The 457892-nt window shown below is 70.5% G+C and carries 418 protein-coding genes, 5 tRNA genes and 3 pseudogenes (2 of these 426 cut by a window edge); 190 read left to right on the top strand and 236 right to left on the bottom strand.

The window, feature by feature from the left end:
* Positions 1–154: the beginning of an alpha/beta hydrolase gene (locus EJC51_RS26410; protein WP_126273362.1), read on the bottom strand. Its footprint begins 734 nt before the window's first position; only the first 154 of its 888 coding nucleotides appear in the window; it begins with the start codon at positions 152–154; its stop codon lies beyond the left edge, outside the window.
* 176 nt (positions 155–330) lie between these two features.
* Between EJC51_RS26410 and EJC51_RS26405 the strand changes: the two genes are divergently transcribed.
* The 3 genes from EJC51_RS26405 to EJC51_RS26395 all read left to right on the top strand — a co-directional run bounded on the left by EJC51_RS26405 (position 331) and on the right by EJC51_RS26395 (position 3416).
* Positions 331–936: a TetR/AcrR family transcriptional regulator gene (locus EJC51_RS26405; RefSeq protein WP_126273361.1), complete on the top strand. Its 606-nt coding sequence runs from the start codon at positions 331–333 to the stop codon at positions 934–936.
* Between the two features lie 158 nt (positions 937–1094).
* Positions 1095–2996, top strand: coding sequence for an FHA domain-containing protein (locus EJC51_RS26400; protein WP_166682906.1), 1902 nt, complete (start codon positions 1095–1097; stop codon positions 2994–2996).
* A gap of 54 nt (positions 2997–3050) precedes the next feature.
* Complete coding sequence (locus tag EJC51_RS26395) at positions 3051–3416, top strand: DUF5955 family protein (RefSeq protein ID WP_126273359.1); 366 nt, start codon at positions 3051–3053, stop codon at positions 3414–3416.
* Here EJC51_RS26395 and kynU read toward each other — a convergent pair.
* From kynU to EJC51_RS26345, 10 genes are all read right to left on the bottom strand, one after another.
* Positions 3397–4626, bottom strand: a complete 1230-nt coding sequence (gene kynU, locus EJC51_RS26390) for a kynureninase (protein ID WP_126273358.1) — start codon at positions 4624–4626, stop codon at positions 3397–3399. The genes EJC51_RS26395 and kynU overlap by 20 nt on opposite strands.
* Entirely contained in the window at positions 4619–5458 is an 840-nt protein-coding gene (locus tag EJC51_RS26385; RefSeq protein ID WP_126273357.1) for a tryptophan 2,3-dioxygenase family protein, read from the bottom strand. Before EJC51_RS26385 ends, kynU begins: the two co-directional genes overlap by 8 nt.
* A 158-nt stretch (positions 5459–5616) precedes the next feature.
* Positions 5617–6030 (bottom strand): DUF3151 domain-containing protein, encoded by a 414-nt coding sequence (locus EJC51_RS26380; RefSeq protein ID WP_059194130.1) that lies wholly within the window; start codon positions 6028–6030, stop codon positions 5617–5619.
* A gap of 92 nt (positions 6031–6122) precedes the next feature.
* Positions 6123–7580 carry an MFS transporter gene (locus EJC51_RS26375; protein ID WP_126273356.1) on the bottom strand — a complete coding sequence of 486 codons (1458 nt, stop codon included), beginning with the start codon at positions 7578–7580 and terminating at the stop codon, positions 6123–6125.
* 73 nt (positions 7581–7653) lie between these two features.
* The gene (gene fbaA / locus EJC51_RS26370) at positions 7654–8676 is read right to left on the bottom strand and encodes a class II fructose-bisphosphate aldolase (protein WP_126273355.1); all 1023 of its coding nucleotides are present in this window, start codon (positions 8674–8676) and stop codon (positions 7654–7656) included.
* 177 nt (positions 8677–8853) lie between these two features.
* Positions 8854–9402 carry an orotate phosphoribosyltransferase gene (pyrE, locus tag EJC51_RS26365; RefSeq protein WP_059194133.1) on the bottom strand — a complete coding sequence of 183 codons (549 nt, stop codon included), beginning with the start codon at positions 9400–9402 and terminating at the stop codon, positions 8854–8856.
* A gap of 10 nt (positions 9403–9412) precedes the next feature.
* A complete protein-coding gene (locus EJC51_RS26360) occupies positions 9413–10210 on the bottom strand; it encodes an aldose epimerase family protein (protein ID WP_126273354.1) in 798 nt (265 codons plus the stop codon).
* 72 nt (positions 10211–10282) lie between these two features.
* Complete coding sequence (locus tag EJC51_RS26355; protein WP_126273353.1) at positions 10283–11149, bottom strand: SRPBCC domain-containing protein; 867 nt, start codon at positions 11147–11149, stop codon at positions 10283–10285.
* Positions 11150–11242: 93 nt separating this feature from the next.
* On the bottom strand, positions 11243–11950 hold the full coding sequence (locus EJC51_RS26350; RefSeq protein ID WP_126273352.1) for a response regulator: 708 nt from the start codon (positions 11948–11950) through the stop codon (positions 11243–11245).
* The gene (locus EJC51_RS26345) at positions 11947–13116 is read right to left on the bottom strand and encodes a sensor histidine kinase (RefSeq protein WP_126273351.1); all 1170 of its coding nucleotides are present in this window, start codon (positions 13114–13116) and stop codon (positions 11947–11949) included. Before EJC51_RS26345 ends, EJC51_RS26350 begins: the two co-directional genes overlap by 4 nt.
* Positions 13117–13331: 215 nt before the next feature.
* Here EJC51_RS26345 and EJC51_RS26340 point away from each other — a divergent pair, with 215 nt between their 5' ends.
* Complete coding sequence (locus tag EJC51_RS26340; protein ID WP_126273350.1) at positions 13332–13874, top strand: peptidoglycan-binding domain-containing protein; 543 nt, start codon at positions 13332–13334, stop codon at positions 13872–13874.
* 90 nt (positions 13875–13964) lie between these two features.
* Here EJC51_RS26340 and EJC51_RS26335 read toward each other — a convergent pair whose 3' ends face one another.
* The 4 genes from EJC51_RS26335 to EJC51_RS48260 all read right to left on the bottom strand — a co-directional run bounded on the left by EJC51_RS26335 (position 13965) and on the right by EJC51_RS48260 (position 17028).
* Positions 13965–15608 carry a polyamine aminopropyltransferase gene (locus EJC51_RS26335; protein ID WP_126273349.1) on the bottom strand — a complete coding sequence of 548 codons (1644 nt, stop codon included), beginning with the start codon at positions 15606–15608 and terminating at the stop codon, positions 13965–13967.
* A gap of 107 nt (positions 15609–15715) precedes the next feature.
* Positions 15716–16234, bottom strand: coding sequence for a DUF2617 family protein (locus tag EJC51_RS26330; protein WP_126273348.1), 519 nt, complete (start codon positions 16232–16234; stop codon positions 15716–15718).
* Between the two features lie 364 nt (positions 16235–16598).
* Positions 16599–16844 (bottom strand): hypothetical protein, encoded by a 246-nt coding sequence (locus tag EJC51_RS26325; RefSeq protein WP_126273347.1) that lies wholly within the window; start codon positions 16842–16844, stop codon positions 16599–16601.
* Between the two features lie 4 nt (positions 16845–16848).
* Positions 16849–17028: a hypothetical protein gene (locus EJC51_RS48260; protein WP_207924806.1), complete on the bottom strand. Its 180-nt coding sequence runs from the start codon at positions 17026–17028 to the stop codon at positions 16849–16851.
* Positions 17029–17288: 260 nt separating this feature from the next.
* Here EJC51_RS48260 and EJC51_RS26315 point away from each other — a divergent pair, with 260 nt between their 5' ends.
* Positions 17289–18479 (top strand): pyridoxal phosphate-dependent aminotransferase, encoded by a 1191-nt coding sequence (locus tag EJC51_RS26315; RefSeq protein ID WP_126273345.1) that lies wholly within the window; start codon positions 17289–17291, stop codon positions 18477–18479.
* Between the two features lie 70 nt (positions 18480–18549).
* A complete protein-coding gene (locus tag EJC51_RS26310) occupies positions 18550–19740 on the top strand; it encodes a hypothetical protein (protein WP_399579340.1) in 1191 nt (396 codons plus the stop codon).
* A gap of 13 nt (positions 19741–19753) precedes the next feature.
* On the opposite strand, the gene EJC51_RS26305 is transcribed toward EJC51_RS26310, so the two are convergent.
* Together EJC51_RS26305 and clpB are read right to left on the bottom strand one after the other, a co-directional pair.
* Positions 19754–20296 (bottom strand): YbjN domain-containing protein, encoded by a 543-nt coding sequence (locus EJC51_RS26305; protein ID WP_126273344.1) that lies wholly within the window; start codon positions 20294–20296, stop codon positions 19754–19756.
* Positions 20297–20422: 126 nt separating this feature from the next.
* A complete protein-coding gene (gene clpB / locus EJC51_RS26300) occupies positions 20423–23020 on the bottom strand; it encodes an ATP-dependent chaperone ClpB (RefSeq protein ID WP_126273343.1) in 2598 nt (865 codons plus the stop codon).
* A gap of 144 nt (positions 23021–23164) precedes the next feature.
* Here clpB and EJC51_RS26295 point away from each other — a divergent pair, with 144 nt between their 5' ends.
* Positions 23165–23581, top strand: coding sequence for a pyridoxamine 5'-phosphate oxidase family protein (locus EJC51_RS26295; RefSeq protein ID WP_126273342.1), 417 nt, complete (start codon positions 23165–23167; stop codon positions 23579–23581).
* Positions 23582–23754: 173 nt separating this feature from the next.
* Here EJC51_RS26295 and EJC51_RS26290 read toward each other — a convergent pair whose 3' ends face one another.
* Together EJC51_RS26290 and EJC51_RS26285 are read right to left on the bottom strand one after the other, a co-directional pair.
* Positions 23755–24090, bottom strand: a complete 336-nt coding sequence (locus EJC51_RS26290; RefSeq protein ID WP_059194145.1) for a Rieske (2Fe-2S) protein — start codon at positions 24088–24090, stop codon at positions 23755–23757.
* Positions 24087–24287: a hypothetical protein gene (locus EJC51_RS26285; RefSeq protein ID WP_425276806.1), complete on the bottom strand. Its 201-nt coding sequence runs from the start codon at positions 24285–24287 to the stop codon at positions 24087–24089. Before EJC51_RS26285 ends, EJC51_RS26290 begins: the two co-directional genes overlap by 4 nt.
* A gap of 127 nt (positions 24288–24414) precedes the next feature.
* Between EJC51_RS26285 and EJC51_RS26280 the strand changes: the two genes are divergently transcribed.
* Together EJC51_RS26280 and EJC51_RS26275 are read left to right on the top strand one after the other, a co-directional pair.
* Positions 24415–25434, top strand: coding sequence for a helix-turn-helix domain-containing protein (locus tag EJC51_RS26280; protein WP_165951244.1), 1020 nt, complete (start codon positions 24415–24417; stop codon positions 25432–25434).
* Positions 25431–26408, top strand: a complete 978-nt coding sequence (locus EJC51_RS26275; protein WP_126273339.1) for a helix-turn-helix transcriptional regulator — start codon at positions 25431–25433, stop codon at positions 26406–26408. Before EJC51_RS26280 ends, EJC51_RS26275 begins: the two co-directional genes overlap by 4 nt.
* Here EJC51_RS26275 and EJC51_RS26270 read toward each other — a convergent pair.
* Complete coding sequence (locus EJC51_RS26270) at positions 26371–27441, bottom strand: helix-turn-helix transcriptional regulator (RefSeq protein WP_126277138.1); 1071 nt, start codon at positions 27439–27441, stop codon at positions 26371–26373. The two genes, EJC51_RS26275 and EJC51_RS26270, sit on opposite strands and share 38 nt — an antisense overlap.
* Positions 27442–27746: 305 nt before the next feature.
* Here EJC51_RS26270 and EJC51_RS26265 point away from each other — a divergent pair, with 305 nt between their 5' ends.
* The 4 genes from EJC51_RS26265 (at position 27747) to EJC51_RS26250 (ending at position 31687) form a co-directional block, all read left to right on the top strand.
* Positions 27747–29294 carry a circularly permuted type 2 ATP-grasp protein gene (locus EJC51_RS26265; protein ID WP_126273338.1) on the top strand — a complete coding sequence of 516 codons (1548 nt, stop codon included), beginning with the start codon at positions 27747–27749 and terminating at the stop codon, positions 29292–29294.
* Positions 29291–30223 carry an alpha-E domain-containing protein gene (locus EJC51_RS26260; protein ID WP_126273337.1) on the top strand — a complete coding sequence of 311 codons (933 nt, stop codon included), beginning with the start codon at positions 29291–29293 and terminating at the stop codon, positions 30221–30223. Before EJC51_RS26265 ends, EJC51_RS26260 begins: the two co-directional genes overlap by 4 nt.
* Before the next feature lie 4 nt (positions 30224–30227).
* Positions 30228–31070 carry a transglutaminase family protein gene (locus EJC51_RS26255; RefSeq protein ID WP_126273336.1) on the top strand — a complete coding sequence of 281 codons (843 nt, stop codon included), beginning with the start codon at positions 30228–30230 and terminating at the stop codon, positions 31068–31070.
* A 71-nt stretch (positions 31071–31141) separates the two neighbouring features.
* Positions 31142–31687 carry a DUF4352 domain-containing protein gene (locus EJC51_RS26250; protein WP_126273335.1) on the top strand — a complete coding sequence of 182 codons (546 nt, stop codon included), beginning with the start codon at positions 31142–31144 and terminating at the stop codon, positions 31685–31687.
* Here the strand turns inward: EJC51_RS26250 and EJC51_RS26245 are convergent.
* A complete protein-coding gene (locus EJC51_RS26245; protein WP_244362857.1) occupies positions 31674–32759 on the bottom strand; it encodes a substrate-binding domain-containing protein in 1086 nt (361 codons plus the stop codon). The two genes, EJC51_RS26250 and EJC51_RS26245, sit on opposite strands and share 14 nt — an antisense overlap.
* Positions 32760–33076: 317 nt before the next feature.
* Between EJC51_RS26245 and EJC51_RS26240 the strand changes: the two genes are divergently transcribed.
* Together EJC51_RS26240 and EJC51_RS26235 are read left to right on the top strand one after the other, a co-directional pair.
* Positions 33077–35116, top strand: coding sequence for a fibronectin type III domain-containing protein (locus EJC51_RS26240; protein WP_126273333.1), 2040 nt, complete (start codon positions 33077–33079; stop codon positions 35114–35116).
* Positions 35117–35153: 37 nt separating this feature from the next.
* Positions 35154–36815, top strand: a complete 1662-nt coding sequence (locus EJC51_RS26235; RefSeq protein WP_126273332.1) for a fibronectin type III domain-containing protein — start codon at positions 35154–35156, stop codon at positions 36813–36815.
* Positions 36816–36871: 56 nt separating this feature from the next.
* Here EJC51_RS26235 and EJC51_RS26230 read toward each other — a convergent pair whose 3' ends face one another.
* From EJC51_RS26230 to EJC51_RS26210, 5 genes are all read right to left on the bottom strand, one after another.
* A complete protein-coding gene (locus tag EJC51_RS26230; protein ID WP_059194555.1) occupies positions 36872–37318 on the bottom strand; it encodes a heat shock protein transcriptional repressor HspR in 447 nt (148 codons plus the stop codon).
* Between the two features lie 5 nt (positions 37319–37323).
* Complete coding sequence (gene dnaJ, locus EJC51_RS26225; RefSeq protein WP_126273331.1) at positions 37324–38502, bottom strand: molecular chaperone DnaJ; 1179 nt, start codon at positions 38500–38502, stop codon at positions 37324–37326.
* A gap of 36 nt (positions 38503–38538) precedes the next feature.
* Complete coding sequence (grpE, locus tag EJC51_RS26220; protein ID WP_097266786.1) at positions 38539–39189, bottom strand: nucleotide exchange factor GrpE; 651 nt, start codon at positions 39187–39189, stop codon at positions 38539–38541.
* Complete coding sequence (gene dnaK, locus EJC51_RS26215; protein WP_126273330.1) at positions 39186–41024, bottom strand: molecular chaperone DnaK; 1839 nt, start codon at positions 41022–41024, stop codon at positions 39186–39188. The genes grpE and dnaK overlap by 4 nt, the downstream gene beginning before the upstream one ends.
* A 94-nt stretch (positions 41025–41118) precedes the next feature.
* Positions 41119–42123 carry an MraY family glycosyltransferase gene (locus EJC51_RS26210; protein WP_126273329.1) on the bottom strand — a complete coding sequence of 335 codons (1005 nt, stop codon included), beginning with the start codon at positions 42121–42123 and terminating at the stop codon, positions 41119–41121.
* A 196-nt stretch (positions 42124–42319) separates the two neighbouring features.
* Here EJC51_RS26210 and EJC51_RS26205 point away from each other — a divergent pair, with 196 nt between their 5' ends.
* Positions 42320–44587 (top strand): (Fe-S)-binding protein, encoded by a 2268-nt coding sequence (locus EJC51_RS26205; RefSeq protein WP_126273328.1) that lies wholly within the window; start codon positions 42320–42322, stop codon positions 44585–44587.
* On the opposite strand, the gene EJC51_RS26200 is transcribed toward EJC51_RS26205, so the two are convergent.
* Genes EJC51_RS26200 through EJC51_RS26190 form a run of 3 tightly spaced genes read right to left on the bottom strand, consistent with a single transcriptional unit; the run spans position 44580 to position 46972 of the window.
* A complete protein-coding gene (locus EJC51_RS26200; protein ID WP_126273327.1) occupies positions 44580–45392 on the bottom strand; it encodes a DUF817 domain-containing protein in 813 nt (270 codons plus the stop codon). The genes EJC51_RS26205 and EJC51_RS26200 overlap by 8 nt on opposite strands.
* A 49-nt stretch (positions 45393–45441) precedes the next feature.
* Positions 45442–45957 carry a GNAT family N-acetyltransferase gene (locus EJC51_RS26195; protein ID WP_244362855.1) on the bottom strand — a complete coding sequence of 172 codons (516 nt, stop codon included), beginning with the start codon at positions 45955–45957 and terminating at the stop codon, positions 45442–45444.
* A 13-nt stretch (positions 45958–45970) separates the two neighbouring features.
* Positions 45971–46972, bottom strand: coding sequence for a phosphotransferase (locus tag EJC51_RS26190; RefSeq protein ID WP_126273325.1), 1002 nt, complete (start codon positions 46970–46972; stop codon positions 45971–45973).
* 105 nt (positions 46973–47077) lie between these two features.
* Here EJC51_RS26190 and EJC51_RS26185 point away from each other — a divergent pair, with 105 nt between their 5' ends.
* From EJC51_RS26185 to EJC51_RS26165, 5 genes are all read left to right on the top strand, one after another.
* Entirely contained in the window at positions 47078–47284 is a 207-nt protein-coding gene (locus tag EJC51_RS26185; RefSeq protein WP_126273324.1) for a hypothetical protein, read from the top strand.
* A 132-nt stretch (positions 47285–47416) separates the two neighbouring features.
* Entirely contained in the window at positions 47417–48712 is a 1296-nt protein-coding gene (locus EJC51_RS26180; protein ID WP_126273323.1) for an FG-GAP repeat domain-containing protein, read from the top strand.
* 178 nt (positions 48713–48890) lie between these two features.
* Positions 48891–50255 carry an FG-GAP and VCBS repeat-containing protein gene (locus EJC51_RS26175; protein WP_126273322.1) on the top strand — a complete coding sequence of 455 codons (1365 nt, stop codon included), beginning with the start codon at positions 48891–48893 and terminating at the stop codon, positions 50253–50255.
* A 33-nt stretch (positions 50256–50288) separates the two neighbouring features.
* Entirely contained in the window at positions 50289–51740 is a 1452-nt protein-coding gene (locus tag EJC51_RS26170; RefSeq protein WP_126273321.1) for an FG-GAP-like repeat-containing protein, read from the top strand.
* Between the two features lie 67 nt (positions 51741–51807).
* A complete protein-coding gene (locus tag EJC51_RS26165; RefSeq protein ID WP_126273320.1) occupies positions 51808–52782 on the top strand; it encodes a Yip1 family protein in 975 nt (324 codons plus the stop codon).
* Between the two features lie 13 nt (positions 52783–52795).
* On the opposite strand, the gene EJC51_RS26160 is transcribed toward EJC51_RS26165, so the two are convergent.
* From EJC51_RS26160 to dcd, 4 genes are all read right to left on the bottom strand, one after another.
* Positions 52796–56461, bottom strand: a complete 3666-nt coding sequence (locus tag EJC51_RS26160) for a WD40 domain-containing protein (protein ID WP_126273319.1) — start codon at positions 56459–56461, stop codon at positions 52796–52798.
* Between the two features lie 95 nt (positions 56462–56556).
* Positions 56557–57342 (bottom strand): calcium-binding protein, encoded by a 786-nt coding sequence (locus EJC51_RS26155; RefSeq protein WP_126273318.1) that lies wholly within the window; start codon positions 57340–57342, stop codon positions 56557–56559.
* Positions 57343–57502: 160 nt separating this feature from the next.
* The gene (locus EJC51_RS26150) at positions 57503–58006 is read right to left on the bottom strand and encodes a phosphoribosyltransferase (RefSeq protein ID WP_126273317.1); all 504 of its coding nucleotides are present in this window, start codon (positions 58004–58006) and stop codon (positions 57503–57505) included.
* A gap of 2 nt (positions 58007–58008) precedes the next feature.
* Positions 58009–58584 (bottom strand): dCTP deaminase, encoded by a 576-nt coding sequence (gene dcd / locus EJC51_RS26145; protein ID WP_079305965.1) that lies wholly within the window; start codon positions 58582–58584, stop codon positions 58009–58011.
* 514 nt (positions 58585–59098) lie between these two features.
* On the opposite strand from dcd, the gene EJC51_RS26140 reads away from it, so the two are divergent.
* Positions 59099–59172, top strand: a tRNA-Gly gene (locus tag EJC51_RS26140).
* A 79-nt stretch (positions 59173–59251) separates the two neighbouring features.
* On the opposite strand, the gene EJC51_RS26135 is transcribed toward EJC51_RS26140, so the two are convergent.
* The 10 genes from EJC51_RS26135 to EJC51_RS26090 form a co-directional block, all read right to left on the bottom strand.
* A complete protein-coding gene (locus EJC51_RS26135; RefSeq protein ID WP_126273316.1) occupies positions 59252–60418 on the bottom strand; it encodes a tyrosine-type recombinase/integrase in 1167 nt (388 codons plus the stop codon).
* Positions 60418–60630, bottom strand: coding sequence for an excisionase family DNA-binding protein (locus EJC51_RS26130; RefSeq protein ID WP_126273315.1), 213 nt, complete (start codon positions 60628–60630; stop codon positions 60418–60420). The genes EJC51_RS26135 and EJC51_RS26130 overlap by 1 nt, the downstream gene beginning before the upstream one ends.
* Positions 60627–61925, bottom strand: a complete 1299-nt coding sequence (locus EJC51_RS26125) for a replication initiator (RefSeq protein WP_208870834.1) — start codon at positions 61923–61925, stop codon at positions 60627–60629. Before EJC51_RS26125 ends, EJC51_RS26130 begins: the two co-directional genes overlap by 4 nt.
* Positions 61926–62066: 141 nt before the next feature.
* Entirely contained in the window at positions 62067–62309 is a 243-nt protein-coding gene (locus EJC51_RS26120) for a SpdD protein (RefSeq protein ID WP_126273313.1), read from the bottom strand.
* A 25-nt stretch (positions 62310–62334) separates the two neighbouring features.
* Positions 62335–62529, bottom strand: a complete 195-nt coding sequence (locus tag EJC51_RS26115) for a hypothetical protein (RefSeq protein ID WP_126273312.1) — start codon at positions 62527–62529, stop codon at positions 62335–62337.
* A gap of 15 nt (positions 62530–62544) precedes the next feature.
* Complete coding sequence (locus tag EJC51_RS26110) at positions 62545–62736, bottom strand: mobile element transfer protein (RefSeq protein ID WP_126273311.1); 192 nt, start codon at positions 62734–62736, stop codon at positions 62545–62547.
* A 13-nt stretch (positions 62737–62749) separates the two neighbouring features.
* Positions 62750–63376 carry a DUF2637 domain-containing protein gene (locus tag EJC51_RS26105; RefSeq protein ID WP_126273310.1) on the bottom strand — a complete coding sequence of 209 codons (627 nt, stop codon included), beginning with the start codon at positions 63374–63376 and terminating at the stop codon, positions 62750–62752.
* 81 nt (positions 63377–63457) lie between these two features.
* Complete coding sequence (locus EJC51_RS26100) at positions 63458–64834, bottom strand: FtsK/SpoIIIE domain-containing protein (RefSeq protein WP_126273309.1); 1377 nt, start codon at positions 64832–64834, stop codon at positions 63458–63460.
* Positions 64834–65193 carry an SCO3933 family regulatory protein gene (locus tag EJC51_RS26095; RefSeq protein WP_126273308.1) on the bottom strand — a complete coding sequence of 120 codons (360 nt, stop codon included), beginning with the start codon at positions 65191–65193 and terminating at the stop codon, positions 64834–64836. The genes EJC51_RS26100 and EJC51_RS26095 overlap by 1 nt, the downstream gene beginning before the upstream one ends.
* A gap of 168 nt (positions 65194–65361) precedes the next feature.
* Positions 65362–66150 carry a GntR family transcriptional regulator gene (locus EJC51_RS26090; protein ID WP_126273307.1) on the bottom strand — a complete coding sequence of 263 codons (789 nt, stop codon included), beginning with the start codon at positions 66148–66150 and terminating at the stop codon, positions 65362–65364.
* A gap of 107 nt (positions 66151–66257) precedes the next feature.
* Here EJC51_RS26090 and EJC51_RS26085 point away from each other — a divergent pair, with 107 nt between their 5' ends.
* From EJC51_RS26085 to EJC51_RS48835, 3 genes are read left to right on the top strand one after another with little or no spacing between them, the layout of a single operon-like run.
* Entirely contained in the window at positions 66258–66665 is a 408-nt protein-coding gene (locus EJC51_RS26085) for an NUDIX hydrolase (protein ID WP_126277137.1), read from the top strand.
* Positions 66666–66711: 46 nt separating this feature from the next.
* Complete coding sequence (locus tag EJC51_RS26080; RefSeq protein WP_126273306.1) at positions 66712–67140, top strand: ATP-binding protein; 429 nt, start codon at positions 66712–66714, stop codon at positions 67138–67140.
* Positions 67134–67517 carry a hypothetical protein gene (locus EJC51_RS48835; RefSeq protein WP_126273305.1) on the top strand — a complete coding sequence of 128 codons (384 nt, stop codon included), beginning with the start codon at positions 67134–67136 and terminating at the stop codon, positions 67515–67517. The genes EJC51_RS26080 and EJC51_RS48835 overlap by 7 nt, the downstream gene beginning before the upstream one ends.
* A 350-nt stretch (positions 67518–67867) precedes the next feature.
* Here the strand turns inward: EJC51_RS48835 and EJC51_RS26070 are convergent, their stop codons facing one another.
* From EJC51_RS26070 to EJC51_RS26045, 6 genes are all read right to left on the bottom strand, one after another.
* Entirely contained in the window at positions 67868–68722 is an 855-nt protein-coding gene (locus tag EJC51_RS26070) for an HNH endonuclease family protein (RefSeq protein ID WP_126273304.1), read from the bottom strand.
* Positions 68723–68733: 11 nt separating this feature from the next.
* Positions 68734–70278, bottom strand: a complete 1545-nt coding sequence (locus EJC51_RS26065; protein WP_126273303.1) for an AAA family ATPase — start codon at positions 70276–70278, stop codon at positions 68734–68736.
* Entirely contained in the window at positions 70278–71891 is a 1614-nt protein-coding gene (locus tag EJC51_RS26060) for a restriction endonuclease subunit S (RefSeq protein ID WP_126273302.1), read from the bottom strand. Before EJC51_RS26060 ends, EJC51_RS26065 begins: the two co-directional genes overlap by 1 nt.
* A gap of 11 nt (positions 71892–71902) precedes the next feature.
* Positions 71903–73294 carry a class I SAM-dependent DNA methyltransferase gene (locus EJC51_RS26055; protein WP_126273301.1) on the bottom strand — a complete coding sequence of 464 codons (1392 nt, stop codon included), beginning with the start codon at positions 73292–73294 and terminating at the stop codon, positions 71903–71905.
* 596 nt (positions 73295–73890) lie between these two features.
* Positions 73891–74640, bottom strand: a complete 750-nt coding sequence (locus tag EJC51_RS26050) for a transposase family protein (protein WP_126273300.1) — start codon at positions 74638–74640, stop codon at positions 73891–73893.
* A gap of 454 nt (positions 74641–75094) precedes the next feature.
* Complete coding sequence (locus tag EJC51_RS26045; protein ID WP_244362853.1) at positions 75095–75538, bottom strand: hypothetical protein; 444 nt, start codon at positions 75536–75538, stop codon at positions 75095–75097.
* 605 nt (positions 75539–76143) lie between these two features.
* Here EJC51_RS26045 and EJC51_RS49405 point away from each other — a divergent pair.
* Both EJC51_RS49405 and EJC51_RS26035 read left to right on the top strand, forming a co-directional pair.
* Entirely contained in the window at positions 76144–77349 is a 1206-nt protein-coding gene (locus tag EJC51_RS49405) for a VOC family protein (protein ID WP_341870667.1), read from the top strand.
* A 286-nt stretch (positions 77350–77635) separates the two neighbouring features.
* The gene (locus EJC51_RS26035) at positions 77636–78037 is read left to right on the top strand and encodes a hypothetical protein (RefSeq protein WP_126273298.1); all 402 of its coding nucleotides are present in this window, start codon (positions 77636–77638) and stop codon (positions 78035–78037) included.
* A gap of 635 nt (positions 78038–78672) precedes the next feature.
* On the opposite strand, the gene EJC51_RS26030 is transcribed toward EJC51_RS26035, so the two are convergent.
* The gene (locus EJC51_RS26030; RefSeq protein WP_425276846.1) at positions 78673–80253 is read right to left on the bottom strand and encodes a peptide-N4-asparagine amidase; all 1581 of its coding nucleotides are present in this window, start codon (positions 80251–80253) and stop codon (positions 78673–78675) included.
* Between the two features lie 408 nt (positions 80254–80661).
* On the opposite strand from EJC51_RS26030, the gene EJC51_RS26025 reads away from it, so the two are divergent.
* Positions 80662–83352: an RICIN domain-containing protein gene (locus EJC51_RS26025; RefSeq protein ID WP_126273296.1), complete on the top strand. Its 2691-nt coding sequence runs from the start codon at positions 80662–80664 to the stop codon at positions 83350–83352.
* Positions 83353–83461: 109 nt separating this feature from the next.
* Here the strand turns inward: EJC51_RS26025 and EJC51_RS26020 are convergent, their stop codons facing one another.
* The 3 genes from EJC51_RS26020 to EJC51_RS26010 all read right to left on the bottom strand — a co-directional run bounded on the left by EJC51_RS26020 (position 83462) and on the right by EJC51_RS26010 (position 88468).
* The gene (locus tag EJC51_RS26020) at positions 83462–86284 is read right to left on the bottom strand and encodes a glycoside hydrolase family 2 TIM barrel-domain containing protein (protein ID WP_244362851.1); all 2823 of its coding nucleotides are present in this window, start codon (positions 86282–86284) and stop codon (positions 83462–83464) included.
* A gap of 139 nt (positions 86285–86423) precedes the next feature.
* Entirely contained in the window at positions 86424–87773 is a 1350-nt protein-coding gene (locus EJC51_RS26015) for an extracellular catalytic domain type 1 short-chain-length polyhydroxyalkanoate depolymerase (RefSeq protein WP_126273295.1), read from the bottom strand.
* A gap of 296 nt (positions 87774–88069) precedes the next feature.
* A complete protein-coding gene (locus tag EJC51_RS26010; RefSeq protein WP_126273294.1) occupies positions 88070–88468 on the bottom strand; it encodes an STAS domain-containing protein in 399 nt (132 codons plus the stop codon).
* Positions 88469–88765: 297 nt separating this feature from the next.
* On the opposite strand from EJC51_RS26010, the gene EJC51_RS26005 reads away from it, so the two are divergent.
* From EJC51_RS26005 to EJC51_RS25990, 4 genes are read left to right on the top strand one after another with little or no spacing between them, the layout of a single operon-like run.
* Positions 88766–89365: a chemotaxis protein CheB gene (locus EJC51_RS26005; RefSeq protein WP_126273293.1), complete on the top strand. Its 600-nt coding sequence runs from the start codon at positions 88766–88768 to the stop codon at positions 89363–89365.
* On the top strand, positions 89365–91239 hold the full coding sequence (locus EJC51_RS26000; protein ID WP_126273292.1) for a CheR family methyltransferase: 1875 nt from the start codon (positions 89365–89367) through the stop codon (positions 91237–91239). Before EJC51_RS26005 ends, EJC51_RS26000 begins: the two co-directional genes overlap by 1 nt.
* Before the next feature lie 25 nt (positions 91240–91264).
* Positions 91265–92119 (top strand): ANTAR domain-containing protein, encoded by an 855-nt coding sequence (locus EJC51_RS25995; RefSeq protein WP_126273291.1) that lies wholly within the window; start codon positions 91265–91267, stop codon positions 92117–92119.
* A 12-nt stretch (positions 92120–92131) separates the two neighbouring features.
* Positions 92132–92866: a GAF and ANTAR domain-containing protein gene (locus tag EJC51_RS25990; RefSeq protein WP_126273290.1), complete on the top strand. Its 735-nt coding sequence runs from the start codon at positions 92132–92134 to the stop codon at positions 92864–92866.
* Between the two features lie 63 nt (positions 92867–92929).
* On the opposite strand, the gene EJC51_RS25985 is transcribed toward EJC51_RS25990, so the two are convergent.
* A complete protein-coding gene (locus EJC51_RS25985) occupies positions 92930–93166 on the bottom strand; it encodes a hypothetical protein (RefSeq protein ID WP_126273289.1) in 237 nt (78 codons plus the stop codon).
* A 5-nt stretch (positions 93167–93171) separates the two neighbouring features.
* Positions 93172–93777: a DUF5994 family protein gene (locus EJC51_RS25980; protein ID WP_126273288.1), complete on the bottom strand. Its 606-nt coding sequence runs from the start codon at positions 93775–93777 to the stop codon at positions 93172–93174.
* 304 nt (positions 93778–94081) lie between these two features.
* Here EJC51_RS25980 and EJC51_RS25975 point away from each other — a divergent pair, with 304 nt between their 5' ends.
* The 3 genes from EJC51_RS25975 to EJC51_RS25965 all read left to right on the top strand — a co-directional run bounded on the left by EJC51_RS25975 (position 94082) and on the right by EJC51_RS25965 (position 97634).
* The gene (locus EJC51_RS25975) at positions 94082–94594 is read left to right on the top strand and encodes a DUF5994 family protein (protein WP_126273287.1); all 513 of its coding nucleotides are present in this window, start codon (positions 94082–94084) and stop codon (positions 94592–94594) included.
* Between the two features lie 133 nt (positions 94595–94727).
* Positions 94728–96476, top strand: coding sequence for a SpoIIE family protein phosphatase (locus tag EJC51_RS25970; protein WP_244362849.1), 1749 nt, complete (start codon positions 94728–94730; stop codon positions 96474–96476).
* A 759-nt stretch (positions 96477–97235) separates the two neighbouring features.
* Positions 97236–97634 (top strand): DUF5994 family protein, encoded by a 399-nt coding sequence (locus tag EJC51_RS25965; RefSeq protein WP_126273285.1) that lies wholly within the window; start codon positions 97236–97238, stop codon positions 97632–97634.
* A gap of 37 nt (positions 97635–97671) precedes the next feature.
* Here the strand turns inward: EJC51_RS25965 and EJC51_RS25960 are convergent, their stop codons facing one another.
* Positions 97672–98151, bottom strand: a complete 480-nt coding sequence (locus EJC51_RS25960; RefSeq protein WP_126273284.1) for a DUF5994 family protein — start codon at positions 98149–98151, stop codon at positions 97672–97674.
* Between the two features lie 367 nt (positions 98152–98518).
* Between EJC51_RS25960 and EJC51_RS25955 the strand changes: the two genes are divergently transcribed.
* The 10 genes from EJC51_RS25955 to EJC51_RS25910 all read left to right on the top strand — a co-directional run bounded on the left by EJC51_RS25955 (position 98519) and on the right by EJC51_RS25910 (position 105291).
* Positions 98519–98773: a hypothetical protein gene (locus EJC51_RS25955; protein WP_126273283.1), complete on the top strand. Its 255-nt coding sequence runs from the start codon at positions 98519–98521 to the stop codon at positions 98771–98773.
* Between the two features lie 235 nt (positions 98774–99008).
* On the top strand, positions 99009–99491 hold the full coding sequence (locus EJC51_RS25950; RefSeq protein WP_126273282.1) for a DUF5994 family protein: 483 nt from the start codon (positions 99009–99011) through the stop codon (positions 99489–99491).
* Positions 99492–99627: 136 nt separating this feature from the next.
* A complete protein-coding gene (locus tag EJC51_RS25945) occupies positions 99628–99972 on the top strand; it encodes a hypothetical protein (protein ID WP_126273281.1) in 345 nt (114 codons plus the stop codon).
* Positions 99973–100678: 706 nt separating this feature from the next.
* Complete coding sequence (locus tag EJC51_RS25940) at positions 100679–101158, top strand: DUF5994 family protein (protein WP_126273280.1); 480 nt, start codon at positions 100679–100681, stop codon at positions 101156–101158.
* A 166-nt stretch (positions 101159–101324) separates the two neighbouring features.
* On the top strand, positions 101325–101741 hold the full coding sequence (locus EJC51_RS25935) for an ATP-binding protein (RefSeq protein WP_126273279.1): 417 nt from the start codon (positions 101325–101327) through the stop codon (positions 101739–101741).
* Positions 101742–101893: 152 nt separating this feature from the next.
* Positions 101894–102346 carry a DUF5994 family protein gene (locus EJC51_RS25930; RefSeq protein ID WP_244362847.1) on the top strand — a complete coding sequence of 151 codons (453 nt, stop codon included), beginning with the start codon at positions 101894–101896 and terminating at the stop codon, positions 102344–102346.
* A 236-nt stretch (positions 102347–102582) separates the two neighbouring features.
* Entirely contained in the window at positions 102583–102786 is a 204-nt protein-coding gene (locus EJC51_RS25925; RefSeq protein ID WP_126273278.1) for a cold-shock protein, read from the top strand.
* Between the two features lie 178 nt (positions 102787–102964).
* Entirely contained in the window at positions 102965–104392 is a 1428-nt protein-coding gene (locus EJC51_RS25920; RefSeq protein ID WP_126273277.1) for a DEAD/DEAH box helicase, read from the top strand.
* Between the two features lie 139 nt (positions 104393–104531).
* On the top strand, positions 104532–104771 hold the full coding sequence (locus EJC51_RS25915; protein WP_126277133.1) for a CBS domain-containing protein: 240 nt from the start codon (positions 104532–104534) through the stop codon (positions 104769–104771).
* Positions 104772–104862: 91 nt separating this feature from the next.
* Positions 104863–105291: an STAS domain-containing protein gene (locus EJC51_RS25910; RefSeq protein WP_208870743.1), complete on the top strand. Its 429-nt coding sequence runs from the start codon at positions 104863–104865 to the stop codon at positions 105289–105291.
* Between the two features lie 119 nt (positions 105292–105410).
* Here the strand turns inward: EJC51_RS25910 and EJC51_RS49620 are convergent, their stop codons facing one another.
* The 3 genes from EJC51_RS49620 to EJC51_RS25895 all read right to left on the bottom strand — a co-directional run bounded on the left by EJC51_RS49620 (position 105411) and on the right by EJC51_RS25895 (position 106953).
* On the bottom strand, positions 105411–105698 hold the full coding sequence (locus EJC51_RS49620) for a ferredoxin reductase domain-containing protein (protein WP_425276805.1): 288 nt from the start codon (positions 105696–105698) through the stop codon (positions 105411–105413).
* Between the two features lie 104 nt (positions 105699–105802).
* Positions 105803–106084, bottom strand: coding sequence for an SCO5918 family protein (locus EJC51_RS25900; protein WP_126273276.1), 282 nt, complete (start codon positions 106082–106084; stop codon positions 105803–105805).
* 92 nt (positions 106085–106176) lie between these two features.
* A complete protein-coding gene (locus EJC51_RS25895; RefSeq protein ID WP_244362845.1) occupies positions 106177–106953 on the bottom strand; it encodes a hypothetical protein in 777 nt (258 codons plus the stop codon).
* Between the two features lie 308 nt (positions 106954–107261).
* Between EJC51_RS25895 and EJC51_RS25890 the strand changes: the two genes are divergently transcribed.
* From EJC51_RS25890 to EJC51_RS25880, 3 genes are all read left to right on the top strand, one after another.
* Entirely contained in the window at positions 107262–107465 is a 204-nt protein-coding gene (locus EJC51_RS25890) for a cold-shock protein (RefSeq protein ID WP_028799214.1), read from the top strand.
* 236 nt (positions 107466–107701) lie between these two features.
* Entirely contained in the window at positions 107702–108022 is a 321-nt protein-coding gene (locus EJC51_RS25885) for an SCO5918 family protein (protein ID WP_126273275.1), read from the top strand.
* A 541-nt stretch (positions 108023–108563) separates the two neighbouring features.
* On the top strand, positions 108564–108914 hold the full coding sequence (locus EJC51_RS25880) for a MerR family transcriptional regulator (RefSeq protein ID WP_126273274.1): 351 nt from the start codon (positions 108564–108566) through the stop codon (positions 108912–108914).
* A gap of 29 nt (positions 108915–108943) precedes the next feature.
* Here EJC51_RS25880 and EJC51_RS25875 read toward each other — a convergent pair whose 3' ends face one another.
* Positions 108944–109417 (bottom strand): hypothetical protein, encoded by a 474-nt coding sequence (locus EJC51_RS25875; RefSeq protein ID WP_126273273.1) that lies wholly within the window; start codon positions 109415–109417, stop codon positions 108944–108946.
* A gap of 319 nt (positions 109418–109736) precedes the next feature.
* Between EJC51_RS25875 and EJC51_RS25870 the strand changes: the two genes are divergently transcribed.
* Complete coding sequence (locus EJC51_RS25870) at positions 109737–111443, top strand: RICIN domain-containing protein (RefSeq protein WP_126273272.1); 1707 nt, start codon at positions 109737–109739, stop codon at positions 111441–111443.
* Between the two features lie 119 nt (positions 111444–111562).
* Here EJC51_RS25870 and EJC51_RS25865 read toward each other — a convergent pair whose 3' ends face one another.
* The 3 genes from EJC51_RS25865 to EJC51_RS25855 all read right to left on the bottom strand — a co-directional run bounded on the left by EJC51_RS25865 (position 111563) and on the right by EJC51_RS25855 (position 115535).
* On the bottom strand, positions 111563–113986 hold the full coding sequence (locus EJC51_RS25865) for a non-reducing end alpha-L-arabinofuranosidase family hydrolase (protein ID WP_126277131.1): 2424 nt from the start codon (positions 113984–113986) through the stop codon (positions 111563–111565).
* A 218-nt stretch (positions 113987–114204) separates the two neighbouring features.
* Entirely contained in the window at positions 114205–115005 is an 801-nt protein-coding gene (locus EJC51_RS25860) for a superantigen-like protein SSL4 (RefSeq protein WP_126273271.1), read from the bottom strand.
* Positions 115002–115535 (bottom strand): SigE family RNA polymerase sigma factor, encoded by a 534-nt coding sequence (locus EJC51_RS25855; RefSeq protein WP_126273270.1) that lies wholly within the window; start codon positions 115533–115535, stop codon positions 115002–115004. The genes EJC51_RS25860 and EJC51_RS25855 overlap by 4 nt, the downstream gene beginning before the upstream one ends.
* Positions 115536–116128: 593 nt before the next feature.
* On the opposite strand from EJC51_RS25855, the gene EJC51_RS25850 reads away from it, so the two are divergent.
* The 4 genes from EJC51_RS25850 (at position 116129) to EJC51_RS25835 (ending at position 120032) form a co-directional block, all read left to right on the top strand.
* Positions 116129–116713 (top strand): sigma-70 family RNA polymerase sigma factor, encoded by a 585-nt coding sequence (locus EJC51_RS25850; protein WP_126273269.1) that lies wholly within the window; start codon positions 116129–116131, stop codon positions 116711–116713.
* The gene (locus EJC51_RS25845) at positions 116710–117462 is read left to right on the top strand and encodes an anti-sigma factor (RefSeq protein WP_126273268.1); all 753 of its coding nucleotides are present in this window, start codon (positions 116710–116712) and stop codon (positions 117460–117462) included. The genes EJC51_RS25850 and EJC51_RS25845 overlap by 4 nt, the downstream gene beginning before the upstream one ends.
* A 182-nt stretch (positions 117463–117644) precedes the next feature.
* Positions 117645–119312, top strand: coding sequence for a molybdopterin-dependent oxidoreductase (locus tag EJC51_RS25840; RefSeq protein WP_126273267.1), 1668 nt, complete (start codon positions 117645–117647; stop codon positions 119310–119312).
* Positions 119313–119369: 57 nt separating this feature from the next.
* The gene (locus EJC51_RS25835) at positions 119370–120032 is read left to right on the top strand and encodes a fasciclin domain-containing protein (RefSeq protein ID WP_126273266.1); all 663 of its coding nucleotides are present in this window, start codon (positions 119370–119372) and stop codon (positions 120030–120032) included.
* Positions 120033–120043: 11 nt separating this feature from the next.
* Here EJC51_RS25835 and EJC51_RS25830 read toward each other — a convergent pair whose 3' ends face one another.
* The 5 genes from EJC51_RS25830 to EJC51_RS25810 all read right to left on the bottom strand — a co-directional run bounded on the left by EJC51_RS25830 (position 120044) and on the right by EJC51_RS25810 (position 125019).
* A complete protein-coding gene (locus tag EJC51_RS25830) occupies positions 120044–120763 on the bottom strand; it encodes an alpha/beta family hydrolase (RefSeq protein WP_341870666.1) in 720 nt (239 codons plus the stop codon).
* A 68-nt stretch (positions 120764–120831) separates the two neighbouring features.
* Positions 120832–121635 carry a DUF1295 domain-containing protein gene (locus EJC51_RS25825; protein WP_126273265.1) on the bottom strand — a complete coding sequence of 268 codons (804 nt, stop codon included), beginning with the start codon at positions 121633–121635 and terminating at the stop codon, positions 120832–120834.
* The gene (locus tag EJC51_RS25820; protein ID WP_126273264.1) at positions 121632–122948 is read right to left on the bottom strand and encodes a class I SAM-dependent methyltransferase; all 1317 of its coding nucleotides are present in this window, start codon (positions 122946–122948) and stop codon (positions 121632–121634) included. The genes EJC51_RS25825 and EJC51_RS25820 overlap by 4 nt, the downstream gene beginning before the upstream one ends.
* Positions 122945–123646, bottom strand: a complete 702-nt coding sequence (locus EJC51_RS25815; protein WP_244363449.1) for a DUF1365 domain-containing protein — start codon at positions 123644–123646, stop codon at positions 122945–122947. The genes EJC51_RS25820 and EJC51_RS25815 overlap by 4 nt, the downstream gene beginning before the upstream one ends.
* A gap of 59 nt (positions 123647–123705) precedes the next feature.
* Positions 123706–125019 carry an NAD(P)/FAD-dependent oxidoreductase gene (locus EJC51_RS25810; protein ID WP_126273262.1) on the bottom strand — a complete coding sequence of 438 codons (1314 nt, stop codon included), beginning with the start codon at positions 125017–125019 and terminating at the stop codon, positions 123706–123708.
* A gap of 259 nt (positions 125020–125278) precedes the next feature.
* Here EJC51_RS25810 and EJC51_RS25805 point away from each other — a divergent pair, with 259 nt between their 5' ends.
* Both EJC51_RS25805 and EJC51_RS25800 read left to right on the top strand, forming a co-directional pair.
* Positions 125279–126043: a polysaccharide deacetylase family protein gene (locus tag EJC51_RS25805; protein WP_126273261.1), complete on the top strand. Its 765-nt coding sequence runs from the start codon at positions 125279–125281 to the stop codon at positions 126041–126043.
* A 71-nt stretch (positions 126044–126114) separates the two neighbouring features.
* A complete protein-coding gene (locus EJC51_RS25800) occupies positions 126115–127122 on the top strand; it encodes an NAD-dependent epimerase/dehydratase family protein (protein WP_126273260.1) in 1008 nt (335 codons plus the stop codon).
* A 28-nt stretch (positions 127123–127150) separates the two neighbouring features.
* On the opposite strand, the gene EJC51_RS25795 is transcribed toward EJC51_RS25800, so the two are convergent.
* Together EJC51_RS25795 and EJC51_RS25790 are read right to left on the bottom strand one after the other, a co-directional pair.
* The gene (locus EJC51_RS25795) at positions 127151–128266 is read right to left on the bottom strand and encodes a sensor histidine kinase (RefSeq protein ID WP_126273259.1); all 1116 of its coding nucleotides are present in this window, start codon (positions 128264–128266) and stop codon (positions 127151–127153) included.
* Entirely contained in the window at positions 128263–128985 is a 723-nt protein-coding gene (locus EJC51_RS25790) for a response regulator transcription factor (RefSeq protein WP_126273258.1), read from the bottom strand. The genes EJC51_RS25795 and EJC51_RS25790 overlap by 4 nt, the downstream gene beginning before the upstream one ends.
* A gap of 122 nt (positions 128986–129107) precedes the next feature.
* Between EJC51_RS25790 and EJC51_RS25785 the strand changes: the two genes are divergently transcribed.
* The 3 genes and pseudogenes from EJC51_RS25785 to EJC51_RS49615 all read left to right on the top strand — a co-directional run.
* Positions 129108–129800 carry a glycosyltransferase family 2 protein gene (locus EJC51_RS25785; RefSeq protein ID WP_126273257.1) on the top strand — a complete coding sequence of 231 codons (693 nt, stop codon included), beginning with the start codon at positions 129108–129110 and terminating at the stop codon, positions 129798–129800.
* Positions 129797–130456, top strand: coding sequence for a TIGR04282 family arsenosugar biosynthesis glycosyltransferase (locus EJC51_RS25780; protein WP_126273256.1), 660 nt, complete (start codon positions 129797–129799; stop codon positions 130454–130456). Before EJC51_RS25785 ends, EJC51_RS25780 begins: the two co-directional genes overlap by 4 nt.
* Positions 130453–130911: pseudogene (locus EJC51_RS49615) on the top strand (class I SAM-dependent methyltransferase); the annotation flags it as partial. The gene EJC51_RS25780 and the pseudogene EJC51_RS49615, both read left to right, overlap by 4 nt.
* Before the next feature lie 128 nt (positions 130912–131039).
* Here EJC51_RS49615 and EJC51_RS49610 read toward each other — a convergent pair.
* Entirely contained in the window at positions 131040–131507 is a 468-nt protein-coding gene (locus tag EJC51_RS49610; protein ID WP_244362843.1) for a hypothetical protein, read from the bottom strand.
* Entirely contained in the window at positions 131507–132772 is a 1266-nt protein-coding gene (locus EJC51_RS25765) for a molybdopterin-dependent oxidoreductase (RefSeq protein WP_126273254.1), read from the bottom strand. The genes EJC51_RS49610 and EJC51_RS25765 overlap by 1 nt, the downstream gene beginning before the upstream one ends.
* A 114-nt stretch (positions 132773–132886) precedes the next feature.
* Here EJC51_RS25765 and EJC51_RS25760 point away from each other — a divergent pair, with 114 nt between their 5' ends.
* Positions 132887–134221 (top strand): hypothetical protein, encoded by a 1335-nt coding sequence (locus EJC51_RS25760; protein WP_126273253.1) that lies wholly within the window; start codon positions 132887–132889, stop codon positions 134219–134221.
* Here EJC51_RS25760 and EJC51_RS25755 read toward each other — a convergent pair whose 3' ends face one another.
* Together EJC51_RS25755 and EJC51_RS25750 are read right to left on the bottom strand one after the other, a co-directional pair.
* Positions 134222–134416 (bottom strand): DUF397 domain-containing protein, encoded by a 195-nt coding sequence (locus tag EJC51_RS25755; RefSeq protein WP_126273252.1) that lies wholly within the window; start codon positions 134414–134416, stop codon positions 134222–134224.
* Complete coding sequence (locus tag EJC51_RS25750; protein WP_126273251.1) at positions 134376–135227, bottom strand: helix-turn-helix domain-containing protein; 852 nt, start codon at positions 135225–135227, stop codon at positions 134376–134378. Before EJC51_RS25750 ends, EJC51_RS25755 begins: the two co-directional genes overlap by 41 nt.
* A 260-nt stretch (positions 135228–135487) precedes the next feature.
* On the opposite strand from EJC51_RS25750, the gene EJC51_RS25745 reads away from it, so the two are divergent.
* Together EJC51_RS25745 and EJC51_RS25740 are read left to right on the top strand one after the other, a co-directional pair.
* Positions 135488–136030 (top strand): hypothetical protein, encoded by a 543-nt coding sequence (locus tag EJC51_RS25745; protein ID WP_126273250.1) that lies wholly within the window; start codon positions 135488–135490, stop codon positions 136028–136030.
* 139 nt (positions 136031–136169) lie between these two features.
* Entirely contained in the window at positions 136170–139349 is a 3180-nt protein-coding gene (locus EJC51_RS25740; RefSeq protein ID WP_244362841.1) for an FG-GAP-like repeat-containing protein, read from the top strand.
* 33 nt (positions 139350–139382) lie between these two features.
* Here EJC51_RS25740 and EJC51_RS25735 read toward each other — a convergent pair whose 3' ends face one another.
* Positions 139383–140174 (bottom strand): inositol monophosphatase family protein, encoded by a 792-nt coding sequence (locus EJC51_RS25735; protein WP_126273249.1) that lies wholly within the window; start codon positions 140172–140174, stop codon positions 139383–139385.
* A gap of 1 nt (position 140175) precedes the next feature.
* Positions 140176–140847, bottom strand: a complete 672-nt coding sequence (locus tag EJC51_RS25730; protein WP_126273248.1) for a ScbR family autoregulator-binding transcription factor — start codon at positions 140845–140847, stop codon at positions 140176–140178.
* A 166-nt stretch (positions 140848–141013) separates the two neighbouring features.
* Here EJC51_RS25730 and EJC51_RS25725 point away from each other — a divergent pair, with 166 nt between their 5' ends.
* Positions 141014–142072, top strand: a complete 1059-nt coding sequence (locus EJC51_RS25725; protein ID WP_244362839.1) for a ScbA/BarX family gamma-butyrolactone biosynthesis protein — start codon at positions 141014–141016, stop codon at positions 142070–142072.
* On the opposite strand, the gene EJC51_RS25720 is transcribed toward EJC51_RS25725, so the two are convergent.
* Positions 142042–142587, bottom strand: coding sequence for a TetR/AcrR family transcriptional regulator (locus tag EJC51_RS25720; protein WP_126273246.1), 546 nt, complete (start codon positions 142585–142587; stop codon positions 142042–142044). The two genes, EJC51_RS25725 and EJC51_RS25720, sit on opposite strands and share 31 nt — an antisense overlap.
* A 91-nt stretch (positions 142588–142678) precedes the next feature.
* Here EJC51_RS25720 and EJC51_RS25715 point away from each other — a divergent pair, with 91 nt between their 5' ends.
* On the top strand, positions 142679–143800 hold the full coding sequence (locus tag EJC51_RS25715; protein ID WP_126273245.1) for an acyl-CoA dehydrogenase family protein: 1122 nt from the start codon (positions 142679–142681) through the stop codon (positions 143798–143800).
* Here EJC51_RS25715 and EJC51_RS25710 read toward each other — a convergent pair.
* From EJC51_RS25710 to EJC51_RS25680, 7 genes are all read right to left on the bottom strand, one after another.
* Entirely contained in the window at positions 143740–144210 is a 471-nt protein-coding gene (locus tag EJC51_RS25710; RefSeq protein WP_165951240.1) for a MerR family transcriptional regulator, read from the bottom strand. The genes EJC51_RS25715 and EJC51_RS25710 overlap by 61 nt on opposite strands.
* Before the next feature lie 44 nt (positions 144211–144254).
* Positions 144255–144458 (bottom strand): acyl-CoA carboxylase subunit epsilon, encoded by a 204-nt coding sequence (locus tag EJC51_RS25705; RefSeq protein WP_126273243.1) that lies wholly within the window; start codon positions 144456–144458, stop codon positions 144255–144257.
* Positions 144455–146047, bottom strand: coding sequence for an acyl-CoA carboxylase subunit beta (locus EJC51_RS25700; protein WP_126273242.1), 1593 nt, complete (start codon positions 146045–146047; stop codon positions 144455–144457). Before EJC51_RS25700 ends, EJC51_RS25705 begins: the two co-directional genes overlap by 4 nt.
* 160 nt (positions 146048–146207) lie before the next feature.
* Complete coding sequence (locus EJC51_RS25695; protein ID WP_126273241.1) at positions 146208–147653, bottom strand: MFS transporter; 1446 nt, start codon at positions 147651–147653, stop codon at positions 146208–146210.
* A 52-nt stretch (positions 147654–147705) separates the two neighbouring features.
* Positions 147706–147936: a tautomerase family protein gene (locus tag EJC51_RS25690; RefSeq protein ID WP_059194211.1), complete on the bottom strand. Its 231-nt coding sequence runs from the start codon at positions 147934–147936 to the stop codon at positions 147706–147708.
* Between the two features lie 59 nt (positions 147937–147995).
* Entirely contained in the window at positions 147996–148784 is a 789-nt protein-coding gene (locus EJC51_RS25685) for an SDR family NAD(P)-dependent oxidoreductase (RefSeq protein ID WP_126273240.1), read from the bottom strand.
* A gap of 242 nt (positions 148785–149026) precedes the next feature.
* Positions 149027–149629, bottom strand: a complete 603-nt coding sequence (locus EJC51_RS25680; protein ID WP_079306016.1) for a TetR/AcrR family transcriptional regulator — start codon at positions 149627–149629, stop codon at positions 149027–149029.
* Between the two features lie 168 nt (positions 149630–149797).
* On the opposite strand from EJC51_RS25680, the gene EJC51_RS25675 reads away from it, so the two are divergent.
* From EJC51_RS25675 to EJC51_RS25655, 5 genes are all read left to right on the top strand, one after another.
* Complete coding sequence (locus tag EJC51_RS25675; protein WP_165951239.1) at positions 149798–150595, top strand: AfsA-related hotdog domain-containing protein; 798 nt, start codon at positions 149798–149800, stop codon at positions 150593–150595.
* Between the two features lie 62 nt (positions 150596–150657).
* Positions 150658–151287 carry a hypothetical protein gene (locus EJC51_RS25670; RefSeq protein WP_097266580.1) on the top strand — a complete coding sequence of 210 codons (630 nt, stop codon included), beginning with the start codon at positions 150658–150660 and terminating at the stop codon, positions 151285–151287.
* Between the two features lie 133 nt (positions 151288–151420).
* Entirely contained in the window at positions 151421–152314 is an 894-nt protein-coding gene (locus EJC51_RS25665; protein WP_126273238.1) for a hypothetical protein, read from the top strand.
* A 37-nt stretch (positions 152315–152351) separates the two neighbouring features.
* Positions 152352–153446 carry a 3-oxoacyl-ACP synthase III family protein gene (locus EJC51_RS25660; protein WP_244362837.1) on the top strand — a complete coding sequence of 365 codons (1095 nt, stop codon included), beginning with the start codon at positions 152352–152354 and terminating at the stop codon, positions 153444–153446.
* Between the two features lie 102 nt (positions 153447–153548).
* Positions 153549–153758, top strand: coding sequence for a hypothetical protein (locus EJC51_RS25655; protein ID WP_126273237.1), 210 nt, complete (start codon positions 153549–153551; stop codon positions 153756–153758).
* 62 nt (positions 153759–153820) lie between these two features.
* Here EJC51_RS25655 and EJC51_RS25650 read toward each other — a convergent pair whose 3' ends face one another.
* Positions 153821–154624, bottom strand: a complete 804-nt coding sequence (locus EJC51_RS25650; protein WP_126273236.1) for an HAD family hydrolase — start codon at positions 154622–154624, stop codon at positions 153821–153823.
* A 142-nt stretch (positions 154625–154766) separates the two neighbouring features.
* On the opposite strand from EJC51_RS25650, the gene EJC51_RS25645 reads away from it, so the two are divergent.
* A complete protein-coding gene (locus tag EJC51_RS25645; RefSeq protein ID WP_126273235.1) occupies positions 154767–155183 on the top strand; it encodes a VOC family protein in 417 nt (138 codons plus the stop codon).
* Between the two features lie 83 nt (positions 155184–155266).
* Here the strand turns inward: EJC51_RS25645 and EJC51_RS25640 are convergent, their stop codons facing one another.
* Together EJC51_RS25640 and EJC51_RS25635 are read right to left on the bottom strand one after the other, a co-directional pair.
* A complete protein-coding gene (locus EJC51_RS25640; protein WP_126273234.1) occupies positions 155267–156253 on the bottom strand; it encodes a phosphotransferase family protein in 987 nt (328 codons plus the stop codon).
* A 130-nt stretch (positions 156254–156383) separates the two neighbouring features.
* Complete coding sequence (locus EJC51_RS25635; protein WP_126273233.1) at positions 156384–157424, bottom strand: saccharopine dehydrogenase NADP-binding domain-containing protein; 1041 nt, start codon at positions 157422–157424, stop codon at positions 156384–156386.
* A 113-nt stretch (positions 157425–157537) separates the two neighbouring features.
* On the opposite strand from EJC51_RS25635, the gene EJC51_RS25630 reads away from it, so the two are divergent.
* The 7 genes and pseudogenes from EJC51_RS25630 to EJC51_RS25600 all read left to right on the top strand — a co-directional run bounded on the left by EJC51_RS25630 (position 157538) and on the right by EJC51_RS25600 (position 165916).
* Positions 157538–158518: a helix-turn-helix domain-containing protein gene (locus EJC51_RS25630; RefSeq protein ID WP_126273232.1), complete on the top strand. Its 981-nt coding sequence runs from the start codon at positions 157538–157540 to the stop codon at positions 158516–158518.
* Positions 158515–158856 (top strand): antibiotic biosynthesis monooxygenase family protein, encoded by a 342-nt coding sequence (locus EJC51_RS25625; RefSeq protein ID WP_126273231.1) that lies wholly within the window; start codon positions 158515–158517, stop codon positions 158854–158856. The genes EJC51_RS25630 and EJC51_RS25625 overlap by 4 nt, the downstream gene beginning before the upstream one ends.
* Before the next feature lie 204 nt (positions 158857–159060).
* Positions 159061–160665 carry a carbohydrate-binding protein gene (locus tag EJC51_RS25620; protein ID WP_126273230.1) on the top strand — a complete coding sequence of 535 codons (1605 nt, stop codon included), beginning with the start codon at positions 159061–159063 and terminating at the stop codon, positions 160663–160665.
* Positions 160666–160731: 66 nt separating this feature from the next.
* On the top strand, positions 160732–161343 hold the full coding sequence (locus EJC51_RS25615) for a toll/interleukin-1 receptor domain-containing protein (RefSeq protein WP_126273229.1): 612 nt from the start codon (positions 160732–160734) through the stop codon (positions 161341–161343).
* The gene (gene fxsT / locus EJC51_RS25610; protein WP_126273228.1) at positions 161343–164825 is read left to right on the top strand and encodes an FxSxx-COOH system tetratricopeptide repeat protein; all 3483 of its coding nucleotides are present in this window, start codon (positions 161343–161345) and stop codon (positions 164823–164825) included. The genes EJC51_RS25615 and fxsT overlap by 1 nt, the downstream gene beginning before the upstream one ends.
* Positions 164826–164904: 79 nt before the next feature.
* Positions 164905–165743, top strand: a pseudogene (locus tag EJC51_RS25605) (helix-turn-helix domain-containing protein).
* Positions 165740–165916 (top strand): DUF397 domain-containing protein, encoded by a 177-nt coding sequence (locus EJC51_RS25600; RefSeq protein ID WP_126273227.1) that lies wholly within the window; start codon positions 165740–165742, stop codon positions 165914–165916. Before EJC51_RS25605 ends, EJC51_RS25600 begins: the two are co-directional and overlap by 4 nt.
* On the opposite strand, the gene EJC51_RS25595 is transcribed toward EJC51_RS25600, so the two are convergent.
* The 4 genes from EJC51_RS25595 to EJC51_RS25580 all read right to left on the bottom strand — a co-directional run bounded on the left by EJC51_RS25595 (position 165903) and on the right by EJC51_RS25580 (position 171303).
* A complete protein-coding gene (locus EJC51_RS25595; RefSeq protein WP_126273226.1) occupies positions 165903–167099 on the bottom strand; it encodes an NAD(P)/FAD-dependent oxidoreductase in 1197 nt (398 codons plus the stop codon). The two genes, EJC51_RS25600 and EJC51_RS25595, sit on opposite strands and share 14 nt — an antisense overlap.
* A 123-nt stretch (positions 167100–167222) precedes the next feature.
* The gene (locus EJC51_RS25590; RefSeq protein ID WP_126273225.1) at positions 167223–168176 is read right to left on the bottom strand and encodes an RNA polymerase sigma-70 factor; all 954 of its coding nucleotides are present in this window, start codon (positions 168174–168176) and stop codon (positions 167223–167225) included.
* 95 nt (positions 168177–168271) lie between these two features.
* A complete protein-coding gene (locus tag EJC51_RS25585; RefSeq protein WP_126273224.1) occupies positions 168272–169396 on the bottom strand; it encodes a sugar ABC transporter substrate-binding protein in 1125 nt (374 codons plus the stop codon).
* 212 nt (positions 169397–169608) lie between these two features.
* Positions 169609–171303: a lysyl oxidase family protein gene (locus EJC51_RS25580; RefSeq protein WP_244362835.1), complete on the bottom strand. Its 1695-nt coding sequence runs from the start codon at positions 171301–171303 to the stop codon at positions 169609–169611.
* A 243-nt stretch (positions 171304–171546) separates the two neighbouring features.
* Between EJC51_RS25580 and EJC51_RS25575 the strand changes: the two genes are divergently transcribed.
* The gene (locus EJC51_RS25575) at positions 171547–171969 is read left to right on the top strand and encodes a luciferase domain-containing protein (protein WP_126273222.1); all 423 of its coding nucleotides are present in this window, start codon (positions 171547–171549) and stop codon (positions 171967–171969) included.
* Here EJC51_RS25575 and EJC51_RS25570 read toward each other — a convergent pair.
* Positions 171902–172960 carry an NAD-dependent epimerase/dehydratase family protein gene (locus EJC51_RS25570; RefSeq protein WP_126273221.1) on the bottom strand — a complete coding sequence of 353 codons (1059 nt, stop codon included), beginning with the start codon at positions 172958–172960 and terminating at the stop codon, positions 171902–171904. The two genes, EJC51_RS25575 and EJC51_RS25570, sit on opposite strands and share 68 nt — an antisense overlap.
* An 84-nt stretch (positions 172961–173044) precedes the next feature.
* Here EJC51_RS25570 and EJC51_RS25565 point away from each other — a divergent pair, with 84 nt between their 5' ends.
* Positions 173045–173410, top strand: a complete 366-nt coding sequence (locus EJC51_RS25565; protein ID WP_126273220.1) for a DUF6479 family protein — start codon at positions 173045–173047, stop codon at positions 173408–173410.
* A 72-nt stretch (positions 173411–173482) separates the two neighbouring features.
* On the opposite strand, the gene EJC51_RS25560 is transcribed toward EJC51_RS25565, so the two are convergent.
* Positions 173483–173974, bottom strand: a complete 492-nt coding sequence (locus tag EJC51_RS25560) for a DUF7144 family membrane protein (RefSeq protein WP_126273219.1) — start codon at positions 173972–173974, stop codon at positions 173483–173485.
* 149 nt (positions 173975–174123) lie between these two features.
* On the opposite strand from EJC51_RS25560, the gene EJC51_RS25555 reads away from it, so the two are divergent.
* Positions 174124–174603 carry a hypothetical protein gene (locus tag EJC51_RS25555; protein ID WP_126273218.1) on the top strand — a complete coding sequence of 160 codons (480 nt, stop codon included), beginning with the start codon at positions 174124–174126 and terminating at the stop codon, positions 174601–174603.
* Positions 174604–174622: 19 nt separating this feature from the next.
* Here the strand turns inward: EJC51_RS25555 and EJC51_RS25550 are convergent, their stop codons facing one another.
* Positions 174623–175297, bottom strand: a complete 675-nt coding sequence (locus tag EJC51_RS25550) for a DUF6445 family protein (protein ID WP_126273217.1) — start codon at positions 175295–175297, stop codon at positions 174623–174625.
* Between the two features lie 380 nt (positions 175298–175677).
* Between EJC51_RS25550 and EJC51_RS25545 the strand changes: the two genes are divergently transcribed.
* Positions 175678–179190: an ATP-binding protein gene (locus tag EJC51_RS25545; protein ID WP_126273216.1), complete on the top strand. Its 3513-nt coding sequence runs from the start codon at positions 175678–175680 to the stop codon at positions 179188–179190.
* On the opposite strand, the gene EJC51_RS25540 is transcribed toward EJC51_RS25545, so the two are convergent.
* On the bottom strand, positions 179175–179975 hold the full coding sequence (locus EJC51_RS25540) for a carboxypeptidase regulatory-like domain-containing protein (RefSeq protein WP_126273215.1): 801 nt from the start codon (positions 179973–179975) through the stop codon (positions 179175–179177). The genes EJC51_RS25545 and EJC51_RS25540 overlap by 16 nt on opposite strands.
* 236 nt (positions 179976–180211) lie before the next feature.
* Between EJC51_RS25540 and EJC51_RS25535 the strand changes: the two genes are divergently transcribed.
* Positions 180212–180982: a DUF4142 domain-containing protein gene (locus EJC51_RS25535; protein WP_208870742.1), complete on the top strand. Its 771-nt coding sequence runs from the start codon at positions 180212–180214 to the stop codon at positions 180980–180982.
* Positions 180983–180989: 7 nt separating this feature from the next.
* Here EJC51_RS25535 and EJC51_RS25530 read toward each other — a convergent pair whose 3' ends face one another.
* Positions 180990–182678: a glycoside hydrolase family 13 protein gene (locus tag EJC51_RS25530; RefSeq protein ID WP_126273214.1), complete on the bottom strand. Its 1689-nt coding sequence runs from the start codon at positions 182676–182678 to the stop codon at positions 180990–180992.
* A gap of 271 nt (positions 182679–182949) precedes the next feature.
* On the opposite strand from EJC51_RS25530, the gene EJC51_RS25525 reads away from it, so the two are divergent.
* Entirely contained in the window at positions 182950–183876 is a 927-nt protein-coding gene (locus EJC51_RS25525; protein WP_126273213.1) for an LAETG motif-containing sortase-dependent surface protein, read from the top strand.
* 86 nt (positions 183877–183962) lie between these two features.
* Here the strand turns inward: EJC51_RS25525 and EJC51_RS25520 are convergent, their stop codons facing one another.
* The 3 genes from EJC51_RS25520 to EJC51_RS25510 form a co-directional block, all read right to left on the bottom strand.
* Entirely contained in the window at positions 183963–184922 is a 960-nt protein-coding gene (locus EJC51_RS25520) for a nucleoside hydrolase (RefSeq protein ID WP_126273212.1), read from the bottom strand.
* A 28-nt stretch (positions 184923–184950) separates the two neighbouring features.
* A complete protein-coding gene (gene thrS / locus EJC51_RS25515; RefSeq protein WP_126273211.1) occupies positions 184951–186210 on the bottom strand; it encodes a threonine--tRNA ligase in 1260 nt (419 codons plus the stop codon).
* Positions 186211–186425: 215 nt separating this feature from the next.
* The gene (locus EJC51_RS25510; RefSeq protein WP_166682905.1) at positions 186426–186866 is read right to left on the bottom strand and encodes an META domain-containing protein; all 441 of its coding nucleotides are present in this window, start codon (positions 186864–186866) and stop codon (positions 186426–186428) included.
* Between the two features lie 106 nt (positions 186867–186972).
* Between EJC51_RS25510 and EJC51_RS47830 the strand changes: the two genes are divergently transcribed.
* Positions 186973–187749, top strand: a complete 777-nt coding sequence (locus EJC51_RS47830) for a hypothetical protein (RefSeq protein ID WP_166682904.1) — start codon at positions 186973–186975, stop codon at positions 187747–187749.
* A 562-nt stretch (positions 187750–188311) separates the two neighbouring features.
* Here the strand turns inward: EJC51_RS47830 and EJC51_RS25500 are convergent.
* On the bottom strand, positions 188312–189655 hold the full coding sequence (locus EJC51_RS25500) for a helix-turn-helix domain-containing protein (protein ID WP_126273209.1): 1344 nt from the start codon (positions 189653–189655) through the stop codon (positions 188312–188314).
* A gap of 145 nt (positions 189656–189800) precedes the next feature.
* Here EJC51_RS25500 and EJC51_RS47825 point away from each other — a divergent pair, with 145 nt between their 5' ends.
* A complete protein-coding gene (locus EJC51_RS47825) occupies positions 189801–189974 on the top strand; it encodes a hypothetical protein (protein ID WP_165951236.1) in 174 nt (57 codons plus the stop codon).
* Between the two features lie 7 nt (positions 189975–189981).
* On the opposite strand, the gene EJC51_RS25495 is transcribed toward EJC51_RS47825, so the two are convergent.
* Positions 189982–193752 carry a WD40 repeat domain-containing protein gene (locus EJC51_RS25495; RefSeq protein WP_126273208.1) on the bottom strand — a complete coding sequence of 1257 codons (3771 nt, stop codon included), beginning with the start codon at positions 193750–193752 and terminating at the stop codon, positions 189982–189984.
* Positions 193753–194260: 508 nt separating this feature from the next.
* Between EJC51_RS25495 and EJC51_RS25490 the strand changes: the two genes are divergently transcribed.
* The gene (locus tag EJC51_RS25490) at positions 194261–195040 is read left to right on the top strand and encodes an NPP1 family protein (RefSeq protein WP_126273207.1); all 780 of its coding nucleotides are present in this window, start codon (positions 194261–194263) and stop codon (positions 195038–195040) included.
* A gap of 92 nt (positions 195041–195132) precedes the next feature.
* Here EJC51_RS25490 and EJC51_RS25485 read toward each other — a convergent pair whose 3' ends face one another.
* Positions 195133–195681 (bottom strand): tellurite resistance TerB family protein, encoded by a 549-nt coding sequence (locus tag EJC51_RS25485; RefSeq protein ID WP_126273206.1) that lies wholly within the window; start codon positions 195679–195681, stop codon positions 195133–195135.
* Positions 195682–196011: 330 nt separating this feature from the next.
* On the opposite strand from EJC51_RS25485, the gene EJC51_RS25475 reads away from it, so the two are divergent.
* The gene (locus EJC51_RS25475) at positions 196012–197250 is read left to right on the top strand and encodes an amidohydrolase (RefSeq protein ID WP_126273205.1); all 1239 of its coding nucleotides are present in this window, start codon (positions 196012–196014) and stop codon (positions 197248–197250) included.
* Between the two features lie 25 nt (positions 197251–197275).
* Here the strand turns inward: EJC51_RS25475 and EJC51_RS25470 are convergent, their stop codons facing one another.
* Positions 197276–198334: a hypothetical protein gene (locus EJC51_RS25470; protein WP_126273204.1), complete on the bottom strand. Its 1059-nt coding sequence runs from the start codon at positions 198332–198334 to the stop codon at positions 197276–197278.
* A gap of 69 nt (positions 198335–198403) precedes the next feature.
* Positions 198404–199639 carry a PP2C family protein-serine/threonine phosphatase gene (locus EJC51_RS25465; protein WP_425276804.1) on the bottom strand — a complete coding sequence of 412 codons (1236 nt, stop codon included), beginning with the start codon at positions 199637–199639 and terminating at the stop codon, positions 198404–198406.
* A gap of 104 nt (positions 199640–199743) precedes the next feature.
* On the opposite strand from EJC51_RS25465, the gene EJC51_RS25460 reads away from it, so the two are divergent.
* Complete coding sequence (locus tag EJC51_RS25460; protein ID WP_126273203.1) at positions 199744–200187, top strand: hypothetical protein; 444 nt, start codon at positions 199744–199746, stop codon at positions 200185–200187.
* Positions 200188–200249: 62 nt separating this feature from the next.
* Here the strand turns inward: EJC51_RS25460 and EJC51_RS25455 are convergent, their stop codons facing one another.
* A complete protein-coding gene (locus EJC51_RS25455; RefSeq protein WP_126273202.1) occupies positions 200250–200783 on the bottom strand; it encodes an SH3 domain-containing protein in 534 nt (177 codons plus the stop codon).
* Between the two features lie 156 nt (positions 200784–200939).
* On the opposite strand from EJC51_RS25455, the gene EJC51_RS25450 reads away from it, so the two are divergent.
* Positions 200940–201473 (top strand): hypothetical protein, encoded by a 534-nt coding sequence (locus EJC51_RS25450; protein WP_126273201.1) that lies wholly within the window; start codon positions 200940–200942, stop codon positions 201471–201473.
* On the opposite strand, the gene EJC51_RS25445 is transcribed toward EJC51_RS25450, so the two are convergent.
* Entirely contained in the window at positions 201388–202716 is a 1329-nt protein-coding gene (locus EJC51_RS25445) for an aminotransferase-like domain-containing protein (protein ID WP_126273200.1), read from the bottom strand. The two genes, EJC51_RS25450 and EJC51_RS25445, sit on opposite strands and share 86 nt — an antisense overlap.
* A gap of 89 nt (positions 202717–202805) precedes the next feature.
* Between EJC51_RS25445 and EJC51_RS25440 the strand changes: the two genes are divergently transcribed.
* The 3 genes from EJC51_RS25440 to EJC51_RS25430 are packed head-to-tail and all read left to right on the top strand — an operon-like array spanning position 202806 to position 206519.
* Positions 202806–203555: an alpha/beta fold hydrolase gene (locus tag EJC51_RS25440; protein WP_126273199.1), complete on the top strand. Its 750-nt coding sequence runs from the start codon at positions 202806–202808 to the stop codon at positions 203553–203555.
* Positions 203556–203580: 25 nt separating this feature from the next.
* Complete coding sequence (locus tag EJC51_RS25435) at positions 203581–204567, top strand: endonuclease/exonuclease/phosphatase family protein (RefSeq protein WP_126277125.1); 987 nt, start codon at positions 203581–203583, stop codon at positions 204565–204567.
* Between the two features lie 14 nt (positions 204568–204581).
* Entirely contained in the window at positions 204582–206519 is a 1938-nt protein-coding gene (locus EJC51_RS25430; RefSeq protein WP_126273198.1) for an FUSC family protein, read from the top strand.
* Positions 206520–206552: 33 nt separating this feature from the next.
* Here EJC51_RS25430 and EJC51_RS25425 read toward each other — a convergent pair whose 3' ends face one another.
* On the bottom strand, positions 206553–208628 hold the full coding sequence (locus EJC51_RS25425) for a PhoX family protein (protein WP_208870741.1): 2076 nt from the start codon (positions 208626–208628) through the stop codon (positions 206553–206555).
* A gap of 282 nt (positions 208629–208910) precedes the next feature.
* Between EJC51_RS25425 and EJC51_RS25420 the strand changes: the two genes are divergently transcribed.
* From EJC51_RS25420 to EJC51_RS25400, 5 genes are all read left to right on the top strand, one after another.
* Positions 208911–210869 (top strand): VWA domain-containing protein, encoded by a 1959-nt coding sequence (locus EJC51_RS25420; protein WP_126273196.1) that lies wholly within the window; start codon positions 208911–208913, stop codon positions 210867–210869.
* Between the two features lie 153 nt (positions 210870–211022).
* Entirely contained in the window at positions 211023–212747 is a 1725-nt protein-coding gene (metG, locus tag EJC51_RS25415; RefSeq protein WP_126273195.1) for a methionine--tRNA ligase, read from the top strand.
* Between the two features lie 15 nt (positions 212748–212762).
* The gene (locus EJC51_RS25410) at positions 212763–213518 is read left to right on the top strand and encodes a toll/interleukin-1 receptor domain-containing protein (protein WP_126273194.1); all 756 of its coding nucleotides are present in this window, start codon (positions 212763–212765) and stop codon (positions 213516–213518) included.
* Between the two features lie 75 nt (positions 213519–213593).
* Positions 213594–214058 carry a hypothetical protein gene (locus EJC51_RS25405; RefSeq protein WP_126273193.1) on the top strand — a complete coding sequence of 155 codons (465 nt, stop codon included), beginning with the start codon at positions 213594–213596 and terminating at the stop codon, positions 214056–214058.
* Positions 214059–214144: 86 nt separating this feature from the next.
* Positions 214145–214510 carry a PH domain-containing protein gene (locus tag EJC51_RS25400; RefSeq protein ID WP_126273192.1) on the top strand — a complete coding sequence of 122 codons (366 nt, stop codon included), beginning with the start codon at positions 214145–214147 and terminating at the stop codon, positions 214508–214510.
* Between the two features lie 82 nt (positions 214511–214592).
* Here EJC51_RS25400 and EJC51_RS47820 read toward each other — a convergent pair whose 3' ends face one another.
* On the bottom strand, positions 214593–214730 hold the full coding sequence (locus tag EJC51_RS47820) for a hypothetical protein (RefSeq protein ID WP_165951235.1): 138 nt from the start codon (positions 214728–214730) through the stop codon (positions 214593–214595).
* 415 nt (positions 214731–215145) lie between these two features.
* Here EJC51_RS47820 and EJC51_RS25395 point away from each other — a divergent pair, with 415 nt between their 5' ends.
* On the top strand, positions 215146–216129 hold the full coding sequence (locus tag EJC51_RS25395; protein ID WP_126273191.1) for a helix-turn-helix transcriptional regulator: 984 nt from the start codon (positions 215146–215148) through the stop codon (positions 216127–216129).
* Positions 216130–216136: 7 nt separating this feature from the next.
* On the opposite strand, the gene EJC51_RS25390 is transcribed toward EJC51_RS25395, so the two are convergent.
* Genes EJC51_RS25390 through EJC51_RS25335 form a run of 12 tightly spaced genes read right to left on the bottom strand, consistent with a single transcriptional unit; the run spans position 216137 to position 229691 of the window.
* On the bottom strand, positions 216137–216619 hold the full coding sequence (locus EJC51_RS25390; RefSeq protein ID WP_126273190.1) for a rhodanese-like domain-containing protein: 483 nt from the start codon (positions 216617–216619) through the stop codon (positions 216137–216139).
* Complete coding sequence (locus EJC51_RS25385; protein WP_126273189.1) at positions 216564–217550, bottom strand: hypothetical protein; 987 nt, start codon at positions 217548–217550, stop codon at positions 216564–216566. The genes EJC51_RS25390 and EJC51_RS25385 overlap by 56 nt, the downstream gene beginning before the upstream one ends.
* Entirely contained in the window at positions 217547–219190 is a 1644-nt protein-coding gene (locus EJC51_RS25380; RefSeq protein ID WP_126273188.1) for a methionine--tRNA ligase, read from the bottom strand. The genes EJC51_RS25385 and EJC51_RS25380 overlap by 4 nt, the downstream gene beginning before the upstream one ends.
* Positions 219191–219204: 14 nt before the next feature.
* A complete protein-coding gene (gene epsC, locus EJC51_RS25375) occupies positions 219205–219810 on the bottom strand; it encodes a serine O-acetyltransferase EpsC (protein WP_126273187.1) in 606 nt (201 codons plus the stop codon).
* Entirely contained in the window at positions 219797–221005 is a 1209-nt protein-coding gene (locus EJC51_RS25370; RefSeq protein WP_126273186.1) for an NAD(P)/FAD-dependent oxidoreductase, read from the bottom strand. The genes epsC and EJC51_RS25370 overlap by 14 nt, the downstream gene beginning before the upstream one ends.
* On the bottom strand, positions 221005–221475 hold the full coding sequence (locus tag EJC51_RS25365) for a cupin domain-containing protein (protein WP_126273185.1): 471 nt from the start codon (positions 221473–221475) through the stop codon (positions 221005–221007). Before EJC51_RS25365 ends, EJC51_RS25370 begins: the two co-directional genes overlap by 1 nt.
* A 13-nt stretch (positions 221476–221488) precedes the next feature.
* Positions 221489–222787, bottom strand: a complete 1299-nt coding sequence (locus EJC51_RS25360) for a SidA/IucD/PvdA family monooxygenase (RefSeq protein ID WP_126273184.1) — start codon at positions 222785–222787, stop codon at positions 221489–221491.
* On the bottom strand, positions 222784–224175 hold the full coding sequence (locus EJC51_RS25355) for a diaminobutyrate--2-oxoglutarate transaminase family protein (protein ID WP_126273183.1): 1392 nt from the start codon (positions 224173–224175) through the stop codon (positions 222784–222786). The genes EJC51_RS25360 and EJC51_RS25355 overlap by 4 nt, the downstream gene beginning before the upstream one ends.
* Before the next feature lie 14 nt (positions 224176–224189).
* On the bottom strand, positions 224190–225524 hold the full coding sequence (locus EJC51_RS25350) for a lysine N(6)-hydroxylase/L-ornithine N(5)-oxygenase family protein (RefSeq protein ID WP_126273182.1): 1335 nt from the start codon (positions 225522–225524) through the stop codon (positions 224190–224192).
* Positions 225521–227014, bottom strand: coding sequence for an ABC transporter substrate-binding protein (locus tag EJC51_RS25345; RefSeq protein WP_126273181.1), 1494 nt, complete (start codon positions 227012–227014; stop codon positions 225521–225523). Before EJC51_RS25345 ends, EJC51_RS25350 begins: the two co-directional genes overlap by 4 nt.
* The gene (locus EJC51_RS25340; protein ID WP_126273180.1) at positions 227011–228402 is read right to left on the bottom strand and encodes an ATP-grasp domain-containing protein; all 1392 of its coding nucleotides are present in this window, start codon (positions 228400–228402) and stop codon (positions 227011–227013) included. Before EJC51_RS25340 ends, EJC51_RS25345 begins: the two co-directional genes overlap by 4 nt.
* The gene (locus tag EJC51_RS25335; protein ID WP_165951234.1) at positions 228399–229691 is read right to left on the bottom strand and encodes an ATP-grasp domain-containing protein; all 1293 of its coding nucleotides are present in this window, start codon (positions 229689–229691) and stop codon (positions 228399–228401) included. Before EJC51_RS25335 ends, EJC51_RS25340 begins: the two co-directional genes overlap by 4 nt.
* A 193-nt stretch (positions 229692–229884) precedes the next feature.
* On the opposite strand from EJC51_RS25335, the gene EJC51_RS25330 reads away from it, so the two are divergent.
* The 5 genes from EJC51_RS25330 (at position 229885) to EJC51_RS25310 (ending at position 233989) form a co-directional block, all read left to right on the top strand.
* Positions 229885–230421, top strand: a complete 537-nt coding sequence (locus EJC51_RS25330; protein WP_244362831.1) for a DUF3291 domain-containing protein — start codon at positions 229885–229887, stop codon at positions 230419–230421.
* On the top strand, positions 230414–231700 hold the full coding sequence (locus tag EJC51_RS25325) for an MFS transporter (protein WP_126273177.1): 1287 nt from the start codon (positions 230414–230416) through the stop codon (positions 231698–231700). The genes EJC51_RS25330 and EJC51_RS25325 overlap by 8 nt, the downstream gene beginning before the upstream one ends.
* 127 nt (positions 231701–231827) lie before the next feature.
* The gene (locus EJC51_RS25320; RefSeq protein WP_126273176.1) at positions 231828–232094 is read left to right on the top strand and encodes a hypothetical protein; all 267 of its coding nucleotides are present in this window, start codon (positions 231828–231830) and stop codon (positions 232092–232094) included.
* A gap of 13 nt (positions 232095–232107) precedes the next feature.
* Positions 232108–233349: an MDR family MFS transporter gene (locus tag EJC51_RS25315; RefSeq protein WP_126273175.1), complete on the top strand. Its 1242-nt coding sequence runs from the start codon at positions 232108–232110 to the stop codon at positions 233347–233349.
* Positions 233350–233386: 37 nt separating this feature from the next.
* Positions 233387–233989: a DinB family protein gene (locus EJC51_RS25310; RefSeq protein WP_126273174.1), complete on the top strand. Its 603-nt coding sequence runs from the start codon at positions 233387–233389 to the stop codon at positions 233987–233989.
* A gap of 56 nt (positions 233990–234045) precedes the next feature.
* Here the strand turns inward: EJC51_RS25310 and EJC51_RS25305 are convergent, their stop codons facing one another.
* Positions 234046–234984, bottom strand: coding sequence for an intradiol ring-cleavage dioxygenase (locus EJC51_RS25305; protein WP_126273173.1), 939 nt, complete (start codon positions 234982–234984; stop codon positions 234046–234048).
* 131 nt (positions 234985–235115) lie between these two features.
* On the bottom strand, positions 235116–236879 hold the full coding sequence (gene aspS, locus EJC51_RS25300) for an aspartate--tRNA ligase (RefSeq protein WP_126273172.1): 1764 nt from the start codon (positions 236877–236879) through the stop codon (positions 235116–235118).
* 183 nt (positions 236880–237062) lie between these two features.
* Between aspS and EJC51_RS25295 the strand changes: the two genes are divergently transcribed.
* Positions 237063–239210: a SpoIIE family protein phosphatase gene (locus tag EJC51_RS25295; protein WP_126273171.1), complete on the top strand. Its 2148-nt coding sequence runs from the start codon at positions 237063–237065 to the stop codon at positions 239208–239210.
* Here the strand turns inward: EJC51_RS25295 and EJC51_RS25290 are convergent.
* Entirely contained in the window at positions 239171–240229 is a 1059-nt protein-coding gene (locus EJC51_RS25290) for an AI-2E family transporter (protein ID WP_126273170.1), read from the bottom strand. The two genes, EJC51_RS25295 and EJC51_RS25290, sit on opposite strands and share 40 nt — an antisense overlap.
* Positions 240230–240374: 145 nt before the next feature.
* Here EJC51_RS25290 and EJC51_RS25285 point away from each other — a divergent pair, with 145 nt between their 5' ends.
* Complete coding sequence (locus EJC51_RS25285) at positions 240375–241271, top strand: BRO-N domain-containing protein (RefSeq protein WP_126273169.1); 897 nt, start codon at positions 240375–240377, stop codon at positions 241269–241271.
* Positions 241272–241353: 82 nt separating this feature from the next.
* Here the strand turns inward: EJC51_RS25285 and EJC51_RS25280 are convergent, their stop codons facing one another.
* The 3 genes from EJC51_RS25280 to EJC51_RS25270 form a co-directional block, all read right to left on the bottom strand.
* Positions 241354–242325 (bottom strand): pirin family protein, encoded by a 972-nt coding sequence (locus EJC51_RS25280; RefSeq protein WP_126273168.1) that lies wholly within the window; start codon positions 242323–242325, stop codon positions 241354–241356.
* A 115-nt stretch (positions 242326–242440) separates the two neighbouring features.
* Entirely contained in the window at positions 242441–244387 is a 1947-nt protein-coding gene (locus EJC51_RS25275; protein ID WP_126273167.1) for a YncE family protein, read from the bottom strand.
* Positions 244388–244566: 179 nt separating this feature from the next.
* Entirely contained in the window at positions 244567–245031 is a 465-nt protein-coding gene (locus EJC51_RS25270) for an SseB family protein (RefSeq protein ID WP_059194285.1), read from the bottom strand.
* 119 nt (positions 245032–245150) lie between these two features.
* On the opposite strand from EJC51_RS25270, the gene EJC51_RS25265 reads away from it, so the two are divergent.
* The 6 genes from EJC51_RS25265 (at position 245151) to EJC51_RS47815 (ending at position 251182) form a co-directional block, all read left to right on the top strand.
* Positions 245151–245963: a dioxygenase family protein gene (locus EJC51_RS25265; RefSeq protein ID WP_126273166.1), complete on the top strand. Its 813-nt coding sequence runs from the start codon at positions 245151–245153 to the stop codon at positions 245961–245963.
* 133 nt (positions 245964–246096) lie between these two features.
* Entirely contained in the window at positions 246097–247923 is a 1827-nt protein-coding gene (locus EJC51_RS25260) for an acyl-CoA dehydrogenase (RefSeq protein WP_126273165.1), read from the top strand.
* A 99-nt stretch (positions 247924–248022) separates the two neighbouring features.
* Entirely contained in the window at positions 248023–249342 is a 1320-nt protein-coding gene (locus EJC51_RS25255) for a M18 family aminopeptidase (RefSeq protein ID WP_126273164.1), read from the top strand.
* A gap of 80 nt (positions 249343–249422) precedes the next feature.
* A complete protein-coding gene (locus EJC51_RS25250) occupies positions 249423–249650 on the top strand; it encodes a DUF6458 family protein (RefSeq protein ID WP_126273163.1) in 228 nt (75 codons plus the stop codon).
* Positions 249651–249884: 234 nt separating this feature from the next.
* Positions 249885–250991: a glycosyltransferase family 2 protein gene (locus EJC51_RS25245; RefSeq protein ID WP_207924813.1), complete on the top strand. Its 1107-nt coding sequence runs from the start codon at positions 249885–249887 to the stop codon at positions 250989–250991.
* A gap of 26 nt (positions 250992–251017) precedes the next feature.
* A complete protein-coding gene (locus EJC51_RS47815; RefSeq protein WP_165951232.1) occupies positions 251018–251182 on the top strand; it encodes a hypothetical protein in 165 nt (54 codons plus the stop codon).
* A 109-nt stretch (positions 251183–251291) separates the two neighbouring features.
* Here the strand turns inward: EJC51_RS47815 and EJC51_RS25240 are convergent, their stop codons facing one another.
* The 3 genes and pseudogenes from EJC51_RS25240 to EJC51_RS25235 all read right to left on the bottom strand — a co-directional run bounded on the left by EJC51_RS25240 (position 251292) and on the right by EJC51_RS25235 (position 253213).
* Entirely contained in the window at positions 251292–252338 is a 1047-nt protein-coding gene (locus EJC51_RS25240; RefSeq protein ID WP_279631442.1) for a recombinase family protein, read from the bottom strand.
* 51 nt (positions 252339–252389) lie between these two features.
* Positions 252390–252755 (bottom strand): annotated as a pseudogene (locus tag EJC51_RS49215) (recombinase family protein); the annotation flags it as partial.
* Positions 252756–252820: 65 nt separating this feature from the next.
* Positions 252821–253213 carry a cupin domain-containing protein gene (locus EJC51_RS25235; protein WP_126273160.1) on the bottom strand — a complete coding sequence of 131 codons (393 nt, stop codon included), beginning with the start codon at positions 253211–253213 and terminating at the stop codon, positions 252821–252823.
* A gap of 52 nt (positions 253214–253265) precedes the next feature.
* Here EJC51_RS25235 and EJC51_RS25230 point away from each other — a divergent pair, with 52 nt between their 5' ends.
* Together EJC51_RS25230 and EJC51_RS25225 are read left to right on the top strand one after the other, a co-directional pair.
* Positions 253266–254264: a GlxA family transcriptional regulator gene (locus EJC51_RS25230; protein WP_126273159.1), complete on the top strand. Its 999-nt coding sequence runs from the start codon at positions 253266–253268 to the stop codon at positions 254262–254264.
* Complete coding sequence (locus EJC51_RS25225) at positions 254261–254758, top strand: LURP-one-related/scramblase family protein (RefSeq protein WP_097266415.1); 498 nt, start codon at positions 254261–254263, stop codon at positions 254756–254758. Before EJC51_RS25230 ends, EJC51_RS25225 begins: the two co-directional genes overlap by 4 nt.
* Before the next feature lie 7 nt (positions 254759–254765).
* Here the strand turns inward: EJC51_RS25225 and EJC51_RS25220 are convergent, their stop codons facing one another.
* Entirely contained in the window at positions 254766–255569 is an 804-nt protein-coding gene (locus EJC51_RS25220; RefSeq protein WP_126273158.1) for a carbon-nitrogen family hydrolase, read from the bottom strand.
* Positions 255570–255788: 219 nt separating this feature from the next.
* On the opposite strand from EJC51_RS25220, the gene EJC51_RS25215 reads away from it, so the two are divergent.
* Positions 255789–256613, top strand: coding sequence for a maleylpyruvate isomerase family mycothiol-dependent enzyme (locus EJC51_RS25215; protein ID WP_126273157.1), 825 nt, complete (start codon positions 255789–255791; stop codon positions 256611–256613).
* A 51-nt stretch (positions 256614–256664) separates the two neighbouring features.
* On the opposite strand, the gene EJC51_RS25210 is transcribed toward EJC51_RS25215, so the two are convergent.
* Together EJC51_RS25210 and EJC51_RS25205 are read right to left on the bottom strand one after the other, a co-directional pair.
* Complete coding sequence (locus EJC51_RS25210) at positions 256665–257960, bottom strand: MFS transporter (RefSeq protein ID WP_126273156.1); 1296 nt, start codon at positions 257958–257960, stop codon at positions 256665–256667.
* Positions 257957–258640: a GntR family transcriptional regulator gene (locus tag EJC51_RS25205; RefSeq protein WP_126273155.1), complete on the bottom strand. Its 684-nt coding sequence runs from the start codon at positions 258638–258640 to the stop codon at positions 257957–257959. The genes EJC51_RS25210 and EJC51_RS25205 overlap by 4 nt, the downstream gene beginning before the upstream one ends.
* 183 nt (positions 258641–258823) lie before the next feature.
* On the opposite strand from EJC51_RS25205, the gene EJC51_RS25200 reads away from it, so the two are divergent.
* Entirely contained in the window at positions 258824–259723 is a 900-nt protein-coding gene (locus tag EJC51_RS25200; RefSeq protein ID WP_244362829.1) for a D-alanyl-D-alanine carboxypeptidase family protein, read from the top strand.
* A 55-nt stretch (positions 259724–259778) separates the two neighbouring features.
* Here EJC51_RS25200 and EJC51_RS25195 read toward each other — a convergent pair whose 3' ends face one another.
* Both EJC51_RS25195 and EJC51_RS25190 read right to left on the bottom strand, forming a co-directional pair.
* Positions 259779–260237 carry a GNAT family N-acetyltransferase gene (locus tag EJC51_RS25195; RefSeq protein WP_126273153.1) on the bottom strand — a complete coding sequence of 153 codons (459 nt, stop codon included), beginning with the start codon at positions 260235–260237 and terminating at the stop codon, positions 259779–259781.
* Positions 260234–261856 carry a protein kinase domain-containing protein gene (locus EJC51_RS25190; RefSeq protein ID WP_126273152.1) on the bottom strand — a complete coding sequence of 541 codons (1623 nt, stop codon included), beginning with the start codon at positions 261854–261856 and terminating at the stop codon, positions 260234–260236. Before EJC51_RS25190 ends, EJC51_RS25195 begins: the two co-directional genes overlap by 4 nt.
* A gap of 336 nt (positions 261857–262192) precedes the next feature.
* On the opposite strand from EJC51_RS25190, the gene EJC51_RS25185 reads away from it, so the two are divergent.
* On the top strand, positions 262193–263752 hold the full coding sequence (locus EJC51_RS25185) for a protein kinase domain-containing protein (protein WP_126273151.1): 1560 nt from the start codon (positions 262193–262195) through the stop codon (positions 263750–263752).
* A gap of 166 nt (positions 263753–263918) precedes the next feature.
* On the opposite strand, the gene EJC51_RS25180 is transcribed toward EJC51_RS25185, so the two are convergent.
* From EJC51_RS25180 to EJC51_RS25170, 3 genes are all read right to left on the bottom strand, one after another.
* A complete protein-coding gene (locus EJC51_RS25180; RefSeq protein ID WP_208870740.1) occupies positions 263919–264935 on the bottom strand; it encodes a phosphotransferase in 1017 nt (338 codons plus the stop codon).
* Between the two features lie 92 nt (positions 264936–265027).
* Positions 265028–265495 carry a pyridoxamine 5'-phosphate oxidase family protein gene (locus EJC51_RS25175; RefSeq protein ID WP_126273150.1) on the bottom strand — a complete coding sequence of 156 codons (468 nt, stop codon included), beginning with the start codon at positions 265493–265495 and terminating at the stop codon, positions 265028–265030.
* Between the two features lie 49 nt (positions 265496–265544).
* Positions 265545–266210 carry a response regulator gene (locus EJC51_RS25170; protein ID WP_126273149.1) on the bottom strand — a complete coding sequence of 222 codons (666 nt, stop codon included), beginning with the start codon at positions 266208–266210 and terminating at the stop codon, positions 265545–265547.
* A 345-nt stretch (positions 266211–266555) separates the two neighbouring features.
* Between EJC51_RS25170 and pdhA (EJC51_RS25165) the strand changes: the two genes are divergently transcribed.
* From pdhA (EJC51_RS25165) to EJC51_RS25155, 3 genes are read left to right on the top strand one after another with little or no spacing between them, the layout of a single operon-like run.
* Complete coding sequence (gene pdhA / locus EJC51_RS25165) at positions 266556–267704, top strand: pyruvate dehydrogenase (acetyl-transferring) E1 component subunit alpha (protein ID WP_126273148.1); 1149 nt, start codon at positions 266556–266558, stop codon at positions 267702–267704.
* A 1-nt stretch (position 267705) separates the two neighbouring features.
* Complete coding sequence (locus tag EJC51_RS25160; RefSeq protein ID WP_126273147.1) at positions 267706–268683, top strand: alpha-ketoacid dehydrogenase subunit beta; 978 nt, start codon at positions 267706–267708, stop codon at positions 268681–268683.
* Between the two features lie 10 nt (positions 268684–268693).
* Entirely contained in the window at positions 268694–270118 is a 1425-nt protein-coding gene (locus EJC51_RS25155) for a dihydrolipoamide acetyltransferase family protein (RefSeq protein WP_126273146.1), read from the top strand.
* 111 nt (positions 270119–270229) lie between these two features.
* Here EJC51_RS25155 and EJC51_RS25150 read toward each other — a convergent pair whose 3' ends face one another.
* On the bottom strand, positions 270230–270766 hold the full coding sequence (locus EJC51_RS25150; RefSeq protein ID WP_126273145.1) for a bacterial proteasome activator family protein: 537 nt from the start codon (positions 270764–270766) through the stop codon (positions 270230–270232).
* Between the two features lie 174 nt (positions 270767–270940).
* Between EJC51_RS25150 and EJC51_RS25145 the strand changes: the two genes are divergently transcribed.
* Positions 270941–271570, top strand: a complete 630-nt coding sequence (locus tag EJC51_RS25145; RefSeq protein ID WP_126273144.1) for a hypothetical protein — start codon at positions 270941–270943, stop codon at positions 271568–271570.
* Positions 271571–271578: 8 nt separating this feature from the next.
* On the opposite strand, the gene EJC51_RS25140 is transcribed toward EJC51_RS25145, so the two are convergent.
* A complete protein-coding gene (locus EJC51_RS25140) occupies positions 271579–272559 on the bottom strand; it encodes an NAD(P)H-quinone oxidoreductase (RefSeq protein WP_126273143.1) in 981 nt (326 codons plus the stop codon).
* Positions 272560–272742: 183 nt separating this feature from the next.
* Between EJC51_RS25140 and EJC51_RS25135 the strand changes: the two genes are divergently transcribed.
* Complete coding sequence (locus EJC51_RS25135) at positions 272743–273756, top strand: ATP-binding cassette domain-containing protein (protein ID WP_126273142.1); 1014 nt, start codon at positions 272743–272745, stop codon at positions 273754–273756.
* Positions 273753–274601, top strand: coding sequence for an ABC transporter permease (locus tag EJC51_RS25130; RefSeq protein WP_126273141.1), 849 nt, complete (start codon positions 273753–273755; stop codon positions 274599–274601). Before EJC51_RS25135 ends, EJC51_RS25130 begins: the two co-directional genes overlap by 4 nt.
* Here the strand turns inward: EJC51_RS25130 and EJC51_RS25125 are convergent, their stop codons facing one another.
* From EJC51_RS25125 to pdhA (EJC51_RS25100), 6 genes are all read right to left on the bottom strand, one after another.
* Complete coding sequence (locus tag EJC51_RS25125) at positions 274602–275708, bottom strand: potassium channel family protein (RefSeq protein WP_126273140.1); 1107 nt, start codon at positions 275706–275708, stop codon at positions 274602–274604.
* Positions 275696–277138 (bottom strand): molybdopterin molybdotransferase MoeA, encoded by a 1443-nt coding sequence (locus EJC51_RS25120; RefSeq protein WP_126273139.1) that lies wholly within the window; start codon positions 277136–277138, stop codon positions 275696–275698. Before EJC51_RS25120 ends, EJC51_RS25125 begins: the two co-directional genes overlap by 13 nt.
* On the bottom strand, positions 277135–278076 hold the full coding sequence (locus EJC51_RS25115; protein ID WP_126273138.1) for an NTP transferase domain-containing protein: 942 nt from the start codon (positions 278074–278076) through the stop codon (positions 277135–277137). The genes EJC51_RS25120 and EJC51_RS25115 overlap by 4 nt, the downstream gene beginning before the upstream one ends.
* A gap of 342 nt (positions 278077–278418) precedes the next feature.
* A complete protein-coding gene (locus EJC51_RS25110; protein WP_126273137.1) occupies positions 278419–279867 on the bottom strand; it encodes a dihydrolipoamide acetyltransferase family protein in 1449 nt (482 codons plus the stop codon).
* Positions 279867–280871 carry an alpha-ketoacid dehydrogenase subunit beta gene (locus tag EJC51_RS25105; RefSeq protein ID WP_126273136.1) on the bottom strand — a complete coding sequence of 335 codons (1005 nt, stop codon included), beginning with the start codon at positions 280869–280871 and terminating at the stop codon, positions 279867–279869. The genes EJC51_RS25110 and EJC51_RS25105 overlap by 1 nt, the downstream gene beginning before the upstream one ends.
* Entirely contained in the window at positions 280868–281998 is a 1131-nt protein-coding gene (gene pdhA / locus EJC51_RS25100) for a pyruvate dehydrogenase (acetyl-transferring) E1 component subunit alpha (protein WP_126273135.1), read from the bottom strand. The genes EJC51_RS25105 and pdhA (EJC51_RS25100) overlap by 4 nt, the downstream gene beginning before the upstream one ends.
* Positions 281999–282188: 190 nt before the next feature.
* On the opposite strand from pdhA (EJC51_RS25100), the gene EJC51_RS25095 reads away from it, so the two are divergent.
* Positions 282189–282674 carry an Lrp/AsnC family transcriptional regulator gene (locus tag EJC51_RS25095; protein WP_059194319.1) on the top strand — a complete coding sequence of 162 codons (486 nt, stop codon included), beginning with the start codon at positions 282189–282191 and terminating at the stop codon, positions 282672–282674.
* A gap of 3 nt (positions 282675–282677) precedes the next feature.
* On the opposite strand, the gene EJC51_RS25090 is transcribed toward EJC51_RS25095, so the two are convergent.
* Both EJC51_RS25090 and EJC51_RS25085 read right to left on the bottom strand, forming a co-directional pair.
* Positions 282678–283268: a TetR/AcrR family transcriptional regulator gene (locus EJC51_RS25090; protein WP_126273134.1), complete on the bottom strand. Its 591-nt coding sequence runs from the start codon at positions 283266–283268 to the stop codon at positions 282678–282680.
* A complete protein-coding gene (locus EJC51_RS25085; protein ID WP_126273133.1) occupies positions 283265–284782 on the bottom strand; it encodes a 3-hydroxyacyl-CoA dehydrogenase in 1518 nt (505 codons plus the stop codon). The genes EJC51_RS25090 and EJC51_RS25085 overlap by 4 nt, the downstream gene beginning before the upstream one ends.
* Positions 284783–284954: 172 nt before the next feature.
* Here EJC51_RS25085 and paaN point away from each other — a divergent pair, with 172 nt between their 5' ends.
* Positions 284955–286646 (top strand): phenylacetic acid degradation protein PaaN, encoded by a 1692-nt coding sequence (paaN, locus tag EJC51_RS25080; RefSeq protein ID WP_126273132.1) that lies wholly within the window; start codon positions 284955–284957, stop codon positions 286644–286646.
* A 7-nt stretch (positions 286647–286653) separates the two neighbouring features.
* Here the strand turns inward: paaN and EJC51_RS25075 are convergent, their stop codons facing one another.
* From EJC51_RS25075 to EJC51_RS25065, 3 genes are read right to left on the bottom strand one after another with little or no spacing between them, the layout of a single operon-like run.
* Positions 286654–287424 carry a TrmH family RNA methyltransferase gene (locus EJC51_RS25075; protein ID WP_126273131.1) on the bottom strand — a complete coding sequence of 257 codons (771 nt, stop codon included), beginning with the start codon at positions 287422–287424 and terminating at the stop codon, positions 286654–286656.
* A complete protein-coding gene (locus EJC51_RS25070) occupies positions 287421–288617 on the bottom strand; it encodes an HTTM domain-containing protein (RefSeq protein WP_126273130.1) in 1197 nt (398 codons plus the stop codon). Before EJC51_RS25070 ends, EJC51_RS25075 begins: the two co-directional genes overlap by 4 nt.
* Positions 288614–289372 carry a DUF5819 family protein gene (locus tag EJC51_RS25065; protein WP_126273129.1) on the bottom strand — a complete coding sequence of 253 codons (759 nt, stop codon included), beginning with the start codon at positions 289370–289372 and terminating at the stop codon, positions 288614–288616. The genes EJC51_RS25070 and EJC51_RS25065 overlap by 4 nt, the downstream gene beginning before the upstream one ends.
* Before the next feature lie 187 nt (positions 289373–289559).
* Here EJC51_RS25065 and paaA point away from each other — a divergent pair, with 187 nt between their 5' ends.
* The 6 genes from paaA (at position 289560) to EJC51_RS25035 (ending at position 294409) form a co-directional block, all read left to right on the top strand.
* Positions 289560–290546, top strand: coding sequence for a 1,2-phenylacetyl-CoA epoxidase subunit PaaA (paaA, locus tag EJC51_RS25060; protein ID WP_126273128.1), 987 nt, complete (start codon positions 289560–289562; stop codon positions 290544–290546).
* Positions 290543–290830 (top strand): 1,2-phenylacetyl-CoA epoxidase subunit PaaB, encoded by a 288-nt coding sequence (gene paaB, locus EJC51_RS25055; protein WP_126273127.1) that lies wholly within the window; start codon positions 290543–290545, stop codon positions 290828–290830. The genes paaA and paaB overlap by 4 nt, the downstream gene beginning before the upstream one ends.
* Complete coding sequence (gene paaC, locus EJC51_RS25050) at positions 290827–291561, top strand: 1,2-phenylacetyl-CoA epoxidase subunit PaaC (protein WP_126273126.1); 735 nt, start codon at positions 290827–290829, stop codon at positions 291559–291561. Before paaB ends, paaC begins: the two co-directional genes overlap by 4 nt.
* Positions 291555–292076 carry a 1,2-phenylacetyl-CoA epoxidase subunit PaaD gene (gene paaD, locus EJC51_RS25045; RefSeq protein WP_126273125.1) on the top strand — a complete coding sequence of 174 codons (522 nt, stop codon included), beginning with the start codon at positions 291555–291557 and terminating at the stop codon, positions 292074–292076. Before paaC ends, paaD begins: the two co-directional genes overlap by 7 nt.
* Positions 292076–293134, top strand: coding sequence for a 2Fe-2S iron-sulfur cluster-binding protein (locus EJC51_RS25040; protein ID WP_126273124.1), 1059 nt, complete (start codon positions 292076–292078; stop codon positions 293132–293134). Before paaD ends, EJC51_RS25040 begins: the two co-directional genes overlap by 1 nt.
* A 141-nt stretch (positions 293135–293275) precedes the next feature.
* Entirely contained in the window at positions 293276–294409 is a 1134-nt protein-coding gene (locus EJC51_RS25035) for an acyl-CoA dehydrogenase family protein (RefSeq protein WP_126273123.1), read from the top strand.
* Between the two features lie 20 nt (positions 294410–294429).
* Here the strand turns inward: EJC51_RS25035 and EJC51_RS25030 are convergent, their stop codons facing one another.
* The 4 genes from EJC51_RS25030 to EJC51_RS25015 form a co-directional block, all read right to left on the bottom strand.
* Positions 294430–294777: a rhodanese-like domain-containing protein gene (locus EJC51_RS25030; RefSeq protein WP_126273122.1), complete on the bottom strand. Its 348-nt coding sequence runs from the start codon at positions 294775–294777 to the stop codon at positions 294430–294432.
* Between the two features lie 71 nt (positions 294778–294848).
* Complete coding sequence (locus EJC51_RS25025) at positions 294849–295715, bottom strand: J domain-containing protein (RefSeq protein WP_399579601.1); 867 nt, start codon at positions 295713–295715, stop codon at positions 294849–294851.
* Positions 295716–295964: 249 nt separating this feature from the next.
* Positions 295965–297398, bottom strand: a complete 1434-nt coding sequence (locus tag EJC51_RS25020; RefSeq protein WP_126273120.1) for a DUF2252 domain-containing protein — start codon at positions 297396–297398, stop codon at positions 295965–295967.
* 132 nt (positions 297399–297530) lie between these two features.
* Positions 297531–297881, bottom strand: coding sequence for a winged helix-turn-helix transcriptional regulator (locus EJC51_RS25015; RefSeq protein WP_126273119.1), 351 nt, complete (start codon positions 297879–297881; stop codon positions 297531–297533).
* A 142-nt stretch (positions 297882–298023) separates the two neighbouring features.
* Between EJC51_RS25015 and EJC51_RS25010 the strand changes: the two genes are divergently transcribed.
* A complete protein-coding gene (locus tag EJC51_RS25010) occupies positions 298024–298677 on the top strand; it encodes an FMN-dependent NADH-azoreductase (RefSeq protein ID WP_126273118.1) in 654 nt (217 codons plus the stop codon).
* Positions 298678–298797: 120 nt separating this feature from the next.
* On the opposite strand, the gene EJC51_RS25005 is transcribed toward EJC51_RS25010, so the two are convergent.
* Positions 298798–298884 (bottom strand) — tRNA-Leu (locus EJC51_RS25005).
* 489 nt (positions 298885–299373) lie between these two features.
* Between EJC51_RS25005 and EJC51_RS25000 the strand changes: the two genes are divergently transcribed.
* The 7 genes from EJC51_RS25000 (at position 299374) to EJC51_RS24965 (ending at position 308649) form a co-directional block, all read left to right on the top strand.
* Entirely contained in the window at positions 299374–300252 is an 879-nt protein-coding gene (locus tag EJC51_RS25000; RefSeq protein ID WP_126273117.1) for an FhaA domain-containing protein, read from the top strand.
* A gap of 10 nt (positions 300253–300262) precedes the next feature.
* Positions 300263–300775 (top strand): FHA domain-containing protein FhaB/FipA, encoded by a 513-nt coding sequence (locus tag EJC51_RS24995; RefSeq protein ID WP_126273116.1) that lies wholly within the window; start codon positions 300263–300265, stop codon positions 300773–300775.
* A 95-nt stretch (positions 300776–300870) separates the two neighbouring features.
* A complete protein-coding gene (locus EJC51_RS24990) occupies positions 300871–302439 on the top strand; it encodes a Stp1/IreP family PP2C-type Ser/Thr phosphatase (protein ID WP_126277123.1) in 1569 nt (522 codons plus the stop codon).
* A gap of 16 nt (positions 302440–302455) precedes the next feature.
* Positions 302456–303907: an FtsW/RodA/SpoVE family cell cycle protein gene (locus EJC51_RS24985; protein WP_126273115.1), complete on the top strand. Its 1452-nt coding sequence runs from the start codon at positions 302456–302458 to the stop codon at positions 303905–303907.
* A complete protein-coding gene (locus EJC51_RS24980) occupies positions 303904–305379 on the top strand; it encodes a penicillin-binding transpeptidase domain-containing protein (RefSeq protein WP_126273114.1) in 1476 nt (491 codons plus the stop codon). The genes EJC51_RS24985 and EJC51_RS24980 overlap by 4 nt, the downstream gene beginning before the upstream one ends.
* Positions 305380–305548: 169 nt before the next feature.
* Positions 305549–307534 carry a Stk1 family PASTA domain-containing Ser/Thr kinase gene (gene pknB, locus EJC51_RS24970; protein ID WP_126273113.1) on the top strand — a complete coding sequence of 662 codons (1986 nt, stop codon included), beginning with the start codon at positions 305549–305551 and terminating at the stop codon, positions 307532–307534.
* Positions 307535–307680: 146 nt separating this feature from the next.
* The gene (locus EJC51_RS24965) at positions 307681–308649 is read left to right on the top strand and encodes a restriction endonuclease (protein WP_126273112.1); all 969 of its coding nucleotides are present in this window, start codon (positions 307681–307683) and stop codon (positions 308647–308649) included.
* A gap of 94 nt (positions 308650–308743) precedes the next feature.
* Here EJC51_RS24965 and EJC51_RS24960 read toward each other — a convergent pair whose 3' ends face one another.
* The 6 genes from EJC51_RS24960 to EJC51_RS24935 are packed head-to-tail and all read right to left on the bottom strand — an operon-like array spanning position 308744 to position 312886.
* Positions 308744–309481 carry a class E sortase gene (locus tag EJC51_RS24960; RefSeq protein ID WP_166682902.1) on the bottom strand — a complete coding sequence of 246 codons (738 nt, stop codon included), beginning with the start codon at positions 309479–309481 and terminating at the stop codon, positions 308744–308746.
* A 14-nt stretch (positions 309482–309495) separates the two neighbouring features.
* Positions 309496–310539, bottom strand: a complete 1044-nt coding sequence (locus tag EJC51_RS24955) for a class E sortase (protein WP_126273111.1) — start codon at positions 310537–310539, stop codon at positions 309496–309498.
* Positions 310536–311174: an aminodeoxychorismate/anthranilate synthase component II gene (locus EJC51_RS24950; RefSeq protein ID WP_126273110.1), complete on the bottom strand. Its 639-nt coding sequence runs from the start codon at positions 311172–311174 to the stop codon at positions 310536–310538. The genes EJC51_RS24955 and EJC51_RS24950 overlap by 4 nt, the downstream gene beginning before the upstream one ends.
* Entirely contained in the window at positions 311171–311368 is a 198-nt protein-coding gene (locus EJC51_RS24945; protein WP_165951216.1) for a hypothetical protein, read from the bottom strand. Before EJC51_RS24945 ends, EJC51_RS24950 begins: the two co-directional genes overlap by 4 nt.
* 17 nt (positions 311369–311385) lie before the next feature.
* Positions 311386–312087: a class E sortase gene (locus tag EJC51_RS24940; protein ID WP_126273109.1), complete on the bottom strand. Its 702-nt coding sequence runs from the start codon at positions 312085–312087 to the stop codon at positions 311386–311388.
* 19 nt (positions 312088–312106) lie between these two features.
* A complete protein-coding gene (locus EJC51_RS24935; RefSeq protein WP_126273108.1) occupies positions 312107–312886 on the bottom strand; it encodes a DUF881 domain-containing protein in 780 nt (259 codons plus the stop codon).
* 141 nt (positions 312887–313027) lie between these two features.
* On the opposite strand from EJC51_RS24935, the gene crgA reads away from it, so the two are divergent.
* Positions 313028–313282: a cell division protein CrgA gene (crgA, locus tag EJC51_RS24930; protein ID WP_059194346.1), complete on the top strand. Its 255-nt coding sequence runs from the start codon at positions 313028–313030 to the stop codon at positions 313280–313282.
* Between the two features lie 274 nt (positions 313283–313556).
* Here crgA and EJC51_RS24925 read toward each other — a convergent pair whose 3' ends face one another.
* Positions 313557–314444, bottom strand: a complete 888-nt coding sequence (locus tag EJC51_RS24925) for a rhomboid family intramembrane serine protease (RefSeq protein ID WP_126273107.1) — start codon at positions 314442–314444, stop codon at positions 313557–313559.
* A gap of 91 nt (positions 314445–314535) precedes the next feature.
* Positions 314536–315069 (bottom strand): peptidylprolyl isomerase, encoded by a 534-nt coding sequence (locus EJC51_RS24920; RefSeq protein WP_126273106.1) that lies wholly within the window; start codon positions 315067–315069, stop codon positions 314536–314538.
* A gap of 282 nt (positions 315070–315351) precedes the next feature.
* Between EJC51_RS24920 and EJC51_RS24915 the strand changes: the two genes are divergently transcribed.
* Positions 315352–316053, top strand: a complete 702-nt coding sequence (locus EJC51_RS24915) for a DUF5324 family protein (protein ID WP_126273105.1) — start codon at positions 315352–315354, stop codon at positions 316051–316053.
* Positions 316054–316165: 112 nt separating this feature from the next.
* Here EJC51_RS24915 and EJC51_RS24910 read toward each other — a convergent pair whose 3' ends face one another.
* From EJC51_RS24910 to EJC51_RS24870, 9 genes are all read right to left on the bottom strand, one after another.
* Positions 316166–316969 carry an aspartate racemase/maleate isomerase family protein gene (locus EJC51_RS24910; protein WP_126273104.1) on the bottom strand — a complete coding sequence of 268 codons (804 nt, stop codon included), beginning with the start codon at positions 316967–316969 and terminating at the stop codon, positions 316166–316168.
* A complete protein-coding gene (locus EJC51_RS24905; RefSeq protein ID WP_126273103.1) occupies positions 316969–318402 on the bottom strand; it encodes an MFS transporter in 1434 nt (477 codons plus the stop codon). The genes EJC51_RS24910 and EJC51_RS24905 overlap by 1 nt, the downstream gene beginning before the upstream one ends.
* Before the next feature lie 70 nt (positions 318403–318472).
* On the bottom strand, positions 318473–319171 hold the full coding sequence (locus EJC51_RS24900) for an HAD family hydrolase (RefSeq protein WP_126273102.1): 699 nt from the start codon (positions 319169–319171) through the stop codon (positions 318473–318475).
* Positions 319168–320124 (bottom strand): pseudouridine-5'-phosphate glycosidase, encoded by a 957-nt coding sequence (locus EJC51_RS24895; RefSeq protein ID WP_126273101.1) that lies wholly within the window; start codon positions 320122–320124, stop codon positions 319168–319170. Before EJC51_RS24895 ends, EJC51_RS24900 begins: the two co-directional genes overlap by 4 nt.
* An 11-nt stretch (positions 320125–320135) precedes the next feature.
* Complete coding sequence (locus EJC51_RS24890) at positions 320136–320888, bottom strand: transglutaminase-like domain-containing protein (protein ID WP_126273100.1); 753 nt, start codon at positions 320886–320888, stop codon at positions 320136–320138.
* Between the two features lie 14 nt (positions 320889–320902).
* The gene (locus tag EJC51_RS24885; RefSeq protein ID WP_126273099.1) at positions 320903–322036 is read right to left on the bottom strand and encodes an acyl-CoA dehydrogenase family protein; all 1134 of its coding nucleotides are present in this window, start codon (positions 322034–322036) and stop codon (positions 320903–320905) included.
* Between the two features lie 49 nt (positions 322037–322085).
* Complete coding sequence (locus EJC51_RS24880; RefSeq protein ID WP_126273098.1) at positions 322086–322460, bottom strand: ectoine synthase; 375 nt, start codon at positions 322458–322460, stop codon at positions 322086–322088.
* Between the two features lie 40 nt (positions 322461–322500).
* On the bottom strand, positions 322501–322779 hold the full coding sequence (locus EJC51_RS24875; protein ID WP_126273097.1) for an acyl carrier protein: 279 nt from the start codon (positions 322777–322779) through the stop codon (positions 322501–322503).
* Complete coding sequence (locus tag EJC51_RS24870; protein ID WP_126273096.1) at positions 322776–324248, bottom strand: AMP-binding protein; 1473 nt, start codon at positions 324246–324248, stop codon at positions 322776–322778. The genes EJC51_RS24875 and EJC51_RS24870 overlap by 4 nt, the downstream gene beginning before the upstream one ends.
* 384 nt (positions 324249–324632) lie before the next feature.
* On the opposite strand from EJC51_RS24870, the gene EJC51_RS24865 reads away from it, so the two are divergent.
* On the top strand, positions 324633–325988 hold the full coding sequence (locus EJC51_RS24865; protein WP_166682901.1) for an IS701 family transposase: 1356 nt from the start codon (positions 324633–324635) through the stop codon (positions 325986–325988).
* A 94-nt stretch (positions 325989–326082) separates the two neighbouring features.
* On the opposite strand, the gene EJC51_RS24860 is transcribed toward EJC51_RS24865, so the two are convergent.
* The gene (locus tag EJC51_RS24860; RefSeq protein WP_244362827.1) at positions 326083–328050 is read right to left on the bottom strand and encodes a helix-turn-helix domain-containing protein; all 1968 of its coding nucleotides are present in this window, start codon (positions 328048–328050) and stop codon (positions 326083–326085) included.
* Between the two features lie 257 nt (positions 328051–328307).
* Here EJC51_RS24860 and EJC51_RS24855 point away from each other — a divergent pair, with 257 nt between their 5' ends.
* Both EJC51_RS24855 and pabB read left to right on the top strand, forming a co-directional pair.
* Positions 328308–329039 carry a methyltransferase domain-containing protein gene (locus EJC51_RS24855; protein ID WP_126273094.1) on the top strand — a complete coding sequence of 244 codons (732 nt, stop codon included), beginning with the start codon at positions 328308–328310 and terminating at the stop codon, positions 329037–329039.
* Between the two features lie 109 nt (positions 329040–329148).
* Complete coding sequence (gene pabB, locus EJC51_RS24850) at positions 329149–331293, top strand: aminodeoxychorismate synthase component I (protein ID WP_126273093.1); 2145 nt, start codon at positions 329149–329151, stop codon at positions 331291–331293.
* Here pabB and EJC51_RS24845 read toward each other — a convergent pair.
* Both EJC51_RS24845 and EJC51_RS24840 read right to left on the bottom strand, forming a co-directional pair.
* Entirely contained in the window at positions 331231–332217 is a 987-nt protein-coding gene (locus EJC51_RS24845) for a transaldolase family protein (RefSeq protein ID WP_126273092.1), read from the bottom strand. The genes pabB and EJC51_RS24845 overlap by 63 nt on opposite strands.
* A gap of 175 nt (positions 332218–332392) precedes the next feature.
* A tRNA-Ala gene (locus tag EJC51_RS24840) sits at positions 332393–332465 on the bottom strand.
* 183 nt (positions 332466–332648) lie between these two features.
* On the opposite strand from EJC51_RS24840, the gene EJC51_RS24835 reads away from it, so the two are divergent.
* Entirely contained in the window at positions 332649–333197 is a 549-nt protein-coding gene (locus tag EJC51_RS24835; protein ID WP_126273091.1) for a helix-turn-helix domain-containing protein, read from the top strand.
* 333 nt (positions 333198–333530) lie between these two features.
* On the top strand, positions 333531–335288 hold the full coding sequence (locus EJC51_RS24830) for a serine/threonine-protein kinase (RefSeq protein ID WP_126273090.1): 1758 nt from the start codon (positions 333531–333533) through the stop codon (positions 335286–335288).
* A gap of 63 nt (positions 335289–335351) precedes the next feature.
* Here the strand turns inward: EJC51_RS24830 and EJC51_RS24825 are convergent, their stop codons facing one another.
* Together EJC51_RS24825 and EJC51_RS48255 are read right to left on the bottom strand one after the other, a co-directional pair.
* Entirely contained in the window at positions 335352–336740 is a 1389-nt protein-coding gene (locus tag EJC51_RS24825) for a hypothetical protein (protein ID WP_244362825.1), read from the bottom strand.
* Positions 336741–336996: 256 nt separating this feature from the next.
* Positions 336997–337125, bottom strand: a complete 129-nt coding sequence (locus EJC51_RS48255) for a DLW-39 family protein (protein WP_003999697.1) — start codon at positions 337123–337125, stop codon at positions 336997–336999.
* Positions 337126–337465: 340 nt separating this feature from the next.
* Here EJC51_RS48255 and EJC51_RS24815 point away from each other — a divergent pair, with 340 nt between their 5' ends.
* Both EJC51_RS24815 and EJC51_RS24805 read left to right on the top strand, forming a co-directional pair.
* On the top strand, positions 337466–337870 hold the full coding sequence (locus EJC51_RS24815) for a DUF6344 domain-containing protein (RefSeq protein WP_126273088.1): 405 nt from the start codon (positions 337466–337468) through the stop codon (positions 337868–337870).
* Between the two features lie 742 nt (positions 337871–338612).
* Positions 338613–342695, top strand: a complete 4083-nt coding sequence (locus EJC51_RS24805; protein ID WP_126273087.1) for an nSTAND1 domain-containing NTPase — start codon at positions 338613–338615, stop codon at positions 342693–342695.
* A gap of 210 nt (positions 342696–342905) precedes the next feature.
* Here the strand turns inward: EJC51_RS24805 and EJC51_RS24800 are convergent.
* From EJC51_RS24800 to dnaA, 9 genes are all read right to left on the bottom strand, one after another.
* Positions 342906–342979 (bottom strand) — tRNA-Ile (locus EJC51_RS24800).
* An 88-nt stretch (positions 342980–343067) separates the two neighbouring features.
* Entirely contained in the window at positions 343068–343904 is an 837-nt protein-coding gene (locus EJC51_RS24795; RefSeq protein ID WP_126273086.1) for a DUF3566 domain-containing protein, read from the bottom strand.
* Between the two features lie 17 nt (positions 343905–343921).
* Positions 343922–346516 carry a DNA gyrase subunit A gene (gyrA, locus tag EJC51_RS24790; protein WP_126273085.1) on the bottom strand — a complete coding sequence of 865 codons (2595 nt, stop codon included), beginning with the start codon at positions 346514–346516 and terminating at the stop codon, positions 343922–343924.
* A 42-nt stretch (positions 346517–346558) separates the two neighbouring features.
* Positions 346559–348622, bottom strand: coding sequence for a DNA topoisomerase (ATP-hydrolyzing) subunit B (gene gyrB, locus EJC51_RS24785; RefSeq protein WP_079307566.1), 2064 nt, complete (start codon positions 348620–348622; stop codon positions 346559–346561).
* A gap of 392 nt (positions 348623–349014) precedes the next feature.
* Entirely contained in the window at positions 349015–349542 is a 528-nt protein-coding gene (locus EJC51_RS24780; protein ID WP_059194357.1) for a DciA family protein, read from the bottom strand.
* On the bottom strand, positions 349539–350660 hold the full coding sequence (gene recF / locus EJC51_RS24775) for a DNA replication/repair protein RecF (RefSeq protein ID WP_126273084.1): 1122 nt from the start codon (positions 350658–350660) through the stop codon (positions 349539–349541). Before recF ends, EJC51_RS24780 begins: the two co-directional genes overlap by 4 nt.
* 53 nt (positions 350661–350713) lie before the next feature.
* Positions 350714–351589: a phosphogluconate dehydrogenase (NAD(+)-dependent, decarboxylating) gene (gene gnd / locus EJC51_RS24770; protein WP_079307560.1), complete on the bottom strand. Its 876-nt coding sequence runs from the start codon at positions 351587–351589 to the stop codon at positions 350714–350716.
* Between the two features lie 175 nt (positions 351590–351764).
* Positions 351765–352895, bottom strand: coding sequence for a DNA polymerase III subunit beta (gene dnaN / locus EJC51_RS24765; protein WP_126273083.1), 1131 nt, complete (start codon positions 352893–352895; stop codon positions 351765–351767).
* 899 nt (positions 352896–353794) lie between these two features.
* Entirely contained in the window at positions 353795–355855 is a 2061-nt protein-coding gene (dnaA, locus tag EJC51_RS24755) for a chromosomal replication initiator protein DnaA (protein WP_126273082.1), read from the bottom strand.
* 377 nt (positions 355856–356232) lie between these two features.
* On the opposite strand from dnaA, the gene rpmH reads away from it, so the two are divergent.
* From rpmH to EJC51_RS24710, 9 genes are all read left to right on the top strand, one after another.
* Positions 356233–356370 carry a 50S ribosomal protein L34 gene (gene rpmH, locus EJC51_RS24750; RefSeq protein WP_015659252.1) on the top strand — a complete coding sequence of 46 codons (138 nt, stop codon included), beginning with the start codon at positions 356233–356235 and terminating at the stop codon, positions 356368–356370.
* A gap of 21 nt (positions 356371–356391) precedes the next feature.
* Entirely contained in the window at positions 356392–356763 is a 372-nt protein-coding gene (gene rnpA, locus EJC51_RS24745; protein WP_079083267.1) for a ribonuclease P protein component, read from the top strand.
* Positions 356760–357137, top strand: coding sequence for a membrane protein insertion efficiency factor YidD (gene yidD / locus EJC51_RS24740; RefSeq protein ID WP_126273081.1), 378 nt, complete (start codon positions 356760–356762; stop codon positions 357135–357137). Before rnpA ends, yidD begins: the two co-directional genes overlap by 4 nt.
* Before the next feature lie 3 nt (positions 357138–357140).
* Positions 357141–358436 carry a membrane protein insertase YidC gene (yidC, locus tag EJC51_RS24735; RefSeq protein ID WP_126273080.1) on the top strand — a complete coding sequence of 432 codons (1296 nt, stop codon included), beginning with the start codon at positions 357141–357143 and terminating at the stop codon, positions 358434–358436.
* 15 nt (positions 358437–358451) lie between these two features.
* Positions 358452–358964: a Jag family protein gene (locus EJC51_RS24730; RefSeq protein ID WP_126273079.1), complete on the top strand. Its 513-nt coding sequence runs from the start codon at positions 358452–358454 to the stop codon at positions 358962–358964.
* A gap of 127 nt (positions 358965–359091) precedes the next feature.
* Positions 359092–359811 (top strand): 16S rRNA (guanine(527)-N(7))-methyltransferase RsmG, encoded by a 720-nt coding sequence (gene rsmG / locus EJC51_RS24725; protein ID WP_097266267.1) that lies wholly within the window; start codon positions 359092–359094, stop codon positions 359809–359811.
* Between the two features lie 340 nt (positions 359812–360151).
* Complete coding sequence (locus tag EJC51_RS24720) at positions 360152–361225, top strand: AAA family ATPase (protein ID WP_079083284.1); 1074 nt, start codon at positions 360152–360154, stop codon at positions 361223–361225.
* Complete coding sequence (locus EJC51_RS24715; protein WP_126273078.1) at positions 361222–362322, top strand: ParB/RepB/Spo0J family partition protein; 1101 nt, start codon at positions 361222–361224, stop codon at positions 362320–362322. Before EJC51_RS24720 ends, EJC51_RS24715 begins: the two co-directional genes overlap by 4 nt.
* Before the next feature lie 345 nt (positions 362323–362667).
* Positions 362668–363285, top strand: coding sequence for a GNAT family N-acetyltransferase (locus EJC51_RS24710; RefSeq protein ID WP_126273077.1), 618 nt, complete (start codon positions 362668–362670; stop codon positions 363283–363285).
* Between the two features lie 80 nt (positions 363286–363365).
* Here EJC51_RS24710 and trxA read toward each other — a convergent pair whose 3' ends face one another.
* The 7 genes from trxA to EJC51_RS24675 form a co-directional block, all read right to left on the bottom strand.
* Positions 363366–363698: a thioredoxin gene (trxA, locus tag EJC51_RS24705; RefSeq protein ID WP_007383275.1), complete on the bottom strand. Its 333-nt coding sequence runs from the start codon at positions 363696–363698 to the stop codon at positions 363366–363368.
* Positions 363699–363745: 47 nt separating this feature from the next.
* The gene (trxB, locus tag EJC51_RS24700) at positions 363746–364714 is read right to left on the bottom strand and encodes a thioredoxin-disulfide reductase (protein ID WP_059194370.1); all 969 of its coding nucleotides are present in this window, start codon (positions 364712–364714) and stop codon (positions 363746–363748) included.
* Positions 364715–364877: 163 nt separating this feature from the next.
* The gene (locus EJC51_RS24695) at positions 364878–365786 is read right to left on the bottom strand and encodes an anti-sigma factor (RefSeq protein WP_126273076.1); all 909 of its coding nucleotides are present in this window, start codon (positions 365784–365786) and stop codon (positions 364878–364880) included.
* A complete protein-coding gene (gene sigM / locus EJC51_RS24690; protein WP_126273075.1) occupies positions 365783–366508 on the bottom strand; it encodes an RNA polymerase sigma factor SigM in 726 nt (241 codons plus the stop codon). The genes EJC51_RS24695 and sigM overlap by 4 nt, the downstream gene beginning before the upstream one ends.
* 29 nt (positions 366509–366537) lie before the next feature.
* Complete coding sequence (locus EJC51_RS24685) at positions 366538–368256, bottom strand: protein kinase family protein (RefSeq protein WP_126273074.1); 1719 nt, start codon at positions 368254–368256, stop codon at positions 366538–366540.
* Positions 368257–368393: 137 nt separating this feature from the next.
* On the bottom strand, positions 368394–370664 hold the full coding sequence (gene murJ, locus EJC51_RS24680) for a murein biosynthesis integral membrane protein MurJ (RefSeq protein ID WP_126273073.1): 2271 nt from the start codon (positions 370662–370664) through the stop codon (positions 368394–368396).
* Between the two features lie 44 nt (positions 370665–370708).
* Complete coding sequence (locus EJC51_RS24675) at positions 370709–373081, bottom strand: DUF6049 family protein (protein ID WP_126273072.1); 2373 nt, start codon at positions 373079–373081, stop codon at positions 370709–370711.
* A gap of 297 nt (positions 373082–373378) precedes the next feature.
* On the opposite strand from EJC51_RS24675, the gene EJC51_RS24670 reads away from it, so the two are divergent.
* The gene (locus EJC51_RS24670) at positions 373379–374821 is read left to right on the top strand and encodes a CCA tRNA nucleotidyltransferase (RefSeq protein WP_126273071.1); all 1443 of its coding nucleotides are present in this window, start codon (positions 373379–373381) and stop codon (positions 374819–374821) included.
* Between the two features lie 111 nt (positions 374822–374932).
* On the opposite strand, the gene EJC51_RS24665 is transcribed toward EJC51_RS24670, so the two are convergent.
* The 4 genes from EJC51_RS24665 to EJC51_RS24650 form a co-directional block, all read right to left on the bottom strand.
* Positions 374933–375454, bottom strand: a complete 522-nt coding sequence (locus EJC51_RS24665) for an LppU/SCO3897 family protein (protein ID WP_126273070.1) — start codon at positions 375452–375454, stop codon at positions 374933–374935.
* A 123-nt stretch (positions 375455–375577) separates the two neighbouring features.
* On the bottom strand, positions 375578–376840 hold the full coding sequence (locus EJC51_RS24660; protein ID WP_126273069.1) for an MFS transporter: 1263 nt from the start codon (positions 376838–376840) through the stop codon (positions 375578–375580).
* Positions 376841–376937: 97 nt separating this feature from the next.
* Positions 376938–378020 (bottom strand): inositol-3-phosphate synthase, encoded by a 1083-nt coding sequence (locus EJC51_RS24655; protein WP_079307530.1) that lies wholly within the window; start codon positions 378018–378020, stop codon positions 376938–376940.
* Positions 378021–378064: 44 nt separating this feature from the next.
* Entirely contained in the window at positions 378065–378754 is a 690-nt protein-coding gene (locus EJC51_RS24650; RefSeq protein ID WP_126273068.1) for a PadR family transcriptional regulator, read from the bottom strand.
* Positions 378755–379120: 366 nt separating this feature from the next.
* On the opposite strand from EJC51_RS24650, the gene EJC51_RS24645 reads away from it, so the two are divergent.
* Positions 379121–381733, top strand: coding sequence for a transglycosylase domain-containing protein (locus EJC51_RS24645; protein ID WP_208870739.1), 2613 nt, complete (start codon positions 379121–379123; stop codon positions 381731–381733).
* Between the two features lie 108 nt (positions 381734–381841).
* The gene (locus EJC51_RS24640) at positions 381842–383350 is read left to right on the top strand and encodes a glycosyltransferase family 87 protein (RefSeq protein ID WP_126273067.1); all 1509 of its coding nucleotides are present in this window, start codon (positions 381842–381844) and stop codon (positions 383348–383350) included.
* Positions 383351–383481: 131 nt separating this feature from the next.
* Here the strand turns inward: EJC51_RS24640 and EJC51_RS24635 are convergent, their stop codons facing one another.
* The 3 genes from EJC51_RS24635 to EJC51_RS24625 all read right to left on the bottom strand — a co-directional run bounded on the left by EJC51_RS24635 (position 383482) and on the right by EJC51_RS24625 (position 386195).
* Positions 383482–384513, bottom strand: a complete 1032-nt coding sequence (locus EJC51_RS24635; protein ID WP_126273066.1) for an alanine racemase — start codon at positions 384511–384513, stop codon at positions 383482–383484.
* A gap of 65 nt (positions 384514–384578) precedes the next feature.
* A complete protein-coding gene (femX, locus tag EJC51_RS24630; RefSeq protein ID WP_059194383.1) occupies positions 384579–385700 on the bottom strand; it encodes a peptidoglycan bridge formation glycyltransferase FemX in 1122 nt (373 codons plus the stop codon).
* Between the two features lie 180 nt (positions 385701–385880).
* Positions 385881–386195 (bottom strand): hypothetical protein, encoded by a 315-nt coding sequence (locus EJC51_RS24625; protein WP_059194384.1) that lies wholly within the window; start codon positions 386193–386195, stop codon positions 385881–385883.
* A gap of 264 nt (positions 386196–386459) precedes the next feature.
* Here EJC51_RS24625 and rpsF point away from each other — a divergent pair, with 264 nt between their 5' ends.
* From rpsF to rplI, 4 genes are all read left to right on the top strand, one after another.
* The gene (rpsF, locus tag EJC51_RS24620; RefSeq protein ID WP_005482942.1) at positions 386460–386750 is read left to right on the top strand and encodes a 30S ribosomal protein S6; all 291 of its coding nucleotides are present in this window, start codon (positions 386460–386462) and stop codon (positions 386748–386750) included.
* 81 nt (positions 386751–386831) lie between these two features.
* Complete coding sequence (locus EJC51_RS24615) at positions 386832–387425, top strand: single-stranded DNA-binding protein (protein ID WP_126273065.1); 594 nt, start codon at positions 386832–386834, stop codon at positions 387423–387425.
* A gap of 79 nt (positions 387426–387504) precedes the next feature.
* On the top strand, positions 387505–387741 hold the full coding sequence (gene rpsR / locus EJC51_RS24610) for a 30S ribosomal protein S18 (RefSeq protein WP_003949403.1): 237 nt from the start codon (positions 387505–387507) through the stop codon (positions 387739–387741).
* 18 nt (positions 387742–387759) lie between these two features.
* A complete protein-coding gene (gene rplI / locus EJC51_RS24605; protein WP_059194386.1) occupies positions 387760–388206 on the top strand; it encodes a 50S ribosomal protein L9 in 447 nt (148 codons plus the stop codon).
* A gap of 200 nt (positions 388207–388406) precedes the next feature.
* Here rplI and EJC51_RS24600 read toward each other — a convergent pair whose 3' ends face one another.
* The gene (locus EJC51_RS24600) at positions 388407–389744 is read right to left on the bottom strand and encodes an MATE family efflux transporter (RefSeq protein ID WP_126273064.1); all 1338 of its coding nucleotides are present in this window, start codon (positions 389742–389744) and stop codon (positions 388407–388409) included.
* A gap of 458 nt (positions 389745–390202) precedes the next feature.
* Here EJC51_RS24600 and dnaB point away from each other — a divergent pair, with 458 nt between their 5' ends.
* Together dnaB and EJC51_RS24590 are read left to right on the top strand one after the other, a co-directional pair.
* On the top strand, positions 390203–391675 hold the full coding sequence (dnaB, locus tag EJC51_RS24595; protein WP_126273063.1) for a replicative DNA helicase: 1473 nt from the start codon (positions 390203–390205) through the stop codon (positions 391673–391675).
* 61 nt (positions 391676–391736) lie between these two features.
* On the top strand, positions 391737–393122 hold the full coding sequence (locus tag EJC51_RS24590) for a serine hydrolase domain-containing protein (RefSeq protein WP_126273062.1): 1386 nt from the start codon (positions 391737–391739) through the stop codon (positions 393120–393122).
* 53 nt (positions 393123–393175) lie between these two features.
* Here the strand turns inward: EJC51_RS24590 and EJC51_RS24585 are convergent, their stop codons facing one another.
* On the bottom strand, positions 393176–393628 hold the full coding sequence (locus EJC51_RS24585) for a GNAT family N-acetyltransferase (protein WP_126273061.1): 453 nt from the start codon (positions 393626–393628) through the stop codon (positions 393176–393178).
* Between the two features lie 9 nt (positions 393629–393637).
* Complete coding sequence (locus EJC51_RS24580; protein WP_126273060.1) at positions 393638–394096, bottom strand: MarR family winged helix-turn-helix transcriptional regulator; 459 nt, start codon at positions 394094–394096, stop codon at positions 393638–393640.
* Between the two features lie 142 nt (positions 394097–394238).
* Between EJC51_RS24580 and EJC51_RS24575 the strand changes: the two genes are divergently transcribed.
* Complete coding sequence (locus tag EJC51_RS24575) at positions 394239–395459, top strand: MFS transporter (protein WP_126273059.1); 1221 nt, start codon at positions 394239–394241, stop codon at positions 395457–395459.
* 64 nt (positions 395460–395523) lie between these two features.
* Here the strand turns inward: EJC51_RS24575 and EJC51_RS24570 are convergent, their stop codons facing one another.
* Complete coding sequence (locus EJC51_RS24570) at positions 395524–396390, bottom strand: GNAT family N-acetyltransferase (protein ID WP_126273058.1); 867 nt, start codon at positions 396388–396390, stop codon at positions 395524–395526.
* 220 nt (positions 396391–396610) lie between these two features.
* Between EJC51_RS24570 and EJC51_RS24565 the strand changes: the two genes are divergently transcribed.
* Both EJC51_RS24565 and EJC51_RS24560 read left to right on the top strand, forming a co-directional pair.
* A complete protein-coding gene (locus EJC51_RS24565; protein WP_126273057.1) occupies positions 396611–397243 on the top strand; it encodes an HAD family hydrolase in 633 nt (210 codons plus the stop codon).
* A 405-nt stretch (positions 397244–397648) separates the two neighbouring features.
* Entirely contained in the window at positions 397649–398986 is a 1338-nt protein-coding gene (locus tag EJC51_RS24560) for a globin domain-containing protein (protein ID WP_126273056.1), read from the top strand.
* 15 nt (positions 398987–399001) lie between these two features.
* Here EJC51_RS24560 and EJC51_RS24555 read toward each other — a convergent pair whose 3' ends face one another.
* The 5 genes from EJC51_RS24555 to EJC51_RS24535 form a co-directional block, all read right to left on the bottom strand.
* Positions 399002–399484, bottom strand: coding sequence for an NUDIX domain-containing protein (locus tag EJC51_RS24555; protein WP_126273055.1), 483 nt, complete (start codon positions 399482–399484; stop codon positions 399002–399004).
* 88 nt (positions 399485–399572) lie between these two features.
* Positions 399573–400481 carry a LysR family transcriptional regulator gene (locus tag EJC51_RS24550; RefSeq protein ID WP_126273054.1) on the bottom strand — a complete coding sequence of 303 codons (909 nt, stop codon included), beginning with the start codon at positions 400479–400481 and terminating at the stop codon, positions 399573–399575.
* Positions 400482–400709: 228 nt separating this feature from the next.
* Complete coding sequence (locus EJC51_RS24545) at positions 400710–401849, bottom strand: cystathionine gamma-lyase (protein WP_126273053.1); 1140 nt, start codon at positions 401847–401849, stop codon at positions 400710–400712.
* Positions 401846–402337 (bottom strand): low molecular weight protein-tyrosine-phosphatase, encoded by a 492-nt coding sequence (locus tag EJC51_RS24540; protein ID WP_126273052.1) that lies wholly within the window; start codon positions 402335–402337, stop codon positions 401846–401848. Before EJC51_RS24540 ends, EJC51_RS24545 begins: the two co-directional genes overlap by 4 nt.
* Before the next feature lie 8 nt (positions 402338–402345).
* Positions 402346–402723: a phage holin family protein gene (locus EJC51_RS24535; RefSeq protein WP_059194398.1), complete on the bottom strand. Its 378-nt coding sequence runs from the start codon at positions 402721–402723 to the stop codon at positions 402346–402348.
* 60 nt (positions 402724–402783) lie between these two features.
* On the opposite strand from EJC51_RS24535, the gene EJC51_RS24530 reads away from it, so the two are divergent.
* The 4 genes from EJC51_RS24530 (at position 402784) to EJC51_RS24515 (ending at position 405114) form a co-directional block, all read left to right on the top strand.
* On the top strand, positions 402784–403101 hold the full coding sequence (locus tag EJC51_RS24530; RefSeq protein WP_126273051.1) for a cupin domain-containing protein: 318 nt from the start codon (positions 402784–402786) through the stop codon (positions 403099–403101).
* Between the two features lie 149 nt (positions 403102–403250).
* Positions 403251–403463, top strand: a complete 213-nt coding sequence (locus tag EJC51_RS24525; protein ID WP_097266192.1) for a DUF5326 family protein — start codon at positions 403251–403253, stop codon at positions 403461–403463.
* 214 nt (positions 403464–403677) lie between these two features.
* On the top strand, positions 403678–404577 hold the full coding sequence (locus tag EJC51_RS24520; protein WP_425276803.1) for an IclR family transcriptional regulator: 900 nt from the start codon (positions 403678–403680) through the stop codon (positions 404575–404577).
* Positions 404578–404676: 99 nt separating this feature from the next.
* Positions 404677–405114, top strand: a complete 438-nt coding sequence (locus EJC51_RS24515) for an SsgA family sporulation/cell division regulator (protein ID WP_126273050.1) — start codon at positions 404677–404679, stop codon at positions 405112–405114.
* A 263-nt stretch (positions 405115–405377) separates the two neighbouring features.
* Here the strand turns inward: EJC51_RS24515 and EJC51_RS24510 are convergent, their stop codons facing one another.
* On the bottom strand, positions 405378–407189 hold the full coding sequence (locus EJC51_RS24510) for a YibE/F family protein (protein WP_126273049.1): 1812 nt from the start codon (positions 407187–407189) through the stop codon (positions 405378–405380).
* A 253-nt stretch (positions 407190–407442) separates the two neighbouring features.
* On the opposite strand from EJC51_RS24510, the gene thiC reads away from it, so the two are divergent.
* Both thiC and EJC51_RS24500 read left to right on the top strand, forming a co-directional pair.
* Positions 407443–409248, top strand: coding sequence for a phosphomethylpyrimidine synthase ThiC (thiC, locus tag EJC51_RS24505; RefSeq protein WP_126273048.1), 1806 nt, complete (start codon positions 407443–407445; stop codon positions 409246–409248).
* Positions 409249–409337: 89 nt separating this feature from the next.
* Positions 409338–410351: a hypothetical protein gene (locus tag EJC51_RS24500; protein ID WP_244362821.1), complete on the top strand. Its 1014-nt coding sequence runs from the start codon at positions 409338–409340 to the stop codon at positions 410349–410351.
* Between the two features lie 117 nt (positions 410352–410468).
* On the opposite strand, the gene EJC51_RS24495 is transcribed toward EJC51_RS24500, so the two are convergent.
* From EJC51_RS24495 to EJC51_RS24485, 3 genes are all read right to left on the bottom strand, one after another.
* Positions 410469–411335, bottom strand: coding sequence for a hypothetical protein (locus tag EJC51_RS24495; RefSeq protein ID WP_126273046.1), 867 nt, complete (start codon positions 411333–411335; stop codon positions 410469–410471).
* 193 nt (positions 411336–411528) lie between these two features.
* Entirely contained in the window at positions 411529–412611 is a 1083-nt protein-coding gene (locus tag EJC51_RS24490; RefSeq protein ID WP_126273045.1) for a metallophosphoesterase, read from the bottom strand.
* A gap of 228 nt (positions 412612–412839) precedes the next feature.
* Positions 412840–413952, bottom strand: coding sequence for a LacI family DNA-binding transcriptional regulator (locus EJC51_RS24485; RefSeq protein WP_079083271.1), 1113 nt, complete (start codon positions 413950–413952; stop codon positions 412840–412842).
* A 429-nt stretch (positions 413953–414381) separates the two neighbouring features.
* Between EJC51_RS24485 and hisC the strand changes: the two genes are divergently transcribed.
* Positions 414382–415461 (top strand): histidinol-phosphate transaminase, encoded by a 1080-nt coding sequence (gene hisC / locus EJC51_RS24480; protein WP_126273044.1) that lies wholly within the window; start codon positions 414382–414384, stop codon positions 415459–415461.
* Positions 415462–415488: 27 nt separating this feature from the next.
* Here the strand turns inward: hisC and EJC51_RS24475 are convergent, their stop codons facing one another.
* Entirely contained in the window at positions 415489–415863 is a 375-nt protein-coding gene (locus tag EJC51_RS24475; RefSeq protein ID WP_126273043.1) for a cyclophilin-like fold protein, read from the bottom strand.
* Positions 415864–416094: 231 nt separating this feature from the next.
* Here EJC51_RS24475 and EJC51_RS24470 point away from each other — a divergent pair, with 231 nt between their 5' ends.
* From EJC51_RS24470 to EJC51_RS24450, 5 genes are all read left to right on the top strand, one after another.
* Complete coding sequence (locus EJC51_RS24470; RefSeq protein WP_126273042.1) at positions 416095–417609, top strand: cytochrome ubiquinol oxidase subunit I; 1515 nt, start codon at positions 416095–416097, stop codon at positions 417607–417609.
* A gap of 18 nt (positions 417610–417627) precedes the next feature.
* The gene (cydB, locus tag EJC51_RS24465) at positions 417628–418632 is read left to right on the top strand and encodes a cytochrome d ubiquinol oxidase subunit II (RefSeq protein WP_126273041.1); all 1005 of its coding nucleotides are present in this window, start codon (positions 417628–417630) and stop codon (positions 418630–418632) included.
* A gap of 12 nt (positions 418633–418644) precedes the next feature.
* The gene (gene cydD, locus EJC51_RS24460; protein WP_126273040.1) at positions 418645–422214 is read left to right on the top strand and encodes a thiol reductant ABC exporter subunit CydD; all 3570 of its coding nucleotides are present in this window, start codon (positions 418645–418647) and stop codon (positions 422212–422214) included.
* A gap of 93 nt (positions 422215–422307) precedes the next feature.
* Positions 422308–423996 carry a sensor histidine kinase gene (locus EJC51_RS24455; protein ID WP_126273039.1) on the top strand — a complete coding sequence of 563 codons (1689 nt, stop codon included), beginning with the start codon at positions 422308–422310 and terminating at the stop codon, positions 423994–423996.
* 269 nt (positions 423997–424265) lie between these two features.
* The gene (locus EJC51_RS24450) at positions 424266–425330 is read left to right on the top strand and encodes a M23 family metallopeptidase (RefSeq protein ID WP_126273038.1); all 1065 of its coding nucleotides are present in this window, start codon (positions 424266–424268) and stop codon (positions 425328–425330) included.
* Here the strand turns inward: EJC51_RS24450 and EJC51_RS24445 are convergent.
* The 7 genes from EJC51_RS24445 to EJC51_RS24415 form a co-directional block, all read right to left on the bottom strand.
* Complete coding sequence (locus tag EJC51_RS24445; protein WP_208870738.1) at positions 425327–426223, bottom strand: HAD-IIB family hydrolase; 897 nt, start codon at positions 426221–426223, stop codon at positions 425327–425329. The two genes, EJC51_RS24450 and EJC51_RS24445, sit on opposite strands and share 4 nt — an antisense overlap.
* 77 nt (positions 426224–426300) lie before the next feature.
* Complete coding sequence (locus EJC51_RS24440; RefSeq protein ID WP_126273036.1) at positions 426301–427203, bottom strand: LLM class flavin-dependent oxidoreductase; 903 nt, start codon at positions 427201–427203, stop codon at positions 426301–426303.
* A 73-nt stretch (positions 427204–427276) separates the two neighbouring features.
* On the bottom strand, positions 427277–427720 hold the full coding sequence (locus tag EJC51_RS24435) for a hypothetical protein (protein WP_126277116.1): 444 nt from the start codon (positions 427718–427720) through the stop codon (positions 427277–427279).
* A 79-nt stretch (positions 427721–427799) separates the two neighbouring features.
* On the bottom strand, positions 427800–428348 hold the full coding sequence (locus EJC51_RS24430) for an RNA 2'-phosphotransferase (RefSeq protein ID WP_126273035.1): 549 nt from the start codon (positions 428346–428348) through the stop codon (positions 427800–427802).
* A gap of 123 nt (positions 428349–428471) precedes the next feature.
* Positions 428472–429410 carry a MerR family transcriptional regulator gene (locus tag EJC51_RS24425; protein WP_126273034.1) on the bottom strand — a complete coding sequence of 313 codons (939 nt, stop codon included), beginning with the start codon at positions 429408–429410 and terminating at the stop codon, positions 428472–428474.
* Positions 429411–429504: 94 nt separating this feature from the next.
* Positions 429505–431259 carry an SDR family oxidoreductase gene (locus EJC51_RS24420; RefSeq protein WP_126273033.1) on the bottom strand — a complete coding sequence of 585 codons (1755 nt, stop codon included), beginning with the start codon at positions 431257–431259 and terminating at the stop codon, positions 429505–429507.
* A 5-nt stretch (positions 431260–431264) separates the two neighbouring features.
* A complete protein-coding gene (locus EJC51_RS24415) occupies positions 431265–432107 on the bottom strand; it encodes a M24 family metallopeptidase (RefSeq protein WP_166682899.1) in 843 nt (280 codons plus the stop codon).
* A 261-nt stretch (positions 432108–432368) separates the two neighbouring features.
* On the opposite strand from EJC51_RS24415, the gene EJC51_RS24410 reads away from it, so the two are divergent.
* The 7 genes from EJC51_RS24410 to EJC51_RS24380 all read left to right on the top strand — a co-directional run bounded on the left by EJC51_RS24410 (position 432369) and on the right by EJC51_RS24380 (position 437021).
* The gene (locus EJC51_RS24410; RefSeq protein WP_126277115.1) at positions 432369–433343 is read left to right on the top strand and encodes an ABC transporter ATP-binding protein; all 975 of its coding nucleotides are present in this window, start codon (positions 432369–432371) and stop codon (positions 433341–433343) included.
* Positions 433333–434241, top strand: a complete 909-nt coding sequence (locus EJC51_RS24405; RefSeq protein WP_126273031.1) for an ABC transporter permease subunit — start codon at positions 433333–433335, stop codon at positions 434239–434241. The genes EJC51_RS24410 and EJC51_RS24405 overlap by 11 nt, the downstream gene beginning before the upstream one ends.
* Positions 434238–435149: an ABC transporter ATP-binding protein gene (locus tag EJC51_RS24400; RefSeq protein WP_126273030.1), complete on the top strand. Its 912-nt coding sequence runs from the start codon at positions 434238–434240 to the stop codon at positions 435147–435149. The genes EJC51_RS24405 and EJC51_RS24400 overlap by 4 nt, the downstream gene beginning before the upstream one ends.
* Before the next feature lie 10 nt (positions 435150–435159).
* On the top strand, positions 435160–435879 hold the full coding sequence (locus EJC51_RS24395; protein WP_079307463.1) for an ABC transporter permease subunit: 720 nt from the start codon (positions 435160–435162) through the stop codon (positions 435877–435879).
* Between the two features lie 125 nt (positions 435880–436004).
* A complete protein-coding gene (locus tag EJC51_RS24390) occupies positions 436005–436238 on the top strand; it encodes an SGM_3592 family protein (protein ID WP_126273029.1) in 234 nt (77 codons plus the stop codon).
* A gap of 262 nt (positions 436239–436500) precedes the next feature.
* Positions 436501–436585: transfer RNA gene (locus EJC51_RS24385), tRNA-Ser, on the top strand.
* A gap of 25 nt (positions 436586–436610) precedes the next feature.
* Positions 436611–437021 carry a hypothetical protein gene (locus EJC51_RS24380; protein WP_126273028.1) on the top strand — a complete coding sequence of 137 codons (411 nt, stop codon included), beginning with the start codon at positions 436611–436613 and terminating at the stop codon, positions 437019–437021.
* Here EJC51_RS24380 and EJC51_RS24375 read toward each other — a convergent pair.
* The 9 genes from EJC51_RS24375 to EJC51_RS24335 form a co-directional block, all read right to left on the bottom strand.
* Positions 437018–437842, bottom strand: a complete 825-nt coding sequence (locus tag EJC51_RS24375) for an HAD family hydrolase (protein ID WP_126273027.1) — start codon at positions 437840–437842, stop codon at positions 437018–437020. The two genes, EJC51_RS24380 and EJC51_RS24375, sit on opposite strands and share 4 nt — an antisense overlap.
* Complete coding sequence (gene serS, locus EJC51_RS24370; protein WP_126273026.1) at positions 437839–439116, bottom strand: serine--tRNA ligase; 1278 nt, start codon at positions 439114–439116, stop codon at positions 437839–437841. Before serS ends, EJC51_RS24375 begins: the two co-directional genes overlap by 4 nt.
* Positions 439117–439700: 584 nt before the next feature.
* On the bottom strand, positions 439701–440633 hold the full coding sequence (pheA, locus tag EJC51_RS24365; protein ID WP_126273025.1) for a prephenate dehydratase: 933 nt from the start codon (positions 440631–440633) through the stop codon (positions 439701–439703).
* 107 nt (positions 440634–440740) lie between these two features.
* Entirely contained in the window at positions 440741–442030 is a 1290-nt protein-coding gene (gene efeB / locus EJC51_RS24360; protein WP_126273024.1) for an iron uptake transporter deferrochelatase/peroxidase subunit, read from the bottom strand.
* A 6-nt stretch (positions 442031–442036) separates the two neighbouring features.
* Positions 442037–443959, bottom strand: coding sequence for a copper resistance CopC/CopD family protein (locus EJC51_RS24355; RefSeq protein ID WP_126273023.1), 1923 nt, complete (start codon positions 443957–443959; stop codon positions 442037–442039).
* Between the two features lie 14 nt (positions 443960–443973).
* Entirely contained in the window at positions 443974–444423 is a 450-nt protein-coding gene (locus EJC51_RS24350) for a copper chaperone PCu(A)C (protein ID WP_126273022.1), read from the bottom strand.
* Positions 444420–445073 (bottom strand): SCO family protein, encoded by a 654-nt coding sequence (locus EJC51_RS24345; protein ID WP_126273021.1) that lies wholly within the window; start codon positions 445071–445073, stop codon positions 444420–444422. Before EJC51_RS24345 ends, EJC51_RS24350 begins: the two co-directional genes overlap by 4 nt.
* A gap of 92 nt (positions 445074–445165) precedes the next feature.
* On the bottom strand, positions 445166–445912 hold the full coding sequence (locus EJC51_RS24340; protein WP_126273020.1) for a YcnI family copper-binding membrane protein: 747 nt from the start codon (positions 445910–445912) through the stop codon (positions 445166–445168).
* A gap of 146 nt (positions 445913–446058) precedes the next feature.
* Positions 446059–446871, bottom strand: coding sequence for a hypothetical protein (locus EJC51_RS24335; protein ID WP_126273019.1), 813 nt, complete (start codon positions 446869–446871; stop codon positions 446059–446061).
* Positions 446872–447103: 232 nt separating this feature from the next.
* Here EJC51_RS24335 and EJC51_RS24325 point away from each other — a divergent pair, with 232 nt between their 5' ends.
* Positions 447104–447553, top strand: a complete 450-nt coding sequence (locus EJC51_RS24325; RefSeq protein ID WP_126273017.1) for an ATP-binding protein — start codon at positions 447104–447106, stop codon at positions 447551–447553.
* A gap of 174 nt (positions 447554–447727) precedes the next feature.
* Positions 447728–448591, top strand: coding sequence for a triphosphoribosyl-dephospho-CoA synthase (locus tag EJC51_RS24320; RefSeq protein ID WP_126273016.1), 864 nt, complete (start codon positions 447728–447730; stop codon positions 448589–448591).
* Positions 448592–448628: 37 nt separating this feature from the next.
* Here EJC51_RS24320 and EJC51_RS24315 read toward each other — a convergent pair whose 3' ends face one another.
* From EJC51_RS24315 to EJC51_RS24300, 4 genes are all read right to left on the bottom strand, one after another.
* Complete coding sequence (locus tag EJC51_RS24315) at positions 448629–449951, bottom strand: MFS transporter (protein ID WP_126273015.1); 1323 nt, start codon at positions 449949–449951, stop codon at positions 448629–448631.
* A gap of 55 nt (positions 449952–450006) precedes the next feature.
* On the bottom strand, positions 450007–451359 hold the full coding sequence (gene pdxR, locus EJC51_RS24310; RefSeq protein WP_126273014.1) for a MocR-like pyridoxine biosynthesis transcription factor PdxR: 1353 nt from the start codon (positions 451357–451359) through the stop codon (positions 450007–450009).
* A 111-nt stretch (positions 451360–451470) separates the two neighbouring features.
* On the bottom strand, positions 451471–452937 hold the full coding sequence (locus EJC51_RS24305; protein WP_126273013.1) for an aminopeptidase P family protein: 1467 nt from the start codon (positions 452935–452937) through the stop codon (positions 451471–451473).
* A gap of 104 nt (positions 452938–453041) precedes the next feature.
* Positions 453042–454553: a PP2C family protein-serine/threonine phosphatase gene (locus EJC51_RS24300; protein WP_207924795.1), complete on the bottom strand. Its 1512-nt coding sequence runs from the start codon at positions 454551–454553 to the stop codon at positions 453042–453044.
* A 493-nt stretch (positions 454554–455046) separates the two neighbouring features.
* Between EJC51_RS24300 and EJC51_RS24295 the strand changes: the two genes are divergently transcribed.
* Positions 455047–455712, top strand: a complete 666-nt coding sequence (locus tag EJC51_RS24295) for a bifunctional DNA primase/polymerase (protein WP_126273011.1) — start codon at positions 455047–455049, stop codon at positions 455710–455712.
* A gap of 57 nt (positions 455713–455769) precedes the next feature.
* The gene (locus EJC51_RS24290; protein WP_126273010.1) at positions 455770–456303 is read left to right on the top strand and encodes a hypothetical protein; all 534 of its coding nucleotides are present in this window, start codon (positions 455770–455772) and stop codon (positions 456301–456303) included.
* Between the two features lie 254 nt (positions 456304–456557).
* Here EJC51_RS24290 and EJC51_RS24285 read toward each other — a convergent pair whose 3' ends face one another.
* Complete coding sequence (locus tag EJC51_RS24285; RefSeq protein WP_126273009.1) at positions 456558–457523, bottom strand: DUF5926 family protein; 966 nt, start codon at positions 457521–457523, stop codon at positions 456558–456560.
* Positions 457524–457677: 154 nt separating this feature from the next.
* Positions 457678–457892 carry the 3' end of an ATP-binding protein gene (locus EJC51_RS24280; protein WP_126273008.1) on the bottom strand. It continues 424 nt past the right edge of the window, so 215 of the gene's 639 nt are visible here — the last part of the coding sequence; its start codon lies off the right edge, out of view — the gene reads right to left on this strand; its stop codon occupies positions 457678–457680.

The following is a 457892-nucleotide window of genomic DNA, read 5'->3' as shown; positions in this document are numbered from 1 at the left end:
CACCGGCCGGGAGCTCGCTCCTCGGGGCGTAGAAGTCGATCACCTGGTCGGGGTGGTCGCCGTACGCGGAGCTGACGTCGGGGTCGACCGGCGGGTGGGAGAACGCCGACTCCTCCTCGGCGGCGGCCCGGGCTGCTGCGGAGTCGTCGGGCATGCTCCAACCTCTCAGCGATGAAACGCAATTGGACGAGAATTCGACTGTTGGCGGGGACGGTATCAGGCCCGTGACGTGCGCGGACACACGGATGTCACGCTAGGTGAGGGTTAAACGGTTCTGCTGTTTCGTTACGCTGACGCACAGAACGCAGCTCGCGCACCAAGGAGACCCATATGTCCGCCGAACCCGGCACCGTACGTCCCGGAGGGCGTACCGCCCGTGTCCGCGCGGCCGTGCTGCGGGCGGCCGGCGACGTCCTCGCCGAGCACGGGTTCGCGCATCTCGACCTCGCCGACGTGGCCCGCCGTGCCGAGGTCGGCAAGACGACCGTGTACCGGCGCTGGGGCTCGGTGACCGGCCTGGTCGCCGACCTGCTCGCCGACATGGCCGAACAGTCGCTGCCCCGCGAGGAGACCGGCACGGTACTGGGCGACCTGCGCGCCAACGCCCGCCTCGTCCAGCGCACCCTCGCCGACCCGCGCCAAGGTGCCCTGTTCCGCGCGGTCATCGCCGCGGCCACCTGCGACGAACGAACCGCCCACGCCCTCCGGCGGTTCTACGAGATCCGGGTCGCCGAGTGGGCCCCCTGCGTCGAACAGGGCGTCGCACGCGGGGAGTTGCCCCCTGGGACGGACGCCGGGGAAGTCGTACGGGCCGTGTCCGCCCCGCTCTACTATGCCCTCCTCACCACCGGCACGCCCCCGGCCCCGGCCGCCGCGGACCGCGCGGCACGCGCCGCGTTCGCAGCTGCCGTGGCCGGCGTCTACGCCACCCCCTAGGGCCCCCGAACAGCCACCCCGCGCAACCCCCAATTTTGTGGATTGCGGGGCACATCGGCGCACGAGGAACATGGCGCGCATCGCAGATGCATCCGGGCGTATGTGGCGCATGCGCACGTCGTGCCGGAGCGGGGGCTGCGGGACGGGGGATGTGCAGCATGGCCGGGAACGGGGGACGGAAGCCCTATCTCGTCGTCAAGGCGCCGGGTCATCTCGCGGGAACCCGCTGGGAGTTGATCCAGGATGCCCATGTCCTCGGCCGGTACGGCGACATCCGCCTCTCCTCCCCCGACGTCAGCAAACGCCACGCCGAACTGCGCCTCGGCAGCGACGGGGTCTGGCTGAACGACCTGCACTCCAGCAACGGCGTCCTGCACAACGGGGTACGGCTCGCGCCGGACCGCCCGGTGCGGCTGACCGAGGGGGACCTTCTCCAATTCGGGTCCGTGCAGCTCGTGTTCCACCGCAACGGCTACGGCGTCACCGACCTGCGCGACCACCAGCGCCGCCGCGCCCCCGACCCCGATCTGCCGACCGGCCCGCTGCATCACGCGGATCCTCCGCCGGTCGACGACGACGCCCGCTCGTCGTCCACCCGTTGTCTGGCCGCCGCCACCCAACTCGACCCGTGGTTCGCCGACGTGGTCGTACAGCAGGTCGTGAACGAGCCCTACCGCGCGCTCGCGCCCGTGTTCGGCGCGGACCTGGGGATCGTCACGCGGTGGGCGCTGGCGGCACGCAGGCGCCGACTCGCCCGCGACCTCGTCCTCCTCGCCCTGCTGCTCTGCGTGATCGCGCTGATCGGGGTCGGCGTCCGCACCCACGTGGGGGAATTCGCATCCGACCAGCCACGGATCGACTGGCAGCCGTACGCCCTCGGCACCGCGCCCGCCCTGCTCCTCGGCTGGCTCGCCGTCGCCGTCGACATCTGGGTGACCGACCACCTGGTGCTGCGCCGAAGACTGACCGCTCACCGCTACCAACCCGCCCAGGCGCCCGACCCGTTGAGCTCCCGCGCCCGCGAACGCCTCACCGCCGTGGCCCAGCGGCCCGCCGGCAATCTGATCGTCTGCTCCCACTACTACCCCTTCGCGGGCAGCGGCTTCCAGGTCGACGAGTGGGACATGCCGATCGACATCCGCAAGGGCACCGTCCGCCCGGAAGGCGGCCGCCGCGCGCCCCAGCCGTTCACCACCGGCGAGTTGTACGACGTCCTCGTCGCCGCGGCCCGTGGCATCGGCCTGAACAACCTGCGCGTGGAGGAGCGCCTCTTCGTCGACGGACTGAACGTCGCCCTGGACCGCAGGCTGCTGCCGATCCGCGACCAGCCGCCGCTCACCCGGGTCGACCCGCGCGTCATGCGCGCCATGCCGGACGGCCTGGGCGCGACCCGGCGCTCCTATGTGAGCATCGAGATCCCCGCCTGGAGCGGGCAGTTGGTGGTCACGATGTACCTGCGGGCGGTGCAGGTGCACGGCACGCTGTACCTGGAGTGGTCGGCGTACGCCCTGCTGCCGATGCTCCCGGAGTACTACGCGGTCGACCGCCTCCCCCACCGCACGGCCGCGGGATCCGCCGTACGCGCCGGGGCGCAGGCACTGTCACGGCTGCTGCCCGCGCTGCTGGGCGCACCCAGGGCGCTGGCACGGCGCGCCTCCTCCGCCCGCGCGGCGGCCGCCCACCGGCGCCGGCAGCGGCGGCTCATCCGGGGCGGCTACCAGTTCGACTACGGCGCCCAGCACAGCATCCGGGAGTTCGCCTGCGGTCTGGACGAGGGCACGTACTTCCTCGGCAGGGACCTCAGCCGCGCTCTCGCCACGACACAGCAGCACCTGCTGAACACGGTCGGCGATTTCCTGGAGTCCCACGGCATCGACTCGGAGAGCTTCCAGCGGCTCCAGCAGAACGTCGTCCAGAACTTCACCACGAACAACGACTACAGCGTAAGGAACGACAACCGCGTGAAGGCCAAGTACTTCCACAACTCCGGCAACTACGCCCCCGGCGGCAGAGCCGGTTCGGGCGGAGGCGGCGGGGCCCGTCAGGCCGCGCCGCGCTGACACGGACCGACCCACCGACCCACCGACCCACCGACCCACCACAGGAGACAGGGAATGCCCCAGGAATCCCAGGGAAACGACAACCGCGTGAAGGCGAAGTACTTCACCAACTCCGGCGCCTATGCCCCCGGTGGCACGGCGAACTACACCGCGGCCCCCGTGTCGAGCGAAGCCGCCGAACTCCGGCAGCGTCTCGACGACCTGCGAGGGCTGCTCGTGCAGTACGCCGCCGCCCTCCCCGACCCCGACCAACTACGCGACGACACCGATCAGTTGGACGCCCAGCTGCAACGGGAACGACCCAATCGGACCGTCGTGCGGGGACTGCTCGACTCGCTGACGGCGGGAGCGGGCGGCGTCAGCGCCGTCGCCTCCGCCGTCAGCACGGTCGTCCAGCTCGTCAGCCGTTTCCTGCCCTGACCCGCAGCGTCTCCCCGAGCACCCGCGCCGCCCGCTCCACATCCCCGAACCCGACATACAACGGCGTGAACCCGAACCGCAGCACGTCCGGGTGCCGGAAGTCGCCGACCACGCCCCGCGCGATCAGCTCCTTCATCACGTCCCCGGCGTCGTCGCACCGCAACGCCACCTGGCTGCCGCGCTCCGCATGCGCCTCCGGCGTCACCGACTCCACCCGGCCCGCGGGCGCGTACGCGGCCACGCACTCGAGGAAGAAGTCCGTCAGGGCAAGGGACTTGGCCCGTACCGCCTCGATCGACACCCCGTCCCAGACGTCAAGTGCCGCCTCCAGGGCCAGCATCGAGAGGATGTCCGGCGTACCGACGCGCCCGCGCAGCGCGCCCGCCGCCGGTTCGTACGCGGCCCGCATACCGAAGGGCTCCGCGTGCGAGTTCCAGCCGGGCAGCGGGGAGTCGAAGCGGTCCTGCACCTCCCGGCGCACATACAGGTACGCCGGTGCACCCGGGCCGCCGTTCAGGTACTTGTACGTGCAGCCCACCGCCAGGTCGACCCCGTGCTCGTCGAGCCCGACCGGCAGCGCGCCCGCGCTGTGGCACAGGTCCCAGACCGCCACGGCCCCCGCCGCGTGCACGGCGGCCGTGAGCGACGGCAGGTCGTGCAGCCGGCCGGTGCGGTAGTCGACGTGGTTCAGCAGCACGGCCGCCGTACGCCCGCCCAGCACGCCCGGCACCTCGGCCGGCGTCACCGGACGCAGCGTGCACCCGGTCAGCCTTGCCGCCGACTCGGCGATGTACCCGTCCGTCGGAAACGTCGTCGCGTCGACGACGATCTCGTCCCGGCCAGGGCCACTGAGCCTTACCGCCCCCACAAGTGCCTTGAAGACATTGACACTTGTCGAGTCGCCGACCACGATCTGCCCGGCCGCCGCGCCCACCAGCGGAGCGATCCGGTCGCCGATCCGCTCGGGCGCCGTCCACCAGCCGCTCTCGTCCCAGGACCGGATGCGCAGCTCGCCCCACTGCCGCCGGACCACGTCCTCGACGCGCCCGGGGACGGCGGCGGGCAGCGCGCCCAGCGAGTTGCCGTCGAGGTAGACGCCCGCGGCGTCAGCCGCATGATCAGACACGGTGTCGAGTACGAACTTCCCGCGTACGCCCGCCAGTTCGTCACCGGCGTCCAGCTTCTCGGCCCTTGCCGCCAGCTCAGACATGCGACCGCGCCGTCCACAGCTCGGGGAACACGTTCTTCTGCGCCCGCTTCTCCAGCCAGGCCACCCCGGCGGAGCCGCCCGTGCCCGCCTTGGCGCCCATCGCGCGGCGCGTGGCCACCAGATGGTCGTTGCGCCAGCGCCACACCAGCTCGGCGACATCGGTCAACGCCTCGCCGAGCCGGGCCAGTTCATCGGACTCCGGACCGGAGTAGACGGCCGTCCACACCGCCTCCACCTCGGGCGACGGCTCGTACCGCCGCGACACGTCACGCGCCAGCACCACGTCCGGGATCGCGTGCCCACGCCGGGCCAGCAGCCGCAGCACCTCGTCGTACAGGCTCGGCTCGTGCAGTGCCTTCTCCAGCTCTGCGTGCACCCGCGGGGCGCCCCGGTGCGGGACGAGCATGGACGCCGACTTCTCGCCGAGCAGGAACTCCATCCGCCGGTACATCGCCGACTGGAAGCCGGAGCCCTCGCCCAGAGCGGCCCGGTAGGAGTTGAACTGCGCCGGGGTCAGCTGGCCGAGCGGCCGCCAGGAGGCGTTCAGCGCCTCCAGCTCCCGTACGGAACGCTTCAGCGCGTCGACCGCGACCGGCACGTCGTCGGAGCGCAGCGCGCGGGCCGCGGTCTCCCACTCATGGACGATGACCGTGAACCACAGCTCCATCACCTGGGTCGTGACCAGGAAGACCATCTCTCCGGGATCGTCGGAGAGGGTGTGCTGGAGGTGGGTGAGCACGTCCGCCTTGACGTAGTCCTCGTACGGCGTCGTGCCCTCGAAGTCGAGATGCGGGGTCTCGGGCTCCGGATTCTCGTGAGCCTCGTGGGACATCGCTGTCTCCTGTTGTGTACTCCGGGTAGCGGTCCGCCCCTGCCGTTACCGACACGGGGGCCCCGGTCCCCACCCGAATCCTCAGTCGTCACCCCCGGCATGCGCAAGGCCCGACTGCGTCACAGCCGGGCCCGCACACGTCTCACCAGGTCCAGGTCCTAGCCCAGCGTCTGGGCCGCCGTCGGCGAGGAGTCCTTCAGGAACTGGCTGCACCGCTCGTACTCCTCCTGCTCGCCGATCGACCCGGCGGCGCGGGCGAGGGCGTGCAGGGCGCGCAGGAAGCCGCGGTTCGGCTCGTGCTCCCAGGGGACCGGGCCGTGCCCCTTCCAGCCGTTGCGGCGCAGCGCGTCCAGGCCGCGGTGGTAGCCCGTACGGGCATAGGCGTACGACTCCACGACGCTGCCCCGCTCGAACGCCTCGTCGGCCAGCTGGGCCCAGGCCAGGGAGGAGGTGGGGTACTTCGCGGCCACGTCCGCGGGGGCCGTGCCGTTCGCCAGGAGCTCGCGGGGCTCCGGGTCGTCGGGGAGGTGGGTCGGGGGCGGGCCCCCGAGGAGGTTCTCGTGAATCGACATGAGGACAGTGTCTCTCGGTTGTCGGGTGCGGGTCCGTCGCGGCTGGTCGCGCCCCGGCGGCGGAGCCGCATAGCGACACAGCCCCGCGCCCCTCAGGAGCCTTCGCCCAGCCGTCCGCTCGAACGCTTGCCCTCCAACGGGGGCGCGGTGATCGACCCGTGTGTGATGCACTCCGGCCGGGTGCAGTCCGGCGGCAGCGCCCGTACCGTCGTGAACGCCACCGCCGCCCCCACCACCAACGCCCCCGCGCACATCACCATCGCCCGCCCGAACGCGTCGTCGAAGGCGCTCGGCGTGCGGTACGCCTCCTCGCCCATCCCGGCGATCATCGGGAGCGCGGCGACCGCGATGAGGCCGGCCGCGCGGGCCGCCGCGTTGTTGATGCCGCTGGCCAGGCCCGCCCGGGCCACGTCCACCGAGGCCAGCACGGTCGCGGTCAGCGGGGCGACCAGGGTGACCAGGCCGAGGCCCAGCACCAGCAGCGCCGGCAGGACGTCGGCGAAGTAGTTCGCGTCCGGGCCGACCCGCAGCATCAGCAGCATCCCGGCCGCGCACAGCAGGGGCCCGACCGTGAGCGGGATCCGCGGGCCGATCCGGTCCGCCAGCTCACCCGACCGAGCCGAGAACAGCAGCATCATCACGGTCGTCGGCAGCAGGGCCGTCCCGGCGCCGAGGGCCGAGTAACCGGCGACGACCTGGAGCTGGAGCGCGGCGAGGAAGAAGAAGCCGCCGAAGGCCGCGTAGACGCAGAGCGTGACCAGGTTGACGGCCGTGAACTGCCGGGACGCGAAGATCCCGAGCGGCATCATCGGGTCGGGCCGCCGCTTCTCGACGTACACGAAGGCGACGCCGACGCCCACGCCGAGCACCGCCGTGATCCAGTCCGCCTCGATCAGCGCGTACGTCACCAGCGCCAGCGCGAGCGCCCCCAGCAGCGCGCCCAGGACGTCGAAGCTCGTGTGCTTGCCACCGTCCCCCGACTCGGGGACGTGCCGTACGGCGATGGGGGCGCACACCAGGGCCAGCGGGACGTTCAGCAGGAACACCCAGCGCCAGCCGGGCCCGTCCACCAGCCAGCCGCCCAGGAACGGCCCGACGGCCGCGCCGATCCCCCCGAAGCCGGACCACAGCCCGACCGCCTTCCCCCGGTCGTCGGGATGGAAGGAGGCCTGGATGAGCGCCAGCGAGCCGGGGGTGAGGAGCGCGCCGCCCACGCCCTGCAACGCCCGCGCCCCGATCAGCACCCCGGCGTTCGGCGCGAGCCCGCACAGCAGGGAGGCGGCGGCGAACCACACCACACCCACGACGAAGACCTTGCGCCGCCCGTACCGGTCCCCGAGCGAGCCGCCGAGCAGGATCAGCCCGGCCAGCGTCAGCATGTACGCGTTGACGGTCCACTGGAGCGCGCCGAGATCGGCGTCGAGATCGCGCCCGATACGCGGGAGCGCCACGTTGACGACGGTCGAGTCCAGCATCGCCATGCTGGAGCCGAGGACAGTGGTGAGCAGGATCCATTTGCCCTGCGGTGAGGCCAGCCGGACGTCAGCCATGCCCCCAGTAAACAGTGAGCCCGGCGCCTTTGGGGGGCACCGGGCACACTGAACAGGACCGAACAAGAACGGGTTACTTGATCTTCGTGCCCGTCGAACGCAGGTTGGCGCAGGCCTCCGTCACGCGCGCGGCCATGCTGGCCTCGGCGAGCTTGCCCCAGGTGCGCGGGTCGTAGGTCTTCTTGTTGCCGACCTCGCCGTCGACCTTCAGGACGCCGTCGTAGTTCTGGAACATGTGGGCCGCCACCGGACGCGTGAAGGCGTACTGGGTGTCGGTGTCGATGTTCATCTTGACGACGCCGTTGTCCAGCGCGGTCGCGATCTCCTCGGCGGTGGAGCCGGAGCCGCCGTGGAAGACGAAGTCGAACGGGGCGGTCTTGCCGTACTTGGCGCCGACGCCCTCGTTGAGGTCCTTCAGCAGCTCGGGACGGAGGACGACGTTGCCCGGCTTGTAGACGCCGTGCACGTTGCCGAAGGAGGCGGCCAGCAGGTAGCGGCCCTTCTCACCGAGCCCGAGGGCCTCGGCCGTCCGCAGGGCGTCGTCGACGGTCGTGTACAGCGAGTCGTTGATCTCGTGCGAGACACCGTCCTCCTCGCCGCCGGTCGGGGTGATCTCGACCTCAAGGATGATCTTGGCGGCGTGGGCGCGCGCCAGCAGCTCCTGCGCGATGGAGAGGTTGTCGGCGAGGGTCTCGGCCGAGCCGTCCCACATGTGCGACTGGAAGAGCGGGTTCTCGCCACGGGCGACGCGCTCCTCGGAGACCGCGAGCAGCGGACGTACGTACCCGTCGAGCTTGTCCTTCGGGCAGTGGTCCGTGTGCAGCGCGACGGTGATGTCGTACTTCTTGGCGACGATGTGCGCGAACTCGGCCAGGGCGACGGCGCCGGTGACCATGTCCTTGTTGTACTGACCGCCCAGGAACTCGGCACCACCGGTCGAGATCTGGACGATGCCGTCACTCTCGGCCTCGGCGAAGCCGCGCAGTGCCGCGTGCAGGGTCTGCGTCGAGGTGACGTTGATGGCCGGGTAGGCGAACTTGCCTGCCTTCGCCCGGTCGAGCATCTCGTTGTAGACCTCGGGGGTTGCGATGGGCATCTGTCCGCTCCTTGGAGTGTGCGGGTTGGCGTACTACGTGCTGACGGCCCTGACCTAGACCTTGGTGTGGGGGTGCGACGTCGTCGTCGGGCCCCATCTTTCCAGACGTACCGGGATGCTCCGAGAGGCCATAAGCCCCGGTTGCCGGAGGTTTCCGGCGTCCTGGTCGGTCCTGGGTCAGTCCAGGCCCAACTCGTCCTTGGAGAAGGCGAAGCGGTACGGCACACCGGCGCCCTCTTCGATCTTCTCCGCGGCGCCGGTGGCCCGGTCGACGATGGTGGCGACGGCGACGACCTCGGCCCCCGCCTCCCGCACGGCCTCCACGGCGGTCAGCGGAGAACCGCCGGTGGTGGAGGTGTCCTCGACGACGAGCACGCGCCGGCCCGCGATGTCCGGACCCTCGACGCGGCGCTGGAGCCCGTGCGCCTTGGCGGCCTTGCGCACGACGAAGGCGTCGAGCTTCCGCCCCCGCGCGGCGGCCGCGTGCAGCAGGGCGGCGGCGACCGGGTCGGCGCCCATGGTCAGCCCGCCGACCGCGTCGAACTCCAGGTCGGCGGTCAGGTCGAGCAGCACCTGGCCGACCAGCGGGGCGGCTTCCCCGTCCAGGGTGATGCGCCGCAGGTCGACGTAGTAGTCCGCCTCCAGACCCGACGACAGGGTCACCTTGCCGTGCACCACGGCCTTGTCCTTGATCTGCTGCAGCAGCGCGCCGCGTACGTCCGTCATGCCAGTCAGCTTAAAGCCGACGCCAGGACCAGGTCGTCGAGGCCTCCAGCGGCTCCAGCAGCGTGACCAGGCGCGGCAGTGTGTTGAGCCCGTTGGGCGGCCCGGTCTGCGGCTCCACGCAGACCGCCTCGGCCTGCTCGTCGTAGACCACGACCCACTCCTCGCGGGAGCCGACCTTCAGCTCCAGCTGCCCCGGCCAGGTCAGCGTCACGTCGACGCCGCCGGGCATCCCGAAGCAGTCGTCCCAGGGCCCGGGCTTCGGGTCGATCCGCCGCCCGGTGGGCAGATGATCGTCCCCGCGCTCCTCCTGCCAGGCCGCCTCGAAGGCGACCCGCACGTCCTCGGCGCCCGCGCCGCCGAGGTTGCGGCGGAACCACGGGTGCCAGCCGATCTGGGCCGGGAAGGAGGAGTCGTACGTCTCGACGGACATGGTCAACGTCAGGGCGTCCGGGGTGAGGGCGACGGCCTGGGTGACGCGGCCGGGGTAGGGCCACGGGTCGACCAGGTCGTACGTGATGACGGCCTCGTCGGCCGTGGCGCGGGCGATGCGCCAGGCGCCGTCCCGGGCGGTGCCGTGGATGGCGTGCGGCGGGGAGTTGAGCGGCATCTGCTGCACGCTGCCCCCGTCCCGGAACCGCCCGTCCCTGATCCGCCCGCACCAGGGCACCATGGGGAAGCAGCCGAAACGCTCGCCCTGCCGCAGCAGCTCGACGCCACCGACGCGCAGCCCGCCGATCCGCCCGCCGTTCCCCGGCAGCACGGTCACCTCCGCGTCACCCGCGGTCAGCGTGATGGGTTCGTTACTCACGGGACGACCCTACTGGGGCGATCAAGAGGGCATCGGGTGCGGCCGGGGTTCGGGAGGCCGCCGGGGCGTGGGTCAGCGGCGCTTGCGCAGCGCCCGGGTCACCACGATCGCCGACGCCAGGGCCACCGCCGCCGCGGGAGCCGCCCACCGCAGTGCCGGGTTCGGGGCGATGGTCTGCGGTGCGGGGACGGGGGCGTAGCGGCCGCGCGGGGGCGCGTGGTCGACCTCCTCGGCGCTGCGGCCGATCATCGTACGGCGGGCGTGCGCGGCTTCGGCGGGGAGGTCGCGGGGGGTGGTGTGGTCCTCGGCCTCGGCCTCGGCTTGATCCTCGTCCTCGGCCAGGTCCGGGTCGGCGGAGGGGGCCTCGGGCTCGGGTTCCTCTGCGGCTTCCGGGACCTCACCGGCCTCCGGTACGTCTGCGGCTTCCGGGACCTCGGTGGCCTCGGGTTCCGTGGTCCCGGTGGTCCCGGTGGTTCCAGCGGCCTCGCCCGTCCCAACGGTCCCGGCCGTCCCGCCCGTCTCCTGGCTCCCCAAGTTCTCCGCGAAACGGTTCAGCAGCCGCGTCACCGCCGACGTCACCGACTCCCCCGGCAGCTCCGTGATGCGCCCGTCCGCCGCGGCCGTCCCTCCGAAGGTGAGGGTCGTTCCGCCCTCGGCCGCCGTGAGCCGCAGGGTCAGCGTCAGCTTCACCGTGCCGCTGCCCCGGGCCTCCGCCGCCTCGCCCTCGACGGCGTAGGTGCCGTCGTCCCGGGCGGAGAGGCGGGCCGTGCCGCGGTAGGTGACGGAGTGACTGCCGACGCGCACCTTGAGCCGCCCGGTGACGGGCTCGGCGCCGGCGTCCTGCTGGAGCCCGGGAACGGCCCGGGCGACCCGAAGGGGATCGGCCAGCGCCTCCCTGAGTCGCTCGGCCGGAACCGGAACGAACACCTCATGCTCCATGGTCCGCGAGCCTACCCAGAGGACCGACGACTGCACCCCCGTTGGTCGAAAGTGACCGCGCCCTCGTGTCGGCAGGCCCCGGCGCCGGTGCCCTCAGTCCGCCGAGCCTCCCGGCGTCACCAGTCCCGTCTCGTACGCGACGACCACCACCTGCGCCCGGCTCGCCAGCCCCAGCTTCGTCATCGTGCGGTTGAGATGCGTCTTCACGGTCGCCTCGCTGATGAACAGCCGGTCCGCGGCCTCCGCGTTGGTCAGACCGCGGGCCACCAGCCGGACGACCTCCACCTCGCGGCTGGTGAGCGCGGCCAGGTCGGCCGGGGGCTCGGCGCCGGACGCCGTGCCGTCGGCCGTACGGGTGTAGGCCTCCACCAGGCGCCGGGTGACCGCCGGTGCGAACAGGGCGTCGCCGCGGTGGACGGCGGTCACCGCGGCGAGCAGGCGTTCGGGGCCGGCGTCCTTGAGGAGGAAGCCGGACGCGCCCGCGCGCAGGGCGCCGTACACGTACTCGTCGAGGTCGAAGGTGGTCAGGACCAGGATGCGGGGCGGTGGGTCGGCCGCCGCCGCGAGGATGCGTTCCGTCGCCTCGATGCCCGTGATGCCGGGCATGCGGATGTCCATGAGGACGACGTCGGGGTGGGTCTTGGCGGCCAGCGCGACGGCCTCCGCCCCGTCCGCGGCCTCGCCGGCCACCTCCATGCCGGGCGCGGCCCGCAGCAGCGCGACCAGTCCGCCGCGGACGAGGAACTGGTCGTCGACGACCAGCACCCTGATCGCCCGTTGATCGTTGCCGGTGTCGGTCATTCCGCGACGGCGTCCCCCCGGCGTGCGCTCTGTGCCGACGTCGGCAGGGTGAGGTGCACGCCGAAACCCCCCTCGCTGCGCGGGCCGACGACGATCGACCCGCCGTAGAGCTTGGCCCGCTCCCGCATCCCGATCAAGCCGTGTCCGCCCCGGTCCTGCTTTCTGGCCGGATCCACCCCCGTTCCGCGGTCCGTTCCGTCGTCCGTGACGGACACCGTCATCTCGCCTGCCCTGTAGGCGAGTTCGACCTGCGCCTGGGCTCCGGGAGCATGTTTGAGGACGTTGGTCAGGGCCTCTTGGACCACGCGGTAGAGGCAGAGCTGGACGCCGGGCGGCAGCGGGCGGGGTTCGCCGGTGATGCGGAGGTCGACGGGGACGCCGCCCGCGCGGACCCGGTCGACCATGTCGGCTAGCTGGTCGAGGCCGGGCGCGGGCGCCCCGTCGGCCGCGCCCTGGACGCCGTCGGCGCGCAACAGGCCCAGCATGCGCCGGAGTTCGGCGAGCGCCTCGCCGCTGGAACCGGCGATGGTGTCGAGCGCCTCGCGCGCGGTGCGGGCGTCGGAGGTGAAGACGAAGCGGGCGAGGCCGGCCTGGACGTTGATGACGGCCATGTGGTGGGCGACCACGTCGTGCAGTTCGCGGGCGATGCGGACGCGTTCCTCGGCGACCTCGCGGCGGGCCCGTTCGGCCTGTTCGGCCTTGAGCTGCCGGGTGAGTTCGGCGGTGCGGTGGGCGGAGTGGCCGAACCACCACAGGACGAGGGCGTAGGCGAGGGACTGCGCGATCACCGAGGCCATGGAAGATCCCTCGGTGACCAGGCCGGCGTAGATCCAGACCCCGGCGAGCAGGGCGGCGCAGACCGCGGTGGTGCGGGTCGGGCGCAGGGCGGCGACGGTGTAGAACGCGAGCATCGGGCCGAGGGAGTTGACCACCGGCCAGTAGCCGAGGGTGACGTAGGCGGCGGAGACCGCGAGGACGCCGACGCAGACCGGGACGGGCGCCCGGTTGCGCAGGACGGTCGGCAGGTTGGCGAGGGCGACGAGGGTCCAGCCGAGGGCGTCGGGTGCGGGCCACCCCTGGGCGGTGGACTCCCGGCCGAGCAGGACGGCCACGGTCGTCTGCGCCGCGGTGATCAGGCCGTCGACGACGAGGGGGTGGATCCGCATCGCCGCAGCGTAACCGCCGTGCCCGGACGGGGGCGTCAACCTCCGGCGGTACCGCGGAAGTTGCAGGAACCGCGCGGTTACCGCCGAGGTTGCGCCGAAGGTCCAACCAGCGCGGGATTCGGGGCGGGCGGGCCGCGCCCTAGCTTTTCGGTGCGGGCCGGAACGGGGGCTCGACGGGGGACCCCCGGCCCGCGGCAACCGAAGGAGAACCACGCATGTCTCTGCGTAAGAAGGCACTCGCGCTCGCCGTCGTCACGGCCGTCGGCGGCGGACTCGCGCTCACCGCGACGCCGGCCTCGGCGAGCATCTCCCAGGGGTACGTCTCCGGGGCGGGCGACCCGACGAACGACTGGGGCGACGAGGGCACCCTGTCGTCCGGCAGCCACGCGAACAGCAACGCGACCGCGCTGGTGCAGCTGCTGCTGTGGGCGGACGGCGCCAAGGAGAAGAACGGCACGACGTTCGACTACGCCGACATCGACGGCCGGTACGGGTCCAACACCACGGCCGCGGTCAAGTCCTGGCAGAAGCTGTACAACAGCCGGGAGGGCGCCGGTCTGGTGGTCGACGGCAAGGCCGGCCCGAAGACCCTGGGCGCCGCGGACGTCTCGCTCGCGGACAACGGCGACGGCACGGTCACGTTCTGGGGCTGGAAGCACGACGTCACGTTCAAGCGGTCCGGCGGCAAGTACTACGTGAAGGTCAACAACACCCGCGGCTGGAAGCTCGCCTCGTACAACACGCTGAACGTCGTCTGAGTCCGAGCCGCGGCGGGGGCAACGGGGGAAGCAACGGCGGTCCGTCCCTCCCGGGGAGGGGGCGGGCCGCCGTTCACGCGCGTGTGCTCGTCAGTTCGCGTACTCGGGGTGCACCAGCGTCGACGGCGGCATGCCGGTGATCCGGGTGGGGGCGACCGTGCGGGCGTCCGCCGCGAGGGACGCGCCGGTCAGGGTGCGGGGCGGCGGGGCGTGCGGGTCGAGGCCGAGGGAGGGCGTCGTATCGGCGGCGGCCAGCACGAAGCCCCAGTCCCGGGGCGCGAGGGAGGCGCCGGTCACCCGGTCGGGGCCGGCCGCGAACCCTTCGTCGCGCCCGCCGACGCGGTAGGGCACGGTACGCAGTCCCGCCGCGCGCATCGTGGTGTCGACCGTCCAGAAGACGCGGGGGCGGGAGGAGACCGGCCCGGCGTGCACCACGAGGCGGCCGCCCGGGGCCAGGGCGCGGTGGGCGAGGCCGTAGAACTCCTGGGAGTACAGCTTGGTGCTGGCGGTGATGCCCGGGTCGGGCAGGTCGGCGATCACCACGTCGTAGGCGGCGGGCCGGGCCTGCCGCAGCCAGCCGAAGGCGTCGGCCGTGGCGACATGGACGCGCGGGTCGGCGTACGCGTGGCCGTTGAGGGCGGCGAGGGCGGGGTCCGTGCGGGCCAGCCGCACCACCCCGGCGTCGAGTTCGACGACGTCGACGCGGCGGACGTCCGGATGGCGCAGGACCTCGCGCGCCGCCAGTCCGTCGCCGCCGCCGAGGATCAGCACGCGCGTGTGCGGGCCGTTCATCGCGGGATGGACCAGCGCCTCGTGGTACCGGCGTTCGTCGCGGCCGCTGACCCGGAGGCGGCCGTCGAGGAAGAGGTCGAGGGGGCGGCCGCGGGTGCCGCCGGTGAGGACGACCTCCTGGACGTCGGTCTGGAGGGCCACGCGCACGTCGTCGCCGTACACCGCCTGTCGCGCCGCGCGTTCGAAGTCGTCGACGAGTACGGCCGCCGCGGCGAGGACGCCGAGCACGGCGAGGTTGGCGATCACCAGCAGCCAGCGCGCCCGGCGGCTCAGGTCGCGGCGGAACAGGCCGAGGACGAGGGCGCCGCCCACGATCGCGTTGACGGTGCCGGTGATCAGGGCGCCGGTCAGCTGGCCCAGCATCGGCAGCAGGAGGAAGGGGAAGGCGAGGCCGCCCACCAGACCGCCGACGTAGTCCGCGGCGAAGAGGTCGGCGACCGCGCCGCCCGCGTCCTGGCGGCGGATGCGCTGGATCAGCTCCATCAGCAGGGGGACTTCGGCGCCGATGAGCAGCCCGATCGCGAGGGAGAACGCGACCAGCAGGCAGCGCGGTCCGTTGGCCCACAGGCCGCCCCAGTCGCCGGTCCAGGCGAAGACGGCGTACAGCGCCATCGCGCTGCATCCGCCGACGAGGGCGAGCGCGGCCTCGATCGCGCCGAACCCGGCCGCCGCGTGCCGGCGCAGCCGTTTGGCGAGCAGCGAGCCGACGCCCATCGCGAAGACCATCACGGACAGCACGACGGAGGCCTGGGTGACCGAGTCGCCGATCAAGTACGAGGCGAGGGCGACGAGTTCGAGTTCGTACACCAGTCCGCACGCGGCGCAGACGAACACCCCCGCGAGGACCAGGAACCGCCCGACCCCGGGCCGCACCGGAAGCCGCACAGGACCCGGCCAGGGCGGCGCTGTGCCGGGCGGGGCGGGCGCGTGCGGTTCGATCACGTTGCGACGGTACGTCACTGCAACGGCACGCTTCGTCACCCACACGTGTGGAACTCACCGCCGAGGGGCGGGCCGGGGTTTGCGCGACCGATGCGGTGGCTCGGCCTCTAGAGCGCGGCAGGAACCTTGACGCCGACCTTCGTCCGCGTCGCCACCAACTGGCCGTCCTGCGGGTACGCGTGCCAGGTCCGCCACAGCACCTGGCCCTCGTGGCGCTGGGCGAGCAGGGCCGTGAAGGCGTGCGGGCTGCCGGGGAAGACGCCCGCGAGGCCGTGCGGGTGGTCGGAGACGAGGGCCAGCAACTCCTGGGCGCGGCCCGCGAACTGGCCCGGGGAGAGGACCTCCACGCGCGCCGCGAACTCGTACTCCCAGTCGCCGACCCGTTTGGCGACGCCGAGCGGCAGCGGGGTGCTGCTGCCGGGGATGCAGGCCACCGTCTCCGAACAGGTGCCGCGCTCCTCCTCCAGGAGGACCTGGTGGGACGCGCCGAGGAGTCTCAGCTGGAGGGTCGACCCGGCCAGTTCGAGGTCGAGCGTGGCCAGCGCCGGAAGCGGCTCGCGTCCCAGCGCCCAGGCGAGGTCGGCCGCGCGCGTGTCGGTGTAGGAGGTGTTCAGGGTCGTGAGCATGGATCGGCTCCGCTAGCACGCAAAGAAAGGGCGGTGTGGGGGGGCGCCGGCGCGCCCGGGTCGACACCGGCGGGGATTCGGCCCGGTCGGCCCGGTCGGGATGTCACAGCTGGAGTGTCCGGAGGACGGCCGAGGGCCCGCTTTGGTGATTTAGAGGGAATCATGAACTGTGGCGCCGCCACAGCGTTTTTACCCAACTTCGTGGCGTTTCCATCCCTCAGAGGGCCCCACAGTTCAACTGTTCAACCACGGCGCACGCCGGGCCCGCCAGGGCGTACGCCGGGGCATCCGCACGCCGGGCGCGAAAAGCCGGGCCCCACCCCCGTGCGGGCCCGGCTCACGGCGACATCGCCGCCACCTCGTGTCAGCCGCCTCCTCCGCAGCCGCCCCCACCGCCTCCTCCACAGGACGACCCGCCGCCACACGACGAGCCGCCGCTGTCCCCGCCCCCGTCCGCCCAGCTGTTGCCGCTGGTGTCGACGCCGCCCCCGGAACCCCCGAAGAGGTACCCGCGCCGCCGAGCCGGCTTCCGCCGGACGGACCATCTGATCAGCCACGCGATCAGGCCCCAGTACAGGGCCACCAGGACGATGACGAGAGCCGTGATCACGGCGTCACCCCCCTTCCGCCCCCCGGCCGCGGGTCAGCTGCCGCCGCCGCAACCGCCCCCGCCGCCGCAGGACGACCCGCCGCCGCACGACGAGCCACCCCCGCAGGACGAGGAGGAACCACAGGACGAAGACGAGGACGAGCCGCACGACGACCCGCTGCTGCTGGACCCCCCGTCGGCCCACCAGCTGTTGCCGCTGCGGCTGCCGCCGCGCCGACCCGCCCGCGCCCGGTGCGAGCTCCCCCTGCTCGCCTTCGCGATGACCGTGACCACGAACCCGATGAAAGCGAATGCCAGGATGATGCCGAAGACCATGGCGTCACCCTCCTTCCGTGTCACCCGAGACGACCCCCCGTGGGCGCCTCGGGTCCTGCGTGCGAGGGAGATGCCCCGGCGTCTCATCAGCCAAAGCAGAGTTGAGCGAATCCAGAGCTTGGGCGCAGGATGACCGGCATGACCTCCACCGCACGCCCGCACCTCAACCGCCGGCTCGCCGAGTTCGGGACGACGATCTTCGCCGAGATGTCCGCCCTCGCCGTGCAGACCGGCTCGATCAACCTCGGCCAGGGCTTTCCCGACACGGACGGCCCCGAGGAGATCCGGGAGGCGGCGGTGCGGGCGCTGCGCGACGGACGCGGCAACCAGTACCCGCCGGGCCCGGGCGTCCCCGAGCTGCGCACCGCGATCGCCGCGCACCAGCAGCGGCGGTACGCACTGACGTACGACCCCGACACCGAGGTCCTGGTGACGGCGGGCGCGACCGAGGCCATCGCCGCCGCCCTGCTCGCCCTCCTGGAGCCCAGCGACGAGGTCATCGCCTTCGAGCCGTACTACGACTCCTACGCGGCGTGCATCGCGATGGCGGGCGGCACCCGGGTCCCGGTCACCCTGCGCCCGGACGGGGACAGCTTCCGTCTCGACCTCGACGAGCTGCGCGCCGCGGTGACGGACAGGACCCGGCTGCTGCTGATCAACACCCCCCACAACCCCACCGGCACGGTCCTCACCCGCGAGGAGCTCACCGCGATCGCCGAGCTGGCGGTCGAGCGGGATCTGCTGGTCGTCACCGACGAGGTGTACGAGCACCTGGTCTTCGACGACGCCGAGCACATCCCGCTCGCGACCTTCCCCGGCATGCGGGACCGCACGGTCACGATCGGCTCGGCCGGCAAGACCTTCTCCTTCACCGGCTGGAAGGTCGGCTGGGTCACGGCCACGCCCGCGCTGACCACCGCTGTCCGCTCGGCGAAGCAGTTCCTGACGTACGTCGCCTCGGGGCCCTTCCAGTACGCGGTCGCCGAGGCCCTCGCGCTGCCGGACAGCTACTTCGAGGCCTTCCGCGCGGACCTGCGCGCCAAGCGCGACCTGCTCGCGAGCGGTCTGGCGGAGGCGGGCTTCGGGGTGTTCCGGACCGCCGGCACCTACTTCATCACCACCGACATCCGCCCTCTGGGCGAGAGCGACGGCTTCGCCTTCTGCCGCGCGCTGCCGGAGCGGGCCGGGGTCGTCGCCATCCCCAACGCGGTCTTCTACGACCACCGGGAGGCGGGCGCGCCCTTCGTACGGTTCGCGTTCTGCAAGCAGACGGGGGTGCTGGAGGCGGCGGTCAAGCGCCTGAAGGCGCTGGCGGGCTGACGCGACCCGGGCGGTCGGACACTGGGGCATGATGCTCGCTTATGCCTGAGTTCTTATGCAATGTGCTGATGTGACCCCTGTCAGCACGCTCGCGCCGCCCGCCGTCGCACAGCCCGGCACCACCGAACGCATCCGACCACGCCACCCCGTGGCGGTGGCGCTCGGCCTGTTCGCCGCCGCCCGGCTCACCGGGCTGGCCGTGCTCGCCGCGACCGCCTGGGCCACCGGCCACCACCCGCTCACCCTGCTGGGCCGGTCCTGGGACTCCCGCTGGTACCTGGGCATCGCCGCGCACGGCTACGGCCGCACCCTCCACATCCGCCCCGGCGTCGTCTTCAGCGACCTCGCCTTCTTCCCGCTCTACCCGGCACTGGTGCGCGCGGTGACCGCGGTCAGCCCGCTGGGCGGCGGCGCGGCGGGCCTGCTGGTCTCCTGGACGGCGGCCGCGGTGGCGGCGTGCGGCATCTACGCGATCGGCGTCCGCCTGCACGGCCGGGCCGTGGGCACCACCCTCGTCCTCCTGTGGGCCCTGCTGCCGCACTCGGTCGTGCTGTCGATGGCGTACACGGAACCCGTCCTGACCGCGTTCGCCGCCTGGTCGCTGTACGCCGTGCTCACCGGCCGCTGGCTGTGGGCGGGCACGCTGGCCGCGCTGGCGGGGCTGGCCCGGCCGAACGGGTTCGCGGTGGCGGCGGCGGTGCTGGCGACGGCGGCGTACGAGATCTTCCGGACCCTGCGGCGGGGCGGAAAAGTTACCCACAGCCTGTGGACGGGCGCGGCGCTCGCCCCGCTCGGCTGGTCGGCGTACGTCCTCTGGGTCGGCCACCGCGAGGGCGATCTGCTCGGCGGCTACTTCGCGGTGCAGCGCGGCTGGGGCTCCAGCTTCGACTTCGGCCGGGGCTCCCTGCGCTTCGCCCGCCACCTCGTCCTCCAGGGCGACCGCCTGGTCTTCCCGATGACGCTGCTGATCGTCGCCGTCGCGGTCCTCCTGTACGCCCTGCTCCTGCTGGACCGCCCACCGCTCCCGCTGGCCGTCTACACCGCCGTACTCCTGCTCATCACCCTCGGCGGCTCGGGCTTCTTCGAGTCCAAGCCGCGCTTCCTGCTCCCCGCGTTCCCACTGCTGCTCCCGCCGGCCCGGGCCCTGGTCCGCACGGCGAGAGCCCGGCCCTGGCACGCGGTCGTGGTGACCGGTGCCCTGGCCGGGCTCTCTTTCGCCTACGGGGCGTATCTGGTCGTACTGGCGGACACGCCGCTGTAGAGACGGCTACGTCTTACGCGTCGTCGCCGTCGCCGTCGCTGTCCGGCTGGTCGGCGTCGTTGATCTCCTGCTCCAGGCCGAGCTGCTCCACGAGCCACTTGTCGAACTCGATCGCGGCCCGCACCCAGCTGACCGTCGACGACACGAAGTGCTCCAGGCTCACCCCGGTGCCGATCAGCATCTGCGCCTCGCCGATGAGGCGGACGGTGCCGTCGTCGTGGGTGTGCGTGTAGAGCTTGGGCCACAGGGTGCGGCGGTTCCAGTCGTCGATGGACTCCAGCAGCAGGGGCTTCTCGTCGATCTTGTGGGGCCGGTCGTAGAACGTCCGGACCGAGAAGACCTGCTGGTCACCCTCACCCCGGAACATGAAATACGTACGGAACTGCTCCCACGGCGCCGCGAGGTCACCCTCTTCGTCAACGACGTACTTCAGCTCCATCTGCTCCAGGAGCTGCTTCACGAGGTCCTGATCCGGGACGACGGGGCCCGCCGGTCCTTGGGGCTGCGGCTCGGGCTGGCCCCCGAAGTTCGGAATCGAGGACGGGTCGATGGTCACCGTGAATTTCCCTTCGTACGGATTCCGCCATCCTCCCCCATGCGGGGAGGGGGGTGGCAACCCCCGGCGGGGTCTGTCAGCCGAGGGCTGACTTGAACCGGTCGCCGGGGGTCCGGGTACCCGGGGTCAGAGCGTCTTGCCCGTCGCCGGGCCCACGAGCAGGCCGTCGCCGAAAGTGTCCACCCGGACCGTGTCGCCGTCCTTGATCTCGCCGGACAGGATCTCCTTGGCTAGGCGGTCGCCGATGGCGGTCTGGACCAGGCGGCGCAGCGGGCGGGCGCCGTAGGCCGGGTCCATGCCCTCGGTCGCGAGCCAGGCCAGGGCCTCGTCCGTGATCTCCAGGGTGAGGCGGCGTTCCGCGAGGCGCTTGGCCAGGCGGTCGATCTGGAGGCGGGCGATACGGCTCAGCTCGTCCTTGGTCAGGGCCGAGAAGACGACCAGGTCGTCCAGACGGTTCAGGAACTCCGGCTTGAAGGCGGTGCGGACCACCTCCAGGACCTGCTCCCGCTTCTCCTGCTCGGTGGTGAGCGGGTCGACCAGGAACTGGCTGCCCAGGTTCGAGGTCAGCACCAGGATCGTGTTGCGGAAGTCGACCGTACGGCCCTGGCCGTCGGTGAGCCGACCGTCGTCCAGCACCTGGAGCAGGACGTCGAAGACCTCCGGGTGGGCCTTCTCCACCTCGTCCAGCAGCACCACGCTGTACGGGCGCCTGCGCACCGCCTCCGTCAGCTGGCCGCCCTCCTCGTAGCCGACGTAGCCGGGAGGCGCGCCGACCAGGCGGGCGACGCTGTGCTTCTCGCCGTACTCCGACATGTCGATGCGGACCATCGCCCGCTCGTCGTCGAAGAGGAAGTCGGCTAGCGCCTTCGCCAGCTCCGTCTTGCCCACGCCCGTCGGACCGAGGAAGAGGAAGGAGCCGGTCGGGCGGTCGGGGTCGGCGATGCCGGCGCGGGTGCGGCGTACGGCGTCCGAGACGGCCTGCACCGCCTCCGTCTGGCCGATCAGCCTGCGGCCCAACTCCTCCTCCATGCGCAGGAGTTTCTGGGTCTCGCCCTCCAGGAGGCGCCCGGCCGGGATGCCGGTCCACGCGGCGACGACGTCGGCGATGTCGTCGGGGCCGACCTCCTCCTTGACCATGGTGCCCTTGGCGGCCTCTTCCTCCGCCTGCGAGGCTTCCTCCAAGTCCCGTTCCAGGGTGGGGATCTCGCCGTACAGCAGCTTGCTGGCGGTGTCGAAGTCGCCGTCGCGCTGGGCGCGTTCGGCCTGCCCGCGCAGTTCGTCGAGCTTCTCCTTCAGCTCACCCACCCGGTTGAGGGACTGCTTCTCCTTCTCCCAGCGGGCGGTGAGGCCCCGCAGCTCCTCCTCCTTGTCGGCGAGGTCGCGGCGCAGCTTCTCCAGGCGTTCGCGGGAGGCCGGGTCGGTCTCCTTCTCCAGGGCCAGTTCCTCCATCTTCAACCGGTCGACGGAGCGCTGGAGTTCATCGATCTCGACGGGGGACGAGTCGATCTCCATGCGGAGCCGGGAGGCGGACTCGTCGACGAGGTCGATGGCCTTGTCGGGCAGGAAGCGGGAGGTGATGTACCGGTCGGAGAGGGTGGCGGCGGCCACCAGCGCGCTGTCGGCGATCTGGACCTTGTGGTGGGCCTCGTAGCGCCCCTTCAGTCCGCGCAGGATGGCGATGGTGTCCTCGACGGTCGGCTCGGCGACCAGGACCTGCTGGAAGCGGCGCTCCAGGGCCGGGTCCTTCTCGATCCGCTCGCGGTACTCGTCGAGGGTCGTGGCGCCGACCATGCGCAGCTCACCGCGCGCGAGCATGGGCTTGAGCATGTTGCCCGCGTCCATGGCGGAGTCGCCGCCGGCGCCGGCCCCGACGACGGTGTGCAGCTCGTCGATGAAGGTGATGATCTGCCCGTCGGAGTCCTTGATCTCGGCGAGGACCGTCTTCAGCCGCTCCTCGAACTCACCGCGGTACTTGGCCCCGGCGACCATGGCCCCCAGATCCAGGGCGACGAGCCGCTTGTTCTTCAGCGACTCCGGCACGTCCCCCTTGACGATCCGCTGGGCGAGGCCCTCGACGACGGCGGTCTTGCCGACGCCGGGCTCGCCGATGAGGACGGGATTGTTCTTGGTACGGCGGCTGAGCACCTGCACCACGCGCCGGATCTCCTGGTCCCGTCCGATGACGGGGTCGAGCTTCCCCTCGCGCGCGGCGGCGGTGAAGTCGGTACCGAACTTCTCCAGGGCCTTGTAGGAGCCCTCGGGATCGGCGGTGGTCACCCTTCTTCCTCCCCTCGCCTTCTGGAAGGCGTCCTGCAACTTCCTGGCGTCGGCCCCCTGCGAGGAGAGTACGTCCCCGGCCTGGCCGCCCTTGGCGGCGATGCCGATGAGGAGGTGCTCGGTGGAGAGGTACTCGTCACCGAGGTCCTTGGCACGGGTCGCGGCGTCGTTGACGACGGCGAGCAGTTCGCGGCTGGGCTGCGGGGGCGCGACGGTGGAGCCGGTCACGCTGGGCAGACCGGCGAGGATCTTCTCGGCTCCGGCGCGGACGGCGGCGAGGTCGGCCTCGACGGCGGCCAGCAGATCCACGATGTTCTCGTTGTCCTGCCCCTGGAGCAGAGCCAGGAGCAGGTGAGCGGGGGTCAGGTCGGGGTGCCCCTCGGCGGCGGCGCGCTTCTCGGCCGCGTTGATCGCGTCCCGGCTCCGGTTGGTCAGCTCGGCGTCCACGTGTCCGTACTCCTCCTCGATGTCGGCGGCTCTCCTGAGTCTGACTCAGTCAACGTACACAAAGTTGAGTCTATTCCACTCAAGGTGCGGCCCGGGAGGGGTCGGGGACCGGGTTCCCCTTCTGCCGGGGTTAAGTTCCGGGGCATGGCGACGACGTACACCCAGGACCCCGGCGCACCGGACCCGCTCTACCTCAGCTTCTGGCGGGAACGGCACCTGTGCACCCTGACGACCCTGCGCCCGGACGGCAGTCCGCACGTGGTGCCGGTCGGAGTGACATACGACCCGGAGGCGCGGCTCGCTCGGGTGATCACGAACAAGTCGAGCGCGAAGGTGGGGCACGTGCGGGCGGCGGGCCCTTCCGGGGCGCTGGTCGCGGTGTGCCAGGTGGCCGGGAGACGGTGGGCGACGCTGGAGGGGCGGGCGTACGTCCGGACCGATCCGGAGCGGGTGGCGGAGGCCGAGCGGCGGTACGCGGAGCGCTATGAGCGCACGCCGTCGCCGAACCCGTCCCGGGTGGTGATCGAGATCGAACTGACGCGGGCGCTGGGGCGCGGCTGAGCGGCGGCCCCGCGAGCACCGCAGGCGTCGCTGGCGATTTTCAGCCAACGGCCAGAAAGGGCCGATACCCGGAAATGTCCCTCAAAACTGCAGCGGCGTCACCGTGTTCAGGTCACGGTGACGCCGCTGCGGGGGGAAGCGCCTGAGCGATCTGTTACGACGGGGGAATCGCGTCAGGCACTGCGGGGGGTGGCTGAGATGGTCCGTGGGGTGGGGGATTCCGGTTCCACCAGCCGATGGTCTCGTTGGTCGAGGTTCACAAAGATCATTCCGTACCGAATGGCACACCGCACAGGCTGCGGCGCCCCCCGAGGCCGCCGCAGACACCGGTACGCCCGGACGTCCTCGTCGTCGTCGCGGGTGACGACGACCGGCTCGCCGAAGACGGTCACCATCAACGAGTCACCGGAGTGGGGGATCGCGGTGACCAGGTCGATGAAGTGCCAGCCGGAGCGATAGGCGGTGGCCATTTCACGACGGAAGGAGCGGTCGTCGGGGGGAGTGGTCATGACTCCACGGCCCAGGTGCTGTCATCCGTCTGCCATGTGCTGTCGAGCGGCTTCTCAGCCGCCACGACGACCCATGTACTGTCCGCGGCCACGATCTTCTGACGCCAGGTGCTGTCCGCCTGAACATCGCCCTTCGTCCCCGCAAGGCCGCTCAGCGCCCCGATGGCCACAACGGTGGAGAAGGCGGCGGCAAGCACCGAGCGAAGCATTCTCTTATGCATAGTCGGCTTCGTCCTCATTTGAAGGTCACCTCTCCCCCGCTGAATACGACGATGGCCCATTCCGGCACGTCATGGCCACACAATCGGTGCATCATGTTCCTGCATGTTCAGGACCCTGGGGGGTGGAGATTTGGCAATAAATGAGACTAAGCAGACACATCCTCACGCGGTGACCGAACTGTGCGAGGAGGGTCGCCGTCTCTATGGGAACGCTCTTCGCACTGGTCGTATCGCCCGTGCGGACGTCGAGCCTGCCCCGTGCCTGATGGAGTTCGCCCTCCTCCATCCCGACCCTGACGACGCGAACTGGCTGCGCCCGGTGCCCCCGTCGATCGCGCTGGCGCAGCGGCTCAATCCGATCGAGGACGAGATCACCCAGCGGCGCCGGCAGTCGATCGAGCTCGCCGAAGCTTTCGAGCCGTTCATGACGCTCAGCGCCCAGTCGACGGGAACCACTCACTCGATCACGGTGCTCGAGGGCCTCGACCGCATCAACGCGGCACTCGATCTGGCCACCGCCCAGTGCCAGAACGAGATGCTGACCGTCCAGCCGATGCGCCGCCGACTGGAACACACCCTCTCCCAGGGGCTGGAACGCGACCGGCCGCTCGTCGAGCGGGGCTGCCGCATCCGCACCCTCTACCAGCACCCGGCCCGCTACAGCCCGGAAACCCTGGCGTACGTCGCCCAGTTCACCGACGGCAAGGTCGAGTACCGCACCATCGACGAACTCGTGGAGCGGCTGATCATCTGCGACGAGACCGTGGCCTTCATCCCGACGCGGGACGACGGGGAGGTCGCCCTCGAACTCCGTCACCCGGGGCTCGTCCGCTATCTGATCAAGGTCTTCGAGTTCATGTGGGGCCGCGCGGTGCCGCTGAGCGCCGGCGCCCCCTACGAGACCGCCCCCGACGGCATCACCGACATCCAGCACTCCATCGCCAAGCTCCTCGTCGAGGGCCACGTCGACGAGGCGATCGCGCGGCGCCTCGGGATGAACGTCCGCACCTGCCGGGCCCACATCGCCAAGCTCGCCTCGGCGCTGGGCAGCGGCAGCCGGGCCCAACTCGGCTACCTCATCGCGGAGTCGGGCATCCTGAAGCAGGAGGGAGTGGGCGAGTGACGCGGGCGCCGCACCCGGAGCACGGTGTGGAGGAGCTGTGCGCGGCGGGAACGGAGCTCTACGCACGCGCCCTGCGGGAGGGCCAGGTGGACGGCGCCGCCGCCGAGGCCGCCCCGTGTCTCGTCGAGTTCGGGCTGCTGCACCCGGCCGTGGGGAATCCCGGCCGGCTGGAGCCCGTCGCGCCGGCCGTCGCGCTCCAGCGGCTGCTGCGTGCCTCGGCGGACCGCGTCGCCGGTGAACGGCTGCGCGAGCAACGGCTGGCCGAGACGTTCGAACCGCTCCTGCGCATCGAGGGACCGCGCACGGCATCGGCGGACACCCCGGCGCTCAGCGTCATCAGCGGCATCGACCGGATCAACGAGGCGATCGCCGCCGCGATGGCCGAAGCCTCCCGCGAACTGCTCGCCGTCCAGCCCTACGACGGCCACAACCCCGCCGGCCGACTGGCCAGGAGCCTGGACCGCGACCAGGCCCTGCTCGACCGCGGCGGCCGCATCCGCACCCTCTACCAGCACACCCAGCGGCACTCCCCCGCCGTGACGGCCCGCTACGAACAGCTGCGCGGGAACGCCGAGGCACGCACCCTCGACCAGGTCACCGAACGCCTCGTCGTGATCGACGACACCGTCGCCTTCATCCCGGCCAACGAGAGCCGCACCCTCGCCCTGGAGATCCGCCACCCGGTCCTGATCGGCCACTTCGCCGTCACCTTCGACCGCCTGTGGCACCTGGCCACGCCCATGCACCGGGCCGTCCAGCCGCCCTCCCGCGACGGCGTCACCGCCCGCCAGCGCACCATCGCCGCCCTCCTCGTCGAGGGCCACACCGACGCCGTCATCGCCGACCGGCTCGGCATGAACGTGCGCACCGCCCGCGAGCACATCGCCAAACTCGCCGCGACGCTGGGCAGCGAAAGCCGCGCCCAACTCGGCTACCTCATCGGACGCTCCGGGATTCTTGATCAGGGAGCGTGAGGGCGCCCCCGACACTGCCCACTCCCCCGGCACCCCCGCCACCCGTGGGCCGCGGCGGACCGTCCAGCCCCACCTGCGCGATACGCACCCCGAGTTGCGTGCGGCTCGCCGCGCCCAGCGTCTCCGACAGGCGGGCGATGTGGGCCCGGCAGGTACGCACGCTTATGCCGAGCCGTTCCGCGATCACCGCGTCCTGGTGCCCCTCCGCGAGCAGCGCCGCGATGGACTGCTCCCGGTTGGAGATGCCCTCGATGCCGGTGTCGGGCAGCGGGGCGGTCAGCGGGATCGCCAGCCGCCACAGCCGTTCGAAGACCGTCGCCAGGAAGCCCACCAGCGCCGGGTGCCGCAGCTCCAGCGCCAGCGTGCGGTCCGCGTTCGCCGGGATGAACGCCACCGTGCGGTCGAAGAGGATCAGCCGGTCGATGACCTCGTCGAGGGTGCGGGCCTGGACCGCGTCGCCCATCAGTTCCAGGTAGTTGAGCAGGCCCTGGCCGTGCCGCGCCACGTGCGTGTAGAGGTCGCGCATGCGCACGCCCCGCCCCCGCAGCGCCAGCGCCCGGTGCAGGCCCTCGGTCAGTTCGTGCTCGGGACGGATGCCGCCGGGCTGGACCGTCAGCACCTCCGTCGTGCACGCCTGCGTCGCCTCGTCCATGGCCGCCTGGATGCGGGACAGCCCGTCGAGGACCCGGATCGCGGAGCGGTCCGCCATCGCCGACGACGCCAGCTGCGAGTCAAGGCCCGCGTACCACTCGAACGCCGCCACCGCCGAGCCCATCCGCCGCTGACTCGCGCTGACCTCGTCGTAGACCCCGCGCAGCAGGCGGGTCATGACCTCCTGCGGGGAGGTGGGGACCAGCCAGTCCATGTCGTCCGGGTCGGGGTGCAGCAGGGCCAGCTCCAGCAGGCACGGCACCGGCTCCGCGTCCTCGCGCGGCACCCGGCCCCGCCGTACGGCCCGGGAATACACGCGATCCCCGGCCTCGCACAGCCGGTCAGCACCGTGTGGATGCTCGTCCGCCGCGTGCCCGGCCATCGCCCAGCCCACCCCCGGTTCCCGCCTCATGTGCCCGGCGTGCGCGCGCTCGTGGCACGGACACACCCCTACGGCTCCGCAACTATGCGCGGACCAGACCAGCTCCGCAACACGGCTCGTCCCGGTGTGACCGAGGGAAACCACTGATTTACCCCACAATCGTCCGGCCTCCGGCCGCCGCTCTGCAACAAGCTGATGGTCCCCGTCCGCGCCCGCCGCACGCCCCGCGGAACCCGTTTCTCCGCGTGAGCTGCCGGAAATCCGCCGGTGATCGCCGCGTTACGCACCGCATCTAACGTCCCCTCATGGCGGACATATTTGACGCGTACGCGTTGGCCGACGCGTGGGACGAGATGTTTGTGCGGCCGGGTGAGGTCAGGACCGCCTATGAGCCGGTGCTGGCGGCACTTCAGCCGATCGAGCCGAGTGAACTGCGCTTCCGGGCCGACCAGATGGCCCGGGCGTTCACCGACCGGGGCGTGACCTACGCCTTCGCGGGCGAGGAGCGGCCCTGGCCGCTGGACCTCGTGCCGAGGATCCTCGACGCCCTGGAGTGGGATCTCATACAACGGGGGGTCGCGCAGCGCGTGCGGGCCCTGGAGGCCTATCTCGGCGACGCCTACGGGCACTGCCGGGCCTTCGAGGACGGTGTCGTGCCCTGGCGGCTGCTCCTCAACTCCCCGCACTTCCACCGGGTGGCGCACGGGGTCGAACCACCCGGCGGGGTGCGCATCCACGTCGCCGGCATCGACCTCGTGCGGGACGAGGCCGGTGACTTCCGGGTGCTGGAGGACAACGTCCGGGTGCCCAGCGGTGTCTCGTACGTCATCGAGAACCGGCGGGCCATGACCCGGATCTTCCCCTCCCTCTTCGCCGAGCAGCACGTCGTGCCGGTCGACGGGTACGCGCAGAAGCTGCTCGCCGCGCTGCGCAAGGCCGCTCCGGACGGGGCCGACGACCCGCGCGTCGTCGTCCTCACCCCCGGCCCCAGCAACGCGGCCTACTTCGAACACGCCCTGCTGGCCCGGCTGATGGGCGTGCAGCTGGTCGAGGGCCACGACCTGGTCTGCCGGGGCAACCGCGTCTGGATGCGGACCACGCGCGGCGAGGTGCCGGTGCATGTCGTATACCGGCGTCTCGACGACGACTTCCTCGACCCGCTGCACTTCCGGCCCGACTCCGTCATCGGCTGCCCCGGCATCATGAGCGCCGCGATGGCCGGGAACGTCACCCTCGCCAACGCCGTCGGCAACGGCATCGCCGACGACAAACTGCTCTACACCTACGTCCCCGACCTGATCCGCTACTACCTCGGCGAAGAACCGATTCTCCCCAACGTCGAGTCCTTCCGCCCCGACGAACCGGGCCAGCTCGACGCCGTCCTCGACCAGATCGACCAGCTCGTCATCAAGCCGGTGGACGGAGCCGGCGGCCAGGGCATCGTCATCGGACCCAAGGCCGACGCCGAGACCCTGCGCAGGACCCGGGAAGCCGTCCTCGCCGACCCGCGCGGCTTCATCGCCCAGCGGCCCGTCGCGCTGTCCACCTCCCCCACTCTCGCCGGAGAACGGATGGCACCGCGCCACATCGACCTCAGGCCGTTCGCCGTCAACGACGGCAACGATGTCTGGGTGCTGCCCGGCGGCCTCACCCGTGTCGCCCTCCAGGAGGGCAACCTGATCGTCAACTCCAGCCAGGGCGGCGGCTCCAAGGACACCTGGGTACTCGCCGAGGGCCCCGCCGAGCCACTCGACGAGGTGCCGAGCACCGAGGGGCTCCCCGAGGTCGCACCCCGCCAGCTCGGTCCCGACGGCAACCCCACCTTCGTGGAGGAAGGGGCGCAGCAGCAGTGAGCGACGTGATCCTCTCCCGGATAGCCGAGGCGCTGACCTGGACCGGCCGCTATGTCGAACGGGCGGACGCCACCGGGCGCATCCTCGACGCCTATCTCCACCGCATGCTGGAGGACCCCTGGCGCGACGAGGACGCGGCCTGCCGCTCGCTGTACGCGATCCTCGGCGTCGACGCGGGCGCCGAGCGCGTCGACATGCAGCAGGTCCTCGACCAGCTGGCCTTCGACTCCCGCTCCACCTGCTCCATCGAGGGCGCGCTCGGCGCCGCCCGGCTCAACGCCCGCAGCGCCCGGGAGGCCGTCTCCTCGGAGATGTGGGAGTGCCTCAACTCCACCTGGCACGCCCTCGCCGACCAGCGCCGCGCGGCCCGCCGTACCGGCCCCTACGCCTATCTGGAACTCGTACGGGCCCGTGCCGCGCTGTTCTTCGGGCTCGCCGACTCCACCATGAGCCGGGACGACAGCTGGCGGTTCGTGGTCCTCGGGCGGAGCCTGGAGCGGGTGGACATGACCGTACGGCTGCTGTCGGTGCGCGTGCTGGACGCCGCCCACGCGCCGGACTGGACGACGCTGCTGAGCGCGTCCGGCGCCGACGAGGCGTACGCGCGCGTGCACAGCGGTTTCGGCGACAACGCGCGGGTGGCCGAATTCCTGCTCCTGGACCGGGACTTCCCGCGCTCCGCGCTGCACGCCCTGACCACCGCCGAGGAGTGCCTCAGCGCCCTCGGCCGCCCCCGCCAGGACCCGGCCCGCCGCCCGATCGGACGCCTGCGCACCCGCCTCGAATACCTCGACCTGACCGCCCTCCAGGACCAGCTCCCCGCCCTCCTCGGCGACCTGCAACAGGCCTGCATGGCCTCGGCGGAGGCGGTCGCGGAGCGGTTCTTCCCGTACCAGGGGCCCGTGATCTGGGCCCAGGAAGGGGCGTGAGCAGATGGCGCGCCGCCTGAGGATCAAGCACGTCACACGGGTGTCGTACGCCCAGCCCGCGGCCTCCTCCCACAACGAGGTCCGCATGACCCCGCTGACCCTGCCGGGCCAGACCACCCTGGACTCCCGGGTCACCGTCAGCCCGGCCACCTCGACCTGGTCGTACTGGGACTACTGGGGCACCCAGGTCACCGGCTTCGACCTCCTCGACCCGCACGGCGACCTCACCATCACGGCCTCCAGCCTGGTGGAGACGGCCCCGCCGGACGCCCTTCCCGAGCCGCCGACTTGGGCGGACCTGTCGGAAAGTACGGCGAGTTCCCGCCTGTTGGAGTTCACGGGCCCCACCGCCCGTACGACCGTCCCCGCGAAGCTCCTCAAGAAGGCCCGGAAGGCCTCCGCCGGCCTCGACCCGCACGAGACGGCCGTCGCGGTCTCCGCCCTGGTCGCCGACCGGGTCACCTACCTCCCCGGCGCCACGGGCGTGACCACCTCCGCGGCCGAGGCCTGGGAACAGGGCGCCGGCGTCTGCCAGGACATCGCCCACGTCACCATCGCCCTGCTGCGGGGCCTCGGCCTGCCGACCCGGTACGTCTCCGGCTACCTCCACCCCGAGCGGGACGCGGAGCTGCACCGCCCGGTCGCGGGACAGAGCCACGCCTGGATCGAGTACTGGGCGGGCGACTGGTGCGGCTACGACCCGACGAACCGGACCCGCGCCGACGAGTCGCACGTCGTCGTCGGCCGCGGCCGGGACTACGACGACGTGACCCCGCACAAGGGCATCTACCGGGGCGTGCCCGGCGGGCCGCCGGAGGTGACGGTGGAGTTCACGCGGGTGGCGTGAGCCCCCGGAAGCGACAGCGACCCGTGTCGCCCTTCTCCCCTTTCCGGGGCGGAGGGCGCACAATCGCCGTCATGCCGACAGCGCGCCCGATCAGGCTCCTGGCACTGTCCCTGACCGCCCTGCTGCTCGTCGCCGGCTGCGGCGACGACGGCGACGACCCCGGCAGCACGGCTGCGAAGCCGCACAAGGACGGGCACCTCACCTTCACCCTGCTGACCCTGCACTGCGGGATCACGGGCGTGACCGGCTCCCACGCGGACGCCCCGCCGGAGGGACAGTTCTGCTCCGCACGGCTGCGGGTGGAGAACAACGACCCGAACTACCACACCTACGAGTCGGCCCGGCAGCGCATCGCGGGCGTCACCGGCGACCGCTCCCGGCCCGACGCCTTCGCGATGGCGGTGCGCCGCCAGTCGGAGAAGGTGCGGCTCGGCGGCCACACCCTCATGGAGGTCGAGCTCTGGTACGACGTCCCGAAGGGCGCGAAGGTCACCGGCCTGCGGGTGTCCGGCGACAACGACCCGACCAGCTTCACCAGCACCAAGCCCATCGGACGGGCGCCGAACGGGCTGTTCATCCCGCTGACGCCCACCCCGCCGACCGCTAGTTCAACTTGATCTGGGCGCAGGCGGAAGCGATCTTCGCGGTGCAGATCTGCTTCACGCTGTAGATGCCGTCGGCGACGACCGTGCTCTTGATGTTGGCCTTCGTCAGCGCGGACACCGACACCAGCTGGGCCGGGATCTCCTTGTCGGTGGGGCTGTCGACACGGTCCTGGGTGAGCGAGTCGAACAGGATGTCCTTGCCCTGGATCTTCGCCACGGCCATCTCGGCGGCGGCCTCGGCCTCCAGCGGGTAGGACTTGTAGACGCTCATGTACTGCTCGCCGGTGACGATCCGCTGCACGGCGTCGAGTTCGGCGTCCTGGCCGGTGATGGGCGGCAGGTCGGTCATGCCCGCCTCCTCCATCGCCTCGATGGCGGCACCGGCCATGGCGTCGTTGGCGGAGTAGACGGCGGCGATGTTGTCCTTGCCGAGCGCCGAGATCGCTTCGGCCATGTCCTTCTTCGCGATGGCCGGCTTCCAGCCGTCGACGTCGTACGTCTTGGCGATCGACACCTTGCCGGTGATCTCGGAGAGCGCGCCCGCCTTGAACTGTCCGGCGTTCGGGTCGGAGGGCGAGCCGTTGAGCATGACGATCTTGTCGGAGGTGTCGATGTCCGAGCCCAGCGACTCGATGAGGGTGCGGCCCTGCACCTCGCCGACGAGTTCGTTGTCGAAGGAGACGTACGCGTCGATGGGGCCCTCGGCGAGCCGGTCGTAGGCGATGACCGGGATGCCGGCGGACTTGGCCTTCTTCACCATGGGGGCGATGGCGTGCGAGTCCACGGCGTCCAGCAGGATGACGTCGACCTTGTCGTCGATCATCTTCTGCATCTGGCCCGCCTGCTTCTTGGCGTCCGCCTCGCCGTTGGCGTAGACGGTCCGGCCTTCCTTCTTGGTGAGCTCCGCGACCTTCTTCTGGATGATCGGGTAGTCGAAGTTCTCGTAGCGCGTGTTCGTCGTCTCCGGCATCAGCACGCCGACGGTGACGTCGTTGCCCTTGGTCGGGCTCGCGTCGGCACTGTCCCCCGTCACACCCAGGGCCCCGCAGGCGGTCAGCGACAGGGCCATCGAGGACACGGCCATGCATATGGCGGTACGACGCATTGGGGAGCTCACTTCTGGTGCCTTCCGGACGCGGGCGCAGCTTTGCGACCCAGATGACTGAAAAGCCAACGCGGCGACGCCCCCCAGCGTCAAGCGGAACCACTTAACGAGTGCGCAACGCCACGCTCCGCTTGTTATGTGAAGAGATGACGGAACCCCCTCCAAACGCCCTTTACGGACCCTCCATTCAAACGGAGGCACAGCGGAGGCAAAGATCCGTACAACCAACTCCATTCCTCACGAGTCGTGATCACGACGGCTTCCGCCGACCGTTCCCCATCCGCTCAGAGGATCGAATGAACCCAGCCAGACGCACGACGATCACGTCCGCCGCCGTGCTCGCCGTGACCGGCGGTCTGCTCACCACGACCGCCGCCCCCGCCTCCGCCGCGACGACCTGCGCCTCGCCGGTCTTCAAGCGGCAGTTCTTCGCGAACACCACCTTCTCCGGCACCCCGAAGAAGACGGACTGCGACAGCGCCGTCGACCAGAGCTGGAGCGGTTCCCCCGTCTCCGGTCTGCCGTCGAACGACTTCGGCGTGCGGTGGTCGGTGACGCGGGACTTCGGCTCCGGGGGCCCGTTCGCGTTGAACGCCTCCGGCCTCGACGGGATACGGGTGTACGTCGACGGCGTGCGCAAGATCGACCTGTGGAAGAACACGTCGACGACCGTCTCCAAGACGGTCAACGTGACGATCCCCTCCGGCAGCCACACCCTCCGCGTCGACTACGTCAACTGGACCGGCAGCGCCAAGGTCAAGTTCGCCTACACGCCCCGTACCTCCGCCACCGTCGACCAGGTCAAGCCCCTGACGCCGACGGGCACGTCGGTGTCGTACGACGCGGCGACCGGCAAGGCCAAGCTCACCTGGGCGAAGAACAAGGAGATGGACCTCGCCGGGTACCGGGTCTACCGCCGCCTCAAGGGCGCCTCCTTCGGCAGCACCCCGCTCACCACGACCACCTCCACCTCGTACACCGACACCCCGCCCGCCACCGGCGAGACCTACTACTACGAGGTCCGCGCCTACGACACCGCCGGCAACGTCTCCGGTGGCACCGCCGACCAGGGGGTGACGACGCCGGACCGTACGGGGCCCGCCGCGCCCACCGGGCTCAGTGCGCACGGGGATCTCCACGGGATGGTGCTGGGCTGGGACGCCGTGCCGGGGGCGGTCGGGTACGAGGTGTTCGAGAAGGACGCGGCGACCGGCTCGTACACCCTGCTCAAGTCGCTCGCCGGCACCTCCTACCTGCACTACGTGGGCCACGACGAGACGCTGCACACCTATGTCGTGCGCTCCCTCGACGCGCTGGGGAACCCCGGCCCGTACTCGGCGCCGGTCACCTCCGACGGCATCGACCGGACCGCACCGCCCGCGCCGATCGGACTGGACGTGGTCCCCAACCGCGGTGACGTGCACGTGAGTTGGAAGACGCCCGAGGCGCACACCCGCGACGAGCTGGACAACGACGGCCGCTTCACCGTGTACCGCTCCGTGGGCACCACCCTCGGCGCCGACGCCGAGCGCCTCGACTGCGACTACCTCACCACGCTCGACAGCGCGGGCGGCGTCTACGTGTTCGACTGCGACGACCCCACCTGGGCGTACGCCACGACCTACACCTACGCCGTCACCTTCACCGACTGGCAGGGCAACGAGTCCACCCCCTCCGCGCCCGTCACGGTGACGACCGCCGACCGTGTCCCGCCCGCGCCCGTCACCGGCCTGACCGCGACGCCCCGCGCCGACGGCATGCTGCTGCGCTGGAACGCGTCCACGGACGAGGACATCGACCACTACTGGGCCGCGCGAGGCGTACGCCAGGCCGACGGCTCGTTCAAGGCGACGGACCCCTGCACGCGGAGCACCACCGAGCCGCTGACCGCCCTGTGCATCGGCGTCCCGGACGGCGAGAGCGCCGCCTACGCGGTCTACGCCGTCGGCAAGTGGGGCAACGTCTCGCCCTGGACCGTCGTCGACGCCACCGAGCTGACCATCACCCCGGGCGAGCCCATCGGCGCCGACTCCGGCGCGCTGTGGGGCAGCGGGGGCTGGACCATGCCCGAGCAGGGCAAGAACGTCCTGTGGCACTGCTCGGGCGACGTCTGCGCGGACGTCACCGAGTACCGCGTCAGCCGCTGGAACGCCGAGACGCAGACCTACGACCTGCTGGCCACCGTGGCCCCGAAGGACGGCGTCTTCTACCAGTCCTACACCGACGCCACGATGCCGCTCGGCTCGATCTCGTACTACCGGGTCGTCGGCGTCCTGTCCGACGGCACCGAGACCGCCGCCGCACACCCCTGGCAGATCCGTCCGGACCTCGTCTGACCCCGAAGCCCCCGAAGAACCCGAGGAACACGACTCGATGAACCACCCTCGCTTCACGACGGCCGCCGCCGCGAGCGCGGTCGTCCTGGCCACGGCGGGCACCCTGCTCACCGTCACGCCCGCCTCCGCCGCCACCACCTGCACCTCACCCGTCTTCAAGCGGCAGTTCTTCGCCAACACCACCTTCTCCGGCACCCCGAAGAAGACCGACTGCGACAACGCCATCGACCAGAGCTGGAGCGGTTCCCCCGTCTCCGGCCTGCCGTCGAACAACTTCGGCGTGCGGTGGTCGGTGACACGGGACTTCGGCTCCGGTGGCCCGTTCGCGTTGGCGGCCAGCGGCCTGGACGGCATCCGCGTCTACGTCGACGGCACCCGCAAGGTCGACCTGTGGAAGAACACCTCCACCACCGTGTCGAAGACCGTGAACGTCACCATCCCCTCCGGCAAGCACACCCTCCGCGTGGACTACGTCAACTGGACCGGCAGCGCCAAGGTCAAGTTCGCCTACACGCCCCGCACCTCGGCGACGGTCGACAAGGTCAAGCCTCTTGTCCCCACCGGGGCTTCGGTGTCGTACGACCAGGCCACCGGCAAGGCCAAGCTCACCTGGGCGAAGAACAAGGAGATGGACCTCGCCGGGTACCGCGTCTACCGCCGCCTGAAGGGCGCCTCCTTCGGGAGCACCCCGCTCGCGACGACGACCTCGACGTCGTACACCGACGTTCCCGCGGCGACCGGCGAGACGTACTACTACGAGGTCCGCGCCTACGACAAGGCGGGCAACACCTCCACCGGTACGACCGACCAGGGCGTCACCACCGTCGACCGCACCCCGCCCAAGGGGATCACCGGTCTCACGGCGGACGGCACCACGGCCGGGGTCTCCCTGACCTGGCAGGCCTCCGTGTCGACGGACATCGACCACTACGAGGTGTGGACCTACCGCAAGGGCGAACCGGACCCGGACGGGCCGGACTTCGTGGTGGGGACCTCGTTCAACGCCCCGGTGCCGGCCGACGACGCGGGCGTGCCCTACGCCTTCTCCGTGGTGGCTGTCGACACCGCGGCCAACGTCTCGCCCGACTCGGACGGAGTGTCCGCGAGCCGGGACGTGGCCTCCACGGCCGCCGCGCCGACCGGCCTCGCGACGCAGCCGCCCGCCGACGACCTCACGATGGTCACGTGGACGGCGTCGCCCGACGAGGTCGGCGGCTACCACGTCTACCGCCGGACCAGCCCCACCGGTGCCTGGACGGCCATCGGCGCCACCAACGGCACCGGATGGGAGGACCGGACCGCTCCCGCGGGCAAGGCGTACTACTACGTCGCCACCGTGGCCGCGGACGGCCTGGAGTCGCTGCCCTCCGAGCAGGTCTCGGCCGAGCGCGTCACCAAGGCCACGGCCGTCGGCCCGAAGGCGCCGCAGCTGACGCTGGTCACCAACGGCATACCCGGCCGTTCCGCGATCCAGGTGACCGCCGCGCCGGGCGCGGGGGACGAGGCTCGGCTGCTGAAGGGGTACTCCTGGGAGATCTCCGGGGCGTGCGGTGACAGCGGCACGCAGTTGTCGACCACGGGGTCGATCTCCTGGGTCGCGCCCTACAACGGGCCCTGCATGGTGACCGTGTACGCCGTCGACCACTACGGCCGGGTCGGGTCCCAGTCCGCCTCGCTGGAGTTCTTCAGCGGGCGGTGACATACGCGAGCGGGGCCCGGAGGACGAACCTCCGGGCCCCGCTCTCGTGCGTCTGCCTAGTCCTTGGCCTTCTTCGGCCGCCAGACCACCAGCGCGCTGGTCTGCTGCACCTCCTGGTACGGCACCAGGTCACGCCGGTACGACGCGTGCACCGCCGCCTCCCGCTGCCGCATCGCGGCGGCGGCACCTTCCAGTGCCGCCTCCATCTCCGCGACGCGGGACTGTAGCGCCGCGACCTGGTTCTCCAGCTCGATGATGCGCTTGATGCCGGCCAGGTTGATGCCCTCGTCCTGCGACAACTGCTGCACGGTGCGCAGCAGTTCGATGTCGCGGGCCGAGTAGCGGCGGCCCCGGCCGGCGGTGCGGTCCGGGGAGACCAGGCCGAGGCGGTCGTACTGGCGAAGGGTCTGCGGGTGCAGGCCGGAGAGCTGGGCCGCCACCGAGATGACGTAGACCGGGGTCTCCTCGGTCAGTTCGTACGGGTTGCGTCGACGGCCGTCCATCACTCTCATGCTCCCTTCGCGGCCTGGAACAGCTCCGCCCGCGGATCCTCGTCCGCGGTCGCCTCGCGATACGCCTCAAGCGCTTCACGAGCCTTCCCCGTCACGTCCTTGGGGACACTCACCTCGACGGTGACCAGGAGGTCGCCGCGGGTGCCGTCCTTGCGGACCGCCCCCTTGCCGCGGGCGCGCATGGTGCGGCCGTTGGGGGTGCCGGGCGGCAGCTTGAGGGTGACGGGCGGGCCGCCCAGGGTGGGGACCCGGACCTCGCCGCCGAGGGCCGCCTCCGCGAACGTCACCGGGACGGTCACCGTGAGGTTGTCGTCCTTGCGGCCGAAGACCGGGTGGGCGTCCACATGGACGGTGACGTACAAGTCGCCCGCGGGGCCGCCCCGTTCACCCGGCGCGCCCTTGCCGCGCAGGCGGATGCGCTGGTTGTCCGTCACCCCGGCGGGGATGCGGACCTGCATCGTGCGCGAGGACTTGGCGCGGCCGCTGCCCTTGCACTCCATGCAGGGGTGCTCGGCGATGAGGCCGCGGCCCTTGCAGTCGGGGCAGGGGTCGGTCAGCGAGAAGCCGCCGCCCGAACCCCGGGCCACCTGGCCGGTGCCGACGCAGGTCGGGCACACGCGGGGGGTGCCGTTCTTGTCGCCGGTGCCCGAACACGCCTTGCAGGGGGACTGCGAGGACATCCGCAGCGGGACCGTGGCCCCTTCGATGGCCTCCGTGAAGCTCAGCGTGACCTCGGTGTCGATGTCCTGACCGCGCCGCGGCTGGACCCGGGTGCCCCCGGTGCCGCCGCGGTTGAACAGGCCGCCGAACACGTCGCCGATGCCGCCGCCGAAGCCGCCGGAACCCTGGCCGCCCTGGGCGCCACCGCCTCCGAAGAGGTCACCGAGATCGAAGTTGAAGGAGCCGCCCGCGCCCGGCCCCGGGCGGAAGCCGCCGTTGCCGAACAGTGCGCGGGCTTCGTCGTACTCCTTGCGCTTCTTGGGGTCGCCGAGGATGTCGTTCGCCTCGGAGATCTCCTTGAAGCGCTCCTCCGCCTTGGTGTTGCCCTTGTTGGCGTCCGGGTGGAACTCGCGGGCGAGCTTCCGGTACGCCTTCTTGATCTCGGCCTCGGTGGCGTCCTTGGGGACGCCGAGGACCTTGTAGTAGTCCTTCTCGATGAAGTCCTTGGTGCTCATCCCCGACGCCCCTCCTCTCGGTCAGTCCCGTTGACGTCAGCCCTCTTCAGAGCTGTTGTCCTTCTCCTCGGTCTCGGCGTCCTCGGCCTTGACCGTCTGCGCACCCGGCTGCGGTTCGGCGACGGCCACCCGGGCGGGGCGGATGGTGCGCTCGCCGATGCGATACCCCGGCTGGAGGATCGCCACGCAGGTCGTCTCGGTGACGTCCGGTGCGTAACTGTGCATCAGGGCCTCGTGGATCGTCGGGTCGAAGGGCTCGCCCTCCTTGCCGAACTGTTGCAGACCCATCTTCGCCGCGACGGTCTCCAGCGACTCCCCGACGGACTTGAATCCGCCGACGAACTCGCCGTGGTCCCGCGCGCGGCCGATGTCGTCGAGCACGGGCAGGAGCTCGGTCAGGAGGTTCGCGATGGCGATCTCCTTGACCGTGATCCGGTCCCGCTCCACGCGGCGGCGGTAGTTCTGGAACTCGGCCTGGAGCCGCTGGAGGTCCGTGGTGCGCTCCTCGAGCGCCTTGCGGACCTGGTCCAGCTGGGCCGTCAGGCCGGCGATCTGTGCGTTTGCGTCCCCGGCCGGGGCCGCCCCCTCACCCTCGGGCGAGGCGGCGGTCTTCGGCTCGGCGTCGTCGGGGGTCGCGCCGGAGGGGACGTCGGGCTTCTCCTCGAAGCCCGGGGTCTCCTCCGTCACGCGGCACCGTCCTTACGGTCCTCGTCGACGATCTCGGCGTCGACGACGTCGTCGTCGGCCTTCGGGGCCTCGGTGCCCGCGCCACCGGCGGCCTGGGAGGCCTGGGCGTCGGCGTACATGGCCTGGCCGACCTTCTGGGAGACCGCGGCGACCTTCTCGGTGGCCGTGCGGATCTCGGCGGTGTCCTCGCCCTTGAGCGCGGTCTTCAGCTCCTCGACGGCGGCCTCGACCTCGGTCTTGACCTCGCCGGGGACCTTGTCCTCGTTGTCCTTGAGGAACTTCTCCGTCTGGTAGACGAGCTGCTCGCCCTGGTTGCGGGTCTCGGCGGCCTCGCGGCGGCGGTGGTCCTCGTCCGCGTACTGCTCGGCCTCCTGGCGCATCCGGTCGACCTCGTCCTTCGGCAGCGAGGAGCCGCCGGTGACGGTCATCTTCTGCTCCTTGCCCGTGCCCAGGTCCTTGGCGGTCACGTGCATGATGCCGTTGGCGTCGATGTCGAAGGACACCTCGATCTGCGGGACGCCGCGGGGCGCCGGCGGCAGACCGGTCAGCTCGAACATCCCGAGCTTCTTGTTGTACGCCGCGATCTCGCGCTCGCCCTGGTAGACCTGGATCTGCACGGACGGCTGGTTGTCCTCGGCCGTGGTGAAGATCTCGGACCGCTTGGTCGGGATCGTGGTGTTGCGCTCGATGAGCTTGGTCATGATGCCGCCCTTGGTCTCGATACCGAGGGACAGCGGGGTCACGTCGAGGAGCAGGACGTCCTTGACCTCACCCTTGAGGACACCGGCCTGGAGGGACGCGCCGATGGCGACGACCTCGTCCGGGTTGACGCCCTTGTTGGCGTCCTTGCCGCCGGTCAGCTCCTTGACGAGCTCGGCGACGGCGGGCATGCGGGTGGAGCCGCCGACGAGGACGACGTGGTCGATCTCGTTGATGGAGATGCCGGCGTCCTTGATGACGTTGTGGAACGGCGTCTTGCAGCGCTCCAGGAGGTCCGCGGTCAGCTGCTGGAACTGGGCGCGGGTGAGCTTCTCGTCGAGGTGCAGGGGGCCCTCGGCGGAGGCGGTGATGTAGGGCAGGTTGATCGAGGTCTCGGTGGACGAGGACAGCTCGATCTTCGCCTTCTCGGCGGCCTCGCGCAGACGCTGGAGCGCCATCTTGTCCTTGGCGAGGTCCACGCCGTGACCCGACTTGAACTGCTGGACGAGGTAGTCGACGACGCGCTGGTCCCAGTCGTCACCACCGAGGTGGTTGTCACCGTTGGTGGCCTTGACCTCGACGACGCCGTCGCCGATCTCCAGGAGGGACACGTCGAAGGTGCCGCCACCGAGGTCGAAGACGAGGATCGTCTGGTCGTCCTTGTCGAGGCCGTAGGCGAGCGCGGCCGCGGTCGGCTCGTTGACGATGCGCAGGACGTTCAGGCCCGCGATCTCGCCGGCCTCCTTCGTCGCCTGGCGCTCGGAGTCGTTGAAGTACGCCGGGACGGTGATGACCGCGTCGGTCACCTTCTCGCCCAGGTAGGCCTCGGCGTCCCGCTTCAGCTTCTGGAGGATGAACGCCGAGATCTGCTGCGGGTTGAAGGGCTTCCCGTCGAGCTCGATCTTCCAGTCGGTGCCCATGTGGCGCTTCACGGACCGGATGGTCCGGTCCACGTTGGTGACCGCCTGGCGCTTGGCCACCTCGCCGACGAGCACTTCGCCGTTCTTCGCGAAGGCGACGACGGACGGCGTGGTCCTGGCACCCTCGGCGTTGGTGATGACGGTGGGCTCGCCGCCTTCGAGAACGCTGACGACGGAGTTAGTCGTGCCCAGGTCGATGCCGACCGCACGTGCCATGGTTGATTCCTCCAGCTGACTTGAGTGGAACGGACTCAAGTGTGCATGACGCCCGCGAATGGGTCAACAGACCTGAGCCTGTGAGGCTCAACTCTTATCCGTTCCTTACACGCAACTGCGCCCTGACCTGCGACGATGCCGGTCGAGGAGCCCCGGAGGACTTCACTCGCAGCAGGGCGAGTACGACGACCAGGGCGCCCGAGGCCACCCACAGCGCCCCCGTTCCGCCCACCCACCCGAGGTGCTCCAGCACCCCGACGAGCACCCCGGCGAAGGCCCCGAGCCCGAGCAGCACCACCGTCCCCTGCGGGGTCAGCCCGAGCCTGCGCAGCCGGTGCCCGAGATGGTCGGGCCCGCGCCGCCCGGCCAGCCGCCGGGAGACGACGACCAGAAGGACGTCGGCGACGGCGACGGCGTTGAGCGCGAACAGCACACCCGCGCTGGAGACCGCCTCGTGCCCGGTCCGCGCCACCACGCCCGCCGCCGCGAGCACGAACCCGGCGAACAGCGCCCCACCGGAACCGAGCCCCACGCGCGCGGGCGGCCAGTTGTGCATGAGGAACCCGGTCAGCGCGGCGGCCAGCACGCTCAGCAGCACCGCGAGCCCGTCCATCACCTCGGCCGCCGCGCAGGCGCCCACCCCGAAGGCGGCGACGACCCCGACGGTCCCGGCGAGCCCGTCGGCATGGTCGAGTGCCCGGAACCCGAGGGCCACGAACACGATCCAGCCCACGGCGAGCGCCCCGCCGGCGACGCCGGTCTCCTCGTACGGCACCACACAGGCCGCCGCCACGGCCGTACCGACGCAGAGCACGCGCGCGCGGACGCGCCAGAGGTCGGCGGCGAGTCCGAGGGCGGCGACGGCGCCGGCGGCGACGAGGAGTTCCCCGCCGCCCAGGGGCGCGACGTGCGTCCACTCTCCCGTGGCGACGACGGCGCAGGTCGCGAGGACGACGGCCACACCTCCGGAGAGCGGCACCTTGCGCTGCTGCCTGCGGCGGTCGACGAGACCGAGGCGCAGGGCGGGGGCGCGGAGTACGGCCGCCAGGACGGCGGTCAGCAGCAGGGCGGTCGTGGCGGCGGCGATCCCATAGAGCACGCGTCTTAAAGTAGTCACGAATGTACCAATTTGGTACGAATAACACGTTCGGATTGCCACACGCCTTTAAGGGAACCCTCAGCGATCCAGATCACTCCGCCGCTGGCTACAGTGCGATGGAAGATACGGGTAGTCTCAGACGGACTGCATAAGTTACCGCTTAGTAATCTCCCTCGCAGGCCCGAGGAGCCCCCAAATGCAACTCGCCGCGATCATCGTGTCGATGGTCACCATGGCAGTCGGCATCGCCCTGTTCGGGCGAGCCACCCTGCAGATCGTCCGCTTCATGATGCTCGGCCAGCCGCTCCCGGCCGGTACCCGGACCAACGACCCGGTCACGCGCACCATCACCGTGGTCAAGGAGTTCCTCGGCCACACCCGGATGAACCGCTGGGGCATCGTCGGCTTCGCCCACTGGTTCGTGGCGATCGGCTTCTACACGCTGCTGCTGACCATCGTGAACGCCACCGGCCAGCTGTTCCAGGCCGACTGGCTGCTGCCGATCATCGGCGACTGGGCGCCGTACAACCTCTTCGTCGAGGTCATCGGCACCATGACGGTCCTCGGCATCGTGACGCTGATCGTCATCCGGCAGCTGAACCGGCCGGGCGGCGCGGGCCGCAAGTCCCGGTTCGCCGGCTCCAACACGGGCCAGGCGTACTTCGTCGAGACGGTCATCCTGATCGTCGGCGTCTGCATCTTCATGCTGCACGCGCTCGAGGGCGCGATGCACCACGTCGACGGCTACGAGGCCTCGTTCCTGATCTCGTACCCGGTGGTCGACGCGCTGGAGAAGCTGGACCTCTCCACCCTCCAGAACCTCACCTACTTCTTCGCCGCCGTGAAGATCGTGACCTCCTTCGTCTGGATGATCACGGTCTCGCTGAAGACCGACATGGGTGTGGCCTGGCACCGCTTCCTCGGCTTCCCGAACATCTGGTTCAAGCGCAACGCCGACGGCGCCACCTCGCTGGGCGCGCTGCTCCCGATGACCTCCGGCGGCAAGCCGATCGACTTCACCGACCCCGGTGACGACGACGTCTTCGGCGTCAGCCAGGTCGAGCAGTTCTCCTGGAAGGGCCTGCTCGACTTCTCCACCTGCACCGAGTGCGGCCGCTGCCAGTCGCAGTGCCCCGCCTGGAACACCGGCAAGCCGCTCTCCCCCAAGCTCCTGATCATGTCCCTGCGGGACCACGCCCACGCCAAGGCGCCCTACCTGCTCGCGGGTGGCGGCAAGACCATGGAGGGCGAGGAGAAGGCGTCCGAGGAGCAGCTGAAGGACGTCCCCGCCGCCGCACTCGCGGAGGCCGAGCGCCCGCTGATCGGCACCCTGGAGGAGAACGGCGTCATCGACCCGGACGTCCTGTGGTCCTGCACCACCTGCGGCGCCTGTGTCGAGCAGTGCCCGGTCGACATCGAGCACGTCGACCACATCGTCGACATGCGCCGCTACCAGGTGATGATCGAGTCCGCGTTCCCGTCCGAGGCGGGCACGATGCTCAAGAACCTGGAGAAGAAGGGCAACCCCTGGGGCCTGGCCAAGAAGCAGCGCCTGGAGTGGACGAAGGAAGTCGACTTCGAGGTGCCGGTCGTCGGCAAGGACATCGAGGACCTCTCCGAGGTCGAGTACCTGTACTGGGTCGGCTGCGCCGGCGCCCTGGAGGACCGCGCCAAGAAGACCACGAAGGCCTTCGCGGAGCTGCTGCACATGGCGGGCGTCAAGTTCGCGATCATGGGCGGCGACGAGAAGTGCACCGGTGACTCCGCCCGCCGCCTCGGCAACGAGCCCCTGTTCCAGGAGCTCGGCATGGAGAACGTGGCCGCGCTGAACATGGCGTTCGGCGAGGACGACGAGGACGAGAGCACCAAGAAGCCGAAGTCCTCGAAGAAGATCGTCGCCACCTGCCCGCACTGCCTCAACACGCTCGGCAACGAGTACCCGCAGCTCGGCGGCGACTACGAGGTCATCCACCACACCCAGCTGCTCCAGCACCTGGTGGACGAGGGCAAGCTGACCCCGGTCACCCCGGTCGAGGGCATCATCACCTACCACGACCCCTGCTACCTGGGCCGCCACAACAAGATCTACACGCCCCCGCGCGAGATCATGACGGCCGTCCCGGGCCTGCGTCAGCAGGAGATGCACCGCCACAAGGAGCGAGGCTTCTGCTGTGGCGCCGGTGGCGCGCGGATGTGGATGGAGGAGCGGATCGGCAAGCGCATCAACAACGAGCGCGTCGACGAGGCCCTCTCCCTCAACCCCGACATCGTCTCCACCGCCTGCCCGTTCTGCCTGGTCATGCTCACCGACTCGGTGAACGGCAAGAAGAACGAGGGCAAGGCCAAGGAGTCCATCACCGTCGTCGACGTCGCCCAGCTGCTGCTGGAGTCGGTCAAGACGCCGGTGGACCCCGAGGACGCCGCGGAGACCGAGAGCGAGCCGGAGCCCGAGCCGGTCAAGTGACGCTGGTGGCCGATACGGCCGTACGACGCCCCCCGTCCGAGGAATCGGCGGGGGGCGTCGTCGTAGGCCGGCGCGCGCCGCAGATGACGAAGGTGACGCTGATGAGCAGCGCCCAGGAGACCCACTTGCCGATCGCGACCGGCTGCCAGCCGTCGAGCTGGTCCGGATAGGTCCAGGCGCCGAGATACGTCGCCACGTTCTCCGCCAGCCACAGGAAGAACCCGATCAGCGCGAAGGACAGCGCCAGCGGCATCCGGTACCGGCGGGCGCCGATCGTGTAGTGCACCCAGGTGCCCCAGGTCGCCGCCAGCAGCAGCGCGGCGAGGGGCCGGCGCAGGTCGGGTATCCAGTGGTGGGTGAGGAAGTTGGCGTACAGCAGCACGGCGACCGCGGCGGTGGCACGGGGCCGGTAGCCGCTCAGCGACAGCCGCAGCAGCCGCCAGGCCCGGCACACGTAACTGCCGACCGCCGCGTACATGAACCCGCCGTACAGCGGCACCCCGCCCAGCTTCGCGACCCCCGGCTCGGGATAACTCCAGGAGCCGACGCGCACCTTCACCATCTCGAAGGCGAGGCCGAGCAGATGGCAGAACGCCACGACCGCCACCTCGCGCCGCGTCTCCCAGCCCAGCAGGAACCCCACGCCGGTCAGCAGGACGCCGTACGCCAGCAGCAGGTCGTAGCGTGCGACCGGCAGCGGCGGCAGCAGGGTCGACGCCGCCATGCCGGCGAACAGGGCGACGGCGAAGGCGCAGCAGCGGGCCTGGAGCCAGGTGAAGCGGGCGAGTTGGCGGAGGGCATGCATGGTGCTGTAGATCGCCCGCGGGCCGGGGACGGTTCCCGCGGCGTCCGTCCTACATGGGCAGCGAATGCAGGCGCGCCCGCCCCGCCGGCCATACGGCGCCCTCGGCCAGCGGCAACCACATGGTGTGCAGCGGGTGGTCGACGACGGCCTCCCCCGGCTGCTCCACCCGCATGCCGTCCGGCGACTCCCGCCAGCCCAGCCGCCGGTACAGCGGCATCCGGTCCGGCAGGCAGAACAGCAGCCCGAACTCCGCGCCGGTGCCCCGCGCGTGGGCGACGGCGGCCTCCACCACCAGCCGCGCCAGCCCCTGGCCCCGCAGGTCCGGCGCGACGACCACCCCGCCGAGTCCCGCCACCGGGAACCGCCTCGCGCCGACCGACACCGTGGCGTCCACCAGGCCGGCGTGCGCCACCAGCCGCCCCTGGTGCCGGACGCCGAAGTGCACGTCCTTGTCCCGGGACCGCACCCCGAACGCGGCCACCTCGAACGGGTCGTCGAGGCCGCCGGTGATCTCGTCGAGGTCGGCTTTCGTGTAGTGCGGGAGTCGGTTGACCGAGTACGTCATGACGATCATCGTGTCACCGCGGGTGCTCCTCGGTGCACAGCCCCCTCAGCCACTCCGCGCATGCCGCGTCCGCCGCCGGGAGGCTCGTGCCGGGGAAGAGGCGGGTCCAGGCCCGGGTGGGGGCGAGGGCGCCCAGGCGGGTCGCCAGGGTCAGGGCGCGGCGCAGTTCCGGCAGCGTACGGCCGTCCCCGGTCCAGGGTTCGAGGTACGCGTCGCGGAGCCGGGGCAGCGCCTCGGGGCCGTACCGTTCGCGGACCCGGCGGGCGGGGACGGTGAAGCTGCAGAAGGGGTGGGAGATGTTGGCGTCGCCCCAGTCGAAGAAGGTGAAGCGGCCGGGCCCGGGGTGGAAGAGCTGACCGTCGTGCAGGTCGCAGTGGTCGAGGGAGTCGGGGACGCCGGTCCCGGCGAGTTCCGCGCACCAGTCGAGGAGGCGGGGGCGGAGGGCGGTCAGGCGGGCCCGGTCGGCCGGCTCCAGTGCGGTGTTCGCCGCCAGCGCGCTGTCGAAGATCGAGGGAAGGGCCGCGGCGCGGGCGTCCGGCACCCCGAGACGGCTCATCTCGTCGACGTACGGGACCAGAGCGCGCTGCATCCGCGCGTACTGCCCCGTGGCCCCCTCCCACGCCCGCACGTCGGCGGCGCCGCGCTCCAGCGCGTCCCGGAAGACCTCACCGCCGGAGGGCAGCAGCGCCCAGCCGCGTCCGGCGTCGACGGCGAGCGGCTCCAGCACATGTTCCGGCACCCAGCCGGCCAGCGCGGCGGTGAGCGCGCCCTCGAAGGCGCTCGCGGGCGGGTTGGCCTTGAACCAGACGTCGGCCCCGTCCCGCACGCCGATGCGCACCAGCACCGACCACGGCCGCAGCCGCACCCGCCAGTGCCCCGCCGGCCACAGCCCGCGCGCGGCGAGCCGGTCCTCCGCCCAGCCGAGCGCGGCCTCCCGCCACTCCGGCCGCTCCCAGGGGGTCACGGTGTCCTGGTAGTTCCCTCGGTCCACGCTCATCGACGCCTCGTGCTGCATCGGCCCATCCGAACATCACGGGCCCCCGCCTCACCAGCGGTTTTCGTGTCCCGACGGGCCACTGGGAGGATCATCGGACCGTAGGCGTGGATGAGGTGGGGAAGCATGGGGTTCGTGGTGCTGCTGGGCGTGCTCGCGTTCGTGATCTTCGGGTGCGTGTGCGTGGTGTGGGCCGCGCGCGGCGGGCCGCGGTGGGTGCGGGGCGTGGCCGCGGTGACGACCGGGCTGGGCGAGGTCGTACAGATGCTGGCGAAGAGCGGCAAAGGGAGCAACCGCTCCAACTCCGGCTCCAGCGACGACGGGAGTGACTGAACCGACGAGTGACTGAACCGACGAGTGACTGAGCCGCCGAGTGACTGAGCCGACCCGTCCCACCCCTTAACCCCGCCGTCGAACACGTGCATCATTGCGAGGTCGTTGTCGATGATGCTGACGAGGTGAGCGGTGCGCGTGCGAAGAGCCGGGACGGGGACGGCGGTTCTCTGCGCTGTGCTGCTGGTCGCCTCCTGCGGCCCCACCCAGCACGCCGAGAGCTCCGCAGACACCACCGGCGGCCCCGTACGGGCCAACAGCGCGCCCGGCGTCCTGCCCGTGCCGCGCGGCGACGGCAGCAAGGTCGCCGACGACTTCAACGGCGACGGCCACCGCGACCTCGTCCTCAACGACCTCGTCAAGGCGGAGAGCCACACCGACGACCCCGGCATCGGCATCGTCTACGGCAGCGCGCGTGGACTGCGGCCGGGGGCACGGCAGTTGGTGAGCGCGAAGAGGCAGGCGGTGGCCACCAAGGGCCAACTCCCCGCCGTCTTCGACGCGGAGGCGAGCTGTGATCTCGACAAGGACGGGTTCACCGACCTCGTCGTCTCCACCGACCCGCCCTTCGACGGGCAGGGGCAGCCGCCCGTCCCGCTCCAAGTCCTGTTCGGCTCCCCCACCGGACTGACCGGCAAGGCCGTCAAGCTCGCCGTCCCCGCCAAGTCCCGCGCGGGCAACGACTGGGCGGACCAGCCGGTGTGCGGCGACTTCGACGGCGACGGCGACGCGGATCTGGTCCTGCACGCCTCGGGCGGCCAACTGAGCTTCCTCCAGGGCCCGTTCAGCCGGAAGGGCGCCCCGCGCAAGGCCGGTGCGCCGATCCGGTCGCCGGGACAGGTGCCGGTCGGCCCGGCCGTGGACGTGAACCTCGACGGCTACGACGACCTCGTCGTCCGTACCGCCGAAGGCACCGCCGCCTCCGCCGTCGTCCTCGGCGGGCCCGCCGGTCCGACCCGTACCGGCGCCACCCTCCCGGCCGGCATCGACGTCGCCCTCGGCCGCTTCGGCGCGGGCAAGGCCTGGGACGCGGCGGTCGGCGCGATGGGCGGCACCGCCCTGCGCTACGACCTGCCCACCGCCGTCCGCGGCACCCTCGCCTCCCCCGGCTCGGTGCTCGACGCCGCGGACTTCGACGGGGACGGGCTGAGCGAACTCGTCTCCAGCGGCTCGCGGGTGAAGGTCTTCCGGGGCCGTACGAAGGGACTGTCCGCGTCGGCCATGGTCACCGTCGTACCGAAAGCCGTCGGGACGACACGGGTCGTCGGGGTCGGCGACTTCGACGGGGACGGCCGGGCGGACCTCGCGGTCCGCACCTACCGGGGCGAGACGAAGGACAGCGTCGCGGTGTTCTCCGGGACGAAGCAGGGCCTGGTGACGGCGGAGCCGACGGTCACCTTCTCGACGGCGGTGTTCCTCGGCTCGTGACGGCCCGCACGCCCCACGCGCCTCAGCTCGCACAAATATTTACCGAACTCACGTACAACCCTTGCCTCGCGCCGGCGGTCTCCTGATCGCCGACCGCGCTGTGTGCCCGAGGTGAGCCGAGAACCGCTCCCGGAGAACGCGTGCGGTCCCCCCACCCCAGCCACGGGAGGACCCCTCCATGCGCAGAAGCACCGCCGCCGCCCTCACCACCACCCTTCTGGCGACCGGCCTCACCCCGCTGTTCCTCGCCGCCCCGGCCTCCGCCGCCGTCGCCAAGCACTACGACGACTTCAACGGCGACGGCTACCGCGACCTGGCCTACAGCAACTACTCCAGCGGCATCTCCGGCCCCGGCGGCTGGCTGGGCGGTGCCGTCACCGTCGTCTACGGCAAGGCGAGCGGCCTCGACACCGGGCACACCCAGGTCGTCCACCAGGACAGCCCCGGCATCCCCGGCACCGGCGAGGAGGACGACTACTTCGGCGAGTCGCTCAGCAGCGCCGACCTGAACAAGGACGGCTACGCGGACCTGATCGTCGGCAACGGCACCGAGCACGTGGGCAGCGCGAAGTACCGCGGCACGGTCACCATCGTCTGGGGCTCCCGCACCGGCCTGTCCGGCGGCACCAGCCTCGCCCCGAGGTCCGGCGCGAACGGCTCCCAGTCCCACTTCGGCAGCGAGCTCGCCACCGGCGACTTCAACGGCGACGGCTCACCCGACCTCACGGTGATCGGCGGCGGCGAGGCGTGGCTGTACCGGGGCCCGTTCACCAAGTCCGGTACGACGGGCAGCGTCACCAAGATCGACAAGGAGGGCGCGGGCTGGTACTCGTACGGCCTGGCCGCCGGCAAGGTCAACGGCGACGGCAAGACCGACCTCGTGATCCTCGGCACCCAGTTCACCGGCCAGACCGACGCCAACCGCGTCTGGTACCTCAAGGGCGCCTCGTCCGGCCTGACCTCGGGCGCCTCGAAGACGTACGCGAGCGAGCCGTTCGCCGCCACGATCGGCGACTTCGACAAGAACGGCTACGGCGACATCGCGGTGGGCCTGCCCTGGAACAACGACGGCAAGGGCATCGTCAGCGTCTGGCGCGGCACGTCGTCGGGGCCGAGCGGCTCGATGACGTACAACCAGGCCTCCTCCGGCGTCTCCGGCAGCCCCGAGGCGGACGACAACTTCGGCTACTCGGTCTCGGCCGGCGACACCAACGGCGACGGCTACGCGGACCTCGCGGTCGGCGTCCCGCAGGAGGACGTCGACGGCAAGGAGGACCAGGGCGGCGTCACCGTCTTCCGCGGCGGCTCCGGCGGCCTGACCGGCACCCGCTCCACCTGGATCCCGCAGTCGGTCCTCGGCCCGGCCGACTCCTACGCCTCCTTCGGCTCCGCGGTCCGCCTGCGCGACCTCGACCGCGACGGCAAGGCGGACCTGACGGTGGGCGCGAACGGCGACGGCCTGCTGATGCGCGGCACCGGCACCACCCCGACCGCGACGGGCTCCGCCCACCTGCCGGAGTACGGCGGCGGCTTCCTCGACTGACCCTTCTTCACCTTCCTTCACTGGAGCACCTCTATGCGCCCCCTCAGAACCGCCCTCGCGGCCGCCACCGCCGCCGCCCTGACCGGCGGTCTGCTCACCCTCGCGTCCGCCACGACCGCCGCCGCGGCCCCCTCCGGCCTCGCCGGTGACTTCAACGGCGACGGCTACCGGGACGTGGCCATCGCCGCCCCCATCGCCAAGGTGAGCGGCAAGACCGGCGCGGGCTACGTCGCCGTCGTCTACGGCACCAAGAGCGGCCTCGACACGAGCAAGCGCCAGATCATCAGCCAGGCCACGGACGGCATCCCGGGCAGCCCGGAGGCGTCCGACTACTTCGGTGACCGCCTCACCTCGGGCGACTTCGACGGCGACGGCTACACCGACCTCGTCGTCGGCGTGCACGGCGAGCGGATCGGCTCCACCGACTCCTTCGGCGCGCTGACCGTGCTGTGGGGCGGCGCGACCGGCATCAAGTCCGGCACCGACATCTCCTCCCCGCTGCCGGAGTACCGCAACGAGCTGGGCTGGGTCATCGCGGCCGGCGACTTCGACGGCGACGGCCACACCGACCTCGCCGCCGGCAACAACTCCACGCCCGCCCTGAACATCTTCAAGGGCCCCATCTCCCGCACGGGCAAGGCGAGTTCGCTGGTCGGCGTCGACACCGTCGACCAGACCACGATCTACCCCGACGGCCTGATCGCGGGCGAGGTCAACGGCGACGGGAAGACGGACCTGCTGGTCATGGGCCAGGAGGAGACCAGCGGCGGGGAGTACCGCACCCGCAGCGTCCTCTACACCGGCAACGCCACCACCACCGTCAAGGCCGGCAAGAAGCTCGCGGGCGGCTACGCGGGCGTCATCGCCGACGTCGACAAGGACGGCTACGGCGACATCGTCACCGGCAACTTCATGGAGAAGTCGACGACCGAGCCGAACGGCGGCCCGGGCGGCGCGGTGACGGTGACGTACGGCGCGGCCACCGGCCTGTCCACCCGCACCCCGGTGAAGTTCACCCAGGACTCGGCGGGCGTCCCGGGCACGGCCGAGAAGAACGACTTCTTCGGCTGGAGCCTGTCGGCCGGTGACGTCAACGGCGACGGTTTCCCCGACATCGCGGTCGGCGCCGCCCAGGAGACCATCGGCTCGGCGAAGAACGCGGGCACGGTCACGATCCTGCGCGGCTCGGCCACGGGCCTGACCGGCACGGGTGCGAAGTCCTACTCCCAGAACACCGCGAACGTCCCCGGCACGGCCGAGTCCTACGACCAGTTCGGCTACGCGGTCCAGCTCACGGACGTCGACGACAACGGCCGCACCGAACTGGTCGCCTCCGCCTCCGGCGAGAACACGAGCGACGGCGCGGTCTGGTTCCTGAAGTCCACGACGTCCGGCCTCACGGCCACCGGCTCGAAGTCCTTCACCGGAACGACGCTGGGCGGCCCGTCGGGCGACGCGTACTTCGGCGACGTACTGGAAGGCTGAGCAGCGCGGAGCCGGACCGGCTGACGAACCGGGAACCCTCGTGACCTTCAGGGATTCCCCGTAAGGGATGTCACAGCTCGGCAGCAAAGCCGGGCCCGAACGCCCGGGCCCGGCACGCCGCTCTCCGGGACCAGGTACGTTCGAAGGCGTGGCTGGATTCAGGATCGGACGCGGCCGGGACAACGGCGCTCCTCACACGCGACCGCAACAACCTCCGTACGGGCAGCAGGCCCCGCAGGGACCGTCGTACGGCGGCTACCCCGCGCCGCCGCAGCAGCCGTACCCCGGGCAGCAGCAGGGGTACGGCGGCGGTCACCAGGGCGGCGGCTACGACGAGCCGGAGTACTTCGGCGACGGCGGCTACGGCCAACCGCCCGCCGGCCCGGACCCGTACGCGGCGAACCAGCCGGGCCACACCCAGGCGTTCTCGGTCGGCGAGGACCCGTACAACCAGGGCGGCACCTACCGCGCCGGCTCCACACCCCCCGCGGGCCCGGTCGGCCCCCGTCTGCACTGGAAGGACCTGCTGAGGGGCATCGTCACGGCCCCCAACCAGACCTTCCTCCAGATGCGCGACTACACGATGTGGGTCCCGGCCCTCATCGTGACCTTCCTCTACGGCCTGCTCGCCGTCTTCGGCTTCGACGGCGCGAGGGAGGAAGCGATCAACGCGACCCTCTCCAACGCCGTACCCATCGTCCTGACGACGGCCGTCGCCATGGTCCTGTCCTCCTTCATCCTCGGCGTGGTCACCCACACCCTGGCCCGCCAGCTCGGCGGCGACGGCGCCTGGCAGCCCACGGTCGGCCTCTCCATGCTGATCATGTCCCTGACCGACGCACCCCGTCTGGTCTTCGCCATGTTCTTCGGCGGCGACGCGACCTTCGTCCAGGCCCTCGGCTGGGCGACCTGGGTGGCCGCGGGCGCCCTCCTGACCCTGATGGTCTCCAGGTCCCACGACCTGCCGTGGCCGAAGGCGCTGGGCGCGTCGGCGATCCAGCTGATCGCGCTGCTGTCGATCGTGAAGCTGGGGACGTTCTAGAGGTTGCCACGGCTCACCACCGCAGGTTGATACGGCTCATCACCGCGGCGTGGACCTCCGAGAAGGCCGCGTCGCGGTGCAGGTCCACGGTCAGGGCGTTCATGTCACGCAGGATGTCGGCCAGCCCCGGGAGCTGGGCGCGGATCTCCGTGTAGAGGTCCATGTCCTCCCGGAACCCCTGGAGGTTGGCCGCCGACACGGACTTGAGCGCCTCGTCCAGCTCGGCGATCTGCTCCTCCCAGTAGCGCACGTACGCGACCCGGTCCTGCGGCCGGTGGATCCGCGCGTCGGGGAGCACCACCGGGAACACCCGCTCCCGGAAGTCCCCGTGCCTGGCGACCTGCAACAGCTCGAACAGACAGCTCTGCGACTTGAGGTAGGCGTCACTGATCACGAGGATCACGCACTTGCCCTGACCGATGCGCTCCATGAACCGCCCGATGGACGCCTTGTACCCGGCGTCCCGCCGGTCGCGCACCATGACGAGGCCGCGCTCCTGGAAGGCGGCGTCCAGTTCGTCGGCGAGGGCGTCGCTCTCCTCGCTCCAGGAGTACGACAGATAGACGTCCGCGGGCTGCTCCCGCGACGGGGACTGAAGTACCGCGACCCGGGATCTCAGCGCCTCCAGCTGCATGTCCGCCCGCAGCCCTCCGAACGCCGGATGGTCGAAGGGGATGGCGTACAACGTCAGTACCAGGTCGAACAGCGCGACGACATACCTGTCGTACCAGACGTCGTCCTGGAACTCGCCGGGCACCAGGCCACGCAACTCGTCGGGAAGGCTCCCCTCGGCGGCACCGGTGCGCAACAGCGGGGCGACACGCGGCGACCGGCCCGGGCGCGTCCGACGCCGCGCCCGGATCAGCGCGGCGTCGGCACCGAGCCGCGCGAACGCCCGTGCGTACGCACGTGTCACGACCGCCAGCACGAAGTCGTCCTCCTGGACGTCGCCCGCCTCCTCGACGACCAGCACCCCGGCATCACGCAGATCGCGGGCGAGTTGAGCGGCCCACTCCGCGTCCTCGGGCAGATGGCTGACGTAGCACCGGGGCACGGCACGGTCGGCGCGGAAGCTCTTCACCCGTACCAGGCGGGTCTCGTACGCGCCGCGCAGCCGCGCCGCCGCCCGGTCCGTCCCGACGAGCCGCCTGTCCTCCTCGCCCAGCGCCACCGGCCCGTCGAGATCCGGCAGCGCGACGCGCTCCCCGCACCGGGAGCAGAACATCGTCCGCAGCCCGTCCCGCAGGGCGCCGATCACCACCGTACGGTCCTGCCGGTGGCCGTTCCCACAGGCCACCGGCGGGAAGGGGGTCACGGTGACGTCGCGGCGCTCGTAGAGGAAGCCTTCGAGGAGCCCCTGGAAGGCGTTCCGGCCGTACGGCGGCACCGCGTCGCTGTAGTGGAGCACGAGCTCGATCTCGCCCTCCCGCTCCTGGAGGAGGCGCAGACCGCAGATCTCACCGCTGCCCATCTCGAACTGCGCCTGGTTCTGCCAGTAGTTGACGCGGGTGAACCGGCGGGTGTGGCCGAGCAGCACCACGAGCGCCGCATAGACGTTCTCCACCCGGCCGCGGACGACGTAGGTCATGTCGTCCACGGTCTCGACGGCGTCGTACAGGGGCCTCTTCTGCTTGATGAGACCGGGGAAGATCAGCAGGGTCTCCGCGCCGAGGGTCTCCCGGAAGCAGAGGTTGTGCTCCAGGAACCGCGCCACCGCGGCGTCGACGAGGACCTGTTTCTCGTCGGGTGCCAGCGTCTCCAGCTCCGGGAAGCGGTACTCACCGGCCAGCAGGGAGGCCTCGCTCATCGCACCGAGTTCCTGCGGGTGCTTGTCGGCCTGGAGGAAGATCGAGGAGGCCAGGTCGACCAGCAGCTCGGGGGCCAGCAGGATCGCCTCCGCGCCGGCCGAGGTGCGCAGCACCGACACATAGCCGTGGTTCTCCAGGTGTCCGACGGCGGTCATCATCTCGTCGTCGGTGAACCGCCAGCCGGCGTCCGTGGCCTGGAGCTGCTCCCTCAGCTCCGGCGGCCGGACCAGGACCTCGCTGCGGTCGGGCCGTTCCTTCAGCGCCAGGACGTACTCCTTGATGCGCTTGAAGGTGACGGTGGTGACCGTGGTCGTCATCCGCTCCCACTGGATCTGACCGCGTAACAGCTCCATCAGCTCGCCGACCCCGGCGCCGGTCGCGGCGCTGGTGCTGACGTATCCGCCGCTGATCCCCCGGCTCTGGCAGAACTGCTGAAGGTCCGACGACGGCAGGGCCGAGGTGCCCCGGTCGTCGCGCGCGCCGACCAGGACGGTCGGCGGGAGACTGCCTCCGCCGGACAGCTGCTGGAGCCAGAACTCGACGCCCTTCAACGGTTCCTGACGGTTGGTCGGGTCGAAGAGCACGAGCGCGAGGTCGACGTTGTCGAGGAAGATCGCGTGCACGGGCCGGTACACGTGCTGCCCCGCGAGGTCCCACAGCACGGCCTCGCAGTCGGTGCCGTCCGCGCGCTGTGTCCGTACGTCGTCGACGACCCAGAACTGCTGCCCGTGCGTCGACGCGTGCTCCCGGAACTCGTCGTGCGCCAGCCGCCATCCGAGCCCGGTCTTGCCGACTCCCGAGTCGCCGACGAGGACGACCTTGGCGGTCATGTAGCGGACGGACTCGACGGGGGCCGGCTGGCCGAGGAGCTGATCGAGGTCGTATTCCCAGATGGAGAGGCCTGAGTGGGCGGTCCATACGGCGAGGCGGGGGAGGGTGGGGTGGAAGGCGAGGGCGGCACCCCAGGCGATGTAGGCCGCTTCGGCTCCGTCGAGGTCGACGCCGCGCTGGACGACGTCATCGGCATCGTCGTCAGGGAGCCGCAGCGTAGCGACGCTGGTCCAGCGGTCCGCGTGCCACAACCGGATCGTGCCGTCGGCCGAGACCGTCGCCACGAGTCTCCCGTCCGCTGAGACCCCCGTGTCCCAGATGCTGTCGGTGTGGCCCTCGATGACCAGGGCGGGTTCTGCTCCGGAGTCGGGGCGGACCACACCCCGGAGGCTTCCGCCGGTGGTACCGGCCACGAGCACATCGCCGTCGGCTGACCAGGCGAGACAGTTCACGATGTCGTCGTGGGTCCACTGGAATTCCGGCCCGGCGCCAGTGTCCGCGTTCCAGGCCCGGACGCGTTGATCGGCCGAGCCGGTGGCCAGCGTGCGGTCGTCCGGCGACCAGGCGAGACAGTTCACGTAGTCGCGGTGCGCCTGGATGGTCCGCAGCAACAGTCCCGTACGGGCGTCCCAGATCCTGGCCGTATGGTCCTGGGCACCCGACGCGAGCCGGTGGCCGGCGTGTGCCCAGGCGACCTGGCCGACCCAGCCGGTGTGCTCCGTCAGGTGCACGGAGTGCCGGGGCTTGTCCAGATCCCATATCCGCACACCGTCGTGCCCGCAGGCCCCCGCCAGCCGCAGACCGTCCGGCGACCAGGAGACCCGGTTGACAAAGCTCCTGTCGCCGGTCGCCCACAGCTCAGCGATCTCGACGTCACCCTCCACGTCCCGGATGCTGACCCGGCCCGTGCCGCTCGGGACGGCGATCAGCCGCCCGTCCGGCGACCAGGCCACATACCGCCCGCACCCCACAGCCGACGGGTGTCCCAGCCCCTGCCTGAGCCACACACCGGTGCTGGACGACTCCCCGTACTCCGCCATGATCCCCCGCACGTGCCCCGAGCCCGTCCCCTGCTGTGGAGAACCAGGTTAGAACCAACGGCACGTGCGGGCAGGCAAGTTCATCCTGGCTACCGCTACTGGACGTCGACGAAGTCACCCGCGGCGTTGACGGCCGGGGTGGTCGAGGTGCCCGCGAAGGAGTAGCGGAAGTAGCCGTCGGTGGCGGCGGTGACGGTCGTCTTGAGGTTGCCCGTCGAGTCGGTCTTGATGGTCTTGACGGTCGTGTAGGTGCTGGAGCCCTTCTTGCGGAACTGAAGCTTGACCGACTGGCCCGCGTACCCGTGGTACAGGTTGTCCTCCCAGTTGGCCCGGGAGAGCTTGCCGGTGACCGTGACGGCCTTGCCCTTCTTCACCGGTTCCGGCGAGGCGTTGACCGTCAGCTTCGAGGCGCGCTGCACCTTGAAGGTGCCGGCCGCGTCACGGTGGATGTAGTCGAAGTCGTTGGCGGAGACGAGCGCACCGAGGTTCCAGGTGCCCGCCGCGGCGTTGTCGGCGAAGCCGGTCGACGCCTGCGGGTCGAAGGTCAGCGTGCCCGAGCAGGTCGACGTGGTGGCGCCGGCCTTGACGCAGGTGATGTCGCCGTCGTCGTACCAGATCGTCGCGAAGTTCGGGCCCGGCCCGTCGCCGCTGATGTACGACGTCTTGGCGATGCCCGAGTTGTCGGTCGCGGTCACGGACACCTTGGCGGACACCACGTTGGTGGTGCCCACCACGACCGGCTTGCCGCCGTTGACGACGACCTTGTCGATCGTGATGTCCCCGGCACCGCCGTCGTCCGCCTGGGCACTGGTGGCGCCGACCGCGGTGACGGCCAGCGCGACGCTGGTGCCGAGCAGGGCAAGGCGCGTGGTTGCGCGCATGAACGTCCCCCCATGGAGTCCCTGACCGGTCAGAAGTGAGCTGACCGGATGTGATCAGAGGGGAGCGTACGACGTTGGCCAAGGCCTAACCACGCGGTTATGTCAACGGCTTCGCCACAGCACTGTCACGAAGCCGGCAAGCAGCCGAGACGACCAGGCCTCAGGCGTCGAGAACCTGCCCGGCCCGCTTGACCACTGGCGGTTCCACGCTCCACGGGAAGTTGATCCACTCATCGGTCCGCTTCCACACGTACTCGCACTTCACCAGCGACTGCGACTTCTCGTAGATCACGGCGGAACGCACCTCGGCGACATGGTCGAGGCAGAAGTCGTGCACCAGCTTGAGCGTCTTGCCGGTGTCGGCGACGTCGTCGGTGATCAGGATCTTCTTGTCGGAGAAGTCGATGGCGTTGGGGACGGGGGCGAGCATGACGGGCATTTCCAGGGTGGTCCCCACGCCCGTGTAGAACTCCACGTTGACCAGGTGGATGTTCTTGCAGTCCAGGGCATACGCGAGGCCTCCGGCGACGAAGACACCACCCCGCGCGATGCTGAGCACGATGTCCGGCTCGTACCCGTCGTCGGCGATGGTCTGCGCGAGCTCGCGGACGGCGGTGCCGAAGCGCTCGTAGGTGAGGTTCTCCCGTACGGCTGCGTCGCTCATGCTCACACCTGCGTCCGATGGAAGTTGAGGAAGGAACGGGAGGCGGTGGGCCCGCGCTGCCCCTGGTACCGGGAGCCGTACCGCTCACTGCCGTACGGGAACTCGGCCGGCGACGACAGCCGGAACATGCACAGCTGGCCGATCTTCATGCCGGGCCACAGCTTGATGGGGAGGGTGGCGAGGTTGGACAGCTCAAGGGTGACGTGCCCGCTGAAGCCGGGGTCGATGAACCCGGCGGTGGAGTGGGTGACGAGCCCGAGCCGCCCGAGGGAGGACTTCCCCTCAAGGCGGGAGGCAAGATCATCGGGGAGAGTGATGACCTCATACGTGCTGGCGAGCACGAACTCGCCGGGGTGCAGGATGAACGGCTCGTCGCCCTCCGGCTCCACGAGCCGCGTCAGATCGGCCTGCTCGATGGAGGGGTCGATGTGCGGGTACCGGTGGTTCTCGAACACCCGGAAGTAGCGATCGAGGCGCACGTCGATGCTGGACGGCTGCACCATGGATTCGTCGTAGGGATCGATCCGTACCCGCCCGGCGTCGATCTCGGCCCGGATGTCCTTGTCTGAGAGAAGCACGTCCCGAGGATACGCAAGGCGCGCGGACCGATTCGAATCGGACGCCGCGCGCCTGTGTCACTGCCGGGTGATCGCTGCCGTGGCTAGTGCTTCTCCAAGGTCACCGGTACGACGCTACGGAGCCGCGCACACCGTGGACATCGGACCAGCCGACCGGGGCCGAGCCGCTCGGCCTGCTGCATCGGGAACGAAGCGGTGCTGAACACGTGCCCATCGGCACAGCGGACGACGGTGCGTTCCATCAAGTCCCAGAGTCCCTTCCCCAAGAGCCCCGTCCGGCTGTTGCTCGCCGGACGACAAATGCCACATTACGGGATGGAAGGAACGACTCTCCAGGCGGCACTCCGACCACTCCCGGACCCTCTCCCACCTCTCCACCGTACGCCCCAACTCCGGCCCCCCGCAGCCCTGTCACACCCCGTTAACGCACTCAGACCCCACGGCTTCAGCGCCGGGGGTCTGACATGAGGTAGAGTGACGAGGCATTACGACACCGGTCGAACCGGCGTCTTACGCGGGTGTAGTTTAATGGTAGAACATCAGCTTCCCAAGCTGAGAGCGCGAGTTCGATTCTCGTCACCCGCTCCATGTGAAACCCCCAGGTCGATGACCCGGGGGTTCTTTGTTGTCTAGACCGGTGGGTGGGTCGCGCACCACAACCGCACCATTAGCTATCGGCGACCTCCTCGCTGTGGTGCGCGGGGCGGTTCTTGTGGTGCTTCGCACGCTCGGCGCGGACCAGGTCATCGAGGCCCGCGGCCACCTCTCGCTGCCGCGCCTCGTCGGAGTGCTGATAGATCAGCGCGGCTTTCTCAGAGGACTGTCCGGCGCGAACCATCGTGTCTTTGAGGGTCGCCCCGGAGCGGGTCGAAAGGGTGTGCCCGGTGTGACGAAGGTCGTAGAAACGGAAGCCGTCCGGGAGGCCGGCGGCAGGACGGGCGCGCCGCCACTTCCGGCCGAACGACGTGCGCCGGAAGGGCGCTCCCTTCTCCCCTACGAAGACGAGCCCGTCGGGCCCCTTCTCGGCGAACCAGGCGAGGTGCTGCTTCACCTCCTTGTGGAGGAACGGCGGGAGGACAACGACACGCACGCCCGCCTCTGACTTGGTCTCGCCGGGAGCCCTCTTGCCGTTGGTCCGCTCAGGCTCAGCGACGCGGACTCGGATCACGAGGTGGTCGACGTCGACGTCCCGGCGGCGGAGGCCGGCCAGTTCCTCGGGACGCATCGGACCGTAGGCGCCGAGGTAGACCATGAGGCGCCAGCGGATGCCGATCGCCTCGGCGAGAGCGTCGACCTGGGCGACGGTGGCGATACGACGTTCGGCGGCTGACTCCTTGCCCGCTCCCTTGATTCGGCACGGATTGCGGCTGATCAGGTCGTCGTCGACCGCTGTCTCCAGGATGCCCTTGAGAAGGCGGTACGCCTTGGCGATGGTCGTCTTGGCTTTGGTGGTGCGGAGCCTCTCGGCACGCCATTCGCGGACGCGTGGCGCAGTAATCTCATCCAGGTCGAGGTCACCGAAGGTCGGGAGGATGTGGAGCCGTAGGAGATCCTCGTAGAGGTCTACGGTGCGCACTGACAACTCTCGTTCCTCGACCCACTTCTCGGCGTAGACGCGGAAGTTGACCGATCCGGCGTCCGGAGCGCGCCAGTCTCCCCGGGTGAGATCCGCCTCTACCTGAGACAGCCAGACCTCCGCGTCCTTCTTGGTCTCGAACGTCTCCTCCGCGCGGATGCGCTCACCGTCAGGGCCGAGGTAGGAAGCAGTCCAGCGGCCGGACCTGTACCGCCTCACCGCGCCGAAGCGGCGTCTCCTGCCCTTCTTGTTGGCCATCAGGCAGCCCTCCGAAGGCTGGTGCGCCGGAGCCTGATCGGCTCGACGGTGCGGGACCGGATGAACTCCTCGACCACGCTCTCGGGGATACGCACATGCCGGCCGAGCTTCACGTACCGAATGCGTCGCTCCTCGATCAGCCGCCGAGGGAATCGGACGCTCGTACCGAGCAGCTCGGCGACCTGGTCGACGGACAGGTAGCGGTCGGTCATGCGGTGGGCTCACCTTCCGTTCCGGGGGCAGGGTCGAGGGATGCGGACAGCCAGGCCTCGGTGTCGGAGAGGCCGGTTCCGGCGAACACCCAGTGCGCGAGGACGTACGTGGTGTTGGTGATGGGGCCGTTGGGGGGTGCGGCTTGTGCGCGGTGCCATTCGGCGCGGGCGTCGCGGAGGGCGCCGAGGGTGGTGGAGTAGCGGCGGGACTTGGTGGAGAAATGGCCGCGGAAGCCGAGCATGTGGGCCCAGGCGCGGAGACGGAGGTGTTCGAGGCTCTTGCGGGCGCCGAGGGTCCAGGCGGTCCGGATGAGGCGGCGGGCGTGATCGCTGATGTCGAGCTGGGCCAGTTCGGCGGCGAACTTCAGCGGGCGGTCTAGAGCTCCCATCGCCGTCTCGGCACCTTTGGTGGCGTATTTGGCGATGTAGGCGGCGACGGCTCGCTCGGTCAGTTCCTGGCCGTCGTTGAAGTCGGCGGATCGGATGGTGCGGACGTCGAGTTGGCGGCCGAACGTGAAGGTGTGGGCCCGGCCGTCGATGGTCGGGCCGTCCACGCGGACCTTGGTCGCGGCGGCTTCGATGGCGTCGGTGAGGAGTTCGGCGGTGGCCCAGGCCGGGGGTGGGGTGTCTCCTCCGCCGGGGCCGTCGAGGCGTATGACCGCGTGGAAGTGGACGGCTCCGCGTTTCTGGTATTCGGCGACCTTGGCGAAGGAGACGCGGGCGTGGTCGCCAAGCCTGCGCTGGGAGAGGCCCGCGCGCTTGGCGACCTCCCGGCGCAGGTACGTCGAGAAGCGCCGCCAGAGCTGTCCGGCGTGGGCGTTCCAGAGGACGGCTGCTTCGTAGTCGTAGGTGTCCGAGTTGAGCGGGGTGCCGAGTGTCTCGTCGTCCTGGTCGTGGTGGATGCCGCAGCGGCAGGGGCGGCCGTCGGTGCGGCGGTTGTGGACCGGGCCGAAGCCGGGGGCCGTGAAGGTGGCGAAGACGCGCGGGTGGGCGCCGACTTGTTCCGGGGTGCCCTTGCCTCCGCGCAGTCCGGCCGTGATCAGTTGGAAGGTGTCGCGGCGGTAGACCTCCGCGCAGGCCGGGCAGCGGGTGGTGCGGCGGTTGTTGCAGCGGACGAGGAGCTGGCCGGCAGGGAGGTCTGTGGAGTCGAGGTGGTGGAGGACGGCGCCGATCTCGCCGGTGGTGGTGTCGACGTCGTACTCGGTGCGGTGGCCGTCGAGACGGATCGGGTGGGTGCAGCCGCCGAGGGTGGAGAGTTGGCGGAGGAAACCGGGGAGCGTGCCCTGTGCGGCCAGGTTCGCAAGTTCCGGGAGTGGGGCCGGAGTGGTGCGGGTGAAGATGGCGTTTCTCCTTCTGGCTGACTCGGTCGGGAGGAACAGGCCCCGGGGCGGCGTGATGCTTAGTCGAGCGACGCCGCCCCGGCGGTCTGGCGGGGTTCAGCGCCGCTGGTCGCGGAGCATCGAGCGAAGGACGACGGCGGCCACGGCTACCGAGATGGCCGTGACGGCGACGGCGGCCAGGAGCGCGGTGAGGACGACACCGCCGACGACCAGGGCCGCGATCGTCTTGTGGTCGATGGAGACCGACGGGAGCGAGCGCTGGACGGGTGCCGGGTCGGTGGGGGCGTGGGTGTGTGCGGGCGGCGGTGTCGGGTTGTCGGGGTACTTGGGCAGCAGCACGGTCGATCTCTCCTCATCTACTCGTCTAGGTATGTGAGCTGTTTATGACGTCCACGCCGGTGCGCGTGCCGGACTCGATGGCGGGGGCGAAGAAGGTCTGCGGGAGCCAGAAGCCGAAGAGGGCGATCAGTACGACGACCCAGGTACGGACGCCGAGGAACTTGACCGCTCCCCAGGCGAAGAAGCCGAGGACGACGACGAGCGGCAGGCTGACGGTCACGGTGTGCAGGTCCTTTCAGCGGACGGGGCAGCGGTGAGTGCGGGCGGCGAGTTCGGCGGCGGCACGGCTGTCGTAGTCGGCGGAGAAGCCGCAGCGCGGAGCGGTACAGGCGGCGGTGTGCTTCTCCCGGCCCCGGTCGTCGTACGACGTGGCGACCTGGACGGGGCCGGTCCGGGTGACGTTGCGGAAGCGGCGGTTGGCGGGCATGTGGCCTCTCCTTTCAGAGCTGGGCTGCGATGGCTTCGGCCATGGGCTCGGGGACGCCGAGGCGGGCGCGGAGGGTTGGGGTGTCGATCGGGATGCCGGTGCGGGTGTGGTGTTCGGTGGCGACCTTGCGGGCGTGGTCGACCAGGGCGGCCGGGACGGGTACGGCGGGGCGCTTGGGCGGCCCTTCGATGGCTGGTTGGGCGGGTGGCTCGGGGGTGGGTTCGGGCGCGTCCTCCTGGTCCTCGATGACCTCGGTGTCGTTGGCCGGTTTCGTCGTCGTGGTGGAGTGGGCGAGGAGCGTTCCGCCGAGGAAGGCGACCGCGGGCCAGCCCGCGACGAGGATGCGCAGCCACGCCGGCACCTGGTCCAGGTCGAGCAATCCGGCGGTGGCGACGTTCGCGCCGAGAGAGGCGGCGAGTGCGATGACGAACCAGCACCACCCGGACGATTTCGCCTCACCGGACCGGAGTCGACGCCAGGCGGCGACGAGCAGCAGGTCGACGGAGACGGGGTAGGCCCACGCTTTCCATCCGTCCTGTCCTGCCGCAGAGGCGATGTCGTGGATGTGAGCGAAGGACAGCGCGGCGGCGATCAGCGCCTGGACGAGCACCGCGTCGACGCGGGCCAGTTGGGCGCGCATGAGCGGCTCCTTCCGGGTTCAGGCATGGGAGGGGTAGGGACGTGGCGCGAGAAGGTCACGCCGACCGGGGAGGGGTGGAGGTCAGTCGGGCATCTGGTACGGCCGGATGACGACGGTCGGTGCTTCGACCGGTCGTACCGGCACGTGGGGCCGGAACGGCTTGAGTGCCGACAGGTCGGGCACCAGGTGCGCGGTGTCCTGGCAGATGTCGGCGGCGTCGCCGAGGGATAGGTACGGCGTGCGGATGCGGGACCAGCCGCCGGAGGTGTCACCGGCGACGGCCAGGCCGGGGCGTTCGGGGGCGATGGCGCAGGGGGCCATGACCGCTTCCGGGGCGATGTCGCCGAGGGCCATCTTGGCGGAGGCTTCGTCGTTGACTCGGTGGCAGACGCGGCCGGTCAGCTGGGCGCGCAGCATGGTGGCGCCCTTGCCAAGTTCGGCGCCGAAGCGCTGTCCGCAGACTTCGAGGTAGATGCCGGCGGCGCGGCCGAGTTGGGCGAGGCGGATGAGTTGGGTGACCATCTCGTCGCGGCGTTCCTCGTCCTTCTTGGTGGCGACGAGGAAGAGTTCGGCGACCTCGTCGACGAACAGCATGATGGGGGTGGGGCGTTCGTGCTCCGGCAGGCCCCAGATGTCGGAGGTGATCTCCTCGTCGGGGATGCCGGGGGCGATGCCCTGGCGGGCCTTGATCAGGTCGTAGCGGTCCTCCATTTCCTGGACGAGTGCGGGCAGCAGCTCGGCGGCCTGTTCCGGGTCGGTGGCGAGTGCGGAGAGCCGGGGTGCGAAGGGCGCCAGTTCGACGCCGCGCTTGCAGTCGATGCCGACGAGGGCAACTGGCTGCGGGGCGAGTCCGGTGATCAGGTGGCGCAGGTACATGGACTTGCCGGACAGGGTGGCGCCGAGGGTGAGTTGGTGGGGAATGGTGCGGTAGTCGCGTACGAAGGGGATGGCGTCCTCGCGGAGCGCGACCGGGATGCGCAGGTGCCCGCTGTCAACCTTGCGGGGCATCCGTACGCGGCGCAGAACGTCGTACCCGACGAGCCGGAGTTCGACAACGCCGGGCTTGACGGTGGTGACGTAGACGGCGTGAACGCCCCAGGCGTGCCGCAGCCGTTCGGCGGAGGCCGCGACGTCGGCGGGTTCCTGCCCGGGGGCGAGCCGGAGCCGTATCCGCAGTCCGGTCGCGGTGGGCCGGATGAGGCCCCGACGGGGCGGGACGGGTCGTATCTCTCGGTTGGTGGTGGCCTTGACCGCGAGGACCCGCAGCCGGGACGGGGCAACGGTCAGGCCGCATGCCTCCATGACGGAGGCGTACGAGCCGAGCAGCCGGGCGGTGGAGACCGGCAGGCCCACGGCGGACCAGTAGACGGCCGGGTGCCTGGCCCGGGCGTAGGCGGCCCCGCCGCTGAGCGCGGCGACAGGACCACCCACCTCCAGGAACGTCGCTATGTCGGTCATCAGGCAGCGGCCCCGCTCGCGGCAGCCGGGAAGGCGGCCGGGGTGATGGCGGCGGCGCGGTAGGCGATGCCGTGGCGCTGCTGGCCGTTGAAGACGCTTTCCCACGGCCGGGCGATGAGCCCCGGCAGCGAGACGGGCGAGCCGAGGGCCAGCCCGTCAGCGATGCCGCCCTCGGGGATGGTGACCTTGATCAGCGACGATTCGCCGTCCTCGATGTAGACGACGCCGACGGTCATCAGCGGCTCACCGCTGACAGTGTCGGTGGCCCGCTCGCCGGTCTGACGGTCGCGGACCTTCGGCTCAGGGGCCTCGGTCAGCAGGATCGTCGCAGCGGAGGTTTCAACGCGGATGGTACGCAAGGGAGTTGTCCTATCTACTCGTCTATACATGATGCGTCCTGCGAACCCGATCTCCGAGTTCGCGTGGACCACTCTGCCACTCAACTTGCCCACTCGTCTATACGAGTATGCCTGTTGAGGTGTACGAGTCCGAGAACCGACCCCGCGCACCACCGCAAACCATGACGATCAGGTCGCCGGAAGCTGGTACGACAGCACGTATGCGTCAGCCGCCATCACGGTGTCGCAGACCTCCACGGCTCGCCCCTCGGTGTCGAAGGCGGTCCGGACGAGGTGGATGACGGGCACGCCGGAGGCCAGGCGGAGCGTCTTCACTTCGGCCGGCGAGGGCATCCGGGCGCGGATCTCCTCCTCGAAGTGGTCGAGGCGGTGGCCGAGTTCTTCGAGGCGGGCGTAGATGCCACCGGGTCCCGGGTTGGGTTCGGCGATCTGCGTCCCGCGGGCGATGTCGAGGGGCAGGTAGGAGGTGGCGAACTCGACCGGGCGCCCGTCGAGGAGATACCGGCGCCGCCGGGCGAGGACGCGCCGTACGGAGCCGAGCCGGGTGGAGATGTCCTGGCTGGCCTTCTCTTCCTTGACCTCAAGGCTGTCGACCTGGGGGTGACTGCCGACCGTGTCGGCTTCGACGATGAAGGCAGACTTGCCCTGCTCGCGGTGTCGCCGCGCGAACCGGTCGGAGGCGAGTCGCCGCACGGGCGGCCGGGGCCGCACGAAGACGCCCTTGCCGTGCTCGGCGTGCACGAGCCCTTCCCCCTGGAGGATAGAGAAGGAGTTTCGGACCGTCATACGGGATACCCCGTAATGATCGACAAGCTCTGCTTCCGAGGGCAGCTTCTCGCCCTCCCTGAATCGCCCACGGTCGATGGCCTCACGCAGTTGGTCGGCGATCTGGCGGAAGACCGCACGATCACTCGTGGGGTCGAGATCACCGAGAAGGCCCGAAGAAAGAGGGCTCACGTGTACTCCTTTAGGTATCTAGACGAGTGGGCGAGTCTTGTTGCTACGGTGGAGAGCCTAGCCAGCCGAGAGGGCCGAGGAACGTGAGCATGGACCGTCCGCACTCCGTGAGCGTCGCCGGAGTGGTCGTCGACGCCCAGGGCCGGGCCCTTCTGATCCAGCGGCGCGACAACGGCAAGTGGGAACCCCCGGGCGGCGTCCTCGAACGCGAGGAGACCATCCCCGAGGCCCTCCAGCGTGAAGTCCTCGAAGAGACCGGCATCAAGATCGCACTTCCGGCGACCCTGACCGGCGTCTACAAGAACATGACGGGCCTGATCGTCTCCCTGGTCTTCCGCTGCCAGGCCGCCGACGGCACGCCCACCACCGGCGACGAAACCCGCGCACTGCGCTGGGCCACCCGCGAAGAAGTCTCCGAACTCTCCGACGAGGCGTATGCCATCCGCGTCCTGGACGCACTCGACGCAACGTCCCCGCCGGCCATCCGCGCCCACGACGGCGTGAAACTCGTCTAGCCCGAACCCGCTGCACATGGCGGCCTACCAGCACGAAGGAACTTGTATGCACGAGTATACGAGTACAGCCCGGGTCTGGGGGCTCACTTGCCCAGGATTTCCGGAAGAGGTGAGCCGGGCCCGCCGCTGGACCCGCGACATCCTGCGCGGATCGCCACTCGCGGAAGACGCGGAACTGATCGTGAGCGAACTGAGCGCCAACGCGATCCTGCACACCGCCAGCGGCCGGGAGGCAGGCAGCTTCCATCTGGCTGTGGCGGTGTCGGCGCAAGTGGTCGCGGTGTCGGTCACGGACGACGGCGGCACCGGGACGGCCCCGAAGGTCGAGCACCAGGACCAGGAGGCCGAGCACGGCCGGGGCTTGGGCATGGTCAGCGTCATCGCTCACCGGGTCGTGGTCCACGACAGCGACGGCGGCCACACCGTCACCGCGGAACTCTTCACCCACGCCCGCATGGGAGGCCACCCGTGCTGACGAACGGACCCCGCCGCGGCTACTGGTGCGAATGCTGGACCCAGGACCTGGCCGGGGAGGAGCGGCCAGCGCTCCGGGCATCCTTCGACGCCTACTCGGCTCCCCAGGCGGACAGATGGGTAGCAGTCACGCTCCGCACGATCTCCCCCGTGCTGGACTCAGACGCCTCGGACGTTGCGTGGGCCTGGCTCTCCCAGGGCCGCATCGCAACCCGGCAAGCCCTCTTACGCTCCGAGCCCTGCACGGTCACGATCACCCAGGACCACACCCGCATCACATGGACGATCCGACCAGCGATCTTCCTACCACTCGCCCACCGCCAAGGCGCCGAACTCCCAGCCTGCGCAAACGACTTCAAGCCCCACACGCCCGACTGAGTTACAACTTTCTCTACTAGTTCAAGGCGGCTCGCTCCGCTCCCCGCGCGCGGCCCGGCCCCCGGCCGGGCCTGCGCTCCTGTCTCCGCCCCGCTCCAGCCCGGCCGGCGCCCGTGCCGCGCTCAAAGCATGCAGCCGCCTGATGCCAGAGAAGGGGTACGTCGTGGCTGGGGCGGTCGGCTCCACGGCTTTAGGCAGCCACTTTGGCGCGAGCCTCGAAGATCATGGCCCCAACGTCGTGCTTTACCGGGCAGGTCCACAGACTGCCCGACGCGCCGGAAGCTTACGGGGCCATGATCACTCGCGCCAAAGCAGCTCCAGCCCAAAGCCGCTCCGCCGACCTTTTCGAGCTATCTGTTCAGGAAATCGAAGACAATCCGTGCCGAATCACTTGTCGCTCGATGACTCCGAATTGCACACATAGCCACGGCCGAATACTCTCTAGTCCGCTTCAACGATCGCGCCAGGTCATTCATAGCTTCTCGATAACGGTCACGCGCCGACGACTGTTTCGATGCATTCCATCGCCTTTGCGCCTTGTCAGCATCGTCGCAAAGCTTCAGGATTTGGGCGTAAACCGCGCGACGCGCCTCCACTAGGGGCACGTGATCCAAATGATAATACTTGGTGGAAGTAGTCACCTTTTCGTCACCAGCATTGTCGAGATCAACCCTAAGAGGATTGGCGGATACCTGGCCCGTTTCATCGAACCACAGCAGGGCAACATCAGTCGCGGAGCAGGGGTCAATCAGGAGTGGAATCTCCTCGGACAGGATGTCATCAGGACCCTTAGCCCGCTCGGATCCAGCTAGGACAGGGAAATAATCTGATTTACCCCCAGCAGTGCCGTCAGGCCCATTACGCCACGAGTTACAGAAAGTGCAAGCGAAACGGAAGTTCTCATAGTCAAATGCCAGCCACCAATAGCCCGGATGGTCGGTTCCTTTAACTGAGGACTTCGGGCGGTAATGGTCAACCGCGTTGTCTGAGCGATGATCTCGCGTTTCGCAGTACCAACACTTACCGTGACTCACGGCCGCAAGGTCAGCCTTTAGCTCACGCCAGAGCTTACTATTCTCATCGATAATGCGTGCCCTGTCTTTTGCGCTTTTTGCCGCCGCAAGGTCCTTCTTCAGTTTCCTGGCAGACGCAAGCCAGGATGCACTGAGACGGAGTCCCACTTCTTCGATGTCAACGAATATCAAATTCGCCCCCCTCAATCGTCAACATCAAATAGATCACGCACGAGTTCAGCAGCCTCCCGCCTATTCTGCTCAATCTCCTCGCGTGACAGGACGACCTCGTCTTGCGGCTGACTCTGTGTGCGAAGCTTGGCCCGCAAGAACTCCTGAAACTCCGGGTCTCGGTTTTCGAACAATAGGCCGAGGTCCCTCAGTTCATGACCTAGGGAAGAAAGCTCCTGTTCCTCTTCAACAGTCAGGTCAGTCTCTTGTGCTGCGAGCTCCCGCTTACGGTCCAGCTTCCTCAGAGTCTCCAAGTCCAGCTGTGAGCGGAGGCCGTAAACATCACTCGTGAGCAAAGCTCCAACACCCATGCCTCGGGGATCTTCCAACGGCTCAAGAGCAAGAATCTGACCGCCTTCCCGGCGCTGTAGGATTCTGACCTCATCCTTGGTAAGGCTGGCTACAACCAAGGGGTCGTGAGTTGCCATGAGGACCTGAGACCCAGCATCCAACCCCCCGAAATCATGCAGGAACTGTTTGTATTGAACACTCCAAGCCGGATTGAGATGAGTATCCGGTTCGTCGAGGAGGAACAATGACTCCTCTTCTTTGGTGAACCGCATGAGACCAAGAACCAGCAACAGTTGCTGCTCACCCTCGCTGAGCTCTCTGAAAGTCAGTGGTGCATCAGCTTTATTAATGGAGACCCGGATACGCACGTCGTTGATCAGCTCGGAGATATACGTGCTCTCCAGGGCCTTGAAGAACTCCTGGTTAGTTTCGTAGCTGCTGGCCAATTCTCTAACTCTGTCGAGGCTAGGCAAGTAGAGGAACAGATGTTCGGATCGAACGTGACTATTAAATCCAGTCCTAACGCGGGTTTTCATACGTAGCGGAGCGAGGGCAAGCCGATAGAGGCTGTCAAGCAACCCCCGTACGGTACCGCGCGCATTCCAAAACCGCGGATCGCCGTCATGACTGTTCCAGGATGGTTTCTGCATAACAAACAATGCAGAATCAAGTCCTTGAATCCCCAGATGGTCCTTAAGCAGAGACTGCACTGCAGGATCATCATCCAGAAAAAAGGCGAGGAGCACGAAGTTTGAATGAACATTACGTGCATAGAATAGCGGCCTAATGGGCTTGTCGTTACCACCAACCAGGTCCTTATAAAATCGCTCTTGGTGAGCCACGAAGTGGTCTTCCAGGCGATTACTTGGACCTGAGTAGTAACCGAATACATGCTGCGGACGGTATCGTGCTCCGGCCGCCCCGGTGAAGCGGCTAGCCGGGACGGGCTCGCCTCCGACCAAACAGTTAAGGCGGTAGCGTCCATCCTGTTCTGTGGCCGACACGTCGACGTCGTACTGGCGTACTAGATATCGGATTCGGTAGGCGAAAGATGGTGCCACACCCAGATCCAAATCACGGAAGATGAGTGTTATCGCCTCTAGCAGGTTGGACTTTCCAGCGCCGTTCCTCCCGACAAGTACCGATACACCTGAGGCGCCGGCGAACTCTACGCGGAAATCTCGAAGATTCTTGAACCTTGGGATTTCTACCTCAAGGAGACGCATCAGGACGACACCTCAAGGAAGACCGAAGTGTCATCCGGTCGGTGCACCTGCACGAGGCCATTTGTCTCGAGCTCCCGCAGCAACGAGTAGAACTCATCGATGTCCTGTTCGGTCAAGGCCAAGGAAGCGTAAAGCTCTTCGGGAGTAGCCCTTGTTCCTGCAGCCCGCAGAGCCTCAATAAGCCGGTCCCTGCTGGGTGTCACCTTAATGTTCGCCTTAGCCGGTGTCCGCTTCTTTGCAACCACTGCCTTCTTCCTGCTTTCTCGAGACTCATTTCCGGCTTTTGCCCGTAGGCTGGATACCAGGTTAGCGGAGGTGCCTCTGCCGGGTTGCTCTCTGGAAATCTCTTCTGCCAGTGCCCCATATGCCAGCGAGACAATCAGAGCACGCTCAATCATGTTAGATCGATTGAGGCCTGTTTCAATCTTCTCTCGCAGTAGGTCCAACTCCGCGATTGCATCGTCCAACAGTGTTACTAGTTCACGCTGTTTCTCGACGCTGAAAAGCGGCACTGGGAGCTGCCTCACGTCAGCGAGGTTTAGGCCAGGCATATTGATACCTCGCATACGACCACGTAGCCAAGCCTGGGCAGCACCACTTGCCAACCAATGAGCCAAGAATGAACTATCGATTTCGGCGGCCGGCCTGAGTCGCGCGGTCCCTTGAGTGATCTGCGCACCGTCAAGCTCCTGAGGAACGATGGCTACACGCGTGTGACGAATGATCCCCAGCAGTACATCGCCCGGCCGCAATGCCGACCGCTCATACTTTTGCGCAATCTCGGGACTGGTGCGCCTTAGCTGCTGCTCTAGAATTTCTCCTTCTCGAAGATCCTGTCCCCGGATGTAAGGCACCCCATCTTCACCAGAAATGTCCGGTCCAGGTTGGAGAATCCCATAGACGATTGGCGACGATTCACCAACTACCTCGCTGGCCTTCCTCCATTCCCCTTCATTCAGCTCCGGGGTAGTGTCTAGATCCAAACAAGTATCACCTAGGATTATCCGATCACGCACTTTCTGCGGCAGGTCGGAAACCATAGGGGAGGTTTTCTGCAACGCATCCGTTGTCAGATCAAGAAGGTCCTGTACCTGTCGGGACCGTTCAGAAATTTCCCGCTGAACCTCAAGGGGTGGTACCGGAAAGGGAAGGCCACGGAAACGCTTGAGACCGAGATTGACGATGTTGGTCGTCCCCCGGGCTAGAGCAGAGAAAATACCACTATATTGGTAGGCGCGAAAAACCAGAAGGGCAAAGTCTGGGTGAATTTCTTCATGTGGCCTGAATCGAATAACATGATTCTGGAAGTAAAGCTCCTCAACCTCTCCATTGAACAATGCGCAACGGCCAACTAGCTCTCTGCTTTGCCCCTCACACAGAAGTACATCGCCAGCCTGAAGTCGGTAGCGTAGCCGGGCTTCGGGCGAGAAGGACATGGTCGCAAGTTCTTCCAAGTCCAAGCAGTCATCGAAGACGTTCGCCACCCGCAGATAAGGCCGGTTGTCGGGACCGTTTGCTGCAGCAGGGGTACGCTGCTGACCCACAATTGCTTCGCCAGCCTCGCCCACTAGGCACGTGGACCAGCCTTGTGGAAAGTTGAGATGGTCAATCATTCGCTGGCCCCTTAAGAAGTCTCGGCCGAAGTGCGGGAGAGACCGTAGGCCTCCAAGATTCGTTCCAGTGATTCGATAGCAGACCTAGCAGTTTCCAGTTCCTTGCTGAGCAAATTCGTCAAGTCCAGCAGGTTGCCGGGCTGAGTCGAACTCTCATTCGTGAACTTTTCTGCCTTGTCGAGACGTTCACTGTCTGAAGCAATATCTTCACGAGAAAGGTAATGAAATCTTTCAGTCGGATTGCGCGGGCTCCTGCCGTTCGGGTCCTCTCCATAAGCTGTGACGAAGTCGTCGAGGTCGCTGTCTGTTAGCTGCCGCCGTTTCCCATAAGTGGTCCCTTCGCTGCGCAGGTTATAGAACCACGTCCCATCGCTCCTACCGTCATTTGAGACGAAAAGCACTGAAGTTCTAATTCCGGTTGCATAGAAGATTCCAGTGGGCAAGCTCAGCACCGTGTGCAGACGGAAGTTATCTAGCAGAACCCTCCTGATCGAGCAGGCAACGCCAGACTCGAAAAGAACGTTGTCGGGGACGACAATGGCTGCCCGACCGTTCTTCGCAAGCGATTTATAGCAATGTTGGATGAAGGCAAGCTGCTTATTGGACGTGGGGAAATCCAGTTGCTTCTTCTGCTCCGAACTCAGCGAACCCTTCAGTCCGAAGGGGGGATTGGTGAGGATTACGTCGACCGCCGGTTTTCTAGGGGGCTGACTCAAAGTGTCGACGTTCGTAATCTCACCCCGTAGCTCGTGCAATAGAAGGTTCATGAGAGCCATGCGTTGCACGTCATGGACCAACTCGTTCCCGACCAGCCGGAGGTCACCGCTGCCCATCGAGCGGGCAAATAGACCTGCGGCAACTAGGAAGCCAGCAGTTCCCGTAGCCGGGTCATAGACAGCCTCGCCCCCCGTCGGTTTGAGTACCTTCACTAGCGCGTCCACCACTGGTCGAGGAGTGAAGTATTGCCCTGCGCCATACCGTGACTCTTGTGCGTTCTTCTCGATCAATCCTTCATAGACATCACCTAGACCATTCTGCTTTGCCCGATACCAGTCGATGTTGTCAATTTCGCTGATCAGTTTGTACAACGATGCACTATTACGCACCTGAGTAGATGAATCAGCGTAAATCTCGCGAACGATCTGAGACTTGGCCGTGGAGAGGTTAACCAGGGTGCGTTCGTAAGTCGCGAGGGCTTCTGACGAAGGTGCCGATCGCAGAGCTTGCCAGCGACTTTCGCGCGGGATGAGTTGCTCAATCTTAAGCTCATCGGCCAACTTAAGAAATAGCAAGTATGACAATTCATTCAGGTACTCGTGATAGGTGACGCCCTCGTCGCGAAGTACAGAACAGAGGGACCAAAGCCGGCGAGTAACGTCTGAAGTGTCTTGCATGTTGGCCATCTCCGCAGCTAGTTACCGACCTGCCTGGGAGGCTTGCGCGCTCCCACAACATCACCATCCGCCCCTCTTCGCCCGTTTTTCCCCGTTTTTGCGGCGTTCTGGATGATGCATTCTGTCAAATCCTATGCTCCTACGCCGGCGACCTAGCATGGGCCCGGCAGCTGGCTCCCAAAAGACGCGTCGTCCGGGGTTGGATCGCCAGCTACACGAGTCGACGTGCCACCTCCATGCAGCACGACCCCGCTCGCACGAAGTGTTTGCGGTCATCCGGTAGGCGGGCTCTTGAACGGTAGCCACCAAGACGTCAGCTGTCTTCGACTTCACTCGGGATGGTCATGGACCGGGGTCGCCACGGTCAGCACGGTGCCCCGTGGTCGGACACCTGCCCCTTTCCCTCGACTGGTGAATCGCGGTTCAAATGTGAGGTCATTCAGCCTCTCTCTTTCAAAGCGGTGGTGGGTGGCAAACCCATGGGGTTCGTCGTACTTACCGACGTGCGCCCGGATCGCCCGATGCCAACAGCCATGCACCCTGCCCGGCATGGGCAGAGCGCCCGACGCTGGATGTCCGAACTCAAGGCGAACCAGTGAGGGTTTTCAGCGGTGCCGCTCCAGGGTGAGGACGGCCTTGGCGATTGACGTCATGCGGTTCGGGCTGCATCGGGCTCTGCGGAAGATTCGCCAGGATTTGAGGCGGGCGATTCCTCGTTCGACGGGTACGCGAGCGGCGGACAGCGCCCGGTTGACCGTCCGCTCGGTCGGGGTGAGTTCACCTTGCGGCGGCCGGCGTTTGGGGGTGGTGACCCACTCGCCCGCGCCGATGTAGGCCATGTCGGCGAGGACGGGAACGCCCTGGCGCTCACATATCCTGATGATCTTGTTGGTGCGGGCGGCGGTCAGATCGTGCGTGCGGCCGGGCAGGGCGGGCGAGAGCCGCAGCGTGCGACCCGCCGGGTCCGTGATGACCTGCACGTTCACACCGTGCCGCTTGTGCTTGGTCGAATAGTCGGCGCGTCCGTCGCCGACCCGGTCGCACTCGGCGAGCGTGCCGTCCACGAGAACGTAGTCGGGGTCTGTCTCGCGCAGGACCTTCAGCAGGCCCGGCGCCTTGTCGGCCAGGTGCTCGACGACGGTGGTGACGTACGCGTGGGCGGTGCCGACGGAGATACGGAAACCCGCGGCGAGCTGAGCCAGGGGGTCGTGCCGACGCAGGTATGCCAGAGCGATCACCGCACGTTCGGACGGCCGGAGTTTGCAGCGCCGGTCACCCTCGCGGGTGACGATCAGCATCGTCAGCCACTCCACGAGTGCGTGCGGCAGGTCGAGTGCGGCAGGATGCGGGACCAACAGGGTTCCTGAGCTGGAGAGTTGAGACCTAGACACCTCTCTCAACGGCACGGGGACCCTGTCCGTTGCTTACGGTCCCGCCGTCACCCGTCCGAGGGCCACTCTGAAAACCCTCAGTGGGAGGGGGAAGGACCGTGGGTGAGAGGAAGCAGGGCAAATGTGGTTGGCCGACGGATCGAGGCAGTTGCCGCACAAGACGATGAAGGGCACGTCGCGTTGCAACCTCCACCAAGGTGACTGGACGAAGCGTGCCCAAACCGAGCTGAAGAAGAGGGGCGAGCAAGCCCCGCAAGAAGTGAGTCGGAGTCGTGGGGTGAGTGTCTAACTGCGTGACAACGCCGACGAACAGCGGCGGACGAGCGCGGACGTCTGCGGACCATCAGCGCAGGTGAGAGCCGGGCGGGCCCAAGGCAGCGCCCCCACCCAAGTTGCTTCGGGACGAAGCAGTCGTCGGCTATCCGCACGAATCGCAAACGCCCGTCGAAGGCAGTTGGACGAAGCAGCGCTCACATATCCGGGCGGGCTTATCGGTGCGCTCGCGACGGCGTTCGACGGCGGCTTGCAGTCTGGGGGCGAGGGCCGGCACACCGCCGCCAGGCGGCAAGGTCGCCCCAAAATGGCGGTAGCAATCAAGGCGGGCGTCGGCAGCGTGGTGCTCACGTTCCAGCTCGTCATCTACCGGCGGCTCTCCGGCGACCACCAGAACTTCCTTGTAGCCGCTGCCTACCTTGCCGTCGTCTGTATGGACCACCAGAGCTGTCAGTGGTGGGTCGCCGCGACGGTGGGCTTCACGCACCACCCAGCCCAAGATCGGACCGATCCAGTTGTGCAGGAGAGTCTTGGTCCGAATACCAGTGCGACTCTGGATCTCTTCCGCCAACTCCTTGTAAGTGATCACTGCGTGGTATGTCTGCGCTACGCCTACGAGGATCAAGTACGCCTCTGACCCCCAGGCGTCGCGTGCCCCCTGGCCCGTCGGCTTGACAACTCCGACCGCAGGCTCAGATTCTCCCTGGCTCATCCCTGCCCCGTCGTGCTCTCGATCGTTGGCACTCTCTTGCATCCTCCCCTACGAAACGACGACAGCACCATGGTTCTCTGCGTACCCACCGCGGCACGCCAACGAGACGCGACCACAATGTCCCCTGCCGAGAGTCCGGGGCGAAGAAGTCGTGCCAGACGCGTGCCAGGTTGTACGGGGAACCACAAGGAATACCGGGGAATCGAGAGGCAGCTCACCTGGGGCGCCAGCTCCGTTGGCCGCAGGTCAACACAGTAATCCGCCACCAGGAGACACGAGCTTCCCAAGCTCAGGTCGCATCGTCTCGCTTGGGTCTCGGAGCAAGACCAGCATCATGGTCCGGGTTGAGAGAGTATTGATCGCGTTCTCATCGTCCCCAGACAACACATCAATTCAAGGCTCCGCACAAATTCCTCAATCGTTCCACAGCGCGATCAATGACTCGACTGGACGGAATATTGATTCAGTGACACGCTGACGGCATGAGCAGGCGGACAGCGCAGCGAACATCAGGGTTGGGGAAACTGGCAGTCGCTCTGGGCGTGTTGGCCCTTGCTTCAGCCGCAACAGGCATCGCTCTACTGAATATCGGACAACCGAGCGACACTCCTACTGAATTAGGTAAGTGGTTACTGCAGCTCGCTTCAGTATTCGCCGGGACAGGCGTGGTTAGTTCCGTACTTCGGCAAGCCGACCTCGCTCGCGCTCAGCGGGAAGCCTGGACAGAACTATTGCAAGATTTGATTTCCGCACACGACAAAGTTCAGCTAGCTGTCCGCATGTTATCGGCACACGCCACAGCAAAGACGTATTCTGACCAGGTTCAGCAGGTCAGTGGGGTGCGAGAAGTGATACGGCGCATCATGTCTTCCCCTCAGGTCCATGAAGAAATACCCCTGAGGGAAGCCCTGGGGCGCATGCGCAAGGATTTGAAGCATCTGGTTAAAGAGTACGAGGGTAACTATTTGCCCGTGGCCCGACAGCAACGGCTCGACGAGGAATACTTATCACACAAACTAAAGGCTTTGATTCGGGAAGGCGCAGATGCACCGCCAGAGATACCAGATATCCTGACCTGCCCACTACCTGCTTGGCGAAAATTGAAAAACAGCTCAGATTTTCCGCATCTCAATTCTTTCCTGAACGGCTACAAAGTGAGCGATTTCCGGAGAGCATACGAGATCGCCAAGTCAATCCTGGAACGGAACGCAGGAATTCGACGCCGCCCGAAGGACGAGGCTCTTGAGGATTCTTCTGCAGATGACGAAAAGATTCTAGCCCATGCACGTATAACAATCAGGCTTCCTGCTCAGAATCTGGTCCGGGCGCAGCGTTTCTACTCGGAGCAACTTGGTCTTGAGGCAGTCGAGACACGACCCGATGGGTTGTTGTATCGGTGCGGTGGCGTGGAATTCCTACTAGACCAGTCTGAAGCAGTCTTCCGCAGCACGTTCCCGCTAATGGCGTGGGAAGTCGACGACATCGAGCCCGTCGTTGCACACCTAAAGGAGCGCGGCGTGGTGTTCGAAGCAGTTGAGCTGTCGGCTCCGCTCGATGGAACGCGGACGACCAGCGAGATCTTCGATGTCGGCAAGAACTACCCAGGCGCGGGTGCACGGGGGGCTCGCGGGGCCTGCTTCCGTGATAGCGAGGGGAACATGGTCGCCCTGCACTCACCGGTCGGGTGAGACGAGCCGATGGTCTGCTGGCCAAGGGACAGCCAGCACCGGACGACATGAACAGCCTGAACAGTCGTCACCCATCCGTCTCATTCAGCTACGTTCACTGCCGTTCAGGCCGGTCCCGATGCTGTCCCGACGCTGACGGTTGGCCGCCCATGAACCCAGGTGGACGCCCCCGAACACATCCCGCCATCCCGCCACCACAGTTGGAAAGCGTGCGCCCAGCGCCGAGAGCGCATCAGTGACACGGGCCTCAGTACCGGTGTCAGTCCTGGCCTGTACGGTCCTGCCCATGGCTGAGAGACCGACTACGAACTGGCGGCACGGCATAGCCGAAGAAGCCGAGGAACTCGCCGCCGGCACCCTGGACCCCGAGTGTGCGTGCATGGCAGCGCTGTATCCCGAGGAGCTGCTTGCGACGACCGACGCAGCCCTCGACGCCTTTGAGCACGAACTTCCGGGACTTGGCGAGGCCAGCGATGAACAGGTCTTTGCGGTGGTGGAACGCTTCGTCTTGGCCCTCAACGAGGTGAACGACGCCAACAACGGCGGCGCCTTCGAAACCGACGAACGAGAAGAGCTGTGCGACTTCATCGACGAGTCGCTCACCGAGCACGGCGTCGATGTGGTCGCCTTGACCGCCCGCCACGGCCTCGGTCGGTACCAGCTCACAAACAAGTGGCGGAAGTGGTAAGGCGACTCAGCCGCACGATCCGCTGAACATCGCACGACTCCGCACCACAAGCGCACCAGGTCGGGCGGGGAACAGCGGGGAATCACGGTGAAGGCAACCAAGCTCGACCGGAGCGCCCACCATCCGCCCGCCCAGGTCAGCGCCCGGACCGGTCGCATGTGATCGCAGCTTCCCAAGCTGACAGCGCGAGTTCGATTCTCGTCACCCGCTCCATGTGAAACCCCCAGGCCGGCCCGGGGGTTCTTTGTCGTCCAGGCCGATGGGCGGGGGCCGCAATTTCTGCGTGACATTTCTGCGGTGAGGCGGCGTTGGTCTGTCGGCCGGTGGGCCGGGGTGTCCGTGCATGTACGCGTCACCCTCGCCATGGCCGGCGTCTTCCGCTGGGGCAGAGGAACGGGGAGCGCTGGCTTGGCCGAACTGTTCGTCGATGATGAGGAGTTGATGAGGAGGTGCGGCACGTCCGGCAGCGGGCGGTGGCCGGGCGGGCACGAGGGTCTCCCGTCATGAGTCCATCGGCCGACTCGCCGTATCGTCGGCCGTCCCCCAGAAGGGGAGCGGCCGTCCGATCTCGTCGACAAGGTTCCGCCGCTTCGCGGCAGCATGGAGCCACTGCGTGCCAAGGGCTGAGTGCGGGGTCAGCAGCCGCGTGCGTCCTTCGTCAGCACCCCTTGCTCGGTCGCGAGCGTGTGGTCGTAGCACGCGCCGGGAGCCCGGAGCCGGTAGCGCTCGCTGGTCGTGGCCACCGCGTGCCGGTCCTCGCGGGCGACGCCGAGGGTGAAGGTGGCGTCTCCCTGGTAGGTGTCGTCGATGCGGGTGGCGCCGAGGTGGGCTCGGTCGGTGACGGACATGATGACGCGCAGGCGGTTGGTCGCGTCGATGGTGGCGCGGCCGTCGAGCGTGTAGGTGCGGTCGGTGCGGGAGACGTGCCCGTTGGTGGTCACGGTCTGGTCGTCGGTCCACGTGCCGGTCTGGTCGTCGGTGTTCTCGTCCGGCGTCCACTGGTGGTCGATCGCGCTCGTGACTGTTCGCTCGACCGTCGTCGTGACCCGGCCGTGGGAGGTGTCCAGGTAGCCGGTGACCTTCAACCGGTCCTTGCCGGCGGTCACCAGGTGGCGCAGCGAACCGTCGGTGTAGGTGTTGTTCACCTCCGGATCCGCCTTCCTGTACGACGTCACGGCGCCCGTCACCACCGACTTGTGCGCGTCCTGCCACACCAGGATGTTCGTCGGCGCGCTCCACCCCGTCTGGCCGCTCGGCACCCCGGCCACCGACACGTCGACCTTGTGCGCTCTGCCGTCGTTGAGCAGGCCGGCGAACGGAGTCAGGTCGAACTCCAGCGGCCGTACGTCGAAGGCGTGTGGGGCGGGGATCACCGACCACAGATAGGGCGACCAGCCGCCGGTCCACACGTTCGGATACGGCGAGGCGATTCCGGCGACCTTCCCGTCGATGCTCACTCGCACCTCGCGGTACGGACCGTCGTCCCCGCCCTCGCAGGAGTACGACGCGGACGGCGTGACCACCGAGTACCAGAACTCCTCACAGCCGCCGCCCGAGCCGGTGGCGTACACCTCGGCGAGAATCCGCGTGGAGTTGCGTGGGGTGGTCAGCGAGGCGCCGGTCGTCACGCTGTCGCCGTCGCTGAGGGGGATGACCCGGTCGGGGGCGGAGGGTGTGCGGCCGGGCTCGGGGGCGTAGAAGGTGAGGGTCACCTTGACGTCGAGCACGCCGGTGTAGGTGTCGTTGACAACGTTGCCTATGAGCATGTCGACCGACTGTGCGCTGCTCAGCGTCTTCTCGTACTCGGTCACGTCCTTCTCGACGGACCAGTTGATCCCGTCCTGCGAGGGCTCGGGCGTCGACGTACGGAAGACCTGTACGCCTCCGATGTCCAGATAGCCGAGCCGGTCGTATTGCCGTCCCTTCACGCTTCCGTCCATCCGCAGCACGACCTTGGACCAGCGGCCGGGGGTGCCGCAGCCGGTGGGCGGCGTGTAGGTGCCGGTGTAGGGGGTGAAGTCCTTGAACTGCGCCTGGGCGATCGTGACCGAACACGACTTGGTGTGCGGCGTCGAGATGGCCGGGGCGGCGGTCACCGGGTCGTGGTAGTCGGTCCCGAACTCCGCCGGCACCGTGTCCGCGGCGGCTGTTCCCAGGGACAGGCCGAGTGCGGTAAGCGCGCCGGTCAGCACGGTGGCCGTCCGTCTCGGGCGGATCAGGGATCTCATGGGTTTCCTGTGTCGCATACGGCGCAGTGAACAGGCCTGTGCCGGCCCCGGCCAAGAGGAGATGGAAAGGTGTTGACCGATTCCTGTCCGTTCACCGACCAAGCAGCCACACACCCGTAACTCAGTCACCGGCGAAGCCCGGCTCCCGAGTGTCACCTCGTGGGTCCCCTCCCGACGGAGTTCTGATCATCGCGTCCTGTTCCCGACCCCGCGCCGAACAGCCGATGGCAGTCCGGACGCACCGCACCACACCGAAGCGGCACTCGACTCGAAAAAGATCGCGGATCAAGGCAACCCCATGAGGAGTCTGTGACCACAAGAGAGCGGATCCGGCCGGTCCCGGCGGCCGTGATCCGGCTTTCCTCAGGTGACAGCACACAAGGAGAACACCCCCTTATGGACAACCCCACGAACGGCGGGCGCCGCGGGCGCCGCGGGCGCCACCGCCGTCGCTGGACCGCCACCGCCCTGCTGGTCGGCGCGCCCGCCGTCGTCGTGCCGTATCTCCTGTTCGTGCAGGAGGACTCGCAGGCCGCGACGGTCGACGCCGGCGCCTACTACCGGCTGGTCTCCGTGCGCAGCGGCAAGGTGCTGGACGTCAGTTCCTTCTCCACCGCCGACGGCACCCGTATCCAGCAATACACCGACCAGAGCACCGCCAACCAGCAGTGGAAGCTGAAGGCCACCGGCGACGGCTACTACGAGCTGGTGAACCGCAACAGCGGCAAGGTGCTTGGCATAGCGGGCAATTCGACCGCCAAGGCGGCCGCCGCCGAGCAGCAGACCGACAGTTCGGCCACCTCGCAGGAGTGGCGGATCGACCAGGTGAGCGGTTCCGACGCCGTCACCCTCACCTCCCGCAGGAGCGGCCAGGTCCTGGACGTCTCCGGGGGCTCCACGGCCCAGGGCGCGGCCGTCATCCAGTATCCCGGCCACGGCAGCACCAACCAGCAGTGGAAGCTGGTGAAGATGGCCGAGGCCCCGGCGACCGGCAGCGGTACCGGGACCGGGACCGGGACCGGGACCGGTGGGGAGCAGACCACGGCCGCGTCCGGACCGTACCGGTGGAAGAACGCCCAGGTCGTGGGCGGCGGTTACGTCACCGGGCTGGTGTTCAACCAGAAGGAGAAGGGGCTGCTGTACGCCCGTACCGACATGGGTGGCGCCTACCGCTGGGACGCCGCGGCCGAGCAGTGGATCCCGCTGACCGACTGGGTCAGTGAGAAGGACTGGAACCTGCTGGGCATCGACTCGGTGGCCACCGACCCCGTCGACCCCAACCGGCTCTACCTCTCCGCGGGCACCTACACCAACGACTGGGCGGGCAACGGCGCGATCCTGCGCTCCACCGACAAGGGCCGCACCTTCAAGCGCACCGACCTGCCCTTCAAGCTGGGCGCCAACGAGGACGGCCGCGGGGCGGGCGAGCGGCTGGTGATCGACCCCGCGAACAACGCCAACCTTCTCCTCGGCACCCGCAAGAACGGCCTGTGGCGCAGCACCGACCACGGCGTGACATGGAGTCAGGTCTCCTCGTTCCCCGTCAAGGACGGGGCGGGCAGCGGCGGCGGCATCGCCTTCGTGACGTACGGCCCGGCCGGCAGCAAGACGGTCTACGTCGGTGTCGGTGACAAGTCCACCTCCCTGTACCGCTCCACCGACGGCGGCGCCAGCTGGCAGGCCGTCTCCGGGCAGCCCACCGGCCAGCTGCCGCAGCACGGCGTGCTCTCCGGTGACGGTTCGCTGTACCTGACGTACACCGACAAGCTGGGGCCCAACGGCGTGACGGCCGGTTCGGTGTGGAAGTACACGCCGGGCAGCGGGGCGTGGAAGAACATCTCCCCGTCCCAGGGCGGTTACGGGTTCTCCGGTCTGGCCGTCGACCCGCGCAAGCCGTCCACGGTGATGGTCACCACCCTCGACCGCTGGTATCCCGAGGACGAGATCTACCGGAGCACCGACGGCGGCAACACCTGGAAGGCCCTGGCCGACAAGTCGCAGCGCAGCGCCGCCGCCGCCCCGTACGTCGGCACCCACACCGGGCACTGGATGACCGCCCTGGCCATCGACCCGTTCGACTCCGGGCACGTGCTGTACGGCACCGGCAACGGCATCCTGCGCAGCACCGACGCCAACGCCTCCGACAGCGGCGGCACCAGCCACTGGAGCACCGGCGCCCGAGGACTGGAGGAGACCGCGCTGATGGACGCGATCGCCCCGCCCGGTGGCGCCACCGTCATCACCTCCATGGGCGACCAGGGCGGCTTCCGGCACGACGACCTGACCAAGGTGCCCTCCGGACGGCTGAGCAACCCGATGATGGCCAACAGCACCGACATCGACTTCGCCCAGGCCAAGCCCTCGATGATGGTCCGCGTCGGCCGTGGCGGCGCGCAGGACGGCGCCTACTCCACCGACGGCGGCAGCACCTGGACCGGCTTCAAGGCGGAGCCGGTGGCCAGTGCCCAGGACGGCCGTATCGCGCTCGCGGCGGACGGTTCCACCATCGTGTGGACCGAGGCCGGGCAGGCCCCGTACCGCTCGACCGACAAGGGGGCGAGCTGGTCGCGGGTCGGCGGTCTGGGCAACGACGCCGTGGTGGTCGCCGACCGCTCCTCGGCCAACACCTTCTACTCCCTGTCCGGCGGCACGCTCTACGCCAGCACCGACGGCGGGGCGACCTTCGCCGCGCGGGCCGGCAACCTGCCCTCCGGCCGGCTCACCGCCGTTCCCGGTGTCGCCGGGGACCTGTGGATCTCCGGCGGTGACAAGGGTCTGCTGCACTCCACCGACGGCGGCCGCAGCTTCACCACGCTCAACTCGGTGAAGTCCGCCTCCGCCCTCGGCTTCGGCAAGGCCAAGCCGGGCACCAGTTACCAGGCCCTGTACATGATCGGCACCGTCAAGGACGTCACCGGCGTCTTCCGCTCCACCGACAAGGGCGCCACCTGGCTCCGCGTCAACGACGACGCCCACCAGTGGGGCAACATCAGCGGCAGCGGCGTGATCACCGGCGACCCCGACACCTACGGCCGGGTGTACGTCGGCACCAACGGACGCGGTCTCCAGTACGGCGACCCGTCCTGACGCACCACCCCGGCGGGGCCGCGGGCACAACCGCCTGCGGCCCCGCCGTCATCGAGGGCCTCCCTTGCCGATGTGGGTGGTCGGACTATTGGTCGGGCTATTGGTCGGGCTATTCGGAGAACGAGAAGTACAGGGTGCGGGCGTAGTCGCCCGTCGCCGTGGTGGGGGCGCCGCTGGGGCCGAGGGCGGCCGGCGGGTCGAACTTGGTGCCGATCGCCGGGATGGCGTCGAGGAAGGAGAGATCGCCCTTCGGGAAGGGCGGCGCGGTGTGGCGGGGGTCGGGGCCGAACCGGGGGGTGAAGAGGCGCAGGTAGAGGCTGTCGTCCTCGCCGACCACGGTCAGTCGTCCGGCGGTGGTGTGCAGGGACGCCCAGCGCACGCCCGCGTGGTAGCCCTTGAACTCCGGGTACACCCAGCCGTCGGCACCGGTCGCGGTGTCGTTGTACTGCTTCGTCCAGACGTCCGTCGCGACGCCGCGCAGGCGGTTCTTCCACACCCTGTGGGGTCCGTGGCCGAGCCATGTCACGCCGGTGACCTGTGATTCGGGATGGTCGAAGCCGACGCCGAAGAGGTCGTGCTCGCCGGTGAGGTGGTAGCGGTAGTCCAACTGAAGCCAGCCGCTGGGGTGCAGACGCCACCGGACGTGGCGCAGCACGCCGGAGTACTCGGCCTCCACCGTGTAACCGTTGCTGTCGGGCCCGTGCGTCAGGCGGGTGAGATCGGCCGTTCCGGTGGTGGGCAGCGGGCCGCGGGACAGCGCGAAGTCACTCTCCCGATGGGTGACGCCGGCCAGCAGGCCCGTCGTGGCGTCGAGCCTGACCGTGGTGTGGCGGGCTACGAGGGTGAGCGTGCTGTCCGCGAGCCGGCCGCGTACGGCTGGTCCCGGGCCCGTCCGTACCAGCCGTCGGGCCTGGTCGGCGGCGGAGGTGACGGTCCAGGTCCAGCCGCGGATCTCGCGGCCGTCGGCGTCCGTGACGGTGAGCGCGACGGCGTCGGCGCGTCGCCAGCCGGACGGCAGGGGCAGGCGCAGCATTCCTTGCGCGCCGGGCCCGATGTCCGGCGCGGAGGCGGTGCCCTCGGCGCGCACCGTGTGGCCGTCCCGCCGCTGCGACGGGGTGCGGAAGTCCAGGAGCCGCCAAGTGAACCGGCACGTGCGGGTGTTGGTGAAGGCGTAGTGGTTGGCGAGGCCGATCCGCCCGTCGAAGTCGTCCGGCAGGCCGGAGGTGAACCGCTCCGGCTCGGCGAGTTGTACGGGAGACCAGATGTCCTTGATCGTGTAGAAGCTGGCCTCCTTCTCACGGAAGGGGCCGAGGATGCCGTCGGGTGCGGCGTTGCCCGCCACGTCGACGGTGCCGCCGAGGTCGTCGCGCACGATGCCCTCGTCGATCAGTGACCACAGGAAGCCGCCGGCGGAGAGCCGTTCACGGCCCATCAGCTTCCAGTAGTCGTCGAGGCCCGCGCCGGCGCCGCCGTCGTAGAGGCCGTGGAGGAACTCGGTGGGCATGAAGACGTCGCCTTGTTCCTGGAGGATGCGGCGCGTGCTGTCGTACGTCTCGTAGTGGTCGGTGTTGATGCCGCCGAAGTTCGCCCAGGGGTGGAGGACGGCGCGCCGCTGGGGGTCGTGGCGGGCGTAGTCGCCGTCGAGGGCGGTGTTCCAGCCGCCTTCGTTGCCGTTGTCCCAGAACAGGATCGACGGATGGTTGACGTCACGGGTGACCATCTCGGCGACGAGGGGCCTGCCCGCCGCCTCGTCGTAGGACTTCTGCCAGCCGGCCAGTTCGTCGAGCACGTACAGCCCGAGTTCGTCGGCGAGGTCGAGGAAGTGCGCGTCCGGCGGGTAGTGGGACATCCGGACCGCGTTCATGTTCATCTCCCGCATCAGGAGGATGTCCTTGCGGCTGATGCGCGCGCTGGTCGCCCGGCCGGACGTGGGCCAGATGGTGTGCCGGTTGGCTCCCTTGAGTAGGATCTTGACGCCGTTGACGTACACGCCGTCGCCGGGGCGCACCTCGACGGTGCGGAAGCCGAATCTCTCCTCGACGCGGTGGACGATGCGGTCGTCGCCGGCGCGGAGCGCGACCTCGACGCGGTAGAGGTGCGGGGTCTCCGCCGTCCACTGCCGGGGCGAGTCGACAGCGGTGGTGAGGGTCACCGTCGTGTCGCCGGGAGCGACGGCCGCGGTGAACGGGGCGCCGACCGGGCGCCCGGAGAGGTCGGTGACCTGCCCGACGAGCCGGTCGGCGGTACCGGTACCCGACAGATGGGCGTCGATCCGCAGGGTGCCGTCGGCGCGGGCGTCGACGGCGATGCGCTCGACGTGCTGGAGCGGGAACGCCTCCACGTGGACGGGGCGGTAGATGCCGCCGAAGTTCCAGTAGTCGCCCAGGCGTTCGGCCCGGTTGACGGAGTCGTCGGTGGACTCCTTGCTGACCGTCACCTCCAGGAGGTTGTCCTGGCCCGGAAGCAGCTTTCCGGTCACCTCGTGGCGGAACCGGTAGAAGCCGCCACGGTGGACGGGCCCGGCCGGCTCGCCGTTGAGCCACGCCTCGGTCTCGGTCATCGACCCTTCGAAGACGAGGAAGACGCGTCTGTCACGCCAGTGGGCGGGGGGCGTGAAGGTGTGCCGGTAGCGGCCCTTCTCCTCCGGGCGCAGATTCCACCCGTAGTTGTAGGTGCCGTATCCGTGGAACTCCCAGTTGGACGGAACCGGGATGCTGCCCCAACTGCCGCTGCGCCGCCCGCTGGTGCACAGGAAGTCCCAGTCGACCGGGTGGTCGGCGTCCTCTCCGGACAGATACAGGCGCTCGGTGCGGGTGGACGCGTCCGTTCCGCCGGCCGTCCCGGCGGCCCGGGCCGAGCCCGTGGGAAGGCCCCCGACGGCGGCGCCGGCGGCGGCGCCCAGGATCAGAACGCCACGGCGTGACAAATGCATGACATCTCCAGCCTTCAAGGAACCGACGAGTGGGGGATGGCAGGGACGTGCGAGGTGGCCGACGAGTGGGGGATGGCAGGGACGTGCGAGGTGGCCGACGGGCCCGGTCGGCACGCCGAAGTCGCTTACGGCGGTGGTGTCAGCCGAGGCCCCATCGCTGGTTGCCGGCGCCGTTGCAGTTCCACAGCTGTACCGCTGTGCCGTTGGCCGTGGCGCCGCCGCTGACGTCCAGGCACAACCCCGACTGGACGCCGGTGACGGTGCCGTCGGAGTTGATGTTCCACTGCTGGTTGGTGCCGCCGTTGCAGTCCCAGATCACGACTTCGGTGCCGGCCGCGGTGCCGGTCGCGTCGAGGCACTTCGCACCGCCGTAGACGGTGAGCTGCTTGGTCGACGTGCGGGTCCAGGTCTGGTTCGTGCCGCCGTTGCAGTCCCAGATCTGCGTCTGGGTGCCGTTGGTCTGCGAAAAGCCGGGCACGTCAAGGCACTTGCCGGAACCGGTGGTGTGGAGCGGACCCGTCGTGGTCCCGCCGGTCCCGCCGTCGAGTCCGAAGAAGGTGATGGCCCGGGCCGCCATACCGCTTCCGGGCAGGGAATGCCCGACACCCTGGAAGCTGTTCGCCTCGACCGGTGGCTGCGCGCCGGTGGAGCCGTAGCGGGTGCGGGTCCAGTTGGACTGCGGGGAGTCGGTGAGGACCGGGGTCTGGCTCACCCCGAGCACATTGGTCCACTGCTTGATCTCTTCACCGAGGTTCGGGTAGTACAGCGCTTCGTCCTCGGTACCGTGCCACAGCTGCATCCGCGGCCGGGGGCCGGTGTACCCGGGGTAGGCGCCCCGGACGAGGTCGCCCCACTCCTGCGGGGTCTTGGTGATCTTGCCGGTGGCGCAGTCGGTGTTCCAGCCGGAGCCGTCGGTGGTGGCGAAGCAGCCGAACGGCACACCCATGAACGCCGAGCCGGCCTTGAACAGGTCGGGGTAGTCGCCGAGCAGGACGTTGGTCGTCATCGCGCCGGACGAGACGCCGGTGACGTAGACCCGGCCGGGGTCGGCGTTCATGTTCCGCAGGGTGTACCGGACCATCTGGGCGATGCTCGTGGGGTCACTGCCCCCGTCATGCCTGAGCGCCTGGGGCGAGGAGACGTCGAAGCACTGTCCGCTGACGTTCGCGTCCGGGTAGACGACGATGAACCCGTACTGGTCGGCCAAACCGGCGAACTCCGAGTTGGCGTAGAACGTGGGCCCCGTGCCGGTGCAGTAGTGCACTGCCACCACCACCGCCGGACGTGCCGGAGCGCTGTCGGGCCTGTAGACGTACATCCGCAGGTTTCCGGGGTTGCTGCCGAAGCCGGTGACCTCGGTCAGTGACGCGGCCGATGCGGTGGTGGCCGAGGCACCGGTCAGTACGAGCGCCGCGATCAGCGGCGCAATCCCCGTCAGCAGGGCTACGAGTACATCCCTGACGCTTCTCTTCCTGGACTTCCGGGACATGACGCTGTCCTTTCTGGAATCCGGCGCGGAGGGGCAGGCACAGTCCTCAAGAGGAGGCAGCGGCACCCGAGTTGGTGGAGCGCTTCGACGCTCCCATCGCTCTGGATGCGGTGTCAATGCCCGGGAGAAGCAAGGCGGTGCTGCCTTCACGCCTCTTGTTTCGCCACAGAGTTCCCATTAGCGTGAGTTGTCTGGTGAAGCGCTTCGACAGTTCGACACGGGGCCACCGGTCATCGGGACGGCCAGACCGACGGCACCGGCGTGCGGATGTGGGACGCGCTGTTCACCGGCAGCCTCTACCGTCGACCCCCGCAACGCCGACCCGCCCGTGCGAGGGCTTCGCCCAGGGTGGTTGCCGGGGCGAATGCCGCGGTGAGTCCCACGATCCCGAGGATCTTCCTGATGCCGGGCTGGGGGCAGACGAGCGACAGGCGTCCGCCCCGCTCCCGGACCCTTCGACGAGCCCGGCACAGCAGCGTCAGGCCGAAGCAGTCCAGGAACTCGACGGGGCCGAGATCGATCACGACCAGGGGGGCCGGGCCGTCCGTCACCGCGTCCAGTACCGGAGTGATGTGCACGGCGGCGGCTATGTCGATCTCCCCGTGGAGTTCGACAACCGTGTGTCCACGCGTTCGATAGACGCGGACGGGGCGGAGTGGCGGCGGAGCGGTGGCGGGTGTGGTGTCCCGGGGCATGACGGCATCACCGTGCGTTCGGTGGGTTGCCCGCCTCGGACTTCAGTGGCGGGCGACGACAGAGGTCCACGGCCACCGGGAGCAAGGGCGACGAAGTTAGTAAGACGATCCTATGCAGGGGGGTGCCGCCCACGAAGCGAGGAACGGTTCCGGCAGGACACCGTCCACTCCTTCGGGTTGTCCCCGTCGAAAGAGCTTGACATTCCCGGCCGGGAGCTGACGGGTACGGTCTCGCCGCCCGTCCACCCGAGGCCGCGCGCCCTCACCACACGGCCCCGGTTCCGCTAGGCTCGCCATGTGACGGCTGACCCGTCCCCCGAGGACCAATACGCCATCGTCGCTGTCGCATCGTCCGCCGGCGGCGTCCAGGGACTGATCGCGCTGTTGGGGGCCCTGGGCCCGGATCTGCCGGTGCCGGTGCTGGTCGTCCAGCACCTCGACCCCCGGCACCGGACCGTGATCGCCGAGGTCCTCTCCCGCCGCACCGACCTGATGGTCAAGCTCGCCGAGGACGGAGAGCGGGCGCTGCCCGGGACGGTGTACATCGCCCCTCCGGACCGGCACCTCCTCGTCGGCTCCGACGGCGTCCTGGCACTGTCCCGCACCGAGCTCGTCCACTTCGTACGTCCCTCCGCCGACCTCCTCTTCGAATCGGTCGCCGCCGCCTACGGACCGCGGGCGATCGCCTGCGTGCTCACCGGCACCGGCAGAGACGGCGCGATGGGGCTGGACGCGGTCAAGTCGCGCGGCGGCACCGTACTCGCCCAGGACCCGTTGACGGCCGAGTTCAAAGGAATGCCGCAGGCGGCGGTGGACACGGGAGCCGTCGACTACGTGCTACCCCTTGAGGAGATCCCCGCGGTCATCCGGGGACTCGTCGAGGCCAGAGGACAGTGATGGGCGAACCGCAGGACGCCGAGACCGACGAGGCGCTGGAGGAACTGCTCGTCTTCCTCAGGGATGCCCGCGGCTTCGACTTCACGGGGTACAAGCGCTCCACCCTGGGCCGGCGCATCCACAAACGCATGACCGACATGGGTGTGCGTTCCTATGCGGACTACCAGGACCTCCTGGAGACCAGCGCTGACGAATTCGGCGCTCTCTTCAACACGATCCTGATCAATGTCACGTCCTTCTTCCGCGACCCGGACGCCTGGACGCTCCTCCAGCGGGAGGTCATCCCCGAACTCATCGCGGATCTCGCGCCGGAGCAGGAGATCAGAGTGTGGAGCGCGGGCTGCTCCACCGGCGAGGAGCCGTACTCGCTGGCCATCATGTTCGCGGAAGCGCTCGGCACCGAGGAGTGCCTGCGCCGCGTGAAGATCTACGCCACGGACATCGACGAGGAGGCCCTGCGCCAGGCGCGGTCGGGACTGTACACGGCGAAGTCCCTGGAACCGCTCCCCGCCGAGCTGCGCGACAAGTACTTCGAGCAGAGCGGTCAGAACGGCGCGCAGTTCGGCTTCCGCCCCGACCTGCGCCGCCGGGTGATCTTCGGCCGGCACGACATCACCCAGGACGCCCCGATCTCCCGGCTCGACCTGCTCGTGTGCCGCAACACTCTGATGTACTTCAACGTCGAAGCCCAGACCAAGATCGTCGACCGCTTCCACTTCGCCCTGCACAAGGGCGCTTTCCTCTTCCTCGGCAAGGCCGAGATGCTGCTGAACGACGCCGAACGCTTCGATGTGCTGAGCATGCGGCAGCGGATCTTCCGGCGCCGCGCGGGCGACGCGGAACTGCCCTACCACCCGGCTCCCGTGAAGCTCAGGACCGGTCCGGGTGTCGAACTGCACTCGGTCGCCCGTACCCGGCAGCTGCGTGACCTCACCCTCGACGCCGGGCCCACCCCGTCGATCGCCGTCGACGGCGACGGGACCGTCGTGGTGGTCAACAGCCAGGCGCGGATGCAGTTCGGTCTGACCGCCACCGACATCGGCCGCCCTTTCCAGGATCTGGAGATCTCCTACCGGCCGGTCGAGCTCCGCTCGCTGATCGACCAGTCCACGCACGAGCGCCGGACCCTCAGGGTGCCCAGAGCCGAGCGGAGGACGGGCGAGGAGATCCAGTACTTCGACATCCTCATCCAGCCGCTCGCCGCCCCCACCGGCCTGCATGTCGCCACCCTGATCTCCTTCAGCGACGTCACGGTGTCCACCCATTTGCAGGCCGAGGTCAAACGGGTGCGCGAGGACCTGGAGACGGCGTACGAGGAACTCCAGTCCACCAACGAGGAACTGGAGACCACCAACGAGGAACTCCAGTCCAGCATCGAGGAGTTGGAGACCACCAACGAGGAACTCCAGTCGACGAACGAGGAGTTGGAGACCACCAACGAAGAACTCCAGTCCGGCAACGAGGAACTGGAGACCATGAACGACGAACTGCGCATCCGCGGTGAGGAACTGGACGAGGCCAAGGCGTTCCTGGAAGCCGTGCTGACCAGCATCGCGGCGGGCGTGGTGGTACTGGACAGCAGTCTGAAGGTCCGTAGCTGGAACCGGGGCGCCGTCGACATGTGGGGGCTGCGCGCGGACGAGGTGATCGACAAGCGGTTCTTCGACCTGGACTTCGGCCTGCCCACCGAGGTACTGCAACCCGTGGTGCAGACGTGCCTGGAAACCCGCAAGCGCTCCGGGCCGGTCGGCGTCGAGGCCCTCAGCCGCATCGGCCGGCCCCTCACCTGCGACGTGTTCTGCTCGCCGTTCGACGGCCACAACGGAGGCGTCGTGCTGATGATGGAGGAAAGCCGCGACAACGACTCCGGCTGACCCCGCTGCCGCGTACGCTTCGAGCATGAACCGGCAGGGGCGTGAGGACCCCCGCGACCTGGCCGCGGTCGCACGCGGTCGCGCCGCCCGGGCGCGGGAGCGCGCAGACCGCGCCGACACGTCCGCCGAGCGTCATGAACGTCTGGCGGAGGAAACGGGCCGCGAGTTCCACTCGCACATCGCCGCGGCACACCGCCGGTCGGCCGCGTGCCATCGCTCCTCGGCACGGCTCCAGGAGGCGTTCGCCCGCCGTACCGCCGAGTGGGCCGAGGCGCAGGGCACCCCGCCCCGGTTCATGACCGGCGTCGCGGAAGCGTGCGGGACGGGCAGCGCGGCGCTCACCCTGGTCGACTCCGCCCGCGACCAGCTCGCGGTCGCCGTGTCGGACGAGCGGTCCCGCGCCGCCCAGGACCTGGAGTACGTGCTCGGCGAGGGCCCGGCCCGGGACGCGGTGTCGGGCCACTGCCTGATCCTCGCGTCGGGGCCGGTGATCAGAAAGCGCTGGCCCGCCTACGGCCCCGCCCTGACTCATCTGGGCATCGCCTCGGTGGCCGCCGTCCCCCTGGACACCGAAGGCGGCTGCATCGGGGCGCTGACGGTGTTCGGCCCGGAGCCCGGCCTCGTGGGCTCCGGCGTCCTCGGCGAGGTCGCCGGAGCCCTGGCCCGGATCGTGCTCCTGGGCCCGGACGCCGACCCGGAACTCTACGGCGGAACCGACCACCGGGACCTTGTGCACCAGGCGGCAGGGGTGCTCTCCGTCCGGGAAGGCTGCACCGTCGGCGACGCCCTGGCCCTCATCAAGGCCCGGGCGTTCGCGGAGGAGGTGTCCACCGAGGTGATCGCCCGGCGGATCGTGCACGGACATCCGAGAACCAGCTGAGGAAGAGAGATCATGACGTCGCAGCAGCGACTGGCCGACGCATTCGTCGCACTGGCCGGCGGCACGAGGGACGGTCCCCTGGACGTCTCCGGCACCCTCGCGGTCCTCGCGACCCGCAGCCCGTCCCTGCTCGGCGTCCGTGCCGCGGGCGTGGTGTTCGCCCCCGGCGAGCGCGCGGAGGTCGAGGTCGCCGGCTCCGACCCCAAGGTCTCGCGCATGGAACACGACGCGTCCGAACGGCGCGAAGGGCCTGGCCACGACTGCCACCGTGGCCGCCGGCCTCCGGTCCAGGCCGCCCTCGACGGCCGCCCGGCCAGACAGCGCTGGCCGCACTACGCCCCTCGGGCTCTGGAACTGGGTTACGCACGCGTGGCGGCCCTCCCGCTGCGGGGCCCCGCCGGGACGACCGGTGCGCTGGTCCTGCTGTCCGGTCGACAAGGTCCGTTCTCGCCGGACGCACTGGCGCTCGGCCAGTCGATGGCCGACTTCACCGCCATAGCCCTGGAGCGGGCGGGGGAGGCCGACCGCAGCCGGACCCTGAACGCACAGCTCGAGCTGGCCCTGACCAGCCGCGTCGTCATCGAGCAGGCGAAGGGCATCCTGGCGACCCGTCTGTCCCTGACCATGGACGACGCCTTCACGCTGCTGCGCGGCCACGCCCGCTCACACCAGCGGCCGGTGCACGACGTGGCACGCGAGATCGTCGAGGGACGCGCCGATCCCGCGCTGCTGGATCCCCGGCTGTGACGAGACAGAAGACGCGCACGTCCACAGCTCACCGCCCGCCGGTGTGAGCGTGCGCCGGTGCTGTCAGTTCGGGCGGTGGGCGCCGTCGTCGCGGCGGTTACGGCGACCTGCGGCGCCGCTCACTCTCGCCCAGCCGTGGGCCTTCCGCCGGGCCGCGGCCGGGCCTGGGACGGGCATCCCGGAGCGGCCGTAGTGGAAGGCGGCCATGCGGTCGCTGTGCTGCGAGTTGAGCAGGTGGATGAGCAGCACGCCGAGGGCGATCATCGCGAGGATCACGATCACGGTCACGAACGTCTCCACGGTCCTCACCTTCCCATCGGCTGACGCGGCATCGCGGCGGTCACGGTCGGGACCGGGGGACGTACGGCCGGATCGCGGGCCTCATGGCCTCCTTCGGAGTCCCAGACCTCTTCCACGGACCGCTCGGCCTCGTACACCGTCCGCCGGCGCGCCGCCTCCTCCATCAACCGGCTCGCGGTCGATGTGCCCAGTGGGTCGCTCGCGGCGGCCATCAGCCAGGCGGCCGAGACGGGGGTCGTCTGGGGCGGGACCACCAGGAGGTTCCAGCGGCCTGTGCGGTACGAGAGCAACATCAGTTCGTGCGGGTCCTGCTCGGCCAGGAACCAGCCCACCTTCACCACGTGCCCGGCGACCGGCACCTTGCGCGGAACGACCGGCCAGTGGGTGGGATTCACCGTGACGCGGGTGATCCGCCCCCACAGCGGGTCCAGTACGGCGGCCAGGGAGGGGAGTTCGGCCCCGAGGTCGCGGGAGCGGGGCCACCATGCGCCGTCCAGCAGAGCCGGTGCGGGACCGGCGGGAGCCAGCGACAGACGGAGAGAGGACGCTGAGGACGAACGGTCGTCGGCTTCGGCTTCGGCTGTCGGCGGGAGGGAAATGGTCGCAGTCATGACGCGAACCCTGCCCCGGGCCGACCGCAACCGGCCCGGCGTATTCAATCGCCGAAAACGACACGAGCCTGGAAGCCGGTGCGCGAAGAATCCTCGGTGGTTCCAGCCTACTCCTCGGACAGGCCCAACGGATCGTACGGCCAAGGGAGAAGCGGCCCCACGCGCCTGCGCCCGGGACCTTCGGGGAGTAGCGTGAACTCACCGGGAGCATTTCGCACCTCGGCCCCGATGCCGGTGTCGTTCCCGGTGAGCGACGACGCCGGGCCACTGCCCCGCACGGCAGTCCGGAGACAGGTTTCGCACCATGTCCGCGACCACCTCTCATCCCCCGCTACGAGCCGTTCCCTTCAGGGCCCCGACGGCGCGCCTCGCGCTGAGGTCCGAGGGGTCCGAGAGCCCGTCCGCGGGGCGCGCCGAACTGGACGGCGCCTGGTGGCCCCGCTCCCGCGACCTGGCGGGCGAGCTCTCCGCCTTGGCGGACGTGCTGGACCCGCTGTGGGGGCGGATCACCCGGGTCGCGCTCAACCCCCGCCACTGGCCGAACCTCCCGCCCAGGCTCGTCGTCAACGGCCATGTGGTGAAGGTCGGTTGGCTCACCTCTGAGCTGGATCGGCACCGGATCGTTCTGCTGTCCTACTCCGCGGGCCGCTGGAACCTCCTGGTGATTCCCCCGGAGACCGACGCCCCCTCGGCCGCACGGCTGATGACCACCGCGAGCGCCGACGCCGGCCCGTCGATGCCCGCGACCGCGATTCGGCCCCGTGCTCTTCGTCGCCGACCTGGCCTGCTTCGCGATGCGGTTGCCTGCGCGCCCTGACGACCAGGTCCTCGTGCCGACCGTGCGAGCGGGTTCCTCACAGGGGACCATGGGTGACAGAGGTGTCGGTTCCCCTGATGCTGATGCGCCCGCGGCCTTCGGAGGGAGGCCGCCGTCACTGGAGGGCGGCGTAGTGCAGAACGCGGTGCCCGGTGCGGGAGGTGAGGAGCCGTCGCGGCCGGCCGCAGCCGCGTCGGGTTTCTGGCGCCAGGTCGTCGAGCAGCTGAGCACGGCCCTGATGGTGGTCGACCCGGCCGGACGGATCCTCGCCGTCAACCCGGCCGCCGAACGGCTGCTGGGCCGGGCCGCCGCCGCGATGCACGGCAAGGACGCGCACGAGTTGCTGCACCGGGACACGGACGGCGGCGCGCTCCTGCGGGAGCGGTGCCCGCTCCTGCACGCGCTGGCCACGGGAGCCGCCGCGCGCGGTGAGGGCGACAACCATCTGCGCGGTGACGGGCGCCTGGTCACGATCTCCTGGTCCGCTTCCCCTCTCACGGTCGGCGGCTCCTACCAGGGCATGGCCGTGCTGTTCACCGACATCACGGGCGACCGCACCGCGGGCCGGGAACGCGCGGCCTACACGAGTGCCCTGGAGGACCTCACCGAGCGGCTGACGCTGGTCGCGGAGATCACCGACGTACTGGGCCAGACCCTGGAGACCGACGAGGCCCTCGCCCGGCTGGGCCGCCTGCTGGTTCCCCGCCTCGCCGACTGGGCGGCGGTGGACCTCCGGACCGGTTCCGGGAAGGTCCACCGGGTGGCGGTGACCGGTCCCGCGGGCCGGGCCGCCGGGCTGGAAGGCGGGCGGGAGCGCCTCCCCGAGACGGGGGCGGCCGACCGCTCACCTCTTGTCCAGGTGCTGCGGGGAGGCGATCCCGTGCTGCACAGCGAGCGGGACGCGGCGGAGACGGCGGAGACGGCGGCACCGCCCGGCTCGCCCCTGGCCGCCGTCCACAGCCACTTCCTGCGGACAGTGCGCGCGACGTCCGCCATCACGGTCCCGCTCGGCTCGAAGCGGCAGATCACCGGCGCCCTGACGCTGGTGCGCACCGACCCGGCGCACCCCTTCGACGCCGAGGACCTGGAGGTGGTGAGCGACATCGGCCGCCGGGTCGGCCTGGTCATCGACAACGCACGGCGGTTCGGCCGCCAGCGCGCCGTCGCCGAGGCCATGCAGCACAACCTGCTCGCCCCGCTGCCCCAGCCCGGCCGTCTGCGGCTGGCCGCCCGCTACCAGCCCGCCCCGGCCGGTTCCCAGGTCGGCGGCGACTGGTACGACGCGTTCGAGCTGAAGGACGGCACCCTGATGCTGGTCATCGGCGACGTCGTGGGCCACGACCTGACCGCGGCGGCCGGGATGGCGCAACTGCACGGCATCCTGCGCGCCCTGGCCTGGGACCACACCGGGCCTCCCGGCGCCGTCGTCGACCGTCTCGACGACGCCATGCCCGCCATCACCACCGTCCCCATGGCCACCCTCGTCCTCGCCCGGGTCGAAGGCCCCTCGCAGGCCGGACCGTGGACACTGCGGTGGACCAGCGCCGGACATCCGCCGCCCCTCCTCCTGACCCCCGGAGGACACGCGCAGTACCTCGAAGCCGGACAGGGACTGGTCCTCGGCGCCCCCGTGGGCACCGGCGAGAGCCGGCCGAACGCCACCCACCCCCTGCCACCGGGCTCCACCCTGCTGCTCTACACCGACGGCCTGATCGAGATCCCCGGCAGCGACCTCGGCACCGGCCTGGACCGGCTGCGCCGCCATGCCCTGGCGCTCGCCCACGCGCCACTGGACACACTGTGCGACCAGCTGCTCGCCCGTATGCCGCCCGGCAGCACCGACGACGTGGCCCTCCTCGCCCTGCGTCTGCCGACGCCGTGACCGGGGACCCCCAGGACCGCAGCGCTTCGGTGGTCCCGCTGTCCAAGCGGCTCACCGGCAGGACGCCGAGCGCGGCGCCATGGTCGGTGATCCGACCTCTGGTGGTGCCCGGACCGGTGGGGCGGTCGCGGCGGGGCCGGCTGCCGCCGGCGGCCGGGACAGCACCGCGCGACGGAGTACGGTGGAGGCACTGAGGGCATGTCGCACACCGGCTCCCGCGCCGGTCTCGTCCTCGGCGAGACACACTCGCCGGTAGACCCGCCGAACCCCGGGGTCTCCCGAGACAGGTCGGCATGATGGCCTCGGCCCCCGAACCCTTCACGGCTCTCCCCCAGCGCTCCTCGGCGCCTGTTTCCACCCCTCCCTCCCGGCCTTCCCGCTCCTCCCGCCTCCGCCCGAGCGGGCAGCCCGGCGCCGCGCGGGGCCTTTCCGCCACCGGCTCGCGGCCGGAGCCCGACCCGTGCAGGACCGTCCTGCTGTTCTTCACCACCGGCGCCGTCGCCCCATGGCACAGCGGTCCGCGGTACCCGGCCGACTGACCGTCAGGGTTGCGACCACGTGGCCGGCACCGGGCCACGCGCAAGAGGCCGGCCGCCGCGAGGCGTTGAGGCGGCGTCGCCCGGCTCACGGCACTGGCACTGGCACGCGCACAGGGGACGGAGACGACATCCCTGCCGGAGTCGACCGCCACGCCTGACCGAACCAGCCACTCCACCAGTACCTGAAGGAACCCTCATGACCACACCTGAAGGAACCCTCATGACCGCCACAGTGCCACCGCTCCCGCCCGCCAGCCCTCACCTCCGTCTGCGCCTGGCACCCCACAGCCCCCTGCCGCGCCGCTTCGACGGCGTGTGGTGGCCCCGTTCCTACGACCTCCTGGCGGAGCTTCCCGAGTTGCTCGCCGGGCTGCCGCCCGCCTGGGGGCACATCGCCGGCATCACCGTGAACGGAGCGGCCTGGTCCGCGGCACCGGGGCGGATGCTCGTGTGCAACAAGGTCGTACGACTGCGCAAGGCCGCCGCGCGGCATGCCCTGGACACCGTGGTCCTGCTCGCCCCCGGCCACGGCCGCTGGGACCTTCTGGTCGTGCCGCCCGACACCACCGAGGAGGATGCCGCGCCGCTCATGACCGGTGCGCTGAGCTCCCCCGCCTGACGTCGACGGGCTCACCCGGCGCCCGCGCGACCGTCCCTCAGGGCGCCGCGCTCCCGGTCCCGGTGTCGATGAGGATCTGTTCCGCCCGGGTGACGTTGTCGGGCCGCACGGCCTGGGCCATGGCGGCGTGCGCGGCCTCGGGCGTCGCGTTCGGCGGAATCACCAGCAGCGAGAAGATGTCCTCTTCCCCCCGGGTGATCAGGACGGTGTCGTCACCGACGGCGAAGGAGTCGATGTGCACCACACGGTCGTCGACGACGATCCGCGTCGGGAGCCCTTCCCAGCCCACGGCGTCCAGCCCTACCCGGGTGACGGGACCGAGGTGTTCGGCGAGGGCCGTCACGAGGGCGGGCAGCTCGGCACCGATGTCCCGGGACCGCGGCCACCACGCCCCGTCGAGGATGCCCTCGTGCGATGTCGTCGTCTCCAGTCGGAGCAGTGCGCTCCCGGGCCGCAGGTCGGAGAGATCAACACTGGGCAGATGCTGTGAACCCGGGGGCGTGTCGGAGTCGACCATGAGGAACCTGCCCGTCTTCGGGGTTCGGCGTCTGCGGCGAACACGGGATCGGAAGGTGCCTTCACCACGTTACTCCGCGTGGTGCGGTGAAGCCGCTCGCGGCCGCGCGGTCCCTTGAAGGCACGATTCTGCCGTCCGCTGTCGCAGCCGGACGGCAGGAGCGGGCGGACGAATGGAACGCCGGCTCACTGCCGAACCGGCACGCGATACGACCTCCGCCCACCGTGTCCCCGAACACCTCCGGCCGAAACGCCCACGCGGAGCTTCGGGCGCGGGCACCGCGCATCACCACCGCGAGGAGGGGCGGAGCGCCGGAGTACAGTCGAAGATCCGCTCCACTGATCCGTGACGAGACGACGAGGTCGCCATGCAGCAGCCCACGGAACCACCCCGGGAAGGGCATGCCGACGTACGCATCGTCGCGGCCTCCCCCGAGGTCGCCCGGCGCGTCGCGGAGGTGCTCCGTCGTTGCTTCGCGGCCACCGAGCAGCGCAGCTATCCCGCCGGCGCGGGGGGAGGAACGCGCCTCGAACTCGTCGTCGACACGACGCGGGCGGCGGAACCGGCGCGGTCCTGGCTGGAGACCAGCCGGTCCCCGGAGAAGGATCACGGGAGCGAGTGAGGCGCCGGCCGGGAGCGGTCCGTTCGGCCTGTTCGGGGAGTAGCGTGAGGTCATCGGGAGCATTTCGCGCACCGGCCCCGATACCGGTGTCGTTCCTGGTGAGCAAAGACGCCGGACAACTGCTCACGCGCAGGGGGTCCGGAGACGGGTCCGCACGATGTCCGCGACCGACGACCGTTCTCCGCTGAGCGCCATACCTTTCACGACCCCGACCGCACGACTCGCCCTCAGACCTGTGAGCTGCCCTCCTGCCGGGCACGTCGAACTGGACGGCGCCTGGTGGCCCCGCTCACGCGACCTGACGCAGGAACTCCCCCCACTGGCGGGCGTACTGGAGCCGCTGTGGGGCCGGATCACCCGGATCGCCGTCAATCCCCGCTACTGGCCGATCCTTCCGCACAGGATCTTCGTCAACGGCCATGTGGTGAAGGTCGGTTGGTTCACCTCTGAGCTGGATCCGCACAAGATCCTGCTGCTGTCCGGAACGGCGGGGCCCTGGGACCTCCTGGTGATTCCCCCGGAGACCGCCGACCCCTCGGCCGCCCGGCTGCTGACCGCCGCGAGCGCGGGCACCGGCCCGCATTCGACCGCGTCCGCCCTCATGGCGGCGGAACAGCCCGACGGCACCCCCTCGTCGTACGAGGCCGGGCCGCTCCGGCGGGCAGATGACGCCGCCGCGCTCCCCGCTGCGGCCGTCAGCGCCGCGGTGGCCTGGTGAGCCTCCGGGCAGAAGACGGGCCGGCCGGGTTCCCGGCAGCCTGAAGCAGGCCGCCGGGAAGGCCGGAAGTGCCTTCGGGCGGCGAACCCATCACCACTCATCACCACTCATCACCACGGAAACGGTGCATACGACGATGTACGACCAGACACGCGCCCAGCAGCCCGCCGACCGGCCCGCCGACCCCGGCGGGCACCGCTCCCTGGGCCCCGACCCGCTGATCCCGTCCGATGGACGGGACAAGGTCGTCCGGCGTCTCGGACACGCCGTGAACGCCTTCGCGGACGCACCGCGCGAGGCCCTGAAGGAGGCCGAGAGCGCCTTCGACGAAGCCACCGACGCGCTGCTCAAGGCCCTCGCGGAACGGCGACGTGTGCTGCGCGCGGGCTGGCAGGACCAGGACCCCGAGACGCAGAACACCGAACTCCGGCTCGCACTGCGGGAGTACCGGGAGATCACCGGGCGGCTGCTGCGGGCGTGAACCGGGCGGCTGCCGCGCGCACGAGCGGCCACAGCGCCGCCGGCGCGTCGGCGCCCCGCCGGGTGGTGCGGCCGGCCAACGGACCGGAACGCGCGGGCCACGCCCGGGACTTGGGCAGGCGGGGCTCCCGGCGCCCGGCCGGGGCACCTCGCGGGACGCGACCGCCGGTGCGCGCGTCTTCCGACGGCCGCCGCCGGTCATCCGAGCCTCGGCGGCGGCCGTCCGAGACTCCCCACGCGGCCGAATCCCCCTTCACGGGCGCGCGATACGGGAGCCGTGTGCCCCGCATCGGACCGTGCGACGGCACGCGGGAGGCACCGCGCCGGTCTCGCGACGAGGGGAAGCAGGACGGGGTGAGCAGGAGCCGGCCCACAACGGGCTACGGAAAGCCGACTGCTCTACAGAGGCCGCGAATTTGTCCTTGCCCGAGGACTGGGGGCACAGGCAGCCGCCGGGCTGCCGAACCGCGTGCGTTCCGACGGAATCCTGTGCACGGCGGGGTACCGCAAGCCTAGGCGGACTCCCCCGAGGTGAGAACCCCCGCGAGCGATCGAGAATCCCTCGGACGGCCCGGCCGCCGAGGCACCGGGGCGGAGTAGCGTGGACGAACCGGGAGTTGCCCGTACGCCGGCTCCCCGTCGGCGTCCTTCTCGGCGCACCACGACACCGGTCCGCCGCACGGCGGCCCGGGGACAGGGACCGCGACATGAACGCGCCCATCGGTCAACGCGCCTCGCCCGACCGGACACCGCCCGCCCCGCTTCGGCCCGCCCGCCTCACCCTGCGCCCGCCGGCCTTCCCGCCCGGCCCCGTGAGCGGCGCCTGGTGGCCCCGTTCCGACGACTTGCGGGCCGAACTGCCCGCGCTCATCGCAGCGTTCGACAGGTCGTGGGGGCGGGTGAGCCGTGTGGCCGCTCACCGCGACGCCTGGCCCCAGGCACCGTGCGAGCTGCCGGTCGCCGGCCACACGGTGCGGGCGGCGTGGTTCACGTCCGGGTTCGACCCGCACGCCATCCGGCTCTTCGCCTATGGCGTCGGACGCCGGGACCTGTTGGTCGTCCCGCCCGGCACCGGGACGGCCACGGCCGGGCGGCTGATGACGGCCGCCGCCGATCCCGCGCTCCGCCTCACCGCGAGCGCGCTCCTTCAGGACGCGGGAGGAAGTCGCCCGGCGCGTGACCGGTGACCTGCGCGATGCCGCGCCGCCGACGCCCGGTCCATCCGCTTCCGGTTGGCGATCACCCGCACGGGGCATCAGCACCGGGCAGGCCCGGCGGGGGAGAACATGCCGCGGACCGGAGAGCGGCCACGGCCATGGTGGTCGGGTGGCCCAGGAGGGGAAGTGATTCGCCATGCGTACGCATCGGCGTACCCATCGGCGTTCCGCAGGAGTTGAGTACCTGCTGCCCGACGAGGCCGAATCGGCGGGCAGGGCACGCAAGTTGACCTCGGAGTTCCTCGCCCGGAGCGACCACCGAAGGGCGGGGCTCGACGCCGAGCACATCGACGACGCGACGCTCATCGTCTCCGAGTTGGTCACCAACGCCACTCGGCACGGCGGCAGCTGCCGTCTGCGCCTGCACGTGTCGGACACCCAGGTGACCGTCGAGGTCTACGACGGCAGCACCGGCCGACCGGGCGTGCGGCCGTTGACGACCTGGGGTGAGAGCGGGCGGGGCCTCGCCATGGTGCGGTGCCTGGCGCAGCACTTCGACATCGATCCGGTCGACGGGGGCGGCAACAGAGTGCGCGCGGTGCTGGCCCTGTGACCGGCCCGGACATCGTTCCTCGGCCCGCCGGCACCCGCCCGGGCGTAGGCTGGACGTACCGAGGGCTCTTCGCGCAGCGCGACCGGCGGTGCCGTTCCCGGACGAGTGACGAAACGGGCAGCCGTCCTCGGCTCCCGGGACGGGACCGCACGATGGAACCCAGCACGACGCCGGCCGAAGGCCCACTCGCGGACCCCGGGCACACCTACCGCATGCCCCTGCCCCGCCTGGCCCTCACCCCGGAAGTCAGCCACGGCCCGCTGGACGGCGCGTGGTGGCCACGCTGTGACTCCCTGGAACTGGAACTGCCCTCGCTCGTCGCCGCGTTGGAACCGGACCGGGGCAGCACGGTGCGCATCACCGTGGACGCCGCCCAATGGCCCGACCCACCGCACACGATCATGGCGCCCGGTCAGGTGATCGCCGTGGACGTGACCGGATCCGCGGACGAAGCGCACGTCATCACCCTGGACTGCGACACCGTCGGACGCTGGGTGCTCCTGGTGGTCCCGCCGCAGGAGCCCGCCGACACAGCAGCCCGGCTGATGGCCGCCGCGGCCGACCCCGAGCTCCACCTCGGGGCGAGCACGCTCCTGACCCGCTGACGGGGAAATATCTGTCGGCGCAAAGGGAGAATTAGGCACGCGGCACCGAGAATATTCCCCGCGCCAGCCGATTGAGCGGAATTATTCGCGGCACATCGTCGAGCATTACGTGCTACTGTCTAATCAGGTTGCAGTTGTGGTTGCCAAAAGGTTTATTTTCCGACGGGCAGATCATCACGGCGACACGAAGCGCGCACAGGGCGGGCTTCGAGCACCGTTTCCGAAGGAGAATTGACATGGTTACCGGCACTGTGAAGTGGTTCAACGCCGAAAAGGGCTTCGGCTTCATCGCGCAGGACGGCGGCGGCGCCGACGTCTTCGCCCACTACTCGAACATCGCCACCCAGGGCTTCCGCGAGCTCCAGGAAGGCCAGAAGGTGTCGTTCGAGATCGCGCAGGGCCAGAAGGGCCCGACCGCCGAGAACATCGTTCCGGCCTGACCACGGCACCGAAGCATACTTCGCAGCTGGGGCCCGCACCTTGGGGTGCGGGCCCCAGCTCGCTGCATTTTCAGGGAAAATCTCCCCTGTTATCCCCTGCTCGTTCTCGCAATTCTCTGCGCCGTTCATCGTGCTGCGGGAATTCCTTGACACGCGCCCGCATCGAGGAAGGCTCCGCATGAACCGAGCACGCGCTCAACACCCCCGTCGAACCACACACGCCACCCGCCGCTCCAAGGGCAGCGCAGGCCGCCAGGCCGCGCCCCGCGGCGAGTTCACGCTGCCGAAGACGGTCGTGCCCGCACTGCCCGCGGTCGAGTCGTTCACCGAACTCGCCCTGCCGGCGCCGCTGCTGGCCGCGCTCGGCCACGAGGGCGTGACCGTGCCGTTCCCGATCCAGGCGGCGACCCTGCCGAACTCCCTGGCCGGCCGTGACGTACTCGGCCGTGGCCGCACCGGTTCGGGCAAGACGCTCGCCTTCGGCCTCCCGGTACTGGCCCGTACGGCGGGACGGCGAGCCGAGCCGCGGCGGCCACTGGCCCTGATTCTCGTCCCCACCCGGGAACTCGCCCAGCAGGTCACCGACGCGCTCACCCCGTACGCCCGCGCCGTACGGCTGCGACTGGCCACCGTGGTCGGCGGGATGTCGCTCGGCAGGCAGGCGAACGCGCTGCGGACCGGGGCGGAGGTCGTCGTCGCGACACCGGGGCGGCTGAAGGACCTCATCGACCGGGGCGACTGCCTGCTGGGCGAGGTCGCCGTGACCGTCCTGGACGAGGCGGACCAGATGACCGACATGGGGTTCATGCCCCAGGTCACCGCGCTGCTCGACCAGGTGCGTCCCGGGGGCCAGCGGATGCTCTTCTCGGCCACCCTGGACCGCAACGTCGACAAGCTGGTACGCCGCTATCTGACCGACCCGGTGGTCCACTCCGTCGACCCGTCGGCGGGTGCCGTCACCACGATGGAACACCACGTGCTCCATGTGCACGAGACGGACAAGCACCGCACGACCACCGAGATCGCGGCCCGGGACGGCCGGGTCATCATGTTCCTGGACACCAAGCACGCGGTGGACCGGCTGACCAGGCACCTCCTCGGCAGCGGTGTCCGCGCCGCCGCCCTGCACGGCGGCCGGTCCCAGCCGCAGCGCACCCGGACCCTCGCGCAGTTCAAGAGCGGGCAGGTGACGGCGCTGGTGGCGACCAATGTCGCGGCGCGCGGCATCCACGTCGAGGGCCTCGATCTGGTCGTCAACGTGGATCCGCCCGGCGACCACAAGGACTACCTGCACCGCGGCGGCCGTACGGCGCGCGCCGGTGAGTCCGGCAGCGTCGTCACCCTGGTGACGCCGGGCCAGCGCCGCGAGGTGAGCCGGTTGATGGCCTCGGCCGGCATCGCCCCGACGATCACCGCGGTGCGCTCGGGAGAGGCGGAACTCAGCCGCATCACCGGCGCCAAAGCCCCGACCGGCGTCCCGGTCGTCATCACCGCACCGCCCGCGGAGCCGTCCCGGCGAGCCACGGCCCGTACGTCGGCCTCGGCCCGAGGCCGTCGAGGGCGCGCCGCTCGGGGCGGGCCGGCCGGACAGCGCCGCGCAGCATGACAGGTCGCCGGTCCGTCGCCGACCGGCGACGGCGGACGGCCCGCGCACAGCCGTCGCGATCAGAACACATCCGCCCGTACCGCAGGAGGCAGCTGTGACACCGCTTCAGATGCACCGAAACCCGACCGCCCTCGACGTCATGGCCCGCATCGACCACCTGGACGCGATCGAACTGCGCGTGTTCGACGACATGACCGTCGAGGTGGCCCTGTCCATCATGGCCGGTGCCGGTGTGGAGCACCTGCTCCTGTGCGACGGGGACGACGAACGCACCGGCTCGGTGACCCGGGCCGAACTCGCCGTCCACCGCGGCAGTTCCGGCTACACGGACAGCGTCCGGCTGCGGGACGTCCTCGGCGCACCGCGCCCGACGCGGTAGCCCTTGGCCCCGGCCCTCTCCGTGCAGTCCGTTCCGCGCGACAGAGGCTCGGCGCACGCCGAAGCTCCACCTGACAGAGGAGATGGGGCGCATGTGCGCTCGTCCCGACCCGCCCGAGCCTTTCCCGACGCCCGAACTGTTCGACGAATGCCGGATGGTGCACGCCCACGGCGAGCTGGACCTGAGCTCGGTGGCACCCCTGGTGCACGCTCTGGAGGGTGCCCGCAGCGGACGCGGGCGCGTCTTCCTCATAGTGGACCTCCGCGAGGTGACCTTCGCGGACGGAAGCATCCTGCGTCCGCTGTGCGAGGCGTGGGACGACTGCCGGGCCCGGCGGGGCTGGGTCCGCGTCGTCCACAACAGCCTGGGCATCGACCTCGTCCTGCTCGGCGGCGGCGTACTCGGCCGTTTCCCGGCCTATGCCAGCGCCCAGGACGCCTGGCGCGGAACGCCTACGGCAGCGCGTGGCGCAGCACCCGCCCCCGCATCGACGTGTACTGCCGACGGAGCGGCCCGGTGACGTACGGCAGTCCGTGCCGCCGGGCGCAGACCTCCCGCAGGTCCTAGGCGTCGAGGACGAGCGGACCTGCCGCTGCGTTGACGCAGGTCTGGATCAACTCGCCGGGTTCTCCGTGCACTTCACCGGTCCGCAGATCCCGGATCCGGCTGTTCGGGATCGGGTGCGCTGTGCGGGAGTACGACGGTGTCCCGGGCGGCGGGTGGTCGGCGGCGGCGGGCGAGGGTGCGCAGGATTCCCATCACCGGGGTGATGCCGCTGCCCGCCGTCACGAACAGCATCCGTTCCGGCGGCGGCTCGGGCAGTACGAACTCCCCCTGGGCGGGCCCGAGTCGCAACACCGTGCCGGGCGGGGAGCACCCGGTCGCCGGGCCGTGCGGTGATCGAGTACGTCCGCCAGTGCCGTACACCGTCGATCTCCACCCCCCACCGGCAGATACTGCCCGGCACGGTGCCCGGACCAGCCACGCCCCGGCCGGATCGTCAGGGTGGCCGCCATGGGACTCGGGAGGGTTCAGCCGAGTGACCGGTCGACGGACCCGTACGACAGGCCCGGCATCGGCGAGGGCCGCTGCGGAGCGGTCCGGCAGGTGAAGCCCAGACGGACCAGCTCGGCGGCGGTGAAGTCGCGCGGGTCCTGGCCGGTGATCACCACTCCCACCTGCTTGACGGGGTACACCCGTTCCCCGATCACGACACCCTCCCTCGTCACGGGCTCGGGCCTGATGTTCTCCATCGACATCTCCACCCCGGCCTTGGACAGGTCGAAGGGGTAACGGGCGATCACACAGCGCATGGTGCCTCACCAGGGTCGGGAGGGATCCGGGACGGATCCGGGACGGATGGAACGTGAGCGGGCGGCAGAGCGGCGGGGGGTCCGGCCGCCGGTCAGTGGAGTACAAGCAGTCGGCCGGGAGCGAGGTGTGAAGCCTCGCGGGCCTCGGCCGACGGACGGCGCCAGCCCCAGGACAGCAGCGCTTCGAGCGTGTCCGCGTTGGCACGGTCGACCAGCGTGACACCGAGCGCGGCAGCGTGATCGATCAGCAGCCGCTTCTGGAGGCGCCGGGCGAGGTTCCAGTCACGGCTCTGGTCCTGGGTGCGTACCCGTCGCTCGACGAGAATGTCGACGATCGCGAAGAGCCCTCCGGAGGCGGCGACGCGCAGCAGGCTCTCCGGGAGGTACCCGTCGAGGCCGTCCCACCAGGGCCCGTCGCCGCGCACGGGGAAGCCGTAAGCGCACGCCGTGAGGACGACGGCGCCCAAGGGGCCGTCGCTCTCCGCCACGAGCAGTTCGAAACCCGGCCGCCGCATATGGCCCGCGAGCCGTCGCCGGAACGCGGCGGACCGGTCCTGGTCCGACGGGTCCGAGGCCCGCACCTGGCCACACGAGGTGCGCGTGTACAGCTCGCCGAGCTCTCGCATGCGGTCGTCGATCTGACACCGCGTCAGCGCACGGACGAGCTCGCCCTTCTCGGGTGAGGGCCCCTGCCGACGCCGCTGCGGCGGCGCCTTGGGAAGCGTCGGCCACCGGCCCGTTGTCCCGGGGTGGGCGGTCTCCGGGCGCTCCGGCGTGTTCACGGTCATGGGCGAACCCTGCTCCGGTCCGGACAGGTCCGGCCCGGTGTCGTCGTTCGCCGAGAACGGCACCGGCGTGGGAGTCGGCACACGGAGAGCCCTCGGTACCTCCGAGCCTACGCCGCCGGTGCGGCGGACGAGCGCATCCACACCATCCAACCCGGGGAGAGCAATATCTGTACCCGCGAAATGAGAAATAGGAGTGGCGTGCGGCGAGTATTCCTCGACCGGCTGGCGGAGGGGAATTACCCACCACGCAAGGCCGATCGCACCGTGCTACTGTCGATCTCAGTTGCAGGTGTGGTTGCCAGAAGGTTTTTCCGACGGCTGATCACCACGGCGACACGGGAATACGCGCAGGGCGCACTCCCGTACACCGCCTCCGAAGGAGAAACAACATGGCTACTGGCACCGTGAAGTGGTTCAACGCGGAAAAGGGCTTCGGCTTCATCGAGCAGGACGGCGGCGGCGCCGACGTCTTCGCCCACTACTCGAACATCGCCACCCAGGGCTTCCGTGAGCTGCTGGAGGGCCAGAAGGTGTCGTTCGACATCGCGCAGGGCCAGAAGGGCCCGACGGCCGAGAACATCGTTCCCGCCTGACGCACCGGCACTGACGCATACTTCGCGGCTGGGGCCCGCACCTTGGGGTGCGGGCCCCAGCTCGCTGCATTTTCAGGGAAAATCGCCCCTGCTGTCTCCTGCTCGTTCTGGCGATTCTCTGCGCCGCTCATTCTGCTGCGGGAATTCCTTGATACGACCGCTCCAACGGTTATGGAAACCGACAGCCCGGTCGGCCCGCTCTCCTTCTCCCCGCGACTTCTTCCCTGTGAGGCATCATGCGCTGTGTCATCGCCAGGTACCCGTTCGAGCTGACCAAGGCCGGGGTGCTGGCCTCGATGAAGGGCGTCAGGCCCGAGCTCGTCACGGGGGCGTCCGTGACCATCGGCCGCCGCCGCTACCCCGTCAAGCAGGTGGGCCGGGTCATCACTCGACAGGACCCCCGTGATTTCACGGCCGGCGAAGTAGTGCGCGCCATGACGGGTCTCGGCTTCACCTGCCACGACCGCCCGGAGGGCGCGCCCGTGGGCGTGGGCGGACCCGCTCTCGTCCACACCACGTCCGCGCTGCTCGGCGGCGCCGGCGCCGTGGCCGTGTGAGAACGGGCGGGAGACCGCCCTCAGGAGCCCGGTGGGGGCCCTGCCGACGCGCGTCGGCAGGGCCCCCACCGTCGCGTCGCCGCCCGCCCGGAAAGCGCCGGCGGGCGAGATGCAGGACCTCTCACCGGGACCGATCGCCGCAACAATCTTCCTCCCCCAGAAGGGTGAAACCTTCTCTTGCCGGAGTAGATTTTTGTTCCTGGCGTGGGTATTCTTCTTCTCGTAGACACGGTCGACGAGATCCGCCAGACACGAACTGGCGGGTGTTCCATCAGTGGTTGGTTCAGAGAGGAACGGAGGAGCAGACGCCATCAGGATCGCCCGGCCCGAGGAGCACTCGGCCCGGGTACCGCAAGACCCCGGAATGGATGGTGGTCCCCGGTCAAGCAGCTGCGATCCCCCGCACCCCCCGCTGTCGGGCCGGGTAGCGGAAACAGAAGGTCGGCACAGCAGTAGGGCCGACAGATGGTGTTCAATTTCCTTCGGGGCCCTGGTGCCGTACGGCACCAGGGCCCCTCGACGCGTTGCACAGTGAGGTGGCATGACATCGGACAACCCCCTGAATGATCGTCTGGACGACGACGACTACCCCGCGTACTCGATGGGCCGGGCAGCCGAGATGCTCGGCGCCACCCCGGCCTTCCTGCGGGCCATCGGCGAGGCGCGTCTGATCACTCCGCTCCGCTCGGAGGGAGGACACCGCCGGTACTCCCGCTACCAACTGCGGATCGCCGCGCGCGCCCGGGAGCTCGTCGACAAGGGGACTCCGATCGAGGCCGCGTGCCGCATCGTCATCCTCGAGGACCAGCTCGAGGAAGCGCAGCGCATCAACACCGAGTACCGTCGTGCCGCCGACGAATCGGCGGACCGTGCCGGCTCCAGCTCCGCCTGAACCCACGGGCACGCCGTGCCCGACGGTTCTCAGGACCGTGGACGGATCGACGTTCCCGAAGCGTCGAGTGCGCCCACGGCCGCGTGGACATGAGCCGGGCCGCGACGCAGCCGTTCCCCCGCGCACCACCAGGACAGTCGCCCTTCCGCGTCCTCCCTCGGATGCATGCCCAGGTCATGCTCGGGGCACAGAGGCCACGCCTGCCACAGAAGCTCCACGACGGTCTCCTGCGCGGCATCGGCGACGCTCGCCAGTGCAGAGGCAGGGCTGTCCTGGGAGTTCGGGTCCAGGGGGTTGCCGTGCCACTCGCCGGTGGCCGTGGCGACGTAGACGTTCTCCGGCTCACCCGCGTCGTACGGCGGAAGGGCCAGCAGTTGCAGGGGTTCCAGCCGGGGAAGCGTCACCGCGAGGTCCCGGTTCAGAAGGGCGAGGGCCTGCTCCCACACGGGGTATTCGCCCGGCGTGACGCGGCGAGGCGAAGGGGGGTCGAAGAGGGCACACATGGACACCATCCTCCGCCACGGCCCCAACCGCTCAACAAGGAAGCGGAGGAGGCGCCCTGGCGGGGTGGACGGGGGGCTGAGTAAGAAAAAAGCCCTGCGCATCTTCACGGCAACCTTTCCGGTCTCTCTGGCCACTCAGTGGTGTCCGGCCAAGTGGTCCGGTCACGTGCGACAGGTGAAAGAGAGCACAGGCATGCCCCTGGAACGAGAGCGCAGACATGTCGGCGGACACCGTGCCGACGACGGTGCGCACAGTGGTCGTCCGAAGCATCGTGGTCGTCGGTTGCTCGCGCGGCGGGGGCTCTGGGGAGGGCTCGCCATGGTGGTCGTGGCCGGCTCGGCTGTCGTGGTCAGCCAGGCTTCGGCGGACCAGAAGCAGAACACCCTGGATCTGAAGAAGTGGTACGTGCTGGTCAACCACAACAGCGGCAAGGTGCTGGACGACCGCGGCTCCGCCAAGAGCGACGGCGCGGCGGTGGTGCAGTGGGCGCGCCACGGCGGGGCCAACCAGCAGTGGCGGTTCATCGACTCGGGTGACGGTTACTACCGGCTGAAGAACCGGACCTCCGGCAAGGTGCTGGACGACCTCGGCTGGTCGAAGGCCGCCGGCTCCGCCCTCGTGCAGTGGAAGGACCTGAACGGCAGCAACCAGCAGTTCAAGCTGGCCAAGTCGTCCGACGGCTACGTGCGTCTGGTCAATCGCTTCAGCGGCATGGCCGTCGGTGTCCACAAGGCCGTCAAGGCCAACGGGGGCAACGTTGTCCAGAACCGCGACCGGAGCAGCGCCGATCAGCAGTGGAAGCTCGTCGCGGTCGGGAACGTCAGCGGCGGCGGTACGCCCACCACGCCGGGCAGCACCGCTCCCGTGAGCCCGGCTCCGAGCAACCCGCGCCCCTCGTCCTCGCCTTCGTCCGCGTCTCCGTCGCCCACGAGCGGTGGCGGCAGCTCGGCGAAGCGGTTCCTGGGCAGTGACAAGGTGGTCATCGGCGGCTCGATGACCGACGCCTCGGCGAACGCCGCGCCGTTCGACGCGCGCTACGCCTATGTGCACAGCCAGCCCGCGCCCTCGTCTGACTACTACACGGCAGCGAAGTGCAAGGACGGCTGGTCGAACTGGTGGGGCTGCTGGAACGGCAGCACCACGGCGCCCGGCACGTACGTGACCTGGCGGGACCAGGTGGCGTCCCAGGCGACGTACAAGGGCAAGTCCCGTCCGCAGAAGATGCTGTGGACCTGGTACTCGTTGCGCGACCTCGGCGATGCGGCGGGCGAGGGTGACGGTCCGGGTGAGGTCAAGGCCATCAACCGGGTCGACCTGCTCACCCGGTACCTGAACGACTACCGTTTCTTCCTCCAGAAGATCGGCACGTCGCACGACGCGATCGATCTTGAGCCCGACTTCTGGGGATTCGCCCGGTCGCTCGGCAATCTCCACCAGGTTCCCGCGCAGGTCTCGGCCGCCAATCCGAAGGATTGCGGGTCGCAGGAGAACAGCGCCGCCGGACTCGCCCAGTGCTTGATACAGATGACGCGCAAGTACGCGCCGAACGCCGGCGTGGGGCTGCACCTCTCCTGCTTCGACTGGGAGAGCAACCTCCAGAAGTGCGTCAAGGACTACGCGGACCTCGGGGCGAAGAACGCCGACTTCCTGGTCAGCGATGTGTCGGACCGCGACGCCGGCTGGTACGCACAGTCGGCCCACGGCGGCCTTGACAAGTTCTGGACCGACCAGAAGGCCGCCGCCTCGCTGAAGTTCTACAAGACGATGGCCGAGTCCGTGGGCAAGCCGGTGGTCCTGTGGCAGATCCCCGTGGGCAACATGGCGCAGAACAACACCCTCAACCACTACAAGGACGACAAGGTGGACTGGTTCTTCGGACACATGGACCAGGTGGCGAACGCCCATGTCGCCGGCCTGTTCTTCGGTCCGGGGCAGCAGGAACAGACCACGGTCGAGTCCGACGGCGGAAACCTGATCAACAAGACGATCGCCTATCACAACTCGGGTGGTACAGCGATTAAGTAGCGGTGCAGCACTCAGGTAGGTGAAGACGACGAAAGGCGCCCCCCTCTCTTCGAGGGGGGCGCCTTTCGTCGTCTTCGTCGGCCTGAGGGTCCTCGGGCTGAGGGTCCTCGGCCTGAGGGTCAGCGCTTCAGGGTGAGGACACCCGGCCGGTACGGCAGCTTCGCGTAGTCGGTGCCGTCCGATGCGGGGTTCCTGCCCTGGTAGAGGAACTGCAGGTTGCAGGGGTCGATGGTCATGGTCTGGTCGGGGTTGTCGCGGACCAGGTCACCGTGGCTGATGTCGTTGGTCCAGGTGGCACCGCTGTTGGCCTTGCCCGCGAAGGGGCTGCTCTCGCTGCCGGCCTGCACGGCCCACGGGCCGTTGAGGCTGGAGGCCGTGAACGAGCGGAAGTAGCGCCCGTTCGCACCCATCGCCTCGACGATCATGAGGTACTGGTTCTGGCCCTGGACCTTGTAGACCTCCGGCGCCTCGAACAGCTTCGCCTTCGTGTCGCTCATGACCGTCGTGTAGGACGAGCCGAAGCTGCCCGGGAAGTTCCCGAGCGGCATGGACGACTTGTAGATCTTGCCGTTGTCATCGGCGAAGAACAGGTACATGTTCTTGTCGTCGGCGATCACGGTCGGGTCGATCGGGGTGCCTCCCGAGCCTGCGGGAAGGCTGCCGGTGAACAGCTCCTTCGGCGCGGACCAGCCGTTGGGGTCGGTGGGGTCGCTGGACGTGCGGTAGCTGAAGGGCCAGGAGGTACCCCACCCGTTCGAGACCAGCACCCAGATCTTCTTGGGCGCGAAGTAGAACAGCTTCGGCGCCACCGCGGAACCGCTGATCTTGGTCTGGGTGGCCGTCGCCATGTCCGACCAGTTCGTGAACGGACGGAAGGTCATCGCGCCCCACTGCGATCCGGTGGAGGTGGTCGCGTAGACCAGGTGCTTGCCGTTGTACGTCACGGTGGTGAAGTCCTTCAGCGCGACCGACCCGTTCGCCGGCTCCGCCAGCGGGCCCGTCGAGGTCCACTTGTACGTCGACGGAAGAGCACACGTGTCGCTCTTCGGCGCCGCGGTCGTGTCGCTCGTCGGCGCCGCGGCCGGCTGGAAGGTCCAGCGCTGGTTGGCACCGCCGTTGGTGTCCCAGATCTGGACGGGCGTGCCGTTGGCGGTCTTGCCGCCGGGGAGGTCCAGCGCCCGGCCGCTCGCGACGTTGGTCAGCGTGTAGGTGCCGTCGCTGTTCCGGCTCGCCTTCCAGTGCTGGTGGGCGCCGCCGTTGGCGTCCCAGAGCGTCGGCTTCGTCCCGTTGGCCTTCTGGTTCAACGGCTCGTCCAGGACCCGGCCGCTGGCGACGTTGGTCAGGGTGTAGGAGCCGTCGCTGTTCTGGGTGGCCTTCCACTGCTGGTTGGCGGCGCCGCTGGCGTCCCACACCTGGAGCGGGGTGCCGTTGGCCTTCTGCCCGGCGGGCACGTCGAGAACGCGTCCGGCGGCCGCGTTGGAGAGCGTGTAGACGGTGCCGGACGTGATGCCCCCGGCCTGCGTGCCGCTGCCGCTGCCGCTGCCGCTGCTGCCGCCCAGGGCGGTGCGCACCGCGTCGTAGGCGGGCTTCTTGTTGCCGCTGTTGTCGAACAGCAGCGCGTTCTCACCGGTGCGCCAGGAGTCGCTGTCGCGGATGCCCCAGACCGTGATGCCCGTGCAGCGCGCCACGTTGGTGCACGCCTTGACGGCGTTGGTGTAGGCGGTGGCCGACGCCTGGGCGATGTCGAGCTCGGTGATCTGTACGTCCACGCCGAGCGCGGCGAAGTTGGACAGCGTGGTCTGGAAGCTGGCCGGCGGGCCGCTCGCGCCGAAGTGGCTCTGGAAGCCGACGCAGTCGATCGGCACACCGCGGGACTTGAAGTCCTTGACCATCTTGTAGACGCCCTGGGTCTTGGCGTCGGTCCAGTTCTCGATGTTGTAGTCGTTGTAGCAGAGCTTGGCGGCGGGGTCGGCGGTCCGGGCGGTGCGGAAGGCCTCCTCGATGAAGCCGTTGCCCAGGACGTCCTGGAACACGGAGCTGCGGTGCTGCCCGCTGCCGCCGTCGGCGAAGGCCTCGTTGACCACGTCCCAGGCGTAGATCTTGCCCTTGTAGTGGGTCATCTCCTGGGTGATGTGGTTCTTCATCACCGAGCGCAGGGTGCCGGCGTCGCTGATGGACTTGACCCAGGCGGGCAGTTGGGAGTGCCACACCAGGGTGTGGCCGCGCAGGCGCTGGCCGTGCGCGGAGGCGTGGTCGACGATCCGGTCGGCGGCCCCGAAGGTGAAGTTGCCGCGGGAGGGCTCGATGGCGTCCCACTTCATCTCGTTCTCCGGGGTGATCATCTTGAATTCCCGGTCGAGAAGAGTGGAGTACGTCGAGTCCCCGAGCCTGCCCGCGGCCACTGCCGTGCCGAAGTAACGGCCGCTGCCGGCCGCCGCCTCGGCGGCCGTGGCCGGTGCGGCGGCCTCCGGCGAGCGTGCGGCCAGGGCGACCAGTGGTACGGCGGCGCCCGCGGCGGCGAGAACCACGGAGGCGGCGATCACGCGGCGGGTCGCCGGTCGGCGACGATGAGAGCGGTTCTGATCTGACAACGGTATGTCCTTCTGGCGCGGCGGGACTTGATCCGGTCCCGGTCACCCGCCAGTTGCCGCCACGCGCAGCAATGGTTGCCGCGATCAAGGGAGGCATTCGCACGGCCGCCGTCGTCGCCCTGCCGCCCGGCCGCGTTCACCCCGTCGGGGCGAACCCTCCCCGGCCGCGTTCACCGCGTCGGGGCGAACCCTCCCCGGACCGACGCGGAGCCGCCCGTACCCTGCGCGTCGACGCGGTAGCCGTCACCCGCGGCACTGCGCTTGCCCGCGCCGCCGTTGTTGAACTGTACGGCGAACTCATGGGTCCCGGCCGGCACGGTCTGGCCCGGCTTGAGGACCCAGCGGTAGACCAGCGCGCCGCCGGCGTCCTGGACGGTGAGGGTGAAGTCGTCCCCCGGCAGGGTCTGCCAGGTGCCGGTGTTCTTCGCCCCGCCGGTCTGCACGATCCGGATCTCGACCGTGAGCGCGGTGAGCGGCTGCGTCGTCTTGAGGACGAGGTCGCTCTGCGTCCAGTAGACGGTGCTCTTCGCATCCACCGACCCGGCCGACCGCAGCGGACCGTCCTGGCTCTCGCCGACGGTCGGCGAGGGACTGGTGGTCGTGGCCGACGGAGTCGGACGCGAGCTGCCCGGGGCGGTGGCCGGGGGCGGCGTGACCGGGGTGGGGCGGGCCGAGGTCGGGGGCGGGGAGCTGACGGCCGGGGGCAGGTCGGCGGGCGTGGTCACGGTGGGCTTCGGCGAGGGCGGCGGGGTCGCGACCATGGCGGCGACGGCGAGGCCGCCGGTCGTCAGGATGCCGCCGGCGGCGAGCCCGGCGAGGGCGACCCTGGTGCCGGACCGCGCGAACGGTCGCGCGCGGTGCCGGACGGCGGGGCCGGCCATGCCGCGTTCCACCCGGGCCAGCATCCGCGCGCGGTCGGGCTGGTGGGCCTCCGCGGCCTCGCGCAGCCGACGGTCGATGTCCTCGTTCACCGGTTCCTCCTCCTCCCAGGCACCAGGTCCCCGGCCGCGTGTGCGCCCAGGAGCTTCTGCAGCTCGGCCATTCCCTTCGAGGTCTGGCTCTTCACCGTTCCGACCGATATGCCCAGCGCCGCCGCCGTGTCCTTCTCCGACAGGTCGAGGGCGTGTCTCAGCACCACGCAGGCACGCTTGCGGTACGGCAGCCGGGCGAGCGCCGCGCGGACGTCCAGCACGGCCGCCGCGTCCGGCCCCTCCACCTTCTCGGGGCTGCGGGACCAGAACAGCGTGATCCGGCGTCGCTCCCGGACCGTGCTGCGGATCCGTCCCCGCGCCAGGTTGGCCACCACACCGCGGGCGTAGGCGAGCGGGTGATCGGCCTGCTGCAACCGGTCCCAGCGCTGCCACAGGGCGACCAGGGCATCCGCCGCGAGGTCGTCCGCCGCGTCGGCCTCGCCGGTCAGGAGGTGTGCCAGACGGGCGAGTTCGGCGTAGTGGCGTTCGAAGAACTCGTGGAACTCCGCGGACGCGTCATCGAGGACCATCCCCCGGTCGCCCTCTCCTTGCCGTGAAGTGTGCGTTAGTTGCGCGTTTAACAACAACGGGGGGCGCAGCCTAACAGGGCCCATCCCGGGATTCGAACGGCGGTCGTGCACGGGTGCGGGGCGGCGCAGGCCGGCCGGTGGGCTGGTCAAGGCCGGGCGAACCGGACGCCGGTCGGCCGCACGACGTCCGGCGGTACGGCGGTGCCGTCGACGACCGGTCGCGCCAAGGGAATGCCCCTGACCGTTCCGCGCCTGCGCCACGGTTGCGGCGCGGCGTGCTGTGTTGCCCTCATGCCCGTCCATCCGGTAGTTCGACTCGGCCTTCCGGCTCCCAGTTGTCGCAGCGGACGAGAAGGTTGCCGCGCCGACGCAGTTTTTTTCGCCCGGCGGCCCGGCGCGCGGTGGCTCAGGGGCCCCGAGGGTGCAACCGGGACGGCCGGTCGAACCGAAGGGTGGAGTGGGCCGGACGCCGGGCGCGGGTGCCGTGCGGTACCGCCGCGCACCCACCTGCGGTTTCGGTGGTACCGGAACCAATCCGTCCGCGCGTCCGGCCCGGATTACGTCTGTAAACGCCCGACCTCGGAGGCCACCCTGTGAAAGAAGCCGTGCACATCGGCACGAACCCCTCGTCGGAGCCAGGTCTCCAGGAGTTGGTGGGCCGGGTGGCGCTGGGCGACGAGGAGGCGTTCGCCGCCGTATACGACGCCGTCGCGGGGCCTGTTCTCGGGGTCGTCCGGGCTGTCCTGCGGGACCAGGCGCAGTCGGAGGAGGTCGCCCAGGAGGTCCTGGTGGAGGTGTGGCGTACCGCCCCGCGGTACCGGCCGGACCGCGGGACGGCCATGAACTGGATCCTCACGCTGTCGCACCGGCGGGCCATCGACCGGGTGCGGTCGGTGGAGGCCGCGGCGGCGCGGGATCACAAGGCCGCCCTGCTGGACCGGACGCCCGAGTTCGACGAGGTGACCGAGCAGGTCGAGGCCCGGCTGGAGCGGGAACAGGTGCGGCGCTGTGTGCGCACGCTGACCGAGATCCAGCGCCAGGCCGTCACGCTCGCCTACTACCGCGGGCTCACCTACCGTCAGGTCGCGGAGGCGCTGTCGCTTCCGCTGGGCACCGTGAAGACCCGGCTGCGGGACGGACTCATCCGGCTGCGCGACTGCTTGGGGGTGACCGCGTGACGACCACCGATCTGCACCGGCTGACGGGCGCCTACGCCCTGCACGCGCTGTCCGGCGAGGAGACGGCCGCGTTCGAGCGGCACCTCGCGGGCTGCGAGGCGTGTGCGCAGGAGGCCGCCGAACTGTCCGCCACCGCGGCCCGGCTGGGGCTGGCCGTCGCGGTGTCGCCCCCCGGCGCCCTGCGTGAGCGGGTGCTGCGCCGGATCGGCAGCGTCCGGCAGCAGCCACCGGACGGGGCCGATCCGGCCCGCCCGGGCAGGGTCCGGCCGCGCGGCCGGATGCTGTCCCGGTGGGCGCTGGCCGCCTGCCTCGCGGCCGCCGCCGCGTTCGGCGGTACGGCGGTCTGGCAGCACCAGCGGGCCGAGGACGCGACCCGTGAGGCCCGCCGGGCCCGGCAGGCGACGGACGAGATCGCCGCCGTGCTGGCCGCGCCGGACGCCAGGGCACGGGCCGCCTCGTTCGGTGACGGGTCCACCGGCACGGTGGTCGTCTCCCGGAGCAGGGACCAGGCCGTGTTCGTCGTCGCGGGCATGCCGCATCCGGCGCGCGGCAAGGTCTACCAGTTGTGGTTCGACGAGGACGGCGCCATGCGGTCGGCGGGTCTGATGGACCCCGGCCGGACCGACCAGGCCGTCCTGCTGCGGGGCGCGGTCGACGGGGCCTCGGGCATGGGGGTCACGGTCGAACCGGCGGGCGGCAGTGAGCGTCCCACCTCCGCCCCGCTCGCCCTGCTGTCCTTCCCGGCCTGACCGGGGAAGCGGACCGCGAAAAACCGCCCGGCCACCGCGCCGGGCGGTTTTTCGCGCTCTCTTCCCGAATATCCACCGAATCCGCTGAATACCCCCGAACCCTTTGATCCGTAGCCGGACAGGCCTCGGATTGGTCCGGAAAAAGATTTCATCCGATCGCGCGACGCACCAAGCCGCCGCTTATGCGGAATCGGATTCCCCACGTGACGGACGACAAGAAGGAAGCACGCGACCTCCGCTACCGGACACGGCCGGTGGCCGGTGCGGCGAGCGGTCTCGTGGCCGGTTTCGCGGCGCTCGCCGTGGCCGAGCTGGTGTCGGCGGCCGTGCGTCCGCAGGCCGGGCCCGTCATCGCGGTGGGGGGTGCGGCGATCGACCGTACGCCCACCGCCGTGAAGGACTGGGCGATCCGGAATTTCGGCACCAACGACAAACTGGTCCTGGAACTCGGAATTCTCGCCGTGCTGGCGCTTTTCGCGCTGGTACTGGGAATGGTCGCCCTGCGGTTCCGGCGCACGGGCGCGGCCGGTGTTCTGCTGTTCGGGGCGGTCGGCGCGGCGGCGGCACTCAGCAGGCCCGATTCCAGCGGTCCGGGGGACGCCCTGCCCTCCCTGGTGGGCGCGTGCGCCGGTGCCGCGGTGCTGTATCTCCTCGCGGGCCTGTCGGCGCCGCGGGGCGTGCGGGCCGGCGCACCGGCCGGTCCGGGCGATACCGGCGGTCCGGGCGATACCGGCGGTCCGGGCGATACCGGCGGGACGGGCTGGGACCGCCGCCGGTTCGTGATCGCGGCGTCGGCCGCCGCCGCCGCGTCCGCCGGGGCCGGTGCCCTGGGCCGGGGCCTGAACGGGGCGCGCGGGCGGGGCGCGGTCGCTTCCCGCGACCGGCTGGTCCTGCCGATGCCCGCGTCACCGGCGCCCGCCGTCCCCGAGGGGGCCGGGCTGCGGCTGCCCGGGGTCGGTCCCTTCCTCACCCCGAACGGGTCCTTCTACCGGGTCGACACCGCGCTGGTGGTGCCGAAGGTGGACGCCACGACCTGGGAACTGCGCATCCACGGCAAGGGGGTGCGCCGCCCGCGCACGCTGTCCTTCGACGACCTGCTGCGGCGCGAGCCGATCGAGCGGGACATCACGCTGACCTGTGTCTCGAACGAGGTCGGCGGGTCCTACGTCGGTACCGCCCGCTGGATCGGCGTGCGGCTGGCCGACCTGCTGGCCGAGTGCGGGGTCGTACCGCCGTCGAAGGGCGGCCCGGCCGACCAGCTGGTGGCCCGCTCGGTCGACGGCATGACCCTCGGCACCCCCGTCGAGGACGTCATGGACGGCCGGGACGCACTGCTCGCGATCGGGATGAACGGCCAGCCGCTGCCCTTCGCGCACGGCTTCCCGGTCCGCATGGTCGTGCCCGGCCTCTACGGGTTCGTGTCCGCCTGCAAGTGGATCGAGGACATCGAACTGACCACGTTCGACTCCTACGACCCCTACTGGGTCAAGCGCGGCTGGGCGCGGCGGGCGCCGGTCAAGACGCAGTCGCGCATCGACACCCCCAGGCCCTTCGCCCGCCCGAAGGCCGGCCCGGTCACGGTCGCCGGGGTGGCCTGGGCCCAGCACCGCGGCATCGACAAGGTCGAGGTGCGGGTCGACGACGGCCCTTGGCAGGAGGCCCGCCTCGCCGCCGAGGACAGCCGTGACACCTGGCGTCAGTGGTCCTTCCCCTGGGAGGCCACCCGGGGCGGTCACACCCTGACCGTCCGCGCCACCGACCGCACCGGCCGGGTGCAGACCGAGAAACGCACCCGGACCGTCCCCGACGGCGCGAGCGGATGGCACTCCGTGGTCGTGACCGTCGACTGATCCCCCTTCCCTGACCAACTGTCAGCCCCTACCCAACTGTCAACAAGGAGAAAGAACATGACCACTCGTATCCGCCGTACCGCCGCCACCCTGGCCGCCGCGGCCGTCCTGCCGCTCGCCCTGAGCGCCTGCTCCGACAGCGGCAGCGATTCCGCCGGGTCGGACGGCTCGTCGTCGAAGGCGTCCGCGTCCGCTCCGGCCGCCGACGGGAGCGTGTCCGGTTCCGACGGCACCGCCACCGCGGACGAGCCCTTCGGTCCGGCCTGCTCGTCGGTGCCCACGTCGGGTGCGGGCTCCTTCGACGGCATGGCCCAGGACCCGGTCGCCACCGCCGCCTCCAACAACCCGGCCCTGTCCACGCTCGTGGCCGCGGTGAAGAAGGCCGGACTGGTCGACACCCTCAACAACGCCCAGAACATCACCGTGTTCGCGCCGACCAACGACGCCTTCGCCAAGATCCCGAAGGCCACGCTGGACAAGGTCCTGAACGACAAGGCCCAGCTGACGAAGATCCTCACCTACCACGTCGTCGGCCGGCAGCTCACGCCCAAGGACCTGGAGAACGGCTCCTTCGACACCTTGGAGAAGTCGAAGCTGACCACCTCCGGCTCCGGTGAGTCCTACACCGTCAACGACTCCGCCAAGGTGGTCTGCGGCAACGTGAAGACCGCCAACGCCACCGTCTACATCATCGACACGGTGCTCATGCCGAGCGCCTGACGCCGAAAGGCTCAGAGCAGCGGTCCGTCCCCCGGCCCGTAGCACTCCGCCGGCAGCGGGTCGGGGCGGGTGGCCGGGTCGAGGAAGTGGGCGACGACCGCGGCGGCGGTGCGGTGCCACAAGCGGTGGCGCCGCACCATCGCGTGGTCGCCGCCGCGGATCGTCGCCATCGCCGCACGGGCGGCCGTGCCCCGGGCCCGCCGCACGCAGTCGGCCGATTCGACGGGTGAGGTGACACGGTCGTGTTCGCCGTGGAGTACGACGACATGACGGCCCGCCAGCTGCCGCACGGGCTCCCCCGCCGGCCACCACGGCGCCAGCGCCAGCACCGCGCACACCTGCGGGTGACCGGCGGCGTGCAGCGCGGCCCTGGCCCCCATGGAGTGGCCGACCAGCACCGTGGGCACCGGCCCCGCCAGTTCGGCGAGCCGGTTCAGCGCGTCGAGGGTGTCCGGTACGGGGTCGGCCCGGTCGTTGTTCCAGCCGCGCAGCCGGTAGCGCACCCGGGCGAGGGCGACGTCCCCGTGGGGCAGCGCGGCCTCGATGGCCCGGTGGAAGGGGCGCATGCGCAGCGCCGCCGGGTGCCAGGGGCGGGACGGGGTGAGGCCGGCCTCCCGTCCGCCGTGGAGCAACAGCACCGCGGCCCGGGGCCGGGCCGGGAGGAGGTGGGGCACCAGAGGACTGCCGGGCGCGATCAGTGAGGCCTCCTGGTCATTTCCGTTCCGCCGCACAGTGACGCTCCTTGCTCCGACGGTCGACAAGGGGGCGGCGGGTCGCCGCCGCCCCCCTCTCCCCCAGTTCACCGCGACTTGGGCGGACGGGGGAAGAAGCCACTCGTACGGGCCACGTACGCGCCGTAGCCCGGGCGGTCGCGCAGGTGACGTTCCAGCAGGCGTTTCCCGCTGCCCTTCGTCAGCAGCAGGCTCATCACCACGGGGGAGACGAGGGACACGGCCGCCGCCGCGAGCTCGTCGCAGGTCAGCAGGTACAGGCCCCACCAGACGCAGAAGTCGCCGAAGTAGTTGGGGTGCCGCGTCCACGCCCACAGGCCCCGGTCCATGATCCGGCCCCGGTGGGCGGGATCCGCCTTGAACCGGGCGAGCTGGGCGTCGCCGACCGCCTCGAAGCACAACCCCACCGCCCACAGCGCCGTACCGGCGAGGGCGAGCGGGGACAGGGCGCCGGGCACGTACTGCGCGGCCTGGACCGGCAGGGACACCAGCCACACCAGGCCGCCCTGAAGCAAGTAGACCCACCGCAGGGCGTACGCGTTCCGGCTGCCGCGAGCCTTGGCCAGCATCGCCTCGTAGCGCGGGTCCTCGCCGTGGCCGCGGCCGCGCCGGGCGATGTGCACGGCCAGCCGCAGACCCCACACGGCGGTCAGGACGGTGACCAGGGTCCGGCGGGCCGGGTCGCCGTGCCCGGCGGAGGCGGCGAAGGTGACGACGGCGACGGCCGTGAAGGCGGCGCCCCAGGCGATGTCCACGATCCGGTGCACGCCCACCCGGACGGCCACCGCGAACGTGCCGAGCATGACGGCGAGCGCCGCGGCGGCGGCGAGGGCGAGGTTGAGGGCGAAGGCGCCCCACGGGAAGCCGTTCACGGCTGCACCGGCCCCTCGTACCGCGGGCGGCTGCTCGGAGTTGTGCGGCTGCCGCCCGCCTTGGTGAGCAGGTACTGGTGGACGTCGAGATAGCCGGAGCGGAACCCGGCCTCGGAGTAGGCGAGGTAGAAGGTCCACAGGCGGCGGAAGGTCTCGTCGAAGCCCAGCGCCTCCACCTCGGCGGTCCGCTCGGTGAACCGCTCCCGCCACAGCCGCAGCGTCTCGGCGTAGTGCGCGCCGTACGCGTCACGACGGACGACGGTCAGCGCGGTGTGGTCGCGGGCGCACTCCTCGACGGCCCGCGTGGACGGGATCTGCCCGCCGGGGAAGACGTACTTGTGGATCCAGGTGAAGCCGCCCCGGGTGGCCAGCATCCGCTCGTGCGGCATGGTGATGGCCTGGAGCGCCGCCCGGCCGCCGGGGGCCAGCCGCTCGTCCAGGGCGCGGAAGTACACCGGCCAGAACTCGGCGCCGACCGCCTCGATCATCTCCACGCTGACGACCGCGTCGTACTCCCCGCGGGCCTCGCGGTAGTCGCACAGCTCGATCGAGACGCGGTCGGTGAGGCCCGCCGCGCGCACCCGTTCCCGCGCGAGGGCCTGCTGTTCGCGGGAGAGGGTGAGCGAGGTGACCCGGGCGCCGCGTGCCGCCGCGCGCAGGGCCAGTTCGCCCCAGCCGGTGCCGATCTCCAGCAGCCGGGTGCCCTCGCCCACGGCGGCCAGGTCCAGCAGCCGGTCGATCTTGCGGTGCTGGGCCGCCGCGAGCAGGTCCCAGCTCGCCGGGAAGCCCCGGAAGAGGGCGGCGGAGTAGGTGAGGGTGTCGTCGAGGAACAGGGCGAACAGGTCGTTGGACAGGTCGTAGTGACGGCCGATGTTGGCGCGGGAACCGTCCGGGGTGTTGCGCTCGCCCTCCGGCTGCCGCAGCGCCCACAGTCCGCGCAGGCGTTGCAGCGGGGCCGGGACGAGGTCGGCCGCGTGGGCGGCGAGCACGGTCAGCACGCCCACCAGGTCGGGGGCGTCCCACTCGCGTGCCATGTACGACTCGCCGAAGCCGACCAGGCCCTGTGCGCCGACCCGGGTGTGGAAGGCCTTCGCGTCGCGCACGTCCAGCAGCGGGCCGCCCCGGCCGAGGGTGGGCCCGTCGGCGAACCTGGCCCGCAACGGCAGTCCCCGCAGCGCCCGGCGGACGACGGCCTCGGTCACCGCGACGCGGGGCCACGAGACACGCGGGACGTGTGCGACGTCCGGCCAGCGGCCGGGGTCGACGGCGACGGCGGGCCACTGGGGGACCGTGCGGGGTTGTGCTGCTCTCATGTGGCGTTCTCCGGTGTGCGGTGGTCGTCGGGGCGCGGCTGGACGGGCAGCCCCCGCAGGTAGAGGCGTATGCCGTGGACGCGGATGGCGGCGGAGGCGAGGAGCGGGGACCAGGGGTGACGCAGCGCCAGCCGCAGCAGCGCCGCGCCGCTGACCGTTCGCCGGGTGCCGCGCACCGTCGCGGTCAGGGCCCGGCCGCCCTCGCGGTCCAGGTGCACGGTCAGGTCGAGGCGGTGGTCCGGCGGCGGGACGCGCATGCGGTAGCCGCCGTCGACCGGGAAGAACGGCGAGACGTAGAAGCGCTTGTCGGCGCGGGCGGTCCCGGCCGCGTCCGGGCGCAGCAGGTAGCAGTGCCGACCGCCGTAGGTGTTGTGGACCTCGGCGACCACACAGCGCAGGCGGCCGTCGGGGCCGTGGCACCAGTAGAGGGTGAGCGGGTTGAAGACGTACCCGAACACCCGGGCCTGGGTCAGCATCAGCACCCGGCCGCCGTCCAGGCCGACGCCGTGCCCGGCGAGAAAGGCGTCGAGCCCGGCGCGGACGGAGGACTGGTCGCCGGTGAAGTGATCCCGTGGATCGAACCGCGCGAGCGAACGCAGCGGACGGGGCAGCCGGGGCGGCCGGTCGGGGTCGATGAGCCACAGATAGGTGCGGTGTCGCAGCGCGTAGCGCCGGGGGGTGGTGCGCACGTGGGTGATCGTGCACGGGTACAGCGCGGGTACCGGGCTGGTGGGTACGGCGGATGCGGGGGCGGTGTTCACCACGGCACCCCCAGGGCCGCGGCCGCCTCGGCGCCGGAGCGGCAGCCGTCCTCGTGGAACCCCCAGCCGTGGTAGGCGCCCGCGAACGCGCAGACGGGGGTGTTCAGTTCGGGCAGTCGTCGCTGGGCGGCCACCGACTCCGGGGTGTAGACGGGGTGTTCGTACACCATCCGGGCCAGCACCCGCCCGGGGTCGACGCGGTCGTCGCCGCCCAGGGTGACCACGTACGTCTCGGCGGCGTCGAGGCGTTGCAGCCGGTTCATGTCGTAGCTGACCCGCACCCGGTCGGCGCCCGCCTCGCACGCCGGCATCAGGTAGTTCCACGAGGCCCGGGCCCCGCGGGCGCGCGGCAGCAGGGTGGTGTCGGTGTGCAGGAGCGTGGAGTTGCGGGAGTAGCGGAAGACGCCGAGGACCTCCTTCTCCTGCGGGGTGGCGTCGGCGAGCAGCCGCAGCGCCTGGTCGGGGTGGACCGCGATCACCACGGAGTCGTAGGACGCGGTCGTCCCGTCGTCGGCCGTCACCTCCGCCCCGTCGGCGTGGCGGCGCACGGCCCGTACGGGGGTGCCGGTGCGGATCTCGGGGAGGCGTGCGGCGATCCGGTCGACGTACGTGCGCGAGCCGCCGCGTACGGTGCGCCACACCGGTGAGCCGCCGACCGACAGCAGGCCGTGGTGCTCCAGGAACCGGAACAGGTAGGCCGCCGGGTAGCGCTGCGCGGTCGCGGCGTCGCAGGACCACACGGCCGACACGAGCGGGGTCGTGAAGTGGGCGCGGAAGTAGGCGGAGAAGCCGTGCCGGTCGAGGAACCCGCCCAGGGTCAGGGTCTCGTCGCCGCCCTCGGCCAGCAGTCGCCGGGCCGCCCGGTGGAAGGCCGGTACCTCCGACAGGAGCCGCAGATAGGGGCCGCGCAGCAGGTTGCGGGGCTGCGCGAACAGCCCGGCCGGGCCGCGGGCGCCGGCGTACTCCAGCCCGCACCCCTCGCACCGCACGGACATGCTCATCTCCGACTCCTGCGTGGCGACGCCGAGTTCGTCGAACAGTCGCAGCAGGTGCGGGTAGGTGCGCCGGTTGTGGACGATGAACCCGGAGTCGACGCGGCGCACCCGTCCGTCGTGCGCCGAGGTCAGCTCGTGGGTGTGGGCGTGTCCGCCGAGCCGGTCGTCCGCCTCGTAGAGGGTGACGTGGTGGGTGCGGGCCAGGAGATGGGCGGCGGTCAGTCCCGCCACCCCGGCGCCCAGCACGGCGGTGCGCCGCCGCACCCCGCTCGCCCTCTCCGGCGCAGGCGACACCGTCGGGGATGTACGCGTCATCTCTGTCCTCCGCGAGCCGTGATCAGGGCTGTCACCTGTGATCCGGAGCCGGTCGGGGGATGGATTGGCCCGACCGGCGGTCATCGCGGTACCTCGCTCCGGACAGGCGCGGGTGCTGTCCTGCCCTGCCGGTTGTCCGTGAACCTCCCCGGAATTGTCCGTGATCGGTAACGGACGGATCCCGGGGCCGCCGTTGCCCGTCCTGCCATGCGAAGGTCGGGCGAGCAACTGCGGGGAACTGCGGGGGAATGGGGCGGACATGGCGCGGCACGGTGCTGGGCGGGGCTGGTACGGCAAGGTCGTCGGGGCGGCGCTCGGCGTGACGATCCTGGCCACCGGCGCGTCCATGTGGACCGCGCAGGCCGGTGCCGTCGGCTCCTCACCGAAGGCGAGCGCGCCCGCGAAGCCGGCCGTGAAGCCCGTGGACGTGACCATCGTGCACGCCTCCGACAAGGGGCCGCGCGGCGTCAACATCACCATCGACGACGGGCCCGACCCGGAGTGGACCCCGCAGGTGCTGGACGTGCTCGCGCAGTACGGGGTGAAGGCCACGTTCTGCATGGTGGGGACGCAGGCGCAGGCCCACCCCGACCTGGTGAAGAAGGTCGTGGCGGCCGGGCACCGGCTGTGCGACCACTCGGTGTCGCACGACACCACCATGGACAAGAAGTCCCAGGCCTACCAGTCCCAGCAGATCCTCGACGCCGAACGCATGATCACCGAGGCGTCCGGCGGCGTACGCCCCATGTACTACCGCGCCCCCGGCGGCGCGTTCACCCCGTACAGCCGCAAGCTCGCCGCCTCCCACGGCATGCGCCCCCTCGGCTGGAACGTGGACACCAAGGACTTCGAACGCCCCGGCACGGCGGCCATCGTCACCACGGTCCAGCAGGAGATCGCCAACGGCCCGACCCTCCTCTTCCACGACGCCGGCGGCGACCGCTCCCAGACCGTGGCGGCCCTGCGTCAGGTGCTGCCCTGGCTGAAGGAGCAGGGGTACAGCTTCGGTTTTCCGGTGCGCTGAACCCCTTACGGAGTCATGACGTACCCGCGCGCTCCCCTGGCCGTGCGCCGGTGCGGACCTAGCGTGGCGGTATGCGTGTACTGGTCACCGGCGGTGCCGGGTTCATCGGGTCCCAGGTTGTCGCGGCGCTGAGCGCGCGCGGGCACGAGGCGGTTGTGTACGACGTCCGGGACGATCCGGGTGCCGATGTGCGGGACGCCGAAGGCGTCCGGCGGGCGTTGCGCGGGGTCGACGCCGTCTGTCATCAGGCCGCCATGGTGGGGCTCGGCAACGGGGTCGCCGATGCCGCGGACTACGTCTCCCACAACGACCTCGGTACCGCCGTACTGGTCGCCGCCATGGCGGAGGCGGGGGTGCGGCGGCTGGTGCTGGCCGGGTCGATGGTCGTGTACGGGGAGGGGCGGTACGAGTGTGTGCGGCACGGGGTGGTGCGGCCCGGGCCGCGGGCCGTCGAGGATCTTGACGCGGGGCGGTTCGAGCCGCCCTGTCCCGTGTGCGGGGCCGACCTCGTGCCCGGGCTCGTCGGTGAGGACGCGCCCGTAGATCCGCGGAACGTGTACGCCACCACGAAGCTCGCGCAGGAGCATCTGGCTGCCGCGTGGGCCCGTTGTACCGGTGGTTCGGCGGTGGCGTTGCGCTATCACAACGTGTACGGGCCGGGGATGCCGCGCGATACGCCGTACGCCGGGGTCGCCTCCTTCTTCCGGTCCGCGCTCGCCCGCGGTGAGGCGCCTCGGGTGTTCGAGGACGGGCGGCAGCGGCGGGACTTCGTGCATGTGCGGGACGTGGCCTCGGCCAACCTCGCCGCCCTGGAAACCGGTTCGGTCCCCGGCACGCTCGTCTCCTACAACACCGGCAGCGGGGAGCCGCACACCGTGGGGGAGATGGCCCGCGCGCTCGCCGACGCCTACGGCGGGCCCGCGCCGGTCGTCACCGGGGAGTACCGGCTGGGGGACGTACGGCACATCACCGCCGACTCGGCGCGGCTGCGCGGCGAGTTGGGGTGGAAGGCCGAGGTCGGCTTCGAGGAGGGCATGGCGGAGTTCGCGCGGGCCGGCATGCGGGACGTACAGGGATAGGCCCAAGGACCGGTGGTGCTGCCCGTGTTCAGGAAGCGGCGACGGGCAGCACCACCTCGAAACGGCAGCCGCCGGGAATGTTTTGTACCGTCGCCCGGCCCTGGTGGGCCTCCACGATCCCCCGGACGATCGCCAGGCCCAGGCCCGCCCCCGCCGGAGGGGTGCGGGCGTGGCTGCCGCGCCAGCCGGTGTCGAAGACGCGGGGCAGGTCCTCCTCGGGGATTCCGCCGCAGCCGTCCGTGACCGACAGGACCACGGCCCCGTCGGCGGCGCGCTCGGCGGCCACCGCGACCGTGCCGTCGGCCGGGGTCCGGCGGATGGCGTTGACCAGGAGGTTTCCGAGGACCCGGCTCATCTCCTTGCCGTCCACCTCCACCGGCACCGGCTCGATGCGGTCGCCCACCAGCCGTACGCCCAGCTCCCGGGCCAGCGGGTCGGCGCCCGCGAGGGCGTCGCCGACCAGGTCGTAGAGGGAGATCCGGGCGTACGACAGCGGCAGCGTGCCCGCGTGGATGCGGGAGAGCTCGAAGAGGTCGCCGACCATGTCGTTGAGGCGTTCGACCTCGGTGCGGATCTGGCGGAGGTAGCGGCCGGGGTCGGCGGCGACGCCGTCCTCCAGCGCCTCCGACATCGCGCGCAGTCCGGCCAGCGGGGTGCGCAGGTCGTGCGAGATCCAGGCGACCAGTTCACGCCGGGAGGTCTCCAACGCCCGTTCACGCTCCCGGGATTCGGCCAGGCGAGCGCTGGTGGCGGCCAATTCGCGGCTCAGCGACTCCAGTTCGGCCGTCGCCGGGACGGAGGGTGCGGCGAAGCTGCCGCCGTCCCCGAAGGAGCGGGCCGCGACCGCGAGTTCACGGCTGCGGGCGACGACCCAGCGGCCCAGCAGGAACGCGGTGGCGAGGGAGACCACGGCCGCCATCGCCACGACCGTCGTGACCACGGTCAGGTCGTGCGGGGACAGGAACATCGCCCAGGCGACGGCGAGGGTCCCGGCCAGCATCGCCACCACGCCGACGGCCGCCACCACCGCCATGGACACGGTCAGCGAGCGGTGCCGGACCACCCGCAGCACGACGGCGCCGGCCAGCCCGGTGCCCGCGGCGCCGAGGAAGGCGTACAGGGCGATGAGGAGGGTGTCGTTCACGAGGCCTCCTCGGTGCCCGTGGGGTCGAAGCGGTAGCCCACGCCCCACACCGTCTGGATCAGCCGGGGGCGGGCCGGGTCGTCCTCGATCTTGCCGCGCAGGCGGCGGACGTGGACGGTGACGGTCGACAGGTCGCCGAAGTCCCAGCCCCACACCTCCCGCATCAGGTCCTCGCGGGCGAACGCCCGCCCCGGGTTCCGCAGGAAGAAGGCGAGGAGGTCGAACTCGCGGAGGGTGAGGGCGAGTTCGGTGTCGTTCTTGGTCGCCCGGCGGGCCTCGGGGTCCACGGCGAGACCGGCCGCGCCCAGCCGCTGCCCCGAGGGCGCGGGCCTGCTGCGGCGCAGCACCGACTCGACCCTGAGCACCAGCTCACGGGGGCTGAAGGGCTTGGTGACGTAGTCGTCGGCGCCGACCTCCAGGCCCAGGATGCGGTCGTCCTCGTCGCCCCGGGCGGTGAGCATGATGACCGGGACCGGGCCGTGACCGCGCATCCGGCGGCACACCTCCAGGCCGTCCATGCCGGGCAGCATCAGGTCCAGGACGACCAGGTCGGGCCGGTGGGCGGCGGCGCGGGCGAGGGCCGTGGGCCCGTCGTCTGCCCGGTCGACCACGTATCCCGCGCGGTCCAGGTACCCGGCGACGACCTCGGCGACGGTGGGATCGTCGTCCACGACGAGGATCCGGGAGGGACCGCCGTCCACATTCGGCTGCTGCTGCATACCTCCAGCCTGGCACCGGGCACCCTCCGATGCCGTACTCGAGCGGGGCCTGGCCGCCGACGTCCGCGTTTCGTAAGGAGCAGGAGTCCGGTATGACCGATTCGCGTTCGTAGGGTGAAACCGTGACGACGACATTTTCCGACGTCGACGTGGTGCTGCCCTGCCTGGACGAGGCCGAGGCCCTGCCCTGGGTGCTGAGCCGGATTCCGGCGGGCTGGCGCGCCCTCGTCGTCGACAACGGTTCCACCGACGGTTCCGCCGACCTCGCCCGCAGTCTCGGCGCGACCGTCGTGCACGAGCCGCGCCGCGGCTTCGGCGCCGCCTGCCACGCCGGCCTGACCGCCGCCACCGCCGAGGTGGTCTGCTTCTGCGACTGCGACGCCTCCCTCGACCCCGGGCTCCTCATCCCCTTCGTCCGCGAAGTCCAGGAGAAGGAGGCCGACTTGGTCCTCGGCCGGCGCCGCCCCCAGGCCCGCGGCGCCTGGCCCGCCCACGCCCGCGCCGGCAACCTCGCCCTCGCCCGCATGCTGCGCCGCCGCACCGGCCTGCGCCTGCACGACCTCGGCCCCCTGCGCGCCGCCCGCCGCGAGCAGCTGCTCGCCCTCGACCTCACGGACCGGCGCAGCGGCTACCCCCTCCAGATGGTCGTCCGCGCGGCCGACGCCGGCTGGCGGATCACCGAGCACGACGTGCCCTACCTGCCGCGCACCGGCGCCTCGAAGGTGACGGGCACCTGGCGCGGCACCTGGCAGGCGGTACGCGACATGAGCCGCGTGCTCGGCGAGGCTCCGACCGCGGGGAGGGCCGTACGGTGACCACGCTGCTCGTCATCGCCAAGGAACCGGTGCCGGGCCGGGTGAAGACCCGGCTGACCCCACCGTTCACCCCCGAGGAGGCGGCCGCCCTCGCGGAGGCGTCCCTCGCGGACACCCTGGACACCGTGGCGGCGACCCCGGCCGACCGCAGGGTCCTGGTCCTCGCCGGCGAGCCCGGCCCCTGGCTGCCGCCCGGCTTCGAGGTCGTACGCCAGTGCGCGGGCGGCCTGGACGAACGGCTGGCGGCCGCCTTCGCCCACTGCACGGGCCCGGCCCTGCTGATCGGCATGGACACCCCACAGGTGACGCCGGAACTGCTGACGGTGGACTTCGCGGATTGCGACGCCTATTTCGGTCCGGCGGAGGACGGGGGTTTCTGGGCACTGGGATTGGCGGCCCCCGATCCGAGGCTGCTCCTGGGGGTGCCGATGTCGACGCCGGTGACGGGGGCGGTGCAGCGGGAGCGGCTGGTGGCGGCGGGGTTGCGGGTACGGGAGCTGCCGAGGCTGCGGGATGTGGATACGGCTGAGGATGCGGGGGTGGTGGCGGCTTTGGTCCCTGGCGGACGGTTCGCTTCAACACTCGCCAGGTACAAGGCTTTTAGGGGCGCGGGGAACTGCGCTACCAGCCCCCACCGGCCCGCGGCCAAACGATGACCACAGCCTGGGCCACAGCAGACCCCTACGCAAAAGCCCTCCGCACCGGCCAAGGCCCCCTCTTCCTCCGCCGCACGGACGGCTGGCTCCTGCCCCTGGAAGTGGAACGCTGGTGCGCCCGCGCCGACGAGGTGGACCGCCAGGTCCTGGACCACTGCGAAGGCACCGTCCTGGACGTCGGCTGCGGCCCGGGCCGCCTCGTCGCCGAACTCGCCGCACAAGCCCGCGCAGCACTCGGCATCGACGTCAGCGAGGCCGCCGTGGCCCACACCATCCGCCTGGGCGGTCAGGCCCTGCACCGCTCGGTCTTCGACCCCCTCCCCGGCGAGGCCCGCTGGGACACGGTGCTCCTCATGGACGGCAACGTGGGCATCGGCGGCGACCCCAGCGCCCTGCTCGACCGGGTGGCCCAACTCCTCAAGCCCCAAGGCCTGTTGATCGCCGAAACGGCACCGGTGGACGTCGACGAACGCGTCCACGTCCACCTCACCGACGCCCGCACCACTTCCGGCGCCCCCTTCCCCTGGGCGCGCCTGGGCACCCCGGCGTTGCTGCGCTACGCACGCGGCTGGGAGCGGGAACGTCAGTGGTCGGCCGGCGGACGCAGTTTCGTCGCCCTGCGCACCCGCACCCGCACCCGCACCGCCAGCAACAGCGCCGACCCGCCGAACAGGACCGCGGTGATCAGCAGCCAGCGCGCGAGGAAGCCGTCCGGGGAGAGCCCCGTCGCGGACCGGTAGCGCCGGTCCACCATGCCGCTGATCAGCGGGAACCAGACGAGCAGGAGCAGCCCGGACAGGGCGGCCGGTACACGGACGTACATCGCCCACTCCCGGCGCCCGGCCGCTCCCAGGCCCCGTACGACCACCCGGTCCGCGACCGCGTACACCGGCAGCAGCACGAGGTCGTGCAGCAGGGCCGCGCCCACCAGCCACAGCGCCACCCCGAACCAGTCGTCGGCGAGCAGCCGTACCCCCGCGTAGGCGGCGAGGGCGAACGAGCAGCCGAGCAGCAGGATGTGGAGCGGGCTGCCGACAACCACCTTGCGCATCACAGGTCTCCGAACGTCAGCCGGGCCACCCACTTGGTGTTCAGCACACCGGGTGCCGCGGGCACGATGACGCGTGCCGGGTGGCCGTGGTCGGGGGACAGTTCCTCGCCGTTGACGAAGAGGGCGAGGAGGGAACGCGGGTCGGCGACCTGGTTGGCGCGCAGGGCGGCGCGACGGAAGGCGCCGTGGCGCTGGAGGGACTCCACGAACACGTCCGGCGGATCGTCACGGTCATAGCCGACCAGGGCCGCGAGGTCGCGCAGCCGCACCCCGCGCCACCACTGGTCCGAGGTCGACCAGCCCTCCACGCAGGCGATGGGCAACGCGGAGCTGTGCAGCGGGAGTTGGAGCAGGTCGGTGCGGCTCAGCCGGACGGTGCCGGTGCGGCCGGTCACGACGAGGCGCCACGCCTCCGCGCTGGTCTCGCTCGCGGAGATCCCGGCGTAGGCGGCCGTCTTGTTGATCTGGAAGCCGTTCGGGCCGCTGCCGGGGTCGCGGCCGCCGTGCGGGGCGAGGAGCGCGGTGCGGCGCAGGGGGCCGCCGAGGCTCTGGCCGACGGTCGTGACGAAGAGCAGCAGGGAGCCGCCTCCGACGAACCACAGCGCGCCCCGGCGGGAGACGGTCGGGGCGGCGGGACGCGGCGAGACGAGGTCGCTGCCGGGCTCATCTCGCAGGTGTCCGCCGCCGGGCTCCTCCCGCAGGTGTCTCAAGGCCCTGAGCGCCGCCGGGAGTTTGAGGCAGGCGTGCGCGACGAAGGCGGCGAAGAAGACCCAGGCGCCGTAGAAGTGCAGGGGGTAGAAGGAGCCGGGGAAGACGTAGTCGAGCTGGACGTTGAGGACGCCCGTGACGAACTCGAACAGGCCGCCGCCGACCAGGAGGAGCAGCGAGATCCGCTCCAGCGCGTGGGCGAGCGAGCGGGCCGGGGGCAGCGTGAACAGCCTCGGCACCACCGACCACAGCTTGGCCAGCAGCACCGGGATGAGCGTGATCCCGAGCGTGACGTGGACGCCCTGGTTGAGCCGGTACAGCCAGTGCGGGTGGGTCGGCCAGGCGAAGAGGTAGAAGCCGAGCAGGCCCTTGTCCGGGGTCTTGTCGTTCACCGGCGACAGGTCCGGGTTGTAGGCGGCGTACGAGACCAGTCCCGTCACGAACAGCACGGTGATGCCGACGAGCAGGACGAGTCCCAGCACCGAGGTGAACCAGGGACCGCGCAGCGGGCTGCGCCAGAAACCGGGGGTGGAAGGAAGCCGTGGATCGTCTCGCATGGGGCGACCGTAGGCCCGGACCACCCCAAGAAAGGGTGCGCGACCCATGACGAAACGCTGACGTCCGGCCCGGGAGACGGGTCACGGGCCGCCACCCGGCCTAGCGTCTCCGGCGTGACCCGCTCGCCTTCCCGCGCCCTCCGCCGAGATCTGTACGCCGCCGGTGCCGCGGCCCTGCTGGTGACGGCCGCCGTCCTGGTCGGCCGCCACATCCAGGACACCCGCCACACGCTCTTCGTGTCCTGGCCCCCGCTCCTGGCCAACTGGGACCCGCACCTCGGGCCCGGCACCCCGGCGGCCGTCCTCGTCGCCGCCGCGACCATCGTCTACGGCCCCGCCCTCGCCGCCCGTCTCCCCTGGCGGGCCCTGCTGCCGGCGGCCTGGGGCACGGCCACGGCATGGATCTTCTCCCTCGCCCTCATCGACGGCTGGCACCGCGGCATCGCCCGCCGCCTGACCACCCGCTACGAATACCTCCAGGTCATCGACCGCTTCGACGACATCCACGGCACCCTGCGCACCTTCACCGACCACATCCTGCTCGGCTCCCCCGACCACTGGCCCGCGCACATCGCCGGCCACCCGCCCGCCGCGACCCTCACCTTCGTCCTCCTCGACCGCGTCGGGCTGCGGGGCGGCGGCTGGGCCGGGGTGTGGTGCATCGTGGTCGGCGCGACGGCGTGCGTGGCCGTACTCGTCACGATCCGCGCCCTGGCCGACGAGACCCTCGCCCGCCGGGCGGCCCCCTTCCTGGTCCTGGCCCCGGCGGCGGTGTGGATGGGCACGTCGGCGGACGCGTACTTCGCCGCGGTCGCGGCTTGGGCGGTGGCGCTGCTGGCGCTGGCGGTCACGCGGGGGTCACTGTGGTGCGCGGGAGCGTCCGGCCTGCTCTTCGGCCTGACCTGCTACCTCTCCTACGGCCTCACACTCGTCGCCCTGATCGCGGCGGCGGTCCTCGTCCTGGCCCGCCCGCGCCCCGTCCTCCTGGTACCGCTGCTCGCCGGACTGGCCGTCGTCCCGACCGTGTTCACGCTCGCCGGGTTCGACTGGTGGGAGGCGTACCGCCTACTGGTGACCCGCTACAACCAGGGCGCGGGCGGCATCCGCCCGTACGGCTACTGGGTGTGGGCGAACCTGGCCTGCACGGTCCTGATCACCGGCCTGGCGACGGCGGCGGGTCTGCGCCGCACGGGCGCGGTGCTGCTACGCCGGGAGCGCGGCGACCGCTCCGACGCGAGGCGCCTCGCGCTGCTGGTGGCCGCCGCGCTGCTGGCCCTCTTGGTCGCCGACCTGTCCGGCATGAGCAAGGCGGAGACGGAGCGTATCTGGCTGCCGTTCGCGGTGTGGCTGCTCCCCGCGTGCGCGTTCCTGACCCGGCCGCGGGGGTGGCTGCTGGCGCAGGCGTTGCTGGCGTTGCTCCTCAATCACCTGCTGCGTACGGGGTGGTGATCACTTGAGCCAGTGCACGAACGCGGTGAAGGTGGCGGGGGTGACGCGGAGGTGGCCCAGGGTGGGGTGCTTGGAGTCGCGGACGGCTATGTGGGTGGTGGGGGTGGGGGCGACTTCCACGCAGTCGCCGCCCGTGTTGCCGCTGTAACTGGACTTACGCCACGGAGAGTTGGTCAGGTCCGGAGTGCTGCCCATAACGTTCCTCCAGTACGCGCTTGATCAGTTCCGCCGAATCCTCCACGGAGAGCGCGGCTGCCTGCAAGCTAGCGTAACGAAGCGTGGCCTCTCGAACCGTTTCCGGGCTGGCGGTCATGTGCCCCGAGATCACGTCCTCGGTGTAGACGAGATCGGGGTCCTTGTCGAAACGGAGCAGGTTGAACGAGCCGACCAGGTTGGCGTGTTCACCGATTCCGAACGGCAGCACCTGGATCCGCAGCCACCGCCTCTCGCCGAGGTCCAGCAGGTGGCGGAGTTGTTCGCGCATGACCTCCACGCCGCCGATCTCACGACGCAGCACTGCCTCGTCGAGCACCACCAGAAGCAGCGGCGGCTGTTCGCGCTCAAGGATGCGCTGCCGCTCGATCCGGGCCGCGACCTGCTCATCGAGCTTTCCCGGATTGCCGGTGGCGAGCACGGCGCGTGCATACGCCTCCGTCTGCAACAACCCGTACACCACCTGACACTGGTACGTGGAGATGTACGTCGCCTTCGCCTCCATCGCCGCGTACGGCTGGAACCAACTCGGCAACTGGCTCTGCAACACCAGCCCCACCAACCCCGAGAAGAACCCCTCCGTCCCCAGCGCCGCATCCACCCGCTCACTGAACTCCCGCGTCGGCACCTTCTGCGCGCACTCGATCTGGCCCACCAGCGACCCCGTGCAGAAGATGATCGACCCCAGCTCACCCAGGGTCAGCCCCGCGCTGTCGCGGCGCCGCCGCAACTCGTAGCCGTAGTAGTCCAGCGGGGACGCGCTGGGATCAAGGTCTCGGCGGACGTGTGCCATGGGCGGTCACCCCTCGCATGCTCGACTCATAGCCGAGAGTAACCATCCGACAGCGCTCTGGTGGTACGAATGTGAAACCTCACGGGCTTCTCGTGAAAGATCAGAGCTCCCGGCCGGTACGCCAACTCCCGCTGATCATGGCCCGGTTACGATCGAGCCCGCTGCATGACGACGCGCGCAGGGCGGTCACGCCCGAGGTACTCCCCCACACCTCCCGTGCAGCGAGTGAACCCCACATGCACCGAGAAAGGCCCTCCATCATGCGCAAGTTGAAGCGCGCCACGTCCGCCGCGGTTGTCGTCGCCGCGCTCGCGGGCACCACGGCGATCACGGCCGCGACCCCGGCCGCCGCCGCCGACTACAAGTGCACCACCAGCACGAAGTCCGTCGACGACCCCTCGTACTCGGGTCCGTGGGCCGACAACTGGGACTTCACCGTCAAGGTGTGCGCGAAGCGCTCCGGCTCCACCGTCTACAGCTACGCCAAGATCAGCTGGGACGGCCCGGCGTACGGTCAGGTCGACGACTACACGATCTTCGACTCCGCCTATTTCAAGGTCCAGATCAAGAAGTCGCAGTCCGGCACGGACCCGGTGAAGAAGTCCAAGAACTTCTACGGCATCGAGGACAAGCTGGAGGACAGCGACTCCAACGGCAACTACAACAACTCGTACACCACGGGCACGATCAGCTACAAGATCGGCTCCGGCAAGGGGCTGGGCGACGGCGAGCTGCACCTCGACTGGGACAGCGACGGCGGCGGCGACCAGAAGCACCTGTTCAGCGCCTCGCCGACGGTCTGACCCGACCGCCTGGCACCTTGCCATGCCCATGCTGTTAGTCTCCCCCCACCCGCGTGGGGGGAGCGGCCGGGGGGCCGGGGAAGCGATCAGTGGGTCGCCGTATGTCCCGCCATGCTTCTTCTTGCCTTCCGGAGGAACCGTGGCCCGACCTGGCCGACACAGACCCTCTGCCCGTACGGCGGCCGTCCTGGCGGCGGCGCTGACGCTGAGCGTCCCGCTCGCCGCGCTGCCGTCACCGTCCGTCGCCGCCACGGCCGGGGAGGTCGTCGTACCGGCCGCCGCGCGGGCCGTGCCCCGGGCCACGCAGATCCTCAACGCGGGGACCAGCGGGTTCCTCTGGACGCAGGAGGGCGACGACCGGTTCCTGTGGACGGACTACGCCTCCGGCACCACCACGGAACTGGGGCAACGGCTGGACGTGCCGGTCCAGTACGACATCGACCACGGCACCTACCTGTCGTCCCCGTCCTTCCAGACCGGTTACTACGGGCGAGGTTCCGACACCGTGGCCCTCTACTCCGAGGAGGACGACCAGGTCACCCTCCTCAAGGGCGGCGGCTCGACGGTCGTACCGGTGTCGGAGTACGACGAGTACCGGGGCACCTTCGGAGACACGGTCCTCACCGCGAACAGGAGCACCGGCGCGTTGCGGTTGCTGCGCGCCCAGGACGGTGGCGGGGTCGCCGAGACTCCGGTGACCGGACTGCCGGAGGGAAGGAAGTACCTCCCGGTCGAGGACGGCGACGCGCGGTCCGTCATCCTCCGTTACGAGAACGGCGACGAACGCCACTGGGGCATCATCGACCTCACCACCGGCGTGTTCAGCGCGCTGCCCGACCGGGTGAACGACACGGACCACTGGGAAGTGACCGGCTTCCGGCTGTCCGAGGGCTCGGTGCTGCGGCTCCGGCCCGGGCGCGGCAAGGCCGACCTGTACGACCGTGACGACCTGTCGGCCCCGCCGCGGATCTTCGACACGGCGTCCCTGAGCTCCGACGCGTCGTACCAGGTCGTCGGCGACAAGCTGATCGGCCGGGAACCGACCGCCCCCGGCGACGACAAGTACCGGGGCCAGCCGCTGTTCGCCTTCAGCACCGACGGCACGGACACCGACATGGCCAAGGTCATGAACCCGTCCGCGCACAACATGGTCCAAGCGCCCGACGGCTCCCTCCTCGTCGCGGGCGCCGCGCAGTATCTCGAGCGCGGCGACCTCGACTGGGGCATCTACCGCATCGCGCAGGGCGCCGACGGCGCTCTCACCCGTACCCGCGTGACGGCCGTCGACCCGATGCCCGCGCAGATCCACGGCCTCTCCCTCGGCAGCGGCGTCCTCACCACGGCCGACAACAGCACGCTGTACGAGCCGGACACGATCATCGGCGCCTACCGCAGCACCTGGCTCACCGGCAGCGGGATCGCCAAGTCCACGGTGGACGGCCTGGTCAGCGGCTGGGACGGCAGCTGCTCCCTGTACCAGCCCCGCTGCATCCAGATGTTCGCCGACGGCACCGGCTTCCACGGCCGCAGGGACTCCACCGAGTCCGGTCTGACCATGCTGCGCGCCAACGGCGACGCCGATGGGGGCCCGACCGTCGACACCGGCGACAGCACTCCGTGGTTGCGGGACCTCTCCGGGCGGTACGGCGTCGTCGACGGTGCCTCCTCGGGCAAGCAGTACGTCGTCGAGTTCACCGGCGCGGGCAAGGTACTCCTCAAGCGCGACCGGGTCGCCGCGGCCGTCTGGGGCGACACCCTGTGGAGCGGCGCGGCGAGCGGCGGCAAGGTGACGGCGACGACGCTTCCCGCCGGCACCGCCGGGGAGTCCTTCACCACCCGCAACGGCTGCACCCCGTCCCGCCTCCAGGCCGTGGGCCGCTTTGTGTACTGGGTGTGCGAGGACTACTGGGGTGACGTCCAGGGCTCGGGCGTGTACGACCGTACGACCAAGAAGACGGCCACCGCCCCGGAGGGCCTGGTCCTGCTCGGCGACGGCTACCTCGTAGAGGCCTTCGGCGGTATCCAGTCGGTCAGCGGCCTGACCCTCTTCGACCTCCACAACGGTCTTCCGTCGAGCGGGAATTACACCGACCTGCCGAAGCACAAGCTCGCCGACTGGACCGACATCGGCCCGGACGACGTCGGACCGGGCACGAGCTGGACCGTGGACCGCTTCGGCGGCAGCGTCGCCTACGCCGACCGGGAGCAGCGCGTCCACATCGTCCCGACCGGCGTCCCCACCTCCGCCCTCACCGCGATCGACGCGACCGTCACCCCCAAGCCGGCCGGCTGGTCCGGGACCTGGTGGCTGTCCAAGCCCGCCGCCTCCTGGAAGGTCACCATCCGCTCGGCGTCCGGCGCCACCGTCCGCACCCTGACCGGAGCGGCGGCCCGAGGCCTCCTGTCGGCCGCCTGGGACGGCAAGGACGCCACCGGCCGCCTCGTCCCGAACGGCACGTACGCCTGGACCCTCACCGCCGCCCCCGCCGACGGCACCGGCGCGGCCCTCACCCGCTCCGGGGCGACCAAGGTGACGGACGGCTCGGCGGCGCCGCGCGACCACGCCGGCAACGACGGCATCGGCGACCTGCTGACCCTCAACTCCTCCGGCGCGCTCACCGTCCAACGGGGCACCGGCACGGGCACCTTCTCCGGCAAGGTCACCGGCAGCGGCTGGCCGACGAGCGCCAGGTTCGTGTCCTACGGCGACCTGAACGGCGACCGCTGCAACGACGTGCTGGTGCGGCTGAGCTCCGGGGCGCTGCGGCGGTACACGCCGGGCTGCGGCAAGGCGGTCACCCCGTCGACGCCGTACACGACCCTTGGCACCAGCGGCTGGACCCAGTACGACGTCCTGACGTCACCCGGTGACGTGACCAAGGACGGCCGCCCGGACCTGCTCGCCCGCGACTCCGCCACCGGCGCCGTGTACCTCTACAAGGGGACCGGCACGGGCAAGCTGTCGGCGCGGGTGAAGCTCTACGCCAACTGGAAGACGTACAAGAAGGTCGTCGGCACCGGTGACCTCAACGGCGACGGCGTCGGGGATCTGCTCGCCCAGGACAAGGCCAACACCCTTTACCGGTACGACGGCAAGGGCGACGGCACCTTCAAGGCGCCGGTGAAGCTGTTCACCGGCTGGGGCGGCTCGTACGACGTGATCGTCGGCGTCGGGGACATCACCGGTGACGGCAAGGCCGACCTCGTGTCCCGGGACACCAGCGGCTACCTCTGGCGCAACAACGGCAACGGCACGGGCTCCTTCGGCGGCCGCACGAAGATCGCCACCGGGTGGGGTGGATACAAGTCCGTGAGCTGAGCCCGGAGTTGTCGGTCCGGCGGTAGGCGCCTGCTACCGGCGCGCGGTCACCTGCGTGCGCCACACCTCCAGCGCCTCCGCCGCCACCCCCGGCGCCGCCAGCAGCAACGGATCGCCGTAGGAGGGGAGTTCGGGTACCGCCACCGCGCCCGCCTCGCGGGCGATCAGGAGGGCCGGGAGGCCGTCGACGTGGTGGAAGGAGCCGATCGCCGCCGCCGTGGCCCGGCCCGCCGCCACCTGGGCCAGGGAGAGTGCCGTCGAACCCATCACGCGGGCCGTGCAGTGGCGGTCGGCGAGGTCGGACAGGAGAGCGTCCAGGCCGGGCCAGTGGGCGTGGGCCGCCCACTCGGTGAGGAAGACGTGGCCGGTGAGGGTGGTGTGGGGGGCCGCGTGGACCGGGGTGCCGTTGAGGCGGGCGCCGCGCCCCCTGACCGCGGTGAACGTCTCGCGGCGCCAGGGGTCCGCGACCACGCCGAGCAGCGGGGTGCCGTCGGGGGCGGCGAGGCCCAGGGAGAAGGAGCACCAGCCGATGCCGTGGGCGTAGTTGGTGGTGCCGTCGACCGGGTCGACGACCCAGTGCGGGGCGTCCGGGGCGCCCGCCGTGACGCCGTACTCCTCGCCGACGATCCCGTGGCCGGGGAAGGCCGCCGCGAGCGTCTCGCGGACGTGGCGCTCCACGGCCTCGTCGGTGTCGGTGACGATGTCGGCGGGGCCGTCCTTCTCCCGGACCGCCTCGGGGCGCGGGCGACGGATCAACTCCGCCGCCTCGTCGGCCAGTCGGGTCGCGACCTCCAGGGCGCGGTCCAGGTCCACGCGGGTCGTCATCTCACTCCGCGTTCCGGGTCGCCATCGGGACCACCGCCGTCAGGATCTCCCGCACCCGGTCCGCGATGTCCGCGCGGTCGTTGAGGACCCAGGAGATGTGCTGGGCGCCGAAGAAGGCGGAGACGAGGACGCGGGCCGTGGCCTCGGGCGAGGTGCCCGCGGGGAGCTGGCCCGCCTCCTGGGCCTGGCGCAGCCAGGCCGTGAGGGACTCGGTGTAGCCGAGGTAGGGCATGGGCATCTCGGCGCCGATCAGGGACCGTTCGATCTGGAGGCGGGCGCCGGCCTGGACCATCGTCTCGTCCCGGAACGCCCTCGCGGTGCGCTCCAGCAGCTCGGTCACCGCCCGCAGCGGGGAGAGGTCGGACTCCTCGACCTCCTGCCCGATGACGCCGATCCGGTGGTAGAACTCCTCGGCGCAGGCCTGCGCGAGGGCCTCCTTGTTGGCGTAGTGGAAGTAGACCGCGCCCTTGGTCACTCCGGCGAGGGCGGCCACGTCCTGCACGGTCACCGCGGGGAACCCCTGGGTGGCGAAGGCCTCCGCCGCCGCGTCGAGGACCTGGGCGCGGGTGCGCACGGCCCGCTCCTGCTTCAGGCCCGTGTCCCGGTGGCGGGGGGCGGTGTCCCGGGCGGGCCGGGACCTGGCTGCGCTGCGTTCCACGGCCATGCTGTCCATCCTCTGGCGTTCCTTGAAATATACCTTCGGGAATGTATTGTAAGTCTCGGCTCGACCGGCGGACGTCCTGTGCCGGTGTTGTGCCGGTGTTGCTGTCTGCGTGAATCGTTCACTGGGGGTACAGACCATGCATCAGCCTGTCGTCACACCTGTTCACAAGCCTGTCGTGACACCCGTCTCCACGCCCATACGCGCCACGGCCGGCTCGACCGCCGTACGAGCGGAAGTGCACGCTCCGCAGCTCAGCTACCTCCAGCCGGTCCCGCGCCACATGGTGCACCGCGCCGCCATCGCCGAGGTCTTCCTCACCGACGCCGTCCGCACCGACGAGCACTCCTTCCTGGTCGCCGCCCAGTGGCCGCGCGACCACGCCCTCTACTCGCCGGGCAGCGACGGCACCAGTGACCCGCTGCTGTTCATGGAGACCATCCGCCAGGCCCTGGTCTACCTCGCGCACGCCTACTACGACGTGCCGCTCACCCACCGCTTCATCGGCTTCGGCTCGGAGTTCGAGATCACCGACCCGGCCGCCCTGCGCATCGGCGGCGAACCGGTCCCGGTGGTCCTGGAGGCCGAGTGGGCGTGGGTCGGCAACCGTCCGCCGCACCGCTTCGGCATGCGCCTCGACGTCGTCCTCACCGTGGCAGGCCGGGCCTGCGGACGCGGCGCTCTGCACGTCGTCGCCGTCGACGACAAGCGGTACGCCATGCTGCGCGGCCGGGGCGCCAAGCCGCGCGGCGTCGCCGTCACCGGCCCGGCGCCGCGCGCGCTGGAGCGGGTGCACCCGGCCGCGGTGGGCCGGCTGCGCGCCAAGGACAGCGTGCTGGTGCGCGAACGCACCGACACCCCCTGGCAGTTGCTCATCGACGTCGAGCACCCGATCTTCTTCGACCACCCCAGCGACCACGTCCCGCTGATGGTCACCCTGGAGGGCTTCCGCCAGCTCGGCCACCTCCTGCTGCACCCCGGCGACATGGCCCGCGGCGCCGGGCACGGCCTGCTCGGCATGGAGGTCGACTGCCAGGCCTTCGGCGAACTGGACGCCCCCATCGACCTGGTGGTGCGCGAGCGGCAGCCCGACACCGGCTCCGGCACCACCCGGATGACCCTGGACGCCGTGCAGAACGGCACCTCGGTGGCCACCTGCCGCACCCTGTGGGGCGCCCAGGCGGCGGACGGCACCGCTCACCCGGCTCACCGGGCGCCCGTTTCCTCTACGGCCTGACGCCCGTCCACCGCGTCCCACAGCCCCCGCACCCGCTCGGCCAGTCCGCGCCGCTCCGGATCGGGGGCCGTGTAGTACGCGCCCACCAGGATCACCACGGCGAGATCGGCCAGCGACTCCGCGGACAACGCCCTCAAGTCCGCCGGGAGCCGCGGGGGTTCGGGCGCCGACTGGGCGTCGTCCATCACCAGGCGCAGCGCCGCGTTGAACCGTACGTCCGACTCCACACGCTCCGCGAGGGCGCAGCACAGGGCACGCAACCGCTCGTTCGCCGGGAGGTCCGCGTCCTTGTGCCGGGCGAGGAGTTCGTCGACGACCCGGTCGAGGTGGTCGGTGAGCGCCCGCGCCAGCTTCTCCTTGGAGGCGAAGTGGGCGTACAGGGCGCCCTTGGTCAGCCCGGTGCGGGCGGCCACGTGCTGGAGGTTGGCGCGCGGATAACCATGGCGGACGAACTCGGCCGCTGCGGCGTCGAGGACCAGTTCATGGGTGCGCAGTGAGCGCGCCTGTTTCGCCATCACGGTCCCCTTCGGCCGATTGCCTCGAACAATACCTTCTTGAACGCACTTTTTTTACCTGATCCTGACAGAGATGACTAGGAGCAGTCACATGCCCCCCACCACCGCGACAGCCACCGCCGCCGAACACGCCCAAGACGCCGACCGTGAGGGCCGGTTGGCACCCGAGGTCGTCGCCGCACTCGCCGCCACCGGGCTGGCCCGGCACTTCGTGCCCCGCCGGTGGGGCGGTACGGAAGGGACGTTCACCGACCTGCTGCACGAGGTCGCCGGGGTCGGCGAGGCCTGTACGTCGGCCGCCTGGGTCGGCATGCTGTGGGCCGCGCACGGCCGGTTCGCCGCGCTGCTGCCCGAGGAGGGGCAGCGCAGACTGTGGGGCGCCCACCCCGACGTACGGATAGCGGCGGCGCTGATGCCACCGTCCGGGCGTGCCGAACCTGCGCCGGGGGGCTGCCGGTTGACCGGCACCTGGGGGTGCGTCAGCGGTGTGGACAGCGCGGAGTGGGTGCTGGTCGCCGCGCCCGTGGCGGACGACGGGGAGACGCGGGTGTTCGCGGTGCCGGGCGCCGCCGTCGACGTACTCGACACCTGGGACGCCACCGGACTGCGCGGCACCGGCAGCCACACCGCGGTCGTACGGGACGCCTTTGTCCCGCACGAACTCAGTTTCCCGATGGCGGAGTTGATGCGTGGGGCCGGCGCCCCGGACCTCCCCCGCTGTCACACCGCGCCCGCCCAGCTGGCCGGCGGACTGATGTTCTGCGCGCCCGCGCTGGGCGCGGCCCGCCGGGCGCTGGCGGTGTGGTCGCGATGGGCGGCCTCCAAGGCGCCCGGCAGCGGGCGCCCGCAGCACGACAGCGCGGCGGTGCGCGAGACGCTCACCGTGGCCTCGGCCCACATCGACGCGGCCGGTCTGCTCCTGGAGCGGGCCGCGCACCGCGCCGACACCGCGCCGGTCACCCCGGCCCTCGTCACCGGCAACCAGCGGGACGCGGCCGTGGCCGCCGGCCTCCTCGCCGACGCCGTGGACCGCCTCTTCCGCACCGGCGGCGCCCACATCCGCGACGCCTCCGGCGAACTCACCCGCCTGTGGCGGGACGTCCACACGGTCGCCTCGCACGGTGTGCTCCGCCTGGAGCCGGTCGCCGCCGCCTACGCCTCCACCGCGCTCGCCGCGGCGGACCGGGCGAGCACGGCCTCCCGCTCCGCGTAGAACCCGATCTTCCAGTCCAGGTAGCGCAGCGTGGCGGCGAACTCGGCCGCCCGCGGCCGCAGCAACTCCCGGTGCGCTTCGAGCAGTTCACGGCGGGCGGCGATGGTCGAGTCGCCCGCCCGGTACAGCTCGACGTAGTGGTTCATGTCGGCGGGGGACATCCCGGTGCTGCGCAGGTGGTTGAGGAACTCCAGCCAGCGCAGATGGATCGGGCTGTAGGCGCGCACTCCGTACGGGTCCTCCTCGGCGCCCTCGATCAGCCCCTGCCGCTCGTACCAGCCGAGGGTGTCGGCGTCGAGGCCGCTGATGCGGACGACCTCCTCCAGGGAGTAGGTCTCGGCGTGGGTGGTGACGTACGCGGTGGGCCGCTTGCGGTCGTAGCCCGCGTACTCGGTCGTGGTGTCGCTCACGGACATGGTGATCCTTCGGTCGGGAGGGTCGGGAAGGTCGGGCTTCAGTGGCGCCAGGACGCGGCGGCGCGGTGCGCGGTCAGGGCGGGCCGGTGCCAGGTGGGTGCGGCGGTCCGGGCGGGCGCGGGCTCCTCCGCGGCAGGCGCCCGCCGGGCCAGCTCCAGCAGTACGGCGGTGGCGGCGGCGAGCTCCTCGGGCGACGGGTCGCCGCGCTCCACCCTGAGCAGGGGCCCCTCGGTGCCGCTCATACCGGCTGGTTCCCGTGCTTGCGGGAGGGCAGGTCGGCGTGCTTCGCCCGGAGCATCGCGAGCGAACGGACGAGCACGGCCCGGGTGTCCCGAGGGTCGATGACGTCGTCGACCAACCCGCGCTCGGCCGCGTAATAGGGGTGCATGAGCTCGGACTTGTACTCCTTGATACGACGTTCGCGCACCGCCGCCGGATCGTCCGCGGCGGCGATCTCGCGCCGGAAGACGACGTTCGCGGCCCCCTCGGCGCCCATCACGGCGATCTCGTTGGTGGGCCAGGCGAGCGCGAGATCGGCGCCGATGGAGCGCGAGTCCATGACGATGTAGGCGCCGCCGTAGGCCTTGCGCAGCACCAGCGAGATGCGCGGCACGGTGGCGTTGCAGTACGCGTACAGCAGCTTGGCCCCGTGCCGGATGATCCCGGCGTGCTCCTGGCCGACCCCCGGCAGGAACCCGGGCACGTCCACGAGCGTGACCAGCGGGATGTTGAAGGCGTCGCAGAACTGCACGAACCGCGCGCCCTTTTCGGAGGCGGCGATGTCCAACACCCCCGCGGTGGCGGACGGTTGGTTGGCGACGACGCCGACGACATGCCCGTCGAGCCGGGCGAGCGCGCACACCAGGTTGGTCGCCCAGGTGGGCTGCACCTCGAAGAAGTCGCCGTCGTCGACGATCTCCTCGATCACGCGGTGGATGTCGTACGCCTGGTTCGGCTCGGCCGGCACCAGGTCGAGCAGGGCCTCGCAGCGCCGCTCGGGGTCGTCCGACGGCGGTTCGTAGGGCGGCAGTTCGCGATTGTTGTTCGGCAGCAGGGACAGCAGATGCCGTACGTCCTCCAGGCAGCTCGCCTCGTCGTCGTACGCTGCGGCGGCGACGCCGGAGACATCGGCGTGCACGTCGGCACCGCCGAGCCCGTCCTGGCTGACCTGCTCGCCGGTGACGGTCCGCACGACGTCGGGGCCGGTGATGAACATCTGGGAGATGCCGCGCACCATGAAGACGAAGTCGGTGAGCGCGGGCGAGTAGGCGGCACCGCCGGCGCAGGGGCCGAGCATCACGCTGATCTGCGGGAGGACGCCGGAGGCGGCGACGTTGCGGGTGAAGATCCCGCCGTATCCCGCGAGGGCGGAGACCCCCTCCTGAATCCGGGCCCCCGCCCCGTCGTTGAGGCTGACCAGCGGCGCCCCGGCGGCCAGCGCGAGGTCCATCACCTTGTGGATCTTCGTGGCGTGAGCCTCGCCGAGGGCGCCGCCGAAGATGCGGAAGTCATGGGCGTAGACGAAGACGGTCCGGCCGTGCACGGTGCCCCAGCCGGTGACGACACCGTCGGTGTAGGGGCGGCGGGCCTCCAGGCCGAACCCGGTGGCGCGGTGCCGGCGCAACGCCTCGACCTCGGTGAACGAGCCCGGGTCCAGGAGGAGTTCGATGCGCTCCCGGGCGGTGAGCTTGCCGCGCGCGTGCTGCTGGTCGGTCGCGCCGGGGGCGGGGCCCTCGTGGGCGAGCTCGCGGATGAGCTCCAGTCCGGCGAGGCGGGTGCGGGTGGTGTCCGGTGGGGGCTGGGGAAGGGTGCGTTCTTCCATCACGGTCATGAGTCCATCCTGCCCTCTTTAAATTCCTTCGTGAAGGTATTTTAACGGCTGTTTGCGAAACTGGTCCCTGTCCGGTGCGCCGAAAACGCCGGTTCCCCGCACCCACCCGAGGGGCGCGGGGAACTGCGCGACCAGCCACGACGAACCCGCGGCCGAATCTCTACGCATCGGCCTTCTTGGTGACCCGAGGCAGCAGCACCGCCGTACCCACGGCCGTGACCAGCAGCATCACCACGCACGCCACGAAGCTCGTGTCGAAGCCCCGCTGGAAGTGCCCCGTGTCCGCGATCAGCGCGCCGAACGCCGCCACCGCGATGCAACTGCCCACCTGCCGGAAGGTGTTGAGCACCGCCGCCGCCGTACCGGCCCGCTCGCCGTCCACGTTCTCCAGGATCGCCGCCGTCAGCGACGGCACCGCGAACCCGCCGCCCAGGCCGATCGGGACCAGCAGCAGCACCGGGATCCAGTACGAGGTGGAGGAGGTGACCGTCAGCATCAGCAGCGAGCCCGCCGTCATCACCAGCTGCCCGATCGTCATCGGCACCCACGCGCCCTTGCGGGCCGCGAGCTTCACGCCCGCCATGTTGACGATGGAGATCAGCGCGCACATCGGGATGAACATCGCGCCGGTGCTGACCGGGGAGGCGCCGCGCACCTGCTGGAAGTACATGCCGAGCAGGAAGATGGCGCCGTAGAAGACCGCGTTGATGGTGAAGCCGGCCGCGAGGCAGACGAGGACCGTGCGGTTCTTGAAGATGCTCAGCGGCACCATCGGCTGCTCGCGCCGGGACTGCGTCACCACGAACACCGCGATCGCGACCGCGGCGAGCGCCAGCGTGCCCAGCACGTCCCCGCTCGTCCAGCCCGCGCGGCCGCCCTCGATCACGGCGTACGTCAGACCGGCCAGGGACGCCACCACCGACAGCTGGCCGACCAGGTCGACCGGCGCCGACCGGCGCGGCGAGGGGGTGATGCGGGTCAGCAGGGCGAGACCGAGGGCGCCGACCGGGAGGTTCAGGTAGAACACCGCGCGCCAGCTCAGGCCACTGGTGAGCATGCCGCCGATGACCGGCCCGACCGCCACGGCCACGGAACCGGCGGCCGTCCAGATCGCGATGGCCCGCGCCCGCTTGCCGGGGTCGGTGTAGGTCTGCCGGATCAGCGCGAGCGAGGCCGGGACCATGAGGGCCGCCGCACCGCCCTGCACCATGCGGGCGCCGATCAGCGTCCCGAGGTTGGGGGCGATTCCGCAGGCCAGGGAGGCGACGGTGAAGGAGGCGAGGCCCCAGGCGTAGGCGCGGCTGGCGCCGATCCGGTCCGAGAAGGTACCGGCCGACAGCATGAACGCGGCGAACATCAGGGTGTAGCCGTCGACGATCCACTGGAGGTCGGCCATCGTGCCGCCCAGCGAGTGGGAGATGGCCGGGAGGGCCACGTTGACGACCGAGCCGTCGAGGGAGATGACGAAGAAGGCGAGCAGGGCGGCGGCGAGGACGGTGGTGGGGGACGTGGACCGTGCGGCGGACGGTCCACCGGACGGGTCGGTTGCCGGTCCGTCCGGGGTCCGGGTCCGGTCGGTCCGCGCGGGCCGGGTCAGGATGGCCATGGGAACTCTCCTTGGAGGAAGGGGTGGGGGGAGGCGAGGGTCGGGGAGCCGGTCAGGCGTCCACCGGCGCGGCGCGGCGGCGGCTGAGTTCGGCGAACTCCGGGTTCGTGCCGAGCACTCCGCCCTCGCCCCAGCGGTTCTGCGGGATCTCCTGGATGTAGACGGTGATCTTGTCGAGGGGCGCCCCGATGACGCGGTGCACGGTGGCGGTGAGCTCCTCGATGAGCTCCTGGCACTTCTCGTCGGTCTGGTTGGGCCAGGTGGTCATGGAGAGGATGGGCATGGCGAAGCTCCTTGTGGCGTACGGGGGTTGAGGGTCGAGCGGGATGAGGGGGCGGCGGGCTACAGGCCGGCCGAGGCTCCGCCGTCGAGGGTGAGGGCGGCGCCCGTGATGTGGCGGGCGGCGGGCGAGAGGAGGAAGGCCGCCACGCGGGCCACGTCCACCGGGTCGGCCAGCCTGCCGAGCGGGGTCTGGGCGGCGACCTGGGCGGTGACCTCCACCGCGGTGGCACCGGTGCGGTCGCCGATCGCCTTGGCGATCTCGTCCCAGAGGGGCGTGCGGACGGCACCGGGGTCGAGGACGTTGACCCGGACGCCCTTGCGCCCGAGATCCTTGGAGACGGCCTTGGCGAAGGCGGCGAGGGCGGCGTTGACCGCGCTGTTCACCGGGAAGAGCGGGTCGGGGTCCTTGCGGAAGACGCCGCTGACCAGCACGACCGAGCCGCCGTCGCCCTCGGCCAGCGGCCCGGCGAGCGCCCGGGTGAGCCGTACGGCGCCCATCAGCTTGCCGTTGAACGTGGCCTGCCACATCGCGTCGTCGGTTTCGGCGAGCGGGGCGAGCGGGCCGTCGCCGGCGGTGTGCACCAGGCCGTCCACCCGGCCGAGCTCGGCGAACAGGGCGGTGACGCAGGCGTCGACCGAGGCGGCGGAGTTGATGTCGGTCTCGTAGGTCACGAGCCGGCCCGCGCCGCCCGTGCGGGCGTCGATCTCCTGCCGGGTCCGCTCCAGGCGGCCCGCGTCCCGGCCGAGGAGGACGACGGTGGCGTCCGAGCGGGCGAGCTCCTCGACGACGGCCGAGCCCATGCCGCCGGTGGCGCCGGTGACGACGATGACGGGCGTACTGCTGTTCACAGGGACCTCAGTTTCCGGGGCCGCGCCCCTGATTGACGTTGCGTCAGATCACACCGGCGACTCCCGAACGAAGCGGGTCCGGCCTGGTGATGAAGAAGGTAGCCCGGTTCGGGAGCGGGCGCAACCATCTAGTTGGTTTTTCAGAACCAACCAGATGGTTACGCCTTCCTGACCAGCAGAAAGGGAGCCCGGGGAAATCCCGAACTCCCTTGCCGTACGCCCGACTTACGAGGCGGAGATGCTCAGACCGCCCCCTGTAGCACGTTGTCGATGATCGAGTGCCCGTGCGCCACCACGCTCGCCCGCAGCAGCGCCCACCCGCTCTCCGTCTCCCCGTCCGGGCCCAGCATCAGCCGGCGCTGCTGCGGCACGATGAACGGCCAGGACGCGATGCCGATCAGGGCGATGAGCACGCGGGCGGCCGTCGCGGGGTCGTCGACGCCGAGCGCGAGGCTGAGCGCGGCCGTCTTGTGGACGTAGTACGCCTCGCGCTCCTTCTCGTCCGGGATCGGCTTGTCGCGGTAGTGCAGACCCTCCCAGGCCAGCAGCCGCACGAGGTCGGACTGGCGGTGATAGTCGAAGACCTCGCCGACGTACGAGCGCAGCCCCTCCTCCGTGACGGGGATGGGCACCGCGTCCGACATATGGGCGTAGACCTTGGTCATCACGGCCGCGAACAGGGCTTCCTTGTTGCCGAAGTAGGCGTAGATCCGCTGCTTGTTGACGCCGGAGCGCTCGGCGATGCGGTCCACGCGCGCACCCGCGAGCCCGTGCTCGGAGAACTCCGCCTCGGCGGCTTCCAGAAGCTTGGCGCGGGTCGCCTGCGCCTTGGGTGTCTCAGCCATGGGAACAGCGTAGTCCACCGCACAACCAACTGGATGGTTCAGAAAAACCAACTAGATGGTTGCACTCCCGCCGCGACTCCTCTACGGTCTTTCACATCGGCCCCGCCACCCCGGAAAACCCGGTGCGGAAGAGGCGGCAGGCCCCTCATGTCAGCTGAGGAGAAACGCATGTCAGCCACAGCCACCCTCCGGACCCTGCTGCTCGTCGGTGACCGTTTCGCCGGATTCGCCGCCCAGCAGGACGTCCTCACCGTCAGCCAGTTCATCGAGGAGATGCGCCTCGGGGTGTACTCCTGGGACAGCCGCCCGGTCCGGGTCCGCGCAGGTCAGGGCGTCACCGCCGAGGACGCGGAGATCGTCAGGGACGCGGCCCTGCTGCTCGGCCTCGGTGACCGTCTCGACCTCGACTTCCGGGCGCCGGCCCTGGCCGGCCGCGGCGAGGCCCACAAACACCGAAGCTGCAACACCCTGATAGCCGACCTCCGGCGGGACGGGGCGGACCTCTTCTCCGCCACCCTCCGGGTCCACAACGACAACGAGCTGCTCATCGACCACCAGACCGGCGAGCACGTCCAGGGCATGGTCGCCGTCGAGGCGGCCCGGCAGATGTTCCTCGCGGTCAGCGAGCGCTACCACGCCTGCCGCTACCTCGACCGTTCGTACTACTACGTCATCGAGTCGATGAACACCGACTTCGAGAACTTCCTCTTCCCCGTCGACGCCACGATCGTCTACCACTCGCTGCGCGCCGAACTCGACGACCCCGACCGGCTGTCCTTCGCCGCGGAGATCTCCCTCCACCAGGCCGGCCGCCGCGCCTCCATCACCACCGTCACCTACACGGCCTTCGACGCCCCGGTCATCGAGGCCAAGGAGCACCGCCGGGCGCAGTTCGCCGTCGAGCACACGGTGCGCAACGCACGCGTGACGATCACGCCCGCCGAGCCGGTGCCGGCCGCCGTCTGAGCACCACCCACTCGCGCAACTACCCCCGTAACCAAGCACGTCACTCACTCAAGGAGACCGTCATGTCCGCTTCCGCCGCCCTCATCACCGCCACCGAGCTGTTCGCCAAGCCCGAGCAGATCGACGCCGTCGCCGAGGCCTGGCAGGCCCACAACGACGCGTCCGGCTTCGACGGCCGCATCCTCTACCGCGGTCTGGAGAGCAACTCCGTCCTCGAACTCGCCCCGCTGCACCGCGGTTTCGAGCAGATGGAGGAGCTGCGCGCCGACTGGTGGAAGCTGTGGGAGGCCGTCGGCCCGCTGGGCGAGGGCGACTTCCGCCGCCAGTTCCTCCAGTTCGTCGAGGCGCCCAAGCCGGCCGCGGGCGCCCTGCCCGACACCCACTACGTGCAGATGCGGCACGTCGAGGTCGTGCCGCGGGTCTACCGGCAGTACCGCGCCTGGCGCGAGGAGACCATCTTCGACGTCGTGCGCACCACCGACGAGGTCAAGAGCTTCCAGGCGTTCCACTCGCTGGCCAGCACCGAGCCCGGCGTGATGTTCGTGTCCGGCTTCGACGCCGACCCCGCGAAGTACATGGAGGCCTTCACCTCCCCGCGCTACCAGCAGATCGTCCGCGAGGCGGGCGACACCTACATCACCGGAGGCGACAACGGCCTGTACACCCGCATCTACGAGCGCGTCACCGCCTGACGCCGTCCGCTCCTCCCCGCCCACGGCCGGCCGCGGAACCCCTGTGCACTGAGCGCGGCGTTGCGCGGCCGGCCGTATCCGGCTCCCCCCGTCCGTCCACCTCTCCACCTCGCGTCCGCGAAGGAGTACCGACATGACCCTCTCCCCCGTGGCCCCCGCGCCCGTCGCGGCCGCGCCCATGACCCGGACCTACGACCTGAGCGTCACCACCCAGGGCCCGCTCTACCCGCCGAGCGAGATCGTCGACGAGAACGGCGACTTCGTCGTCATCGGCCGCGTCAACCGGCCCGGCCCCGACGGCGGCACCGTCTCCGCGTGGGGCGGCGCGGTGGTCTCCCCGGACAGCCCGCTGCCGCCGCTCGGCCAGAACCTGCCCTACGACATCGTCCGCGAGCTCGACCTCACCGACCCGACCGGCCCGGACGCCCAGGTCCAGCTGTTCACGCTGCCCCTGCCGCTGCCCTGCAACAACTACCCGATGCTGTTCGCCCCGGAGCAGCGCCCCGACGCGCACGACGTGCGCCGCCCGAGCTATCCGCTGCACGGCGCACCCATCCCGGACCTGCGCGAGGAGGACGGCCCCAAGGTGCGGGAGCCGATCACGCTCGGCCAATGGACCAAGGCACGCGGCCAGTTGGAGGTGCATGTGCCGGCGACCCGGCGCAGCGCCGACTTCTCGTTCGCCTTCACCGGCCTGATCCCGGACAGCCTCTACACGGTCATGTCGCTGCGCGAGCACGACCTCGACCCGGCCGGCCCGACCCGCCCCGGCCCGCTCGGTGTGCCGAACGCCTTCATCAGCGACAGCAACGGCATGGCCCACTACCGGGCGACCCTCCCCAACCCCTTCCCGGCGCCGGGCACCCCCGGCTCCAACCGGGTGATCAACGTGGTCGTGCTGTGGATGAGCTACCAGCAGAACTACGGCGGCGCCATCGGCCACTTCGGCCTCGGCGGCGACATCCACGCCCAGCTGAAGCTCCAGGGCCCGAGCTTCGGCGAGTTCACGACCGAACCCGCCAACTGACCGCCCCGATGAGCCACTTGCTCCCTGAGGAGAGACCATGGACCACCACCCGATCGGCATCATCGCCACCGGCTCCTACCTGCCCGCGACCGTCGCCCACAACGACGAGGTCGGCGCCGCGGCGGGGGTGACCGCCGAATGGATCGAACGCAAGACCGGCATACGACGACGACACCGCGCCGCCCCGCACGAGGCCACGTCGGACCTGGCGGCACACGCGGCCCGACAGGCCTTGCTCCAGGCGGGCCTGACGGCCGACCAGATCACCTACGTCGTCGTCGCCACCTCCACCCCCGACCATCCCCAGCCCGCCACCGCCGCCCTCGTCACCGACCTCATCGGGGCGCGCCGGGCCGCCGCCTTCGACGTCAACTCGGTGTGCAGCGGCTTCATGTTCGCGCTGACGGCCGCCGACCGCATGCTGCGCGCCGAGCCGCGCACGGCGTCGGGGCAGGGACCGTACGCCCTGGTCATCGGCGCGGACATCTACTCCCGCATCCTGGACCCGGCCGACCGCAAGACGGCCATCCTGTTCGGCGACGGGGCGGGGGCCGTCGTCCTCGGGCCGGTGCCGGCCGGCACCGGCGGCATCACCACCAGCCTGACGACCCGCGGCGACCAGCACCGCCTGATCAGCGTCCCGGCCGGCGGCAGCAGGCGTCCCGCGTCGGCGGACACGGTCGCGGAGGGCGCGCACTGGTTCACCATGGACGGCCGCGGGGTGCGCGGCTTCGTGCACGACAACCTGCCCGGCGCCATCGGCGAGTTGCTCGCCAAGGCACGCGTACCGGGCCGTGCGGTACGGCACTTCGTCCCGCACCAGGCGAACGGCGTGATGCTCGCCGAGGTGTGGCCCGCGCTCGGCCTCGACACGGCCCGCATGCATCTGGCCCTCGCCCACCACGGCAACACCGGTGCCGCGTCCGTCCCGATCACCCTCGACGTGGCGCACCGCCGGGGCCTGTTCACCGAGGGGGACCTGACGGTGCTGTCGGCCTTCGGGGGCGGCATGTCGGTCGGCTCGGCCCTGTTCCGCTGGGCCCCGACGGCCCACGCCCGCCCGGCACGAGCCCAGGCGCCGACGGAGGCGACCACGGGCGTACGGGAGCCGGTGCTGGCCGGGGCGAGGTAGCGGACGGCGACCATCCCCCGCGCCGGCACCGAACGCACTCCCACGGAGAACCACCCCGCGTGCACAGACCACTGACGCCACCGACGCCCCTCAGGAGCAGCCATGATCACCATGCAGAAGACAGAGAGCGCCCCACGCCCCCAGGTCCCCCGTCTGCACGTCCTGGCCAACGGCACCCTGGCCTCGGTGCAGCACGGCGGCACCTGGTACCTGCTGAACACCGGCCCCGAGGCACGGCGGCCCGTCCTCCACCTCGCGGGGGACGCGGACGACGCGGAGCTGGAGCCCCACATCTGCCGGAGCATCGACTGACCCCGCACACAAGTGGAGGGGCGGAGGACCCTGACGGCCTCCGCCCCTCCCCTCACGCATGCTCAGCAGAGCGGCAGGGCGCAGCCCCCGGTGCAGCCCTCGGAGTGCTCGTCGCGGCCCATGGACCAGCAGGCGAGCGCGCACCCGGAGACGGCGGCCGCGGCCCGGTCCGCGCGCCGGGCGAGATAGCCGCGTACGACGGGGTCGTCGCCGACGCCACGGGGGTGGCCGACGCAGTCGAGCAGGGGGAAGTCGGAGGGGTGGTCGCCGTAGGCGAAGCAGTCGCGCGGGTTGACGCCGGGGTGCTCGGCGAGCATCCGCAGGGCCGCCGCCCGCTTGCCCTCGCCGATCACGGGCTCGGCCAGCTCACCGGTGTAGCGGCCCTCGCGCACGAGGGGGGAGGAGCACAGGACGTGCCGGGCGCCGACGCGCTCGGCGACCGGGTCGAGGCAGGGCGGGAAGGACCCGGAGACCAGCACGATCTCGGCGCCGGCGGCGCGATGGCGGTTGAGCTCGTCGACGGTGGAGGCGATGAAGAAGCCGGGGTCGGCGGCGGCGAGGGCGAACCACTCCCGCCCGAGCGCGGCCATCTCCTCGACGCTCTCCCCGGCGTAGGAGCGGTAGTAGGCCCGGTTCACGTCCTCCCGGGGCACCCCGGCGCCGGAGCGGCCCTTGAGGTCGGCCTCGACGAGCCGGTACCGGTGCTCTCCCTCCTCGCCGAACCGCCGTACGAGCTGGAAGCGCAGGAACTCGAACATGCTCTTGCAGTTGATGAGCGTCTCGTCGACGTCGCAGAAGACCAGGTAGGCCGGCCGATGGGCCGTGTCGACCCGCACCCCGCCGGATATCTCCGCTACCACCGTCATTCCCAGAACCTCCCCCTCGGGGCCCGGCACGGTACCGGGCACTAAAAAATTCCTTCGTGAAGGTATCACTCACCGGATGCTGTTGTCAGTGGCCCCGGCTAGCCTCCGAAGGAGCACCGGCACCCCTTTTCGGGAGGTTTCCATGGCCTCGCGCCTGAACCCGTATCTCAGCTTCGACGGCACCGCTCGACAAGCGATGGAGTTCTACCAGGAGGTGTTCGGCGGCACCCTGGCGCTGAACACGTACGGCGACTTCGGCCAGGCGGACACCCCCCTGGCGGACAAGATCATGCACGGCATGCTGGAGACCCCGTCCGGCTTCACCCTCATGGCCGCCGACGCCCACCCGGACATGCCGAACACCGTCGGCACCAACTACTCGATCAGCCTCAGCGGCGACGACGACACCGAGCTGCGCGGCTACTGGGAGAAACTGTCGGCCGACGGCACGGTGTCGGTCCCCCTCGACAAACAGATGTGGGGCGACGTCTTCGGCATGTGCACGGACCGGTTCGGGGTGCCGTGGATGGTGAACATCGCGGCGGCGGCACAGGGCTGAGCGGGTCCGGACGCCGGGTGAAAGGCACCTTGGGCGCCCCCGGCGCCTGACCGACCGCCCGGGCCCGTGGGCGCCCCGATGTCTTACCCGAGCCCCCGCACCCGCTCCACCGCCTCCGTCAGGTACTCCCGGGTCCAGGCGACATGCCCGGCGTCGTCCGTGGCCCGGGGGCCGTCCTCGATGACCAGGATGAGGCCCAGGTAGAGCTGGTAGAGGGCGAGGCGGTGGTGGAGGGCGGGGGTGAAGTCCAGGGCGCCGCCGGCTTCGACATAGCCGGTGACGACGTCGCTGTCCGGGCCCGCGTCGCCGCCGAAGGCCAGCGAGATCAGCTCGGCCGCCGGGTCGCCCCAGAAGGCGCGTTCATGGTCGATGAGGCCGGTGACACGAGGGTGATCGCCGCCGTCGACGAAGACGTTGCCCGGCCAGAGGTCGAAGTGGACCAGGCGGGGTTCGGTGACCTCGTCGAGCGCGTAGCCCCCCTCGGCCACCAACTTCCGGATGGTGTCCGGCTCTTCGGGGAGATCCGAGTTCCAGTGGGCCGCGTCCTCCAGCAGCGCGTCCACCATCGTCGTGAACGCCGTCCGCCAGTCCGGCGCCGACAGCCCCGACGCGGCCGCCGGGTAGCCGAACCGGCCGTCCTCGGACACCAGGGTGTTCAAGCGGGCGGTGACCGCGCCCAGTTCGCGGCGCAGGGTGCCGGTGGCGGCCGGGGACAGGGTCTTGGCGACCTTGTCCCAGGGCGTGCCGTCCAGGAGGGAGACCATGAGGAACTCGTCGTCGGCGTAGAGGAGTTCGGGGCCCGGCACCTGTCCCTCCGGCAGCTCCGTGAGCCGGCGGTAGACCATCGCCTCCGTCGCCATGATGCCCCGCTCGTACCGCAGCACCGGCACGTCCGGCGGCGGAGCGAGCTTCACGATCGCGGGGCGGCCGTCGTCGAGGCGGACGCGGTAGGCCGTGTTGTAGCAGCCGTCGGTCAGTTCGGCCTCCAGCCGGCCCCCGATCCCGGCCGAGGACCGCAGCAGGGCGTCGAGATCGGCGGGGGACATACGGCGTTTGGTCTGACTCTGCATGGGCCACGCTTCCAATCCGGGGTGCCGTCGGACAGCGGAGGGGCCAGCCGTCTGGGAGCGCTCCCAAGATGCCCACCGGCCACCCCGGCGTCAAGGGTGACCGAGCGGATCGCAGCAACTTCCCTCCCCACTACGGCAGTTCGACCGTCACATGCCCCGCCAACGCCCGCAGGAAGTCCGCCGCGTCGAACATCTCCCCGGCCGACACCACACCCGACCCCACCTCGGTCCGCCCCGTCAGCACCCGCTCCGCCGCCTCCACCACCAGCGGCGCCGTGACGGCGTAGATGTCCCGGCCCCGCGCCACCGCCCGCCGCTCCGCCCCGCCCGACCGCACCACCACGTCCACGACGAACGTCTGCGCCGACCGCCCCGCCCCGCCCCCGTCCGCCGCGACCGGCGCCGGGGTCTCCGGCGCCGACAGGTCCCTCGCCGCCGCCACCGTCATGTACGTCCGCACCTCGGGGATCGACAGATGGCTCGGTACCGTCACCACGTCGGCCATCGTGAACTCCCCGATGACCTCCCGCGCCCCCATCGGCTCCGGGAACACCCACTCCAGCACCGGCGCCGCGTCGTCCCGGTACTCCAGCCGCCCGCCGCTGAACCGCACCCGCCGCCCGTCCCGCCGCCCCCGCGACACCTCGCCCGCGATCCGGGTGCCCGGCGTCGGGTGCCAGCTGTTCAGGCCGTACGCGACATGCGCCTCGTCGGCCGCCGTCCACTCCCCCATCGCGGCCGTGGTGAGCAGGTCGCCGAGTCCGCCGTAGAACGCCATCGCGGGCACCACCGGCACGCCCGCCGCCCGGGCGCGGTCCGCGAAGTGGGCGAAGGTGTCGGCGTTGGCCTCGATCTCCGCCGCCACGTCCAGGTAGGGAATCCGGGCCCGCAGCGCCGCCTCGATCACCGGCGCCGCGGTCGTCGCGAACGGCCCGGCGCAGTTGATCACGGCCGCCGCGCCGGCCAGCGCACGGTCCAGCGAGACCGGGTCGTCGACCGACGCCGGACGCGCCTGCACGTCGTACTCGACGGCCATCGCCTTCAGGCGCACCGCGTCGCGGCCGGAGAGCAGCGGCACGAAGCCGCGCGCGATCAGTTCCTCCACCACGAAGCGCCCGGTGTGCCCGTACGCGCCGAACACCGCGACCGTCCGTCCCGCTTCCGCTCCCATGGCGTCCCCCAACTCCCGTGTTCCCGACCGGCTGATCCGTCGACGACCATCCTGCGCGGCCCGGAGATCACGGTGTGAGTGTCCGGAACGACATGCCCCATACAATTACGGACATGACCACGGTCGCCCTCGCCGTCACCGACGGCATGCTGCACTTCGAACTGTCCCTGGCGTACGAGGTGTTCGGCGCCGTGCCGGACGGGGTGACCGTCCCCTGGTACGAGGTCACCGTCTGCGGCTCGGCGCCGGTGCGGGTCGGCCGGTTCCGGCTCGAACCCGATCACGGTCTCGACCGGCTGTGCGAGGCGGACACCGTGATCGTGCCGGGCTGGGCGGACGTCGACGTGGAACCGCCCGCCGAGCTGGTCGAGGCGGTGCGCGCGGCGCATGCGGCGGGGGCACGGGTGGCCTCGCTGTGCACGGGCGCGTTCGTGCTGGCCGCCGCCGGTCTGCTGGACGGCAGGCGCGCGACCACGCACTGGGCGCACACCGAGGAGCTCGCGGCCCGCCATCCCGAGGTGGAGGTCGACCCGGACGTCCTCTACGTCGACAACGGCAGCGTCCTCACCTCCGCCGGGAAGGCCGCGGCGATGGACCTGTGCCTGCATCTCGTACGGCTCGACCACGGGTCGTCGGTCGCCAACGCCGCCGCCCGCCGTCTCGTCGTACCCCCGCACCGGGCCGGAGGCCAGGCGCAGTTCGTCGCCGCGCCCGTGCCCGCCCGCGACGACCACCCGCTCGGCGCGCTGCTGCCCTGGGTGATCGAACGCCTGGACAAGCCGCTGACCGTGACGGACCTGGCCCGCCGGGCCGGGATGAGCTCGCGCCACCTCACCCGCCGCTTCCGGGCGGCCACCGGCACCACCCCGTTGCAGTGGCTGCTGACCCAACGCATCCGCCGCGCCCAGGAGTTGCTGGAGTCCACCGACGACGGCGTCGACACGATCGCGACCGCGACGGGCATGGGCACGGCCACGACGCTGCGCCGCCACTTCCACCGCACGGTCGGCGTCCCCCCGGACACCTACCGCCGCACCTTTCGCACCCGGCCCGCCACCGCCCAGAAGTCACCTACGGGGACAATGGGCGCATGAGCATCGTCAAGATCAACGTTCTCACCGTTCCGGAAGAGCAGCGCGAGGTCCTGGAGAGGCGGTTCGCCGCCCGGGCCGGTGCGGTGGAGGGCTCGGACGGGTTCGAGTGGTTCGAGCTGCTGCGCCCGGTGGAGGGCACCGACACCTACCTCGTGTACACGCGCTGGCGCAGTGAGGAGGACTTCGAGAAGTGGATGGCGGGGACGGGGCGCGCCTCGCACGGCGGTGGTGGCGGCGCCGCGGAGGGCGGCGAGCGGCCGAAGCCGGCGTCCACCGGGGCGACGCTGTGGTCCTTCGAGGTGGTGCAGCAGGCGGCGCCCAAGGCCGAGGACAGCTGACCCCTGTCACCGCCCCTGCGTTCATGGTCATGAACGGTAATCACGTACACGTCTATTGACGCGTACAGAGCAGGCCCTTACGGTCCGGAGAAAGCGCTTTCCCCTCTCTGGAAGAGGTGCTGCGCAACGTGGCGTGTTCCTGCACGCGAACCGCCACGTTGCCACCACACCCAACCCGCGACAGAAAGGGCACGGCTCCTCCCCATGACCAAGTTCTCCACTCCTCGCACGAGACCTCTGGCCGCCGCGTCATCCGCGGTCGCCACCGTCGGCCTCCTCGCCGGCACCCTGGTCGCCCTGTCCGGCACCACCGCGCACGCCGCCACCACCCGCTACGAAGCCGAGACCGCACCCGCGGTCTGCACCGGCGCCGTCGAGACGGAATGGACCGGCTACTCCGGCAGCGGCTACTGCAACGGCACCAACGCCTCCGGCGCCTACAACCAGTTCACCGTCTCCGCCGCCACCGCGGGCACCGCGACCGTCAGCGTCCGCTTCGCCAACGGCACCACCACGGCCCGCGCCACGGACGTCGTCGTCAACGGCACGACCGCCGCCTCGGCCTCCTTCGAGGGCACGGGGGCGTGGACGACCTGGGCGACGAAGACGTTCACCGTGCCGGTGACGGCGGGCAGCAACACCATCCGCCTCAACCCGACCGGCGCGGGCGGCCTGGCCAACATCGACTACATCGACGTGGCGACGTCCGGCACCACCACCCCGCCCTCCGCCACGGCCCTGTACGTCTCGCCCACCGGCACGGACAGCGCGGCCGGCACGGCGTCCGCGCCGACGACGCTGACGTCGGCGATCAGCCGTATCGCGGCGGGCGGCACGATCTACATGCGCGGCGGGACATACACCTACTCGTCCACCATCACGATCCCGGCCGGCAACAACGGCACCTCCACCGCCCGCACCCTCCTCTCGGCGTACCCCGGCGAGACGCCGGTCCTCAACTTCGCGGCCCAGAGCGAGAGTTCGACGAACCGCGGGCTCCAGCTGTTCGCCAACTACTGGAAGATCTACGGCCTCGTCGTCGAGCGCGCGGGCGACAACGGCATCTACGTCGGCGGCAGCAACAACGTCATCGAACGCACGGTGACCCGCTACAACCGCGACACCGGACTCCAGTTGGGCCGCATCGCCTCCTCCACGCCGAGCAGCCAGTGGCCGTCCAACAACCTCGTCCTCAGCGCCGAGTCGCACGACAACGCCGACTCCGACGGCGAGGACGCGGACGGCTTCGCCGCGAAGCTGACGACGGGTACCGGCAACGTCTTCCGCTACGCGGTGTCCCACAACAACATCGACGACGGCTGGGACCTCTACACCAAGACGGACACCGGCGCGATCGGCCCGGTGACCATCGAGTACTCCCTCTCCTACGACAACGGCAAGCTCACCGACGGCTCCCAGTCCGGCAACGGCGACCGCAACGGCTACAAGCTCGGCGGCGACTCCATCGCGGTCAACCACGTCGTCCAGCACAGCATCGCCTACGGCAACGGCCACCACGGGTTCACGTACAACAGCAACCCGGGCTCGATGACCATCACGAGCAACGTGGCCGTCGCCAACACCGAACGCAACTTCAACTTCGAGACCGGCACCTCGGTCTTCCGCTCCAACACGTCCTGCGACAGCGGCGCCAACGACCGCTACGCCGGCGACGCCGACAGCTCCAACCAGTTCTGGTCCGGCACGAACGGCTCCCGCTGCGCCTCGTACACGGGCGCCCTGGGCTGGTCCTTCGCGTCGAACGGGAGCTTGGTGGTGACGTTCGGCGGCAAGCAGGTCACGCTGTAGGACTGTCCGTACCCCGGGGCAGGAAGGTCAGGACGTGTCCGGCCTTCCTGCCCTAGATTTGGCGCCGTGCGGCACGCCGGAGGGGGCACGGTGGACTACGACTACGACGTCTTCATCAGTTACAGCCACAGAGGGCATGTGCGGGACTGGGTGAAGAACCACTTCAGCCGCGAACTCCAGCTGTACCTGGAGGACTTGCTGCCCACCGACCCGCGCATCTTCGTCGACTTCGAGATACCCGCGGGCTCGCCCTGGCCCGACCGCCTCGAACAGGCGCTGCTGCGCAGCCGCTGTCTGGTGGCCATCTGGTCGCCGCCGTACTTCCGTTCGGACTGGTGCATGGCGGAGTGGAAGAGCATGCAGCTGCGCCAGGAGGCGCTGTCGCAGGTCAACGGTCAGGCGCCGACGCTCGTCTACCCGATCAACTTCATGGACGGCGAGCACTTCCCGGAGGAGGCCCAGAAGATCCAGCAGTACAAGGAACTCACCAAGTACGGCTACGACGGACCCCAGTTCCGGGACACCCCCGCCTATCTCGCCTTCCAGGACCGGATGCGCACCGTCGCCGAGGAGGTCGCGGCCTGTCTGGCCTGCGCCCCCGAGTGGCAGGAGGGCTGGCCGGTCGTCCGCCCCGCAGCGCACGCGGAGTCCCCCCAGCGTTCCGTCCCGAGGCTGTGATGACGATGAGCCAGGGCCGGATCGCGACCTTCTACTCCTACAAAGGCGGCGTGGGACGAAGCTTCCTGCTCTCCAACTCCGCCGTCCTGCTGGCTCAATGGGGCTACCGGGTCCTCTGTATCGACTGGGACCTGGAAGCCCCCGGCCTGCACTACTACTTCCGCCCGTACATGGACGTCCCCGCCACCGGCCTGACCGACATGGCGCTCGCCGTACGCGAGGGGGAACGCGTCGGCGCGCTCGACCACATCACACCGGTCACCCTGGATGACGGGGCGAGGCTCGACCTGATCGCCGCCGGAGGCGTCGGCAACGACTACGTCCCCAAGCTCCAGAGCATCGACTGGGAACAGCTGTACCTGGAGCACGACTTCGGCAATGTGCTGGAGGGCTGGCGGGAGCGCTGGCTCGACTCCTACGACGTGATCCTCGTCGACAGCCGCACCGGGATCTCGGACTCCGGCGGCATCTGCACCGCCCAGCTGCCGCACATCCTGGCCTACGTGTTCACGGCGAACCAGCAGAACCTCGACGGTGTCCTGGACGTAGTACGCCGAGCCTCCGTCACCCGAAACACCCTCCCGTACGACCGCTCACGCCTCCTCACCCTGCCCCTCCTCTGCCGCTTCGACATGAGCGAGGAGTACGAACGGGCCGCCGAATGGCGCGAGAAGCTGCGCGGCGAACTCAGGTCCAGCTACGACGCCTGGGTCCCCGACGGCTCCCCCGTCGAACGGGTCCTCGACAACTGCACGGTCCCCTACTCCGCGTACTGGTCCTTCGGCGAGGACCTCCCGGTCGTCACCGAGGACTTCCGCAACCCCCAGCTGATCAGCCACAGCATCGCGTCGATCGCCGCGCTGATCGCCCGCAACCTGGAAGACGCGCGGCTGTTCACGGAGAGCCGCGACGCGTATGTGGACGCGGCGATCCGGACGGGACGGCGGGGTGGGCACTACGCGTACGACTTCTTCATCAGCGCTACGCCGAAGACGGAGAACGAGGCCGCCAGGCTCGGGGCACTGCTGGCGGAGTCGGGCCTGTCCAGCTTCTCGGCACTACAGCCGGACGCCGGCCCACGCGAGGGCCTTCGGTCGGTCATCGACAAAAGCCGCCATCTCGTCCTGCTGGCCCGCGACTCGGTGGATTCCTGGCACCGGGACGAGCTGAACTACTTCCTGCGGCAGACGCTGGACGAGCAGTCGGACCGCACGGTGTTCCCGGTGGTCGGCTCGACGCGGGTGCTGCGTGAACTGCCGTCCCTGGTGCAGGCGCTGCCGTCGTACGGCCTTGCGGAGGATCAGTTGGCGGAGGTCGCGCGGGGAATCTCGGCGCGGGTTCGGTCGGACTCTCTTTCCGCGGGTTTGGACGGTGCGTCTTCATCGGGTCGAGGGCGCGTGTTCGTGGTCCGTTCGACAGCGGACAGCGCGTGGGGGGAGTGGGTTGCCTGGACCCTGCGGGAGGCTGGGTACGAAGTCGACCAGGAGTGGCCGGGCCGGCAGGAGGACAGCCTCCTCGCGACTCTCATGAGGCTGCCGCCCGAGGACCGGGTCGTGGTCTTGTACTCCGCTGCGCTCGCCAACGAGGGCGCGGTGTTCGGCGAATGGTCGTCGGCGCTGCTGGCGGCTCCGGACAAGTTCGTTCCGGTGCGCCTCGACGAGATCGAGATGTCGGCATCTCTGCAACGGCACGGGTACACCGACCTGTTCGGCGTGGACGAGCGGGAAGCGCGGGAGGCGCTGCTCCGGGCGGTCGCCAACCCGAGCGGCATGCCCAGGACTCCGCCCGTGTTCCCGGCGTCAGGCACGGCGGTGACACGGGCGGGCCAGCCGACCGTGTGGAACGTCCCCACGCGCAACGCCGGCTTCATCGGGCGGGATGACCTGCTGCCGCAGATCAAGGCCAGGCTGGTGGACGCCGCGGCGCCGTTGGCGCTGACCGGGCCGTGCGGGGTGGGCAAGACCCAGTCGGCCTTCGAGTACGCGCACCGGTTCAGCGGTGAGTACGACCTGGTCTGGCATGTACCGGCGGGCGAGAACCGGGACCGCAGTCTGGCGGATCTCGCGGTGGCCCTCGGCTGCGCGCGGTCCGACACCTCACCTCCCGCAGCCGTGCGCGCCCTCCATCAGGAGTTGCGCAGGCTGTCGCGATGGCTGTTGATCTTCGATGACGTCAAGAAGCCGACCGACCTGACCAGACATCTGCCGAGCGGTGAGGGACACGTGCTGATCACTTCTCGCAATCCGCGCTGGCATCAGGTCGCCACGACGCTCGACGTCCCTGTCCTGCCCAGCGCGGACGCGGTCACCCTGTTGACCTCCCGCAGTCCCGACCTGACCCCTCAGGACGCGGCAGCCCTGGCCGATGCGCTGGACTGCCTGCCGCTCGCGCTGGCCCAGGCCACGGAGGCTCTGTACCTCTTCCCTCCGAACGAATACCTGGGCCTGCTCAGGCACCGCGTCGCGGAAACACTCCAGGACGGCGGGCCACCCGACTACAAGGGATCCCTGGCCGCCGAGCTGGCGAAGAGCACGACCAAACTGGCCGAGGAGAGCCCCGGAGCCGCCCTCCTGGTGCGGGCGTGCTCGCTGCTCGCCCCCGAGGCGCTTCCTCTGACGCCGTCCGCCCTGGGGTCCACCCCATACGACTTCCGACAGCTTCTGATGACGGTCGAGCGGGTGGGGCTGGCTCGGGTCTCCGGAGGCAGTACCCAGATGGCCCGGCTGACCCAGGCCGTCCTGCGCGACCAGCTCACCGACGCGACACGGGGCCCGGCGGCCACATTCGCCAGCCAGCTGCTGGCCAACATGGCCCCCGACGACGACTCCCCGGACGCCGGGCAGCGCTGGCGTGACCTGTTGCCCCATTACCTGGCCATCGCCCCGAGCGACGTCGTCACCGATCGCGCGCGGCTCGCGACGCTCGAGGCCTGCTGGTACCTGATGAACCTCGGCGATTTCGCCGAGGCACTGCCCAGGCTGGAGGACCTGTACGAGACCTGGAAACGGGAGCTGGGCGTCGAGGACGCGGACACCCTGGCGGCTGCCGGCTATCTGGCGCACGCCTATTCCGCCATGGGTGCCCACGAGGACGCGTACGTCGTGGACGCGGAGCTCCACGACCGGCAGCGGAGCGAGTTCGGCGTGGAGCACCCCGACACGCTGCGTACCGCCACCAATCTCGCCTTCGACCTGGCGGCCCTCGGCCGGTACCAAGAGGCGGCTGACCTCGGGGAGAAGAACCTGATCATCCAGCGGGGGGTGCTCGGCCGTGACCACCCCGACACCCTGCACTCCGCCAACAACCTCGCCGTGGACTTCGCGGCCCTCGGCCGGCAGGCGGAGGCGGAAGACCTCCGCGTGGACACCCTCGACCGCCAATTCCAGGTACTCGGAGAGAACCATCCGGCCACCCAGCACACCCTCGACAACCGCAGGTGGCGCCGTCCCCCCAAGGGCGCGCCGAAGCTGACTCGGCCGTGAGCCGCACACCCACCCGTACAACTCGTTTGTACGGGTGGGCAATGGTGAACGTACGGGGATCAGTGGGGAGTTCTCACCCATGGGGACGACGACAGGGCCACGGTCACGGCAGGCACGCAGGAACGCGTCGGCGATGCGGATGGTGGGCGCGCTGCTCGCCGTGTTCCGTACGGCCGCCGGATATACGCAGAGGTCGCTGGGGGACGAGTTCGTCATCGGCGAGGAGACGATCGCGTCGATCGAGCAGGGCAGACGGCGGTTGAAGCCGGATCTCGCCGAGCAGTTGGATGACTTCCTCGACACCAAGGGGCGTTGGCGGCGGCGCTCAGGCATTTGCCGGAGGTGGATCTCGTACCGCAGTGGGCGGAGGAGTACCTGGACCGGGAGCAGGAGGCCATTGCCATCTCGTGGTACGAGAGCCTGGTGGTGCCCGGCCTGTTGCAGACGGAGGGGTACGCGCGGGCGGTGTTCCGCAACCGCGTGCCGCTCTATGACGAGGACGAGATCGAGCAGTTGGTCGCCAAGCGCATCGAGCGGCGGGACATCCTGCACCGCAAGGCGCCGCCGATGGCGAGCTTCGTCATCTGGGAAGCGGTGCTCCGGGACCGGTTGGGCGGCGAGGACGTGTATGTGGACCAGGTGCGGCACCTGCTGGAGTACTCCGAACTGCCGGGCCTCACCGTGCAGATCCTTCCGCTGGGCCGCACTTCACACGCGGGTCTCGAAGGCCCCCTCGTCCTGCTGGAAACCCCCGAGCACCAGCGGCTCGCGTACAGCGAGACCCAGCGTGGCAGCACCTTGATCGCCGATCCCGACGAGGTGGGGATCGTGGCCCAGAAGTATGCGATGCTGCGGACGCAGGCCCTCAACGAGGAAGACACCAGGGACCTGTTGGACAGTCTTCTGGGAGAGCGATGAGCGACACCGAACTCACGTGGTTCAAGTCCAGCTACAGCAGTGGTGAAGGCGGCGCCTGCGTGGAGGTGGCCGTCCAGCCGGCCACCGTCCACATCCGCGACTCCAAGACCCCCACCACCCCCCACCTCAAGGTCACCCCCGCCGCCTGGGCCGCCTTCGTCACGCAGAGGTAGCGTCAAACGCGCGCCCCCCGACCCGCTGCCCCACAACCTTCCGCCGCCGCACCGGATACATCACCGGCTTCGCCACCGACCAGTACGCCCCCTTGCAGATGAGTTCCTTGTAGCGGGCGGCGCCGCGGCCCGTCCAGGCGCGGTCCTTCACCGTGTCGTCGGGGGTCACCATCTGGATGAGGCCCTGGTTGCGGCCCAGGCTGATGCACTGGTGGGTATAGCCGATCACGGTGTGGGGCACCTTCGTGCCGGTGAGGCGGGCGGCGATCACATCCGCCGCGTGCCAGGCGGCCGGGATGCCCGAGGCGCAGGACATGCGCAGGGGCTTGTCGTTGTGGCCCAGGGCGTACGCGGCGTCGCCGATGGCGTACACGTCGGGGTGCGAGACCGAGCGCATGGTGGCGTCGACGATGATGCGGCCGGTGTCGGTGACCTTCAACGACGTCGCCGCGGCCAGCGGGTGGACCGCGAAGCCCGCCGTCCAGATCGTCACCGCGGCCGGGAGCTCGCCGGCGTCCGTCCGCACCGCGTCCGCCTCCACCGCGGTCACCGTCGTGTGCTCGTGGACCGTGATGCCGAGGTCCTCGGCGACCTTGCGGACGTGGGCCCGGCCCTTCGGGGACAGCCAGGCGCCGAGGCCGTCGCGGGCGACGAGCGCGATGTCCAGGTCGGGCCGCGACTCGGCGAGCTCCGTGGCGAGTTCCAGGCCGGTGAGGCCGCCGCCGACGACGACCACGGGGGCGCCGGCGGTGAGTTCGGTGAGGCGTTCGCGCAGCCGGAGCGCGCCGGGGCGGCTCGCGATCTGGTGGGCGTGGTCGGTGACGCCGGGGACGCCCTGGTCGGTCCAGCCGCTGCCGAGGGCGTAGACGAGGGTGTCGTACTCGTACTCCAGGCGGTCTTCGGTGCCGGCGGCGGTGACCGTGACCGTCTTGGCGTCGGTGTCGACCGATGTCACGCGGGCGATGCGGACTTCGACGCCCGTGCCCTTGAACACGTCCGCCAGCGGACGCGGCTTCAGCTCCTGTCCGGTGGCCAGCTGGTGCATGCGGACGCGTTCGACGAAGTCGGGCTCGGCGTTGACGAGGGTGATCCGGACGTCCTCGCGGCGCAGGCGGCGGGCGATGCGCCCGGCGGCGGTCGCTCCGGCGTAGCCGGCGCCCAGGACGACGATGCGGTGCTTCATGGTTCGGGCTCCTGTCCGGTTCAAAACGGCGTTCCTGTTCGGTTCCGCACCTTGAACCGGACAGCCCGTGGATTCCTGACAGATTCCGGAAGTGACCTGCGTCACCCCAGGCGAAGAGGTCTGTCAGAAGGCCGTGAACAGGGGTTTCCCGTGGTCCAGCGTCGCCCACCACTCGGTCGCCCGCGTCAGCTTGTCGGGGTTGATCTGGTTGCGGACCGCGACGATGCCCTCGGCGGTGACCTCCAGGCACATCACCCCCACGACCCGGCCGTCCACGACCGCCACCGCGGCGGGCTCGCCGTTCGCCGTCCAGGCGTACATCTCGGGCCGGCCGCCCGCGTAGTCCCGCTTGACCCGGGCGGGCCTGAACAGGCCCCACAGGAACTTCGCGACCGCCACGGCACCGCTGAACGGCGTGGCGCGGGCCGGGATCTTCCCGCCCCCGTCACCGACGCTGGTCGCGTCGTCGGTGAGCAGCCGGATCAGGGAGGCCGTCTCGCCGCTGGTCGCGGCCGCGAGGAACTCCTCGACGAGCTGCCGGGCGGCGGCCTCGTCGATCTCCCGGCGGGCCTTGCGGGCCCTGCCGTCGGCCACGTGCTTCTTCGCCCGGTGGTGGATCTGCTGGCTGGCGGCCTCGGTGAGGTCGAGGATCTCGGCGATCTCGCGGTGCGGGTAGTCGAAGGCCTCGCGCAGCACGTACACCGCGCGCTCGTTGGGGGTCAGCCGTTCCATGAGGGTGAGGACGGCGTACGACACCGACTCGCGCTGTTCGACGGTGTCGGCGGGGCCGAGCATGGGGTCGCCGCCGAGGAGGGGCTCGGGAAGCCACTGGCCGACGTAGGTCTCGCGGCGGGCGCGGGCCGAGGTCAGTTCGTTGAGGCACAGGTTGGTGAGGACCTTGGTCAGCCAGGCCTCCGGCACCTCGATCCGTTCGGTGTCCGCCGCCTGCCAGCGCAGGAACGTCTCCTGCACGAGGTCCTCGGCCTCGCCGACGGAGCCGAGCAGACGGTAGGCCAGCGCCTGAAGGCGATACCTGGAGGCCTCGAAACGGTCGACGTCCGTCAGGGTCGGAGACATGTCCCCGACCCTAGGCGGCGGTTGTGGATCAGACCAGGCCGCTTGCTCCGCGCCGTTATGCCTTCCCAGTCCCGTTCGTCGGCTGTCGGGCCGCCCTATTCGAGGCCGATCGCCGCGCACCTCGCCGCATAAGCCGGCGTGCAGATGTCCTTGACCGTGTAGACGCCGTCCTTGATCACCGTCTCCTTGATGTTGGCCTGGGTCAGGGCCACCACCGGGACCAGCATCGACGGGATGTCCTTCTCGGTCGGGCTGTCCACGGTGTCCTGGGTGAGGGCGTCGAACATGATGTCCTGGCCCTGGATCTTGGCGACGGCCATGTCCGCGGCGCTGTTCGCCTCCTCCAGGAACGACTTGTAGACGGACATGTACTGCTCACCGGAGACGATCCGCTGGACCGCCGCCAGGTCGGCGTCCTGGCCGGTCACCGGTGGGATCTTCGTCGCGCCCGCCTTCTTCAGGGCGTCGATCGCCGCGCCCGCCATGCCGTCGTTGGCGGAGTAGACCGCGGCGATGTTGTCGAGGCCGATGGCCGCGATGGCCTGCTTCATGTCCGCCTCGGCGATCTTCGGCAGCCACTCCTCGACGTCGTACGACTTGGCGATGGCGACCTTGTTCTGGAGCACGCCGAGAGCGCCCTGCTTGAAGCGGGCGGTGTTGGGGTCGGCCGGTGAGCCGTTCAGCATGACGATCTTGCTGCTCTCGGCCTTGTCGCCGAGCGCCTCCATGATCGCGCGGCCCTGCACCTCGCCGACGAGTTCGTTGTCGTGGGATATGTACGCGTCGATCGGGCCCTGGGCGAGACGGTCGTACGCGATGACGGGGATGCCCGCGTCCTTGGCCTTCTCGACGTCCGGCTCGATGGCCTTGGCGTCGACCGCGTCCACGAGGACGGCGTCCACGCGCGCGGAGATCATCTGCTCGAACTGCCGGCTCTGCCGCTTGGCGCTCGCCCCGGCGTTGGCGTAGCGCACCGTGCCCTTGCCGTGCGTGAGGCTGGCGACGCGGGCCTTGATGAGGGGGTGGTCGAACTTCTCGAAACGCGTCGTCTCCTTGTCCGGCAGGAGCAGCCCCACCGTGAGGTCGTCGCCCTTCGCGGGGCTCCGTGTGCTGCCGCCGCCCTCCGCGGCGTCGACGACACCGCAGGCGGTGAGCAGGAGGGCGGAGCCGACGGCGAGGGCAAGACGAAGGGCGGTGCTGTGGGGGGTACGAGCGTTCACGTTCCAGGGCCTTCCGGGCGATTGCGCGGCAGGGCGGCCGGGTCACGTCACGGCGACATCAGCCCTGCGGGATCCGAGCCTCTCGCGCGCGGGCCGCTCCCAGGAGTGGGGTGCGGAATCTCCCCCAGCCGTCACGCCATGTTTCACAATTCCCGTGCATGGCAAGGGTGCGGGCCCCCCGAGGGAGGCCCGCACCGTCGCTCACGTCGGCGTCAGGGCGCGTTGACCAGGTCGACCGGCGGGACCTGGACCGTGCGCTTGCCCGGCTCGCCGCCCAGGATCACCTTGCGCAGGGCGACGTTGTTCTTCAGGTTCGTCTCCTGGAGGCGCTTCTCCGGGTTGGCGATGACCTGGATGTAGTACGTGCCGTTCGGCAGGTCCGTCACGTCGAAGGACTGGCCGGGGCGGTACTGGGTGTAGGTGTCGCCGGAACCGACGTCGAGGACCTCACGGACCGAGATGGAGTTCTGCTGGCCGCAGGCCGTCGACAGATCGGTGTTGTACGGCTTGAAGTTGGCGTTCTTCACCGTGTAGTCGATCGCGTCGGTGTTGGCGAGGCAGAACGCCTCCTTGCCGCTCTTCACGATCTCGTGCTGGTCGGCGGCGAGCAGCCGGTAGCTGGCGAAGTCGGTGAAGTGCCAGTGCTCGTGGCCGACGCGCGGGTCCCACTCCATGGTGCCGGTGGGCGCGTAGCCGACCTGCTTGCCCTTGGCGTCGTAGAAGTACTGGTAGGCGTCCATCAGGTCGGCGCCCGGCTTGCGGAAGCCGTCGACGACGAGCGGCGCCGGTCCCGCGTTCCAGACGTTGGCGCTGAAGGCGAGGTAGTCCTTGCCCGGCGCGTCGCCGTCCTCGCCGTCGGTGATGGCGATGTCCCAGGCGGGCAGCGACCGCAGGTCGGGCTTGGGCACGCCCGCGGGGGCGCCCGCCCGGCCGGTGGGCCGCTGGCTCGCCGGCTTCAGCGCGGGCGCGATACGGGAGCCGTCGGTGTGGCCGGTGCCGTCGCCCAGGTGGTGGGCCAGGCCGCGGTCCTCCAGCGCGTGCGAGAGGGCGCCCGGGGTGGGCTCGTCGGCGCCGCGCGGGCCGTAGTGGTGGGCCATGGAGTGACCCGCCATCCCGCTCATGCCGCTCATGCCGCTCATGGAGTGGCCGCCGTGCATGCCGGACATGCCGCGGCCCTCGCCGCCGCCGTTGGAGATCTGGCGGACGGTCACCTTGATGGTCCGCTGGTCGTTCGGGATGCCGAAGAGCTCGCGGTACTTCTTGGCGACGCCCACCTTGGCGGTGTACTCACCGGCCGGCAGGTCGACCGGCTTGTCGTAGTCGACGGTCGAGGAGTTGGCCGCCCAGCCCTTCTCGACACCCCACACCGAACCGAGGGTGAACGGGTTGGTGGGGCAGCTCTCCGGGTAGTGCGAGGTCGCCGGGGCGTCCGGGCGGAGCCGGCCGGAGGCGTTGTTCGGGCAGAACGTGCCCTTGGGCTTGGCCACCTCCTGGCCCTGCGCGTTCTTGATGGACACCTCCAGGAAGTCGGGCAGCCCGGAGAAGTCCTTCACCAGCCCCGCGGGCAGGGCCTTGCTCCCGATCTTCTTGCCCTTCGCGTCACGCAGGATCTGCTGCGCGACGACCGGGTCCTTGTACGACTTGCGCTTCACCTGGAACTCCAGCGGCGCGTTGTCGACGGTGACGTACGTCCCGAGGTCGAGGTAGACCCCGGGTTCCCCCTCCCACCGGTCGAGCGTCACGGCGTTCGACGCGGCGATCAGCTTCAGCTTCGGCTTGCCGGGTGTGCCGGCCTGCGCCGCGCCGGCGCCGGGAGCGGCCCCGGCGCCGGTGACGACGACGGTGAGTGCCGCCGAGGCGGCGAGCGCCACGCGTCGGGCGCGGCTGCGATGGTGCTGACTGGTCATCGGTTCCTCGTCTGCGAGTGCCATGGTCAGTGGCATCGGACTGGACAGCTCACCGGACGGCCGCTGGTACGGGCGCGCCCCAACGCGCCTGGGCCGGTTCTGTGAGCAACCTGTGAGACTGGTAAACGATGTGTCGAGGTTGCCTGTTGAACCGAAAGTCCCGCTGGAGTTCCTCCGAAGGAGGGACGGTTACGTTTTGCTCAACCCCTGGTTGCCAGGCGGTGATCAGGCGACCATGGGCGCATGACGCTGGCCGAGCGCGCCCTGGAGCGCCTGCGAGTCTGGCCCGACCTCCGTACGGGACAGGCCAGTTGCGGTACCGGAAGCGCGCTGCGCGCCGGTCGCAGCGAGATCGTGCACTTCCACTCCGCCCACGACGTGGACCTGCATCTCACCGACCGGGCGCTCGACCGCTTCGGCGTCGACCTCGCGGAGTCGACGGCGATCCGGCTGGTCCCCGGCTCCCGCTGGGTCACCGTCCACCTGGACTGCGACACCGACATCGACCTGCTGATGAGCCTGGTCAGCATGGCCCTCAAGGCCCATCAGGCGCCGCAGTCCGAAGCCCCGGACGTGTGCAACTTCCGTCGGGTGACGGTCATCCCGTCGGCGTCCGCCAGGCCCGGTGGTGGTCGAGGATCGTCTCCTCGAACGGGCGGTAGGTGACACCGAGTTCGGTGCGGCTGCGGCTGTTGTCGACGCGGAAGCGGATGCCGAGGTGCTTGCGGATGTAGTCCTGGGTGAGCCCGAAGGCGGGCCCCAGGAGCCGAACCGGCCAGTGCGGCAGGCGGGTTCGGGGCAGGCGCAGGTCGCGGGGGTGGGCGGTGCGCAGGACGCGGGCCATGTCGTGGAAGGAGCTCATGGTCTCGGCCGCCAGGATGTAACGGCCGTGCGCGTCCTCGTTCTCGGCGGCCGCGATGTGCGCGTCGGCGACGTCCCGTACGTCGACCGTGGTGAAGCTGAAGTCCGGGGCGCCGTAGAAGAAGTAGCCCTTGAACAGCTCCTCCAGGAGGAAGAGGCTGCCCGACTCGGAGGCGGGGGTGAGGGAAGGGCCCAGGACCAGGCCGGGGTTGAGGGCCACCATCCGCCAGCGGTCCTGCGCCTTCGCCGCCTCCCAGGCCGCCTGCTCGGCGACCGTCTTGGCGTAGTGGTACGGGTTGTTCGCCACCGTGCTGGTGGTGTTGACGTACTCCTCGGTGAGGACCTGGTCCGTCATCGTCTCCAGTACGTCGACGTAGTCGCCGAAGATCGCGCCGACGGTGGAGGTGAAGACCAGGCGGCGGACGGTCGGGGTGCGTTCGATCGACCCGAGGACGTTGCGGGTGCCGAGCAGCGCCGGTTCGACGACGTCCCGCCGGCCGTCCTTGATCTTCTCCGGCATGAGGAACGGGGAGGCGACGTGGAAGACGGTCGCGCAGCCCCGAGCCGCCTCGTCGAAGGAGCCCTCGACGAGCAGGTCCGCCGCGAACAGGTCGAGCCTGCCCGGGAACCGGTCCCGCATCGCCGACAGCGGCCTGGTCTTCGGTGAGTCGGCGGTCGAACGGACCGTCGCATGGACGCGGTAGCCGCGTTCCAGCAGGCGTAGCACCAGATGGCTGCCGACGAAGCCGCTGCCGCCGGTCACCAGGACCGGCGCCGTTCTGTCCACGTCGCCCACCCGCGCTCCTCCTGCCGGTCGCCGTCGTCGGCGTCCAGTATGGCGAGCAGGCGCGTGGTGCGGGTGCGGGTGGATAATTGCGATATGAGTACGGCAGCGTTCGTAGTCGCGGCCGCCGGGAGCGATGTGCTCAACGTGGTCGCCGCATTCGTCGGTGGCGCGGTCATCGCCGGGGCACTGATCTGGGCCGTACAGTTCGGCATGCGGGTCCGGGACCGGGAACTTCCCCGGCCGCGTCCCGAGGAACAGCCCAGACTTCCCAGCACCGGCGCGATCCGCGAGATCAGAGAGATGCGGGAACCGGACGAGCTCCCGCTCACCGAGCAGGAACGGCTCATGCCGCACCAGCTCCATCACTCGGGCAGCAAACGCGGAAAGGACCAGAACCGCAGACGCTGGCTCCCAGGCTCCAGCGGTGGCTTCGGCAGCGGCGGCCTCGGCCACGTCTGACAGACACCACCAGGGGCTGCGCCCGCCGCACCGGCGGGGCAGCCCCTCTTCACGCGGCCCGGCTCGGGCCGCTCAGGTCGTGCCGCGCCGGGCGCCGGAGGTGTCGGGCGCCGTCGCGAGGGCCCAGATCACGAAGAAGTCGACGCCGATCATGAGCCCGGACCAGACCGGCGAGTACGGCAGGAACAGGAAGTGCAGCACCATCGCCGCCGACGCCAGGAAGATGCCGGTCATCCGGGCCCACCAGGCGCCCTTGAGGACGCCGTAGCCGACGCCCACCAGGACCGCGCCCAGGACCAGCATGATCCAGCCCCAGCCGGTGAGGTTGATCTTGTAGACGTAGTCGCCGATCCGGTCGTACACGTCGTCCTTGGCCAGCGCCGAGATGCCCTGGAGGATCGCCAGCACACCGTTGACCAGCATCAGCACACCGGCGAAGACGACTCCGCCGGTGGCCCAGCCGCTGCCGGGGCGGTCGGGCGGCGGGGCGGGTTCGGCCTGCTGCCGGCCCTGGTCCCACCCCGGGGACGTGCTGGGAGGTGTCGTGTGCGGCTGCTGGGTCATGTCCGTACCCCGTCTCTCGCGCGGGTCCGCGCGTCGGTGTCGGTGATGCTTCGACCATCCGCGCGGTACGGGGGCGGCGCCCGAGGGGCTGCGCCGTTCGGGTGACGGCCCGAGTGCGGCGGCGAGTGCGAGGACCTTCACTGGAGGGCATGACCGGTAACCGGACGCACCGCGCCCCGATCACGTTCGTCACGATCGCCGCGCTGACGGCCCTGACCGCCCTCACCGGCTGCTCGGACGACGACACACCGTCCTCGGTGGCGAGCAAGGCGGCCTCCGTCGCCTCCCGGGCCACGGAGGTGTTCGCGTCGGCCACGGCGGCGGCGGGGAAGAAGTTCGACGACGTCAAGAACGGTGTCGACGTCAAGGGCGACGTGACCCTGGGCACCCCGCGGGCCGGCTCCGACGGTCGCACCACGGTCGAGATCACCGTCAGGAACACCGCCGGCTCGCAGAAGTCGTTCCTGGTGCAGGTGAACTTCAGGGACGGCGGCGGCGACCTGGCCGACGCGGCCGCGGTCACCGTCTCCGACGTGCCGGCGGGCGGCACCGGGAAGGCCACCGCCCGCAGCAACCGCGACCTGTCCGGCACCGTGAAGACCGAGGTCGCGCGGGCGGTCCGCTACTGAGCCCGCCGCCGAGGACGGCTCAGGCCATCCAGAAGAACACCGCCGTCATCCGCTTCTCCTCCAGCGTCGTACCGCAGTAGCCGGTCGCGCTGTGCACGAGGTTGGCGTTGTAGAGCAGCAGCCGGTTGAAGCGGTGCGGGACGCGTACGTCCTCCTCGAAGGCGTCCGGCGCCACGAACCGGGTGCCGAGCGCCTCGACGAGGTTGTTGTGCGGGGCCTGCACGACATTGCCGCCGAGCCGGCCGCCGGGCAGGGACTGGCGGTAGAAGCTGGTCCCGCAGTCCTTGGGGACGTCCGGGTTGAGGTAGAGCACCGCCGCGTACCGGCACAGGGCGCGTGAGTCGGTGTGCGGGCGGGGTGTGCTCTCGCCCTCGCCGACGACCTGGACGCAGTTGTGGTTGAGGGTGCCGCCGCCGGGCGCCGACTGCACCCACAGCTCCTTGGCGCCGGTGGCCTGCCGCACCAGCCGCTCGACCCGGGCCAGCTCCCCCGGCTCCAGACCGGGCATGGCGCGCAGCCCCGGCCAGGTCTCCGGCCGGTGCGGGTATCCCTCCACCCAGTCGTCCTTGGCCAGACACCGTTCCCGTACGGCGTGCGCGTCGGGCAGGACATCGTCCAGGACCCAGTAGTCGCGGCCCTTGGTGGGCTTGCGGTACGGGAGAACGGGCAGCGTTCCGGAGGGGTGTGGGGGCATGCGCCGAATCTAGGGCCGGGCCGGTTCTGGACTCGCCCGCGAACCGGTCTGGAATCCCCCGGGAACCGGTCAATGAACGGTCAACATGCGTACGGAATACGGGTACTCACGCACCGAATCGTCCGCATTACGGACCCCAAGACTCAGTAATTCGCCAGTAACGGTCGCTGCCTAAGGTCGTCCCCCTCGGCCCTGTTCCGAACATTGGCCAGCAGCAGGGCAGGGTCATGCCCCTCGGGACGGGAGCCGCCGTATCCCTCCTGTGGGGGGTAGGGATACACCCGGGGGTCCCGCGCGCCGATGAGGTTGCTCCCAGAGCATGCAGTGCGGGGCCCCCACACCCCGGCCGGGACAGGCAGCCGGGCTAGAGTGCCGCCCTCATGAGCAGCGGAAATGCACAGGCGGCGAACAGCGGCGGACGGCGTACGACGCCGCCCGTGCTACGGCTGTACCTGCTCGGCGGCTTCCGTGCCGAACGCTCCGGCGGCGCCCCCGTGGCCGGCCACTGGCCCCGGCCCAGCGCCCGGCGGCTCGTCGAACTGCTCGCCGTCTCCCCGGGCCGCGTCCGGCACCGCGAGGAGATCATCGAGATGTGCTGGCCCGACACCGCCGGCACCCCCGCCGCCCTCGGCAGCCTCCGTGTCGCCCTGCACGCCGCCCGCCGCGCCCTGCAACCCGAACTGCCCCCACGCCACCCCTCCGCCTACCTGGTCAGCGAGGGCGCGCTGCTGCGCCTGCCGACGGAGACGGTGTGGATCGACGCGGATCATGCGGAGCGGTGGGCGCAGCGGGCACTGCGGGTGGAGGGTGCGGTGGACGCCGAGGGCCTCGGCGAGCGGGCACCCCACGGCCGGCGCACCGGGGAGCTGGCGCGTGCGCTGAAGGCGTTCACCGGCGAGTTGTTGCCCGAGCATCGCTACACCCCCTGGGTGCAGGCGCGGCGTGAGGGGCTGGACGCGTTGCGGGACTCGGTGCGGCTCGCGCTCGCCGAGGCCTGTCTGGCCGACGGCGAGATCGAGCGGGCCGCGGCCACCGCGCGTGCCGTCCTGGCCGAGAGCGCCGCCGAGGAACGCGCCCACCGGGTGCTCATCGCCGCCTGCCTCCGCCAGGGCATGCGCCGACGCGCCCTCGCCCAGTACCACCAGTGCCGGCGCGCGCTGGACGCCGAGTGGGGTGTCCTGCCCGGCCCGGAGACGGAGGCCCTGCACCGGGCCGCCCTCGGCACGGAGACGTCCGCGGTACGACGCCCGGCCCCCGCGCGCCCTGCCCCGCCACCCCCTGCCGTCCTGCGCACCCTCTCCGAGACGCCGTTCGTGGGGCGCCGGGCGGAGCTGGAACGCCTCCTGAACCCCGCCCGCCCCGCCCTGTCGGTGGTCGGCGGCGAGGCCGGCATCGGCAAGACCCGGCTGGCCGCGGAGGCGGCACGGCGGGCGGCGGCGAACGGGGCGGCGGTGCTGTGGGGTGCGGGCCATGACGAGGAGCCGCAGGCGCCGTACGGGTTGTTCGTGGAGGCGCTGGAGGGCTGGCTGGCGGGGCGGGCCACGGCGGACCGGGCGCGGATCGCGGCGGAGTATCCCGAGCTGGCGGCTCTGCTGCCGTCGCTGGGGCAGGTCGGTCCGGGGCCGGGTCCGGGGCGGCGGCCGGAGTACGAGAGGGAACGTATCTTCTCGGCGGTTTCGGGGGTGCTGGGGTGGGCGGCGCTGCCGGAGGCGCCCGGCTCCGGCGGCGGTGTTCTGGTCGTCCTCGATGACGTCCACGCGGCGGACCTGGCGTCGTTGCGGTTGCTGGCGCGGCTGGCGCGTCGTACGCCTCCGCCGTCGGTTCCCCGTCCGCGCTTCCTGGCGACGTACCGTCCCGAGGATCTGCCGGAGACCGATCCCCGGCGGGCGGTCCTCGACACGCTCGTGCGTCAGGGCACGGCTGATCGGTTGCGGCTCCAGCGCCTGGCTCGCCGGGAGTGTCTGACGCTGGCGGCGGAGGTGATGCCGGGCGAGGGTACGCCGGCCGCGCTGCACCGGGTGTGGGAGCTGTCGCTGGGGCATCCGTTGTTCGCGCTGGAGCTGGCGCGGGCCGGTCAGCGGCTGACCGGTACGCATGAGGAACTGACGCCGCCGGAGGGCATCCGGCTCCTGGTCGACGAGCGTCTGTCCCGGCTGAGCCCCGCGGCTCGACGGGTGATCGAGGTGGTCGCGGTGGCGTCGGGCGGGGTGGCGACGCTGACGGAGCTGGAGGAACTGACCACCTCGGCTTCGCCACCCTCCCCGCTGTCTCCTCTTTCTCCCCTCTCCCCTCTCTCCCCCTCCTCCGTCGTCGACGGCATCGACATGGCGCTTGCCGCCGGGGTGTTGGAGGAGCGGAGTGTGACTGTCGGTGGGGTGGTCGTGGGTGGGCTGGGGTTTCGGCATCCGTTGATACGGGTGGTGTGCCAGGGCGGGCTTTCGCGGGCCCGGCGGCGTCACCTGCATGCCGCGTACGCCGAGTTGCTGTTGCGTCGGCGTCCGGGCGCCGTCGACGCCGTAGCCGTGCATCTCGCGGGCGCCGACGATCCGCGGGCCGCCGACCATCTGCACCGGGCGGCACGCCGCGCCGCGGCGGTCGGGGCCGATGACACCGCCGACCACTACTACGGCGAACTGACCGCCCGTCTCGACGCGGTGGCCGTCGAGGCCGCCCGTGTCCGCCTCGACCACGCGACGGTACTGCGCCGCATGGCCCGCCACGAGGACGCCGTACGCGTACTCCGCGAGGCCCTGGCCGACCTCCACCGCCACGGCGACCCCGCCGAACGGGCGCGAGTGGCAGCCCAGTTGGCGGAGTCCCTGGCCCGGACGGGCGCCCCGCGGGAGGGGTTCCGCCTCCTGGAAACCCACCGTCCGCCGCAGGACGCACCTCCACAGCTCCACGCCACCCACCACCTGGCCCGAGGCTTCCTCTGCTTCGTCACCGGCGACTACGAGGGTTCCCTGACAGCTGCGAGAAGGGCGGAACAGGCAGCCGCAGCCTCTGTGGTGGACGATCCCGCAGCCGCCGACGGCGAATCCGCCCTCCTCGCCCGTGCCCTCGCCCAGCAGTCCACCTCCCTCGCGCTCACCGGCCGGCTCCCCGAGGCCCGGGCCACCGCCGACGCCGCCCTCCCGCACGCCGAGGCTCACGGCGACCCGCGCCTCCTCGCCGCCGTCCTCTCCATCCGCCGGGAGCACGAACGCCGTTCCGGCCGGCTTCGAGAGGCCGTCGTGACCGGGCGCCGTGCCCTGGCTCTCGCCGAGCGCTGCGGTGACCCCGAGGCCGCCGCCTTCGAGCGGGCCAACCTCGCCGAACTCCACCTCCTCCTCGGCGAGTTCACCGAGGCCGCCGCGCTCGCCACGGAAGCCGTCGACGAGGCGCAGGCGCACGCCGGCTGGTGTCTGCCGTACGCCCTGACCGCCCTCGCCCGCGTCCGGCTGCGCGGCGGGCCCCGCCGGCCCGGACTCCCCGGCACCCGCGAGCTGCTGGCCCGCGCCGCCGACTGTCTGACCCGCCGCCCCGACCGGCAGGCCGAGTACGAAGTACGGACCGCTCAGGCCGAGCTGGCGCTGAAGGACGTACGACCCGACCGCGCCCTCTCCCTGCTGTCCGACGTCTCCGGTACCGGCGTCCCCGTCCTCGCCGCCTGGGCCCATCTCACCGCCGGTGACCCGGCCCGGGCCGCCGACGTCGCCGCGGCGGAGGCCGTACGGGCCGCCGGCGCGGGCGAGGCGGTCACCGAGTGCGAGGCCCGTACCGCCCAGGCGGCGGCGCTGGCGGTCCTGGGCCGCGCCGAGGAGGCCGCCACCTGCGCGGGCCGGGTCCGCGAACTCGCCGAGACGCTGCCCTACCCGACCGTGCTGCGCAGAGTGGCCTACGCCAGGCCCTGACGACCCCCGTGCCGCCCGGCGCCGCCGACCGCGACATAGATCTGCTCGCTCACCGCCGCCACCCCGTTGAAGGTCGCCGTCGCCTGCAACCGACCCGGCCCGGCCGGCAGCGCGGTGGCCGGGACGCACGCCCAGCTGCCGTCCCGGCCCGCCGTCGCCGTGCACACCTCGGTGCCCGGCTCCGGGCCCTGCCCGGTCACGCCCGCGTCCTTCGTGTCCTCGTACCGGACGGTGATCTGTGCCCCCGGATACGCCGTACCGCCCGTCACCGGCCGCGCGGCGAGCGCGACCCCGGACGCCGGCCGGGTGAGGGTCGGTTCGGGCAGGCCGACGGTGACCGCGCAGGTCCCGCGGTCCTTGCGGGTGCCGCGCGCGTCCGTGAGGCGCACCGCGCAGCCGGCGAGCCGGGTGCCGGGCACCGCGTCGGCGGGCACGGCCAGCACGAACGGGAAGGAACGGCCCTGCCAGGGACGTGCGCCCGCCGACCCGGACCAGGTGTACGACGCGCTGTCGCCGTCGGCGTCGACCCGGCCCCGGTAGTCCTGGGCCCGCAGGGGCGTCTCCGTCACCTCGGCACCCTCCGGCGCGGTCAGGGTCAGCCGGGACCCGGCGCCGAGCGCGTCCCCCTCGTACCCGGCGATCTCGACGATGCCCTCCCGGCCGGGCAGGACCGTGACGTCCCCCCACAGTTCGCGCCCGTGGGCGGAAGCGGGCGCCATCACGCCGAGCGCGGCGAGGGCGGTAGCGGCGATTCCGAGGGCGGCGGTGTTCCTGGACCTGCTCATCGTGTGCGGGCTCCCTGTGCGGACGACGTCGGTCGGCCCCACCCCTGCTTGCGATTCTCGCGGGGTGCCGTCCCCGGGGACGTGCGCTGTGCGGCCGTATGGCGCAAGCCGTCGCCTGATGGGGGCGCATCCCGTGCACCGCTTCGGCGAACCCCGCGTGGCTCCTGTCACAGCATGAACAACCCTGGCCCGTCGTCCGTACAGAGGGTCGTACGACCCCCGACCGGACAGGAGCCATGGTGCGCTTTTCGCGGAACGCGACGGGAACGCTCTTCGTGGGCGGTGCGCTCAGCCTGACGATCGTCGCGCTCGCCTACCCCACGATGCTCGGATTCAACAAGGTGTCCACGGCCCAGGACCGCGTCATCGCGCAGACGCAGTGGGGACCGTTGACCGAGCAGGACCGCGACTTCGTGGTCAAGGTGCGGGCGGCGGGGCTGTGGGAGTACCCCTTGGGGAAGGTCGCCCTGGAGAAGGGGACGACCCCCGAGGTCAAGGAGGCGGGCCGGCATCTCATCGACGGTCACGCGGCCCTGGACGCGGCCTGCCGCAAGATCGCCCCGATGCTCAACGTCACGCTGCCGAACGTGGCGAGCCCTCAGCAGCAGGGCTTCGTGAACACCATCGAGACCAGCGACGGCAAGCAGTTCGACTCGAACTTCGCCAACATCCTGCGCACGACGCACGGTTCGATCTTCAACACCATCGCGAAGATCCGCTCCACCACCAAGAACTCGCTGGTGCGCTCGCTGGCCGACATGGCCAACAACACGGTCCTCGACCACATCACGGTCATGGAGAAGACCGGCTTCGTCAACTTCGACCAGGCCCTCTTCCAGCAGACCACCCCGCCGAAGCTGCCCGACACCGACCTGACGCCGCCCGCCCCGCAGCCCGGCGCCCCCATGGTCGTGCTGACCCCGCCGCCGAGCCCGACGTCCACCCCGATCGCCATCCCGGGCGAGCAGGCGGGCGCGGGCGCCACCCCGAGCCCGACCATCGGCTGACCGCTCGCTACGCCAGCCACACCGTGGTGTCCGGTCCCAGCAGCCCGCTCTCCAACGGGCCGCTGGCGACCAGCACTTCACCCTCCGGCAGCGCGACGTCCGAGTCCGACAGGTTCGTCACACAGCGCCAGCCGTCGTGCCGGGCGAACTCCAGCACGCCCGGCGGGCCGTCCGCCGCCCAGGTCAGCGTCTCGCCCTGAAGCAGCTTGCGGCGCAGCTTCAGGGCCGTGCGGTACAGCTCCAGGGTCGAGCCGTCGACGCCCTCCTGCGCCTCGACGGCGTACGCCGCGAAGGTCTCCGGCTGCGGCAGCCAGGCGCCGCCCGCCCCGAAGCCGTACGACGGGCCGGTCCGCGTCCACGGCAGCGGCACCCGGCAGCCGTCCCGGCCCTTGCGGACACGCCCCGTCTGCTCCCAGACGGGGTCCTGGAGCACCTCGACGGGCAGATCGGCGACCTCGGGCAGTCCGAGTTCCTCGCCCTGGTAGACGTACGACGAACCCGGCAGCGCCAGCATGAGGAGGGTCGCGGCACGGGCCCGGCGCAGCCCCTGGGCGGTGTCGATCCCGGGGGCGTGGCCGGCGGACAGCAGCCAGGCGTTCTCGTCGGTGCCCGGCGGGAGCATCAGGCGTGAGGTGTGGCGTACGACGTCGTGGTTGGAGAGCACCCAGGTGGCCGAGGCACCGGCCGCGCAGGCACCCGCGAGGGAGTCGGTGATGACCTGGCGCAGTGCGTCGGCGTCCCAGGGCGCTTGCAGGTAGGCGAAGTTGAAGGCCTGGCCGAGTTCCTCCGGGCGGGCGTACAGCGCCCGCCGCTCGGCGCTCGGGACCCAGGCCTCGGCGACGGCCATCCGGGGCGGGCGGTAGGAGTCGAGGACCGTGCGCCAGTCACGGTAGATCTCGTGGACCTCGTCGCGGTCGAAGAACGGGTGGGTGCCGGGGGCGAACTCGGTGAGCGCGTCCTCGCCGCTGAGGGCGGGTGCGCCCAGGTCGCGCAGGGGGTCGGCGAGGTCCTTGGCGAGGGCGTGGGCGACATCGACACGGAAGCCGTCGACGCCCCGGTCGGACCAGAAGCGCAGGGTGGTGCGGAAGTCGGCGCGGACCTCCTCGTTGCCCCAGTCGAAGTCGGGCTGCTCGGGGGTGAACAGGTGCAGGTACCACTGTCCGTCCGGGACGCGTTGCCACGCGCTGCCGCCGAAGACGGACTGCCAGTCGGTGGGCGGGAGTTCGCCGCGGGCGCCGCGGCCGTCGCGGAAGACGTACCGGGCGCGGGCGGCCGAGCCGGGTCCCGCGGCGAGCGCCTCCTGGAACCAGGCGTGCCGGTGGGAGCTGTGGTTGGGGACGAGGTCGACGATGACCTTGAGGCCGAGGCGGTGGGCCTCGGCGGCCAGGGCGTCGAAGTCGTCGAGAGTGCCGAGGCGGGGGTCGACGTCGCGGTAGTCGGCGACGTCGTAGCCGCCGTCGGCGAGCTCGGAGGGGTAGAAGGGGCTCAGCCACAGGGCGTCGACGCCGAGGGCGGCCAGGTGGGTGAGGCGTGCGGTGATGCCCTTCAGGTCCCCGAGGCCGTCACCGTCGGCGTCGGCGAAGCTGCGGGGGTAGATCTGGTAGATGACGGCCTGTCGCCACCAGTTGGGGTCCTTGGACGAGAGGTCGTGGGTCACGCGGCGCTCCTGGCTGATCCGTGCGGACGGAAAAGACATACAAAGGGGAATCTGTCCCCAGCTGTGCACGGGCGAACCCCGTGCATTTCGTGGAGCAGCACGTTCCCTGTGTGGCGGAATTGTGATGACGGCGGAACAGACCTTGTATTCCCGCAGGTTGACAGGGTTCCGGCGGGAGATCCACGATGTCCGCACGCTGTTGTGCGTGTGACTCGTGTGACCAATGGGTCCAATGTTTCCGAGCGCCCTTTTTTGCGCTCTGCAGCGTTCCACAGCGCCTTTAAGTTCACTCCACCCTGATGGGATACGCATGTCCATAGCGAGACGTGTCACCGTGCGCCGCCTGCTGGGGACGGGCGCCGCGACGCTCGCCATCTGCGCCTTCACCGCTTCCGTCGCCTCGGCCACCGACTGCCCCGGCGGCAAGGGCTGGGACGACGGTGGCAGCTACAAGCCCGGCACGGGCGCCGGCACCGAGACCGGCACCGAGCTGTGCGAGTTCTCCCTCGACGGCAAGAACTTCTTCCCCTCCGTCAAGGTCGACGACCAGAACCTCAAGCCGACCGACGACGGCAAGGTCCACGTCACGGTCCGCACCGCCGGCAACGCGTCCACCTGCACGGCCTCGCTCGCCTCCTACCGGGCGCACGGTCCGACCTTCGCCACCTCCGGCGAGCAGGTCTTCCACGACTTCGACACCGTGACCGTCAAGGCCGGCGGGACCGACACCCTCGACATCGCCATCCCGGACCAGGGCTGCTACGCGCAGATCGACCTGTACCGGGGCAACACCAAGTTCGACGGCAAGCTCGACGCCAACGACGGCTTCCAGCACGGCGACCTGCCCAAGGGCCCGGACCACCCGGTCATCAAGGACAAGCTGATCGCGGCCTGGAACGGCGGCACGAAGGACTGCACGGCCCAGCCGTCGCCGACCCCGACGCCCACCCCGTCGGCCTCGGAGTCCACCCCGGCCGAGGAGACCACCCCGCCGGCGTCCGAGTCCGAGACCCCGACCCCGTCCGCCTCGGAGTCCACCCCGGCCGAGGAGCCGACCCCGTCGGCCTCCGAGTCCACGACCGCCCCGGCGGCCACCCCGAACGGCGGCGGCGACGACCTCGCCGAGACCGGCGCCAGCAGCAACACCCCGATCATCGCGGGCGGCGCGGCCGTGCTGCTGGCCGGCGGCGCGGGCATCGTCCTGGCGACGCGTCGGCGCAAGGCGACGCGCGCGTAAGACATGCGCCGGTCATGTCGACCGGCATCTGGACGCCGGGCAAGGGGACCTGCCCGGCGTCCAGTGCGTTGGGGGCTGCACCGGCTCTAGCCCTCGACGGCGCCCAGCCACAGCTTCACGTACCGCTCGACGTCGACGTCCAACGCCACGTCCACCATGCGCAGTTCGCGCTCGCCCTCGTGGATCTCGGCCTCGCCGGGCCGCGGACGGCGGTCGACGATGGTCTGGCCGCGGGTCGGGCCCGGGGCGAGGGAGACCTCGACGGGCAGGAGGCTGGTGGTGATGCCGCCGGGGTCGGCGACCGCGCACACCGCGCCCGCGTCCCCGAGCCCGCCGGTGGGCGTGGGGTCGCCGGAGGTGGCCGGGTCGCGGTGGGCGAGCAGCTCGCCGGCCAGCCGCAGCCGGGGGTCGGAACTGCCGCGCAGCCGCTGCACGTCGGCGGCGGGCACGATGACCCGCCGGAAGACGTCCAGGCCGTACATGGTGATCGGCACCCCGGCGGTGAGCAGGATCGCGGCGGCCTCCGGGTCGTGCCACACGTTGAACTCGGCGACCGGCGTGGCGTTGCCGACCTCCACCGCGCCGCCCATGAACACGATCCGCTCGATGTTGCGGGTCACCTCGGGGTGGGTCCGCAGCAGCAGCGCGATGTTCGTCAGCGGGGCGGTGGGGATCAGGGTCACCGGGCGCGGCGAGGCGAGGATCTCGCGCCGCAGCAGGGCCACCGCGTCGAGGTCCACCGGGCGCCGGGTCGGCGCGGGCAGCCCGAGGTCGCCCATGCCGTCCTGCCCGTGCACGTGCGAGGCCGTGCGCACCGGCTCGATCAACGGCCGCTCGGCGCCGCGCGCGACGGGGATGTCCCCGGCCCCGGCCGTCTCCAGCACGGTCAGCGTGTTGCGTACGACCCCGTCGACGTCGGTGTTCCCGGCCACGCAGGTGATCGCGCGGACGTCGAGACCGGGGTGCCGTACGGCGAACAGCAGGGCGAGCGCGTCGTCGACGCCGGTGTCGCAGTCGATGATCACGGGGATGGGCTGGGCGGTCACGGGGACTCCTTCCGTCGTGGGGTCGACCTTACGCAGCCTGGTGCGGCGCGGCCGCCCACAGTTCGCCGCCACGGGTCCGCACGACGCCCTCGACCCTCGCGAGCAGTTCCGCCACCGACACGGCTCCGGGCCGCCGCCCGTCCCTGAGCCGTACGGCGGCCAGATCGCCGTCGGCCGCCTCCCGCTCCCCGATGACGGCGACGTACGGCACGAGCCGCGCGTGCCGGACCCGGGCGCCGAGGGTGCCGTGCTCGGGGCCGGCGAGTTCGGCCCGCAGCCCGAGGTCGAGAGCACGCCGTACGACCTTCTCCGCCTGCCCGTACTGCTCCTCCGCCACCGGCAGCACGACCAGCTGCACCGGCGCGAGCCAGGCCGGGAACGCCCCGCCGTGCTCCTCGATGAGATGCGCGACGGCCCGCTCGACGCTGCCGATGATGCTGCGGTGCACCATGACCGGGCGGTGTTTCGCCCCGTCGGGGCCGATGTAGTGCAGGTCGAAGCGTTCGGGCTGGTGGAAGTCGATCTGGACGGTGGAGAGGGTGGACTCGCGTCCCGCGCGGTCGACGATCTGCACGTCGATCTTCGGCCCGTAGAAGGCGGCCTCGCCCTCGACGGCCTCGTACTCGACGCCGTCCAGGACCTGTTCGAGCAGTGCGGTGGCCCGGCGCCACAGCTCCGGGTCGGCCACGTACTTGTTGCCCTCCCCGGGCAGGGACAGCCGGTACCTGGCGGCGCGGATGCCGAGGTCGGCGTAGGCGCGGCGGATGAGCGCGAGGGCGGCGCGGGCCTCCTCGACGGCCTGGTCCAGGGTGCAGAAGATATGGGCGTCGTTGAGCTGGATGGACCGCACGCGGGTCAGCCCGCCGAGCACACCGGACAGCTCCGAGCGGTACATGCCGCCCAACTCGGCCATACGGAGGGGAAGTTCGCGGTACGAATGGGACCGCGACCGGTAGATGAGGGCGTGGTGCGGACAGAGGCTGGGGCGCAGCACGACCTCCTCGCCGCCCAGTTTCATGGGCGGGAACATGTCCTCGCTGTAGTGGTCCCAGTGCCCCGAGATCTCGTACAGCTCCCGCTTCCCGAGCACCGGCGAGTACACGTGCCGGTACCCGGCGCCGCGCTCCGCCTCCCTGACGTACTCCTCCAGGGTGTGCCGTACGACGGCCCCGTCCGGCAGCCAGTACGGCAGCCCGGCGCCCATGAGGGGGTCGGTGTCGAACAGGTCGAGTTCACGGCCGAGTCGGCGGTGGTCGTGCTGGGGGTGGTCGGCGTGGTCGGCGTTCATGGCGTTCTCCTCCACATCGGGAGACGAGCGCCGCCGCACAGCAGAAACCCCGGGGCACTCGCCCCGGGGTTCGCGTCAGCTCAGGTGTCAGCGCGCCGGGACCATGTCCGGCGTCGTCGTGGGAGACGGGTTGGCGCGCTTCATGCGGGGACCGTACCAGGGGGGTGGGCCCGGGGGCGACGACTTTTCCGTCCCGGGAACCGGCCGCCGCCGTCTCACCGCCCCAGGGTGATGACGTGACCGTCCGGCCCCGTGAGGGTGAGGATGTGAGCGGTCACCCGCGCCTCGTAGGTGCCGGCCGAGGGTATGAGGTCGACGTGGTCGGGCGGGTAGCAGGCGATCATCGTCGACGCGTACTCGCTGCCGAAGGTGACCGTGGACCGTTCGGCATCCACGACCGCCTCACCCGAGAAGCCGTTGCAGCCGTCGTGGCCGGCGACGGTGCGCCGGTCGGCGCCGAACGTCAGCCCTGCGCGGGAACCCTCCGGCACGGTGTGAGTGACGCCGTTCTCGGTGATGGTGCGGGCGTGCCATGCCACACCGGTGAGGACGGGCGGCGGGGTGCGCGGGCCGGCGTTGTCGGCCTGAGCGACGGATGTGGTGGAGAGGGCGGCTGTCGCAAGGGCCGTGGAGGCGAGGAGGAGGGTTCGCTTCATGGCCGTGTGACGTGGCCGCAGGAAGGACGGTTCCGGGGTGGGAGTCGCGTAACCCATACAGCCCGGACCGGTGGTGTCCCCTCGGCCGCGGTGATCCCTTGGGAGCATGACCCGTCGCGTCCTTCTCGCCGTCGCGCTCGTGCTGCCTCTCGCGACCACCGCCTGCTCCGCCATCCGGACGGAGAAGGCGGCCCCGGCCACCGCCACCCCGTCCGCCGCCAGGACCTCGGCGCCTCCCGCCTCCGCCCGCCCCACCCCCGCGTCCGTCCCCGCCCTCACCCCCGCCCAGGCGCAGGCCGCGCTCGTCACCTACACCGACCTCGGTGAACCCTGGGCGCCCACCGAGGGAGCCGCCACCTGGCGGGACGGGCTGCTCAAGGCCACCGCCAACGCACCCGACTGCCAGAAGCTGCTCGACGCCCTCTACTCCGAGCGGCTCTTCGGCGCGGGCGCCCAGGTGCGGGCCGCGACCGGGCTCGACGACACCTGGAACGACGCCCAGTTGCACCACCAGGTCGTCGCCGTACGGCCCGCCGACGTGGACCGGACGCTGGCCTGGCTGAAGACCCTGCCGAAGAAGTGCGGGACCTTCACCGCGGCGACCGCCACCGGCGCCGTCCAGAACGCGGCCGTCAGCGACCCGCGGCTGCCGGGGATCGGGGACGCCCGGCAGGCGCTGCGGCTCACCCTCACCGGGGAGAACGCGGACGGCGACGAGAGGGTGCTCACCCTCGACGTGGCCGCCGTACGCGTCGGCGACGACGCGCTGATCCTCACCAACGGCGGCCTGGGCGACGTCTACCCCGAGGTCACCCAGGCGATCGCCGAGCTGGCCGCGCAGCGACTGGCGGACGTACGCAAACAGGCTCGCGTGGAGGTCTGACCCTCCGCGGCAGGTGGTCGGCCGCCTTGCGCCGCACGGCATTCGCGAAAGGGCTTTCACGAAGGGGGCTTCCCACGGCCGGGTCGGCTCGCTACCGTCGGTCGTGGTGCGCGTCAGGAAGCGGCCGCCCACGACGTCCATCCCGTGCCGGAGCCGCTCATACCGCTGCCCCCGTGCCGCCTCACCCCCACGCCCGGGCGATCCGGCCCGGCCCGGACCTTTGAGAGACCTGTCCCCGACCCCGCGACGCCGACCGGGGCGTCTCCCGCCGCTCCGTGCGGGGCCGGGGATGTCGGGCGAGGACCGCGCGGGCAGCCGCGCGTCCTCGCAAGGGGCGGCCACCCCCGGCCACCTGGGCGGTGGCCGCCTCGCCAGGGCAGCGCGTGCGTGGCGCGCGGGCTCGGCTCATCGCCTTTCCGGTACGAGCTCGCTCAGCTCATCGCCCTTTCCGGTACGAGCCCGCTCAGCTCATCGCCTTTTCCCGTACGAGCCCGCTCAGCTCATCGCCCTTTCCGGTACGAGCCCGCTCGGCCGCACCGCACGGGCGTAGGACCGGCGCCGGTCATAGAGGGGGCTGGGCCGGGGCCGGGCCCAAGGTGGTGGTGCCCGGGGCCGTGCGGTGGCCCAGGCCGGTGCGGTAGGCGTCCAGGGCCGCTTCGACCCGGCCCTCCCTGCGGAGCAGGTCGCCCAGCAGGCGGCACAGGTCGGCCAGGTCGCCGGCGGCGCCCGCGCGTTCCAGGAGGCTCAGGGCGCGGACGTAGTGCTCCTCGGCGGTCTCCGGGTCGCGGGCGTCCTCCGCGATGATGCCGAGCAGGCGGTGCGCGGCGGCGGAGTGGACGGCGCCGCGTTCGGAGGAGAGGTCGCCGAGGACGTCGTGGAGGAGGGCCGCCGCCTCCTCGGACTTGCCGCGGCGGTGCAGTACGTCGGCCAGCTCGACCGCGGCCTGGCTGGAGTAGAGGGCGGCGCGCTTCGCGGACAGCATGGCGAGCGCCTGCCTCAACTCCGCCTCCGCGCGCTCCAGTTCGCCGTTCTGGGCACACACGTACCCGCGCATCCAGTGGCAGTTGGCCAGTTCCGTACGGAGTTGCAGCCCGCGGTAGAGCTCGGCGGCCTTGGCGAGGGAGGCGTCGGCCTCGGCGACGCGGCCCTCGGCGATGAGGGTGCGGGCGACCGAGCGGTGCATGCGGGCGACGAGGGCCGGGTCGCCGGCCTGCGGGGCGAGCGCGAGGGCGAGTTCGGCGGCCTGGGCGGCGCGGGCGTGGGCGCCCATGTCCATGTACGGGCCGATGATGCTGGCGTAGAGGAGGAGCAGCGCGTCGGGGTCGTGGAGGCCGCCGCGGTTGAGCTCGTCGAGCGTGGACTCCAGCAGATAGACGGCGTACCGGAGTTCGCCGGCGAGGTAGTGCGCGAGGGCGCGGCCGCGCAGGGCGGGCACCCGGGCGGGCAACGGCGCGTCGGCGAGGACGAGTTCGGCCCGCTCGAAGTACCGCCGCCCCTCGACGAGTTCACCGCTCTCCACGGCCGCCTCGCCGAGCCCGATCAGCGCGTCGTACTGCGCCTCGGCGAGCTGGAGTTCCTCGGCCTCGGCGAGGAGAAGGGCGTAGCTGTGGGCGGCTTCCTCGGTGTCCCCGGTGGCGAGGGTGCGCTGGGCCTCGATGAGCCGCAGCCGCAGATCGGTGACGAGCCGGGCGGGGCGGCCGGTGGCCAGCTCGTCGAAGGCGACGCCGAGGCGGCCGGCGAGATGGCGCAGCGCCTGGTCGGAGGGGCGGACCCGGCCCGACTCCAGGGTGGAGATGTAGGCGGCGGTGTACGCGGGCTCGGCCAGCTGCCGCTGGGTCAGGCCGCGTTCGACCCGGAGTTGCTGCACCCTGCGCCCGATGATCTCCGGGTCGTCACGGTCGGACATGGGCCAACTCCCCTTGCACCTCTTGCCGTTAGGCTGCGCCGGGCTCTAGGTTAAACGGCGTGTTAAGCCTGCTTAATAGGCAGTACGTAAATAGGCGGGGAAACGCCGTCACCGCATTCGTCACCGTCGTCACTGCGAGGTCGTCGTGCTCGAACGCACCAGCACCACCGAGCGTTACGCAAGGGGCGTCATAGCCGCCGTGGTCGCCGTGGCGGCCCTGGTCCTGGCGGCGAACGCGGGGCCCTCGCGAGCGGCGGAGATCGGACCGAACCGGCAGGCCGGGCAGGTGCAACAGGTCGAGGACGTCCAGCGCAGCTGAGCTCGCATCAGTCGCCACACACCTCGCGGTACGGCACGTCACGCAGGTACGTCCGCCACTGCGCCCGCGTCAGCTCGCGCGCTCCGGCCCGCGCGCACACCGTTGCGACCGCCCGGGCCGGGTCGATGACATAGCGCTGGAGCGGCACGTGCGCGCTGCCCGCGTACACCGTGCCGCTGTCCGGGCCGAACGCGACCGTGTCGATCGGGTCGCCGGGGGTGGACAGAAGACCGCCGAGCGGCCGCTGGGTGGCGATGTCCCACAGCTGGAGGCTGCCCGCCTCGCCGCCCACCGCGAGCGTGCGGCCGTCGGGGCTGACGGCGAGGGCGCTGACGGCCTCCGAGGTGTCGTCGCTGATCGGGTCGGGGCCGCCGTCCGGCCAGCCGGTCTCGCCCCCGGAGAGCTCGGGGAAGACGTTCGGCAGGATGCCCTCCCGCTGCCGGACCGCCGCGTCCCACAGCGCCACCCGGCCCGTCTGGTCCCCCGCCGCGAACCGCGAGCCGTCCGGGGAGAACGCGAGGGCACCGATCTCGTCGCCCTGGACCAGGTCGCGTCCGATGGTCCTGCCGCCCGGCAGGCTCGCCGTCCGGTTGTCGCCGGCCAGGAGGCGGCCGTCGGGGCGGACGGCCAGGTGGCTGCTGGACAGGCCGGTGAGGACGGCGGTCCGGCGGTGCCGGGCGAGGTCCCAGGTCTCGTTGGTCAGCTCGCCGATGGCCGTGGTGCGGGTGAGGTGGAGCGTGCGGGCGTCCGGGCCGGGGGCGAGGGCGATCACCGCCCCGGCCGACGTCTGCTCCGCCAGGTCCAGCGTCGTGCGGACCCGGCCCCGGGTGACGTCCCAGACGGTGAGGCGCTGCGGGGAGGCCTCGTAACCGGGCGCCGCGACGGCATACGCGAGCGCCTTGCCGTCGGGGGTGAAGGCCAGCAGCGGGAGGGTGTACTCCGGACGTACCGGGCGGGAGGGGTCGCGCGAGACGCCGGGCGGCGTGGGCGGCAGGGTGGCGAGCAGTCGTCCGTCGGCCGTGGCGCGCAGCTCGAAGCGGTAGGTGTCACCGGTGCGTCGCGCGGTGGCGAGCGTCCGGCCGTCCGGGCTGATCAGCGCCTGGTCCACCGGCCGGTCCCGCCAGGCGGGCGTCACGGCCGTCGCCACGTCCAGGGTGTGGACCGTGCCGGCCTCCAGATAGCGCAGTACCGGGCGGGCGGGGTCCCAGGCCAGACCGCCGAGGTGCTGGTTGTTGAGGGAGTACCGGAACACCGGGGAGCCGTACCCCAGCCGCCACAGCGTGATCTCCTCCCCGTCGGCGAGCGCCAGGAACGTCCCGTCCTCGCTGAAGGCGGCGTACCTGACTCCGGTGCGGGCGAGGTCGGGCAGCCGTTTCCCCGACCGGACGTCCCAGACCCGCACGCCGCTCGGGAGCACCGCGGCGAGCCGCCGTCCCCCACCGCCGAGCACCAGCTGCCCGCGCTCCTGGCCGCAGATGTCGCCCTCGCGTTCCCAGGGCCCGTGCACCGTGCGCCGGTCCGTGAGGTCCCGCACCTGCGGCGCGCCGCCCTTCCCGAGGGCGCAGACCGCGATCAGCCGGCCGTCCTCGCTCGGCGTCACGGTGTCCGCCGCCTCGAACAGCAGCTTCCCGTCCGCGGCCGAGTGCACCGCCGCCCGGGAGTCGTCCAGACCGCGCACGGTGTACGTGCGCGCGCCGAAGTCCACGACGGACGCCGCCGGCAGCCGGTCCCCGGTCCAGCGTCCGCCGGCCGTGTCCCACAGCCGCACCCCGTCGCCCGGGCCCCGTCCGAGGACGGCCAGCAGCCGCCCGTCCGGGCTCGCCTCGACCGCGAGGCCGGCCTGCGGCAGCCGCCCCTCGGCGATCCGCCGGTGCCGTGCCACGTCCCAGGTCCGCCAGGTGCGCCCCTCGACGCTGAGCAGGGTCCGACCGGAGTCGGTCAGCCGGCGGAAGGGGCCGTCGCCCGGTGCCCGGTCGCTGAACGCGTCCACTTCCGGCTGGTCGAGCGCGCCCAGCAACGCCTGCCGGGTCTCCGGCAGCCGGGACACCCGCCAGGCGGCGACGGCCAGCAACCGGGCGGTGTGCGGGTCGGTGGTGCTCAGCCCTTCCGCGACGGCGGAGATACGGCGGGCCACGTCGTCGATGCGATGGCGCTCGTTGTCCCGGCCCTGCGTCCACGCGGAGAGACCGGCGATCAGCGCCACCGCGAGGACGGCCGACAGGACGCCCAGCGCGGCCCGCGACCGGCGTGTGGCGCGGGCGGCCGCCCGGCGTTCCGCCTCGCGGGCGGCCAGCGCGGCGGTGAGGAACTCGCGCTCCGGCGCGGTCAGGAAGGCGTCGTGCTCGTGGTCGGGGAACAGCTCCGCCACCCGGTCCAGGCGGGTGCCCCGGTACAGGGCGCCGGAGTCACGGTCGTGTTCCAGCCAGACGCGGGCGGCCTCGGTCAGCCGCCGGTGGTGCCGCAGCCGCTCCCGGTTCTCCTCGATCCAGCCGCGCAGCCGCGGCCAGCTGGTGATCAGCGCCTCGTGGGCGAGCTGCACGGTGTCCTCGTCGACCGTCAGCAGCCGGGCGCGGGCCAGCCGCTCCACCACCACGGGCACATGGGGGCACGCCCACTCCTGGCGCTCCGCCCGGGTCAGCGGGCGCCGGGTGTCGGGGGTGCCCTGGCCGGGCTCGACCATCCGCAGCAGCAGCCGCCGCGCGGCGTCCGCCTGTTCCTCGGTCAGCTGCCCGTACGCCTCCTCGGCGCTCGCCGCGATGGCGCCGCGCACCCCGCCGGCCGCCTGGTACGCGGTCAGGGTGAGCACCCGGCCCTTGCGCCGCCGCCAGGTCTCCAGCAGGGCGTGCGAGAGCATCGGCAGCCCGCCGGGCTCGTCGAGGACCTCCTCCACGATCCGCGCGGTCAGCTCCCGCTCCACCAGGAGCCCGACTTCCTGCGCGGGCTTGACGACCGCCTCCCGCAGCTCCTGCGCGGTCATCGGTCCGACCAGCAGTCCGGCACCGCACAGCGTGTCCGCCAGGCCGCGGTGCTCGCCGCAGCGGGCGTAGAAGTCGGCCCGTACGGCGATGAGCACGCGCAGCCGGCTGTCCGGGTCCCGGGCGGCGAGCAGCAGGTCGATGAACCGGGCCCGCTCGGCCCGGTCCCGGCACAGGGTGAAGACCTCCTCGAACTGGTCCACCACCACCCAGCTCTCCGGCTCGTCCGCGGCCGGGGTCAGCAGATGACCGTAGGTGGTGGCGGGCCGGTCGCCGGGCGTGAGCACGCGCAGCACCGCCGGACGCCCCCGGCCGGCGATCTCCTTCTGGAGCCGGGGGATGAGCCCGGCCCGCAGCAGCGAGGACTTCCCGCTGCCGGAGGCGCCGAACACCGCGGCGAAGCGGTGCCCGCACACCAGCTGGAGCAGGTCCTCCGTCAGCCGGGCCCGCCCGAAGAACAGCCCCTGGTCGGCCGGCTCGAACCGGGCGAGACCCCGGTACGGCACCACGTCCGCGTCGTCGTCGCGGACCTCCCCCGCCGCCTCCGCCTCGGCGTCCTTCCACCGCGGCTCCCAGGCGTCCGGGTCGCCGCCGCAGGCCCGCACATAGCCCCGGACGACGGCGAGGGACGGCAGCCGTTCGCCGGCCGCGGCCTGTGACAGCGTTGTCGCGGAGAAGCCCGCCGTCTCGGTCATCGTCCGGTACGAGGGGCTCCCCGCGGCCTTGCGCAGCTCGCGCAGCTCGTGCGCGAGCCGCGCGACGGGACCGGCCGTCGGGTCCAGGGATCTTTCCGGGCGCCCCATGCGCTGACCTCCGTACAGCTCGCGAAAGGGACATCGAGCGCGACGAACGTACAAGTCGCTCGGTGACGCCGTAGTTGCCGACGGATTAAGTGCAGGCGAAGGGGCAGGTGACGCCGGACATCGGCCTGGTCCAGGGCAGCGGTGCGGGGATTGGTCCCCCTGATCGGACGGGGATTGATTGCCCTGATCGGACGGGCTGCCGATCAACCCTCCGGCTGCCAGTCTGGACCCGTGCCGCTCATCCCCCCGAGGGGCACCCCCGCCGGCAACCTCGTCAGCATCCTGACCGAGCGCCGGCCCGCCGCCGGTGGACGCCCCCCGTCCGCCGGCGGCTTCTTTCGTATGCACGGGCCCCGTTGTCCACAGCTGTGGACGAACTCGCCGGCGAAGAAACGCCAAAGCGAATTGATCGAGCTGTTCAGAGCATGTAGCCGATCAACTCCCCGCCCTCCAGTCTCGATCTCGTCCCGCCGGAATCCCGGCAGAACGAACCACTGGAGCACCCACCATGCCGCAGACAGCCACGCCCCGCCGACGGTCCCGCCTCGCCCGAGCCGCCCTCGTCCTGGGCAGCGCCGCCGCCCTGACCGTCGGTCTGACGGGAAGCGCGAGCGCCGGGATCCTGAACCCGCTGCCGTGGAACGCGAGCACCTTCCAGAACAAGTACATGCCGCTGTTCGACTACGACACCGACGGCTGCTTCCCCGCGGCCGCGGTGGACGCGGGCGGGCACCTCAACGGCGGCCTCAACCCCAGCGGCTCGATCACCGGCGGCTGCCGGACCGACCACCTCGGCAGGGCCAACACCTACGCGCAGTCCCGGTGCGAGAACGGCTGGTGCGCCTACGTCTACGCTCTGTACTTCGAGAAGGACCAGACGCTCAACGGCGCCGACGCCTTCGGGCACCGCCACGACTGGGAGTCCGTCGTGGTCTTCCAGAAGCAGGGCGAGGAACGCCCCCGGTACCTGGCCGCCTCCCGGCACGGCGGCTACAGCACCCACCCGATCAACGAGGTGCCGATGGACGGCAACCGCGTCAAGATCGTCTACCACAAGGACGGCGCGAGCACCCACGCCTTCCGCTTCGCCAAGTGGGGCGAGGACACGGAGGCCTGGGGCCCGGGCAACCACTGGGACACCCCGGCCCTGGTCACCATGGAGCAGATGGACAAGGCGCCGCGCGACGCCCTGTGGAACTCCACCTGGGGCAGGGCCAACTTCCCGCTGACCAACAACCTCGTCAGCAACATCAACAAGGCCCGGCCCTCGGAGGTCCCGGCCTTCTGACCCGGACCGCGGCCGGCGACGCCCGCTCTCCACTTCGCGTCGTCGTCGGCCGCTCCGGCGTCAGGGCTTCATAACTTGAGAGCTTCAGAGCTTCAGAGCTGGAACTCCGCCGGGTTCAGGTTCAGCGCCGCGCAGGCCTCGCGCAGGACCATCTGCTCGGCCTGCGAGAAGTGGCCGTCGGCGCCCGCGATGACGATGCCGGTCTGGACGACCGCGCGGGCCTCCGTCGGCTTCTTCGCGGCCTTGGCGATGTCCTGGAGCGCCTCGGCCTTGCCCTGCGCGAAGTTGCGGGTGAGCTGCTCCACATGCTTGTGGAAACGCGTGCGCAGCTGCTCCGGCGGGAAGTTCTGGAGCACCTCGTTGGTGAGGATCATCGACTCCATCTGCTGCATCTCGGACGCGTCCACCTGGCCGTCCGCCGCCGCGACCAGCGCACACATCGCCATGCTCGCGTCCCGGTAGGCGCCGCTCTTCAGCTCGGTCTTGATGGAGCCGAGCTGCGTCTTGAACAGACCGACGAGCTGGGAGCGCGAACCGCCGCCGCCGTGCGAGCCGCCACGCGAACCGCTGCCGTGTCCACCGCCCTGCACCTGCTGCTGCAAACCCTTGGCCTGGTCCTTGAGCCGGTCGAACAGTGCCATTGACGTCACCTCGGTGCTCGTACTCGTCTGACTGATCTCATCCCCACAACGCCCGCGCTCCGGTAAAGGTTCCATCAAGCCGGAAGGGGAACAGCGTGCCCGGGGCCACCGCTCGGGCACCTCGGGCGTCGATCACTCAAGCCACGGCGGCCGGACGAGCGGGAGCCGGTGGTGCTGCACCCAGGTCGCCAACGGCCGCTCCATGCGGCTCGCGGCGAGGCTGGGGTTTGTCGAGGTGGAGCGGTTCACGGCCTGGGAGGCCGAGCAATGGCTCGGTATACGGTCCCAGGACGGACCCTCGGGACCTCCCCTCGGCATACGCTGCCCCGCATGACCTCCGCCGCCGCCCGTACCGCGCTGGATCTGACCGCTGAGCTCGGGCTCCCCGATCTGGAGGAGTTCTACCGGGATCTGCATCGCCACCCCGAGCTGTCCAGGCAGGAGCACCGGACGGCCGGGCTGCTCGCCGGGCGGCTGAAGGCGGTCGGGTGCGACACCGTCGAGGGCATCGGCGGCACCGGTGTCGCGGGCGTCCTGCGCAACGGGGACGGGCCCGTCGTGCTCCTGCGGGCCGACATGGACGCGCTGCCGGTGACGGAGGAGACCGGGCTGCCGTACGCCTCCCGGACGCCCGGCGTGATGCACGCGTGCGGGCACGATCTGCACGTGACCTGGCTGGCGGGCGCGGCCCGGGCGCTGGCCGCCGGGCGGGACGCCTGGAACGGGACCCTGGTCGTCGTCGGGCAGCCCGCCGAGGAGACCGGCAGCGGGGCGGCGGCGATGGTCGCGGACGGGCTGTACGCGCGCGTGCCCCGCCCCGATGTACTGCTCGGCCAGCACGCGGCCCCGGGTCCCGTCGGCCTCTATCCGCACGTGCCCGGGCTCATCCTGTCCGCCACCACCGACGTCGAGATCATCGTGCACGGGCGCGGCGGGCACGGGTCGCGGCCGGAGACCACCGTGGACCCGGTGCTCACGGCCGCGTATCTCGTCACCCGGCTCCAGAGCGTCGTCAGCCGTGAGATCGCGCCGCGCGAGTCGGCCGTCCTGACCGTCGGCCGTATCGAGGCGGGCACCGCGCCGAACATCATCCCGTCCACCGCGCGGATCTCCCTCAACCTGCGCACCCAGTCCGAGGCCGTCCGGGACCGGATGGTCGCCGCGATCCGCCGGATCGCCGAGGGCGAGTGCCATGCCGCGGGCTGCCCGCGCGAGCCCGAGGTGACCGTCGGCGCGTCCTTCCCGGCGACCGTCAACGACGCCGAGGCCGACCGGCGGGTGGCCGCCGTGCACCGCGAGGTCTTCGGCGACGGCACGGTCTTCGACCCCGGCCCGGCGATGGGCAGCGAGGACTTCTCCCTGCTGGCCGCGGACGGGCAGCCGTACGCCTACTGGTTCGTGACCACGACCCCGGCCGCGACCTGGGACGCGGCGCCGGGCGGCGACGACCTGTTCGCGAAGCTCGACGCGATCCCCAGCAACCACAGCCCACACTTCGCACCGGACCTGTCGGCGGTGGGACCGGGGGTCCGCGCCCTGGTGGCGGCCGCCCTGACCCACCTGTGCTGACCCGCGCACGCCCCGTGCTTCAGCTTCACGAGCCGAGCGTCTGCAACTGACTGAGGTGCTTGTGCACATGGTCCAGTGCGCCCTCCCGGCGCCCTGGCACCCGGGCCCTCAACTCCGCCAGCGCGGGCCCCAGTTCGCGGGCCCGCGCCGGGTCGTCGATGCGGCCCCACTGGTGGTGGGCGCGGTCGACGGCGGCCTCCACGGCGGGCGCGTCCGGGGCCTGCCCGGCCGTCAGGCGCGTGGTCGCCACCGCCAGCCAGGCCCGGCAGCTGCGCACCGGGTCCCCGGCGAACATCGCGAGATCGGCCCGGACCTCACTCCAGTGCAGCGCCTCCTCGGAGGCGGGGCCGTGCGCCCGTACGGCGTTCAGCTCGTGGTGCGCGGCGAGCGCGTCCGCGTCACCGTGGCGCCGGGCGGCGACGGCGGCCGAGATCAGGGCGTGCGGATCGCCGGCCTCGGGGCCCTGCGCGCTCAGCACGTAGCCGACGCTCTCCTGCGGGAGGCGGCCGAGCGCCTGCTGGTGCAACTGGTCGAGAGGCGGCCGGTGTCCGCTGCGCAGGATCGTCGCGACCGTCTTCATGTACGCGGGCGTACCGAGGCTGCGCCGGGACGGCGGCGCCGCGATCCGCCCGTACACCGCGTTGTTGCGGCCGGTGTCCAGGGGGTTGGCGCGCAGCCACTCCCAGGTCTCGGTGTCGGCGTGCAGGTCGAGGACGAAGGCCGTCGCGCCCGCCGGGCGCAGCCGCAGTTCGTCCTTGAACCAGTGCCAGGGGAACCCGGTGTAGCGGACCGTGGCCGGGGTCGTGCGGGCCAGCGCGAGGTGCGGCAGGCGTTGGCGGCGGTCGAGTTGGAGCTGGCCGGTGACGAAGACGGTGAGCGGTCCGGGGGCGGCCGCGGCGGCGCGCAGCCGGGTCAGCACGGCCTGCGGCTCCAACGGGTCCGCCAGCTCCACCACGTTGGCGGTGTCCGCTCCGGACAGCACGGCGGGCGGCACGGCCGCGAGGACGGGCAGGACGGACGCGGCGTCGACCAGACATCCCCTGCCCGCCGGTGCGGCGGCCAGCAGCAGCACGGTTCCGGGCATCGGTCCCTCCCCATCCCCCGTCGATCACGTACGCCAGCACCGTAACCGCTGCGGCTGCAAAGGTGGACCTCAGGACGGCGAACGTCCCTTTCGGCCGGTTCCGGGGAGTGAACGCCGGACCGCGAACACCGTGGTGTCGTCGGCGAGCCGGCCGCCGCTGTGCCGGAGCGTGCCGTCGCGCACGTGGGCGACCAGGCGGCGGGGTTCGGCGGTGAGCGGGTCGGCGGCGACGGCCGCGGCGACCTCGTCGGCGAGCGGGTAGAACCTCCCCTCGGCGTCGCGGGCCTCGGTGACCCCGTCCGTGGTGATCAGCAGGGTCTCGGTGAGGGCGAGGGGGACGCGGCGCACGGGTGGCGGCCCGTCGTCGGAGAGTTCACCGAGGCCGAGCGGGAGCCCGTCACCGGCCGGGAGGTGCCGTACGCCGCCGGGTCCGACGACCAGGGGCGGGTCGTGGCCGAAGACGACGACGTCCACCACGTCCTGCTCGTCGTCGGCGTCGGGGAAGCCGATCAGGACGGCGGTGGCGAATCGGTCGCCGTCGTCGCGGCCGAGGGCGGCGAGGTGCCGGCTGTGGCGCAGCATGCGCAGCTCCAGGCGCTCGGCCACGGTGCCGAGTTCCTCGTGGTACGCCGCCTCACGGAACGTGCCCAGCAGCGCGGCCGCCGCCTCCACCGCGTCGAGGCCCTTGCCCTGCACGTCGCCGACGAGGACGCGGGTGCCGTGCAGGCCCTGCTGGACGTCGTAGAAGTCGCCGCCGACCCGGGCCTCGACGTCGGAGGCGAGATGGACGGCGGCGTGGTCGAGGCCGCCCCAGTCCGGCGGCAGCGGGCGCAGCACCGTGCGGCGGGTGGTCTCGGCGACGTCCCGCATGTGCAGCATGTGCCGCTCGCCGCGGACCCGGACCGCGCAGGCGAGGACGGCGAGGATGCCGCCGAGGGCGACCAGGATGAAGTCGGGCAGGGCGCTCGCGTACCGGCTGGGATAGGACGTGTCCGCGACGAAGTAGGTCACGAGCGCCAGCACGGCGAAGGCCGCGGTGCCCCACACCCCGCAGATCGCGGCGGCGATCCCGGGCACGAGGACCACCCAGGAGATCATCCGGAACTCGCCGGCCGTGTTGAAGTCGATCACCGCGATCGCGACGAGCATCACCAGCGGCGGCACCCAGGCGACACTGCGCCCCCGGACGCGCAGCATCTGGTGGCGGCGCAGGACGTCGTACTCCCGGGCGGGCCGGGCGGGCCGGGACAGCCGGTCGAGCGGGCCGCGTCGCCGACCGCCCATCGGCCTCAGCCCGTGCTTCATGCGGTTCAGCGAAACACGGGGAGAGCGGGGCCGCACTCCGACTTGCCAGGCCCCTCTCCCAGGTGTGCTCTGGTAGGCGGGGGCGAGGAGAGAGGAGTCCTCTCATGGCTCATGCGGCACCCGCGTCCGGCGCCAGGTCCGGAATGGCCGGACGGTCGCCCGACGTCTTCAGCCCGCAGGTCCACACGGCGGCCCGGTACGGGATTCCCGTCGTGCTGGGGCTGGTCTACGGCTACTGGGCCGCCGCCAACCGGCGCGGCGGCGGCGAGATCACCGGCTGGAACATCCTGTTCGGCTTCGTGACCGCGCTGGCGTTCATCGTGCTGTGCCTCGCGGTGGCGACGTTCGCGCCGATGCTCAAGCGCGAACTGCACTCGCTGGTGAAGTCCGCGTTCGCGGGCGCGGCGATCGGCTTCCTCTACAGCCAGACCGGCGAGAGCGTGCTCAGGTCCGCGGCGCTCGGGGTGGCGGTCGCGGCGGGCATCTTCGGCGTGTTCTTCTACCGCTACTACACGCGCGAGGACGGCGAGGGCAACCGCATCCGCTGACCCGTGGACGTGGTCGGCAGAAGGGCCCGGCAGCAGCTGCCGGGCCCTTCTGTCTCCCTCTCTCACCAGCCGGCCGAGGAACCGGTCACGCTGAAGCTCCACGTACCGGAGAAGCTCCACGTACCGGAACTCGACACGCTCCAGGAGTCGTTCATGTACGGGTCGTCCCAGTTGCTCCAGGAGCCGTCCTTCCACTCGGGACACGGATCGGAGCAGGTCGGCACCCCGCGCCCGCCGGTGTCGACGAACGCGGCGCTCGCCCAGCCCTGGGCGCCGACGAGCCAGTACCAGTAGGGGTTGCCGTTGACGCTCTGCCCCAGGACCTTGCAGTCCACGCGATCCTGGCTCCACGGCGAGAGCTGGTCGACGACGGGCGAGTGTGTGGTGGGCGCGGCCCTCACGTTGAGGTCGACGCCGGAGACGATGGTGCCCCAGATCGGACCGCCGGAACCGCCGGATCCGCCGCCGCCACCGTGTCCGTCGGCGTAGGTCGGCGGGGTGGCGGCCGCGGCCGTGGTGCCCGCTGCCGCGGCGACGAGGGTGCCGCCGGTGAGCAGGGCCGCGGCCAGGGTCCGCAGGGCCGGAGTGGTGCGCATGGATCGGCCTCCTTCTCCCCAGAACCAGGAAACACCCGTTCGGGTGAACCCTCCACCGGAGAGCGGGAGGCCTTGCGGCTACTGGGGTGCGGGGCCGTACACCCGAATGCAGTGCCCCCGCTCGCGCCCCCGCCCGTCACCGCCTTGCCTGGAAGGGTGCGCCCACGCCTTCGCAACGCCCTCTCGGCCACCCTCATCGGCCTGGCCTGTCTGCTCGTGCCGTTCAGTGTGCTGGCGTCCTGGGCGGCGTACTGGACGACCGTCGAGCTCGCCCAGGTCAGACGCCAACTCACGGACGCCTATGTGCCGTTCGACCTCGCCGGTTTCTGGCTGCCCGTCAGCGCCCTGGTGCTGGCCGCCGCCGGGATCGCGGTCGCCGCCTGCCGCCGCCGCGCGGTGACGGCCACCTCGCTGGGCACGGCGCTCGGCGGCGGACTGCTGGGCCTCGCGGTCGCCGTCGGCCGCCGGATGACCCTCGCCGACCTGCCCGACGCCGACCACCGCAGCGCCGCCGGTGTCATCTACGACGCCCTCACCGGCACCTTGCGCACGGTCTCCTGGCTGCTGGTCGCCCTCGGCCTCACCGTGGCCTGCGCGACCTGGCTCACGGCCCGGTACGCGCGACGCCGGCAAGGGTCCGCAGTGCCCGTCGCAGATCCGGCACCGCGGCCGACGCGAGCCCGAGCCTGACCGCGTCCGGCGTGCGGCTGGGGTCGACGGCGAAGGCGGGGCCCGGCGTGACCGCGATCCCGTGGGCCGCGGCGGCGGCCGTGAAGGTGTCGGCCCGCCACGGCGCGGGCAGCTCCCACCAGGCGTAGTACACCTGCGGATGAGCCCGTACGGCGAACCCGTCGAGCTCCTCGGCGACGAGCCGCTGGCGCAGCGCGGCGTCCGCCCGCTTGGCCTCGACGAGCCGCTCCACCACCCCGTCCCCGATGACCCGCACCGCCGCCTCCAGCGCGAACCGCCCCGCGCTCCACCCCCCGGACCGGATCGCGGCGGCGACCGCGTCGGCCCGGTGCTCCGGTACGACGGCGAAGCCGGCCGTCAGCCCCGGCGCGACCCGCTTGGAGAGGCTGTCGACGACGTGGGTGAGGGCCGGAGCGTGGGCGGCGAAGGGGGCGGGGGCGTCGGGGTGCAGGAAGGACCAGATGCGGTCCTCCACGACGGCCACGTCCAAGTCGCCTACCACCTGAGCGAGTTGACGCCGACGCTCGTCGCTCATGGTCCGGGACGTCGGGTTGTGGAGCGTCGGCTGGAGGTAGAGCGCGGACAGCGGGGCCGTGCGATGGGCGGCGAGGACCGACTCGGGCAACGGCCCGTCCTCGTCGGCGGCCAGCGGCACGAGGACGAGACCGAGACGGGCGGCGATCTCCTTGACCAGCGGGTACGTCAGCGGCTCGACGCCGACCCGGCCGCCCGGGCGCACGAGGGAGGCGAGGGTGGCGGCGATGGCCTGACGGGCGTTGCCGGCGAACAGGACCCTGCCGGGTTCGGGACGCCAGCCCGGGGTCGCTAGCAGGGCCGCCGCGGCCTGTCGCGCGGGCGCCGTGCCGGTGGCGGCGGCCGGGAGGAGTGCCTCGGTGAGGACGTCGGGGCGCAGCAGGGGCGTCAGGAGCGGGGCGAGGAGCTCGGACTGGCCTGCCACGGCCGGGTAGTTGAGCTCCATGTTCACCGGCGCGGCGCTCGCCTGCTCGATGAGGGCCCGGCCGGTGGCGTCGTGTGCGGCGGCGCGTACGAAGGTGCCGCGGCCGACCTCGCCCACGACCAGCCCCCGCCGTACGAGTTCGGCGTACACCCGTCCCGCCGTCGACCCGGCGATCCCGCGCCTTCGTGCGAACTGGCGTTGTGGCATGAGCCGTTGGCCGGGTTTGAGGCGCCCGGCCGTGATGTCGTCGGCCAGCCGGTCGGCGATGGCCCGATAGTCGTCCACAGTCCCCGTCCCCCACTTGCGTCTTGCGATTGCACCGAGGGCAAAGATCTTATTGCACCGAGGAGTGCGGGCGGCCTAGGGTCGTGATCATGACCGATCCCGCGCCCCTGGTGCTGATCCACGGCCACCCCTTCGACCACACGATGTGGACCCCGCAGATCGAGGCGTTCGCCGGCGGGCGCCGGGTGATCGCCCCCGACCTGCGCGGCTACGGTGCCTCCCCGGTGCTCCCCGGCGTCACGGAGTTCGCCGACTTCGCCCGGGACATCGCGGCGCTGCTGGACGACCTGGGGATGGGGGCCGCCGTCCTTGCGGGCCTGTCGATGGGCGGGCAGATCGTCATGGACTTCCACCGCCAGTACCCCGACCGGGTCCGCGGCCTCGTCCTCGCCGACACCTTCCCGGCCCCGGACACCCCCGAGGGCGCCCGGGCCCGCAACGCGACGGCGGACCGGCTGCTGCGCGAGGGCATGCGCGGGTACGCCGACGAGGTGCTGGAGAAGATGGTCGCGCCGTACGCCGACGCCCGGGTCAAGGCGCACGTGCACGGCATGATGACGGCGACCTCCCCCGAGGGTGCCGCGGCGGCCCTGCGCGCCCGCGCGCTGCGGCCCGACTACCGCGACCTGCTGACCCGGGTGCGGGTCCCCGCGCTGGTGGTGGTCGGCACGGACGACGAGTACACCCCGGTCTCCGACGCGGAGGCGATGCACGCGGCGCTCCCCGACGCGGAGCTGCTGGTGGTCCCCGGGGCCGCCCACATGCCGAACCTGGAGCGACCGCAGGAGTTCAACGCGGCGCTGGCGGCGTTCCTGACACGGGTGGACGGCCACTCGTAGGGTCGGTCCCGTGACGCACCAGTCCATCACGGGGGACACGGATGTACGCGCTGTGCCGGGAAAGCGAGGAGGCAGACGGGCCGGGGTCTGGCTCGGGGGGCTGCTGTTCGCCGTCGTGAGCGTCGTCGTCGGCTGCCGTACGGCCGACACGGACGGCATCACGCCCGTGCCCCAGCTGCTGGCCTTCCTGCCCTGGCTGCTGGTGCCGACGGGGGCGGGGCTGCTGCTCGCGCTGCTGTCCCGGTGGTGGGTGGGCCTGGTCTGGGGCGTGGCGCTGCTCGGCCTGCTGGCGTGGTTCATCGAGCCGTACGGGAAGAGCAGCGAGCCCGGTGGCAAGGTCCTCGCCTCGCTCCGCGTCCTGACCTCGAACGTCGAGTTCGGGCACGGTACGGGGGCGCTGGTGGACGTGGTGCGCCGGGAGAAGCCCGATCTCGTGTTCGTCCAGGAGTGCGAGTACACCTGCGAGGCGGAGCTGAGGCGGACCCTCGGCGTCGCCTATCCGAACCGGCGGACCGTGCCGGGCGCCGGCTCCGAGGGCTCGGTGATCCTCAGCCGTTACCGCCTCACGGCCGCCGACCCCGTCGCGGGCACGATGGGGATGCCGGGCGCGGTGGCGGACGTCGACGGCCGGGCCGTACGCCTCCAGCTCGCGCACCCCATGCCGCCCCTGCCCGGCCAGGTGGGCGTGTGGAAGCGGGAACTGGGCACACTCCGGGACTTCGCGGCCCGGCACCGGGGCGCACCGCTGCTCGTGGCCGGAGACTTCAACGCCTCCCAGGACCACGCGGCCTTCCGGCGCCTCCTGGACGCCGGCCTGCGGGACGCCGCCCGGCTGGCCGGTTCCGACCGCACCCCGAGCTGGCCGGCCCGCACCGCGCCCACGCTCGGCGCCCAGATCGACCACGTGCTCGTGTCGCCGGACTTCTCCTGCGAGCGGGCCCGGTTCCTGGACGTGGCCGACACGGACCACCGGGCGCTGCTGGTCGAGCTGGACCTGCACCAGGGCGGATGACGTGTAATAGGCGCATGTCCCGAGAGTTCCCCATCGGCCTCACCCCTCCCGACTGGCTGGTCAGGAACCTCCAATCCCAGCCCGCCCCGGTCAACTGGGCGGCCGTGGCCCGCGCGGCGATCGCGATGACCCTGCCGCTGGCGATCGGTCTCGCCGTCGGCAAGGTGGAGTACGGCGCCCTGGCCTCGATGGGCGCCCTGTCCGGCGTCATCGGCGACACCGCGGACGCGTACCGCATGCGCATCCTCAACATCGCGATCCCGCAGCTGTTCGGGGCGGTGGGCGTCACGGTCGGGTCGCTGGTGTTCGGCCACGGCTGGCTGGCGGTGGCCGTGGTCACGGCGGTCGCCCTGGTGTCGGGCATGATCTCGACGATCGGCGCGGTGGCGTCGGTGTCCGGACTGCTGCTCCTCCTCAACTCCGTGGTGGGAGCCGGGCTGCCGATGCCGGGCGAGTGGTGGCTGGCGCCGCTGCTGATGAGCGGCGGCGGGCTGCTGGTGCTGGTCCTGGCCCTGCTGGCCTGGCCGTTGCGCTCCGGCGTCCCCGAAAGGTCGGCCGTCGCGGACGCGTACCGCACGGTCGCGACCCTGATGTCGGCCTGCGGCAACGAGGCCTACGACCAGGCCCGCCACACGGTCACCCAGTCCCTGAACCAGTCGTACGACCTCATCCTGGCCCGCCGCACCCGCCACCACGGCCGCAGCCCCGACCTCACCCGCCTCCTCGCCCAGTTGAACGCCATCACCCCGGTCGTCGAGGCGGCTCCCGCGGCCCACCTCACCGGCGAGCCGCTGCCGCCGGAGGTCACCGAGGCGGTGCGCCACCTCGCGGAGGCGGTGGAGACGGGCTACACCGGCCCGATAGCCCTGAACCTGCCCGTCCCCACCTCGGAGACGACCCGGGCGGTGGACCACGCCCTGCGCCACGCGGCGGAGGTGGTCCGCACCCCGGACCTCGACCCCGGCGGCATCGACGACCGCCTGGGCCGCCCGGCCGCACCGCGCATCCGCGCCGCGCGGGCGACCCGCAACGTGGCGCTGTCGGCGGCCTCCTGGCGCTACGGCCTGCGGCTGGCCCTGTGCATCGGAGTGGCCCAGGTCCTCGTCTCGATCCTCCCGGTCCCGCGCTCCTACTGGGTGGCCCTGACCATCACCTTCGTTCTGAAGCCGGACTTCGGCTCGGTGTTCTCCCGCGCCCTGCTCCGCGCGCTCGGCACGGTGGCGGGCCTGGTGATCGCGGCTGCGGTCCTGGCGGAGGTGCCGCGCGGCTGGTGGGACGTCCCGGTGATGCTGGTCCTGGCCCCCCTGATCCCGGCGCTGACCCCGCGGGGCTACGGCTACCAGACGGCGGCGATCACCCCGGTCATCCTGCTGCTGTCGGACATCCTCAACCACCAGGGCACCGCCCTCCTCATGCCCCGCCTCCTGGACTCCCTGATGGGCTGCGGCATCGCGCTGGTCGCGGGCTATCTGCTCTGGCCGGAGAGCTGGCACACGCGCGTCGGCGACCGCCTGGCGAAGGCGGTGGACGACACGGCGGCGTACGTGGAGTCGGCGTTCGGCCGCGACCGCACCGACCCCCCGGCCCGCGCCCGTATGCGCCGCCGCCTCTACCGCGACCTGTCGGTGATCCGCACGGAGTTCCAGCGCGCCCTCACCGAGCCCCCGCCCACCGGCCGCCGGGCGGCGGCCTGGTGGCCCTTGGTGGTGGCGGTGGAGCGGATCGTCGACGCGACGACGGCGGCCCGCGTCCGCACCAAGCACGGCGCCCCGCTGCCCTCGGAGGCGGAGGTCGCCCAAGTGGTCATGCAACTGCGCGAGTTGGCGGACGGCGTACGCGAGGCGGAGACCCTGTACGCGGTCCGCACCGACCTCACGGGACCGGCGGGGAGCGTCCTGGAGCCGCTGCGGCAGGAGGTCGCGGCGGCCCGGGCGATCGCCTCACCCCAGTGACACGGGAGGCACCGGGGTGAAGTGAGCAGCGGCTCAGACGCCGATGTCCGAGCCGTCCTTGCGCCACACGGCCACGACCGCCGGGCGCACGATCTTGCCCGGGCCGTCGGGCCAGGTGCTGGCCGGGTTCTCCACGGTCGCGCCGGTGATCTCGCCCGGGTGCTGGACGGCGACCAGGACGCGGCGGTCCTGGATGACCGGTCCGCAGGTCTCCGCACCGGTCGGCATGGTGAGGAACTGCTTCAGCTCACCGCGCCGGTCACCCTTGGTGGCGACGCCGAACAGGCCGTCGTGGGAGCCGAGCTGGTTGCCGTCGGTGGAGATCCAGAGGTTGCCGTACGGGTCGAAGGCCACGTTGTCCGGGCAGGAGATCGGGCTGACCCTGTCCTTCGGGAACCCGGCGAAGTAGGTGGCCGGGTCGGTCGGGTCGCCCGCGACCAGGAACAGGGACCAGGCGAACTTCTTGCTCTCCGGCCGGTTCCAGCGCTCGGTCAGCTCCAGGATGTGCCCGTGCTTGTTGGCGTTGCGCGGGTTGGCCTCGTCGGCGGGGGCGTTGCCGCCGACACCGCGGTTGGTGTTGTTGGTGAGGGCGACGTAGACCTTGCCGGAGACCGGGTTGGGCTGGATGTCCTCGGGCCGGTCCATCTTGGTGGCGCCGACCTTGTCCCCGGCCAGCCGCGTGAAGACGAAGACCTCCTCGGCCGTCATCCCGTCGACGTGCGAGACGGCACCCTCGCTGGTCGCGGTGGCCAGCGGGATCCACTGACCACTGCCGTCGAACTCGCCGTCGGCCGGGAGCTTGCCGGTGCCGTCGACCTCGATGGCGGGGGAGTCACCGCTGAGCTTGGCGACGTAGAGCGTCCCCTCGTCGAGAAGCGACAGATTGTGCTCGCGAACGGCCCTGCTCGACCCCTTCTTCATCCTCTTGCTGCCGACGAACTTGTAGAAGTAGTCGAAGCGCTCGTCGTCACCGGAGTAGACGACCGGACGCCCGTCCGAGGTCAGCCGGACGGTCGCGGCCTCGTGCTTGAAGCGGCCGAGGGCGGTGTGCTTGCGGGGCGTGGACGTCGGGTCGTACGGGTCGAACTCCACGACATACCCGAAGCGGTGCACCTCGTTGGGCTCCTGGGCGACGTCGAAGCGCCGGTCGAACCGCTCCCACTTGCGCTCGCTCGCGCCGGTGCCGATGCCGTACCGCTTGTCGGTGGCGCGGCTGCTGTTGGCGAAGTACTGGTTGAAGTTCTCCTCGCCGTGCAGCGTGGTGCCCCACGGGGTGGTGCCGCCGGAGCAGTTGTTGAGCGTGCCGAGGACCTTGGTGCCGGTCGGATCGGCGGAGGTCTTGAGGAGGTCCGACCCGGCGGCGGGCCCGGTGAGCCGGAACTCGGTCGTGGCGGTGACGCGCCGGTTGAGGGGGTGGCGGGACACGGCGGTGAGCTTCCCGCTCTTGCGGTCCTCCTCCACCACGACAGCCGAAAGACCATGCGCGGCCCAGGCGATCTCGACCTGCTCGCGGGTGGGGTTGGCGGCGTCGTAGCCACGGAACATGAGCACTTCGTCGGTGTACTCGTGGTTGGCGACGAGGAGCTGCCTGCCGTGACCGAGCGGGAGCAGGGCCAGGAAGTCGTTGTTGTACCCGAACTGTCCGGCCTGCGCGGCGGCCGTCTGCTTCTCCGGGTCGAAGGCGGGCGCGCCGCGCAGGATGGGCTCGCCCCAGCGGATGACGACGTTCTGCGCGTAGCCGTCGGGGACGGTCACGGCGTCGGTGGTGTTGGGGGCGACGGGGGTGTACCGCAGTCCGCGGGCGGCCTTGCCGTTCTTCGCGGGCTGGTACGAGGTGGCCGGCGCCGTGCCGGTCGCGGCGTGGGCCTGCGGGGCGCCGACGACGGTGGCGCCGGCCGCGGCGGCCACGGTGACGACGGCGGCGGTCCGCATCAGGGAACGGCGGCTGAGGGCAGCGGCGATGACGTCACCGACGTACTCGTTGCCGCTGGTGTTCGGCACCTCGTGGAAACAGGCGTTGCCGCACCGGTAGAGGCAGGTCATGGCGGAACGCCCGCCCTGGTGTCCGTCCGACGACGGCGTACTGATCAACGGCAGCGGTATGCGCACTTTGTCATCCCCTTGCTTCCCCTTGGACTCCCCTTGAATCCGCGCCATGGACGCTAGGGGCCGGTCGGTGCGGGAGCGGGGACTGGCGATGAACGCGCGGTGAATGCGGAGTAGCGGGGTGGGAGTTGGGGTCGGGTTGCGCGGTAAGACCGAATACGACCCTTGACGGGAGCGGCTTCCGATGCCCTCCCCGGCCCAAGATCCCCCTCCAGGGCCGCTAACCTTACGTGTCCGTCCTGGCCAGGGATTGACGGGCATCAACTCATGCGAAGGGTTGCGCACATGGGCATTCTCACTCTCCTGCGGAACGCGTTCGGCCGCTCACGCAAGGGGCGTACCGCCGAGGCAGAGGGTGCGGAGGGGACGCAGCCGACCGCTCAGGCGACGGTGCCGGCGCCCGCGGCGCCCGAGCCGGAGACCAAGGCCGAGGTCCCGGAGCAGCGCCCGTCGGCAGCGACTTCCGCGTCCTCGTCTGCGTCGACGTCCCTGTCGACCAAGGACGAGCACGATCTGGTGGCGGCGGCCTTCGACAACGTGACGGTGCCTCGCCAGACGTCGGCGGACGAGGGGCTGACGGTTGGGGTGGCCGGGGCCGAGGAGCGGGCGGTTGAGGAGCCGGTCGCCGAGACTGAACCTGCCGCCGAGGCTGAGGTTGAGCCGGTGGCTGAGGTTGAGCCGGTGGCTGAGGTTGAGCCGGTGGTCAAGGCTGAGGTTGAGCCTGTCGCCGAGGAGCCTGTGGCCGAGGCTGAGGTTGAGCCCGTGGCTGAGGTTGAGCCGGTGGTCAAGGCTGAGGTTGAGACGGTGGCTGAGGAGCCGGTCGCCGAGACTGGCGCTGAGCCGGTGGCTGAGGTTGAGGCTGAGTCCGTCGCTGAGGTTGAGGCTGAGCCTGCGGTAGAGGGTGCCGAGCCCGAGAAGGGGGCCGCTGCCGAGGTTGAGGCTGCCCCCGCGGCGGCTGCTTCCGAGGCTGAGCCTGTCGTCGAGGCGGAGCCCGTTGCCGAGGAGGCGGCTACGCCCGCGCCCGCGCCGGAGGCCGCCGAGGAGACCGCCCCCGTCGAGGAGCCGGTTGCGGAGGAGTCCACTCCGGAGCCGGTCACGGAGACCAAGCCGGAGCCCGAGCCCAAGGCTGAGCCGGTGGCCGAGGCTGCCGCTGCCGAAGCGCCGGCGGCCGTAGAGGAGCCCACCGCGGAAGAGACGCCCGCCGTCGAGGAGCCGAAGCCAACCGCCGAGGCCACCTCCGAACCGACCGCCGAGGCCACTCCACTGCCCGAGGCCGACGCCGAGCCCGAGCCGGAGCCGGAGACCAAGCCCGAACCCGCCACCGCGACCGCCGAGGCCGAGGCCGAGCCCACTCCGGAGCCGGAGGCCGAGCCCGAGGCCGCCACCGACACCACCCCCGAACCCGCTGCCGCCACCGACACCACCCCGGAACCCGCAGCCACCCCCGAGGCCGAGCCCACCCCCGAATCCACCCCCACCCCCCTCGCCGCGGCCGCCGACGGCGAGTCCGCCCCTCAGGGGCCACCCGCGGACGACATCGAAACCGTCACGGGTGGTGCGGGTGGGAACACCATCGGCGCCGAAGGCGAAGCCGAGGCGACGTTCGGTGACGGCGCCGCCGCCCTCGCCCTCGCCAAGGCCGGCCTCACCACCGCCCGCGCCAAGACCTACCTCGTCCTCGACCGCTCCGCGAGCATGCGCCCGTACTACAAGGACGGCTCCGCCCAGGCCCTCGCCGACCAGACCCTCGCCCTCGCCACGCACCTCACCCCGGACACCGAGGACACCGAGGACACCCCCTCCGTCCACGTCGTCTTCTTCTCCACCGAGGTCGACGGCACCCTCGACCTGACCCCCGCCTCCCCCAAGGACGCCATCGACGAGGCGCACGCCGGCCTCGGCCGCATGGGCCGTACCAGCTACCACGCCGCCGTGGAAGCCGTACTCGCCCACTACGACAAGACGACCACCCCCGGCGAGAACACCCCCGCCCTCGTCGTCTTCCAGACCGACGGCGCCCCCGACGCGAAGACCCCCGCGACCCAGGCCCTGACCGAGGCGGCGAAGACCCACCCGTCCGTCTTCTTCTCCTTCGTCGCGTTCGGCGAGCACGAGAACAAGGCCTTCGACTACCTCCGCAAGCTGAAGACCGACAACACGGCCTTCTTCCACGCGGGCCCCACCCCGAAGGAGCTCACGGACGCGGAGCTCTACGACGGCGTACTGATCGACTGGCGCCCGTAGCCCCCAGCCCGCACCACCTCCGCACCACCCCCGCACCACCCCAGGGCCGCCCCCTTTCCACCCCTCAGAACGGAGAGCGGGCGGTCCCCCCATGTCGGCTACGATTTCTTGGTTCGTAAAGCATCACGAAATCCGACCTGGGAGCAGCCCCCGATGGCTCGACACCTCATCACCAGCGCCCTTCCCTACATCAACGGGATCAAGCACCTGGGCAACATGGTGGGGTCCATGCTCCCGGCGGACGTGTACTCCCGGTACCTCCGCCAGCGCGGCCACGACGTCCTCTACATCTGCGCCACCGACGAGCACGGCACCCCGGCGGAGCTGGCCGCGAAGGAGGCCGGCCTCAGCGTCGCCGCCTTCTGCGCCCAGGCCCACGACGCCCAGAAGGCGGTCTACGACGGCTTCGCGCTGGCCTTCGACTACTTCGGCCGCAGCTCCTCGCAGCAGAACGTCGAGATCACCCAGCACTTCGCCCGCCGCCTCAACGAGAACGGGTTCATCGAGGAGCGAGCCATCCGGCAGGTGTACTCCCCCACCGACGGCCGCTTCCTCCCGGACCGCTATGTCGAGGGCACCTGCCCCCACTGCGGCTACGACAAGGCCCGCGGCGACCAGTGCGAGAACTGCACCCGGGTCCTGGACCCGACCGACCTGATCAACCCGCGCTCGGCGATCTCCGGCTCCACCGACCTCGAGGTGCGCGAGACCAAGCACCTCTTCCTCCTCCAGTCCAAGCTCCAGCACGAGGTCGAGGAGTGGGTGGCCCGGCACGAGGCGGAGTGGCCGCAGCTCGCCTCCTCCATCGCCCGCAAGTGGCTGACCGAGGGCCTGCACGACCGCGCGATCACCCGGGACCTGGACTGGGGCGTCCCCGTCCCCGCCGACACCTGGCCGGAGCTCGCGGCCGAGGGCAAGGTCTTCTACGTCTGGTTCGACGCCCCGATCGAGTACATCGGCGCGACGAAGGAGTGGGCCGACGAGGACCCGTCGACGCGCGACTGGAAGTCGTGGTGGTACGAGGCGGACAAGGGCGAGAACCCGGTCCGCTACACGGAGTTCATGGCGAAGGACAACGTCCCGTTCCACACGGTGATGTTCCCGGCGACCGAGCTGGGTGTCCGTGAGCCGTGGAAGAAGGTCGACTACGTCAAGGCCTTCAACTGGCTGACGTACTACGGCGGAAAGTTCTCCACCAGCCAGAAGCGGGGCGTCTTCACCGACCAGGCCCTGGAGATCCTCCCGGCGGACTACTGGCGCTACTTCCTGATCGCCAACGCGCCCGAGTCCGACGACTCGTCCTTCACCTGGGAGCACTTCACCGCCACGGTCAACAAGGACCTCGCCGACACCCTCGGCAACTTCGTCAACCGCGTCCTGTCCTTCTCCCGCAAGCGCTTCGGCGACGACGTCCCCGAGGGCGGCACCCCGGGCGAGGCGGAGGCGAAGCTGGGCGAGGAGATCGCCCGCCTCCTCGCCGAGTACGAGACCCAGATGGAGGCCCTCCAGTTCCGCAAGGCGGCGGCCGCCCTGCGCGCCCTGTGGTCGGCCGGCAACTCCTACCTGGAGGAGAAGGCCCCCTGGCTGGAGATCAAGACCGACAAGGACGGCGCGGCCCTCACCCTCCGCACGGCGATGAACCTGATCCACCTCTACTCGGTGGTCTCGGAGCCCTTCATCCCCGCGACCTCGGCCGCGATGCGCCAGGCCTTCTCCCTCGCCGACGACACCGCGACCTGGGTCACCGAGGCCGAGGCGAAGGCGCTCACCGCGGTCCCGGCCGGCACCCCCTTCACCGTCCCGCCGGTCCTGTTCGCCAAGCTCACGGACGAGGACCTGGAGACGTACAAGGAGCGCTTCGGCGGCACGGCGGAGTAGGCGAGGGGCGGGGGCGTGCTGAAGATCTTCCTCTGCCATTCGTCGGGGGACAAAGAAGACGTACGGCGCCTGCGGACACAGCTGCTGTCCGCGGGCTTCCAGCCCTGGCTCGACGAGGAGGACATCCTCCCGGGCCAGGACTGGGACCGTGAGATCCGCCGTGCGATCCGCGCCTGCGACCTCGTCCTGGTCTGCCTGTCACGGGCTTCGGTCACCAAGACCGGATACGTGCAGAAGGAGATCCGCATCGTCCTCGACGAGGCCGACCACCAGCCCGAGGGCGCGGTCTACGTCATCCCGGCCCGCCTGGAGGACTGCGAGGTCCCGGAGCGGTTGCAGAGGTGGCACCGGGTGGATCTGTTCACGCAGGGCGGTTACGACAGGCTCCTGAAGTCGCTGGCGGCGGTGGCAGCGGCCCGCGTCGGCGTCCGGTACGACGGGTTCTACGCGAAGCCGTCGTCGAAGGAAGGGTTCACGGAGTTCCTCCGGTTCTACCCGGACGGCACCGTACTGGACGTGACGACCAGCGGGTCCGTCGAGCAGGTCGCCAGATGGTTCAACCGGGACCATCCGGACCTCGGGACGGGGACGTACGACATCGTCGGCGACCGCATCACGTTCGCGCCCTCGGACTCCTACGGCACCATCGAATACGACGGCACCCTCCGCGAAGAGGGCGGGGAACTCCACCTCCACACCCTCAGCCGCATCAACGGCCATCAGTCCGACGGCGTCTGGCGGTTCGTACCGGTCCAGCTCAGGCGGTCGTAAAACTTTACGCCTGACGGTGATCAAGTTGTGGGCAGGGGGCGGAACTTGCCAGGAAACCTACGTATGGTTTGCGCCATGGCAGTACCTGGGATCATCCCGATCGCCTACGAGCCGCACGGCCGTACCGAGGCCATCGGGCTTTACGCGGAAGGGCAGTTCCTGGGGTCGGTCACCTACGCCTTCCCCAAGGGCTTCCGGCCCGACGACGGCTGGGAGGCGCAGAAGCGCCTCTACTCCGTGCTGCACACCTTCGACGCGGAGGGCAACTACCGCGACTCGGAGATCTGGTGTGCCGGGACCTGGGCCGAGCAGCAGCGGGACGCCTCCGTGCTCGCGCGCGCCCGCGCGCATCTGGCGACCCGGCTGCGCAGCCTGCCCCGGCGGACGTACACCGACATCGCGGTACGGCCCTTCGAACTCGTCGTGGACGGCGTGCTGTTCGGGCTCGTCACCGGGGAGGAGGACGGCGAGGCGTGGGCGGAGCTGTATCCGGACCGGCTGGGCTTCGGGCCGCCCTGGGACGGGAGTTACGACGCCTGACGATCACAGTTCCTTCACGTGATCTAGGCAGCGGCCCCGACAAGGCGCTATACATGCCCGAAGATCACTAGTGGGGGGTTTCATCCATGGCACTTTTCGGCAACGCGCACACCATCGACCCGGGCCAGGCGGCCTCGGACTTCGCCAGGCTGCTGGGCTCCGGCGAGGGCGTGCAGGCGGCGTACCAGCTGGTGCGTGACGTCATCATGTTCACCGACCGGCGGCTGATCCTGGTCGACAAGCAGGGCATCACCGGCAAGAAGGTCGAGTACCACTCCATCCCGTACCGCAGCATCACGCACTTCGCGGTGGAGACGGCCGGCACCTTCGACCTCGACGCCGAGCTGAAGGTCTGGGTCTCGGGCCAGTCGCTGCCGTTCCAGAAGACGTTCACCAAGGGCGTCGACATCTACGAGGTACAGGCGATCCTCACGCAGCACGTGGCCCGCTGACCCAGGCGGAGATGAACAAAATATGAAGGGGCCCGGAACCGTGTGGCGGTTCCGGGCCCCTTCTCGGGGGTGGGGGTGCGGACTAGGACCAGCCCGGGTCGGTGACCTTCGCCGTCGCCACGGTGGTCGTCGGGGCGTCGGCACCGGAGTCGCTCGCGCCGAGGACGGCGATCAGGGCGGCGGCGGTGACGGCGACGAGCGTGGCGAGCATGCGGCGCATTTGGTTCCCCCAAGTAGCGGTGATTTAGCGTGAGTTGGGCCGTTCCGGGCGGTTCGGCGTGACTCCATACTGGGGTTCGAGTGATCCTCGAGTCGCGTGTTTTCCGTGGCACGAAACGATCTGGCACATGTGTGCCAGCGCGCGGCCCGGAGGGCCGGGTGGGCGTGCACGGGATCTTCACAGCCGTTCGGGGTGATCTTGGGAAGTCGCCACGAGCATGATCACGTCACGCTGCTGACCTGCGCGTCCGCTCCCCGGACAGGCTTGTGGTGAGACCCCGTCGGGCGGCACAATCCCTCCGCATGACTTGACCCACGGAGTGGCCGCGCCGGGGCTGGGACGGGCCCGTCCCCCATGTGCCGCCAGCGTTGTCGGGACCCGCCGTCGCTCCGTGACACGAAGCTGGGGGGCTTGCGTGCTGGTTTCTCTCGGACTGACCGAACAGTCCGACCGTCTGTACCGGGCCATTCTCAGACGGCCGGATCTGGCCGTCGCGGAGGCCGCGAAAGAGCTCGGTGTCACCGAGGAGAAGGTGCGCGAGGAGCTGGAGGAACTCACCCGTCTCTCCCTTCTCACCCCCACCTGGCGCCGGGACGGCCGGCTGCGCGTGGTCGCCCCCAAGGCGGCGCTCGACTCCCTGCTCGCCCACCAGCAGGCCGAGATCGTCGAACGGCAGCGCGCCCTCGCCGAGAGCCAGGCCGCCGCCGACGCCCTGCTCACCCAGTACGCCGAGCTGCACCCGGAGGAGCCCGAGCAGGGGGCGGAACGATTCCTCGGGGTCGAGGCGGTGCGCGCCAAGATCACCGAGCTGACCGCCGACGTCCGCACCGAGATCATCAGCTTCCACCCCGGCGGCCCCCAGCCCGCGGCCCAGTTCGAGGCCAGCGAGCCGCTCACCACCGGCCTCCTCGACCGCGGGGTCAAGGTCAAGGGCGTCTATCAGGACTCCCTCCGCAACGACCCGGTCAGCGTCGAACACGCCCGCTGGCTCACCGAGCACAGCGGCGAGCTGCGCACCGTCCCCTCCCTCCCGATGCGGATGATCATCCTGGACCGGCAGAAGGCCCTGGTCCCGATCGACCCGGCCGACAGCTCCCTGGGCGCGGTCCTGCTGCGCGAACCGGGTGCCGTGGCCGCCTTCTGCGCCCTCTTCGACGCCGTGTGGGCGACGGCCACCCCCTTCGGCGAACCGGCCCGCCGCAGCCTCGACGACCCCGGCTCCCAGCCCCGCGAACTGCTCCGCCTGCTCGCCCAGGGCTACACCGACGAGGCCGCCGCCCGCCGCCTCGGCATCTCGCTGCGCAGCGAACGGCGCCTGATCTCGGAGCTGATGGAGAAACTGGACGCGCAAAGTCGCTTCCAACTGGGGCAGCGAGCCGTCGAACACGGGCTGCTGTAACGGGACTTCAGCAGGCGCAGGCGATTCCGCTGACCGGCGCCGTCAGCGGGTCGACCGCCTGCTGGCGCAGGCCGGCCGCGTCCTCGACCTCGAACCCCTCGCGGGACCAGTACTCGAAGCCGCCCAGCATCTCCTTGACGGGATAGCCGAGCCCGGCGAAGGCGTACGCGGCCCGGGTGGCCCCGTTGCAGCCGGGCCCCCAGCAGTAGGTGACGACCAGCGACCCGGCCGGCACCAACTCGGCTGCGCGCTCCGCGATTTCATCCGTCGGCAGATGCACGGCCCCCGGGATGTGCCCCTGCTCCCACGCCTCGGTGCTGCGCGTGTCGATCAGCACGAACCCCTTGGCGCCCGACTCGATGTCGGCGTGCACGTCGGAGGCGTCGGCCTCGAAGGACAGCCGCCCGCGGAAGTGGGCGAGCGCCTCGGCGGGGTCAGCGGCGGGGACGCGCAGCACCTTCGAGGGGGCGGTGGTGGTCGTGGTGGTCATGGGGCTTCTCCTTGGATCGGTTCGTGAGGGTCGTGAGGGTCGTGGGGGTGCGTACGGCGGCTACGGCGACGACCGCGAGGATCGCCGCGGTCGCGCTGCCCGGCAGCAGGAGCAGGGCGGCGGTGCCGCCCGTGAGATGGGCGAGCGTGAGGGTGACGAGGGCGAGGGTGGCGGCGGTGGCGGTTCCTTCGGCCCGCGGGCGGCCGGTCAGTTCGTGCCAGCGGGTGCCGGTGGCCTGGAGGTTGGTGCGGCAGTAGAGAGCGAGGACGAGGGCGCTCAGCAGGGCGAGGGGGGCGAGGGGGAGGTCGGCGAGGGGAGCGGGCGGTCGCAGGAGTACGGCGTACAGGGCGGCGGCGGCCGTGACGCCGAGGAGCGTTCCGGTGAGGGCAGTCCGCCCCGGCACCGAGCCCTCGATGCCGACCCAGCCGAAGAGCAGCGGGAGCAGCACCCACCAGGAGGCGGTGGCGTCGGGGGCCCCGCCCAGCGCCCACCATCCCCCGGCCGCCGTCAGCACGGCCGCCAGCCGCAGCCGCCGTACCGGCGTCGGCAGCGGGCGGGGGCGGTAGGTGGCCCAGGTGGCGGCGGCCAGCAGGACCGCGACCGACCAGCCGTACGCGTCGCCCCCCAGCCGGGCCGCGAACTCCCCGGCCGTCAGCGCGACCGCGGCCTGCCCGGTGGCGAACCCGGCGAAGTACAGCCCGGTGACGGTCCGGGCGGCCCGGAACCCCAGCCGCCGCCGCACGAACCCGACCGCCCCGCCCCGGGCGGTGCCGCCCGCACGCGCGACGAGCAGACACCAGACGGCCACCACGAGCGCGACCGCCGCGGAGTACCCGACCGGCACGGGAGCGAGCGCGGCGGGCAGCAGCAGGGCGCCCGCGCCGAGGACGGCGGCGAGGGTGCGGACCGCCGCCGCCGTCACGTCCCTCATGACAGCTCGTGGAAGAACAGCGGCGCCGCGTCCGGCAGTTGGGTGCCCGCCGGGACCAAACGGCCCTCCAGCGCCGCCCACTGGGGCATCTGCGTCGTCATGTCCACCGCGACGCCCAGCTGTCCGGCGAGGTGGGCGGACCAGCCCGGCATCAGGGGGGCCGAGGTGACCGCGACCGCCGCGAGGAGTTCGAGGTGGGCGACGAGGCGGGCGGCGTACTCCTCGCGCGGGCCGGCGGCCCGGACCAGGGACAGCTGGCGCAGGTCGTCGACGGCGCGGTCGACGATCACGGCCAGTTCGGCGGCGGCCTTCTGCGGGGAGAAGGTCTCCGCGCCGAGGGCGGCGGCGATGCGGGCGGGCAGTTCGGCGCGGTCCTCGTCGAGGAAGGTGACGGACAGGGTCGCCTCCGGGACCACCGACTGGAAGTCCTGCGCGAGCAGGTCCAGGACGGTGTCGGTCCAGCGCTCGATGCCGCCGGCGAGGACCGTGCTGACGGTGTCGGCGAACTCCTTCATGGAGAAGTTGTTCTGCTCCCGTTCGGGGCCGGTCAGCGCGAGGTGGAAGCGGAGCGCGTCGGCGTTGACCCGGCGCAGGAACTCGCCGCCCCAGATGGCGTGGCCGCGGCTGGTGGAGAACTTGTCGCCCTCCAGGCGGTAGAACTCGTTGATCACGACCTGGGACGGGAGCGTCAGCGTGCCCTGGGCGAGCAGGAGGGCCGGCCACAGCACCGCGTGCGAGAACGAGCAGTCGAAGCCGATGAAGTTGACGATCTTCGTGTCGGGGTTCGTCCACAGGCGCTCCCACTCCGCCTTGTCGCCCTTGGCCTCGGAGAGGCGGGCCGTGGCGGCGGCGTAGCCGAAGATGCCGCTGAACCAGGTGTCGAGGATGTGCCCCTCCCAGCCCTCCAGCGGGACCGGGATGCCGTAGTCGGCCTCGCGGGAGATCGGGGTGTCGGGGAGCGCCCGCTCGAACAGGCCGTCCAGGTAGGAGATCAGGCGCGGGCGCCATTCCGCCTTCGCCTGGGCCTCGGCGTAGTACGCCTGGAGCCGGTCGCGGTAGTCGTCGAGGGGGAACACGATCCGGCGCAGGGTGGTCAGGCCCGGTTCCTGCCAGCAGGACGTGCACTTGGGGTTGGCCAGGCCCGCGGGGTCCTGGGCGAGACCGCAGGCCTCGCAGTAGACGCCGTCGGAGGGGTCGGCGCAGAACTGGCACTCGCCGCGCACCTCGGCCTCGTAGAGGTAGCGGTCGCAGGGCTCGCAGCGGAAGACGGGCAGCTCCTCGACCTTCAGCGCGCCCGCGTTCCACAGCTCCAGGAAGAAGCGCTGCACGAACTCGGTGTGTGTGGTGTCGGTCAGCGGGCGGGTGAACCAGTCGTGGTGCATGGCGCCCAGCGACAGTGTGTTCTCCATGCGGTCGCCGAACAGCTTCGCGGTCGGGTACGCGGTGGAGCCGATCTCGGCGGCGCGGCGCGGGACGTAGCAGGAGTGCTCGTCGGAGTAGCCGACGTACCTCACGTCGTGGCCGCGCTGGCGGAGGTGCCGGCTGAGGATGTCGGCGCCGAGGAACGGGCCGGAGAGGTGGCCGAGGTGGAGGTCGCCGTTGGGGTTGGGCGGGGCGCTGGTGACGACGTACGAGGTCATGATGTTCAAAGTCCTTACGATGCGAGCTGGTTGAGGGCGGGCTCCGGCACGGCGCCGGTGTCGAGCGCCGGGAGCACCTCGCAGGTCGGTGCCACCACGCGGCTGTGCGGCGGGAGGTCGTCCAGGACGATGGCGTGGGCGCCGACCCGGGAGTCGGAGCCGACGGTGACCGGGCCGAGGACGCTGGCACCGGTGCCGATGATCACGCGGTCGCCGACGACGGGGTGGCGGCGGGAGCCGGCCGGGCGGCGCAGGTCCTTCCACCAGCCGACCGAGCCGAGCGTGACCTGGTGATAGAGCATCACGTCGTCGCCGATGCGGACGGTCTCGCCGATGACGACGGCGGTGCCGTGGTCGACGAAGAAGCGGCGGCCGATCCGCGCGCCCGGGTGGATCTCGATGCCGCTGACCGCGCGGGCCAGCAGTGACAGGGCGCGGGCGGTGAAGCGGTGCCCGCGCCGCCACAGGTGGTGCGCGACCCGGTACGTCCACAGGGCGTGGATGTGCGGGTAGAGCAGCACCTCGGCGCGGGAGGAGGCGGCGGGGTCCTTGGCGAGGACGGTGGCGATGTCCTCGGCGAGCAGCGCCCGCAGCCGCGGTCCCTTCTCACATGTGGTCATAGGGCGCCTCCGGTCTGACCGGCCGGCCCGCGAGGAACCGCTGCGGGCGGTAGGGCTCCAGGAGTTCCTGGACGGCCTTGCCGGGGACGGCACCGCCGTCGATGATCTCCCGTGCCGCGAGCTCCGCGACGGCGGGCGCCATCTTGAAGCCGCCGCCGCTGAAGCCGAGGGCGAGGTAGAGCCCGTCGGGTCCGGCGGCCCCGACGACGGGCCGCTTGTCCGGGGTGTAGCCGTCGAGGCCCGAGCGGGTGCCGGCCAGCGGAGCCGTGGCGGCCTGCGGGACGCGGACCGCGATCGCGGTGATCGCCGCCTCCAGCTCGGCCTGCGTGAGCGGCTCCACGTCCCGGCCCAGCTCGGTGTCCGGCTTGCTGGGCACACCGAAGTAGAAGCGGTCCAGGCCGTCGGGCCGGAAGTAGGAGCCGGTGGTGTCGTCGATGCAGGTGGGCACCGAGGCCCGGGAGCCGCGCCGCCCCGCGCCCGGCAGCTCGGCCTGCGCGAGGCCGATGCGGCGGGCGGTCACCGGGATGTGGACGCCGAGGTACTCGGCGGGGGCCGAGCCCCAGGCGCCGCCGGCGAGGACGACCAGCGGCGCGTCGATCCGCCCGATGGAGGTGAGGACCCCGGTGACGACACCGGCGTGCTCCAGGACCTTCATCGCCCGGATGCCCTCGGACGGGGACACCCCGAGCCGGTAGGCGGCGGCCAGCAGCGCCCCCGAGGCGGCCATCGGGTCGGCGTAGCCGCCCTCGGGCTCGTAGGCGGCCAGCGCGATGTTCTCGGTGCTGAGCCCGGGATAGATCTCCTTCAGCTCGTCCGGGTCGACGATCTCGACCCGCCGGTGCCCGGCCGCGTCGGTGGTGGCGGCGGCGTTCTGCCGCAGGTCCTCGGCGTGGTTGTCGCCGACGATCATCACGAACCCGGTGCGCCGGTAGCCGCAGTCGCCGCCGATGACGTCGGCCCACTGCTCGAACACCGGCAGGGAGCGCGCGGCGAGCCGCGTGTCGGCGACGGCGGTGTGGTGCAGCCGCAGCAGCCCGCCCGAACGGGACGTGGCGCCCTGGGCGTTGACGCGGCCCTGGTCGCACAGCACGATCCGGCCGAGCCCGGCCAGCGCGAGCTGGTGCGCGATGGCCGCGCCGATCACGCCGCCGCCGACGACCACCGCGTCGGCGTGCGCGTGCACGATGGGACTCATCAGACGGACACCCCAGACGCCAGGCGGGAGTTGAGCGGCCCGGACGGGTCGTCGATCTCGAACACCGAAGCCCACTTGGCGCGTTCGCGCGCCACGGCCTCCGCGCCGCCCCACCAGATGGTGACGAACCGCAGCCGGGTCTCGCCGTCGTTGGTGAGGTCGTGGTCCTGGTACGGCGTGATGAACACCGTCTCCCCGGCCCGCACCCGGCGCGTCTCGTCGCCGATGCGCATGACACCGCTGCCCTCGGTGATGAAGAACATCTCGTTCTCGTCGTGGTGGTGGGCGGTGGACGTCTCGCCGGGCGCCACGTCCACCCAGGCGCCGCCCCAGAAGGGCTCCTCGACCGCGCCGGGCCAGGGGAAGATGCGCCGGCCACTGACGTTGTACGGCTCCTCGAAGACCATGTCCTCCTCGTGCGCGGTGAACACGTGCATCAGGCTCTTCTTCTCGGGCTGTTGCTTGCTCATGGGGTCCCCCGTTTCACGCGGCGACGGGCTGCCGCAGTCGGCTGCGCAGGTCGCGGTGGATGGTGTCGGCCTTGGCGGCCATCTGGCTGAAGGAGGTGGCGGAGCCGATGCCGTGCCGCCACTCGGTGAGGCCGTCGAGGTAGAGGCCCACCTCGCAGTCGTCGGTGGTCTCGGCGCGGTAGGACCGGGTGACGTCGGGGCGGCCCTTGGCGTCGAAGGTCAAGTAGGGCTTGAACGCCTCCAGCTGGCGGGGGAAGGCGGCCTCGCGGTAGCCGGTGCAGACGATGACGGCGTCGGCCTCGATGACGCTACGCTCGCCGGTGAAGACCTCCTCGGTGTGCAGCCGGACGACGTCGCCGAGCTGCTGGACCTCGCGCACATCGGTGCGGCGGTGCATGTGCAGCCGCTGCCGTCCGGTGAGCCGGTCCTGGTAGACGGCCTGGTAGAGCCCGGTGGAGACGTCCGGGTCGACGGCGGCGTAGTTGGTGGCGCGGGCCTGGTCCAGGGCGCGCTCGCGCTCCTCGTCGCCGAGCGCGTAGAAGTAGTCGGTCTCGTCGGGGAAGTACACCTCGTTGCTGAAGTGGCCCAGCTCGTACATCCGGAAGCCGGCGTGCCGGACCAGGGAGTGGATGCGGGCGTCGGGGTGGAGCCCGGCGAGGTGCAGCACGATCTCACCGGCGGTCTGCCCGGCGCCGATGACGGCGACCCGGTCCAGGGAGCCGAGGGCGGCGAGCTTCGGCAGCAACTGCGAGGCGTGGAAGACGCGTTCGCCCATCGCGGGCCGGAACACCTCGGGGACGTAGGCCTCGTGACCGGTGGCGAGGGCGATGTTGCGGCCCTCGACGGTGTGCAGGGACCCGTCCCGGGGATCACGGGAGACGACCCGGGCACTGCGCACCCGCCCGCCGTCGCCGATCACCGGCTCCACCGACAGCACCTCGCGGTGGTAGTCGACCCGGCCGCGCACCTGCCCGGCCGCCCACTGCACGTAGTCCGACCACTCCAGGCGGCTCGGGTAGCCGCCCATCAGCGTGAACGGGTAGAAGCGGCCGGTCTGGTGCAGATAGCTCGGGAACCCGAACCGGGAGCGCGGGTCGCGGGGCGTCGCGAAGTCGCGCAGGAAGTGGTGCTGGATGTCGGTGCCGGGCAGGACGAGGTTGGGCTGCCAGGCGGAGTCGGCGGCCTTCTCCAGGTAGCGGGCGCTGAGCACCCCGCCGTGGGCGTCGTCGTGGTCCTCGACGGCGGCGGCGAGCGCGATCCCGGAGGGCCCGAACCCGGCGACGACGAGGTCGTGGACGTCGTGCGGGCTCATCGGAGGGCCTCCTCGGCGGCGGTGAGGGCCTCGCGCAGGATGCGTCCGGCGATGTCGATCTCCTGCTCGGAGCAGTTCAGGGGCGGCAGCATGCGCACGACGCAGTCGTCACGGCCGCCGAGTTCGAGGATCAGCCCGCGGCTGACGGCCTCCCACTGCACGCGCTTGGCCAGCTGGGTGGCGGGCCGCCCGGTGACGGGGTCGTTGAGCTCGACGCCGGTCATCAGCCCGAGTCCGCGCACGTCGGCGACGTACGGGCTGAGGCCCCGCAGCCCCTGGAGGTGCACCATCAGCTGCTCGGCCCGTGCCCGGACGTTCTCCAGCACCCGGTCCCGCTCGACGACCTTCATCGTGGCGACGGCGGCGGCGAAGGCGGGCTGGTTGCCGCGGAAGGTGCCGGTGTGGGCGCCCGGCGCCCAGGCGTCCAGCTTCTCGTCGTAGAGGATGACGGCGGCCGGCAGCCCCATGCCGCTCAGCGCCTTGGACGCGCACACCACGTCGGGCTCGATGCCGTACTGCTCGAAGGCGAACCAGGTGCCGGTGCGGCCGCAGCCGCTCTGCACCTCGTCGACGATCATCGGGATGCCGAGCCGCTTGGTGACCTCCCGCACCCGCCGCACGAACTCCACGTCGGCCGGGATGACACCGCCCTCGCCCTGGACCAGCTCCATGATCACGGCGGCGGGGAGCGTGATGCCGCCGTTGACGTCGGTGAGGGCGCGCTCCAGGAAGGTGGCGCAGTTGACCTCGCAGTTCTCGCGCTTGAGGCCGAGAGGGCAGCTGTGGCAGTTGGAGTACGGGAAGAAGTGCACGCCCGGCATCCGGCCCCGCACCGGCTCCTTCTGCTCGACGAGCCCGGTGACGCTCATCGCGGCCATCGTGGCGCCGTGGAAGCCGCCCTGGAAGGTGATGATCTCCTCGCGGCCGGTGGCGGTCTTGCACAGCTTCAGCGCGGCGTCGACGGCGTTGGCCCCGGTCGGCCCGCAGAAGTGGATGCGGGTCCGCTCCCGCATCGGCGCCGGCAGCATCCCGATGGTCAGCTCGGTGAACTCGTCCTTGATGGGGGTCGGGAAGTCCAGCCCGTGCACGAACTCGTCGAGCTGCCGGTGCGCGGCGGCGAGCGGCTCGGGGTGGTTGTGCCCGAGGGAGAGCACCCCGGCCCCGGAGAGGAAGTCGAGGAAGACGTTCCCGTCGAGGTCCTCCACATAGCTGCCCTTGCCGCGTCGTATGGCTATGGGAAGTTTCCGTGGATAGGAGCGCGAGTTGGACTCACGGGCGGCCTGCCGGTCGAGCAGCTCGGCGCTGCGGGGGCCGGGGAGGGTGCCGGAGACGTAGGGCCCGGGGTACCCGGACGAAGTAGGGGCAGCGTGATCGATGGTTGCAGTCATCTCGGTTCCGTTGGTCAGGCGGCAGCCAGGACGGCGCTGCGGTCGGTGGTGGCGCGGGTGGACAGGCGCTCGGTGAGGGCGTCGGTGAGGGTGGAGGCGCGCAGGGACAGGAGGCTGAACGACCCGGCGTCACCGATGCCGTGGCTGGACTCGCACAGGCCGTTGAGGAACAGCGGCGGCGTCCCGTCGACGACCGGCTTGAGCGCGTAGTCGCCGGAGACCTCCAGCCGCCCGTCGCTCTCCTTCGCGAACCGGTCCGCCAGCCCGGCCATCAAGGGCGGGCACAGCTCCTCGTGCGCGCCCGGCCCCATGTTGCGGAAGCCGGTCGCGAGGACCGCGAAGTCCACGGAGTCGGTCACCGTCTCCCCGGTGTGCCGCTCGCGGAAGTCGATGTCCACCCGCCCGCCGGCCTCGGCCACCGACACGGCCTCCAGGTTGCCGCGGACGAACAGCCGCTGGTCGCCGTCGAGTTCCTGCTCGTAGATCTCCAGGTACAGCTCGCGCAGCACGTCGATGTCGGCGGACGAGTAGTTCGTCGGGTGCATGTACGCGTCGAGCGCCTTCTTGCCGTCCCGGGAGGCCCTGAAGTAGTAGTCGGTGAACTCGGGGAAGTACCCCTCCTCGCTGAACGGGCTGGTGTCCTTCTGCCGCAGCGAGTGGGAGCGGGTGTACGTCGTCACCCGCGTCCGCGGGAAGCGCCGGCCCAGGTCGAGGGCGAGCTCCACCGCGCTCTGGCTGCCGCCGATGACCGCGACCGAGGCCGGCTCACCGGACGCGGTGAGCGAGGCCAGCTTCGGCAGGTACTGGGTGAGGTGGAACACCCGGTCACCGCGCAGGGTGTCGTACGGCGCCGGGATGTACGGCGTCCGCCCGGGGCCCATGACCAGCGTGCGGCCGAGGTAGCGGTTGCCCGCCATGGTCGTCACCTCGTACAGCCGCTCCCCGTTCTCCTCCACGACCTGAAGGCCCTCGGCCCGCTGGTTGCAGTCGACGAGGTGGGAGAAGAAGCCGGCGGCCCAGCGGATGTACCCGGCGTACTCCTTGCGCAGCGGGAACTCCGCGGGCAGGTTCAGGTGGCGCAGCAGCCGCCCCTGCTCGTGCAGGTAGTTGAGGAAGCTGTAGCGCGAGCGCGGGTTGCGCAGGGTCACCAGGTCGCGGCTGGGGTGGTTCTGGATGTCGGAGCCGTCGAGCAGCATCCCGGGCTGCCACTCCGGACTCGGCCGGGCCTCCAGGAAGCGTGCCGTCAGCGGTGAGTTCCGCTCCTCCAGGGCGATGGCGAGGGCGAGGTTGGCGGGCCCGAAGCCGATGCCGAGGATGTCGTAGACAGGAGTGGACGTGCGGCTGGTCATCGCTGAGTGCTCCTTGAAGTGACAGTCGTGAAGGTCGGGTTACCGTCGAAGTCGATGCGCAGACCGCCGAGCCGGTCGGCCGCGTACACGCGTTGGTCGGTGCGGTACCAGAGGGGGATCAGGGCGAGGTCGCGGATCGCGATCCGGTCGGCGCGCCGCCAGGCGTCGACGCGTTCGGCGGGGTCGCCGGCGGCGCGGGCGCGGGCCACCAGGGCGTCGAACTCGGCGTCGACGTACCGCCCTTCGTTGTCGCCGTGGGCGGTGCCCTCGGCGTCGGGGGCGGTGCAGGAGGAGTGCAGCAGCGGGAAGAGCATGTTGTCGGGGGTGGGGTAGTCGCAGGCCCACCCGGCCCGGCACAGACCTGCCGCCGCGATCGAGGTGCGGTGGTCGACGAGACCGCGTGCGTCGGTGCGCAGCAACTCGACCCGCCAGCCGTGGACTTCCTCAAGCCCCTTGGCGAGGGCGATGACCCAGTCGTCGTGCCCGGCACCGGTGTTGTAGGCGAGGTCGACGCGGGTACCGGGCCCGAGCCCGGCCCGCCGGGCCGCCTCCCTGGCCCTTGAGGGGTCGTACGCCGTCCAGTCGTCGTCGATCTCGGCGCGCGGGGTGTGCGCCTTGCCGAACCACGGCGACAGCAGCGAGTGCGCGGCCGTACGGCTGCCGTGGAAGTGGGTGTCGATGAGCCCCTGCCGGTCGATGGCGGCGGAGACCGCCCGGCGGGCGTCCACCGAGTCCATGGGAGCCTGGTGGCAGAAGGGGATGAGGTAGAAGAGCCCGGCGCCCTCCTGCTCCAGGTAACCGCCCTGCCGAGTCGCCTCCTTGGTCCGGGCGGGCGGGATGCGGGCGTAGTCGTAGGTGCCGTCGACGAACCGGGCGTACTCGTCGTCGAGGGCGGTGACCGGGTCGAGGATGTCGAGGTGGATCTCCTCGATCTCGGGCCGCGGCCCGAACCACCGCTCGTTGCGCCGCAGCCGGATCGCCTCGCCGTGCCGCCAGGGCCCGTCCATCACGAACGGGCCGTTGCCGACCGGGAGATCGTTGTACGACGCCTCCAGCGCGGGCGGCGTCCAGGACGGCACCGGGAAGAAGATCGGCTGGAGCGTCTTGAGGTCGAACTGGACGTCCGGCTCGGCGAGTTCGACGACCAGCGTGGCCTCGTCCACGGCCGTGAAGTCCCGTACGCCCGCCAGGTGGTAGGCGGTCTCGGTGTTGGCCTCGGGGTCCAGCGCCCGCCGCCAGCCCCGTACGAAGCTGTGCGCGGTGACCGGTTCGCCGTCGCTGAACACGGTGTCGGTGCGCAGCCGGAACGTCCAGGTCGTCGCGGTCGGGTCGGACGCCCATTCCCGGGCCGTCGCCGGGATCAGCTCGCCGTCCTCGTCGAGCGCGAGCAGCCCGGTGAACAGTGCCTTGCAGACGAGGATGCCCTCGCCCTCCTGGGCCTTGTACGGGTCGATGGCGGTGGGCTCGGTGATGCCCATGCGGAAGATCACGCGGCGCCCCTGACCGCCGGCGGCACGGCCACGGGCGGGACCATGACGACGTCGAGCCGCTCGTCCAGTTCGGCGGCGATCCGCTCCACCCGGTCGACGTCCTCGACGCCCCGGTAGGGCGCGGCGACGGCGAGCGAGCCGGCGATCTCGTACCAGCCCTCGGGGGCGCGGCGCAGCCGGTCGCCGGGCTTGGAGGCGGGGATGTAGGAGCGGAAGTAGGGGGAGTGGTAGGCGTCTCCGGGGTTGTTGCGGACCAGCGTGCCGGTCCGGTAGGCGAACTTGATGCAGGTCGCCGCGCGCGGGGTGGCGGCCCGGCGGACCTCGCCGTCGAGGACGGCGGCCCGCCGGCCGGCGTCGTCCCCGGCGAGCACGGCCTTGGCGTACAGCCGTACCGCGTCGATGCCGTGCACCTCGCGCAGGTTGCGGTAGTTCTGGCCGCCGCTCATCCGGGTGGCGAACTCCACGACCCGGTACCGGCCTTGGGCGTCCTGCCGGAACTCGGCGTTGAACAGGCAGTGCTCGACCCCGAGTCCGGCGACGATGCCCTCGGCGACCGCGACCAGCTCCGGCTCCTCCTCCGGGGTGCGGAAGGGCAGGGTGTAGAAGTCCTCCTCGAAGTAGGGGCCCGGCATCTGCATCTTGTTGGTGACGCCGACGAGGTGGAACTCGCCGCTCACGACGACCCCGTCGAGGGTGACCTCCTTGCCCGGCAGGAACTCCTCGATCAGCGCGATCTCGGGGCCGTCGCTCGGGAAGTAGCCGCCCCACTCCTCGGCGAGCCGCGCCACGTCGGTCAGCGCCCGCTCCAGCTCGTCCCGGTCGCGGACCAGGCTCACCCCGATGCTCGCGGCGAGCGCGCTGGGCTTGACGATGAAGGGGTACGAGAAGTCCTCGGCCGCCTTCAGACCCGCCTCGACGCCGGTCACCCCGGCGAACCGCGGTGCGGGCAGGGCGTGTTCGGTGAGGAAGGTGCGCTGGAGCTTCTTGTCCCGGGAGATCGCGTCGGCCTGCGGGCGCGGCCAGGTGTGGCCGAGCAGCTGGTTGGCGCGGGAGGTGACGGCGATGTCGCTGTCGTAGAAGGTGATCGCGGTGGTGATGCCCAGCCTGCGGGCCTCGTCGGCGCAGAAGGCGGCCATCGACTCGCCCTCCAGCTCCTCCGGGACCGGGATCACGGAGGCGAAGCGGCCGTCCGCGGCGGCCTGCTTCACGCCGGTCGCCAGGTGGATCTCCAGGCCCATCCGCTCCAGCGTCTCGATGTGCTCGCGGTGCCAGGCGTAGGTGTTCCGCATGATCAGCAGGATCTTGTTGCTCAGAGGCTTGTTGCTCAGAGGCTTGTTGCTCAGAGGCTTGTTGCTCAGAGGCTTGTTGCTCAGAGGCTTGTTGCTCATGCCGCGACCTTCTGCTCCAGCTCGACGGTGACCACCGTGATCTGCTCGGTGAGTGCCTCGGCGGTCTCGATCGCCGCCGTGGTGTCCGGACCGGTGGTCAGCACCTGGCCCGCGCGGTCCCAGTTGCCGCGCAGTTCGCCCAGGACGTCGCCCGGCTTGACGGTGGTCTCGACGTCGATGACATCGGCCAGCTGCTTGGCCTCCTCGACGCCCTGCACCTCGACGACCGTGCCGGGGCGGGCGGACAGGAAGCGGGTGGCGGCGGAGCGCTCCGGCACCGGGCGGGCGTCCAGGGCCGGGATCAGCCCGAACTGCCAGGCCACGATCCACTCCTCGACGTCGATGCCGTAGGCGGCGTTCAGCAGGTCGAAGATGCGGTCGCCGCCCATGCGGTTGTGGCTCTCGATGATCTTCGGGCCGGTCGGGGTGAGCCGCAGCTCGGTGTGGGCGGCGCCGTCCGTGAGTCCGAGGGCGTCCAGGAAGCGGGCCACCGTGTCCTCGACGCTCCGCTCCTGCTCGGCGGTGAGCCGGGCCGGCAGCGCGTGCCCGAACTCGATGAACCCGTTGTCGCCGCCGGTCAGCTTCTCCGTGATCGCGAGGACCACGTGCCGGCCCGCGAAGGAGAACGACTCCACGCTGAACTCCGGGCCGGCGATGTACTGCTCGACGAGGAAGCGCTCGATGTGGAAGAAGTTGCCCCATTGCAGGTCGGTGCGCGCCCGCAGCGCCTCCACGCCGGCCCACGCGGCCGCCGCCTGCTCGGGCCCGTCGATGCGCTCGACACCGAGGCTCGCGGTGGCGTCGGCGGGCTTGAGCACGAACGGGTAGCCGTGCGCGGCGCCGAAGGCCACCAGGTCCTGCGCGTTCGTCACCTCGGCGGCGGCGACCGACAGGTCCCGGGTCTCCTCCGCGGCGGCCAGCAGATCACGCATCGCCCGCTTGTCCCGCAGGAGTTCGGCCGTACGCTCGGTGGTCCCGCCGAGTCCCAGGTGGTCGCTGATCCGCGCGGCCGGCACCAGCCCGGGCTCGGTGATCGACACCACCCGGGTGAAGCCGTACGCGGTGTGCGCGGCCTCGATCAGCGGGCGGGTGGTCTCCCAGTCGGTGTAGTCCGCGATGATCACGGCCTCGGCGAGCTTCGCCGCCTCCGGCACGAAGTGGTCCTGGTGCTGGATCAGCACGAAACGGATCCCGAGGGCGGCCGCCTTGCGCAGGGTCTGGATCCGGCCGCCCACGACGAGCAGCGTGTGGTCACCGGTTGATCGCGAGGTCGCTGATTGCTGGGTCATGGCGAAAACTCTGGGCCATGAATTCCGGCGGGAAAATACTTTCCGGCTGGCACAAGAATGCCCGGCACAAAAGACGCAGCGGGCCTTCGAAAAAACGCCCTGGCACGTTTGTGCCACGCACTTTGGTGCCCGCTCGTTCCTCTTCCCGGGCGGCTCGCGCACCAGGAACATCGAGGTCATGCCAAGGATCGCCATGACTACGTTCGCCGTGCTCAAGCAGCCGTATCCACACCTGTCGAACGACGACTTCAACGCACTCGAACCACTGGTTTTCGGCGCCTCGGAAACCAGCCCCGGCTTCATCGCCCGCGCCACCGCGATCGACGTCGTCGACACCAAGTGGACGAATTTCGGCCGGGACTACGGCGCCTGGGGGTTCTTCGACGCGCCCGCCTTCTACACCGGCGGCCGCACCGACGACACCGACACCCGCGCCTCCACCCTCTCGCTGTGGACCGACCTCGCCTCCGTGAAGGCGTACGCGTACGGCGGTCTGCACCGGCAGGCGCTGCGCGACCGCCGCCGCTGGTTCGCCCAGATCCCCCACAAGCTGTACGCGGCCTGGTGGGTGGGCGACACCGAGATCCCCACCTGGACCGAGGCCTGCCGGCGCCTTGAGCACCTGGACACGCACGGTCCCAGCGCGCACGCCTTCGACTTCAGGCAGCCCTTCGACCCCGAGGGCCGCCCCGTGTCCCCCTCCTCCGCCCCCGAGGTGACCCATGTCTAAGCCCAACGTCCGGGCTCTGCTGCTGGTGCTGAGCGCCGCGGCCTTCCTGCTGACCCTCGCCGGTTCGGCGCTGAAGAACACCGTCCAGGTCTACTTCGTGCCGATGGCCGACACCTTCGGCGGCTCGCGCGGCGCCCTCGCCTGGGCGACCACGCTCTTCGCCGTCACCGTCGCCGTGGCCTCGCCGCTGGTCGGCGCGATCGCCGACCGCATCGGCGGCGCCGCCACCCTCGCCGTCGGCACCGCCCTGTCGGGCGCGGCCCTGGTCGGCTGCGCGCTCGCCGGCCGGCTGTGGCTGTTCGTCGCGGTGTACGCCGTCGTCGCCGCGCTCGCCTCCACGATGCTGTCGTACGTCCCCCTCGGCGTCCTCGTCGACGAGCTCTTCCGCGACGGCCGCAAGGGCCTGATGTACGCGCTGCTCACCAACGGCGCGGCCGTCGGCTTCGTCGTCCTGGTCCCGCTGTGGTCCTGGCTCGGCACCTGGGCGAGCTGGGAGAACGTGCTGCTCGTGGTCGGCCTGCTCTTCCTGTTCGTGCTGGCGCCGGTCGCGCTGCTGGTGGCACGGGCGTCGGGCAAGGTGACGTCGGCGACGTCCTCGGCCGAGGAGGCCGCCTCCGAGGAGCCCGCCGTCCGGCTCTCGTTCGCCGAGCGGTTCCGGCTCACCACCCGCAACGCCGACCTGCGCCGGCTCGCGCTCGCCATGTTCGCCTGCGGCGCCACGATGGCCTTCATCGACGTGCACTTCATCCCGCTGATGCACGACCACGGCCTGGGCCACACCGTCTCCTCCACCGCCGTCGCCCTGCTCGGCGTCTTCGAGATCGCCGGCGGACTGCTCGCGGGCTGGCTGTGCGACCGGGGCCGCATCAAGGCCGTACTGCTGAGCGCGTACGCGGTACGCGGCGTGGCGATGCTGCTGGTCGCCCTCACGCCGACCGGCACGGTCGCGATCGCCTTCGGCATCGTCTTCGGCATCAGCTACCTGGCCACGGTCATCGCCACCACCATGTGGGCGGCCCGGGTCCTGCCCGTCGAGGTGCGCGGCTTCGGCATGGGCCTGGTGTGGACGGTCCACGCCCTCGGCACCGCCCTCACCAGCGAGGTCGGCGCCCTGATGGCCGACTCGACGCACAGCTACACCCCGGTGACCCTCGGCTGCGCGGCCCTCGCCGCGGCGGCCTGCGTCCTGGTCCTGGCCAGCCGGGTGCCTCCGGCGGACACCCCTGCGGTGCCCGAAGCCCCCGTGGAGGAGAAGGAGCTGGCCCCGGCAGCGGGCTGACCCACCGCACTCCTCCCGTCCCCACCTCTTCCGTCCCCACCTCTTCCGTCCCCTCGTCTCCCGTCCCCTCACCTCCCGTCCCCGAAAAGAACCGGCGCCCCCGCCCCGCCCAAGGAACGCCCCTGTCATGTATGAGCCCCGCACTCGTCAGTTCCTCCTGGTGATGACCACCGCCGCCTTCCTGCTCACCTTCGTCGGAGCGGGGCTGAAGATCACCCTGGAGGCCTATTTCGTGCCCATGGGCGAGACCACCGAAGGCACCGGTGCCTTCCTCGACGGCGCGGCCACGTTCCTCGCCGTCACCACCGCCGCCGCCTACGCCCTGGTGGTCTGCGTGCTGGTGGCGGCGCGGCGGGTACCGGCGGCCGACGCCCCTTCCGACCTCCCCTCCTGAAGGAGCCCCACCCATGGCGGACACCGCCCCCCTGCACCAGCGCCTGCGCCAACTGCCGCGCAGCGCCTGGGTGATCTTCGCGGGGATGTTCCTGATCAAGTTCGGGAACTTCCTCAACGTCTTCCTCGTGCTCTTCCTCGTCTCCCGCGGCTACTCCACCGCCCAGGCGGGCCTCGCGGTCGCCGCGGTCGGCCTCGGCACCTTCGTCGGCAACATGATCGGCGGCACGGTCGCCGACAAGTTCGGCCGCCGCAGCGCCATCGCGGTGTCGATGTTCGGGTCGGCGGCGGCCACCGCCGCGGTCCCCTTCACCGACGGCCTGGTCACCACGACCGCCCTGGTCTGCCTGGTCGGCGTCTTCGCCCAGCTGTACCGCCCGGCGGCGGGCGCGCTGCTCGTCGACGTCGTCGACGGGGAGCAGCGGGTCATGGCGTTCGCCGTGCTCCGCCTCGCCGTCAACGTCGGCATGGCGGTCGGCCCGCTGGTCGGCGGTCTGCTCAGCGGCCACTCCTACACGTACGTCTTCGCGGGCGACGCCCTGTTCTCCCTCGCCTTCGGCACCCTGGCCCTGCTGCTCCTGCCGGCCGGCCGCCCGGTCCAGGCCCCGGTCACCGCCTCCGAGGCGGCGGGCAAGGGCGGCTACCGCGAGGTCTTCACCGACCGCCCGTACGTGCTCTTCCTGCTGTCGATGGTCGCGGCGACCTTCGTCTACGGCCAGACCACCGCGACCCTCCCGCTGCACGTCACCGACGCCGGCTTCTCCAACACCGTCTACGGCCTGCTCCTCGGGCTCAACGCCCTGCTGTGCGTGGTCATCGAGCTGCCCCTGACCCGGCACACCGAGCGCCGCGACCCGCGCCGCGTCATCGCCCTGGGCCTGCTGCTGCTCGGCGCCGGCATGGGTCTGACGGGCGCGATGAACGCGGTGTGGCTGCTGGCCCTGACGGTCGTCCTGTGGACGGTCGCCGAGACCATCTACACCCCGATCGCCAACGCCTACCCGGCCGAGTTCTCCCCGGCCCACCTCCGCGGCCGCTACCAGGGCGCCGAGGGCCTCGCCCACACCCTCGGCGGCACCCTCGGCCCGGCCGTCGGCGGCCTCCTCTACGGCATCAACGCCCCGCTGCACTGGACCGTCTGCGCCGCCGTCGCCGCCCTCGGCGCGGTCCTGGTGCTGGGCGCGAAGCCCGGCGTACGGCAGACCGAGACCCCGGCGGCGGAGACGCCGGAGCCCGTGTCCGCCGCCTCCAACTGACCCTCGTCACCCGTCACTTCACACCTGAGAGATCCCGATGACCCTCGCCTCCACCGAAGTCCCCCGCATCGACATCCCGTCGGCCACCGAGGACCCCGCCGCCTACGTCACCGCGCTCCTCGAAGTCGCCGCCGAGCGCGACCCGTTCGACGTCCTCGCCAAGACGCCGGTGTGGGCCGCGCGGCTCTTCGCGGACCTGCCGACCGAGCTCGCCGAGACGGTCCCGGAGGAGGGGGAGTGGCCGGCCGCGTTCACCGTCGGGCACCTCTTCGACGTCGACATCGTCTACGGCTTCCGCTGGCGCCTGGTCGCCACCGAGGACGCCCCGGTCTACCCCGGGTACGACGAGGAGAAGTGGGCCCCGCTGCCGCGCCTCCCGTTCCGCCAGATGCTCGACGCCTGGACCGGCCTGCGCGCCTCCAACGTGGCCCTGCTGGCGGCCCTGCCGCCCGAGGACTGGCAGCGCACCGGCCACCACGGCGAACAGGGCGGCGAGACCATGGAGGTCATGATCAAGAAGGTCGTCGGCCACGACATCGCCCACATCAACCAGATCTACCGGGCGATCCGCCTGGTCCGTCAGGCGGCGGGCCTGGACGTGGCGGAGCTGGACGCGACGTACCTGTCGCTGGGGCTGTAACACCCTTGAAGCGCCCGGGACTTGACCGTCCCGGGCGCCTTTGCGCGGATTCGTGACTACAGAGAGGTGCCGTCGTTCGTGGAGTCCGGTTCGACGCCCATGGTGATCGAACCGACGACCCCCTTGGCGATGTTCTTCTTGTCGTACTTCAGCTTGAGGAGACCGCCCGTGGTGCCGCTCTGGTCGTAGATGGTGTCCTCGGTGAGCGTGGTGCGCTCGGTGGTGCTGGTGGAGTACGGCTCGACCTCGGCGGAGGCGAGCACGGCCTCCTCGGAGAAGAAGAACTGGCCGGTGTGGCAGGTGTGCCCGCCCTCGTAGCCGGTGTCGGTCCACTTGCCGTCCACATGCACCTTGGTGTGGATGTGGACGGTACGGCCCCGGTACCAGCCCGGGAAGATCGTCTTGAAGGCGACCCGGCCCTGTTTGTCCGTCTTCCACGTGCCGCGCAGATAGCGCTCGTCGTCGGTGGGCTCCTCGTGGCCGCCGCCACCGGTGCCGCCGGAGGGCGCTCCGGACGGCGGTTCACCGGTGGGCGTGCCGCTCGGCGTGCCCGAGGGGGCGTCGGTCGGAGCCGTGCCACCACCACCGGTCGACAGACTTTCGTACCCCGAGTAGACGCCCAGCGCGTCGCAGTGCCAGATGTCCACGGCCGCGTTCGCGATCGGCTTGCACGTCTCGGCGTCGATCACCTTGAGGTTCAGGACGAGCGGGATGCCCTCCTTGTCCTCGGTGATGTCCCGGCGGATCTTGTCGGCGTCGATGTAGTACGGCCCCTCGGTGGTCTCCGAGGTCAGCTTGTAGCAGGTCTCGGCGGAGGAGCTGGTGCTGCTCGCGGACGCCGAGGCGCTGTCCGTGGTCTCGTCGGCGAACGCCCCCGAGGCGAGAGCCGCGCCCGCCCCCACCGCGACGGCGGCACCCGCGCCCGCCACGACGACCTTGCGCCGCGTCAGATCCCGCTTGTGCTTCGGCCCGTTGTTCTGCTGGTTTCCCGTCATGGACACGGAAGGTAGGGAAGAAGCCTGAGAAGGCCACCGGTAGGAGCTGTGGCCCTCCCACAGGAACATCCCGCCCGAAAAGAGGAAGGGCTCGAAACCGACGCCGGTTCCGAGCCCTTCCTGTCCGCTTGCTACTTCGGCTGCGGCTTGCGCACCGTCAGGTGCAGCTCCTTCAGCCGCGCCTCCTCCAGCTCCGTCGGCGCGCCCATCATCAGGTCCTGGGCGTTGCCGTTGAGCGGGAAGGCGATGGTCTCGCGGATGTTCGGCTCGTCCGCGAGGAGCATCACGATGCGGTCGACGCCGGGGGCGATGCCGCCGTGCGGCGGGGCGCCGAAGCGGAACGCGCGGAGCATGCCGGCGAACTTCTCCTCGACGGTCTCGCGGTCGTAGCCCGCGATCTCGAAGGCCTTCAGCATGATCTCGGGCTCGTGGTTCCGGATCGCGCCGGAGGACAGCTCGACACCGTTGCAGACGATGTCGTACTGCCAGCCCAGGATGTCCAGCGGGTCCTGGGTCTCCAGGGCCTCAAGACCGCCCTGCGGCATCGAGAACGGGTTGTGCGAGAAGTCGATCGCGCCGGTGTCCTCGTCCTTCTCGTACATCGGGAAGTCGACGATCCAGCAGAACCGGAAGACGTTCTCCTCGAAGTGCCCGGCACGCTTGGCGGCCTCGACCCGCACCGCGCCCATGATCTTCGAGACCTCGTCGAACTCGCCCGCGCCGAAGAACACCGCGTGCCCGGCGGCCAGCGACAGCCGCTTGGTCAGCTCGGCGACGTTCTCCTCGGTGAGGAACTTGGCGATCGGGCCGGACAGCGAACCGTCCTCGGCCACCCGCACCCAGGCCAGGCCCTTGGCGCCCAGCGTGACGGCGAAGTCGCCGAGCTGGTCGAAGAACTTCCGCGGCTGGGCGGAGACGTCCGGCACCGGCAGCGCGCGCACGTGCTTGCCGGCGAACGCCTTGAACTCCGAGCCCTCGAAGATGTCGGTGATGTCGACGAGCTCCAGCTGGGCGCGCAGGTCCGGCTTGTCGGAGCCGTACTTCAGCATCGCCTCACGGAACGGGATCCGCGGGAACGGCGAGGTCACATGACGCCCGTTGCCGAACTCCTCGAACAGCTCGGTCATGAGCTTCTCGATCGGCTGGAAGACGTCCTCCTGCTCGACGAAGCTCATCTCGACGTCGAGCTGGTAGAACTCGCCCGGCGAGCGGTCCGCGCGGGCGTCCTCGTCACGGAAGCAGGGCGCGATCTGGAAGTAGCGGTCGAAGCCGGAGATCATCAGCAGCTGCTTGAACTGCTGCGGCGCCTGGGGGAGGGCGTAGAACTTGCCCGGGTTCAGGCGCGACGGCACCACGAAGTCACGCGCGCCCTCGGGAGAGGTGGCCGACAGGATCGGCGTCGCCATCTCGTTGAACCCGAGCGCCACCATCTTGGAGCGGATCGAGGCGATGACCGACGACCGCAGCATGATGTTCTTGTGCATGCGCTCGCGGCGCAGGTCGAGGAAGCGGTACTCCAGACGCCGCTCCTCGTTGACCCCGTCCTCGGCGTTGATCGTGAACGGCAGCGGGGCGGCGGCGCCGAGCAGCTCGACCTCGCTCACCTCGACCTCGATCTCACCGGTCGGCAGGTCCGGGTTCACGTTCTCGGTTCCACGTGAAACAACGCGGCCGTCGATGCGGACCGTGGACTCCTTGGAGACCTTGTCCAGCGCCTCGTAGGCCTCGGTGCCCGGCCGGGCGACGAGCTGCGTGATGCCGTAGTGATCGCGCAGATCGATGAAGAGGATGCCGCCCAGGTCGCGCCGATTGTGCAGCCAGCCACTCAGCCGGACGTCGGTGCCGACGTCAGAGGAGCGGAGCTCGCCGCAGGTGTGGGACCTGTACCGATGCATCGTCGTTCATCGTCCTTACAGTGTGGGCGTGTGCCGAGGGTCACTCCCCGACAGGAACGGGCCATGGTGCCCGGACCTCCCAAGGGTACCGGCCACCCCAAGATCGCCTCTCCACCATTTCCGACGCATGCATGCATGGGCCATCAGTGGCACGGTGCGATCACCTCTTCTTACAGTGGGGCAATGCGCACTGGTGAGCCCTTGCCCGCCGTGGGGGAGGTACTCTCCGCCCTCGCTACCGGCCTGTGGCACTGGGACACCGCGACAGGCCTGGTCACCGTGGATGCCGAGGCCGCCCGACTGCTCGGGCTGCGGGCCGAGGCCACCACCCTCACCGAGGTCCAGGCACGCGCGCGCATGCACCCCGTGGACTGGAACGAGATCACGGGCGTGGTCCAGCTCGCCGTCGCCGAGGGCACCCTCGCAGAAGTCCGCATCCGGATCATGGACGAGCAGAACCGGGTGATCCGCGTCGTCCGCAGCCGCTCCAAGCCGTCCTACGACCCCGAGCGCCGCGCCTTCGTCCTGATCGGCGCGATGCAGGAGGTCACCGAGCCCTCGCCGACCACCGCCGCGGCCCGCAGCAGCACCGCCGTCACCGGCGACTGGCGCCGCTCCCGCGAGGCGTTCCTGCTGGACGCCGGGCGCGCCCTGGCCGAAGCCCGCTCCACGGAGGAGGTCCTGCGCGTCGCGGCGGGCCTCTCCATGCCCGGCTTCTCCCCCGACGGCCTCGCCGTGTTCGGCGTCGAGGGCGACCGCCTGAAGATCATCGGCCACCACGGCCAGCAGCCCGGCGACGAGGGCCCCTTCTCCCACATGTCCCTGGAGACGGACTACCCGGCGGCGGAGGTCGTCCGCACCGGCCGCGCGGTGTACCTGTCGAGCCCCGAGCACTACCGCGACCGCTACCCGGTCACCTGGCCGCTGGCCGCCCACTTCGGCCGCCAGTCCTGGGCGTTCCTGCCGCTGACGGTCGCCGGCCGCACCATGGGCGCCTGGATGGCGGCCTTCACCTACCCGGTGGCCTTCACCCCCGACGAGCGCTCGGTCCTCACCACCGTCGCCCGCATGCTCGCCCAGGCCCTCTCCCGCGCCGAGGCCGCGGAATCCGCCCGCGAGCTGACCGACGGCCTCCAGCGCTCCATGCTCCCCAAGCTCGGCCCCGAGATACCCGGCATGAGCGTCGCCGCCCGCTACGTCCCCACCGGCGGCGGCCTCCAGGTCGGCGGCGACTGGTACGACATGATCCCGCTGCCCAACGGCCGCCTCGCCCTCGTCATCGGCGACGTCCAGGGCCACGACGTCCGGGCCGCCGGCCTCATGGGACAGCTCCGCATCGCCCTGCGCGCCTACGCCTCCGAGGGCCACCGCCCCGACGCCGTCCTCTCCCGCGCCTCCCGCTTCCTGCACGGCATGACGTACGACGACGACCAGGACCCCGGCGACCTGCGCTTCGCGACCTGCCTCTACGCCGAGGTCGACCCCAGGACCGGCGCCCTCGACATCGCCCGCGCCGGCCACCCCGACCCGGCGATCCGCATGGCCGACGGCACGGTCCTGGCCCGCCGCACCGACGGCGGCCTCCCCCTCGGCATCGACCCGGACGCCGACTACCCCACCACCCGGCTCACCCTCGAACCCGGCGAGACCATGATGGTCTGCACGGACGGCCTCCTGGAGACCGGCGGCCACGACCTCGACACCGGCTGGCAGCGGGTCCGCACCATCCTGGAGGAACACAAGGGCGACGACCTGGAGGAACTCGCCGACGCCCTGGTCCAGGCGGTCCACGGCCCCTCCTCCCACCACACCCCCGGCCCCCTGACCGACCGCCGCGAGGACGACATAGCGGTCCTGCTCCTGCACCGCGAGGGAGACGGCTGCGGCTGCGGTGACACCGTCACCCCGCCCCAGGTCCGCCGCACGATGCTCACGGTGGCCCAGGCGGAACCGGAACGCGTCGGAGTGGCCCGCGCCCAGCTCAGGGAACTCCTCCACGACTGGCCCTCCCAGGACCAGATCGACTCCGCCGTCCTGCTCCTGTCGGAGACGCTGACGAACGTCCTCGTCCACACGGACGCCGACGCGCTGCTCCTCGCCGAGATCCACGGCGACGGCCCCGGCACCCGCCGGATGCGCATCGAGGTCACCGACACCAGCGACGACCTCCCCCACAAACGCCGCCCCGGCGAACTCGCCTCCTCCGGCCGCGGCCTGATGCTCATCGAACTCCTCGCCGACGCCTGGGGAGTCGACCCGCGCGGCGAGGGCAAGAGCATCTGGTTCGAGCTCTACGAGTCGACGACCGACGAGTCCTCGGCGCCCGCGTAACGCTCCCTCAGCTCGTGCGCGATCCCGAACGCGGCGGCGGTCAGCGGCACGGCGAGCAGCATCCCGAGAATCCCGGAGACGGACGCCCCCGCCGTGATGGCGAGCATCACCACCGCCGGATGCATCTGCACGGTGCGGCTCTGGATGACGGGCTGGAGCACGTGCCCCTCCAGCACCTGCACGGCGAGCACGACGCCCAACGCCCACAAGGCGATGACGAACCCCCGGTCGGCCAGCGCGACGAGCACCGCGACGGCCCCCGAGATGAACGCCCCGAGATAGGGAATGTAGGCCCCGACGAACACGAGCGCCCCCAGCCCCACGGCCCCCGGGACGTCGAGGATCAGCAGCCCCACGCCGATACAGGTGGCGTCGATGAGGGCGATGAGAGTGGTCCCCCGCATGAACCCCTCCATCGCCTCGAAGGCCCGCCGCGCCACGGCCTCCGCGAGATCACCCGACGAGGAGGGGACCACCGACCGCAGCGCGTCGACGGCCCGGTGGGAGTCCCGTAGAAAAAAGAAGACGAGAAAAAGCGCCAGCACGGCCATGGCAATGGTCTCCCCGACCACACTGACCCCACTGATGACTCCGGACGCCGCCGTACCCCCGAACTTGGTGAGCAACTCCCTGGCATTGGAGGCGAGATCATCGAGCGAGGTCCCGGCGGCCCCGAAGTGATCGGCGATCCCCTGAGCCGCGTCCTTGAGCGAGGCGACGATCTCGTCCCCGGTGTCGATGAGCGCGGCGACGACGATGTAGACGGCCCCACCCACCACGGCGACCACGGCCACACAGGTCAGCCCGGCAGCGAGCGACCGCCCGACCCCGGCCTTGATGAGCCACCGGTGCAACGGCCCCAGCAGCGCGGTCCCGAGCAGGGCCAGCAGCACAGGAACAACAGCGGTCCTGAACTCCGCACACAGCCGAATCCCGACGTAGACGACCCCGGCGACGAGAAGCGCGACGACACACCAGGCGGCGATGCGGCGGATGGGCGCGGGAAGGAGGAGCTGCATCCCGCCAGCGGACTACAGGCCGACCTCGGCGAGAGCCCGACACCAGCAGTATCGATGCTTCTCTCAGCCTTTCGGATGAACATCTTTGCTATATACGCATGTTGCCGTTTTGCCTCCCTAGCTTCCGAGGCGGAGGTGATGCTCGATGAACGAGCAGAACGACACGCACAAGGATGCGATCGACATCAACGACTTCGTGTTCGCGGCCACGGGGGCGCGGATGCGGAGGCTGACGACACCGGAGGGGGAGCACTGGTTCGTGGCGGCGGACGTAGCCACGGATCTCGGGTACGCAAACACGCGGCAAGCACTCATCTGGCACGTAGCGCCAGATTGCACCAAGTCCCTCAACGAGCTTGCACAAGGCGTCTATACAGTAGACACCTCGCGCAAACTTGCAGGTCACAGGTTGCAAAAGTCAATGAAGATGGTGAACCTCCGGGGGCTCGTCGCGCTCGTGCAAGGATCCACCAAGCCCGAATGCCAGCCGTTCAAGGCCTGGGTCTCGGAGGTCATCGAGACGATCCAGCAGAACGGCTCCTACTCCCTGGAGCCGTCGCCCGCCCAGACCCCCGCCGTCGGTCCGCCCGCTTACGTCATGCCCCAGCAGGTCGCCGACGCGATCGTCCGGCTCGAAATGAGGAACATCCGGGCCGACGAAATGCTGGCGGCCGCCCAGCGGGAACAAACCGAGCTCCTCCGGGAGATGTCCCGCAGCCAGAACACGATCGCCGAGGCACTCCAAGACATCGCCGAGACCCTCAGGTTCCGCCACCCGCAGCCGAAGCTGACACCCCGGCAACTCCTCGCCACCTGGAGGACGAAGAACCTCGTGTTCACCGAGGACATCCATGCGGTGGCCGCCTACCTGGCACCCGCGCTCGTTCGCGGCGAGGCCAGTTACCGCATCGAGGAGATCGCCACCCGCACGGGCCTCTCCCTCGCCCGCGTCCACGACTGCATCCGCACCCTGCTCAAGCGCGGCTGCATGCGGCAGACGGGATGCGCCGCCGACGGAGCGCCGATCTACGTACTGCCGTAGCCCAGTTGCAAGACAGGCCCGAAGCCGCAAAACCAAGTTGCGGCTTCGGGCCTGCTCGTACCGTACCCGTCTGCTCGGCCTTTTACAGGCCGCCCTCCGACATTCCATGCACGGCGGGGATCGTCCCCAGCCGGCCCTTCTGGAAGTCGTCGAACGCCTGCTGGAGTTCCTCGCGGGTGTTCATGACGAACGGGCCGTAGTGGGCCATGGGCTCACGGATCGGCTGGCCGCCGAGGAGGACGACCTCGAGGTCCGGGGTGTGGGAGTCCTGCTTCTCGTCCGCGCGGACCGTCAGGGAACCGCCGGCACCGAAGACGGCCGTCTGCCCCATCTGGACCGGGCGCCGCTCGGCACCCACGGAACCACGCCCCGCCAGCACGTACGCGAGGCCGTTGAAGTCCTCACGCCACGGCAGCGTGATCTCCGCGCCCGGCGCCAGCGTCGCGTGGATCATCGTGATCGGGGTGTGGGTGATACCGGGGCCCTGGTGGCCGTCCAGTTCACCGGCGATGACCCGGAGCAGCGCACCGCCGTCGGGCGTCGTCAGCAGCTGGACGTTGCCGCCGCGGATGTCCTGGTACCGAGGCGCCATCATCTTGTCCTTGGCCGGGAGGTTGACCCACAGCTGGAGGCCGTGGAAGAGCCCTCCGGACATGACCAGCGACTCCGGCGGCGCCTCGATGTGGAGGAGGCCCGAGCCGGCGGTCATCCACTGGGTGTCGCCGTTGGTGATCGTGCCGCCACCGCCCTGGCTGTCCTGGTGGTCGAAGATCCCGTCGATGATGTAGGTGACGGTCTCGAAGCCGCGGTGCGGGTGCCAGGGGGTCCCCTTCGGCTCGCCCGGCGCGTACTCCACCTCCCCCATCTGATCCATCATGATGAACGGATCCAGATGGCGGTAGTTGATCCCGGCGAACGCGCGGCGCACCGGGAAGCCCTCGCCCTCGAAACCGCTCGGCGCGGTCGTGACGGCGAGTACGGGACGGGCCACGGCGTCCGCGGGGGCGGCGACGCGGGGAAGCGTCAGTGGGTTCTCGACGGTCACTGCAGGCATGTCGGTACCTCCTTGGTGCGACCAGTTTAGTTGAGCATTGAACTTTCTGCCACCCCTAACGGCAGAAGCCCGGAAGGCATTCCCTCCGGGCTCCACCGCACGGGTCCGACCCGCGTCAGTTGCTGAAGTACAGGTACTTCCACGACCCGTACGTCGTCGAGTTCACGCTGTCGCCGGACGAGCCGTTGACGTACACCGACCGCATCCGCGCCCGGATGCCCGACTCACCGGGCGCCCCGAGGGAGACGGCCGACTTGCCGTTCGAGCCGAGCGGGAAGTACTCCGAGTCCGCCGAGTACCAGTCGCCCTGGTAGTAGACCTGCAGGTCGAAGCGCTGCTGACGGCCCGGGTAGTACGACATCGTCGTCGTGAGCAGCGGGTCCGTGCTCTTGTGGAACCAGTAGTACGTCGTCGAGCCGATCTTCGCCGTCTTGTAGTGCTTGGAGACGGCGGTGGAGATCTTGACCTTGGCGTAGGCCGTGGACTTGACGGTCTTCGGCTTGTAGCGGGAGTCGCCCGCGAAGACCGCGGTGACGGCCGTGTCCCGGGTCATGTCCACCCAGGCGCTGATGTTGCCGTCGGAGTTGACCGTGCCGGTCTTGATCAGCTTCTTGCCCTTGTCGCTGCCGAAGGGGTCGGCGTAGATCGAGACCGAGCGGCTCTTGTACGTCTTGCCGAGGTGCGCGGTGAACTTCACGTCGGCGCCGTACGAGTACAGCTTGCCGTTGTTGTTCAGGCTGAGGGAGGTCGAGGCGCGGGAGACGTCGACGGTGTCCGAGGCGCTGACGGCCGTGTGGGCGGCGTCGCCCGCGTACTTCACCGTGTACTTGACCTTGCCGCCGGCCGGCGGGGTGTTGGTGAAGGAGTACGTGCCGTCCGCCTTGACCGTCACCGCCGGCAGCGCCTTGCCGTTCGGGCTGTCCAGGTCGGTGCGGGTGACGGTGAGCTGGGTGCCGGCGGCGAACGGGACCGATGCCGTGATCTTGCCCTTGACGGTGAGCTGCTGGGCGCGGGCGGCCGTGGCGGGGGCGCTGACCGTGAGGGTCGGGACGCTCAGCGTGGGCTGGGTCAGCGCCTTGAGCGTGTAGCCGTTGCTGAAGTTGACCAGGGCGAAGACGCGCGAGCCGTCCGGGGCCCAGGCCACGTCGTTGACGGGTCCGGTGCCGGGACTGTAGGTGCGGACCGGCCGGGTGGCGTCGGGTCGGTAGATCGCGACCTGGGTGCCCGAGGTCTGGGCGATCAGGCCGCTCGGCCCGATGTCCGCGCCCTGCCCCGCGGGGTAGGCGCCGGCCTTGGTGAAGGTGCCGTTCGCGAAGGCGTCCCGGTCGGTGCCGTTGACGAGCACCTGGTCGCCGCCGGGGACGAGGTCGACGTCGTAGACGCCGTTCGTCAGGGCGTACGAGGTGTCGTGCCAGGCGGTGACCTTGGGGGTGGCGCCCGATACGTCGAGGACGGCGAGGGTGCCCGAGGAGTCACCGGTCTCGCCGACGGCCAGCAGGCCGGGGCGCTGCGGGTCGGTGTCGAGGAGGGCCTGGCCCCACAGTCCGGAGCCGGTGCCCTCGGTCGGGAGCTGGGCGAGCGCCACCGGGTCGGTGCCGCTCGCGGGGTCCACGGTGGGGTCCACGGAGCCCAGGTCGCCGTCCCACTGGTCGCCGTAGGAGAACCAGACCTTGCCGCCGGCGAACGCGATGTGCGCGGGGCCCGTGCCGGTGGCGACGGGGTAGCGGGTCTTGATGTCCAGGGTGGCCGGGTCGAGCGCCACGATCTCGTGCGTGCCGCGCAGGGCGGCGTACAGGGTGCTGCCGTCGTCGGAGAGCACCAGTTCGGAGACGCCTTCGACGCCGGTCACGGAGTCGACCTGGTTGCCGTTGTAGTCGGCGGCGAAGATCCGGCCGTTGGCGCTGTCGCCGACGAAGACCCGCTTGAGCGAGTCGCTGACGGCGAGGCCGCCGGGCGAGCCGACCGTGGTGGTGACGGCCGAGGCCGTCCCGGCCGTCACGGCCGTCAGCGCGACGGAGCTGAAGAGGACCGCGAGTGCCGTCGCGGTGGATGTGCTGCGCATGCGCACAGGTGTGAACCCCCACAAGAGATCCCGGGCTGGCCGGGAGACTGAGAGCGCCGCGCGGCACCCGGACGCGGACCGCCCGAAGGCGGTGTGACGTGCGGGGCGCGGCTGCCAGGGGGCACTCTATGGCATGCCTGTGACAATCGCGTGGAGGTTTTTCCTCCGCCGGGCAGCGGTCAGCCGTACATCCGCCGCATCGCGAACTCGACCATCTGCTCGACCGCCTTCGCGTCGAACACCATCCGGTGCTCGCCCTCCATGTCGAGGACGAAGCCGTACCCGGTCGGCAGGAGGTCGATCACCTCGGCGCCGGTGATCACGAAGTACTTGGACTCCTTGCCCGCGTACCGGCGCAGTTCCTTCAGCGAGGTGAACATCGGGATCACCGGCTGCTGGGTGTTGTGCAGGGCGAGGAAGCCGGGGTTGTCGCCGCGCGGGCAGTACACCTTGGACGTGGCGAAGACCTGCTGGAAGTCCTCGGCGGCGAGCTGCCCGGTGGTGAAGGCGCGCACCGCGTCCGCGAGGGACGGCGGGGACGGCTCGGGGTACAGCGGCGGCTGCTGGCCGTACCCGCCCGGCATCTGCTGCTGTGGCGTGGCGTACTGCTGCTGCGTACCCGCGCTCTGGTCGTAGCCGTACATGGGCGCAAGCGTACCGAGCGGGGTGGAGTGGCGGAGGCTCGCAGGGGGCCGGAAACCGACAGCGACTCGACAGCCGTCGGCTCTGGGTTCCGGGGGCCGCCGCTCCTAGCGTCGTTCCCATGCACCGACACGAGCACGACGAGGCCCATGACGAGGTCCACGAGCACGACCGGGGGCTCTCCTACGACCTTCCCGTCCTTGCCCGCCGCCGGATGATCCGGCTGCTGGCGGGGGCGGGCCTCGTGTCGCTGGCCGGCTGTTCCGCGGACGACGACGCCGTCACCTCCGCCGCGACCCCGGGCTGCGCGCCGATCCCCGAGGAGACGGCCGGTCCGTACCCCGGTGACGGTTCGAACGGGGTGAACGTCCTCAAGGAGAGCGGTGTCGTGCGCGGCGACATCAGGAAGAGCTTCGGCGACTCCGCGGGCGGCACGGCGGAGGGTGTTCCGCTGACCGTGACGCTCACCGTCGTGGACGCGGACTCCGGCTGCGGTACGCCGAGGAAGGGCGCCGCCGTGTATGTGTGGCACTGCGACCGGGAGGGCCGCTACTCCCTTTATACGGAGGGCGTCGCGGACGAGAACTATCTGCGGGGCGTGCAGGAGACCGACGAGTCGGGGCGGGTCACCTTCACCAGCGTCTTCCCCGGCTGTTACACGGGCCGCTGGCCGCACGTTCATTTCGAGGTCTACGACAGCCTCGCGGACGCCACCGCCGCGACGGCGATCACCAGCACCTCGCAGCTGGCCCTCCCCGAGGACGTCTGCGACACGGTGTACGCCACCGAGGGCTACGAGGCGAGCGTGGCCAACCTCGGCAGCCTCTCCCTGGAGAGCGACGGCGTCTTCCGGGACGGGTACGAGCGGCAGCTGGCGGTCGTGGAGGGGAGCACGGACGCCGGATACACCGCCAACCTCACCGTTGCGGTGTGAACCGTCACAGATGGCCGGATCGGGGTTGCGGCTTATTACCGGCGGGTAGCATCATCGTATCGAAGCTACTTGTCGGTACGTGAACTAGCGCGAGGATCCAGTGCCTCGCCCGTCTCTCCAGGGAGCCGTCGCCATGGGGCACTACAAGTCGAATCTCCGTGACATCGAGTTCAACCTCTTCGAAGTGCTCGGCCGCGACAAGCTGTACGGCACGGGTCCCTTCGAGGAGATGGACGTCGAGACCGCGAAGAGCATCCTCGACGAGATGACCCGTCTCGCCGAGAACGACCTGGCGGAGTCCTTCGCGGACGCCGACCGCAACCCGCCGGTCTTCGACCCGGAGACCAACACCGCGCCGGTCCCGGCCTCCTTCAAGAAGAGCTACAAGGCCTTCATGGACTCCGAGTACTGGCGGCTCGGCCTGCCCGAGGAGATCGGCGGCACCACCTCGCCCCGCTCCCTGATCTGGGCCTTCGCCGAGCTGATCCTGGGCGCCAACCCGGCCGTCTGGATGTACTCCTCGGGCCCCGCGTTCGCCGGCATCCTCTTCGAGGAGGGCAACGAGGTCCAGAAGCACATCGCCAAGGTCGCCGTGGAGAAGCAGTGGGGCTCCACGATGGTCCTCACCGAGCCCGACGCGGGCTCCGACGTCGGCGCCGGCCGCACCAAGGCGATCCAGCAGGAGGACGGCTCCTGGCACATCGAGGGCGTGAAGCGCTTCATCACGTCCGGTGAGCACGACATGGAGGAGAACATCCTCCACTACGTCCTCGCGCGTCCCGAGGGCGCCGGCCCGGGCACCAAGGGCCTGTCCCTCTTCCTCGTCCCCAAGTACCTCTTCGACTTCGAGACCGGCGAGCTGGGCGAGCGCAACGGCGTCTACGCGACCAACGTCGAGCACAAGATGGGCCTGAAGGCCTCCAACACCTGCGAGATGACCTTCGGCGACCAGCACCCCGCCAAGGGCTGGCTGATCGGCGACAAGCACGACGGCATCCGCCAGATGTTCCGCATCATCGAGTTCGCCCGCATGATGGTCGGCACGAAGGCGATCTCGACGCTGTCGACCGGTTACCTGAACGCGCTGGAGTACGCCAAGGAGCGCGTCCAGGGCACCGACCTGGCCGCCTTCGGCGACAAGACCGCGCCCAAGGTCACCATCACGCACCACCCGGACGTGCGCCGCTCGCTGATGACGCAGAAGGCGTACGCGGAGGGCATGCGCGCCCTGGTGCTGTACACCGCGTCGATCCAGGACGCGATCGCCGTGAAGGAGGCCGCGGGCGAGGACGCCAAGGCCGAGCACGCGCTCAACGACCTGCTGCTGCCGATCGTGAAGGGCTACGGCTCCGAGAAGGGCTACGAGCAGCTCGCCCAGTCGCTCCAGACCTTCGGGGGCTCCGGGTTCCTCCAGGAGTACCCGATCGAGCAGTACATCCGGGACGCCAAGATCGACACCCTGTACGAGGGCACCACCGCGATCCAGGGCCAGGACTTCTTCTTCCGGAAGATCGTCCGCAACCAGGGCGCGGCCCTGAACTCCCTCGCCGAGGACATCAAGAAGTTCCTGGCGCTCGGCACCGGCGGCGAGGAGCTGGCCGGCGCCCGCGAGCACCTCGCGAAGGCGGCCGTCGAGCTGGAGGCCATCGTCGGTCTGATGCTGACCGACCTCGCGGCCACCGAGCAGGACGTCAAGAACATCTACAAGGTCGGGCTCAACACGACCCGCCTGCTGATGGCCTCCGGTGACGTCGTCGTCGGCTACCTGCTCCTCAAGGGCGCCGCTGTCGCGGCCGAGAAGCTGGAGACCGCCTCCGCCAAGGACAAGGCGTTCTACACCGGCAAGATCGCGGCGGCGAAGTTCTTCGCGGCCAACGTCCTGCCGGGTGTCACGGGTGCGCGCAAGCTCGCCCAGAACGTCGAGCTGGACCTGATGGAGCTGGACGAGGCCGCGTTCTAGGACACATCAGCACAGCTCTCCTGAGGGCCCGCTTCCTTCACCGGGAGCGGGCCCTCGTACGTCGTCTAGGTGAACCCCTTCGTCGTTAAGGTGAACCCCATGAGCGAACCCTCCCGCTTCGACCGCGGCCACACCGACGACCTCATGTCCTTCCTGGCGGCGAGCCCGTCGCCGTACCACGCCGTGGCGAACGCCGCCGAGCGCCTGGAGAAGGCCGGCTTCCGGCAGGTCGCCGAGACGGACGCCTGGGACGCGGAGACATCAGCGGCTTCCGCCGCGGGAAGCGGCGGCAGGTACGTGCTGCGCGGTGGCGCGATCGTGGCCTGGTACGTCCCCGAGGGCGCCGCGCCGCACACGCCGTTCCGGATCGTCGGCGCGCACACCGACTCCCCCAACCTGCGGGTCAAGCCGCTGCCGGACGCCGGGGCGCACGGCTGGCGGCAGGTGGCGGTGGAGATCTACGGCGGGCCGCTGCTGAACTCCTGGCTCGACCGTGACCTGGGGCTGTCCGGCCGGCTGACCCTGCGGGACGGCTCGACGCGGCTCGTGAACGTGGGCCGGCCGCTGCTGCGGGTGCCGCAGCTCGCCATCCACCTGGACCGCTCGGTGTCGGCGGAGGGGCTCAAGCTCGACAAGCAGCGGCATCTTCAGCCCATCTGGGGGCTCGGCGACGACGTCCGCGAGGGCGATCTGATCGCGTTCCTGGAGGCGGAGGAAGGGCTCGGCGCGGGCGAGGTCACCGGCTGGGACCTGATGGTCCACTCCGTCGAGCCGCCCGCCTACCTGGGCCGCGACCAGGAGCTGGTGGCCGGGCCGCGCATGGACAACCTGCTGTCCGTGCACGCCGGGGTGGCCGCGCTGACCGCGGTCGCGGCCGGCTCGGACCTCGGCTACATCCCCGTACTCGCCGCCTTCGACCACGAGGAGAACGGCTCGCAGTCCGACACGGGTGCGGACGGGCCGCTGCTCGGCAGTGTGCTGGAGCGTTCGGTGTTCGCGCGCGGCGGGTCGTACGAGGACCGGGCCAGAGCGTTCGCGGGCACCGTCTGTCTGTCCTCCGACACGGGCCACGCGGTCCACCCCAACTACGCCGAGCGGCACGACCCGACGCACCACCCGCGGGTCAACGGCGGCCCGATCCTCAAGGTCAACGTCAACAACCGCTATGCGACGGACGGTTCGGGGCGCGCGGTGTTCGCCGCCGCCTGCGCGAAGGCGGACGTGCCCTTCCAGACCTTCGTCTCCAACAACTCCATGCCCTGCGGCACCACCATCGGCCCGATCACCGCGGCCCGGCACGGCATCAAGACGGTCGACATCGGTGTCGCCATCCTGTCCATGCACAGCGCCCGCGAACTGTGCGGCGCGGACGACCCGCATCTGCTGGCCAACGCGCTGGTGGCGTTCCTGGAGGGATAGCCGTCAGGAACGGGAGGGATAGCTTTCCCCGGTTGGGTACCCGCCCCTGACGGAAACGTCATGCAGGGGAGGCGACACACATGGGCCTCGGCGGATGCATCATCCTCATCGCCGCGGGAGCCATCCTCACGTTCGCGACGGACTGGGACATGCAGGGGGTCAACCTCGATCTGGTCGGGATCATCCTGATGATCGTCGGACTGATCGGGGTCAGCACCTTCAGCAGCATCGCGCGGCGCAGGCGGGTCGTGGTGCCGCCCGCCACGCCGGTCGTCGACGAAGAGGCACGGCATCGCAGGGAGTACTGACAGCGGGGTGTTCCTGACAGCTCGTCATCAATTGGGCTCACAGGAAATATCCAGACAACCGTGAGCAGTCCGTTACCCCGGACTGCTTGTCGGCTTGTATGGATTTCGTGAAGACTTGCGAGGACTCAGGGGCTCGGGGGGTGAGTGGTACCGAGCCCCGTCCTCGCAAGACTTCGCACCAGGGGGCCCGGCGTGCTCGACCTCGCGGCGCCGAGCGGTCCGAGACCGCACCAGGTGCCCCGGCATGCGGCCCGCCGCGCCCACGCGGCCCCCGAGGAGCCGCCCACCCGCCCCCGGCTCGCCGTCCTGATCCCGGCGCACAACGAGGCGGACCGCATCGGCGCCGCCATCGACGGCCTGCGCGACCAGACCCGGCGCCCCGACCTCGTCGTGGTGGTCTGCGACAACTGCACGGACGACACCGCCGAGATCGCCGTCGCGCACGGCGCCCAGGTGTTCCACACCCAGGGCAACACCCACAAGAAGGCCGGCGCCCTCAACCAGGCCATCGCCTGGATGCTGCCCCACCTCGACGACCGCGACCTGCTGCTGGTCCAGGACGCCGACACCGTCCTCGACCCGACCTTCGCCGAGACCGCGCTCGCCACCTTCAACCGCAAGGTCGGCGCCGTCGGCGGGGTCTTCTACGGCGAGGACGGCGGCGGCCTCCTCGGTCTGCTCCAGCGCATGGAGTTCCACCGCTACGCCTGGGAACTGGAGCGCACCGGCGGCAAGGCCCAGGTCCTCACCGGCACCGGCACCATGTTCCGCGCCCGGGTGCTGCGCGAGGTGCGGGCGGCCCGCCGCGCCGGGGTGATCGGCGGCGGCAGCGGCTACTACAGCCTCGCCTCGCTCACCGAGGACGACGAGATGACCAAGGCGGTCAAGACCCTCGGCTACCGGGCCATGTCCCCGGCCGGCTGCGCGGTCACCACCGAGGTCATGCCGACGCTGGGCAAGCTGTGGCACCAGCGGCTGCGCTGGCAGCGCGGCGCCCTGGAGAACCTGCGCGACTACGGCTGGACCAAGGTCACCGCCCGCTACTTCGCCCAGCAGGTCCTGATGGGCTTCGGCGCGCTGTCGTTCCTGGTCTACCTCGTCTACATGACCACGTTCACCACGCTGTACGGCTGGCCGGGCTTCTCCCCGTTCTGGACGGGGATCGGCCTGATCTTCGTCGTCGAGAAGACGGTCTCCGTACGGCGGGCCGGCCCCAAGGCCGTCCTGGTCGCGGCGCTGATGGTCCCGGAGATGCTCTACGACCTCTTCCAGCACGCCGTCTACTTCACCTCGCTGTGGGGGATGGTGCGCCGCAGCGAGGAGAAGTGGGTCGCAACCTAATCCTCACCTTCCCTAGGAGAAGCACGATGTACGGACGAGTGATCGGCGCGGGCACCACCGGTGCCGGAGGCGCCACCCTGGCCGCGACCGGCCTGTGGATGAACAGCATGGCCCTGGTCGTCACGGCGACCACCCTGGCGGCCGCGGGCGTGGCCCTCTACAAGCTGGCCCCGCGCCCGCGCCGCCGCTGACCCCTTACTGAGCGGGCTGGTCGGGGTCCATCCCGGCCAGCACCAGGGGCAGTCGGTCCGCGGCGCCCTCGACGACGAGCAGCGGCTCGGGAGGCTGACCCGCATGAGCTCACCCAGCCGTGTTCGCAGCTGCCGGTCTCGCCCATTGGATGTGGACGCGCTGCTCAGGGATGATCCTCTGGCCTCGAACTCCCTTGGTCACCTCCACCCGATCGATGGCGAGAGACAACCGATCGCGCCGGTCTTCGTTTGTTGCCCCCGTCCACGCTTCGCGCAAGGTGCGGCCGTCGAGCATCGGAGACACGTCCACGGACGGCACCGGCAGCTTGTAGAGCTCTCCACGCAGACCGTCGATGCGCATGCTCAGCCGCTCTACAAGTCGGTTGTATCGTTCAACAGCCCCAGGGCCCTTGAACTCACCACGCACGTAGCGTGCGTCTTCAAGGTCCGCCAACCGGGCTTCCTCATCCTGGATCTCAGCGTTGAGAGCATCACGCTTGGCGAATGTCTCCGGATCGATCCGGCGAACCCAGCGGTCGGCGATCGCGACAAGCAACGGGGCTTCCGGTTCGAGCGCCGGAAGCTTGGTGAGGAACTGTCCAGTCACGTACTGGTCAACCGCTTTAGCCAACGCTGACGCTCCGATGCACTGGTTGCCCGCGCGGCGAGCCATGCACTGATAGCTGCCGCCCACACGATGCATCCGGCGACCGCAGCCAGGAACCGCGCAATAGACGAGCCCCGTCAGCAGAGCCGTCCCCTCGGGCTTCGGCCGCCGCTTTCCCGCGTGCACGAACGTTCTGGATTCCAGGGTGCGGATGATCTGATCACGCTCGCCGACCGTGATGATCCCCTCGCCGATCTCGACGGTGTCCAGCGTCTCGGGATCGCGGTACGGGAAGACCCTGCCCGTGTATTTCCGCTCGCCGTCATCCGTCTCGACGCTCTCGGTTTCCGGCATCAGGCCGGCGAACGCAGGGGACCGGAGGAGCTGCATGATGCTGGCCGCGTTCCATTGCCCGCCTCTCGGCGAGAGGATCTCGTACTCATTGAGGAGCCGGGCGATCTTGACCAGCGATGTTCCGGCGAGCGCTTCATCCGCAATCAGGCGGGCGTAATCGGCGTGCTCCGGGTCGTGGACGAGCTTCTTTGTCATCGGGTCGATGAGCAGTCCGTACGGAGGCTGGCCCCCGATCCACTGGCCCTTGCTGCGCAGGTAGCGCTTGGCATGGCCGACACGCGTACCGAGATTCTCGGACTCGGACCGAGCGAGCTCAGCGAGCATGGCGACGACCATGCGCGCCGAGTCGTTCGAGGTGTCGAGACCGTCCACGACTGACACGAGACGGCCGCCCGCCTTCTCGATGGCGTCCAGCACCTTGCCCACCTGGCCGATGCCCTTGCGGGACAGGCGGTCGAGTTTCCAGACGACCAGCGTGCCGACGACGCCTGCCGTGACGGCCGCCAGCGCGGCGTCGAAGCCCCTGCGCTCAACGGTCTTGTAGCCCGAGCGCCCTCTGTCTATGTGGACCTTCCGGACGGTCAGCCCGTTGCGTTCGGCCCAGGCACGACAGTCGGCTTCCTGCCCTGTCTATTTCAGGAAATCGAGAAGGGCGATGCATCCTCGCAGGTCGACAGTCACCCCAGCGCATGCCCGGTCGTCGCGTCCACATGGTCCGGTACGTCGTCATGGCGGTCGCCGACGGTGAGGGTGCCGGTGGGTTCGAAGAGGAGGATCGCGGTGGGGACGGGGGCGTAGGGCTTGTGCTCGGTGCCGCGCGGGACGGTGAGGACCGAGCCCTTCGGCAGCACCACCGTGCGCTCACCGGCCGGCTCCCGCAGGGAGATGTGCAGTTCGCCGTCGAGGACCAGGAAGAACTCGTCGGTGTGGTCGTGGACGTGCCAGACGTGGTCGCCCTCGACCTTGGCGACGCGGACGTCGTAGTCGTTGACGGCCGTGACGATGCGGGGGCTCCACTGGTCGGTGAAGGAGGCGAGGGCGGCGGAGAGTGCGAGGGGTTCGGGTTCCATGACGTCATCGTGCGGGGTGCCGTCGGCGGTTCACGAGTGCTAGGAATCGCATATGCCGCAACGATCCTCTCAGTCGCCGCACCGGGTCGCCGTGATCGTCGACGAGGGCACCAACCCCTTCGAAGTGGGCGTCGCCACCGAGCTGTTCGGGCTGCCGCGGCCCGAGCTGGGGCTGCCCGGGCCGCTGTACGAGGTGACCCTGTGCACGCCCACGCGGGCGGTGGACATGAACCACGGCTTCTTCGCGATGACCGGCACGGCGGGCCTGGACGCCGTGGACAGCGCCGACACCCTCGTCGTGCCGGGCCGCCCCGACAACGTCGTACCGCGTGGCCCGGCCGTCCTGGACGCCATCCGCCGCACCCACGCGCGCGGGGCACGCGTGCTGAGCTTCTGCACGGGCAGCTTCGCCCTCGCCGAGGCCGGGCTGCTCGACGGCCGCCGGGCCACCACGCACTGGATGTGGGCCGAGAGGTTCCGCGCGCTGCACCCGCGCGTGCGGCTGGAGCCCGACGTGCTCTTCGTGGACGAGGGCGGGATCCTCACCGCCGCGGGCAGCGCCGCCGCCCTCGACCTCGGCCTGTACGTCATCCGCCGCGACCACGGCGCCGAGATCGCGGGCGCCGTCTCCCGCCGCCTCGTCTTCGCCGCCCACCGCGACGGCGGGCAGCGTCAGTTCGTGGAGCGGCCGATCCCCGAGGTGGCCGACGCGTCGCTGGGGCCGCTGCTGGCGTGGGCGCAGGAGCGGCTGGGCGAACCGCTGACCGTGGCCGATCTGGCGGCCCGCGCCGCCGTCTCCCCCGCCACGCTGCACCGCCGCTTCCAGGCCCAGCTGGGGACGACCCCGCTCGCCTGGCTGACGGGGGAACGGGTGGCGCTGGCCTGCCGGCTGATCGAGCGCGGCGAGGAGCGTCTCGACGTCGTGGCCGCGCGGAGCGGACTCGGCACGGCGGCCAACCTCCGCGCGCGCGTGCGGCGCGAGACCGGGCTCAGCCCGTCGGAGTACCGGCGGCGTTTCGGCCCGGCGTCCGGGGAACCGGTCATGGCATGAGATTCCTCGTACGCGACCGGCTGCTCGGCTTCGGCGACGACTACTGGATCGAGGACGACCAGGGCAACAAGGTCTTCCTCGTCGACGGCAAGGCCATGCGGCTGCGCGACACCTTCGAGCTGAAGGACACGCGCGGGCGCGTCCTCATCGACATCCACCAGAAGATGTTCGCCCTGCGCGACACGATGGTGATCGAACGGGACGGCGAGCCCCTGGCCCGCATCAAGCGCAAACGCCTGTCCCTGCTCCGCAACCACTACCGGGTCTCCCTGGCCGACGGCAGCACCGAACTCGATGTCAGCGGCAAGATCCTCGACCGCGAGTTCGCCATCGAGTACGACGAGGAGCTCCTCGCCGTCGTCTCGCGCCGCTGGCTGCACGTCCGGGAGACGTACGGCGTGGACGTCGTACGGGAGGACGCGGACCCGGCGCTGCTGATCGCGGTGGCGGTGTGTGTGATCCACCTGGCGGAGAAGGAACGCGAGGAGGACTGAGCCGCCGTCAGGGGGTCTGCCGGCGCGGGGTCTCCAGGCCCAGGACGCGGTCCTTGAGGGCCGGGAACTGTTCACGGGTCGTGGCGACCTTCCCGGGGTCGAACTCGACCGTGAGGATCTCCTCGCCGGCCCCCGCCTCGGCCAGCACCTCGCCCCAGGGATCGACCACGATCGAGTGACCGGCCTGTGGAACTCCCGCGTGCGTCCCGGCCGTTCCACACGCGAGCACGAACGCCTGGTTCTCCACCGCCCGCGCCTGAGCCAGCAGCGTCCAGTGCGCCCGGCGGCGCTCCGGCCAGCCCGCGGGGAGGACCAGGGTCTCGGCGCCGGCGTCGACGAGACCGCGGAAGAGTTCGGGGAATCGGAGGTCGTAGCAGGTGCCCAGGCCCAGGGTCGTCTCGGGCAGCCGGACCGTCACCAGCTCCCGGCCCGCGCCCATCAGCACGGCCTCGCCCTTGTCGAAGCCGAAGCGGTGGATCTTGCGATAGGCGGCGATGAGATCACCGGAGGGGGAGAAGACGAGCGAGGTGTTGTAGAGCGTCCCGTCGTCGGCGCGCTCGGGGATCGAGCCCGCGTGCAGCCACACGCCGGCGTCGCTCGCGGCCTTCGCCATCGCCTCGTGCGTCGGGCCGTCCAGCGGCTCCGCGTCGCTGTCGAACCCCTCGTAGGCGAAGGCGCCGGTGGTCCACAGTTCGGGGAGGACGACGAGATCGGCGCCCGCCTGCCCGCGCACCAGAGAACCCACCCGCCGTCGACGCGACTCGACCGATTCGTCCTCGTTCACGTCGATCTGGATCAGAGAGGCGCGCACACTACCACCGTCCTGGCATTCGAGCCGTTCACACGGGCCTACGATCGTCACACGAAAGCACTGCCGGGGTGCCTCACAGCAGCGTAACTTGGGGGTCCCCCCGGTTCGAGCGCAGTCGAGAACTGGGGGAGTTTCAAGACACCCGCTCAGTGCAGCCACCTCCCGCTGGCAACGCCGCCACCACCTGCCCGTGTACCGACCGCCGAGGGGTCCCGTTCCGTGAGTCTGCATCCCACCCTCCAGCCCTACGCCGACGCCTGGACCCACTCCATCGAAGCGATATCCGAGCTGGTGAGCCCGCTCGTGGAAGGAGAGTGGAACCGGCGCACCCCGTGCCCGGCCTGGTCGGTCCGTGACGTGGTCTCCCATGTCATCGGTCTGGACTGCGAGATGCTCGGCGACCCGCGCCCGATCCACACCCTGCCCCGCGACCTCTACCACGTGACGAACGAACAGCAGCGGTACACGGAGATGCAGGTCGACGTCCGCCGCCACCACACGGCGCCGGAGATGACGTCCGAGCTGGAGTACGTGATCATCCGCCGCAACCGCCAGCTCCGCAACGAGTCGCGTGACCCCGGGACCAAGGTGCGCGGCCCCTACGGCAGCGAACTGACGCTCGAGGAGTCCATGCGGCGGCACGCCTTCGACGTCTGGGTCCACGAGCAGGACCTGCGCGCCGCCCTCGGCCGGCCGGGCAACCTCGACTCGCCCGGCGCGCACATCGCGCGGGACTACCTGCTCGCCGAACTCCCCGCCGTGGTCGCGGAGAAGTCGGACGCGCCGCGCAGTTCGGCGGTCGTCTTCGACGTGCACGGACCCATCGAGTTCCTGCGCACGATCCGCGTCGACATCCAGGGCCGCGGCACCCTCGAAACGGCCCCCGCCCTCGGCCCCGCCGCCGCCTTCACCCTCGACTGGGAGACCTATGTCCGCCTGGCCTGCGGCCGGGTGACCCCGGAGCAGGTGGCGGACCGGGTGAAGGCGGAGGGCGAACCCCAGCTGACGGCGGCGATCCTGCGGAACTTCGCGGTGACGCCGTAGCGGGCGGACGCGGTACTGGGGGCGAAAGCCCCCAGCCCCCAGGCCCCAGTCCTACGCCGGTACGTGCACCGCCTCCACCCGACTGGCCACCAGCCGCTCCCGCTCCCGGCGGATCGCCCGCTTGCGCAGCCGCAGGATCTGACTGACTCCCAGCGCCTGGAGCACGAACACCACGGAGAACGCGATCCGGTAGTTGTCCCCGGTCGCGTCCAGCAGCACGCCCACCGCGAACAACGTCGTCATCGAGGCGACGAACCCGCCCATGTTGGTGATCCCGGACGCCGTCCCCTGCCGCTCCGGCGGATTCGCCGGCCGCGCGAAGTCGAAGCCCAGCATCGACGCCGGCCCACAGGCCCCCAGCACCGTGCACAGCACCACCAGCAGCCACATCGGCGCGTGCTCACCGGGATACGCCAGCGTCACTGCCCACAGCAGCGCGGTCGCCCCCACGGTCCCGAGCGCCAGCGGCAGCCGCGCCTCGTGGTGCCGGGCGACGACCTGGCCGTAGACGAGCCCTATGACCATGTTGGACAGCACGACGAGGGTCAGCAGCTCACCGGCGGTCGCCCGGGACAGCCCCTGCGCCTCGACCAGGAACGGCAGGCCCCACAGCAGCAGGAACACCATCGCCGGGAACTGGGTCGTGAAGTGCACCCACAGCCCGAGCCGGGTCCCCGGCTCCCGCCAGGACGCGGCGATCTGACGGCGTACGTAGGCCGCGCCCTGGTGCGGGACGGGCTCGGGCTCGTGGCCCTCGGGGTGGTCCTTGAGGAAGAGGAGCAGCAGCATCAGCACCACCACGCCGGCGAGCGCGCTGCCCGCGAAGGCGGCCGTCCAGCCGATGCCGTGCAGCAGCCGGGCCAGCACCAGGGTGGAGACGAGGTTGCCGGCCATGCCGACCAGTCCCGCGAGCTGGGCGACCAGCGGGCCGCGCCGGGCGGGGAACCAGCGGCTGCCGAGCCGCAGCACGCTGATGAACGTCATCGCGTCACCGCAGCCGAGCAGCGCGCGCGAGGCGAGGGCCATGCCGTACGAGGGGGAGAAGGCGAAGCCCAGCTGCCCCGCCGTGAACAGCACGACCCCGATGGTCAGCACCTTCTTGGTGCCGAGCCGGTCGACGAGCAGGCCGACGGGTATCTGCATGCCCGCGTAGACCAGCAGTTGGAGGATCGAGAAGGTCGACAGCGCGGAGGCGTTCACATGGAAGCGGTCGGCGGCGTCGAGGCCGGCCACTCCCAGCGAGGTACGGAAGATGACGGCGACGAAGTAGACGGAGACGCCGATGCCCCAGACGGCCATGGCACGGCGGCCGCCCGGAGGATCACCGGGAAGGGTCTCGGACCTCATCGGACCTCACCCCGGGCCAGGTGCGAGAACCACTCCACGTGCCCGTGGACGATCCCGACGACCGCCTCCGCGTCGCCGGAGCGCAGCGCGTCGAGGATCTGCTCGTGCTCGGTGAGCGTCTTGGTGATGCGGTCGGGGTGGGCGTGCATGACCGCGACGCCCATCCTCAGCTGCCGGTCGCGCAGTTGGTCGTAGAGGCGGGAGAGGATCTCGTTGCCCCCGCTGCGGACGATCTCGGCGTGGAAGCAACGGTCGGTGACCGCGGCGCCCGCCAGGTCCCCGGCGGCGGCCTGCTCCTTCTGCCGCGCGAGCAGCTCCTCCAGGCGCGCGATGAGCTGCGGGGACGCCGGTACGGCCTTCCGCGCGGTGTGCTCCTCGACCAGCTGGCGGGTCTCGACCACGTCCGCGATCTCCTGCGCGGAGACCGGCAGGACCAGTGCGCCCTTCTTCGGGTAGAGCTTGATCAGCCCTTCCACCTGGAGCCGCAGCAGCGCTTCCCGCACCGGGGTGCGGGACACCCCGACGGCCTCGGCGAGCTCGCCCTCGGTGAGGAGCGTCCCGCCTTCGTAGCGGCGCTCCAGGACGCCCTGCTTGACGTGGGTGTAGACGCGGTCGGCGGCGGGTGGTTGCTTGGCGGGGGCGGCGGGCTGGTCGGTGGCTGCGGGTGGAGCGGAAGGCATGCGCACAGCATAGATACAACACGTACGCATGAGGGATCCGTTTCACCATGCGGACCGCCACATTGGTCCCATCCGCCGCACAACCTTCTGTGCTACTTACGTGTCACACAGATGCGGCCCCTTCGTCACCCCTTCCAACTCGGCCGCATAACAGGCGAATTCGACGTATTCGGGGTATTTCAGTTGACAACCGCTACCAAGGGCCTCCGTGTCCGCAGAGCCGCTGCCGTCGCCCTCACGACCGGCGCGATGCTCGCCACCGGAGCTCTCACCGCGGCACCGGCGCAGGCCGTGACCACGCCCACCATCACCGCCAAGGGCGGCTACCTGATGAACGGCGCCACGGGCAAGACGCTCTTCACCAAGTCCGCCGACACCAAGCGGCTCACCGCGTCCACCACCAAGGTCATGACGGCGAAGGTCGTGCTGTCGCAGTCGAACCTGAACCTGGACGCCAAGGTCACGATCAAGAAGGCGTACAGCGACTACATCGTGGCCAACGGCGCCTCGTCCGCCGGTCTGATCGTCGGCGACAAGGTCACCGTCCGTCAGCTCCTCTACGGGATGATGCTGAAGTCCGGCTGCGACGCCGCGATGGCGCTGGCCGACAAGTACGGCTCCGGCACCACGGTCGCGGCCCGCACCAAGAACTTCATCGGCAAGATGAACACCATGGCCAAGAACCTGGGCATGACGAACACGCACTTCGACTCGTTCGACGGCATCAGCAAGGGTTCCAACGCCTCGACGCCGCGTGACCTGACGAAGGTCGCCCGCAGCGCGCTGAAGAGCTCCACCTTCAAGACCGTCGTCAAGACCAAGTCGTACACGGCCAAGACGATCACGAAGACCGGTTCCACCCGCACCATGGCGGCGTGGAAGAACACCAACACCCTGCTCGGCTGGAACGGCACGCTCGGCGTGAAGACCGGCTCCGGCACCGAGGCCAAGTACTGCCTCGTCTTCGCCGCCACGCTCAACGGCGAGTCGGTGATCGGCGCGGTCCTCACCGCGCCCTCCGAGGCCGACCGCACGGCCGACGTGAAGAAGCTCATCAACTACGGCTACGCGAAGATCAGCTGACGCGCAGGCGCATCGTGAGGGGGCTCGCGGCGGCGGGCCCCCTCACGCATGTCCGTCACCGCACCGGCAGGAAGAACCGCCGCTTGTCCTTGGACGTGGCCCCGATCCGCCGGTAGAACCGAATGGCCCCGTCGTTCCACACGGGCGTCTGCCACTGCACATGCCCGAGCCCCAGCCGCCGCGCCTCCGCGCGCACGGCGTCCATGAGCGACTCCCCGATGCCGAGCCCCCGATGCCCGTCCCGCAGGAACAGGCAGTCCATGTGCAGGTACTCGGCCCCGTCCCAGGTGGACACCTCGGCGGAACAGGTGGCGTACCCGACGACGGGCCCGCCCTCCCCCAACTCGGCGACGAGCGCGATCAGTCGGGGCTCGGGACTCCCGAACAACAGCGGCTCCAGCCGCCCGGCGAGCCCGTCGGCGGGCGGTTCGGCCTTCTCGTAGACGGCGTGCTCGGCGATGAGGGCGACGAGATCCGGAAGATCCCCGACCCGCGCCCGCCTGACCCTGGTCACGCCGGGTTGCCGGACGACACGTCGAACTGCATCTCCGGCGGGTTCTTCGGATCGAAGTCCGTACCCGCCTTGGGGTACTGCTTCATCACGGTGCCCTGGCCCCAGGTGTTCTCGTCCACGGGAGTCGGGTCGTAGTGCCAGCCGGCGGCCTTCAGGCACTCGAGCACCGAGTCCCAGTTCTTGTACTGGAAGTCCGGCATCTGGACCTTGTCAGGGTCGTTGTACGACTCCTGCGGCTCGGTGCACTCGGTCTTCTCGATCGTCTTGGTCGCGTCACCCGTCCGGTATCCCGTCGGGTGGGAAGAAGCCGACGTGCTCGCCCCGTCGCTGCCCTTCGCGTCGTCGTCCGAGCCGCCGCCGTTCATCAGCAGGGCCGCGATGAGGCCGCCGACCGCGATGACCGAGACGACGATCGAGCCGAGGATCACCGGCTTGTTGCTCTTGCCGCCGCCCGACGAGGCGGGGGCCTGCTGCGGCGAGATGGTGTACGGCGGCGGAGTCGACGCGTACCCGTTCGGCGCCGGCGTCTGGTAGCCGCCCTGCTGCGGGTAGCCGTACGCGGGGGCGGGCGCCGGGGTCGGGGTGCCGTACGGGTTCGGCGTCGGGGCCGGCTGGTACGGGGTCTGGACGTTGTTCGTGGGCGGCGGGGGCGTCTGTCCGACCGGCGGGAACACGGCCGAGCCGACACCCGCGCCGCTGGCGGTCTGCGCGCCCGGCACGATGCTCGGCGGCGCCGCCTGGAAGGAAGCCGCCACCCGCAGGCACTCGTCGCGCATGGCCTCGGCGCTCGGGAACCGTTCGTTCGGGTTCTTCTTCAGGGCGCGGGCGACCAGCGCGTCCACGGCCGGCGGGAGCGATCTGTTGATCGAGGAGGGCGCCACCGGCTCCTCCTGCACGTGCGCGTACGCGATCGCCAGCGGCGAGTCCGCCTCGAACGGCAGCCGCCCGGTGACCAGTTGGAACAGCATGATGCCGACCGAGTAGAGGTCGGAACGGGCGTCCACGCCACGGCCGAGGGCCTGCTCGGGGGAGAGGTACTGCGGGGTGCCGACCACCATGCCGGTCTGCGTCATCGACGTCACGCCCGACTGCATGGCGCGCGCGATGCCGAAGTCCATCACCTTGACCACGCCACGCTTGGTCATCATCACGTTGCCGGGCTTGATGTCGCGGTGCACCAGCCCCATCTCGTGGCTGATCTCCAGCGCCGCCAGCACGTCCGCGGTGATCTTCAGCGCCTTGTCGGCGGGCATCGCGCCGAACTGCCGTACGTCCTCGTCGAGCACCGAGCCCAGCGGCCGGCCCTCGACGTACTCCATGACGATGTACGGCATCGTCGACCCGTCGAGGGTGTCCTCGCCGGTGTCGAAGACCGAGACGATGTTGGTGTGGGTGAGCTTGGCCACGGCCTGGGCCTCGCGGCGGAACCGCTCGCGGAAGGCCTGTTCCCGGCCCAGTTCGGTGTGCAGCGTCTTGATCGCGACGGGGCGGTCCAGCATGGTGTCGTGCGCCAGGTGCACCGAGGCCATGCCGCCCTCACCGAGCAAGTCGCGCAGCTGATAGCGGTTGTTGGCGAGCGCCCGCCCCGCGTACCGGCCCTGTGCGCCGTCCTGGCTCATCTTCCGCGTCCCCCATCGGCCATCAGGCGCCGGCCCGACTGTCGTTGATCGAATGGCTCATTCCCGGCCAAGTCTGCCCCACGGCACTGACAGGTCAAGCCGGGTGCCCGTTCCGTGACCGTACGCGAAAGAAGCGTCGCGGAAGCGTTACAGGGGCCGTACGGCCGGTACACAGAATTTGCACGACAGCGCGTGCTACCGCTTTGATGGCCGGTCCGTCTCGGACCGGTCCCCGGGGTCTTCCCGGACCGGAGGCTTGCGCGGAGGCTGTAGCGTGGCCGACGGAGACCGTAACAACACCGCGCGCACCGCGGGCAGAAACGACGGCGAGGACCGATGGCACAGCAGCAGCGCGCTCAGGGCCCGTCCGACCCCGAGGCGACTGGCGGCGGAATGTCAGATGCGCCGGAGCTGTGGGGTAACGGCGGACTGGTCGGCGACGGCCGATATCGACTGACACACAGACTCGGCCGCGGCGGCATGGCCGAGGTGTTCGCCGCCGAGGACGTACGGCTGGGCCGCACCGTCGCGGTCAAGCTGCTGCGCGCCGACCTCGCCGAGGACCCGGTCTCCAAGGCCCGCTTCACGCGCGAGGCCCAGTCGGTCGCCGGTCTCAACCACCACGCGATCGTCGCCGTGTACGACTCCGGCGAGGACCATGTGAACGGCCAGTCCGTTCCGTACATCGTCATGGAGATCGTCGAGGGGCGGACGATCCGCGATCTGCTGATCAACGCCGAGGCGCCGGGCCCGGAGCAGGCCCTGATCATCGTCTCCGGTGTCCTGGAGGCGCTGGCCTACTCGCACCAGCACGGCATCGTGCACCGCGACATCAAGCCGGCCAACGTCATCATCACCCACAACGGCGCCGTCAAGGTGATGGACTTCGGCATCGCCCGCGCCCTGCACGGCGCGCAGTCGACGATGACGCAGACCGGCATGGTCATGGGCACGCCCCAGTACCTGTCGCCGGAACAGGCCCTCGGCAAGGCCGTCGACCACCGCTCCGACCTGTACGCGACGGGCTGTCTGCTCTACGAACTCCTGGCCCTGCGCCCGCCGTTCACGGGTGAGACTCCGCTGTCCGTCGTCTACCAGCACGTCCAGGACATCCCGACGCCGCCCTCCGAGGTCTCCGACGCCACGCCTCCGGAGCTCGACGGCCTGGTCATGCGCTCGCTCGCCAAGGAGCCGGACGACCGGTTCCAGACGGCCGAGGAGATGCGCGGGCTCGTCCAGTACGCGCTGCAGATGCTCTACGAGCAGGGCGGCCACACCGGCACCTGGAACACCGGGCCGGTCGCGATGCACGAGGGCCGGCACACCCCGGCCGCGGGTTTCGCGAACACCACGGTCATGGGGCACCCGGACGCCGGCGCCTCCGGTACCACCCAGATCCCGCAGCCGATCCTGCCCCACCAGGGCTACGGCGGCGGGGACGACGGCGGCTTCGAGGGGCACGGCAACCGGGGCAGCGGCCGCGGCAAGCTGTGGATCCTCGCCGTCCTCGCGGTGATCGCCATCGCGGCCGGCGTCGCACTGGCGCTGAACGGCGGCGGCGGGAACGGCGGCGGGGGCGGCACCACGCAGTCGCCGACCACCTCGCAGACCAAGGACGACGAGACGGCCAGCGAGTCGCCGAGCGACGAGCCGACGGACGAGCCCACCGAGGAGCAGACCGACGACGGCACGAGCAACGGCGGCACCTCCTGGACCCCGTCGTCGCAGCCCTCGTACACGCCCTCGCAGACGCCTTCGGAGACGGCGACGGAACCCACGGGCGAGCCGACGACCGAGGAGCCGACGGACGAGCCGACGGACACCGCCGAGCCGACCGACACGGCGGAGCCCACGGACACGAGCGGTGGCGACACGGGCAACCCCGACGGCACTTGAAGGCCGGGCCTGCCGACCGGGGGACTGTGACCTCGACGGGGGCCTGTGACCTCGGCAGGGGACCTGCGACCTGACCTCCACGCGCGCGTGCGGACCGGAAACGGACCGTACGCGCGCGTTCTGCTTCCCGAGCCCCGTGGCCCCCGTGCCCCGTGCCCCGTGGTCCTCATCCCGCGAACGCGTCGCACACCGTCTCGTACTCCCGCGTCCACCACACCGCCAGCGCCGACGCGGCCGGGAACTGGGGGTCCGCGCGGGTGTCGCCGCGCTCGTAGTGCCAGCGCAGCATCCAGAAGTCGTTGAGCCGCTCCCACCACACCCGGTGCACGGCCGCCGCCAGCTCCGAGGGCGTGGCCCCGGCCGCGCGCCGGTACGCGCGCGCGTACGCCCGCACCTTCGGCAGGTCGAGCGCCCCCGCGGGCCGTACGAAGAAGATCGCGGCGGCGCGTACGGCCTCCTCCGCGCGGGGCTGCACGCCGAGCCGGTCCCAGTCGACGATCGCGGCGGGGGCGTCCCCCTGGTAGAGCAGGTTGAACGGGTGGAAGTCGCCGTGCACCCAGCCCACGCGGGCCCCGTTCGGCGGCCGCCGGTGCGCGTGCTGCTCCAGCAGGGCGCGGCGCTCCAGGAGGCGGTGGCGGGCCAGCTCGTCGAAGGAGTCGGCGGGGCGGTGGCGGCGCACGCGCGTGAGGAGCTCGTCGATGAGGGCGAAGGTGGCGGTGGGGTCGGCGCTGCGGACGGGGTGGGGGCTCGTGGCGGGGCGGGTGCGCCCCTTGGGCGGCATGACCCGCTCCAGGGCGGCGTGCACGGCCCCCAGCAGCGCCCCGAGCCGTGCGCACTGCTCCGGGGTGAGCTGCCCACCGTGGCGGTGCCTGCCCTCGATCCAGGGGTGCAGGGCGTAGGCGTGGCCGCCGACGACCGCGACCGTACGGCCGTCGCGGCCGGCCAGCGGAGGGGCCACGGGGACGCCGAGGTCGGCCAGGCGCTGGGTGGCGCGGTGCCGGCGCTCGATGGCGGCCGGGTCGGCGGTGTCGGGGTCGAAGTGGTGCTTGAGGAAGTAGCGGCCGCGGGTCGTGCGGAGCCGGTAGCCGCGGTTCAGCAGCCCTTGTTCGACGGGTTCGCAGGCGACGGCGGAGCCGGCGGCGTACTGGCTCAACAGGGCGCTCAGCGGGGGCGCGTGGGGCATGAGGGGTGGTACACAAGGGCGCGGCACGCGCCAGATGCTAGGGCACGCGACGGGGCCGTGAGCTGGGCGTTGTCACAGACAGTCGCATTCGATCACGGCAGGTGTGCGAAGTGACTTTCCAGGGCGCCGTCGGTGGAGTGCACCGTCCCGAACTGCGGCTCGACGCGCAGATAGACGGGTTCGTACGGCTCGCCGTCGACGACGCGGGGCCCGGGGCCGAACCGTTCGAGTTCGGCGGGCGTCGGCTCGTGCCGCGTGCACGCGCCGACCACCTGCACCGACCAGAGCCCCTCGCCCGGCCGGGCCGAACTCAGGTTGTCCGCGCCGTAGGCGACGACATGGCCGACGCATGCCCGGTGGTAGCCGACGTTCCCCGGCAGCCGCAGCAGGACCCGGCCGTCGGCCACGATGTGCCGGGCGAAGGCGAGGAAGGGCAGCGCGCGCATGCTGGTGGCCACCCGGCCGTAGTCGGTGCGGGCGAGCAGGTCGACGGCGAGCTGATCGTCAGAGAGCTGATCGTCGGAGAGCTGTTCGTCGGAGAGCTGTTCGTCGGAGGGCATGTAACCAATGTCGGACCTCGGCGCCCCGGAGGGCAGAGGTCTTTGGTCCTCAATGCCGCTGCCGCTCCGCCTGCATGCGCGCCACGTACGCCGCCGCCTGCGAGCGTCGCTCCATCCCGAGCTTGGACAGCAGACTTGACACGTAATTCTTGATCGTCTTCTCGGCCAGGTGCAGCCGCTCACCGATCACCCTGTTGGTGAGCCCCTCCCCGATCAGATCGAGGATCTTGCGTTCCTGGTCGGTGAGGTGCGCGAGCCGGTCGTCGCCCTTGGCAGTGCCGCCGTCCCGCAGCCGCTCCAGCACGCGCGCGGTGGCCACCGGGTCGAGCAGGGACTTGCCGGCCGCGACGTCCCGTACCGCCGACAGCAGCTCGTTGCCACGGATGGCCTTCAGGACGTATCCGGCGGCGCCCGCCATGATCGCGTCGAAGAGGGCCTCGTCGTCGGCGAAGGAGGTCAGCATGAGGCACTTGACATCCTCGTCCCGCGACCGGATCTCCCGGCAGACCTCCACGCCGCTGCCGTCCGGCAGCCGTACGTCGAGGACCGCGACGTCGGGCCGGGTGGCCGGGATCCGCACCAGCGCGTCGGCCGCCGTGCCGGCCTCGCCCACCACCTCGATGTCGTCCTCGACCGAGAGCAGCTCATGGACGCCCCGACGGACTACCTCATGGTCGTCGAGTAGAAATACGGTGATTTTTCCGTTCTCGCGCACGCGGCAAGTCAAACACAGAAAGTCTTCCGGTGACCTGGGTAGCCGGGATAACGTGCCGTTGCTCCGGCCTCCTGCAAGGCTGTGACCAGCGGCTGTTCCCGATTGCGCGACCTACTAGGAAATCCAAGCATCGGAATACTTGGAAATCCAAGCAAAATCGCAGGTCAGGAGGGGTTTCACAGAATTGTGCAGCACTGGGTAACGTGCCTTTTGCAGGGCGCTCGCCGGGGCACCTTGTCACGCCTGATCCCGACCGGTCCGCACCCACCCCGTGCGTCGGCAGGGCTCAGGTGAGCCGCACTGGCACCCGGCGAACCCGGATGCCGGACCGACGGAGGAGCACACGTGACCGTGGAGAGCACTGCCGCGCGCAAGCCGCGACGCAGCGCCGGGACGAAAAAGTCCCCGAGCACCGAGCCCGAGCTGGTTCAGCTGCTGACGCCCGAGGGCGAGCGCGTCAAGAACGCCGCATACGACAAGTACGTCGCCGGCATCACCCCCGATGAGCTGCGCGGTCTGTACCGCGACATGGTGCTCACCCGCCGTTTCGACGCCGAGGCCACCTCCCTGCAACGCCAGGGCGAGCTGGGGCTGTGGGCGTCGCTGCTCGGCCAGGAAGCCGCCCAGATCGGCTCGGGCCGGGCCACCCGCGAGGACGACTACGTCTTCCCGACCTACCGCGAGCACGGCGTCGCCTGGTGCCGCGGCGTCCCGCCGGAGAACCTGCTGGGCATGTTCCGCGGCGTGAACAACGGCGGCTGGGACCCCAACAGCAACAACTTCCAGCTCTACACGATCGTCATCGGCTCCCAGACGCTGCACGCCACCGGCTACGCGATGGGCATCACCAAGGACGGCGCGGACAGCGCGGTCATCGCCTACTTCGGCGACGGTGCCTCCAGCCAGGGCGACGTGGCCGAGTCGTTCACCTTCTCCGCGGTCTACAACGCGCCGGTGGTGTTCTTCTGCCAGAACAACCAGTGGGCGATCTCCGAGCCGACCGAGAAGCAGACCCGCGTCCCCCTCTACCAGCGCGCCCAGGGCTTCGGCTTCCCGGGCGTCCGCGTCGACGGCAACGACGTGCTGGCCTGCCTCGCGGTGACGAAGTGGGCGCTGGAGCGCGCCCGGGCCGGCGAGGGCCCCACCCTGGTCGAGGCGTTCACCTACCGGATGGGCGCCCACACCACCTCCGACGACCCGACCCGCTACCGCGGTGACGAGGAGCGCCAGTCCTGGGAGGCCAAGGACCCGATCCTGCGCCTTCGCCGGTACCTGGAGGCCTCAAACCACGCGGACGAGGGATTTTTCGCGGAACTCGAGGCCGAGAGCGAGGCGTTGGGCAGGCGAGTGCGCGAAGCGGTCCGCGCCATGCCGGACCCGGACCACTTCGCCCTCTTCGAGCACGCGTATGCGGACGGCCATGCGCTGGTCGACGAGGAGCGAGCCCAGTTCGCCGCCTACCAGGCGTCGTTCGCCGACGAGGGGGATCACTGACATGGCAGAGAAGATGGCTCTCGCCAAGGCGATCAACGAATCGCTGCGCCGTGCTCTCGAATCCGACCCCAAGGTGCTGGTCATGGGCGAGGACGTCGGCAAGCTCGGCGGCGTCTTCCGCGTGACGGACGGCCTCCAGAAGGACTTCGGCGAAAGCCGCGTCATCGACACCCCGCTCGCGGAGTCCGGCATCGTCGGCACCGCGATCGGCCTCGCCCTGCGCGGCTACCGCCCGGTGGTGGAGATCCAGTTCGACGGCTTCGTCTTCCCGGCCTACGACCAGATCGTCACCCAGCTCGCGAAGATGCACGCCCGCTCGCTGGGCAAGGTCAAGCTCCCCGTCGTCATCCGCATCCCCTACGGCGGCGGCATCGGCGCGGTCGAGCACCACTCGGAGTCGCCCGAGGCGCTCTTCGCGCACGTGGCGGGCCTGAAGATCGTCTCGCCCTCCAACCCCTCCGACGCGTACTGGATGATGCAGCAGGCCATCCAGAGCGACGACCCGGTGATCTTCTTCGAGCCCAAGCGCCGCTACTGGGACAAGGGCGAGGTCAACACCGAGGCCATCCCGGGCCCGCTGCACAAGGCCCAGGTGGTCCGTGCGGGCACCGACCTGACCCTGGTGGCCTACGGCCCGATGGTGAAGACCTGCCTGGAGGTCGCGGACGCCGCGGCCGAGGAGGGCCGCTCGCTGGAGATCCTGGACCTGCGCTCGGTGTCCCCGCTGGACTTCGACGCGATCCAGGCCTCGGTCGAGAAGACCCGCCGCCTGGTCGTGGTCCACGAGGCGCCGGTGTTCTTCGGCTCGGGCGCCGAGATCGCCGCCCGCATCACGGAGCGCTGCTTCTACCACCTGGAGGCCCCGGTGCTCAGGGTCGGCGGCTACCACGCCCCGTACCCGCCGGCCCGCCTGGAGGAGGAGTACCTGCCGGGCCTGGACCGGGTGCTCGACGCCGTCGACCGTGCCCTGGCGTACTGAGGAGAGGGTCGTGACGACGATGACGGAAGCGTCCGTACGCGAGTTCAAGATGCCCGACGTGGGCGAGGGCCTCACCGAGGCCGAGATCCTCAAGTGGTACGTGCAGCCCGGTGACCAGGTCACCGACGGCCAGGTGGTGTGCGAGGTCGAGACCGCCAAGGCGGCCGTCGAACTGCCCATCCCCTACGACGGTGTCGTGCGGGCACTCCACTTCCCCGAGGGCACCACGGTCGACGTGGGCACGTCGATCATCGCCGTGGACGTGTCCGGCGGGGCGGGCGCCGCCGAGGCACCGGCACCCGCGGCCGCACCCGCAGCCGAGACCACCGCCCAGCCCGCCGCCGAGACCGAGAAGAAGCCCGAGGGCCGCCAGCCCGTCCTCGTCGGCTACGGCGTCGCCGCGTCCTCGACCAAGCGCCGCCCCCGCAAGGGCCCGCAGATCCCGGTCCAGGAGGCCTCGACGGCGATCCAGACCGAGCTGAACGGCCACGGTCCCGCCGTACCGGCGGCGCCCGCCCCGCCGGCGGCCCAGGAACGCCCGCTGGCCAAGCCGCCGGTGCGCAAGCTGGCCAAGGACCTCGGCGTCGACCTGGCGACGGTCACCCCGACCGGCCCGGACGGCATCATCACGCGCGAGGACGTCCACGCGGCGGCGGCCCCGGCACCGGAGGTCGTCGCGGCACCGGCCCCCGCCCGGACGCCCGCCCCCGCGCCCGTGCCGACGTACGACACCGCGCGCGAGACCCGCGTCCCGGTCAAGGGCGTCCGCAAGGCGACGGCGACGGCCATGGTCGGCTCGGCGTTCACGGCGCCGCATGTCACGGAGTTCGTGACGGTCGACGTGACCCGGACCATGAAGCTGGTCGAGGAGCTCAAGCAGGACAAGGACATGCAGGGGCTGCGGGTCAACCCGCTGCTGCTCATCGCCAAGGCCCTGCTGGTCGCGATCAAGCGCAACCCCGAGGTCAACGCGTCCTGGGACGAGGCCAACCAGGAGATCGTGCTCAAGCACTATGTGAACCTGGGCATCGCCGCGGCCACCCCGCGCGGCCTGATCGTCCCGAACATCAAGGACGCGCACACCAAGACGCTGCCGCAACTGGCCGAGTCGCTCGGCGAGTTGGTGGCGACCGCGCGCGAGGGCAAGACCTCCCCGGCCGCGATGCAGGGCGGCACGGTCACGATCACCAACGTCGGCGTCTTCGGCGTCGACACCGGCACCCCCATCCTCAACCCCGGCGAGTCCGCGATCCTCGCGGTCGGTGCGATCAAGCTCCAGCCGTGGGTCCACAAGGGCAAGGTGAAGCCGCGTCAGGTCACCACGCTGGCGCTCAGCTTCGACCACCGCCTGGTGGACGGGGAGCTGGGCTCCAAGGTGCTCGCGGACGTGGCCGCGATCCTGGAGCAGCCCAAGCGGCTGATCACCTGGGCGTGAGACACGAGTGAGGGGCCGGCGTCCGCTGACGCCGGCCCCTTGTCGTTCTCGCGGGATCTACGGGATCTACGGGATCTACGGGATCTACGGGATCTACGGGATCTACGGGATCTACAGGTACGGTCCGCCGGAGCGCCCGCCCGGGTGCCCGTCCTCGCCGTCGTGGCCCACGCCCGGCGGCAGCGCCCGGCGCATCTGCTCCAACTGGGCCCGCGCGGCCATCTGCTGGGCGAACAGCGTGGTCTGGATGCCGTGGAAGAGGCCCTCCAGCCAGCCGACCAACTGGGCCTGCGCGATCCGCAGTTCGGCGTCGCTCGGGGTCGCCCCTTCCGTGAAGGGCAGGGAGAGCCGTTCCAGCTCCTCGACCAGTTCCGGCGCCAGACCGTCCTCCAGCTCCTTGACCGAGCTGCGGTGGATCTCCTTCAGCCGGACCCGGCTGGCCTCGTCCAGAGGAGCCGCGCGCACCTCCTCCAGCAGCTGCTTGATCATGCTGCCGATCCGCATGACCTTGGCGGGCTGCTCCACCATGTCCGTCACCGGAAGCTCGCGGGAGTCCTCGTCCCCGGTGCCGCCGAGCGCCATCCCGTCCTGGCCCACGACCAGGATCTGCGGCTGCTCGGACGACCGTTCGTTCCTCGGCATCTCCATGCCGCCATTCTCTCGCACCCGTACACCTCATCACTGGGGTGCCCCCGGTGGAGGGTGATCCACCGTTTACGGGTCGCAGGATTCCGTCAGCCACCGGGTCCGATGGCGCGGCCGGTTCGGCCCGGCGGCGGTACCCGGAATGCCGGAATCGCGGGGTGGTGTGACGCTGGTGCTGTGACGGGATGGCTGCGCACAGTGCGCACGACGGGACTGCTGGTCGCCCTCGCGGCGGGCGCGGCGATGCTGCCGTACGACGTGATGGCGGCGCCCGCCGGGCCGACGCCGGGCGGGCACCCGTCCGTCGTGGCGAGCTCAACGGAACGCCCCACAGAACGTCCCGCCGATGGTGCCGCTACCCCCGTACCCGACGCCCCCCGGAAAACCGCCTCACCGCGGCCCTCCGCCGCACCGCCGCGCCATAGGCAGCCGGTCGTCCCGCGCACCGGGCCGTCCCGGGCCGGGAGCAGCGCGGGCGAGGGGCGGGAGCGTCCGGGGCGGCACGAGGACGCCGGGGCCGCGGAGACAGCGGAGAGTGCCGACGCCGGTGCGGATGAGGACGGTGAGCTTCAGGACTCCGGGGCGCCGGACGAGGGCGGCGTGACGGACGAAGGGGCCGGCCAGCCGACCGGCGGTGCCGCCACCGCCGTACCGGAGGCCTCGCGGCAGCCGGCCGGGCAGGCCGTCGGCCGGGAAGGGCCGAGCACCGAGCCCGTCCTGCGCATCCTGCCGCTCGGCAGCGGACTGGTGCTGATCGGGCTCGGCCTGGGACTCGCCCTGCTCGGGGTGCGGCTGCGCCGCGGCTGACGACCGGGCTACTCCACGACCAGCAGGACCTTCCCCACGTGCCCGCTCTCCTCCACCACCCGGTGGGCCGCCGCCGCGTCGCTGATCGGGAGTTCGCGGTCGACGACCGGGCGGATGTGACCGCCTTCGAGCAGGGGCCAGACATGTTCGCGTACGGCCGCCACGATCGCCGTCTTCTCGCTGAGCGGGCGGGCGCGCAGGGTGGTCGCGCTGATGGCCGCGCGCTTGCCGAGCAGCGCGCCGATGTTCAGCTCGCCCTTGGTGCCGCCCTGGAGGCCGATGATCGCGAGGCGGCCGTTGACCGCGAGCGCCCGGACGTTGCGGTCCAGGTACTTCGCGCCCATGTTGTCGAGGATGACGTCGGCCCCCGCGCCGTCCGTGGCCGCCTTGAGCTCGGCCACGAAGTCCTGCTCCTTGTAGTTGATCAGGATGTCGGCGCCGAGCCGCGCGCAGTGGTCCAGCTTCTCCTTCGTGCCCGCCGTGACGGCGACCTTGGCGCCCACGGCCTTCGCGAGCTGGATGGCCATCGTGCCGATGCCGCTGGAGCCGCCGTGCACGAGCAGGGTCTCCCCGGGGCGCAGGTGGGCGATCATGAACACGTTCGACCAGACCGTGCAGGCCACCTCCGGCAGCGCGGCGGCGTGCTTCAGGTCGACCCCCTTGGGCACGGGCAGCAGCTGGCCCGCCGGGACGACGACCTTCTCGGCGTAGCCGCCGCCGGAGAGCAGCCCGCACACCTCGTCGCCGACGGCCCAGCCGGACACCCCGGTGCCGAGCTCGGCGATCCGGCCGGAGCACTCCAGACCGGGGTAGGGGGAGGCGCCGGGCGGCGGGTCGTAGAAGCCCTGCCGTTGCACGATGTCGGCCCGGTTGACGGCGCTGGCCACCACCTCGACCAGCACCTCGCCCTCGCCGGGCACCGGGTCGGGAACCTCGTCCCACGACAGCACCTCGGGCCCACCAGATTCGGGAATCGTGATCGCACGCATGGGGGCGACGCTACTCCTCGGTCTCCGGTCCCATGCCGCTCGGCCTTTTGACGGGGCCACCCGGAAGTCCCTGTGCGGCACCGATGAGTTTGCGCGACCGTAAAGGTCTCCCCATGCGTAGCCCAAGCACGCTCCAGCCCACAGCGCCTGTACGGCCCACAGCACGCGGAAGGACACCCCGCCATGAGCCCCACCCTCAGCCGGCACAGCTCCGGCCTGGCCATCGAGACCGCGGGACTGGTGAAGACGTTCGGTGAGACCCGGGCCGTCGACGGAGTCGACCTCGCCGTCCCGGCCGGCACGGTCTACGGCGTCCTCGGTCCGAACGGCGCCGGCAAGACGACCACCGTGAAGATGCTCGCCACCCTGCTCCGTCCCGACGGCGGCGAGGCCCATGTCTTCGGCCACGACGTGGTCCGCGAGGCCGACGAGGTGCGCGCCCGGGTGAGCCTCACCGGCCAGTACGCCTCGGTCGACGAGGACCTCACCGGCCTGGAGAACCTGGTCCTGCTCGGCCGCCTCCTCGGCCACCACAAGAAGGCCGCCCGGGTGCGGGCCGGGCAGCTGCTGGAGGCCTTCGGGCTGACGGACGCGGCCGCGAAGCAGGTCAAGCACTACTCGGGCGGCATGCGGCGCCGGATCGACATCGCCGCCTCCATCCTCAACACCCCCGACCTGCTGTTCCTCGACGAGCCGACGACCGGTCTCGACCCGCGCAGCCGCAACCAGGTGTGGGACATCGTGCGCGCGGTCGTCGCCCAGGGCACCACCGTGCTGCTGACCACGCAGTACCTGGACGAGGCCGACCAGCTGGCGTCCCGGATCGCCGTCATCGACCGCGGCCGGGTGATCGCCGAGGGCAGCAAGGGCGAGCTGAAGGCGTCCGTCGGCGCCGGGTCCGTGCATCTGCGGCTGCGCGACCCGGGGCAGCGGCCGGAGGCGGAGCGGGTGCTGAGGCTCGCGCTCGACACCGACGTACAGCCGGAGCCGGACCCCGTGGCGCTCACGGCGCGGCTGTCCGGGGCGGGCGACTCCGCGGCCGAGCAGGCCTCCCGCGCGCTCGCCGAACTCGCCCGTACCGGCATCACCGTCGACAACTTCTCGCTGGGCCAGCCCAGCCTGGACGAGGTCTTCCTCGCCCTCACCGGCCACGACACCCACGAAACCCCCGACGCGAAGGAAGAGGCGGCGGCATGAGCACCGCGACCACCACCGAGGCCAAGGACCTCGCCCCCGTCAGCGCCGAGTCGCTGGCCGCCCTGCTGGTCGCCGGGGAGCGGCCGCCGCGCCCCAGCGCGCTCTCGGCCTCCCTCACCTTCGGCTGGCGGGCGATCCTCAAGATCAAGCACGTCCCCGAGCAGCTCTTCGACGTGACCGCGTTCCCGATCATGATGGTGCTGATGTACACGTACCTGTTCGGGGGCGCCCTGGCCGGCTCCCCGAAGGAGTACATCCAGTTCCTGCTGCCGGGCATCCTGGTGATGTCGGTCGTGATGATCACGATGTACACGGGCGTCTCCGTGAACACCGACATCGAGAAGGGTGTCTTCGACCGGTTCCGTTCGCTGCCGATCTGGCGGCCGTCGACGATGGTCGGCTATCTGCTGGGCGACGCCCTGCGCTACACGATCGCGTCGGTCGTGATGCTCGTCGTCGGCATGATCATCGGCTACCGCCCGGACGGCGGCGTCGGCGGTGTCCTCGCGGGGATCGCGCTGCTGGTCGCGTTCTCGTTCGCGTTCTCGTGGATCTGGACCATGTTCGGGCTGCTGCTGCGCACCGAGAAGTCGGTGATGGGCGTCAGCATGATGGTGATCTTCCCGCTGACCTTCTTGTCCAACGTGTTCGTCGACCCGAAGACCATGCCGGGCTGGCTCCAGGCCTTCGTCAACAACAGCCCGATCACGCATCTGTCCTCGGCCGTACGAGGGCTGATGGCGGGCGACTGGCCCGCCGACGAGATCGCCTGGTCGCTGGGGTGGGCGGGCCTGTTCGTCGCCGTCTTCGGCCCGGTCACCATGCGGCTCTACAACCGCAAGTGATCACTCCTGTACGAGGGGTCGGACGTCGGGTGCGATCTGCGAACCCGGCGTCGCCCGCACGATCGTGATCAGCCGGTCGGTCAGCTCCAGCGTCCCGACGGCCGGATCGTCGTAGCCGAGCACCCGATGACCTCGTACGACACTCACCACCAGGTCGTCGGTCTCCCGCGGCCTGCGGCCCACCTCGGCCTTTATGACCGGCCGTTCGATGATGTCGAGCCCGCTGCCCTGCTGGATGAGGTCCTCCATCACCATGCCGGCGGCCGGGCTCAGCACGGACAGCCCGAGCAGCCGTCCGGCCGCGCTCGCGCTCGTGATGACGGCGTCCGCGCCGGACTGCTTGAGCAGGGGCGCGTTCTCCTCCTCCCGCACCGCGGCCACGATCTTGGCGCCCTTGTTGAGCTGCCGGGCGGTGAGCGTGACGAGGACGGCGGTGTCGTCCCGCTGTGTCGCGATGATGATCTTCCGGGCCCTGTGCACCTCGGCCCGCTTCAGCACCTCGCTGCGCGTCGCGTCCCCTATGACCCCCGCGTACCCCTCGGCGGTCGCGGCGTCGATCACCTTGGAGCTGGGGTCGACCACGACCACCTGCTCTTTCTTCAGCCCCGTCGCACAGACGGTCTGGATCGCCGACCGGCCCTTGGTCCCGAAGCCGACGACGACGGTGTGGTCACGCAAGGTGGACCTCCAGCGGTTGAGCCGCCATTCCTCCCGGGTGCGTTCGGTGAGGACTTCGAGCGTGGTGCCGACCAGGATGATCAGGAACAGCACGCGCAGGGGCGTGATGACGAAGATGTTGGTGAGCCGGGCCGCGTCACTGACCGGGGTGATGTCGCCGTATCCGGTGGTGGAGAGGGTGACGGTCGCGTAGTACCAGGCGTCGAGGAAGTCGACGGAGCCGTCGGAGTTGTCGTTGTAGCCGTCGTGGTCGAACCAGACGAGCAGCGCGGTCACCGACAGCACCAGCAGCGCCATCAGAACCCGCTTGGCGACCTGCCGGAACGGGTGCTCCACCACTTTGCGCGGCAGCTTCACCCGGTGGGTCACGAGATGTTCGTCCGCCTGGCGGGCGATCGCGTCATGGCCCGGAAGTTTCACGTGAAACACACCCCGATTCCGGCGGACGCCCAGGGCAGGTCGTGGAGTTCCAGCTCCTGACCCGCACGGGCACCGCCGGGCGGTACGACGGCCAGGGCGTCGGCCGCCGCGATGCCGCGCAGCATGGCCGGGCCGTTGTAGTGCAGCGGGACGGCGCTGTCACCGCGCAGGACGACGGGAATGAGCCGGGTGTCGTACGGATGGCCGTGGACCTCGTCCCGCAGGGGCAGCACGTACGGCTCCGGGGCGGGGTGCGCGGCAAGGGTCCGCAACAGCGGCTCGGCGAGCGTGAGCAGCCCGGAGACGGCGGCGAGGGGGTTGCCGGGCAGGCCGACGAGGTGCTGGTTCTCCTTGATGCGGGCCAGCAGCATCGGGTGCCCGGGGCGCACCTTGACGCCGTTGACCAGGAGTTCGGCGCCGATCCGCTGGAGCGTGGGGTGGACGTGGTCGACGGGGCCGGCGGCGGTGCCGCCCGTGGTGACGACGAGGTCGGCGTCGGAGGCGGTGATCGCCTTGCGCAGGGCCTCGGCGTCGTCGCCGAGCCGGCGTACGGCGATGACCTCGGCGCCGAGTGCGCGCAGCCAGGGCGGCAGCATCGGGCCGAGCGCGTCCCGGATCAGGCCCTCACGCGGGAGGCCCTCGGTGAGCAACTCGTCGCCCAGGACGAGGACTTCGGCGCGGGGGCGGGGGACCACGGTGAGGGTGTCGTACCCGGCGGCCGCGGCGAGCCCGAGGACGGCCGGGGTCACGAGGGTGCCGACGGGCAGGAGTTGGTCGCCGTTGCGGCACTCCTGGCCGCGCGGGCGGATGTCCTGGCCGTGCTTGGTCTCGCGGAGGGCGTGCAGCCGGCCCTGGGTGTCGGTACGGCCGTGCTCGCTGCGCAGGACCGCGGTGGTGTCCGGGGGGATGCGGGCGCCGGTGGCGATCCGGACGGCCTCGCCGTCGCTGAGCGGCTGCGGCTCGGCGTGCCCGGCCAGCACGCCCTCGTCCCGCACGTCCCACGGGCCCGGCCCGGCGACCGCCCAGCCGTCCATCGCGGAGGTGTCGAAGGAGGGGAGGTCGGTGAGGGCGGTGAGGGGGGCGGCCAGGGTGAGGCCGAGGGCGGCGTCGAGGGGGACGGGGGCGGGGGCACGGCGGCCGGCCGGGGTGCCGGAACGGGCGGCTCGCGCGGCTCGGGCCGCGATGTCCCGGGCCTGGGGCCAGGGGGTGGCGCGGTGGTGGGCGTCGGACTTGAGGGAGGCCGCGCTCTGCGCCGGGCCGGGGGGCTGGGGTACTTGCTCGCCCGAGGCACGGTCCGAGGTACGGCCGGTGTCGCGGGCACGGCCGGTGTCGCGGGTACGGCCTGTGTCGCGGCGGTCGTTCACGAGGGCGAGCACCTCCTCGACGTCCAGGTCCTCGGCGTCGGCCTGCGCGCCGGTCGGGGTGGAGCGGGCGGTCATCCGGCGTCCGTACCGGGCTGGGCGCCGGAGGTGTCGCCCGGCTTGGGGTCGGAGGCGTCCTCGTCGGGCCAGGCGAGGGCGAGGGCGGTGGCCTTGCGGGCGGCCTCGGCGACCGCCTCGGGGCCGCCCCCGGCCTGCGCGGCCGCGTAGCCGACGAGGAACGTGGTCAGCGGCGCCCCGGGCCTGGCCACGTTGTGGGCGGCGTCGCGGGCGAGGTCGAGCAGGACGCCGGTGTCGACGTCGAGTTCGATGCCCAGCTCGTCCTTGACTGCGGAGATCCATTCATCCAGCACGGGTCCATGCTCCCTGATACGTGCCCTGGCGGCGGCGATGTCGTCCCAGGTGTCGCAGTCGAAGGAGGCGACGGGGTCCGGGACACGGGTGAGGTGGAGTCCGGCGGTGAGCCGGCGCAGCGGCAGCCCGGTGAGGCCGTCGTGCGCTGTGGTGAGCGTGGTGAGCTCACGGCGCAGTGCGGAGGCGCGGTAGGCGGCGACGAGGGGTTGGTCGCGGCCGTCGGCGTCGGTGAGCAGCGCTCCGTCGGTGCCGGCCGCGCGCAGGGCGGTCAGCAGCCGGCGGACGGTGCCCGCGGTGAGGAAGGGCAGGTCGGCGGAGAGTACGACGACGTCCCGCGCGGTGGTGGGGCGCAGTCCGGCGCCGAGCGCGGCGAGCGGACCGCCGCCGGGCGGGTCCTCGCGGGCCCAGGTCACGGGCCGGGCGGTGGGCCGGGGGTCGGCGACCACGACGGTGGTACGGGCGTCGGCGCAGGCGGCCAGCACCCGCTCCAGCAGCGCCCGCCCGCCCACGCGCACGCCGGGCTTGTCCGCGCCACCGAGCCGCCGGGCGGCTCCCCCGGCGAGCACGACGGCGTCGTACGCCAGGTCGGCACCGGGGGCCGCGAGGTCCGCACCGGCGGCGCCCGCGGGCTCGTACGAGGTCACCCTCCGAGTATGCGGGCCGCCGCGATCACAGGGAACGCGTGGGGGGGCGCCGCAATCACAGAGCGCGCGTAGGGTCCGCGATCGCAGAGCGCGCGTGGGCTCCGCGATCGCAGGGTGCGGGTGAGGGGCCCCACAAGCGCAGGGTGCGGGTGGGTGCCTCCGCAATCGCAGGGTGCGGGGTGGCCGCGCCCTGCGATCACGGCGTGCGCGGCAGCACTGACCTCATCGCAAGGCCCGCGGCGCCACCACTCGGCCGGCAGAGGGTGCGCGGCGGGGCCGCGACCCTCACCAGCGCCCGGTTGCACCGCGGTGTTCACAGCGTGCGCAGCAGCACCGCGGCCCTCACAACGTGCGCAGCAGCACCGCCGGTTGTTCGACGCAGTCCGCCACGTACCGCAGGAAGCCGCCCGCCGTGCCGCCGTCGCAGACGCGGTGGTCGAAGGTGAGCGACAGCTGGACGACCTGCCGGACCGCCAGCTCGCCCTCATGCACCCACGGCTTGGGGACGATGCGGCCGACGCCGAGCATCGCGGCCTCGGGGTGGTTGATGATCGGCGTGGAGCCGTCGACGCCGAAGACGCCGTAGTTGTTCAACGTGAAGGTCCCGCCGGTGAGTTCGCCGGGGGTGAGGGTGCCGGTGCGGGCCGCCTCGGTCAGCCGGGCGAACTCCGCGGTCAGCGACTCCGCGTCCCGCGCGTGGGCGTCCCGGACGACCGGCACAACGAGCCCGCGCTCGGTCTGCGCCGCGAAGCCGATGTGGACCTGGTCGAGCTGGACGACCTCCCTCGCCGCCATGTCGACGGTGGAGTTGAGCTCAGGGTAGCGGGCCAGGGCCGCCGTGCAGATGCGGGCCAGCAGGGCGAGCAGGGAGATCTTCGGTCCCCCGGCGGCGTTCATCGCCGCACGCGCACGCATGAGTTCGGTCGCGTCGGCGTCGACCCAGCAGGTGGCGTCGGGGATCTCGCGCCGACTGCGGGAGAGCTTGTCGGCGACGGCACCCCGGATGCCCTTGAGGGGGGTGCGGATGCCTCCGGCGACGGGACCGGTGGAGGCGGTCGGGGTGGGCGTCGGTTCCGGAGCGGGCGTGACGGCCGGCGTGGTCGCCGGCCGGGGAGCGACGCCGTGGGACGTGGCCGCCGACTGGGCGGCGGGGCGCCCCTGGGCCGTGGCCGCCCGCAGCGCGTACTCCACGTCCGCCCGAAGGATCAGCCCCTCGGGGCCGGAGCCGGTCAACTCCCTCAGATCCAGGCCGTTCTCGCGGGCGAGGCGGCGCACGAGGGGCGAGATGACCGGCACGGGCCCTTCCGGCACCTCGCGCGCGGCAGGCACTTCACGCGTGGCGGGCACCTCACGCGCGGCAGGCACCTCGTCCGCGGCAGGGGCCTTGGGCGCGCCCGTGCCGTTCGCCGCGCCCCCGGCCGGTGGCTGCGCCGGACGCACCCTTCTGCGCCGTGCCGGTGCCTCCGAAGTGCCGTATCCCACCAGCACGTTCCCGGAGCCCTCGGTCTTCGCGCCCGTGTCCTCGGCGGGAGCGGCGTCGGCGGGCGCCCCCACCGCGACGGTGATCAGCGGCGCGCCCACGGGCAGTTCCGTGCCCTCCTCGCCGAAGCGGGCCGTGACGACACCGCCGTAGGGGCAGGGCACGTCGACCAGCGCCTTGGCGGTCTCGACCTCGACGACCGGCTGGTCGACGGCGACGACGTCACCGACCTCCACCAGCCAGCGGACGATCTCCGCCTCGGTGAGTCCCTCCCCGAGGTCGGGGAGCTTGAACTCCAGCACCTGTGCCATCAGCTCTCGGCCTCCCACTGAAGACGCCCCACGGCGTCCAGGATCCGGTCCACGCCGGGCAGGTGGTGACGCTCCAGCATCGGCGGCGGGTAGGGGATGTCGAACCCGGCCACGCGCAGGACCGGTGCCTCCAGATGATGGAAGCAGCGCTCCGTGACACGGGCCGCGATCTCCCCGCCCGGGCCGCCGAACCCGCCCGACTCGTGTACGACGACCGCGCGTCCGGTCCGCCGTACCGAGGCGCAGACCGTCTCGTCGTCGAACGGCACCAGGGAGCGCAGGTCGACGACTTCGAGGTCCCACCCCTCGGCCCGGGCCGCCTCGGCGGCTTCGAGGCAGACGGGTACGGACGGCCCGTACGTGATGAGCGTGGCGCTCCGGCCCGAGCGCCGCACCACCGCGCGGCCTATCGGTTCAACGCTCTGCGGCTCGTCGGGGTTCCAGGAGTCCTTCGACCAGTACAGGCGCTTGGGTTCGAGGAAGACGACCGGGTCGTCGGAGGCGATCGCGGCCCGCAGCAGGCCGTAGGCGTCGGCGACGGTGGCGGGAGTGACGACATGGAGTCCCGGGGTCGCCAGGTAGTACGCCTCGGAGGAGTCGCTGTGGTGCTCGACGCCGCCGATGCCGCCGCCGTAGGGGACGCGGACGGTGATCGGGAGCGGCATGGTGCCGCGCGTGCGGTTGCGCATGCGGGCCACATGGCTGATCAGCTGCTCGAACGCCGGGTAGGCGAAGGCGTCGAACTGCATCTCCACGACCGGGCGCAGCCCGTACATCGCCATGCCCACGGCGGTGCCGAGGATGCCGGCCTCGGCGAGCGGGGTGTCGGTGACGCGGTCCTCGCCGAACTCCTTGGCGAGGCCGTCGGTGACGCGGAAGACGCCGCCGAGGGTGCCGACGTCCTCGCCCATGACGTGGACGGTGGGGTCGGCGGCCATCGCGTCGCGCATCGCGCGCGTGAGGGCCTGCGCCATGGTGGCGGGCTTCACCGCGACGGTGGTCATGGAGTCTCCCCCTCGGCTTCCAGCTCGGCCTGCAACTGGGCGCGCTGCTCCAGCAGTTGCGGGGTGGGTTCGGCGTAGACGTGGGCGAACAGGTCCATGGGGTCGAGGACCGGGTCCTGGTTCATGCGCTCGCGCAGGTCGGCGGCCATGGTCTCGGCGGCATCGCGGGCGGCCTGGATGCCGGCGTCGTCGAGGAGTCCGCGCGTGGTGAGTTCGTGTTCGAGGAGCTTGATCGGGTCGTGGTCGCGCCAGGCGTCGACCTCGGCGTCGCCGCGGTAGCGGGTCGCGTCGTCGGCGTTGGTGTGGGCCTCCACGCGGTACGTGATGGCCTCGACGAGGGTGGGGCCGCCGCCCGCGCGCGCGTGCCGCACGGCGTCGGCGAGGACCTCGTGCACGGCCGCCGCGTCGTTGCCGTCCACCAGCCGGCCGGGCATGCCGTAGCCGACGGCCTTGTGGGCCAGCGACGGGGCCGCGGTCTGCTTGGCGAGCGGAACGGAGATGGCGAAGCCGTTGTTCTGGACGAGGAAGACGACCGGCGCCTGCCAGACGGCGGCGAAGTTCAGGGCCTCGTGGAAGTCGCCCTCGCTGGTGCCGCCGTCGCCGACCATGGCGAGCGCGACCACGTCGTCGCCCTTGAGGCGGGCGGCGTGGGCGAGGCCCACGGCGTGCGGGAGCTGGGTGGCCAGCGGGGTGCACAGGGGGGCGATCCGGTGCTCGTGCGGGTCGTAGCCGGTGTGCCAGTCGCCGCGCAGCAGCGTCAGTGCCTCGACGGGGTCGAGGCCCCGGGCGACGGCGGCGAGGGTGTCGCGGTAGCTGGGGAAGAGCCAGTCACGGTCCTGGAGGACCAGTGCGGCGGCGACCTCGCAGGCCTCCTGGCCGGTGCTGGAGGGGTAGACGGCGAGGCGGCCCTGCTTGGTGAGGGCGGTCGCCTGCGCGTTGTACCGACGGCCGCGCACCAGTTCGGCGTAGAGGCGGCGCAGCAGGCCGGGGTCGGCCTTGGCGGCGGCCTCGGTGCCGAGGACGCGGTACGGCTCCGCGTCCGGCAGCAGCGGCGCGGGGTCGGTGCGGGGCTGCCAGGCGGGCGGCGGCGATGGCCGGTACGCGCCCCGCTGCTCCATGACCGTCATGACGGCACCTCCTCGTGGGAGCGGCTTCAGACGCGTCACGGCTTGTGATGCGCCTCACCTACCGATTGTTCGGTCGTCGGCACATTTTGGCTACAGGCACCCTCAGGCTGTGGACAAACGGTTCTCCACAGCCTGCAATGAACGCAGTACGTCCATGGTAGGGAGGCGGGGGGACATGGCACCTGAACAAATGGCCGAAGGACCGGAGGGCGGCGTCCCGCTGCCACCCCCGCGTCCTCTCGACGCCATCGATCAGGACATCCTCCAGATGCTCCAGGTCGACGGCCGCGCCTCGATAAGGTCCGTCGCCGAGCGCGTCCACGTCTCCCGCGCCAACGCCTACGCGCGGATCAACCGCCTCATCGAGGACGGCGTCATCCGCGGCTTCGGGGCCCGCGTCGACCACGAACGGGCAGGCCAGGGCACCTCGGCGTACATCACCCTGAAGATCGTCCAGAACACCTGGCGCACGGTCCGCGAACAACTCCGCCAGCTCCCCGGCGCCTCCCACATCGCCCTGGTCGGCGGCGACTTCGACGTCCTGCTGCTGGTGCACACGCCGGACAACAGATCCCTGCGCGAGCTGGTCCTCACCCGCCTCCAGGCCATCCCGGAGGTACTGAGCACGCGCACGCTCCTGGTCTTCGAGGAGGAGGACCTGGAGCCGCAGGGCTGAGCGTCAGCCGGACCTGCGCAGTCCCCCGAACACCAGCTGCGCCACCGCGTCCGCCACCTCGCGCTCGTTCATCCCGCGCCCGTCCGGCCGGTACCACTCCACGATGGAGTTGATCATCCCGAAGACGAGCCGGGTCGCGAGGCGTACCTCCACGTCGCCGCGTACGTCCCCCTCGGCGGCCGCGGCCTTCAGCAGTTCGGCGACGCGGTGGTCGAAGTCGCGGCGGCGTTCCAGGGCCCAGCGCTCGGTGCCGGTGTTGCCGCGGACGCGCAGCAGCAGGGTGACGTAGGGGAGTTCGGCGATGAGGACCTCGACCATGCGCCGGACCACGTACTCCAGGCGCTCGGCGGCGTGCCCCACGCGCGCGTGCTCCTCGTCGAGGATGCCGAACAGGCCGTCCAGCGCACGGCTGACGGCCCGCCGCAGCAGCTCCTCCTTGCCCGCCACGTGGTGGTAGATCGAGGACTTGGAGATCCCGGCGGCCTTGGAGAGGTGCTCCATGGAGGTGCCGTCGTAGCCGCGCTCGTTGAAGACCTGCACGGCGACGGACAGCAGCGTCTCGGGGGTGTACGTGTCCCGCTTGGCGGTGGTCATGACGTACTGCCCTCCCTCTTGTCGGTGGCGTACGCGTGGCGGTACAGCGCGAGGGACGGGGCGTACCGCCCGGAGGGGTCGCGCAGGTGCAGGTCGTCGAGGAGCGCGTAGGCCCAGTTGCGGCCCAGCCGGCGGCTCCATTCGAAGGGGCCCAGGGGGTAGTTGACCCCGAGCCGCATCGCCGTGTCGATGTCCTCCTCCGTGGCCACGCCCTTGGCCACGGCGTCGTGCGCGAGGTCGACGATCCGGGCGACCGTGCGGGCGACGATCATGCCGGGGACGTCGCCGATGACGCTGACGTCCTTGCCGAGCGCCTGGAAGAGGCCGATGGCCTCGGCGAGGGTCTGCGGGGCGGTGTCCTGGGAGGCGGACAGGGCGATGCGGGTGGCGCGGCGGTAGTCGAGGGCGAGGTCGAAATAGACCACGTCCCGGAACTCCACCGACGTCTGCCCGTCCGCGAGCGCCAGCTGGCCGCCGCTCGGCAGCACCAGCCGCGTGCCGTGGTCCTCCTCGTCCTCGCGGACCTGGATGCCCGCCTCGCGGATCAGGGCGAGCAGCTCGGACGCGGGGCCCAGGTCGCCCTCGGCGGTGACGTGGGCGGGCGGCTGGGAGGGTTCCGCGGTGTGCGGCTCGGCGGGCTCGGCGTCGGGGCCGTGGTCGTACCAGCCGTGTCCGCTCTTGCGGCCGAGGCGGCCCGACTCGACCAGGCGGCGCTGGGCGAGCGAGGGCGTGAAGCGGACGTCCCGGAAGAAGGACTCCCAGACCGAGTGCGTGACGGACTCGTTGACGTCCTGCCCGATGAGGTCCGTCAGCTCGAACGCGCCCATCTTGAAGCCGCCGGACTCGCGCAGGACCGCGTCGATGGTGGCGGGGTCGGCGCCCTGGGCCTCGTAGACCGCGAACGCCTCGGCGTAGAAGGGCCGGGCGATGCGGTTGACGATGAAGCCGGGGGTGTCGGCGCAGGCGACCGGCGTCTTGCCCCACGCGCGTGCCGTCTCGTACGCGCGCGTGGCCGAGGTGACGTCGGTGGCGAACCCGGAGACGACCTCGACGAGCGGCAGCAGCGGGGCCGGGTTGAAGAAGTGCAGGCCCACCAGGCGGCCGGGGTTGCGCAGGGCGCCGCCGATCGCGGTGACCGACAGGGACGAGGTGTTGGTGGCGAGCAGACAGTCCTCGCCGACCACGTCCTCCAGCTCCCGGAACAGCTCCTGCTTGACGTCCAGCCGCTCCAGGACGGCCTCGACCACCAGGGAGCAGTCGGCGAGGTCGGCGAGCGTGCCGGCGGCCGTCAGACGCGCGCGTGCCGTGTCCCGGTCGGCGCCGGTGAGGCGGTCCTTCTCGACGAGCCGGTCGAGGCGGGCGCCGATCGCGTCGGCCGCGTCCTGGGCACGCCCGGGGGCGGTGTCGTACAGCCGTACGGGGTGGCCGGCGACCAACGCGACCTGGGCGATGCCCTGGCCCATGGTGCCGGCGCCGACGACGGCCACGGGGCTGCTGAGGTCGAGTGCTGTCATGTGCGCGATCCTCCCGCACGGGGTTTTCCACAGATGCGGCGGACCCCCTTGTCCCGACCGATCGTTCGGTTACTCTAACTCTGACTGGCCGTTCCTGCCCATGGTTCCGACCATGGTTGTGCCCAGGTCATGAGCTCGACGCAGAGTTCTCCAGACGAGGAGTTGGTCCCGCATGGCCGCCGAACTGACCGCCCACGAGCTGATCGCCCAGCACCGGCCCACTCTCGACCAGGCGCTGGAAGCGATCCGCACGCGCGCGTACTGGTCCCCGCACCCCGAGCACCCGAAGGCCTACGGCGAGAACGGCAGCCTGGACGCGGCGGCGGGCAAGGCGGCCTTCGACGCCCTCCTCGGCACCCGCCTCGACCTCGGCCAGCCCGGCACGGACGGCTGGGTCTCCGGCGAAGTGTCGCCGTACGGCCCGGAGTTGGGCGTCGAGTACCCGCACGCGGACGTGGACGTGCTGCTGCCCGCCATGAAGGCGGGCCAGAAGGCCTGGCGGGAGGCCGGCGCGGAGATCCGCGCGGTGGTCTGCCTGGAGATCCTCAAGCGCATCAGCGACCGGACGCACGAGTTCGCGCACGCGGTCATGCACACCTCCGGCCAGGCCTTCATGATGGCGTTCCAGGCGGGCGGCCCGCACGCGCAGGACCGCGGCCTGGAGGCGGTGGCGTACGCGTACGTGGAGCAGGTCCGCACCCCCGACACCGCGGAGTGGTCCAAGCCCCAGGGCAAGCGCGACCCCCTCGCCCTGACCAAGCAGTTCACGCCGGTCCCGCGCGGGATCGCCCTGATGATCGGCTGCAACACCTTCCCGACGTGGAACGGCTACCCGGGCCTGTTCGCCTCCCTGGCCACCGGCAACGCGGTCCTGGTCAAGCCCCACCCGCGCGCGGTGCTGCCGCTCGCGCTCACGGTCCAGGTGGCCCGCGAGGTGCTGGCCGGGGCCGGCTTCAACCCGAACCTGGTGGCGCTGGCCGCCGAGCAGCCGGGTGAGGGCATCGCCAAGACCCTCGCCACGCGCCCGGAGATCCGGATCATCGACTACACCGGCTCGACGTCGTTCGGCGACTGGCTGGAGGCCAACGCCCGCCAGGCGCAGGTCTACACGGAGAAGGCCGGCGTCAACACCGTGCTGATCGACTCCACGGCGAACTACAAGGGCATGCTCTCCAACCTGGCGTTCTCGCTGTCCCTGTACAGCGGCCAGATGTGCACCACCCCGCAGAACTTCCTCGTCCCGCGCGACGGCATCCGCACCGACGAGGGCCCCAAGACCTTCGACGAGGTCGCCGCCGACCTGGCCCGCTCGGTCGACGGCCTGCTCGGCGACGACGCCCGGGCGAACGCCCTGCTGGGCGCGATCGTCAACCCGGACGTCAAGGCCCGCCTGGAGGCCGCGGCCGGGCTCGGCGAGGTCGCCCTGGCCTCCCGGGAGATCACCAACCCGGAGTTCCCGGACGCGGTCGTGCGCACGCCGGTCATCGTCAAGCTGGACGGCGCCAAGCCGGACGACGAGGCCGCCTACATGAGCGAGTGCTTCGGCCCGGTCTCCTTCGCCGTGGCGGTCGACTCGTCGGCGGACGCGGTGAAGCTGCTGCGGCGCACGATCCGCGAGAAGGGCGCGATGACGGTCGGCGCGTACACGACCGACGACGAGGTCGAGCGCGCGGTCCAGGAAGTCTGCTTCGACGAGGCGGCGCAGCTGTCGCTGAACCTCACGGGCGGGGTGTACGTCAACCAGACGGCCGCGTTCTCCGACTTCCACGGCTCGGGCGGCAACCCGGCGGCCAACGCGGCCCTCACGGACGGCGCGTTCGTCGCCAACCGCTTCCGGGTCGTCGAAGTACGCCGGGAGGCGTAGAGCCGCCCTAGAAGTCCGCCGTGAGGCTCCAGTGGTACAGCGTCATCCCCACGCTCGTCGCGAGGTTGTAGCTGGAGACCTGGGGCCTCATCGGCAGCGCCACCAGATGGTCGGCACGCGCGCGTAGCTCGGCGGACAGCCCGCTGCGCTCGGAGCCGAACGCGAGGACGGCGTCGTCCGGGAGCTTCACGCCCCGGATGTCGTCGCCCTCCGGGTCGAGGGCGTACAGCGGCCCCGCGGGCAGCTCCTCGACCGTCACCCGCTCCACCGCGGTCGCGAAGTGCAGCCCCGCGCCCCCGCGCACGACGGTCGGGTGCCAGGGGTCGAGCGTGCCCGTGGTGACGACACCGGTCGCCCCGAATCCCGCCGCCAGCCGGATCACGGCCCCCGCGTTGCCGAGGTTGCGCGGGTTGTCGAGGACCACCACGGGGGCGGGGCGGGGCACGCGCGCCAGCACCTCCAGGTTCGCCGCGCGGGGCGGTCGTACCGCCAGGGCGGCCACCCCCGTCGGATGCGGGCGCGGCACGAGCTTCTCGTACGTCCCCGGCGCGACCTCCGTCAGCAGGGCGTCCAGCGTCTCGCGCACGTCGGGGGCCAGCTCGTCGGCGAGGGCGAGCGTGGCCGCGCGGTCGGTGGTGACCGCCACCGGGACCTCGGCTCCGAAGCGCAGCGCGTGCTTGAGGGCGTGGAAGCCGTCGAGCAGGACGGCGAAGTCGGCGAGCCGGTGCCAGACGGCCACCGGACCGGCGGGGGCGGCGGGATCGGCGGGGTCGGTCATGCCGTGAAGCCTACGTGCGTCTCCTCGGCGCTCTCGGGGGCGCGGGGCTGCGGCAGCGTCGTACGGCCCCGCCCGGCCGTGAGCCGCCCACGCGCGCGTGCCGCCCAGCCGCCCAGCCGGCGCAGGAACGGCGTCGGCAGGAACACCGCGTCGGCGGCGATCATCGCCAGCGAGAAGAACGGCAGCCCGAGGACGACGGCGATCACGGCGTGCTCGGTCATCATGGCCGCCAGCAGGACGTTCTTGACCCGCCGGTTGAACAGCGTGAACGGGAAGGCGACCTGCACGGCGACGGTGCCGTAGGTGATGAGCAGCACCATGGTGGAGCTGGCGGACAGCGTGTCGGCGAGGCCGGGCCAGGGGGAGAAGTAGTCGAGGTGCAGCGGGTAGTAGACGGCGGTGCCGTCCTGCCAGCGCGAGCCCTGGATCTTGTACCAGCCGGCCGTCGCGTAGATCAGACAGGCCTCGGCCATGATCACGAGCAGGGCGCCGTTGTGCACGATGTTGGTGACGACGTCCAGCAGGATGCGCGGCTGGTCGGTGCGCGCCGGCCGTCCGACCGCCCACCACACGCCCAGGGACAGCCACACCGCCCACAGCAGTGTGGGCACGAACGGGTCGCCCTCGAAGAGCCGGCCCGCGCCCGTCGCCGCGATCAGCACCAGTCCGAGCACCACCCACAGCACGGGCCCGACCCGGTCCGGAACCCGCTCCCCACGCGCGCGTGCCCTGCGCGCGTCCAGCGACCACACCTGGCCGCACCGCGTGAACACCAGGTAGATGCACATCAGGTGCAGGACGTTGTCGCCGCCGTCGCCCATGAAGATGCTGCGGTTCTGCAGCGAGAGCACCCCGACCATGAAGAGCACGGACATCGTGCGGGTGCGCCAGCCCAGCAGCAGCAAGGCGCTGGACAGGACGGCGAGGCCGTAGACGAGCTCGAACCAGAATCGTCCGTCGGACCACATCAGCGCGGTGAACGCGCCGTTGCCCGCGATCAGCTGTTCGGCGAGGTCCCAGCTCCACGGGCCGTCGGGACCGTACAGCTCCTGGCGGTGCGGCAGCTCGCGCAGCAGGAAGAGCAGCCAGGTCGCGCTGAAGCCGATACGGACCACGGCGGCCTGGTACGGGCCGAGCGCCGACTCGGTGATGCGGGCGATGGCCCGGGAGACCGCGAGGGAGAACCGGTTCACCGTGCGCCTCCCACGCGGTCGGCCGGGCTGACCGCCCACCAGGGCAGCTCCCGGTAGGCGGGCTTGTCGGAGACCTGCTCCTGGCTCCAGTCGGGCGGCCGTACGTTGGTGGACACGGACCGCACCTGCACCCGTTCGACGCTCCCGCCGGACCCCGCCGCGTCGTCCCGGTCGAGCCGCATCACCACGATCCGGCGCAGATACGTCTCCGACAGCGCGCCGCGCAGCCCGACCGGCCGGTTGTCGGTGCCGTGCGTGGCGGTGAAGAAGTCCCAGGCCCGGCGCAGCTCGTTCTGCTGGGTGTGGCTGGGCAGCAGATTGCCGTCGATGGCCCGGCCGTCCTCGGCCGACAGGTCGTACCAGCCCGTGGTGCGGACGGTCCCGTCCGCGGTCAGGACCTGGGCACGCACCTGTACGGCGATGTTCTGCTGGAGCGGGTTGGGCGCGAACAGCTTCCAGTTCTGCTCGAACTCCGGGTAGACCCAGTCCTCGATCGCCCTGCCGTGCTGCTTGGTGACCGCGTTCGCGGGCGCGACGTGCAGGAAGGTCATCCCGAGGTGCACACAGACGGTGACCGCGACGATCGCGAGGGCCAGCGCGGCCCCGATCTGGTACCGCAGGGACAGCGCGGCGACGCCCGTGCGGGGGTCGGCGGGTGCGGGCGGGGCGGGCGGCGGCAGCGGGGGAGCAGGCTCGGGGGCACGCGGCTCGTCGGCCCCGCGCCGGGCCTCCGCGCCTGTGTCGTACGCGTCCATTCCGCCCCGTTTCCCGATGTCCGGACCGTGTCTGCGGCCTGTCACTCGGCCCCTGTCGTGCACAGGGACCCCGGCAGGTTATCCACAGCGGTTGACACCTTACGGCGCCCCGGCACACCATGGATGCGACGAACCGAACGATCGGTCGGGAGCTTGCTCCGGACAGGGCCGGGGTCGAGGGGGCCACATGGCAACAGCAGCACAGGCGTACGACAGGACGGACACCGCCGGTCAGGACGCGTACGAGCGTGCCTTCGACGCCGCCGTGGCCGCCGACGAGCGCATCGAGCCGCGCGACTGGATGCCGGACGCCTACCGCGCCACGCTCGTCCGCCAGATCGCCCAGCACGCCCATTCCGAGATCATCGGCATGCAGCCGGAGGCGAACTGGATCACGCGGGCGCCCAGCCTGCGCCGCAAGGCCATCCTGATGGCCAAGGTCCAGGACGAGGCGGGCCACGGCCTGTACCTCTACAGCGCCGCCGAAACCCTCGGCACCGGCCGCGACGAGCTCCTCGACAAGCTCCACTCCGGCCGCCAGAAGTACTCCTCGATCTTCAACTACCCGACCCTGACCTGGGCGGACGTCGGCGCGATCGGCTGGCTGGTGGACGGCGCCGCGATCACCAACCAGGTCCCCCTGTGCCGCTGCTCCTACGGCCCGTACGCGCGCGCGATGGTGCGTATCTGCAAGGAGGAGTCCTTCCACCAGCGCCAGGGGTACGAGCTGCTGCTGGCCCTCAGCAAGGGCACCCCCGAGCAGCACGCGATGGCGCAGGACGCGGTGGACCGCTGGTGGTGGCCGTCGCTGATGATGTTCGGCCCGCCCGACGACGAGTCCTCGCACTCCGCGCAGTCGATGGCCTGGAAGATCAAGCGGCACTCCAACGACGAGCTGCGCCAGCGCTTCGTCGACATCTGCGTCCCGCAGGCCGAGTCCCTCGGCCTGACCCTCCCCGACCCGGACCTGAAGTGGAACGAGGAACGGGGACAGCACGACTTCGGCCCGATCGACTGGACCGAGTTCTGGGACGTCCTCAAGGGCAACGGCCCCTGCAACGAACAGCGGATCACCCAGCGCAGGCGCGCTCACGAGGAGGGCGCCTGGGTGCGGGAGGCGGCAGCGGCCCACGCGGCCAAGCACGGCAACGGGACAGGAGAGCAGCAGGCATGACGAACACCGACTGGCCCCTGTGGGAGGTCTTCGTGCGCTCGCGCCGGGGCCTCTCCCACACCCACGCCGGCAGCCTGCACGCCCCGGACGCGGAACTCGCCCTGCGCAACGCCCGCGACCTGTACACGCGGCGCGGTGAGGGCGTCTCGATCTGGGTCGTCCCGTCGGCCGCGATCACCGCGTCCTCCCCGGACGAGAAGGACCCGTTCTTCGAACCGGCCGGCGACAAGCCGTACCGCCATCCCACGTTCTACGAGATCCCGGAGGGGGTGAAGCACCTGTGACCGCCGACGTGACCCTCGACGCGACCGCGCACGCCGCCGCCCTGGCCCTCGGCGACGACGCCCTGGTGCTCTCCCACCGCCTCGGCGAATGGGCCGGCCACGCGCCCGTGCTGGAGGAGGAGGTCGCCCTCGCCAACATCGCCCTGGACCTGCTCGGCCAGGCCCGGGTGCTGCTGTCGATGGTCGGCGACGAGGACGAGCTGGCGTATCTGCGCGAGGAGCGCGCCTTCCGCAACCTCCAGCTGGTCGAGCAGCCGAACGGCGACTTCGCCCACACCATCGCCCGCCAGCTGTACTTCTCCACCTACCAGCACCTGCTCTACGCCGAACTGGCCGCCGGACAGGGCCCGTTCGCGCCGCTCGCCGCGAAGGCCGTCAAGGAGGTCGCCTACCACCGCGACCACGCCGAGCAGTGGACCCTGCGGCTGGGCGACGGCACCGACGAGAGCCGGGAGCGGATGCGGCGGGCGTGCGGGGCGCTGTGGCGGTTCACCGGGGAGATGTTCCAGCCGGTGGCGGGCCTCGACGTGGACGGGACGGCCCTGGAGGCGGCCTGGCTGGCGTCCGTGACGGCCGTCCTCGACCGTGCCACGCTCACGGTCCCCGAAGGGCCGCGCACGGGCGCGTGGACGGCCGGAGCGGGCCGACAGGGCCTGCACACCGAGCCGTTCGGACGCATGCTCGCCGAGATGCAGCATCTGCACCGCAGCCACCCGGGGGCGTCATGGTGACCACGACCCCGCTGGAGGCGGAACTCCTGGAGATCGCCGGTGCGGTCCCCGACCCCGAACTGCCCGTGCTCACCCTCCAGGAGCTCGGCGTCGTCCGCGCGGTGCGCGCCCACGGCACCGACACCGTCGAGGTCGAACTGACCCCGACGTACACCGGCTGCCCCGCCATCGAGGCGATGTCCCTCGACATAGAGCGGGCCCTGCACGCCCACGGCGTCCGGGACGTCACCGTCCGCACGGTGCTCACGCCCGCCTGGTCGACGGACGACATCACGCCCGAAGGCCGCCGCAAACTCCAGGAGTTCGGCATAGCACCCCCGCGCGTGCAGCGGACCACGGGGCCGGTCCCCCTGGCCCTGGGCGCCACCCGCACCCTCAGCGCGCCCCCCGTGCACTGCCCGCACTGCGGCTCCGCCGACACCGAACTGCTCAGCCGTTTCTCCTCCACCGCGTGCAAGGCGCTGCGCCGCTGCCTGGCCTGCCGTGAACCGTTCGACCACTTCAAGGAGTTGTGATGGCCCGCTTCCACGCGCTCCCGGTGGCGGCGGTCGACCGGCTGACCGACGACTCCGTGGCCCTCACCTTCACCGTGCCGCCGGAACTCGCCGAGGAGTACCGCCACGCCCCGGGCCAGCACCTCGCCCTGCGCCGCAGAGCCGACGGCACGGAGATCCGCCGCACGTACTCCATCTGCTCCCCCGCCCCGCACGGCGAGGCTCCCCGTCAACTCCGGGTCGGCGTACGGCTGGTGGAGGGCGGGGCGTTCTCGACGTACGCGCTGAAGGAGATCAACGTCGGCGACGAGGTGGAGGTGATGACCCCGGCGGGCCGCTTCACCCTGGCCCCCGCGCCCGGGCTCTACGCGGCGATCGTCGGCGGCAGCGGCATCACGCCGGTGCTGTCGATCGTCTCGACGCTGCTGGCCCGTGAACCGGCCGCCCGCTTCTGCCTGATCCGCAGCGACCGTACGGCCGCCTCGACGATGTTCCTGGACGAGGTCGCCGACCTGAAGGACCGCTACCCCGAGCGGCTGCACCTGGTGACCGTGCTGTCCCGGGAGGAGCAGCAGGCGGGCCTGCCGTCCGGGCGGCTCGACCGGGAGCGGCTGACCGGGCTGCTGCCCGCGCTGCTGCCGGTGGCGGAGGTGGCGGGCTGGTTCCTGTGCGGGCCGTTCGGCCTGGTGCAGGGCGCGGAGCGGGCCCTCAAGGAGCTCGGCGTCGCCCGCACCCGTATCCACGAGGAGATCTTCCACGTCGACGCGGGCACCCCCACCGCCCCGACGGCCCCGGCGCCCGCGCACAGCACGGTCACCGCCCGGCTCGACGGCCGCGGCGGCACCTGGCCCGTCCAGGACGGCGAGTCCCTCCTGGAGACGGTCCTGCGCAACCGCCCCGACGCCCCCTACGCCTGCAAGGGCGGGGTCTGCGGCACCTGCCGCGCCTTCCTCGTCTCCGGCGAGGTCCGCATGGACCGCAACTTCGCCCTGGAGCCGGAAGAGACGGAGGCCGGCTATGTGCTGGCATGCCAGTCGCACCCGGCGACGGAGAAGGTGGAACTGGACTTCGACCGGTAGCCGTCAGGCGAGCGGCCCCACGCCGTTCCCTTCTTCTAGAACCTGTTCTATCTTGACGGTCCGTCAGATCAGCTCGGCGGCCCGGTCCACGCTGTCCACGGGTCGCCTCGTCGATCGGCCACCCGTCGGGAGGACAGGACCGTGGACTTCAGCTTCACCGAGGAGCAGCAGGCGGCGGCCGAGGCGGCACGCGGGGTCTTCGCCGGGGTCGCACCGGACGCGGTCCCCAGCCCCGCGCTCGCCGTGGGCGCCGTCGCCGACACCTTCGACCGCGCGCTGTGGCGCAAGCTCGCCGACGCGGACCTGCTCAGTCTGCTGCTGGACGGCGCGTACGGCGGGGCCGGCCTGGACGCCGTCGCCCTGTGCCTGGTGCTGAGCGAGTCGGCGAAGGTGCTGGCCCGGGTGCCGCTGCTGGAGAGCAGCGCCGCCATGGCCGCCGTACAGGCGTACGGCGGCGCGGAGTTGAAGTCCGCCCTGCTGGAGCGGGCGGGCCGCGGTGAGCTGGTCCTCACGGTCGCCGCGAGCGGCCGCACCGGCCACGACCCGGCCGAACTCGCCGTGACCGCACGGCAGGAGGACGCCGAGTGGGTACTGGACGGGATGCAGACGGCGGTGCCGTGGGCGTACGACGCCGACCTCGTCGTCGTACCCGCACACACGGCCGCCGGTCACGCGGTGCTCGCGCTGGTGGCGCCGGACCGTGCCGGGGTGGTCCTCGCCGAGCAGTTCTCCACGACGGGGGAGCGGCTGGGCGAGCTGCGCCTGGAGTCGGCGCGGATCGCGGCGCGGGACGTGCTCGACGCGGAGGGCGCCTGGGAGTGGCTGCGTCATCTGCTGACTGTCGGGACCTGTGCGCAGGCGCTCGGGCTCGGTCTCCAAGTGCTGCGCATGACCAGCGAGTACACCGGCAAGCGGGAGCAGTTCGGGTTCCCGGTCGCCACGTTCCAGGCGGTCGCCGTGCAGGCCGCCGACCGCTACATCGACCTCAAGGCCATGGAGGCCACCCTGTGGCAGGCCGCCTGGCGGCTCGGTTCCGGGACGCACGGGACGCTGCCGGTCTCCGGTGACGTCGCCGTGGCCAAGATCTGGGCCTCGGAGGGCGTCCGGCGGATCGTGCAGACGGCACAGCATCTGCACGGCGGCTTCGGCGCCGACGTCGACTACCCCCTGCACCGGTACCACGCCTGGGCCAAGCACCTGGAGCTGTCGCTCGGCCCGGCGGCGGCCCACGAGGACGCCCTCGGCGACCTGCTGGCGACCCACCCGCTGGGCTGACGCCGACCCGGTCCGGTCCGCTAGAGGACGAAGGCGGGAGAGCCGTTGTCCGTCACCATCGGGCGTCCGGCGCCTTCCCAGGCCAGCATGCCGCCGTCGATGTTCACCGCGTCGATGCCCTGCTGCACCAGATACTGGGTGACCTGCGCGGAACGGCCGCCGACGCGACACATCACATAGGCGCGCCGCCCCTCCGCCACCGCCTCGGTCACCTCACCGAACCGGGCCACGAAGTCACTCATCGGGACGTGCAGGGCACCCTCGACATGCCCGGCGGCCCACTCCTCGGCCTCACGGACGTCCAGCACGAGAGCGTCGGAGGGAACGCCGGCGACGTCCACCGAAGGCAAAGCAGCACCAAAACTCATGTCCCGAGGCTACCTGAGCCCCGCCGGAGCCCTTCTGCCCGGCGTACACGCACCCCCGGCCACTGCCCCGCCTACTGGCTCAGCAGCTCCGCCAGCTCCCGCTCCCGCTCCGCGACCTGCGCGAGGAGCTGCTCGGCGATCTCCTCCAGGAGGCGGTCGGGGTCGTCGGGGGCGAGGCGGAGCATCGCGCCGATCGCGCTCTCCTCCAGCTCCCGCGCCACGACGGTCAGCAGTTCCTTGCGCTGGGCGAGCCATTCGAGGCGGGCGTAGAGCTCCTCGCTCTCCGACGGCCGCTGCTCGGGCGGCTTGGGCCCGGCCGCCCACTCCTCGGCGAGTTCCCGCAGCAGCGGTTCGTCGCCGCGGCTGTAGGCGGCGTTGACACGGGTGATGAACTCCTCGCGCCGGGCCCGCTCGGTCTCGTCCTGGGCCAGGTCGGGGTGGGCCTTGCGGGCCAGCTCGCGGTAGAGCTTGCGGGCCTCGTCACTGGGCCGCACCCGCTGCGGGGGCCGCACCGGCTGGTCCGTGAGCATCGCGGCGGCCTCCGGGAACAGCCCGTCGCCGTCCATCCAGCCGTGGAACAGCTCCTCCACGGCCGGCATCGGCATCACCCGGGCCCGGGCCTCGTCCGCCTTGCGCCGGTCCTCGGGGTCACCGCTGCGGGCAGCCCTGGCCTCGGCGATCTGCGCGTCCAGCTCGTCGAGGCGGGTGTACATCGGGCCGAGCCTCTGATGATGCAGCCGCGAGAAGTTCTCGACCTCGACCCGGAAGGTCTCCACCGCGATCTCGTACTCGATCAGCGCCTGCTCGGCGGCCCGCACGGCCCGCTCAAGCCGCTCCTCGGGCCTGGGCTCACCGCCCTCCGGCCGGAGCACACCCTCCTCGGGCACCGCCCGCGTCCCGCCGGCGACACCACCCTGCTCAGCTTCCGGGGTCGTCACCCGACCAGCGTAGGCCACGACCGGGGCGCCACCCCCGGCACGGCATACGCCGCCCCGCCCGCCACAGCGCACGTCAGCCCCACATCACCCCGGCACCGCGCAGGTCAGCCCCACACCGGCCCGGCACCGCGCAGGTCAGCCCCACACCGGCCCGGCACCGCGCAGGTCAGCCCCACACCGGCCCGGCACCGCGCAGGTCAGCCCCCACCACCGTCCTCTACCACCCGGCACCCATCCCCCCTCCCCCCCTCAGACCCCCATCTCCCCCGCGATCCGCCCCGCTCGCACCGCCGCCACCAGTTCCGCGTGGTCCGCCTCCGTGCGGTCGGCGTAGGTGACGGCGAACGTCGCGATCGCCTCGTCGAGTTCCTCGCTCTTGCCGCAGTACCCGGCGACCAGGCGCGGGTCGGTGCTGTGGGAGTGGGCGCGGGCCAGGAGGGCCCCGGTCATGCGGCCGTAGTCGTCTATCTGGTCGGCGGCGAGCGCGGCGGGGTCGACGCTGCCCTTGCGGTTGCGGAACTGCCGTACCTGGAAGGGCCGGCCGTCGACGGTCGTCCAGCCCAGCAGGATGTCGCTGACGACCTGCATGCGCTTCTGCCCGAGCACCACCCGGCGGCCCTCGTGCCCGGCGGCGGGCGCCTCGAAGCCGGCGGTCACCAGGTGCGGCAGCAGCACCGAGGGGCGGGCCTCCTTGACCTGGAGGACCAGCGGTTCGCCGCGGTGGTCGAGGAGCAGGACGACGTACGAGCGGGTGCCCACGCTGCCCGTGCCGACGACCCGGAACGCGACGTCGTGGACCGCGTGCCGGGACAGGAGCGGCAGGCGGTCCTCGGAGAGCGTGTCCAGATACTCCTCCAGGGAGCCGGCGACGGCCGCGGCCTCCGCGTCCGGCACCCGGCGCAGCACCGGCGCCGCGTCGACGAAGCGGCGCCCGCCGTCCCCGGTCGGCTCGGTCGACTTCGCGGCGAACCGGCCGCTGGTGTTGGCCCGCGCCTTCTCCGAGACCCGTTGCAGAGTGCCGACCAGGTCATGGGCGTCGGTGTGGGAGACGAGCTCCTCGTCCGCGATGGCGTTCCACGCGTCCAGCACCGGGAGCTTGGCGAGCAGGCGCATGGTGCGGCGGTAGGCGCCCACCGCGCCGTGCGCCGCCTGGCGGCAGGTGTCCTCGTCCGCGCCCGCCTCCCGGCCCGCGAGCACCAGCGAGGCCGCGAGCCGCTTGAGGTCCCACTCCCAGGGGCCCGGCACCGTCTCGTCGAAGTCGTTGAGGTCCATGACGAGGTCGCCGCGCGCGTCGCCGTAGAGACCGAAGTTGGCCGCGTGGGCGTCGCCGCAGAGCTGGGCGACGATCCGGGTCATGGGGGTGCGCGCCAGGTCGTACGCCATGAGTCCGGCGGAGCCGCGCAGGAACGCGAAGGGTGTGGCCGCCATCCGGCCGACGCGGATCGGGGTGAGGTGAGGAAGGCGTCCGCTGCTGGACTCCTCGACCGCGCCGACCGCGTCCGGACGGGAGCCGTCCAGGTCGAGCGCGGCGTGCGCACTGCGCGGGACCGTGCCCCGCAGCGACTTGCCCTCTTCTTTGGGCGACCCCTGCACGGGCCATGCGGCGAAGCCGCGCACCCGGGGCAGCCTGCGCCCCGCCTCCGCGGAAACCCGCACGACAGCTTCTGCACCGACCTCGGTCATCCCGACCGCCTCCCCCGACCACGCACGCGCCCGAACATCAACTCGTCCAGACCGTACAGCCGGTGGCCGAAACGCGTCAGACCCTGTGGACAACTCCACCGCTGTGGAAAACGCACCGCCTGGGCGTGCGGCTCAGCATCCGCCCCCCGGCAGGTACTGCTCCGCCCACCGTCCCAGCTCCGCGAACGCCGGCTCCAGCGCGGCCCCCGCCTCCGTGAGCCGGTACGACACCCGCAGCGGCGGCCCCTCGTCGACCTCGCGCACGACGAGTCCCGCGGCGGCGAGCTCGGTGAGGCGGTCGGACAGCATCCGTTCGCTGATGCCGGGGACCGCCCGGCGCAGATCGACGAAGTACGCCGGTCCCGGGGTGAGGACGGCCACGATCGGCCCGGTCCAGCGCTTCCCCAGCAGCTGGAAGACGCGGCTGATCCCGTCGTCGACCCGCTTGCACGCTTCGGTGCCGTGAATCAGCTCGCCCGCCATGCCTCCAGGGTACTGCCCTGTCCGTAGGGGGATGAAAAAAAGTAAGCCCCTGTGTTATTCATAGTCGAGTACGAATTATTAGCCGCTCACGCGAGCCCCTGCCCTTGGCTGCTCACAGCGAGCCTCTTCCCTGGAGACCCTCATGGCCACGCTGCTCCACATCGACTCCTCCGTCTTCCCGCACGGCGCCTCCGCCTCCCGCCCCGTCACGGACGCCTTCCGCAGGACCTGGGAGGAGCAGCACCCGCAGGGCACGGTGATCTACCGCGACCTCGCCACCGACCCCGTGCCGCACCTCACCGCCGACGCCCACCTCGCCGGCTTCTCCGATCCGGCGACCCACACCCCCGAGCAGGCCGCCGCCTTCGCCGCGCGCGTGGCGCTGATCGAGGAGCTGGAAGGGGCGGACGCGGTGCTGATCGGCGCCCCCATGTACAACTACTCGATCCCCTCGACCCTGAAGGCCTGGCTGGACAACGTGATCCTCGCGGGCCGCACCTTCATGGCGGAGGACTCCAAGATCAAGGGGACCCCGGTCACCATCGTCGCCAGCCGCGGCGGCTCGTACGCACCGGGCACCCCGCGCGAGGACTACGAGTACGTGCAGACCTACCTGCGGGCGGTCCTCGCCGACACCCTCGGCCTGGACGTCGACTTCATCGTCCCGGAGCTGACCATGGCCCCGCAGAACCCGGCGATGACCGAACTGGTCCCCCTCTACGAGGCCTCCCGCGAGCGCGCCCTCGAGGACGCGACGACCAAGGCGAAGGAACTCACCGAACGCCTGGCCGCATAGCCGCGTAGCCTCCGCCACCGGCCGCCACATCTCATGTGATTGTCCTCACCACCGGCACTCGCAGGATGTGCGGCCGGACAACGCGAAAGCCCCCAGGTCTGAGACCTGGGGGCTTTCAGCTGGTGCGCGAGGGGGGAGTTGAACCCCCACGCCCTTGCGGGCACTGGAACCTGAATCCAGCGCGTCTGCCTATTCCGCCACCCGCGCATTGGGTGTGTCCTCGGGCCCTGCTCCCTTTCGGGCCTGGCGCCTTCCGACACCCAGAACATTAGCACGCTGGCCGGGGTGGGTTCACATCCCTTTCCCCGGGGCAGCAGCCGACCAGGACGTTCCTCCGACGGCACCGAACCCCCGCCCCTCCGGCTACGTATCAACGTCGACCGGTTCACGTATCAACCTCGTACCGGTCCCGTCCGTCTCCCCAGGAGCCGGTCGGGGTCCACAGTCAGGTGCGGGACACTGGTCTGCGGCCGCCTCTACGATCCTTGACAAGGAGGAGTCGGCCACGGGAGTTCGAAGACGAGCTCCACAGGGAACTTCGGAGGCGTCGACACCCGTCGACGAGGCCGACAGGGGGAACCAGCCGATCCACCCGCGCGTGGATACGATCAGTAAGCAGTACCAGGTGCAGTACCAGGTAAGGCAGTACCCGCTCTGCGGGGTGCAGGACGGCAGCAGCTACGGAGGAGGTGCCCCATGGGAGTCCTGAAGAAGTTCGAGCAGCGTCTCGAAGGTCTGGTCAACGGCACCTTCGCCAAGGTGTTCAAGTCCGAGGTCCAGCCCGTGGAGATCGCCGGCGCACTCCAGCGCGAGTGCGACAACAACGCGACGATCTGGAACCGCGACCGGACCGTCGTACCCAACGACTTCATCGTGGAGCTGAGCACACCGGACTTCGAGCGGCTCAGCCCCTACTCCGGCCAGCTCGGCGACGAGCTCGCCGGCATGGTCCGCGACTACGCCAAGCAGCAGCGCTACACCTTCATGGGCCCGATCAAGGTCCACCTGGAGAAGGCCGACGACCTCGACACCGGCCTGTACCGGGTGCGCAGCCGTACGCTCGCCTCCTCCACCGACCAGCAGGGCCCCGGCGCCCCGGCAGCACCCGCCGCCCCGGCCGGCCGGCCCACGGCGCCGAGCGGCTACGGCTACCCTCAGGCCGCCGCGCCCGCCAGCGCCCCTCCCATGCCGGCCGCGCCGCCCCCCGGCGGACGCCCCGGCGGCTACGGCTACCCGCAGCCCGCCCAGGCACCGCGCGCCGGCGGACCCGTCGGCGCCCCGGCGCCCGGCGGCCGCACCCGCCACTGGATCGAGATCAACGGCGCCCGCCACCAGATCTCCCGCGCGACACTCGTGCTGGGCCGCAGCACCGAGGCCGACGTGCGGATCGACGACCCCGGCGTCTCCCGCCGGCACTGCGAGATCCGGACCGGTTCGCCCTCGACGATCCAGGATCTCGGGTCCACCAACGGCATCGTGGTGGACGGACAGCACACCACCCGCGCTACGCTCCGCGACGGCTCGCGGATCGTCGTGGGCAGCACCACCGTTATCTATAGGCAAGCCGAAGGGTGAAGCGGGGGCAATGTCAGAGCTGACCCTCACGGTCATGCGGCTGGGTTTCCTGGCCGTACTGTGGCTGTTCGTGATCGTGGCCGTGCAGGTCATCCGCAGCGACCTGTTCGGTACGCGCGTCACCCAGCGCGGCTCCCGGCGTGAGGCCGCCCGGCCTCAGCAGGCCCAGCGGCAGCAGGCGCCCCCGCAGCAGCGCCAGCAGAGCGCCGGCGGCCGCCGCGGCCGCAACGCCCCCACCAAGCTGGTCGTCTCCGAGGGCACCCTCACCGGCACCACCGTCGCGCTCCAGGGCCAGACCATCACGCTCGGCCGGGCGCACGACAGCACCATCGTGCTGGACGACGACTACGCCTCCAGCCGCCACGCGCGGATCTACCCGGACCGGGACGGCCAGTGGATCGTCGAGGACCTCGGCTCCACCAACGGCACGTACCTGGACCGAAACCGGCTGACGACCCCCACACCGATTCCGCTGGGCGCGCCGATCCGCATCGGCAAGACCGTCATCGAGCTGCGGAAGTAGTGCTACATCATGAATAGGCGCGAGCGGAGCGAGCACGCAGCGGCCCCCACCCCGGGCCCCGGCGCGCTCCCGACCGGAGGGTGGGCACCGTGCGGATGTATCCGGAGCCGACGGGCGAGGTGCGCATGAGTCTGTCACTGCGCTTCGCCGCCGGATCGCACAAAGGCATGATCCGGGAGGGCAACGAGGACTCCGGATACGCCGGTCCCCGACTGCTCGCGATCGCCGACGGCATGGGCGGCGCCGCCGCCGGTGAGGTCGCCTCCTCCGAGGCCATCTCCACCATCGTCGCCCTCGACGACGACGTCCCCGGCTCCGACGTCCTCACCTCCCTCGGCATCGCCGTGCAGCGCGCCAACGACCAGCTGCGCTCCATGGTCGAGGAGGACCCGCAGCTCGAAGGCATGGGCACGACGCTCACCGCCCTCCTCTGGACGGGCCAGCGCCTCGGCCTCGTCCACGTCGGCGACTCCCGCGCATACCTGCTGCGCGACGGCGTCCTGACCCAGATCACCCAGGACCACACCTGGGTGCAGCGTCTGGTCGACGAGGGCCGCATCACCGAGGAAGAAGCCACCACCCACCCGCAGCGCTCCCTGCTGATGCGCGCGCTGGGCAGCGGCGAGCACGTCGAGCCCGACCTCTCCATCCGCGAGGTCCGCGCCGGCGACCGCTACCTGATCTGCTCCGACGGCCTCTCCGGCGTCGTCTCCCACCAGACCCTGGAAGAGACCCTCGCCAGCTACCAGGGCCCGCAGGAGACCGTCCAGCAGCTCATCGAGCTCGCACTGCGCGGCGGCGGCCCCGACAACATCACCGTCATCGTCGCCGACGTCCTCGACCTCGACACCGGCGACACCCTCGCCGGGCAGCTGCACGACACCCCGGTCGTGGTCGGCGCCGTCGCCGAGAACCAGAACCACCTGCACGACAACGGCATCATGCAGACCCCCGCCGGACGCGCCTCCGGGCTCGGCCGCCAGGTCCCCGGACAGGGCGGCGGGGGCGGCGAGTTCGGCCCGCCCGGCTCCGGCGACGTGACCGGTTTCATCTCCACCGACGGCTTCGGCGGCTACTCCGACGACGACTTCGTCAAGCCCCGCAAGGGCCGTAAGTGGCTGAAGAGATCCCTCTACATCGCGCTCGCCCTCGGCGTCATCGGCGGCGGGCTCTACGGCGGCTACCGCTGGACCCAGACCCAGTACTACGTCGCCGCCAACGGCGACCACGTCGCCCTCTACCGCGGCATCAGCCAGGACCTCGCCTGGGTCTCGCTGTCGAAGGTGGAGAAGGACTACCCGAAGATCGAACTCAAGTACCTGCAGCCGTACCAGCAGGAGCTCGTCGAGAACACCATCGCGGAAGGCGGCCTGAAGACCGCCCAGAAGAAGATCGACGAACTCTCCGTGCAGGCCTCCGCGTGCCGCAAGGTGGCCGAGGCGCAGGCGACCGAGAGCGAGAAGAACTCCAAGACCGGTGAAGGCGAGGCAGGAGGGACCACGGGAACCACCCGCTCCTCCCTGACGTCCAAGGCATCGCCCAGCCCGAACACCTCGACCTCACCGACCCCGAACGCGTCCGCAACCCCGACCGCGCCCACTCCCACCCCCGGCCCCACGCTCTCGGACGAAGAGAAGCAGGTCGCGGGCAAGTGCGGTACGTGAGAGGCCCCGTCACACGATGAGCAGTACCACCAACTCGCCGACGCACCACACGTCCACGATCGGCTCGATCGGCACGCCGAGCCGACGCAACACCGAGCTCGCACTGCTCGTGTTCGCCGTCGTCATCCCGGTGTTCGCCTACGCCAACGTGGGCCTCGCCATCAACGACGAGCTGCCCGCCGGTCTGCTGGGCTATGGCCTGGGGCTCGGGCTCCTGGCGGGCGTCGGCCATCTCGCCGTACGAAAGTTCGCACCGTACGCCGACCCGCTGCTGCTGCCGCTGGCGACCCTGCTGAACGGGCTCGGACTGGTGGCCATCTGGCGGCTGGACCAGTCGAAACTGCTGCAGCAGATCGGACAGGCCGGTGGCAAGGCCACCAACCAGCTGATCTACACCGCGATGGGCATCACCCTCTTCATCGCCGTGCTGATCTTCCTCAAGGACCACCGCACCCTGCAGCGCTACACATACATCTCGATGGCCGGCGCGCTGTTCCTGCTGCTGCTCCCACTCGTCCCGGGCCTCGGCGCCAACATCACCTACGGCGCCAAGATCTGGATCCAGGTCGGCAGCTTCACCATCCAGCCCGGTGAGTTCGCCAAGATCGTGCTGGCGATCTTCTTCGCCGGCTACCTCATGGTCAAGCGCGACGCGCTCGCTCTGGCCAGCCGCCGCTTCATGGGCCTGTACCTGCCCCGCGGCCGCGACCTGGGACCCATCGTCGTCGTCTGGATGATCTCGATCCTCATCCTCGTCTTCGAGACCGACCTCGGTACGTCCCTGCTGTTCTTCGGGATGTTCGTCATCATGCTGTACGTCGCCACGGAGCGGACCAGCTGGATCGTCTTCGGTCTGCTGATGTCTGCGGCCGGCGCCGTCGGCGTCGCCAGCTTCGAACCGCACGTCCAGACCCGCGTCCAGGCCTGGCTCGACCCGATGCATGAGTACCTGCTCAGCCGCAACGGCAGCAACGACGGCATCGTCCACTCCGAGCAGGCCATGCAGGCCCTGTGGGCCTTCGGCTCCGGCGGCACCCTCGGCACCGGCTGGGGCCAGGGTCACTCCGAGCTCATCCGCTTCGCCGCCAACTCCGACTTCATCCTCGCCACCTTCGGCGAGGAACTCGGCCTGGCCGGCGTCATGGCCATCCTGCTGATCTACGGCCTGATCGTGGAACGCGGCGTACGAACCGCCCTCGCCGCCCGCGACCCCTTCGGCAAGCTGCTGGCGGTCGGCCTGTCCGGCGCCTTCGCACTCCAGGTCTTCGTCGTGGCCGGCGGTGTCATGGGCCTCATCCCGCTGACCGGTATGACGATGCCCTTCCTGGCGTACGGCGGATCCTCCGTCATCGCCAACTGGGCCCTCATCGGCATCCTGATCCGCATCAGCGACACCGCACGCCGCCCGGCCCCCGCCCCCGCCCCGAACCCCGACGCCGAGATGACCCAGGTGGTCCGCCCGTCATGAACAAGCCCCTGCGCCGGATCGCGATCTTCTGCGGGCTGCTCGTCCTCGCCCTGCTCATCCGCGACAACTGGCTCCAGTACGTCAAGGCCGACGAGCTCAGGACCGACACCGACAACCGCCGCGTCGCCATTGAGCGCTACGCCACCCCGCGCGGCGACATCATCGTCGACGGCAAGGCCATCACCGGGCACAAGGAAACGACCACCGGCGACTTCAAGTTCAAGCGCACCTACAAGAACGGCGCCATGTGGGCGCCGGTCACCGGGTTCGTCTCGCAGTCCTACGGCGCCAACCAGCTGGAGTCCATCGAGGACGGCATCCTCACCGGCAACGACGACCGGCTCTTCTTCCGCAACACCCTCGACATGATCACGGGCAAGGCGAAGGAGGGCGGCAACGTCGTGACCACCCTCAACGCCGCCGCCCAGAAGGCCGCCTACGAGGGCCTCGCCAAGCGCGGCAAGGGCGCCGTCGTCGCCCTGGAGCCGTCCACCGGCAAGATCCTGGCGCTGGCCTCCTACCCGTCGTACGACCCCGGAACGATCGCCGGCGGCGGCGACTCCGACGCCGAGGCCTGGAAGAAGCTCGACAAGAAGAACAACCCCGACGACCCGATGCTCAACCGGGCCCTGCGCGAGGTCTACCCGCCCGGTTCCACCTTCAAGGTCGTCACCGCGGCGGCGGCCCTGGAGAACGGCCTGTACTCCAGCGCCGACGAGAAGACGAAGTCGCCACTGCCCTGGACCATGCCGGGCACCACGACCCCGCTGAAGAACGAGGGCAACATCCCCTGCGAGAACGCCACCCTGCGCGTCGCCCTGCAGTGGTCCTGCAACACCGTCTTCGGCAAGGCCGGCTACGACCTCGGCAACGACAAGATGCTGGACGAGGCCAAGAAGTTCGGCTTCACCGAGGAGCAGTTCACCCCGGTCCGCTCCAGCGCCTCCGTCTTCTCCGAGGGCATGAACGACTCCCAGGTCGCCCTGTCCTCCATCGGCCAGTACAACACCGCCGCCACCCCGCTCCAGATGGCCATGGTCGCCTCCGCGGTCGCCAACGACGGCAAGCTCATGAAGCCGTACATGGTCGACGAGCTCCAGGCCCCGAACCTGGACACCATCGCGAAGAACGACCCGGCGGAACTGAGCCAGCCGCTGTCGCCGGACAACGCGCAGATCCTCCAGTCGATGATGGAGACCGTGGTCGAGAAGGGCACCGGTACCACTGCCAAGATCGGGGGCGGCGTCACGGTCGGCGGCAAGACCGGTACCGCCCAGCACGGCGAGAACAACAGCAAGAACCCGTACGCCTGGTTCATCTCGTACGCCAAGCTCGCCGACGGCAGCAAGCCGGTCGCCGTGGCCGTGGTCGTCGAGGACGAGACCGCCGTCCGCGAGAACATCTCCGGCAGCGGCCTCGCGGCACCGATCGCCAAGAGCGTCATGGAGGCGGTCATCAACTCCAAGAAGTGACCCCCATCACGCCCCCTTCACATCCGTGCACGTTGGGATACCGGTCCTGTATCGGGTGACGGGCTTGGCCAGGTCACACAAAGCCAGCCGGGTACGGTAGGCCCGGACGGCAGCCCCCGACCGCACACCAGTGCCGGTCGGGACCGACGGAGAGGGCTGGTAGGGAACTATGGAAGAGCCGCGTCGCCTCGGCGGCCGGTACGAACTGGGCCAGGTGCTCGGTCGTGGTGGCATGGCGGAGGTCTACCTCGCGCATGACACCCGCCTCGGCCGCACCGTGGCGGTGAAGACGCTGCGCGCCGACCTCGCGCGCGACCCGTCCTTCCAGGCCCGGTTCCGCCGGGAGGCCCAGTCGGCCGCCTCGCTCAACCATCCCGCGATCGTCGCGGTCTACGACACGGGCGAGGACTACATCGACGGGGTCTCGATCCCGTACATCGTCATGGAGTACGTCGACGGCTCCACGCTCCGTGAGCTGCTCCACTCCGGCCGCAAGCTCCTGCCGGAGCGGGCGATGGAGATGACGATCGGCATCCTCCAGGCCCTGGAGTACTCCCACCGCAACCAGATCGTCCACCGCGACATCAAGCCAGCCAACGTCATGCTGACGCGCAACGGCCAGGTCAAGGTCATGGACTTCGGCATCGCCCGCGCCATGGGCGACTCCGGCATGACGATGACCCAGACGTCCGCGGTGATCGGCACGGCGCAGTACCTGTCACCGGAGCAGGCGAAGGGCGAGCAGGTCGACGCGCGCTCGGACCTCTACTCCACGGGCTGCCTGCTGTACGAACTGCTGACGGTCAGGCCTCCCTTCGTGGGCGACTCTCCGGTCGCGGTGGCCTACCAACACGTCCGCGAGGAAGCACAGCCCCCGTCGGTCTTCGACCCCGAGATCACGCCCGAGATGGACGCGATCGTCCTGAAGGCCCTGGTCAAGGACCCGAACTACCGCTACCAGTCCGCCGACGAGATGCGCATCGACATCGAGGCGTGCCTCGACGGCCAGCCGGTCGCGGCCACGGCGGCGATGGGTTCGGTCGGCTACGGCGGCTACCCCGACGACCAGCCGACCACCGCGCTCCGCTCGACGGACGCCGGCGCCACGTCGATGCTCCCGCCGATGAACCCGGACGACCCGGGCTACGGCGGTTACGACGACCGCCCTGACCGCCGCCGCCAGAAGAAGAACAACACCTCCACGATCCTGCTGGTCGTGGCGGCGGTCCTGGTCCTGATCGGCGCGATCCTGATCGGGAAGTGGGCGTTCAGCGGCAACAACGCGGCCGATGACAAGGTGGCGGTGCCGACGTTTGTCGGCGAGACGCAAGAGAACGCCAAGACCATGGCGACGAACAGCGATCTACAGCTGACCTTCACCAAGAAGGAGTGCGAGGACCAGCCCAAGGGCAACATCTGCGACCAGAACCCCGAAGCGGGCACCAAGGTCGACAAGAAGTCCACCGTCGAGCTGGTGGTCTCGACGGGCGCCCCGAAGGTCACCGTGCCGAGCGTGATCGGCGACCAGTACGACGACGCCAAGGCGAGGCTCGAAGGCCCGGACTTCGGTCTGGTCGTCAAGAAGAAGGAGAAGGAGTCCACGGAGGAAGCGGGCTCCGTCCTCGACCAGGATCCGGTCTTCAATAAGCAGGTGGAGAAGGGCTCGACGATCACCCTCACGGTCGCCGTCGAGGTCAAGAAGTCCACAGTTCCGGACGTCGCCGGCAAGACCTGCGACGAAGCCAAGGCCCTGATGACACAGAACGACCTCACCGGCAACTGCGTCACCGACTCGGAGACCGACGACCCCAACCTGGTCGACAAGGTCATCAGCACCGACCCGGGCATCGGCAACTCGGTCGACAAGGGCTCGACCGTGACGATCCACATCGGTAAGGCCAAGGAGAACCAGCAGGTCCAGATCCCCCAGGACATCGCTGGCAAGAAGCTGAACGACGTCAGGAACACGCTCCAGGGCCTCGGCCTCCAGGTACAGGTCCAGGGCTCCCAGGACGGCAACGCCACGGTCGTCACCTCCAACCCGCAACCGGGCAGCACGATCAACAAGGGCGAGACCGTCACCCTGTTCACCACCGACCAGGGCGGCGGCGGCAACAACGGCGGCACCAACTTCTTCGGCGGTACGACCGGATAGGCGTCCCGACGAAGGACTGACGCCGACATACGGCAACGACTGAGCCCCGGCTCCCTGAATCTCAGGGGGCCGGGGCTCAGTCGCACTCGTGTCCTTACATACGACAACTCGTTGATCAGTCCAAACACCGAACAGAAGGGCGAACCATGATCAACGAATCCGCGCTGCTGGAATCGAAGAGCCTGCGCGACAGCGTGCTGGAACGGACCGACGTACTCGACAGAGTCAAGGCGCTGTCGCTGCTGCCGGACGGGATGCATGTGACCACGGCGATGGTCGCAACCACCCGAGTTTTGACAGGTTCAGAACTGAGCTCCTTTAAGGAGCTCAGTGGGATTCAGTCGCGCACCGCATCCCTCGCGCTCTTCTCCCGCCGAGCCGTCCTCAACGTCGCCATGCTCCTCCGCGACAGCGAAGTCGCACGTCAGGTGCGTGTGTACCTCCTCGACATGGAGTACCTGGCCCGCACCCAGCCTGTGGATAACTCCGCGCCCGCCCCGTCCACAGCCTCCGACAACCTCGACGACCGCATCGACCAACGCATCACCCACATCCTCGGCAAGACCGTCGTCCCCATGTTCAACGCCCTGATCGAGACCTCGGGCGAACACCGAAGGGAACTCATCGCCCTGCGCACCGGCGTCCAGCGCATCGAGCGGCGGCTTCGTCGGCACCACGAGCGACTGAAAAGGCTCGAAGGGGTACGGGACGACCGACCCGCCATCGGCGTCATGGCCGCCATGGACGCCATGAACGGCAGCGCGTTCGAGCGTCACATCGCCAAGCTGCTGGTGCGGGACGGCTGCACCAACGTCGTCGTACAGGGCGGTCACGGAGACAGAGGCGTCGACCTCATCGGGCTCACGGCCGACGGACGACGCATGGTCGTCCAGTGCAAGAGGCGCGCCCCCTACCTCACCATCGCAAGCTCCGACATCCAGAAGTTCATCGGATCGGCGAAGGTGCTGTACAGCGCGGAAGTGGCCCTCTTCGTCGCGACGTGTCCCTTCACCCCCGAGGCCCTCGCCCTCGCCGCCGAAACGGGGATCACCGCCGTACACCGCGGCGTGCTGGAGGAATGGAGCACCGGGGAGCCGCTGAAGGTCCTGGAGTAGATACGGCATGACGCAAAGGGCCCGAAGCCGCAAAGGGTAGTTGCGGCTTCGGGCCCCGCTCATACCGAGAGTGACGGCATGTCACTCTCGAAACCTACTGAAGTTCCTTAGGCAACGTCCGCTCCCCATCCACCTTCTCCACCCGCACCAGCTCCCCCCACACCACATACCGATACCGAGACGTGTACACCGGCGTGCAGGTGGTCAGCGTGATGTACTTGCCGGCGTTCTTCTTCCCCGACTCCTTCGGGATCGCGCCCAGCACCTTCACGTTGTACTTCGACGTCTCCGGAAGGATCGCGTACGCCTTGTAGACGTACCACTTGTCCTTCGTCTCGAAGACGATCGGGTCGCCCTTCTCGATCTTGTCGATGTTGTGGAACTTGGCGCCGTGGCCGTCCCGGTGGGCGGCCAGGGAGAAGTTGCCGTCCTTGTCGGACATCGGCAGCGTCGCCTTCACCGGGTCCGTGTAGTAGCCGGCCACACCGTCGTTCAGGATCTTCGTCGACGTGCCCTTCTCGACCAGGACCTCGCCGTTCCTCATCGCGGGCACGTGCAGGAAGCCGATGCCCGCACCGGTGTCCAGTGCACCAGGGCCCGTGTCCTGGGCCCAGTTGTCACGGACCTTGTCGGCCTGCTTGTCCGCCGCGCGGTCGGCGATGACGTTCGTCCACCACAAGGAGTAGACGACGAACAGGCCCAGAATCAGGCCCGCCGTGATGAGGAGTTCACCGAAGACACTGACCGCCGTCGCGATCGGGCCCATGCCGCGGCGGCGGCGCGGAGCGGAAGGCATGTCGGTGTGCTCTTGGTGGTCGGTGGTGGCTGCCACTTGGTCATCTGCCCTTAATTGACGAGCGCATCCGGCTTGCCCTTGCTGCGCGGCCGTTCCTCGACCATCTTGCCCCAGACGATCAACCGGTACTTGCTGGTGAACTCCGGCGTGCAGGTGGTGAGCGTGATGTAGCGGCCCGGCTCCTTGAACCCGGACTGCGGCGGCACCGGGTTCAGCACGCTCGTGTTGCTCGGCGACGTCACCGGGAGCGACGACGTCATCTTGTACACGTAATAGTCGTCCTGCGTCTCTACGACTATCTCGTCGCCCTTGGACAGGCGGTTGATGTACCGGAACGGCTCGCCGTGCGTGTTGCGGTGGCCCGCCAGCCCGAAGTTGCCGGTCTTCGCGCCCGGCATCGCCGTCTTCAGCGGGCCCTCCGAGTAGTGGCCCACCATGCCCCGGTCGAGCACCTTCTTGTTGCTGACGCCCTCGGCTATCGGCACGACCACGTCCAGCTTGGGAATGTGGAGCAGGGCGAAACCCTGCCCGGGCGCGAACTCACCCGGCGCCCGCTTCCCGCTCTCCCACTCCTCCTGGAGGTTGCTCGCCTCCTTGCCGGCCTGCGCATGCGCCCGCACGTTCGTCCACCACAACTGGTACGTGACGAACAGCAGCATCAGCACACCGGTGGTGATGAACACCTCACCGATCGCCCGGCTGACGAGCACCCCTGGGCTGGGCTTACGGGCCTTCGCCCGCCGACGGGCCTCGACACGGGAGAGGGGAGCAGAGGACTCATCCGGGGAATCCGCAGCCTCCGCCGACTCCGTGGAGGGGCTCGCTCCCGCCCCATGACGCCCACCACGCCGCTTGGCGGCCTTCCTGCGGGCCGCACGGCCACCTGTGGGACTCCCAGTGGCTCCTGTGACGGACGAGGCGCCAGAGGGCGACGTAGCCCCAGACGTAGCCCCACCTATTCGCTCCGACAGGTCGGAGAGCCTGAGCGCCACCGTCTCGTCATCCAGAGGCGGCACATAAGGCTCGTAGGGCTCGTACGGCTGCTGCTCCCCGTACGAGGCCTCCGACTCGCGCTCGGGGCGCAGTGCGGTCACGCCGTGGCCCTGCCCACCACCGGGGCCAGCCCCGCAGATCGTGCCACCGCACCCTGGTCGCCGCACTCCACCAGCCAGTTGGCCAGCATCCGGTGACCGTGCTCGGTGAGCACCGACTCGGGGTGGAACTGGACACCCTCGACGGGCAGTTCACGGTGCCGCAGCCCCATGATGATGCCGTCGCGCGTCCGGGCAGTCACCTCCAACTCGGCAGGGACTGTCCCTGGCTCCGCCGCCAACGAGTGGTAGCGCGTCGCCGTGAACGGGCTCGGCAGGCCCGCGAACACACCCTTGCCCTCGTGCTCCACCAACGACGTCTTGCCGTGCAGCAGCTCCGGCGCGCGGTCCACGACCCCGCCGTACGCCACCTGCATCGACTGCATGCCGAGGCAGACACCGAAGACCGGCACCCCGGTCGCCGCGCAGTGGCGGACCATCTCGATGCAGACGCCCGCCTCCTCCGGCGTCCCCGGCCCCGGCGACAGCAGGACGCCGTCGAAGCCGTCCTGGGCATGCGCCGTCGACACCTCGTCGTTGCGCAGCACCTCGCACTCGGCGCCCAGCTGGTACAGGTACTGCACCAGGTTGAAGACGAAGCTGTCGTAGTTGTCCACGACGAGAATCCGCGCACTCACTGGTTGTCCACCGTCACATCGTTGAAGGGCAGCAGCGGTTCGGCCCACGGGAAGACGTACTGGAAGAGGACGTAGACCACAGCAAGCGCCAGCACGAGTGAGAGCAGCGCCTTCACCCACGCGTTCCCCGGCAGATGCCGCCAGATCCAGCCGTACATGCCGTCCCTTCCGTCGCACCACGGCACCAGACTCACGCCGTACAGCCACCAGACTAACGGCGCAGCGCCTCCGGTTTCCCTGCCTCCACAGGCTGTGTGGAGTCCAGATGCGCCCACACGATCAACCGGTCGCTGTGACCCCACTCCGGATCGCACGTGGTCAGGGTGAGATAGCGCCCCGACCGCGTATACCCGGAGTTACGTGGCACAGGATCGATCACCTCAACGTCCGTGGGTACGGTTTTGTAGGGCCCTTTGTCGATCCGATACGTGAACCAGGTCGCCCCGTCCGTCAGCACCACCGCGTCCCCGCGCCGCAGCTTCGGGAAGTCCTTGAACGGGTCGCCGTACGTCCGCCGGTGCCCCGCCACCGAGAAGTTGCCCTCCTGGCCCAGCTGCGCGGTCCGCGCGTAGTGGCCCAGGCCCTTTTTCAGGGTGCCGACCGCCGTCCCCTCCAGCACCGGCTTGTTCCACGTGAAACCAAGACGCGGGATGTACATGATCGCGAAGGGCTTGTCCTTCTTGTACGGCGCCGGAGCGGACGGGCTCGCGGAAGCCTCGGCGCCCCCGGTGGCCTTCGGCTGCTCCACCTTCCCCCTCGACCACTGCTCCTGGAGCTGGTCGATCTGCTCACCCATGACGTTGTCGGCCTTCACGCCGGTCCAGAAGAGCACGTACACGACGAACAGGACTATGACGGCGCCGACGGTGATGCAGAGTTCGCTGAGGGTCCTGACGACGAGACGTACTCGCACCGGCGGCTCCCGGAGAGACCTACTCCACAGGCTTGGCGTACTGCAGATCCACTGTGCCCGAGTAGCCGGGCAGAGTCACCGCTCCGTCGTCCTCGACTTTCCATCCGAGGCCGTAGACGTTGACGTAGACCATGTAGTTCTGGATCGCCTTGCTGGCGGCCAGCGACTGCTTCAGCCTGTCCGGGTCCCCGACCGCCGTGATCTTGTACGGCGGCGAGTAGACCCGGCCCTGGAGGATCAGCGTGTTGCCCACACAGCGCACGGCGCTGGTGGAGATCAGCCGCTGGTCCATGACCTTGATGCCCTGCGCGCCGCCCTGCCACAGCGCGTTGACCACGGCCTGGAGGTCCTGCTGGTGGATGACGAGGTAGTCGGGCTGCGGCTCGGGATAGCCGGGGAGCTTGGCCGTCGCGTCCGGCGGGGCGTCGTTGAGCGTGACGCTGATCGCCTCGCCCTTCAGCTGCTGGGTGCCCGCCTTCTTCTCCAGCCCCGCCAGCTTCTCGTCCTCGGCCTTGGTCGAACCGTCGTCCCGCTCGGCCAGCGCCTCGACGTCGTCGCGCAGGGCGCCGTTGGACTCGTCGAGCTGACCGTTCTTGTGGCTGCGCTCCAGGATCAGGTCGGAAAGCTTCAGCAGCGAGGCATCCGTGCGGATGTTGGTGCCCTTGGCCGTGTTGAAACTGGTGAAGAAGATGAGCCCCGCGAGTGCGAAGACGGCCACCGTGAGCAGCCGCACGGGCCGGAAACGTCGGCCGCGGGCAGGGGTGGATCCCATCCCCTGGGGGTTGGCAGAATTGCTCAACGTACCCTTATCTCCTTCGGCGCCGCGGAAGCACTACGCTAACGGACGCCCGGGGGAGCACTCAGTGTCCCCTTGTACGCTGCCCCGAGCCCGACCCAGCTACCTGCGCGGCCACGCAGCGCATCGACAGGAGAGACCCTCGTGCCGAAGTCACGTATCCGCAAGAAGGCCGATTACACGCCGCCGCCGGCGAAGCAGGCGACCAGCATCAAGCTGAACAGCCGCGCCTGGGTCGCGCCCGTGATGCTGGCCCTGTTCGTCATCGGGCTGGCCTGGATCGTCGTCTTCTATGTGACGGACGGCTCGCTGCCCATCGACGCGTTGGACAACTGGAACATCGTGGTGGGCTTCGGCTTCATCGCCGCCGGATTCGGCGTTTCCACCCAGTGGAAGTAGCTCTGCCCCGAGCTGTTCGCTGAGTTATCCACAGATCGAAGAAGTATCCACAGGCTGCCTGGGGACAATAGAACGACGATCTGTGGATAACTCACAGAGGGTTGACGCCGGTACGACTGGATTGACGCCGGTACGACTGCCACACCGGCTCCCGCAAATCTGTTCGCCCCCTGCCTGACCTGCGGAAACACGGGTCAGCGACAGGGGGCACAGTTGTTCGCGCACACTATGCACAAGATTCGCAACCCGCTGTGGACAACGGGGCTTTTCGAGCTCAGGTGAGCTGGGCCGTGCGCAGCAGAGTCAGGGCGACGATCACGACGAGGACGACCGCGCAGGTCCCGTACTGGACGAGGGCGCGGCGCTCGCGCGGGGCGTGGATCATGGCGTAGCCGATGACGAGGCCGCCGACGAGGCCGCCGATGTGGGCCTGCCAGGAGATGTTGAAGCTCGGGTTGAAGGTGAAGATCAGGTTGATCACCAGCAGGGCGATGATCGGCCGCAGGTCGTAGTTGCGGTGGCGCATGAGGACGCCGGTGGCGCCGAAGAGGCCGAAGATCGCGCCGGAGGCGCCGAGGGTGGCGGTGGTCGGGGAGGCCAGAAGGTAGGCCAGGACGCTGCCGCAGAGGCCGGAGACCAGGTAGAGCGTGAGGTAGCGGGCGCGGCCGAGGGCGGCTTCGAGGGGGCCGCCGAGGAACCAGAGGCTCAGCATGTTGAAGCCGATGTGCCAGGGCTCCTGGTGGGTGAACATCGAGGTCAGCAGGCGGTACCACTGGCCGTCGGCGACGCCTTCGGTGGGGGTGAAGGGGGCCGGTGGCCAGGAGCCGATGAGGACGAGGTCGTTGAGGAGCGAGTCCGAGTACTGGACGGCGATGAAGACGGCGAGGTTGATGGCGACGAGGAGCGTGGTGATGAGGCGGGCGTTGGTGGTGACCGTGCCTCCGGCGAGCGTGCGGGGTGTCGCCGCGTCCGGGGCGTGGCCGGTGCCGGAGCCGGTGCGGACGCAGTGGGGGCACTGGAAGCCGACGGAGGCGCTGATCATGCACTCGGGGCAGATGGGGCGTTCGCAGCGGGTGCAGCGGATGCCGGTCTCGCGGTCGGGGTGGCGGTAGCAGCCGGGCAGGCCCTGTTCCTGCTGTGGGCTGCCTGGCGCCTGGTCCATGAGGTCGTCCCCTACGTCGTCGTATGCAATGAAACCGCCCCGTCCATCCTTACGGACGGGCGGGGCGTTTTGTTCCCTGCGGGTGCTGGTGTCAGTGTGCGCGGGTCTCGACGGCGACGGTTTCGATGACGACGTCGTTGAGGGGGCGGTTGGTGTTGGGGTTGGTGGGGGTGGCGGCGATGGTGTCGACGACCTTCTGGCTGCCGGCGTCGGTGACTTCGCCGAAGATGGTGTGCTTGCGGTTCAGCCACGTCGTGGGGCCGAGGGTGATGAAGAACTGCGAGCCGTTGGTGGCGGGGCCGGCGTTGGCCATGGCCAGGAGGTAGGGCCGGTCGAAGCGGAGGTCGGGGTGGAATTCGTCCTCGAACTGGTAGCCGGGGCCGCCGGTGCCGTTGCCCAGGGGGTCGCCGCCCTGGATCATGAATCCGCTGATCACGCGGTGGAAGACCGTGCCGTCGTAGAGCTTGTCGGTGGATTTCTCGCCGGTGGCGGGGTGGGTCCACTCACGCTCGCCCTGGGCGAGCTCGACGAAGTTCCGGACTGTCTTGGGGGCGTGGTTCGGCAGCAGCCGGACTTCGATGTCGCCTTGGTTGGTCCTGATGGTGGCGTAGAGCTGCTCTGCCACGGTGTGCCTTCCGTTGTCTTTCTGTGACCCTGCGATCCTCGCACGGCCCGGGTGGTTCGGCGCCCGTCGCCTCGGTGGAGGTCTCGTTCAGACGCTGTTCGGAGAAAAAGGGGCGAGTCCTCCCGGGTCGGGCGCGCTCTTCGACGATCCGTGGCATTGTCGACGGCAAGCTCCCGTTGCCCCGTATGCCCGCCCTCGCATGCCTCTCCTGCTGTTGGCATGCATGATCCGTAAAAGGGTGGAAAGTCGAATTACCGTACGCCACCGAGGAGGAGGATTCCCGTGACCCGCATTGACAGCGTGCGCGCCGCGACCGGTTCGGCGAAGGACAGCGTGCTGCACGCCGCGGAAGTGGTGGCGCCCTACGCCGACACGGCCAAGGACAGGGCCTCGCACTACGCACAGGAGGCGCGTGTACGGCTCGCGCCGAGGGTGTCGCTGGCGGCCGAGCAAGCCCGCGTCCAGTACGGCGCGCATGTGGCGCCGCGTCTGGAACAGGCCCGTACGCATGTGCCGCCGAAGGTCGACCAGGCCGCCCATGAGGCCGCCGAGCGCACCCGTAAGGCTGCCCGGCAGGCCGCTGATTATTCACGGCCGAGGATCGAGCAGGCCGTGGCTGCGGCCGGTCCTGTGAGGGACGAGGCTGCTGCGCGTGGGGTGGCCGCTCTGGCCGCGTTGCGTGGCCAGGTTTCGCCGAAGGAGATCGAGAAGCTGGCGCGTAAGCATGCGCGGCGGGCGAGGGCCGGCCGGGTTGCGAAGGCGTTGGCGGTTGCCGGGCTGCTGGCGGGCGGCGCTTTCGCGGCGTGGAAGTGGTGGGACAAGCAGGCCAACCCGGACTGGTTGGTCGAGCCGCCCGCCGCGACGGAGGTGCCCGAGTCGGGTCGGCTGACGTCGGTGGACGGTAGCGGTCAGTCCGTTCTCGACCCCGAGGTGCAGGCCAAGCAGGCTGAGGAGGAGGCGGCGCACCGCGACGAACGGCGGTGACAGCTGATTCCTTGAGCTGGTGGGGCCGATGGGTCCGATGGGTCCGTTCGGCTCTGTGAGTGGTGCTGTGGGGCGGGAGGTGTGAAGGTGCCTTCCGCCCCACAGCGATGTTTCACGTGAAACGTCGGCCGAAGAGGCTCCCGGCCGTTGCCGTGTCCGGGGTGCTGTCGGGTGCGGTGAGCTGGAGGCCGTACCAGAGCACCGCCTGGTTCGAGGTGATGACCGGGACGCCGAGTTCCTGTTCCAGGGGGGCGACCGCGCCCAGGGAGGGGAAGCCGCTGCCGGGTATCAGGACGCTGTCGGGGCGTGGGGCGTCCGGGGTGTGGAACGCCTTGGCGACCTGCTGGTGCACCTCGGCGGGGTCGATCGTCCAGTGGGCGCCCTCGTCGAAGGCGTTGTAGCGGGGGATGCCGTCCCACTCCGGGCCGAGTTGGAACTGGACGAGGCTGGTCTCGTCGATGCCGAGTTTCCCGAGGTACTCCTCCGTGGCCCGGAAGGTGGGCTCGGTGAACCAGGGCGGCATGACGAGCAGCGGGTGGCGCACACCGGTCGTCTGGAGGGCGGCGGTGATGGCGGTGGCCGCGGTGTAGACCCGGACGCCGTGGGCGTGGGCGCCGGCCGCCTCGATGAACTCGGTGTCGAAGGCGGGTCCGCCGAAGAAGCTGCTCGATCCGAAGCAGAGAGCGATGCTGTGTGCGCCCAGCCGGCCCAGCTGGTCCAGGCCCCGGATGACGTCGGGGGCGTTGGCGAGGGCCGCGGCCGGGCTGCCGACGTACTCGGTGTCGGCGGGGCGGGGGCACTCGAAACGGGCGGTGTGGACCGAGGCGGAGTCAGGGGCCATGCGCCAGATCTCGGTCTCGGGCACGGGGTCGTTGTGGATGACGAGGATGCCGAGGCGGGCGGCGGGGGTGGTCATCAGTGCTCACCCACCGGGGTGGGGGTGGCTTCCGTGATCCGGTCGGTGGCTTCCGTGGTCGTTCCGAAGCCGATCCACGCGATCACCGCGCCGGCCAGGGCGACGCCTCCGGCGAGCAGGAACGCCGTACGGAAGGCCTCGTCGCCGGGGTCGGTGCCGAGGACGAGGACCAGGGCGGCGACTCCGAAGGCGCCGCCCGCGTACTGCGTGGTGGTCATCAGGGCACCGGCGACGCCTTGGTTGCGGTCGTCCACGTCGCGGGTGCCGCCGACGAACATCGAGGTGTAGATCATGCCGTGGCCGAGTCCGCTGATGACGAGGCCGGGCAGCATCGCGGCGAGGTAGCCGTGGTGGGTGGCGGAGACGCCGAGCAGGGCGAGGCCGAGCGCGCCGACGGTGAAGGCCAGGGTCAGCGAGCGGCGTACGCCGAAGGGGCCGATGATCTTTCCGGCGATCATGTTGCCGAAGGTGATGCAGGCGGCGAGCGGCAGGAAGGCGATGCCGGCGGCGAGTGGGGCGTAGTCGCGGCCGTCCTGGAGGAGCAGCGTCACCAGGTAGAACTCGACGCCCGCGACGCTGGCCATGTAGAGCGCGGAGGAGGAGCAGCCCATGACGAGGCTGCGGGTGCGGCGCAGTACGGGGTCGACCAGGGGCTGGGTGCTGACCCGCTCGCGTCCGGCGAAGAGCACCAGCAGGACGGCTGCGGCGAGGAAACTGCCGAGGGTGAGGGGGTCGGTCCAGCCGGCGTCGGCGGCGAGGGTGAGGCCGAAGACGGAGACGAGGACCATGGCGGTGCACAGGACGGCGTTGAGGACGTTGAGTGCGGTGGTGCGGCCGTGCTCGGCCTTGCCCGGCAGGAACTTGGGGGCGGCGAGCACGCACAGCACGGCGAAGGGCAGGTTGACGAAGAACGTCCAGCGCCAGGAGAGGCTGGTCAGCAGGCCGCCGATGACGACACCGGCGGCGAGGCCGCTGGCGCCGACGGTGCCCCAGACGGCGAGCGCCCGGGTGCGTTCCTTTCCGGCGGGGAACGTGGTGTTCACCAGGGCGAGGATCGAGGGCTGGAGGCAGGCCGCGGCGATGCCCTGGAGGGCGCGGGTGATCAGCAGCAGGGCGGCGTTGGCGGCGAGGCCGCCCAGTAGCGAGGCGATGCCGAAGAGGACCAGCGCGGCCATGAACAGCTTGCGTGCGCCGAGCCGGTCGCCGATCCGCCCGCCGACGATCAGGAAGCCGGCGAAGAACACGGAGTAGGCGCTGACGACCCACTGCTTGGCGGTGCCGGACAGGTCCAGGTCGGCGCTGATGTCGGGCAGGGCGACGAAGATGACGGAGAAGTCGAGCGCGATGAGGAACTGGGCCGCGGAGAGGGTGATGAGCCCGCCGAGGAGTCCGCGGGACGCCGCCGGCGCGGGGGGTGTGGTGGGTAGGGGCATGGTGGGGTGACCGCCTGGTTCTGTAGTCGTGCCGTCGGGTGTGCTGTCAGCGGCGTCGTCTGTCGTGCCGTCAGAGGTGAGGTGCCTGGGGGGCTCGGGCGGGGGTGAGCGCCTGGGCCAGTTCCTCGACCGTGTCGGCCACCGCCCGGGCTCCTGCCTCGGTCAGTTGGTGGCGTGTGGCGACGCCGTAGGTGACGCCGATCGCGGGGATGCCGGCCGCGGCGGCCATCCGCATGTCGTCGACGGCGTCGCCGACGACCACGCATCGGCCGGGCGGCACGTCGACCGAGCGGGCGGCGAGCAGGGCCAGGTCGGGGTGGGGTTTGCCGCGTGGGGCCATGCCGTGGCAGACGACGGCGTCGAAGGCGTCGAGGAGGCCGGCGGGTTCGAGGAGTTCGAGGGCGCTGGTCCGGATCTTGCTGGTGCAGATCGCGGTTCTGCGGCCTTCGGCCCGTAGTCGGCCCAGGAGTTCGGGGACGCCGGGGAAGACCAGGTCGGCGGCCTTGGGGACGACTTCCTCGCGGAAGAGCTCCCGGAACAGGGCGACCGCGGTGGTCACGTCCGGGTGTTCCTCGGGGAGGGCGGTGAGTTCGGCGAAGACGGCTCCGAGCGGCTTGCCGACGGTGGCGCGGATCCGGTCGTCGGCCACGTCGGGGCGGCCGGTGCGCTCCAGTACCCGGGCGAGGACACCTGCGATGGCGCCGGGGGTGTCGAGGAGGGTGCCGTCGAGGTCGAAGAGGACGGCGTCGGGTCCCTGGGCGGCTGTCACGAGTCCGCTCCCGCCGCCAGTTCGAGGGCGAACTGGGCGGCGAACCGCCCGGCGAGGCTCGCGGTGGACAGCAGGACCGACCGGTTGGCGGCCGAGGTGCGGCCCGCGGTCGCCTGGGAGATCGCCTTGAGGAGGTACGGGGTGATGGCGGGGCCGGTGACGCCGGCGGCCTTGGCCTCGGCGGTGGCGTCGGCGAGGGCGGTCTCGATGTCGGCGGACGGGATGCCGTCCTCCTCGCGGATCGGGTGCGTGATCAGCGGGGAGGTGGCGTTGCCGGCCCGCCAGTGGGCGAGGACGACCGAGGCGATCTCGCGCAGGTCGTCCAGGCGGTGCGGGTTGGGGATGCCGCTGCTGACGCTCAGGTAGGCGGGGAAGTCGTCGCAGCGGTAGCCGAGGACGGGGATGCCGGCCGTCTCCAGCCACTCCAGGGTCCACGCCGGGTGGAGCATCGACTTGGCGCCCGCGCAGACCACGGCCACCTTGCTGCGGGTGAACTGCACGAGGTCGGCGGAGATGTCGAAGGTGTCCGGGGCGTCCCGGTGCACCCCGCCGATGCCGGCCACGGCGAACACCCTGATGCCGGCCAGCTCCGCCGCGACCAGGGAGGAGGACACGGTGGTGGCGCCGGAGCCGCCGCGGGCCAGCGTGATGCCCATGTCGCGGGTGCTGACCTTGGGTACGGCGGGGTCGGCGGCGAAGAGTTCGAGCTGCTCCTTGGTCATGCCGATGCGTATCCGGCCGTCGAGCAGGGCGACCCGGGCGGGGACGGCGCCCTCGGCGCGGACGGCGGCGTCGATGTCGAGGGCGAGGTCGAGGTTGGCGGGGTAGGGCAGGCCGTGCGGGATGGCCGAGGACTCCAGGGCGACGACCGGGCGGCCTTCGTGCAGGGCCTCGCGGACCTCCTCGTCGATGTCGAGGAGGGTGGGGTCGGGGGCGGTGACGGTGACGGTCATGCGGGTGCTCCTCAGCTGTGGGGGGTGGGCGACAAGGCGGAGTCGGCGTCGGTGTCGGTGTCGGTGTCGGTGTCGGTGTCGGTGTCGGCCGCAGCGTCGGCTTCGAGGACGAGCGAGCCGCCCGAGACCGTGCCGGTTCCGGCGCCGTCCAGGAACCGCGGGTGTGCGGTGCGCATGGACGCCATCACGAACTCGTAGGGCACGTCGTCGAAGGCGCCGTGGTCCTTGAGGAACTCCATGGGGGCGCCGCTGCCGTGCGGGTGGTAGAGGCTGTCGGTGCGCCCGTCGAACTCCAGGGCCTGCATGCCGTAGAGCTTGCAGAGCAGCTTGTTGAAGACGGGGGTGGCCTTCACCCAGCGGCCGTCGAGGTGGATCTGGGTGAGGCCGTGGAAGAAGACGTCGCCGCCGATGTGCTCGATCAGACGGGGCGAGGCGAGGTGGTTGCGGACGTCGCCGTAGACCACTTTCGAGGGGATGCCGAGGGAGCGTACGGCGGCGGCGAACAGGGCCGACTTGTGCAGGCAGAAGCCGGACTTGGTGGTGGCGGTGCGGGATGCCTTGAGGCCCTCGCGGGACAGGTCGGCGCCGTAGACCTCGTAGTGGACGGAGTCGCGGACCGCGTAGTACAGCTTCACGGCGTTCTCGCGGCGGTCGGCCAAGCGGTCGGCGATGACGTCGTCGATGAAGGTCTGGACGGCGTCGGACTCGTAGTCCAGGAACTCGGTGGGCGCGGTGAGGCTGCTGGGCACGTCGGTGATGGTCATGACTGGTTCCCTGGTCAGAGGCCGAGGAGGCTGGCGATCCGGGTGCGCTGGATCTCGCTGGTGCCGGAGTAGATGGTCCCGGCGACGGAGTCGCGCAGTCCGCGTTCGACGCCGTGGGAGGTGAGGACCCCGCGGCCGCCGTGGATGCGGACCGCGTCGAGGGCGTTCTGCACGTTCGCCTCCGATACGACGGTCTTGGTGGCGGCGAGGTCGAGGGCGGCGTCCTTGCGGGCCTCCACTTTCGCGCCGGTGTCCCGCAGCCACTTGCGGGCGGTCTCGGTCCGGATCTTCATGGTGGCGATCTTGTGGGAGATCGCCTGGTACTTCCCGATGGACTGGCCGAACTGGGTGCGGTCCTTGGCGAAGCGGACCGTCTCCTCCAGGCGGCGGGTCATCTCGCCGAGCGTGATGGAGAAGGAGTAGAGCACCTCGCGCTTCATCACGTGGTCCAGGACGAGGAACCCGGCGCCTTCCCCGCCGACCCGCTGGGCGACCGGCACCCGCAGTCCGTCGAAGGCGAGGGTGCCGAGCGGGCTGGTGCGCAGCCCGATCTTGTCCATGGCCGGCCCGACCTCCAGGCCGGGCGTCCCGGCCTCGACGAGGAGGCAGGTCAGGCCGAACGGGCCGGGGGCGCCGGTGCGGACGTAGAGGAGGAAGACGTCGGCGACGGGGGCGTTGGTGATGAACATCTTTGCGCCGCTGACGACGTAGTGGTCGCCGTCGCGGACGGCGGTGGTGGAGATGTTCATCGCGTCGGAGCCGCCGGACTCCTCGGTGATGGCGTGGGCGGTGATCAGATCGCCGGAGACGATCTTCGGGAGGTAGCGCTCCTTCAGGTCGTCGTCGCCGAACCGCTGGAGCGGTGTGCCCACGGACACGATCTGGGTGGAGGCGGAGAAGGACAGGCCGGAGTCGTGGGAGACGCGGCCCAGTCCTTCCAGGGCCCGCATGGTCTCGGTGAGGGACCGGCCGTGGCCGCCGTACGCGGGGGCGAAGGGGGTGCGCAGCAGGCCGGAGTCCTGGACGGCCGCCCACTTGTCCCGGGGGAACTCGGCCCGGTGGTCGAGGCCTTCGAGATCGGCGTTGAGGCGGTCGGCCCAGGGGGCCATCAGGTGGAGGAGGTCGGAGGGGGGTGGCTGATCGGACATGGCTGCTCCTTGAACGGTCGAACCGTGACGCCGTAGGGCTGTCGGGCCGTCAGTACTGGGAGAAGCCGTCCTCGGACAGGGTGTGCCGTTCGTTGCCGACGATCGGCGGGTTGAAGACCGAGACCAGGTGCAGGTCCTCGTAGTCGGAGGCTATGAGGTAGTGCGGGTCGTGCTCGTCGAGGACGTAGATCGTGCCCGGCATGATCTTGTGCCGGGTGCCGTCCTTCTCGACGACCTCGCCGGAGCCCGCGACGCAGTAGCAGGCCTCCAGGTGGTTGCGGTACTGAAGCGCGCTCGTGGTGCCCTGGCGGACCAGGGTCACGGCGAAGGCGAAGCCCATCCGGTCGGCCTCGACGAGCAGCCGGTGGCTGGTGCCGTTGCCCCACTCGACGGGGGCGACTTCGTCAACGGTGCGCGTGAACACAGGGATTCTCCTCGGATTCTCGGTGGGGGGTGGTGCGGGGTCAGGCCGCGGCGGGCGCGGAGTGCCGGACGATCAGCTCGGTGATCGCGGCGATGTTCCGGAAGTGCTCCGGCTTGATCTCGAGGTCGTCGACCGGGACCTGATAGGCGGTCACGATGTGGGACACCAGCCGGACGAGGCCGAGGCTGTCGATGACGCCGGAGGCGACGAGGTCGAAGTCGTCGGTGAGGTCGGAGGCGTCCTCGCCGGCCAGGTACTCGGCGGCGATGTGGGTGCGCAGTTCGTCGGCTATGGCGTGGGGGGTCGGTGTGGTCGTCATGCGGTCGCGGTCTCCTTCATGCGGTCGTCTCTGATCCGGTTGCGGTCGGGTTTGCCCGTGGAGGTGCGGGGCAGCGGCTGGTCGGTGAGTTGGACCGAGGACGGGATGGCATGCCGGGGCAGCCGTGCGCCCACGTGGCTGCGCAGGCCGAGGCCGGTCAGCGCGGCGGTCGGGCGCAGGGTCACCCTGGCGTGCAGGCGGGCGCCCGCCTGGTCGTCGGGCAGGGCGACGACGACCGCCTCGGCGACATCGGGATGGGTGGTGATGACGGCCTCGACCTCCTGGAGGTTGGTGCGGATGCCGCGCACCTTGACCTGCCAGTCGGCGCGTCCTTCGAGGTGGACGAGGCCGTCCGCGGCGCGGGTGACGATGTCGCCGGTGCGGTAGTGGGCGTGGCCGTCGATCTCGGTGAACGCCTGCTCGTTCAGGGCGGTGCGGAGGTAGCCGTCGGTCTGGAAGGGCGTGGCGACGACGAGTTCGCCGGTGCCGGGGCCGTCCAGCGGGGTTCCGTCGGGGGCGAGCACGAGAGCGCGTACGCCGGGGAGGGGGCGGCCGATCGGCATCCTGGCCTGCGGGTCCGGGGTGCGGGGGACCTCGTGCACGAAGGAGTCGTTGGTCTCGGTGCAGCCGAAGACGTTGTGGCAGCGCGCGGCGGGGTACGTCTCGAACACCGCCGGCAGCAGGTCGGCCGGCATCGCCTCGCCGGTGAACACGGCCTGCCGGACGGTGGGTTGGGCGGGGCCCTGCGCGAGCAGCCGGTGCAGCATCGGCACGCCCTGGACGAAGGTCACCCCCCGCCCGCTCACGAGCTCGGCGAGCCGGCCCGCGTCGGCGGCCTGCTCCTTGCCGACGAGGACGACCTGGGCGCCGAGCCGCAGGAAGGTCCATACGTCGAGCAGCGCGAGGTCGAAGTTGAGGGGGGCGTAGGAGAGGGCGACGTCGTCGCCGGTGAGGCCGAAGGCGTGGGTCGCCCAGTCGGCGAAGGCGGTGAAGCCGTCGGCGGGGATGGGCACGATCTTCGGGGTTCCGGTGGAACCGGAGGTGGTGAGCAGCAGCCGGGTGCGGCCGGGGTCGGGGATCGCGAACCCGGCCGCCTCGGTCTCGTCGGGCGGTATCGGCTCGGCCGACAGCGTGCCCCGCTCGTCCGCGCCGAGCAGCTGAACGGCACGTGCCTGCCGGCTCAGCCGGGCCAGCGCCTCGGCCCCGAGGTCGGGCGAGGGGACGAGGGCGACCAGGCCCTTGCGGAACACGGCCAGCAGCAGGGCGACGGTCTGCGGCGACTTGTGGGCCGGGACGCAGACGACGGCACCCGGCGTGAGGCCGAGGCGGTCCAGTTGGTCGGCGAACGCCGAGGTCAGGTCGTCGAGTTGCCGGTAGGTGACGCTCTGGTGGCAGCAGGACAGGGCGACGCGGTCGGCACGTCTTTCGCGATGGGCGCCGACGGCGTCGGCTAGGTGTGGTGACGGCATGAACGGCCCCCGGACGGTGGTGAAGGGAACCCGGCGCGTTCCGGTCGCCCTGCGGTCGGGCCCCGGTGCCGGGCGTTGATCACGACCCTCACTGTGTGGAGCGGGCCGGGGGTGTCACAAGCACGGTCCGTGATCCTCATCAGGTCCACAGGAATCCGTCAGGTCGCCCCCCGGGCACAGGGAGCGCCGGGCCGCGGATGGTGGCCGGACCACCTCCCGGAGTCCGTGCGGAGCGCTTTCGTCCGCCGGTCGGCGACCCGGTGTGGTGGTCCGGTCACCATCTGCCGGGCGGACGGGGTTCCCCGGGCACCTCCTGCGGACGCCCGGCCGCTCGGCAGGGTGGGACGCGTCAGAAGTCAGCGGGCGAGAGAGGCAGGCGTCACCGTGAGCAGAGCCGTCTTCAGCGAAGCCGTGTTCGGCGAGGCCGACTTCAGCGAAGCCGACTTCAGCGAGGCCGACTTCAGCGAGGCCGACTTCAGCGAGGCCGACTTCGGTGAAGCCGTCTTCGACCGCCCCGGCGCGGACCTCGGCTGGGCCGGCTTCCACCAGCCGCCGGACGTCGTGGCCGAGCTGTCCGCCGCGCTCTTCCCGCAGGTGCTGCGCCGCAAGGACCAGCGCTGGTGGGCCGAGCAGTACGTGCGCGGACTGCTCGCCGCGGACGGCCGCAAGTCAGTGCGCCGGATCGCCTCCGCGGTCGGCGGCGGGGCGGCCGAGCAGAGCCTGCACCACCTCATCGCCGCCTCCACCTGGGACTGGTCGCCGCTGCGAGCGGCCCTGGCCCAGCGGCTCCAGGACGCCGTCGCCCCGGCGGCCTGGGTGGTGCAGCCGATGGCCATCCCCAAGGTCGGCGAGCACTCGGTGGGCGTCGGCCGGCAGTTCGTGCCGCGCGCGGGCCGTCCGGACAGCGGGCAGCAGGCGTTCGGCCTCTGGTTCGCCTCCGAGCAGGCGAGCGCGCCGGTCAACTGGCGGCTGCATCTGCCCGGCGGCTGGATCCGCGACGCGGAACGGCGCCGCCGGGCGGAGATCCCCGAGGCCGCGGGCGAGGAGACGCTGGAGGAGTGCGCGGCCGCTGTCGTGCGGTCCACGCTCAAGTGGGGGCTGCCGCGCCGGCCCGTGGTCCTCGGGGCGGCGGGCCCGGACCTGGGTACGGCGATGCGGCGCTACCGGGAGGCCGGGGTACCGCTGCTGGTGCGGGTGCCCGGCGGCACCGCGCTGACCGTGGCCGAGCCGTCGCTGCCCGGCTTCGGTGCGGGACCGCTCGCCGCGCAGCGGATCGCCGACTCGGTCCGGGCCCTGCGCCGCCCCGTCCAGTGGGCCGATCCGCTGGCCGGCCCGACGACCGTACGCAGCTCGCTGGTGGTGGGCGTCCCGGTGACGCTGCCGGACGACGGGCGGCCGGGGCTGCTGCTCGGCGAGTGGCCCGACCCCCGGTCCGGCCCTCGAACCGGACCCCGGCCCGGGCTCCGCTCCGGCCCGCAGGCCGACCCGTGCCGCCCGCCGACGGATTTCTGGCTGACCGACCTGGACCGGATGCCGGTCCCCGCCCTGCTGAGGCTGGCCAAGCTGGCCCGCCGGGTGGCCCGGGACTGCGCCACGACCGGGGAGCAGGTCGGGCTACGGGACTTCGTCGGCCGCTCCTTCAAGGGCTGGCACCGGCACACCACCCTGGCCTCCGTCGCCTACGCGGCCCGCACGCTGGACACCTCCGGCGCCATCACAACACCGGCACGCAGCGCCTGACCCCGCCGTACGCCCTACTGCCCACAGCGAGCGCCTGACCCCCGCCGTACGCCCTATTACTGCCCACAGCGAGCGCCTGACCCCGCCGTACCCCCTACTGCTGCCCGCCGCCCAGCAGATGCCGTGTCCGATGCAGCCGCAGCGCCAACTGCACCTCCAGCGCCTGCGCGGGCTCCTGCCAGTCGGAGCCGAGGAGGTCGGTGATCCGCTCCAGGCGGCGCGAGACGGTGTTGGGGTGGACGTGCAGCAGCTCCGCCGCCCGCGTGGGGCTGCTGCCGGAGGTGAAGTACGACTCCAGGGTCCGCAGCAGCTCCGTCGACTGCTGGTGGTCGTAGTCCAGTACGGGCCCGACAGCCGACCGTACGAACCGTTCGACGTCCTGCTTCTCCGACAGCAGCAGCCCCAGGAACCCCAGTTCCTTCGGCGACGCCGTACCGCCGACGCCCTCCAGCACGGTCAGGGCCTCCAGGCACCGGCGGGCCTCCTGGTGGACGCGTCGGACGTCGTCCGGCGCGGTGGTCGGCCCGGCCGCGCCACCGGTCACCGGATGCCCGAGGACGACGGACAGTTCGCGCTGTACGGATCTGGCGGCACCCGACGGGTCGTCGCCGGGCAGCAGTAACACGATGTGGCCGCCGTCGACGTACTTGAGCCCCGACAGCCGGTGCGCGCACGCCGAGGCCCAGGCGTTGGCCCGGCTCTGCGAACCGCCTTCCGGGCGGACCACCACGACCACGTGCGGTTCGGCGAGGTCGACGCCGAGCCGGCGGCCGCGGGCCGCGAGCTGGGTGGGCGGCAGTTGGGAGACGTGCAGCAGGTCGTGCAGCAGCTCGTCCCTGACCTGGCCCTCGGCCACCGCCGTACTGCGCTGCATCAGCAGCTGCACCGCGACGGCCTGCGCGACCAGGCCCAGCAGTTGCTCCTGCGTCTCGGACGGGGGCCGGGCGCCGTGCAGCAGCAGGGTGCCGAGGCTCTCCGTGCCGCCGGTGACCGGGCATGCCGAGAGCACGCCGCCGGTGCCGTCGTCGCAGCGTACGGGCTCGTCGGCGGCCTGCGCGTCCAGGCACAGGCGGTCGAGCGGGGAGCCGTCCGTGCGGTTGTCTATGCGGGTAGATTCGGTGCCCGACAAAAAATCCGGGAAGCCTTCCGTACACGCGAGATCTTTGCCGATGGCGCCCCGCACCAGCAGCGGGCCGCCCAGTTCGGCGGCGGCCCGCTCCAGCAGGGCGGGCAGTTCGCTGCCGCCGAGGGCGAGGTCGATCAGACCGCGATGGACGCTGTGCAGGCGGCGCACGGCGGCCGAGGAGTCCATGGCCTGCGAGACGTCACCCGCCAGCTCGGCGACCTCGGTGCGGGTCCGCTCCAGCAGCCGGGTCCGTTCGATGGCGACGGCCGCGAGGTCGGCCAGCGAGGCCATCAGGGAGATCTCGTTGGGCAGGAAGTGCCGGATGTTGCGGTCGGCGACATAGAGCACGCCGAGCGTGGAGTGCTCGTGGCGCAGCGGGACGGCCATGATGGCCCGCAGTCCCTCGGAGCGGACCACGTGGTCGATGGTCTCGTTGTGGACGAAGGTGTCGTCGTGCAGGTAGTCCGGCGTCCAGAAGGGAGCGGACCGTTTCTGCGCGTGCGCTCCGACCCCGCCGGCGAACGGCACCTCGAACCCGACGGTGATCGCCGAGGCGTGCCCGTCCGCGGCTCTGACCTCGGACACCCCGTCGTCGCCGTGCAGGCTCACCCAGGACATGTCGAGGCCCATCAGCAGCCGGGCCCGACGGGTGATCACCGCCAGCAGGGTGTCCAGGCTGTACGGGTGCGTCAGATCGCGGGCCGTGTCGACCAGCGCGGACAGTCCGGCCTCGCGCTGCTGGCGCCGCGCGAACAGCTGTCTGACCTCCAGCGAGCGGTCCTTGGCCGTGGTCAGCTGCGCCAGGTCCGTCCCGTCGACACCGGCCTCGGCCGCCTGTCGCAACAGTTCCTCGAAGCGCTCGGCGGGCGCCTCTCTGGCCAGCAGGTCGAGCATCGCCAGCACATACGCGTCCAGCAGGCCCCCACCGGTCTGCAACCCGCGGCCCTCCCCCAGAGCATGGACCAGATCGTTCCGGAAAACCTAGTTCAGGTTTTTACCGAGGGTCAACCAGTCCTTGACCGGGTCACTTCAAAATCGCAGGTCAGCGGTGTCGACGGTGGTGCGGTCACCAAACCGGCGGGCCCGCGCTGTTGCCGGAGCACCTTCCGCCACGTCCGTCCCGCCCGTCACGCTCGGCAGCACAGGCAACGCACAGTGCGACGCCGCGCATCGACCGGAACGGGTGGGGACTCATGACGTACACGCCGCAGGTGCAGGACTATCAGCGCTCCCTGGAACGCAGTCGGCAGTCCCTCAACCGGGCCGACCGGCCGGACGTGTTCACCCTCGCCGGACGGCAATGGGACCTGCTCGACGAGGTGTTCGCGCCGGTGTACTCGCCGTCGACCGGCGTGGCCCTGGACTTCCTCGGCCTCACCGGCCCCGGCGCCGCCGAGGTGCGCGGCGGCTCGTTCCTGGAGATCGGCTGCGGTACGGGGGCCATCGCGGTGACCGCCGCCCTGGCCGGCCACACCCCGGTCGTCGCCTCGGACATCAACGTACGGGCGGTGGAGAACGCGGCCCTCAACGCCCGCCGCCACGCCGTGACGGACCGGGTCAGGACCGTGCACGGCGACCTGTTCTCCGGCCTCGACACCGACGAACGCTTCGACACCGTCTTCTGGAGCTCCAACTACGTGCTCGGACCCGACCATTACGAGTACCGCTCCGCCCACGAACGCGCCTACGTCGACGCCGGCTACCGCACCCACCGCCGCTACCTGGAGCAGGCCCCGCTGTACACCACGCCCGGCGGCCGGGCCCTGCTGCACTTCAGCAGCCGCGGCGACCACCCCTGCCTGACCCGCATCGCCGAGGAGACCGGCCGCGAGCTGCGGGTCCTGAAGAGCTGCCAGGTCCGGGAGGGGGAGTACGGCAACGACATCGTCGAGCACCTGCTCCTCCAGATCGTGCCGGTCGGCTGACCGTCGAGCACCTGCTCCTCCAGATCCTGCCGGTCGGCCGACCGGCGCGGATCGTGCTGGCCCGCTGACCGCACCCCACGGATCCGACCTGCGGAGAGACCGGATTTCCATGCGCACCCTGCTCGTCGACAACCACGACTCGTTCACCTACAACCTCGTCCACCAGCTCGCGCGCGTCACCGGCGCCGAGCCGACGGTCGTCCGCAACGACGACCCGGACTGGCACCCCGCCCTGCTGACGGAGTTCGACGCCGTCGTCATCTCACCCGGCCCCGGAACCCCGCAGCGCGCCGCGGACTTCGGCATCAGCCGGGAGATCGTCGAGCGCACGGACCTTCCGCTGCTCGGTGTGTGTCTGGGCCACCAGGGCATCGGGCTGCTGAACGGGGCGAGCGTCGGCCGCGCCCCGGAGCCCCGGCACGGCCGCACCTCGCCGGTGCTGCACGAGGGCGAGGGCCTGTTCGCCGGCCTGCCCTCGCCGTTCGAGGCGGTGCGCTACCACTCCCTCGCCGTCACCGGCCTCCCCGACCGCCTTGAGGTCACCGCGTGGACGCCGGACGGCGTGGTCATGGGCCTGCGGCACCGGGAACGGCCGCTGTGGGGCGTGCAGTTCCACCCCGAGTCGATCTGTTCGCAGTACGGCGACGAGCTGCTGGCCAACTTCCACCGCCTGGCCCGGACCGGCGTCGGCCGCCGCCGCGAGACGGTGACGCTCCGGCCCCCGGCGCCGCTGGCGCCTCCCCACACCCGCTCCGCGCACGAGACGGCGATGCCCCAGCCGCCGGCGCCCCTTCCCCGTACCCCCGCCCGTTCGCTGCGGGTGCTCACCGCCCAAGTCCCCACGCCCTGCGACGACGAGACGCTCCACGACCGTCTCTTCCACGCCGCCGACCACGCGTTCTGGCTGGACAGCAGCCGCCGCGACGGCCAGGGCCGCTTCTCCGTCATGGGCGACGCCTCGGGACCGCTGGCCCGGGTGGCCACGGCGGACGTGGCGACCAACACCGTCACCGTGCGGTCGGCGACGTCCGAGGAGACCGTGGAGGGCCCGTTCCTGGACTGGCTCGACCGGGACCTGGCCGCCCTCGACGTCGAAGTGCCGCCGCTCCCCTGCGACTTCGCCCTCGGCTGGACCGGCTACCTCGGCTACGGCCTCAAGGCGGAGTGCGGCGCCCCGCCCGGCCCGCGCGCGGAGGAACCCGACGCCGTGATGGTCTTCGCGGACCGCGCCCTCGTCCTCGACCACGAGACGGGTACGACCCACCTCCTGGCCCTCGCCGAGCCCGACGACCCGGAGCCCGCCCGCGCCTGGCTCGACGCCACCGCCCGCCGCCTCACCGCCCTCACCGGCGCCCTCCCGGCTCCGCCGCCCGAACCCCTGGCCCCCTTCGGGGAGGTGCGGCTGCGCCACGACCGCGACACCTACCTCCGGCTCATCGACGCCTGCCAGGAGGAGATCGCCGCAGGGGAGAGCTACGAGATCTGCCTGACCAACATGGCCGAGGCGAAGACGGGCGTGCACCCCTGGCAGGCCTACCGCTTCCTGCGGCGCACCAGCCCGGCACCTTTCGGCGCCCTGCTCCGCTTCGGCGAACTGTCGGTGCTCTCCACCTCTCCCGAACGGTTCCTGCGCGTCTCGGCCGACGGTGTCGTGGAGTCCAAGCCCATCAAGGGCACCCGCCCGCGCGGCGCCACCCCCGAGGAGGACGCCGCTCTCGTCGCCGACCTGCGCACACACGAGAAGGACCGCGCCGAGAACCTGATGATCGTCGACCTGGTCCGCAACGACCTGGGCCGCTGCGCCGAGACCGGCAGCGTCCGCGCCGACCCCGTGTTCGCCGTCGAGAGCTACGCCACCGTCCACCAGCTCGTCAGCACCGTGACCGCACGGCTGCGCCCCGACAGCAGCCCGGTGCGCTGTCTGCGCGCGGCCTTCCCGCCGGGGTCGATGACCGGCGCGCCCAAGCCCCGCACCATGGAGATCATCGACCGCCTGGAGGACGGCCCGCGCGGCATCTACTCCGGCGCCATCGGCTACCTCTCCCTGACCGGCGCCGCCGACTTCAGCGTCGTCATCCGCACCGCCGTCGTCACCCCGGGCCGGCTGCGGTACGGCGTCGGCGGCGCGATCGTCGCCCTGTCCGACCCGGCCGCCGAGTTCGAGGAGACGGTCGTCAAGGCGGCCCCGCTGCTAGCGCTGGCCGGCACCGGCTTCGCCGACCTCCGGCAGCCGCTGCCGACGGCCGCCCACTGACACCGCGGGCCCGGCTCCCCAAGGGGACCGGGCCCGCAGCAGTTCCTCTCCTACGACGTCGACGTCGACGTCACACTCGGCCAGACAGCGCAGCTCGCGCAGGGACTGCTCATGACAGCCCAGCAGCGTGTCGCCCTCCAGCGCCCGGCCACGCGCCGCCGCCTCCACCGTCTGCGTCGTCATCACATGCCCGGTGTTCCAGCTGACCAGGGTCCGCACCTGCTCGGCCCGCGTCCCCGACCACAGCAGCATCGGCGGCCGGGCACCGCAGGCCCGCAGACTCTGCCAGTGCTCACCGCCCAGCGCGGTCTCCCGCGCCCGGTACAGCAGCCGGGCGGTGGCCAGGGCGGCCGTGCCGCGCAGCCCGCTCGCCGCGGTGCCGGGCCGACGGTCGAGACGGGCGTCCACCTCGTCCTCCAGCGCCCCCAGCTCGCACGAAGCGGCCGTGCCCAGGCCCGCCAGCTCCACACCGCGCTCCCGGGCCCGCTCCAGTCCCGCCTCCTGGGCGGCGAGGACGGCACGGTACTGACGCACCGAGAAGACCAGAGTGGACTCGACGCCGATCCCCTCGGCCAGGCAGTCGGCCACGGTGTCGATGCCGGCCGCTGTCGCCGGCACGCTCACCAGCACGTTCGGCCGGTCCACCGCGCTGCGCAGCACCCGGGCCGCCGCCACCCACGCCTCCGGGTCGTCGGCCCCGTCGAAGGCGGCCGCGGCGACCGACACGAAGCCGCCGCGCACCCGCACCGCGTCACACGCCGCCCGGACCGCGCCCAGCGGCGTCCCGGACGCCATCCGGACCCCGCGGAATCCGCACCGCACGGCATCGAGCACCGCCGGGCCCTCCTGCGGGCCCGCCTCCCACCACGGCGCGACCCCTTCGGCGACGAGCTCCTCGAGGAGCCCCATAGCTTCAGACGTCATCACCCCCCAAACCTAGGGGGATTGGCTGGAACACGTCACTGTCGTCATCCAGACGTTGTCAGGTCTCCGCGCACTCCGTCAGGTGAGTTCACCGACGCGCTCACCGCTGTGCTCGCGGAAAACGGACACAAGAACCCCCTGACCGCGTTCCCGCAGGTCAGGGGGTTCTTTGTTGTGGAGCCTAGGGGAGTCGAACCCCTGACATCTGCCATGCAAAGACAGCGCTCTACCAACTGAGCTAAGGCCCCGGAAAAGGAACGTCCGTCCGGCGGAGTCACACCACCGGCGGGCGCCGCAGACCAGAGTACCGGGTCGCCAGGGGTATCTCGCAAAAAGATTGGGGGTCCCGATGAATGACCACTCTCCGTAAGATGCTCGGCGTGGTTCGCTACAGCGAACCGCCGTATTTGGGGAAGCGATGGGGAGACGCAATGGACGCCGCACAGCAGGAAGCCACCGCAAGAGCGCGGGAACTGCAGCGGAACTGGTACGGGGAGCCGCTGGGGGCGCTCTTCCGTAAGCTCATAGACGATCTTGGCCTCAACCAGGCTCGTCTCGCGGGGGTACTGGGACTGTCCGCACCGATGCTGTCGCAGCTGATGAGCGGACAGCGGGCGAAGATCGGCAACCCGGCCGTGGTGCAGCGCGTGCAGCTGCTTCAGGACCTGGCGGGGCAGGTCGCGGACGGCAGCGTCAGCGCCGCCGAGGCGACGGAACGGATGGACGAGATCAAGAAGTCCCAGGGGGGCTCGGTGCTCAGCAACACCACGACCACGACGAACAGTTCGGGAGCGCCGACGGTCAAGCGGGTCGTCCGCGAGATCCAGTCGCTGCTGCGCTCGGTCGCGGCCGCCGGCGACATCATCGACGCCGCCGACACCCTCGCCCCGACCCACCCGGAACTGGCAGAGTTCCTCCGGGTCTACGGCGCCGGCCGCACTTCCGACGCCGTCACGCACTACCAGTCCCACCAGAGCTGACGCGGTGAGGCGCGAGGGGGTCACGCCTCACCACAGAGGGACCGGAGAACGACACGTGGGGGCGTGTCCTTCCACCGGACCCGCACCACCCGGGCCCACACCGTCCGGACCGCACCACCGGGCCTGCACACCGGGCCTGCACCACCGGACCCGCACCACCCGGCGTTCTCATCCGCCGGTCTCGCATCGCACGGGCTCTCATCTCCCGGGCGGACGAGGTGCGGGAGGGGCATGAGGGGTGTCACTCATCTCCGAGGGACACGACGGGAGTCGTATCCCTCGCAGTGGGGGAAGCAAGGGGGGAGACCGAAGGGGGAGGAGCGACGCACAGCCATGGGTGAGGTCTTCGCCGGCCGGTACGAACTCGTCGACCCGATCGGGCGCGGTGGCGTCGGCGCGGTCTGGCGTGCCTGGGACCACCGGCGTCGGCGCTATGTCGCCGCCAAGGTGCTCCAGCAGAGCGACGCGCACTCCCTGCTGCGGTTCGTCCGTGAGCAGGCGCTGCGGATCGACCACCCCCATGTGCTCGCGCCCGCCAGCTGGGCCGCCGACGACGACAAGGTCCTGTTCACCATGGACCTGGTCGGCGGCGGTTCGCTGGTCCACCTGGTCGGGGACTACGGCCCGCTGCCGCCGTTCTTCGTCTGCACACTGCTGGACCAGTTGCTGTCCGGGCTGGCCGCGGTGCACGCGGAGGACGTCGTCCACCGGGACATCAAGCCGGCCAACCTGCTCCTGGAAGCCACCGGCGCGGGCCGCCCCCGGCTGCGGCTGTCCGACTTCGGGATCGCCATGCGGCTGGGCGAGCCGCGCCTGACGGAGACCGACCTCGTGGTGGGGACGCCGGGATACATCTCGCCCGAGCAGATGATGGGCTCCGAACCGGACTTCCCCGCCGACCTGTTCGCCGTGGGACTGGTCGCCCTCTATCTCCTGGAGGGCGCGCGGCCCGACACCAAGGCACTCGTGCAGTACTTCGCGGCGCACGGCACACCGGGGGCGCCCAAGGGCATACCCGAGCCGCTCTGGCAGGTGGTGGCCACCCTGCTCCAGCCCGATCCACAGGCGCGGTTCCGCACGGCCACGGGGGCGCGCAAAGCACTCGCCTCGGCCATGGAACTCCTGCCCGAGCCGGGCCCCGACGACGAGCTGATCGAGATCTTCGACCAACTCGGTCCCCTGCCACCGGGGTTCAGCCCCGAGGGACCACTCAAGCCGGCACCGGGTGTGGAGACGACCCGGGGGGCGAGGGCAGCGCGGGAGGCGCGGGAAGCGACGGGGACGCAGGGCATCAGCGGGCCAAAGACTCCACGAGGCGCGCCCGCTGAGCCGACGGACTCTTCCTGGCCGGACAGCTCCTCCGACTCCGTATGGCCGGGCACGGGTTCGGTGACGACCGATCCCCGTCGCGCCGCCGCCAGTTCGAGGCCGACTGATCCGCCTCGCGCCGCCGCGAATTCGAGGACGGCCGATCCGCCTCGCGCCGCCGCGAATTCGAGGACGACCGGCCCACATCACACCGACGCCCCCGGAGTCGTACCGCCCGACCCCCGACAAGGCACCGCCACCGGCCCCACGCCGGACATCACGCCACCCCGCCCTCAGCACCCGCCCGCCACGGACCCGTCGACCGGAGCGCAGCCGCCCTCCATGTCGGACACCGGCAGCTTCCACCTGCCGCCGCCACAGACGACCGCCCCAGAACCACAGCACAGCGGCGCACCACAGCAGCCCACGCACCCAGCCTCGATCGCCCCCCACGACCCCACGCACGTCCTGCCCACCCCCCGTCCCGAAGCGCCCCACCAGCCCAACCAGCGCAATCAGCCCGGCCAGCCGCACCAACCGCACCAGTCGCCCCACCCGGCACCGCCCCTGGCCCCACCGCTCCCGCGGCAGCCCGCCGATGCCTCTACCGCTTCATACACCGCTCAGGTCCCGCAGGTTCCACCTCCGGCTCAGGCAATCCCCCGCCGCCGCGGCTCAAGGGCCCGACGCCGCCCGGGCCCCCCGGCCAAGGTGGCGCTCCCCCTCCTGCTCCTGGCGCTGACCTGCTACGCCGTGGGCTTCTGGGCACTGACCCGCATCTGATCACCCCCCCCCCACGAACAAGCGGAAGACGACGGCCCGGCCGCTCCACTTGGCCAAGCACCCCTACACGGCACCCCTGGCCCGCCGCCGAGCCACCACCGTCCACACCCCGAGCACCCCCAGCAGCACAGTCCCGCCCCCGATCCCGGCGACAGCGACCACCGTCATCACCGCATCGCCCCCCGCGGCCCCGCCACCGCCGCCGTCACCTCCCCCTGCGACCCCGGCCCCCGGCCCCTGCCCCTGCCCCTGAGCCGCCACCTCGAAGGGCCCCGGAGGCTGGAACCGCCCGTCATACGCGGGCCCCGCCTCGGCCGAGCCGTCGACCCGCACGCGCAATGTCACTCCGAAGGGCCCGGCACCGTACTCCTCGCCCATCTGCTCGGAGAGATGGAGGACGAGGTAGTACGACCCGGCGAACCGCGTGCCGCGCACCGCGTCGGAGGAGTCGTAGCGGTTGGCGTAGTCGACCGGCGGGACCGGGCGGAGCGCGACCGTCTTCTGGCCGCCGCTGTAGCCGAAGCCCACGTCGGCGACGGGACCGCGCGCGGGGTTGTAGAGGGACATGGTCAGGGCGCCGCCCACATAAGCGCCGCGGATCGTGCTGCCCAGTTCGGCGGTGGCGCCGAGTCGTTGCCCCCAGCCGACCGGTACCGCGTAGAAGAGCGTCTGGCCGGGGGAGATGTCGGCGCGCCAGACCCCCTGCTCGACCGGCGCGGCCGAGCCGAAGCCCGCGCCTCCGGAGCGGGGTGTGGCCGCGCCCGTGACGCCGCCGGGGGAGGCGGAGTCGGAGTCCTGGTCCGGGCTCCCCGGCGGAGTGGTGCCCACGGCCTTCTCAAGCCGCGGTTCCAGGAACGGCGCCAGCTCAAGATCCCAGTCGTCCGGGGTCCCGCCCGTCCCGGCGATACGGTGCACGATCACGTAGTAGGAGCCGTCGTCCTGGCACGCCGTCCGCCGGGGGGAGATCTCCCGTGTCCCCGACACCACGAGCGGCCGCGGACTGCGCCCCGCACGCACCAGATCGCTCTCGATGGAGCAGTTACGGCTGTCGGCATCCTGCACGGTCACCCTGATGCCGTCCGACGCGGTCACCGTCGCGCCCGCGCGCGGGACCGCGGTGACGGAGACGTACGCGTCGGAGGTGTCGTCGAGATCGAGGCGGTAGTAGACGTCGCCGTCCGCCGGCAGGGAGCTCTTGTAGGTCTTGCCGGGGACGAGGAGCTCGGCGTCCCCGGTGCCCGCGGCACCGTCGACCGGCTGATCATCGGGCGAGAAGCCGTACGACTCGGCAGCTGACCGGTCGGAGAGGCCGTACGACCCGACAGCTGACCGGTCGGAGAGGCCGTACGACCCGGCAGCTGACGAGTCGGCGTCGAGGCCGTACGACCCGGCAGCCCTCGCCCCCTCGGCCGCGAGTGACGCCGTCTGCCCCATCAGGGTGACGGCCGCCACGACCGTTCCCACGAGCGCCGGGCGCAGAGCGGTCCACGGCCGAGAACGCCACCGCACGGTACGCCGCCCCACCGCAACCCGCCACCTCTCCTCGTCGCCGGACCGTGGCCCATCCTGCCCAGCCGGGGCGGCGCTCACCCCCGTATTCAGGCCACCCCGTATTCCAGGCGCCTTTCAGGCGACGCAAAACCCTTCAGGCAACGCAAAACCCCGACCGCAAGGCGGCCGGGGTCTGTTCAGTATCGGGTGTCAGTGCTCACGAACCCGTGGGCACGGAGTCAGTCGCCTCCGTCCACAGATCCTGCTCGGCGCGATCCGCCTGGATCTGGCGGTACACGAGGAGCCCGCCGATGGCGGCCAGTGCGACCAGGAGAAGCTTCTTCACCGCGCGACCTCGTCTTTCCTTGACGTAGGGGACCTCTGGCGCCCGACTATACACACCGTCCGATACCGATCGGTGACCTGCGTCAGCCCCCCAACTTCCGCCTTCCGCACCGCAATAGAAGCGGATGATCCCGCTCCGATCAGTGGGTGATCACACCTCCACACACAGTGACTTTTGAGGCGGTCTCTCCGCTCTCCTCCGGATTTCTGACCCCCTGCGCCCATCCGGGTGGTGTTCATCTGAAGATCGACGCGCCATGGGCGTCGGTCCGTGCTTTCGCGGCCCTCATACACATCATGAGGAAAGTACGCAAATCGCCCAACCCGAAAGTAGAGGGACCATGGACCGGAACAAGGTCATGAAGCTGTGGACCGCGATCGTCACCGCCTTCCTGGCGCTGTGCACGACGCTCGGACTCGTCACCACCACCGCCGCGGCGGCCGTACCGCAGGCCGACACCACGCGCACCAGCACCGCGCCGGTCACGACGCAGGAGCCGGCCCCGTGGGCCGCGGCCTGGTCCTGGTCCTGGTCCTGGTCCCTGACCCATGCCAGGTCCCTGCCGCCCACGATGAAGCAGCGCATCCGCGCCGAGGCCCACGGCAAGACCCCGAGCTGCCGCCACCGCTCCCCGTCGGACACCGAGTCCACCGAGTCCACCGAGTCCACCGACGAGGCGACCGCCCTCTGCGACGACACGGCCGCCGCCCCGCAGGCCGAGCCGGCTGCCCCGCACGGCCGCTGAACACCCGGCACGCGCGCACGACCCCGACGTAACGGCACGACGTAACGGCACGACGTAACGGCACGAAGTAGCAGCACGGCGTAACAGCACGGCGTAACAGCACGGACGCACCAGCACGGACGCAACAGCAGGACGCAACGGCACGGATGTAACAGCAGACCCACGTACCGCTCGTACACGCCCCCTCTGCCGGCTACCTGCCGGAGGCCTACCGCTCCCATCGCGAGCAGCGGTTGCCCCACGGCCGGGAAGGGCAGTGGGTGATCCAGGAAGACGGCCCGATCGAACACGGAGCAGCCCTCCACCACTGAAGGACCAACGACTTCCGCACACATGGATCCGGTCGAGCGTGAGGCCCGGATGTCCGTCATGGAGGAAAGGGCGCGTGCACTCGCCGCCTCTCACTGACGTACGACTCCGAAGGCCCCGCAGCCGGAACCGCCCCATCGTCCGGCACCGGTCCCTCCCCTCGTGGGGACCGGTGCCGAACCCTGGGGCAGCGTCGGCCCGCGCCAGGGCGGCGTGGGCCGGGCAATGGCCGGAACATGGCAGTCCGGATGCGGCCGGTGATTACTCCGGCGGAAGCTCAGGCAACACACAGTCAACGCGTTGCGGTGGCTTGATCCTGCCCTTTGGTGTCGCCGCCGGGGAGGTTCCGGACTCAGGGGATCGACTTTTCCGCAGGTCAGCCCTATAGAGTGAGTTTTCCGGTCCGGATGTCCAGCGGCGAGGGAAGTAAGGGGTGGAGGCCTTGAGTTCCGACTCAGGGGCACGCACGGCCTTCGCCGAACGCCTCGCGCTGCTGTACCGGGAGGCCGGAAACCCTCCCCTCAAGAGCGTGTCCGAGGCGGTCGGCCGACTCCAGCGGGTCGACGAACGGGGGCGTCCCGTACGGGTGTCCGCGCAGCGGATCAGCGACTGGCGCCGGGCGCGGAACGTACCCGCACAGTTCACCGCGCTCGCGGCCGTCCTGCACATCCTGATACCCCAGGCGCGCCGCGCCCAGCCCACCCCGGTCTCCACCGGGCTCTACGACCTCACCCACTGGCAGCACCTGTGGGAGCGGGCGATCACCGGCGCCGCCGACGAGGAGCGCCCTCCGTCCGAGGCCCCGCCTCCGCCCGCGGCCGGCGTCTGCCCCTACCGCGGTCTCGCCTCGTACCGTCGCGAGGACGCCCGCTGGTTCTTCGGCCGCGAACGCAGCACCGACGCCCTCGTCGCCCAGCTGCTGTGCGCGGAGCGGACCGGGGGCCTGGTCATGCTGGTGGGCGCCTCGGGAGCGGGGAAGTCCTCCCTGCTCAACGCCGGTCTGGTGCCCGCGCTGGCCGGCGCCGGCCGGGAGGTGGTCCAGCTTGTGCCGGGCACCGATCCGCTCGCCGAGCTGACCCGCCGTATCCCCGCACTCGCCGCGGCCCCGGAACCGCCCGATCCCACACTCACCGCGGTCCCGGACCCGTCCGGTCCCCCACTCGCCGCGGTCCCGGACCCGGCCGACCCCCCACTCGCCGCGGTCCCGGACCCGGCCGATCCCGCGTTCGCCCGGACCGTACGGGACTCCGTGCGCGCGTGGGCCGGCGAGGGCTCGTCCGGTGGGCTCCGGCCGGTCCTGATCGTCGACCAGTTCGAAGAGACGTTCACTCTCTGCGCCGACGAGGCGGACCGCCGTACGTTCGTCCGACTCCTGCACGCCGTGTCCACACCCGGCGACGGCCCGGACGATCCGAATGATCCGAACGATCTGGACGATCCGGATGATCCGGCCCCGATGCTGGTCGTCCTCGGTATCCGCGCCGATTTCTACGAGCAGTGCCTCTCCTATCCCGAGCTCGCCGACGCGCTCCAGCACCGGCACATGGTGCTCGGTCCGCTGACCGCCACGGAGCTGCGTGAGGCCGTGACCGCCCCGGCCAAGGCCGTGGGTCTTGAGCTGGAGCCCGGTCTCGCGGAGCTGATCGTGCGTGAGGTGAGCGCCGACGGGCCGCGCGGGGAGCACGACGCCGGGGTGCTGCCGCTGCTCTCCCACGCCCTGCTCGCCACCTGGCAGCGCCGCAAGTCGGGGCGGCTGACGCTGGCCGGATACAGAGCCGCGGGCGGCATCCAGGGCGCCGTCGCGGCGACGGCGGAGCGTGCCTGGTCGGGCCTGGACCCGGCCGCCCGTACCGCCGCGCGACTGCTTCTGCTGCGGCTGGTCCGGCTCAGCGAGGACACCCAGGCCACCCGCAGGCGCGGCACCCGGCGTCAGCTGGCGGCGGAGTCGGCGGACCCCGACAAGACCGAGGAGTCCCTGGAGGCGCTGGTCCGGGCCCGGTTGGTGACCCTGGACGCGGAGACCGTGGAGATCACCCACGAGGCGCTCCTGCACGCCTGGCCGCGGCTGCGCGAGTGGATCGACGAGGACCGGAGCGGCAACCTGCTGCGCCAGCGCCTGGAGGAGGACGGCAGGTCCTGGGAGGCCGCCGAGCGCGACTCCGCGCTCCTGTACCGCGGCTCGCGCCTCGAACAGGCGCGCACCTGGGCCAAGTCGGCCGGCGACACCTTCCTGACCCGCAGCGCGGTGGAGTTCCTGGCGGCCTCGGTACGGCTGCGCCGGCGCACGGTGTGGATCAGCCGGGCCGCGATCTCCGCACTGCTCGCGCTCACGCTCGTCGCCGTCTGCGCGGCGGTGATCGCGTGGAAGCAGCGGGACGACGCCGTCTTCGAGCAGGTCGTCGCCGAGGCGGACCGCTTCCAGGACACCGACCCCTCTTTGTCCGCCCAGTTGGCTCTGGTGGCGCACCGGCTGCGCGGGGACGACGAGGGCGCGCGCAGCCGCGTGCTGTCGACGGCGAACGCCCCGCTGGCCACCCCACTGCTCGGCCACACCGGCGCCGTCTACCTCACCTCGTTCAGCCCCGACGGCCGCACGCTGGCCACCGCCAGCTACGACCGCACGGTCCGGCTGTGGGACGTCTCCGACCCCGCCCGCCCCGAGCCGCTCGGCAGGCCCCTGACCGGCCACACGAGCTGGGTCAGCAGCGCGGTCTTCAGCCCGGACGGCCACACCCTCGCCAGCGCCTCGGACGACGGAACGATTCGCCTGTGGGACGTACGGCGGCCGGGCCACCCGCGTTCCCTCGGCACCCCGTTGACCGGCCACGGCGGCACGATCTACCTGGTCGCGTTCAGCCCGGACGGCCGCACCCTGGCCTCCGCCGGCGACGACCACACCGTCCGCCTGTGGAACGTGACCGACCCCACCCGCCCCGAGCCGCTCGGCAGACCGCTCACCGGCTCCACCGCGGCCGTGCGTTCCGTCGCGTTCAGCCCGGACGGACGGACCCTGGCGGCCGGGGGCGACGACGACACGATCCGGTTGTGGGACACGACCGACCCGCGCGAACCCGAGCCGCTGGGCAGCCCGTTGACCGGGCACACCGGAATCATCCACTCCGTGGCGTTCAGCCCGGACGGCCGCACCCTCGCCAGCGGCAGCACGGACGACACCGTACGGCTGTGGAACGTGGCCGATCCGCAGGCGCCCGAGCCGCTGGGCACCCCGCTGACCGGGCACACCGGCCCCGTCTGGTCGGTGGCGTTCAGTCCCGACGGCACGCGTCTCGCCGCCGCGAGCGCGGACAGCACGGCCAGCCTGTGGAACGTCGCCAACCCCGCGTCCCCGTCCCAGATCGGGGAGCCGCTGTCCGGCGCGAGCGGGGAGATGTACGCACTCGGCTTCAGCCCTGACGGCCGTACGCTCGCCACCGGCAACGGCGACAACAAGGTCCGTCTGTGGTCGATCCCCACCTCGGACATGACCGGCAGGCTCGGCGCGTTCCGCCCCGACGGCCGCGTCCTCGCCACGGCGGCCCGCGACGAGAACATCCGCCTGTGGAGCATCACCGACCCCGACCGGCCCCGGCGGCTGGCCGCGCCCTTCAGGCCGGGGGAGGGCGACATCCGCGCACTGGCGTTCGCCCCGGACGGCCGGACCCTCGCGGTGCTGACGGGCAGCCACGCGGTGCAGCTGTGGAACGTCGCCGATCCCCGCCACCCGGTCCCCTACGGCCGCCCGGTCCGCCTCCAGACCCGCTTCCCGGGGCCCGAGGCGCTGGCGTTCAGCCCGGACGGCCGCCTCCTGGCAACGGCCCACGACGACCGCACGATCCAGCTGTGGAACGTCACCGACCCGGCCCACCTCACCCGGCTCGGCGCCCCGCTGGCCGGACACAAGGGGTACGTCAACTCCCTGCTGTTCAGCCCGGACAGCCACACCCTGGCCAGCGGCAGCGCCGACGACACGGTCCGCCTGTGGAACGTCGCCGACCCCGGGCACGCGACCCCGCTCGGCGCCCCGCTCACCGGCCACTCGGGCCCCGTCGACACCCTCGCCTACAGCCCCGACGGCCGCATCCTTGCCTCCGCCGGCGACGACGACACGGTCCGCCTGTGGAACGTCGCCGACCCCGGCGAGGCCTCCCGGGTCGGCCCCGTCCTCACCGGCCACACCGAGGCGATCGTGTCCCTCACCTTCAGCAAGGACGGCGACACCCTCGCCAGCGGCGGCAACGACAACACGATCCGCGCCTGGGACGTCACCGACCCGGCGCTCGCGACGCCCATCGGCCAGGCGATGAGCCCGGGCGGCAAGACGGGCAGCTTCCTGTCCTTCAGCCCGCGCGCCGACCTGCTCGGCATCTCCAGCGGCGTCGACACCGTACGGCTGTGGAACCTCGACACCGACACGGCGGTCCGCCGCATCTGCTCGGCCACGCACGGCGTCCTGACGCCCGGGAAATGGCACGAGTACCTGCCGCGACTCTCCTATGAACCCCCGTGCGAGGACTGACGGGATCACGTGATCCCCGTCACAACCCCTCACCGGTCCCGAGCAGCCGCCTCCCCCAGCACCGTCACCGTTGTTAGCCTTGGCCATAGCCCGGTCGCTGGTGCATCCCCCGTCGCCAGCGACCGGGCGTTCGCGTACCCGGGCCCGGTCACCATGGACGTCGTACACGAGAAAGACCCCCAGCCGATTCGACTGGGGGTCTTCGTTCTGTGGGGCTAACAGGATTTGAACCTGTGGCCTCATCCTTATCAGGGATGCGCTCTAACCAACTGAGCTATAGCCCCGCCGCGCTCTGCGGTGTGTGTCCCGCGCGCTGACTCCTGAAGATTAGCGCACGACCGGGGCAGTCCCAAAATCGATAGTCGGGGCCCCTCACTCGTCCTCGGCGAGCGTCAGCTCGACGCCGCCGACGAAGCCGGCGGAGAGGTTGTAGATGAACGCGCCGAGCGTCGCGAGGGCCGTCGCGAGGACGACGTCGATGACCGCGATGATCGTCGTGAACATCAGGACGTTGGGCAGGGAGAGGAACGACTGCAGGTCGAAGCCGTTGGACTCGTTCGAGCCGGTCGCCTCCGAGATGGTGCCGCCGACGGTCGAGAAGACGCCCATCGCGTCCATGACCATCCACAGCACGGCGGCCGCGACGATCGTGCAGATGCCGAGCGCGATGGAGAGCAGGAAGCTGACCTTCATCACCGACCACGGGTCGGCCTTGGCCACCCGCAGCCGCGCCTTGCGGGTGCGCGGCGTGGTGCGCGCGCCGGTGCGCGGCCGGCGGACGGCGCCGGTCGCGGCGGCCTGCGCGGGGTAGGCCTGCGGCGGGTGGTAGGGGCCCGCGGCCTGTTCCGGCCGGCGGTCCCCCGGCAGCGGCGACGGCGGCTGCTGGGCCGGCGGCTGCGGCTGTGGGCCCGGAGCAGCCGGGCCCGCGCCGGCCGCGTACTGCTGGGTCTGCGGGCCTCGGGTGTCCGTCACAGTTCCCCCCTGTGATCCAGATGCGTCGGGCGAGGGAGAGTCCTTGGCGGGCACCTTGATCGCCTTGAGCTGGGTCGTGTGCGAATCTGTCGCCCGCCCGTCCGTGCCCCGCCCGTCCGTGGCGCGCGCGTCGGTCGTACGCGCGGCGTCCGTACGCGCGGCGGAGCCACGACCGCCGTCGTCCGTGTCCGTACCGGAAGGGGTACTGGACGGTCCGGCGCCCGTGGCTCCGCTCACGTGACTCACTCCTCGTGCTACTCGGCCGAGGGCGCCTCACCCTCGTCCGTGCCGGTGGTCGCGGCACCTTCGGCGGTCTCGTCGACGGCGTCCTCGCCGTCGACCTCCTCCGCCTCGCGCCCCGCCTCGGCGTTACGTGCGATACCGACGACGGCATCGCGCTTGCCCAGGTTGATCAGTTGGACGCCCATGGTGTCACGGCCCGTCTCCCTGACCTCGTTGACTCGCGTACGAATCACACCGCCGCCCAGTGTGATGGCGAGGATCTCGTCGGTCTCCTCGACCACCAGCGCGCCGACGAGAGAACCCCGGTCCTCCACGATCTTGGCGGCCTTGATGCCGAGGCCGCCGCGACCCTGGACGCGGTACTCGTCGACGGCGGTCCGCTTCGCGTACCCACCGTCGGTGGCAGTGAACACGAACGTACCGGGTCGAACAACATTCATCGAGAGCAGCTCGTCTCCCTCACGGAAACTCATGCCCTTCACACCCGAGGTCGCCCGGCCCATGGGACGGAGTGCCTCGTCCGTGGCCGTGAACCTGATCGACTGTGCCTTCTTGCTGATCAGAAGCAGATCGTCCTCGGCCGAAACGAGTTCGGCGCCGATCAGTTCGTCGTCAGAACCGTCGTCCGTTTCCCTGAGGTTGATCGCGATGACACCTCCGGAACGGGGCGAATCGTAATCCTTCAGAGCCGTCTTCTTCACCAGACCGCCCTTGGTGGCCAGGATCAGATACGGCGCCACCTCGTAGTTGCGGATGGCGAGGATCTCCGCGATCGCCTCGTCCGGCTGGAAGGCCAGCAGGTTGGCGACGTGCTGTCCACGCGCGTCACGCCCGGCGTCCGGCAGCTCGTACGCCTTCGCCCGGTAGACGCGGCCCTTGTTGGTGAAGAACAGCAGCCAGTGGTGGGTGGTGGAGACGAAGAAGTGGTCGACGATGTCGTCTTCCTTGAGCTTCGTGCCCCGCACGCCCTTGCCGCCGCGCTTCTGCGCCCGGTAGTCGTCCGTCTTGGTGCGCTTGACGTAGCCGCCGCGCGTGACGGTGACGACGATGTCCTCCTCGGCGATGAGGTCCTCGATGGACATGTCACCGTCGTAGGGCACCAGCATGGTCTTGCGGTCGTCGCCGTACTTCTCGACGATCGCGGCGAGTTCCTCGCTGACGATGCCGCGCTGGCGGACCGGCGAGGCCAGGATCGCGTTGTACTCGGCGATCTTCGCCTGGAGTTCGTCGTGCTCCTGGATGATCTTCTGGCGCTCCAGGGCGGCCAGTCGGCGCAGCTGCATCTCGAGGATGGCGTTGGCCTGGATCTCGTCGATCTCCAGGAGCCGCATCAGGCCCGTGCGCGCGATGTCGACCGTCTCGCTCGCCCGGATCAGCGCGATGACCTCGTCGATGGCGTCCAGGGCCTTGAGCAGGCCGCGCAGGATGTGCGCCCGCTCCTCGGCCTTGCGCAGCCGGAACTTCGTCCGGCGGACGATGACCTCGATCTGGTGCGTCACCCAGTGGCGGATGAACGCGTCCAGCGAGAGGGTGCGCGGCACGCCGTCGACCAGGGCCAGCATGTTGGCGCTGAAGTTCGACTGAAGGTCCGTGTGCTTGTACAGGTTGTTCAGGACGACCTTGGCGACCGCGTCCCGCTTCAGGACGATGACGAGGCGCTGGCCGGTGCGCGAGCTGGACTCGTCGCGGACGTCCGCGATGCCGCCGACCTTGCCGTCCTTCACCAGGTCGGCGATCTTCTGCGCGAGGTTGTCGGGGTTGGTCTGGTACGGCAGTTCCGTGACCACCAGGCACTGGCGGTTCTGGATCTCCTCGACCGCGACGACCGCCCGCATGGTGATCGAGCCACGGCCCGTGCGGTACGCCTCCTCGATGCCCTTGCGGCCCACGACCAGCGCGCCGGTCGGGAAGTCCGGGCCCTTGATGCGCTCGATGAGGGCGTCCAGGAGCTCCTCGTGCGAGGCCTCCGGGTTCTCCAGGTACCACTGGGCACCGGCCGCGACCTCGCGCAGGTTGTGCGGCGGGATGTTGGTCGCCATGCCGACCGCGATACCGGCCGAGCCGTTGATCAGCAGGTTCGGGAAGCGGGCCGGCAGGACGGTCGGCTCCTGGGAGCGGCCGTCGTAGTTGTCCGTGAAGTCGACGGTCTCCTCGTCGATGTCACGGACCATCTCCATCGACAGCGGCGCCATCTTGCACTCGGTGTAGCGCATGGCGGCCGCCGGGTCGTTGCCCGGGGAGCCGAAGTTGCCGTTGGAGTCGACGAGCGGCATGCGCATCGACCACGGCTGGGCGAGGCGGACCAGGGCGTCGTAGATCGAACTGTCGCCGTGGGGGTGGTAGTTGCCCATGACGTCGCCGACCACGCGCGCGCACTTGTAGAAGCCGCGCTCGGGGCGGTAGCCGCCGTCGTACATCGCGTACAGGACGCGGCGGTGGACGGGCTTGAGACCGTCCCGGACGTCCGGCAGGGCGCGGGCCACGATGACGGACATCGCGTAGTCGAGGTACGAGCGCTGCATCTCGGTCTCGAGCCCGACGGGCTCGATCCGCATGACGACGTCGCCGCCCTCTTCAGGGGTGACAGGAGTGTTCTCGTCGGCCATTGCTGGTGAAGATCCTTCCTGGTGCGGTCAGCTGAGACCGACTCAGATGTCGAGGAAGCGGACGTCCTTGGCGTTGCGCTGGATGAACGCGCGGCGGGCCTCGACGTCCTCGCCCATGAGGACCGAGAACAGGTCGTCGGCCTGGGCGGCGTCGTCGAGGGTGACCTGGCCGAGGACGCGGTGCTCGACGTCCATGGTCGTCACGCGCAGCTCCTCGGCGTTCATCTCGCCGAGACCCTTGAAGCGCTGGATCGAGTCCTCACGGACCCGCTTGCCGCGCTGGCGGCCCATCTCCAGCAGCGCGTCGCGCTCGCGGTCCGAGTAGGCGTACTCGATGTCGTCCCGGCCCCACTTGATCTTGTAGAGCGGCGGACGGGAGAGGTACACGTGCCCGGCCTCGACCAGCGGCCGCATGAAGCGGAACAGAAAGGTGAGCAGCAGGGTGGAGATGTGCTGACCGTCGACGTCGGCGTCCGCCATCAGGATGATCTTGTGATAGCGGAGCTTCTCGATGTCGAAGTCCTCGTGCACACCCGTGCCGAAGGCCGAGATCAGCGCCTGGATCTCCTGGTTCTGCAGGATCTTGTCGATCCGCGCCTTCTCGACGTTGAGGATCTTGCCTCGGATCGGGAGGATCGCCTGGTACTGCGGGTTGCGGCCGGACTTGGCCGAGCCGCCGGCGGAGTCACCCTCGACGATGAAGATCTCGCACTTGGTCGGGTCGTTGGACTGGCAGTCGGAGAGCTTGCCCGGCAGCGACGCCGACTCAAGGAGGCCCTTGCGCCTGGTGAGGTCCCGCGCCTTGCGGGCCGCCACGCGCGCGGTGGCCGCCTGAATGCCCTTGCGGATGATGTCCGCGGCCTCGACCGGGTTGCGGTCCAGCCAGTCGTTGAGGTGCTCGTAGACGGCCTTCTGCACGAAGGTCTTCGCCTCCGTGTTGCCCAGCTTGGTCTTCGTCTGGCCCTCGAACTGCGGCTCGCTCAGCTTCACCGAGATGATCGCCGTCAGGCCCTCGCGGATGTCGTCACCCGTGAGGTTGTCGTCCTTCTCGCGGAGCAGCTTCTTGTCGCGCGCGTACTTGTTGATGAGCGAGGTCAGCGCCGCACGGAAGCCCTCCTCGTGCGTACCGCCCTCGTGGGTGTGGATGATGTTGGCGAAGGAGTACACGCCCTCGCTGTAGCCGGTGTTCCACTGCATCGCGACCTCGAGGGACAGGCTCTTGTCCTTGTCCTCGGCCTCCAGGTCGATGACCGTGGGGTGCACCAGGTCGCCCTTGCGGGAGTTCAGGTACTTCACGAAGTCGACGATGCCGCCCTCGTAGTGGTACGTGACGTGCTTGACCTCGGCCTTCTCGTCGGCGCCGGCCTCGTCCGCACCGGAGGTGGCCTTCGCCGACTCGCGCTCGTCAGTGAGTTTGATCGTCAAACCCTTGTTGAGGAACGCCATCTCCTGGAAACGCCGCGACAGCGTCTCGAAGGAGTACTCCGTGGTCTCGAAGATGTCGCCGTCGGCCCAGAAGGTGACCGACGTCCCGGTCTCGTCCGTGGCCTCGTGCTTGGCGAGGGCCGCCGTCGGGACGCCCATCTTGTAGTCCTGCGTCCAGCGGTGGCCGTCCGTCCTGACCTCGACGGCGACCTTCGACGACAGCGCGTTCACGACGGACACACCCACGCCGTGCAGACCACCGGAGACGGCGTAACCGCCGCCGCCGAACTTGCCGCCCGCGTGCAGCACGGTCAGCACGACCTCGACGGCGGGCTTGCCCTCGGACGGGACGATGCCCACCGGGATGCCACGGCCGTTGTCCACGACGCGCACGCCGCCGTCGGCCAGGATCGTCACGTCGATCGTGTCCGCGTGCCCGGCCAGCGCCTCGTCGACGGAGTTGTCGACGACCTCGTACACGAGGTGGTGCAGACCGCGCTCACCGGTGGAGCCGATGTACATACCGGGTCGCTTGCGGACCGCGTCCAGACCCTCGAGGACGGTGATGGCGCTGGCGTCGTACGAAGCGGTGACCTCGCCGTTCGCGCCGGCGTCGGTGGACGGGATGTTCTCGTTGGGGTTGCCGGAATCGGCCACGAAGCGCCCTTTCTGGCACAGCACGAGCCAAGCTCGGCGGCGGGTTGCCGGAGCGGCTGCGGCATGTTGCGTTGGTAAGCCTTGATCAGCGTTGCTCAGCGTGTCCCGGCGGTCCCCACGAATGGGGCGGGATTGGCTTCCAGTCTACCGGTAGCGCCGACAGTGATGGGGGTTTGCCGGTACCTGAGTCCTCATGTGCCGCCCGAAATACCGCTCCGCCGGGTCCCCATATACGGAGCGGGGCTCCAAGAGGCTCACGGAGGCACTCAGCGCTTCCGGCTGTCAACCCTTGGCTACTTGGGAGTCAGGTCGCAATTCGCAACCGCGTGCGGGTGTACGACACGACGGCCGCCGAAGGTCCCGGAGGACCGCCGACGGCCGTCGATGTGATGTCTGTCACCCACAGGTTTGCGGGCTCACCCGTAGGTGTCACCAGGGCCTGTGCTGCCCGGGGCACGCAAGGGGCCGTAGCGCCGCGGGGGACCACCAGGGTTGAGCACTTTGATCATCCGCACGCTGCCCTGGCCCAGGTCCTCATTGAGGCGGGCCACCAGAGCGGGCGCGAGGTGACGCAGTTGGGTCGCCCACGCCGTGGAGTCGCACTGCACGACCAGCACCCGCTCGTCCTCGTCGTACTTCTGCGGCACACAGTGCTTGGCGAGGTTCTCCCCGACGATCTCCGGCCAGCGCCCCATCACCCCGCCGACCGCCGCCGGCGCCTCCCAGCCCCGCTCACTGATCAGCCGGTTGATAGCCGAACCCAGCGCCATCGGGTCGCGCCCGTCGGCGCGCGCGCCGGAGCGCAGACCGCCCCGCCGCGCCTGCTTCTTCTGCTGCGCCGCGTCCCCCCGCGCGCGTGCCTGCTCCTTGGCCGCCCTGAGGGCCACCCGCGCGAGGTCGACACCGGAGGGCTCGGGCGTCTTCTGAGGCTCCTCGGCGGTCATACGCGCTCCACCACCCCATCCGAAACCGAGTACCGCGCCCCCACCAGCAGATGCGGTACGTCGTCGTCGACCGCCGCCGTCACCAGCACCTGCTCCCCGGGCGCCACCAGCTCCGCCAGCCGCTCCCGGCGCCGGGTGTCCAGCTCGGCGAACACGTCGTCGAGGATCAGCACCGGCTCGTTGCCCTCCGCGCGCAGCAGGTCGTACGACGCCAGCCGCAACGCCAGCGCGTACGACCAGGACTCCCCGTGCGAGGCGTAGCCCTTGGCGGGCAGCTGACCGAGTTTGAGAAGCAGATCGTCCCTATGCGGGCCCACGAGGGTGACGCCCCGCTCGATCTCCTGCTTGCGGGCCTCCGCGAGCGCCGCCATCAGCTGCTCGTAGAGATCATCGCGCGTGTGCGCCTCGCCCGGCGCCGACGGCTTGTACTCCAGGGCGATCGGGCCGCCGCCGGGCGCCAGCTGTTCGTACGCCTTGTCGGCCAGCGGCTGGATCGCGGCGATCAGATCGAGCCGCTGGGCGAGCAACTCGGCACCCACGCGCGCGAGGTGCTGGTCCCACACGTCGAGCGTGGACAGGTCCATCGAGCGGCCGCCATGCCGACGCGCGAGCGCCGCCGACTTCAACAGGGTGTTGCGCTGCTTGAGAACCCGCTCGTAGTCGGAGCGCACGCCCGCCATGCGCGGGGAGCGGGCGGTGATCAGCTCGTCGAGGAAACGGCGCCGCTCCCCGGGGTCACCCTTCACCAGGGCGAGGTCCTCGGGGGCGAAGAGCACCGTCCTGAGGATGCCGAGCACATCACGCGGCCTGACCTGCGACGACCTGTTGATCCGGGCGCGGTTCGCCTTGCCCGGGTTCAGCTCCAGCTCGACCAGCTGCTGCCGGTCGCCCTGCCGGACCTGCGCCCGGACGATCGCACGGTCGGCGCCCATGCGGACCAGGGGGGCGTCGGAGGAGACGCGGTGGCTGCCGAGGGTGGCGAGATAGCCGACCGCCTCGACCAGGTTCGTCTTGCCCTGCCCGTTGGGGCCGACGAAGGCCGTGACGCCCGGGTCGAGCGGAACTTCGACCCGGGCGTACGAGCGGAAGTCGGCCAGCGACAGATGCGTGACGTGCATGGTCGGGCGCCGACCTCCCCCAGCTTGTGGGCCGTTCTCAACAGCCCTGTGGATTACTTCTTCTCGACCGCGTGGCCGCCGAACTGGTTGCGCAGCGCCGCGATCATCTTCATCTGCGGCGAGTCGTCCTGCCGGGACGCGAACCGCGCGAACAGGGACGCGGTGATCGCCGGCAGCGGCACCGCGTTGTCGATGGCGGCCTCCACAGTCCAGCGGCCTTCGCCGGAGTCCTGTGCGTAACCGCGCAGCTTGTCCAGGTGCTCGTCCTCGTCGAGGGCGTTGACGGCCAGGTCGAGCAGCCAGGAACGGATGACCGTCCCCTCCTGCCACGACCGGAAGACCTCGCGCACGTCGGTGACGGAGTCGACCTTCTCCAGCAGCTCCCAGCCCTCGGCGTAAGCCTGCATCATCGCGTACTCGATGCCGTTGTGGACCATCTTCGCGAAGTGCCCGGCGCCCACCTTGCCGGCGTGCACCGAGCCGAAGTCGCCCTCGGGCTTGAGGGCGTCGAAGACCGGCTGCACCTTGGCGACGTTCTCCGCGTCGCCGCCGTACATCAGCGCGTAGCCGTTCTCCAGGCCCCACACACCGCCGGAGACACCGCAGTCCACGAAGCCGATGCCCTTGGCCGCGAGCTCCTCGGCGTGCTTCTCGTCGTCCGTCCAGCGGGAGTTGCCGCCGTCCACGACGACGTCACCCGGCTCCAGGAGCTCGGCCAGCTCGTCGACCGTCGACTGGGTCGGGGCACCGGCCGGGACCATCACCCAGACCACGCGCGGTCCCTTGAGCTTGCCCACAAGCTCTTCCAGGCTGTGGACATCGGCGAGGTCCGGGTTGCGGTCGTATCCGATGACGGTGTGGCCTGCGCGGCGGATCCGCTCGCGCATGTTGCCGCCCATCTTGCCGAGGCCGACGAGACCGAGCTCCATCAGTTGTTCCTTAGGTTGCTGTGGCGTGTGTGGCACCTTCGTACCTACGTCCGAGCCTAAACCCGGACGCTCACGCACACCTGTGGGCATACGCGCTCATACGTACGCCCCCACCTGCGGGTTCTCCCCAGGCCCGGGTCCTCGCGCCCACAGCCTGGGGATAACTTCCGCTGCCTCAGCCGCTCAGCCGCACCGGCATGATCAGGTACTTGTAGGCCTCGTCCGCCTCCGCGTCCAGGGCCGGCTTGCCGCTGAGCAGCGCGGGCTTCGTGGACGTCGTGAAGGACAGCTGGGCGACCGGGGAGTCGATGGCGCTCAGGCCGTCCAGCAGGAAGGTCGGGTTGAAGGCGATCGAGATGTCGTCGCCGTCGAGGTTGGCGTCGACGCGCTCCACAGCCTGTGCGTCGTCGCTGGAACCGGCCTCCAGGATCAGCACGCCCTGCTCGAAGCTCAGCCGCACCGGGGTGTTGCGCTCGGCGACCAGGGCCACGCGCTTGACGGCCTCCACGAAGGGGGCGGTCTCGATCACGGCGACGGAGTTGAACTCGGTCGGGAACAGCGTGCGGTACTTCGGGAGGTCGCCTTCGAGCAGACGCGTGGTCGTACGCCGACCCGCACCCTCGAAACCGATCAGGCCCTCGCCCGCGCCCGAGCCCGAGAGCGCCAGGGTGACGCTGTCGCCGCTCGTGAGCGCCTTGGCGGTGTCCAGGAGCGTCTTGGCGGGCACCAGGGCCACTGCGGACGCCTCGGGGTTCTCCGGCTTCCACAGGAACTCGCGGACCGCGAAGCGGTAGCGGTCGGTGGAGGCCAGCGTGACGGTGTCGCCCTCGATCTCGATGCGCACACCGGTCAGCACCGGCAGCGTGTCGTCGCGTCCGGCCGCGATGGCGACCTGGGCGGCGGCGGAGGCGAAGACCTCACCGGGGACGGTGCCGGTCGCGGTCGGCATCTGCGGCAGCGCCGGGTACTCCTCCACGGGCAGGGTGTGGAGGGTGAACCGCGAGGAGCCGCAGACCACGGTCGCCCGTACACCGTCTGTGGAAATCTCCACCGGGCGGTTGGGGAGAGCGCGGCAGATGTCGGCGAGCAGGCGGCCGGAGACCAGGACCGTGCCCTCCTCCTCGACCTCGGCCTCGACGCTCACCCGCGCGGAGACCTCGTAGTCGAAGCTGGACAGGCTCAGCTGGCCGTCCTCGGCCTTCAGCAGAAGGCCGGCGAGGACAGGCGCCGGCGGACGGGCCGGGAGGCTGCGTGCCGCCCAGGCCACTGCCTCCGCGAGTACGTCGCGTTCCACCCGGATCTTCACTGTTGCCGCCTCCTGCTGTTGCCGGCGCTTCGCTCTGCCTGGCCTCGTCGTCTGTCTCGGTGTTGTCGGCCCCTGTGAGGGGAAGGACACCGGGGAACAGTCTGACGCACCCCACTGACAGTAGGTGCCTCTCGGGGTCAAGTCGTGACGAGGGGCAGTCGGGAGCCGGACAGCGAGTTGTGCACAGGACCCCCTTCGAAACGGATTCCCAGCTCTCTCTAGTTGGGAGTAGTAGTAGGGGCTGTGGATACCGTGGATAACTGCGTTTGCGCAGGTCAGACCGGAAATTTTGTCCACGGGCCCTGTGGGCGGAGGCGGTGGACAACTCGGGGTGTCTGTGGAGAACAGAAAGTTCTGCACATCCCGTGCACAGGCTGAGCCGAGTTCTCCCCAGCTGCGTCCCCAGCTTTACCCACGTTTCCCACACCCCAACCCGGCACCTTCGTGTGACGCCTTTCACTCGACACGGTGAGCAGCCGCGTCGCGTTGCCGAACAGTGGACAGGCATGTGGAGAAGCTGGGGATCGCTGGGGACAACCTGGCTCAGCCTGTGGGTTGCCAGTGGACAACTTGATGCACAGCCTGTGGATCTTTTCGTCGTCCACAGTCTGTGGAGATCGTTCATCCACGAATCCACAACCACTTGACCTGGCCTGATGGTCTTTCAACAGACGCCCTGTGGACGGCGATCTGGACAACTTCACGGTCCCCAGGATGTGGACGGCAGAAAGTCACCGAATCTGTGGAGGAAGGCCGTAACCCGGCAGGTAATCGAACATGCGGCTACGAGGACATGACGGCACGGACGGCGTCCCGGGCCGTGGCGGCATGACGAAGGGCGCCCCGGGACCGTGTCCCGGAGCGCCCTGAACGCCGTGAGCGCCGTGAGCGCGCCTGTGTCAGCCGTTCTTGATGCGGTTCGTCAGCTCCGTCACCTGGTTGTAGATGGAGCGCCGCTCGGCCATCAGATTGCGGATCTTGCGGTCCGCGTGCATGACGGTCGTGTGGTCGCGGCCGCCGAACAGCGCGCCGATCTTGGGCAGCGAGAGGTCCGTCAGCTCGCGGCACAGGTACATGGCGATCTGTCGGGCGGTCACCAGCGCGCGTCCGCGCGAGGTGCCGCACAGGTCCTCGACGGTCAGGCCGAAGTAGTCCGCCGTCGCCCCCATGATCGCCGTGGAGGTGATCTCGGGTGCCGAGTCCTCGCCGCCGGGGATCAGGTCCTTGAGGACGATCTCGGTCAGGCCCAGGTCCACCGGCTGCCGGTTGAGCGACGCGAACGCCGTCACCCGGATCAGCGCGCCCTCCAGCTCACGGATGTTCCGCGAGATCCGGGAGGCGATGAACTCCAGTACCTCCGGCGGGGCGTTGAGCTGCTCCTGGACCGCCTTCTTGCGGAGGATCGCGATCCGCGTCTCCAGCTCGGGCGGCTGGACGTCGGTGATCAGTCCCCACTCGAAACGGTTCCGCAGCCGGTCCTCCAGCGTCACCAGCTGCTTCGGCGGCCGGTCGCTGGAGAGCACGATCTGCTTGTTCGCGTTGTGGAGCGTGTTGAACGTGTGGAAGAACTCCTCCTGCGTCGACTCCTTGTCCGCGAGGAACTGGATGTCGTCGACGAGCAGGATGTCCATCTCCCGGTATCGCTTGCGGAAGCTGTCGCCCTTGCCGTCGCGGATGGAGTTGATGAACTCGTTGGTGAACTCCTCCGAGCTCACGTAGCGCACACGCGTGCCGGGATACAGACTCCGCGCGTAGTGCCCGATCGCGTGCAGCAGGTGCGTCTTGCCGAGCCCCGACTCCCCGTAGATGAAGAGGGGGTTGTACGCCTTCGCGGGCGCCTCGGCGACGGCCACCGCGGCCGCGTGCGCGAAGCGGTTGGAGGCGCCGATGACGAACGTGTCGAAGAGGTACTTCGGGTTCAGGCGCGCGGTGGGCTCACCGGGTCCGGCCGCCGGCGCGGGCTTCGCGGCCAGCGGGCCGGGGGCGCCACCGGCAGAGGGGAGCGTCGAGCTGCCGGGCCCGCCGCGGTGCGCGTGCCCGCCGCCGGAGGGCGGCTCGGGCAGGTCACGGCGGGGTCCGGGCTGGTCGTAGTCGTCCCGGCGCGGACCCGGCTGGTCGTAGCCGTCCCGCCTCGGGCCGGGCTGGTCGTAGTCGTCCCGCCGGGGCTGGTCGTAGTCCGCGCGCTGCTGGTCGTAGTCGGGGCGCTGGCCGTCGTAGGGCGGGCGGTCCATCGGCTGCGGGCGGTAGTCCTGCGAGGGCGAGGCGTAGGAGTCCTTGGGGTAGGGCTCCTGGCCGTACGACTCCTGCGCGGGCGGGGTCGCGTACGGGTCGCGCTCCGGGAAGCCGAGCCGCGGCTGCTGCCAGGTGTACTCGTCCTGCTGCGGCCGGGGCCAGGCGCCGGGCTCGGGGCGCTGGTACTCGCCGGGGTAGGCGGGGCGGGCGCTGGGCAGCTGGTCGCCGGGGCCGCCGGGGAGCTGTTCGGGGCGGCCCGGCTGGCGGTCATCGCCTCGGTGGCGGTCGTCCGCGCGGTGGCGGCCGTAGCCCTCGTACTGGTTGGCGTTGTCGTACTGGTTGTCGTACGAGCCGCTCTGGCCGTCGTACTGGCCGGCGGGGAGCTCGGGCTCCTCGTAGCGCTGCTGCTGGGGGCGCGCGGACTGGGGTGCCGGCGGGGCCGGGGGCTCGCCGGCGGAGTCGTCGACGGTGATCGCGATACGGATCGGACGGCCGCACTCGCGGCTCAGGGTCTCGCTGACGATCGGGGCGAGGCGGCCTTCGAGGACGCCCTTCGCGAACTCGTTCGGTACGGCGAGCAGGGCGGTGTCCGCGACCAGTGCCAGCGGCTGGCAGCGGCGGATCCAGTGCTCGTCCTTGACCTCCACGCCCTGCCCGCGGCCGTCGCCGAGGAGTTGCTCCAGTACTCGTGGCCACACTGCGGCAAGATCGGCAGGTACGTCAGCCACAGGGCACGCTCTCTCACAGGTCCCACGAACGTGTGATGGTGGGACGGGTCGGGATCTACACCGCGGGGCGCGGGGGGACAAAGGAACGAATCGGAGTTCAGCCACGGTAGTCAGGGCGACGGGTGCGGTTCAAGTTGTTGTCCCCAGCCTGTGGATAGTGTCTCCCGGAGGCGGCTGGTTTGACCGGATGGCGTAGCCGCGCGTACCGTAACCAGGTCGAGTTGTCGATGGCTGCTGCCGCCTGCCTCCGATGGGCACAGATCGCGTCAGGTGATCGGGAAGCGGTGCACTCGGGCGTAAGCGAGAGCTACTCGTGGGCGCACGGTGACAGCCAGGACGGCACCCGCCACCACCGATTTGATTTCTGGAGCCCCCGAGTGAGCAAGCGCACCTTCCAGCCGAACAACCGTCGTCGTGCCAAGACCCACGGCTTCCGCCTGCGGATGCGCACCCGTGCCGGTCGCGCGATTCTCGCGAACCGCCGTGCCAAGGGTCGCGCCAGCCTGTCCGCCTGATTCCGGTCAGGTCATGCCGTCGTGCTGCCCACCGAGAACCGGCTGAGGCGGCGCGAGGACTTCGCGACCGCGGTACGACGAGGACGCCGGGCAGGCCGCCCGCACCTCGTAGTCCATCTTCGTAGCGGTGCAACGGACCCGCACGCGCCTGGGGAGAGCGCTCCCCCGACGCGTGCGGGTTTCGTCGTGAGCAAGGCTGTGGGCGGTGCGGTGGTGCGCAACAAGGTGAAGCGCAGGCTTCGCCATCTGATGCGCGACCGGGTCGACCTGCTGCCCCCCGGTAGCCTGGTAGTCGTACGAGCGCTGCCCGGTGCGGGTGACGCCGACCATGCACAACTGGCCCGAGACCTGGATGCCGCCATCGAACGGCTACTGGGAGGGGGCGCGCGATGAAGTACCCGCTGCTGGCTCTGATCAAGCTGTACCAGTGGACGATCAGTCCGCTGCTGGGGCCTGTGTGCAAGTACTACCCGTCGTGCTCCCACTACGGCTACACGGCCATCGACCGGCACGGTGCGATCAAGGGCACGGCGCTCACCGCCTGGCGCATCCTGCGCTGCAATCCGTGGTCGCTGGGAGGCGTGGACCATGTCCCGCCGCGCAAGCGTCCGCGGTGGCACGAAATGCTGCGTGACGCCTGGCGTACACGCAGGGGCGGGCACTCCGCCGCCGAAACGGCCACCGAGGAGAATCCCTCTTCGACCACCGAAGAGATTCCTCCTTCGAGCCCGGCCGCAGAGACTCCGTCCCATGCCCAAGGAGCATGATTAGTGGACACGATTGCCAGCCTGTTCAGCTTCATCACGACACCCGTCTCCTGGGTCATCGTCCAGTTCCACAAGGTGTACGGCGCCATCTTCGGCCCTGACACCGGCTGGGCCTGGGGCCTGTCGATCGTGTCTCTGGTGATCCTGATCCGTATCTGCCTGATCCCGCTCTTCGTGAAGCAGATCAAGTCGACGCGGGCCATGCAGACGCTCCAGCCCGAGATGAAGAAGATCCAGGAGCGCTACAAGAACGACAAGCAGCGTCAGTCCGAAGAGATGATGAAGCTGTACAAGGAGACGGGTACCAACCCGCTCTCCTCGTGCCTTCCCATCCTCGCGCAGTCGCCGTTCTTCTTCGCCCTGTACCACGTGCTCAACGGCATCGCGAACAACGACACCATCGGTGTCATCAACGAGAGCCTGCTGGCGAGCGCCCAGAAGGCGCACATCTTCGGTGCTCCGCTGGCCGCGAAGTTCACGGACAGCGCCTCGGACGTCGCCGCCCTCGACGCCTCGCTGACCACGGTCCGCATCGTCACCGCGGTCATGATCGTCATGATGTCGGCCTCGCAGTTCTTCACCCAGCGCCAGCTGATGACGAAGAACGTCGACACCACGGTGAAGACGCCGTTCATGCAGCAGCAGAAGATGCTGATGTACGTCTTCCCGGTCATGTTCGCCGTCTTCGGCATCAACTTCCCGGTCGGTGTCCTCGTCTACTGGCTGACCACCAACGTGTGGACCATGGGCCAGCAGATGTACGTCATCCACAACAACCCGACCCCGGGTTCCAAGGCTCAGGCCGCCTACCTGGAGCGTCTGACCAAGCACGTCACGCACCACGGCAAGGTCCGCCGCCGCAGCGAGAAGACCATCGTCAAGGCGATCGTCGCCAAGGGCCGTGACCGCAACGAGTTCGAGCGCAAGTTCATCAACGCCCTGAGCAAGGCGGGCCTCGCCGCCCAGGCCGACGGCGCCGTGATCAAGAGCGAGAGCCAGGCCGCCGCCCAGGCCGAGGACGGTACGCCCACCACCGGCGGCACCGGCACGCCGAAGCGTCAGCAGCCCAAGCGGCAGAGCAAGTCGCAACGGCAGTCGGGCGCCGCCGGCGCCGGTGCGGCGAAGCCTGCCGACGAGCCCACCTCGCTGAGCAAGTCCGACGACGAGCCCGAAGACGCCAAGCCCGCCCCCGCCAAGAAGGCCGCTCAGAAGCAGCAGCCCGGCGCCGGTACCCGCAGCAAGGCCCAGTCCGGACAGCGCAAGGGTCCGCAGCGACCCAAGTCCCCGTCCAAGAAGTAAGAAGGAGTCCAACCCGTGACGGAAGGCACCACCTCCGCCGCTGCCGAGGGTGCAGACACCCTGACCCGCCTGGAGCAGGAGGGCGAGATCGCGGCGGACTACCTCGAGGGTCTGCTGGACATCGCCGATCTCGACGGCGACATCGACATGGACGTCGAGGCCGACCGCGCCGCTGTCTCGATCATCAGCGACGCCGGCAGCCGCGATCTGCAGAAGCTGGTCGGCCGGGACGGCGAGGTGCTCGAGGCCCTCCAGGAGCTCACGCGCCTGGCCGTGCACCGGGAGACCGGCGACCGCAGCCGCCTGATGCTGGACATCGCGGGCTACCGGGCCAAGAAGCGTGCCGAGCTCTCCGAGCTGGGCGCCAAGGCCGCCGCCGAGGTCAAGAGCAGTGGCGAGTCCGTGAAGCTCAAGCCGATGACGCCGTTCGAGCGCAAGGTCGTCCACGACGCCGTCAAGGCCGCCGGTCTGCGCAGCGAGTCCGAGGGCGAGGAGCCGCAGCGCTTCGTCGTCGTACTGCCCGCCTGATCGGACCGTAGGTTCCTCCGGCCCCGTCTGCCCGGCAGACGGGGCCGAACTTTGTCAGCCTGATAGTTCTGGTGGTTGTGGTGATCGGCGCCGTGAGCGCCCATCGCGGTACGGAAGGACGGTCCCCGTGACGGAGGCAGCTGAGCTTCCCCCTGCGCCCGAGCAGGCGCGCACGGTGTTTGGTGATCGCTACGCGGACGCGGTCCGGTACGCGGAGCTGCTCGCTGAGGCGGGCGTGCAGCGCGGTCTGATCGGCCCGCGTGAGGTGCCCCGGCTGTGGGAGCGGCATCTGTTGAACTGCGCGGTGCTCTCTGAGGTCGTCCCCGAGGGCGTGACCGTCTGCGACGTCGGCTCCGGTGCGGGCCTGCCGGGCATCCCCCTGGCGCTCGTCCGACCCGACCTGAAGATCACGCTCCTGGAGCCCCTGCTGCGGCGCACGACCTTCCTGACCGAGGTCGTGGAACTGCTCGGCTTGGACCATGTGACCGTCATGCGGGGCCGTGCCGAGGAGGTCATGGGCAAGCTGCCGCCGGTGCACGTGGTGACGGCACGGGCCGTGGCCCCGTTGGACCGGTTGGCCACCTGGGGCATTCCGCTGCTGCGCCCGTACGGCGAGATGCTCGCCCTCAAGGGCGACACCGCCGAGGAGGAGCTCAAGGCGGCGTCCACGGCGCTCAGCAAGCTCGGTGCCGTGGAGACCTCTGTCCTGCAAGTGGGTGAGGGGGTCGTGGATCCTCTCTCCACAGTTGTCCGGGTCGAGGTCGGGGAGAGCCCCGGCGGGGTGCGCTTTGCGGCCAAGCGGGCGAAGGCGGCCCGTACGGGACGGGCACGCCGCCGTCGCGGATAGGCGAGGTCTCGTCGTGGATCGGTTGCGCACCCTCGTCGCTGATCCGTCCTGACGACGAGACGTACTCCACACAAGCTGCCAAACCTACGCATGCCGGAGTGTCGCGACAGTTCGGCTCCGACTGCTGTGCATCGTGTTTCACGTGAAACGTCGCTCATTGCTGCACGGCATCATCAGCCGTGGCCGCGCCGCGGCCGAACCTCGCGAACGTAAACCTCTAGGTTCTCTTGGAGAAGGTCGCTCTGATGACACTCCGCCCCCCTCAAGGGGCGCGGAGTTGTCCACAGAGGTGGATTTCTCCACAGAACACCAGGCCTCACTGGTTCACGACCCCGAAGACATGGGAGGCTCTGTTCATTGCGAGCCTGAAGTCGAGGAGAGTGAATCCTTGCGGTCCGACGCCAACATCGCGGGACCGATGACCGATCCGGTCCCCGGTCCCCGTACCGAGTCGATCGGGGACGATGTTTCACGTGAAACACCGCCCCCGATGGACGACACTCCCATCGGTCGCGCTGCCCAGCTGGCGGTCGAGGCTCTAGGCCGCGCCGGCGAGGGCCTGCCGCGGCCTGAGCAGACGCGTGTCATCGTTGTCGCCAACCAGAAGGGCGGCGTGGGCAAGACGACGACAACCGTCAACCTCGCTGCTTCGCTGGCTGTGCACGGAGGCCGGGTCCTTGTGATCGACCTGGACCCGCAGGGCAATGCGTCCACGGCCCTCGGGATCGATCATCACGCCGAAGTGCCGTCCATCTACGACGTGTTGATCGACAGCAAGCCGCTGGCCGAGGTCGTTCAGCCGGTCCCGGACGTCGAGGGGCTTTTCTGCGCGCCCGCCACCATCGATCTCGCCGGTGCGGAGATCGAGTTGGTGTCGCTGGTGGCGCGTGAGAGCCGTCTTCAGCGCGCGATCCAGGCGTACGAGCACCCCCTGGACTACATCCTCATCGACTGCCCGCCGTCGCTCGGCCTGCTGACGGTCAACGCTCTGGTCGCCGGAGCCGAGGTCCTCATCCCGATCCAGTGCGAGTACTACGCGCTGGAGGGGCTGGGGCAGCTGCTGCGCAACGTCGACCTGGTGCGGGGGCACCTCAACCCCGCCCTGCATGTCTCGACGATCCTGCTCACCATGTACGACGGCCGGACGCGGCTCGCGTCCCAGGTCGCGGAAGAGGTGCGCACCCACTTCGGTGACGAGGTGCTGCGGACGAGCATCCCCCGCTCGGTCCGTATTTCGGAGGCACCGAGCTATGGGCAGACGGTGCTGACTTACGATCCAGGATCGAGCGGTGCCCTCTCCTATCTTGAGGCGGCACGTGAAATCGCGCTGAAGGGCGTGGGCGTCAGCTATGACCCGACCCAGGCCCACATCGGCGCCCAGAGCAACCCGAGCATGGTGGAGGGCATTCAGTGAGCGAGCGACGGAGGGGTTTGGGCCGTGGTCTCGGCGCACTGATCCCCGCTGCCCCGACGGAGAAGACGCCGACTCCGGCCGCGATGGGTGGCGCGGGTTCCGCGTCCCCGGCAGCTGTCCCGGTGCTGACGACCGACCGTGGGGTGGCCGCGGCGAAGGTGGCCACGCTGCCGCCTGTTTCACATGAAACGGAGGAGCCGTCGCTGAACGGTGCCGTGGAGACGTTCGCGTCTCCGGTCGGTGCCCACTTCGCGGAGCTCCCCCTCGACTCCATCACGCCGAACCCGCGCCAGCCGCGTGAGGTCTTCGACGAGGACGCCCTGCAGGAACTGGTCACCTCCATCAGGGAGGTCGGTCTCCTCCAGCCGGTCGTCGTACGCCAGGTGGGCCCCGCCCGCTACGAGCTCATCATGGGCGAGCGGCGCTGGCGGGCCAGCCGTGAGGCGGGCCTGGAGGCGATCCCCGCGATCGTCCGGGCGACGGAGGACGACAAGCTCCTTCTGGACGCCCTTCTGGAGAACCTGCACCGGGCGCAGCTGAACCCGCTGGAAGAGGCAGCCGCCTACGACCAGCTCCTGAAGGACTTCAACTGCACGCACGACCAGCTGGCGGACCGCATCGGCCGGTCTCGCCCGCAGGTCTCCAACACCCTGCGTCTGCTGAAGCTCTCCCCGGCCGTCCAGCGCCGGGTGGCCGCCGGGGTTCTCTCCGCCGGGCACGCGCGGGCGCTGCTCTCCGTCGAGGACTCGGAGGAGCAGGACCGCCTCGCCCACCGGATCGTGGCCGAGGGACTCTCGGTGCGTGCCGTCGAGGAGATCGTGACCCTCATGGGGTCGCGTCCGCAGACGGCTCAGCGCGCCAAGGGGCCGCGCGCCGGCACCCGGGTCTCCCCGGCGCTGAGCGATCTGGCGGGCCGCCTCTCGGACCGTTTCGAGACGCGGGTGAAGGTCGACCTGGGGCAGAAGAAGGGCAAGATCACGGTCGAGTTCGCCTCCATGGAGGACCTCGAGCGGATCCTCGGCACGCTCGCCCCGGGCGAGGGGCCGGTTCTTCAGAAGAGCCTTCTGGACGGCGACTCCGAGGACACGGACGACTGATCGTCCGACCGGTGGCGTGAGAGCGTCCGCCGGCCGGGAGAGCGGGCCGTGTGCAACGGCAGAGCGGGCTGAGTTCGGCAGGGACCGGACACGGCCCGCTCTTTGCTTTCATGCGGTGTCGATGCCATCCCATCGTGGATACGATGCGATCGGGTACGGCGCATCCACCCGGCAGCACCTCTCAGGGGAGGCAGGTGTCATGCGAACGGTGAGCCGCAGCGGACTGGTGAGCGCGGGTCTGGGACTGGGCGCGGTCGGTGGCTTCGTCGGCAGCCTGCTCCGGGAACGGAGCGCTCTGACAGCCGCCCGCGATGCCGCGGGCGAGGGAAGCGAGGAACAGCCTTCATGGGGCGTCGGCTCGTACCGCTCACGCTGGACAACCTTCAAGACATTCCCCAGCGCTGTCGCTCGTGCGTCTTCTGGGAGCTGGACCCAGTCAGCGGTGAGGCCGCGGTAAGAGGGGGCACAGCCGCCCTGGAGAAGGAAGCCTGGATCTCCGCCGTCCTCTTGGACTGGGGATCGTGTGGCCGGGTCGTCTACGTCGATGACGTGCCGGTGGGCTTCGTGCTGTACGCCCCTCCGGCCTATGTCCCGCGGTCGACGGCGTTCCCGACGAGCCCCGTCTCACCCGACGCGGTGCAGCTGATGACGGCGCTCATCATGCCGGGGTACCAGGGGCAGGGGCTGGGCCGGGTGATGGTTCAGACGGTGGCCAAGGACCTGCTGCGACGCGGCTTCAAGGCCATCGAGGCCTTCGGGGACGCTCGTTGGAAGGAACCGGCCTGTGTGCTGCCCGCCGACCATCTGCTGGCGGTGGGCTTCAAGACGGTGCGTCCCCACCCCGTGCACCCACGACTCAGGCTGGAGCTGCGCACGACGCTCTCCTGGAAGGAAGACGTGGAGATGGCACTGGACCGCCTTCTGGGTGCGGTGCAGAAGGAACCCGCTCTCCGTCCCCTCTGACGACGATGGGCCGGCCCTCTTGGGCCGGCCCAGTCGTGTTTCACGTGAAACATGTGCCATCGGCTCGATGGCTCGGTGCGTCACTCGGCGATGAAGTCCTCAAGGTCGCGCACGATGGCGGCCTTCGGCTTCGCACCGACGATGGTCTTGGCGACCTCGCCACCCTGGTAGACGTTCAGGGTCGGGATGGACATGACGCCGTACTTGGCGGCCGTACCCGGGTTCTCGTCGATGTTGAGCTTCACGATCTCGATCTTGTCGCCGTACTCGGCGGCGATCGCCTCAAGGGACGGAGCGATCTGGCGGCACGGGCCGCACCAGGCAGCCCAGAAGTCCACCAGGACGGGCTTGTCGCTCTTGAGGACGTCCTGCTCGAAGGAGTCGTCGGTCACGTTCTTCAGGGTGCCGGCCACGGCGGGCTCCTTAACTCTTGTTGCGTGGGGTGGTGGGTGGGAGGGGATCAGACAGAGGTCTTCTCGGGCTCGGCCTGCTCCTCGTCCGCTAGGGCGGCGAGGTAGCGCTCGGCGTCGAGGGCGGAGGAACAGCCGGTGCCGGCCGCGGTGATCGCCTGGCGGTAGGTGTGGTCGACCACGTCGCCGGCCGCGAACACACCGGTGACGTTCGTCCGCGTGGAGGGCGCGGCGACCTTCAGGTAGCCCTCCTCGTCGAGGTCGAGCTGGCCCTTGAAGAGCTCGGTGCGCGGGTCGTGGCCGATCGCGATGAACAGGCCGGTCACCGCCAGGTCCGACAGCTCGCCGGTCTTGAGGTTGCGCAGCTTCAGGCCGGCCAGCTTCGGGTCACCCTGGATCTCGGCGACCTCGCTGTCCCACACGAACTTGATCTTCGGGTCGGCGAAGGCACGCTCCTGCATGGCCTTGGAGGCGCGCAGGGTGTCGCGGCGGTGGACGATCGTCACGGACTTGGCGAAGCGCGAGAGGAAGGTAGCCTCCTCCATCGCGGTGTCACCGCCACCGATCACGGCGATGTCCTGGTCCTTGAAGAAGAAGCCGTCACAGGTGGCACACCACGAGACACCGCGGCCGGAGAGCGCGTCCTCGTTCGGCAGGCCGAGCTTGCGGTGCTGCGAGCCGGTGGCGACGATGACGGCCTTCGCCTTGTGGACGGTGCCCGCCGTGTCCGTGACGGTCTTGATCTCACCCGTGAGGTCGACGCTGACGATGTCGTCCGGGACGAGCTCGGCGCCGAAGCGCTCCGCCTGGCCGCGCATGTTGTCCATGAGCTCGGGACCCATGATGCCGTCCTGGAAGCCGGGGAAGTTCTCCACCTCGGTGGTGTTCATCAGCGCACCACCCGCGGTGACGGCGCCCTCGAACACCAGCGGCTTCAGCGACGCGCGCGCGGTGTAGAGCGCCGCCGTGTAGCCGGCGGGCCCGGAGCCGATGATGATCACGTTACGGACGTCGCTCACGGCTTGGTTCCTCGTCTCTGGACTGCGTCAGTACGACCGGTGGGAGCCCCTTTCAGAACTCTCACCCCACCCAACGGATCCTACGGGGCGCGCATTCCCGGTGTGTCCGGGCACACGGAGAGGCGTCACCGTACGGGATACCACGACGGAGAGAGACGAAGCGTCAGTGCTCGGAACGCGCGTAGGAGTGCGTCAGCAGAACCTTCGCGGAGGAGGACGGGTCCTTCTCACAGCCGGCGTCGACCACATAGGCGTCGACACGGTCGCTGTCGTTCGTGTGGGGCATCACCACGAGGTAGGCCGGGACATCGTCGTAGGTGCCCTTCTTGGCGGCCAGAGCCGTGTCGTCGCGGCCGATGCCTTTCAACACACACGAAGGAACCTGTGGCGCGGGCTGGTTCTTGACGTGGTTCTCGGGCACGTTGTTCGCCCCGAAACTGCGAGGCGACCGGGAGGCAACGGAAGAACCTTGGGTCAGAAGCTCGGAGACCTGGGTCTCGACCTTCTTGCCGGAGAAGGCGTCGGCCTGCGCGGTCGGGTCGGACGGCTTGCCGTCGTTGAACGAGGACAGCAGCACAGAACCGAGTCCGAGGGCGGCGACCGTGAACACGGTGCCCAGCACGGCGATCCTGCGTCGCCCGCCACGGGAACGACCCTTGCGGCCGGGGCCGGTGCTGGAGGCACGGGCGTGACCGGCGGGACGGTCCGCCGACACCGATGTTTCACGTGAAACATGCGTACCGACCAGTGCGGGGGTCGCAACAAGATCGGCGGTGTGATCGGAGCGGCCCGGAGTGGCAGCGGGCTCGGGAGCTGTCGCGCTGAGCAGAGCCTCGGCAGCCAGAGCGGCGTCGATACGGCCCGCGACATCGTCGGGCATGCGCGGCGGACCCGGCAGCGAGCCGAGCAGGCCCCGGATCTCCTCCAGCGAGGCGTGCACGTCGGCGCAGAGCTCGCACTCGTCCAGATGTCGTCGCACGTCCGCGCTGCGGGTCTGCGTGAGCAGTCCCTCGGTGAGCTCGGAGAGCTCCGCGACGTCCGGGTGCCCGGCCGTGTCTGTCCTGGATGTCACGCTCGCCCACCTCCGCCCTTCACAGCAGCTGAATCGCCTGGACCTGTCTCATGGGGACCCGGGTCAGGGGATCCCGCTGCCGGTGGGACGGATGTCCCGTGCACCCGGTTCCGTCCCCCGCCCGGTTCTCTGCTGTCACCGGTGTTTTCCGGCCGTAGATGAGTGAGGAGGGGGAGGAGTCTGGCCCGGCCACGGGCGCAGCGGCTCTTCACCGTCCCGGTCGGCACGTCGAGCATGCGGGCGGCCTCGGCGACCGGATAGCCCTGCATGTCCACCAGGACGAGAGCGGCCCGCTGGTCGTGCGGCAGCGTGCCGAGGGCCTCCAGCAGCTGGCGGTGCAGGTCGTTGCGCTCCGCCGGCGCCGAGGCCGATTCGTGCGGCTCCAGGAGCTGTTCCAGGCGCTCCGTGTCGTCGACCGGAGAGGTCTTGCGGGAGGCGGCCTTGCGGGCACGGTCGAGGCAGGCGTTCACCGTGATGCGGTGCAGCCATGTCGTGACCGCCGACTGGCCGCGGAAGGTGTGTGCGGCACGGTAGGCGGAGACCAAGGCGTCCTGGACGGCGTCAGCGGCCTCCTCACGGTCCCCGAGCGTGCGGAGGGCCACGGCCCAGAGCCGATCACGGTGACGTCTTACGAGCTCGCCGAACGCGTCGGGATCGCCGTCCACGTGGGCGGCGAGGAGGTCCTGATCGCTTGCGTCGCCGTATGCGGTGCCATCTGCCATCGGACCCCCTCCCCTGGGATGCGGTGCGCTCAGCCCTTGAACGTCACGTCGGTGACCGCCTGCTTGTAGCCGGCCCCGCTGTAGCCGTCCGTCGGTGCGTACGGCACCGCCGTGATCCACAGCAGCACGTACCGCGACTTGACCGACTTCGACGCCTTCACCGTAAGAGACTTGCCGCTCGTGGTGGCGGTTCCGATCTCCGTCATTCCGTCGATCCCCGTGGAGGGGGACAGGGAGTCGGTGGCGTAGAGCTTCACGGTCGTGTTGTTGCCGTCGTACCGGAGCCCTATCGACGCGGTCGAGATCTTCTGCGCCGAGCCGAGGTCGTAGACGATACCCACGCCGGGCTTGTACGGGGCGAGCGTCGGGCCCTCGTTGTACCGTTTGGTGCGCCAGTACGTCGAGCTGTTGCCGTCGTACGTCAGCTGCACGTCGTCCGGAGCTTGTGCGTCACCGCTGGCCACGTACTCCCGGGCGCCTGCGATGCTCAGCGGCTTGACCGGCTTGGTCTTGTCGCCGCTCTTGTCGTTGTCGTCCGTCGTCTGGGTCTGGTTGGTGTCGTCGGACTTGTTGTTCCGCTCCATGAGAGCGTCGGCGAGCTGCCAACTGCCGAGGCCCAGCGCGGCGATGAGCAGCGCGGACACAGCCCACTTGAGCACCTTGCCGGTTCGGCTCTGGAGCGGCGGCGGAGGGGGCGGCAGCGGCTGGGTGACGCCGGGGTGCGGCGCCGGGCGGCCGTACGTGCCCTGCTGGTACGTCGTGCGCTGGTACTCCGGGGGCGCGGTGAACGCCGGCTCCGGCGGGCGGATGCGGGGCATCTCGCCGATCGCCTTCACCAGTTCCTCCGGCGTGGTGCACGCGGATTCGTGGCGTGAGGCGGTGGCTCCGTCGTTGACGAGCGCGCGCATCGACAGCTCGGACAGGCCGCGGTGGACGCCCGCGCGTACCTGGTCGGGTGCGATGAGCCCGATGTCCTTGGGCAGCCCGGACAGACCGTAGGCGTCGTTGTCGTACGGCCAGCGCTGGGTCAGGCCCGCGTACAGCAGGGCACCGATGGCCTCGGTGTCCGTGCGCTGCGGGGTCTCGGACGTGATGCCGCGCAGCGCGGCGTTCACGGCGAGGCCGCGGATGCGCCACTGGCCGCTGGAGGTGCGCAGGACCGCGTTCGGGTTCAGGCGCAGATGCGCGAGCCCTTCGCGGTGGGCGGCGGCCATGGCGGAGGCGACCTGGCTGACCATCTGGTAGGCGTCGTGCGGCTCCAGCGGGCCGGGGGCCAGGAGGGCGGTCAGCTCGGTGGCGTCGGGCAGCCATTCGTGGACGACGTAGACGAGGTCGTTCTCCTCGACGGCGTCCAGGACCTGGACGAAGCGCGGGTCACCGAGCAGCGCGGACGACCTGGCCGCGGCCAGGACGGAGCGGGCTCGCGTGTGGTCCGCGGGCAGGATGTGCACACCGACGGCGCGACGGAGCTTCTCGTCGACCGCACGCCAGCTGCTGAACCCGTCCAGCCGGGTGACGCACTCCTCGAGCCGGTAGCGTCTGGCGAGCTTGTGGCCGCTGTGCAGCTCGGGCGGTGAGGCCTTCCCGGGACCCTCGGTCCCGCCACTCCCCTGTGCCTCGTCGATGTCCGTGTCCCGCTCCCGGTTAGTGGCCACCCCGTCGGCCGTGGCCTGGTCCGCCTGTGCGGTCAGCGGCTCGTCGCCGCTGTTGTCTGCCACGTCGACGGCAGCCGTGCTCCGTTCCGCCACCGTCGTCCCTGCCTCCCCATTCGTTGCGCGCCGACCGACATCCGTGCGCGCCGTCCGACGCCGAACCAATTGTGCCCACAGTCCGCCGCTATGCACGACACACGGTGGCGGACGATGGTTGTGCGCGTACCCCCTTATCAGCGCCCCAGCCGTCCGCGCACCATGCCGACCAGGGAGTTCAGCTCCTCGATACGCATCTTGCGCGCGGCCACGAAGAAGATCCCGAGCAGGACCGCTCCGCCGACGACCAGGGCGGCGAAGGAGCCGATGACGCCTTGGCCGAGGACGTGCGCGATGCCGTAGCAGGCCGCGCCGCTGAGGATCGCGGCCGGTACGGAGGCGATGCAGAGCCTGGCGTACGTCCGCATGACGCGAGCGCCGTCCAGGTCGCCGCCCAGCTTCTTACGCAGGCGGCTCCAGGCGACGCCGACGCCAACCGCGTAGGCGAGGCCGTACGAAGCTGCCATGCCGACGACCGCCCAGCGCGCCGGGATGACGAAGTAGCAGACGGCCGAGGCGGCGGCGTTGACGGCCGCCACGATGACCGTGTTGTAGAAGGGGGTCCTCGTGTCCTCGTAGGCGTAGAACGCGCGAAGGACGACGTACTGCACGGAGAACGGGATCAGGCCGAGGCCGAAGGCCATCAGCATGTAGCCCATGTTCGTGGCCTGGTCGGCGCCCGAGGAACCGAAGATCAGGGTGCACATCGGGATGCCCAGGGAGAGGAACCCGAAGGCGATGGGGACGATCGCGACGGCCGTGGTGCGCAGGCCTTGCGAGATGTCGTCGCGCACGGCACCGCTGTCGTCCTCCGCGGCCGAGCGGGAGATGCGCGGCAGCAGGGCTGCCATCAGGGAGACCGTGATGATGGCCTGCGGCAGGCCCCAGATCAGCTGGGCGTTCGCGTAGGCGGCGAAACCGGTGCCCTTGACACCGGAGTCGAAGCCGGCGGCGGTGGACAGCTGGGTGACCACGAGCGCACCCGCCTGGTTGGCGAGGACGAAGAGGATCGTCCACTTGGCCAGCATCGCGGCCTTGCCGAGGCCGTGGCCCCTCCAGTCGAAGCGGAGTCGCAGGCGGAAGCCGGTCTCGCGCAGGTAAGGGATCATCGCCAGGGACTGGACGACAAGGCCGAGCAGAACACCGACGCCGAGGAGCCGCTGGCCCTCCGGCGGGATGCTCGTGACCTCCATGCCGGACCGCTCCGAGGTGCCGTAGACCCACAGGAACATGCCGAGCGTCACGATGATGACGATGTTGTTCAGGACCGGGGTCCACATCATCGCGCCGAAGCGACCGCGGGCGTTGAGGATCTGGCCCATCACCACGTGGACGCCCATGAAGAAGATCGAGGGCAGGAAGTAACGGGTGAAGGTGATGGCCACCTCGTTGGCGGCCGGGTCATTGGCGACCTTCGCGGACAGCGCGCGGACCAGGAGAGGTGCCGCGAACATCGCCAGGGCCGTGAGTGCGGCCAGCGCGACCATCACCAGGGTCAGCAGACGGTTCGCGTATGCCTCGCCGCCGTCCTCGTCGTCCTTCATGGCCCGCACGAGTTGCGGCACGAAAACGGAGTTCAGACCGCCACCGACGGTCAGGATGTAGATCATCGTCGGCAGCTGGTAGGCGACCTGGAAGGAGTCACCAAGAAGGCCGAGACCCAGCGCGGAGACGATCATGGCGGAGCGCACGAACCCGGTGAGCCGGGACACCATCGTGCCCGCCGCCATCACCGCACTGGACTTCAGCAGCCCCCCGGCCTTCCCGCCCTTCTTCGCGGAAGCCGCAGCAGCCGCCGGAGCGGGCGATGACGGAGGCGGTACGGGCGCGGTGCCCAGGTTCATGGTCCTGTCCGCGGACGGCGGCATGGGCGGCTCGGCGCCCGGTACCGGGGCCGGAGACGGAGCCGGTACCGACGGGGGCTGGTACGGCTGCTGGCCGCCGCCCTGCTGCTGGTCCCGGAAGAGGTGGGCGAACGCGTCCGGCTCGTGGCGCTCCTCGGCGGAGTGCGTGACGAGGTCGTCGACGCCCACGTACTGCGTGGTACGCGGGTCGTCGCCGTACGGCAGGTACTGGGTCGCGCCGTCCGGCTCGGGCGCCGGGGTCTGGGCCCACACGTGCGGGTCCGGGGCGTACGGGGACTGCGGGGGCTGCGCGTACAGCGGCTGCTGCGGCTGGTACGTGCCCGGAGGCGGCGGGGGGTGCGCGGCGCGGTCGTAGAGCGCCTCGGCTACCGGGTCCTGGGCGGAGATGTCCTGGGCCCGGTAGGGGTCCTGGGCGTAGGCGTCCTGGAGGTACATGTCCGCGGGTGGCTGCGGCGGTACCTGGCCGTGCTCGGGCGGCGGGCCCTCGGGGTGGCCCGAGCTGCCCGCGGCCTGGCCGCGGTCACCGTCGTACGGCGCGTTCATGGTTACCCCACCTCATCGTCCCGGGCCCACCGGCCACGACATCCTCAACGGTCCACTCTCTCACCCGTGCCGGAAGGGTCGGTGCTTTCCGCTGCGGTGTCCGGTGTCAGGTCACTCGGCTGCTCCGGGTCGTCTGCCCCGGGCCGCGTACCGGACTCCTGCGTGAGACGGTCTTCGGGCCCCTCGGGGTTCTCCGGGCGGTCCGCCGCCTGCCCGGCCTCGTCCGGACCGTCCGAGCCGCCCTCCTCGGCCTCCCGCTGGGCGGCGCGCTTGCGCTGCTTGTACATGCGGAAACCGGCGAGGACGAGAAGGAGGAAACCGCCGCCGATGACCAGCATCACGGTGGCCGTGAACTCGGTGACCTTCACGTCGAACCGGACGGGATCGCCGTACGCCTGACCGTCCTCGGTGAACAGCTGGGCGACCACCGTCGCCTGACCGTTGGCCTGTGCCGAGGTGGTGAACTTCACCGTCTGGCTGTGGCCCCCGTTGACCGTGATCCGCTGCTCCTCGTAGTCGCCGTCGCCGATCTTCAGACGGGTCGGGCTTGTGGAGCGGAGGCGCAGGACGAGGTGGTCGACGCCCTGCACCAGGTTGTTCTGCACAGTCACGGGAATCGTGGCGCTGCGCCCGGAGAGCTTGGTCTCGGACTTGTCGATCAGCTTGACCTGGCCGGTCAGGCCGTCGAGGTAGTTCCGTACGCCGTCGCGGTAGCTCTGCGCCTCGGCGGGGCGGCCGCGCCACGACGTCGACATCTCCCGGTTCATGGCCCGCCCGAAGGGGGTCACCACGCGGGACTGGTCGGTGAGGATCACCTTGAACTTGTCGAGCTTGTGCTGCACGGCCGCGATCTGCTCGAAGGCCGGCTTCGACAGCTCCCGCTTGCGCAGCTTGGCGGGGTAGGCGGAGGCCGACGGGACCTTGGTCGTGGCGCTCGCGTCCGGCTTGGCGGCGGCCGCCGATGTCAGGGTCTGGGTCTGCGTCCAGTCCCCGCCCTGGAGGGCGGCCACTGCCGCGGCCATCGCCTGCGCCTGGCTCGCCGTCGGCGTGCGCTGCGGGGCGACGACGATGCTGCGCTGCTTGTCCACCTGCTGGTTCAGCGCCAGGCTCGAGGCGAGGAACTTCTGCACGGCGAGGGTGGACGCGGAGGCCGAGGTCAGGTCGCCCTCGAACGCCGTGGACAGCCGCGCGTCCGCGACCACCGCGGTGGTGCCGCCGCCGATGGGGCGGGCCGCGGAGGGCGTGTACGGCAGCCCGGCGGTCTCTTCGAGGCTGTCGCTGCGCGCGATCACCGTGTCGGCGCCCGCGGAGGTGGCGACCTTGACGATCGACGGGTCGACGGCGCCGTTCACGGGCCAGGCGAAGTCGGTGTTCGGCGTGACGTGGAGCACCGTCTCCACCGTGGTGGTGGCGGCGTCGGTGGCTTCCTTGAGGTGGCTCAGGGAGCCGCTGACAGTCGTGCCGTTGTGGGCGAGGGAGGCGAGGTCCGGGTCGGCGAACGGAAGGGCGACGACCTCCTTGTCGGTCACCGCGTCCTGAAGATCGTCCAGCCACTGCTTGGCGACCGCCTGGTGCGTGCCCGCCACCGTGCCGGTGCCCGACTCGATGCGATAGGCGCCTGCCATCGCGTCGACGGAGGCCAGCAGGTCCGGGTCGATCACCCAGGTGACGTCCAGGGTCTTGCCCAACGACAGCATCTGCTCCAGCCGGCCGCCCGGCGAGATCTCCTTGGCCAGGTCGTCGTTGAGGAAGACCGGGGTCTGCTCCGCGTTCGATCCCGTCTCGGCGGTCATGTGGGCGGTGGAGATCAGCGGCCACAGGACCGTCGTCTTCGTCTTGTTGTCGGCGTCTTCGGGCTGCCAGGGCAGATACGTCCTCTGGATGCCGAGGACCTGCTGCCACTGCTGCACGGAGGTCTGACCGGTCAGGGAGACACCGAGCTGGTACACGCCGTCCGAGCCGAGGTCCAGCTCGTCGACCGGGACGGGGATGCTGAAGCTCTGGGCGACACCGGGCGCCAGCTTGGCGAACTTCTCGACGTACTTGCCGCCGACGATCGTCCCGTCCAGGCCCGGCTGGAACTCGCCGCGCTGCGCGACGCTGTCGACGTCCGAGCGCGTGCTGAGCTCGGGGCCGACGCGCAGATCCACCTGGGCGTCCGTGACCGTCTGCTTGCTGTCGTTGGTCACGGTGCCGGACACGGTCACCGTGTCGCCGTCCGTGGGGACGCTGGGCGTGAGCGTGTTGATGTCCACGGACACGGTGCTGGAGCCGGACGCGGCGCTCGCGGGCGCGGCGGCAGGCAGCTGGAGCAGTCCGGCCAGCAGAGGCGCGCCGGCGAGCAGTGCTCCCGTGCGCCGGAGCCACCGGCGGGCAGGTGAGGGACTCATCCCCTGGAAGTCTGCCGCCTCGGCCACGCGCTCGCCCGTCCCTCGTCGTCAGTGGTCGTCAGTGGTCGTCGCAATGTGCGTCCACGCATGGTAACGATGCGCGCTGAGGGGAAGTGCCGCGGTCTGCTCCACAAGATCGGGAAGCAGGGTCGGGCCGTCCTGTATGTGTGCGTATAAAGGGGAGCGAATCCGTACGTCCGACGGGCGCTTCTTCCGCGGCGGCCTGCGTACGGGGCTGTGCAGATTTGATGGAGGTGCCTGTCGGAGATGCCCGCGATTAATCGGGGCGCTCCGGGTCGCCGGGGCCACGTACCCTTTTCTGTTGTGCCGAACGCCAACGAAGACAAGCCCAGCGCCCTGAGCCAGGTACAGCACCGCGCGGTCAGCGAACTGCTGCGGGTCGCCCCTGTCGCCGACGACCTTGCCCGCCGTTTCCAGGAGGCCGGGTTCTCTCTCGCCCTGGTCGGCGGCTCGGTCAGGGACGCGCTGCTGGGCCGACTCGGCAACGACCTGGACTTCACGACCGACGCCCGCCCTCATGACGTGCTGAAGATCGTGCGTCCGTGGGCGGACGCCGTGTGGGAGGTCGGGATCGCCTTCGGCACGGTGGGCGCGCAGAAGGACGGCTACCAGATCGAGGTGACGACCTACCGGTCGGAGGCGTACGACCGGACCTCGCGCAAGCCCGAGGTGTCGTACGGCGACTCCATCGAGGAGGACCTCGTCCGCCGTGACTTCACGGTGAACGCGATGGCCGTGGCTCTGCCGGAGAAGGAGTTCATCGACCCGCACGGCGGCCTGGAGGACCTGGCGGCCCGAGTGCTGCGCACGCCGGGCACGCCTGAGGCGTCTTTCTCAGACGACCCGCTGCGGATGATGCGCGCGGCCCGCTTCGCGGCGCAGCTGGACTTCGAAGTGGCCTCCGAGGTCGTAGAGGCCATGAAGGAGATGTCCGGGCGCATCGACATCGTCTCGGCCGAGCGGGTCCGGGACGAGCTGAACAAGCTGATCCTGTCCGCGCACCCCCGCAAGGGTCTGACCCTGCTGGTCGACACGGGCCTCGCGGACCACGTCCTGCCCGAGCTGCCGGCCTTGCGCCTGGAGCGCGACGAGCACCACCGCCACAAGGACGTCTACGACCACACTCTGATCGTCCTGGAGCAGGTGATGGCACTGGAGGAGGACGGCCCCGACCTGGTCCTCCGCCTCTCCGCGCTCCTCCACGACATCGGCAAGCCGCGTACGCGGAGGTTCGAGAAGGACGGCCGGGTCTCGTTCCATCACCACGAGGTGGTCGGCGCGAAGATGACCAAGAAGCGCATGACGGCGTTGAAGTACTCCAACGACCTGGTGAAGGACGTCTCGCGCCTGGTCGAACTCCACCTGCGCTTCCACGGCTACGGCACGGGTGAGTGGACGGACTCCGCGGTCCGCCGCTACGTCCGTGACGCCGGCCCGCTCCTTGACCGCCTCCACAAGCTGACCCGCTCGGACTGCACGACCCGCAACAAGCGCAAGGCGACGGCGCTCTCTCGTGCCTACGACGGCCTGGAGGAGCGCATCGCCCAACTCCAGGAGCAGGAGGAACTGGACGCCATCCGCCCGGACCTGGACGGCAACCAGATCATGAAGATCCTCGACGTCGGCCCGGGCCCGGCGGTCGGCCGTGCGTACAAGCACCTGCTGGAACTGCGCCTGGAGAACGGGCCTATGGGCGAGGAGGCTGCGGCCGCGGCACTCAAGGAGTGGTGGGCCGAGCAGAACTGAGGCCGCGCAACGGGGTCATGTTTCACGTGAAACATGACCCCGGAAAGCATCGAGGGGCGACGTTTCACGTGAAACGTCGCCCCTCGTGATGTCTGCGGTTCGCAGGACCTACTACTTGTCCTTCAGGCAGAGCAGGAAGTCGGTGCCGTCACCGGACTCGGTGTAGACGTACTGGAAGTCCTTGGCCTCGGCCGCGCACTTGGTGTCGGCAAGGGTGCCGCTGAACGTGCCCTCGATCTTGGCCAGCACCGTGTACTGGGCCTTCGAGGAGCTGCAGTCGACGACCTCAAGGTCAGGATTGTTGTCGTCAGTGCTGCCGCGGTGCATGCAGTCGCCGACCGCAGCGGTGTTGGCGTCGTCACGGCTGGATATGTAGCCGCCGATGGCGATACCGACAGCAGCCACCACGATGACGATGTTCTTGATCGCCTTGAAGCTGAGCTTGCGCTTCGGCTGCGCCGGCGGGACCGGCGCATAGGGGACGCCGCCCTGCTGCTGCGGGAAGCCCGGCTGCTGACCCTGGGCGAAGGGGTTGCCGCCCTGCGGCGGGTACGGGGCCTGGGCCTGCGGCTGGCCGTAGGGCTGCTGGCCCTGGGCGTACGGGTTCGGGCCCTGGGGCGGCGGAGTAGACATGCGGGGGTCCCCCTAGAACATGGGAATGTGGCGCACCTAAGGAGCGCGTAAGACGCACGTAAGTTACCGGGCCCCACTGACACTCCTGTAGCCGAGGGGGACTCTGTGGCATTGATGTGACACTTACTGGCGTTCAAAGCGGGCCATAGCCGCCGCAACTGCCCCGTAGATAACGGCCACTGTTATCACCAACACCGCAGAGCGCCCGTCCGGCGGCAGCATCAACGCGGCGACCGCCGCCGCGCCCACGAAGGCGATGTTGAACAGCACGTCGTAGACGGAGAAGATCCGGCCCCGGAAGCCGTCGTCGACCGAGGACTGGATGAGGGTGTCCGTCGCGATCTTCGCGCCTTGGGTGGTCAGGCCCAGGACGAACGACGCCACCAGCATCGGTGCGACGGCGAAGGGGAGGCCCAGGGCGGGTTCCAGGACCGCTGCGGCTGCCGCGCACACGACGATCCAGCGGCCCGGGCCTAGACGCCCTGCCGCCCACGGTGTCACCACAGCCGCCACGAAGAAGCCCGCGCCCGAGATGCCCAACGCCAGCCCCAGCAGGGCGAGTCCGTCGTCGGTCGTCGAGGAGAACTCGTAGCGGCAGAGCATCAGGAGCATCACCAGAAGGGCGCCGTAGCAGAAGCGCATCAGTGTCATCGCGGCTAGTGCCCAGGTAGCTTCCCGGCGGGGCTTTCCGGCGAGGTGGCGGACGCCCGCGGTCAGGTCGCGGGCGCTGTCGGCGAGGGCGGCGGCGAGGCCGGGGCGTACCAACGCGCGGTCGGGGCCCAGTAGTTCCTTAGAGATGCGCAGCGCTGCCAGCGCCGCGCACAGGTACAGAGCCGCCCCCAGGAGCACGACGGCCGCGTCGGAGTCGGCCACGACCAGGCGTACGACGAAGGCGAGACCGCCGCCCGCGGTCGCCGCGAGGGTGCCGGCGGTCGGGGAGAGGGAGTTGGCGACGACCAGTCGTTCGTCGTCGACCACGCGTGGCAGCGCGGCGGACAGGCCGGACAGGACGAAGCGGTTGACGGCGGTGACGCACAGGGCGGAGACGTAGAAGAGCCAGACCGGGGCGTGGGTGACCATGAGGAGGGCCGTCGCGGAGGCCATCGCCGCGCGCACCAAGTTGCCGTAGAGGAAGACCTGGCGGCGGCGCCAGCGGTCCAGCAGGACGCCGGCGAAGGGGCCCACCAGGGAGTAGGGGAGCAGCAGGACGGCCATGGCGGAGGCGATGGCGGCGGCCGAGGTCTGTTTCTCCGGGGAGAAGACGACGTACGCGGCGAGGGCGACCTGGAAGACGCCGTCGGCGCCCTGGGAGAGCAGGCGTACGGCGAGAAGGCGTCTGAAGCCCTGGAAGCGGAGCAGGACGCGCAGGTCACGTACGACGGCCATGGGGCACAGCCTCACACAAGGGAAGGGCCCCCGGGCGGTTCAACCCGGGGACCCTCGACACAGCCCTGGCAGGAGCGTTTTTGAGCGGTGGTGAGCTTTAGCGCTCGACCTCGCCCTTGATGAACTTCTCGACGTTGGCGAAGGCCTCGTCGTCGAAGTACTGGACCGGCGGGGACTTCATGAAGTACGAGGACGCCGACAGGATCGGGCCGCCGATGCCGCGGTCCTTGGCGATCTTCGCGGCGCGCAGGGCGTCGATGATGACACCCGCCGAGTTCGGGGAGTCCCAGACCTCGAGCTTGTACTCCAGGTTCAGCGGGACGTCACCGAAGGCACGGCCCTCGAGGCGGACGTAGGCCCACTTGCGGTCGTCGAGCCAGGCCACGTAGTCCGAGGGACCGATGTGGACGTTCTTCTCGCCCAGCTCGCGGTCGGGGATCTGCGAGGTGACGGCCTGCGTCTTCGAGATCTTCTTGGACTCGAGGCGGTCGCGCTCCAGCATGTTCTTGAAGTCCATGTTGCCGCCGACGTTGAGCTGCATCGTGCGCTCAAGGCGGACACCGCGGTCCTCGAACAGCTTCGCCATCACACGGTGCGTGATGGTGGCGCCGACCTGCGACTTGATGTCGTCACCGACGATCGGGACACCGGCCTCGGTGAACTTGTCGGCCCACTCCTTGGTGCCGGCGATGAAGACCGGGAGGGCGTTGACGAAGGCGACCTTGGCGTCGATGGCGCACTGGGCGTAGAACTTCGCCGCGTCCTCGGAGCCGACGGGCAGGTAGCAGACGAGAACGTCGACCTGCTTGTCCTTGAGGACCTGGACGACGTCGACCGGCTCCTCGGCGGACTCCTCGATGGTCATGCGGTAGTACTTGCCGAGACCGTCGAGCGTGTGACCGCGCTGGACCGTGACGCCCTTGTTCGGGACGTCGCAGATCTTGATGGTGTTGTTCTCGCTGGCACCGATGGCGTCCGAGAGGTCGAGGCCGACCTTCTTCGCGTCGACGTCGAAGGCGGCGACGAACTCGACGTCACCGACGTGGTAGTCGCCGAACTGGACGTGCATCAGTCCAGGCACCTTGGACGCCGGGTCGGCGTCCTTGTAGTACTCGACTCCCTGCACCAGCGACGCGGCGCAGTTGCCCACGCCGACGATGGCTACGCGAACCGAACCCATTCCGGTTGCTCCCTGTGTGTACGAGTGAGGCCCTGACTGGGCGCTCACGTGGCGGTGTCGTCGGGCAGATCGGTCCGGGGGGTGTCCCCGGGCCGTGGCAGGTTGCCCGTCGCTCCAGTTGTGTTGTTCTGCTGAGAGGACTGAGCGGGCCCCCCGGTGGAACCACGAAGGTCCCGTCCGGCCCGCTCGCTCTCGATGAGCTCGTTCAGCCAGCGCACTTCGCGCTCCACGGACTCCATTCCGTGGCGCTGGAGCTCAAGCGTGTAGTCGTCGAGGCGCTCCCGGGTGCGCGCGAACGAGACGCGCATCTTGTCCAGGCGCTCCTCCAGCCGGCTGCGGCGGCCTTCCAGCACCCGCACGCGCACATCGCGCGACGTCTGCCCGAAGAAGGCGAAACGCGCGGCGAAGTGCTCGTCCTCGTACGCGTCGGGGCCGGTCTGGGAGAGCAGCTCCTCGAAGTGCTCCTTACCTTCCGCCGTCAACCGATAGACGATCTTGGCGCGACGCCCCGCCAGTGATGCGGCGAGGGCGTCCTCGGGAGCGTTCCCCGATTCCTCGATCAACCAGCCGTTGGCGACCAGCGTCTTGAGGCAGGGGTAGAGCGTGCCGTAGCTGAACGCACGGAACACACCCAGTGACGTATTGAGTCGTTTGCGCAGCTCATAGCCGTGCATCGGGGACTCGCGCAGGAGACCGAGTACGGCGAACTCCAGGATCCCGGAACGCCGGCTCATGGTCGCCTCCTCTCGGCCTTCCGCTCGCTTATGTCGCTCTGATGTATCGACTCGATACATCACGACGATAGAACGGCCTTCCGGATGCGACAAGTGCGGGGATGGTGAACGGGATCACATCACCGATTCGTTGGAGGCAAGTTGCCTGATTTGGGGTGAACTTCGGGGCTAGACGGGTTTTGACGGTGCGTAGTCTGTGCGGCATGCACACCACCGGGAACCGAGTGACGTCTGGGGGCGTCGTCGTCCCCGGTGCAGTACGGGTGAATGCGCAAGCGACCACATCCGTACTTCGGGGGGACCGGAAACCAGCAGCCGCCGTTTCCAGGCGCGCAAAGGTGCGCCTGCCCTAGGAGTAGTCGTTCGATGAGCGAGCACCGTCGCAAACCGCCGCAGCCGCAGGGAGGCGGACGTGCCGCGGCCCGACGCGGCCAGTCCGGCTCGTCCTCCGGCCGCCGTGCGGCACCGCGTGGCGCCACCGGATCTCCTTCCGACGCGTACGGGTCGGGTTCCCACGAGTCGGGTGCGGAGGAGCGGCCGTACAGCGGCCGCGCCGACGCCCGCCGTGCGGCGCAGAGAGGCGGGGGCAGCCGACGCAGAGCGCCCGAGCCCACGGGGCGCGGCGCACGTCGCGGCTCCACCGGCCCTGGACGCGGCCGAGTCGCCACCTCCACCAAGAACCGCTTCATCGACTACCCACGTGCCGGCAAGTACGGCTGGCAGCGCTGGGTTCCCTCCTGGCGCCTCGTCTCCGGACTCAGCCTCGCCTTCCTCGGCAGCCTGGTGGCCATCGCGGGCATCGGCTACGCCATGGTGAGCATCCCCAGCGAGAACGCCGCGGCGAAGTCCGAGAACAACGTCTACTACTGGGCTGACGGCAGCCGGATGGTCGCCACCGGCAGCGGTGTGAACCGTCAGAACGTCTCCATCGCCAAGATCCCCAAGGCGATGCAGTGGGCCGTGATCTCCGCGGAGAACAAGAGCTTCTACACCGACTCGGGCGTCGATCCCATGGGTATCGCGCGAGCGCTCGCCAACATGGCGCGCGGCGGTGACACCCAGGGTGGTTCCACCATCACCCAGCAGTACGTGAAGAACACCTACCTGAGCCAGGAACAGACCATCTCCCGGAAGTTCAAGGAGATGTTCATTTCCATAAAGGTGGGCACGAAGCTCTCGAAGGACGACATCCTCCAGGGCTACCTGAACACCTCGTACTACGGCCGTGGTGCCTACGGCATCCAGGCCGCGGCGCAGACCTACTACGGCGAGGATGCCGAGGACCTCACCGATTCCCAGTGCGCCTTCCTCGCCGCGCTGCTCAAGGGCCCGACGTACTACGACCCCATCGACAACACGAGCATCGACCCCTCGGCGACCAAGGACGCCAACCTCAAGCGCTCCCAGGAACGCTGGAGCTGGATCCTGGAGCAGATGCACAACGACAAGCATCTGACGGACGCCAAGTACCAGACGGCCATCAAGAAGTACCCCATGCCTCAGGGCCTCAAGGCGACCAAGGGCATGACCGGCCAGATCAGCTACCTCGTCGACACGGCCAAGAAGTACGTGCTGGCCCACTCGAACATCTCGCGGGCCGACTTCGACAAGGGCGGCTACCAGATCTACACGACCTTCGAGAAGGACAAGGTCAACGATCTGGCCAAGGCCGTAAAGAAGGTCGAGGACCAGAACATCGACCCCGACAAGCGCGAGAAGGACAAGCACGTCCAGTTCGGTGCGGCGTCGGTGCGGCCCAAGGACGGCGCGATCGTCGCGATCTACGGCGGCGCGGGCTACGAGAACGGCCACTTCAACAACAACGCCGACACTTCGGGTGTGCCGGTCGGTTCGACGTGGAAGCCGTTCGTTCTTGCCGCGGCCATGGAGTACGGCACATACAAGGATCCGGACAACGGCGTCTCGCCGCTGAGCAAGTACAACGGCAACGACCATCTGAAGGTCCAGAAACCGGACGGCACTTACTACCTGCGCAAGGACAACTCGATCTTCTACCAGGAGAACGAGAGCGACTATCCCTGGGGCTACATCAGCCTGCGCAAGGCGATGGAGCAGTCCATCAACACCCCGTTCGTGCAGCTCGCCGTGGACGTGGGGTTGGACAACGTCGCGAACGTAGCTGAGAAGTCCGGCATTCTGAAGAGCACCTTCGCAGGCCTCAATCCCTCCTTCGCCCTCGGTACGTCCACACCCAGCGCCATCCGGATGGCCGACGCCTACGCGACGTTCGCCGCTTCCGGCAAGCACGCCGACCCGTACTCGGTGACCGGCGTCAAGCACAACGGCACGGACGTCCAGGGCTTCAGCAAGCCAAAGCTCACCTTGGCGATGCCCGAGAACGTGGCGAACAACGTCACGGACACCCTCGAGAACGTCATCAAGAACGGTACGGGTAAGAACGCACTGGCCCTGGGCCGTACAGCCGCCGGCAAGACCGGTACCACCGACAGCAACAAGTCGGCCTGGTTCGTCGGCTACACCCAGCAGCTCGCCACGTCGGTCGCGATGTTCCGCGAGGACCCGAAGGAGGGCGAGCTGCTCTCCATGAACGGCACGGCGGGTGTGGAGTCCATCCACGGTGGTGACATCCCGACGTCCATCTGGACCGAGTACATGAAGGCCGCTCTGAAGGGCGACAACGACCCCGGCTTCCCGGAGGCCGAGAAGATCGGTGAGATTCAGGACGAGGCGGGTGCGCCGTCCCCGACGCCGTCCGTCACCGCGACGCCGAGTGAGACGCCGAGCGCGACGCCGAGCCCGACGCCCAGCGAGACCGAGGTCCTTCCCTCGCCGTCGGCCAGCGAGTCCTGCAAGTTCAGCTGGCAGTGCTCGGACAGCGGGGGCACGGACACCGGCGGTACGGACGGTGGCGTGACCTCCTCACCGACAGCCACGGAGACGGACACCACCAGAGGAAACGGCAATGGAGGCGGCATCTTCGGAGGATCGACCGGTTAGCCGCCATATCGCCCGCCGAGGGTGTTTCACGTGAAACATGGGCCGTCGCACTCACCAGGTGCGGCGGCCCTCGGCGTATTCCTAGGCAGGTACGGCAGGATGTGCCCCATGCCCAGTGCAGAATCCACGCGAGCGAGCGTGCACGAGCAGGACCCGGTGCGGCCTACCAGGGACGACGAGATCGCCGCGAGCGGCAGTGAGCTGATCGGTGGTCCCATCGGGCGGCGTGCCCTGCTCGGGACGTCCTGGTGGACTCCCGTGCGGGTCATCGCGCTCGTGGCCATCGGCATGTTCGCCCTCGGCCTGATCCAGAAGGCGCCCTGCTACAACGGCGGCTGGTTCTTCGGCGCCAGCTCGCAGTACACACACGCCTGCTACTCGGACATCCCGCACCTCTACGCGGGGCGCGGCTTCGCCGACGGCCTCGTGCCGTACTTCGACAAGCTCAACGGCGACATGGAGTACCTCGAATACCCGGTGCTGACCGGTGTGTTCATGGAGGTGGCCGCCTGGCTCACGCCGGGCAGCGGCAGCATCCAGGACCAGGAACAGTGGTACTGGATGGTCAACGCCGGGATGCTGATGGCCTGCGCGGCCGTCATCGCCGTCTGCGTGACCCGTACGCACGCCCGGCGCCCCTGGGACGGTCTGCTGGTCGCCCTGGCGCCCGCTTTCGCGCTGACGGCCACCATCAACTGGGACCTCCTGGCGGTCTCCCTGACGGCCGCCGCGATGCTCATGTGGTCCCGGGGCCGTTCCCTCGCGTTCGGTGTCCTGCTGGGCCTCGCCACGGCCGCCAAGCTCTACCCCGTCTTCCTGCTCGGCCCCCTCTTCGTGCTGTGCTGGCGCGCCGGCAAGTGGCGGGACTTCGGGAAGGCGTTCGGTGGTGCCGCGGTCGCCTGGCTCGTCGTGAACCTTCCGGTGATGCTGCTCGCCTGGGACGGCTGGGCGAAGTTCTACGAGTTCAGCCAGGAGCGGGGCGTCGACTTCGGGTCCTTCTGGCTGATCCTCGCCCAGAACTCGTCCGATCCGCTGAGCACCGACACCGTCAACACGCTTGCCACGCTGCTGGTCCTGCTGTGCTGCGTCGGCATCGCCGCGCTCACCCTGACCGCCCCGCGCCGGCCGCGCTTCGCCCAGCTGGCCTTCCTGATCGTCGCCGCCTTCATCCTGACCAACAAGGTCTACTCGCCGCAGTACGTCCTGTGGCTGGTCCCGCTGGCGGTGCTGGCCCGGCCCAAGTGGCGGGACTTCCTGATCTGGCAGGCGTGCGAGGTGGCGTACTTCCTGGGCATCTGGATGTACCTCGCGTACACGACCAGCGCGGACGCCCACAAGGGCCTGCCCCAGGAGGGCTACCACTGGGCCATCGGCCTGCATCTGCTGGGCACGCTGTACCTGTGCGTCGTCGTCGTGCGCGACATCCTCATGCCGGAGCGGGACGTCGTACGACGAGCGGGCGACGACGACCCCTCGGGCGGTGTGCTCGACGGGGCGGAGGACGTGTTCGTGCTCGGCCCCGCCGCTCATCCCCCGCGGCACGCGGCCCACTTCGCCGGCCCGCAGGTCGAGTGGGGCGAGCGCGGAGACTCCCCTACCGGGGATAGTTCGCTCTGAGCGAACGGGGGTTGATGGTCCCCCGTAAAGCCAGAAGGCCCCCGTAAAGCCAAGCGAAAGGCCGTACACGGGCAGTCCGTGTACGGCCTTTCGGCTGTCTGCTTACGGCTTCTCAGGCGGCCGTACGACCCTCAGCGGTCGACGATCCGGTCGAACTGCGTGGTGGTGTGCCGCAGATGGGCCACCAGCTCCTCGCCGACCTTCGGCTCGGGGGCGTCGGAGGGCACGAACAGGATCGACACCTGCATGTGCGGCGGCTCGGCGAACCAGCGCTGCTTGCCGCCCCAGACGAACGGAGAAAGGTTCCGGTTCACCGTGGCAAGGCCCGCGCGGGCGACGCCCTTGGCGCGCGGCATGACGCCGTGCAGGGCCTTCGGGGCCTCCAGGCCCACCCCGTGCGACGTACCGCCCGCCACGACGACCAGGAAGCCGTCCGAGGCCGCCTTCTGCTGCCGGTAGCCGAAGCGGTCGCCCTTGGCCACGCGCGTGACGTCCAGGACGGCCCCGCGGTACTCGGTGGCCTCGTGGTCGCCCAACCACAGCCGCGTGCCGATCCGCGCGCGGAAGCGGGTCTGCGGGAACTGCTGCTGGAGCCGGGCGAGATCCTCGGCCTTGAGGTGGCTGACGAACATCGTGTGCAGCGGCAGGCGTGCCGCGCGCAGGCGGTCCATCCAGCCGATGACCTCCTCGACGGCGTCCGACCCGTCGGTGCGGTCCAGCGGCAGGTGGATGGCGAAGCCCTCCAGGCGGACGTTCTCTATGGCGGCGTGCAGCTGCGGCAGGTCCTGCTCGCTGATGCCGTGCCGCTTCATCGAGGACATCACCTCGATGACCACCCGGGCGCCCACCAGGCCGTAGACCCCGTCGATCGACGACACCGAGCGGATGACGCGGTCGGGCAGTGGGACGGGCTCCTCGCCGCGCCGGTACGGCGTCAGCACCAGCAGGTCACCGCCGAACCAGTCCTTGATGCGCGCGGCCTCGTACGTGGTGCCGACGGCGAGGACGTCCGAGCCGAGCCGCGTGGCCTCCTCGGCGAGCCGCTCGTGTCCGAAGCCGTAGCCGTTGCCCTTGCAGACCGGGACGAGCCCTGGGAACTGGTCCTGCACGTGCTTGTGGTGCGCACGCCAGCGCGCGGTGTCGACGTAGAGCGTGAGCGCCATGGCCGGACCTGGAACCTTTCTCGTGGCTGCGGTGTATCAGAGGTATGAAAGCGAATTGTGGTGGCTCAGCGGCGCGACATGTAGATGTCGAGCGCCTTGTGGAGCAGCTTGTTGAGCGGGAAGTCCCACTCGCCGAGGTACTCGGCGGCCTGCCCGCCGGTGCCGACCTTGAACTGGATCAGACCGAAGAGGTGGTCGGTCTCGTCCAGCGAGTCGGAGATGCCGCGCAGGTCGTAGACGGTGGCGCCGAGCGCGTAGGCGTCGCGCAGCATCCGCCACTGCATCGCGTTCGAGGGCCGGACCTCACGGCCGATGTTGTCGGAGGCGCCGTAGGAGTACCAGACGTGCCCGCCGACGATCAGCATCGTCGCCGCCGACAGGTTCACGCCGTTGTGGCGGGCGAAGTACAGCCGCATGCGGTTGGGGTCCTCGGTGTTGAGGGCCGTCCACATGCGCTGGAAGTACGACAGCGGGCGGGGCCGGAAGTGGTCGCGCACGGCCGTGATCTCGTAGAGCCGCTGCCATTCCTCGAGGTCGTGGTAGCCGCCCTGGACGACCTCGACGCCGGCCTTCTCGGCCTTCTTGATGTTGCGGCGCCACAGCTGGTTGAAGTTCTTGTGGACCTCTTCCAGGGACCGGTTCGCCAGCGGCACCTGGTAGACGTACCGCGGCTGGACGTCACCGAAGCCGGCGCCGCCGTCCTCACCCTGCTGCCAGCCCATCCGACGGAGCTTGTCGGCGACCTCGAAGGCGCGCGGCTCGATGAAGTCGGCCTCGATGTCGCGCAGTCGCTTCACGTCAGGGTTCTGGATGCCCGCCTTGATGGAGGGGGCCTCCCAGCGCCGGATGATCACCGGCGGGCCCATCTTCACGGAGAAGGCGCCCTGGTGCTTGAGGTGGGCGAGCATCGGTTCCAGCCAGTCGGTCAGATTCGGCGCGAACCAGTTGATGACCGGGCCCTCGGGCAGATAGGCGAGATAGCGCTTGATCTTGGGCAGCTGGCGGTAGAGCACGAGGCCCGCACCGACCATCTCGCCGGTCTTGTCGTCGAACCAGCCGAGGTTCTCCGAGCGCCATTCCGCCTTGACGTCTGCCCAGGCCGGAACCTGCATGTGGCTCGCCGACGGCAGGCTCTGGATGTAGGCCAGATGCTGCTCGCGGCTGATCGTCCTCAGGGTCAGGCTCATTCGGGGCGCTCCTCGGGCTGGTGTGTCCCCATGGGTACAGGGGCTCCGGCTCTCGCGCCGAAGCCTACTGCGCCTTGCGAGCGCCCCGACTGGGCGTACGGAACCTGCGCCCCGGCTCACAGGGGTGCCGAGGTGTTCCGTGGTGCTTTGGGTGATGTGAAGAGGACGGTGTCCCTGGCGTCAGCTGATCACTCCGCCGAAGAGGCCGCCGTGGGCCATGCCGAGGAAGAAGCCGACCGCCGAGGCGCCGAGACCGAGGATCAGTCCGAAGCGCTCACGGGTCGTCTCCGAGATCCACTGACCGTACGCGCCGGTGCAGATCCCGACCAGGCCGGCCCAGGAGCTGAGCAGGTGCAGGTTGTGGAACATCGCCGTGACGAACGCCGTGATGCCCAGCACCAGGGTCACCGCGAGCAGCGTGTCCTGGAGGGGGTGGGGCTTTCCGTCCGTGGCGAAGAGGCCTCCGACGGTGTTGGGTCGCATTGCTTGTGCCATAGGGCACCTCCTGCGGAAGGCGGCGCATCGTAGCGCCATACACACCCGATGTGTACAGATTGTCGGCGTCGGCGGCCGGATTTCAACCGGAAGCCGGTGTGCGGGTAGTCTGTACCGTCTGCACTGGTGTCTGCCCATGCCCCGACCGGGACTACCGCGAGGAAGCCCCGATTGTCAGTGGCGGCCGATACCGTTGCGTACGCATCACAACCCTCCTGCCACGGAACGACCGTGGCCGCTGAGTCCAAAGGAGGTGGGTTCCACATGCGTCACTACGAGGTGATGGTCATCCTCGACCCCGATCTGGAGGAGCGCGCTGTCGCCCCCCTGATCGAGAACTTCCTCTCCGTCGTCCGTGAGGGCAACGGAAAGGTCGAGAAGGTCGACACCTGGGGCCGTCGTCGTCTCTCGTACGAGATCAAGAAGAAGCCCGAGGGCATCTACTCGGTCATCGACCTGCAGGCCGAGCCTGCGGTCGTCAAGGAGCTCGACCGCCAGATGAACCTGAACGAGTCGGTCCTCCGGACCAAGGTCCTCCGCCCCGAGACCCACTGAGCTCTCCCGCTCAGCTGATCTCGGGATTCGAGTAGCAGCACCACAAAGCAGCCAGCAGCAAACCCGCCGAGAGGTTCCCCCATGGCAGGCGAGACCGTCATCACGGTCGTCGGCAATCTTGTCGACGACCCCGAGCTGCGCTTCACCCCGTCCGGTGCGGCGGTCGCGAAGTTCCGTGTCGCGTCCACCCCCCGCACCTTCGACCGTCAGACCAACGAGTGGAAGGACGGCGAGAGCCTGTTCCTGACCTGCTCGGTCTGGCGTCAGGCGGCGGAGAACGTCGCCGAGTCGCTCCAGCGAGGCATGCGCGTCATCGTGCAGGGCCGGCTGAAGCAGCGGTCCTACGAGGACCGTGAGGGCGTCAAGCGCACGGTCTACGAGCTGGACGTCGAGGAAGTCGGCGCCAGCCTGCGGAACGCCACGGCCAAGGTCACCAAGACCGCCGGCGGTGCCGGCCGCGGTGGCCAGGGCGGTTACGGCGGCGGTGGCGCCCAGGGTGGCGGTGGCTGGGGTGGAAACTCCGGCGGCGGCCAGCAGGGCGGCGGCGCTCCTGCCGACGACCCGTGGGCGACCGGCGCTCCCGCCGGTGGCCAGCAGGCAGGCGGCGGTGGCGGCTGGGGTGGAAACTCCGGCGGCGGCGGTGGCGGCGGCTACTCGGACGAGCCCCCCTTCTAGACCTTCGGGCCCGGTTCCCGGGCTTGATCGGTCGAGGGCGGGTCGTACCCAAACTTCTTGATCACACAGGAGAAACACCATGGCGAAGCCGCCTGTGCGCAAGCCTAAGAAGAAGGTCTGCGCTTTCTGCAAGGACAAGGTCACGTACGTGGACTACAAGGACACGAACATGCTGCGGAAGTTCATTTCCGACCGCGGCAAGATCCGTGCCCGCCGCGTGACCGGCAACTGCACGCAGCACCAGCGTGACGTCGCCACGGCCGTCAAGAACAGCCGTGAGATGGCGCTGCTGCCCTACACGTCCACCGCGCGCTAAGGGAGGGGTGACCGACTAATGAAGATCATCCTCACCCACGAGGTCTCTGGCCTCGGTGCCGCCGGCGACGTCGTTGACGTCAAGGACGGCTACGCTCGCAACTACCTGATCCCGCGGAAGTTCGCTATCCGCTGGACCAAGGGTGGCGAGAAGGACGTCGAGCAGATCCGTCGCGCTCGCAAGATCCACGAGATCCAGACCATCGAGCAGGCCAACCAGATCAAGGGCCAGCTCGAGGCCGTCAAGGTCCGTCTGGCCGTTCGCTCCGGCGACGCCGGTCGTCTCTTCGGTTCCGTCACCCCGGCCGACATCGCCTCCGCGATCAAGGCTTCCGGTGGCCCCGAGGTCGACAAGCGCCGTATCGAGCTGGGCTCGCCCATCAAGACCCTGGGCGCCCACGAGACGTCCGTGCGTCTGCACCCCGAGGTTGCCGCCAAGGTCAACATCGAGGTCGTCGCGGCCTGATCGCTGCGCTCGGTTTGAGCAGTTGTGAGAGGGGCCGTACCCACGTCGGGTACGGCCCCTCTTGCATGCGTGGGTCGTTCTCGGTGGCTGCGCGTACTCAAGGGCGGGTGACATGGCCTGCGGTGTTTCACGTGAAACGTCGCGGGCGGACGTGTTTCACGTGAAACGGCCAAGCAGAGGGCGATGTTTCATGTGAAACGTCAGCGGGTGGCTCCCGTGACGATCCAGCGTCCCGACCGGGCACGCATCCACAGCGTCAGCATGCGGACCGCCATCATCAGCGTCATGGCTCCCCACAGAGCGGTGAGACCTCCGCCGAGTGTCGGGACGAGCAGCGCCACGGGGGTGAAGACCGCCAGGGTCAGCACCATCGCCCAGGCCAGGTACGGGCCGTCGCCCGCACCCATCAGCACACCGTCCAGGACGAAGACGATCCCGCAGATCGGTTGGGAGAGTGCCACGACGAGCAGCGTCGGCAGGGCGGCGTCCTTCACAGTGGAGTCGCTGGTGAACAGCGGCAGGAACGCGGGCCGGCTCAGCACCACCGCCAGGCCGAGGACGACTCCGACCGCGATGCCCCACTGCACCATGCGTCGGCATGCCTCGCGGGCGCCCTGGGCATCGCCCGCACCGAGATAGCGGCCGATGATGGCCTGCCCCGCGATGGCGATCGCGTCCAGGGCGAAGGCGAGCAGGCTCCACAGCGACAGGATGATCTGATGCGCCGCGATGTCCGCGTCGCCGAGACGGGCCGCCACCGCTGTGGCGATCATCAGGATCGCGCGGAGGGAGAGGGTGCGGACGAGCAGGGGGACACCGGCCTGGGCCGAGGCCCTGATGCCCACCACGTCAGGACGCAGGGAGGCCCCATGGGCACGAGCCCCGCGCACGACCACCACCAGATAGACGGCGGCCATCCCGCACTGGGCGATCACGGTGCCCCAGGCGGAGCCGGCGATGCCGAGGTCGGCTCCGTAGACGAGGACTGCGTTGAGGGCCGCGTTGGCGATGAAACCACCGATGGCGACGTACAGGGGCGTCTTCGTGTCCTGGAGGCCGCGTAGGACGCCGGTCGCGGCGAGGACGATGAGCATTGCCGGGATGCCGAGGGACGAGATCCGCAGATAAGTCGTCGCGTACGGGGCGGCGGTGTCCGAGGCGCCGAAGAGCTCCACCAGGCCGGGCGCCGTGGGCAGCACGACGGCGATGACCGCAGCGCCGAGCAGGAGGGCGAGCCAGATGCCGTCCATGCCCTGACGGATGGCGGCCTGAAGGTCGTCGGCGCCGACCCGCCGGGCGACGGCCGCGGTGGTGGCGTAGGCGAGGAAGACGAACACGCTGACCGCGGTCGTCAGGAGGGCCGAGGCGACGCCCAGACCGGCGAGTTGTGCGGTGCCGAGGTGGCCCACGATCGCGCTGTCCGCCATGACGAAGAGAGGCTCGGCGACGAGCGCGCCGAAGGCCGGGACGGCCAGTGCGACGATCTCTCGGTCGTGCTGTCGCCGTGCGGCGCGCGAGGTCGCGGGAGCGTGTGTCATGAGCACCAATCTAATCGTCCACAGGTAATAGATGCAATTGATTAGTGACCCTTACTCGAAGTCTTGTGCCGTGCGCTTGCGGACGCCGTGCGGCCTGATCTTGGTCCGACTGGGAAAGTTTTTCTTCTGCACAGCCGGTGGACGGGAAGTGTGCAGGTCAGAGCGGTTCCTCCGAGAGAAGGGCGAGCTTGTTCACAGGGCTGTCCACCGGGTCGTGCACAGGTTTCGCCGAGTTCTCCACAGCATCCGGGCCGTCGTCCACATGGCCTGTGGATAACCAGATTGGCTGACGGTGCCGACAGGCCTACCGTGGTCCGGCGCCCGCTCCGTCCGTCGGCCCGAAAACCATCACAAAACCGACGCGCCGCAAACGGAGTTGGGCCTCTTATTTGTCAGTGCCGTGCCGTAGAAAGAGAGGCACGGCGAGGTCCGCTCGGCGGACGGGAGGAGGTGGCTCGGTGAGCATTTCCGAGCCCTTGGACGATCCGTGGGCCGACAGCGGTCCCAGTGATCGCCTGCCTGCCTCGCGCCGACGCGGCGACGGGGGCCGGGGCCGCGACGAACAGCACGACCGCGGCCGGGAGAACGGCGAATGGGAGGGCGGGGGCGCGTCCTTCGAACGCGTGCCACCGCAGGATCTCGACGCGGAGCAGTCCGTGCTCGGCGGCATGCTCCTGTCGAAGGACGCCATCGCCGATGTCGTCGAGGTCATCAAGGGCCATGACTTCTACAAGCCGGCCCACGAGACGATCTTCCAGGCGATCCTCGACGTCTACGCCAAGGGCGAGCCGGCCGACCCCATCACGATCGCTGCCGAGCTGACCAAGCGCGGCGAGATCAACAAGGTCGGCGGCGCATCGTATCTGCACACCCTCGTACAGACGGTCCCGACAGCGGCGAACGCCGAGTACTACGCGGAGATCGTCCATGAACGAGCGGTGCTGCGACGGCTGGTGGAGGCCGGCACACGCATCACCCAGATGGGATACGCGGCCGACGACGACGTCGACGAGATCGTCAACCGCGCCCAGGCCGAGATCTACGCGGTCACCGAGCAGCGCACCAGCGAGGACTATCTGCCGCTCGGCGACATCATGGAGGGCGCGCTCGACGAGATCGAGGCGATCGGCTCCCGCACCGGTGAGATGACCGGTGTGCCGACCGGCTTCACGGACCTCGACTCCCTCACCAACGGCCTGCACCCCGGCCAGATGATCGTCATCGCGGCCCGTCCCGCCATGGGTAAGTCCACGCTCGCCTTGGACTTCGCCCGGGCGGCGTCCATCAAGAACAACCTGCCGAGCGTCATCTTCTCCCTCGAAATGGGGCGCAACGAGATCGCGATGCGCCTGCTGTCCGCCGAGGCGCGGGTGGCCCTGCACCACATGCGGTCCGGCACGATGACGGACGAGGACTGGACGCGCCTGGCGCGCCGGATGCCCGAGGTCTCGGCGGCGCCGCTCTACATCGACGACTCCCCGAACCTGTCGATGATGGAGATCCGCGCGAAGTGCCGCCGGCTCAAACAGCGCAACGACATCAAGCTCGTGATCATCGACTATCTCCAGCTGATGCAGTCCGGCAAGCGCTCCGAGAGCCGTCAGCAGGAGGTCTCGGACATGTCGCGAAACCTCAAGCTGCTGGCCAAGGAGCTGGAGCTCCCGGTGATCGCGCTCTCGCAGCTGAACCGTGGTCCCGAGCAGCGCACGGACAAGAAGCCTCAGGTGTCCGACCTGCGTGAGTCCGGCTCCATCGAGCAGGACGCCGACATGGTCATCCTCCTGCACCGCGAGGACGCCTACGAGAAGGAGTCACCACGCGCCGGCGAGGCGGACATCATCGTGGGCAAGCACCGTAACGGCCCGACGGCGACGATCACGGTCGCCTTCCAGGGCCACTACTCACGCTTCGTGGACATGGCCCAGACCTGAGCCGCCCGGCCCGGGCCGAATGAACTCGACGTCCGGGCACCTGCCGGGGTGGACTGGGGCCATGACGACATCTCAGGAACTGCTGCTTCCCGGCACGCGTCGTGCCCTGGTGCACCGGATCGCCGTGGCTCAGGCCGAAGGGCGGGCGCCGTCGTTGGTTGCAGCGGTCGTGCGGGACGGCCGGGCCGTCTGGCACGGCTCACGGACCTCGGTGGACGGCCATGGCCCGGACGAGAACGTCCAGTACCGGATCGGCTCGATCACCAAGACCTTCACCGCCGTGCTCGTACTGAGGCTGCGTGACGAGGGACTGCTCGACCTCGGCGACCCCTTGGAGAAGCACCTTCCCGGAACCGACGCGGGGGAGGCGACCATCGCCGAACTCCTCGCGCACACGGCCGGGTTGGCCGCCGAGTCACCCGGTCCATGGTGGGAACGGACCTCAGGGGCTCTGCGTCCCGAGCTGTCCGACGTTCTCGGTGAGCAGCCCTTCCTGCATCCGGCCGGTCGCCGCCACCACTACTCGAACCCCGGCTACACCCTGCTGGGCGCCCTGGTGGAGAGGGTGCGCGGGGCCTCATGGGAGGAGGTCCTGCGGCGTGAAGTGCTCGAACCCCTGGGCCTGGACCGCACGAGCGCTCATCCGTCGGCCCCGCACGCGGGCGGCTGGGCCGTGCATCCGTGGGCCGATGTGATGCTGCCAGAACCCACAGAGGACCTCGGAAGAATGGCGCCGGCGGGTCAACTATGGTCCACCACCGGTGACTTGGCCAAGTTCGCGGCCTTCCTGGCGAAGGGGGACGACCGGGTGCTGAGCGCGGAGACGGTGCGGGAGATGCGCACGCCCGCTGCGCCGGCCGAGGCCGCGGACGTGGTCGACGGTGCCACCTACGGTCTCGGGATGCAGATCCAACACCGGGACGGCCGTCTGCTCGTGGGGCACTCCGGTTCCCTGCCCGGGTTCCTGGCGAATCTCACCATCAGCGTGGCGGACGATGTCGCGGCGGTGGTGCTGGCCAACTGCACGTCCGGGCCTGTGCTGTCCGCCGTGGGCGCCGACCTGGTCCGGATCGTCGCGGAGGCCGAGCCGCGCATTCCCGAGCCGTGGCGTCCGCTCACCGAAGTCGACGCGGGCGTCCTGGAGCTGGCGGGTCAGTGGTACTGGGGCACGCATGTCTTCGCCCTACGGCTCACCTCCGACGGGGGCGTCTCGTTGGGGCCGCTGTCCGGCGGTGGCCGACGCTCACGCTTCCGCATCAACGGCGACGGCACCTGGACAGGGCTGGAGGGCTACTACGCCGGAGAGCTTCTGCGGGCCGTACGGCGGCCTGACGGCAGTGTGAGCCATCTGGACCTCGGGTCATTCGTGTTCACGCGTGAGCCGTACGACGAGGGGGCTTCTGTGCCTGGTGGGGTGGACCCGGAAGGGTGGCGCGGCATCGGTTGAGCGGTGCGGGGGCTTGTTTCACGTGAAACAAGCCCTCGCCGCTGCGTGGGACGTCAGAGCGGCAGTTTGAAGCCCACGTGCGAGGCCTCGAAGCCCAGCCGCTCGTAGAAGCGGTGGGCGTCGGTGCGGGTGGCATCAGAGGTCAGCTGCACCAACTGGCAGTTCCGGCGCCGGGATTCCTCGATCGCCCACTCGATGAGCTGGGTCCCCAGACCGCTGCCGCGCTCATCGGCATGCACACGGACGCCTTCGATGATCGACCTGGTGGAGCCGCGCCGGGACAGCCCGGGAATGATCGTGAGCTGAAGGGTGCCGACGACACGGCCCTCGCGGACGGCGACGACCAGGTGCTGGTTGGGGTCGGCGCTGAGCCGTTCCAGCGCGGTCAGATAGGGCGCGAGGTCGTCTGGCGACTCGCGCTGCGCGCCCAGCGGATCGTCGGCGAGCATGGCGACGATCGGGGCGACGTCGTCGGAGTCGGCGGCGCGTATTTCAAGATCTCCCATGCCGTCAGCCTATGCGGGCACCTTCAGCGACTCGACGACCTTCACCAGGGGTTCCAGCTCAGGGTTCTGGGCCGCTTCGTCCAGCGCCTCGCGCAGGGCGGAGTCGTTGGTCGGCCGTGCCTCCTCCAGCAGGGCGAGGCCTTCCGCGGTGACGTTGGTGTAGATGCCGCGGCGGTCGGTGGGGCACAGGTACCGGGTCAGCAGGCCGCGGTCCTCCAGGCGGGTCACCAGTCGGGTGGTGGCGCTCTGGCTCAGTACGACCGCGTCGGCGACCTGCTTCATCTGGAGGTGGCCGCCATCGCCGTCGTGCTGTCGGCTGAGGACGTCGAGCAGGGAGTACTCGCGCACGCTGAGGTCGTGCCGGGCCTGGAGGGCCCGCTCGATGTGGGCCTCGATCCTCCCGTGCAGCAGGGAGAGGGCGCACCAGCCCTGGGCGAGGGCGGTGAGTGCGGGGTCCGTCGCTGTCATTGGCGCTTCCTTCGTCCCGGAACGGCTGAATCCAGGATAGGGCAGGCCCGCAATAGCCTGCGCTTGCAATTAACGCGCGTCTGCAAGTATTGTCATCGAACGTAAAGCGCTCATGCAATCAATCGGGAAGGTGCAGACCTCCATGCCTCTCGCGCTCCTGGCCCTCGCGATCGGGGCCTTCGGCATCGGAACCACCGAGTTCGTGATCATGGGCTTGCTGCCCGAGGTCGCGGGCGACTTCGGTGTCTCGATCCCCACGGCCGGCTTCCTGGTGACGGGCTACGCGCTCGGCGTCATGTTCGGTGCCCCGCTCATGACGGTGCTCGGCACCAAGGTCTCCCGCAAGCGCATGCTGATGGCGCTGATGGGTCTGTTCATCGTCGGCAACCTGCTCTCCGCCCTGGCCCCCGCCTTCGGCATCATGCTCCTCGGCCGGATCGTCGCCTCGCTCGCCCACGGCGCCTTCTTCGGTATCGGGTCGGTCGTCGCCGCCGACCTGGTCGCCCCGGACAAGAAGGCCGGCGCCATCGCGATGATGTTCACCGGCCTCACCGTCGCCAACGTGGTCGGCGTGCCGCTGGGCACCCTCGTCGGACAGACCGTCGGCTGGCGGGTCACCTTCGCCATCGTGGCTGCCCTCGGCGTCCTCGGCCTGGCCGGCATCGCCAAGCTCGTCCCCGACATGCCCAAGCCCGAGGGCGTGCACCTGCGCCACGAGCTGGCCGCCTTCAAGAACGCCCAGGTCCTGCTCGCCATGGCGATGACCGTGCTCGGCTTCGGCGGCGTCTTCGCGGCGATCACCTACATCGCGCCGATGATGACCCATGTCGCCGGTTTCGCCGACGGCTCCGTCACCTGGCTGCTCGTCCTCTTCGGCCTCGGCATGGTCGGCGGCAACCTCGTCGGCGGCAAGTACGCGGACCGCGCCCTGATGCCCATGCTGTACGTCTCCCTGGGCGCCCTCGCGATCGTCCTCGCGCTTTTCACCGTCACCGCGCACAACAAGGTGCTCGCGGCCGTCACGATCGCGCTCATCGGCGCCCTCGGCTTCGCCACGGTCCCGCCGCTCCAGAAGCGTGTCCTGGACCAGGCGCACGGCGCCCCGACGCTTGCCTCGGCGGTGAACATCGGCGCCTTCAACCTCGGCAACGCGCTCTCCGCCTGGCTCGGTGGCCTGGTCATCAGCGCGGGCCTCGGCTACACCGCCCCCAACTGGGTGGGCGCCGCCCTCGCCGCGGGCGCCCTGGGGCTCGCCGTCCTCTCGGCAGCCCTGGAGCGTCGGGACGTCAGGTCCGGCACGCCCAGCGCGGTTGTCGCCGGAGCCGTGCCAACGACCGAACAGCGAGCCGCCGCCCACCACTGAGCCGTGACGACTGCGCCGGTCCCCCGAACTCCTCGGGGGACCGGCGCAGTCATATGTGAGGCCCTCAGCCCGCCGCCACCGTCACCGGCGCGAACCGCCGACTCCAGTCACCGGGCAGCTCCGGGATGCCGTAGGTCATGACCGCGTTGAAGGCGACGGACTCCAGGCCATGCTCCCGCGCCCACGCCAGCAGCTCTTCGTGCCGCACGTCGATGTCGGTGCGCAGCGGTCGGTCGGTGTGGGCGGCCAGGGAGGCGAGGAGAGCCTTCGCCGTCTCGGTGTCCCGGGCGACGAGCGGCCCCACCACATGAGTGTCCATATTGGGCCACGCGGCCGCGTAGCCGATGATCCGGCCGTTCTCTTCCGCGACCCGCAGCTGGTCGGCGAAAGCGGGCAGCCGCGTGACGATGTGGGTGCGGTCGGCGCCGAACACCTCTTCGTCGAGCCGGAGAATGGCGGAGAGATCCCCACCGGTGGCCGCCCGTGTCGCGACGGTGGGCCGGTAGCCGTCGGCCCTGAAATGCCCACGCACCATTTCCGCTCGACCGGTGGTCTTGAAGCCGAGTTCCTCGTAGAGAGGGCGGCCGTTGGGAGTCGCATGCAGAGTCAGGGGGGTGGTGCCCATGGCCGCGAGCACATGGCGCATCAACCGGCGGCCGATCCCCTGGCGGGCGTGCCGCTCGGCGACCAGGACCATGCCGATGGCCCCCAGATCCGGGCGCTGCTGTGGCCCGTACTCGGTGACGACGCAGGCGCTGACGAGACCACCTTCGGGGTCGTCGATGCCGTATCCCGTCCCGGCGGCGAGGAGGAAGCCCCACTTGTGCTCCTCACGCGGCCACCCCCGGTCCTCGGACAAGTCGGCGCAGGCGGTGAGATCGCGATGCGTCAGTCGGCGGATGGGCAGAGCGGCGGGGGAAGGTGTCGACACGCAGGTCAGGCTGTCTGACGGGCACCCCTGACGTCCACCCGTTTCCAAGGAGAAGTACGAGCTTTTGGCCATGTCGTAGCCGCCCGCACAGTCCGGCGACAGCTGCCCGTTGTTTCACGTGAAACATGGGCGAACCTCAGGCAGCCGCCCCTTCGCGACGATGCACGAAAGCCGACCGGCAAATCCCGGCCTTCAGCCAACCCCGTTAGCCTCAGGCTCCATGGCCAGACTTCATCTCTTCGATCTCGACGGCACGTTGTTGCACGGCACCTCCGCCCCGATCGAGATATCCCGGCAACTCGGCGTGGAAGCCGAGACCGTCGCTCTTGATCAGGCGATTTCGGCGGGGCTCATCGAGCCGCCCGAGTATGCGACGCGGGTGCACACCCTGTGGGCGGATCTCACGGACGCCCATGTGGCGGCCGCATTCGAGGGCGCACCGTGGCTGGCCCGTATTCGTGAGGTCTGGGAGGAGATCCGGAGCAATGGGGACTACTGCGCCGTTGTGTCGCTTTCCCCTTCCTTCTTCGTTGAGCGGCTCATCGCCTGGGGTGCGCATGCGGCGTACGGATCGCGTTTTCCGGCCGTGCCGTTCACCGAGCCCGTGGATCCGGCCGGAGTGCTCACCGCCGCGGCCAAGGTGCTGATCGCCGATCGGCTGTGCGAGGAGTTCGGGGTCACCCGGGCCGAGTGTGTCGCTTATGGAGACTCGTCGTCGGACAAGGACCTGTTCGGTGTGGTTCCGGTCTCCGTCGCGGTCAATGCCGACCGTCATCTGGCCGGTCTCGCGACCCACTCCTACGCGGGGAAGGATCTGTGGGAAGCCTATGAATTGGTGTGTCGCGACCGGTAATTGGGCGAATACATGGTGCGCACCCCTGCCTGATTCATGGGGGACCAAGGGGGGACTTGTGTGCGCGACGGCGACCGGTAGGGTCGACTCCGGTTCTTGTCCGACGAGGGGAGCGTCCTGTGCGTATCCTCCTGCGCCGGGCCCAGAGCGAGGCGACGCAGCCTAACGGGACGGAGAGATCGAAGACCCGCATTTTCGGTTACGCGGCCGGAGTATCCGCACACGATGCGATGCTGCGCTGAGCGCGCTGCGGCCAATGTCGCACTCTCGCCTTACTTGTCCGTATAGGGCGTGAATACGGGTTGAACCGGGCCGCATCGGCCGTGGCCATGAACGGGGAAAGCAAGCCGTCTGCGGGGGAAGCAGGCACATTCCGATCGGGGAAGTGCGCAGACCGACCGAAAGATGTTCGAGGCGAGGCACACCATGGACGCTCCGACCACCACATCGGCCGACAACGGCACTTCCGGCGGCGGGGGCGGCTGGTTCACGCCGCACCAGCAGCCGGCGACGCCACCGGGCGGCGAGTCGGCGTCTCCCGAACCGGCTCCCATGGCACCGGAAACAACCCCGCCCGCCGAACAGCACGTGCTTTCTCAGCGGACCGCCCCCGCGAGGGCCCAGGAGGCCTCCCCGGACGCGGTTCTCATCCGCAGGACCATGGCGGAGGTCGGCCCGGTCGCCGACAAGGTCACCTCGTACTTCTACGCCCTCCTCTTCGTACGCCACCCCGAGCTGCGCTCGCTCTTCCCCGCGGCGATGGACACCCAGCGGGACCGGCTGCTCAAGGCGCTGCTCACCGCGGCGGAGCACATCGACAACACCCCCGTCCTCGTCGACTACCTCCAGAACCTGGGCCGCGGCCACCGCAAGTACGGCACGCGCCCCGAGCACTACCCGGCCGTCGGCGAGTGCCTCATCGGCGCCCTGAAGAAGTACGCCGAGCACATCTGGGGTCCGGCGTTCGAGGCGGCCTGGGTACGGGCGTACACGACGATCTCCCAGGTGATGATCGACGCGGCGGCCGTGGACGAACTGCGCGCGCCCGCCTGGTGGTACGCGGAGGTCGTGGCGCACGATCTGAGGACGCGGGACGTCGCCGTCGTCACCGTCCGCCCGGACCAGCCCTACCCCTTCCTCGCCGGGCAGTACACGAGCCTGGAGACGCCTTGGTGGCCGCGGATCTGGCGGCACTACTCCTTCGCCTCGGCGCCCCGCTCCGACGGCCTGCTGTCGTTCCATGTGAAGGCCGTGCCGGCGGGCTGGGTCTCCGGCGCCCTGGTGCACCGCGCCCGGCCCGGTGACGTCCTCCGCCTCGGCCCGCCGTCCGGTTCGATGACCGTGGACCACACGACCGACAGGGGTCTTCTCTGTCTGGGCGGCGGCACCGGCATAGCGCCCATCAAGGCGCTGGTCGAGGACGTGGCCGAACACGGCGAGCGGCGACCGGTCGAGGTGTTCTACGGCGCCCGCACCGACATCGACCTGTACGACATCGACACGATGCTCCGCCTTCAGCAGTCCCACCCATGGCTCTCCGTGCGCGCCGTCATCGACGAGCAGGCGCGCCTCCAACTTCCCGACGCGATCCGCCGTTACGGCCCCTGGAACGAGTACGACGCCTATGTCTCGGGCCCGCCCGGAATGATCCGCAAGGGTGTGGATGCGCTGAGGGACAGCGGCATCCCCTCGGAGCGCATCCGCCACGACTCGCTGGAGGAGCTCGTCGTCATCGGCGACTGAGCACCCGCCCCTGCCTCATCCCAAGTCCGGCGCGTGCATGGCACGTACGCCCTCGATGTTGCCGTCCAGGTAGTGCCGCAGCGACAGCGGCACCAGGTGGACGGAGGCGATCCCGACCCGGGTGAACGGCACTCGCACGATCTCGTACTCCCCGATGGGCTCGTCCACCTCGGGGCCGTGCCGCAGCGAGGTGTCCATGGACTCCAGTCGGCAGACGAAGAAGTGCTGGACCTTCACCCCGGTCGCGCCGCCGTCCTCGCCGATGTGCTCGACGGTGTCGACGAAGCAGGGCACCACATCGGTGATCTTGGCGCCGAGTTCCTCGTACACCTCGCGGTGCAGGGCGTCGACGACGGTCGTGTCGCTTGGCTCCACGCCCCCGCCGGGGGTGAGCCAGTAGGGATCCATGCCGGGCTTGGTGCGCTTGATCAGGATCAGATCGTCGCCGTCCAGGAGAACGGCGCGTGCGGTGCGCTTGACCACGGGTCGGACGGTCATGGGTGAAATGTGGCCCGCTTGGTTCCACGTGAAACATCGCATGCGGTCATTGATCGAGTGCACCGGGTGACCCCGGAAGAACCGCAGGTCAGCCCCAGTCGTCTGCCGCCCTCAGCAGCCAGTCGTGGGCGCGTGCGACATGCGGCATGGCCAGGGTGCCGGTGCGGACCACCAAGAAGTACGTGCGCAGCGGTGGTACCGCGGGATGGTGCAGCGCCACCACGTCACCCCGCTCCAGGGCCTCGGCGCAGAGATATCTGGGCAGCACCGCCAGCCCGGCCCCCGCTGCCGCGCAGGCCAGTACCGCACGCAGATCGGGGACGATGACCGTGCCCGGGGTGGCCGGACGGGAGTCGAAGACGGAAGCCCAGTAGCGGGAGACGAACGGCAGCGACTCGTGCACCTCGACCACCGGAACGTCCTCCAGGGCGTGCGCTCCCTTGCGGCGCAGCAGGCCCGAGCCGATGATCTGCTCCGCCCGGTGCGGGGAGGCGACCAGGACGTGCACTTCGTCGCAGAGCGGAGTCGCGGTGAGCAGGGCGCCGCGTGGACGGGCCGTGCTGATGGCCAGATCGTGATGACCGGCGGCCAGCCCTTCCAGCGTCTCCTCGGCGTTTCCGAAGGAAGCGCGCAGTGCGAAGCCCTGGCCGTCCTCGCCGGTCAGCTCGGTGAGCGCGGGCAGGGCGCGTTCCGCGGTGAACTCGGGTGGCCCGGCGAGGTGCAGGGTCCGTAAGGAGGACTCGTCGTCGAGTCCGGTCTCGGCGATCTCCACGAGGGCGTCCAGGTGAGGCGCGGCCTTGTGGGCGAGCTCGTCGCCGATGGTCGTCGGGGTCACGCCGCGGGCCTGTCGCAGGAACAGGGGCCGGCCCAACTGCCGTTCCAGGGTGCGGATCTGCGAGGTCACGGCCGGCTGCGACAGACCGAGCAGCGCGGCGGCGCGGGTGAAGGAGCCGGCCCGGTGCACGGTCACGAAGGTCCGCAACAAGGCCAGATCCATGCCACGCCCTCCCCTTCCGCGCCCTGTCCCAGTCCCCGGCAGGGGCCCAACTATAAATATGTCGATAGGTCTCTGTCGCTACTGTGATTGGACACTGACACAGAGTCAACTAGCCTTGTTCGCGCGGTTCTTCGCGCGCGGAACCGAGGACGGTCCGAGCCACGAGGGGGGAGGCTCGGACCGTCCGTTGTACGTAGCCGGACACCGACCGACGGGTACGTGTACGGCTCAGCCGGCCGACTCCCGCAGCGCCCGCCGCACATCCGCGACCAGGTCCTCGGTGTCCTCGGCACCGGCCGAGAAGCGGACGAAGCCGTCCGGCACCGCGTCGCCGCCCCAGCGCCCCCGCCGCTCGGCCGTCGAGCGCACCCCGCCGAAGCTGGTCGCGTCGTCCACGAGCCGCAGCGCGTCGAGGAAACGCTCGGCACGCGCGCGCGTGGGCAGCGTGAAGGAGACCACGCACCCGAAGCGGCGCATCTGCTGCGAGGCGGTCTTGTGCGACGGGTCACCGGGCAGCCCCGGGTAGCGCACCCCGAGCTCCTCGGGCCAGTCGCGCAGCGCCTCGGCGACGGCCAGCGCGTTGGCGCTCTGCCGCTCGACGCGCAGCTGGAGCGTGGCGATGGACCGGTGCGCGAGCCAGGCCTCCATGGGGCCGGGGATCGCCCCTACGAGCTTGCGCCAGCGTCGTACGGCCGCCATCGCCTCGGCGTCGCGGCCGCTGACGTATCCCAGGAGGACGTCTCCGTGCCCCGTGAGCTGCTTGGTGCCGCTCGCCACGGAGAAGTCGGCCCCGAGCTCCAGCGGGCGCTGTCCGAGCGGCGTGGCGAGCGTGTTGTCGACCGCGACGAGGGCACCACGCGCGTGTGCCGCGTCCGCGAGCCGCCGGATGTCGCACACGTCGAGCCCGGGATTCGACGGTGTCTCGATCCACAGCAGCCGCGCGCCCTCCAGCACGGCCAGCTGCGCGTCCCCGCCCGTCGGCGCGGTCCGCACCTGGATGCCGTACGCCCGCAGCTGCTCATGGACCAGGGGGAGCGCCTGGTAGCCGTCGTCCGGCATGACGACCGTGTCCCCGGCGCGCAGCTGCGAGAAGAGCACCGACGAGATGGCGGCCATGCCGGAGGCGAACACGAGCGTCTGGACGTCGTCCTGCCCGGGCGCCTCCAACTCGCCGACGGCCCGTTCCAGCAGGGTCCAGGTCGGGTTCTCGTCGCGGCCGTAGGTGTACGGCCCCTCGACGTCGCCCGGCAGATGGAAGTGGGCGGCGAAGACCGGGCCGGGAAGGGTGGGCTCGTTCTTGACGGGCTCGGGCAGTCCGGCCCGCACCGCACGCGTGCCCTCCCCGGTGGCCCCGGTCGTCTCCCTCATGCCGCCTGTCCTCCCACGTCCTCACATACGGCGTCGAGCAGTCCCACGCTCGCCGCCTCCACCATCTCAAGGCACTCCTCGAAACCGTCCATGCCCCCGTAGTACGGGTCCGGGACGTCGAGGTCGTCGGCCGCCGACGCGTCGTACGAGCGCAGCAGACGCACCTTCGCCGCGTCCTCCGGCGTCGGCGCGAGGCGCCGCAGGGCCCTGAGATGGCCGTGGTCGAGGGCGATGACGAGGTCGAGGCGGGCGAACCACGACGGCTGGAACTGACGGGCCGTGTGGGCGCTGTCGTACCCGTGCTCCTCCAGGACGGAGACGGTGCGCGGGTCGGCGCCGTCGCCCTCGTGCCAGCCGCCCGTGCCGGCGCTGTCGACCTCGACCCGGTCGTCGAGCCCGGCCTCCGAAACGCGGGCGCGGAAGACGGACTCGGCCATCGGCGAGCGGCAGATGTTGCCGGTGCAGACGAAGCAGACGCGGTAGGTCATCCTCGGGCTCAGTCCCCGTCGGGGAGGATGACGTTGAGCGCCCAGGACACGATCGAGATGATCAGGCCACCGACGACGGCGGTCCAGAAGCCGTCGACGTGGAAGCTCAGGTCTAGCTTGTCGGCCAGCCACGACGTCAGCAGCAGCATCAGCGCGTTGACGACCAGGGTGAACAGACCGAGCGTGAGGATGAGCAGCGGGAGGCTGAGCAGCTTCACGATCGGCTTGACCAGGAAGTTCACCACGCCGAAGAGCAGCGCGACCAGGATCAGGGTGCCGATCTTCTTGCCCGTGCTGTCACCGGTCAGAGTGATCTTGTCGAGCAGCCATACGGCGACCGCCAGGGCGCCCGCGTTGGCGATCGTCTTGACTACGAAATTCTTCATGTGTCTGATCGTGGCAGAAGAGATCGGTTACCAGCAGTGTGACGAGGGCGGACAACGGCGATGAAGGCATTCCGGCTGGACGAACTGGAGGCGGAGCGCGCCTCCAACGAGGGCGCCTACCTGCAGTTTCTGCGGGAACGGAACATGTCCGTCGGCCTGTACGCGCTCGACGCCGGTGAGCATGATCCACAGAAGCCGCACAACCAGGACGAGGTCTACTTCGTTGTGAGCGGACGTGCCGCGATCACGGTGGGTCTGGAGACGACCCAGGTGGCCCGGGGCAGCGTCGTGTACGTGCCGGCCGGTGTCGCCCACAAGTTCCACCACATCAGCGAGGATCTGCGGGTTCTGGTGGTCTTCTCTCCCCCGGAGAGCTGAGCCGCTGCCTCGGGGTTCCCTAGGGGATCGATCAGGGGACGACGAGGGGTGCGAGGCCCCCGTTCGGGCCCCTGCCCGCCCTAGCATCGAAGCAGGACATCGGAAGGATCCGGCGACAAGAGATGCCGGGGACGAGAGAGGTTGGGGCGATGCGTGAGATCTTCGCGGGACTGCCGTGGTGGGTGAAGTGGATCGCGGTGCCCGTCATCGCCCTGGTCGTGTTCGGCGGGCTGATAGCCAGCGTCCTGCACTTCGTCGTCTGGCTGCTGTTCAAGGCACTCGTCTTCGTGGCGCTGGTCGGCGGGCTCATCTACGTCGTACGGAAGTTCACGACGAGCTCCTCGTCGCGCAGCGATTGGTGAGGGTGGGCAAGGGGCAGCGGTGACGGGTATCGGTGATCGGTAACAGGAATCACCGGTTCCCTCGCGCGAGGGAAGTTTCGGCGCAGGCCGTCTGTGAGCGGTGGCGGGCAGTTAAAGTCCGGAATTCGACGCGGGGACGATCCCCCGTGAGCGGCGCACACCCCCTCCCGTGTCCCCCCGCACGGGCAGCCCCCTCGCGCTTCGGGAGTGACCCTTGGCCACGGTTGACACCGCACCGGCAGAACTCCACGTACCAGTACAGACGGCGCCTCCGCCACGACCGGCAACCCCCGTAGGGCGGCGCCCGGCGACGCCAGCCGAGCGGTCGGAGCGGTCGGACCATGCCGACCAGCAGGAGCAGACCCCCTCCACGACCCTCATCGGCTCCGTCCAGCGCGCGATGCGTCTGCTGGAGTCCGTCGCCGGACATGAACACGGCGCCCCCGCCAAGCAACTGGCCCGCGAGACCGGCCTGGCCCTGCCGACCGCCTATCACCTGCTGCGCACCCTCGTGCACGAGGGCTATCTGCGCCGGGACAAGGGTCTGTTCTTCCTCGGCGAGGCGGCCGAGAGGCTGAGCAGCAGCGGAGCCAAGCAGAAACGTCGCAGCACGGTCGTCGAGGCGCTGGCCCACTGGCGGGACGTGATCGGCGTACCCGTGTACTACGCGATGTACCGCGAGGGCGAGATCGAGGTCATGTGCGTCTCCGACACCCCGGGCAACCCCGCGGTGGAGGAGTGGGCCGACTTCCGCGAGACCGCGCACGCGCACGCCATCGGTCAGTGTCTGCTGTCCCAACTCGACGAGAGCGTCCGCCGCGACCACCTCGAGCGCTACCCGGTGCAGGCGATCACCCCGTACACCGTGCACGACAACCACACCCTGCTCCGGCGCCTGGACCGGGTGGGGCGGATGGAGCCGGTCTTCGAACACCAGGAGTACGCGCTCGGCACGGTGTGCGCGGCGATCCCGATCACGATCGGACCGACCGCCGCGACCCTGGCCATTTCTCTCCCATCCCATCAGGCGGATCGTCTGATGGATGCCACACGTCAGCTACAGAGCGAGATCGGACAGCTTCTGGGGTCGCTCGCGATCTCTATCAGTATCTGAAAACTCACTCCTTGTGATCTCCCGTATACGTTCAGCAAGATTCCATCAGAGTCAGAGGGATCATTCCCGGCCAGTCGACCGCAGATGACGGGGTAGACGATGGACGAGTCCGTACAGGCAGAGGTCATGATGAGCTTTCTCGTGTCCGAGGAGCTCTCGTTCCGTATCCCGGTGGAGCTGCGCTACGAGACCTGTGATCCCTACGCGGTGCGACTGACCTTCCACCTGCCCGGGGACGCCCCCGTGACCTGGGCCTTCGGGCGTGAGTTGCTGATCGACGGCGTGGGGCGGCCGAGCGGCGACGGGGATGTGCGCATCGCGCCGGCGGAGCACGAAACGCTCGGTGAGGTGCTGATCCGGCTTCAGGTCGGCGCCGACCAGGCGCTGTTCCGCTCGTCGACGGCGCCGCTCATCGCCTTCCTCGACCGCACCGACAAGCTGGTGCCGCTGGGACAGGAAGGGGCGCTCGCGGACTTCGACGCCCATCTCGACGAGGCGCTGGACCGCATTCTGGCGGAGGAGCAGAGCGCGGGCTGAAGCGTCACGCCGGTGGGGAGGCGGAACGCTTCAGCGCGGGTGTGGAGGAGTGCAGGAACGCTTCTTCTGGGGAGGGGTGGCCTTCTGGGCGTCGTTCTGGGTGTTTTGGGTGCTCTGGGTGTTCTTGGCGGGCTGGGGCGTGAGGCGGCTCTGGAGCCTGTACGGCGTTGTGGCTGGCCGGCTGGGTGGGTGGCCGTGGCCGAGTGGCTGGGCCGGTTGGGGCGTGGCCGGGTGGAGCGTGGCCGGTTCGGGCCGGCTCGGCGTCAGTGCTTGCGGCGACGCCCGCGGCCACCCCGTGCGGCGGCAGGCTGCGGAGCCTGGGCGCCCTGTGAGCCGTACGACCCGGCCTGTGCATGTGCTTGCGTGCCCGCCGGAGTCGGCTCGCCGCCCGTCGGAACCGTGCCGGAGCCAGGCCTGTCGGCCGACACCACCAGCGCGGCGAGGGCCGTCGTGACCGGGACGGATGCCACCAGGCCGATCGAGCCGACCAGCGTCCGCACGATCTCCTCCGCGACCAACTCGCTGTTGGCGACCGTCCCCACGCTGCTCTGCGCGATCGAGAAGAGCAGCAGCAGGGGCAACGCCGCGCCCGCATAGGCGAGGACGAGCGTGTTGACGACCGAGGCGATGTGGTCGCGCCCGATGCGGATGCCCGCCCGGTACAGCCCGCGCCAGCCCATCGAGGGGTTGGCCTCGTGCAGCTCCCAGACCGCCGAGGTCTGTGTCACCGTCACGTCGTCGAGGACACCGAGCGAGCCGATGATGACGCCGGCGAGCAGCAGACCGCTCATGTCGATCGACGGATACAGGCCGTGGATCAGACCGGTGTTGTCGTCGGTGTTGCCGGTGAGCGCCGCCCAGTCGATGAACAGCGAGCCGAGGATGCCGATCAGCAGCAGCGAGATCAGCGTGCCGAGCACCGCGACGGAGGTTCTCGCCGACAGCCCGTGACACAGATACAGCGCGATCAGCATGATGGCGCTCGACCCGATCACGGCCACGACCAGCGGGTTCGAGCCCTGGAGGATCGCGGGCAGGATGAAGAAGTTCAGGATCATGAAGCTGATCGCCAGCGCGACCAGTGCCATGACCCCGCGCAACCGCCCCACGACCACGACGGCCAGCGCGAAGATGCCGGCGAGCAAGGCCATGGGAAGCCGGCGGTTCACGTCGGTGACCGAGTACTGCAGGTCCTTCGGGGCGGAGGGCTCGTAGGCGACCACGACCTTCTGGCCCTCGTGCAGCTGCCGCGACTGGTCCGGCTGCACGATCTCGGTGAACGTACGGCCCTTGTCCTTGCCGGTGTCGACGCGGATGGTGGCCTTTTTGCAGGTGCCACCGGCCTGTTGCTGGGCGGAGGAGCCCTCGGCGGTGGAGGTGTCGCCGGTCGGTGTCTCGCCCGAGGCGTTGACGGACTTGCAGCTCACCTCGTCGACCTTGGTGACGGTGGCCTGCTGGGTCTGCCGGTCGAAGCCGACGCCGGTGCGCTCGTGCGCGGGGGCGCCGCCGGGCCACAGCACGACGAGGCCCACCAGAACGGCGGCGCCGAACGGGATGAGGATCGCCGCGATGACCTTGCGCAGGTGCTTGGAGACGGGGGCCGCGGGGCCGTGGCTGTGACTGTGGCCGTGTGAGTGGCCGTGGCCACCGCCACCTCCGGTGCCACCCGCATCTCCTGTGTCGCCGCCGCTGCCTTCCCTCGGGAAGGCGCCGTGCCCGCCACCGGTGTCGTGCGCGTGCTCGTGGCTGTGGCTGGGGGCGCCGGCAGAGTTGTGGCCGGGGTCGTGACCGTGGTGGTGACCGCCGCCGCTTGCCGACCCGCGTTCGACCCGGCCGCCGGGTCGGGGACCGTGCTCGGACCCTCCGCCGGGTCGGGGACCACGCTCGAACCCTTCGCTGGGGCCGGATCCGTTCCAGTTGCCCGCCCCAGGCCCGTTCCAGCCGCCTGCCTCAGGCCCGTGCCGTTCATCCGACCCGGGCCCGTTCCAGTCGTCCGGCCCGGGCTGAGCGCCGCCTCTGCGGCCGGGGCCACGGGGTGGCTCGGGCGGATACGGGGGCTGCGGTGTCGTGGTCACCGACCGATCATCGCAAGAACGGCAGGGGCCCTCTGTTCACCGCGCCCGAATTGACGCTAGCGTGGAGCCACCTTTGTACACGCGGGAGCTCGGAGCACCGGGCTGAGAGGGCGCTGACCTCCGTCCCAGCGATGTTTCACGTGGAACGTCGTCACCAGTGAGTGACGTTCCCCACGGAACATCGGCAGACGGAAGCCGCTGCGTCGACCGCCGAACCTGTTACCGGGTAATGCCGGCGTAGGGAGTAGGTCTCATGACCATCAAGGACGCACGCACGCCTGCCTCCAGCCAGGACGAACAGCCCATCCAGGGCCAAAAGTCCACGGAGAGCGGGAAGTCCATCGGCTGGCACAAGGGGTACGTCGAGGGCTCGCGCCCCGACCTTCGAGTGCCGGTCCGTCAGGTGCACCTCACCAACGGGCAGTCGGTCACGCTGTACGACACATCGGGCCCGTACACCGATCCCCTGGTCGATACCGATGTCCGCCGGGGCTTGGCCCCGCTGCGGGAGAACTGGATCATCGCCCGCGGCGACACCGAGGAGTACGCGGGTCGTCCCGTCCGTCCCGAGGACGACGGCATCAAGCACACCTCGCCGCGGGGCGGCAACCTGCGCAACCTCGACGCGGTCTTCCCGGGGCGGCCCCGACTGCCGCGCCGGAGCCGTGACGGCGGAGCGGTGACGCAGCTGGCGTATGCGCGCCGCGGCGAGATCACGCCCGAGATGGAGTACGTGGCCATCCGGGAGAACGTGGCGCCCGAAGTCGTCCGGGACGAGATCGCGGCGGGGCGCGCGGTGCTCCCGGCCAACGTCAACCACCCGGAGATCGAGCCGATGATCATCGGCAAGCGGTTCCTGGTGAAGGTCAACGCGAACATCGGCAACTCCGCGGTCACCTCCTCCATCGAGGAGGAGGTCGAGAAGATGACCTGGGCGACCCGTTGGGGCGCCGACACGGTCATGGACCTGTCCACCGGCCGCAACATCCACACCACCCGCGAGTGGGTGCTGCGCAACTCCCCCGTCCCCATCGGCACGGTGCCGCTCTACCAGGCGCTGGAGAAGGTCGACGGCAAGGCCGAGGAATTGACCTGGGAGATCTACAAGGACACGGTCATCGAGCAGGCCGAGCAGGGCGTGGACTACATGACGGTCCACGCGGGCGTCCGCCTGCCGTATGTCCCGCTGACCGCGAACCGCAAGACGGGCATCGTCTCGCGCGGCGGCTCGATCATGGCGGCGTGGTGCCTGGCGCACCACAAGGAGAGCTTCCTCTACGAGAACTTCGAGGAACTCTGCGAGATCCTCGCCGCCTACGACGTCACGTACTCGCTCGGCGACGGCCTCCGGCCCGGTTCGATCGCGGACGCCAACGACGAGGCGCAGTTCGCGGAGTTGAGGACGCTCGGGGAACTCAACACGATCGCCAAGCGTTTCAACGTTCAGACCATGATCGAGGGCCCGGGCCATGTCCCGATGCACAAGATCAAGGAGAACATCGACCTTCAGCAGGAGATCTGCGAGGAGGCTCCGTTCTACACGCTCGGCCCGCTGACCACGGACGTCGCCCCGGCGTACGACCACATCACGTCGGGCATAGGCGCCGCGATGATCGCGTGGTGGGGCACGGCGATGCTCTGCTACGTCACGCCCAAGGAGCACTTGGGCCTGCCCAACCGTGACGACGTGAAGACCGGCGTCATCACCTACAAGATCGCGGCCCATGCGGCGGACCTCGCCAAGGGACACCCTGGCGCACAGGAGTGGGACGACGCCCTGTCGGACGCCCGCTTCGAGTTCCGCTGGGAGGACCAGTTCAACCTGGCCCTCGACCCCGACACGGCCCGAGAGTTCCACGACGAGACCCTCCCGGCGGAGCCGGCCAAGACGGCCCACTTCTGCTCGATGTGCGGTCCGAAGTTCTGCTCGATGAAGATCTCCCAGGACATCCGCCGCCAACACGGCAGCAGCCAGGGTGAGATCGAGGAAGGGATGGCGCAGAAGTCGAAGGAGTTCGCGGCGGCGGGGAACCGGGTGTATCTGCCGATCGCGGACTGACGTCCGTTCGTCGGCGCTGCTCCGGAGGGGGGCCGGGTGCCTTCGGGGCAGCGCCGACGTGCTTTCAGGGATGAGGGGTGGGTGGAGTCTTGATCGTTGTCGAAGTGACGGAAGAGGCGCAGTCGCTGGTGTGGGACGGCGATGATCTGGTCGACGTGGTGGGTGGGGGTCGCCGTTGGGGTCCTGACGGCGTGGAGCATCCTGGCCCCGTCAACCATGGGTTTCCCTTCGACCGGAGCATCGTCTCCCCGTCCGGTCGCTACTCCGTCGTCTATGCCGAGCGCGGCACCAAGGCACTGCTGCTCGATGGTGATGGGCTCGTCCGTGAGCTGAACCGGAGCTACTACCAGGCTGATGTCTTCGACTACCCGGTGGCGCTCGGGGCGTTGCAGGACGGGCGCGAGGTTCTGGTCCACTGCCCGGAGGAATACAACGTCCTGGAGATCGAGGATGCGGAGTCGGGAGAGCGGCTCACCGTCGGCGAACGTCGTCCCAAGGACGTCTTCCATTCGCGGCTGGCGGTGAGCCCGGGTGGGACCCACCTGTTGTCGGCGGGCTGGTTCTGGCATCCGTACGGGGTGGTCGAAGTCTTCGACCTGACCAGTGCGTTGACCGACCCTGCCGTGCTCGACGGTCAGGGCGTGCTGCCCGAGGACCCGGGCATCGATGCGGAGGTCGCCTCGGCCTGCTGGCTTGATGGCGACCGCCTGGCTGTGGCGACCGGGGAGGAGCCTCACGACGAGGAGGAGACCACCCCTGCCTTGGGCCGACGGCAGTTGGGCGTCTGGTCGCTCTCCGGACGACGGTGGATCCATCGCAGCAAGGTCGATTTCGCCCTCGGCACTCTGATCGCGCGGGGCGACACGGTCGTCTCGCTGTACGGGCATCCGCGGCTGATCGATGTCACGACGGGCGGCGTGGTGGCGGAATGGCCCACCGTGGAGGTGCCCCGGAGAGACGGCAGCTACGGCGTCACTCATATCCCGTCGCCCGTGGTCGCCCTGCACCCGGACGGCATCCGCCTGGCCGTGGCCCAGCCGGACAGCATCGCGATCATCACCCTTCCGATGAGGGAAGAATCGCGGCTGCCCTTTCAGGGCTGAAGACGCCGGAGAGGTCACGTGCGGAGCTGAAGACGTCGAAAGGGTTCGCGTCGGCCGGACATCCGGCTTGCGCTCCCCCGAAGGCGGTTGCCCGCGGCGAGGGGCGCAAGCCGGGGGTTACTCCGGTTGGTGTTCGGGGCCGCCGAAGTCCGGGCTGGTGTAGTCCGGGCTGGTGAAGCTGGGGCGGGACCCCGTGGTGCCGTCGTCCGGGCTGCTGAAGCCCGGCCGGCCGTAGCCGAGGTTGGGCATGCGGCTGGGCGCCTGCGGTGGCGTGCGGTGCAGGGCGGCCGCGGTGCCGGGGTCGGCCAGGGCGTCCCGCAGGAAGGGCAGGACACCCCGCTCCAGCAGGGCGTCGTGCCAGGCTTCCCTGGCGCGGGCGACCTCCCCGGTCAACTCGGCGTACGGCCCGGTGTCGACGAGCGAGGGGCGGTTGCGCAGGGCGGTGAGCAGCAACCCCACCGCGGCGACCAGGATCGCCACCGCGGTCATCGCGCCGAAGACCCAGCCGGTGGTCAGCATCGTCTTGGCGAACGCCTGTTCTGGGTCGAGCATCTTCAGGATGTAGCCGACCAGCAGGAATATCGCCGCGGCGGTTCCGGCGAGGACGGGAGCCAGCACCGCGACGACGGCGACGGCGCCCGCGCCGGCGGTCTCGGCGACCTCTCCCATGGTGGCGGCGAGCCCCGCCGCGCTCGAACCGGACTCCGCGGAGCCGGTCTCGCGCACGGACGTCGGGGTGGACGGCGCCGGCTGGCGCAGTTCCTCGCGGACCTTCACGTAGTGCTGGTACTCGGTCGCCGCGGCCGCCGTGATGATCGCGGTGGCGTTCAGCGCCATGGTGCGCAGCTGTTCGGGATTGAGCCGCTGTCCCACAGCGGCCAGTTCCGGGCGGTGTGGGGCGGAGCGCAGCGCCTCATCGAGGATCCGCTCGTATTCCTGGCGGTCCTCGCTCAGCAGGTGCTGCGGAACGCTGTTCATGTGCATCCCCCGATGCTCCGTAGGGCTTGGGGCTCGCATGACTGTGAGCCGTCGGGCAGAAACGGAGGGGAGCCTGCTACGGATAAGCCGATGGTAGAGCGGTCACCGCACAGGGTGACAGGGGGTTTCCAGAAATTGCGCCCTGGCCTGCGCCGTCTCCACTCGGTCCGTCATGGGGGATCGTCTGCCCGGTGAATCTTCAGATATCCAGCGGAAGTTGCTGGACCAGCAGCTTTCCGGCCATGGTCACCCCGCCGTCCATCGCGATGGCCAGCCCGTCGGCGTAGACGTGCGGTCCCTCGACCACGGGGCCTCCTTCGTCCTCGCCGTCCTCGGAGCCGACTTCGCCCAGGAGGTAGGGAATCGGGCTGTGCCCGTGAACGATCCGGGTGCCGCCGTACGTATCGAGCAGGGAGCGCACATGGTCGGCGCCGCCCTCGTCGCGGAAGGAGAAGCGCTTGGTGAACTTGCGGAACAGGTCCCACACCTCGTCCGCGTCGTTGCGCGTGAGGGTCTCGCGGACCGTGTCGTTGACCGCCTCGATCGAGTCGCCGTAGTCGAGGTAGGCGGTGGTGTCCGAGTGGACGAGCAGATGACCGTCGACGGCCTCCATGGCGTCGAGGCGGGCCATCCACTGCAGGTGGTGGTCCTGGAGGCGGTCCATGTCCGTTTTCTGCCCGCCGTTGAGCAGCCAGGCCGCCTGGAAGGTGGCGGTGCCCGCGCCGGAGTTGACGGGGGTGTCGCCGAACCGCTTCGCGCCGAGCAGCAGCAGTTCGTGGTTGCCCATGAGGGCCTTGCAGTAGCCGCCGGCCGCGGCGGCCTCGGCGGACAGCCGCATCACGAGGTCGATGACGCCGATGCCGTCCGGTCCGCGGTCGGTGAAGTCGCCGAGGAACCACAGCCGGGCGGTGCCCGCGCACCAGTTGCCCGCGGAGTCGATGAGGCCCTTCTCCTGGAGGGCCGCCATCAGCTCGTCGAGATAACCGTGCACATCCCCTACGACGAACAGGGCGCCCGGCCCGTCCACGGGCTGCGGGACCACGGCCGGGTCGACGGTCACCTGGAGCGTGTCACCGCGGTTGACGACCGGAAGGTTCCGCTCCGTGGGGGTGTACCCCTCCGGGTAGGCCTCGGGGTACGCCTCCTCGTGGGGCGGCGCGACGTCGCCGGGGTGCGTGCTGTGGCCGTACGGACCGGTCTCGTGGACGTACGCGGGCACCCGGAAGTCGCGCAACGTCGCCGTCCGCTCCGCCTCGGGTCCCTGACCGGCCCCCTGAGTCATCAGACCCCTCCACCATCGCGCCGCATCTGCACCGCTTCGGACTGCCTGGTCGCAGCGGCCCGCGGTGTCGTGGGCCCATCATAGGAATGCGGATCGCGCCATGTGATGACCCAGGGGTGGTGAATCGGCGCAAGAGTCCAGTTCACCGCGGCTTTCGCCCCGATTGGGCCGGGGTTCGGCCACCTGCTGACGACCCGGTGACGGCCGTACGGCGTCGACGTCCGCGCTCTACTTCTCCTCCGGTGACCGGGGCGGGCTGACGGTCGTCCGCGGCGGGCGGCGCTGGGACGAGGTGCGCACGATCAGCTCGGTCGGTATCACCTGCTCGACCGGCTGGTCCGATTCGACGCCCTCGATGGCGTCGATGAGGAGCTGGACGACCGCCGTGCCGATGCGCCGCGGTTTCAGCGAGAGCGTGGTGATGGGCGGCTCGGTGCTGGCGTACACGGTGGATTCGCTGCAGCAGACCAGAAGCAGGTCCTCCGGTACGCGCAGTCCGTAGCGGCGTGCGGCGGCCAGCAGGTCGGTGCCGTTGGGGTCGAACAGCCCGTAGACGGCGTCGGGCCGGTCGGGCCGGGCCAGCAGCCGGTCGGCGGCGACGGCGCCGGCGCACGGGTCGTGCGCCGGATAGGCCTCGTACACCGGGTCCTGGCCGACGCGCTCGCACCAGCGCAGGTACGCCGTCGTCGACAGATGGGTGTACGTGTCGGTCGACGTCCCCGTGAGCAGGCCGATGCGGCGGGCGCCGGCGTCGGCCAGGTGGTCGAGGATGCCGAGCACGGCGGCCTCGTGGTCGTTGTCGACCCACGCGGTCACCGGCAGCTCGCCGGCCGGGCGGCCGTCGGAGACCACCGGCAGTCCTTGCCGGACCAGTTCGCTGACGACCGGGTCCTGGTCGGACGGATCGATGACGACCGTGCCGTCCAGGGCGACGTTCGACCACACGTCGTGGCGCGAGGTCGCCGGGAGGATGACGAGCGCGTAGCCGCGGGCGAGCGCGGCCGAGGTGGCGGCCCGGGCCATCTCGGCGAAGTACGCGAACTCGGTGAAGGTGAAAGGTTCATCCCCGTACGTCGTCACGGTCAGGCCGATGAGTCCCGACTTGCCGGTACGGAGGGTCCGGGCCGCCGCCGAGGGGCGATAACCCAGTCGGTCGGCGACTTCTCGGACATGGCGCCGGGTGGCGTCCGGGAGCCGGCCCTTGCCGTTGAGGGCATCGGAGACGGTCGTGATGGAGACTCCGGCGGCGGCGGCCACATCTCTGATGCCCGCCCGGCCCGGCCGGCTGCCTCGACGTGAGGTTTCCGCGCGGCTCACCTGGTGCTTCCCTGCTGCTGTCATGGCGAGCCGATAGTAGGGCTCATGCGGTGGGGTAGTGCGGACGCATATGCACGCGTTGACAGGCACGTTTCTGCATGGTCATACCATGTCAATTCCCTTCGAATGAAAGGGAGTTGAGCGATTCAATGCCACTACGTGACTTGTCGGCACGCATGAGCCTGCCAAGTCCTCGATGTTTCGAAGAGGTCTCAACTCACCTTCACGAGGGATGCGCGCCACGGCGCGCACCACCGGCGCATAGATATATGTGAGAGCGCCCTGCGATTCGTCTGCCTTCGGGCGGTGATGCCCCTGATGCCTGTGAGGCTGATGGGGTTTGCGATCTCCTGCGTCCCACCAGTACGCACCGGCGCCGAATCCTCATAAGGTATGGAGTATTGGAAGCCGGCGGCGGCGACGGGGCCGCCGGCGGTCGCGAGGAGGACTGCGGTGAGCGAGACGAGCCCCAAGCTGCGCGCCGAGCTGGAGGGTATCCCCACCTACAAGCCGGGCAAGCCCGCCGCGGCCGACGGCCCGGTCGCCTACAAACTCTCCTCCAACGAGAACCCCTATCCGCCCCTTCCGGGTGTGATGGAGAGCGTCACGGCGGCGGCCTCGTCCTTCAACCGCTACCCGGACATGGCCTGCACGGGCCTGATGAACGAGCTGTCCGAGCGCTTCGGCGTCCCGCTCGCGCACCTGGCCACCGGCACGGGTTCGGTCGGCGTCGCCCAGCAGCTGATCCAGGCGACCTCGGGACCCGGCGACGAGGTCATCTACGCCTGGCGGTCCTTCGAGGCGTACCCGATCATCACGCAGATCAGCGGCGCGACCTCGGTGAAGGTGCCGCTGACGCCCGGTGATGTGCACGACCTGGACGCGATGGCCGCGGCCATCACCGACCGGACGCGGCTGATCTTCGTCTGCAACCCCAATAACCCGACGGGCACGGTCGTGCGGCGGGCGGAGCTGGAGCGATTCCTCGACCGGGTGCCGAGCGATGTGCTCGTCGTCCTAGACGAGGCGTACCGCGAGTTCATCCGCGACACCGAGGTGCCGGACGGGGTGGAGCTCTACCGCGACCGGCCGAACGTCTGCGTCCTGCGGACCTTCTCCAAGGCGTACGGTCTCGCCGGCCTCCGGGTCGGATTCGCCATCGCCCATGAGCCGGTGGCGGCGGCGCTGCGCAAGACCGCGGTGCCCTTCGGCGTCAGCCAGCTCGCGCAGGAAGCGGCGATCGCGTCGCTGCGTGCGGAGGACGAACTGCTCGGCCGGGTGGGCTCCCTGGTGTGTGAGCGCAACCGTGTGGTCGAGGGGCTGCGCGCTCAGGGCTGGACGGTGCCCGAGACCCAGGCCAACTTCGTGTGGTTGCGGCTGGGGGAGCGCACGGTCGACTTCGCGGCGGCGTGCGACCGGCACGGCGTGGTGGTCCGGCCGTTCCCCGGCGAGGGTGTGCGGGTGACGGTCGGAGAGGTCGAGGCGAACGACATCTTCCTGAAGGTGGCGGAAGGCTTCCGTAAGGAGCTCTAGTTCGGCCCTGGTTCTCGATAAGGAGCTCTAGTTCTCGACGAGTTCCACCCGGACCGGGTCACCGTCGCGCACGGTCGCGAGGTGGCCCGGTTCGTCGTCGAGGCGGCCGAGCACGTTGCACGGACTCGCGAGGCGGCACTCGTCGCCCCGCGAGATCGGCGTGGGCCCGTAGGGGAGCGCGAGAGCGTCGCCGTCGGTCCAGAAGGCCACGGTGCCGGGCTCGACGACCTGCCGGGCGCTTGTTTCACGTGGAACCGAGACGCCCGTGTCGAAGTAGACCTCCTGGCCCCAGGTGTGGGCGGTGGAGACGAGCGGCAGTGCCTTGGCGAGAGCCTGGGCCGTTGGGGTGTCGTCGAGGGTCGCGGTGAGATGGCCCGAGGGCCAGGAGATCCGTATCTGCATGGGCGGTAATTCAACAAGATGTTGAAGTCGCTGCCAAGGGGTGCCGCACGCCCCTTGTGTGCAGTGCCACATGGCCCAAGCGGGCCCCCCTGTTCGGCGTCGAAAATCAGTGCGTCATAATTGCTTGTGAATGTGAACGCGTTCACAAGCGTGTCCCGGTTGCTCCAGTGATGTGTGTGACATAAGGGGCAAACTGCCGCTGTATCACGGCGACGTAAGGAGACTGACGACGTGGACCTGGCTCTGGCGCCGGAGACACTGGCGCGCTGGCAGTTCGGCATCACCACCGTCTACCACTTCCTGTTCGTCCCCCTGACGATCTCGCTCGCGGCTCTCACGGCCGGCCTGCAGACCGCGTGGGTGCGCACGGAGAAGGAGAAGTACCTCAGAGCGACGAAGTTCTGGGGCAAGCTCTTCCTGATCAACATCGCGATGGGTGTGGTCACCGGCATCGTGCAGGAGTTCCAGTTCGGCATGAACTGGTCCGACTACTCGCGCTTCGTCGGCGACATCTTCGGTGCCCCGCTCGCCTTCGAGGCCCTGATCGCCTTCTTCTTCGAGTCGACGTTCATCGGGCTGTGGATCTTCGGCTGGGACAAGCTGCCGAAGAAGATCCACCTGGCCTGCATCTGGATGGTCTCGATCGGCACGATCCTGTCGGCGTACTTCATCCTCGCGGCCAACTCGTGGATGCAGCACCCCGTCGGCTACAAGATCAACGAGGCGAAGGGGAGGGCCGAGCTCACCGACTTCTGGCACGTCCTGACCCAGAACACCGCGCTCGCGCAGGCCTTCCACACCCTGTCCGCCGCGTTCCTGACCGGTGGCGCCTTCATGGTCGGCATCTCCGCCTTCCACCTGCTGCGCAAGAAGCACATCAGCGACATGAAGACCTCGCTGCGGCTCGGCCTGGTCACCGTCATCGTCGGCGGTCTGCTCACCGCGATCAGCGGCGACACCCTCGGCAAGATCATGTTCGAGCAGCAGCCGATGAAGATGGCCGCCGCCGAGGCCCTGTGGGACGGCGAGAAGCCGGCGCCCTTCTCGGTCTTCGCCTACGGCGACGTCGACGCCGGTCACAACAAGGTCGCCATAGAGATTCCGGGACTGCTGTCCTTCCTGGCCAACGACGACTTCAACTCGTACGTCCCGGGCATCAACGACGTCAACAAGTCCGAGCAGGAGAAGTTCGGACCGGGCGACTACCGGCCCAACATCCCCGTCGCCTACTGGGGTTTCCGGTGGATGATCGGCTTCGGCATGACGTCCTTCGCGATCGGCCTGCTCGGACTCTGGCTGACCCGCAAGAAGTTCTTGTTGCCGCAGCACCTGCGGGTGGCCGACGACGAGGTGCCGCATCTCGTGCTGCTGCCCCGCGGCAAGAAGGCCCTCGGCCCGACGCTCACCAAGTGGTACTGGCGCATCGCCGTCCTGACCATGGGCTTCCCGCTGATCGCCAACTCCTGGGGCTGGATCTTCACCGAGATGGGCCGCCAGCCGTGGGTCGTCTACGGCGTCCTGCAGACCCGCCACGCGGTCTCCCCCGGTGTCTCCCAGGGCGAGGTCCTCACCTCGATGATCGTCTTCACCACGCTGTACGCCATCCTGGCCGTCGTCGAGGTCAAGCTGCTCGCGAAGTACGTCAAGGCCGGCCCGCCCGAGCTCACCGAGGCCGACCTCAACCCGCCCACGAAGATCGGCGGCGACACCCGTGACGCCGACAAGCCGATGGCCTTCTCGTACTAGGCCGAGGGAGAGCGAGTCATGGAACTTCACGACGTCTGGTTCGTGCTCATCGCCGTCCTGTGGACCGGCTACTTCTTCCTGGAGGGCTTCGACTTCGGGGTCGGCATCCTCACCAAGCTGCTGGCCCGCGACCGGCCCGAGAAGCGGGTGCTGATCAACACGATCGGCCCCGTCTGGGACGGCAACGAGGTGTGGCTCCTCACCGCGGGCGGCGCGACCTTCGCCGCCTTCCCCGAGTGGTACGCCACGCTCTTCTCCGGCTTCTATCTGCCGCTGCTGATCATCCTGGTCTGTCTGATCGTTCGCGGGGTCGCCTTCGAGTACCGGGCGAAGCGGCCCGAGGAGAACTGGCAGCGCAACTGGGAGACCGCGATCTTCTGGACCTCCCTCATCCCCGCGTTCCTGTGGGGCGTCGCCTTCGGCAACATCGTGCGAGGCGTGAAGATCGACAAGAACTTCGAGTACGTCGGCACCTTCTGGGACCTGCTCAACCCCTACGCCCTCCTCGGCGGCCTGGTGACGCTCACGCTGTTCACCTTCCACGGGGCGGTGTTCACGGCGCTCAAGACCGTCGGGGACATCCGGGAGCGGGCGCGGAAGCTGGCGCTTCAGGTCGGGCTCGTCACGGCCGTGTTCGCGGCGATCTTCCTGCTGTGGACGCAGGTCGACAGCGGTGACGCCAAGAGCCTGGTCGCCCTGGTCGTGGCCGTCGCCGCCCTGATCGCCGCCCTGGTGGCCAATCAGGCCGGGCGTGAGGGCTGGTCGTTCGCGCTGTCCGGCGTCACCATCGTGGCCGCCGTGGCGATGCTCTTCCTGTCGCTCTTCCCGAACGTCATGCCGTCCTCGCTCCACGAGGACTGGAGCCTGACGGTCACCAACGCCTCGTCGAGCCCGTACACCCTGAAGATCATGACCTGGTGTGCGGCGATCGCCACGCCGGTCGTCCTGCTCTATCAGAGCTGGACCTACTGGGTGTTCCGCAAGCGCATCGGAACGCAGCACATCGCCGAAGCCACGCATTGAGGTGTGTTTCACGTGAAACCAATCGATCCGCGTCTGCTCCGCTACGCTCGCGCCACTCGCCTCTTCATGGCGGCCGTCGTCGGTCTGGGCGTCGTCGGAGCGGCGCTGGTCATCGCCCAGGCGATGCTCATCGCCGAGGTGGTGGTGGGCGCCTTCCGGCACGGGACGTCGGCCGCTGAACTCCGCACTCCCCTGCTGCTGTTGGTCGCGGTGGCCGGCGGTCGCGCCCTGGTGTCCTGGCTCACCGAGCTCGCCGCCCATCGGGCGAGTGCGGCGGTGAAGTCCGAACTGCGGGGGCGGTTGCTGGAGCGGGCCGCGGCGCTCGGGCCGGGGTGGCTGAGCGGGCAGCGGACCGGTTCGCTGGTCGCCCTCGCCACCCGGGGCGTCGACGCCCTGGACGACTACTTCTCGCGCTATCTCCCGCAGTTGGGGCTGGCGGTGGTCGTGCCGGTGGCGGTGCTGGCGCGGGTGGTCACCGAGGACTGGGTCTCGGCCGCCATCATCGTGGGCACGCTCCCGCTCATCCCGATCTTCATGATGCTGATCGGCTGGGCCACCCAGTCGCAGATGGACCGGCAGTGGCAGCTGCTGTCCCGGCTGTCCGGGCACTTCCTGGACGTCGTCGCCGGTCTGCCGACCCTGAAGGTGTTCGGCCGGGCCAAGGCACAGGCCGAGTCGATCAAGCGCATCACCGGCGAGTACCGGCAGGCGACCATGCGGACGCTGCGGATCGCCTTCATCTCCTCCTTCGCGCTGGAACTGCTCGCCACGCTGTCGGTGGCCCTCGTCGCCGTGACGATCGGCATGCGGCTGGTGCACGGCGAGATGGACCTGTACGACGGGCTGGTCATCCTCGTGCTGGCACCCGAGGCGTATCTGCCGCTGCGGCAGGTCGGGGCGCAGTACCACGCGGCGGCGGAGGGGCTGGCCGCCGCCGAGGAGATCTTCGAGGTGCTGGAGACGCCTGTGCCGGTGGCGGGCACGGCCGCCGTGCCGGCCGGCGCGTTGACCTTCGATGGCGTCACCGTTCGTTACCCGGGGCGGTCCGGTGATGCCGTCCAGGACGTCTCCTTCGCCGTCGAGCCCGGTGAGACGGTCGCGCTGGTCGGGCCGAGCGGGGCGGGCAAGTCCACGCTGCTGAATGTGTTGCTGGGTTTCGTGCGGCCCGCCGAGGGGCGGGTGCTGGCCGGGGGAGTCGATCTCGCCGACGCCGACCTCGACCAGTGGCGGTCACAGGTCGCGTGGGTGCCGCAGCGGCCGCAGCTGTTCGCCGGGACGATCGCGGAGAACGTGCGGCTGGCACGGCCCGACGCGGACGACGCCGCCGTACGGCAGGCGCTCTCGGACGCGGGGGCCCTGGAGTTCGTCGACGCGCTGCCGCAGGGCGCCGAGACCGGGCTCGGCGAGGACGGGGCCGGGCTGTCCGCCGGTCAGCGGCAGCGGCTCGCGCTGGCACGGGCGTTCCTCGCGGACCGGCCCGTGCTGCTGCTCGACGAGCCGACCGCCGCGCTCGACGGGGCCACCGAGGCCGAGGTCGTGGCGGCGGTGCGGAGGCTGGCGGTGGGGCGCACGGTGCTCCTCGTCGTGCACCGGCCGGCGTTGCTGGGGATTGCGGACCGGGTGGTGCGGATGGCCGAGCCCGCGAACGCGGCACCCGCCGAGGCCGGCACGGTTCAGGCCTCTGGTGAGGGCCGTCAGGTCGAAGCGGCGACGCATCCCACCGCGGACACCGCAGACATCGCCGACGCCGCCGACATCGCAGGCACCTGGAACGCCGCCGACGCCGCGAAGACCGCCGACGCCGCGAAGACCGCCGTACCCGCAGCGGAAAGCCGCGGTGTCCTCGCCCGCGTGCGCGCCATGTCCGGTCCCCGGCGCGGCCGGCTCGCGCTCGCCCTGCTGCTCGGGAGCCTCGCGCTCGGCAGTGCCGTCGGGCTCATGGCGACCTCCGGGTGGCTGATCTCGCGGGCCTCGCAGCAGCCACCCGTGCTCTATCTGATGGTGGCCGTCACGGCGACGCGCGCCTTCGGGATCGGGCGGGCCGTCTTCCGCTACGCCGAGCGCCTCGTGTCGCACGACGCCGTGCTGCGGATGCTGGCCGACACCCGGGTCGCCGTGTACCGGCGCCTGGAGCGGCTGGCGCCCGCCGGGCTGCGGCGGACCCGCCGGGGCGACCTGCTGTCGCGGCTCGTCGCGGATGTCGACGCCCTCCAGGACTACTGGCTGCGCTGGCTGCTGCCCGCGGGCGCGGCGCTGACCGTGTCCGCCGCGTCCGTCGGCTTCACGGCCTGGCTGCTGCCCGAGGCCGGTGCCGCACTCGCCGTGGGGCTGCTGGCGGCCGGGGTCGGCGTGCCGCTGGTCACCGGTGCGGTGGCCCGGCGCGCGGAGCGGAGGCTGGCGCCGGCACGCGGTGTGCTGGCGACGCGAGTGACCGACCTGCTGACGGGGACCGCCGAACTGACCGTCGCCGGCGCCCTGCCCGCACGTACCGCCGAAGCGCGCGAGGCCGACGGAGTGCTCACCCGGATCGCAGCGCGCGGCGCCACCGCCACCGCCCTCGGTGACGGCCTCACCGCGCTCGTCTCCGGCCTCACCGTCGCCGCCACCGCGCTCGCGGGCGCCCAGGCGGTCGCCGCCGGACGGCTCGGCGGCGTCGCCATGGCCGTCGTCGTCCTCACCCCGCTGGCCGCCTTCGAGGCCGTCCTCGGCCTCCCGCTCGCCGTGCAGTACCGCCAGCGGGTCCGCAAGAGCGCGGAGCGGGTGTACGAGGTGCTGGACGCCCCCGAACCCGTACGGGAACCGGAGCGGCCCTGCGAGGCGCCCGCGTCGCCGTTCCCGGTCGTCGTGAGGGGGCTGTCCGCCCGGTACGCCGGGCAGCGGCGGGACGCCCTCACGGGGCTCGACCTGACCGTCACGGAAGGCCGCCGGATCGCCGTCGTAGGCCCCTCCGGGTCCGGCAAGACGACCCTCGCGCAGGTGCTGCTGCGATTCCTGGACGCGCGGGCCGGTTCGTACACGCTCGGCGGCGTGGACGCGTACGGCCTGGACGGGGACGCCGTACGGCGGTTCGTCGGGCTGTGTGCGCAGGACGCGCACCTCTTCGACAGCTCGCTGCGGGAGAACCTGCTGCTCGCGAAGAAGGACGCCACCGAGGCGGACCTCCGTGACGCCCTGCGGCGGGCCCGGCTGCTCGACTGGGCCGACGGACTGCCCGACGGGCTGGACACCCTGGTCGGCGAGCACGGGGCGCGGCTGTCCGGAGGACAGCGGCAGCGGCTGGCGCTGGCCCGGGCGCTGCTCGCCGACTTCCCCGTCCTGGTCCTGGACGAGCCCGCCGAGCATCTCGACCTGCCCACCGCCGACGCGCTCACCGCCGACCTGCTGGCCGCCACCGAAGGCCGTACGACGTTGCTCATCACCCACCGGCTCGCCGGGCTGGAGGCGGTGGACGAGATCGTCGTGCTCGACGGGGGACGCGTCGTGCAGCGGGGCTCCTACGCGCAGCTGGCAGCCGAGGAGGGGCCGTTGCGGGAGATGGCGGAGCGGGAGTCGGATGCCGAGGCGCCGGCGCTGACGGCGTAGACAGCGGGCGAACTCCACGCGATCTTCAGCGCGCTCTTCAACGCGACCCGTTCCCGACTTTCTGTATCAAATGGGACTAATTACGCTCAGCTCATGTCCGACACCCCGCGCCCCGGCCCCGGTTCGCTGCCTTCCGCGCTGTCGGCCGAGCTGACCGCGCGGGTGCCGCAGCTGCTGGAGGCCATGCGGTCCGTCGGCAGCGGACTCGAACTGCACTCCACGCTGGACCGGATCTGCGAGACCGCGGCCGAGTTGACGGGCGCCCGATACGCGGCCATCGGAGTCATCGACGAGAACGGGCGGGGCCTGGCGGACTTCGTCCACCACGGGGTCGACGAGGCGACCGCGCGCCGTATCGGACGCCGGCCGGACGGGCACCGCGGCCTGCTCGGCGCCCTCATCCGCGACCCCGGGCCGGTACGGCTCGCGGACCTGACCACCGACCCGCGCTCCTGCGGCTTCCCCGAGCACCACCCGCCGATGCGCGGCTTCCTCGGCCTCCCGATCCGCGTCCAGGGGGAGATCTTCGGGAACCTGTACCTGACGGAGAAGCACGGCGGGCAGCCGTTCAACGACTACGACCTCACCATGGTCCGGGTGCTGGCGACCGAGGCCGGGATCGCGATCGGCAACGCCCGGCTGTACGAGGCGGCCAAGCAGCGCGAGCACTGGATCGACGGGTCGGTCGCCGTCACCACCGCCCTGCTGTCGGGCGGCGACGCGGACGACGCCCTTCAGGTCGTCGCCGAGCAGGCCCGCAAGCTGTCGGGTTCGGCCGCCGGGATCGTCCTGCTGCCCGCGGACGAGGGGGGCCTGGAGATCGCGGCCGTGGCCGCGGACCGCCCGTCGGCCATGCTGGGCACGATCGTGCCGCCGGAGAGCGGGATCGTCGCCGAACTCCTCGACGGACAGGCGGTGTTCCTGGAGGACGCGGCCGGCGACCCCCGCGTGATCACCACGCTGGCGCACGGCTACGGGCCCACCATGATGGTGCCCCTGCACAGCGACGGCCGGATCCTGGGCGCCCTGGTCACCCCGCGGGCACGGGGGGAGCGGCCGTTCACGGAGACCGAGCGCACGCTGGCCGTCCAGTTCGCCTCGCAGGCCGCGCTCGCGCTGATGATGGCCGACGCGCAGCGCGACCGGGAGCGGCTCGCCGTCTACGAGGACCGTGACCGTATCGCCCGTGACCTGCACGACCTCGTCATCCAGCGGCTGTTCGCCACCGGGATGCTGCTGGAGAGCGCGCAGCGCGGATCGGTCGTGCCGGAGGTGCGCGAGGGCGTCGGCAACGCCGTCGACGAACTCGACGTCACCATCCAGGAGATCCGCACCGCGATCTTCGCGCTCCAGCAGGGGCCGGCCGAGGCGCCCTCGGGGCTGCGCACACGCGTGCTGCGGGAGATCAACACGGCCGCGGTGCCGCTCGGCTTCAAGCCCTCGCACCGTTTCGTCGGACCCGTGGACGCCCTGGTCGGCGACCTCACCGGCAAGAACCTCATCGCGGCTCTGCGCGAGGCCCTCTCCAACGCCTTCCGGCACGCCCGGGCCTCCCGTATCGAGGTCGTCGTGGACGCCGACGCGATCCTGCCGGACGGCCGGAAGGGCGTCCGCCTGACCGTCGCGGACGACGGCGTGGGCATCCCGGACGGCGGGCGGCGCAGCGGCCTGAAGAACCTCAAGCGACGCGCGGAGTCCCTCGGCGGCGACAGCCGGCACGGACCGGGCATCGGCGAGGACGGAGGCGGTACGACGGTGGTGTGGGAGGCACCCCTCGAATGACCGCCGAACATGACGGACCGCCCCGGCCCGCATGACCGACTGCTCCGGCCCGCATAACCGGTCGCTCCGGCCGCATGGCCGACCGCCCCGGCCCGCGTGACGCACCGCCCCGGCCCGCGTGACGCACCGCCCCGGCCCGCATGACGGATCGTCACCCGCATCCCGGCGGCGGCCGTTCAGTCGTACGACTGACCCGTCCGAGGCCCCCTGTCCCCCGGCCGTACGACTCCAACAGGACCGCCGCGAGGACCCGGGTCAGGATCGCTGGCATGCGACCGTCCCGCCGTCATCCGCTGCTCGTCCCGGCCCTGTTGTGCGCGCTCGCCGTCCTGGCGGCCCGTCCGACCGACGCCGCGGAGAAGAAGGCGCCCGCCGACGGCGGTACGGACGCCGGGATCAGCGCGCAGGTGGCGCGGCTGTACGAGGACGCGGCGGTGGCGACGCAGCAGTACGAGACGGGGCGGCTGGAGGCGGAGGCGCAACGGGCGAAGGCGCAGCGGCTGGAGGCGCTGCTCGACCGGGAACGGCGGGACATCTCCGTCCTGCACGAGGACCTGGGCCGGATCGCGCGCGCCCAGTACCGCAACGGCGGCGACCTTCCGCTCACCGCGCAGATCATCCTCGCCGGCAGCCCTGATCAGCTGATGCGCGGTCAGCAGGTGTTCTCCCAGACGAACCTGGCCGTGAACAACGCCATCGAGAAGAGCCGGCGGGCCGAGGCGAAGCTCGCCGCGGACGAGGCGGAGGCCGCGACCGCGTGGCAGTCGCTGGAGAAGCGGAACGTCGAACTCGCCGATCTGAAGACGGGGATCGAGCAGAAGCTCGAAGAGGCGCGCAGCCAGTTGCAGGGCCAGGCGGACGCCTCGGTCGCGGCGGGGTCCTGCCGCGGTGCCGTCCGGCTGGATCAGCCGGCGATCCAGGTCACCAGTCCCTGGGTCACCCCGGTGGAGACGTACGAGCTGTCCGCGGGCTTCGGCAGCGGCGGCTCGCGGTGGGCGAACCGGCACACCGGGCAGGACTTCGCGGTACCGATCGGCACGCCGGTGCGCTCGGTGGGCGCGGGCCGGGTGGTGACGGTGTCCTGCGGGGGCGCCTTCGGGATCGAGATCGTGATCGAGCACGCGGGCGGCTACTACACGCAGTACGCCCATCTCGCCGCCGTCACCGTCGACCAGGGCGACCAGGTGGCGGCGGGGCAGTGGATCGGCCAGTCGGGCACCACCGGCAACTCCACCGGTCCGCACCTGCACTTCGAGGTACGGGTCACCCCGGAACTGGGCTCGGGAGTGGACCCGGTGCCGTGGCTGGCGGCGCGGGGCGTGCCGCTCGGCTAGGACAGGCCCTCGCGCTGGGCCAGCAACTGCTCGATGACGACCGCGACGCCGTCCTCGTTGTTGTCGACCGTCCGGCCGGAGGCCGCGGCGAGCACATCGGGGTGCGCGTTGCCCATCGCGTACGACCGGCCCGCCCAGGTCAGCATCTCGACGTCGTTGGGCATGTCGCCGAAGGCGACCACCTCCTCGTGCGAGATGCCGCGCTCGGCGCAGCACAGGGCGAGGGTGCTGGCCTTGGAGACGCCCGGGCCGCTGATCTCCAGCAGGGCGCTGGGACTGGAGCGGGTGACGTTGGCGATGTCGCCGATGGCGAGACGGGCCAGGGTGAGGAAGGCGTCCGGGTCGAGCGTGGGGTGGAAGGCGAGGATCTTCAGGACCGGCTCAGCGGCGCCGGGGCCGTCCGCCGCCAGCAGCTTCTCGGCGGGCTGGAGCTCGTCCGGGATCTCCATGTGCAGCTTCGGATAGTCCGGCTCCTGGTGGAAGCCGTACGTCTGCTCCACCGCGTACACCGTGCCGGGCGCCGCGTCCCGCAGCAGGCGTACGGCGTCCAGCGCGTTCTCCCGGGCCAGCTCGCGCACCTTCACGAACCGGTGGGCGCCGGGACCGCCGTGCAGGTCGACGACCGCGGCGCCGTTGCCGCAGATGGCGAGGCCGTGGCCGTGGACGTGGTCGCTGACGACGTTCATCCAGCGAGCGGGGCGGCCGGTGACGAAGAAGACCTCGATCCCCGCGTCCTCGGCGGCGGCGAGCGCCGCGACCGTGCGGGGCGAGACGGACTTGTCGTCGCGCAGCAGAGTGCCGTCGAGGTCGGTGGCTATCAGGCGCGGCGGGACGGCGGCGGCCGGGGTCTCGGGCTGTCGAGTCGCTGAAGTCACCCGGCCATTCTCCCGCATATGCGTGCACGGCCGTGCGGGAGGCTGCACAGGTGAGTGATTACAGCCTCCCACCTGCACCCTCACCCACAGTGGTCTCAGCGCAGCTGCGCCGGGGCCTCCATGGCGATCTGCTCGAAGACCTTCTCGTCGGCGGCGAAGTCCGAGTCGGGGATGGGCCAGTGGATCACGATCTCGGTGACGCCCAGTTCCCGGTGGCGGCCCGCGAAGTCCACGAACGCGTCGAGCGACTCCAGCGGCCGGCCGCGGTCCGGGGTGAATCCGGTGAGGAGGATCTTGTCGAGCTCGTTCGTGTCCCGCCCGATCTCGGCGCACGCGTCGGCCAGCTTCTCGGCCTGTCCGCGAATGGCTTGAACCGACTGTTCAGGGGTGCCGTTCTCGTACAGCTTGGGGTCGCCGGTGGTCACCCACGCCTGTCCGTACCGTGCGGCGAGCCGCAGCCCGCGCGGGCCGGTGGCGGCGACGGCGAAGGGCAGCCGGGGCCGCTGCACACAGCCCGGGATGTTGCGGGCCTCGTGCGCCGAGTAGAAGTCGCCCTCGTACGACACCGAGTCCTCCGTCAGCAGCCGGTCCAGCAGCGGCACGAACTCCGCCAGCCGGTCGGCACGCTCGCGGGGCGTCCACGGCTCCTGGCCGAGGACGGTGGCGTCGAAGCCGGTACCGCCCGCGCCGATGCCGAGCGTGACACGGCCGCCGGAGATGTCGTCGAGGGAGATCAGTTCCTTGGCGAGGGTCACCGGGTGCCGGAAGTTCGGCGAGGTCACCAGCGTGCCCAGGCGCAGCCGGTCGGTGACGGCCGCGGCGGCGGTCAGCGTCGGCACCGCACCGAACCAGGGTCCATCGCGGAAGGTCCGCCAGGACAGGTGGTCGTAGGTGTACGCGGTGTGGAAGCCGAGCTCCTCCGCCCGCTGCCATGCCGCACGGCCCCCCTCGGACCAGCGGCGGTACGGGAGGATCACGGTGCTCAGACGCAGACTCATGGTTCGAGCGTATGCGGCCGACCGGGTTTCACGTGAAACAGTGACCCACGGTCATGATCCGACCGCCCTCGGGTCACCGCGTGCGGCCGCTCAGCCACGGAGTCAGGCCGACCAGGATGAACTCCTTGTGCACCCGGTCGCCCGGCAGCGGGACCATCAGGAAGTTGCCCGGCGGGAAGCGGCGCGTCTTGACCCAGGCGTGTCCTTCGTAGAGGGCACGCAGGAACGCGGGCACGTCGTCGCGGGCGATGTCGGGGCATTCGACGCCGTCGACGGTGATCAGAGCGTCGTCGTCGGCGTAGAGCCGCACGTCCACCCGGGGCCGGCCGCCGAGCTCGACGTAGGCCTCGTGGGGCAGGGAGCCGTCGGGGTCCGCGGTGACGCCGACGCCCGCGGCCGTGCGGCGCGAGGTCTGGTCGGCGCCGATGTCATGGGTCACCTCGATCGCGAGCGCGTACTCGGCGGCGAGCGTGCGGAGGGCGGTGACAGCGGCCTCGGTGGTCGGGAGGTGGTCCATGGCGCCGATCATGCCGGGTCTGTGCCGGGCCACGCGGGGAATTACGGCGCCCTCGTCGGTCGTGCCCGGCGACGAGGGGTCAGTGCGGGTCGGGAAACCGCAGGTACTGCGGCGGTACCGCCTCGGTCAGCCACACGCCGTTGGCGCTGACGTGGAAGACATGTCCGTCGCGGTGCATGGCGCCGGCGTCCACCGAGAGCACGACGGGGCGGCCACGCCGGGCGCCCACCCGGGTCGCGGTCTCGCGGTCCGCCGAGAGGTGCACGGCGTGCCGGTTCATGGGCCGCAGCCCCTCGGCGCGGATCGCGTCCAGGCTGCGGGCCACGGTGCCGTGGTAGAGGTACGGCGGTGGCGTCGCCGGGGGCAGTCCCAGGTCCACGTCGATGCTGTGGCCCTGGCTGGCGCGGATGCGGGTGCCTTCCACGGCGAAGCGCTTCTTGTCGTTGGCGGCGACCACGTGGTCCATCTCTTCCCGGGTGAAGCGGAAGCCGTGCGCTGCCGCCGCCGCGATCAGCGTGTCGATCTCGACCCAGCCGCCCTCGTCGAGCGTGAGCCCGATGCGCTCCGGCTGATGGCGCAGGTGCTTCGAGAGGTACTTCGACACCTTTACGGTGCGTCGTTCGTCCATGCCCTTCAGCGTGACGGGCGAGACGTGAATCACGCGAATGATTTTGCTTCGGATGTTTGATCCACAACCAAGTCCAGTTATCCACAGGCTAGTTGGCGGTTCTGTGGACAACTACTCGACCTGTCAGTCCCTTTCGTCAAGATCGCTTGGGGGCACTCCCCTTGACGTGAGCGCGTCCAACCCCCGCGCCCGCACCTCCCGTTCAGCCGCCAACGCCACGAACTCCGCCGCCCGCTCCTCGCCAACCAGCCCTTCCACGGCCCGCATCGTCTCCTCGGGCAGAACCACGGTTCGGGTCGCGGAACGCTCCGGCGCGCGCTCCTCCGTGCCGAGGTGCTGTCTCAGGTGCCGCACCGCCAACAGGCGCATCGCGCGCGCGAGTTCCGCGTCCACCGTCTGCTGTGCGAGCGGCCTCAGTCGTCGTACGAGCGAGGCCGCCTCGGCCGCCTCCGCGTCGGTCGGACGGTGCGGTCCGTCGAGGTAGCGGGCGAAGACATGCTCGGTGGTGAACTCCAGGAAACGGGCCGCGATGTGCTCGACCTGCCCCCTCAACTCCCGTAGATGCCCGGCGATCGCGGACAGCGGCACCCCCGCAGCGTGCAACTCGACCGCTACGGCAAGCTCTTGAGGGCTCGGGACATGGAAGGAGTCCTCGTCGCCGGGCACCGGCTCCAGCACGCCGAGCTCCACGGCGTCGGCGACCGCCGCGGCGTCCGGGCTGCCGCCGAACCGCTCGTCCAGCTCCGCGCGCGAGATCCGCACCGCCTCCTCGTCGCTCCACGGCCCGTCGACCTCGGCGACCAGCCCGAGCACCCCGCCGAGCCCGCGCCCGGCGTCCCAGGCCTCCAACAACTCCTTGATGGAGGCCAGGGTGTAGCCGCGGTCGAGAAGGCCGGCGATCTGGTGGAGGCGGGCGAGATGGGCGTCCGAGTAGACGTTGGCACGGCCACGCCGCTCCGGGCGGGGGAGCAGGCCCCGGTCCTGGTAGGCGCGGATGGTGCGGACGGTGGCGCCACTGCGGTGCGCGAGGTCCTCGATCCGGTACGCGGGGGCGGTGCTCACGGGATGGCCCGTGCCGCCGGGGACCTCCGCGAAGTCCGGCGCAGCGGCATGAGCCACCCGTCGACGAGGACCCCGCGCGAGCCAACCCCCGGCCTCACAGCGGTGGTTCCAGCCGTGCGATCGCCCGGAGCGCCCGTGGCGTGAAGCGGGACATCAGGTGCGCGCCGCGCGCCTCCGGTGTCACCGGCACGACCGCCTCGTCGCGCACCACCGCCCGCAGGATCGCGTCCGCGACCTTCTCCGGCGGGTAGTTCCGCAGCCCGTACAGCCGCGCGGTCCTTTTCTGGCGCCGCTTCTCCTCCTCGCCGTCGACGCCGGCGAAGCGCGCGGTCGAGGTGATGTTGGTGTTGACGAAGCCGGGGCAGATCGCGCTCACGCCGATGCCCTGGCCGGCGAGTTCCGCGCGCAGGCACTCGCTGAGCATCAGCACCGCCGCCTTGGAGGTGCTGTAGGCGGGCAGCGCCTTGGAGGGCTGGTACGCCGCCGCCGACGCGGTGTTGACGATGTGGCCGCCCTGTCCGCGCTCGGCCATCTGCCTGCCGAACAGCCGGCAGCCGTGGATGACGCCCCAGAGGTTGACGTCGAGGACCTTCTTCCAGTCCTCCGGGGTGGTGTCGAAGAAGGACCCGGACAGACCGATCCCGGCGTTGTTGACCAGGACGTCCACCACCCCGTACGCGGTGGCGACCTTGTCGGCGAGCTTCTCCATGGCCTGCTCGTCGGAGACGTCGACCGTCTCGGCCCAGGCGTCGGGCGCCCCCAGCAGCCGGGACATCTCGGCCGTGCGGGCGGCACCCTCCGCGTCCCGGTCGACGGCGATCACGCGCGCGCCGGACTCGGCGAACGCGTACGCCGTCGCCCGCCCGATGCCGCTGCCCGCGCCGGTGACCAGCACCAACTGGCCGCCGAACCGGTCGGCGTACTTGCCGCTCGGCGCGGTGACCGTCCTGCCGCTCTCGTTGGCTGTCACGAACTCTCCGATCCAGGCGGCCAGTTGGTCGGGCCGGGACCGGGGTATCCAGTGCCGGGCCGGGAGGGTGCGTCGCGTCAACTGCGGCACCCACTGCTCCAGGTTGTCGTAGAGCCGCTCCGACAGGAACGCGTCGCCGAGCGGCGTGATGAGCTGCACGGGCGCGTGCGCGTAGGCGTCCGGGCGGGGGCGGCGCAGTCGGGCCCGTACGTTGTCCCGGTACAGCCAGGCTCCGTGGGCCGCGTCCGTGGGGAGGGACGAGGTGGGGTAGCCGTCGCCGGGGACCCGTTCGAACCGCTCCAGGACGCGCGGCCACGCCTTGCCGAGCGGGCCGCGCCAGGCCAGTTCGGGCAGCACGGGCGTGTGCAGCGCGTACACGTACCAGGACTTGGCGCCCTGGCCGAGGAGTTGGCCGACGCGGCGCGGGGTGGGGCGCCTGAGGCGGGTGTTGATCCAGTGTCCGAAGTGGTCGAGGGACGGCCCGGACATCGAGGTGAAGGACGCGATGCGGCCCTCGGTGCGCGCCACGGTGGCGAACTCCCAGGCCTGCACCGAGCCCCAGTCGTGCCCGACCAGGTGCACCGGGCGGTCGGGGCTGACCGCGTCCACCACGGCCAGGAAGTCGTCCGTCAGCTTCTCCAGGGTGAAACCGCCTCGCAGCGGCCGCGGTGCTGTGGAGCGGCCGTGGCCCCGGACGTCGTAGAGCACGACGTGGAAGCGGTCGGCGAGCCGGGCGGCGACCTGCGCCCACACCTCCTTGCTGTCCGGATAGCCGTGCACGAGGACCACGGTCGGCTGCCCGGCCTCCCCCAGTTCGGCCACGCACAGCTCGACACCGCCGGTGCGCACCCGGCGCTCACGCGCGTTCTCGAGAGTCATCCCGGTCACTTCCCCTCCGCCCAGCGCCGCACATGCGGCAGGTCGTCGTCGAGCCAGAAGGCGCTCTCCTCGGGGTCCCTGGAGTCGGTGACCACGAGGATCTCCTCGAACTTCGCGCCCGTGCCGCGGAAGCCGAGGTGCGGTTCGACCGCCCACAGGCCCGGCTGCGGCGGGTGATCGGAGAAGCGGTACGGCGACCACAGCGGGGACCAGCCCTCGCGGTGGCCGTGCAGCGCGTCGGCCGCGAGGCCCTTCAGTGACTGGGTGCCGAACCCGAAGATCTTCGGTGACCAGCGGCGTTCCTTCACCCGGTCCACCTTGTGGGCGATCACCCCGAACGGGTAGGCGCGGTGCCGGTTCGCGTAGCCCTGGCGGACCATCAAGCGGTCCACGTCCTCGTAGATCGCGCGCAGCGGACGCCGCTCGCGCACCTCGCGCAGGATCAGCTCGCGGTGCGCCTCCAGGTCGTCCATCAGCTTGTCCTGCACGGGGTTCACGCCGAGGGAGCCCGAGTAGCCGATGTCCGCGGTGAAACCGTCGTGGACCGGGGCCATGTCCAGGATGAACGGCATCCCGGGCTCCAGACGCCGGTCGGTGGGAAAGAACTGGAGCGGCACGCGGAAGTTCACGAACGCCGTGCGGTCCCCGAACCAGGCGAAGGGGAGGTGGAACCAGTCCCGCACCCCGCGCTCGCGCAGCCACGCGCGCTGCATCCGCGCCGCCTCGCGCTCGGTCACTCCGGGTTCCAGCCGTGCCGCCACGGCCTCGGCGCACTCGTACGCCAGCCGCTGGACCTTCCTGAATCCCCGCAGCTCCGCGGCCCGTTCGCCTGCCACTGCCGTCGTCATGCCACCCCGTCCCACCCAGTCCACGCCGACTGCGCTACGTGCCCGTAACTTGACACCGCCGAATGTGACAGTTGTTAGAGGCTGCGTCAATAGGCCGGGTCGGCCTGTGGAAAACCCTCGCCCGGGCTCCGCCGCGCGACCCCTCCGTAGCTCTCAGGCATGGCATCCCCTACGGGCCCGTACGTCTGGAGGCTGACCCGAAGACAGCTCTGCGGTGTGACGCCCGCAGTGGCGCGGGTCACTACTGTCGAAGACGTGACTGTGATCGCGACCGAAAGCCTGAGCAAGCGGTTCCCCCGGGTGACCGCGCTTGACCGGCTCTCCGTGGACGTCGGACCCGGTGTGACGGGACTCGTCGGAGCCAACGGAGCCGGCAAGTCCACACTGATCAAGATCCTGCTGGGTCTGTCCCCCGCCACCGAGGGCCGCGCCGAGGTGCTCGGCCTCGACGTCGCCACCAAGGGCGGCGCCATCCGCGAGCGCGTCGGATACATGCCGGAGCACGACTGCCTGCCGCCCGACGTCTCGGCCACCGAGTTCGTCGTCCACATGGCGCGCATGTCCGGCCTGCCGCCCGCCGCCGCGCGCGAGCGCACCGCGGACACCCTGCGCCACGTCGGGCTGTACGAGGAGCGCTACCGCCCCATCGGCGGCTACTCGACCGGCATGAAGCAGCGCGTGAAGCTCGCCCAGGCCCTCGTCCACGACCCCCAGCTGGTCTTCCTGGACGAGCCGACCAACGGCCTCGACCCGGTCGGCCGCGACGAGATGCTCGCCCTCATCCGGCGCATCCACACCGACTTCGGCATCTCGGTCCTGGTCACCTCCCACCTCCTGGGCGAACTGGAGCGCACCTGCGACCACGTGGTCGTCGTCGACGGCGGCAAGCTCCTGCGCTCCAGCTCCACCACCGACTTCACCCAGACCACCACCACCCTCGCGATCGAGGTCACCGACACCGACGAGCACCCGGACGGCACCCGCGCGGTCCGCGAAGCGCTCCACGCGCGCGGGGTGAGCGTCGAGGCGGGCAGCGGCCTGCCCGGCGCCGGCCACATCCTGCTGCTCACCGCGCAGGGCGAGGAGACGTACGACGTTGTCCGGGACGTCGTCGCCGACCTCGGCCTCGGCCTGATCCGCATGGAACAGCGCCGCCACCACATCTCGGAGGTCTTCACGGACGACCGGGAGACCGAGGAACAGCAGCGGAAGGAGGCCGTCGGCCATGGCAGCTGAACACCCGGTCGCCACCCCCGCGGGCGACCAGACCCGCATCCACAACATCGGCTACCGCGCCTACGACGGCCCCCGCCTCGGCCGCTCCTACGCGACCCGGTCCCTGTACTCGCAGTCCCTGCGCGGCGCCTACGGCCTCGGCCGCTCGGTCAAGTCCAAGGTGCTGCCGATGCTGCTGTTCGTCGTGATGTGCGTCCCGGCGCTCATCATGGTGGCCGTCGCGGTCGCCACCAAGGCCAACGACCTGCCGGTCGACTACACGCGCTACGCGATCATCATGCAGTCCGTGATCTGCCTGTACGTCGCCTCGCAGGCCCCCCAGTCCGTCTCCCGCGACCTGCGCTTCAAGACCGTGCCGCTGTACTTCTCGCGGCCCATCGAGACCGCCGACTACGTCCGCGCCAAGTACGCGGCGCTGGCCTCGGCGATGTTCATCCTGACCGCGGCTCCCCTGCTCGTCCTCTACGTGGGCGCGCTGCTGGCCAAGCTCGACTTCACCGACCAGACCAAGGGATTCGCACAGGGACTCGTCTCCGTGGCACTGCTCTCGCTGCTGTTCGCCGGCATCGGCCTGGTCATCGCGGCGGTCACCCCCAGGCGCGGCTTCGGCATCGCGGCCGTCATCGCCGTCTTCACCATCTCCTACGGCGCCGTCACCACCCTCCAGGCCATCGCCGACACCCAGGGCAGCACCTCCGCCATCCCGTGGATGGGTCTCTTCTCGCCGGTCACCCTCATCGACGGCGTGCAGTCCGCCTTCCTCGGCGCGACCCCGTCGCTCCCGGGCGGGCACGGGCCTTCGACCGGCCAAGGCGTGGTGTACGTCCTCGTCGTCCTCGGCCTGATCGCCGCCAGTTACGGCCTCATGATGCGCCGCTACAAGAAGGTGGGACTGTGACCACGCTCTCCATCGACCACGTCTCGCGCTGGTTCGGCAACGTGGTCGCCGTCAACGACGTCACCATGACGATCGGCCCCGGCGTCACCGGCCTCCTCGGCCCCAACGGCGCCGGAAAGTCCACGCTCATCAACATGATGGGCGGCTTCCTCGCCCCCTCCACCGGCACCGTCACCCTCGACGGCCGGCCCACCTGGCGCAACGAGGCCATCTACAAGCACATCGGCATCGTCCCCGAGCGCGAGGCGATGTACGACTTCCTCACCGGCCGCGAATTCGTCGTCGCCAACGCCGAGTTGCACGGCCTGGGCGCCAAGGCCGCCCAGAAGGCGCTGGCCACGGTCGAGATGGAGTACGCGCAGGACCGCAAGATCCAGACGTACTCCAAGGGCATGCGCCAGCGCGTGAAGATGGCGTCCGCCCTGGTCCACGACCCGTCCCTGCTGCTCCTGGACGAGCCCTTCAACGGCATGGACCCGCGCCAGCGCATGCAGCTCATGGACCTGCTGCGCCGCATGGGCGACGAGGGCCGCACGGTCCTGTTCTCGTCCCACATCCTCGAAGAGGTCGAGCAACTCGCCTGGCACATCGAGGTCGTGGTCGCCGGACGGCACGCGGCCAGCGGCGACTTCCGCAAGATCCGCCGCCTGATGACCGACCGCCCGCACCGCTACCTGGTGCGCTCCAGTGACGACCGCGCCCTCGCGGCCGCGCTGATCGCCGACCCGTCGACGTCCGGCATCGAAGTCGACCTGGCGGAGGGCGCGTTGCGCATCCAGGCCGTCGACTTCGGCCGTTTCACCGCCCTGTTGCCGAAGGTCGCCCGCGACCACGGCATCCGGCTGCTGACGGTCTCGCCGTCCGACGAGTCCCTCGAGTCCGTGTTCTCTTACCTGGTCGCGGCGTAGGAGGCCGAAGATGTACGACCCCACAGTCGCCCGACTCACCTACCGGGCCCTGCTCGGCCGGCGCAGGGCCCTCATCCTGGGCGCCCTGCCCCTGCTGCTCATCGTGATCTCGGTGATCGTGCGCGCCCTGGTCGGCGCCGACGACCAGACCGCGTCCGACCTGCTCGGCGGCCTCGCCCTCGCCACCATGGTGCCGATCATCGGCGTCATCGCCGGCACCGGCGCGATCGGCCCGGAGATCGACGACGGCTCGGTGGTGTACCTGCTGTCCAAGCCGATCAAACGGCCCACGATCATCTTCACCAAGCTGATCGTCGCGATCGCGGTCACCATGGTCTTCTCAGCCCTGCCGACCCTGGTCGCAGGCCTCATCCTCAACGGCAACGGCCAGCAGATCGCCGTCGCCTACACGGTCGCCGCGCTGGTCTCCTCCATCGCCTACGCCGCGCTCTTCCTGCTCCTGGGCACCGTGTCCCGGCACGCGGTCGTCTTCGGCCTCGTCTACGCCCTCGTCTGGGAAGCCCTGTTCGGCTCCCTGGTCTCGGGTGCGCGCACCCTCAGCGTCCAGCAGTGGTCGCTGGCGGTGGCCCACAAGGTCGCCGGCGGAGACCTGGTCACCTCGGACGTGGGCATCGTCACCGCGACGGTCCTGCTGGTCGCGGTGACCGTGCTGGCCACCTGGTACGCCGGGCAGAAGCTGCGGACGCTGACGCTGGCGGGCGAGGAGTAGGCGACGCGGAGTCGGCACCGCGGGAGCAGACGCCGTGGGAGATAGACGCCGCCCTTATTGACAGGGGCTTCACCCCTGCCTCGGCACACTGGATCGACGGGGATGCACTGCTAGGAGGAACGGGGATGGCGGACGCGCACCACGACGAACGGGACCGGTCCGGGGACGACACCTGGGACGGTCTCGTCCTGGACGAGGACTTCATACGTTCCGCGGAGACCTCGGAGCCGTCCGCCCGGGCCCGCATGCTCGCCGCCCGCTGGCGCGACGAGGCCCCCGAGCCGCAGCCCTGGCGCTCCGACGAGCCGCCGGCGGGGTGGTTCTTCAGCAAGGGGCGGCGTCGCAGGTGGCGACGGTAGGCGAACAGACGGCCGATTAAATCAGTGGCGGCCAACTCGGCGTACAGGCACGATGGTTGTGTTCATGCCGCCGGGTCCCACCGGCGCCACCGACCGGGGAGGTGTTCGACGATGTCCATGCACGGCAGTCCGTCGAGCACCCTTCAGGGCAGTCCGCGGAGGACTCCGGTGTAGTTACCCCACCGTCGAGTCCACCGCACCGGAACTGCCCGGGGCGGCCGCTTCGAGCACGCGACGTCGCTCTCGCGTGGGCCGCCCACCCGGAGGATTGGCCGAGAGGCAAGGCACCGGCTTGCTAAGCCGAGGTCGGGGGAAACTCCGCGCACGTTCGATCCGTGCATCCTCCGCAAGACACGAATAGGTTCAGGCGCCATGACGAAAGTGGCGGAATCGGCTGAACCCATCTACTACATCGACCGCTCGGACATCCGTGAAGGCAGACTCGCCGAGGTCAGGGACGGCATGCGAGACCTCGCCGACTTCGTCGAGGCCCGCGAGCCGCAGCTGATCGCCTACCGCTTCTACGTCGACGAGTCCGGGTCCACGATGACGACGGTCGCCGTCCACCCCGACCCGGCCTCGCTGGAGCTCCACATGGAGCTCGGCGGACCGAAGTTCCGCGCGTTCCGCGAGCTCATCCGCATGAACTCCATCGACGTCTACGGCCGACCGAGCCCGGCGGCGGCGGAGCAGCTGCGCCACAAGGCCGAGATGCTGGGCGGCGGCACCGTCACCTTCCACGCCCTGCAAGCAGGCTTCAGCCGCTTCACCAGGGGCTCCTAGCCCAGCAACCGCTCCAGCACCACCGCGATCCCGTCCTCCTCGTTGGAGGACGTCACCTCGTCGGCCACCGCCTTGAGCTCCTCGTGCGCGTTGGCCATCGCCACGCCCCGAGCCGCCCACCCGAACATGGGAATGTCATTGGGCATGTCACCGAAGGCGATCGTCTCCGCGGCCTTCAGACCGAGCCGACGCGCCGCCAGCGACAGCCCCGTCGCCTTCGACAGCCCCAGCGGCAGCAGCTCCACGATGCCCGCGCCCGCCATGGCGACGTTCACGAACCCGCCCGCGGCCTGCCGCGCGGCCTCCGCCAGCTCGTCGTCGGACAGCTCCGGATGCTGTATGTAGATCTTGTTCAGCGGCGCGGTCCACAGATCGGCCGCGTCGGTGAAGGGGGTGGCCGGCAGATCGCCGGTGAGCGCGTAGCCCTGCCCGACCAGCACCTCCCCGTCCAGCCCGTCCCGGCTGGCCGCCAGGTACAGCGGACCGACCTCCGCCTCGATCTTCGCGAGCGCGACCCCGGCCAGCTGCCGGTCCAGCGTCACGGACGTCAGCAGCCGGTGCGCCCCGGCGTCGTACACCTGCGCGCCCTGCCCGCACACCGCGAGGCCCTCGTAGCCGAGGTCGTCGAGGATGTGCCGGGTCCAGGGAACCGCGCGGCCGGTCACCACGATGTGCGCGGCACCGGCCGCCGTGGCCGCGGCGAGCGCGGCACGGGTGCGGTCCGAGACCGACTCGTCGGAGCGCAGCAGCGTGCCGTCGAGGTCGGTCGCGATCAGCCGGTACGGGAAGCCCCCGGCCGCGGTCGAAGTCGCGTCGCTCACTTGGCGACCGGCTCCAGCACCTCACGGCCGCCCAGGTACGGGCGCAGCACCGCGGGGACGTGGACGGAGCCGTCGGCCTGCTGGTGGTTCTCCAGGATCGCCACGATCGTGCGCGGTACGGCGCACAGCGTGCCGTTGAGCGTGGCCAGCGGCTGGACCTTCTTGCCGTCGCGCATGCGGACGGCGAGGCGGCGGGCCTGGAAGCTGTCGCAGTTGGACGCCGAGGTCAGCTCGCGGTACTTGCCCTGGGTCGGGATCCACGCCTCGCAGTCGTACTTACGGGACGCGGAGGCGCCCAGGTCGCCCGAGGCGACGTCGATGACCTGGAACGGCAGCTCCAGGCCGGTCAGCCACTGCTTCTCCCAGTCCAGGAGCCGCTTGTGCTCGTTCTCGGCGTCTTCGGGGGCGACGTACGAGAACATCTCGACCTTGTCGAACTGGTGCACGCGGAAGATGCCCCGGGTGTCCTTGCCGTAGGTGCCGGCCTCGCGGCGGAAGCACGGCGAGAAGCCGGCGTAGCGCATCGGCAGCTGGTCGGCCTCCAGGATCTCGTCCATGTGGTACGCGGCGAGCGGGACCTCGGAGGTGCCGACCAGGTAGTAGTCGTCCTTCTCCAGGTGGTACACGTTCTCCGCGGCCTGGCCGAGGAAGCCGGTGCCCTCCATCGCGCGCGGGCGGACCAGCGCGGGGGTGAGCATCGGGACGAAGCCGGCCTCGGTGGCCTGGGCGATCGCCGCGTTGACGAGCGCCAGCTCCAGGAGGGCGCCGACGCCGGTCAGGTAGTAGAAGCGCGAGCCGGAGACCTTGGCGCCGCGCTCGACGTCGATGGCGCCCAGGGCCTCGCCGAGCTCCAGGTGGTCCTTGGGCTCGAAGCCCTCGGCACCGAAGTCGCGGATGGTGCCGTGCGTCTCCAGGACGACGAAGTCCTCCTCGCCGCCGACGGGCACGTCGGGATGGACGAGGTTGCCGAGCTGGAGGGCGAGGCGCTTGGTCTCCTCGTCGGCCTCGTGCTGCTCGGCGTCGGCCGCCTTGACGTCGGCGGCCAGCTGGCTCGCCTTCTTCAGCAGCTCGGCCTTCTCGTCCCCGGAGGCCTTGGGAATGAGCTTGCCGAGCGACTTCTGCTCGGAACGCAGCTCGTCGAAGCGGACGCCGGACGACCTGCGCCGCTCGTCGGCGGACAGGAGAGCGTCGACGAGCGCGACGTCCTCTCCACGGGCGCGCTGCGACGCGCGCACTCGGTCGGGGTCCTCACGGAGCAGGCGAAGGTCAATCACGCGCTCAAGGCTACCGGTGCCGGGTGAGCGCCCACGACTCGCTATTCCGCACCAACCCCTTACATACCGTTATGGGTGAATTGCCCTATGTAGGGGGGCGTGTCAATAAAAGGCGTCTCACTCCCTGAAACGAAGCAGGAGGTTAACGGCGGGTTGACTCGATTCCCTTGTGCGGAACGGGACTTGAGGGCGGCTTCGTCCACAGGAATCCACAGCGCCGCAGAGTTATCCACAGGGTGTGCGAAAGATCTGTGGACTTCGGAAGTGATCATTCCTAATCGGCTCCCACGGGCTGAGAATTCCCGATCCAAACGCCCTTCACGCCCACTTTCGGGTGGAAAAGGGTCGCCCCAAAGGATTGATCAATGGAAACGGGTGGACGAAGAGTGACCTGTGGGGCTGTGGACGAAGTTGGGCACTGTAGGCCGATTTGTCGACTAGGTGGCGCTTCCGTGTCGACTTGTCCCCAGGTCGAGATGACGGCCTGTGGATAACTCCTGTGGATAACGAAAATATGCAGGTAGGGATGGACGTAAACGCTCCCCGAACACCCAGGAAACGCGCCGGAAACCCGGCTCGGTGCCCTAGAAGCGTCCGTCCTGGCAGCGCGCCACCCAGTCCGACGCCGCCACGAACTCGTCGTCCGAGGTCCCGCGCAGCGGCGGCCGCACCTCGTCCTCGGTCGCGTCCGCGCGCGGGTACGAGCCGAGGAACCGCACCTCCAGGCAGATCCGCTTCAGCCCCATCAGCGCCTCGGCGACCCGGCGGTCGGAGATGTGGCCTTCGGCGTCGATGCAGAAGCAGTAGTTGCCGATGCCGGCGCCGGTGGGCCGGGACTGGAGCAGCATCAGGTTGATGCCGCGGGTGGCGAACTCGCCGAGCAGGTCGCGCAGGCCGCCGGGATGGTCGTCGCGCTGCCACAGCACGACGGAGGTCTTGTCGGCGCCGGTCGGGGCGGCGGGCCGGGCGGGGCGGCCGACCAGTACGAACCGGGTCTGCGCGTTCTCCGCGTCGTGGATGCCGGTCTCCAGGGCTTCCAAGCCGTACAGGGCCGCGGCGAACTCACCGGCGAAGGCGGCGTCGTACTGTCCCTCCTGGACGAGCCGTGCGGCGTCCGCGTTGGAGGCGGCGGACTCCCAGTGGGCGTCCGGGAGGTTCTTCTTCAGCCAGTTGCGGACCTGCGGCTGGGCGGCCGGGTGCGCGGAGACGGTCTTGATCTCCGAGAGCTTCGTACCGGGACGGACCAGCAGCGCGAAGGTGATCGACAGCAGCACCTCGCGGTAGATCATCAGCGGCGCGCCCGCGACCAGCTCGTCGAGGGTGGTGGTGATGCCGCCCTCGACGGAGTTCTCGATCGGCACGAACGCGGCCTCGGCCTCGCCGCCGCGCACCGCGTCCAGGGCGGACTGCACGGACACGTACGGGATCAGCTCCCGGGTGGCCGCCTCCGGAAGCGTGCGCAGGGCGGCTTCGGTGAAGGTGCCCTCGGGTCCGAGGTACGCATAGCTGGCTGGCATGACCTCACCCTAATGGGCCTTGCGGAACGCCGGGTGCTCGTCCCTTCACAGGCCCTCCGCGGAGTGAACCGGCGTGACCGAACGCCGCCGACGCCGTTGGCGCGCGCTCAGCCCTCCAACAGCCCCTGCCCCACGTAGTCCCCCTCCGCCGCCCCGCCCGGCACCGCGAACAGGCCGCTGGACTCGTGGCGGATGTACCGCGACAGCGCGTCCCCGCGGTCGAGCTTGCGCTGGACGGGGACGAAGCCGCGCAGGGGGTCGGCCTGCCAGCAGACGAAGAGGAGGCCCGCGTCCGGGACGCCGTCCGTGTCGATGCCGTCGTGGAAGGACCAGGGGCGGCGGAGCATCGCCGCGCCGCCGTTCTGGTCGGGCCGGGTGATTCTGGCGTGGGCGTTGAGGGGGACCACCAGATCGCCCTTGGCGTCGGTCTTCTCCAGGTCCATCGCGGTCGTCTCGGATCCGCCGGTCAGCGGTGCCCCGTCCGCCTTGCGGCGCCCGATGACCTGTTCCTGTGCCTTCACCGTGAGCTGCTCCCAGTCGTCGAGGAGCATGCGGATACGGCGTACGACGGCGTAGGAGCCGTTGGCCATCCATGCGGGGTCCCCGGGGGAGGGGACGAAGATCCGTCGGTCGAAGTCGGATTCCGTCGGCTTGGGATTGCGGGTGCCGTCGATCTGGCCCATCAGGTTGCGGGCCGTCATGGGGTGGGCGGTGGCGCCCGGCGAGCGGTTGAAGCCGTTCATCTGCCAGCGGACCTTCGCCGCGCCGCCCGCGTCCTTCTGGATCGCGCGCAGGGCGTGGAAGGCGACCAGGGCGTCGTCGGCGCCGATCTGCACCCACAGGTCGCCGTTGCTGCGCGCCTTGTCGATCCGGTCGGAGGAGAAGTCGGGCAGCGGGTCGAGGGCGAGCGGCCGCTGTTTCTCCAGTCCGGTCCGGGCGAAGAAGCTGTGTCCGAAGCCGAAGGTGATCGTCAGTGAGGACGGGCCGGCGTCGCGGGCGACGTCCGTGTCGTCGCTTGTCATGGTCTCGCCCGCCATCAGCCGCCGTGCCGTCTCCGACCAGCGGCGCAGCAGTGCGGCCGCTCCCTTGCGGCCCGCGCCCGCCGCCAGGTCGAAGGCGACGAGGTGGCCGCGGGCCTGGAGGCCCTGGAGGATGCCGGGCTGGTGTTTCCCGTGAAACATCACCTCTTCGGAGCCGAGCGAGGTCAGCGGGGTGGCCTCGGCGGGCCGGGCGGCGTATCCCACGGCTCCGCCGGCCGCGCCGAGGACGAGCCCGGTGGCGCCGGCCGTGCCGAGCAGGCGGCGTCGCGAAAGGCCCTCCTTGGGGGCGCTTTCGGAAACGCCGTCATTAACTGCCTTCTCGGGCGTCCGCGTCTGCGGAAGGGACTGGTCAGCCACGGTGGTTCAGCCGATCTGCGCGTTCTTGGAGACGGTGGTCTGGTCGATGTCGGAGGTCCGCACGGTCACGGCGATCTTCCAGTCGCCGGCCATGGGGAGCTGCACACCGGCGGCGGACCAGTGGCCGGTGGTGATGCGGTCGGGGGTGACGGGCAGTGGCCCGATGTTCTTGGCCTCCAGGGTGAAGGACACCTTCACCTCGGGGACGTCGAAGGCCCGGCCGTTGGGCCGCTCCACGTAGACGTGCATCTCGTTGGCGCCCACGCGCGCGGGGTTGAGGTCGACCCGGACGACGCCCTTGCCGTCCTCGCCACCGGTGTCGAAGGGCATGTCCAGGGTGACCGCGGCGGACGAGTCGGCGGAGGAGGACGAGGAGGAGGCGGACGAGGACGTGGCTGCCTTGGCCTCTTGTTCGGTGCGCCCGGGCTCGGTCTGGGTGAGCACGGTGGTGACGGCGAGCAGGACCACGGCGACGCCCGCCTCGGCGAGCACCGAGCGGCGCAGCCCGAACCGGTCGGGGTCGGCGTCCCGTTGCCGCTTGCGCCGGGCGGCGTCGACGGCGGCTTGCTGCCGGGCGAGCTGGGCGGCGCGTGCGGAATCGGCGCCGGCCGCCTTGGCCCCGACGTGCTCCTTCTCCCGTACGGCGGACCCTACGGCGGTCCCCTCCGCGTCAGCCTCTTCGGACTTCTCGGTGGTCAGTACTCCCGCGTCCCCCATTCGTGCCGTCCACCGTCGCGAGATCCAGGCGATGCCGACGAGCAGGGCCACGAGTCCGATCTTGACGAGCAGCAGCTGGCCGTATCTGGTCTCGGTGAAGGCGGACCAGGAGCCGAGCTGCCGCCACGACTGGTAGATGCCGGTCGCGACGAGGGTGAGGACGCTGCCGAAGGCGAGCGTGGAGAAGCGGCTCACGGCGGAGCGCTCGATGGGCGTGTCCGCGCGGTAGAGGGTGACGAGGAGGGTGCACAGGCCGCCCAGCCAGGCCGCGACGGCCAGCAGGTGGATCACGTCGACCGGCATCGCGATGCCGGTCTGGAGGCCGGTGGAGGCGTGCTCGGCCATGGCCCAGCTCGCGGCGAGCCCGGCGGCGACGACGGTGCCGCCGATGGCGAGCCCGAAGGTGAGGTCGCGCTTCTCCTCGTCCTCGCGTTTGTCGTAGGCGCCGAAGAGCACGGCGATGAACAGTGCCGCCGCGGCGAGCAGCAGCAGTCGGGAGACGAGCGCGGCGCCGGTCTTGGTCTGCAGGACCTGGCCGAGCAGGTTCAGGTCGAAGATGTCGCCGACGGAGCCGGTGCTGGTGTAGGAGCCGCGCAGGAGCAGCAGCAGGAGCGTGGCGGCGGTGAGCGCGAGCCATCCGGAGACGACGGTGCGCTGTACGGCCCGTACTCCGGAGCCGCGCTGCCAGCAGGCGAGGACGAAGGCGGCGCCGCCGATCATGACGGCGAAGCCGGCGTAGGAGACGTAGCGGCCGAAGCCGTAGAGCCAGCCGACGACCCCGCCTCCGGCGGTCTGGTCGGAGACCGAGACGCTGGTCCGGGAGGGGGCGCCGATGGAGAAGGTGTAGGCCCCGGCGACGGGGTGGCTGTCCTCGGAGACGACCTGGTAGGTGACGGTGTACGTGCCGTCGGGCAGGCCGCTGTGGAGTTGTACGGCGTAGGTGGTGCCGCTGACGTTGGACGCCTTGCCCTGGTCGACGCGCTTGCCCTTGGGGTCGAGGACCCGCAGTGAGCCGTCGGACATGGCGACCTTCTCGGAGAAGGTGAGCGAGATCTGGTCCGGGGCCTTGTCGACCACCGTCCCCTGCTGGGGGTCGCTGCCGGTCAGCGTGGCGTGCGCGGAGGCCGGCCCGGCACCGGCGAGGAGCAGTCCGGTGGCTGCGAGGAGCAGCAGCACCAGGACCCGTACGCGGGGGGCGATGGTCTGCGTCAAGGTGGGTCCCTCCCTCAGTGACCGGTCTTGGGGGTGTACGTCGCGGACTTCACCGGCATCTCGACGGTGACCGGATCGGAGTCGGCGAAGTGCAGTTCGACGGTGACGGTCTGGCCCTGCTTCGGCTGGTGCTTCAGCTTCTCGAACATCAGATGGGTGCCGCCGCTTTTGAACACGAGTTGACCGTGTGCGGGTACGTCGAGGCGCTTGGCCTCCTGCATGGCGGCGTCGACCGTCTCGTGCATGGTGACCTCGCCGAGGTCGCTGGTGACGGACGTCAGCTCGTCGTTCGTACCGCCCTTGTTGGTGACGGTGAGGAAGCCGGCGGCCATCGTGTCGGAGACCGGCTGCGGCATGTAGGCGCCGGAGACGGACAGGTCGGCCGCGTCGTCGTCGGAGGAGCCGCAGCCCGCGAGCAGCAGGGTCCCGGTCAGTGCGACGCCGAGGAGCGCGGTGCGCCTCACGGAGTCGCTCCCTTGACGAGCTTGGGGAGGTCCTTGATGTAGTCGTCGACGGTGGCGTCCTCGGTGTAGAGGACGTATCCGCCGTCGGTCTTCGGGGAGAAGGCGACGACCTGGGTGCCGTGCGTGGAGACGATCTTGCCGTTCTTGTCCTTGTGCGGTGCCTCGATGGTGATGCCGAGGGTGCGGGCGCCGGCCTGGATGGTGGGGAAGTCGCCCGTGAGGCCGACGACCTGGGGGTCGATGCCCTTGAGCCACTTGCCGAGTGCCTTCGGGGTGTCCCGGTCGGGGTCGGTGGTGACGAAGACGACCCGCAGCTCGTCCTGCTGGGCCTTGGGCAGCTTGCTCTTGGCCACGGCGATGTTGCTCATGGTCGTCGGGCAGACGTCGGGGCAGTTGGTGTAGCCGAAGTAGATCAGCGTCGGCCGGCCCTTGGTCTGCTCGCGCAGGTCGTACTTCTTGCCGTTGGTGTCCGTGAGGACGAGGTCCGGCTTCTCGAACGGCTTGTCGAGGACGATGGCGGCCTTGGTGTTGGCGGAGTCCTCGGAGACCACGGAGACGGGCGAGCCGGTGTCGTCACCGCTGCCGCAGGCGGTCAGGGTCAGGGAGGCGGCGGCGAGCAGGGCGGCCGCGGCGAACGTCTTCTTGCGCATAGAGAAATGTCCCAGATGTGATGGCTCCGGCGTGCACCGGGGGCGGTACGGGCGGCCGTACCGCCTCCGATGCGGCGCGCGGACGGTCGGACTCAGGCGTCGGCGCCCGTGCGCCTGCGCCCGGCGAGCACGCCGTAGGCGACGCCCAGGGCGCCGACGACGATGCCGACGACACCGAGCACCCGGGCGGTGGTGTCACTGCTGTCGGCGGGGGCGGCGGTCTCGGCGGCGGTGTTCTCGGCCGCCTTGGAGTCGTCGGAGGCCTTCTCGGCGTCCGCCGAGCCGTGCGAGTGGCCGTCCTCGGTGGCCTCGGACAGCGTCAGCACGGGCGCCGGGTTCTCGGGCTCCTCCTGGCCGTCCTGCTGGACCTCGATCCAGCGGACGACCTCCTTGTTGGAGTACGTCTGGATGGCCTTGAAGGTCAGTTCGTCGGCGTCCTCGGGGAGGGCGCCGACGGAGACCGGGAACTTCTGGAAGAAGCCCGGCTGGATGCCCTTGCCGGTGGCGGTCCAGGTGATCTTGGAGACGGCCTGGTCGATCTTCTCGCCGTGCATCTCGATGGGCTTGTCGAGCTTGGCCTTGGTGACCTTGACGTCCCAGCCGTCGATCGGCTCCGGCATCGCGGAGGCGAGCGGGTGGTCGGTCGGGAAGGTGACCTCCAGCTTGGTGGTCGACGCCTTGTCGCGCTCGTTCGGCACCTTGAAGTCGACGACCGCGTAGCCGCCCTTGGCGGCGGCGCCCTCGGGCTGGACGCTGACGTGCGCGAACGCGGGGGAGGACAGGACGACGACGGCCGAGGCGGTGAGGGCGCCGACGGCGGCGACACGAGAGGTCTTCATGAAAAGGGGCACTCCACTTCGAGAGGTGATTCCGGTGATGAAGAGGGGTACGCGCGCGTGGAGGTGCCCGACGGCTGTCGGACACGGGCACGCGTACGGGGGCCGCACGACGGCGGCCTCCCCTTCCCGGGAAGTGGCGCGTCGTGTCAGGCGGCGAGTGCGAGAACGCCGGCGGCCGGCGGGCCGCGCCTGATCACCGTGTGCTGGAGTGCGGTGGTACGGGGGGTGGGTGGCGCGAGCAGCGCGGTGCGCGGCAGCGCCGGGCCGGTCAGCGGTGCGCCGGGCAGCCCGGCACGCAGGGCGCGGACCAGGGCGAGCGCCCCGCGCAGGGATCGTACGAGCGCCCCCTCGGCGACCCCGTGGGCCGACAGTTCGGCCAGCCGCAGCAGCGCCAGGTCGCCGTGGCGCAGCAGCCAGCCGGCGGCCAGGGCCGCGAGGACGTGACCGAGCAGCATCGGCAGGGAGGGCAGCAGCGGGACGGAGGAGCCGCCGGCCATGGCGTCCGCGGACATGTCCATGGACGCGTGCGTGTGGGTGCCCGGGTAGAGGCGGGCCTCGGTGAGGAGATGGGCCGCCTGGGCCGGGCTGATCGCCGCCGCGGTGGTCCCGCAGACCAGGCGCGCGGCCTGCTCCACGAGTGAGGTGTCGGACATGGAGGCCATCGACGGCTTGGCCGCGGCGGTGTGCTGGCCCAGCCCGAACAGCGTGTGCAGCACGACCTGTCCGGCCGTGAGCAGCGCCGCGATGCCCGGCAGTGACCGCACGCGCCCGGCGAGCGGCGCGGCCACCAGGGCGACCCCGAGGAATCCCGCGCCGAGGGTCCACAGCGGGACCGTGGCGCAGGAGGCGAGGGTGTGCCCGCCCGCGGCCAGCACGACGCAGACCGCGGCGAACACCGCGGCCCGCAGGACCCGGAGGCCGGTTCCGGTGCGCGCCGTGCGTGGGTGGGGGGCAGTCATGGCGGGCTCATCATCGCACTGGCTTTACGGCCGCCGTACGGCAGGTCCACAAGATGACGTACGAGTCGTACGACCGGAAGATCACCTTCTGGTGCGAACCCGCCCCACATACCCCATCCAACGCCCCCTACGCATCCCCCATATGGGCGGCATCACGTCGACAGTGTGCTTACACCCGGGCACGGGCGGCAATACGTAACGGTATGTCGAGCCGCGGCCGGGAGGCTGGAGCATGAGCATCTGGTGGTCACTCCATCTGCGGCGCGAGGCTGCGAGCGTTCCGCTCGCCCGGCGCCTGCTGCTCGGCACCATGGAGACCGCGGGCGTCGATCCCGACGTCTGCTACGACCTCTCGGTCGCCCTCAGCGAGGCCTGCGCCAACGCCGTCGAGCACGGCGGGGACACCGGGCAGGGCGGCACCTCCGAGGCGTACCGCGTCACCGCGTACCTGGACGGCGAGAAGTGCCGTATCGAGGTCGCCGACTCCGGCCCCGGTTTCCTCCGCTCCGCACCGGTCGTCCGCCGCGCGCCCGGCGAGGCGGAGCACGGCCGCGGCCTGTGTCTGATCCAGGAACTCGCCGACCACGTCCACATCGGCAACAAGCCGGGCCGGGGCGGTGCGGTGGTCAGCTTCGACAAGATCCTCAAGTGGAAGAAGGACGCTCCGCTCATGGCGGTCTAGGGCTGTGCCGGAGAGCGGTCTAGGGCTGTGCCGGAGAAGCGCGGCTTCCTCGGCATTCACAGTCCGTTCTCAGCCTCCTGAGAACCCCCTGACGGACAGCGCCCCTACCTTCCCGGTCATGACGGCTCCGAAAGCGCCACTGCCTGTGCCCCGGCGTCCTCGTAAGGTACGGCCATGAGCAGCCGCGAGGACGAAGCGCTGGCGCATGCCGCCGTGACCGCGCTGACCGGGCAACTGGCCCTGGCCCCCAAGCCCGGGCTGCCCGACCCGCGCGACCTGGACGCCCGCACCACGCGCGTGGACCACTGCGCTCTGCGCTGGTCGGCGAAGGCGCTCGTACCCGGCCTCGCCGCGATGGCCGCCGCGGCCCGCCGCACCGGCGAGCCGACTCCCGGGCTCCGTACGGAACTCGGCGCGATCGGCCGCTGCACCGAGCACTCGGTGGGCCTCGCCGGCGGCGGCCACCGGGGTGCCCTGTGGGCGCTCGGCCTGCTGGTCGCCGCGGCCGCCCTGAATCCGGGGACGACGGGCTGGGAGGTCGCCGCGACCGCCAAGCGCATCGCCCGGCATCCCGACAAGCGGGCCCCGCGGCGGCCGTCGCGCGGCTCGTCGGTGTCGGCGAAGTACGGTGCCGCCGGGGCGCGTGGCGAGGCGCGGGCCGGATTCCCGCACGTACGGCGGGCGTTGGACGCGCTCGCCGCCGCGCGCAAGGCCGGCGCCACGGAGGCGCAGGCCCGGCTGGACGCCCTGCTCACCGTGATGTCCACCCTCCAGGACACCGAACTCCTCTACACCGCGGGCCCGCTCGGCCTGCGCCACGTCCAGGCGGGCGCCCGCGGGGTCCTGGAAGCGGGCGGCACGTCCACGACGGCGGGCGCCACGGCCCTCGCCCGCTTCGACGAGGACCTGCGCACCCGCGCGTGGAGCCCCCGCGGCAGCGCGGGGCTGCTGGCGGGGGCGCTGTTCCTGGACTCGTTGCCGCTACGGGCCGGTGACTCGCTGCCGCTACAGGCCGGTTCGCCGGCCCGGACGGCCTGACACCGGGCGGCCGCTCGGACTCGCGCCGGGCGACCCGTCAGTTCACGAGCACCGGCCGCGGACCTGCCTGCGGCTCCGGGCCGCCGTCCGGCTGCTCGTCGGCCCCCAACTGCTCGTCGGCCCCCGGCTGCCGGTCGGCCTCCGGCCGGGAGGCGGCGCCCCCGCGGCCCGCCACTGGTCCCATGGCGTACGACGCCACGAGCGTCGCCCCTCCCAGCAGCAGCCACCCGGCGGTGCCCCACCCGAGCAGCAGCGTCGTCAGCACGAGCGGCCCCAGTGTCCGTGCCACCGTCACCCCGGTGCCGAAGAAGCCCTGGTACTCGCCGACCCGGTCGGCCGGCGCCAGGTCGAAGGAGAGCTGCCAGGACCCGGCGGACTGCCCCATCTCCGCGACGACCTGCAACACCGCCCCGACGACCAGCGCCCCGGCGGCCGGCCACGCCGAGCCGCCCGCCGAGAGCGCGAACACCCCGCACGCCGCCAGCATGACCCACCCCGACCGCCGCACCGCGCGCGTGGCCGACGCCGGCCCCGTGACCCCGCGTGCCATGCGCACCTGGAACAGCATCACGGCCCCGGTGTTGAGCACGAACAGCGCGGAGACCAGCCACGCCGGTGCGTCGGTCCGCTCGGCGATCCACAGCGGCAGCGCGAGGCTCAGCAGCGGCATCCGCAGCAGCAGAACGGTGTTGAGGAGCGTGACGGCGACATAGCGCCGGTCGCGCACGACACCGAGCCCGCCGTGCTGCCGCTTCCGCGAACCGGCACGAGGCGCCGGCGTCCGCGCCACCGAAGGCAGCCGCAGCAGCACCCCCGCACACACCGCGAAGCTCACCACGTCCAGCGCGAACACCCCGAGATACGCCCCCCGCGTCCCCGCCTGCAACGCCAGCCCGCCCAGCCCGGCCCCCACCGCCAGACCGGCGTTGAAAGCCGACTGCAGATGCGCCAGCAGCCCCGTCCGCTCCCCGGCGGGCACCAGCCCCGCCAGCAGCGTCTGCCGGGCCGCCGCCAGCCCCGACTGCGCGGCGGCGTAGACGCACGCGGCCATGACGAACGGCACGAACCCGCGCACGAACAGGAACGCCGCGACCGCGAGCCCCGCCACCACCGCCAGCAGCACCGCCGTCCCGCGCGCCCCGCGCCGGTCCGCGAGCCGCCCCAGCGGCACGCCCGCCACCGCCCCGAGGGCCCACGCGAGGGTCAGCCCGAGCCCCACGCGCGCGGGGGCGAGTCCGACGACGTACGTGAAGTAGAGCGCCGAGGTCACGAGGAAGGCGCCGTCACCGACGGCGTTGGTCAACTGGGCGACGGCGAGGACGCGTTGCGGACCCCTGGGCGGGACGAGTGAGTTCGTCATGTGACCGACGTTAGAAGCCGACTGGACCGACAGACAGGCCCAATCGACGCCCCTTTCAGTGGCCCAATCCGTCGAGCGCCTGCCCCAGCGCCTCCAGGGCCTGCGGGTAGACCCGCTCGCGAGGCGTCCCGTACCCGACGACCAGGCCCTGAGTCCGCCCTTCCCCGCCGTCCGGCGTGTGCCAGTGATCGCCCAGCCGCCCCACCGCGACCCCGGCCGCCTCCGCCCGCGCCAGGGCCTCCTTCTCGTCGGCGACCTCCACCAGCGCGTGCAGCCCGGCCGCGATCCCGCGCACCGCCCGCCGCGTCCCGAGCCGGTGCAGCAGCTGGTCCCGGCGCCGCCGGTACCGCAGCCGGCAGGCGCGCACATGACGGTCGTAGGCGTGACTGTCGATGAGCTCGGCGAGCGCCAACTGGCCGAGGGTCTCGGTGTGGTGGTCGCTGTGCAGCTTGGCGTCGGCGACCGCGTCGACCAGACGCGGCGGCAGCACCATCCACCCGAGCCGCAGCGCGGGCCCCAGGGTCTTCGACGCGGTGCCCAGATACACCACCTGACCGGGAGCCATCCCCTGGAGCGCCCCGACGGGCTGCCGGTCGTACCGGAACTCCCCGTCGTAGTCGTCCTCGACGATCAGTCCGCCACGCGCGCGTGCCCAGTCGGTGACCGCCCGCCGCCGCGAGGGATGGAGCGTCACCCCGGTCGGATACTGATGCGCCGGCGTCAGCACGACCGCCCGCGCATCCCCCAGCTCCCCCGCGCAGGCACCCTGCTCGTCCACCCGCACTGGCACGACCCGGCCACCGCCCCGGCGCACCACCTCCCGGTGGAAGGCCAGCCCGGGGTCCTCCATGGCGATCTCGCCCCCGTCGAGCACGCGCGTGAGCAGAGCGAGCCCCTGGACGTACCCCGAGGTGATCACGATCCGCTCCGGCGGCGCGACGACCCCGCGGGCCCGCCCCAGATATCCCGACAAGGCAGTTCGCAGCTCGATCCGCCCGCGTGGATCGCCGTAGTCGTACGCGAGCGAGGGTGCCGTGGCGATGGCCCGCCGCAAGGCTCGCAACCAGGCGGCGGCGGGAAAGGTCCCGACATCAGGACTCCCGGGCCGCAGATCAAAACGAGGCGCACGCGCGCGTGAGGCGACGCCCGGCACCTCCGTCTCGACAGCGGGCAGTGCGGCAACCTGCGTCCCCGACCCCTGCCGAGCGGTCAGATACCCCTCGGCGACCAGTTGGTCGTAGGCAGCCTTGACGGTCCCCCGAGACACCCCGAGCTCCTCGGCCAGCCGCCGGGTGGCAGGCAACCGGGCCCCGGGCGCGAGCCGCCCGTCCCGCACCGCATCGCGAAGGGCACGCTCAATCCCGTTACGCCGCCCTTCGGAAGCGATGAGCTCAACATGCAGGTCCACTGCAACCCCCTGCTTCTAGGGGCGCGGGGAACTGCGCGACCAGCCCCCACAACCCGCAGACCGCAACAAAAGGCCGGGCACCCCACTGGTACCCGGCCTTCAAAACACCCGTCAGCCCTTCAGTGAAGCCATCCAGCTCTCGACCTCATCAGACCGCCGCGGCAGCCCATCGGACATGTTCCGGTTGCCGTCCGCGGTCACCAGAATGTCGTCCTCGATCCGCACACCAATGCCTCGGTACTCCTCGGGCACGGTCAGATCGTCGGCCTGGAAGTACAGCCCGGGCTCGACGGTCAGCACCATCCCCGGCTCCAGCGTGCCGTCGACGTACGACTCCACGCGCGCGGCAGCGCAGTCGTGGACGTCCATGCCGAGCATGTGCCCGGTCCCGTGCAGCGTCCAGCGCCGCTGGAGGCCGAGCTCCAGCACCCGCTCCACCGGCCCCTCGACAAGCCCCCACTCGACGAGCCGCTCGGTCAGCACCCGCTGCGCGGCATCGTGGAAGTCCCGGTACTTCGCGCCCGGCTTCACGGCCGCGATACCGGCCTCCTGGGCGTCGTACACGGCGTCGTAGATCTTCTTCTGGATCTCGCTGTAGCGGCCGTTGATCGGCAGCGTGCGCGTGACGTCGGCGGTGTAGTACGTGTGCGTCTCGACGCCCGCGTCCAGCAGCAGCAGGTCACCGGAGCGCACCGGTCCGTCGTTGCGCACCCAGTGCAGCGTGCAGGCGTGCGGACCGGCGGCGCAGATGGAGCCGTAGCCGATGTCGTTGCCCTCGACCCGCGCGCGGAGGAAGAACGTGCCCTCGATGTAGCGCTCGGAGGTCGCCTCGGCCTTGTCGAGGACCTTCACGACGTCCTCGAAACCGCGGACCGTCGAGTCGACGGCCTTCTGCAGCTCGCCGATCTCGAACTCGTCCTTGATCAGCCGCGCCTCGGAGAGGAAGACCCGCAGCTCCTCGTCGCGCTCGGCGGTGACCTTGTCGGTCAGCGCGGCCTCGATGCCGGCGTCGTAGCCGCGGACGACGCGGACCGGGCCGGTCGCCTCGCGCAGCGCGTCGGCCAGCTCGCGGACGTCGGAGGCGGGGATGCCGTACAGCTTCTCCGCCTCGGTGAGGGAGTGCCGGCGGCCCACCCACAGCTCGCCGTGGCCGGAGAGCCAGAACTCGCCGTTCTCGCGGTCGGAGCGCGGCAGCAGGTAGATCGTCGCCTTGTGCCCGTCGGCGACCGGCTCCAGGACGAGGACGCCGTCCTCGGTCTGGTTGCCGGTGAGGTAGGCGTACTCCACGGAGGCCCGGAAGGCGTACTCGGTGTCGTTGGAGCGGGTCTTCAGGTTGCCCGCGGGGATTACCAGCCGCTCGCCCGGGAAACGGGCGGAGAGCGCCGCACGGCGGGCCGCGGTCTCGGCGGCCTGGGCGATGGGCTCCAGGTCGTGCAGCTCGGTGTCGGCCCAGCCCGACTTCATGTTCTCGGCGAGCTCGTCGGAGACGCCCGGGTACAGGCCGTTCTTCCGCTGCTTGATGGGCTCTTCCGACTCAGTCTCCGGGGTCTCCGGTGTGAGCTCGTCGGCCACGGTCATCCTCCTCGATACGGCACTGGACCCCGTCCATCGTACGGTCGTACGGAAGGGGGCCCAGGGCCGGAAGACCTGTTACACGCCGCTGTCCGGTGTTACACGGGGCGCTACTCGAACCGGGCGGCGAGCAGGACGACGTCCTCGTCGGAGTCCGCCGCGTCCAGCCCGTCCGCCAGCACCGTGCGCAGCACGTGGTCGGCGATCGCGTCCGGGTCGTGCCGCAGCGCCTTCGGTACGCCGGCGGCGGCCGCGTGCAGCCGCGCGAAGGCGCGGTCGGTGGCGTCGCCGGTACGGTGCAGCAGCCCGTCGGTGTAGAGCAGAACCGTCTCTCCGGGTTCGGCCACCAGCTCCACGCTGGGCGCCTCCCAGCAGGCGAGCATGCCGAGCGGTGCCGACACGGACGTCTCCACGAACTCCGTGCGCCGCTCACCGACCAGCAGCGGCGGGCAGTGCCCGGCACCGGCCAGCGTGATCTTGCGCAGCGCGGGCTCGCAGTAGGCGAACAGGGCGGTGGCCGAACGGGCGGGCTCGGTCAGGCGCAGCAGCAGCTCCAGGTCGGACAGGACCGCGACCGGGTCCTCGCCCTCCATGACGGCGTAGGCCCGCAGCGACGCTCTGAGCCGGCCCATCGCGGCGACCGCGCTGGGGCCCGAGCCGGTCACCGAGCCGACCGCGAGGCCGAGTGCGGCATCCGGCAGCGGCAGCGCGTCGTACCAGTCGCCGCCGCCGCGCGGGCCGGTGCGGTGCCGGGCGGCGAGCTGGACGCCGGCGACGCGGGGGAGCCGGGACGGCAGCAGCTCCTCGGCCATCGTCGCCATGCACGCGCGCGTGCGCTCGACCTCGACGACGCGCGCCAGGTGCTCGGTGGCGTAGCGGGCGTACAGGCCGACGAGGTGGCGCTGGCGCTCGTTCGGCTCGGCCGGTTCGTCGTACAGCCACACGGCCGCGCCGAGGCGGCCCGCGGTGTCGGACGACAGGGGCAGCGCGTAGCTCGCGGCGTAGCCGAGGCGGGCGGCCACCTCGCGGTGGCGGGGGTCGAGGCCGTCCCCGGCGAACAGGTCGGGTTCGGCGATCTCGCCGTCGGCGTCGGGGAGTCCGTCGAGGATGCGGCCGTAGGACAGGGCGCTGCGCGGCACGGTCTCGATGTGACCGAGGTCGGCGCGGGCGAGGCCGAGGCCGATGGTGGTGTCGGGGCCGAGTCCGTCGCCGGGTTCCAGTACGACGAGACCGCGCCGGGCGCCCACCAGGGCGGCTCCGGCGCGCAGCAGTTCGGTCAGTGCCTCCGCGAGGGAATCCGTGCGGGTCAGCCGCTCGGTGAGCTCGTGGAGGGTCGTGAGGTCGGAGACCCAGCCGGCGAGCCGGTCCTGGAGCAGGGCTCCGGGAGCGCCCGGTGGAGAGGCCGGTGAGGTGTCCGGGGCTACGGGCGCGGGCGCGACAGTGTGTGCGGGCGAGGGAACCGTTGAATCGATTCCGGCCACTTTCGGAGGGTGAGGGGCGTTCATGGCGTCCGGCTTTCCGACCGGTGCGTATTGCTCAAAAGCATCGCAAACCCCCATGTCATTCTGCGCCGCTAGCAGTGTCTCCACATGTACACGCACTCGTGAGGGGATGTCCAGCATTGTCCTGCCGGGATTCCTGGTGTCCGTGAGTCACCGGGGTACCCCTTGCCGAAAAGCGAAGTTGGCTTGAAACTGACTCAGGTAACGCCTTATTGCGGTCGACTGGCCTTGCTCCACAGAGCGTCACAGCGGTCGTGATGGGTACGTACTCGGAGAAGGCCAGGGGTGGTTGACAGCCACCCGGAACCTGGTGACGGACCCGGGCGTCTTAGCCACCGACGACCGAGCCCCATCCTCCCGTGGCGGAGGCGAAGAGAAATACGCGGGACGGCAAAACGCCAGACTTCGCCACCCCCACGCCACGCCCATGCTTTTGATAGATGCAGTGTGGGCCCGGCTGCCGCGGACGCAGCCGACGTTCGGCCCATAGGGGTTCCCCTTGTCTCGGACAGGGGTGTGATGCGCCAACAGGTACGCACAGTGCAGTGATCGACACATGGTGTGATGTGGCCCACGGTGTTGCCAGCGGTGCAACGGAAAGGAACGAGCGCTCATGCGCGAGATCCTCGGAAAGGCACGCAGGCTCCTGTCCAAGCGGAACGACGGGGGGCCTGAGTTGATCAGCGCGGCCCTGACCTTCGCGACGGAATGGCAGTGGCCCGTACTCCCGGGCGCGGCGCCGGACCCACAGGGCCGGGCCCGCTGCTCCTGTCCCGACCCCGAGTGCACGGTGCCCGGGGCGCACCCCTTCGATCCCGGCCTCCTCGCGGCCACCACCGACGAGCGCATGGTGCGCTGGTGGTGGACCAACCGGCCCGCCGCGCCGATCGTCCTCGCCACGGGAGGCACGGCTCCCTGCGCGGTCTCCTTGCCGGCCCTCGCGGCTGCCCGCGCGCTCACCGCCCTGGACCGTCAGGGCATGCGCCTCGGACCGGTGGTCGCCGCGCCCAATCGCTGGGCGATCCTCGTCAAGCCGTACTCCATGGAGCAGTTGGGCGAACTGCTGTACGCCAAGGACTTCGTCCCCGGCTCGCTGCGGTTCCACGGCGAGGGCGGCTACCTCGCCCTGCCCCCGTCCGAGACCGGCCACGGCGTCATCCGCTGGGAGCGCGCCCCGCTGCCCGGCTCGGCCTCCCCGTGGGTGCCCGACGTGGAGGCCGTGGTCGACGCGGTCGTCGACGCCCTCACTCGTACGGGTGTGAGCGCGCCCGAGTTGTAGGGGTGTCGGGCGCGCACGGAACCAGCCGTGCGCGCCCGGTCGTTATCGTCCCCTTTCATGAACCTTCGTCTCCTCGCCCTCTCGGGCGTCGTGGCATGCGCGGTCGCGCTGCCGCTGGCCGTGGCGTCCGCGGGGCAGGTGGGGGACGAGGTGACGCGCGCGGCGTCGCGCACCTCCCCGCGCGAGGATGCCAAGGCGCCGTCCGCCGCACCCGGCCGCGCCCCCCTCCTCGGCCTCGGTCTGGCCACCGCCGCGCGCTGCGGTCCCGAACTGACCTCCCCCGACGGCATCGAGGCGCAGACCTGTGTCCTGACCCAGGGCGAGGAGACCTGGGCGCGGACCTACTACCGCAATGTCACCGGCGGCGCGCTCGACTCCGTGCTGAGCCTCATGGGCCCGGACGACCGGACCGTGCAGATGCGCTGTGCCGTGGGCGCGGGAGACGAACCGGGAACCTGCGAGACGCCCAGGGAGCGCAGCCGGGGCGGTCCGGACGCCTACACGGCGGTCGCGGAGTTCGCGGGCGAGGCCGGGAGCGGGCCGCTGCTGCTGCGAAGCGGAAGCAACTCGTCGACGCCTTCCGGCAGTTGACACGCGTCAGCGTGCCGTGAGCGGAAGCGGACGTACAAAGACCCGGTTGCTGGCGACGGGGGATGCACCAGCAACCGGGCTACTCGAACGGTAACAAGAGATCGGCTGTTCGCAAATTCGATCTCGTAAGTTCGTCGGCTTTCCGGACACCGACTCACTTGCCGCGGGCGGCAGTTGTGATCCCTTCCGGCCGCAAGGCGAGACCGGTTCCGGCTGAACGACCGGTCAGCCGAACCCTGTCTCGAACCTGTGTCTCAGCTGAGGGTCACCTGTCGGTTGGTCAGGCCGCCCCGCGCGCGGCGCTCGTCCGCGGTGAGCGGTGCGTCCGAGGCCAGGGCCGCGGTGAGCCGCTCGGCGAACTCGGCCGCCGGCTTCTCCACGTCCTCCGCGGAGACGCCGCTCGGCAGGTCCCAGACGGGCACGGTGAGGCCGTGGGCGCGGAAGGAGCCCACCAGCCGGGTGCCCTCGCCGAGGCCGGACCTCCCCGCCGCGTGCAGCCGCGCGAGCGCGTCCAGAAGCTGCTCCTCGCCGTACGGCATGACCCAGCGCAGGTGGTTCTTCTCCGGCGTCTCGCACCAGTAGGCGGCGTCCACACCCTGGAGCTTCACGGTCGGGATGGCCGCGGCGTTGGCCCGCTCCAGGGAGGCGGTCACCTCCGGGGTGGCGTTCTCCGCGTCCGGGACCCAGAACTCGAAGCCCTCGTGCACGACTGGCTCGAACGTGCCTTCGGGGTCGAGCAGATCCTGCAGCCGCGGACCCTCGGCGGGCGCGCGGCGGCCCTGGACGGGTGTGCCCGGCTCGGCGGTGAGCGCGCGCTGGAGCGTGTCGGCCAGGTCGCGGCTGATGTCGCCCGACGCCGTGTCGTTCTGCAGACCGAGCAGCACCGAGCCGTCGTCGCGGCGCAGCGCCGGCCACGCCATCGGCAGGACCGTCGCCAGCGTGACCGACGGGACGCCCTCGGGGAGGCCGCCCTTCAGGGACAGCTCGGCCGTGGCGGCCGGCACCAGCTCACGCAGCGCCACCCAGTCGCCCTCGCCCGCCAGGCCTTCGAACGGGCGCTGCACCAGCTCGGTCACCGCGTGCGCGGCGGCCCGGCCATGGCAGGCCTTGTAGCGGCGGCCGCTGCCGCAGGGGCAGGGTTCACGGGCACCGACGACCGGGACCTCCCCGTCGGCGATCTGAGGGCGCTGGGCCTTCGTCTGGGGTCGCTTCTTGGCCATCGTGGGGTCTCCCGGTTACGGCTCGTCTCGTATGGGCGGGAGCCTAGTCGTTCACGCCATGCGCGACGGGAGCGTGTGGACAACGCGGGGCGGTGTGCCGAGCTGTGGACGACGCGGGGCGGTGTGCCGAGCTGTGGACAACGCCCGTGGCGCCTCAGTCCATGTCGGTGAAGGCGTCCGCGAAGTCCAGGTCACCGATCGACGACACCGACGGCGCCGTGACGCGCGTAGCGAAGTCGTCCCGGCGGTGGCCGGCATCCGGATCATGAACGTCGTCGTGCACCACGACCCACACCGTGACCTCGCCGCGGGCGTCGTCCCGGACGCCCCAGTCGTCGGACAGTGCGGTGATGATGTTCAGCCCACGGC

The sequence above is a fragment of the Streptomyces aquilus genome, assembly GCF_003955715.1.
GTDB lineage: Bacteria > Actinomycetota > Actinomycetes > Streptomycetales > Streptomycetaceae > Streptomyces > Streptomyces aquilus.
The sequence above is the reverse complement of the archived record's forward strand: the minus strand, read 5'-3'. Positions and strand labels throughout refer to the sequence as shown.

Coding starts and splice junctions, on each gene's coding strand:
- EJC51_RS26405 (WP_126273361.1), top strand. CDS start 331: ATGTCCGCCGAACCCGGCACCGTACGTCCCGGAGGGCGTACCGCCCGT.
- EJC51_RS26400 (WP_166682906.1), top strand. CDS start 1,095: ATGGCCGGGAACGGGGGACGGAAGCCCTATCTCGTCGTCAAGGCGCCG.
- EJC51_RS26395 (WP_126273359.1), top strand. CDS start 3,051: ATGCCCCAGGAATCCCAGGGAAACGACAACCGCGTGAAGGCGAAGTAC.
- kynU (WP_126273358.1), bottom strand. CDS start 4,626: ATGTCTGAGCTGGCGGCAAGGGCCGAGAAGCTGGACGCCGGTGACGAA.
- EJC51_RS26385 (WP_126273357.1), bottom strand. CDS start 5,458: ATGTCCCACGAGGCTCACGAGAATCCGGAGCCCGAGACCCCGCATCTC.
- EJC51_RS26380 (WP_059194130.1), bottom strand. CDS start 6,030: ATGTCGATTCACGAGAACCTCCTCGGGGGCCCGCCCCCGACCCACCTC.
- EJC51_RS26375 (WP_126273356.1), bottom strand. CDS start 7,580: ATGGCTGACGTCCGGCTGGCCTCACCGCAGGGCAAATGGATCCTGCTC.
- fbaA (WP_126273355.1), bottom strand. CDS start 8,676: ATGCCCATCGCAACCCCCGAGGTCTACAACGAGATGCTCGACCGGGCG.
- pyrE (WP_059194133.1), bottom strand. CDS start 9,402: ATGACGGACGTACGCGGCGCGCTGCTGCAGCAGATCAAGGACAAGGCC.
- EJC51_RS26355 (WP_126273353.1), bottom strand. CDS start 11,149: ATGGAGCATGAGGTGTTCGTTCCGGTTCCGGCCGAGCGACTCAGGGAG.
- EJC51_RS26350 (WP_126273352.1), bottom strand. CDS start 11,950: ATGACCGACACCGGCAACGATCAACGGGCGATCAGGGTGCTGGTCGTC.
- EJC51_RS26345 (WP_126273351.1), bottom strand. CDS start 13,116: ATGCGGATCCACCCCCTCGTCGTCGACGGCCTGATCACCGCGGCGCAG.
- EJC51_RS26340 (WP_126273350.1), top strand. CDS start 13,332: ATGTCTCTGCGTAAGAAGGCACTCGCGCTCGCCGTCGTCACGGCCGTC.
- EJC51_RS26330 (WP_126273348.1), bottom strand. CDS start 16,234: ATGCTCACGACCCTGAACACCTCCTACACCGACACGCGCGCGGCCGAC.
- EJC51_RS26315 (WP_126273345.1), top strand. CDS start 17,289: ATGACCGGCATGACCTCCACCGCACGCCCGCACCTCAACCGCCGGCTC.
- EJC51_RS26295 (WP_126273342.1), top strand. CDS start 23,165: ATGGCGACGACGTACACCCAGGACCCCGGCGCACCGGACCCGCTCTAC.
- EJC51_RS26290 (WP_059194145.1), bottom strand. CDS start 24,090: ATGACCACTCCCCCCGACGACCGCTCCTTCCGTCGTGAAATGGCCACC.
- EJC51_RS26280 (WP_165951244.1), top strand. CDS start 24,415: ATGTTCAGGACCCTGGGGGGTGGAGATTTGGCAATAAATGAGACTAAG.
- EJC51_RS26270 (WP_126277138.1), bottom strand. CDS start 27,441: ATGGCCGGGCACGCGGCGGACGAGCATCCACACGGTGCTGACCGGCTG.
- EJC51_RS26265 (WP_126273338.1), top strand. CDS start 27,747: ATGGCGGACATATTTGACGCGTACGCGTTGGCCGACGCGTGGGACGAG.
- EJC51_RS26255 (WP_126273336.1), top strand. CDS start 30,228: ATGGCGCGCCGCCTGAGGATCAAGCACGTCACACGGGTGTCGTACGCC.
- EJC51_RS26250 (WP_126273335.1), top strand. CDS start 31,142: ATGCCGACAGCGCGCCCGATCAGGCTCCTGGCACTGTCCCTGACCGCC.
- EJC51_RS26245 (WP_244362857.1), bottom strand. CDS start 32,759: ATGGCCGTGTCCTCGATGGCCCTGTCGCTGACCGCCTGCGGGGCCCTG.
- EJC51_RS26240 (WP_126273333.1), top strand. CDS start 33,077: ATGAACCCAGCCAGACGCACGACGATCACGTCCGCCGCCGTGCTCGCC.
- EJC51_RS26235 (WP_126273332.1), top strand. CDS start 35,154: ATGAACCACCCTCGCTTCACGACGGCCGCCGCCGCGAGCGCGGTCGTC.
- EJC51_RS26230 (WP_059194555.1), bottom strand. CDS start 37,318: ATGGACGGCCGTCGACGCAACCCGTACGAACTGACCGAGGAGACCCCG.
- dnaJ (WP_126273331.1), bottom strand. CDS start 38,502: ATGAGCACCAAGGACTTCATCGAGAAGGACTACTACAAGGTCCTCGGC.
- dnaK (WP_126273330.1), bottom strand. CDS start 41,024: ATGGCACGTGCGGTCGGCATCGACCTGGGCACGACTAACTCCGTCGTC.
- EJC51_RS26205 (WP_126273328.1), top strand. CDS start 42,320: ATGCAACTCGCCGCGATCATCGTGTCGATGGTCACCATGGCAGTCGGC.
- EJC51_RS26200 (WP_126273327.1), bottom strand. CDS start 45,392: ATGCATGCCCTCCGCCAACTCGCCCGCTTCACCTGGCTCCAGGCCCGC.
- EJC51_RS26195 (WP_244362855.1), bottom strand. CDS start 45,957: ATGACGTACTCGGTCAACCGACTCCCGCACTACACGAAAGCCGACCTC.
- EJC51_RS26190 (WP_126273325.1), bottom strand. CDS start 46,972: ATGCAGCACGAGGCGTCGATGAGCGTGGACCGAGGGAACTACCAGGAC.
- EJC51_RS26185 (WP_126273324.1), top strand. CDS start 47,078: ATGGGGTTCGTGGTGCTGCTGGGCGTGCTCGCGTTCGTGATCTTCGGG.
- EJC51_RS26175 (WP_126273322.1), top strand. CDS start 48,891: ATGCGCAGAAGCACCGCCGCCGCCCTCACCACCACCCTTCTGGCGACC.
- EJC51_RS26170 (WP_126273321.1), top strand. CDS start 50,289: ATGCGCCCCCTCAGAACCGCCCTCGCGGCCGCCACCGCCGCCGCCCTG.
- EJC51_RS26165 (WP_126273320.1), top strand. CDS start 51,808: ATGTCACAGCTCGGCAGCAAAGCCGGGCCCGAACGCCCGGGCCCGGCA.
- EJC51_RS26160 (WP_126273319.1), bottom strand. CDS start 56,461: ATGGCGGAGTACGGGGAGTCGTCCAGCACCGGTGTGTGGCTCAGGCAG.
- EJC51_RS26155 (WP_126273318.1), bottom strand. CDS start 57,342: ATGCGCGCAACCACGCGCCTTGCCCTGCTCGGCACCAGCGTCGCGCTG.
- EJC51_RS26150 (WP_126273317.1), bottom strand. CDS start 58,006: ATGAGCGACGCAGCCGTACGGGAGAACCTCACCTACGAGCGCTTCGGC.
- EJC51_RS26135 (WP_126273316.1), bottom strand. CDS start 60,418: ATGGCCAACAAGAAGGGCAGGAGACGCCGCTTCGGCGCGGTGAGGCGG.
- EJC51_RS26130 (WP_126273315.1), bottom strand. CDS start 60,630: ATGACCGACCGCTACCTGTCCGTCGACCAGGTCGCCGAGCTGCTCGGT.
- EJC51_RS26110 (WP_126273311.1), bottom strand. CDS start 62,736: ATGCCCGCCAACCGCCGCTTCCGCAACGTCACCCGGACCGGCCCCGTC.
- EJC51_RS26105 (WP_126273310.1), bottom strand. CDS start 63,376: ATGCGCGCCCAACTGGCCCGCGTCGACGCGGTGCTCGTCCAGGCGCTG.
- EJC51_RS26100 (WP_126273309.1), bottom strand. CDS start 64,834: ATGACCGACATAGCGACGTTCCTGGAGGTGGGTGGTCCTGTCGCCGCG.
- EJC51_RS26080 (WP_126273306.1), top strand. CDS start 66,712: ATGCACGAGTATACGAGTACAGCCCGGGTCTGGGGGCTCACTTGCCCA.
- EJC51_RS26065 (WP_126273303.1), bottom strand. CDS start 70,278: ATGCGTCTCCTTGAGGTAGAAATCCCAAGGTTCAAGAATCTTCGAGAT.
- EJC51_RS26060 (WP_126273302.1), bottom strand. CDS start 71,891: ATGATTGACCATCTCAACTTTCCACAAGGCTGGTCCACGTGCCTAGTG.
- EJC51_RS26055 (WP_126273301.1), bottom strand. CDS start 73,294: ATGGCCAACATGCAAGACACTTCAGACGTTACTCGCCGGCTTTGGTCC.
- EJC51_RS49405 (WP_341870667.1), top strand. CDS start 76,144: ATGAGCAGGCGGACAGCGCAGCGAACATCAGGGTTGGGGAAACTGGCA.
- EJC51_RS26035 (WP_126273298.1), top strand. CDS start 77,636: ATGGCTGAGAGACCGACTACGAACTGGCGGCACGGCATAGCCGAAGAA.
- EJC51_RS26025 (WP_126273296.1), top strand. CDS start 80,662: ATGGACAACCCCACGAACGGCGGGCGCCGCGGGCGCCGCGGGCGCCAC.
- EJC51_RS26020 (WP_244362851.1), bottom strand. CDS start 86,284: ATGCATTTGTCACGCCGTGGCGTTCTGATCCTGGGCGCCGCCGCCGGC.
- EJC51_RS26015 (WP_126273295.1), bottom strand. CDS start 87,773: ATGTCCCGGAAGTCCAGGAAGAGAAGCGTCAGGGATGTACTCGTAGCC.
- EJC51_RS26010 (WP_126273294.1), bottom strand. CDS start 88,468: ATGCCCCGGGACACCACACCCGCCACCGCTCCGCCGCCACTCCGCCCC.
- EJC51_RS26000 (WP_126273292.1), top strand. CDS start 89,365: ATGGGCGAACCGCAGGACGCCGAGACCGACGAGGCGCTGGAGGAACTG.
- EJC51_RS25995 (WP_126273291.1), top strand. CDS start 91,265: ATGAACCGGCAGGGGCGTGAGGACCCCCGCGACCTGGCCGCGGTCGCA.
- EJC51_RS25990 (WP_126273290.1), top strand. CDS start 92,132: ATGACGTCGCAGCAGCGACTGGCCGACGCATTCGTCGCACTGGCCGGC.
- EJC51_RS25980 (WP_126273288.1), bottom strand. CDS start 93,777: ATGACTGCGACCATTTCCCTCCCGCCGACAGCCGAAGCCGAAGCCGAC.
- EJC51_RS25975 (WP_126273287.1), top strand. CDS start 94,082: ATGTCCGCGACCACCTCTCATCCCCCGCTACGAGCCGTTCCCTTCAGG.
- EJC51_RS25965 (WP_126273285.1), top strand. CDS start 97,236: ATGACCGCCACAGTGCCACCGCTCCCGCCCGCCAGCCCTCACCTCCGT.
- EJC51_RS25960 (WP_126273284.1), bottom strand. CDS start 98,151: ATGGTCGACTCCGACACGCCCCCGGGTTCACAGCATCTGCCCAGTGTT.
- EJC51_RS25955 (WP_126273283.1), top strand. CDS start 98,519: ATGCAGCAGCCCACGGAACCACCCCGGGAAGGGCATGCCGACGTACGC.
- EJC51_RS25945 (WP_126273281.1), top strand. CDS start 99,628: ATGTACGACCAGACACGCGCCCAGCAGCCCGCCGACCGGCCCGCCGAC.
- EJC51_RS25940 (WP_126273280.1), top strand. CDS start 100,679: ATGAACGCGCCCATCGGTCAACGCGCCTCGCCCGACCGGACACCGCCC.
- EJC51_RS25935 (WP_126273279.1), top strand. CDS start 101,325: ATGCGTACGCATCGGCGTACCCATCGGCGTTCCGCAGGAGTTGAGTAC.
- EJC51_RS25930 (WP_244362847.1), top strand. CDS start 101,894: ATGGAACCCAGCACGACGCCGGCCGAAGGCCCACTCGCGGACCCCGGG.
- EJC51_RS25925 (WP_126273278.1), top strand. CDS start 102,583: ATGGTTACCGGCACTGTGAAGTGGTTCAACGCCGAAAAGGGCTTCGGC.
- EJC51_RS25920 (WP_126273277.1), top strand. CDS start 102,965: ATGAACCGAGCACGCGCTCAACACCCCCGTCGAACCACACACGCCACC.
- EJC51_RS25915 (WP_126277133.1), top strand. CDS start 104,532: ATGGCCCGCATCGACCACCTGGACGCGATCGAACTGCGCGTGTTCGAC.
- EJC51_RS25910 (WP_208870743.1), top strand. CDS start 104,863: ATGTGCGCTCGTCCCGACCCGCCCGAGCCTTTCCCGACGCCCGAACTG.
- EJC51_RS25900 (WP_126273276.1), bottom strand. CDS start 106,084: ATGCGCTGTGTGATCGCCCGTTACCCCTTCGACCTGTCCAAGGCCGGG.
- EJC51_RS25890 (WP_028799214.1), top strand. CDS start 107,262: ATGGCTACTGGCACCGTGAAGTGGTTCAACGCGGAAAAGGGCTTCGGC.
- EJC51_RS25885 (WP_126273275.1), top strand. CDS start 107,702: ATGCGCTGTGTCATCGCCAGGTACCCGTTCGAGCTGACCAAGGCCGGG.
- EJC51_RS25880 (WP_126273274.1), top strand. CDS start 108,564: ATGACATCGGACAACCCCCTGAATGATCGTCTGGACGACGACGACTAC.
- EJC51_RS25875 (WP_126273273.1), bottom strand. CDS start 109,417: ATGTGTGCCCTCTTCGACCCCCCTTCGCCTCGCCGCGTCACGCCGGGC.
- EJC51_RS25870 (WP_126273272.1), top strand. CDS start 109,737: ATGGTGGTCGTGGCCGGCTCGGCTGTCGTGGTCAGCCAGGCTTCGGCG.
- EJC51_RS25855 (WP_126273270.1), bottom strand. CDS start 115,535: ATGGTCCTCGATGACGCGTCCGCGGAGTTCCACGAGTTCTTCGAACGC.
- EJC51_RS25840 (WP_126273267.1), top strand. CDS start 117,645: ATGCGGAATCGGATTCCCCACGTGACGGACGACAAGAAGGAAGCACGC.
- EJC51_RS25835 (WP_126273266.1), top strand. CDS start 119,370: ATGACCACTCGTATCCGCCGTACCGCCGCCACCCTGGCCGCCGCGGCC.
- EJC51_RS25820 (WP_126273264.1), bottom strand. CDS start 122,948: ATGAGAGCAGCACAACCCCGCACGGTCCCCCAGTGGCCCGCCGTCGCC.
- EJC51_RS25810 (WP_126273262.1), bottom strand. CDS start 125,019: ATGACGCGTACATCCCCGACGGTGTCGCCTGCGCCGGAGAGGGCGAGC.
- EJC51_RS25805 (WP_126273261.1), top strand. CDS start 125,279: ATGGCGCGGCACGGTGCTGGGCGGGGCTGGTACGGCAAGGTCGTCGGG.
- EJC51_RS25800 (WP_126273260.1), top strand. CDS start 126,115: ATGCGTGTACTGGTCACCGGCGGTGCCGGGTTCATCGGGTCCCAGGTT.
- EJC51_RS25790 (WP_126273258.1), bottom strand. CDS start 128,985: ATGCAGCAGCAGCCGAATGTGGACGGCGGTCCCTCCCGGATCCTCGTC.
- EJC51_RS49610 (WP_244362843.1), bottom strand. CDS start 131,507: ATGCGCAAGGTGGTTGTCGGCAGCCCGCTCCACATCCTGCTGCTCGGC.
- EJC51_RS25765 (WP_126273254.1), bottom strand. CDS start 132,772: ATGCGAGACGATCCACGGCTTCCTTCCACCCCCGGTTTCTGGCGCAGC.
- EJC51_RS25755 (WP_126273252.1), bottom strand. CDS start 134,416: ATGGGCAGCACTCCGGACCTGACCAACTCTCCGTGGCGTAAGTCCAGT.
- EJC51_RS25750 (WP_126273251.1), bottom strand. CDS start 135,227: ATGGCACACGTCCGCCGAGACCTTGATCCCAGCGCGTCCCCGCTGGAC.
- EJC51_RS25745 (WP_126273250.1), top strand. CDS start 135,488: ATGCGCAAGTTGAAGCGCGCCACGTCCGCCGCGGTTGTCGTCGCCGCG.
- EJC51_RS25735 (WP_126273249.1), bottom strand. CDS start 140,174: ATGACGACCCGCGTGGACCTGGACCGCGCCCTGGAGGTCGCGACCCGA.
- EJC51_RS25730 (WP_126273248.1), bottom strand. CDS start 140,847: ATGGACAGCATGGCCGTGGAACGCAGCGCAGCCAGGTCCCGGCCCGCC.
- EJC51_RS25720 (WP_126273246.1), bottom strand. CDS start 142,587: ATGGCGAAACAGGCGCGCTCACTGCGCACCCATGAACTGGTCCTCGAC.
- EJC51_RS25715 (WP_126273245.1), top strand. CDS start 142,679: ATGCCCCCCACCACCGCGACAGCCACCGCCGCCGAACACGCCCAAGAC.
- EJC51_RS25705 (WP_126273243.1), bottom strand. CDS start 144,458: ATGAGCGGCACCGAGGGGCCCCTGCTCAGGGTGGAGCGCGGCGACCCG.
- EJC51_RS25700 (WP_126273242.1), bottom strand. CDS start 146,047: ATGACCGTGATGGAAGAACGCACCCTTCCCCAGCCCCCACCGGACACC.
- EJC51_RS25695 (WP_126273241.1), bottom strand. CDS start 147,653: ATGGCCATCCTGACCCGGCCCGCGCGGACCGACCGGACCCGGACCCCG.
- EJC51_RS25690 (WP_059194211.1), bottom strand. CDS start 147,936: ATGCCCATCCTCTCCATGACCACCTGGCCCAACCAGACCGACGAGAAG.
- EJC51_RS25680 (WP_079306016.1), bottom strand. CDS start 149,629: ATGGCTGAGACACCCAAGGCGCAGGCGACCCGCGCCAAGCTTCTGGAA.
- EJC51_RS25675 (WP_165951239.1), top strand. CDS start 149,798: ATGTCAGCCACAGCCACCCTCCGGACCCTGCTGCTCGTCGGTGACCGT.
- EJC51_RS25670 (WP_097266580.1), top strand. CDS start 150,658: ATGTCCGCTTCCGCCGCCCTCATCACCGCCACCGAGCTGTTCGCCAAG.
- EJC51_RS25665 (WP_126273238.1), top strand. CDS start 151,421: ATGACCCTCTCCCCCGTGGCCCCCGCGCCCGTCGCGGCCGCGCCCATG.
- EJC51_RS25660 (WP_244362837.1), top strand. CDS start 152,352: ATGGACCACCACCCGATCGGCATCATCGCCACCGGCTCCTACCTGCCC.
- EJC51_RS25655 (WP_126273237.1), top strand. CDS start 153,549: ATGATCACCATGCAGAAGACAGAGAGCGCCCCACGCCCCCAGGTCCCC.
- EJC51_RS25650 (WP_126273236.1), bottom strand. CDS start 154,624: ATGACGGTGGTAGCGGAGATATCCGGCGGGGTGCGGGTCGACACGGCC.
- EJC51_RS25645 (WP_126273235.1), top strand. CDS start 154,767: ATGGCCTCGCGCCTGAACCCGTATCTCAGCTTCGACGGCACCGCTCGA.
- EJC51_RS25640 (WP_126273234.1), bottom strand. CDS start 156,253: ATGCAGAGTCAGACCAAACGCCGTATGTCCCCCGCCGATCTCGACGCC.
- EJC51_RS25635 (WP_126273233.1), bottom strand. CDS start 157,424: ATGGGAGCGGAAGCGGGACGGACGGTCGCGGTGTTCGGCGCGTACGGG.
- EJC51_RS25630 (WP_126273232.1), top strand. CDS start 157,538: ATGACCACGGTCGCCCTCGCCGTCACCGACGGCATGCTGCACTTCGAA.
- EJC51_RS25625 (WP_126273231.1), top strand. CDS start 158,515: ATGAGCATCGTCAAGATCAACGTTCTCACCGTTCCGGAAGAGCAGCGC.
- EJC51_RS25620 (WP_126273230.1), top strand. CDS start 159,061: ATGACCAAGTTCTCCACTCCTCGCACGAGACCTCTGGCCGCCGCGTCA.
- fxsT (WP_126273228.1), top strand. CDS start 161,343: ATGACGATGAGCCAGGGCCGGATCGCGACCTTCTACTCCTACAAAGGC.
- EJC51_RS25600 (WP_126273227.1), top strand. CDS start 165,740: ATGAGCGACACCGAACTCACGTGGTTCAAGTCCAGCTACAGCAGTGGT.
- EJC51_RS25595 (WP_126273226.1), bottom strand. CDS start 167,099: ATGAAGCACCGCATCGTCGTCCTGGGCGCCGGCTACGCCGGAGCGACC.
- EJC51_RS25590 (WP_126273225.1), bottom strand. CDS start 168,176: ATGTCTCCGACCCTGACGGACGTCGACCGTTTCGAGGCCTCCAGGTAT.
- EJC51_RS25580 (WP_244362835.1), bottom strand. CDS start 171,303: ATGACCAGTCAGCACCATCGCAGCCGCGCCCGACGCGTGGCGCTCGCC.
- EJC51_RS25575 (WP_126273222.1), top strand. CDS start 171,547: ATGACGCTGGCCGAGCGCGCCCTGGAGCGCCTGCGAGTCTGGCCCGAC.
- EJC51_RS25565 (WP_126273220.1), top strand. CDS start 173,045: ATGAGTACGGCAGCGTTCGTAGTCGCGGCCGCCGGGAGCGATGTGCTC.
- EJC51_RS25560 (WP_126273219.1), bottom strand. CDS start 173,974: ATGACCCAGCAGCCGCACACGACACCTCCCAGCACGTCCCCGGGGTGG.
- EJC51_RS25555 (WP_126273218.1), top strand. CDS start 174,124: ATGACCGGTAACCGGACGCACCGCGCCCCGATCACGTTCGTCACGATC.
- EJC51_RS25550 (WP_126273217.1), bottom strand. CDS start 175,297: ATGCCCCCACACCCCTCCGGAACGCTGCCCGTTCTCCCGTACCGCAAG.
- EJC51_RS25545 (WP_126273216.1), top strand. CDS start 175,678: ATGAGCAGCGGAAATGCACAGGCGGCGAACAGCGGCGGACGGCGTACG.
- EJC51_RS25540 (WP_126273215.1), bottom strand. CDS start 179,975: ATGAGCAGGTCCAGGAACACCGCCGCCCTCGGAATCGCCGCTACCGCC.
- EJC51_RS25535 (WP_208870742.1), top strand. CDS start 180,212: ATGGTGCGCTTTTCGCGGAACGCGACGGGAACGCTCTTCGTGGGCGGT.
- EJC51_RS25530 (WP_126273214.1), bottom strand. CDS start 182,678: ATGTCTTTTCCGTCCGCACGGATCAGCCAGGAGCGCCGCGTGACCCAC.
- EJC51_RS25525 (WP_126273213.1), top strand. CDS start 182,950: ATGTCCATAGCGAGACGTGTCACCGTGCGCCGCCTGCTGGGGACGGGC.
- thrS (WP_126273211.1), bottom strand. CDS start 186,210: ATGAACGCCGACCACGCCGACCACCCCCAGCACGACCACCGCCGACTC.
- EJC51_RS25510 (WP_166682905.1), bottom strand. CDS start 186,866: ATGAAGCGAACCCTCCTCCTCGCCTCCACGGCCCTTGCGACAGCCGCC.
- EJC51_RS47830 (WP_166682904.1), top strand. CDS start 186,973: ATGACCCGTCGCGTCCTTCTCGCCGTCGCGCTCGTGCTGCCTCTCGCG.
- EJC51_RS25500 (WP_126273209.1), bottom strand. CDS start 189,655: ATGTCCGACCGTGACGACCCGGAGATCATCGGGCGCAGGGTGCAGCAA.
- EJC51_RS25495 (WP_126273208.1), bottom strand. CDS start 193,752: ATGGGGCGCCCGGAAAGATCCCTGGACCCGACGGCCGGTCCCGTCGCG.
- EJC51_RS25490 (WP_126273207.1), top strand. CDS start 194,261: ATGCCGCAGACAGCCACGCCCCGCCGACGGTCCCGCCTCGCCCGAGCC.
- EJC51_RS25485 (WP_126273206.1), bottom strand. CDS start 195,681: ATGGCACTGTTCGACCGGCTCAAGGACCAGGCCAAGGGTTTGCAGCAG.
- EJC51_RS25475 (WP_126273205.1), top strand. CDS start 196,012: ATGACCTCCGCCGCCGCCCGTACCGCGCTGGATCTGACCGCTGAGCTC.
- EJC51_RS25470 (WP_126273204.1), bottom strand. CDS start 198,334: ATGCCCGGAACCGTGCTGCTGCTGGCCGCCGCACCGGCGGGCAGGGGA.
- EJC51_RS25465 (WP_425276804.1), bottom strand. CDS start 199,639: ATGAAGCACGGGCTGAGGCCGATGGGCGGTCGGCGACGCGGCCCGCTC.
- EJC51_RS25460 (WP_126273203.1), top strand. CDS start 199,744: ATGGCTCATGCGGCACCCGCGTCCGGCGCCAGGTCCGGAATGGCCGGA.
- EJC51_RS25455 (WP_126273202.1), bottom strand. CDS start 200,783: ATGCGCACCACTCCGGCCCTGCGGACCCTGGCCGCGGCCCTGCTCACC.
- EJC51_RS25440 (WP_126273199.1), top strand. CDS start 202,806: ATGACCGATCCCGCGCCCCTGGTGCTGATCCACGGCCACCCCTTCGAC.
- EJC51_RS25430 (WP_126273198.1), top strand. CDS start 204,582: ATGTCCCGAGAGTTCCCCATCGGCCTCACCCCTCCCGACTGGCTGGTC.
- EJC51_RS25420 (WP_126273196.1), top strand. CDS start 208,911: ATGGGCATTCTCACTCTCCTGCGGAACGCGTTCGGCCGCTCACGCAAG.
- metG (WP_126273195.1), top strand. CDS start 211,023: ATGGCTCGACACCTCATCACCAGCGCCCTTCCCTACATCAACGGGATC.
- EJC51_RS25405 (WP_126273193.1), top strand. CDS start 213,594: ATGGCAGTACCTGGGATCATCCCGATCGCCTACGAGCCGCACGGCCGT.
- EJC51_RS25400 (WP_126273192.1), top strand. CDS start 214,145: ATGGCACTTTTCGGCAACGCGCACACCATCGACCCGGGCCAGGCGGCC.
- EJC51_RS47820 (WP_165951235.1), bottom strand. CDS start 214,730: ATGCGCCGCATGCTCGCCACGCTCGTCGCCGTCACCGCCGCCGCCCTG.
- EJC51_RS25390 (WP_126273190.1), bottom strand. CDS start 216,619: ATGACCACCACGACCACCACCGCCCCCTCGAAGGTGCTGCGCGTCCCC.
- EJC51_RS25385 (WP_126273189.1), bottom strand. CDS start 217,550: ATGAGGGACGTGACGGCGGCGGCGGTCCGCACCCTCGCCGCCGTCCTC.
- EJC51_RS25380 (WP_126273188.1), bottom strand. CDS start 219,190: ATGACCTCGTACGTCGTCACCAGCGCCCCGCCCAACCCCAACGGCGAC.
- epsC (WP_126273187.1), bottom strand. CDS start 219,810: ATGACCACATGTGAGAAGGGACCGCGGCTGCGGGCGCTGCTCGCCGAG.
- EJC51_RS25370 (WP_126273186.1), bottom strand. CDS start 221,005: ATGAGTCCCATCGTGCACGCGCACGCCGACGCGGTGGTCGTCGGCGGC.
- EJC51_RS25365 (WP_126273185.1), bottom strand. CDS start 221,475: ATGAGCAAGCAACAGCCCGAGAAGAAGAGCCTGATGCACGTGTTCACC.
- EJC51_RS25360 (WP_126273184.1), bottom strand. CDS start 222,787: ATGAGCCCGCACGACGTCCACGACCTCGTCGTCGCCGGGTTCGGGCCC.
- EJC51_RS25355 (WP_126273183.1), bottom strand. CDS start 224,175: ATGACTGCAACCATCGATCACGCTGCCCCTACTTCGTCCGGGTACCCC.
- EJC51_RS25350 (WP_126273182.1), bottom strand. CDS start 225,524: ATGACCAGCCGCACGTCCACTCCTGTCTACGACATCCTCGGCATCGGC.
- EJC51_RS25340 (WP_126273180.1), bottom strand. CDS start 228,402: ATGAGCAACAAGCCTCTGAGCAACAAGCCTCTGAGCAACAAGCCTCTG.
- EJC51_RS25335 (WP_165951234.1), bottom strand. CDS start 229,691: ATGACCCAGCAATCAGCGACCTCGCGATCAACCGGTGACCACACGCTG.
- EJC51_RS25330 (WP_244362831.1), top strand. CDS start 229,885: ATGACTACGTTCGCCGTGCTCAAGCAGCCGTATCCACACCTGTCGAAC.
- EJC51_RS25325 (WP_126273177.1), top strand. CDS start 230,414: ATGTCTAAGCCCAACGTCCGGGCTCTGCTGCTGGTGCTGAGCGCCGCG.
- EJC51_RS25320 (WP_126273176.1), top strand. CDS start 231,828: ATGTATGAGCCCCGCACTCGTCAGTTCCTCCTGGTGATGACCACCGCC.
- EJC51_RS25315 (WP_126273175.1), top strand. CDS start 232,108: ATGGCGGACACCGCCCCCCTGCACCAGCGCCTGCGCCAACTGCCGCGC.
- EJC51_RS25310 (WP_126273174.1), top strand. CDS start 233,387: ATGACCCTCGCCTCCACCGAAGTCCCCCGCATCGACATCCCGTCGGCC.
- EJC51_RS25305 (WP_126273173.1), bottom strand. CDS start 234,984: ATGACGGGAAACCAGCAGAACAACGGGCCGAAGCACAAGCGGGATCTG.
- aspS (WP_126273172.1), bottom strand. CDS start 236,879: ATGCATCGGTACAGGTCCCACACCTGCGGCGAGCTCCGCTCCTCTGAC.
- EJC51_RS25295 (WP_126273171.1), top strand. CDS start 237,063: ATGCGCACTGGTGAGCCCTTGCCCGCCGTGGGGGAGGTACTCTCCGCC.
- EJC51_RS25290 (WP_126273170.1), bottom strand. CDS start 240,229: ATGCAGCTCCTCCTTCCCGCGCCCATCCGCCGCATCGCCGCCTGGTGT.
- EJC51_RS25285 (WP_126273169.1), top strand. CDS start 240,375: ATGAACGAGCAGAACGACACGCACAAGGATGCGATCGACATCAACGAC.
- EJC51_RS25280 (WP_126273168.1), bottom strand. CDS start 242,325: ATGCCTGCAGTGACCGTCGAGAACCCACTGACGCTTCCCCGCGTCGCC.
- EJC51_RS25275 (WP_126273167.1), bottom strand. CDS start 244,387: ATGCGCAGCACATCCACCGCGACGGCACTCGCGGTCCTCTTCAGCTCC.
- EJC51_RS25270 (WP_059194285.1), bottom strand. CDS start 245,031: ATGTACGGCTACGACCAGAGCGCGGGTACGCAGCAGCAGTACGCCACG.
- EJC51_RS25265 (WP_126273166.1), top strand. CDS start 245,151: ATGCACCGACACGAGCACGACGAGGCCCATGACGAGGTCCACGAGCAC.
- EJC51_RS25260 (WP_126273165.1), top strand. CDS start 246,097: ATGGGGCACTACAAGTCGAATCTCCGTGACATCGAGTTCAACCTCTTC.
- EJC51_RS25255 (WP_126273164.1), top strand. CDS start 248,023: ATGAGCGAACCCTCCCGCTTCGACCGCGGCCACACCGACGACCTCATG.
- EJC51_RS25250 (WP_126273163.1), top strand. CDS start 249,423: ATGGGCCTCGGCGGATGCATCATCCTCATCGCCGCGGGAGCCATCCTC.
- EJC51_RS47815 (WP_165951232.1), top strand. CDS start 251,018: ATGTACGGACGAGTGATCGGCGCGGGCACCACCGGTGCCGGAGGCGCC.
- EJC51_RS25240 (WP_279631442.1), bottom strand. CDS start 252,338: ATGACAAAGAAGCTCGTCCACGACCCGGAGCACGCCGATTACGCCCGC.
- EJC51_RS25235 (WP_126273160.1), bottom strand. CDS start 253,213: ATGGAACCCGAACCCCTCGCACTCTCCGCCGCCCTCGCCTCCTTCACC.
- EJC51_RS25230 (WP_126273159.1), top strand. CDS start 253,266: ATGCCGCAACGATCCTCTCAGTCGCCGCACCGGGTCGCCGTGATCGTC.
- EJC51_RS25225 (WP_097266415.1), top strand. CDS start 254,261: ATGAGATTCCTCGTACGCGACCGGCTGCTCGGCTTCGGCGACGACTAC.
- EJC51_RS25210 (WP_126273156.1), bottom strand. CDS start 257,960: ATGAGGTCCGAGACCCTTCCCGGTGATCCTCCGGGCGGCCGCCGTGCC.
- EJC51_RS25205 (WP_126273155.1), bottom strand. CDS start 258,640: ATGCCTTCCGCTCCACCCGCAGCCACCGACCAGCCCGCCGCCCCCGCC.
- EJC51_RS25190 (WP_126273152.1), bottom strand. CDS start 261,856: ATGAGCCAGGACGGCGCACAGGGCCGGTACGCGGGGCGGGCGCTCGCC.
- EJC51_RS25185 (WP_126273151.1), top strand. CDS start 262,193: ATGGCACAGCAGCAGCGCGCTCAGGGCCCGTCCGACCCCGAGGCGACT.
- EJC51_RS25180 (WP_208870740.1), bottom strand. CDS start 264,935: ATGCCCCACGCGCCCCCGCTGAGCGCCCTGTTGAGCCAGTACGCCGCC.
- EJC51_RS25175 (WP_126273150.1), bottom strand. CDS start 265,495: ATGCCCTCCGACGAACAGCTCTCCGACGAACAGCTCTCCGACGATCAG.
- EJC51_RS25160 (WP_126273147.1), top strand. CDS start 267,706: ATGGCAGAGAAGATGGCTCTCGCCAAGGCGATCAACGAATCGCTGCGC.
- EJC51_RS25150 (WP_126273145.1), bottom strand. CDS start 270,766: ATGGAGATGCCGAGGAACGAACGGTCGTCCGAGCAGCCGCAGATCCTG.
- EJC51_RS25140 (WP_126273143.1), bottom strand. CDS start 272,559: ATGCGTGCGATCACGATTCCCGAATCTGGTGGGCCCGAGGTGCTGTCG.
- EJC51_RS25135 (WP_126273142.1), top strand. CDS start 272,743: ATGAGCCCCACCCTCAGCCGGCACAGCTCCGGCCTGGCCATCGAGACC.
- EJC51_RS25130 (WP_126273141.1), top strand. CDS start 273,753: ATGAGCACCGCGACCACCACCGAGGCCAAGGACCTCGCCCCCGTCAGC.
- EJC51_RS25120 (WP_126273139.1), bottom strand. CDS start 277,138: ATGACCGCCCGCTCCACCCCGACCGGCGCGCAGGCCGACGCCGAGGAC.
- EJC51_RS25110 (WP_126273137.1), bottom strand. CDS start 279,867: ATGGCACAGGTGCTGGAGTTCAAGCTCCCCGACCTCGGGGAGGGACTC.
- EJC51_RS25105 (WP_126273136.1), bottom strand. CDS start 280,871: ATGACCACCGTCGCGGTGAAGCCCGCCACCATGGCGCAGGCCCTCACG.
- pdhA (WP_126273135.1), bottom strand. CDS start 281,998: ATGACGGTCATGGAGCAGCGGGGCGCGTACCGGCCATCGCCGCCGCCC.
- EJC51_RS25095 (WP_059194319.1), top strand. CDS start 282,189: ATGGCCGAAGGACCGGAGGGCGGCGTCCCGCTGCCACCCCCGCGTCCT.
- EJC51_RS25090 (WP_126273134.1), bottom strand. CDS start 283,268: ATGACCACCGCCAAGCGGGACACGTACACCCCCGAGACGCTGCTGTCC.
- EJC51_RS25085 (WP_126273133.1), bottom strand. CDS start 284,782: ATGACAGCACTCGACCTCAGCAGCCCCGTGGCCGTCGTCGGCGCCGGC.
- paaN (WP_126273132.1), top strand. CDS start 284,955: ATGGCCGCCGAACTGACCGCCCACGAGCTGATCGCCCAGCACCGGCCC.
- EJC51_RS25075 (WP_126273131.1), bottom strand. CDS start 287,424: ATGACCGACCCCGCCGATCCCGCCGCCCCCGCCGGTCCGGTGGCCGTC.
- EJC51_RS25065 (WP_126273129.1), bottom strand. CDS start 289,372: ATGGACGCGTACGACACAGGCGCGGAGGCCCGGCGCGGGGCCGACGAG.
- paaA (WP_126273128.1), top strand. CDS start 289,560: ATGGCAACAGCAGCACAGGCGTACGACAGGACGGACACCGCCGGTCAG.
- paaB (WP_126273127.1), top strand. CDS start 290,543: ATGACGAACACCGACTGGCCCCTGTGGGAGGTCTTCGTGCGCTCGCGC.
- paaD (WP_126273125.1), top strand. CDS start 291,555: ATGGTGACCACGACCCCGCTGGAGGCGGAACTCCTGGAGATCGCCGGT.
- EJC51_RS25040 (WP_126273124.1), top strand. CDS start 292,076: ATGGCCCGCTTCCACGCGCTCCCGGTGGCGGCGGTCGACCGGCTGACC.
- EJC51_RS25030 (WP_126273122.1), bottom strand. CDS start 294,777: ATGAGTTTTGGTGCTGCTTTGCCTTCGGTGGACGTCGCCGGCGTTCCC.
- EJC51_RS25020 (WP_126273120.1), bottom strand. CDS start 297,398: ATGACCGAGGTCGGTGCAGAAGCTGTCGTGCGGGTTTCCGCGGAGGCG.
- EJC51_RS25015 (WP_126273119.1), bottom strand. CDS start 297,881: ATGGCGGGCGAGCTGATTCACGGCACCGAAGCGTGCAAGCGGGTCGAC.
- EJC51_RS25010 (WP_126273118.1), top strand. CDS start 298,024: ATGGCCACGCTGCTCCACATCGACTCCTCCGTCTTCCCGCACGGCGCC.
- EJC51_RS25000 (WP_126273117.1), top strand. CDS start 299,374: ATGGGAGTCCTGAAGAAGTTCGAGCAGCGTCTCGAAGGTCTGGTCAAC.
- EJC51_RS24995 (WP_126273116.1), top strand. CDS start 300,263: ATGTCAGAGCTGACCCTCACGGTCATGCGGCTGGGTTTCCTGGCCGTA.
- EJC51_RS24990 (WP_126277123.1), top strand. CDS start 300,871: ATGTATCCGGAGCCGACGGGCGAGGTGCGCATGAGTCTGTCACTGCGC.
- EJC51_RS24985 (WP_126273115.1), top strand. CDS start 302,456: ATGAGCAGTACCACCAACTCGCCGACGCACCACACGTCCACGATCGGC.
- EJC51_RS24980 (WP_126273114.1), top strand. CDS start 303,904: ATGAACAAGCCCCTGCGCCGGATCGCGATCTTCTGCGGGCTGCTCGTC.
- pknB (WP_126273113.1), top strand. CDS start 305,549: ATGGAAGAGCCGCGTCGCCTCGGCGGCCGGTACGAACTGGGCCAGGTG.
- EJC51_RS24965 (WP_126273112.1), top strand. CDS start 307,681: ATGATCAACGAATCCGCGCTGCTGGAATCGAAGAGCCTGCGCGACAGC.
- EJC51_RS24925 (WP_126273107.1), bottom strand. CDS start 314,444: ATGGACCAGGCGCCAGGCAGCCCACAGCAGGAACAGGGCCTGCCCGGC.
- EJC51_RS24910 (WP_126273104.1), bottom strand. CDS start 316,969: ATGACCACCCCCGCCGCCCGCCTCGGCATCCTCGTCATCCACAACGAC.
- EJC51_RS24905 (WP_126273103.1), bottom strand. CDS start 318,402: ATGCCCCTACCCACCACACCCCCCGCGCCGGCGGCGTCCCGCGGACTC.
- EJC51_RS24895 (WP_126273101.1), bottom strand. CDS start 320,124: ATGACCGTCACCGTCACCGCCCCCGACCCCACCCTCCTCGACATCGAC.
- EJC51_RS24890 (WP_126273100.1), bottom strand. CDS start 320,888: ATGACCATCACCGACGTGCCCAGCAGCCTCACCGCGCCCACCGAGTTC.
- EJC51_RS24885 (WP_126273099.1), bottom strand. CDS start 322,036: ATGTCCGATCAGCCACCCCCCTCCGACCTCCTCCACCTGATGGCCCCC.
- EJC51_RS24875 (WP_126273097.1), bottom strand. CDS start 322,779: ATGACGACCACACCGACCCCCCACGCCATAGCCGACGAACTGCGCACC.
- EJC51_RS24870 (WP_126273096.1), bottom strand. CDS start 324,248: ATGCCGTCACCACACCTAGCCGACGCCGTCGGCGCCCATCGCGAAAGA.
- EJC51_RS24855 (WP_126273094.1), top strand. CDS start 328,308: ATGACGTACACGCCGCAGGTGCAGGACTATCAGCGCTCCCTGGAACGC.
- pabB (WP_126273093.1), top strand. CDS start 329,149: ATGCGCACCCTGCTCGTCGACAACCACGACTCGTTCACCTACAACCTC.
- EJC51_RS24845 (WP_126273092.1), bottom strand. CDS start 332,217: ATGACGTCTGAAGCTATGGGGCTCCTCGAGGAGCTCGTCGCCGAAGGG.
- EJC51_RS24835 (WP_126273091.1), top strand. CDS start 332,649: ATGGACGCCGCACAGCAGGAAGCCACCGCAAGAGCGCGGGAACTGCAG.
- EJC51_RS24830 (WP_126273090.1), top strand. CDS start 333,531: ATGGGTGAGGTCTTCGCCGGCCGGTACGAACTCGTCGACCCGATCGGG.
- EJC51_RS24815 (WP_126273088.1), top strand. CDS start 337,466: ATGGACCGGAACAAGGTCATGAAGCTGTGGACCGCGATCGTCACCGCC.
- gyrA (WP_126273085.1), bottom strand. CDS start 346,516: ATGGCCGACGAGAACACTCCTGTCACCCCTGAAGAGGGCGGCGACGTC.
- EJC51_RS24780 (WP_059194357.1), bottom strand. CDS start 349,542: ATGACCGCCGAGGAGCCTCAGAAGACGCCCGAGCCCTCCGGTGTCGAC.
- recF (WP_126273084.1), bottom strand. CDS start 350,660: ATGCACGTCACGCATCTGTCGCTGGCCGACTTCCGCTCGTACGCCCGG.
- gnd (WP_079307560.1), bottom strand. CDS start 351,589: ATGGAGCTCGGTCTCGTCGGCCTCGGCAAGATGGGCGGCAACATGCGC.
- yidD (WP_126273081.1), top strand. CDS start 356,760: ATGAAGTACCCGCTGCTGGCTCTGATCAAGCTGTACCAGTGGACGATC.
- EJC51_RS24720 (WP_079083284.1), top strand. CDS start 360,152: ATGGGAGGCTCTGTTCATTGCGAGCCTGAAGTCGAGGAGAGTGAATCC.
- EJC51_RS24710 (WP_126273077.1), top strand. CDS start 362,668: ATGGGGCGTCGGCTCGTACCGCTCACGCTGGACAACCTTCAAGACATT.
- sigM (WP_126273075.1), bottom strand. CDS start 366,508: ATGGCAGATGGCACCGCATACGGCGACGCAAGCGATCAGGACCTCCTC.
- murJ (WP_126273073.1), bottom strand. CDS start 370,664: ATGAACGCGCCGTACGACGGTGACCGCGGCCAGGCCGCGGGCAGCTCG.
- EJC51_RS24665 (WP_126273070.1), bottom strand. CDS start 375,454: ATGTCTACTCCGCCGCCCCAGGGCCCGAACCCGTACGCCCAGGGCCAG.
- EJC51_RS24660 (WP_126273069.1), bottom strand. CDS start 376,840: ATGGCCGTCGTACGTGACCTGCGCGTCCTGCTCCGCTTCCAGGGCTTC.
- EJC51_RS24655 (WP_079307530.1), bottom strand. CDS start 378,020: ATGGGTTCGGTTCGCGTAGCCATCGTCGGCGTGGGCAACTGCGCCGCG.
- EJC51_RS24650 (WP_126273068.1), bottom strand. CDS start 378,754: ATGAGCCGGCGTTCCGGGATCCTGGAGTTCGCCGTACTCGGTCTCCTG.
- EJC51_RS24645 (WP_208870739.1), top strand. CDS start 379,121: ATGAGCGAGCACCGTCGCAAACCGCCGCAGCCGCAGGGAGGCGGACGT.
- EJC51_RS24640 (WP_126273067.1), top strand. CDS start 381,842: ATGCCCAGTGCAGAATCCACGCGAGCGAGCGTGCACGAGCAGGACCCG.
- EJC51_RS24635 (WP_126273066.1), bottom strand. CDS start 384,513: ATGGCGCTCACGCTCTACGTCGACACCGCGCGCTGGCGTGCGCACCAC.
- femX (WP_059194383.1), bottom strand. CDS start 385,700: ATGAGCCTGACCCTGAGGACGATCAGCCGCGAGCAGCATCTGGCCTAC.
- EJC51_RS24625 (WP_059194384.1), bottom strand. CDS start 386,195: ATGGCACAAGCAATGCGACCCAACACCGTCGGAGGCCTCTTCGCCACG.
- rpsF (WP_005482942.1), top strand. CDS start 386,460: ATGCGTCACTACGAGGTGATGGTCATCCTCGACCCCGATCTGGAGGAG.
- EJC51_RS24615 (WP_126273065.1), top strand. CDS start 386,832: ATGGCAGGCGAGACCGTCATCACGGTCGTCGGCAATCTTGTCGACGAC.
- rpsR (WP_003949403.1), top strand. CDS start 387,505: ATGGCGAAGCCGCCTGTGCGCAAGCCTAAGAAGAAGGTCTGCGCTTTC.
- rplI (WP_059194386.1), top strand. CDS start 387,760: ATGAAGATCATCCTCACCCACGAGGTCTCTGGCCTCGGTGCCGCCGGC.
- EJC51_RS24600 (WP_126273064.1), bottom strand. CDS start 389,744: ATGACACACGCTCCCGCGACCTCGCGCGCCGCACGGCGACAGCACGAC.
- EJC51_RS24590 (WP_126273062.1), top strand. CDS start 391,737: ATGACGACATCTCAGGAACTGCTGCTTCCCGGCACGCGTCGTGCCCTG.
- EJC51_RS24585 (WP_126273061.1), bottom strand. CDS start 393,628: ATGGGAGATCTTGAAATACGCGCCGCCGACTCCGACGACGTCGCCCCG.
- EJC51_RS24580 (WP_126273060.1), bottom strand. CDS start 394,096: ATGACAGCGACGGACCCCGCACTCACCGCCCTCGCCCAGGGCTGGTGC.
- EJC51_RS24575 (WP_126273059.1), top strand. CDS start 394,239: ATGCCTCTCGCGCTCCTGGCCCTCGCGATCGGGGCCTTCGGCATCGGA.
- EJC51_RS24565 (WP_126273057.1), top strand. CDS start 396,611: ATGGCCAGACTTCATCTCTTCGATCTCGACGGCACGTTGTTGCACGGC.
- EJC51_RS24560 (WP_126273056.1), top strand. CDS start 397,649: ATGTTCGAGGCGAGGCACACCATGGACGCTCCGACCACCACATCGGCC.
- EJC51_RS24555 (WP_126273055.1), bottom strand. CDS start 399,484: ATGACCGTCCGACCCGTGGTCAAGCGCACCGCACGCGCCGTTCTCCTG.
- EJC51_RS24550 (WP_126273054.1), bottom strand. CDS start 400,481: ATGGATCTGGCCTTGTTGCGGACCTTCGTGACCGTGCACCGGGCCGGC.
- EJC51_RS24545 (WP_126273053.1), bottom strand. CDS start 401,849: ATGAGGGAGACGACCGGGGCCACCGGGGAGGGCACGCGTGCGGTGCGG.
- EJC51_RS24540 (WP_126273052.1), bottom strand. CDS start 402,337: ATGACCTACCGCGTCTGCTTCGTCTGCACCGGCAACATCTGCCGCTCG.
- EJC51_RS24535 (WP_059194398.1), bottom strand. CDS start 402,723: ATGAAGAATTTCGTAGTCAAGACGATCGCCAACGCGGGCGCCCTGGCG.
- EJC51_RS24530 (WP_126273051.1), top strand. CDS start 402,784: ATGAAGGCATTCCGGCTGGACGAACTGGAGGCGGAGCGCGCCTCCAAC.
- EJC51_RS24525 (WP_097266192.1), top strand. CDS start 403,251: ATGCGTGAGATCTTCGCGGGACTGCCGTGGTGGGTGAAGTGGATCGCG.
- EJC51_RS24515 (WP_126273050.1), top strand. CDS start 404,677: ATGGACGAGTCCGTACAGGCAGAGGTCATGATGAGCTTTCTCGTGTCC.
- thiC (WP_126273048.1), top strand. CDS start 407,443: ATGACCATCAAGGACGCACGCACGCCTGCCTCCAGCCAGGACGAACAG.
- EJC51_RS24495 (WP_126273046.1), bottom strand. CDS start 411,335: ATGCACATGAACAGCGTTCCGCAGCACCTGCTGAGCGAGGACCGCCAG.
- EJC51_RS24490 (WP_126273045.1), bottom strand. CDS start 412,611: ATGACTCAGGGGGCCGGTCAGGGACCCGAGGCGGAGCGGACGGCGACG.
- EJC51_RS24485 (WP_079083271.1), bottom strand. CDS start 413,952: ATGACAGCAGCAGGGAAGCACCAGGTGAGCCGCGCGGAAACCTCACGT.
- EJC51_RS24475 (WP_126273043.1), bottom strand. CDS start 415,863: ATGCAGATACGGATCTCCTGGCCCTCGGGCCATCTCACCGCGACCCTC.
- cydB (WP_126273041.1), top strand. CDS start 417,628: ATGGAACTTCACGACGTCTGGTTCGTGCTCATCGCCGTCCTGTGGACC.
- EJC51_RS24455 (WP_126273039.1), top strand. CDS start 422,308: ATGTCCGACACCCCGCGCCCCGGCCCCGGTTCGCTGCCTTCCGCGCTG.
- EJC51_RS24450 (WP_126273038.1), top strand. CDS start 424,266: ATGCGACCGTCCCGCCGTCATCCGCTGCTCGTCCCGGCCCTGTTGTGC.
- EJC51_RS24445 (WP_208870738.1), bottom strand. CDS start 426,223: ATGCGGGAGAATGGCCGGGTGACTTCAGCGACTCGACAGCCCGAGACC.
- EJC51_RS24440 (WP_126273036.1), bottom strand. CDS start 427,203: ATGAGTCTGCGTCTGAGCACCGTGATCCTCCCGTACCGCCGCTGGTCC.
- EJC51_RS24435 (WP_126277116.1), bottom strand. CDS start 427,720: ATGGACCACCTCCCGACCACCGAGGCCGCTGTCACCGCCCTCCGCACG.
- EJC51_RS24430 (WP_126273035.1), bottom strand. CDS start 428,348: ATGGACGAACGACGCACCGTAAAGGTGTCGAAGTACCTCTCGAAGCAC.
- EJC51_RS24420 (WP_126273033.1), bottom strand. CDS start 431,259: ATGACTCTCGAGAACGCGCGTGAGCGCCGGGTGCGCACCGGCGGTGTC.
- EJC51_RS24415 (WP_166682899.1), bottom strand. CDS start 432,107: ATGACGACGGCAGTGGCAGGCGAACGGGCCGCGGAGCTGCGGGGATTC.
- EJC51_RS24405 (WP_126273031.1), top strand. CDS start 433,333: ATGGCAGCTGAACACCCGGTCGCCACCCCCGCGGGCGACCAGACCCGC.
- EJC51_RS24395 (WP_079307463.1), top strand. CDS start 435,160: ATGTACGACCCCACAGTCGCCCGACTCACCTACCGGGCCCTGCTCGGC.
- EJC51_RS24390 (WP_126273029.1), top strand. CDS start 436,005: ATGGCGGACGCGCACCACGACGAACGGGACCGGTCCGGGGACGACACC.
- EJC51_RS24380 (WP_126273028.1), top strand. CDS start 436,611: ATGACGAAAGTGGCGGAATCGGCTGAACCCATCTACTACATCGACCGC.
- pheA (WP_126273025.1), bottom strand. CDS start 440,633: ATGCCAGCCAGCTATGCGTACCTCGGACCCGAGGGCACCTTCACCGAA.
- EJC51_RS24345 (WP_126273021.1), bottom strand. CDS start 445,073: ATGCGCAAGAAGACGTTCGCCGCGGCCGCCCTGCTCGCCGCCGCCTCC.
- EJC51_RS24340 (WP_126273020.1), bottom strand. CDS start 445,912: ATGAAGACCTCTCGTGTCGCCGCCGTCGGCGCCCTCACCGCCTCGGCC.
- EJC51_RS24335 (WP_126273019.1), bottom strand. CDS start 446,871: ATGACTGCCCCCCACCCACGCACGGCGCGCACCGGAACCGGCCTCCGG.
- EJC51_RS24325 (WP_126273017.1), top strand. CDS start 447,104: ATGAGCATCTGGTGGTCACTCCATCTGCGGCGCGAGGCTGCGAGCGTT.
- EJC51_RS24320 (WP_126273016.1), top strand. CDS start 447,728: ATGAGCAGCCGCGAGGACGAAGCGCTGGCGCATGCCGCCGTGACCGCG.
- EJC51_RS24315 (WP_126273015.1), bottom strand. CDS start 449,951: ATGACGAACTCACTCGTCCCGCCCAGGGGTCCGCAACGCGTCCTCGCC.
- EJC51_RS24305 (WP_126273013.1), bottom strand. CDS start 452,937: ATGACCGTGGCCGACGAGCTCACACCGGAGACCCCGGAGACTGAGTCG.
- EJC51_RS24300 (WP_207924795.1), bottom strand. CDS start 454,553: ATGCTGGACATCCCCTCACGAGTGCGTGTACATGTGGAGACACTGCTA.
- EJC51_RS24295 (WP_126273011.1), top strand. CDS start 455,047: ATGCGCGAGATCCTCGGAAAGGCACGCAGGCTCCTGTCCAAGCGGAAC.
- EJC51_RS24290 (WP_126273010.1), top strand. CDS start 455,770: ATGAACCTTCGTCTCCTCGCCCTCTCGGGCGTCGTGGCATGCGCGGTC.
- EJC51_RS24285 (WP_126273009.1), bottom strand. CDS start 457,523: ATGGCCAAGAAGCGACCCCAGACGAAGGCCCAGCGCCCTCAGATCGCC.